The sequence below is a fragment of the Pseudomonas sp. MC6 genome, from assembly GCF_054790575.1.
This window is the reverse complement of the sequence record NZ_CP186504.1, coordinates 4293819-4755191: the sequence shown is the minus strand read 5'-3', so window position 1 is coordinate 4755191 and position 461373 is coordinate 4293819. Positions and strand designations below refer to the sequence as shown.

The 461373-nt window shown below is 59.6% G+C and carries 380 protein-coding genes, 4 tRNA genes, 11 pseudogenes and 1 riboswitch (1 of these 396 cut by a window edge); of the genes and pseudogenes, 199 read left to right on the top strand and 196 right to left on the bottom strand.

Features of this window, described 5'->3' with window-relative positions; translation table 11 throughout:
- Nucleotides 1-2299, bottom strand: partial view of a Tex family protein gene (locus ACOYXE_RS21245; RefSeq protein WP_460926554.1) — the 5' portion only. The gene continues 26 nt to the left of window position 1, outside the view; only the first 2299 of its 2325 coding nucleotides appear in the window; it begins with the start codon at nt 2297-2299; its stop codon lies off the left edge, out of view.
- Nucleotides 2300-2657: 358 nt separating this feature from the next.
- Here ACOYXE_RS21245 and ompR point away from each other — a divergent pair, with 358 nt between their 5' ends.
- Together ompR and ACOYXE_RS21235 are read left to right on the top strand one after the other, a co-directional pair.
- Nucleotides 2658-3398 (top strand): osmolarity response regulator transcription factor OmpR, encoded by a 741-nt coding sequence (gene ompR, locus ACOYXE_RS21240; protein WP_064388985.1) that lies wholly within the window; start codon nt 2658-2660, stop codon nt 3396-3398.
- A gap of 113 nt (nt 3399-3511) precedes the next feature.
- On the top strand, nt 3512-4825 hold the full coding sequence (locus ACOYXE_RS21235) for an ATP-binding protein (protein WP_007917930.1): 1314 nt from the start codon (nt 3512-3514) through the stop codon (nt 4823-4825).
- A gap of 341 nt (nt 4826-5166) precedes the next feature.
- On the opposite strand, the gene rimK is transcribed toward ACOYXE_RS21235, so the two are convergent.
- Together rimK and rimB are read right to left on the bottom strand one after the other, a co-directional pair.
- A complete protein-coding gene (gene rimK / locus ACOYXE_RS21230; RefSeq protein WP_460926553.1) occupies nt 5167-6072 on the bottom strand; it encodes a 30S ribosomal protein S6--L-glutamate ligase in 906 nt (301 codons plus the stop codon).
- Entirely contained in the window at nt 6069-6548 is a 480-nt protein-coding gene (gene rimB, locus ACOYXE_RS21225) for a retropepsin-like aspartic endopeptidase RimB (RefSeq protein WP_007917936.1), read from the bottom strand. The genes rimK and rimB overlap by 4 nt, the downstream gene beginning before the upstream one ends.
- 218 nt (nt 6549-6766) lie before the next feature.
- Between rimB and ACOYXE_RS21220 the strand changes: the two genes are divergently transcribed.
- Nucleotides 6767-7174: an RNA-binding S4 domain-containing protein gene (locus ACOYXE_RS21220; protein WP_405122512.1), complete on the top strand. Its 408-nt coding sequence runs from the start codon at nt 6767-6769 to the stop codon at nt 7172-7174.
- Nucleotides 7175-7291: 117 nt separating this feature from the next.
- Here the strand turns inward: ACOYXE_RS21220 and ACOYXE_RS21215 are convergent, their stop codons facing one another.
- Nucleotides 7292-8092, bottom strand: coding sequence for a phosphatase PAP2 family protein (locus ACOYXE_RS21215; RefSeq protein WP_405122511.1), 801 nt, complete (start codon nt 8090-8092; stop codon nt 7292-7294).
- Nucleotides 8093-8197: 105 nt separating this feature from the next.
- Between ACOYXE_RS21215 and hslO the strand changes: the two genes are divergently transcribed.
- Nucleotides 8198-9100, top strand: coding sequence for an Hsp33 family molecular chaperone HslO (gene hslO / locus ACOYXE_RS21210; protein WP_160054753.1), 903 nt, complete (start codon nt 8198-8200; stop codon nt 9098-9100).
- A 181-nt stretch (nt 9101-9281) separates the two neighbouring features.
- Nucleotides 9282-10823 (top strand): phosphoenolpyruvate carboxykinase, encoded by a 1542-nt coding sequence (locus ACOYXE_RS21205; protein ID WP_007917942.1) that lies wholly within the window; start codon nt 9282-9284, stop codon nt 10821-10823.
- A 58-nt stretch (nt 10824-10881) separates the two neighbouring features.
- Here ACOYXE_RS21205 and ACOYXE_RS21200 read toward each other — a convergent pair whose 3' ends face one another.
- The 7 genes and pseudogenes from ACOYXE_RS21200 to ACOYXE_RS21170 all read right to left on the bottom strand — a co-directional run bounded on the left by ACOYXE_RS21200 (nt 10882) and on the right by ACOYXE_RS21170 (nt 15997).
- Nucleotides 10882-12012, bottom strand: coding sequence for a DUF262 domain-containing protein (locus ACOYXE_RS21200; protein WP_460926552.1), 1131 nt, complete (start codon nt 12010-12012; stop codon nt 10882-10884).
- Nucleotides 12013-12666 (bottom strand): hypothetical protein, encoded by a 654-nt coding sequence (locus ACOYXE_RS21195; RefSeq protein ID WP_460926550.1) that lies wholly within the window; start codon nt 12664-12666, stop codon nt 12013-12015.
- Between the two features lie 151 nt (nt 12667-12817).
- Nucleotides 12818-13309 (bottom strand): annotated as a pseudogene (locus tag ACOYXE_RS21190) (helix-turn-helix domain-containing protein).
- Between the two features lie 167 nt (nt 13310-13476).
- A pseudogene (locus ACOYXE_RS21185) lies at nt 13477-13642 on the bottom strand (YhfG family protein).
- A 177-nt stretch (nt 13643-13819) separates the two neighbouring features.
- The gene (locus ACOYXE_RS21180) at nt 13820-14119 is read right to left on the bottom strand and encodes a hypothetical protein (protein WP_460926549.1); all 300 of its coding nucleotides are present in this window, start codon (nt 14117-14119) and stop codon (nt 13820-13822) included.
- Between the two features lie 365 nt (nt 14120-14484).
- Complete coding sequence (locus ACOYXE_RS21175; RefSeq protein ID WP_460929870.1) at nt 14485-15627, bottom strand: hypothetical protein; 1143 nt, start codon at nt 15625-15627, stop codon at nt 14485-14487.
- Between the two features lie 94 nt (nt 15628-15721).
- Nucleotides 15722-15997 (bottom strand): hypothetical protein, encoded by a 276-nt coding sequence (locus tag ACOYXE_RS21170; protein ID WP_007917948.1) that lies wholly within the window; start codon nt 15995-15997, stop codon nt 15722-15724.
- Nucleotides 15998-16300: 303 nt separating this feature from the next.
- On the opposite strand from ACOYXE_RS21170, the gene ACOYXE_RS21165 reads away from it, so the two are divergent.
- The 4 genes from ACOYXE_RS21165 to ACOYXE_RS21150 all read left to right on the top strand — a co-directional run bounded on the left by ACOYXE_RS21165 (nt 16301) and on the right by ACOYXE_RS21150 (nt 20998).
- A complete protein-coding gene (locus tag ACOYXE_RS21165; RefSeq protein WP_160054764.1) occupies nt 16301-16804 on the top strand; it encodes a polysaccharide deacetylase in 504 nt (167 codons plus the stop codon).
- A 180-nt stretch (nt 16805-16984) separates the two neighbouring features.
- Nucleotides 16985-18913: a RecQ family ATP-dependent DNA helicase gene (locus tag ACOYXE_RS21160; protein ID WP_460926547.1), complete on the top strand. Its 1929-nt coding sequence runs from the start codon at nt 16985-16987 to the stop codon at nt 18911-18913.
- A gap of 212 nt (nt 18914-19125) precedes the next feature.
- Nucleotides 19126-20352, top strand: a complete 1227-nt coding sequence (locus ACOYXE_RS21155) for a 3-hydroxyacyl-CoA dehydrogenase (protein ID WP_460926546.1) — start codon at nt 19126-19128, stop codon at nt 20350-20352.
- Nucleotides 20353-20572: 220 nt separating this feature from the next.
- Complete coding sequence (locus ACOYXE_RS21150) at nt 20573-20998, top strand: acyl-CoA thioesterase (RefSeq protein WP_093429993.1); 426 nt, start codon at nt 20573-20575, stop codon at nt 20996-20998.
- A 67-nt stretch (nt 20999-21065) separates the two neighbouring features.
- Here ACOYXE_RS21150 and ACOYXE_RS21145 read toward each other — a convergent pair whose 3' ends face one another.
- The 4 genes from ACOYXE_RS21145 to ACOYXE_RS21130 form a co-directional block, all read right to left on the bottom strand.
- Nucleotides 21066-21548 carry a glycine zipper domain-containing protein gene (locus tag ACOYXE_RS21145; RefSeq protein ID WP_160054770.1) on the bottom strand — a complete coding sequence of 161 codons (483 nt, stop codon included), beginning with the start codon at nt 21546-21548 and terminating at the stop codon, nt 21066-21068.
- Nucleotides 21549-21837: 289 nt separating this feature from the next.
- Nucleotides 21838-24186 (bottom strand): FdhF/YdeP family oxidoreductase, encoded by a 2349-nt coding sequence (locus ACOYXE_RS21140; RefSeq protein WP_160054772.1) that lies wholly within the window; start codon nt 24184-24186, stop codon nt 21838-21840.
- On the bottom strand, nt 24183-25022 hold the full coding sequence (fdhD, locus tag ACOYXE_RS21135; protein WP_160054774.1) for a formate dehydrogenase accessory sulfurtransferase FdhD: 840 nt from the start codon (nt 25020-25022) through the stop codon (nt 24183-24185). Before fdhD ends, ACOYXE_RS21140 begins: the two co-directional genes overlap by 4 nt.
- A gap of 92 nt (nt 25023-25114) precedes the next feature.
- The gene (locus ACOYXE_RS21130) at nt 25115-26002 is read right to left on the bottom strand and encodes a LysR family transcriptional regulator (protein ID WP_160054776.1); all 888 of its coding nucleotides are present in this window, start codon (nt 26000-26002) and stop codon (nt 25115-25117) included.
- A 138-nt stretch (nt 26003-26140) separates the two neighbouring features.
- Between ACOYXE_RS21130 and lysM the strand changes: the two genes are divergently transcribed.
- Nucleotides 26141-26581 (top strand): peptidoglycan-binding protein LysM, encoded by a 441-nt coding sequence (gene lysM, locus ACOYXE_RS21125; protein ID WP_160054778.1) that lies wholly within the window; start codon nt 26141-26143, stop codon nt 26579-26581.
- Between the two features lie 100 nt (nt 26582-26681).
- Here lysM and yrfG read toward each other — a convergent pair whose 3' ends face one another.
- A complete protein-coding gene (gene yrfG / locus ACOYXE_RS21120) occupies nt 26682-27344 on the bottom strand; it encodes a GMP/IMP nucleotidase (protein WP_160054780.1) in 663 nt (220 codons plus the stop codon).
- 88 nt (nt 27345-27432) lie between these two features.
- On the opposite strand from yrfG, the gene nudE reads away from it, so the two are divergent.
- Both nudE and cysQ read left to right on the top strand, forming a co-directional pair.
- The gene (gene nudE / locus ACOYXE_RS21115) at nt 27433-27999 is read left to right on the top strand and encodes an ADP compounds hydrolase NudE (RefSeq protein WP_034151897.1); all 567 of its coding nucleotides are present in this window, start codon (nt 27433-27435) and stop codon (nt 27997-27999) included.
- A gap of 11 nt (nt 28000-28010) precedes the next feature.
- Nucleotides 28011-28838, top strand: coding sequence for a 3'(2'),5'-bisphosphate nucleotidase CysQ (gene cysQ, locus ACOYXE_RS21110; RefSeq protein WP_160054782.1), 828 nt, complete (start codon nt 28011-28013; stop codon nt 28836-28838).
- 206 nt (nt 28839-29044) lie between these two features.
- On the opposite strand, the gene ACOYXE_RS21105 is transcribed toward cysQ, so the two are convergent.
- The 4 genes from ACOYXE_RS21105 to rfbC are packed head-to-tail and all read right to left on the bottom strand — an operon-like array spanning nt 29045 to nt 33275.
- Nucleotides 29045-29500, bottom strand: a complete 456-nt coding sequence (locus tag ACOYXE_RS21105) for a YiiD C-terminal domain-containing protein (protein WP_160054784.1) — start codon at nt 29498-29500, stop codon at nt 29045-29047.
- Complete coding sequence (locus ACOYXE_RS21100) at nt 29497-30882, bottom strand: sigma-54-dependent transcriptional regulator (protein ID WP_160054786.1); 1386 nt, start codon at nt 30880-30882, stop codon at nt 29497-29499. The genes ACOYXE_RS21105 and ACOYXE_RS21100 overlap by 4 nt, the downstream gene beginning before the upstream one ends.
- Nucleotides 30879-32687, bottom strand: a complete 1809-nt coding sequence (locus tag ACOYXE_RS21095) for a sensor histidine kinase (protein ID WP_134176222.1) — start codon at nt 32685-32687, stop codon at nt 30879-30881. Before ACOYXE_RS21095 ends, ACOYXE_RS21100 begins: the two co-directional genes overlap by 4 nt.
- Before the next feature lie 42 nt (nt 32688-32729).
- Nucleotides 32730-33275, bottom strand: coding sequence for a dTDP-4-dehydrorhamnose 3,5-epimerase (gene rfbC, locus ACOYXE_RS21090; RefSeq protein WP_160054788.1), 546 nt, complete (start codon nt 33273-33275; stop codon nt 32730-32732).
- A 165-nt stretch (nt 33276-33440) separates the two neighbouring features.
- On the opposite strand from rfbC, the gene ACOYXE_RS21085 reads away from it, so the two are divergent.
- From ACOYXE_RS21085 to ACOYXE_RS21070, 4 genes are all read left to right on the top strand, one after another.
- Nucleotides 33441-36353 (top strand): aminotransferase, encoded by a 2913-nt coding sequence (locus ACOYXE_RS21085; RefSeq protein WP_460926545.1) that lies wholly within the window; start codon nt 33441-33443, stop codon nt 36351-36353.
- A 294-nt stretch (nt 36354-36647) separates the two neighbouring features.
- Complete coding sequence (aguB, locus tag ACOYXE_RS21080) at nt 36648-37526, top strand: N-carbamoylputrescine amidase (protein WP_460926544.1); 879 nt, start codon at nt 36648-36650, stop codon at nt 37524-37526.
- A gap of 5 nt (nt 37527-37531) precedes the next feature.
- Nucleotides 37532-38638, top strand: a complete 1107-nt coding sequence (aguA, locus tag ACOYXE_RS21075; RefSeq protein ID WP_095125288.1) for an agmatine deiminase — start codon at nt 37532-37534, stop codon at nt 38636-38638.
- A gap of 246 nt (nt 38639-38884) precedes the next feature.
- A complete protein-coding gene (locus ACOYXE_RS21070) occupies nt 38885-39097 on the top strand; it encodes a hypothetical protein (RefSeq protein WP_016986304.1) in 213 nt (70 codons plus the stop codon).
- 84 nt (nt 39098-39181) lie between these two features.
- Here ACOYXE_RS21070 and ACOYXE_RS21065 read toward each other — a convergent pair.
- Together ACOYXE_RS21065 and ACOYXE_RS21060 are read right to left on the bottom strand one after the other, a co-directional pair.
- Nucleotides 39182-39274, bottom strand: a pseudogene (locus ACOYXE_RS21065) (metal ABC transporter ATP-binding protein); the annotation flags it as partial.
- 10 nt (nt 39275-39284) lie between these two features.
- Nucleotides 39285-41378 (bottom strand): TonB-dependent receptor, encoded by a 2094-nt coding sequence (locus ACOYXE_RS21060; protein WP_460926543.1) that lies wholly within the window; start codon nt 41376-41378, stop codon nt 39285-39287.
- 246 nt (nt 41379-41624) lie between these two features.
- On the opposite strand from ACOYXE_RS21060, the gene ACOYXE_RS21055 reads away from it, so the two are divergent.
- The 6 genes from ACOYXE_RS21055 to ACOYXE_RS21030 all read left to right on the top strand — a co-directional run bounded on the left by ACOYXE_RS21055 (nt 41625) and on the right by ACOYXE_RS21030 (nt 46340).
- Nucleotides 41625-42293 carry a DsbA family protein gene (locus ACOYXE_RS21055; protein ID WP_460926542.1) on the top strand — a complete coding sequence of 223 codons (669 nt, stop codon included), beginning with the start codon at nt 41625-41627 and terminating at the stop codon, nt 42291-42293.
- A gap of 297 nt (nt 42294-42590) precedes the next feature.
- A complete protein-coding gene (locus ACOYXE_RS21050; RefSeq protein ID WP_405122497.1) occupies nt 42591-43895 on the top strand; it encodes an OprD family porin in 1305 nt (434 codons plus the stop codon).
- 232 nt (nt 43896-44127) lie between these two features.
- Nucleotides 44128-44874 carry a 2OG-Fe dioxygenase family protein gene (locus ACOYXE_RS21045; RefSeq protein ID WP_160054802.1) on the top strand — a complete coding sequence of 249 codons (747 nt, stop codon included), beginning with the start codon at nt 44128-44130 and terminating at the stop codon, nt 44872-44874.
- A gap of 79 nt (nt 44875-44953) precedes the next feature.
- Nucleotides 44954-45331 (top strand): GNAT family N-acetyltransferase, encoded by a 378-nt coding sequence (locus ACOYXE_RS21040; protein ID WP_008080517.1) that lies wholly within the window; start codon nt 44954-44956, stop codon nt 45329-45331.
- A complete protein-coding gene (locus ACOYXE_RS21035; RefSeq protein WP_160054804.1) occupies nt 45328-46044 on the top strand; it encodes an AzlC family ABC transporter permease in 717 nt (238 codons plus the stop codon). The genes ACOYXE_RS21040 and ACOYXE_RS21035 overlap by 4 nt, the downstream gene beginning before the upstream one ends.
- The gene (locus ACOYXE_RS21030) at nt 46023-46340 is read left to right on the top strand and encodes an AzlD domain-containing protein (protein WP_007952614.1); all 318 of its coding nucleotides are present in this window, start codon (nt 46023-46025) and stop codon (nt 46338-46340) included. Before ACOYXE_RS21035 ends, ACOYXE_RS21030 begins: the two co-directional genes overlap by 22 nt.
- On the opposite strand, the gene ACOYXE_RS21025 is transcribed toward ACOYXE_RS21030, so the two are convergent.
- Entirely contained in the window at nt 46257-47183 is a 927-nt protein-coding gene (locus ACOYXE_RS21025; protein WP_123529788.1) for a LysR family transcriptional regulator, read from the bottom strand. The two genes, ACOYXE_RS21030 and ACOYXE_RS21025, sit on opposite strands and share 84 nt — an antisense overlap.
- Nucleotides 47184-47516: 333 nt before the next feature.
- Here ACOYXE_RS21025 and ACOYXE_RS21020 point away from each other — a divergent pair, with 333 nt between their 5' ends.
- The 5 genes and pseudogenes from ACOYXE_RS21020 (at nt 47517) to ACOYXE_RS21000 (ending at nt 49743) form a co-directional block, all read left to right on the top strand.
- Nucleotides 47517-47924, top strand: a complete 408-nt coding sequence (locus ACOYXE_RS21020; RefSeq protein WP_160054806.1) for an MbcA/ParS/Xre antitoxin family protein — start codon at nt 47517-47519, stop codon at nt 47922-47924.
- An 11-nt stretch (nt 47925-47935) separates the two neighbouring features.
- A complete protein-coding gene (locus ACOYXE_RS21015; RefSeq protein ID WP_160060038.1) occupies nt 47936-48601 on the top strand; it encodes an RES family NAD+ phosphorylase in 666 nt (221 codons plus the stop codon).
- A 111-nt stretch (nt 48602-48712) separates the two neighbouring features.
- Nucleotides 48713-48811: pseudogene (locus ACOYXE_RS21010) on the top strand (type II toxin-antitoxin system HicA family toxin); the annotation flags it as partial.
- Nucleotides 48812-48842: 31 nt separating this feature from the next.
- Entirely contained in the window at nt 48843-49268 is a 426-nt protein-coding gene (locus tag ACOYXE_RS21005) for a type II toxin-antitoxin system HicB family antitoxin (protein ID WP_160054810.1), read from the top strand.
- Between the two features lie 190 nt (nt 49269-49458).
- A complete protein-coding gene (locus ACOYXE_RS21000; protein WP_460926540.1) occupies nt 49459-49743 on the top strand; it encodes a helix-turn-helix domain-containing protein in 285 nt (94 codons plus the stop codon).
- Nucleotides 49744-49807: 64 nt separating this feature from the next.
- Here the strand turns inward: ACOYXE_RS21000 and ACOYXE_RS20995 are convergent, their stop codons facing one another.
- The 8 genes from ACOYXE_RS20995 to ACOYXE_RS20960 form a co-directional block, all read right to left on the bottom strand.
- Nucleotides 49808-50965: an AAA family ATPase gene (locus ACOYXE_RS20995; protein ID WP_460926539.1), complete on the bottom strand. Its 1158-nt coding sequence runs from the start codon at nt 50963-50965 to the stop codon at nt 49808-49810.
- A 236-nt stretch (nt 50966-51201) separates the two neighbouring features.
- Nucleotides 51202-51277: transfer RNA gene (locus ACOYXE_RS20990), tRNA-Thr, on the bottom strand.
- Between the two features lie 75 nt (nt 51278-51352).
- Nucleotides 51353-52189, bottom strand: coding sequence for an FkbM family methyltransferase (locus ACOYXE_RS20985; RefSeq protein WP_160054939.1), 837 nt, complete (start codon nt 52187-52189; stop codon nt 51353-51355).
- 345 nt (nt 52190-52534) lie between these two features.
- The gene (locus ACOYXE_RS20980; RefSeq protein WP_460926538.1) at nt 52535-53770 is read right to left on the bottom strand and encodes a methyltransferase; all 1236 of its coding nucleotides are present in this window, start codon (nt 53768-53770) and stop codon (nt 52535-52537) included.
- Nucleotides 53751-54440, bottom strand: coding sequence for an ABC transporter permease (locus tag ACOYXE_RS20975; RefSeq protein ID WP_460926537.1), 690 nt, complete (start codon nt 54438-54440; stop codon nt 53751-53753). Before ACOYXE_RS20975 ends, ACOYXE_RS20980 begins: the two co-directional genes overlap by 20 nt.
- A complete protein-coding gene (locus tag ACOYXE_RS20970) occupies nt 54441-55133 on the bottom strand; it encodes an ABC transporter permease (RefSeq protein ID WP_007909165.1) in 693 nt (230 codons plus the stop codon).
- A gap of 78 nt (nt 55134-55211) precedes the next feature.
- Entirely contained in the window at nt 55212-55961 is a 750-nt protein-coding gene (locus ACOYXE_RS20965) for an ABC transporter substrate-binding protein (protein ID WP_460926536.1), read from the bottom strand.
- Nucleotides 55962-55974: 13 nt separating this feature from the next.
- Nucleotides 55975-56748 (bottom strand): ABC transporter ATP-binding protein, encoded by a 774-nt coding sequence (locus ACOYXE_RS20960; protein ID WP_007909167.1) that lies wholly within the window; start codon nt 56746-56748, stop codon nt 55975-55977.
- A gap of 554 nt (nt 56749-57302) precedes the next feature.
- Between ACOYXE_RS20960 and gabP the strand changes: the two genes are divergently transcribed.
- Nucleotides 57303-58694: a GABA permease gene (gene gabP / locus ACOYXE_RS20955; RefSeq protein ID WP_460926535.1), complete on the top strand. Its 1392-nt coding sequence runs from the start codon at nt 57303-57305 to the stop codon at nt 58692-58694.
- 70 nt (nt 58695-58764) lie between these two features.
- On the opposite strand, the gene ACOYXE_RS20950 is transcribed toward gabP, so the two are convergent.
- The 4 genes from ACOYXE_RS20950 to ACOYXE_RS20935 form a co-directional block, all read right to left on the bottom strand.
- On the bottom strand, nt 58765-59217 hold the full coding sequence (locus ACOYXE_RS20950; protein WP_460926533.1) for a hypothetical protein: 453 nt from the start codon (nt 59215-59217) through the stop codon (nt 58765-58767).
- 6 nt (nt 59218-59223) lie between these two features.
- Nucleotides 59224-59637: a hypothetical protein gene (locus ACOYXE_RS20945; RefSeq protein WP_160054947.1), complete on the bottom strand. Its 414-nt coding sequence runs from the start codon at nt 59635-59637 to the stop codon at nt 59224-59226.
- Nucleotides 59638-59665: 28 nt separating this feature from the next.
- A complete protein-coding gene (locus ACOYXE_RS20940; protein WP_160054950.1) occupies nt 59666-60640 on the bottom strand; it encodes an alpha/beta hydrolase family protein in 975 nt (324 codons plus the stop codon).
- 68 nt (nt 60641-60708) lie between these two features.
- The gene (locus tag ACOYXE_RS20935; RefSeq protein ID WP_405122490.1) at nt 60709-61767 is read right to left on the bottom strand and encodes a PDDEXK nuclease domain-containing protein; all 1059 of its coding nucleotides are present in this window, start codon (nt 61765-61767) and stop codon (nt 60709-60711) included.
- Between the two features lie 259 nt (nt 61768-62026).
- On the opposite strand from ACOYXE_RS20935, the gene ACOYXE_RS20930 reads away from it, so the two are divergent.
- Nucleotides 62027-62476, top strand: a complete 450-nt coding sequence (locus tag ACOYXE_RS20930; RefSeq protein WP_460926531.1) for a carboxypeptidase regulatory-like domain-containing protein — start codon at nt 62027-62029, stop codon at nt 62474-62476.
- Nucleotides 62477-62552: 76 nt separating this feature from the next.
- A complete protein-coding gene (locus tag ACOYXE_RS20925) occupies nt 62553-62843 on the top strand; it encodes a YceK/YidQ family lipoprotein (protein ID WP_160054958.1) in 291 nt (96 codons plus the stop codon).
- On the opposite strand, the gene ACOYXE_RS20920 is transcribed toward ACOYXE_RS20925, so the two are convergent.
- From ACOYXE_RS20920 to ACOYXE_RS20880, 9 genes are all read right to left on the bottom strand, one after another.
- Complete coding sequence (locus ACOYXE_RS20920) at nt 62840-63193, bottom strand: hypothetical protein (RefSeq protein WP_116029282.1); 354 nt, start codon at nt 63191-63193, stop codon at nt 62840-62842. The genes ACOYXE_RS20925 and ACOYXE_RS20920 overlap by 4 nt on opposite strands.
- Nucleotides 63190-64023, bottom strand: a complete 834-nt coding sequence (locus ACOYXE_RS20915; protein ID WP_238785194.1) for an alpha/beta hydrolase — start codon at nt 64021-64023, stop codon at nt 63190-63192. Before ACOYXE_RS20915 ends, ACOYXE_RS20920 begins: the two co-directional genes overlap by 4 nt.
- Nucleotides 64024-64067: 44 nt before the next feature.
- Nucleotides 64068-64859, bottom strand: a complete 792-nt coding sequence (locus ACOYXE_RS20910; protein WP_160054964.1) for a TSUP family transporter — start codon at nt 64857-64859, stop codon at nt 64068-64070.
- A 76-nt stretch (nt 64860-64935) separates the two neighbouring features.
- Nucleotides 64936-66015: a hypothetical protein gene (locus ACOYXE_RS20905; protein WP_460926530.1), complete on the bottom strand. Its 1080-nt coding sequence runs from the start codon at nt 66013-66015 to the stop codon at nt 64936-64938.
- Between the two features lie 598 nt (nt 66016-66613).
- Nucleotides 66614-66689, bottom strand: a tRNA-Phe gene (locus ACOYXE_RS20900).
- A 104-nt stretch (nt 66690-66793) separates the two neighbouring features.
- Nucleotides 66794-67066, bottom strand: coding sequence for an oxidative damage protection protein (locus tag ACOYXE_RS20895; RefSeq protein ID WP_008024947.1), 273 nt, complete (start codon nt 67064-67066; stop codon nt 66794-66796).
- Complete coding sequence (gene mutY / locus ACOYXE_RS20890; RefSeq protein ID WP_160054970.1) at nt 67063-68130, bottom strand: A/G-specific adenine glycosylase; 1068 nt, start codon at nt 68128-68130, stop codon at nt 67063-67065. The genes ACOYXE_RS20895 and mutY overlap by 4 nt, the downstream gene beginning before the upstream one ends.
- Nucleotides 68127-70352 carry an AsmA family protein gene (locus ACOYXE_RS20885; protein WP_405122484.1) on the bottom strand — a complete coding sequence of 742 codons (2226 nt, stop codon included), beginning with the start codon at nt 70350-70352 and terminating at the stop codon, nt 68127-68129. The genes mutY and ACOYXE_RS20885 overlap by 4 nt, the downstream gene beginning before the upstream one ends.
- A gap of 78 nt (nt 70353-70430) precedes the next feature.
- Nucleotides 70431-70835, bottom strand: a complete 405-nt coding sequence (locus ACOYXE_RS20880; RefSeq protein WP_160054976.1) for an acetyl-CoA sensor PanZ family protein — start codon at nt 70833-70835, stop codon at nt 70431-70433.
- A 223-nt stretch (nt 70836-71058) separates the two neighbouring features.
- Between ACOYXE_RS20880 and ACOYXE_RS20875 the strand changes: the two genes are divergently transcribed.
- The 7 genes from ACOYXE_RS20875 to ACOYXE_RS20845 all read left to right on the top strand — a co-directional run bounded on the left by ACOYXE_RS20875 (nt 71059) and on the right by ACOYXE_RS20845 (nt 76945).
- On the top strand, nt 71059-72723 hold the full coding sequence (locus ACOYXE_RS20875; protein ID WP_160054979.1) for an OFA family MFS transporter: 1665 nt from the start codon (nt 71059-71061) through the stop codon (nt 72721-72723).
- 273 nt (nt 72724-72996) lie between these two features.
- A complete protein-coding gene (hisB, locus tag ACOYXE_RS20870; RefSeq protein WP_007909204.1) occupies nt 72997-73590 on the top strand; it encodes an imidazoleglycerol-phosphate dehydratase HisB in 594 nt (197 codons plus the stop codon).
- A complete protein-coding gene (hisH, locus tag ACOYXE_RS20865) occupies nt 73590-74228 on the top strand; it encodes an imidazole glycerol phosphate synthase subunit HisH (protein ID WP_075947168.1) in 639 nt (212 codons plus the stop codon). Before hisB ends, hisH begins: the two co-directional genes overlap by 1 nt.
- Complete coding sequence (locus ACOYXE_RS20860) at nt 74229-74489, top strand: DUF2164 domain-containing protein (RefSeq protein WP_003220751.1); 261 nt, start codon at nt 74229-74231, stop codon at nt 74487-74489.
- Nucleotides 74490-74590: 101 nt separating this feature from the next.
- Nucleotides 74591-75328: a 1-(5-phosphoribosyl)-5-[(5-phosphoribosylamino)methylideneamino]imidazole-4-carboxamide isomerase gene (gene hisA, locus ACOYXE_RS20855; RefSeq protein WP_003220753.1), complete on the top strand. Its 738-nt coding sequence runs from the start codon at nt 74591-74593 to the stop codon at nt 75326-75328.
- A gap of 9 nt (nt 75329-75337) precedes the next feature.
- Nucleotides 75338-76108: an imidazole glycerol phosphate synthase subunit HisF gene (gene hisF / locus ACOYXE_RS20850; protein WP_007909211.1), complete on the top strand. Its 771-nt coding sequence runs from the start codon at nt 75338-75340 to the stop codon at nt 76106-76108.
- Between the two features lie 81 nt (nt 76109-76189).
- A complete protein-coding gene (locus ACOYXE_RS20845; RefSeq protein WP_460926529.1) occupies nt 76190-76945 on the top strand; it encodes a substrate-binding periplasmic protein in 756 nt (251 codons plus the stop codon).
- Here the strand turns inward: ACOYXE_RS20845 and ACOYXE_RS20840 are convergent.
- The 5 genes from ACOYXE_RS20840 to gpmI all read right to left on the bottom strand — a co-directional run bounded on the left by ACOYXE_RS20840 (nt 76926) and on the right by gpmI (nt 83599).
- Nucleotides 76926-78302: a Vps62-related protein gene (locus ACOYXE_RS20840; RefSeq protein ID WP_160054994.1), complete on the bottom strand. Its 1377-nt coding sequence runs from the start codon at nt 78300-78302 to the stop codon at nt 76926-76928. The genes ACOYXE_RS20845 and ACOYXE_RS20840 overlap by 20 nt on opposite strands.
- Before the next feature lie 117 nt (nt 78303-78419).
- Complete coding sequence (locus tag ACOYXE_RS20835; RefSeq protein WP_160054997.1) at nt 78420-79196, bottom strand: divergent polysaccharide deacetylase family protein; 777 nt, start codon at nt 79194-79196, stop codon at nt 78420-78422.
- A gap of 2 nt (nt 79197-79198) precedes the next feature.
- Nucleotides 79199-80518, bottom strand: coding sequence for a S41 family peptidase (locus tag ACOYXE_RS20830; protein WP_016986344.1), 1320 nt, complete (start codon nt 80516-80518; stop codon nt 79199-79201).
- Nucleotides 80519-80552: 34 nt separating this feature from the next.
- Nucleotides 80553-81839: a murein hydrolase activator EnvC family protein gene (locus ACOYXE_RS20825; protein ID WP_077570329.1), complete on the bottom strand. Its 1287-nt coding sequence runs from the start codon at nt 81837-81839 to the stop codon at nt 80553-80555.
- Between the two features lie 230 nt (nt 81840-82069).
- A complete protein-coding gene (gpmI, locus tag ACOYXE_RS20820; protein WP_460926528.1) occupies nt 82070-83599 on the bottom strand; it encodes a 2,3-bisphosphoglycerate-independent phosphoglycerate mutase in 1530 nt (509 codons plus the stop codon).
- A 153-nt stretch (nt 83600-83752) separates the two neighbouring features.
- Between gpmI and ACOYXE_RS20815 the strand changes: the two genes are divergently transcribed.
- Genes ACOYXE_RS20815 through secB form a run of 3 tightly spaced genes read left to right on the top strand, consistent with a single transcriptional unit; the run spans nt 83753 to nt 84965 of the window.
- On the top strand, nt 83753-84166 hold the full coding sequence (locus ACOYXE_RS20815) for a rhodanese-like domain-containing protein (protein WP_077570333.1): 414 nt from the start codon (nt 83753-83755) through the stop codon (nt 84164-84166).
- Nucleotide 84167: 1 nt separating this feature from the next.
- On the top strand, nt 84168-84422 hold the full coding sequence (grxC, locus tag ACOYXE_RS20810; RefSeq protein WP_160055005.1) for a glutaredoxin 3: 255 nt from the start codon (nt 84168-84170) through the stop codon (nt 84420-84422).
- Between the two features lie 57 nt (nt 84423-84479).
- Nucleotides 84480-84965, top strand: a complete 486-nt coding sequence (gene secB / locus ACOYXE_RS20805; protein WP_007909233.1) for a protein-export chaperone SecB — start codon at nt 84480-84482, stop codon at nt 84963-84965.
- 123 nt (nt 84966-85088) lie between these two features.
- Here the strand turns inward: secB and trmL are convergent, their stop codons facing one another.
- The gene (gene trmL / locus ACOYXE_RS20800; RefSeq protein WP_065615411.1) at nt 85089-85544 is read right to left on the bottom strand and encodes a tRNA (uridine(34)/cytosine(34)/5-carboxymethylaminomethyluridine(34)-2'-O)-methyltransferase TrmL; all 456 of its coding nucleotides are present in this window, start codon (nt 85542-85544) and stop codon (nt 85089-85091) included.
- Here trmL and ACOYXE_RS20795 point away from each other — a divergent pair.
- Entirely contained in the window at nt 85543-85983 is a 441-nt protein-coding gene (locus ACOYXE_RS20795) for a hypothetical protein (protein WP_160055008.1), read from the top strand. The two genes, trmL and ACOYXE_RS20795, sit on opposite strands and share 2 nt — an antisense overlap.
- 191 nt (nt 85984-86174) lie before the next feature.
- Nucleotides 86175-88145: a leucine-rich repeat domain-containing protein gene (locus ACOYXE_RS20790; protein ID WP_460926527.1), complete on the top strand. Its 1971-nt coding sequence runs from the start codon at nt 86175-86177 to the stop codon at nt 88143-88145.
- Between the two features lie 644 nt (nt 88146-88789).
- Here the strand turns inward: ACOYXE_RS20790 and ntrC are convergent.
- The 5 genes from ntrC to glnA form a co-directional block, all read right to left on the bottom strand.
- Nucleotides 88790-90226: a nitrogen regulation protein NR(I) gene (ntrC, locus tag ACOYXE_RS20785; protein WP_007909238.1), complete on the bottom strand. Its 1437-nt coding sequence runs from the start codon at nt 90224-90226 to the stop codon at nt 88790-88792.
- Nucleotides 90223-91308 (bottom strand): nitrogen regulation protein NR(II), encoded by a 1086-nt coding sequence (gene glnL, locus ACOYXE_RS20780; RefSeq protein ID WP_064117045.1) that lies wholly within the window; start codon nt 91306-91308, stop codon nt 90223-90225. The genes ntrC and glnL overlap by 4 nt, the downstream gene beginning before the upstream one ends.
- Before the next feature lie 231 nt (nt 91309-91539).
- On the bottom strand, nt 91540-92163 hold the full coding sequence (locus ACOYXE_RS20775) for a DUF4124 domain-containing protein (RefSeq protein ID WP_405122478.1): 624 nt from the start codon (nt 92161-92163) through the stop codon (nt 91540-91542).
- Nucleotides 92160-92672: a DUF4124 domain-containing protein gene (locus ACOYXE_RS20770; RefSeq protein ID WP_160055012.1), complete on the bottom strand. Its 513-nt coding sequence runs from the start codon at nt 92670-92672 to the stop codon at nt 92160-92162. Before ACOYXE_RS20770 ends, ACOYXE_RS20775 begins: the two co-directional genes overlap by 4 nt.
- Nucleotides 92673-92979: 307 nt before the next feature.
- Nucleotides 92980-94386 (bottom strand): type I glutamate--ammonia ligase, encoded by a 1407-nt coding sequence (glnA, locus tag ACOYXE_RS20765; protein WP_007909254.1) that lies wholly within the window; start codon nt 94384-94386, stop codon nt 92980-92982.
- 328 nt (nt 94387-94714) lie between these two features.
- On the opposite strand from glnA, the gene thiI reads away from it, so the two are divergent.
- Complete coding sequence (thiI, locus tag ACOYXE_RS20760; RefSeq protein WP_460926526.1) at nt 94715-96169, top strand: tRNA uracil 4-sulfurtransferase ThiI; 1455 nt, start codon at nt 94715-94717, stop codon at nt 96167-96169.
- A gap of 139 nt (nt 96170-96308) precedes the next feature.
- Nucleotides 96309-98129, top strand: a complete 1821-nt coding sequence (gene typA, locus ACOYXE_RS20755) for a translational GTPase TypA (RefSeq protein ID WP_160055017.1) — start codon at nt 96309-96311, stop codon at nt 98127-98129.
- Between the two features lie 282 nt (nt 98130-98411).
- On the opposite strand, the gene ACOYXE_RS20750 is transcribed toward typA, so the two are convergent.
- Nucleotides 98412-98849 (bottom strand): YkgJ family cysteine cluster protein, encoded by a 438-nt coding sequence (locus ACOYXE_RS20750; RefSeq protein ID WP_007909261.1) that lies wholly within the window; start codon nt 98847-98849, stop codon nt 98412-98414.
- Between the two features lie 259 nt (nt 98850-99108).
- On the opposite strand from ACOYXE_RS20750, the gene ACOYXE_RS20745 reads away from it, so the two are divergent.
- From ACOYXE_RS20745 to ACOYXE_RS20725, 5 genes are all read left to right on the top strand, one after another.
- Complete coding sequence (locus tag ACOYXE_RS20745; protein WP_160055020.1) at nt 99109-101559, top strand: glycogen/starch/alpha-glucan phosphorylase; 2451 nt, start codon at nt 99109-99111, stop codon at nt 101557-101559.
- 167 nt (nt 101560-101726) lie between these two features.
- A complete protein-coding gene (locus ACOYXE_RS20740) occupies nt 101727-105311 on the top strand; it encodes a DUF2339 domain-containing protein (RefSeq protein ID WP_460926525.1) in 3585 nt (1194 codons plus the stop codon).
- Nucleotides 105308-106672, top strand: a complete 1365-nt coding sequence (locus ACOYXE_RS20735) for a DUF3999 domain-containing protein (RefSeq protein ID WP_405122475.1) — start codon at nt 105308-105310, stop codon at nt 106670-106672. The genes ACOYXE_RS20740 and ACOYXE_RS20735 overlap by 4 nt, the downstream gene beginning before the upstream one ends.
- A 250-nt stretch (nt 106673-106922) precedes the next feature.
- Nucleotides 106923-107933: a class 1 fructose-bisphosphatase gene (locus ACOYXE_RS20730; RefSeq protein WP_007909265.1), complete on the top strand. Its 1011-nt coding sequence runs from the start codon at nt 106923-106925 to the stop codon at nt 107931-107933.
- Nucleotides 107934-107936: 3 nt separating this feature from the next.
- Nucleotides 107937-108539 (top strand): DUF924 family protein, encoded by a 603-nt coding sequence (locus tag ACOYXE_RS20725; RefSeq protein WP_460926524.1) that lies wholly within the window; start codon nt 107937-107939, stop codon nt 108537-108539.
- Nucleotide 108540: 1 nt separating this feature from the next.
- Here the strand turns inward: ACOYXE_RS20725 and ACOYXE_RS20720 are convergent, their stop codons facing one another.
- The 4 genes and pseudogenes from ACOYXE_RS20720 to ACOYXE_RS20705 all read right to left on the bottom strand — a co-directional run.
- Nucleotides 108541-108873, bottom strand: a complete 333-nt coding sequence (locus ACOYXE_RS20720) for a type II toxin-antitoxin system RelE/ParE family toxin (RefSeq protein WP_127925504.1) — start codon at nt 108871-108873, stop codon at nt 108541-108543.
- Entirely contained in the window at nt 108870-109142 is a 273-nt protein-coding gene (locus ACOYXE_RS20715; RefSeq protein ID WP_127925505.1) for a type II toxin-antitoxin system Phd/YefM family antitoxin, read from the bottom strand. Before ACOYXE_RS20715 ends, ACOYXE_RS20720 begins: the two co-directional genes overlap by 4 nt.
- Nucleotides 109143-109349: 207 nt before the next feature.
- On the bottom strand, nt 109350-110114 hold the full coding sequence (locus tag ACOYXE_RS20710) for a methyl-accepting chemotaxis protein (protein ID WP_371920137.1): 765 nt from the start codon (nt 110112-110114) through the stop codon (nt 109350-109352).
- A gap of 141 nt (nt 110115-110255) precedes the next feature.
- A pseudogene (locus ACOYXE_RS20705) lies at nt 110256-111107 on the bottom strand (cache domain-containing protein); the annotation flags it as partial.
- 416 nt (nt 111108-111523) lie between these two features.
- Between ACOYXE_RS20705 and ACOYXE_RS20700 the strand changes: the two are divergent.
- Nucleotides 111524-111778 carry a hypothetical protein gene (locus ACOYXE_RS20700; protein ID WP_003220802.1) on the top strand — a complete coding sequence of 85 codons (255 nt, stop codon included), beginning with the start codon at nt 111524-111526 and terminating at the stop codon, nt 111776-111778.
- 30 nt (nt 111779-111808) lie between these two features.
- The gene (locus tag ACOYXE_RS20695) at nt 111809-112378 is read left to right on the top strand and encodes a lipocalin family protein (protein ID WP_093430049.1); all 570 of its coding nucleotides are present in this window, start codon (nt 111809-111811) and stop codon (nt 112376-112378) included.
- A 120-nt stretch (nt 112379-112498) separates the two neighbouring features.
- On the opposite strand, the gene ACOYXE_RS20690 is transcribed toward ACOYXE_RS20695, so the two are convergent.
- On the bottom strand, nt 112499-113863 hold the full coding sequence (locus tag ACOYXE_RS20690) for a formimidoylglutamate deiminase (RefSeq protein WP_460926523.1): 1365 nt from the start codon (nt 113861-113863) through the stop codon (nt 112499-112501).
- A gap of 146 nt (nt 113864-114009) precedes the next feature.
- Between ACOYXE_RS20690 and hutC the strand changes: the two genes are divergently transcribed.
- From hutC to ACOYXE_RS20600, 18 genes are all read left to right on the top strand, one after another.
- A complete protein-coding gene (gene hutC, locus ACOYXE_RS20685; RefSeq protein WP_162130175.1) occupies nt 114010-114720 on the top strand; it encodes a histidine utilization repressor in 711 nt (236 codons plus the stop codon).
- Nucleotides 114717-115286, top strand: coding sequence for a HutD/Ves family protein (locus ACOYXE_RS20680; protein WP_160055037.1), 570 nt, complete (start codon nt 114717-114719; stop codon nt 115284-115286). The genes hutC and ACOYXE_RS20680 overlap by 4 nt, the downstream gene beginning before the upstream one ends.
- A 448-nt stretch (nt 115287-115734) precedes the next feature.
- Entirely contained in the window at nt 115735-117417 is a 1683-nt protein-coding gene (gene hutU, locus ACOYXE_RS20675) for a urocanate hydratase (RefSeq protein WP_160055040.1), read from the top strand.
- 153 nt (nt 117418-117570) lie between these two features.
- The gene (locus ACOYXE_RS20670; RefSeq protein ID WP_460926522.1) at nt 117571-119043 is read left to right on the top strand and encodes a purine-cytosine permease family protein; all 1473 of its coding nucleotides are present in this window, start codon (nt 117571-117573) and stop codon (nt 119041-119043) included.
- 70 nt (nt 119044-119113) lie between these two features.
- Nucleotides 119114-120082 (top strand): ABC transporter substrate-binding protein, encoded by a 969-nt coding sequence (locus ACOYXE_RS20665; RefSeq protein ID WP_405122472.1) that lies wholly within the window; start codon nt 119114-119116, stop codon nt 120080-120082.
- Between the two features lie 83 nt (nt 120083-120165).
- Nucleotides 120166-121017: an ABC transporter permease gene (locus ACOYXE_RS20660; protein WP_007949591.1), complete on the top strand. Its 852-nt coding sequence runs from the start codon at nt 120166-120168 to the stop codon at nt 121015-121017.
- Nucleotides 121014-121844 (top strand): quaternary amine ABC transporter ATP-binding protein, encoded by an 831-nt coding sequence (locus tag ACOYXE_RS20655; protein WP_405122471.1) that lies wholly within the window; start codon nt 121014-121016, stop codon nt 121842-121844. The genes ACOYXE_RS20660 and ACOYXE_RS20655 overlap by 4 nt, the downstream gene beginning before the upstream one ends.
- A 134-nt stretch (nt 121845-121978) precedes the next feature.
- Complete coding sequence (hutH, locus tag ACOYXE_RS20650; RefSeq protein ID WP_460926521.1) at nt 121979-123502, top strand: histidine ammonia-lyase; 1524 nt, start codon at nt 121979-121981, stop codon at nt 123500-123502.
- A 116-nt stretch (nt 123503-123618) separates the two neighbouring features.
- A complete protein-coding gene (gene hutH / locus ACOYXE_RS20645) occupies nt 123619-125151 on the top strand; it encodes a histidine ammonia-lyase (RefSeq protein WP_160055052.1) in 1533 nt (510 codons plus the stop codon).
- A gap of 358 nt (nt 125152-125509) precedes the next feature.
- Entirely contained in the window at nt 125510-126715 is a 1206-nt protein-coding gene (hutI, locus tag ACOYXE_RS20640; protein ID WP_460926520.1) for an imidazolonepropionase, read from the top strand.
- 10 nt (nt 126716-126725) lie between these two features.
- Nucleotides 126726-127529, top strand: a complete 804-nt coding sequence (gene hutG, locus ACOYXE_RS20635) for an N-formylglutamate deformylase (protein WP_460926519.1) — start codon at nt 126726-126728, stop codon at nt 127527-127529.
- A 241-nt stretch (nt 127530-127770) separates the two neighbouring features.
- Nucleotides 127771-128742: a prolyl aminopeptidase gene (gene pip / locus ACOYXE_RS20630; RefSeq protein WP_008080611.1), complete on the top strand. Its 972-nt coding sequence runs from the start codon at nt 127771-127773 to the stop codon at nt 128740-128742.
- The gene (gene dtd, locus ACOYXE_RS20625) at nt 128739-129176 is read left to right on the top strand and encodes a D-aminoacyl-tRNA deacylase (RefSeq protein ID WP_460926517.1); all 438 of its coding nucleotides are present in this window, start codon (nt 128739-128741) and stop codon (nt 129174-129176) included. Before pip ends, dtd begins: the two co-directional genes overlap by 4 nt.
- Before the next feature lie 304 nt (nt 129177-129480).
- Nucleotides 129481-131262: a glucan biosynthesis protein G gene (locus tag ACOYXE_RS20620; protein WP_174244426.1), complete on the top strand. Its 1782-nt coding sequence runs from the start codon at nt 129481-129483 to the stop codon at nt 131260-131262.
- Nucleotides 131255-133825, top strand: coding sequence for a glucans biosynthesis glucosyltransferase MdoH (gene mdoH / locus ACOYXE_RS20615; protein WP_460926516.1), 2571 nt, complete (start codon nt 131255-131257; stop codon nt 133823-133825). The genes ACOYXE_RS20620 and mdoH overlap by 8 nt, the downstream gene beginning before the upstream one ends.
- Before the next feature lie 376 nt (nt 133826-134201).
- A complete protein-coding gene (locus tag ACOYXE_RS20610) occupies nt 134202-134999 on the top strand; it encodes a transporter substrate-binding domain-containing protein (RefSeq protein WP_034152980.1) in 798 nt (265 codons plus the stop codon).
- A gap of 130 nt (nt 135000-135129) precedes the next feature.
- Nucleotides 135130-136089, top strand: a complete 960-nt coding sequence (locus tag ACOYXE_RS20605) for an amino acid ABC transporter permease (RefSeq protein ID WP_150794142.1) — start codon at nt 135130-135132, stop codon at nt 136087-136089.
- The gene (locus tag ACOYXE_RS20600; RefSeq protein ID WP_460926514.1) at nt 136082-136816 is read left to right on the top strand and encodes an amino acid ABC transporter ATP-binding protein; all 735 of its coding nucleotides are present in this window, start codon (nt 136082-136084) and stop codon (nt 136814-136816) included. The genes ACOYXE_RS20605 and ACOYXE_RS20600 overlap by 8 nt, the downstream gene beginning before the upstream one ends.
- 147 nt (nt 136817-136963) lie before the next feature.
- Here the strand turns inward: ACOYXE_RS20600 and ACOYXE_RS20595 are convergent, their stop codons facing one another.
- The 11 genes and pseudogenes from ACOYXE_RS20595 to ubiE form a co-directional block, all read right to left on the bottom strand.
- Nucleotides 136964-137668 carry a methyl-accepting chemotaxis protein gene (locus ACOYXE_RS20595; RefSeq protein ID WP_460929867.1) on the bottom strand — a complete coding sequence of 235 codons (705 nt, stop codon included), beginning with the start codon at nt 137666-137668 and terminating at the stop codon, nt 136964-136966.
- Nucleotides 137669-137866: 198 nt separating this feature from the next.
- Nucleotides 137867-138763 (bottom strand): annotated as a pseudogene (locus ACOYXE_RS20590) (methyl-accepting chemotaxis protein); the annotation flags it as partial.
- Nucleotides 138764-138973: 210 nt separating this feature from the next.
- A complete protein-coding gene (locus ACOYXE_RS20585) occupies nt 138974-139681 on the bottom strand; it encodes a 16S rRNA (uracil(1498)-N(3))-methyltransferase (RefSeq protein ID WP_160055068.1) in 708 nt (235 codons plus the stop codon).
- The gene (gene tatC, locus ACOYXE_RS20580) at nt 139678-140469 is read right to left on the bottom strand and encodes a twin-arginine translocase subunit TatC (RefSeq protein ID WP_460926513.1); all 792 of its coding nucleotides are present in this window, start codon (nt 140467-140469) and stop codon (nt 139678-139680) included. The genes ACOYXE_RS20585 and tatC overlap by 4 nt, the downstream gene beginning before the upstream one ends.
- On the bottom strand, nt 140466-140924 hold the full coding sequence (tatB, locus tag ACOYXE_RS20575) for a Sec-independent protein translocase protein TatB (RefSeq protein ID WP_160055071.1): 459 nt from the start codon (nt 140922-140924) through the stop codon (nt 140466-140468). The genes tatC and tatB overlap by 4 nt, the downstream gene beginning before the upstream one ends.
- A gap of 10 nt (nt 140925-140934) precedes the next feature.
- A complete protein-coding gene (locus tag ACOYXE_RS20570; RefSeq protein ID WP_003220847.1) occupies nt 140935-141216 on the bottom strand; it encodes a twin-arginine translocase TatA/TatE family subunit in 282 nt (93 codons plus the stop codon).
- Between the two features lie 25 nt (nt 141217-141241).
- Complete coding sequence (locus tag ACOYXE_RS20565) at nt 141242-141574, bottom strand: phosphoribosyl-ATP diphosphatase (RefSeq protein ID WP_003220849.1); 333 nt, start codon at nt 141572-141574, stop codon at nt 141242-141244.
- Nucleotides 141567-141968 carry a phosphoribosyl-AMP cyclohydrolase gene (gene hisI, locus ACOYXE_RS20560; RefSeq protein WP_007909357.1) on the bottom strand — a complete coding sequence of 134 codons (402 nt, stop codon included), beginning with the start codon at nt 141966-141968 and terminating at the stop codon, nt 141567-141569. Before hisI ends, ACOYXE_RS20565 begins: the two co-directional genes overlap by 8 nt.
- A 120-nt stretch (nt 141969-142088) precedes the next feature.
- Entirely contained in the window at nt 142089-143693 is a 1605-nt protein-coding gene (gene ubiB, locus ACOYXE_RS20555; RefSeq protein WP_150707963.1) for a ubiquinone biosynthesis regulatory protein kinase UbiB, read from the bottom strand.
- On the bottom strand, nt 143690-144313 hold the full coding sequence (locus tag ACOYXE_RS20550; RefSeq protein ID WP_034152973.1) for a ubiquinone biosynthesis accessory factor UbiJ: 624 nt from the start codon (nt 144311-144313) through the stop codon (nt 143690-143692). The genes ubiB and ACOYXE_RS20550 overlap by 4 nt, the downstream gene beginning before the upstream one ends.
- A complete protein-coding gene (gene ubiE / locus ACOYXE_RS20545) occupies nt 144313-145083 on the bottom strand; it encodes a bifunctional demethylmenaquinone methyltransferase/2-methoxy-6-polyprenyl-1,4-benzoquinol methylase UbiE (RefSeq protein ID WP_008080626.1) in 771 nt (256 codons plus the stop codon). Before ubiE ends, ACOYXE_RS20550 begins: the two co-directional genes overlap by 1 nt.
- Nucleotides 145084-145249: 166 nt before the next feature.
- On the opposite strand from ubiE, the gene ACOYXE_RS20540 reads away from it, so the two are divergent.
- The 3 genes from ACOYXE_RS20540 (at nt 145250) to ACOYXE_RS20530 (ending at nt 147087) form a co-directional block, all read left to right on the top strand.
- A complete protein-coding gene (locus ACOYXE_RS20540; RefSeq protein ID WP_007909364.1) occupies nt 145250-145525 on the top strand; it encodes a polyhydroxyalkanoic acid system family protein in 276 nt (91 codons plus the stop codon).
- A 205-nt stretch (nt 145526-145730) separates the two neighbouring features.
- The gene (locus tag ACOYXE_RS20535; protein WP_095113427.1) at nt 145731-146153 is read left to right on the top strand and encodes a phasin family protein; all 423 of its coding nucleotides are present in this window, start codon (nt 145731-145733) and stop codon (nt 146151-146153) included.
- A 10-nt stretch (nt 146154-146163) separates the two neighbouring features.
- The gene (locus ACOYXE_RS20530; protein WP_160055077.1) at nt 146164-147087 is read left to right on the top strand and encodes a phasin family protein; all 924 of its coding nucleotides are present in this window, start codon (nt 146164-146166) and stop codon (nt 147085-147087) included.
- Nucleotides 147088-147358: 271 nt separating this feature from the next.
- Here the strand turns inward: ACOYXE_RS20530 and ACOYXE_RS20525 are convergent, their stop codons facing one another.
- The 9 genes from ACOYXE_RS20525 to argS form a co-directional block, all read right to left on the bottom strand.
- Nucleotides 147359-147979, bottom strand: a complete 621-nt coding sequence (locus ACOYXE_RS20525; protein ID WP_122855557.1) for a TetR/AcrR family transcriptional regulator — start codon at nt 147977-147979, stop codon at nt 147359-147361.
- A gap of 30 nt (nt 147980-148009) precedes the next feature.
- Nucleotides 148010-149692: a class II poly(R)-hydroxyalkanoic acid synthase gene (gene phaC / locus ACOYXE_RS20520; RefSeq protein ID WP_160055080.1), complete on the bottom strand. Its 1683-nt coding sequence runs from the start codon at nt 149690-149692 to the stop codon at nt 148010-148012.
- Between the two features lie 139 nt (nt 149693-149831).
- Nucleotides 149832-150686, bottom strand: coding sequence for a poly(3-hydroxyalkanoate) depolymerase (gene phaZ, locus ACOYXE_RS20515; protein WP_034152967.1), 855 nt, complete (start codon nt 150684-150686; stop codon nt 149832-149834).
- Nucleotides 150687-150828: 142 nt separating this feature from the next.
- Entirely contained in the window at nt 150829-152508 is a 1680-nt protein-coding gene (gene phaC, locus ACOYXE_RS20510) for a class II poly(R)-hydroxyalkanoic acid synthase (protein WP_077570403.1), read from the bottom strand.
- Between the two features lie 258 nt (nt 152509-152766).
- Nucleotides 152767-153138 (bottom strand): gamma-butyrobetaine hydroxylase family protein, encoded by a 372-nt coding sequence (locus ACOYXE_RS20505; RefSeq protein WP_141127262.1) that lies wholly within the window; start codon nt 153136-153138, stop codon nt 152767-152769.
- A gap of 76 nt (nt 153139-153214) precedes the next feature.
- Nucleotides 153215-154552: an ATP-dependent protease ATPase subunit HslU gene (hslU, locus tag ACOYXE_RS20500; protein WP_160055086.1), complete on the bottom strand. Its 1338-nt coding sequence runs from the start codon at nt 154550-154552 to the stop codon at nt 153215-153217.
- 54 nt (nt 154553-154606) lie between these two features.
- A complete protein-coding gene (gene hslV, locus ACOYXE_RS20495; protein WP_016984593.1) occupies nt 154607-155137 on the bottom strand; it encodes an ATP-dependent protease subunit HslV in 531 nt (176 codons plus the stop codon).
- A gap of 234 nt (nt 155138-155371) precedes the next feature.
- A complete protein-coding gene (locus tag ACOYXE_RS20490) occupies nt 155372-156088 on the bottom strand; it encodes an SPOR domain-containing protein (RefSeq protein ID WP_007909385.1) in 717 nt (238 codons plus the stop codon).
- Between the two features lies 1 nt (nt 156089).
- Nucleotides 156090-157826 (bottom strand): arginine--tRNA ligase, encoded by a 1737-nt coding sequence (gene argS, locus ACOYXE_RS20485; RefSeq protein WP_460926511.1) that lies wholly within the window; start codon nt 157824-157826, stop codon nt 156090-156092.
- Between argS and ACOYXE_RS20480 the strand changes: the two genes are divergently transcribed.
- Nucleotides 157825-157947 (top strand): hypothetical protein, encoded by a 123-nt coding sequence (locus tag ACOYXE_RS20480; protein ID WP_256677627.1) that lies wholly within the window; start codon nt 157825-157827, stop codon nt 157945-157947. The genes argS and ACOYXE_RS20480 overlap by 2 nt on opposite strands.
- A gap of 93 nt (nt 157948-158040) precedes the next feature.
- Here ACOYXE_RS20480 and ACOYXE_RS20475 read toward each other — a convergent pair whose 3' ends face one another.
- Nucleotides 158041-160260, bottom strand: coding sequence for a primosomal protein N' (locus ACOYXE_RS20475; protein ID WP_160055092.1), 2220 nt, complete (start codon nt 160258-160260; stop codon nt 158041-158043).
- Between the two features lie 288 nt (nt 160261-160548).
- On the opposite strand from ACOYXE_RS20475, the gene rpmE reads away from it, so the two are divergent.
- From rpmE to ACOYXE_RS20460, 3 genes are all read left to right on the top strand, one after another.
- Nucleotides 160549-160776: a 50S ribosomal protein L31 gene (gene rpmE, locus ACOYXE_RS20470; RefSeq protein ID WP_007909403.1), complete on the top strand. Its 228-nt coding sequence runs from the start codon at nt 160549-160551 to the stop codon at nt 160774-160776.
- Between the two features lie 14 nt (nt 160777-160790).
- The gene (locus tag ACOYXE_RS20465; RefSeq protein WP_160055095.1) at nt 160791-161591 is read left to right on the top strand and encodes a thermonuclease family protein; all 801 of its coding nucleotides are present in this window, start codon (nt 160791-160793) and stop codon (nt 161589-161591) included.
- A gap of 184 nt (nt 161592-161775) precedes the next feature.
- A complete protein-coding gene (locus ACOYXE_RS20460; RefSeq protein WP_038360054.1) occupies nt 161776-163044 on the top strand; it encodes a malic enzyme-like NAD(P)-binding protein in 1269 nt (422 codons plus the stop codon).
- A 320-nt stretch (nt 163045-163364) separates the two neighbouring features.
- Here the strand turns inward: ACOYXE_RS20460 and ACOYXE_RS20455 are convergent, their stop codons facing one another.
- Entirely contained in the window at nt 163365-165809 is a 2445-nt protein-coding gene (locus ACOYXE_RS20455; RefSeq protein ID WP_460929865.1) for a penicillin-binding protein 1A, read from the bottom strand.
- Nucleotides 165810-166028: 219 nt separating this feature from the next.
- Here ACOYXE_RS20455 and ACOYXE_RS20450 point away from each other — a divergent pair, with 219 nt between their 5' ends.
- The 11 genes from ACOYXE_RS20450 (at nt 166029) to hemE (ending at nt 181937) form a co-directional block, all read left to right on the top strand.
- Nucleotides 166029-167093: a pilus assembly protein PilM gene (locus tag ACOYXE_RS20450; protein WP_160055101.1), complete on the top strand. Its 1065-nt coding sequence runs from the start codon at nt 166029-166031 to the stop codon at nt 167091-167093.
- Nucleotides 167093-167659, top strand: a complete 567-nt coding sequence (locus ACOYXE_RS20445) for a PilN domain-containing protein (RefSeq protein ID WP_160055104.1) — start codon at nt 167093-167095, stop codon at nt 167657-167659. The genes ACOYXE_RS20450 and ACOYXE_RS20445 overlap by 1 nt, the downstream gene beginning before the upstream one ends.
- The gene (gene pilO / locus ACOYXE_RS20440; protein WP_460926510.1) at nt 167656-168279 is read left to right on the top strand and encodes a type 4a pilus biogenesis protein PilO; all 624 of its coding nucleotides are present in this window, start codon (nt 167656-167658) and stop codon (nt 168277-168279) included. The genes ACOYXE_RS20445 and pilO overlap by 4 nt, the downstream gene beginning before the upstream one ends.
- Nucleotides 168276-168803 (top strand): pilus assembly protein PilP, encoded by a 528-nt coding sequence (locus ACOYXE_RS20435; RefSeq protein ID WP_160055109.1) that lies wholly within the window; start codon nt 168276-168278, stop codon nt 168801-168803. Before pilO ends, ACOYXE_RS20435 begins: the two co-directional genes overlap by 4 nt.
- A 13-nt stretch (nt 168804-168816) precedes the next feature.
- Entirely contained in the window at nt 168817-170898 is a 2082-nt protein-coding gene (gene pilQ / locus ACOYXE_RS20430) for a type IV pilus secretin PilQ (protein WP_160055111.1), read from the top strand.
- A gap of 4 nt (nt 170899-170902) precedes the next feature.
- Nucleotides 170903-171421, top strand: coding sequence for a shikimate kinase AroK (gene aroK / locus ACOYXE_RS20425; protein ID WP_011332081.1), 519 nt, complete (start codon nt 170903-170905; stop codon nt 171419-171421).
- A 152-nt stretch (nt 171422-171573) separates the two neighbouring features.
- The gene (aroB, locus tag ACOYXE_RS20420; protein WP_160055114.1) at nt 171574-172674 is read left to right on the top strand and encodes a 3-dehydroquinate synthase; all 1101 of its coding nucleotides are present in this window, start codon (nt 171574-171576) and stop codon (nt 172672-172674) included.
- A gap of 10 nt (nt 172675-172684) precedes the next feature.
- Nucleotides 172685-174277, top strand: a complete 1593-nt coding sequence (locus ACOYXE_RS20415) for an AAA family ATPase (protein WP_160055117.1) — start codon at nt 172685-172687, stop codon at nt 174275-174277.
- A gap of 349 nt (nt 174278-174626) precedes the next feature.
- Complete coding sequence (gene gltB, locus ACOYXE_RS20410) at nt 174627-179072, top strand: glutamate synthase large subunit (protein WP_160055120.1); 4446 nt, start codon at nt 174627-174629, stop codon at nt 179070-179072.
- Nucleotides 179073-179198: 126 nt separating this feature from the next.
- The gene (locus ACOYXE_RS20405; protein WP_039757038.1) at nt 179199-180617 is read left to right on the top strand and encodes an FAD-dependent oxidoreductase; all 1419 of its coding nucleotides are present in this window, start codon (nt 179199-179201) and stop codon (nt 180615-180617) included.
- A gap of 252 nt (nt 180618-180869) precedes the next feature.
- Nucleotides 180870-181937 (top strand): uroporphyrinogen decarboxylase, encoded by a 1068-nt coding sequence (gene hemE, locus ACOYXE_RS20400; RefSeq protein WP_053116656.1) that lies wholly within the window; start codon nt 180870-180872, stop codon nt 181935-181937.
- Nucleotides 181938-182114: 177 nt separating this feature from the next.
- Here the strand turns inward: hemE and ACOYXE_RS20395 are convergent, their stop codons facing one another.
- Nucleotides 182115-183389, bottom strand: coding sequence for an MFS transporter (locus ACOYXE_RS20395; RefSeq protein WP_160055123.1), 1275 nt, complete (start codon nt 183387-183389; stop codon nt 182115-182117).
- Between the two features lie 118 nt (nt 183390-183507).
- Here ACOYXE_RS20395 and ACOYXE_RS20390 point away from each other — a divergent pair, with 118 nt between their 5' ends.
- A complete protein-coding gene (locus ACOYXE_RS20390; protein WP_116255738.1) occupies nt 183508-184404 on the top strand; it encodes a LysR family transcriptional regulator in 897 nt (298 codons plus the stop codon).
- Nucleotides 184405-184490: 86 nt separating this feature from the next.
- Here the strand turns inward: ACOYXE_RS20390 and ACOYXE_RS20385 are convergent, their stop codons facing one another.
- From ACOYXE_RS20385 to ACOYXE_RS20280, 22 genes are all read right to left on the bottom strand, one after another.
- The gene (locus ACOYXE_RS20385) at nt 184491-184928 is read right to left on the bottom strand and encodes an excinuclease (protein ID WP_116029238.1); all 438 of its coding nucleotides are present in this window, start codon (nt 184926-184928) and stop codon (nt 184491-184493) included.
- Nucleotides 184929-185079: 151 nt separating this feature from the next.
- Nucleotides 185080-185883, bottom strand: a complete 804-nt coding sequence (locus ACOYXE_RS20380) for a hypothetical protein (protein WP_160055126.1) — start codon at nt 185881-185883, stop codon at nt 185080-185082.
- Nucleotides 185884-185908: 25 nt separating this feature from the next.
- Nucleotides 185909-187135, bottom strand: a complete 1227-nt coding sequence (locus ACOYXE_RS20375; protein ID WP_160055129.1) for a beta-ketoacyl-ACP synthase — start codon at nt 187133-187135, stop codon at nt 185909-185911.
- Entirely contained in the window at nt 187135-187863 is a 729-nt protein-coding gene (gene fabG / locus ACOYXE_RS20370; RefSeq protein WP_160055131.1) for a 3-oxoacyl-ACP reductase FabG, read from the bottom strand. Before fabG ends, ACOYXE_RS20375 begins: the two co-directional genes overlap by 1 nt.
- Nucleotides 187856-188320 (bottom strand): hotdog family protein, encoded by a 465-nt coding sequence (locus ACOYXE_RS20365; protein WP_160055133.1) that lies wholly within the window; start codon nt 188318-188320, stop codon nt 187856-187858. Before ACOYXE_RS20365 ends, fabG begins: the two co-directional genes overlap by 8 nt.
- Complete coding sequence (locus ACOYXE_RS20360; protein ID WP_160055136.1) at nt 188317-189513, bottom strand: beta-ketoacyl-[acyl-carrier-protein] synthase family protein; 1197 nt, start codon at nt 189511-189513, stop codon at nt 188317-188319. The genes ACOYXE_RS20365 and ACOYXE_RS20360 overlap by 4 nt, the downstream gene beginning before the upstream one ends.
- Nucleotides 189510-189965 carry a hypothetical protein gene (locus ACOYXE_RS20355; protein WP_405122458.1) on the bottom strand — a complete coding sequence of 152 codons (456 nt, stop codon included), beginning with the start codon at nt 189963-189965 and terminating at the stop codon, nt 189510-189512. Before ACOYXE_RS20355 ends, ACOYXE_RS20360 begins: the two co-directional genes overlap by 4 nt.
- Before the next feature lie 140 nt (nt 189966-190105).
- Nucleotides 190106-190831 carry a class I SAM-dependent methyltransferase gene (locus ACOYXE_RS20350; protein ID WP_160055142.1) on the bottom strand — a complete coding sequence of 242 codons (726 nt, stop codon included), beginning with the start codon at nt 190829-190831 and terminating at the stop codon, nt 190106-190108.
- Nucleotides 190828-192075, bottom strand: coding sequence for an NAD(P)/FAD-dependent oxidoreductase (locus ACOYXE_RS20345; RefSeq protein ID WP_160055145.1), 1248 nt, complete (start codon nt 192073-192075; stop codon nt 190828-190830). The genes ACOYXE_RS20350 and ACOYXE_RS20345 overlap by 4 nt, the downstream gene beginning before the upstream one ends.
- Nucleotides 192062-193225, bottom strand: a complete 1164-nt coding sequence (locus tag ACOYXE_RS20340; protein WP_460926509.1) for a cation:proton antiporter — start codon at nt 193223-193225, stop codon at nt 192062-192064. The genes ACOYXE_RS20345 and ACOYXE_RS20340 overlap by 14 nt, the downstream gene beginning before the upstream one ends.
- On the bottom strand, nt 193222-195561 hold the full coding sequence (locus tag ACOYXE_RS20335) for an MMPL family transporter (RefSeq protein ID WP_460926507.1): 2340 nt from the start codon (nt 195559-195561) through the stop codon (nt 193222-193224). Before ACOYXE_RS20335 ends, ACOYXE_RS20340 begins: the two co-directional genes overlap by 4 nt.
- Nucleotides 195545-196147, bottom strand: a complete 603-nt coding sequence (locus tag ACOYXE_RS20330) for an outer membrane lipoprotein carrier protein LolA (protein ID WP_405122454.1) — start codon at nt 196145-196147, stop codon at nt 195545-195547. Before ACOYXE_RS20330 ends, ACOYXE_RS20335 begins: the two co-directional genes overlap by 17 nt.
- Entirely contained in the window at nt 196144-196569 is a 426-nt protein-coding gene (locus ACOYXE_RS20325; protein ID WP_160055157.1) for an acyl-CoA thioesterase, read from the bottom strand. Before ACOYXE_RS20325 ends, ACOYXE_RS20330 begins: the two co-directional genes overlap by 4 nt.
- A complete protein-coding gene (locus ACOYXE_RS20320; protein ID WP_077570462.1) occupies nt 196562-198106 on the bottom strand; it encodes an HAL/PAL/TAL family ammonia-lyase in 1545 nt (514 codons plus the stop codon). Before ACOYXE_RS20320 ends, ACOYXE_RS20325 begins: the two co-directional genes overlap by 8 nt.
- Nucleotides 198087-199034, bottom strand: coding sequence for an LpxL/LpxP family acyltransferase (locus ACOYXE_RS20315; RefSeq protein WP_150794116.1), 948 nt, complete (start codon nt 199032-199034; stop codon nt 198087-198089). Before ACOYXE_RS20315 ends, ACOYXE_RS20320 begins: the two co-directional genes overlap by 20 nt.
- On the bottom strand, nt 199031-199765 hold the full coding sequence (locus ACOYXE_RS20310; RefSeq protein ID WP_160055163.1) for a glycosyltransferase family 2 protein: 735 nt from the start codon (nt 199763-199765) through the stop codon (nt 199031-199033). The genes ACOYXE_RS20315 and ACOYXE_RS20310 overlap by 4 nt, the downstream gene beginning before the upstream one ends.
- Before the next feature lie 77 nt (nt 199766-199842).
- Nucleotides 199843-201522 (bottom strand): AMP-binding protein, encoded by a 1680-nt coding sequence (locus tag ACOYXE_RS20305; protein WP_460926506.1) that lies wholly within the window; start codon nt 201520-201522, stop codon nt 199843-199845.
- Nucleotides 201519-202064: a COG4648 family protein gene (locus ACOYXE_RS20300; protein WP_160055169.1), complete on the bottom strand. Its 546-nt coding sequence runs from the start codon at nt 202062-202064 to the stop codon at nt 201519-201521. The genes ACOYXE_RS20305 and ACOYXE_RS20300 overlap by 4 nt, the downstream gene beginning before the upstream one ends.
- On the bottom strand, nt 202061-202315 hold the full coding sequence (locus ACOYXE_RS20295; RefSeq protein ID WP_007909503.1) for an acyl carrier protein: 255 nt from the start codon (nt 202313-202315) through the stop codon (nt 202061-202063). Before ACOYXE_RS20295 ends, ACOYXE_RS20300 begins: the two co-directional genes overlap by 4 nt.
- Before the next feature lie 9 nt (nt 202316-202324).
- The gene (locus ACOYXE_RS20290; protein WP_016983882.1) at nt 202325-202585 is read right to left on the bottom strand and encodes a phosphopantetheine-binding protein; all 261 of its coding nucleotides are present in this window, start codon (nt 202583-202585) and stop codon (nt 202325-202327) included.
- A complete protein-coding gene (locus ACOYXE_RS20285) occupies nt 202566-203375 on the bottom strand; it encodes a lysophospholipid acyltransferase family protein (RefSeq protein ID WP_134175903.1) in 810 nt (269 codons plus the stop codon). The genes ACOYXE_RS20290 and ACOYXE_RS20285 overlap by 20 nt, the downstream gene beginning before the upstream one ends.
- Nucleotides 203351-204076 carry a beta-ketoacyl synthase chain length factor gene (locus ACOYXE_RS20280; RefSeq protein WP_160055172.1) on the bottom strand — a complete coding sequence of 242 codons (726 nt, stop codon included), beginning with the start codon at nt 204074-204076 and terminating at the stop codon, nt 203351-203353. Before ACOYXE_RS20280 ends, ACOYXE_RS20285 begins: the two co-directional genes overlap by 25 nt.
- Nucleotides 204077-204432: 356 nt before the next feature.
- Here ACOYXE_RS20280 and ACOYXE_RS20275 point away from each other — a divergent pair, with 356 nt between their 5' ends.
- On the top strand, nt 204433-205203 hold the full coding sequence (locus ACOYXE_RS20275; protein ID WP_038360142.1) for a ParA family protein: 771 nt from the start codon (nt 204433-204435) through the stop codon (nt 205201-205203).
- 127 nt (nt 205204-205330) lie between these two features.
- On the opposite strand, the pseudogene trxC reads toward ACOYXE_RS20275, so the two are convergent.
- A pseudogene (gene trxC, locus ACOYXE_RS20270) lies at nt 205331-205766 on the bottom strand (thioredoxin TrxC).
- A 194-nt stretch (nt 205767-205960) separates the two neighbouring features.
- On the opposite strand from trxC, the gene ACOYXE_RS20265 reads away from it, so the two are divergent.
- Both ACOYXE_RS20265 and ACOYXE_RS20260 read left to right on the top strand, forming a co-directional pair.
- Nucleotides 205961-206257: a type II toxin-antitoxin system HigB family toxin gene (locus ACOYXE_RS20265; RefSeq protein ID WP_460926505.1), complete on the top strand. Its 297-nt coding sequence runs from the start codon at nt 205961-205963 to the stop codon at nt 206255-206257.
- Entirely contained in the window at nt 206254-206655 is a 402-nt protein-coding gene (locus ACOYXE_RS20260) for a helix-turn-helix domain-containing protein (protein ID WP_460926504.1), read from the top strand. The genes ACOYXE_RS20265 and ACOYXE_RS20260 overlap by 4 nt, the downstream gene beginning before the upstream one ends.
- Before the next feature lie 7 nt (nt 206656-206662).
- On the opposite strand, the gene selO is transcribed toward ACOYXE_RS20260, so the two are convergent.
- From selO to ACOYXE_RS20235, 5 genes and pseudogenes are all read right to left on the bottom strand, one after another.
- Nucleotides 206663-208126 carry a protein adenylyltransferase SelO gene (gene selO / locus ACOYXE_RS20255; protein ID WP_405122448.1) on the bottom strand — a complete coding sequence of 488 codons (1464 nt, stop codon included), beginning with the start codon at nt 208124-208126 and terminating at the stop codon, nt 206663-206665.
- Nucleotides 208127-208174: 48 nt separating this feature from the next.
- A complete protein-coding gene (mscK, locus tag ACOYXE_RS20250; RefSeq protein ID WP_160055184.1) occupies nt 208175-211528 on the bottom strand; it encodes a mechanosensitive channel MscK in 3354 nt (1117 codons plus the stop codon).
- Between the two features lie 34 nt (nt 211529-211562).
- Entirely contained in the window at nt 211563-213305 is a 1743-nt protein-coding gene (locus tag ACOYXE_RS20245; RefSeq protein WP_016983888.1) for a potassium/proton antiporter, read from the bottom strand.
- Nucleotides 213306-213626: 321 nt separating this feature from the next.
- Nucleotides 213627-214226: pseudogene (locus ACOYXE_RS20240) on the bottom strand (methyl-accepting chemotaxis protein); the annotation flags it as partial.
- A 303-nt stretch (nt 214227-214529) separates the two neighbouring features.
- Nucleotides 214530-215186 (bottom strand): annotated as a pseudogene (locus ACOYXE_RS20235) (MCP four helix bundle domain-containing protein); the annotation flags it as partial.
- Between the two features lie 344 nt (nt 215187-215530).
- Here ACOYXE_RS20235 and ACOYXE_RS20230 point away from each other — a divergent pair.
- The 4 genes and pseudogenes from ACOYXE_RS20230 to ACOYXE_RS20215 all read left to right on the top strand — a co-directional run bounded on the left by ACOYXE_RS20230 (nt 215531) and on the right by ACOYXE_RS20215 (nt 218097).
- Nucleotides 215531-215761, top strand: a complete 231-nt coding sequence (locus ACOYXE_RS20230) for a hypothetical protein (RefSeq protein ID WP_016987570.1) — start codon at nt 215531-215533, stop codon at nt 215759-215761.
- Nucleotides 215758-216060, top strand: a complete 303-nt coding sequence (locus tag ACOYXE_RS20225) for a cell division protein ZapA (protein ID WP_064117128.1) — start codon at nt 215758-215760, stop codon at nt 216058-216060. The genes ACOYXE_RS20230 and ACOYXE_RS20225 overlap by 4 nt, the downstream gene beginning before the upstream one ends.
- 99 nt (nt 216061-216159) lie before the next feature.
- A pseudogene (locus tag ACOYXE_RS20220) lies at nt 216160-217182 on the top strand (cache domain-containing protein); the annotation flags it as partial.
- 69 nt (nt 217183-217251) lie between these two features.
- A complete protein-coding gene (locus tag ACOYXE_RS20215; RefSeq protein ID WP_460929863.1) occupies nt 217252-218097 on the top strand; it encodes a methyl-accepting chemotaxis protein in 846 nt (281 codons plus the stop codon).
- A gap of 201 nt (nt 218098-218298) precedes the next feature.
- On the opposite strand, the gene ACOYXE_RS20210 is transcribed toward ACOYXE_RS20215, so the two are convergent.
- Together ACOYXE_RS20210 and putA are read right to left on the bottom strand one after the other, a co-directional pair.
- Complete coding sequence (locus tag ACOYXE_RS20210) at nt 218299-220101, bottom strand: acyl-CoA dehydrogenase (RefSeq protein WP_460926503.1); 1803 nt, start codon at nt 220099-220101, stop codon at nt 218299-218301.
- A gap of 245 nt (nt 220102-220346) precedes the next feature.
- Entirely contained in the window at nt 220347-224300 is a 3954-nt protein-coding gene (gene putA, locus ACOYXE_RS20205) for a trifunctional transcriptional regulator/proline dehydrogenase/L-glutamate gamma-semialdehyde dehydrogenase (RefSeq protein ID WP_460926502.1), read from the bottom strand.
- A gap of 458 nt (nt 224301-224758) precedes the next feature.
- On the opposite strand from putA, the gene putP reads away from it, so the two are divergent.
- The 6 genes from putP (at nt 224759) to ACOYXE_RS20175 (ending at nt 232344) form a co-directional block, all read left to right on the top strand.
- A complete protein-coding gene (gene putP / locus ACOYXE_RS20200) occupies nt 224759-226243 on the top strand; it encodes a sodium/proline symporter PutP (RefSeq protein ID WP_460926500.1) in 1485 nt (494 codons plus the stop codon).
- Nucleotides 226244-226633: 390 nt separating this feature from the next.
- Nucleotides 226634-227575 (top strand): IS110 family transposase, encoded by a 942-nt coding sequence (locus tag ACOYXE_RS20195; protein WP_405124250.1) that lies wholly within the window; start codon nt 226634-226636, stop codon nt 227573-227575.
- Between the two features lie 196 nt (nt 227576-227771).
- Nucleotides 227772-229787, top strand: coding sequence for a type VI secretion system Vgr family protein (locus ACOYXE_RS20190; protein WP_460926498.1), 2016 nt, complete (start codon nt 227772-227774; stop codon nt 229785-229787).
- Nucleotides 229777-230490 (top strand): DUF4123 domain-containing protein, encoded by a 714-nt coding sequence (locus ACOYXE_RS20185; RefSeq protein ID WP_460926497.1) that lies wholly within the window; start codon nt 229777-229779, stop codon nt 230488-230490. The genes ACOYXE_RS20190 and ACOYXE_RS20185 overlap by 11 nt, the downstream gene beginning before the upstream one ends.
- A gap of 329 nt (nt 230491-230819) precedes the next feature.
- Nucleotides 230820-231137 carry a hypothetical protein gene (locus ACOYXE_RS20180; protein ID WP_160055208.1) on the top strand — a complete coding sequence of 106 codons (318 nt, stop codon included), beginning with the start codon at nt 230820-230822 and terminating at the stop codon, nt 231135-231137.
- A 367-nt stretch (nt 231138-231504) separates the two neighbouring features.
- Nucleotides 231505-232344 (top strand): 23S rRNA (adenine(2030)-N(6))-methyltransferase RlmJ, encoded by an 840-nt coding sequence (locus ACOYXE_RS20175; protein WP_007915674.1) that lies wholly within the window; start codon nt 231505-231507, stop codon nt 232342-232344.
- Nucleotides 232345-232473: 129 nt separating this feature from the next.
- Here ACOYXE_RS20175 and msrA read toward each other — a convergent pair whose 3' ends face one another.
- The 5 genes from msrA to aceE form a co-directional block, all read right to left on the bottom strand.
- Entirely contained in the window at nt 232474-233139 is a 666-nt protein-coding gene (gene msrA / locus ACOYXE_RS20170; RefSeq protein WP_160055211.1) for a peptide-methionine (S)-S-oxide reductase MsrA, read from the bottom strand.
- 208 nt (nt 233140-233347) lie between these two features.
- On the bottom strand, nt 233348-236044 hold the full coding sequence (locus ACOYXE_RS20165; protein WP_405122442.1) for a putative bifunctional diguanylate cyclase/phosphodiesterase: 2697 nt from the start codon (nt 236042-236044) through the stop codon (nt 233348-233350).
- Nucleotides 236045-236296: 252 nt separating this feature from the next.
- Entirely contained in the window at nt 236297-237694 is a 1398-nt protein-coding gene (locus tag ACOYXE_RS20160; RefSeq protein ID WP_405122441.1) for an alkaline phosphatase D family protein, read from the bottom strand.
- 278 nt (nt 237695-237972) lie between these two features.
- Nucleotides 237973-239946: a dihydrolipoyllysine-residue acetyltransferase gene (aceF, locus tag ACOYXE_RS20155; protein WP_405122440.1), complete on the bottom strand. Its 1974-nt coding sequence runs from the start codon at nt 239944-239946 to the stop codon at nt 237973-237975.
- A gap of 11 nt (nt 239947-239957) precedes the next feature.
- The gene (gene aceE / locus ACOYXE_RS20150; protein ID WP_007915682.1) at nt 239958-242603 is read right to left on the bottom strand and encodes a pyruvate dehydrogenase (acetyl-transferring), homodimeric type; all 2646 of its coding nucleotides are present in this window, start codon (nt 242601-242603) and stop codon (nt 239958-239960) included.
- Between the two features lie 384 nt (nt 242604-242987).
- On the opposite strand from aceE, the gene glnE reads away from it, so the two are divergent.
- The 12 genes from glnE to ACOYXE_RS20090 all read left to right on the top strand — a co-directional run bounded on the left by glnE (nt 242988) and on the right by ACOYXE_RS20090 (nt 257864).
- Entirely contained in the window at nt 242988-245927 is a 2940-nt protein-coding gene (gene glnE, locus ACOYXE_RS20145; RefSeq protein WP_160055223.1) for a bifunctional [glutamate--ammonia ligase]-adenylyl-L-tyrosine phosphorylase/[glutamate--ammonia-ligase] adenylyltransferase, read from the top strand.
- A 177-nt stretch (nt 245928-246104) separates the two neighbouring features.
- Nucleotides 246105-247139 carry a lipopolysaccharide heptosyltransferase II gene (waaF, locus tag ACOYXE_RS20140; RefSeq protein WP_460926496.1) on the top strand — a complete coding sequence of 345 codons (1035 nt, stop codon included), beginning with the start codon at nt 246105-246107 and terminating at the stop codon, nt 247137-247139.
- A gap of 1 nt (nt 247140) precedes the next feature.
- Nucleotides 247141-248202, top strand: a complete 1062-nt coding sequence (waaC, locus tag ACOYXE_RS20135) for a lipopolysaccharide heptosyltransferase I (protein ID WP_016985658.1) — start codon at nt 247141-247143, stop codon at nt 248200-248202.
- Complete coding sequence (locus tag ACOYXE_RS20130; RefSeq protein ID WP_405122437.1) at nt 248202-249323, top strand: glycosyltransferase family 4 protein; 1122 nt, start codon at nt 248202-248204, stop codon at nt 249321-249323. Before waaC ends, ACOYXE_RS20130 begins: the two co-directional genes overlap by 1 nt.
- On the top strand, nt 249323-250129 hold the full coding sequence (gene rfaP / locus ACOYXE_RS20125; protein WP_160055231.1) for a lipopolysaccharide core heptose(I) kinase RfaP: 807 nt from the start codon (nt 249323-249325) through the stop codon (nt 250127-250129). The genes ACOYXE_RS20130 and rfaP overlap by 1 nt, the downstream gene beginning before the upstream one ends.
- Nucleotides 250129-250863, top strand: a complete 735-nt coding sequence (locus ACOYXE_RS20120) for a lipopolysaccharide kinase InaA family protein (RefSeq protein WP_405122436.1) — start codon at nt 250129-250131, stop codon at nt 250861-250863. Before rfaP ends, ACOYXE_RS20120 begins: the two co-directional genes overlap by 1 nt.
- Nucleotides 250860-251612 (top strand): lipopolysaccharide kinase InaA family protein, encoded by a 753-nt coding sequence (locus ACOYXE_RS20115; protein ID WP_160055237.1) that lies wholly within the window; start codon nt 250860-250862, stop codon nt 251610-251612. Before ACOYXE_RS20120 ends, ACOYXE_RS20115 begins: the two co-directional genes overlap by 4 nt.
- The gene (locus ACOYXE_RS20110) at nt 251612-253063 is read left to right on the top strand and encodes a lipopolysaccharide kinase InaA family protein (RefSeq protein ID WP_160055239.1); all 1452 of its coding nucleotides are present in this window, start codon (nt 251612-251614) and stop codon (nt 253061-253063) included. Before ACOYXE_RS20115 ends, ACOYXE_RS20110 begins: the two co-directional genes overlap by 1 nt.
- A 127-nt stretch (nt 253064-253190) precedes the next feature.
- Nucleotides 253191-253523, top strand: a complete 333-nt coding sequence (locus tag ACOYXE_RS20105; protein WP_160055241.1) for a YceK/YidQ family lipoprotein — start codon at nt 253191-253193, stop codon at nt 253521-253523.
- A 171-nt stretch (nt 253524-253694) separates the two neighbouring features.
- Nucleotides 253695-255449 (top strand): carbamoyltransferase family protein, encoded by a 1755-nt coding sequence (locus ACOYXE_RS20100; protein WP_123448351.1) that lies wholly within the window; start codon nt 253695-253697, stop codon nt 255447-255449.
- Entirely contained in the window at nt 255442-256350 is a 909-nt protein-coding gene (locus tag ACOYXE_RS20095) for a glycosyltransferase family 2 protein (RefSeq protein WP_160055244.1), read from the top strand. The genes ACOYXE_RS20100 and ACOYXE_RS20095 overlap by 8 nt, the downstream gene beginning before the upstream one ends.
- Nucleotides 256351-256424: 74 nt before the next feature.
- On the top strand, nt 256425-257864 hold the full coding sequence (locus ACOYXE_RS20090) for a hypothetical protein (RefSeq protein ID WP_405122435.1): 1440 nt from the start codon (nt 256425-256427) through the stop codon (nt 257862-257864).
- A gap of 3 nt (nt 257865-257867) precedes the next feature.
- Here the strand turns inward: ACOYXE_RS20090 and ACOYXE_RS20085 are convergent, their stop codons facing one another.
- A complete protein-coding gene (locus tag ACOYXE_RS20085; protein WP_160055249.1) occupies nt 257868-258521 on the bottom strand; it encodes a toluene tolerance protein in 654 nt (217 codons plus the stop codon).
- A gap of 125 nt (nt 258522-258646) precedes the next feature.
- On the opposite strand from ACOYXE_RS20085, the gene msbA reads away from it, so the two are divergent.
- From msbA to ACOYXE_RS20050, 7 genes are all read left to right on the top strand, one after another.
- Complete coding sequence (gene msbA / locus ACOYXE_RS20080; protein ID WP_160055252.1) at nt 258647-260473, top strand: lipid A export permease/ATP-binding protein MsbA; 1827 nt, start codon at nt 258647-258649, stop codon at nt 260471-260473.
- Nucleotides 260467-261363, top strand: a complete 897-nt coding sequence (locus ACOYXE_RS20075; RefSeq protein WP_460926495.1) for a GNAT family N-acetyltransferase — start codon at nt 260467-260469, stop codon at nt 261361-261363. Before msbA ends, ACOYXE_RS20075 begins: the two co-directional genes overlap by 7 nt.
- A gap of 4 nt (nt 261364-261367) precedes the next feature.
- A complete protein-coding gene (locus ACOYXE_RS20070; protein WP_460926494.1) occupies nt 261368-262768 on the top strand; it encodes a PIG-L deacetylase family protein in 1401 nt (466 codons plus the stop codon).
- 64 nt (nt 262769-262832) lie between these two features.
- Complete coding sequence (gene hldE, locus ACOYXE_RS20065; RefSeq protein ID WP_160055261.1) at nt 262833-264254, top strand: bifunctional D-glycero-beta-D-manno-heptose-7-phosphate kinase/D-glycero-beta-D-manno-heptose 1-phosphate adenylyltransferase HldE; 1422 nt, start codon at nt 262833-262835, stop codon at nt 264252-264254.
- A gap of 130 nt (nt 264255-264384) precedes the next feature.
- The gene (locus tag ACOYXE_RS20060; protein WP_160055264.1) at nt 264385-265359 is read left to right on the top strand and encodes a glycosyltransferase family protein; all 975 of its coding nucleotides are present in this window, start codon (nt 264385-264387) and stop codon (nt 265357-265359) included.
- Complete coding sequence (locus ACOYXE_RS20055; protein ID WP_160055266.1) at nt 265360-266046, top strand: hypothetical protein; 687 nt, start codon at nt 265360-265362, stop codon at nt 266044-266046.
- Nucleotides 266047-266104: 58 nt separating this feature from the next.
- A complete protein-coding gene (locus ACOYXE_RS20050; protein ID WP_160055269.1) occupies nt 266105-266905 on the top strand; it encodes a hypothetical protein in 801 nt (266 codons plus the stop codon).
- 4 nt (nt 266906-266909) lie between these two features.
- Here ACOYXE_RS20050 and ACOYXE_RS20045 read toward each other — a convergent pair whose 3' ends face one another.
- The 4 genes from ACOYXE_RS20045 to ACOYXE_RS20030 all read right to left on the bottom strand — a co-directional run bounded on the left by ACOYXE_RS20045 (nt 266910) and on the right by ACOYXE_RS20030 (nt 270418).
- Nucleotides 266910-267872: a metal ABC transporter ATPase gene (locus ACOYXE_RS20045; RefSeq protein ID WP_160055272.1), complete on the bottom strand. Its 963-nt coding sequence runs from the start codon at nt 267870-267872 to the stop codon at nt 266910-266912.
- A 31-nt stretch (nt 267873-267903) separates the two neighbouring features.
- The gene (locus tag ACOYXE_RS20040) at nt 267904-268716 is read right to left on the bottom strand and encodes an aldo/keto reductase (protein ID WP_405122431.1); all 813 of its coding nucleotides are present in this window, start codon (nt 268714-268716) and stop codon (nt 267904-267906) included.
- The gene (locus ACOYXE_RS20035; RefSeq protein WP_160055278.1) at nt 268713-269888 is read right to left on the bottom strand and encodes an NAD(P)/FAD-dependent oxidoreductase; all 1176 of its coding nucleotides are present in this window, start codon (nt 269886-269888) and stop codon (nt 268713-268715) included. Before ACOYXE_RS20035 ends, ACOYXE_RS20040 begins: the two co-directional genes overlap by 4 nt.
- A 197-nt stretch (nt 269889-270085) precedes the next feature.
- Complete coding sequence (locus ACOYXE_RS20030) at nt 270086-270418, bottom strand: DMT family transporter (protein ID WP_099757821.1); 333 nt, start codon at nt 270416-270418, stop codon at nt 270086-270088.
- Nucleotides 270419-270527: 109 nt separating this feature from the next.
- Here ACOYXE_RS20030 and ACOYXE_RS20025 point away from each other — a divergent pair, with 109 nt between their 5' ends.
- Together ACOYXE_RS20025 and waaA are read left to right on the top strand one after the other, a co-directional pair.
- A complete protein-coding gene (locus ACOYXE_RS20025; protein ID WP_160055280.1) occupies nt 270528-271424 on the top strand; it encodes a LysR family transcriptional regulator in 897 nt (298 codons plus the stop codon).
- An 11-nt stretch (nt 271425-271435) separates the two neighbouring features.
- On the top strand, nt 271436-272710 hold the full coding sequence (gene waaA / locus ACOYXE_RS20020; protein WP_460926493.1) for a lipid IV(A) 3-deoxy-D-manno-octulosonic acid transferase: 1275 nt from the start codon (nt 271436-271438) through the stop codon (nt 272708-272710).
- Between the two features lie 91 nt (nt 272711-272801).
- Here waaA and ACOYXE_RS20015 read toward each other — a convergent pair whose 3' ends face one another.
- Complete coding sequence (locus ACOYXE_RS20015; RefSeq protein ID WP_160055286.1) at nt 272802-274235, bottom strand: TolC family outer membrane protein; 1434 nt, start codon at nt 274233-274235, stop codon at nt 272802-272804.
- A 206-nt stretch (nt 274236-274441) separates the two neighbouring features.
- A riboswitch (TPP riboswitch) is annotated at nt 274442-274547 on the top strand.
- 146 nt (nt 274548-274693) lie between these two features.
- Between ACOYXE_RS20015 and thiC the strand changes: the two genes are divergently transcribed.
- Together thiC and cytX are read left to right on the top strand one after the other, a co-directional pair.
- Nucleotides 274694-276583, top strand: coding sequence for a phosphomethylpyrimidine synthase ThiC (gene thiC / locus ACOYXE_RS20010; protein ID WP_160055289.1), 1890 nt, complete (start codon nt 274694-274696; stop codon nt 276581-276583).
- Between the two features lie 104 nt (nt 276584-276687).
- A complete protein-coding gene (gene cytX, locus ACOYXE_RS20005; RefSeq protein ID WP_460926492.1) occupies nt 276688-277980 on the top strand; it encodes a putative hydroxymethylpyrimidine transporter CytX in 1293 nt (430 codons plus the stop codon).
- Here cytX and ACOYXE_RS20000 read toward each other — a convergent pair.
- The gene (locus ACOYXE_RS20000; RefSeq protein WP_160055295.1) at nt 277949-278695 is read right to left on the bottom strand and encodes an RsiV family protein; all 747 of its coding nucleotides are present in this window, start codon (nt 278693-278695) and stop codon (nt 277949-277951) included. The genes cytX and ACOYXE_RS20000 overlap by 32 nt on opposite strands.
- A 228-nt stretch (nt 278696-278923) precedes the next feature.
- Here ACOYXE_RS20000 and ACOYXE_RS19995 point away from each other — a divergent pair, with 228 nt between their 5' ends.
- The 9 genes from ACOYXE_RS19995 to ACOYXE_RS19955 all read left to right on the top strand — a co-directional run bounded on the left by ACOYXE_RS19995 (nt 278924) and on the right by ACOYXE_RS19955 (nt 288414).
- Nucleotides 278924-279541: an NUDIX domain-containing protein gene (locus ACOYXE_RS19995; protein ID WP_077570568.1), complete on the top strand. Its 618-nt coding sequence runs from the start codon at nt 278924-278926 to the stop codon at nt 279539-279541.
- Nucleotides 279532-279984 carry a DUF1249 domain-containing protein gene (locus ACOYXE_RS19990; RefSeq protein WP_160055298.1) on the top strand — a complete coding sequence of 151 codons (453 nt, stop codon included), beginning with the start codon at nt 279532-279534 and terminating at the stop codon, nt 279982-279984. The genes ACOYXE_RS19995 and ACOYXE_RS19990 overlap by 10 nt, the downstream gene beginning before the upstream one ends.
- A gap of 99 nt (nt 279985-280083) precedes the next feature.
- A complete protein-coding gene (gene cpdA / locus ACOYXE_RS19985; protein WP_460926491.1) occupies nt 280084-280899 on the top strand; it encodes a 3',5'-cyclic-AMP phosphodiesterase in 816 nt (271 codons plus the stop codon).
- A gap of 287 nt (nt 280900-281186) precedes the next feature.
- Nucleotides 281187-281795 (top strand): YqiA/YcfP family alpha/beta fold hydrolase, encoded by a 609-nt coding sequence (locus tag ACOYXE_RS19980; protein WP_077570573.1) that lies wholly within the window; start codon nt 281187-281189, stop codon nt 281793-281795.
- A gap of 41 nt (nt 281796-281836) precedes the next feature.
- Nucleotides 281837-283744, top strand: coding sequence for a DNA topoisomerase IV subunit B (parE, locus tag ACOYXE_RS19975; RefSeq protein WP_160055303.1), 1908 nt, complete (start codon nt 281837-281839; stop codon nt 283742-283744).
- Complete coding sequence (locus ACOYXE_RS19970; RefSeq protein WP_460926490.1) at nt 283744-284733, top strand: esterase-like activity of phytase family protein; 990 nt, start codon at nt 283744-283746, stop codon at nt 284731-284733. Before parE ends, ACOYXE_RS19970 begins: the two co-directional genes overlap by 1 nt.
- A complete protein-coding gene (locus ACOYXE_RS19965) occupies nt 284730-285254 on the top strand; it encodes a retropepsin-like aspartic protease family protein (RefSeq protein WP_460926489.1) in 525 nt (174 codons plus the stop codon). The genes ACOYXE_RS19970 and ACOYXE_RS19965 overlap by 4 nt, the downstream gene beginning before the upstream one ends.
- A gap of 7 nt (nt 285255-285261) precedes the next feature.
- On the top strand, nt 285262-287526 hold the full coding sequence (gene parC, locus ACOYXE_RS19960) for a DNA topoisomerase IV subunit A (RefSeq protein ID WP_460926488.1): 2265 nt from the start codon (nt 285262-285264) through the stop codon (nt 287524-287526).
- Between the two features lie 177 nt (nt 287527-287703).
- Complete coding sequence (locus ACOYXE_RS19955) at nt 287704-288414, top strand: PqiC family protein (RefSeq protein WP_007915780.1); 711 nt, start codon at nt 287704-287706, stop codon at nt 288412-288414.
- Between the two features lie 361 nt (nt 288415-288775).
- Here ACOYXE_RS19955 and ACOYXE_RS19950 read toward each other — a convergent pair whose 3' ends face one another.
- Nucleotides 288776-290281 (bottom strand): AhpA/YtjB family protein, encoded by a 1506-nt coding sequence (locus ACOYXE_RS19950; protein WP_007915782.1) that lies wholly within the window; start codon nt 290279-290281, stop codon nt 288776-288778.
- Nucleotides 290282-290415: 134 nt separating this feature from the next.
- Here ACOYXE_RS19950 and serB point away from each other — a divergent pair, with 134 nt between their 5' ends.
- Complete coding sequence (serB, locus tag ACOYXE_RS19945; RefSeq protein WP_008079219.1) at nt 290416-291630, top strand: phosphoserine phosphatase SerB; 1215 nt, start codon at nt 290416-290418, stop codon at nt 291628-291630.
- A gap of 90 nt (nt 291631-291720) precedes the next feature.
- Here the strand turns inward: serB and ACOYXE_RS19940 are convergent, their stop codons facing one another.
- From ACOYXE_RS19940 to ACOYXE_RS19925, 4 genes are all read right to left on the bottom strand, one after another.
- Nucleotides 291721-293475 carry a molecular chaperone gene (locus ACOYXE_RS19940; protein ID WP_460926487.1) on the bottom strand — a complete coding sequence of 585 codons (1755 nt, stop codon included), beginning with the start codon at nt 293473-293475 and terminating at the stop codon, nt 291721-291723.
- A 151-nt stretch (nt 293476-293626) separates the two neighbouring features.
- The gene (gene asd / locus ACOYXE_RS19935; protein WP_077570589.1) at nt 293627-294487 is read right to left on the bottom strand and encodes an archaetidylserine decarboxylase; all 861 of its coding nucleotides are present in this window, start codon (nt 294485-294487) and stop codon (nt 293627-293629) included.
- A 19-nt stretch (nt 294488-294506) separates the two neighbouring features.
- Complete coding sequence (gene rhdA / locus ACOYXE_RS19930; protein WP_160055321.1) at nt 294507-295322, bottom strand: thiosulfate sulfurtransferase; 816 nt, start codon at nt 295320-295322, stop codon at nt 294507-294509.
- 42 nt (nt 295323-295364) lie between these two features.
- Complete coding sequence (locus tag ACOYXE_RS19925) at nt 295365-296903, bottom strand: HDOD domain-containing protein (protein ID WP_160055324.1); 1539 nt, start codon at nt 296901-296903, stop codon at nt 295365-295367.
- Nucleotides 296904-297069: 166 nt separating this feature from the next.
- Here ACOYXE_RS19925 and motA point away from each other — a divergent pair, with 166 nt between their 5' ends.
- The 3 genes from motA to ACOYXE_RS19910 all read left to right on the top strand — a co-directional run bounded on the left by motA (nt 297070) and on the right by ACOYXE_RS19910 (nt 300256).
- On the top strand, nt 297070-297921 hold the full coding sequence (gene motA, locus ACOYXE_RS19920) for a flagellar motor stator protein MotA (RefSeq protein ID WP_007952169.1): 852 nt from the start codon (nt 297070-297072) through the stop codon (nt 297919-297921).
- A gap of 3 nt (nt 297922-297924) precedes the next feature.
- A complete protein-coding gene (gene motB / locus ACOYXE_RS19915) occupies nt 297925-299001 on the top strand; it encodes a flagellar motor protein MotB (protein ID WP_460926486.1) in 1077 nt (358 codons plus the stop codon).
- Nucleotides 299002-299092: 91 nt separating this feature from the next.
- A complete protein-coding gene (locus ACOYXE_RS19910; RefSeq protein ID WP_160055330.1) occupies nt 299093-300256 on the top strand; it encodes a sterol desaturase family protein in 1164 nt (387 codons plus the stop codon).
- A 48-nt stretch (nt 300257-300304) separates the two neighbouring features.
- Here the strand turns inward: ACOYXE_RS19910 and rsgA are convergent, their stop codons facing one another.
- The gene (gene rsgA / locus ACOYXE_RS19905; protein WP_038360332.1) at nt 300305-301336 is read right to left on the bottom strand and encodes a small ribosomal subunit biogenesis GTPase RsgA; all 1032 of its coding nucleotides are present in this window, start codon (nt 301334-301336) and stop codon (nt 300305-300307) included.
- Nucleotides 301337-301443: 107 nt separating this feature from the next.
- Here rsgA and orn point away from each other — a divergent pair, with 107 nt between their 5' ends.
- Together orn and ACOYXE_RS19895 are read left to right on the top strand one after the other, a co-directional pair.
- On the top strand, nt 301444-301986 hold the full coding sequence (gene orn / locus ACOYXE_RS19900) for an oligoribonuclease (protein ID WP_077570608.1): 543 nt from the start codon (nt 301444-301446) through the stop codon (nt 301984-301986).
- Nucleotides 301987-302078: 92 nt separating this feature from the next.
- On the top strand, nt 302079-302690 hold the full coding sequence (locus tag ACOYXE_RS19895) for a trimeric intracellular cation channel family protein (protein WP_095120635.1): 612 nt from the start codon (nt 302079-302081) through the stop codon (nt 302688-302690).
- On the opposite strand, the gene queG is transcribed toward ACOYXE_RS19895, so the two are convergent.
- Nucleotides 302672-303751: a tRNA epoxyqueuosine(34) reductase QueG gene (queG, locus tag ACOYXE_RS19890; RefSeq protein ID WP_160055333.1), complete on the bottom strand. Its 1080-nt coding sequence runs from the start codon at nt 303749-303751 to the stop codon at nt 302672-302674. The two genes, ACOYXE_RS19895 and queG, sit on opposite strands and share 19 nt — an antisense overlap.
- 63 nt (nt 303752-303814) lie before the next feature.
- Between queG and ACOYXE_RS19885 the strand changes: the two genes are divergently transcribed.
- The 12 genes from ACOYXE_RS19885 (at nt 303815) to ACOYXE_RS19830 (ending at nt 318812) form a co-directional block, all read left to right on the top strand.
- Entirely contained in the window at nt 303815-305314 is a 1500-nt protein-coding gene (locus ACOYXE_RS19885) for an NAD(P)H-hydrate dehydratase (protein ID WP_160055336.1), read from the top strand.
- The gene (gene tsaE / locus ACOYXE_RS19880) at nt 305302-305772 is read left to right on the top strand and encodes a tRNA (adenosine(37)-N6)-threonylcarbamoyltransferase complex ATPase subunit type 1 TsaE (RefSeq protein ID WP_160055339.1); all 471 of its coding nucleotides are present in this window, start codon (nt 305302-305304) and stop codon (nt 305770-305772) included. The genes ACOYXE_RS19885 and tsaE overlap by 13 nt, the downstream gene beginning before the upstream one ends.
- Before the next feature lie 57 nt (nt 305773-305829).
- Nucleotides 305830-307203 carry an N-acetylmuramoyl-L-alanine amidase gene (locus ACOYXE_RS19875; RefSeq protein ID WP_371748301.1) on the top strand — a complete coding sequence of 458 codons (1374 nt, stop codon included), beginning with the start codon at nt 305830-305832 and terminating at the stop codon, nt 307201-307203.
- 8 nt (nt 307204-307211) lie between these two features.
- Nucleotides 307212-309113 carry a DNA mismatch repair endonuclease MutL gene (gene mutL, locus ACOYXE_RS19870; protein WP_174244491.1) on the top strand — a complete coding sequence of 634 codons (1902 nt, stop codon included), beginning with the start codon at nt 307212-307214 and terminating at the stop codon, nt 309111-309113.
- Nucleotides 309113-310084 (top strand): tRNA (adenosine(37)-N6)-dimethylallyltransferase MiaA, encoded by a 972-nt coding sequence (gene miaA, locus ACOYXE_RS19865; RefSeq protein ID WP_460926485.1) that lies wholly within the window; start codon nt 309113-309115, stop codon nt 310082-310084. Before mutL ends, miaA begins: the two co-directional genes overlap by 1 nt.
- Before the next feature lie 95 nt (nt 310085-310179).
- On the top strand, nt 310180-310440 hold the full coding sequence (hfq, locus tag ACOYXE_RS19860) for an RNA chaperone Hfq (RefSeq protein ID WP_007902656.1): 261 nt from the start codon (nt 310180-310182) through the stop codon (nt 310438-310440).
- Between the two features lie 12 nt (nt 310441-310452).
- A complete protein-coding gene (gene hflX / locus ACOYXE_RS19855) occupies nt 310453-311754 on the top strand; it encodes a ribosome rescue GTPase HflX (RefSeq protein ID WP_122593812.1) in 1302 nt (433 codons plus the stop codon).
- A gap of 96 nt (nt 311755-311850) precedes the next feature.
- A complete protein-coding gene (gene hflK / locus ACOYXE_RS19850) occupies nt 311851-313023 on the top strand; it encodes an FtsH protease activity modulator HflK (RefSeq protein ID WP_160055348.1) in 1173 nt (390 codons plus the stop codon).
- On the top strand, nt 313023-313892 hold the full coding sequence (hflC, locus tag ACOYXE_RS19845; RefSeq protein ID WP_007915830.1) for a protease modulator HflC: 870 nt from the start codon (nt 313023-313025) through the stop codon (nt 313890-313892). The genes hflK and hflC overlap by 1 nt, the downstream gene beginning before the upstream one ends.
- 313 nt (nt 313893-314205) lie before the next feature.
- Nucleotides 314206-315393, top strand: coding sequence for an ATP phosphoribosyltransferase regulatory subunit (locus tag ACOYXE_RS19840; protein WP_007915833.1), 1188 nt, complete (start codon nt 314206-314208; stop codon nt 315391-315393).
- 54 nt (nt 315394-315447) lie between these two features.
- Nucleotides 315448-316737, top strand: a complete 1290-nt coding sequence (locus ACOYXE_RS19835) for an adenylosuccinate synthase (protein ID WP_007915835.1) — start codon at nt 315448-315450, stop codon at nt 316735-316737.
- 140 nt (nt 316738-316877) lie between these two features.
- The gene (locus ACOYXE_RS19830) at nt 316878-318812 is read left to right on the top strand and encodes a methyl-accepting chemotaxis protein (protein WP_405122426.1); all 1935 of its coding nucleotides are present in this window, start codon (nt 316878-316880) and stop codon (nt 318810-318812) included.
- A gap of 80 nt (nt 318813-318892) precedes the next feature.
- Here the strand turns inward: ACOYXE_RS19830 and ACOYXE_RS19825 are convergent, their stop codons facing one another.
- The 4 genes from ACOYXE_RS19825 to ACOYXE_RS19810 form a co-directional block, all read right to left on the bottom strand.
- Nucleotides 318893-320458, bottom strand: coding sequence for an ABC transporter permease (locus tag ACOYXE_RS19825; RefSeq protein ID WP_160055354.1), 1566 nt, complete (start codon nt 320456-320458; stop codon nt 318893-318895).
- A complete protein-coding gene (locus tag ACOYXE_RS19820; protein ID WP_460926484.1) occupies nt 320458-321468 on the bottom strand; it encodes an extracellular solute-binding protein in 1011 nt (336 codons plus the stop codon). Before ACOYXE_RS19820 ends, ACOYXE_RS19825 begins: the two co-directional genes overlap by 1 nt.
- 261 nt (nt 321469-321729) lie before the next feature.
- Nucleotides 321730-321816: transfer RNA gene (locus ACOYXE_RS19815), tRNA-Leu, on the bottom strand.
- Between the two features lie 180 nt (nt 321817-321996).
- Nucleotides 321997-322083 (bottom strand) — tRNA-Leu (locus ACOYXE_RS19810).
- A 226-nt stretch (nt 322084-322309) separates the two neighbouring features.
- Here ACOYXE_RS19810 and rnr point away from each other — a divergent pair.
- The 7 genes from rnr to dnaB all read left to right on the top strand — a co-directional run bounded on the left by rnr (nt 322310) and on the right by dnaB (nt 329535).
- On the top strand, nt 322310-324937 hold the full coding sequence (rnr, locus tag ACOYXE_RS19805) for a ribonuclease R (RefSeq protein WP_460926483.1): 2628 nt from the start codon (nt 322310-322312) through the stop codon (nt 324935-324937).
- On the top strand, nt 324934-325704 hold the full coding sequence (gene rlmB, locus ACOYXE_RS19800) for a 23S rRNA (guanosine(2251)-2'-O)-methyltransferase RlmB (RefSeq protein WP_405122425.1): 771 nt from the start codon (nt 324934-324936) through the stop codon (nt 325702-325704). The genes rnr and rlmB overlap by 4 nt, the downstream gene beginning before the upstream one ends.
- 239 nt (nt 325705-325943) lie before the next feature.
- Nucleotides 325944-326363 carry a 30S ribosomal protein S6 gene (gene rpsF / locus ACOYXE_RS19795; protein WP_007915844.1) on the top strand — a complete coding sequence of 140 codons (420 nt, stop codon included), beginning with the start codon at nt 325944-325946 and terminating at the stop codon, nt 326361-326363.
- 29 nt (nt 326364-326392) lie between these two features.
- The gene (rpsR, locus tag ACOYXE_RS19790; RefSeq protein ID WP_002551829.1) at nt 326393-326623 is read left to right on the top strand and encodes a 30S ribosomal protein S18; all 231 of its coding nucleotides are present in this window, start codon (nt 326393-326395) and stop codon (nt 326621-326623) included.
- A 36-nt stretch (nt 326624-326659) separates the two neighbouring features.
- A complete protein-coding gene (locus ACOYXE_RS19785) occupies nt 326660-327553 on the top strand; it encodes a hypothetical protein (RefSeq protein WP_016771937.1) in 894 nt (297 codons plus the stop codon).
- A gap of 18 nt (nt 327554-327571) precedes the next feature.
- Nucleotides 327572-328018: a 50S ribosomal protein L9 gene (gene rplI / locus ACOYXE_RS19780; protein ID WP_008078307.1), complete on the top strand. Its 447-nt coding sequence runs from the start codon at nt 327572-327574 to the stop codon at nt 328016-328018.
- Between the two features lie 119 nt (nt 328019-328137).
- A complete protein-coding gene (gene dnaB / locus ACOYXE_RS19775) occupies nt 328138-329535 on the top strand; it encodes a replicative DNA helicase (protein ID WP_008078305.1) in 1398 nt (465 codons plus the stop codon).
- Nucleotides 329536-329572: 37 nt separating this feature from the next.
- Here dnaB and ACOYXE_RS19770 read toward each other — a convergent pair whose 3' ends face one another.
- The 6 genes from ACOYXE_RS19770 to ACOYXE_RS19745 form a co-directional block, all read right to left on the bottom strand.
- Nucleotides 329573-332731, bottom strand: a complete 3159-nt coding sequence (locus tag ACOYXE_RS19770; protein ID WP_460929860.1) for an NEL-type E3 ubiquitin ligase domain-containing protein — start codon at nt 332729-332731, stop codon at nt 329573-329575.
- 366 nt (nt 332732-333097) lie between these two features.
- The gene (locus ACOYXE_RS19765; protein ID WP_160055368.1) at nt 333098-333652 is read right to left on the bottom strand and encodes a hypothetical protein; all 555 of its coding nucleotides are present in this window, start codon (nt 333650-333652) and stop codon (nt 333098-333100) included.
- A 313-nt stretch (nt 333653-333965) separates the two neighbouring features.
- Complete coding sequence (locus ACOYXE_RS19760; protein WP_238785203.1) at nt 333966-336563, bottom strand: hypothetical protein; 2598 nt, start codon at nt 336561-336563, stop codon at nt 333966-333968.
- Between the two features lie 82 nt (nt 336564-336645).
- Nucleotides 336646-337041: a hypothetical protein gene (locus tag ACOYXE_RS19755; protein ID WP_460926482.1), complete on the bottom strand. Its 396-nt coding sequence runs from the start codon at nt 337039-337041 to the stop codon at nt 336646-336648.
- On the bottom strand, nt 336980-339259 hold the full coding sequence (locus tag ACOYXE_RS19750; RefSeq protein WP_460926481.1) for a hypothetical protein: 2280 nt from the start codon (nt 339257-339259) through the stop codon (nt 336980-336982). The genes ACOYXE_RS19755 and ACOYXE_RS19750 overlap by 62 nt, the downstream gene beginning before the upstream one ends.
- Nucleotides 339260-339376: 117 nt before the next feature.
- Nucleotides 339377-341950, bottom strand: a complete 2574-nt coding sequence (locus ACOYXE_RS19745; RefSeq protein ID WP_460926480.1) for a hypothetical protein — start codon at nt 341948-341950, stop codon at nt 339377-339379.
- Between the two features lie 208 nt (nt 341951-342158).
- On the opposite strand from ACOYXE_RS19745, the gene ACOYXE_RS19740 reads away from it, so the two are divergent.
- The 4 genes from ACOYXE_RS19740 to ACOYXE_RS19725 all read left to right on the top strand — a co-directional run bounded on the left by ACOYXE_RS19740 (nt 342159) and on the right by ACOYXE_RS19725 (nt 351747).
- Nucleotides 342159-344471, top strand: a complete 2313-nt coding sequence (locus ACOYXE_RS19740; RefSeq protein ID WP_007915855.1) for a YgiQ family radical SAM protein — start codon at nt 342159-342161, stop codon at nt 344469-344471.
- 535 nt (nt 344472-345006) lie between these two features.
- Entirely contained in the window at nt 345007-348282 is a 3276-nt protein-coding gene (locus ACOYXE_RS19735) for a transglutaminase family protein (protein WP_460926479.1), read from the top strand.
- An 88-nt stretch (nt 348283-348370) separates the two neighbouring features.
- Nucleotides 348371-350857, top strand: a complete 2487-nt coding sequence (locus ACOYXE_RS19730; protein ID WP_460926478.1) for a circularly permuted type 2 ATP-grasp protein — start codon at nt 348371-348373, stop codon at nt 350855-350857.
- Nucleotides 350857-351747 (top strand): transglutaminase family protein, encoded by an 891-nt coding sequence (locus tag ACOYXE_RS19725; RefSeq protein WP_460926476.1) that lies wholly within the window; start codon nt 350857-350859, stop codon nt 351745-351747. The genes ACOYXE_RS19730 and ACOYXE_RS19725 overlap by 1 nt, the downstream gene beginning before the upstream one ends.
- A gap of 211 nt (nt 351748-351958) precedes the next feature.
- Here ACOYXE_RS19725 and ACOYXE_RS19720 read toward each other — a convergent pair whose 3' ends face one another.
- Nucleotides 351959-352147 carry a hypothetical protein gene (locus ACOYXE_RS19720; RefSeq protein WP_077570658.1) on the bottom strand — a complete coding sequence of 63 codons (189 nt, stop codon included), beginning with the start codon at nt 352145-352147 and terminating at the stop codon, nt 351959-351961.
- 67 nt (nt 352148-352214) lie between these two features.
- Nucleotides 352215-352802, bottom strand: coding sequence for an LOG family protein (locus ACOYXE_RS19715; RefSeq protein ID WP_160055379.1), 588 nt, complete (start codon nt 352800-352802; stop codon nt 352215-352217).
- 340 nt (nt 352803-353142) lie between these two features.
- On the opposite strand from ACOYXE_RS19715, the gene azu reads away from it, so the two are divergent.
- Nucleotides 353143-353586, top strand: a complete 444-nt coding sequence (gene azu / locus ACOYXE_RS19710) for an azurin (RefSeq protein ID WP_095138131.1) — start codon at nt 353143-353145, stop codon at nt 353584-353586.
- 198 nt (nt 353587-353784) lie between these two features.
- Here azu and nadE read toward each other — a convergent pair whose 3' ends face one another.
- From nadE to ACOYXE_RS19695, 3 genes are all read right to left on the bottom strand, one after another.
- Nucleotides 353785-354612 (bottom strand): ammonia-dependent NAD(+) synthetase, encoded by an 828-nt coding sequence (gene nadE, locus ACOYXE_RS19705; RefSeq protein ID WP_460926475.1) that lies wholly within the window; start codon nt 354610-354612, stop codon nt 353785-353787.
- 4 nt (nt 354613-354616) lie between these two features.
- On the bottom strand, nt 354617-355840 hold the full coding sequence (gene pncB / locus ACOYXE_RS19700; protein ID WP_160055381.1) for a nicotinate phosphoribosyltransferase: 1224 nt from the start codon (nt 355838-355840) through the stop codon (nt 354617-354619).
- A gap of 213 nt (nt 355841-356053) precedes the next feature.
- Nucleotides 356054-356956: a LysR family transcriptional regulator gene (locus ACOYXE_RS19695; protein ID WP_127925629.1), complete on the bottom strand. Its 903-nt coding sequence runs from the start codon at nt 356954-356956 to the stop codon at nt 356054-356056.
- Nucleotides 356957-357119: 163 nt separating this feature from the next.
- On the opposite strand from ACOYXE_RS19695, the gene amaB reads away from it, so the two are divergent.
- The 9 genes from amaB to ACOYXE_RS19650 all read left to right on the top strand — a co-directional run bounded on the left by amaB (nt 357120) and on the right by ACOYXE_RS19650 (nt 368211).
- A complete protein-coding gene (gene amaB / locus ACOYXE_RS19690) occupies nt 357120-358610 on the top strand; it encodes an L-piperidine-6-carboxylate dehydrogenase (RefSeq protein ID WP_273915995.1) in 1491 nt (496 codons plus the stop codon).
- A 90-nt stretch (nt 358611-358700) separates the two neighbouring features.
- A complete protein-coding gene (gene amaA / locus ACOYXE_RS19685) occupies nt 358701-359984 on the top strand; it encodes an L-pipecolate oxidase (protein WP_160055385.1) in 1284 nt (427 codons plus the stop codon).
- Between the two features lie 368 nt (nt 359985-360352).
- Nucleotides 360353-361486, top strand: coding sequence for an ABC transporter substrate-binding protein (locus ACOYXE_RS19680; protein WP_038360427.1), 1134 nt, complete (start codon nt 360353-360355; stop codon nt 361484-361486).
- A gap of 238 nt (nt 361487-361724) precedes the next feature.
- Entirely contained in the window at nt 361725-362639 is a 915-nt protein-coding gene (locus ACOYXE_RS19675; protein WP_095121858.1) for an ABC transporter permease subunit, read from the top strand.
- Between the two features lie 3 nt (nt 362640-362642).
- Nucleotides 362643-363944, top strand: coding sequence for a high-affinity branched-chain amino acid ABC transporter permease LivM (gene livM, locus ACOYXE_RS19670; RefSeq protein WP_095047315.1), 1302 nt, complete (start codon nt 362643-362645; stop codon nt 363942-363944).
- On the top strand, nt 363941-364813 hold the full coding sequence (locus ACOYXE_RS19665) for an ABC transporter ATP-binding protein (RefSeq protein WP_077570679.1): 873 nt from the start codon (nt 363941-363943) through the stop codon (nt 364811-364813). The genes livM and ACOYXE_RS19665 overlap by 4 nt, the downstream gene beginning before the upstream one ends.
- Entirely contained in the window at nt 364810-365526 is a 717-nt protein-coding gene (locus ACOYXE_RS19660) for an ABC transporter ATP-binding protein (RefSeq protein WP_038360430.1), read from the top strand. The genes ACOYXE_RS19665 and ACOYXE_RS19660 overlap by 4 nt, the downstream gene beginning before the upstream one ends.
- Before the next feature lie 839 nt (nt 365527-366365).
- Nucleotides 366366-367130 carry an SDR family oxidoreductase gene (locus ACOYXE_RS19655; RefSeq protein ID WP_007915905.1) on the top strand — a complete coding sequence of 255 codons (765 nt, stop codon included), beginning with the start codon at nt 366366-366368 and terminating at the stop codon, nt 367128-367130.
- 175 nt (nt 367131-367305) lie between these two features.
- Entirely contained in the window at nt 367306-368211 is a 906-nt protein-coding gene (locus tag ACOYXE_RS19650) for a cation diffusion facilitator family transporter (RefSeq protein WP_160055389.1), read from the top strand.
- A gap of 110 nt (nt 368212-368321) precedes the next feature.
- Here the strand turns inward: ACOYXE_RS19650 and ACOYXE_RS19645 are convergent, their stop codons facing one another.
- From ACOYXE_RS19645 to ACOYXE_RS19615, 7 genes are all read right to left on the bottom strand, one after another.
- A complete protein-coding gene (locus ACOYXE_RS19645) occupies nt 368322-369455 on the bottom strand; it encodes an AGE family epimerase/isomerase (RefSeq protein ID WP_160055391.1) in 1134 nt (377 codons plus the stop codon).
- 181 nt (nt 369456-369636) lie between these two features.
- Nucleotides 369637-370209, bottom strand: coding sequence for a HupE/UreJ family protein (locus ACOYXE_RS19640; protein ID WP_460926473.1), 573 nt, complete (start codon nt 370207-370209; stop codon nt 369637-369639).
- Nucleotides 370210-370236: 27 nt separating this feature from the next.
- Complete coding sequence (gene ureG, locus ACOYXE_RS19635; protein WP_007915910.1) at nt 370237-370851, bottom strand: urease accessory protein UreG; 615 nt, start codon at nt 370849-370851, stop codon at nt 370237-370239.
- An 11-nt stretch (nt 370852-370862) separates the two neighbouring features.
- Nucleotides 370863-371537: an urease accessory protein UreF gene (locus ACOYXE_RS19630; protein ID WP_460926471.1), complete on the bottom strand. Its 675-nt coding sequence runs from the start codon at nt 371535-371537 to the stop codon at nt 370863-370865.
- Entirely contained in the window at nt 371534-372034 is a 501-nt protein-coding gene (ureE, locus tag ACOYXE_RS19625; RefSeq protein WP_160055397.1) for an urease accessory protein UreE, read from the bottom strand. Before ureE ends, ACOYXE_RS19630 begins: the two co-directional genes overlap by 4 nt.
- Nucleotides 372035-372334: 300 nt before the next feature.
- Nucleotides 372335-372967, bottom strand: coding sequence for a TetR family transcriptional regulator (locus ACOYXE_RS19620; RefSeq protein ID WP_077570695.1), 633 nt, complete (start codon nt 372965-372967; stop codon nt 372335-372337).
- Nucleotides 372968-373122: 155 nt separating this feature from the next.
- Nucleotides 373123-373590, bottom strand: a complete 468-nt coding sequence (locus ACOYXE_RS19615) for a hypothetical protein (protein ID WP_160055399.1) — start codon at nt 373588-373590, stop codon at nt 373123-373125.
- 385 nt (nt 373591-373975) lie between these two features.
- On the opposite strand from ACOYXE_RS19615, the gene ACOYXE_RS19610 reads away from it, so the two are divergent.
- On the top strand, nt 373976-376051 hold the full coding sequence (locus tag ACOYXE_RS19610) for an AsmA family protein (RefSeq protein ID WP_460926470.1): 2076 nt from the start codon (nt 373976-373978) through the stop codon (nt 376049-376051).
- A 99-nt stretch (nt 376052-376150) separates the two neighbouring features.
- On the opposite strand, the gene ACOYXE_RS19605 is transcribed toward ACOYXE_RS19610, so the two are convergent.
- Nucleotides 376151-376684 (bottom strand): ferritin-like domain-containing protein, encoded by a 534-nt coding sequence (locus tag ACOYXE_RS19605; protein ID WP_093430205.1) that lies wholly within the window; start codon nt 376682-376684, stop codon nt 376151-376153.
- 98 nt (nt 376685-376782) lie between these two features.
- Nucleotides 376783-377730, bottom strand: coding sequence for a LysR substrate-binding domain-containing protein (locus ACOYXE_RS19600; RefSeq protein WP_174244428.1), 948 nt, complete (start codon nt 377728-377730; stop codon nt 376783-376785).
- Between the two features lie 108 nt (nt 377731-377838).
- Here ACOYXE_RS19600 and ACOYXE_RS19595 point away from each other — a divergent pair, with 108 nt between their 5' ends.
- The 3 genes from ACOYXE_RS19595 to ACOYXE_RS19585 all read left to right on the top strand — a co-directional run bounded on the left by ACOYXE_RS19595 (nt 377839) and on the right by ACOYXE_RS19585 (nt 379753).
- Nucleotides 377839-378477: an FMN-dependent NADH-azoreductase gene (locus ACOYXE_RS19595; protein WP_460926469.1), complete on the top strand. Its 639-nt coding sequence runs from the start codon at nt 377839-377841 to the stop codon at nt 378475-378477.
- A complete protein-coding gene (locus ACOYXE_RS19590; protein ID WP_007950617.1) occupies nt 378478-378783 on the top strand; it encodes a DMT family transporter in 306 nt (101 codons plus the stop codon).
- 91 nt (nt 378784-378874) lie between these two features.
- Nucleotides 378875-379753: an alpha/beta fold hydrolase gene (locus tag ACOYXE_RS19585; protein ID WP_460926468.1), complete on the top strand. Its 879-nt coding sequence runs from the start codon at nt 378875-378877 to the stop codon at nt 379751-379753.
- A 109-nt stretch (nt 379754-379862) separates the two neighbouring features.
- Here the strand turns inward: ACOYXE_RS19585 and ACOYXE_RS19580 are convergent, their stop codons facing one another.
- Complete coding sequence (locus tag ACOYXE_RS19580) at nt 379863-380750, bottom strand: DMT family transporter (protein ID WP_460926467.1); 888 nt, start codon at nt 380748-380750, stop codon at nt 379863-379865.
- 95 nt (nt 380751-380845) lie between these two features.
- On the opposite strand from ACOYXE_RS19580, the gene ACOYXE_RS19575 reads away from it, so the two are divergent.
- The 3 genes from ACOYXE_RS19575 (at nt 380846) to ACOYXE_RS19565 (ending at nt 383352) form a co-directional block, all read left to right on the top strand.
- On the top strand, nt 380846-381640 hold the full coding sequence (locus ACOYXE_RS19575; RefSeq protein WP_405122409.1) for an AraC family transcriptional regulator: 795 nt from the start codon (nt 380846-380848) through the stop codon (nt 381638-381640).
- 63 nt (nt 381641-381703) lie between these two features.
- Nucleotides 381704-382009, top strand: coding sequence for a PsiF family protein (locus tag ACOYXE_RS19570; protein ID WP_077570711.1), 306 nt, complete (start codon nt 381704-381706; stop codon nt 382007-382009).
- Between the two features lie 329 nt (nt 382010-382338).
- Nucleotides 382339-383352, top strand: coding sequence for an AI-2E family transporter (locus ACOYXE_RS19565; RefSeq protein WP_016984798.1), 1014 nt, complete (start codon nt 382339-382341; stop codon nt 383350-383352).
- A 112-nt stretch (nt 383353-383464) separates the two neighbouring features.
- Here ACOYXE_RS19565 and ACOYXE_RS19560 read toward each other — a convergent pair whose 3' ends face one another.
- A complete protein-coding gene (locus ACOYXE_RS19560) occupies nt 383465-384733 on the bottom strand; it encodes an Hsp70 family protein (RefSeq protein WP_460926466.1) in 1269 nt (422 codons plus the stop codon).
- Nucleotides 384734-385024: 291 nt separating this feature from the next.
- Here ACOYXE_RS19560 and ACOYXE_RS19555 point away from each other — a divergent pair, with 291 nt between their 5' ends.
- Together ACOYXE_RS19555 and ACOYXE_RS19550 are read left to right on the top strand one after the other, a co-directional pair.
- On the top strand, nt 385025-385975 hold the full coding sequence (locus ACOYXE_RS19555; protein ID WP_095126127.1) for a DnaJ C-terminal domain-containing protein: 951 nt from the start codon (nt 385025-385027) through the stop codon (nt 385973-385975).
- Nucleotides 385976-385998: 23 nt separating this feature from the next.
- Nucleotides 385999-386304, top strand: a complete 306-nt coding sequence (locus tag ACOYXE_RS19550; protein ID WP_116031804.1) for a chaperone modulator CbpM — start codon at nt 385999-386001, stop codon at nt 386302-386304.
- 170 nt (nt 386305-386474) lie between these two features.
- On the opposite strand, the gene ureC is transcribed toward ACOYXE_RS19550, so the two are convergent.
- The 11 genes from ureC to urtA form a co-directional block, all read right to left on the bottom strand.
- A complete protein-coding gene (gene ureC / locus ACOYXE_RS19545) occupies nt 386475-388175 on the bottom strand; it encodes an urease subunit alpha (protein ID WP_460926465.1) in 1701 nt (566 codons plus the stop codon).
- 156 nt (nt 388176-388331) lie between these two features.
- Nucleotides 388332-388637 (bottom strand): urease subunit beta, encoded by a 306-nt coding sequence (locus ACOYXE_RS19540; protein WP_038360474.1) that lies wholly within the window; start codon nt 388635-388637, stop codon nt 388332-388334.
- A complete protein-coding gene (locus tag ACOYXE_RS19535) occupies nt 388637-389170 on the bottom strand; it encodes a GNAT family N-acetyltransferase (protein ID WP_110719598.1) in 534 nt (177 codons plus the stop codon). The genes ACOYXE_RS19540 and ACOYXE_RS19535 overlap by 1 nt, the downstream gene beginning before the upstream one ends.
- A gap of 5 nt (nt 389171-389175) precedes the next feature.
- Complete coding sequence (locus ACOYXE_RS19530) at nt 389176-389709, bottom strand: GNAT family N-acetyltransferase (RefSeq protein WP_160055422.1); 534 nt, start codon at nt 389707-389709, stop codon at nt 389176-389178.
- 9 nt (nt 389710-389718) lie between these two features.
- Nucleotides 389719-390021, bottom strand: a complete 303-nt coding sequence (gene ureA / locus ACOYXE_RS19525; RefSeq protein WP_016984788.1) for an urease subunit gamma — start codon at nt 390019-390021, stop codon at nt 389719-389721.
- A 223-nt stretch (nt 390022-390244) separates the two neighbouring features.
- Nucleotides 390245-391084: an urease accessory protein UreD gene (locus ACOYXE_RS19520; protein ID WP_405122405.1), complete on the bottom strand. Its 840-nt coding sequence runs from the start codon at nt 391082-391084 to the stop codon at nt 390245-390247.
- A gap of 43 nt (nt 391085-391127) precedes the next feature.
- Nucleotides 391128-391826 carry an urea ABC transporter ATP-binding subunit UrtE gene (gene urtE, locus ACOYXE_RS19515; protein WP_103306101.1) on the bottom strand — a complete coding sequence of 233 codons (699 nt, stop codon included), beginning with the start codon at nt 391824-391826 and terminating at the stop codon, nt 391128-391130.
- A 137-nt stretch (nt 391827-391963) separates the two neighbouring features.
- Complete coding sequence (gene urtD / locus ACOYXE_RS19510; protein WP_405122404.1) at nt 391964-392833, bottom strand: urea ABC transporter ATP-binding protein UrtD; 870 nt, start codon at nt 392831-392833, stop codon at nt 391964-391966.
- Nucleotides 392830-393909 carry an urea ABC transporter permease subunit UrtC gene (urtC, locus tag ACOYXE_RS19505; RefSeq protein ID WP_160055426.1) on the bottom strand — a complete coding sequence of 360 codons (1080 nt, stop codon included), beginning with the start codon at nt 393907-393909 and terminating at the stop codon, nt 392830-392832. Before urtC ends, urtD begins: the two co-directional genes overlap by 4 nt.
- Nucleotides 393909-395411 carry an urea ABC transporter permease subunit UrtB gene (gene urtB / locus ACOYXE_RS19500; protein ID WP_160055428.1) on the bottom strand — a complete coding sequence of 501 codons (1503 nt, stop codon included), beginning with the start codon at nt 395409-395411 and terminating at the stop codon, nt 393909-393911. The genes urtC and urtB overlap by 1 nt, the downstream gene beginning before the upstream one ends.
- Before the next feature lie 256 nt (nt 395412-395667).
- Complete coding sequence (gene urtA, locus ACOYXE_RS19495) at nt 395668-396933, bottom strand: urea ABC transporter substrate-binding protein (protein WP_007914554.1); 1266 nt, start codon at nt 396931-396933, stop codon at nt 395668-395670.
- Between the two features lie 309 nt (nt 396934-397242).
- Here urtA and ACOYXE_RS19490 point away from each other — a divergent pair, with 309 nt between their 5' ends.
- A complete protein-coding gene (locus tag ACOYXE_RS19490; protein WP_460926464.1) occupies nt 397243-402099 on the top strand; it encodes a DUF4329 domain-containing protein in 4857 nt (1618 codons plus the stop codon).
- A gap of 66 nt (nt 402100-402165) precedes the next feature.
- On the opposite strand, the gene ACOYXE_RS19485 is transcribed toward ACOYXE_RS19490, so the two are convergent.
- The 10 genes from ACOYXE_RS19485 to cbiE all read right to left on the bottom strand — a co-directional run bounded on the left by ACOYXE_RS19485 (nt 402166) and on the right by cbiE (nt 411136).
- Nucleotides 402166-403536 carry a PepSY-associated TM helix domain-containing protein gene (locus ACOYXE_RS19485; RefSeq protein WP_460926463.1) on the bottom strand — a complete coding sequence of 457 codons (1371 nt, stop codon included), beginning with the start codon at nt 403534-403536 and terminating at the stop codon, nt 402166-402168.
- Between the two features lie 120 nt (nt 403537-403656).
- Nucleotides 403657-405777, bottom strand: coding sequence for a TonB-dependent copper receptor (locus tag ACOYXE_RS19480; protein WP_160055434.1), 2121 nt, complete (start codon nt 405775-405777; stop codon nt 403657-403659).
- A gap of 84 nt (nt 405778-405861) precedes the next feature.
- Nucleotides 405862-406308: a DUF2946 domain-containing protein gene (locus tag ACOYXE_RS19475; RefSeq protein ID WP_160055436.1), complete on the bottom strand. Its 447-nt coding sequence runs from the start codon at nt 406306-406308 to the stop codon at nt 405862-405864.
- A gap of 21 nt (nt 406309-406329) precedes the next feature.
- Nucleotides 406330-406809 (bottom strand): copper chaperone PCu(A)C, encoded by a 480-nt coding sequence (locus ACOYXE_RS19470; protein WP_160055438.1) that lies wholly within the window; start codon nt 406807-406809, stop codon nt 406330-406332.
- Nucleotides 406810-406857: 48 nt separating this feature from the next.
- Nucleotides 406858-407256: a DUF2946 domain-containing protein gene (locus tag ACOYXE_RS19465; RefSeq protein WP_160055440.1), complete on the bottom strand. Its 399-nt coding sequence runs from the start codon at nt 407254-407256 to the stop codon at nt 406858-406860.
- Nucleotides 407257-407353: 97 nt separating this feature from the next.
- Nucleotides 407354-407644: an addiction module antidote protein gene (locus tag ACOYXE_RS19460; protein WP_095126119.1), complete on the bottom strand. Its 291-nt coding sequence runs from the start codon at nt 407642-407644 to the stop codon at nt 407354-407356.
- A 3-nt stretch (nt 407645-407647) separates the two neighbouring features.
- Complete coding sequence (locus ACOYXE_RS19455) at nt 407648-407950, bottom strand: type II toxin-antitoxin system RelE/ParE family toxin (protein ID WP_095126118.1); 303 nt, start codon at nt 407948-407950, stop codon at nt 407648-407650.
- Between the two features lie 171 nt (nt 407951-408121).
- Entirely contained in the window at nt 408122-408838 is a 717-nt protein-coding gene (locus tag ACOYXE_RS19450; RefSeq protein ID WP_405122398.1) for a cobalt-precorrin-6A reductase, read from the bottom strand.
- On the bottom strand, nt 408835-409932 hold the full coding sequence (locus tag ACOYXE_RS19445; protein WP_405122397.1) for a cobalt-precorrin-5B (C(1))-methyltransferase: 1098 nt from the start codon (nt 409930-409932) through the stop codon (nt 408835-408837). The genes ACOYXE_RS19450 and ACOYXE_RS19445 overlap by 4 nt, the downstream gene beginning before the upstream one ends.
- Nucleotides 409925-411136: a precorrin-6y C5,15-methyltransferase (decarboxylating) subunit CbiE gene (gene cbiE / locus ACOYXE_RS19440; protein ID WP_460926462.1), complete on the bottom strand. Its 1212-nt coding sequence runs from the start codon at nt 411134-411136 to the stop codon at nt 409925-409927. The genes ACOYXE_RS19445 and cbiE overlap by 8 nt, the downstream gene beginning before the upstream one ends.
- Before the next feature lie 132 nt (nt 411137-411268).
- Here cbiE and cobG point away from each other — a divergent pair, with 132 nt between their 5' ends.
- From cobG to ACOYXE_RS19410, 6 genes are all read left to right on the top strand, one after another.
- Nucleotides 411269-412564, top strand: a complete 1296-nt coding sequence (cobG, locus tag ACOYXE_RS19435; protein ID WP_405122395.1) for a precorrin-3B synthase — start codon at nt 411269-411271, stop codon at nt 412562-412564.
- On the top strand, nt 412557-413183 hold the full coding sequence (locus ACOYXE_RS19430) for a precorrin-8X methylmutase (RefSeq protein ID WP_405122394.1): 627 nt from the start codon (nt 412557-412559) through the stop codon (nt 413181-413183). Before cobG ends, ACOYXE_RS19430 begins: the two co-directional genes overlap by 8 nt.
- Entirely contained in the window at nt 413180-413914 is a 735-nt protein-coding gene (locus ACOYXE_RS19425) for a precorrin-2 C(20)-methyltransferase (protein WP_405122393.1), read from the top strand. The genes ACOYXE_RS19430 and ACOYXE_RS19425 overlap by 4 nt, the downstream gene beginning before the upstream one ends.
- Nucleotides 413914-415614, top strand: a complete 1701-nt coding sequence (cobJ, locus tag ACOYXE_RS19420) for a precorrin-3B C(17)-methyltransferase (protein ID WP_160055452.1) — start codon at nt 413914-413916, stop codon at nt 415612-415614. Before ACOYXE_RS19425 ends, cobJ begins: the two co-directional genes overlap by 1 nt.
- Before the next feature lie 300 nt (nt 415615-415914).
- Nucleotides 415915-422985: a TcdA/TcdB catalytic glycosyltransferase domain-containing protein gene (locus tag ACOYXE_RS19415; RefSeq protein WP_460926461.1), complete on the top strand. Its 7071-nt coding sequence runs from the start codon at nt 415915-415917 to the stop codon at nt 422983-422985.
- Nucleotides 422986-423241: 256 nt separating this feature from the next.
- A complete protein-coding gene (locus ACOYXE_RS19410) occupies nt 423242-430321 on the top strand; it encodes a TcdA/TcdB pore-forming domain-containing protein (RefSeq protein ID WP_460926460.1) in 7080 nt (2359 codons plus the stop codon).
- A gap of 77 nt (nt 430322-430398) precedes the next feature.
- On the opposite strand, the gene ACOYXE_RS19405 is transcribed toward ACOYXE_RS19410, so the two are convergent.
- The 14 genes and pseudogenes from ACOYXE_RS19405 to gcbA form a co-directional block, all read right to left on the bottom strand.
- A complete protein-coding gene (locus ACOYXE_RS19405; protein WP_160055458.1) occupies nt 430399-430995 on the bottom strand; it encodes a MarC family protein in 597 nt (198 codons plus the stop codon).
- Nucleotides 430996-431059: 64 nt separating this feature from the next.
- Nucleotides 431060-433837 (bottom strand): hybrid sensor histidine kinase/response regulator, encoded by a 2778-nt coding sequence (locus tag ACOYXE_RS19400; RefSeq protein ID WP_460926458.1) that lies wholly within the window; start codon nt 433835-433837, stop codon nt 431060-431062.
- Between the two features lie 99 nt (nt 433838-433936).
- A complete protein-coding gene (purD, locus tag ACOYXE_RS19395; RefSeq protein WP_160055462.1) occupies nt 433937-435232 on the bottom strand; it encodes a phosphoribosylamine--glycine ligase in 1296 nt (431 codons plus the stop codon).
- A gap of 155 nt (nt 435233-435387) precedes the next feature.
- Nucleotides 435388-436995, bottom strand: a complete 1608-nt coding sequence (purH, locus tag ACOYXE_RS19390) for a bifunctional phosphoribosylaminoimidazolecarboxamide formyltransferase/IMP cyclohydrolase (RefSeq protein ID WP_320335885.1) — start codon at nt 436993-436995, stop codon at nt 435388-435390.
- Between the two features lie 83 nt (nt 436996-437078).
- Entirely contained in the window at nt 437079-437399 is a 321-nt protein-coding gene (gene fis, locus ACOYXE_RS19385; RefSeq protein ID WP_002555375.1) for a DNA-binding transcriptional regulator Fis, read from the bottom strand.
- Complete coding sequence (gene dusB, locus ACOYXE_RS19380; RefSeq protein WP_116031736.1) at nt 437396-438406, bottom strand: tRNA dihydrouridine synthase DusB; 1011 nt, start codon at nt 438404-438406, stop codon at nt 437396-437398. Before dusB ends, fis begins: the two co-directional genes overlap by 4 nt.
- Nucleotides 438407-438591: 185 nt before the next feature.
- Nucleotides 438592-439874 (bottom strand): annotated as a pseudogene (locus tag ACOYXE_RS19375) (DUF3426 domain-containing protein).
- Between the two features lie 30 nt (nt 439875-439904).
- Complete coding sequence (gene prmA, locus ACOYXE_RS19370) at nt 439905-440783, bottom strand: 50S ribosomal protein L11 methyltransferase (protein ID WP_038360553.1); 879 nt, start codon at nt 440781-440783, stop codon at nt 439905-439907.
- Between the two features lie 125 nt (nt 440784-440908).
- Nucleotides 440909-442474 (bottom strand): Fic family protein, encoded by a 1566-nt coding sequence (locus ACOYXE_RS19365; RefSeq protein WP_460926457.1) that lies wholly within the window; start codon nt 442472-442474, stop codon nt 440909-440911.
- 159 nt (nt 442475-442633) lie between these two features.
- Nucleotides 442634-443992, bottom strand: a complete 1359-nt coding sequence (gene accC / locus ACOYXE_RS19360) for an acetyl-CoA carboxylase biotin carboxylase subunit (RefSeq protein ID WP_007914602.1) — start codon at nt 443990-443992, stop codon at nt 442634-442636.
- Nucleotides 443993-444009: 17 nt separating this feature from the next.
- Nucleotides 444010-444471, bottom strand: a complete 462-nt coding sequence (accB, locus tag ACOYXE_RS19355) for an acetyl-CoA carboxylase biotin carboxyl carrier protein (protein ID WP_160055470.1) — start codon at nt 444469-444471, stop codon at nt 444010-444012.
- Nucleotides 444472-444519: 48 nt separating this feature from the next.
- Nucleotides 444520-444972 carry a type II 3-dehydroquinate dehydratase gene (gene aroQ, locus ACOYXE_RS19350; protein WP_007914604.1) on the bottom strand — a complete coding sequence of 151 codons (453 nt, stop codon included), beginning with the start codon at nt 444970-444972 and terminating at the stop codon, nt 444520-444522.
- Between the two features lie 241 nt (nt 444973-445213).
- On the bottom strand, nt 445214-446257 hold the full coding sequence (locus ACOYXE_RS19345; RefSeq protein WP_460929858.1) for a methyl-accepting chemotaxis protein: 1044 nt from the start codon (nt 446255-446257) through the stop codon (nt 445214-445216).
- Nucleotides 446258-447211: 954 nt separating this feature from the next.
- On the bottom strand, nt 447212-448882 hold the full coding sequence (gene gcbA, locus ACOYXE_RS19340) for a diguanylate cyclase GcbA (protein WP_160055474.1): 1671 nt from the start codon (nt 448880-448882) through the stop codon (nt 447212-447214).
- A gap of 435 nt (nt 448883-449317) precedes the next feature.
- Here gcbA and ACOYXE_RS19335 point away from each other — a divergent pair, with 435 nt between their 5' ends.
- The 7 genes from ACOYXE_RS19335 (at nt 449318) to ACOYXE_RS19305 (ending at nt 456888) form a co-directional block, all read left to right on the top strand.
- Nucleotides 449318-450385 carry a DUF2333 family protein gene (locus tag ACOYXE_RS19335; RefSeq protein WP_160055476.1) on the top strand — a complete coding sequence of 356 codons (1068 nt, stop codon included), beginning with the start codon at nt 449318-449320 and terminating at the stop codon, nt 450383-450385.
- Nucleotides 450386-450388: 3 nt separating this feature from the next.
- Complete coding sequence (locus ACOYXE_RS19330; protein ID WP_160055478.1) at nt 450389-450946, top strand: NUDIX hydrolase; 558 nt, start codon at nt 450389-450391, stop codon at nt 450944-450946.
- Between the two features lie 188 nt (nt 450947-451134).
- Nucleotides 451135-451506 (top strand): translation initiation factor Sui1, encoded by a 372-nt coding sequence (locus ACOYXE_RS19325; protein ID WP_402810798.1) that lies wholly within the window; start codon nt 451135-451137, stop codon nt 451504-451506.
- A 219-nt stretch (nt 451507-451725) separates the two neighbouring features.
- A complete protein-coding gene (gene speA, locus ACOYXE_RS19320; protein WP_034151560.1) occupies nt 451726-453639 on the top strand; it encodes an arginine decarboxylase in 1914 nt (637 codons plus the stop codon).
- Nucleotides 453640-453872: 233 nt separating this feature from the next.
- On the top strand, nt 453873-455204 hold the full coding sequence (locus ACOYXE_RS19315; RefSeq protein ID WP_460926456.1) for a type VI secretion system Vgr family protein: 1332 nt from the start codon (nt 453873-453875) through the stop codon (nt 455202-455204).
- A complete protein-coding gene (locus ACOYXE_RS19310; protein ID WP_460926455.1) occupies nt 455201-455995 on the top strand; it encodes a DUF4123 domain-containing protein in 795 nt (264 codons plus the stop codon). Before ACOYXE_RS19315 ends, ACOYXE_RS19310 begins: the two co-directional genes overlap by 4 nt.
- A 17-nt stretch (nt 455996-456012) precedes the next feature.
- Nucleotides 456013-456888 (top strand): alpha/beta hydrolase, encoded by an 876-nt coding sequence (locus tag ACOYXE_RS19305; RefSeq protein WP_460926454.1) that lies wholly within the window; start codon nt 456013-456015, stop codon nt 456886-456888.
- On the opposite strand, the gene ACOYXE_RS19300 is transcribed toward ACOYXE_RS19305, so the two are convergent.
- Both ACOYXE_RS19300 and ACOYXE_RS19295 read right to left on the bottom strand, forming a co-directional pair.
- The gene (locus ACOYXE_RS19300; RefSeq protein ID WP_460926453.1) at nt 456882-458231 is read right to left on the bottom strand and encodes an MATE family efflux transporter; all 1350 of its coding nucleotides are present in this window, start codon (nt 458229-458231) and stop codon (nt 456882-456884) included. The genes ACOYXE_RS19305 and ACOYXE_RS19300 overlap by 7 nt on opposite strands.
- Nucleotides 458232-458461: 230 nt before the next feature.
- Nucleotides 458462-458755, bottom strand: a complete 294-nt coding sequence (locus ACOYXE_RS19295) for a hypothetical protein (RefSeq protein WP_064388791.1) — start codon at nt 458753-458755, stop codon at nt 458462-458464.
- A gap of 183 nt (nt 458756-458938) precedes the next feature.
- Here ACOYXE_RS19295 and ACOYXE_RS19290 point away from each other — a divergent pair, with 183 nt between their 5' ends.
- From ACOYXE_RS19290 to ACOYXE_RS19275, 4 genes are read left to right on the top strand one after another with little or no spacing between them, the layout of a single operon-like run.
- Entirely contained in the window at nt 458939-459241 is a 303-nt protein-coding gene (locus tag ACOYXE_RS19290) for a MazG-like family protein (RefSeq protein WP_135294881.1), read from the top strand.
- Complete coding sequence (locus ACOYXE_RS19285; RefSeq protein WP_460926452.1) at nt 459241-459990, top strand: methyltransferase; 750 nt, start codon at nt 459241-459243, stop codon at nt 459988-459990. Before ACOYXE_RS19290 ends, ACOYXE_RS19285 begins: the two co-directional genes overlap by 1 nt.
- 12 nt (nt 459991-460002) lie before the next feature.
- Nucleotides 460003-460617 (top strand): DUF4136 domain-containing protein, encoded by a 615-nt coding sequence (locus ACOYXE_RS19280; protein WP_160055494.1) that lies wholly within the window; start codon nt 460003-460005, stop codon nt 460615-460617.
- A 54-nt stretch (nt 460618-460671) separates the two neighbouring features.
- Complete coding sequence (locus ACOYXE_RS19275; RefSeq protein ID WP_160055496.1) at nt 460672-461229, top strand: DUF4136 domain-containing protein; 558 nt, start codon at nt 460672-460674, stop codon at nt 461227-461229.
- The last annotated feature ends 144 nt before the right edge of the window (nt 461230-461373 follow it).

Here is a 461373-nt window from a genome sequence, read left to right as displayed (position 1 = left end):
TGGCGAACAGCGAGGCCATCGCGTTGTTCACTGGTGCGGCGGTTGCGGTTTCCTTGCGTGGCGCGTTGTTCGAAGGCTGGCGCTGCGCCGAACCCGGACGCGAGCCACGGGCGCCGTCGATCTTCTCGCCCGGGGTATCGCCCATGCGCATCGACAGGCCAACGCGTTTGCGCGGGATGTCGACTTCCATGACCTTCACTTTCACCACGTCACCGGCCTTCACCGCTTCGCGTGGATCCTTGATGAACTTCTCCGACAACGCCGAGATGTGCACCAGACCGTCCTGATGCACGCCGATGTCGACGAATGCGCCGAACGCGGTCACGTTGGTGACGACGCCTTCGAGGATCATCCCCAGTTGCAGGTCTTTCAGATCTTCGACGCCTTCCTGGAACTCAGCGGTCTTGAACTCGGGACGCGGGTCGCGGCCCGGTTTTTCCAGTTCCTGGATGATGTCGGTTACGGTCGGCAGACCGAAGGTTTCGTCGGTGAATTTATTCGGATCCAGACGCTTGAGGAAGCTTGCATCGCCGATCAGCGAGCGGATATCACGGTCGGTTTCAGCGGCAATGCGCTGCACCAGCGGATAGGCTTCCGGGTGCACCGCCGAGGAATCCAGCGGGTTGTCGCCGTTCATCACGCGCAAGAAACCGGCCGCCTGTTCGAAGGTTTTTTCGCCCAGACGCGCGACTTTCTTCAGCGCTGCGCGGGTTTTGAACGCACCGTGTTCGTCGCGGTGCGTGACGATGTTTTGCGCCAGCGTTGCGTTGAGGCCAGAGATTCGGGCCAGCAGTGCCACCGAAGCGGTGTTTACATCAACGCCGACGGCGTTCACGCAGTCCTCGACCACAGCGTCCAGACCACGCGCCAGTTTCAGCTGCGAGACGTCATGCTGGTACTGGCCGACACCGATGGATTTCGGATCGATTTTCACCAACTCGGCGAGTGGATCCTGCAAGCGGCGGGCGATAGATACCGCGCCCCGGATCGATACGTCGAGGTCCGGGAATTCCTTGGCCGCCAGTTCCGACGCCGAGTACACCGATGCACCGGCCTCGGAGACCATGACTTTGGTCATTTTCATCGCTGGGTATTTTTTGATCAGCTCGATCGCCAGTTTATCGGTCTCGCGGCTGGCGGTGCCGTTGCCGATGGCGATCAGGTCAACCGAGTGCTTGGCGCACAGGGCAGCCAGAATGGCGATGGTCTGATCCCACTTGTTGTGCGGCACGTGCGGGTAAACCGTGGCGTGATCGAGCAACTTGCCGGTGGAGTCGACCACGGCAACCTTGCAACCAGTGCGCAGGCCCGGGTCGAGGCCCAGGGTTGCACGCGGGCCGGCCGGTGCGGCCAGCAGCAAGTCGTGCAGGTTGTGGGCGAACACGTTGATCGCTTCGGTTTCGGCGCCGTCACGCAGTTCGCCGAGCAGGTCGGTTTCCAGGTGCGTGTAGAGCTTGACCTTCCACGTCCAGCGCACCACTTCGCCGAGCCATTTGTCGGCCGGGCGGTTCTGGTTCTGGATGTTGAATTGCTGGCCGATCATGCCTTCGCACGGGTGCATGGTGCCCGGCAGCTCGTCGCCGACTTTCAAAGCAGAGCTGAGGATGCCTTCGTTGCGGCCACGGAAAATCGCCAGTGCCCGGTGCGATGGCATGCTTTTCAGCGGTTCGTCGTGTTCGAAGTAGTCGCGGAACTTGGCGCCTTCCTCTTCTTTGCCGGCGATAACGCGGGCACTGAGGGTCGCTTCCTGCTTGAGGTAGTTGCGCAATTTTTCCAGCAGGCTGGCGTCTTCGGCGAAGCGCTCCATGAGGATGTACTTGGCGCCTTCCAGTGCGGCCTTCACATCGGCCACGCCTTTTTCGGCATCGACGAAGCGTGCGGCTTCGGTTTCCGGGGTCAGGTTCGGATCGTTGAACAGGCCGTCGGCCAGGTCGCCGAGGCCGGCTTCCAGGGCAATCTGGCCCTTGGTGCGGCGCTTCTGCTTGTACGGCAGGTACAAGTCTTCGAGGCGGGTCTTGGTGTCGGCGAGTTTGATGTCGCGTTCGAGGGCTGGGGTGAGTTTGCCTTGCTCTTCGATGCTGGCGAGGATGCTGATGCGCCGTTCGTCGAGTTCTCGCAGGTAGCGCAGACGCTCTTCCAGATGACGCAACTGGGTGTCATCGAGGCTGCCGGTGACTTCTTTCCGGTAACGGGCGATGAAGGGAACGGTAGAGCCTTCATCGAGTAGCGCGACGGCCGCTTCGACCTGTTGTGGGCGTACGCCGAGTTCCTCGGCAATGCGGCTGTTGATGCTGTCCATAAAACCACCTGACATAGTGTGAAATCAGGCTCGCAGGCACGGAAATAAAGGCCCGGAGTCTGGTTGAGCGGCTAGAAAATTGCCGCTGCCTGGGTCAAAAGGCAGCCCATTGACCCGTGAAATCGAACAATTACTGCGCTCGGCAGGAAAAAAAGCCTGCCACCTGCGGTAACGATTCAGACGTTGCCTGGCACAAAACGCCGCGCATTATAACCAGCGTTCTGTCATTCGGGGGCGTTGCAGTCTGTAGGCATAAACCCCGGTTTTCTGGCAGTGAAGGAAAAATCTGCTAACAATGCACACGGTGCGTATAACGGCAGCTACGCCATAATGCGCGCCGAGCTAAAAGGAGCATCTAATGAGCAGCACTGCACAAACTGCTGAAGGCGAAAAAATTCTCATCGTTGACGACGATCCGGGGCTGAGCAGCCTGCTGGAACGTTTTTTCGTCAGCAAGGGCTACCGTGCCCGCACCGTACCGAACACCGAGCAGATGGATCGTCTGCTGTCGCGTGAGGTCTTCAATCTGGTCGTCCTCGACCTGATGCTGCCCGGCGAAGACGGTCTGACCGCTTGCCGCCGCCTGCGTGGCGCGAACAACCAGATTCCGATCATCATGCTCACCGCCAAGGGCGATGAGTTGAGCCGCATCAAGGGCCTGGAACTGGGCGCCGACGATTATCTGGCCAAGCCGTTCAACCCGGACGAGCTGATGGCCCGGGTCAAAGCCGTCCTGCGTCGTCAGGCCGCTCCGGTACCGGGCGCGCCGGGCAGTGAAGACGAAAACGTCACCTTCGGTGATTACGTGTTGTCGCTGGCCACCCGCGAACTGAAACGCGGCGACGAAGTGCACATGCTCACCACCGGTGAGTTTGCGGTACTCAAGGCGCTGGTGATGAACGCGCGTCAGCCGCTGACCCGCGACAAACTGATGAATCTGGCCCGTGGCCGCGAATGGGATGCACTCGAGCGTTCCATCGATGTGCAGATTTCCCGGCTGCGCCGCATGATCGAGCCTGATCCGTCGAAACCACGTTACATCCAGACTGTCTGGGGCGTGGGCTACGTGTTTGTACCGGATGGCGCCGCCACCAAGTGATCGGCGATTTGTAGGAGCGGGTCTGCAGGTTTTGGTCGAACGGCCATGCCCGCAGACTCGCAATCCGCAATATGCGAGCATTGCTCGCTCCTGCAAGTGTGTAGCGGTTATCGATGAAAACCCCTGTCTGGTTCCCTCAAAGTTTTTTCTCCCGCACCCTTTGGCTGGTGCTTATCGTCGTGCTGTTTTCCAAGGCGCTGACCCTGGTTTATCTGTTGATGAACGAGGACGTGCTGGTGGATCGCCAATACAGCCACGGCGTCGCCCTGACGCTGCGAGCCTATTGGGCTGCCGATGAAGAAAATCGCGCGAAGATCGCTGATGCCGCCACCCTGATCCGGGTCGTGGGCGCCGGTGTGCCGGAAGGCGAACAGCACTGGCCGTACAGCGAAATCTATCAGCGGCAGATGCAGGCGGAGTTGGGCGCCGACACCGAAGTACGCTTACGCATGCACTCGCCGCCGGCGTTATGGGTCCGCGCGCCGAGCCTCGGTGACGGCTGGCTGAAGGTGCCGCTGTATCCGCATCCTTTGCGCGGCCAGAAAATCTGGAACGTGCTCGGCTGGTTCCTCGCCATCGGCTTGTTGTCGACGGCGTCTGCATGGATTTTCGTCAGTCAGCTCAACCAACCCTTGAAGCGTCTGGTCTATGCCGCCCGGCAACTCGGTCAGGGTCGCAGCGTACGTCTGCCGATCAGCGATACGCCGAGCGAAATGACCGAGGTGTATCGCGCTTTTAACCAGATGGCCGAAGACGTCGAGCAGGCCGGACGCGAGCGTGAGTTGATGTTGGCCGGCGTGTCCCACGACTTGCGCACACCGCTGACCCGTTTGCGGCTGTCGCTGGAATTGATGGGCGATCGCAACGACCTGACTGACGACATGGTGCGCGACATTGAAGACATGGACGCGATTCTCGACCAGTTCCTTGCGTTCATCCGCGATGGTCGTGACGAGTCGGTAGAAGAGGTGGATCTGACTGATCTGGTGCGCGAGGTCGCGGCGCCGTACAACCAGAATGAAGAGAAAGTGCGTTTGCGTCTGGAGCCGATCCAGCCGTTTCCGCTGCGTCGGGTATCGATGAAACGCTTGCTGAACAACCTGATCGGCAACGCCTTGAACCATGCTGGCGGTCACGTTGAAGTCGCGGCTTACGTGTCCGGTGACGTCAGTGCGCCGTATGTGGTGCTGAGTGTGATGGACCGTGGTGCGGGGATCGACCCTTCGGAGTTGGAGGCGATCTTCAACCCGTTTACCCGTGGCGATCGTGCCCGCGGCGGCAAGGGTACAGGGTTGGGTTTGGCGATCGTGAAGCGGATTGCTTCGATGCATGGCGGCAATGTTGAACTGCGTAACCGGTCCGGGGGAGGGCTGGAGGCGCGGGTGAGATTGCCGCTGGGGTTGATGTTACCAAGAGACGCCGTCTAACCCCCAAAAACCCCTCACCCCAGCCCTCTCCCGGAGGGAGAGGGAGCTGACCGAGGTGTCTGGGGTCATACGTCGACCTGAAAATCCGAGTCGATTATGGATTCGGCACAGCAAGATCAGGTCGGCGTATCTCTTAATCGTCCCTCAATCTGCTCCCTCTCCCAGAGGGGGCAGACCGAGGTGTCTTGCGTCATACATCGACCTGAAAGACTGGGGCGATTGTGGATTCGGCACAGCAGGATCAGGTCGGCGTAGTTCTCCAATATCCCCCAATCAGTCCCCTCTCCCTTCGGGAGAGGGTTAGGGTGAGGGGCTGTTGCTCTTAGCTCTAGCTCTTCGCTCTAGCCCTTGCCTTTGGTGCGGGTCATATTCGGCCCGCCATTCTTCTCAAGATGCTCAATGATGATCCCCGCCACATTTTTGCCGGTGGTGGTCTCGATCCCTTCCAGCCCTGGCGAGGAGTTCACTTCCATCACCAAGGGCCCGTGATTGGAACGCAGGATATCCACCCCCGCCACCGCCAGGCCCATGACCTTAGCGGCGCGCAACGCGGTCATGCGTTCTTCCGGGGTTATCTTGATCAGGCTGGCGCTGCCGCCGCGATGCAGATTTGAACGGAACTCACCCGGTTTGGTCTGGCGCTTCATTGCCGCGATGACTTTGTCACCGACCACGAAGCAGCGAATATCCGCGCCGCCGGCTTCCTTGATGTATTCCTGAACCATGATGTTCTGCTTCAGGCCCATGAACGCTTCGATCACCGACTCTGCCGCCGTGGCGGTTTCGCACAACACCACGCCGATGCCCTGGGTGCCTTCCAGCACTTTGATCACCAGCGGCGCGCCGTTGACCATGTCGATCAAATCGGGAATGTCGTCCGGCGAGTGAGCAAACCCGGTCACCGGCAAACCGATGCCGCGACGCGACAGCAGTTGCAACGAGCGCAACTTGTCCCGCGAACGGGCGATGGCCACCGATTCGTTGAGCGGAAAAACCCCCATCATTTCGAACTGGCGCAACACGGCACAACCATAAAACGTCACCGACGCGCCGATCCGCGGGATCACCGCATCGAAGCCTTCCAGCGGTTTGCCGCGATAGTGAATCTGCGGCTTGTGGCTGGCGATGTTCATGTAGGCGCGCAAGGTGTCGATCACTACCATTTCATGCCCGCGCTCGGTTCCGGCTTCGACCAGACGACGGGTGGAATACAGACGCGGGTTCCGCGACAGCACAGCGATCTTCATGCAACACCTGTGGAGGAGGTAGATACCGGGAACACCGGCTTGTCTTGTACATATTTGATGCCCGGATTGACCACCAACTGGCCATCGATCAGGGCTTTGGATCCGAGTAACAAGCGATAGCGCATGGACTTGCGGCAGGCGAGGGTGAACTCGACCGGCCACACTCGATCTCCAAGGGCCAGAGTGGTGCTGATCACGTAGCGCACCTGCGCATGGCCGTTGGAGCTTTTGATGGTTTTGCGTGTTACCAGGGGGGCTTCGCAGCGGCGATGACGCAGCTGCACCACAGTGCCCAGGTGCGCGGTGAAACGCACCCACTTTTCACCGTCACGCTCGAACGGTTCGATGTCGGTGGCATGCAGGCTGGAGGTGCTGGCACCGGTGTCGATTTTCGCTCGCAGGCCCGCGACTCCCAAATCCGGAAGCGCCACCCACTCGCGCAGACCGACAACGGTCAAATGGTCAAATGTCTTCAAAAAAATGCTCAACCGTGACAACCGCTTCAGCCCGCACGAGGCCGGATTCGCGGTATTCACGCAGAATAAGGGTTAAAAGGCGACAGATTTCTACAGCCCGGATTTCCGGCCCCTGAAGCAGGCGCCGAAACGCGAGCATTGTAATCCGGGACGCGGTCATTCATGACATGAGTGAAACGGTAGTACAGTTCATCAATATTTCAGAATGAGGAAATGCCATGGCACAAAAAAGCGAAGAGGACGACAAGGTCCGTCTCGACAAGTGGCTGTGGGCCGCGCGTTTTTACAAAACCCGTGCCTTGGCCAAAGCAGCGATCGAGAGTGGCAAGGTGCATTGTCGCGGCGAGCGCTGCAAGCCTGGCAAAGAGCCACGCATTGGCGATGAGTTCGAGATTCGTACCGGGTTTGAAGTGCGTACGGTGAAGGTCGAGGCGTTGTCGATTGTTCGACGGGGCGCTCCCGAAGCGCAGGCGTTGTACGCGGAGACCGAAGTGAGTATTGCCAAACGTGAAGCGGCTGCGGCGATGCGCAAGGCGGGCGCGTTGGGCGTGAGCACCGACGGCAAGCCGAGCAAGAAGCAGCGGCGGGATCTGTTCAAGTTCCGGGGTAGCAGTAACGACGAGTAAGCGCTTTGTTGATGCTGGCCTCTTCGCGAGCAGGCTCCCACAGGGGATTGCATTCCAATGTGGGAGCGAGCCTGCTCGCGAATCGAGAGCGCAGCCCTCGCTGAAGACAGCTCGGTATCAGGCGCTACGCACCACACTCATCCGCGAAAGCAGCGGCAACTTGCCGAGCAATGCAAAGATCGGCGCCGTTACCCTCAGCCAGAAGTTCGAGGCGTGATAGGCAAACGGCGTGTAGTAACCCCAGCCCAACGCCCATACCGCCAGCAATACACCACCGATGTAATCGTCCTGACCCCAATGCGCACCGGCCACCAGGCGCGGCAGCATGAACAACAGCGCCAGGCCCCAGGTCGTCACGAACTGGCCGGCCGTGCGGCTGAACACGCCCATGAACAGCGCCCAGATCAACAACACCGAAGCGTGGTCACCGGGAAAGCTCTGGCTCGAGCGATCCTTCACTTCCCAGGTTTTTTCCAGATTCGGGAAGTAATCGCTGATGTGCACGGCGCCCTCAAGCATCATCGACGGGCTGCTGTGCTGCCAATCCATATGGTCGGCGAACTTGGAAAACAGTGCGCGAATCACCACCATCAATAGCAGGATCGAAAGAAAACCGAAAAAAGCCCGGCGCACGTCAATCGCCTTGAACACCCAGTCGCCCTTGATCAGCAGCGTCAGCAGGATCAAGCCAACGACGATGTCGAACGGACGCATACTTGCAATTGCCCAGATGTGGAGCCATATGGGGTTGCTGGCCAGCGGTGCATTGAGTGAGCGAAACAGCCACTCGTCGAAAATCACACACAGCGCGTTGCCCGTAGGCCATAACCAGAAAGCCAGTAGCGCCAACGGCACTACGTTGCACAGAACCAGCCGGCCGAGGTTCCACCTAGATTGGAACAAACCCGGATTGTTCATAAAATGCCTCCCATGGCAGAGCAGTCGGCACCAAAAAGAGTGCCAAGAAGTGCAAATTTTCACGTCTTGTAACCATTTTGTCACCACATTCAGATACCCAAAATTATGACCGACCTACCGGATACCGATTTCACCCAACGTTTCATCTTTGATGACAGCGACACACGCGGCGAACTGGTTGCACTTGAGCGCAGCTACGCCGAAGTCCTCGCCAAACATCCGTACCCGGAGCCGGTGGCACAACTGCTCGGCGAATTGATGGCGGCGGCCGCGTTGCTGGTGGGCACCTTGAAGTTCGATGGCTTGCTGATTCTGCAGGCGCGTTCCGAAGGCCCGATCCCGATGCTGATGATCGAGTGCTCCAGCGAGCGTGAGATCCGTGGCCTGGCGCGTTATCACGCCGAGCAGATCGCGGCGGACGCGACCCTCGCCGACCTGATGCCGAACGGCGTTCTGGCCCTGACCGTCGACCCGACTGTCGGCCAGCGTTATCAGGGTATCGTCGACCTCGACGGTGAAACCCTGTCCGACTGTTTCACCAACTATTTCGTCATGTCGCAACAGGTCGGCACTCGCTTCAAGCTATTTGCCGACGGCCGTCGCGCCCGTGGCCTGCTGCTGCAGCAATTGCCGGCTGACCGTCTGAAAGACGAAGAAGATCGCGCCGCCAGCTGGCAGCACATCACCGCGCTGGCCACCACCCTGACCGCCGATGAATTGCTCAGCCTGGACAACGAAACCGTCCTCCATCGCCTCTACCATGAAGAGCAGGTTCGTCTGTTCGATGTGCAGAAACTGCGCTTTCGTTGCAGCTGCTCGCGGGAACGCTCCGGCAATGCGTTGGTCAGTCTCGGTCTGGAAGATGCGCAGCAATTGGTGGTCGAACATGGTGGCAACATCGAGGTTGATTGCCAGTTCTGTAACGAGCGCTACCTGTTCGATGCCACGGATGTTGCTCAATTGTTCGCTGGCGCAGGCGTCGACACGCCGTCAGATACCCGGCACTAAAACGGTTCAGCGCAGGTAAATTCACTGCGTAACGACGGAATATCGCCGTTACGACGGGAGGACCCTACTCTTTTTGGGCTTTTCTGGCATAATCCGGCCCACTTTTTTCGCGGTAGTAGTGCACGACTTTCTACTACAAAACGTTTGGAGCACACTCGGCCACTGGCCGACGGGGAACCTCATGACGCAAGCCAATAACGCCGTGTACACCGATCTGAGTGTTGATGATCTGGTAAAAGAAGCCCTGAACCGCGGTGAGGGCGAGCTTGCCGATACCGGCGCGCTGGTTGTTCGCACGGGTCACCGCACCGGTCGTTCGCCTGTTGACCGTTTCATCGTTGAAGAGCCTTCCACCCAGGCCGCTATTGCCTGGGGCCCGATCAACCGCAAGTTCCCGGCCGACAAGTTCGACGCGCTGTGGGCTCGCGTAGAAGCATTCAACAACGCGCAAGAGCACTTTGTGTCCCACGTGCATGTAGGCGCGGCGGAAGATCACTACCTGGCCGTGAAAATGACCACCCAGACTGCCTGGCAGAATCTGTTCGGTCGTTGCCTGTTCATCAACCCGGCCCAGTACAACCCGGCCGGTCGTGAAGAGTGGCAAGTGCTCAACGTCGCCAACTTCGAGTGCGTGCCTGAGCGTGATGGCACCAACTCCGACGGTTGCGTGATCCTCAACTTCGCACAGAAGAAAGTGCTGATCGCTGGCATGCGTTACGCCGGTGAGATGAAGAAAGCCATGTTCTCCGTGCAGAACTTCCTGCTGCCGGCCGCTGACGTGCTGCCAATGCACTGCGCTGCCAACATCGGCGAAGAAGGCGACGTGACCCTGTTCTTCGGTCTGTCGGGCACCGGTAAAACCACCCTGTCGGCTGATGAAAGCCGTTACCTGATCGGTGACGACGAACACGGCTGGGGTGAAGGCGTGGTGTTCAACATCGAAGGCGGTTGCTATGCCAAGTGCATCGACCTCTCCGAGAAGAACGAGCCGGTTATCTGGAAAGCCATCAAGCACGGCGCTGTGCTGGAAAACGTCGTTATCGACGACGCCAAGCACGCCGACTACGCCGATGTCAGCCTGACCCAGAACAGCCGCGCCGCGTACCCGCTGGAGCACGTTGCCAAGCGTTCCGAGCACAACCTCGGTGGCGAGCCAAACGCGGTGATCTTCCTGACTTGCGACCTGACCGGCGTACTGCCGCCAGTGTCGATCCTCAACGAAGAACAAGCGGCCTACCACTTCCTGTCCGGCTACACCGCACTGGTGGGCTCGACTGAAATGGGTTCCGGCAGCGGCATCAAGTCGACTTTCTCCACCTGCTTCGGCGCACCGTTCTTCCCGCGCCCGGCTGGCGAATACGCAGAGCTGCTGATCAAGCGCATCCGCGGCTTCGGTTCGAAGGTTTACCTGGTCAACACCGGCTGGACTGGCGGTGGCTACGGCGTCGGCAAACGCTTCAACATCCCGACCACCCGCGCGGTGATCGCCGCGATCCAGAGCGGCGCGCTGATCGGTGCAGCCACCGAACACCTCGACACCATCAACCTCGACGTGCCACTGGCCGTACCGGGCGTTGAAACCAACCTGCTCAACCCACGCAACACCTGGGCTGACAAGGCTGCGTACGACGAGGCCGCGAAAGCACTGGCCGGTCTGTTCATCGAGAACTTCAAGAAGTTCGAAGTGAGCGACGCGATCAAGGCTGCTGGGCCGAAGTTGTAAGATCTGTCGTCAATGAAGAAGCCGCCCCTTGAGGCGGCTTTTTTGTGGGTATGAAATATTATTTGATAAATGCTGTTTCTATTATTTTTTCTACAAAATTAGCTCGTTGTACTCTAGGTCCTTTGTCGTTCACGGCAACTCTAGAGTTTTGAAAGAATAAACTCGTTTCCGAATCAATAATGAACCCTTTTCCAGCCGCAGTTAACGCAACTTTATCTCCTTCGTCGAGAAGGAAGTATCGATACTTATGATCCACGGATAATAGTTCTTCACGTAGCGCATTCGCATCAACTTGGTCTAAATCATATTTATATAGCTCGATGATGAGGGTGAATAAATTGGTTTTATTCAACCAGGTTGTACTTTTTGGTAGGTCCAGTTCTCTTATGAAGCGAATAACAGCCGTGAGTTGAGGTTCAATTTCTTCGGCTTGACTGAAGTTGTCATTAAACGCTTCAACCAACTCTTCAACATTGTTGTTTCTTTGGAAATACTCTTCGCCGACAATTGTTGCTAAAATTACTAGGAAATATTGGAGATCAGTCATTCGTGACGTATTGGAGTCGGAAAATATTGGTTCTTTTCCGAAAAAGAATTTCTGTATTTCATCTATATTGTCTGGGCTTAATTTGTATGTGGTTTCAGAGTTGTCGTAGTCCTTGTCCAATAACTGCTTGGCAAAGCAGACAAATTCACTATCTCCCCACTGCGCATTGAAACGCTCAATTTTATTAAGAGCGTAATCAGTTTTGTTTATTCTCTGAAAAATTTCTTTGGTCTGTTCTTCGGAAGAGTTTTTTAAATATCGAACAGATACTTCGTAATTCAAGAATGCAGCTTTTTCTGTGGCCGATAATTCGTTGAATTTTTTTATGGTGATTTTGCTTTCAGCAAAAACGTCTGTTCCTTCAATGTAATCCTTTATTGCGGAAAGTCTTTGTTGTCCATCTACAACTTTTTCAGTCAGTGTGATGCTTTCAGAGTCTAGTTCGCCTGGAGCAATATATATTTCTGGAAATGGATAGTTAAGTAATATGGTTTCAATGAATTTGAATTTGTGAATTTTCTTCCAGACTAGCTTTCTTTGAAAGTCCGGTCTTACATCAAGGCTTTTTGAACGAAGCTTGTTGTAGAGTTCAATTATTTTGACATTGTTTGCTGGAATGCTGTCTGCGAGGCGGGCGCTCATTTATATCTCCAATTTCTTAATTTTGCTTTGTATAGTTTCAAGATGGTCGGTTTGATAGTTTTTGAGATATTTCCAATCTCGATAAAGCCCGATCGAAATCTTGCGATTCAACGAAGTGCGCCACCGTCCCAGTGTTTCCTTCCAAGGTGGGTCAAAGTTAGCTGGTAACATATCAGGACGATACCAACCTTTCGCATAGTAATAGAAAAAACTATCATGGAGTTTAGGTTTTTCTGGACTATGGATTGAATAATAGTTGTTAACCTGCCAGTTTTCTGCAATCCAAGATTTATCGTAATGTCTAGTGAATTTGTATAATTTTTCTGATAGGTCGTCGAATAAGGCTTGTGAAACTATAGCTATGTCTATATCTGATCGATCTTTTCTCATTTTGCTAGCTTTGAATTTCTCATCAAACTCTAGGAATTGCCTGGTTTTTATTGAGAATCCAATTTTCGCGGAGCCTACAAGAACAGTGTCGCGTATATTGATATTCAATTCTCGTGAAAGTTCTTTTCTAAGTTCGTATTCTTTTTCTGGTGCATTCATGAGGGAGTTGAAGAAATAGCTGTCGCCCTCAATAATGTGTTGCTGAAATATGATCTCCATATCTTTTTCATCTATCAAATCCTGTTTTAGTTTCGCTGACAGCATGCTTATTGCTCTCCAGTTTTTATGTCGTGGCACTGGAAGTTTAAAATTTATGTGCGAGTCTTCAGGCTATACCTTGAGAAGGCTCCTTGCCAGTGCCCGTGTATCTTTTACCTAAATATTTCTATTCACAGTCTGCAAACAGCAATCAGCGTCATTCTTCACCGGTTTGGATACTGGCCTTTTTCTTGTTCAAAAGGCTGGAGAGTGAGTGTGTGTTGAATGGGAAGTCAGCCGGAATTTTCGTGGTAGTGGCGGCATCGATAACGTTTCAAGTCTCGACGTGTTCGGATGCGCCCTTTTTTGCCGCACTGACTGCTCGTACTCGCTGGGGCTTTTTCGCTGCGGATCGTGTTGCAGGCATTAACTGCGCATCCTGCAATTGGCGACCCATTTCATCGGCTGCAGCCAGTTTGCTCAGGTCCTTTTCCAGCCCCAGCACTTGCATGACCGACAAGTAGGCCCCGATGGTTACGCCTGAGCCTCCGGACTCCAGATGGCGCAAGGTTGTCAGCGACATGCCTGATCTTTCGGCGACCTGCTTGGCCGTCAATTTGCGGCGTAGGCGAGCTAGCTTCAGTCGCTCACCAAGGTCGACTAAAAGTCGAGCAGTGGAGGGCAAGAGCGGCGCTGTTTTCTTGGCCATGTGGCAGTATTCCTTCATTTTTAAACCTTAACTGCCAGAATAATAGCACTTAAGTTGAAGGGCGCTGTTTGCCGCCAGACCCGCGAAAAACGAAGTTAAGTGGCATTATTCCATCTGTTTTTGGTTTTTATAGCTAGAATACTGCCACGTAAACGTTAGCGCTTGCTCTAGTCAGCCGGTTTTTGCCGGTACTTTTCGACAACCTCCATGCGTGAAGGAAAGTGGCTTTTCAGCATCGGCAGGGGTGGTTTCAAAACCTTCAATGCGTAGGCTGGCCAAATAGTTTGATCGGCGAACCTTGTCGTAATGGGCCTGCTTTTGCTGAAACGTCAAAACGCTCGTATCAGCATTCGAGTCTGAATCGCGATGCTTTTTGCGTAAGATCTCGTCCATTTCGATAACGCTTTCCATCAGCTCATCAAAGAATTTGCTCATGGTTGCTCCCATGTTTGATTACCGTTTTTTTGATCGCTCTCACAGAGTGCATAAGAGCGATACGATCACTCGATTTCAGGCTGGAGCCTTCCAGTTGAGCATCTGCTGCTGTGCGACTTGCAGCAGATCACAGCCATCCTGCGTCAGCAGATAGAGGGCGTGGGTGATGTGGGGGATGTCTTCGACGTCGGCTTGTCTGAAGTTGAGACAGTAGAGGGTGCGTAGCAGGTCGCTTGAAGCGCGCAGGCGCTGAACGGCGCATTCGAGGATGTCTTGCGGGTTGGCCGTTGTGTCGATGATCAGGGGCTTGGTGTCGGTGAGGTTTGATTCGAGTGGGCGGTAGCGATCAGGGGTAAGCGGATTCCATGCTTTCATTGTTCTTCTCTCTATAGGCGTTCCAATAGCCGCCGCCATCATGACCAAACGATGGGAGGCGACTGTGTTCGGGTTGGTCAACCAGAGAGAGAGAACTCCGTGTACGCCGAAGCGTCCCAAACACAGCCGCCATAAAGCATGCCGCACAATAGATGGCGGCAAGCATACAAGGGCATGCGTAGTTTCTCTCTCTCAATTTCAGGTGACCAAACCCGAGTCGCTGATTTGGCAGCGACAGTCACGACTATAGATTTGACTTACCAAGCCGCGATAGGCGGCAACGGAGTCTAGGTTTGTAGGAACTGGACGAATAGCGGATAGGCTATTGCTGTAGGTTTTTTCGTCCGCTCACACCCCCAGCGCCATCAACCAATAATCCGATACTCCGCAACGTTTAACAGGCTCGTCGTCAGCCCCGTTGCCGGCGCGTAGATCGAACCCTTCACCGCCGAGAACGGCACGCCTTTGCTGCCTAGCGAAACATAGCGCTCACCTTTATCCAGTTCGGTGAAGTAGGTGTAGGAAATGCTGTGCATCCGCTTGTAGCGCGCTTCGTCGGCGACGATGGCGCCTGTCAGGCGCAGGAGGTCGGCTTCGCTCAGGTTCAGGGTTTTGTTCAGTTGTACGCCCCAGCGCTTTAGGCAGGTTTCGGCGAGGTGGCGGACGATGCGGCCAGGTTCGACCAGCGCTTTCAGGTCGCCGCTGTTGGTGGGTACGCCGCCGGCGGCGGTGGCGTTGCCGGCCATGGTCGCGTGGCGGCCGGCCATCGGGTAGACGCAGGTTTTGGTGCCGGTGGCGGTTTGCGGAATGACACAACTGAAACCTTTGGAGCGTTCATCGCGGGCATAGAAGGCGACATATTCTTTGACGTTGGCGCCAAGTTTGACGCGCGCATCCTGGAAGTTGCCGATTCCTGGTACCGGATCAAGGGCAAATATATTCACCGGGATATTATTCAGTTCGCGATCATTGAGCATCGCATTGGCCAGCATATGGCAACTTACACCCCCTCGGCTCCAGCCCACCAGATTGACCTGAGTGGGAATAACGCCATCCTTGCGAAATGTCTTGATGATCTGCTCCTGTAACTTTTGTTGGGTCACGCTGCGATCACCGTAGTTATATTTACGCCAGAACCACGAACCCTCGACTTTTACATCTTCAATGGGAATGCCGGCGGCTTTGAGGCGGTTGTATTCGGCCTCGGTCAGTTGCTGGCGCTGCCAGTCACATTTGCCCTTGATGACATTTAGGGCATGCTGCACGTTTTCCTCCCAGCCTTTGCCGAACAGTGTGCCGGTAAGGCCGTACTCCTTGGTTTTTGTGAACAGATCGTCAGCTTGCAGGTTGCCGCTGCCGGGTCCGTCGACGACGATCCATTCGGCGAACTCGCGGCCGGTATGATTGGAAGCCAGCGTGGAAACCAATTCGCCGTCCCAGAAGTTTTCATGGGTGGTATCGAACTTGTTGGAACCCGTACCGCAAAAAAATATGGTTAAAACTGTCATGGTGTTGCTCTCGTTTAGTTGTAAGAGCGAACAAGTTAGTGCGGGTTTCATATATAAATAAAGAGTTCTGGTGTTTCCGAGTTTGTAGCAAATTTTAGTTATATGTTGTTTGTGGTGGTTTTTGTTTGGCAACTTCGAGCAAGTCGCAACCATCCTGTACCAGTAAATAAAGCGCGTTGACGATGTTAGGAATATCTTTCACATCAGCCTGTTTGAAACATAAGCAGTAGAGCGTTTCCAGCAAATCACCGGCCGCGCGTAAACGCTGATCGGCGGCATTGATCAGGTCGGTCTGGCTGGAGTGGCTGTCGATAAGCAGTACCGGGTTTTCGCTGTAGCAAGTCTTGAGTGGGCGATAGCGGTTGATCATGGTGAGGCGTGTCCTGTTCGAAGGCGCTGGGGCGGGCCGGTGCAGTGTATGCAGCCGCGGCGGCCACTATAGAAGGGCGTTTCTCTGTGGGACAAGACAGCCGCAATGGACAGTATTCGTAGGGGTTTTTCCGTGTTTTGAGGAAATGCCCTACGTGTTTTCGCAGCTTTTTCAGGCCAAAACCCTTAGGCGTAATAATTCCTACGTGATTGTCAGGCGATTCGCGGTAAACCGCTGTATCGTGCGCGCCAGAATCTGTAGGGCGTTTCCAAACGTCTGACACGCGCTTAAAGGGAATTAGGTATGCACTGGCTACGAATGGCCGCAGTTTTATTGCTCGGGCTGGGCACTTGCCGTTTGGCCTTGGCCTCGGACGTTGGCAATGCGTGGGTGCTGGATCGCCTCGATCGCACCGATTGGCCGGAGGCACTGATCAGCCAGGCGAGCTTGGACACGGCGTCGCGCGGTGAAGTGTTGATGTTCGCCAAAGCACTTTTGGCCAGTGAAGCGCTGGATGAAGAGGGGCTTGAGCAGCGACTCGGGGTGCCGCACGTGCAACTGAAATCGATTCGCCATGTACGCGACGGTATCTGGGAGGGGTTGCTGAGCACCTATCGCAACGCCAGTCAGAACTGTGATGAGCAACTGTTCTGTCCGCGTGTGCGCAGCGTCGCTGATCTGCGTCAGTTGGCGGCAGCGTTCACTGGCGACATCAGTCCGGCGCATGCGCTGTGGGCGAGCAAGAGCCAAGGTGTGCATGAGCAGATGCTGAATGAGCAGTTGCGGGTGGCGGTTTTGCGTCCCTGAACTTCAGGATTTTGTGTTGTTCTGAGCGGCCTCTTCGCGAGCAGGCTCGCTCCCACAGGGACCGTGGTGTTCAAGTAATCGCTGTATCATTCCGAATCGATTTGGCCCCGACCTTTTCTCGACTCGCTGCGATCGCCCGCTAGGCTGTTGGCATGGCAGCAGTCAATGGAGTGACAGCGAATGCACAACACCCTGGAACAGGTTTTTGGTTTTCCACAGTTTCGACCCGGTCAAGAAACCGCGATCAGCGCGGTACTGGCCGGGCGCTCGGCAGCGGCGATTTTCCCCACCGGTTCCGGCAAGTCGATTTGTTATCAATTGCCGGCGCTGATGCTGCCGCACCTGACGTTGGTGGTGTCGCCGTTGCTGGCGCTGATTCAGGATCAGTTGGCCTTCTTGCAGCGACACGGTATTTCGGCCGGCAGCATCGATTCGGCGCAGAGCCGCGATGATGCCAATGACGTGATGGCCCGCGCCCGTTCGGGTGAATTGAAGATTTTGATGATCTCGGTGGAGCGCTTGAAGAACGAGCGTTTCCGCAACTTTCTGCAGCAGGTGCCGATCTCGCTGCTGGTGGTGGACGAGGCGCATTGCATCTCGGAATGGGGCCACAACTTCCGGCCCGATTATCTCAAGCTGCCGGACTATCAGCGCCAGTTCAACATCCCGCAAACTTTGCTCCTGACGGCCACCGCAACGCCGAAAGTCATCGCCGACATGCAGGCCAAATTCGCTATCGCCGCTGACGATGTGGTGACCACCGGTTTCTATCGGCCAAACCTCAATCTGCTGGTGGAACCGGTACGTGGTCAGGACAAGCGCCGGCGTCTGGTCGAGTGGATGACCGAGCGTGCGGGGCAGCCGAGTATCGTCTACGTGACCTTGCAGAAAACTGCTGAGCACATCGCCGAGCACCTTGAGCGCAACGGCATTCAGGCCGAGGCCTATCACGCCGGTTTAGCCCACGACAAACGCGAAGCGATCCAGAAACGCTTCATGGCCGGGCAGTCCAATTGCATCGTCGCGACCATCGCATTCGGCATGGGCATCGACAAGAGTGACATCCGCAATGTCGTGCACTTCGACCTGCCCAAATCCATCGAAAACTACAGTCAGGAAATCGGCCGCGCCGGCCGTGACGGGCAGCCGTCGGATTGTCTGGTATTGGCCAATCGCGACAGTCTCAATGTGCTGGAAAACTTCGTCTACGGCGATACGCCGGAGCGCGACGGCATTCGCTATGTACTCGATGAGCTAAAGGCCTCGGTACCGGAAGGACAATGGGAGTTTCTGCTCGGTCCACTGGCGGATCAGAGCAACATTCGCGCACTGCCGCTGAAGACCTTGCTGGTACAACTGGAACTGCGCGGTTTGATCGCGCCGCGCTACGCCTATTACGCCGAATACCGTTTCAAATACCTGCTGGAACCCGAAGCGCTGCTTGAGCGCTTCGACGGTGAGCGCAGGGATTTTGTCGGCGCGATCATTCAAACCTCGCCTCGTGCGCGCACTTGGGCCACGGTGAATTTCGAGGCGATGTACTCGCAGTATTCCGCTGAGCGCAATCGGGTAGTGAAGGCGCTGGATTACTTCCAGGAAAAGGGCTGGGTCGAACTGGAAAGCAAGCAGATGACCGAGGTCTACAGCCTGCTGAATAGTGACTTTGACAGCGATGCCCTGAGCGTCGAGCTGCATGAATATTTCACCCGGCATGAGCAGGCCGAAGTGGCGCGCATCCACGCGATGCTTGAGGTTTTTGCCACCGAGCGTTGTCTGGGTTATCGCCTGGCCGAGTATTTCGGGGATCGCAATGCGCCTGAGCGGTGTGGGCATTGCTCGGTGTGTCATGGCCAGGTTGCACGGTTGCCGGCACCACCGGAGTTGCCAGCGCTTGTGGATAAAAACTTCGCGGCGCTGTGTGGTGATTTTATCCACAGGCATGAGCAGCACACCGGGGTGATTCCGTCGGCGGAGCGGGTGACGCGTTTCCTGTGCGGGATCAGCGTGCCGTTGTTCACCAAGCTCAAGGCGCGAGCGATTCCCGGGTTTGCGGCGTTGGAGGAATATCCCTACGGCGAAGTCCGCAGTTGGGCGCAAGAGCACCTCTGATCGTTGTAGGAGCTGCCGAAGGCTGCGATCTTTTGCTCTTGAAAAAGTCAGCATCAAAAGATCGCAGCCTTCGGCAGCTCCTACATCAAGTGTCATCAAGGCGGGGCTGTATCCATCCGCTGAATGTCGATCATCACGGTAATAAACTTCAAAAAACGTCGCTGGCTGACTATGGTTGAGGTCTGTCTTTGGATCGCCAACAAGAGAACAACATGAGCCAGATATCCTTCGATATTCAGCAGGCCGCCGTGATCGGTGCGGGCACCATGGGCCGTGGCATTGTCATGTGCCTGGCCAATGCCGGGGTGAGCGTGCAGTGGGTGGATAACAATCCACAGATGCTTGAGCAGGCGCTCGCCACCGTGGCCGATACTTATGCACACAACGTTCGCCAAGGCCGGATTGATCAGGCCGAGGCGGATGCGCGTATCGCACGGGTCAGTGCGGCGGCGGATTACGCGGCGATTCGCAATGTCGATCTGGTGATCGAGGCGGTGTACGAAAATCTTGAGCTGAAGCAGAAGATCTTTCGTGAGCTGGATGGTTTGCTCAAGCCTGAGGCGCTGTTGGCGAGTAATACCTCGGCGCTGGACATCGATGCGATTGCTGCTGCGACCCGGCGCCCGGAGCAAGTGTTGGGGCTGCATTTCTTCAGCCCGGCGCACATCATGAAACTGCTGGAAATCGTGCGCGGTGCGCAGACTTCGGCGGCGGTGCTGGAAGCGGCGCTGGCTCTGGGCAAGCGCATGGGCAAGGTCAGTGTGGTGTCGGGCAACTGTCACGGTTTTATCGGCAACCGCATGCTGCATCCGTATGTGCTGGAGGCGCGCAAGATGTTGCTCGAAGGCGCTTATCCACAGCAGGTCGACGCAGCGCTGCAAGGTTTCGGTTTTGCCATGGGGCCGTTCCGCATGTACGACGTAGTCGGCATCGATCTGGAGTGGCGTGCACGCGAGTTGGCCGGCAAGGGGCAGGATGCGCCGGAGGTTCAGGTAGATAACCGTTTGTGCGAGATGGGCCGGTTCGGCCAGAAGTCCGGCAACGGTTATTACCATTACGAACCGGGCAGTCGTCAGGCTGAGCACGATCCTGAGGTCGATGCGCTGGTGTTGCAGGTCAGCGAAGGGCTGGGCTTCCAGCGCCGTGAGATTGGTCCGGAGGAGATTCTGGAGCGCAGTTTGCTGGCGTTGGTCAATGAAGGCGCGAAGATTTTGCAGGAAGGCATTGCCGAGTCTGCGCATGACATCGATCTGGTGTATCTGAATGGCTACGGCTTCCCGGCGGACAAGGGCGGGCCGATGGCCTGGGCGGATCAGCAAGGGCTCGCGGTTATTCATCAGCGTTTACTGGCGCTGGAGACGCGGCAGGGCGATCAGTGGAAACCGGCGCGGTTGATTGGTGAGTTGGCGGCGCAAGGGAAGGGGTTTGCTCAAGCTTAGTGTTACGGCGAAAATCTATCCCCCTCACCCCAGCCCTCTCCCCCAAGGGGGCGAGGGGGAAAGGGAGCCGATTTTCGTGTGTTTCAGAATTTGAGTTCGAATCGAAAGCCTCAGGTCGGTGTATGTCGAGAGAACACCTCGGTCAGTCCCCTCTCCCTCTGGGAGAGGGCTAGGGTGAGGGCTAGCGGCCTCACTGAAAAACAGGAGAATCAGCCCAACCATGTCCACCCCTCAGCGCACCGACTATCCGCACTTCCAGCCTATCACCACACGCTGGCACGACAACGACGCCTACGGTCACGTCAACAATGTCACCTACTACAGCTTCTTCGACACGGCGGTGAACACTTACCTGATTCAGGTCGGTGGTCTGGATATCCATGACGGCGAGGTGGTGGGATTTGTGGTCAGTTCGGCGTGTGATTACTTTGCCTCGATCGCCTTTCCGGATCTGATCGAGATCGGTCTGCGAGTCGGCAAGTTGGGCAACAGTTCGGTGCAGTACGAATTGGCGGTGTTCAAGGTCGGTGAAAGCGAGGCGTGTGCGGCCGGGCGCTTCGTTCACGTATTCGTCGATCGGGCGAGTAATCAGCCGGTGCCGATTCCTGCCGAACTGCGCCAGGCCTTGGAATACCTAGTGGTGTAAATGGCAAAAAAAATCGCAGCCCTTGGGCTGCGATTTTGCTTTACCGGCCAGCGAGGTGTTTGAGACCTCAGTCGCGATAGTGCTTGTGATGTTTGCGATGGCCGTAAGCGTGGCCGCGGCCCGGGTGACGGTCGCGGTAATAACCACGGTCACGGTCACGACCGCGATCGTAATGACGATCATCGTCATCACTTTTGTTACCCATGTAGTTGCCCAGCGCGCCACCGGCGCCGCCACCTGCTGCGGAGCCGATCAGGCTGCCGGTGGTGCCGCCCATGCTGCGGCCGACCACGTTACCGCCGGCTGCGCCCAGCGCACCACCGATGGCGGCTTCGCCACGGCTGCGTTTGTCGGCGCCGACCGCACTACCACCCGCGCCGCCCAGGGCTGCGCCGATGGTGGAACCTGTATTGCCGCCTAAGGACTGACCGACGACCGAGCCAAGAACCCCGCCCAATGCGCCGCCCACACCTGCTTCGGTGGTGCCGCCTGCGGAAGCAAAACCACTGACCAGGCCAAGGGACAACAAGAGAATCGAGGAGAACTTCATAGATGAGCCTCAAAGGGATGACGGCGCCGATCCTGAGGCTGTGTGACAAGCGTGACAATCGAAATCCGACGAATAACACGACTTGTATACAACTTTGCAAGTTGCTGTTTTTTCACCGGAACTTAACCGTTTTTCGCCGGTCTTTAGCTACTTCGGACAGGCCGTTTTTGTGAAAAAGCGGCCTTTTTGTGGCCGTTTGAAAAGCAGAAGCGAAAAGATCGCAGCCTTCGGCAGCTCCTACAGGAATCGGTGTAGGAGCTGCCGAAGGCTGCGATCTTTTGATTTTGGATTAAGCAGACTTGGCCATGATCAACCCGGTCTCACTCGCCGCTTCCAGCCGAATTGCAATGAACTTCGACGTCGGCGTATGGCTGCCATCCCCAGTGCTCTCCAGCGGCACGAGCGGATTCACTTCCGGGTAATAAGCCGCCGCTTGGCCCGCTGGAATATCAAACGCCAGCAAGGTGAAGCCCTTCACCCGACGCTCACGACCGTCGTCCCATATCGAAACAATGTCAGCCTTCTGCCCCGGACGGAAGCCAAGTCGAATGATGTCCGCCTCATTGGCGAACAACACATCGCGCTGACCTTTCACCCCGCGATAACGGTCGTCGAGACCATAAATCGTCGTGTTGTACTGATCGTGGGAGCGCATCGATTGCAGGATCAGATCCGGCAGTTGTCCGGTGGCGCGGGTGCGCTCGTGCACCAGATCTTTCGGCAGCATGTTGGCGCGGAAGTTGGCGCGGCCCGACGGCGTGTTCCACTTGCGTGCGCCGGCGCTGTTGCCGAGGTAGAAACCGCCCGGGTTCTTGATCTTCTCGTTGAACGCTTTGAAGTTGGGAATGGTGTCGGCGATCAGTTCGCGGATGCGCCCGTAATCGGCCACCAGCCAGTTCCAGTCCACCGGTTTGCTGCCCAGTGTGGCAGCAGCGATACCGGCAATGATCGACGGCTCCGAACGCATCTGGTTCGACAGCGGCTGCAACTGACCGTTGGAGGCGTGAACCATGCTGAACGAGTCTTCCACGGTGACCGCTTGCGGGCCTTCGGTCTGGATGTCGATGTCGGTACGACCAAGGCACGGCAGGATCAGCGCGTCCTTGCCGTGAGCCAGATGGCTGCGGTTGAGCTTGGTGCTGATCTGCACGGTCAGGTCGCAATTGCTCAGTGCGGCGAACGTGCGCGGGCTGTCTGGCGTGGCTTGGGCGAAGTTGCCGCCCAGACCGATAAAGACTTTGGCGCGACCTTCGGCCATCGCGTGGATCGCTTCGACCACGTTGTGGCCGTTGTGGCGTGGCACCTTGAACTGGAAGCGACGTTCCAGCGAATCGAGGAACGCCACCGGCGGACGCTCGTTGATGCCCATCGTGCGGTCGCCCTGCACGTTACTGTGGCCGCGCACCGGGCACAGGCCGGCGCCCGGTTTGCCGATATTGCCGCGCAGCAGCATCAGGTTGGCGATTTCCTGGATGGTCGGCACCGAATGGCGATGCTGGGTGATACCCATCGCCCAGCACATGATCACGTTCTTGCCCTTGGCGTACATGCGCGCAGCTTGCTCGATTTCTACGAGGGTCAAGCCGGATTGCTCGACGATCTGTTCCCACGGCGTGTCATCGACCACGCCCAAGTACTCGAGGACGTTGGCGCTATGGGCGTTGAGGAAGTCGTGATCGAACACAGCAGGTTCGCCAGCCTTCTGCGCATCGCGCTCCCATTGCAGAAGGAACTTGGCCATGCCGCGCAGCAGCGCCATGTCGCCACCGAGGGCCGGACGGAAATAGGCGGTGTTGGTCGGTTTATCGCCGTTGGTGAGCATTTCGATCGGGTGTTGCGGGTGCTGGAAACGTTCCAGACCGCGTTCCTTCAACGGGTTGATACACACCACTTGCGCACCGCGCTTCACCGCTTCACGCAGCGGTTCGAGCATCCGTGGGTGATTGGTGCCGGGGTTCTGGCCCCAGACGAAAATCGCGTCGGCGTGTTCGAAATCGTCGAAGGTCACGGTGCCTTTACCGACGCCAACGCTTTGCGCCAACGCCACACCGCTGGCCTCGTGGCACATGTTCGAGCAGTCAGGGAAGTTGTTGGTGCCGTAGGCGCGCACGAACAGCTGATACAGATACGCCGCCTCGTTGCTGGCGCGACCCGAGGTGTAGAACTCGGCCAGATCCGGGCTCGGCAGACTCTGCAGGTGCTTGGCGATCAGGGTGTAGGCGTCGTCCCAGCTGATCGGCTTGTAGCGATCGGTTTCGGCGTCGTAGACCATCGGCTCGGTCAGACGGCCCTGATATTCCAGCCAGTAATCGCTCTGCTCCAGCAGCGAAGTGACGCTGTGTTTGGCGAAGAACCTGGCATCGACGCGGCGCTTGGTGGCTTCCCAGTTAACCGCTTTCGCGCCGTTCTCGCAGAACTTGACCATGCCGCTTTCCGGCGAATCGCCCCAGGCGCAACCCGGGCAGTCGAAGCCGCCGTTCTGGTTGGTCTTGAGCATCATGCGCAGGTTTTTCAGGGCGTTGTCGCTGGTCAACCAGGCCTGAGCCACACTGATCAGGGCACCCCAGCCGCCGGCGGCACCTTTGTAAGGCTTGTAGCGCGGGACAGGTTTCTGGTCGGCTTGATGATGTTGGCTCACGCTTGATTCTCCATCGCGGGGCTATACACCCGCGGCGCACTTTTCTGCGGCAGGTGGATGAGATTGAGGTTGTGTCGACGGGCCCATTGCACGGCAAGGCCGGTGGGTGCGGACAGGCTGACCAGGGTCTGGATGCCGGCACGCAAGACTTTCTGGATCAATTCGAGACTGCAACGACTGGTGACAATCGCCAGGCCGCCTGCTGTGGATATCTTCTGGCGGATCAGTCCGCCGATCAGCTTGTCGAGGGCGTTGTGCCGGCCGATGTCTTCGCGCCCGAGCAGCAATTCACCGCTGGCGTTCATGAACACCGCCGCATGCACTGCGCCGCAATGCTGACCCAAAGGCTGAAACGCGCCGATGCGCTGGCGCAAGCCGTCGAGCCATTCGATCGGCGGTAACGCTGCGCCGGCCAGGACTTTGAGATCGGGCAACGCCTGCTCCACCGCTTCCACACCGCACAATCCGCAACCACTGGTACCCGCCATTTGCCGGCGCTGTTGCTTGAGGTTCCAGAACGCGCGATTGGCGATGGTCACTTGCGCGTATTGCGCGGAGCCGGCACCGGTCAGTTGCAGGTCATAGATATCGGTGGCGTCCTCGATGATGCCGCTGCCTAGACTGAAGCCGACGATGAAGTCTTCCAGGTCGGTCGGTGTCACCAGCATCACCGCCTGACTGATGCCGTTGTAGGCGATCGCCAACGCGACTTCCTCAGCCAGCGCAGTGCTGGCCGATGCCTCGCGGGGTAAATCGCTGTAACTGTAGGTCTGGCTGGCGGCAGGCGCGGGCGTTTCAATTGCAGGCGCCGCGCAGGCTGGGCGCTTGGCGTTCATGGCATCACCGACGGTTTGATCAACGTTAAGACTAGGCGCGGCAAGTTGTCGCGTCTAATCGCTAGTGTCGATCTATCGATAGATGCCGTCGATCATGAGGCAATTGGCGATTGCTGATACAGCGCGAAACAGGCCTCGGCCAGCGCGGAACGTGGGGCGCCACGGCGCATGATCAAGCCAAGCGGGGCGAGGGTCTGGGCGTCTTCGATCGATTGCAGGCGCAGGTGGTCGGTGAGTTTTTCCAGGCCGCCGTCGAGCGGCATGATCGCGCAGCAAAAACCGCCGTGTACCGCTTGTAACAATTGATGGACGGCATCGGTTTGCAGCAACGGTTGCGGGGTCAGGCCACGGCTGTGGAAGTTGTGGTCGATGGACTGGCGAAAGTGCATGCCGCTGGTGAGCATGCCCAGCGGCAGTTCGATCAGTGATTCCCAGCTCAACGGAGCTTCACCGAAGGTAAAAGTGCGCTGGTCGTACAGCAGGCCCATGCGGGTTTCGTCGAATGCCAGTGATTCGAAACGTTCGTGATCCAGGCGGTCGAGGTAAGAAACACCGATGTCGATTCGGTTGTTCGCCAGATGCTCGAGGATCTGCTCAGAACTCAGCGCCGACATTTCGAAACGCAGGTTTGGGTGGGCGCTGTGCAGGCGTTGCATCAATGGAAGCGGATCGAAGCTCGACAGTGGCACCACGCCCAGCCGTAGCGTACCGATCAGGTTGCCGCGACACGCGGCTGCTTCCGCGTGCAAACCGTCATAAGCCGCCATCACCGAGCGTGCCCAGGCCAGCACCCGCTCGCCCGGCGCGGTGAAGCCTTCGAAGCGCTGGCCACGGTTGACCAGCGGCAGGTCGAGTTCTTCTTCGAGGCTGCGTAGACGCATCGACAGGGTGGGCTGGGTGATATGGCAACGCGCGGCGGCCTGGCCGAAGTGGCGGGTTTCGTCGAGGGCGATGAGGAATTTCAGCTGCTTGATGTCCATCTTCGCTCCAGGCGCTGGCAGGGGTGGGGGATTCTACCGCTTGCGCGGCGGCAGGGTCATTGGTCGGCTTGGAACCGGGTTTGTCCGCGGTGGTCTAGGCTTGGACGACTGAACCTTTATTCCATGGAGAGAACCACGATGAGCCTTTTTAGTTTTGTTAAAGAAGCCGGTGAAAAGCTGCTCGATCTGCTGACCCCGGGTAACGCCAATGCCAGTGAACAGTTGAAGGAACACATCAGCAAGGTCGGCCTGGGCAATCCGAATGTGCAGGCAACGGTGGATGGCGACAAAGTGACCGTTACCGGTGAAGTCGCGAGTCAGGAAGAGAAAGAGAAGATTTTGCTGGCAGTGGGCAATATTGCCGGGGTTGGCAGCGTGGATGATCAGATCACCGTGACCGGCCCGGTGGTGGCTGCAGCAAAATTTGTCGTGGTGAAAAAAGGCGACACCCTCAGCGCGATTTCCCTCGCTGTGTATGGCAACGCCAACCAGTACAACAAGATCTTCGAGGCCAACAAACCGCTGCTGTCGCATCCGGACAAGATCTATCCGGGGCAGACGCTGCGTATTCCTGAGTAAAACAACACCCCTGTAGGAGCTGCCGCAGGCTGCGATCTTTTGACTTTGATTTTTAAAAAACAGATCAAAAAATCGCAGCCTTCGGCAGCTCCTACAAAGATCAAAGACCTGCGATCAGATTGCGATAGTCCTCAACCGCCGCAAACTCAGCCGTGTCCTTCGGCCCCTTGCGGCTATCCGGCTCCTTCACCGCCAACAAATGCGCGACACCAAAGTCCCGCGCACTGCGCAGAATCGGCAAGGTATCGTCGATAAACAGACTGCGCGACGGATCAAAGCCGATGTCTGCCTGCAAGGCATCCCAGAACTGCGGGTTTTCCTTGGGAAAACCGTAATCGTGGGAGCTGATCAGCCGTTCGAAATACGGCGCCAGCTCAATCCGTTCCAGCTTCAGCGACAGTGAATCGCGGTGCGCGTTGGTGATCATGATCACCCGTTTACCGGCACGTTTGATTGCTTCCAGAAAGGTATCGGCATCCGGCCGCAAGGCAATCAGGTGCGCGGTTTCCTGCTTCAATTCCCGCACCGACAACTTCAGTTCGGCACTCCAGAAATCCAGGCAATACCACTGCAACTGGCCAGCGTGGCGTTCGAACAACGGCTGCAATTCCATCTCGGCCATGGCCCGGCTGACCCCGTGCAGTTCGGCGTAGCGCTGCGGCAGGTGTTCCAGCCAGAAGTGATTGTCGAAGTGCAGATCCAGCAGCGTGCCGTCCATGTCGAGCAGAACGGTATCGATGTCGGACCACGGTAATGAAGGCATGGCAACGTCTCGAGCGGTAGAAAGATATCCGACGTAAACAATCGGGAAAGCCGCGTTATAGTAGCGCGTTCACGCCAAGGAGCTTTGCATGCGCCAGAAACCCACCGTACTTGCCCGCGAGATCGTCGCCACCAGCCGCCTGTTTTGCGTCGAAGAACTCAAGCTGCGCTTTTCCAACGGCGTGGAACGCACTTACGAGCGTCTGGTCGGCAAAGGTGCGGGCTACGGCGCGGTGATGATCGTGGCGATGCTGGACGCCGAACACGCAGTGCTGGTCGAGGAATACTGCGGCGGTACCGATGAGTACGAACTGTCCTTGCCTAAAGGTTTGATCGAACCGGGCGAAGACGTATTGGCGGCAGCCGAGCGGGAACTCAAGGAAGAAGCCGGATTTGGCGCGCGACAACTGGAGCATCTGACCGAGCTGTCGTTATCGCCCGGTTACATGAGCCAGAAGATCCAGGTCGTTCTGGCTACCGATTTGTACGAAGAGCGGCTGGAAGGCGACGAGCCCGAACCGATGCGCGTCGATAAGGTGAACCTGCGCGAATTGTCGTCGCTGGCGCTCAATCCGCAATTTTCCGAAGGCCGTGCGTTGGCTGCACTGTATCTGACCCGCGATCTGCTGACCGAGCGCGGGTTCTTTCCAGCATGAGTGAGATATCGATGACGTTTCCCCACCCGTTGATGGCGCCGGTCGTTGAGCTGGCATTGCAGGCCGGCGAGGCGATTTTGCCGTTCTGGCGCTCCGGCGTTGAAGTCACGGCCAAGTCCGATGACTCGCCGGTGACGGCGGCTGATCTGGCCGCGCACCATCTGATCCTTGCCGGGCTGACGGCGCTGGATCCGAGCATTCCGGTGTTGTCGGAAGAAGACGCCAACATCGCCCAGAGCGTACGCGCCGGCTGGCAGCGCTGGTGGTTAGTGGATCCGCTGGATGGCACCAAGGAGTTCATCAGCGGCAGCGAAGAGTTCACTGTGAATATTGCACTGATCGAAAACGGTCGCGTGGTATTTGGCGTGGTGTCGATGCCGACCAACGGTCGCTTTTATGTCGGCGGCGCCGGGCTTGGTGCGTGGCGCTGCGACAAGGGCGGCACGCCGGTTGCGATTCAGGTGCGTGATGTGCCGGGGCCGGGAGAGGCGTTTACCGTGGTGGCCAGCCGTCGGCATTCCAGTCCTGAGCAGGAGCGCTTGCTGGCGGGGTTGAGTGCGAGTCTGGGCGAGTTGCAATTGGCCAATATCGGCAGCTCGCTGAAATTTTGCCTGCTGGCCGAAGGTGCGGCGGATTGCTATCCGCGCCTGGCACCGACTTCGCAGTGGGACACGGCGGCGGCGCAAGGTGTGCTGGAAGGGGCGGGCGGTGAGGTGTTGGATCTGCGCGGGGAAGCGTTCTGTTATCCGGCGCGGGAATCGCTGTTGAACGAGTTCTTTTTGGCGCTGCCGGCGAAGGCGGCGTGGCGTTCCAGGTTGTTGGAGTTGGCTCGGGGTTAAGTGGGCTGATCCGCAATCCCCCTCACCCCAGCCCTCTCCCCCAGGAGAGGGAGCCGACCGAGGGATATTGGAAAGCAGCGCTGACCTGGTCGAGGATTTGCTGAATCCATAATCGCTGCGATCTTCCAGGTCGATGTACAACGCAAGACATCTCGGTCAGTCCCCTCTCCCTTTGGGAGAGGGCTAGGGTGAGGGGCTTTTGATCTTCAGCGGTGCAAAACGTACTGGCCGGTAAACCTCACCGCATCCTCATCGCTACCCGCATTGACGATCCGCGTATCGAGCGCCAACCGCGCCCGCCCATAACGCCGATACATCGCCAGAAACCTCTTCCACGCCTTCGCATCAGGCGCCGGGCAAATTGCTACCGCATCGCCGGTCACGGGCAGTGGATAACGGATCTGTCCCTCCTGAATCACAATGTGCCCGTCGGTGATTCCTTCTTCTTTCAGACGCAAATGCAACCAGCCCCAACCGGCCAGCACCGCGCCGCAGTAAAGGCTGCCGCCGAACATGGTGCTCTTGTGATTGACGTTCGGATCCAGCGGTAAATGCAGACTCAATTGCTGCTCGCGCCAGTCGAGCACTTTGAGGCCCATGTCGCGGGTCAGTGGAATATCGTGATGGAGCACGGACTCCAGATAGTGACTGTCGGTGCTCATTCGTTCTCGTCCCCATGGCTGCTGTCGCCGAAGTTGAGACCATGCTTGCGCAACTTGTCATGCAGAGTCTTGCGCGGAATACCCAAGGCCTCGGCGAGGCTGCGCACCGAACTGTGGGAGCGTGCCAGTTCAGCGGCGATCAGCGACTTCTCGAAATTCTCCACCTGCTCACTGAGACCTCCGGTGATGACTTCGACCGTGGTGCTGCCACCGCCTTCGGTGCCAGCGTTATCCAGCGCCAGTTCCAGGCCGAGGGCGAAACGTTCGGCGGCATTCTGCAGTTCGCGCACGTTGCCCGGCCAGGTGTGGCGCAGCAGCAAGGCGCGTTGTGCCGGCTGCAGTTCATGTGGCGGCAAACCGTGGCGGGCGCTGGCTTCATCGGCGTAATGCTGGAACAGTACCAACGCATCTTCTCCACGTTCACGCAGCGGTGGAATGCGCAATGGCGCGACGTTGAGGCGGTAATACAAGTCGGCGCGGAAGCGGCCCTGATCAGCGGCCTGGCGTAGGTCTTCCTTGGTCGCGGCGATCACGCGGATGTCCAGCGGGATCAGTTGATTGCCGCCCAGACGCTCGACCACGCGCTCCTGCAACATGCGCAGCAACTTGACCTGCACATCCATGCTCATGCTTTCGATTTCATCGAGAAACAGCGTGCCGCCATTGGCAAATTCGAATTTACCGATCCGACGTTTCTGCGCGCCAGTGAAGGCGCCGGGTTCGTGGCCAAACAGTTCGCTTTCCACCACGGACTCGGCCAGTGCGCCAGCGTTGATCGCCACGAACGGGCCATTTCGGCGGCTGGATAAATCGTGCAGTGCGCGGGCGACGACTTCCTTGCCGGCGCCGGTTTCGCCGAGGATCAGCACGTCAGCCTTGGTCGCGGCGAGCGCGCCGATCTGTTCACGCAAACGCAGCATGGGCGTCGAGTGGCCGACCAGTCGCGCGCTCAGTTCGTTGCGGTCGCTGAGGGCCAGGCGCAGGCTACGGTTGTCCAGCACTAGGCGGCGCAGAGCGAGGGCGCGGCGCACGCTGTCGAGCAGGGCATCGCTGGCGAAGGGTTTCTCGAGAAAATCATAAGCGCCGGCACGCATGGCTTGTACCGCCAGCGGCACGTCGCCGTGGCCGGTGATCAACAGCACGGGGAGTTCCGGATCCTGTGCGTGCAGTTCGCTGAGCAATTCCAGGCCATCCATGCCCGGCATGCGAATGTCGCTGACCACCACGCCCGGCCAGTCACGCTCAAGCTGTGCGGCCAGGCCCTTGGCTTCGGACAGTGGCAGAATTTTCAGGCCGGCCAGATCCAGGGTCTGGCCGAGGGCCTGACGCAGGTGCGGATCGTCGTCGATCAACACCACCTGAATGCGATTGTCGATGGTCATGCACTTCGATCCTCGGACGGTTGCAGGCTGACCCCGGGCGCACCGGCGCGCAGCCGCAGGGTAATCAAGGCGCCACCTTGCTTGTGGTTGGCGAACGACAGTTCACCGCCGAAGGCGCGCATCAGCGTCTCACAAATGGCCAGCCCCAGACCAAGGCCCTGAGTGCGGGTCTTGGTGGTGTAAAAGGGTTCGCTGGCGCGGCCAAGGGCTTCCATGCAAAAGCCCGGGCCGTTGTCGCGAATGTACAGATTGACGCCCTCGGCGGTGGATTCGGCACTCAGCCAGAGTTTGCGCGGCGGGCCTTTTTCGGTAAGGGCATCGAGAGCGTTGGCGAGCAGGTTGCCGAGCACTTGGCGCAGACGCGTTTCCCCGGCCTCGACCCATAGGGTGGCGGCGGGCAGGTCGCGGATCAGCTCGACTTCCATGCTCCGGCGCCGTTTGGCCAGCAGCGCCAAGGCATCGTCGAGCGCCGGTTGCAGGGCAACGCTCTCCGGCGCGTGGCGATCACGGCGGGCGAAGGCGCGCAGGTGGGCGATGATCGAGGCCATGCGCCCGGTCAGTTCGCTGATCAGTTTGAGGTTGCCGCGAGCGTCGTCGGTGCGCTGATGATCGAGCAACACCTCGGCGTTTTCCGCGTAGCTGCGGATCGCCGCCAGCGGCTGATTGAGTTCGTGGCTGATGCTCGCTGACATGGTCCCCAGCGCCGACAGCTTGCCGGCCTGGACCAGATCATCTTGGGCGCGCACCAGCTCCTGCTGAGCCTGTTCACGCTCCAGCACCTCTTCTTTCAAACGTCGGTTGAGGCCTTCGAGGTCGCTGGTGCGTTCCGCCACACGGCCTTCCAGTTCACGGCGTGCCTTGGCCTCGAACGCGATGCGTTCCAGATAATGCCGACGGCGCTGCATCATCAGACCGAGCAACAGCATCACTACCAGCAGCGTGGCGCCGCCGATTGCAACCACGGTGCGCACCGGACGGTCGATCAGCGTGCGCGGCGCGAGGATGCTCACGCTCCAGCCGGTTTCGGCGATGTCGTGGGTCTGAATCAGCCACGCGCTGGGGCTGAGGTTCAATGGACGTGGCTCGCGGGTCGGGTAGGGCTGGATGGCGGTGATCGCTGAGCGTTCGCCATCGCTCAATTTACGGGTCGAGCGAAAGCGCCATTCCGGACGCGAGGTGAGGATGACCACGCCGTTGTGGTCGGTCACCAGCAGTTGTTCCGGAGTTTTACCCCACAGGCTTTCGGTGTGGTCGAGGTCGACCTTGATCACCAGCACGCCGATGATTTTTTCGCCGTTGCGCACGGCGGCGGCGAAGAAGTAACCGCGCTTGGCCGAGGTGGTACCGAGACCGAAAAAGCGACCGAGGCGTCCGGCCATGGCTTCACTGAAATACGGCCGGAACGAAAAGTTGCGGCCGACAAAGCTGTCGTGCTTGTCCCAGTTCGATGCGGCCAGTGTTTGCCCGCTGGTGTCCATCAGGTACATGACTTCGGCGCCGGTCTGCGCGGCGATGTTCTTCAGCAGGCGATTGGCATTGCCTTGGGTAACGCCGTCGTCCGGCGCGCCGAGGACCGAGCGAAGGGCCGGCAGGTCGCCGAGAATCTGTGGCAACACTTCGTAGCGGTGCAGGGTGCCCAGCAGGTTGGCGACGTACAGGTCGAGGGTCTGACGGTTCTGTCCGGCCAGTTCGCTGCGGTAATAGCGCTCGGCCAGATGTTCCAGCGGCCACAACAGCGGCGCCAGACACAGGGCCAGCAGGGCGAGGCTGCGCCAGCGAGGTCTGCGGGGAAGGGTTGGTTTCATGAGCCAGATGCGCCTGTAGGGACAGGCGCATTATGCCCGGCCTCAGGCGAAGACGTCAGCGTCCTTGAGCAACGCTGCGACCTGATCCTTGGCGGACAGCTTAGGCGCTTCGTCCAACTGCCAGTCGATGCCCAGAGCGGGGTCATCCCAGCGAATGCTGCGCTCGGACGACGGGTCGTAGTAGTTGGTGGTCTTGTAGAGGAATTCGGCGAACTCGCTCAGCACCACGAAACCATGGGCAAAACCTTCCGGCACCCACAGTTGACGATGGTTTTCCGCAGAAAGACGCACCGCCACGGATTTGCCGAAGTGCGGCGAGCTGCGGCGAATATCCACGGCGACATCCAGTACTTCACCAACGGTCACGCGGACCAGTTTGCCCTGAGTGTTTTGCAGTTGGTAATGCAGGCCACGCAATACGCCTTTTTGCGAGCGCGAGTGGTTGTCCTGAACAAATTGCGTGTCCAGACCGGTAGCGTCCTGGAACGCCTTGGCGTTGAAACTCTCGTAGAAGAAACCGCGCTCGTCACCGAACACCTTCGGTTCGATGATCAAGACACCGGGCAGGTCGGTGGTGATTACATTCATGGGGGCTTCCTAGGCAGGTGTGAATGGCCGTCATTCTTGCGCAAAGTGCCGAAGGGTGCGAGTGCTGGAAGACAAATAGCCCGGATGCCTTTACACGGTTGGGGGTTGCGGATAGCGCGCAGCAATGGCGATATAGGCGCCTAATAAAATTTCAGGGGTCGTTTCATGCCGCTCGCCACGTTGATTCATCGCGCCAGTTTGCCCAGCCCGCAGGTTTCTGCAGAGCAGGCCCGGCAATGGCTGGCGGAACATTACGGACTCAGCGGCACGTTGCAGGCCCTTGGCAGCCAGCAGGATCTCAATTTCCGCGTCGACAGCCCGCGCGGTCGGTTCGTGCTGAAAATCTGCCGTGGCGATTACGCCCTGGTGGAGCTGCAAGCCCAGCACGCTGGGCTCAAGTACCTGGCCGAGCAGGCGGCGGTGACGGTGCCGCGGGTGATCGCGGCCAATAACGGCGAGGATCTGCTGTCACTGGAAGTCGGCGGCGAAACCGTTCATGTGCGGCTGCTGGATTACATCGAGGGCCAGCCGCTCACGCATCTCGAACACTTGGGGCGCGACGTGGTGGCGGGGTTTGGCCGGCTCTGCGGCGAGATGGATCTGGCGTTGGCCGGGTTCGACCATCCGGGACTTGAGCGCACGTTGCAGTGGGATGCCCGCCACGCCAGCGCACTGATCAGCCACCTTCTGCCGGTGATCAGGGATGAGCAGCAACGCACATCGATCGCCGACGCCGCCGCGCAGGCCGAGCGCCGCTTGCAGCCGTTGCTGGACAAGCTGCCGGTGCAGGCGATCCACATGGACATCACCGATGACAACGCTGTCTGGGCGCGCCATGCCCAGCGTCACTGGCAGTTGCAGGGTGTGATCGACTTTGGCGATCTGGTGCGCACCTGGCGCATCACCGATCTGTCGGTGACGTGTGCGGCGTTGCTGCATCACGCCGGTGGTGAACCGTTTGTCATCCTGCCGGCGGTGCAGGCCTACCACGCGGTCAACCCGCTGCAACATGAGGAGCTGCAAGCACTGTGGCCATTGATCGTCGCGCGCGCGGCGGTATTGGTGCTTAGTGGCGAGCAACAGGTCAGCATCGACCCGACGAATACTTACAGCCGCGACAACCTCAGCCATGAGTGGGAAATCTTCCGCGTGGCGACATCGGTGCCACAGGCGCTGATGGAAGCGGCGATCCTCACGGCCGTCGGTCACAGCTTGCCGGCGATCGACAGCCAAGGTTTTGCGCCCTTGCTGCCCGGTCTGGTCGGGCGTGAATTTGCCCTGATCGATCTCGGTGTCCTCAGCCCGCATTTCGAGGCCGGCAACTGGGAGCAGGCAAGCATCGATCAGCACCTGTTGAACGAAGCGGCGGCGGCCCATGGTTTGGCGGCGAGCCGTTATGGTCAGTACCGTTTGTCGCGCACTCGTCCCGACTGTGCCGTTGAACCGGACACCTTCCCGCTGCACGTGGAATTGCGTGTGCCCGATGGTACCGCCGTGGAGGCTCCGTTCGCTGGCGTCGTGCATCAGGCAACTGACGGCGTGCTGCAACTGGATGGCCCGCAACTCAGCGTGCGCCTGTGGGGCGTGACACCGTCGCTGCACAGCGGCGCGGCGCTGGTCAAAGGTCAGGTGCTGGGCGCGGTCAGCGGCCCGTTGCGTGTGCAGTTGTGTCGGGGCGCGCAGCTCAATGCGCCGCTGTTTTGCCCCCCGGCGCATGCCGCGGCTTGGCAGGCGCTGTGCCCATCGCCGGCCGCATTGTTGGGGCTGGCCTGCGATGCCGAGCCGGAGCTGGACGCGAAAACGTTACTCGAACGCCGCGATGCCAGTTTCGCCCGCACCCAGAAACACTACTACATCGATCCGCCGCGCATCGAACGCGGCTGGCGCAATCACCTGATCGACATGCAGGGCCGCTCCTATCTGGACATGCTCAACAACGTTGCGGTGCTCGGTCACGGTCACCCGCGCATGGCCGCTGTCGCGGCTCGCCAGTGGTCGTTGCTCAACACCAACTCGCGGTTCAACTATGCGGCAGTCGCGGAGTTTTCCGAGCGCTTGCTGAAGCTGGCGCCGGAGGGCATGGATCGGGTGTTTCTGGTCAACAGCGGCAGCGAGGCCAACGACCTGGCGATTCGTCTGGCGTGGGCCTATAGCGGCGGTCGCGACATGATCAGCGTGCTCGAGGCCTATCACGGCTGGACCATTGGCGCCGATGCGGTCTCGACGTCAATTGCCGACAACCCGAAAGCGCTGGAAAGCCGCCCGGACTGGGTGCATCCGGTACCTGCGCCAAACACTTATCGCGGTGAATTCCGCGGTCTCGATTCAGCGCCGGATTATGTGCGCAGCGTTGAGCACCACCTGGGGAAGCTCGCCGAGCAGAAGCGCCAATTGGCCGGGTTTATCTGCGAGCCGGTGTACGGCAATGCCGGGGGTATTTCACTGCCGCCGGGTTATCTGAAGCGGGTGTACGCGCTGGTACGCGCGCAAGGCGGCGTGTGCATCGCCGACGAAGTGCAGGTCGGGTACGGGCGCATGGGCCACTTCTTCTGGGGCTTTGAAGAGCAGGGTGTGGTGCCGGACATCATTTGCATGGCCAAGGGCATGGGCAACGGTCAACCGCTGGGTGCGGTCATCACGCGGCGGGAAATTGCCGAGGCGCTGGAGGCCGAGGGCTATTTCTTCTCATCGGCGGGCGGCAGTCCGGTGAGCTGCCAGATCGGCATGGCGGTGCTCGATGTCATGGAAGAAGAAAAACTCTGGGAAAACGCACAGGTGGTCGGTGGCCACTTCAAGGCGCGGCTCGAAGCGCTGATCGATAAACATCCGCTGGTGGGCGCGGTGCACGGTTCCGGGTTCTATCTCGGGCTTGAGCTGATTCGTAATCGCGAGACGCTGGAGCCGGCGACCGAGGAGACCGCGCTGCTGTGCGATCGCTTGCGTGAATTGGGGGTTTTCATGCAGCCGACCGGTGATGATCTGAACATTCTCAAGATCAAACCGCCGATGGTGACGTCGCGCCAGAGCGTGGATTTCTTTGTCGACATGCTCGACCGAGTCCTCACAGAAGGCCTGTAACGCTGATCCCGTGTAGGAGCTGCCGAAGGCTGCGATCTGTTGATTCTGCTTTTTAAAATCAAGATCAAAAGATCGCAGCCTTCGGCAGCTCCTACAGAAAGTGCGACAATAATTCGATTTATATCGGCTTTTGTTTGGTTTATTTAGACGGAATGCATTTAGCAAGCTTCTAAAGCCGATATTTATCGGATATAAAGTCACCATTGCTCCGGCATGGCGATCTCATGTCCGGTGCGCGCGTTTTTCACTTCGGTCGAATTGTCGACCGCCAAAGCACTTGCCCGGAGATGCTTCATGAGCCGTATCGTTACCGTTGCCGCCACTCAGATGGCCTGTTCCTGGGATCTGCAAGCCAACCTCGAAATCGCTGAAAGGCTGGTGCGTGAAGCCGCCGCCAAAGGCGCACAGATCATCCTGATTCAGGAACTGTTCGAGGCGCCGTACTTTTGCCAGAAGCCAAACCCGGACTATCTGCAACTGGCGACGACGGTGGAAGAAAACGTCGCGATCAAACATTTCCAGAAAATCGCCAAAGAGCTGCAAGTGGTGCTGCCAATCAGCTTCTATGAGCAGGCCGGCCGCGCACGTTTCAACAGCATCGCGATCATCGATGCTGACGGCAGCAACCTCGGGATTTATCGTAAAAGCCACATCCCGGACGGCCCGGGCTACCACGAGAAGTACTACTTCAACCCGGGTGACACCGGTTTCAAAGTGTGGAACACCCGTTACGCGAAGATCGGCGTGGGCATCTGCTGGGATCAGTGGTTCCCGGAAGCTGCACGCAGCATGGCCTTGCAAGGCGCTGAAATACTCTTTTATCCAACCGCAATCGGCAGCGAGCCGCACGACAAAACCATCTCGTCGTGCGATCACTGGCAGCGCGTGCAGCAGGGCCATGCCGGCGCCAACCTGATGCCGTTGATCGCCAGTAACCGCATCGGCAACGAAGAACAGGACGGCTACGACATCACGTTCTACGGCTCTTCGTTCATCGCCAACCAGTTCGGCGAGAAAGTGCAGGAGCTGAATAAAACCGAAGAAGGTATTCTTGTGCACACTTTCAACCTCGACGAGCTCGAACACATTCGCAGCGCGTGGGGTTCATTCCGTGACCGCCGTCCGAACCTGTACGGCGCGTTGAAAACCCTCGACGGTTCCCTGGAGTCCTGATCCCGATGACAACTTTGAAAAGTACCCCGCGCGCCGACGGCTTTCACATGCCGGCCGAGTGGGCGCCGCAAACGCAGACCTGGATGATCTGGCCCGAGCGCCCGGACAACTGGCGTCTGGGCGGCAAACCGGCGCAAGCTGCACATGCTGCGGTGGCCAAGGCTATCGCGCGTTTTGAACCGGTCACCGTGGCCGTGTCCGCCGGCCAGTATGAAAACGCCCGCGCGCGCCTCGACGTGCCGAATATCCGCGTGGTCGAGATGTCCAGCGATGACGCTTGGGTACGCGACAGCGGCCCGACTTTCGTCATCAACAATAGCGGCGAAGTGCGCGGTGTGAACTGGGACTTCAACGCTTGGGGCGGCTTCGACGGCGGCCTGTACTCGCCGTGGAATCGCGATTCGCAGGTCGGCGGCAAGATCCTCGAGATCGAGCGCAGCCCGCGTTACCGCACTGAAGGTTTCGTGCTTGAAGGCGGCTCGATTCACGTCGACGGCGAAGGCACGCTGATCACCACCGAAGAGTGCCTGCTCAACCGCAATCGCAACCCGCACCTGGGCCGCGAAGAGATTGAAGCGGTACTGAGCGCCAATCTGGCTGTGGATAAAATCATCTGGCTGCCGGACGGTCTGTTCAACGACGAAACCGACGGCCATGTGGATAACTTCTGCTGCTACGTGCGTCCGGGCGAAGTGCTGCTGGCGTGGACCGACGATCCGCAGGATCCGAACTACCCGCGCTGCCAGGCTGCGTTGAAAGTTCTGCAAAGCAGCACTGATGCCAAGGGTCGCCCGTTCACGGTGCACAAAATGCCGATTCCGGGGCCGCTTTACGCGACTGAAGAAGAGTGCGCCGGTGTCGACCCGGTGGACGGCACGCAGGAACGCAATCCGTCTGTGCGCCTGGCTGGTTCCTACGTGAACTTCCTGATCGTCAACGGCGGCATCATCGCGCCGAGCTTCGACGATCCAATGGACGCGCCGGCCAAGGAAATCCTGCAGAAGCTGTTCCCGCAGCACGAAGTGGTGATGGTGCCGGGCCGTGAACTGTTACTGGGTGGCGGTAATATCCACTGCCTTACCCAACAGCAACCCGCGCCGCACAAAGAGTGAGTTGAGTCGTAACAGCTTGAGTTGATTAACAAATCGGCCGAGCAATGATTAGCTCGCTATGCATGCACAGAAGCCCGCAGCCCGGTTGGACTGCGGGCTTCTTTGTATCCGCTTGTCGACAACAGCGAAACATTGGCATAGCTCTTGTATTCATCACTCGTGCACTAGGGAGGGAGGAGAACTTCAACAGTTCTGTCATAAACCTTGGATAACGTAGCCGCTCATGAACGGGGAGAGAGCGCTGAAATGAACGCCGAAGTGAACGTAGTCAGCGAGCGGACGTTGCATCCCATGGCCGTTAACGGCGAATCGCTCCAGATTGTCGCGCACTGGTTGAAGTCCAATGGAACGCGTCAGATCAGGCAACCTGATCCGCGCCGGATGATGATCGAGCGTTACCCCGCTGACCTGTTCAGCGAGGCCGAACTGGACGCGTTGTGGGCTGTGATGGAGGGATAAGAACAACAACAGGGATTGGTCAAAGCGCTGCCGGGATGGCGGCGCTTTTTTATGCACGATTATTTTGTACGCACCCATTCAATGTGGGAGCGAGCCTGCTCGCGAATGCGGTGGATCAGTTAACAACGATGTCGACTGACCCGACGCTTTCGCGAGCAGGCTCGCTCCCACAGGGATGTGTGTGAAGTCAGAAACTGTAGGTGCCGGTCATCACCACGCTGCGCGGCGCACCCGGCTGGATTTGATACTGGCTGGTCGCCGACGCGTAATATTCGCGATCGGTGATGTTGTTCAGCGCCGTACGCAAATCCCAATCCTTGAAGCGGTAACCGACCAGCGCATCCCAACGGCCGTAACCCGGCAACACGGTGGTGTTGGCGTTATCGGCATAACGTTGGCCAACCAGGGTCAGACCGGTTTCGCCGTACCAGCCCATATCCGGTTTCCAGGTCAGGAACAGGCTGCCGTTGTGCTTGGCGACGTTGTTGATGCGTTTGCCTTCCAGGCCGTTGTTGTCCTTCTCGATCTTCGCATCCTGGACACCGACGCCACCGCGCATGTACCAGTTGCCGACGATGTTACCGGTAGCGGTCAACTCGATCCCGCGCGAACGTTGCAGGCCGGACATCACGGTCAGCGTCGGGTCATTAGGATCGCTGGTGCGGCGGTTGTAGAGCTCCAGGTCATAGATCGCCAGCGTGGTGCTCAAGCGGTCATCAAACCAGTCGCTCTTCACGCCGATTTCTTTCTGCTTGGTCAGTTCGGGGCTGAGGTCGTTGGTGTTGCCGGCCGCACCCGGGGTGATGCCGATCAAGCCACCGCCGACTGGCGAAAACGTCTTCGACCACGAAGCGTAGAACGAATGGTTTTGCAGCGGCGTCCAGACCAGGCCCACACGCGGGCTGGTGCTGTGGCTGTCGCGGTCTTCGGAGATGTTCCGCAGCTTGTTGGTCGACTCGATATCGAAGGTGTCGTAACGCAGACCCCCCAGCAGTTGCCATTGATCGTTCAGGCGCAGTTGGTCCTGGACGTACACCGCACGGCTTTCGACTTCGGTGTGGCTGCTGCTGGAGACCTGCATGCTGCCGGTGTGGCGCAGATCGCGGTTCGGGTTGTACAAGTCGAGCGACGGCACCGGCTGCGCGCCGGGCGTTCTGCCAGTGGCGGCGTTGTACAGCGTCGGATCGCGGCGCTGGCTGCCGATCTCGACGCCCGTGAGCAAGCGATGCTCAAGGCCGAAGGTATCGAAGCCGCCCTCGAGTTCAACGTTGTTATAGACGTTGCGGGTGGTCAGATCCTGCTGCCAGTGCTGGCGCGTGACCTTGTTGGTCGCCGGCGTGTAACCGGTGAGGTAGGTGTTGTCGAAATCACTGTCGAGCTTGAACACACCGAGGGTCTGGCGCAGTTGCCAGTTGTCGTTGATCTCGTAGGTGAGTTTCGAGCGCAGCGATTGCGACTTGTCATCGATGAAGTCGTGATCGTTGCCATAGGTCGTGTCACGTCCGACATCGGCCGGGCGCCCGTTGACGCCGGGGATGCCGCGATCCGGGGTGCGGTTGTAACGGCTGTATTCGTACTGCACCAGCCAGTTCAGATCCGGCGTCAGTTGCCAGCTCATCGACGGTGCGAACAGTTGGCGGTTGCCACTGACGCCGTCGCGGAAGCTGTTTTCATCCATGTTGCCCATGTTCAGGCGCAGGCTTATGTTTTCGCTCGGATCAGTGCTGAGGTCGGCGTAAAGGCTGCGCAAATCTTCGCTGCCAGCCTGGGCCTCGATGGTCGAGCGACGGCCGAATTCCGGCATCTTGCTCACGCGGTTGACGATCCCGCCCTGACTGCCACGACCGTACAACACGGCGGCCGGGCCTTTAAGGACTTCGACGCGTTCGATGTTGTGCAGGTCGCGCTTGTATTGGCTGTCGTCGCGGATGCCGTCGAGATAGAAATCGTTGCTGGCATCGAAGCCGCGAATGCGCAGGCTGTCGAAGCGCGTGTCGGCGCTGCTGCTGACGTTGGGCATGCCGCTCAAGGCGTCAGAAATATCATTGGTGCCGTAGTTGGCGACGTTGGCGGTCTTGATCGAATCGATCGCCTGCGGCACATAGCGCACGGGTGTCGAGGTGCGCGTCGCGGTGCTGCTGAGCTTCACGCGCGGGTCATCGGCTTGCGCTTCGGCACTGATCGCGGTGGCGGGTAATTCGGTCGCCGAATAGGCAAAACCGCTCGACAGAAAAGCAGAAAGCCCAAGGGTGACGGGCGTAAGACGGAACGGGGCAGGCATTGAACAGCGCTTCCGAAAGGGTGGAGGAATTCGATCGCGCGAATGGTAATGCTTTGCATTTGCTTCCGTTAATTATTCCTTATAAGTTCCCTTGTCTGATTGTTTCAATTTGTGTCCGGTTCGACACAATCCGACCGGTCGGCCAATTCGACCGATTCGTGAAACAGACTGAAAGCCATTCCAGCGTTTTTCCGCATGAGTGCGGGGACTAATCTGCCGCCATCGATTTTTTGCCGGAGTTTTCCCATGATTCTTCATTACGTCTACGACCCGCTGTGTGGCTGGTGTTATGGCGCCAAGCCGCTCATTGAAGCCGCACAACAGGTGCTGCCAGTGCTCGCCCATGCTGGGGGCATGATGAGTGGCGCCAACCGCCAGCCGGTTTCCTCGCAACTGCGCAATTACGTCATGCCCCACGACCGACGCATTGCCGAGTACACCGGCCAGCCTTTCGGCGAGGCGTATTTCGACGGCTTGCTGCGCGATCACTCGGCCGTGTTCGATTCGACGCCACCGATTGCGGCGGTCATGGCGGCCGAAGCCATCGACCGAGGCGGCCTGCGCATGTTGGGGCGGTTGCAGACCGCGCACTATGTGGAAGGGCGACGCATTGCCGATTCAGCCGTGCTGTTGGAATTGGCCATGCAGATCGGCTATGCGCAGGAAGATTTCCACATTGCGTTTGAGTCCGTTGATAGCGAGGGGCACATCAAAGCCAGTCGCCAGTTTTTGGCTCAGTTGGGCGGTCAGGGTTTTCCTACGCTTGCTCTGGAGCAGAATGGCACGTTCCAGTTGATCGACATCAGCCCCTGGCTGGGCAAGCCGCAGGCATTTGCCGATTGGTTGCAACAGGCAATCGTCCTCGATGAAACCGGTAAAACTTCTGCATTTTGTTCTATCGATGGTTGCGCCTGATACGCGCTGGATTCACTGGCTGTTTGCATTTCCCAGCAAGGAGTCAGCGCAAAATTTACGTTTCTTAGACGATTTTTACCTATTTAAAGACGATTCTTGAAATTGACACATTGTTGAAGGCGCGGCTACGATTCGGCCCAACGCCTGTGGCCAACCGCCATGACTCAAAACAAGGAGCAGGCCCGCCATCACGTTATCGTGGGCGGGCCTTTTTGTTTCGGGGTGAATAAAAGAGTGCAAAAGCGCCGTTTCCGCCGTTCGACACAGCGCGTTTCAACCCGTAATAAGGAAAACAAAATGTTGAACAAGCGAATCAGTCTGATCGCACTGGGGATGTTGAGCGCCACTCAGGCCATGGCTAATGACCAGGCCGAGTCCAAGGGTTTTGTTGAAGACAGCAGCCTCAAAGTGCTGCTGCGCAATGCCTACATCAATCGTGATTATAAAGACGGCAACAAAGACAAGGCCGAGTGGGGCCAAGCGGCCATCGGTACGTTCTCGTCCGGCTTCACCCAAGGCACCGTGGGTGTCGGTGTCGACGCTTTCGGTCTGTACGCACTGCGTCTGGACGGCGGCAAGGGCCGCAGCGGCGCCGGTGGTATCGATTTCTTCAAGCAGGAAAATGACGGCCGCGCGAACCATGACATAGCGAAGGGCGGTGCCGCGGTGAAGTTCCGCTTCTCCAACACCGTGTTGACCTACGGCGACCAGATGCCGGCCCTGCCGGTGCTGAGCTACGACAATGTGCGTCTGCTGCCGGAAAGCTACACCGGTACCCTGATCACTTCCAAAGAGATCAAAGGCCTGGAACTGAACGCCGGTCGTTTCACCGCCGAATCGCGCAAGAGCGATGAAGGCCGTGATAGTGGTGGTCTGAAGTCGATCAACGTTTTGGGCGGTAGCTACCAGTTCACCGAGAACTTCAAAGGTGCGTTGTACGCTTCCGACGTCGAAGACGTATTGAAGAAACAATACGTGAACGCCAACTACGTGTTGCCGTTCAACAAGGATCAGTCGCTGACCCTGGACTTCAACGGCTATCGCACCAAGCTGGACAGCTCGTACGTTCGCGAAAACACCGTTCCGGGCGAAAGCATCGTGACCGGTCGCGACAACAAAATCTGGAGCCTGGCCGCAACATTCGCAACGGGCCCGCACTCGTTCACCGTGGCGCACCAGCGTTCCACCGGCGACAGCAACCTGGGTTACGCCTACGGCGGTTACCAGAAAGATCAAGGTCGTGTCGGTGACGGCGGTAACTCCATCTACCTGGCCAACTCCTACTGGTCCGACTTCAACGCTGAAGACGAACGTAGCTGGCAATTGGGCTACGGCCTCGACTTCGGCGCATTCGGCGTACCGGGCCTTAGCTACAACTTTGCTTACGTGCGTGGCGACAACATCACCACTTCCACCAGCGAAGGCGGCACCGAGCGAGAGATCTTCAACCAGTTCAAATACGTCGTGCAGTCTGGCCCGGCCAAAGACCTGAGCGTGAAACTGCGCAGCTCGATCCTGCGTGTTTCGCAGAAATCCAGCGAGTACAACGTCAGCGGTAACGAACTGCGCGTATTCGTGGATTACCCGATCAACATCTTCTGATGCCTGATCAAGTGTAAGAAACATGAGAAAAACCCCGACTGGTTCGGGGTTTTTTTTCGACGGTTTTTCGATGAAAACTAGAAAAAACCCGTGTTTTTGTCATGTGAAAGTTGTTTTTGAGGCGCTGCAAACTCCGTTTCAAACAGGGCTTTAAATGCCTGAAATTCTTTCTCATGGACGCAAATTCTCCACCTAATAGATTAGGCCGCTCAACGCAGCGGAGAATTTGGTAATGATCGTTTTGAACAGAGAAGTGGGCGAATCGCTACGGCGCGACAAATATGTCAACGTCCAGGGTGGTGACTTCAATCTCTACGGTCATTTTGCCGACTTCGTCAGACTGACCAAAAGTTGGGAAAACATGGAGCCTGACAGCTACTACGGTCAGGCCGAAGCCGGCATGCGTTACCGTCGTTACAGCGACTTTGAGTACAACCCCAAGACGCGTGAGTTGAAGCAGCTCGAGCATCGCGCCTACGTGCAGTCGAAAGAGAACAACGCCTATGTTGGCGGCCTGGTGCGGCACTTTCAGGACTTCTCCGATGAAGTGATTACTTCGCCGGTGATGCGCAGCCTGATCGACACCGATTTCGAAGTGTACAAAAGCGTACTGCCGGAAGAGCTGCACGATGAAATCTGGCAGTGCCAGATCCATCAGATCCGCATCGAGATAAAACCCGGCAAACAACTGGAAATCACCCCTGAAGGCATTCACTGCGACGGTTATCCGTTCAGCGGTGTGCACTTCTGGGGCCGCAATAACGTCGAGGGTGCGGAAAGTCGTTTGTATGACACCCACGAGCATCAACTGGCATCGACCACTTACGAGGAAATTCTCGACACCACCTACTTCCTCGATCGCGACATGCGCCACTACGTAACCCCGGCCCGCAACCCGCACACGCATGCGATGGCGTACCGGCAGATTCTGGCGATTTCCTTCTCGCGGCCCGGGACCGCTTTCGACATTGTTCGCTAATCAGATCACCCCAATCGACGGCGTCGAGTGCTCGACGCCGGTGGTGCTGCGACGCGCCACGGCCAAGGATGCGCAGCGCATGGAGCGCTTCTTCCGCCAGTTCGACGAAGTGTCCTTCTGTGAATGGCAGGACGCCAAGTGCCTGCGCGGCGTGCTGATCCAGAAAACCACCACGGCCTATCTCGCCTTCGACGTCGCCGGCGAAATCGTCGGTGCAGTGCTCGGCGGCATGCTCGGCAGTCGCGGCACCATCAACCATTTGGCCGTGAGCCCGCGCTATCGCAGCCAAGGCGTCGGTCAACGACTGGTTGAAGCGGCGTCGTCCGATATGAAACGGGTCGGGGTGTTACGGATGTTTCTGTTCGTCGACGATGCTAACCTCGCGGGCAAGCGTTTTTGGACTGCCCAGGGTTTTTGCGAGCCCCACGGCGAACGGACATTTGAGAGGGATCTATGAATGAAACGTCCGGCAGTGCGCCGCTGATGGTCAACCATCAGCCGTCGCGCACGTTTGCCGAAGCCAGTCCGGTAATAGCTGGCTACTTCACGGTGTCATTCGTATTCGGACTGATGGCCGTCAACGCCGGCCTGCCGATGTGGCTGCCGGTGGCAATGTGTTTGTTCGTTTACGCCGGCGCTTCGCAATTCGCCGCGCTGGCACTGATCTCCAGCGGCGCCTCGCTGACTACCATTGTGTTGACCACGTTTCTAATCAACGCGCGGCACATGCTGATGTCGGTGTATATGGCCAAGGCCCTGCGCGCCCTCGGCTTGAGCCGCATGGAGCGCTGGGCTTACGCCGGTGGCCTGACGGATGAATCCTTCGCGTTCCACAGCGTTAAACTCGGCACTGGCGCACCGGTTAACGTGCGTTATCTGATCGGCTTCAATCTGTTCTGCCACACCTCGTGGGTGCTTGGCGGTTTGCTCGGCGCAGTGTGCGCGCAGTACGCGGCGCACCTGATCAAATATCAGCTCGACTACGCCCTGACGGCGATGATGCTCTACGTGCTGGTGTCGCTGTGCAACACCCGCAACAAACTCATCGCGGCCGCCGCTGCGGTGTTGTGCATGGGCGCACTGAGCCTGGTCGGCAGTTCGCCATTCAACGTGTTTATCGCCACGTTTGTGGGCTGCGGAGTGGGTGTATGCCTGACCAAACGTTCCTGATTCTGGTGGTCGCGCTGATGATGGCCGTGACCTTTCTGCCGCGCGCCTTGCCCCTGCAAGTGAATACCGAGCACTGGCCGCCGTTTGTCGCGCGGGCGCTGGAGTACTTGCCGGTGGCGATCGTCGCTGCGATCAGCCTGACTCCCTTGTTGATCAAGGATCAGCACATACAGCTCGATCGCCCGGAATTCTATGCCGCGATTCCGACGTTGCTATGTGCGTATTTCAGCAAAAACCTCTTTCTCAGTGTGGCGGTTGGGACGGCTGCGTACATTGCGCTCGGCTCTTTCATGTAGCGGCAGATCGACGACATCATTCAACGCCTGGTTCGACAACTCCGGATTGTTCACCGCCAGGCGCACTTCGAGGAAATCCTCGAACCCGGGGAAAATCGTCAGGCCGTTTTTCTGCGCGGCCTCACGGGAGACCATGCCGACCGCATCCATCTGCGTGATCAGCGACAGCGTCAGGGTCTCGCTGCACGAATAGACCATGCGCTGGCCGTTCTCGTGATTGCCCAGCCCGGCGTCGAGAAAACGCAAAAAGCTGTGGGAATACGGACAATCTTCCGCAGGACGCACCTGAAACTTGTTGCCCAGCAACGTCAGCGGATCGTTCTCCTGCCCGCAATGCGCACCGACGACTTGTACCTGCACATCCGGCAAGACAATGCTCGGCAGACCCGGCCGCTGCGGGCCGATCAGCACCGCAAGGTCGAAGTCTTCGTTCTTCAGCTTGCTGAGGTTTTCCATCGACTCGGCGTAGCTGAACTCCATCTGATAATCGGGAAAAACCTCAATCAGGCGTCCGATCATTCGCCGGTTGAAATCCGGTGACAAGGTGTTGTTCAACGCAACCTTCAACGTGCGCTGGCCCGGCACTTTCAGCGCCTCGACCTTCTCTTCCATCTGTCGCGTGGCAATCAGCACTTTGTCCATATAGGGCGTCAGCTCAGTGCCTTGCGGCGTCAGCGTCAGCCCTTTGTTGGAACGTCGAAACAAGCGGAAACCGAACTGCTCTTCGACCTTGTTCAACTGCGCGGCCAACGCCTGCACAGTCAGGCACGAATGCTCGGCTGCGGCCGACAAAGAGCCGGTCTGCACGATGCGCATGAGGTTGCGTAAGGTTCTGCTATCCATGGGTAATGCCCTCTGAAGTGGGCTGGGTATTGTTGTTTACGAGACTGCCGGTCAGGCGCCATATGCTGGCTATATTCCTGTACCTGAGCATAGTTGTCGCGGGTTTAGTAGCGAATTGATGTCCTCGCCGATGGCTGGAGGCTGACACAGGATCGGGTTTTTTGGTGACGTGGGGGTGATGGGGGTCAAAAAAAGTGCGTGGTTTTGGTGCGTGAGATGGGTTTTCGTCGCCGATACCTAGCGAAATTATTATTCGGTTATGTATTAAAAACTAATTTGTATCCGTATCTGTACTACGCTCATATTCATGTACCTAATCAAGGAGGCGGCTAAATGCCCACCTCATCCCCAGCCCTCACCCCACGCGAACAACTCGACGCCCCCGAAGCTGGTCGCGTCGCGTTGAAGTTCTTCTTCAACCTTATGGAGCGTTGGGGATGCAGCGCCGAGCAGCAGCGCACACTGTTGGGAGGCGTTGGCAACACCACGTTCTACAAATATAAACACCTGCCGAATATACGCCTGCCTAACGACACTCTAGAGCGCATCTCCTACCTGATGGGCATTCACAAGGCGTTGAGCATCATCTTCAGTAACAGCCGTGAGCGCGCCTACTCATGGGTCAGCAGTCCGAACACGGCGGCGCCGTTCAATGGGCGAACGGCGCTGGATTACATGCTCGCCGGACGCGTAGTCGATATCGCCGATGTACGCCGCTACCTTGATGGGGTGCGCGGTTGAAGGCGCTCGATTTGGTTGATGTGGCCTGGCCGCGAGCCTATCGGATCGTAAACAGCAGCTTCCCGCCGATTGCGCTGTTCGAAGACGTGCTCGATCCAGAAGACCTGGAAGTTGCCTACGCGCTGGAAGCGCTGACCAATGATCGCCTGATAGAACAGGCCGGCGTCCTCGCCCGCGTGCGACCCGAAGATCGACTCTTCGGCCCCGGTTCGACCCCGGTGATGGCTGCGTTCACCCACATCGGCAAACGCAGTCGGTTCTGCGATGGCACCTTCGGCGTCTACTACGCTGCGAGCAGTCAGGCTGCGGCCATCGCCGAAACTTGTTATCACCAGGAACGATTTCTTGCGGCGACCCAAGAAGCGGACCTTGAATTGACCATGCGGACTTACGTCAATCGGGTGGTTAAACCGTTACACGACATTCGCCACGATCACCCCGAATTGCACAATCCGGATCCCGAGGCTTATGGGCCGTCTCAGCTATTCGCCCGGCAACTGCGCGAAACTGAGTCGTGGGGACTGCTCTACAGCAGCGTCCGCCTGCCGGGCCATGAATGTGTCGCCGCGTTTCGACCGCCAGCGGTTTCGATTCCCAAGCAGGGCAAGCATTTGCGGTATGTGTGGAGTGCGAGTCAGCAGAAGATTTCGTTTGTGCTTGAGATCAGTCAGGTCTGAAACGCAAAAGCCCTCGCATCGGCGAGGGCCTGACACCGGCGTTTACATCAACGGCTTGTCTGGCGGCGCATCCATCACTTTCACGACATCATCGATCAGCGCTTTGCTTAACTGAACGGCAAATCAACTGTGTTTCCCGACCACGGAGCCAAGGAAATGGGCGAAGGGTTGAGAAAATCGATAATCAAACAGCTGGGCCTCAAGGATTGAGGCCCAGTTGTACCCCATGAGAGGAATCGTGATGTTCGAATATGCGTTGGAAGTTCACGAAGAGCCGGACAGTGTCTGGTTGTCCTGCGCAGAAATTCCAGAGATGCACGCCGTTGGCGACACCCTTGAACAGGCGCTCGACAGTGCTATCGATGCCATCGAGACCGCCCTGTCGATCTACGTCGATGATCGCCGATTGATTCCGACGGGGCAGGCGGGAGAACAGAAAAGTGACGTCGTGTTGCGTCTGCCTACGCTGACCGCAGCGAAGGTAGCGCTTTGGAATACGCTCCTGGAGTCCGGTGTGAGCAAAGCCGAACTGGCGCGTCGGCTAGGAGTGCAAAGGCCTCAGGTAGACCGACTGGTGGATTTTCTGCACCACTCCAAGATCGAGAATGTTGAGCGTGCGTTGCAACAGCTTGGGCGAAGGATCTCGCTTTCGGTTGAAGCAGCCTAGGTTCCGCATTTAACGTTGGGAAACGCCACCATAGCGATCAACCTAAGAGAGCCTATTCTGAAAAACGTGTGCGGCTCGGTGTTTTTAAGCAGACATATTGAGGCTCAATTTGGTTGCTGATCGTCTTGTATCTGGGCAAAGCTCAGCAACTTGTCCGTAGCCTTCCTTAAGCAACTGAAAGGAATCATCGATGGTCGATGAACTGGAGGAATTCCAGAAGAACTTGCTGGAATCTGTACGTCAGATGAAAGCCGGAAAGGCCGCAGGCGTGACTCAAGTGCCGCTCTCTGCGGCAGCAGAAGCGCGTGCCAAAGTGGGCGTTTCTCAAAGTGCGTTTGCCAAACTGATCGGTGTGAGTCTGCGGACTTTGCAGGATTGGGAGCAGGGGCGCAGGCAGCCGACAGGTGCAGCGCAAACCCTGTTGCGCGTTGCAAGTCAGCATCCTGAAGCGTTGCGGGATCTGCATTCTGCTTAAAGTCTGAACCAACAAAGCCCTTGCATTTCTACAGGGGCTTTTTCCGTAACGTATGCCTTGCCGCCTAACTCCCTTCTATCAAAGCCCGCTCTTCCAGCCAGATCTCTTGAACAAACTGATCTGTAATCGCGTAAATCCCGTGCCCGCGTCGCATGATGATGTTCTCGGCAACCAGTGCAATTACCACCGGTTGAATCTCTTCGACCCGTACCTCTCGCCCGACTGACTTTGAATACTCAGCCGCTGCGTCAGTGGAGAAAATTCCGCGAGCATCGCCTGCTGTAGAGGCGATCTTGTTGAAAACGGCTTGAGCGAGGCTACCCAGTTGCTCGACTTTTTCCAGCTCGATGCTCGCCGCTGCCGAGCGCAATGTGCTGGCGATTACCGGTAGGAAAACATCGGGCTGGCCCTCTTGCTGCAAGAGTTGGCGTAGGGCCTTCAGCATTTCTTCAGGTCGATTGTCCAAAGTGTCGAACGCCTCGATAGCGGCTTCGAGGGACGGCAGTTTGTCCTTCTTCACGGTCATTGCGAGTCGGTTGAGCAGGAATTCAACGTAATCGCCTTTCAGCAATGGGTAGGCTGCGGACGTGGCGCCGGAAAAGGCGTGGTTGCGTTTGGCGGTCAGTTCGCTGACTTGCGCTCTGTGCGAACCTGTTCCGATAAATAGAAAGTATCCCGGCGTTTTCGGACGAGGGTTGATTGCATCGCGAGCGGCTTTGAGTGCCAGGAGCAGCTGATTGCCGTCGTCTGAGGAAATGGCGTGCTGGACCTCGTCAATGATCAACACCAGATCAGTCTTGGCTTGATCCACGACTTCGGTGAGTGCTTGCGCCAGTGTTGGGCCATCGACGTTGCCAATGCTGTTGAGTTTGAAGCCGAACTTGAATCCCCCGGCGCCGATTTCAACATTGCTGACTCGCTTGAATGTTTCCAAGGCAGAGGAGCCAGGTGTTTGCAGATCTTTCAGGGTTTCCCGGATGGCGTTGTGCACGAGCGTTGCCGGGTTAGCCAGAGTGTCGCTCCATAAGTCGACGTAGATGACCAAAGCACCAGCTTCTTCCAAGGCAGGGATGAGGTCGTTCCTCAGAAACGTTGTTTTACCTGTGCGGCGTAGACCAGATAGAAATAGACCTGAGCGCAGACCTTCGTCGAGCACACCTGGATTGAGAAGCTGGTTAGCCATTGACTCGGCCAGTTCTGGGCGCTGAAAAATGCTGCTCATACGATTACACCTTTTTATGTGTACAGCATAATTATTGCTATTTCATAATTTAGCATAAAGATGGAAATGTGAACCGTTGGTTCAAAGTCCGCGCTTTCGAAGTGTGTAAGAGGAAGTGTGGCTAATTGCGCGAAGTGCGAGGGGAGAAGCTATTTTCACTGAGGGTAAACTGCCAAGAATATAAACACCCCAGAAACAACAAAGCCCCTGCATTTCTGCAGGGGCTTCGTTTTGTATGGTGCCGGCACCAGGAGTCGAACCCGGGACCTACTGATTACAAGTCAGTTGCTCTACCAACTGAGCTATACCGGCGTGTGGGCGACGATTATAGCGATTGGGAAGATCCTGTAAACCCCTGAATTCAGACTATTTTTGCATTCGCTCGAATCAAGCCCTGCGCAGCACATTTCGCAGCGTTTGCACCGCCTTCAATGTGCGGCTGTTTTGCAGGGCTGCCAGTTGCGCTTCGGCCTGTTCGGCGCGTTGCAGAGCGTTGGTCAGTTGTTGGGCTGTGTCGACTTCGCTGGCGCTGATCGGGTGGGCGAAGGCGTGGCCTTTGCACAGTTGGAAGTTGTCGAGGTTGCACGGTGGAATGTCGAAAGCCGGTTTGAGCTGCATGTATTCGTCGGCGAGGAACCAGGTGTTGAGGCCGTCGAAGAGGATCGCTTGGTAACCGGCGTCGGTGACCAGCGGTTCCCAGGTGTGGTCGCGCTCCCATGGGGTTTCGATGACTATGATCCAAGGACGGAAACGAGTGAAGTCCATGCCGCGCAGGACGCTTTCTTCGTGGCCTTCGACGTCGATTTTCAGAAAGTGGATCGGCCGATCGGCGGCATATTGTTCGCAGATCGACGTCAGCGTACGGGCCTTCACGGTGAGGCTGCGCACGTCCATGCCTTGATCTTTGTGGAACTGGGCGATCGCCGGATCGGCTGTGGACAGGCCTGTGTCGGGGATGGCGTAGAAGGTCATTTCGCCAGGCTGGTCGCTGGCGATGCATTGCACGGTGGCGTCGCGCGGGCGTTGCTGACAGAGGGCGTCGTGGTAGTTCTGCATCGGTTCGACGTTCACGCCTTGCCAGCCGTGGTCATAAAAGGCTTTGGTGACCGAGTCGTGATGTGGATCGTTGGCACCGACATCGATGTAGAAGCCGTGTTCGACTTGCTTGAGGGCACGCCACAAGCGGACGTCTTCAAAATTCTGCGCATAAGAAATGAACGTCACGGTCGCTTCCTGTCGGTCTGATTGTTCTTGTTTGGAGGTGCGCTAGCGGCACGCTGTGGACTTGTATAGCAAGGCTGGCGATGCGCCGCAATTATTCGCTTCGAACCGGTGAATTTCGGCGGTTATGTCGTTTTGATTGGCGGCTTATGCACAACCGGCTGGCACGAAACCGTGCTTAGGCGGTTATTTGTGGACTCGTTCTCATTTTGTTCGCAAATCGCTGTTTTATTGGTTTTTTATCAATATGAACAAAAAATGACCAGCGCTGTTAAAGGCTCGAAACAGGCATGGATATTGGATCCACGAAGAATTCATCAACAGAGTTATCCACAGGGAGTCGATGATTTATTCGTGTTCGGCCAACAGCAGCAGATTACGTGGTGTGAGGGCTGTTTCGCAGAAGGTGCCGAGGCGTACGACGTAGCCTTGTTCGACGAGGAAAAGCGCTCGATCCAGATTCAGCCAAAGCTCCAGCGGCCGTCGGAACAATCCGCGAAGCAATTCCAGATTGCGAACTTCGGCCAATCGCTGCCAACCGGCTGCTTCGAGTGCGGGCCAATCTGGCGCACCGATTGTGGATAACTCTTTGAGCGTAGCCAGATCTCGACAGTAATCAGCGAACCGTTTTTCCAGCCAGGCGCTGGGTAGGGAGGGCGTCGGCAGGTATTCGTCGACGCCGCGCACTTGCCGTTGCAGTAGGTCAAAGGCCAGACGACGGGCCATCGAAGTGTCGCGCTGACGTCGGACGCGAGCACCGGCGGTGACGGTTTCGCTCATCGGCAGTGCCAGATCTTCCAGCGAGAGTTGTAGGAGCGATGCCAGTCCGGCGTGGGACAACGGCTGATATTCGCTGCGACTGATGCGGTTGTAGCAGCAGGGCGCAATCGCCATTCGTTGGCAACCGGCAGCACTGGCCAGTTGCATCAAGCGCACATGCAGATCGCCACACGCATGCAGGGCGACGGGCGTGTGAGCCGCGCTCAATACAGCAGAGGCATCAGTCGCCAGTACGTCTTGCTCCACATGCAAAGCATGCAGATGATGACGCTGACTCAACGCCTGTCCGCTGGCGACCAATTGAGGATCATATTCAACGCAAGTCAGTTGCTGCTCCGAGCCCAACAAGCGCCGTCCCAAATGCCCCTTGCCCGAACACCAATCCAGCCAGTGCGTCGGCTGAGAAGCAAAGGACAAGCGACTGGCAAACGCCTCGATCTGCTGCCACTTGCGCCCCGGCACATCGACATTCAGTCGATGGCCCGCAGGTTCCAGTGCATGTCCCGGCAACTCACCAACTGCACTCAACTCAGCCGACAACGCCGCCAATGAAGCAAACGGCTCCGGCGCATCAACAAGATCAGCAGGTTGGTTGTGAGCGTTTTCCGCGTCTTCCAGCGACCGTCCGCGTAGCCACAAGGCCAGCTCCGGGTAGGACGCTTCCCAATCAAGCGAAAGATGAGTGAACGGTCGAGGTTTCCACAGCGCCTGATGCTCAATCAAAAAAGCATCCAGCGCCGTGAAGCGGGCGAGTAAGTCCTCACCCGTCAGCACGTAGGAAGTATCAGCTCCCTTGGCAGGCATCGACGCGCAGCCAGCGCTCCAGCAGCTTGAAGCCGCGTACCAGCACGTAAGCCATCAGCAGATAGAACACGCCAGCAGCGAAGAAGATCTCCACCGGCAAGTAGGTGCGGGCAATGATCGTGCGCGCCATGCCGGTCAGTTCCAGCAGAGTCACGGTGCTGGCCAGCGCACTGGCCTTGAGCATCAGGATCACTTCGTTGCTGTAGGCCGGCAGGCCGATGCGCGCGGCACGCGGGAGGATGATGTAGAACATCGCTTTCGGCTTGGACATGCCCAAGGCCCGCGCCGCTTCGATCTCACCCGGCGGAATCGCCTGAATTGCCCCGCGCAGAATCTCGGCGATGTACGCCGCCGTGTGCAGCGTCATGGTCACTGTCGCGCACCAGAACGGATCGCGCAGGTACGGCCACAACGCGCTTTCACGCACCGCGTCGAACTGCGCCAGTCCGTAATAAACCAGGAACAGCTGAACCAGCAACGGCGTGCCACGGAAAAAGAAGATGTAGGCGTAAGGCAGCGAGCGCACGTACCACAGCTTCGAAGAGCGGGCGATGCCCAGCGGAATCGCCAGCAGCAGACCGGCAATCACGGCGATGGCCACCAGTTCCAGGGTCAGGGTCGCGCCCTGCGCCAGTTTCGGCAGCCACTTGATGATCACTTCCCAGTTCATTTAAGCGCTCCTCGCAAAGCCGCGAGCGGCGCGTTTTTCCAGGAAGTGCATGCCGGTCATCGCCAGCACGGTCAGGCCCAGGTACATGATCGCGGCGACCATATAGAAGGTGAACGGTTGTTTCGACACGGTTACGCCGATTTGCGCGTGACGCATGATTTCTTCTAGGCCAATCACCGAGACCAGCGCGGTGTCTTTCATCAGGATCATGAACAGATTGCCCAGACCGGGCAGGGCGATGCGCCACATCTGCGGCATGATCAGCCGGGTGAAGATCCGCCATTTCGACAGGCCCAGGGCCTGGCCGGCCTCACGGTGGCCTTTGGGAATGGCAAGAATCGCACCACGGAACACTTCCGTGGCGTAAGCGCCGAAGCACAGTCCGAGTGCGATCACACCGGCGGCGAAGGCGTTGAGCTGCAGGTCGGGGTTGCCGAAGAACTCACCGAGGGCGCGCATCAGGTTGACCGTACCGAAGTAGATCAACAGCACCCAGAGCAATTCCGGGACGCCACGCACCAACGTGGAATAAGTGCCGCCAAGCCATTGCAGCGGCTTGTACGGGGAAGTCTTGGCCAAGGCGCCGAGCAGGCCGAGCACCAGTCCCAGGCACAGGGCCGTAAGGGCCAGTTGGACGGTCATTAGCGCGCCGGCAGCGAGGGCCGGGCCGAATCCGTAGAGGTCGATAATCATGGGGTTCTGTTCAAATTGCGGCAGGCAAAGTCGGGAGCCGGCGCCGTTGCATCACGGCGCCAGTCCCACAGGTCAGGATCAGTAGATGCTGAACGGGAAATACTTGTCGTTGATCTTCTTGTAGGTACCGTCGGCAACGATTTCCTTCAGCGCGGCGTTGAGCTTCTCACGCAGGGGATCGCCTTTACGCACAGCGATGCCGATCTTGTCGCTTTCTACGACCGGGTCGCCTTTGAACTCATAGTTCTTGCCGGCGTCGCTTTTCAGCCAGTCATAGTTGGCGTACTTGTCGGCGAGGATCGCGTCGACACGACCGGAAGTCAGGTCGAGGTAGGCGTTTTCCTGGGTGTCGTAGAGGCTGACCTTGATGTCATCGGCGTAGGTGTCTTCCAGCCAGGTACCGGCCAGGGTCGCACGCTGGGTACCGATGGTCTTGCCTTTCAGCGAGTCCTTGTCGGTTTTGAAGTCGACGTTTTTCGGTGCGATGAACTGCAGCTTGTTCGAGTAGTACGGGTTGGTGAAGTCCACCGCGCCTTTGCGCTCTTCGGTAATCGACAGCGAGGAGATCAGGAAGTCGAACTTCTTCGCGTTCAGGGCCGGGATGATGCCGTCCCAGTCGGAAGTGACCACGGCGCACTCGACTTTCATCTTCGCGCAGAGGGCGTCGCCGATGTCTTTGTCGAAGCCGACCACGTTGCCGCTGGCGTCTTTGTTGTTGAACGGCGGGTAGGCCGCTTCGATGCCCATCTTCAGGGTTTCAGCCATGGCACCGGCGCTGAACGCGAGGGTGACGGCGGCGGCCAGGAAGACCTTTTTGAAATTCTGCATGCATGTTGCTCCGTTAGCGGTTGCTGGACATGAATTGTTTGCAGCGCGCCGAAAGCGGGTTTTCGAACACCTGCTGAGGCGATCCTTGCTCTTCTATAAGGCCTTGGTGAAGGAACACCACTTCGCTGGAGACCTGACGGGCGAAACCCATTTCGTGGGTCACGAGCAGCATGGTGCGGCCTTCTTCGGCCAATGCGCGGATGACACTAAGTACTTCCTGAACCATTTCCGGGTCAAGCGCCGAGGTGGGCTCGTCGAACAGGATCACCTTCGGTTGCATCGCCAGCGTGCGGGCAATCGCTGCGCGTTGCTGCTGACCACCAGACAATTGCGCCGGGTAGGCGTGGCGCTTGTCGGCGATGCCGACCTTGGCCAGCAGCGCTTCGGCGACTTCGATCGCCTCGGCTTTGCTCTGGCCGAGCACGCGACGCGGTGCCTCGATGATGTTGTCGAGGATGCTCATGTGCGGCCACAGATTAAAGTTTTGAAACACAAAACCAATCTCGGAGCGCAGGCGGTTGATCTGTTTGCCGTCGGCGGCAACCAGTTCGCCATTTTTGGCGGCCTTGAGCTTGAGTTCTTCACCGGCCACCAGAATCTGGCCCTGGTGCGGGTTCTCCAACAGGTTGATGCAACGCAGGAACGTGGACTTGCCGGAACCGGAGGAACCGAGGATCGAGATCACATCGCCGTCGCGGGCGGTCAGCGAGATGCCTTTGAGCACCTCCAGCTGTCCGTAGCGTTTGTGCAAGTTGCGGATTTCAAGCGCGGGCGTGGCCTCAGCCATGTGCGTTCCTCATATATGTTGCGCTCCTGCTGTTGGATGGCCTTCCTGGCGAGGCGGCCAAGCTAGCATAGCGTTTCAATGGCAGCCAACAGCGCTACGAGCGGTTAACGGGTGGCATGTGGCAGGTTGTCGCATCGGCACAGCAGACTGTCGCCCCATCAACAACCGAACGGGTGTTTGATCGTGCAAACCCGTGGGTGTCGCGTAAAAAAAGGCGCGATGTTGCCAGCTTTGGCGGGGTGTTGGAAGCGCTATCCGGCCGAACGTTCCGGATTCGCCCTTTTATTGTGCATCCCACGCTTTTTCAGTGTGTTTCTGGTGCGCTGTTTCGTTTGAAAAGTGAGTCGCAGGGTAACGCTCTGGCGGATTGCCATTAAATCCAAGGACTTGCGATGACTGTCCGGTCGCGCGCAAAGCCGCGGCACAGAAGAGTTTGAAACATTTTGGCGCAAAACTTGCGTGCAGAATAAGGAACGCCCCGTTGGTTTCTTTTTACGAGAAAGAAAATGCCAGACGGGCCGGACGCAATCGCTTTCCTCGCAAAGGTAGTTTCGATGAGCAGTACCCCAAGCTCCAATGGCCTCGAACAGGGGCTCAAACCGCGTCATGTGACCATGTTGTCGATCGCCGGTGTAATCGGCGCCGGTCTGTTCGTTGGCTCCGGCCACGCCATCGCTGCCGCCGGCCCTGCCGTGCTGCTGGCCTACGCCGCCGCCGGTACCCTGGTGGTTTTAGTGATGCGCATGCTCGGCGAAATGGCCGTTGCCTCGCCGGACACTGGCTCCTTCTCGACGTACGCCGACCGTGCCATCGGGCACTGGGCCGGTTTCACCATCGGCTGGTTGTACTGGTGGTTCTGGGTGTTGGTGATTCCGCTGGAAGCCAACGCCGCTGCGACCATCCTGCACGCATGGTTCCCTGACGTCGGCATCTGGGCGTTCGCGCTGGTCATCACCATGCTCCTGACCATCACCAACCTGTTCAGCGTGAAGAATTACGGCGAGTTCGAATTCTGGTTCGCGCTGATCAAAGTGCTGGCGATCATCGGCTTCATCATCCTCGGCCTTGCGGCGATCTTCGGCTTCCTGCCGAACAGCCAGGTCAGCGGCGTTTCGCACCTGTTCGACAGCGGCGGCTTCCTGCCAAACGGTATGGGCGCAGTACTGGGTGCAATCCTGACCACCATGTTCTCCTTCATGGGTACCGAGATCGTGACCATCGCGGCCGCGGAATCGAAGAACCCGGGCAAGCAAATCTCCAAGGCCACCAACTCGGTGATCTGGCGGATCGGTCTGTTCTACCTCGTGTCGATCTTCATCGTTGTGGCGCTGGTGCCATGGAACGATCCTACGCTGGCCAACCTCGGTTCCTACCAGACTGTGCTCGAGCGCATGGGCATCCCGAACGCCAAGATGATCGTCGATATTGTGGTTCTGGTCGCGGTGACCAGTTGCCTGAACTCGGCGCTGTACACCTCGTCGCGCATGCTCTTCTCCCTCGGCAAGCGTGGTGATGCACCGGCCATGTCGACCCGTACCAACAAGAGCGGCACGCCTTACTGGGCGGTCATGCTGTCGACTGGCGCAGCATTCCTGTGCACCTTCGCCAACTACGTGGCCCCGGCGGCGGTGTTCGAATTCCTGCTGGCCAGCTCCGGCGCCATCGCACTGTTGGTGTATCTGGTGATCGCCTTCTCGCAACTGCGTATGCGTAAACAACGCATGGCGCGCGGCGAGAAAATCGTCTTCAGCATGTGGCTGTTCCCGGGCCTGACCTACGCGGTGATCATCTTCATCGTCGCGGCCCTGACCATCATGCTGTTCCAGGAAGCGCACCGCGTGGAGATTCTTGCGACCGGTCTGCTGAGCCTGATGGTGGTGGCTGCCGGCCTGCTGGTGGCGCGTCGTCGCAAGCTGGAAAAGCGTGGCGCGGTGGTGTTGAACTGATCCGTAACGCGTAATGCAAAACGGCCGCTGTCAGTGATGACTAGCGGCCGTTTTTGTTTGTGAGCGTTGTTTATTCGCCCTTGTCTTCCTGCGTTTCCACCGACTTGCCATAAGCATCCAGCGCCACCCCGAAATCGGTGATGAACTGTGGCTCGCTCAGCCAGGCCTGGGCCTCTTCGATCGTTGCGCCTTCGGCCCACATGCGGTAGTCGATCAGCATGTCGGCGGCCAAGTGGGTGGCGGCCATGCCTTCGTTGTCGGCGTTTTCCATGTCCAGCAGCTCTGGATGGTCAACGATGACGAACGCCAGTTCGCGCAGCAGGGTCAGCAGCATCTCGTTGCGGCTGATGGCTTCGGCGTCGCGCATTTTGCTGAACATCGCCAGGACGTATTCCGGCACCGGCTCAGCGAGGTGGTCGAGATCTTCGTCCTGCTCCAGCGGCTTGCGGCCGACCATACGGATTTGCTTGGCTTTGGCCTTGGCGCGTTTGGCGCGTTTCTGTTGTTTGTTCAGGGATGCCATGGGAGCTCAGTTCTTCTGTTGGGTTTGCGCGGCGATCGCGTCGGACGCCGCCACATAGTCGGCCTGGAAGGCCGGGGACTCGATCCACGCCAGCGCGCCGGCTTCGTCGGTTTCCTGCGACCACTGGCGATACTCGATCAGCGCGGCGAGGATGAAATCCATCGCGCCTTCTTCGCCTTCCTGCTCGTAAACCAGTTCCAGCAGCGGGTCTTCGAGGAACGCGGTGCACAACGCTTGCTGGCCGATCTTCTCGGCGTCGATCATTTTCTTGAACAGCTCGGTCAGGTCCACCGATTCGAAGTCGATGCGATCATCGTTCGGGTCTAGCTCGACCGGCGCTTCGGCGCGTTTGGTGCGGTTCTGCTTGGCCTTGGCTTTGGCCCGGGTGGCGCGTTTCTGCTGTTTGTTGGCGGAGGCCATGATGTGTTCCGTCGTGCGTTGAGAGGGCTCAGCTGCGCGGGACTTGCCGCCCGGGTGTGTCGGGGGCCAGTGCGCCGGTTTGCAGCCAGGTCAGAGCGATGGGCCATAGTGTGGCTTGGTATGCGCTGCGAAAAAAGGCGAAATGTCCGACTTGTTGTTCGCCGATGTCCTGCGGCTCGATGCGCAGGTGGGTTTTTGCAGCGTTGTCGAAGTAACCGAGCAGGCGTTCGATCGCTGGAATCGTGCCGTAGGGATCGTCGCTGATGCTGATGGCCAGAGTCTGCGCGTGGACGTTAGCGAAGGGCAGGGCGCCGCTCTTGTTCATCAGTGCGCGACCACTGGGGCGCCGTTCGTAACGCGCAGCAGGCGTGCTCCAGTCGCGTACAACGCCGGTCGGCGTATCTTCCAGCCAGCCGAGTCGCTTGCCGGGGAAAAAGCCGCAGAACAGTGTCAGCAACGGCATCATCACATGCCATTTGCCGAACATGCGCCAGCGCTGTTCGGGGGCGTAATCGCGCCAATAGGCGAACTGCGCACCAACGGTGACCAGCCGTCGGATAACCTGCCCGGACTCGCCCAGACCCGCCGCACAACCGCCGAAGCTGTGGCCGACCACATCAATCGGCTGACCGGGAAACTCGCGTTGCGCGCGTTTGAGCATCGCTTCGAAATCCAGTGCGCCCCAATCTGTCCACGAGGCGTTCAAGCCTTTGATCGAAGTGGACCGCGATTCGCCGATGCCGCGGTAGTCGTAGGTCATAACGTCAAAGCCGTTTGCGAACAGATAAGCCGCGAAACGCGAGTAGTGGCGGCAACGTACCGACGTGGCGGCGCTGATGATCACTACTGGGCGTTGGCTATCAGGCAAGAACTGACGCCAGGTGAAACCGCCAAGTGCAAAGCCGTCGGCGGCAGCTTCTTTGAAAGGCTCACCTTGCTCAGCAGTCAAGGTTGGCGACCCTGACTGCATGTCTTGCCTTGCGGGCGTGTCCTGACAGCTCATGACGCTCGACCTGGAAGAATAAGCTGACAACGATAGTCTCAGCGCCGCCCGGCAACAATCCGCACGTTTTACTCGGAGGATTGAGTGAGCATGCGCTCCTCGATCAACGCCTGTTCGCGATTGAGCTCTGCGCGTAACTCGTCTTCACTCGGCAGTATCGTTTTGTAACTGCTGGCGAACAGTTGCTCATTACCCTTGAGCATTGAGTAGCGCGCCACCGAGTCGTTGCTCTCGGCAGACAGGATAATCCCGACTGTCGGCTTGTCGCCCTCGCTGCGCATGAGTTCGTCGTACATGCGCACATACATGTCCATCTGTCCGACATCGCGGGCGCTGAGCTTGCCGCGCTTGAGATCAATGATCACAAAGCATTTGAGCAGGTAGTTGTAGAACACCAGATCGATGTACAGATCGACGCCGTCGGTACTGATGCGTTGTTGGCGGGCGACAAAGGAAAAGCCTTTGCCCAGCTCAAGCAGAAAGCCCTGCAGATGGTCGATCAGAGCTTGTTCGAGACCGCTTTCCCTGACCTTGCCGGCTGAGGGCAGACCGAGAAATTCGAGCATGACGGGATCGCGAATGAATTCACGCGGATTGCATTTCAGCGCTTCGATATTGGTGGTGGCTTCTTCGATGACATCGGCTTTGTCGCGACTCATGAGAAGCCGTTCGTAGTAGAGCGTAAGGATCTGGCGATCGAGGGCGCGGCTCGACCAGTTCAGGTTGGCGCATTCGTCCATGTACCAATGGCGTGCTTTTTCATTGGTCACGCCCAGAAGCCGACGATAGTGGGTCCAGCTCAATTCGGAACGCACTGCGTTCCAAATTGGAAACAACTGATAAAAGCTGCGCATGTATCGCAGATTACGATCATCAAACCCTTTACCAAACTGCGCCGTCAGATCTTTCGCCAACAACCCCAACAACTGTTTTCCATAGCCCGCACGCTGGGCTCCCTCTTGTTCAAACTCGACAATATGCCTGCCGATCTGCCAGCAGGTTTGCACTTGAATCGTGTCCACCGCACGCAGCACTTTTTGCCGCGCCTGGCGAATCAGTTCGCCCAACTCCCCCAGCAACGAATCGATTTTCGGGTCTTGCGTGTCAGCAGGTTTTAGCGGGCTCATCGGCTCTTCCACATCGTTGGAAACAGGCGTCAAAGCATGCCAAGAGTCGTCGCGCGGGTATGTCGGGCGAGACGGTGATGTGGGACGGAAGAAGGGATTGATGTTGCAGGACGTTGCCGCTGAAAGAGGCGTCAGAGGGTAATGGCCTGTAGTCCATTTCGTACATGCGCCAAGTTCCAAACAATCTAAAACCCACCCCGATACGCAAAATCTAAAAGGAGTAACGGTTGGGTTCTACACGAACCCGGGAGTCGTGATCATGAAACGCGTTCTTTCATTCATGCTGCCCATCGCCGCCGTCGCTGCACTGTTGTTTCCGGTGATGTTGCAGGCAGCCAGTCTTGAGCCCATCGACAGTGCCGGGGTGCAAGTTCATCAGCAACAACAGAGCGGCGTCACTTATCTGGCCGGCGGGATCGGTGAGGATGAGGCGAAGGCCATTCAGCAAAGCAGCGGTTATAACCTGCACATGACGTTCGCTGTGGGCGCGCAAGACGAGTACACCGCTGATGTCGATGTGATGATTGAAAAGTCGCTAGGGCAAACCATACTGACGCTTAACCAGACGGGCCCGTTGGTATACGTGCAACTACCTCCCGGCAAGTACACGGTGGTGGCCACGCGTAAAGGCGAAACGCGGCGCGACGTGACAGACGTTGGCGCAGGCGTTCCGCGCAATCTGGTGTTCCACTGGAATGACGCGGGATAGCGATGGATGTGATTGCAAAGCCTGGGCGCGGGTACAATCCCGCGCCTCTCGTTTTGTGATGTAAGGAAGCGCCGGTTTGAAAGGGATTTTACGTGCGGTTTGTGTTGCTGGCCTCGGGTTGCTGTTGGCCGGCTGCGGAACGTTTATCGGGCGTTTGAATGACGGTTTGTCCGATGCCCAGTATTACCGAGGGGTTGATGGCAACCTTCACCTGCTGGGCGTGCGTGGCGGCGGCAGCGATGGTATGCCGGCGGCGATCGTCTGTTACATGATGATTGTCTGTCCGCTCATCACTGTTGTATCCCTGCCAGTGGACGCCGCTCTGGACACAGTTCTGCTGCCTGTCGATTACATCAATACGCTTTAGGTTTTCTTTGCGCGGCGTTTGCTTTTCGGCGTGTGCACGGGCTCTTGAACCTTGCGATAGATCCACACGCCGAACACTCCAACTGCCAGCAGAAACACTGTGCCAACGCTCTGCCAGACAAACTCGAACCAGAACTGCCGAGGCTGCAGGGCCAGGGTGTAAGTGCTGCGCGGGCCGCGGTTATTGGTGGTGATAGAGCCGGTGATCCAGCTGTCGATCAGCATCCAGATCGACAACCCAATGGCGACAGTAATCAGCAGAGCAACGAGAACAGTCAGCCAGTAAGTCACCCGACTTGGGCGATAGGGCGGCGGATGGGGCAGAGGGACGCGGGTTTTCCTTTGGTTCATGACACTTGGGACCTGTTTCCGGCATTGATGAACTGCGTTATCTCGTTCGCCAACTCTGCGGCGCGTAGCGGGTTTTCCCTGAGCCACGTTGATACAGCGTGGTCGCAACCCGGCAGCACGATCTTTCTGAATTGAAGGGGGCCCAGGCTCTTTTCAATGGCCTCGATAACCTCATAGGGAATGGCGCTATTGATCATGCGCGCGCCCAGTTGCTGCGTCCCGGCAGATGTACCGGCGATCCCGCCAAACGCGGTTGCCCGAAGGCCGTCGTATTCGCCGATCACCAGCAAGACCTCCCCTTCGAACGTGCGCAGGAACTCCAGCGATGTCGAGTCGAGAAAACCGTAAGGCACCGAAATGGCACGTTTGAACGGTGGACCAAACGGTTGCTGCCAGGCCGCCTCCGCGTACAGGGCGGGACAGAACAGCACAATGCGCCTGACTGAAGCGCGATGCGCTTGCGCCACCTTGAGTGCCAGTGCACCGCCCAGACTGTGACCGATCACGGTGTTGAGTTCGGCGCCAAGATGACCGGCAAACTGCAAAGCCTCCTGAAGGTTGTGCGCCAGCGAAGTTTTTTCAAGAGCGATGTCGGTGCAGGGGTTGTGACCTGAAAGATTGAAGCTCAGGCTGGCAACTCCCAGCGCCTGCAAGGGATGCAGGATGGCGTTGAGTCGCGAATAGTCAGAGCGGGCACCGTGAATCGCCAGCACTGTTGGCATTGGCGATTCTCCGGCGCAGCCCGCCAGTACCCGACCTTCCAATTGGTAGCCCGCGAAGGTTTGCGCAAAGAAAAACTCAGGGCCGGTTGGCGCCTCGTCGAACTGCAATCGAGACCGAAGTCGAGACGCGCCGGTCAACGCCAACCGACTGATCACAGGGCTGCCAGGGTGTGCAGGACAGCAACACGCAATGGATTGGTCTCCACGCTCAGCAGCTTGATCGCCAAGGCGCAGCAGACCACGATCAACATGGGTTTGATCAAGCGTGGGCCGACGCGCACGGCGGCTCTGGCGCCGAGTTGTGCGCCAAGAAAGGCTGCCAAAGCCATGGCAATCGCGATCGGCCAGATGATCACGCCTTTGGTGATGAAAACTGACAGCGAACCCAGGTTGCACGAAGCGTTGGCCAGTTTGGTGAAGCTCATGGCCCGCATCATGCCAAGCCCGCAGAGCAGCACGAAACCGACGATAAAGAACGAGCCTACACCCGGACCGAAGATGCCGTCGTAGAAGCCCAGGATCGGCGCCACGGTGAACGAGAACAGTAGAATGCCGATTCTCTTGCGACGATCCTCATGGGCCAGTTTCGGCGAGAGCGCAAAGTAGATCGCCACCAGAATAAGCATGACGGGCACGCACACTTCCAGATAGCGCTTATCAATAGAACTGACCAAGAGTGCTCCGCTGGCGCCGCCGAGAAATGCGCAGATAACCAGGAAACGTCCTTCGCGCCATTCAATCATGCCTTTGCGAGCGAAAGTGACCGTGGCCGAAATAGTCGCCGACGCGGCCTGAAACTTGTTGGTGGCAATCGCACTGATCGGGTCGACACCGGCCAGAAACAAGGCAGGCAAAGTAATCAATCCACCTCCCCCGGCAATCGCATCAAAAAAACCGGCGCAAAAAGCCACGAGCGCCAACATGCCAATTACATCCCAAGCCATTACATTTTCCCTTTTATAGTTATTGGCCAGCCATCCACATGACTGGCCATTCTGCAGCTTTGACGTGCGGTAAATATCAGCCCTGAATCAGCAGCGGATCGTCTGAAATGACGATCGGCGACGAGAACTTCGACAAGCCGAAGATGCGCACCAGTACACGTCGATTGTCTTTGATGACATCACGACAGTGCAGGGCCCGGACGTTATTGATCACCATGGCCGATTCTTGCGTCAGTGTGTATTGCACCGGTGTTGCTTTACCCACGCTTTGACAAAGCGCGGAATAAGCCTCTTTTACAAAGTCCGAGGCGTTTTCGTTGACCGAAAAACGGTAAGAGTTGAATCGCGCGGCGAATCCGACGTTGTCATCGAACTCCAGAATCGAAACATTACGGCCGTCTTCGCCCTTGCCATTTACGAAAGAGTCGCTGCGGGTGAACTGGAAGCTGCCAGTCGTCAGTGCGAGGCATCCAGTGACGCCGATTTCGTCCAGCAGAGGTGGCAGCGGAATCACCGAGGTCGGTTCCAGGCCTGGATTCCACAGCGCCGATAGAATCAACGACGAAGGCGAGGGCGAGTGCCCGTCCTGCGCGTTGACGGCGCACCAGTACGGCGCTTCGGTGTGCGGGCCGAGCGCGAGACCGGAGTGGGAACTCAGCTCTTTGATTTCCGGTTCATCATTGATTTTGGTCAGTCCGCCGCCCTTGAAGTTGGCGACGAGTCGGACCAGTTTGCCTTCGTTGTCCATGTCGTAGGCAAAGGAGCTGTTATCTACCAGTTTCAACAGAATCTGATTACGTGCCGCCAGACACAGTACGTCGTGACGATTCTCCAGAGCGGCCAGCTCGGGAAGTTCATCCGGTGGGCTGGTCTCGGTGAATGTTTGCATCCCCTCAAAAATCAGCAGGGAAACGAGGCCGTCGGAGTACGCGGCAAGCAGCTCGCATTGTTCCTTGGAAAACGAAAACTTCAACTCGGTCGCTGCCAGTGAGGCTTTGGACTTGGCGCCGGCGGCTTGTGGCCCGCCCATGGTTGCCAACTCTGCAGAGAATTTATGCAGCAGCTTTGCTTGTTGCGTATCAAAACTGAAAGTTCTGACTTCCTGTTCAACTAAAGACTCAACGGTTTTATTAGTGTGTTGTAGGACTTCGGTCATTGTTTACATCCCTGTCGTATCGGCTCCCTTTGTATTTTTTTGTGGGAGCTGTTGGCTGTTTCGATGATGCAATGCGTGCCGAGCGCACGCACAGATCCGGACGTGGGCGAGTTGATACAGGTCTGGTTTTTTCGGGAGGGCACAGGGCGCTGTGACGCGACAGTTCAAACAAATGTTGAATGCCGGGTCCGTGTTTGCTGTCGCTTGCCTGACAGTTGAAACAACAGCAGATGACCTGCGCTGAGGTCTTGTCCTCCATGACAACTTTATGAGGGGGCTTGGTTCTGCGAGCGATCCTGCTCGCAGACGCAACTCTCCTGCTGCCTGCTATAACCTCGATAGGTTTCGAGGGTTCGAGGGTTCGAGGGTTCGAGGGCGCGGAGTGCGTTATTCGGGTAATGCGTTAAATGCCGGTCATCAGGACTGAAGTACTCGGCGATTATTTTCGACAGTCAGCAATGACCTGCCGGAAAAAGCTGACGGAGCCTAACATCAAAATAATGGCCAGCAAAAGCACTGGAAGAGGGGATGAAGCGCGGCCTGTTAAATCGCAGGCATAAAAAAACCCTGAATCTTGCGATTCAGGGTTTTCGGTATTTGGTGCCCAGAGACGGAATCGAACCGCCGACACGGGGATTTTCAATCCCCTGCTCTACCGACTGAGCTATCTGGGCAACGGGGCGCATTAAAAGGGTTTTTCGGATTTACGTCAACGACTTTTTTAAAATTTCTTAAATTAATTCCGTCGCTTACGATCCGACCCCCGATTTTGCAGGGTTTACTCTGCAGGCGGAACGTAGCCTTCGGCCTTGGCGTATTCCTCGCCGGAGAAGTACTTGTCCATTTCGCCCTGAAGATATTTGCGGTCTTCGGCGTTCATCATGTTCAGACGCTTTTCGTTGATCAGCAGGGTCTGGTGTTTCTGCCAGTCAGCCCAAGCCTTGGCGGAGACGTGGTCAAAAATATCCTGACCTTTGGCGCCCGGGAAAGGAGCACGTTCCAGCGCGGGCAATTCTTCTTTGTACTTACGGCACATGATAGTGCGGGTCATGGCGACTCTCCTGCATTCAAGACGGCGGCCGCGCGTTCGAGCAAGGTTTTGACCGGGGCGGCGAGGCCCAGGCGCGGCGGGGTGGCGAGGTTATACCAGAGCCAGTCGGCCTCGGCCACGTGATGGGCGGCCTCCTGCACCTGAACCAGCCAGGGTTCGATGGACAGCTGGAAATGGCTGAACGTATGGACAAGGCTCGGCAGCGCCTGCTGCTCGCCCATGGTCAGCGAGTGCTGATCGGCGAGATGTTGCAGGTCGTCGAGGTCATCGAGTTCCGGCAGGCTCCACAGGCCGCCCCACAAACCTGTTGAGGGGCGGCGGTAAAGCAGAATCGCGCCGTCGCCATTGGCGAGCATCGGCATCAGCGTGCGCTTCTGCGGGATGGCTTTGCGCGGCTTGGGAATCGGGTAGCGGGTTTCGAGGCCGAGCATGTGCGCCTCGCAGCCACGCTCCAGTGGACACAGCAGGCAACTCGGCTTGCTGCGCGTACACAGTGTGGCGCCGAGATCCATCATCGCCTGGGTGTAAGCGTTGACCCGATCGTGCGGCGTAAAGCGCTCAGCGTTGGCCCAGAGCTGTTTGGCGACCTTCGGCTCCCCGGGATAGCCCTCTTGCGCGGTAAAGCGTGCCAGCACGCGTTTGACGTTGCCGTCGAGAATCGGCGCGCGCAGGCCCATGCTGATGCTGGCGATGGCACCAGCGGTGGACAGGCCAATGCCCGGCAGATCCGTAAGCTTTTCAACGTCACGCGGAAATTCGCCGCCGTACTGGCTGACGACAATCTTTGCGGTCTTCTGCAAATTGCGTGCGCGGGTGTAGTAACCCAGCCCCGTCCACAGATGCAGCACTTCGTCTTCGGGGGCTTCGGCCAGCGCTTCGACCGTCGGCAGCGCGGCCATGAAACGGTCGAAATAGTTGAGCACCGTGCTGACCTGGGTCTGCTGCAACATGATCTCCGACACCCATACCCGATACGGGTTGATGTCCTGCTGCCAAGGCAGATCGTGGCGGCCGTGGCGGTCGAACCAATCCAGCACCGCCGTGGAAAATTGCTCCGCTCTCATCGCTTGAACAGCCCCTTCAATGCGTTTTTCAATTCCGGGCTGACCTTGTCACCGAGTTTCTCGTCGATCTTCTCGCTTAGCTTGTCGCCGGCCAGCTTGGTTGCGACCTGACCGAGGCGATCGTTGTCGACGCGGCAGGCCTTGGCGCCCAATTCGAGCGGGCCACGGCAGCGCAGCGGCCATTCGACACCGACGAATTTTTCGCCGACCTGGCACGCCGGATCCGGCATGGCGCTGGTGTCGCCTTCGACGATGATGCCGACGCGATAGTCCATGCCAAGTACGCGCAGGTCGATGTCGCCGTCACCGTTGACGGTCATGCCGGGGATGCGCACCTTCAGATCCGGGTTGCTGGCAATGCCATTGCGGAAGGTCAGGTTGCCTTTCAGCTCCTGGAACGGTGTGTCCTTGCCGCGTGGCTCGCCGCTGAGGGTTTTGCGGTTAAGCGTGGCGATGCCTTTGCACAGTTGCTGTTCAAGGTTGGCGTTGAGCAGCACGCCGTTGTTGATCACGAAACTGGCGTTGCCGTTAAGCGTATCGATCAGTGCCTGCTGGCTGTTACCGCTGCCGGTGACGTTGCTGGTGAGGGTTACCAGACCTTTTACCGGCGGGTTCTTGCCTTGGCTTTCGAGGATTTTTTCTACGGGGACGCGGTTGAGTCTGGTCTGCAGGTTCAGCACTGGCGCGCTCGGACGCACATCAAGTGTGCCGTTGGCTGCGAAGCCGCCGTTGTACAGCTCGCCGCTCAGGTTGGTCAGGGTCAGCAGGCCGCCCTGGCCGGTGGCTTTCAGTGCGGCGTTCTGGATCGGCAATTTGTCGAGAGTCAGCTGGCCGAAGGTCAGGTCGGCGTCCACATCGAGTTTGGCTAAACGTTCAACCGGTAACAAGCGCTCGGTGCTCCAGGCGGTTTTGCTCGGTTTGTCCGGCAGAGGCGTGGAGCCGGCACCGGCCATGGCATCGGCTTCAGTGCTGGCAACTTCGGCCTGGCGCGTTTGTGTGGCGTTGGCGGCTTTTTCCGATTTTGGTGGCAGGTAACGGTCAGCGTTGAACGTGTCAGCCTTGAGGATCGCCCGCAACGATTGCTTGGCGAAGTCTTCGACGGCGATGCGGCCGCTGAAGCTGCTGTCGTCGAGTTTCAGGTTGATGTTGTCGAAGGCGATGCTGGTTGGCGTGGCAGCAACGCGGCTGACCAGTTCGACCTTGCTCAGACTGCCTTCGGCCATGGCCGGAAGTTTCTGGCCAACGCTGTCGACGAATTTCGCCAGATCGAACTGGGCGATGGAGATGCCGCCGCTGATCTGCGGGGTCTTGTCGAGGTCGTTGGCTTTCAGTTCGCCCAAGGCGCGCAACTGGTTGGCGGAGATCTTGATGCCAGTCCATTCGGCGACGTTCGCGGCTTTGTCCAGCGATAACTGGCCCTGAGCTGCGAATGTCATGGTTTTGCCCTGCAACGGATCACCGGCCAGTTCGCCGGACAGCTTCATGTCTTCGAACCTGTAGCGTTGCAGCGCGCGCTCGATGCGCAGCTCGCCGGTGAGTTCGGTACGCACGCGCAGAACCGGCTGATTAGTACCGAGGAATGCAGTGGCTTTCACCGGGATATTGGTCGAGTCGTGTACCGGGCCGGTGCTCAGCTGGATACTTTCGGCGCTGAATTGCTTGCCGGTCTTCTCGTCGTTGTATTCAACGCGGGCGTTGTTGACGGTCAGGCTGTCGATGTCGAGGCGGATCGGCTGCGGCGGTTTTTCCACTGCAACAGGGGCTTCGCTGGCCTGCTGGCCCGGGGTAGCGGCTGGCGGCGTTGCTCCGGCAGGGGCGGGCACCTTGCCGATGTCTTCCCAATTGCCGTGGCCGTCCTTGTCGCGGTTCAGGCGCAGGTTCAGGCCTTCGACGCGCACGTCGCTCATCTGCACTTCACGGCGCAGCAGCGGCAGCACGCGCACGGACAGACCGAGCATCTGCAAATCGGCAAACGGTTCGGCAGGTTTGACCAGGGTGGCGACGCTGGCCTCGTGCAATTCCAGGCCAAGCCATGGGAACAGGCTCCAGCCGATATCGCCATTGAGCGTCAGCTCGATGTGGGCCTTGTCGCGGGCTATCTGGCGGATCTCGTCTTTGTAATCGTTGGGATCGAAGAGGTGGGTCAGGGCAAAACCTGCCGCCACGATGATCAGCAACAGCCCGAGAAGTACCAGACCCAGGATTTTGCCGAACGCTTTCATGGGCGAGTCCTTGTAGTTAGTCGAATTCGTAATTTAGCCGGGGAGTATAGCGCTGCAACCACCCGGTTCGCTGTGACGTCATGTTGCCAGGACCTCCAGCGGTACCTGCAACTTGGCGGCCAGTGCCTGAGCCTCAAGATGCTCCGCAGGGGCCAGCAGGCGCAGTTCGGCCCCCGCTTGCGACGCCATTTTCTGCGCTTGGTTCACCAGCCGTTCGGCAACCCCACGGCGGCGGGTAACTTTTCTTACGCATAAATGGGACAAGTACCAGACGTCGTGGTGCCTTTGCAGAATGGCTGCACCGAGCAAGCGGTCGTTGAAGCGGCCAGCAATAAAAGAGCCGTCTGCGAGGGCGCCTTCGATCAGGTCAGCCTCCCCGGAAAACGGCGTGAACAGCCATTCTGGCGCGTCGCGATAGATCTTCTGCAGATCCTGTTGATCCTGATAGCTGGCGTCTTTCAAGGCTTGGACAATGATCGGCATGACGTTTTCCTGGTGGTACGAGAACAGATGACAGAAAAAAGGTGATATCAGTTTGGTTTTTCTGTCACGTGCAAATGGTAACCTTCGCCCGTTCGTCCGTCCTTCTGCGACTTAACGTCGCGCCTTCAAGGAGCTTCACCCAAAAAAACGGTCATGCCTGCGTGCATAAAGGCCGGGGGTGAACAGTGGCTGGCGAACCATACTAATAATTGGGGGATACACAATGAGCACGAGCATCACGGCGGACGGCCTCAAAGCCGATCAGCCCGCGTTCCTGTCCAAGGAACGCATCATCGCCAAGCCCGGTTTCAACCGTTGGCTGGTTCCACCGGCCGCTCTGGCCATCCACCTGTGCATCGGCATGGCCTACGGCTTCTCGGTGTTCTGGTTGCCGCTGTCCAAGGCATTGGGCGTGACTGCTCCGGTGGCTTGCGCACCGGACATGAGCTTCATCGCACAAGTGTTCTCGTCGCAATGCGACTGGCCGATCTCCATGCTCGGCTGGATCTACACGCTGTTCTTCATCTTCCTCGGCTGCTCGGCAGCGATCTGGGGTGGCTGGCTGGAACACGCAGGCCCGCGTAAGGCCGGTGTGGTATCGGCACTGTGCTGGTGCGGCGGTCTGCTGATTTCGGCGCTGGGTATCTATACCCACCAGATTTGGCTGATGTGGATCGGCTCCGGCGTGATCGGTGGTATCGGTCTGGGTCTGGGCTATATCTCGCCGGTTTCGACCCTGATCAAGTGGTTCCCGGACAAGCGCGGCATGGCCACTGGCATGGCGATCATGGGCTTCGGTGGCGGCGCGATGGTCGGCGCACCGCTGGCAACCGCGCTGATGAGCCACTTTGGCTCGGCTGAAGGTGTTGGCGTCTGGCAGAGCTTCGTGGCCATGGCTGCTATCTACTTTGTGTTCATGATCGGTGGCGCGCTGGCTTACCGCGTGCCGCCAACCGGCTGGAAACCTGAAGGCTGGACCGCTCCGGCGAAAAAGGCTTCCAATTCGATGATCACGCATCGCCACGTGCACGTGAATGTGGCGTGGAAAACCCCGCAATTCCGTCTGGTCTGGCTGGTGCTGTGCCTGAACGTATCCGCCGGTATCGGTATCCTCGGCATGGCTTCGCCACTGCTGCAGGAAGTGTTCGGCGGCAAGTTGCTGGGTGTTGATGTGCCATTTGGCCAGCTCGATGCCGGGCAACTGGCGTCGATCGCGGCGATTGCTGCCGGTTTCACCGGTCTGTTGAGCCTGTTCAACATCGGTGGCCGCTTCTTCTGGGCCTCGTTCTCGGACTACCTGGGCCGCAAAAACACCTATTTCGTGTTCTTCGCCCTGGGTTTTGCCTTGTACGCGCTGATTCCGAACATGGGTCATTTGGGCAACGTTGCACTGTTCGTGGCGGCGTTCTGCATCATTCTGTCGATGTACGGCGGCGGTTTCGCCACGGTTCCGGCGTACCTGGCTGACCTGTTCGGTACGCAGATGGTTGGTGCGATCCACGGTCGTCTGCTGACGGCTTGGGCTGCGGCTGGCGTGCTGGGTCCGGTGTTGGTGAACTACCTGCGTGAATATCAGCTGAGCATCGGCGTTGAACGTGCTGCCGCATACGACATCACCTTGTACATCCTCGCCGGTCTGCTGGTGTTGGGTTTCCTGTGCAATCTGATGGTGCGTCCGGTGGCCGACAAGTACTTCATGACCGACGCGGAACTGGCGGCCGAACAGGCGCTGGGCCATGACAAGGGTGCTGATGCCAGCACGGTTCTGGAGTGGAAAGCCGCGCCGGGCAGCAAGCCGCTGGCGATCGCTGCGTGGCTGGTGGTGGGTATTCCGTTGGCGTGGGGTGTGTGGGTGACCCTGCAGAAGACGGCGGTATTGTTTCACTAAGGTGTTAGCTGCATAAACACCGAACCTGTGGGAGCGAGCCTGCTCGCGAAGACGGAATGTCAGTCAACTTAATTGTTGGCTGATCCGCCGCATTCGCGAGCAGGCTCGCTCCCATATTTGTTTTTGCGCTGCCTGTAATGGCTTGTATGGACATGTCTACCCGCGACAGCCGGGCGTTCTATCCGTCAGCCATCTCACCTCTCGTGTTTCTGTTTCGGCCCCGCGTGCCTATAATGGCTGCCTTTTTCGCCCAATGATTTTGCGGAGCTGGTGATGGCCGAACGTAAGGCGTCTGTCGAGCGCGACACTCTGGAAACCCAGATCAAAGCCTCGATCAACCTTGATGGCACCGGAAAGGCCCGATTCGATATCGGTGTTCCTTTTCTTGAGCACATGCTGGATCAGATTGCCCGTCACGGGTTGATCGACCTGGATATCGAATGCAAGGGCGATCTGCATATCGACGACCACCACACGGTGGAAGACGTCGGTATCACCCTCGGCCAGGCATTTGCCAAAGCCATCGGCGATAAAAAAGGCATCCGTCGTTACGGTCATGCCTACGTGCCGCTCGATGAAGCGCTGTCGCGCGTGGTGATCGATTTCTCTGGTCGTCCAGGCCTGCAGATGCACGTGCCGTACACCCGCGCCACCGTCGGTGGCTTCGACGTTGACCTGTTCCAGGAATTCTTCCAGGGCTTCGTCAACCACGCACTGGTCAGCCTGCACATCGACAACCTGCGTGGCACCAACACCCACCACCAGATCGAAACCGTGTTCAAGGCTTTCGGCCGCGCGCTGCGCATGGCCGTCGAGCTGGATGAGCGCATGGCCGGGCAAATGCCATCGACCAAAGGCGTTCTGTAATGCAGACGGTTGCAGTTATCGATTACGGCATGGGTAACCTGCACTCGGTGGCCAAGGCCCTCGAGCACGTCGGCGCCGGCAAGGTGTTGATCACCAGCGATGCCAACGTGATTCGCGAAGCTGACCGCGTGGTGTTCCCGGGCGTTGGTGCGATTCGCGATTGCATGGCGGAGATCCGTCGCCTCGGTTTCGATTCGTTGGTGCGCGAAGTCAGTCAGGATCGTCCGTTTCTCGGTATCTGTGTCGGCATGCAAGCGTTGCTCGACACCAGCGAAGAGAACGACGGCGTCGACTGCATCGGCCTGTTTCCGGGCGCGGTGAAGTTCTTCGGCAAAGACCTGCATGAAGACGGCGAACACCTGAAAGTCCCGCACATGGGCTGGAACGAAGTGCAGCAGAAGGTCAGCCACCCGCTGTGGCATGACATTCCGGACATGGCGCGTTTCTACTTCGTGCACAGCTACTACATCGCTGCCGCTAACGCGCGGCAAGTGGTCGGTGGCGGTCATTACGGTGTCGATTTCGCTGCGGCGCTGGCCGACGGCTCGCGTTTCGCTGTGCAGTTCCACCCGGAGAAGAGCCATACCCATGGCCTGCAATTGCTGCAGAACTTCGCCGCGTGGGACGGTCGCTGGTAAATGGCTGCCAAGAAGTCCAAACCGCCGATCCTGACCCTCACTCCCGAACAGGAGAACGAGGCCAATCGCAAGATTCAGCGGTTCATGGAAGACCGTTTCGAACTCGATCTGGGTTCGTTCGAAGCGGCGGAAATTCTTGAGCTGTTTACCCGCGAAATTGCTCCGCACTATTACAACAGGGCGATTTTCGATGTGCAGACCCACCTCAAAGAGCGGTTTGAAAGCATCGAAAGCGACCTGTGGGCGCTCGAAAAAAATTAGGAGCAGCTGCAAGCCGCAAGCTTCAAGCTGCAAGAACTGGTACACCGCATGCTCGCAGCTAGTCGCTTGCAGCTTGCCGCTCTTTTGACGAAGGAAAAAGCATGCTGATTATTCCCGCTATCGATCTTAAAGACGGTGCCTGCGTACGTCTGCGCCAGGGCCGCATGGAAGATTCCACGGTGTTCTCCGATGACCCGGTGAGCATGGCTGCCAAGTGGGTGGAGGGCGGTTGCCGCCGTCTGCATCTGGTCGATCTGAACGGTGCTTTCGAAGGTCAGCCAGTCAATGGCGAAGTGGTCACCGCAATCGCCAAACGCTACCCGACCCTGCCGATCCAGATCGGTGGCGGCATCCGTTCGCTGGAAACCATCGAGCACTACGTCAAGGCTGGCGTCAGCTACGTGATCATCGGCACCAAAGCCGTTAAAGATCCGGCGTTCGTCGCTGAAGCGTGCCGTGCGTTCCCGGGCAAGATCATCGTCGGTCTGGATGCCAAAGACGGTTTCGTCGCCACCGATGGCTGGGCTGAAATCAGCACCGTGCAGGTCATCGATCTGGCCAAGCAGTTTGAAGCCGACGGCGTCTCCTCGATCGTTTATACCGACATCGCCAAAGACGGCATGATGCAGGGCTGCAACGTACCGTTCACCGCTGCGCTGGCCGCTGCCACGAAGATCCCGGTGATCGCTTCCGGCGGTATCCACAATCTGGGTGACATCAAGTCGCTGCTCGACGCCAAGGCGCCGGGCATCATCGGCGCCATCACGGGCCGGGCGATCTACGAAGGCACCCTCGACGTCGCCGAAGCGCAAGCTTTCTGCGATTCGTACCAAGGCTGAGGACTGACCATGGCGCTGGCCAAACGTATCATCCCTTGCCTGGACGTGGACAACGGCCGGGTCGTCAAAGGTGTGAAGTTCGAAAACATCCGCGACGCCGGTGACCCGGTGGAAATCGCCCGTCGCTACGACGAGCAGGGTGCCGACGAGATTACCTTTCTCGACATCACCGCCAGCGTCGATGGCCGTGACACCACGCTACACACCGTCGAGCGCATGGCCAGTCAGGTGTTCATTCCGCTGACCGTCGGCGGTGGTGTGCGTACCGTGCAGGACATTCGCAATCTGCTGAATGCCGGCGCGGACAAGGTATCGATCAACACCGCTGCCGTGTTCAACCCGGAATTCGTCGGTGAAGCGGCGCAGCATTTCGGTTCGCAGTGCATCGTCGTCGCCATCGACGCCAAGAAGGTTTCCGGCCCGGGTGAAACCCCGCGATGGGAGATCTTCACCCATGGCGGGCGCAAGCCAACCGGCCTCGACGCGGTCGAGTGGGCGAAGAAAATGGAAGGCCTCGGTGCCGGTGAAATCCTGCTGACCAGCATGGATCAGGACGGCATGAAAAACGGTTTCGACCTCGGTGTCACCCGCGCTATCAGCGATGCGCTGGGCATTCCGGTGATCGCTTCCGGCGGTGTCGGTAACCTGCAGCATCTGGCCGACGGCATCCTCGAAGGCCACGCCAGCGCAGTCTTGGCGGCGAGTATTTTCCACTTCGGCGAATACACCGTTCAGGAAGCCAAGGCCTACATGGCCAAACGCGGCATCGTGATGCGCTAAGCTCAAAATCGATACAGGCCAGTGGACACCATGGCGCACCCAAGGCACTCTTGGGCACGCCATGGATTTCGGTAGCCCGACATGATCAAACGCCTGCTTCTTGTTCTCGCCAGCACATCAATGTTGCTCATCAACACTGTCCGGGCCGAAAACAGTCCCGACACCGATCTGGTGCTTCTCACCGAAAACTTCCCGCCGTACAACATGGCGAAAGATGGCAAGAACTTCGCCAAAGGCGAGAACATCAATGGCATCGCCACTGACATCGTCCGTGAAGTGTTCCAGCGTGCCGGCATCACCTATAGCCTGACCCTGCGTTTTCCATGGGAGCGTGTCTATAAACTCGCGCTGGAAAATCCCGGTTATGGCGCCTTTGTGATGGCGCGTCTGCCGGACCGTGAAAAACTCTTCAAATGGGTTGGTCCCATCGGCCCCGATGACTGGATCATGCTGGCCAAGGCTGACAGCAAGATCACCCTCGAGACTCTCAACGACGCGCGCAAGTACAAGGTTGGCGCCTACAAGGGCGATGCGATTGCCGAGACGTTGGCCGAACAAGGCCTGAAGCCGATTGTGGTGCTGCGCGATCAGGACAACGCGAAGAAACTGGTCAATGGTCAGATTGATCTGTGGGCCACCGGTGATCCTGCCGGGCGCTATCTGGCGCGGCAGGATGGGGTCACCGGCCTGAAAACCGTGCTGCGCTTCAACAGTGCCGAGTTGTACCTGGCGCTGAACAAGGACGTCTCCGATGAAGTCGTCGCCAGGCTTCAGGCTGCGCTGGATCAACTGCGCAAGGAAGGTGTGGTCGACGAAATCATGGCGCGCTATCTATAGCAACCTCCAGGTCCGGTTGTGGTTGCGCGCTAACGTTGGTGCCATCGATGTCCGGATCTGCCGGGGTGTCTGTCTTCAGTGGCGGACATGCGCTGACGACCGCGACGGACTCCGGCGGATATTGCGTCAACAGCACGCTTGAATCGTCGGTATAACCAAAGTCGACCGCTACTTGAGTGCCGTCTTCCCGTACCAACTCGTAATGGCTTTGCAGCTGATAAACCGCGACGGCTGTTTGCTTCGGCGCCATGCCAATCACCACTTGAGGTCGTAGCTCGTTCCAGCCGCTGGAAGACGTCTCGGTGTGGGTCAAACTCTTCGGCAGGCAGGCTGAGAACTTTGTCAGGCGGATATCGCTGAGAGGCATGGTCGGCCAGGCTTTGACGATTTCCATGGCGGTAAAACCCTGGAACATGCGCATCGTCACCGCGTTTTGCGCACGCGGCGCCGTCCATTTAACGGCCCGATACTTGTCCGACTCATTGCGTTCGTGACCAATGAGCAAGTATTCGTCAGTTCTTTTCAGTGCGTAGTAGGGCGAATTGCGAAATTGTTCGCCGGGATGAGCATGGTCTCGCACTACAAACCAAGGCAGGTGGGCAATCTGGGTGACAGTGGCAGGTTCGTTTACTGCGGGCTTCGCGTACCCGGTCAGAATCGGAATTGGCGGCGGTGCGCTGACTTGTAGCGGGATTTGCATGCGCAGGCTGTACGCCGTCGAGGGTGCTACAGGCTTGCTATAACCCTGGATGCCCACGAAGGTGCAGGGCGCAAAATGGATGTCGCCTGCGGCGGCAGTCGGCGGTTCGATGCCAAAGGCGCTGAAACTGAGTTTGGCGCCGCTGCCCTTGTCATTCCAGATCAACTCGCCGACGTTCGCTGCGATCACCAGGTCGAGCCTGACGCAGCGCACCGAGTTCAACGAAGGTTTGCAGTGATCGTTGGAGCACACGAGCCCCAGAGCGACGTAGCCTACAGGGGCCAAAGGTCGCCAGATCGACATGGGTGTGACACTGGGCGCCCCGGTTTCTTTCCAGACAAGTTCAAAGTCGACAGGGCGGGCCAGTGCCTTCCCTTTAGTGCTCTGGGCCCCTTCCATATCTTTCTCGCAGACCACCGCTGCGACCATTTCGCCATTGATATTGGTGCCGCCGGGAATGAGCACGTCGCCCAGCGGAAAGTAGCCCGGCAATGCATCCGGAGCAGGGGTGGGGCGCCAGAACGTGGCGGGTTTTGCTTTGGAACCGTTGGTGCTCCAGACCCGGTGAAACTCCGTGGTGAAGTTGATCAGCAGATTGTCCTGCGTGATCGGTTCCATCTGCTTGGGATGGGCTGCGGTGTTGTCTTCGATAGTCATGATGATTCCTGATAGTTGAAAGCGACGCGAGGGCGTCACGACCTGTTGCAGGTCGCACTATCGGGAACGGAGATGGTTATCGGGTGGTAACTATGTATGTGTCAGCGTCACAAAGTGCTACCGATACACGCCGTCCTTGCCATGGCCAGCCATGGCGCGATTGCTGCGTACGCTGATCATCTGTTTGATATCGATCCACTCGATGCCCTGAGCCTTCAACTTCGGCAATTCGCGCTCCAGCACCGCCAGCGTTTGCGGATACGGATGGCCGATCATCACCGCCGAACCCTGTTTGCGCGCCAGGTTGATCGCAGTCTGCAGTTGCGTGTAAATCGCGGTTTCAGTGCGCTCGTCATCAAGGAACACATCCCGCGACACGCTGGCCAGATCGATCTTCTGCGCCTGCTGCGCGGCGACGGTCTGGGCGCTGGTGCGGCTATCGACGAAGAACTTGTGCCGGCGCTGCAATTCGCCCATCAACCATGCCATCGCCACTGGCTGCGCGGTCATGCGGCTGCCCATGTGGTTATTGATGCCGGCGGTGTACGGGACCATTTTGAACGCGGCGTTCAGGCGTTTTTCCAGTTCTTCGATGGGCAGTTCGGGGTGCCAGGCGAACGGCCCGGTGGCCGGATCCATTGGCATATGCAGAATGACAATCTTGCCGGCGCGATGGGCTTCGCGGGCGAACTCGGTGGCGTGCGGGGTATCAGGCATGATCGCCGTGGTCACCGGGCCGGGCAAGGCCAGCACGCGGCGATCCCGGGGCAGATTCTGCCCCAGGTCGTCGATGATCAGTGTCAGGTAGGCTTTGTGCGGTTTCGGGCTGGCGGGCTCTGCGTGAGCAGCACCTGCCAGACAGCACAACAGAACGAAGACGAAACGCAAAGACATCCTCAGCGGCCGGATGTGATGCTCAGCCCTTTGAGCAGGCTCAGGGCCTGGGCCAATTGGTAATCGTCATCCTGCGGCATGGCTTTGGGCTTGGCGCCGGAGCCGGTCGGTTTGTCCGCGCCGCCGTTGCCGTTGCCCAAGTGACCTTGCAGGTCGGCTTCCTTGAAGTAATCGCCGTCCGCCTCGTTGGTGATCTTGGCTTTGCGCACTTCGATGTCCGGGACGATGCCCTGCGCCTGAATCGAGCGGCCGTTCGGCGTGAAGTACAGCGCCGTGGTGATCTTCAGTGCACGGTCGTTGTTCAGCGGCAGCACGGTTTGTACCGAGCCTTTGCCGAAACTGGTGGTGCCCATGACCACCGCGCGTTTTTGATCCTGCAGGGCACCGGCGACGATTTCCGAGGCCGAGGCACTGCCACCGTTGATCAACACAACCATCGGCACCGCTTCGCTTTCGTCTTTGCCGGTGGCCGAGAAGCGCAGTTCGGAATTGGCGATCCGGCCTTTGGTGTAGACGATCAGACCTTTGGTGATGAAGTGGTCGACCACTTCCACCGCCGCCTGCAACACGCCGCCCGGGTTGTTGCGCAGGTCGAGAATGATGCCGTTGAGCTTCTTGCCGTTGTCCTTGCGCAGCTTGGCCAGGGCCTTGGAGACCTCTTCGCCGGTCTTGACCTGGAACTGGGTGATGCGGATGTACGCGTAGCCGGTTTCCAGCAGCTGCGCCTTGACGCTCTTCACCTGAATCACCGCACGGGCCAGAGTCACGTCGAATGGCGTGCCGCCGTCGCGTACCAAGGTCAGGGTGATTTTCTGGCCGATCTTGCCGCGCATCTTGTCCACGGCTTCGGTCATGGTCTGGCCGCGCGTTGGCGCACCATTGATCTTGACGATGAAGTCGCCGGCCTGAATACCGGCCTTCGACGCCGGGGTGTCATCGATTGGCGAGACCACTTTGATGAAACCGTCTTCGGCGCCGACTTCGATGCCCAGGCCGCCGAATTCACCGCTGGTGCTTTCCTGCAGCTCGGTGAAATCTTCAGGGCCAAGGTAGGCCGAGTGCGGATCAAGGTTGCTGAGCATGCCCTTGATCGCGTTTTCCAGCAGGGTCTTGTCGTCCACCGGCTCGACGTAAGCGGCTTTGATCCGGTCCATGACCTCGGCAAAGGTGCGCAACTCTTCCAGCGGCAACGGCGCCTTGGAGGTCGCGGCAGTGCCTGCCGGAGCGACGGCCGGGGCCGGTTGCGCGGCGAACGCCAGAGGCGCGCCGATCACCAGGGCGATCGTCAGGGCCAGCGAGGTAAGGCGGGACAAATGCAGCATGTCGAACGAACTCCTAATGTAGGTGACTCAACGCCTATCCTTGCGCGCGGCACCATTGCGCCGGATCACTCGGGTGACCCTGCTGACGAATTGCGAAATACAGTGCTGATGTGTCCTGACCGCCACTGTTACCGACAGTGGAGATGGACTCACCGGCTTTGACCACATCACCGGCCGACTTGAGCAGCGTCTGGTTGTGACCGTAAAGACTCAGAAAACCGTTGCCGTGATCGAGGATCACCAGCAGCCCGGCACCGCGCAGCCAGTCGGCGAACACCACGCGACCACCGTGTACGGCATGCACCTGGCTGCCGGCGGAGGCGCTGATCATCACGCCGTCCCACTTGGTCCGGGCATCGTCGCCACGGCTTTCGCCGAAGCGTGCCAGCAGTCGACCATCAACCGGCCAAGGAAGTTTTCCCCGGGTTGCAGCAAAAGGGCCGCCGAAGGTCTCGCCGCTGCTGGAGACCAGCGCGCCGGGAGTGGATTTGACCGGTTTCCGTGGGGCGTCGCTGTTTTCAGCCTGCGCCTCACGCAAACGCTTTTTTTCCGCTTCCTGCTGGGCGATCAGCGCTTTCTGCCGCGCTTCTTCTGCCTCACGGGCCTGACGGGCCAAGGTTTCTTCAATGGTTTTAAGGACTTTAGACAGGTCTGCCTGATCCTGCTCGCGGGCGGCGAGTTTCTGGTCGCGGGCTTTCACGTCATCGTTGAGCTTGGCGAGGACCTGCTGACGTTCCTTGCGAACATTTTCCAGTTCGTCGCGCTGGGTATCGAGGCTGCTTTTCTGCACCAGCAACTGTGCCTGCTGGGCAGCAATGTCTTTTTCGACATTGGCCAGCTGGCGCAGGGTTTCGTTGAAGTTCTTCAACTGCTCCAGGCGGGCCTGGCTCAGGTAATCGTAATAGGTGAGGGTGCGGGCGAATTTCTCGGGATTCTGCTGGTTGAGCAGCAGCTTGAGGTATTCCTGCCGACCGTTCTGATAAGCCGCACGGGCCTGAATGGCGATCAGTCGCTGCTGTTCAGTGCGCGCGCTCTGGAGTTTTTTTTTCTCTGCATCGAGTCGCTGCAGCTCGGATTCGCTTTTCTGCAGTTCTTTCTGCAGCGCATCGACCTGTTTCTGCAGCTTGCCCAGCTCGGTTTCAGTGCCCTTGAGCTCTTTCTGTACGCCGGATTTTTCTTCCTGGACTTTGCTCAGCAGCTTTTTCAGCTCGGCAATGTCCTGACGCGTGGCGTCCAACTGCTGTTGGGTTTGCGCGCGCTCGTCAGCGAAGGCCGGTTGGAGCAGGCAGGTCAGAGCGAGGGCGATCAGGACGCGGAGCATAGAGGCGGGCGGCACCAGGGTAATGGACGGCCTAGTATGCCCGCCCGAGGCTGCAAAAAAAACGCCCAATTGGGGCTGTGTGATAACTGGCCTGAAAAACACCGCAAACCAATGCAGGAGTGAGCCTGCTCGCGATGGCTTACTGACATTCAACAGAGTAGTTGACTGTCAGATGGCTATCGCGAGCAGGCTCACTCCTACAGGGTTTTGCGGTGCTTTGACGATTAGGGTCAGACCAGAATCGAAGTGCCGGTCATTTCCGCCGGTTTTTCCAGGCCCAGCAGTTTCAGCATGGTCGGCGCCACGTCCGCCAGCACGCCGCCTTCACGGACTTTCAGGTCACGCTTGCCGACGTAAATGAACGGCACCGGCTCAGTGGTGTGCGCGGTGTGCGCCTGGCCAGTGGATTCGTCAGCCATTTGCTCAACGTTACCGTGGTCAGCAGTGATCAGCGCTTCGCCACCGACTTTTTCCAGTGCTTCAACAATGCGCCCCACGCAAGTGTCGAGGCATTCAACGGCCTTCACGGCTGCGTCAAACACGCCACTATGGCCAACCATGTCACCGTTGGCGTAGTTGACCACGATCACGTCGTAACGCTGGTTTTCGATGGCTTCGACGATACGGTCGGTGACTTCCGGTGCGCTCATTTCCGGCTGCAAGTCGTAAGTGGCGACTTTTGGCGACGGGATCAGGATGCGTTCTTCGCCCGGGAACGGTTCTTCACGACCGCCGGAGAAGAAGAAGGTCACGTGTGCGTACTTCTCGGTTTCAGCGATGCGCAGCTGGGTTTTGCCGTTCTTCGCCAGATAGTCGCCAAGGACGTTTTCCAGGCTGCCCGCCGCGAATGCCGACGGTGCCGGAATACTTGCCGCGTATTGGGTCAGCATGACGAAGCCAGCCAGTTTCGGCTGGCGTGCGCGTTCGAAATCCTTGAAGTCGTCTTCGACGAATACGCGAGTCAGCTCGCGGGCACGGTCGGCGCGGAAGTTCATGAACACCACTGCGTCGCCATCTTCGACTTTTACCGGCTCACCGATGGTAGTGGCTTTAACGAATTCGTCGCTCTCGCCGCGAGCGTAGGCAGCGTCCAGGCCTTCCTGCGCAGTGGCCGCGTTGAACTCGCTGTTGCCGTCGACGATCAGGTTGTACGCCTGAGCGACACGATCCCAGCGATTGTCGCGGTCCATGGCGAAGTAGCGGCCGACAATGCTGGCAATGCGGCCCTTGCCGAGTGCCTGGAAGGTCGCGTCGAGCAACTCGATCGACGACGCAGCGCTTTTCGGCGGCGTATCGCGGCCATCAAGGAAAGCGTGCAGATAGATTTTTTCAGCGCCACGCTTGAAGGCCAGTTCGGCCATGGCGATCAAGTGATCCTGGTGGCTGTGCACGCCGCCATCGGACAACAGGCCCATGAAGTGCACGGCTTTACCGGCGGCCACGGCTTTATCCACAGCGGCGCAGATGGTCGGGTTCTCGAAGAATTCGCCGTCGCGGATCGACTTGGTCACGCGGGTGAAGTCCTGATACACCACGCGGCCGGCGCCGAGGTTCATGTGGCCGACTTCGGAGTTGCCCATCTGGCCGTCCGGCAGACCGACGTCCATGCCGCTGCCCGAGATCAAGCCGTTGGGCACGGTGGCCCACAGGCGATCAAGGACGGGCTTCTTCGCCGCAAAAACGGCATTGGATTCAGGGCTGTCGCTGTGACCGAAGCCGTCGAGAATCATCAGGACCAAAGGTTTAGGCGTAGTCGTCATGGAATCCACTCGTGGCTAATAAAGAAGAGGGCGATGGAAAAGGGAGTTGGAGTTTAAAGCTAAGTTCCGACCGCGTCACCGCCGGACGGGGTTTGGCCGACCATAGTGGCTGTGTATACTGGCCGACATTTTAACGCCCTGGAACCTCCTTCGATGGTTGCTCACCTGATTGAATTTGCCACTAACCACTACATTCTTGTCGGTATCTTCGTCGTACTGCTGGCTCTGCTGCTGGCGCACACGATGCAGGGCGGCGGTAAAAGCCTGAGCACCGGCGAGCTGACCGCGTTGGTCAACAAAGACGCAGGCGTGGTGGTGGACATCCGTCCGGCCAAGGATTTCGCTGCCGGCCACATCGTTGGCGCGATCAACATTCCCCAGGACAAACTGGCTGCGCGCGTCGCCGAGCTGGAAAAACACAAGGCCAAGACCATTATTCTGGTCGACGCCCTGGGCCAGACCGCCGGCACCCACGCTCGCGAGCTGATGAAATCCGGCTTCACCGCCGCCAAGCTGTCCGGCGGGATTTCCAGCTGGAAAGGCGACAACCTGCCGTTGGTGAAGTGATATGAGCGACGTCATCGTCTACTCCAGCGATTACTGCCCTTACTGCATGCGAGCCAAGCAATTGCTCGCGAACAAAGGTGTGGCCTTCGAAGAGATCAAGGTCGATGGCAAGCCGCAGATTCGTGCTGCCATGAGCCAGAAGGCCGGACGCACCTCCGTGCCGCAGATCTGGATCGGCGACAAGCACATCGGCGGTTGTGATGATTTGTATGCCCTGGAGCGCGCGGGCAAACTCGACGCGCTGCTCAAGGCCTGAACGGCTGCACCCACGTACAGCACTCCCTAAAAGACCCAAGATCGATAAGGATCTGAGATGACTGACCAACAGAACACTGCAGCCAGCGAAGAAGAAACCGCACCGCAATTCTCCTTGCAGCGCATCTACGTACGCGACCTGTCCTTCGAAGCCCCGAAAAGCCCGGCGATCTTCCGCCAGCAGTGGGATCCGGCAGTCGCGCTGGATCTGAACACTCGCCAGAAAGCGCTGGAAGGTGATTTCTACGAAGTCGTGCTGACCCTGTCCGTCACCGTGAAAAACGGTGAAGAAGTCGCCTTCATCGCTGAAGTGCAACAGGCCGGTATCTTCCTGATCAAGAACCTCGACGCGGCTTCGATGAGCCACACCCTGGGTGCGTTCTGCCCGAACATCCTGTTCCCGTACGCGCGCGAAACCCTGGACAGCCTGGTGACCCGCGGTTCGTTCCCGGCACTGATGCTGGCTCCGGTGAATTTCGATGCCCTGTACGCGCAAGAGCTGCAGCGCATGCAGGAAAGCGGCGAGACGCCAACCGTTCAGTAAGACGGTTTAGCAACACCCCATGTGGGAGCGAGCCTGCTCGCGATAGCGGTCTGTCAGACACATCAATGTTGACTGACACTCCGTAATCGCGAGCAGGCTCGCTCCCACATTTGTTTTGTAGTGTTATTTAAAGTCGTTCTGGCGCCAGGCTTCGTACACAGCGACGGCCACGGTGTTGGACAGGTTCAGGCTGCGGCAGCCTTCGCGCATCGGCAGGCGCAAGCGCTGGTCGGCAGGCAGGGCGTCGAGCACGTCCGCCGGCAGCCCACGGCTTTCCGGGCCGAACAGAAACGCATCCCCGGGTACGAATGCGGCATCATGGAACGGCCGCGAGCCCTTGGTGGTAAACGCGAACAGTCGCGGGTTGCCGAGGCTTTCCAGGCAACTGGCCAGGTCCGCATGACGTTGCAGCGTGGCATATTCGTGGTAGTCGAGACCGGCACGGCGCAAGCGCTTGTCGTCCATCTCGAAGCCCAACGGTTCGATCAAATGCAGGTGGCAGCCGCTGTTGGCGCACAGCCTGATAACGTTGCCGGTATTCGGCGGAATTTCTGGTTGAAAAAGGATGACGTGAAACATGCACGGCTCCGAAGGTAAAGATGAGCGGCATTCTACGCCGCCTGTGGACAACCGTTCGAAACTATTCCCGCGAGTCATCGGTTCGCTGGCGATTGTCGGCGTGATGATTGGCTTGATGATTGGTCGCCTGACCACGCCGGATCCGACGGTGTTGCAGCAGGTTGACGTGACTGACGGCGGGTTGGTGGTGTGGTTCAACAATGAGCCCAAGCTGCACGGCGAGATCATCGACGGCACGGTGGCGCTGTTGTTCCAGGCTGAAGGCCCTGCGCAGAAGGGCCAGTTCAAACTCAACGGCAAGGACGTGAACTGGCGTACGCGCAAAAGTGACGGTGGCTTGCTGCTGACGGTGCTGGCTGCGCGGCCGCTGCAGGGTGAGTGGACAGGCAGCGAGGCCGAGGACCGCTGGCGGCTGGAGATTCGACTGCAAACGGACTGATTGTAAAATTCCCGTCCTTCTCGTGCTCTCCTACATTTCGTGGCGTTGTTTCTCACTGCGCCAGTCTGCCTTTCCTATCTCCTTCAACACTTGCGCACGCTACCGTAGGCTCCTCTTTCAGATCGGCAGGATGCCGATCCCTTCGTCCCTTAGGCAAATGCGAAGGGCGACTTTTTCAAGGATGAAAAAACATGCCAGTAAAACCACCGCGCGGTAGCGGTACCCACGTGGATGTTCCCGGCAGCTCGAATCGATCGGTGGAAGTGGACACTTCGCTCCCCGGTCCCTCAGGCCGCAGAGGCGTCGACTCAGGTATTACTCTCGACAATCCGCATTCGCGCGCCGGCGCTACAGACATTGATGTCATCCATCCGGCTCCGGCCGTCGTCGTTCAGACGATTCCCGCTGAAACTCGTCTGCCAGCATCTCAGCCTTCGCTGGATCATTACGTAGTCAATGCCCGGGCGATACTTCCAGAAATCAACAGTGAAGGTTTAAGGGTTTTTAACAAGCGAACTTACGCTGATGTGGCCGGTGGCGACCTTGTTCTTGTCGCCGTGGATCCGCAAACGGGATTGCATCGAGCCCGACGCACAAGCGAGTTGCTTTTGGGGCCGGTGATGCTGCGCGATGCCGACAGCGGCATCTGGTACCAGCGTGAGGTCGTTGAGCCAGCCACTCGAGCGCAGATCAAACAGTATTTTCCGGATTCGACCGATCAACACGCAGATGACTTTATCGCCCGGTTCAGTGACAAGGATGTGGCGGATGTGGAGCTTAAACGTATTCAGCTCGGGCTACCGCAACTGGGCAGCGAACACGTCAGCATCCCGAACCACCAAAATCACGTACCCGAGTCCCATGAGATATCTGAGGCGTTTGGCATGTGGACCAGGCTACGCCAATTGTACAAGTGGCAAGGTGAGCCTGATCAGCGGGTCTATAACGATGGGCGGCTGTCGGGTTTCAAGCTGGATATCAATCTCACGCTATGGCCAGTCGATAAGTTGCTTTCATTGAAGTTCAACTCAGTCGTTTCTCTTACGTTAAGAGGTCATGCACCGCTGAACCCTGAGGTGTTTTTTGCGCAGTTTCCAAACATTGAAAGTCTGACGGTAACAAGCCAGTTAATCACCAGAAGATCCTTCGGCGCCTCTATATATGAGCGTGCTTACTCAAGATTCAATATGGATTCGCGCTTTACCGAGCAATTAGTGAAGCTCCCCCGTTTAAGAGAATTGAGCCTGCAGGATTGTGACTTACAGGATGATTTTTCGCTGAGGGGCATGACCAGATTGCAGGTGTTGAGGCTTGGTAGAATACAGGCGGCAAGGCTGAGTTATTATCCCGACGACTTGCGCGCTCAGTTGTTTCTTCAACACCCGAGCGTTGTTTTGCTAACGGATCCTGACATCTCCGGGATGACCGAGTTGCGCGTGTTGGACCTGACAGGAGCCGGAATACACCGAATCCCTATCGGGCTTGATGCCGACAGCGGGCCGTCAAGCCTGGAAATATTGAGGCTAGGCGACAATGCGCTTTCTGTCGCACCTTCACTCAAAGCAATGACTGCGTTGCAGGAGCTGGATCTTTCCAACATGGGATTGGATAGATTTCCGGAGGGCATCACCAATGAGATTCCCGGGAAAGTGTTGAACCTTGCGAACAATCGAATTACCTCGGTTCCGGAATCCGTTGAGCTCAGACGGGGCTTCAATCTTATCGGCAATCCAATAACGGATCCGGCCTCACTCCGGCGATTGATACGCGCACGGATAAAAACCGACTCCGATATCTGGTTGGGAGCAGAAAGCAATGATTTGTCGGCAAATCTTTGGCTGCAGCATGTGCCGGCAGGAGAAATGCCTAAAAAACTGGAACTCTGGGACAGCGTTGGCCATCTTTCGAGCAGGCTCCGCAAACTGAGCCGCACGCCTGAGTTTCACGTTGAGTATCCGCTTCTGCAGCGGCGGGTCTGGTGGTTTCTCGAGGTCTACGTCAAAGCTGACGCCAGCGAAAAGGCACGGATGACAGACATTCTGATCAATGAACCCAGCCCCGGAAAGATGCTGGACAGACTGGAAGCGGCAATACGGGAATATGATGCAGGGCGGCAAAACCAGCCCCAGCACCATCTACCCAAACGTCCGAGGCTTGATTAACGCCGGGCTGAACGCCTCGGCGAGCGGTGTAAAAGCGGGAATCCCTGACCTGCCTGTATCAGGGTTCCCAAAACGGCTGGACTTCGCTGCGAGCGTCGGTCCGGTGTAAAGAGGGAACCCCCGGCCTGCCTGTACCAAGGATCCCAAAAGGGTGGGCTCGTCGCGTTGCGGTATGAGCCCGGTATAAAGAGGGGAATCCCCGGCCTGCCTGTACCAAGGTCCCCGAAACGGGTGGTGAAACTAATCACCTGTAAGAGGTGTTGCAGGGGGCGTGCCAGGTTTTAATCTGCTGAAACAAAAAAGCTGGTCAGAAACGCGAAAGCCCCGTACATCGGGGCTTTTGTGTTGATGAAAAAAGGGTTTTCAGTGTTATTAGGGGGAAGTGTGGCGATGCGGCTGTGCGCGATCACGGGTCATTGTGCATTGATGCGGTGCACGGCGGCCCCTCACCCTAACCCTCTCCCTGAGGGAGAGGGGACTGACCGAGTTGCCCGGTCAAGTTACGTCGACCTGAAATACCGAGCCGAGCTCAGGCCTTTTACATCACACAAATCGGCTCCCATTCCCCCTCTCCCCCATGGGGGAGAGGGCTGGGGTGAGGGGGATGGATCCTGAGTACACAACCACTCTCAAGCGAACAAGGTTTAACCCTCATCCCCCTCATCATCATCCCCACCATCCACCTTCATTCCCAGTTCCTTGATTTTGCGCGTCAGGGTATTACGCCCCCAACCCAGCAAAACCGCCGCATCACGCCGACGCCCGGCGGTGTGTTTCAGCGCCGTCTCGATCATGATCCGCTCAAATGCCGGCACCGCACTGTCGAGCAAACTCGACTGGCCACGCGCCAAGGCCTGATCGGCCCATTGACGCAACGCCTGCTCCCAGTTGGTCACCGGCGCCGAATCCTGCGGCAGGTTCAGCAGTTCTGGCGGCAGGTCGCTGATATGCACTTCGCGCCCGGACGCCATCACGGTGATCCAGCGGCACGTGTTTTCCAGCTGACGCACGTTGCCGCCCCACGGCAGGTTCTTCAGATATTCCTCGGTCTCGCTTTTCAGCAGTTTCGGCTCGACCGCCAGCTCCTGCGCGGCGCGGCTGAGGAAGTGCTTGGCCAGGGTCGGAATGTCCTCGCGACGGTCCGACAAGCGCGGAATGTGGATGCGGATCACGTTGAGGCGATGGAACAAGTCCTCACGGAATTTGCCGGCATGGACGAGGGTTTCCAGATTCTGGTGCGTCGCCGCAATGATGCGCACGTCGACCTTGACCGGGACATGGCCGCCAACACGATAGAACTCGCCGTCGGCCAAGACCCGCAGCAGGCGCGTCTGGGTGTCGGCCGGCATGTCGCCGATTTCATCGAGGAACAGCGTGCCGCCGTCAGCCTGTTCAAAGCGCCCGCGACGCAGGTTCGCCGCACCGGTGAACGCGCCTTTTTCGTGGCCGAACAGCTCGGATTCCATCAGATCCTTGGGGATCGCCGCCATGTTCAGCGCGATGAACGGCGAGGCCGCGCGCGGGCTGTGGCGGTGCAGGGCATGGGCGACCAGTTCTTTACCGGTGCCGGATTCGCCGTTGATCAGCACGGTGATGTTGGAGTGGCTCAAGCGGCCGATGGCGCGAAACACTTCCTGCATCGCCGGCGCTTCACCGATGATTTCCGGGGTGCGGGTCAGTGCCGGCACGACTTCCAGGCCTTGCTGTTCTTGCGCGTGCTGATTGGCACGCTTGACCAGCGACACCGCTTCATCAACGTCGAACGGCTTCGGCAGGTACTCGAACGCGCCGCCCTGATACGAGGCGACAGCGCTGTCCAGATCGGAGTGAGCGGTCATGATGATGACCGGCAACCGTGGATGCTGCTCGCGAATCCGCGCCAGAAGGTCCAGACCACTGGCACCCGGCATGCGGATATCGGAAATGATCACGTCAGGCTGCTGACGGGCCAGGCGACTCATCACGCCATCAGCGCTGTCGAAGCTCTGGGTGGTCATGCCTTCCTGCTGCAAGGCTTTTTCCAGAACCCAACGGATAGAACGGTCGTCATCGACGATCCACACGGTTTCACTACGGCTCATGTCGATGTGGCTCCTTGTTCCAGTGGCAGAAAGATCGAGAAGGTGGTGTGGCCTGGATGGCTGTCACACTCGATCAGGCCCTGGTGCTGGCTGATGATGTTCTGGGTAATGGCCAGGCCGAGTCCGGTACCGTCCGGGCGTCCGCTGACCATGGGAAAGAAAATGGTTTCCTGAAGTTCCGCCGGGATCCCGGGGCCGTTGTCGATGATCTCGATCTTGGTCACCAGGCGATGGCGGATGTGGCCGATGGTGAACTGGCGCATGGCGCGGGTGCGCAGGCTGATGCGGCCAAGACGCAGCTCGTTCTGGCTGCTGATCGCCTGCATCGCGTTGCGCACGATGTTCAACACCGCCTGAATCATTTGCTCGCGGTCGATCAAGACGTCGGGAATACTTGGGTCGTAATCGCGCACCAAGGTGATGCAGCCCTGGCTTTCGGCTTCGACCAGTTGGCAGACGCGCTCGAGCACTTCGTGGACGTTGCACATGGCCAGCGACGGCAGCTTGTTCGAGCCGAGCATGCGGTCGACCAGATTGCGCAGGCGGTCGGCCTCTTCAATGATCACGTTGGTGTAATCGCGCAGGCTGTCTTCCGGCAGCTCGCGGGCCAGCAATTGTGCGGCGCCACGGATGCCACCGAGCGGGTTCTTGATCTCGTGGGCAAGGCCGCGCACCAGCATCTTGCTGGTTTCCTGCTTGGACAGCTGCGCCTCTTCCTTGGTGATCCGCAGCAGGCGGTCACGCGGATGGACTTCCAGCAGGAGCATGGTCGCGCCGTTACTGAGGATCGGCGTCACCGCGTAATCAACGGTCAAGGTCTGGCCGGTGAGCGCGGTGAGCATGGCTTCGCGTTTGGTAAACGGATGCGCCTGTTCCACCGCCTGGCGCAGGGAATTCAGCGCCTCGGTGGATTCAGTGAACAGCTCGCTGATGAACTGGCCATGGCTGCGCTGCCCGCTGATGGCGAGCAGCATCTCCGCCGCCGGGTTCATGTACTCGAGGCGCAATTCGGCGTCGAGCAGGATAGTGGCGGTGGTCAGGTTGTCGAGCAGCAAACGGTGGATTGCGTCGCTAATGGTCATCGGAGCCTCTTTTGGGGGCGGAGCGTGCGCAACAAGCAAGCGTCGGTATCGGGAAAATGCAAAAACCAAACCAAGGCTCCGAAAAGAAGCGTTTAACCCTTGAAACAGCCGTTTGACGCTCGTTTGCGTGGCACAGGGCCAGCTCTCACGGGTAGTTTCGAACCAAAATGGGTTGGAATGTGAGTACGGTGCAGCCTATTGCACCAATATAGTGCGCAAAGCTGAGCGGCGTTAGAAGAAACGCAGGAAGGGGTTTTTCGGCTCGGGCGGTTTGTCTTTCAGCGGGCATTCCGGGCGTACGCCATAATCCTCCTTGGTGCAGGGTTTGACCTGACGCTTCTGCGCAAGCGAGATGCGCAGCATATGGAAGGGCTGGTTGGCCGTGCGTTCGACGGTACGGCCTTCGGTGTCAAGGATTTCCACGGAAAGGTTGTGGCTGCCACGATCGATATTGGTCAGCGGGAACACAGGACTGAGGCCGGGTTCGCCGGTGGCTTGGCCATCCAGCAGCAGGCGATAGCGGTGACCGCGTTGCAGGCCGGGTTCGCTGGTAACGCTGACGATGATTTCGCCAGCGCTGCTGCGAATGGTTGCATCGGGTTCAGGCACCAGAATGCGCAGCATGTCGTAGTGGAAGGGCGGTTGCTCCGGGGATTTTTTCGCGGTGGTGATCGGCGCGGCGGCGGTGGGGTTGGCCGGCATGCGGTTACTGGTGGCGATCGGCACTCGCTTGGCATTGCCGCGCGGTTGGTCGGTGTAGACGCGATTGCCTTGCGCGTCGGTATAAGTGAAGACCTCGGCTGAGGCTTGCAGCGGCATCAGCGCCGACAGGACGAACAACCACGCGCGGATCATGGCTTGTGCACCCGCTGCACGCTAAGGGCGACGGGTGGGCTCTGCTGGATGATCGTCTGGCCGTCGATCACTTGCACCGCGAGCCGGTGTTCGCCGCGATCGACGTTCACCAGTTGCAGGATCGGCACGTTGCTCGGCTGACCGTAAGGCTCATCGTCCAATACCAGCCTTAATTGATGCGGCGCTTGCAGGCGCGGCTTGATCAGCACGTTGACGGTGAAGGTGCCGTTGTTAGCGCGCAGGGCCTCTTCGGTGGGCAGACCAGCGAGTTCAAGAATGTCGTAGGCGTTGCGCGCAGGCTCACGGTTGTCAGCTTCAGTCGCGGGTACTGTGCTAGGCGTTTGCGGTTCGACCCGGTTGAGCGGCGGCAACTCCATCGGCTTCGCTTGCACGCCGTCCGGCGAATGATCGCTGTACACCGTGTTGCCGTTGGCATCGGTGTATTTGTAGATCTGCGCGTCGGCGGGCAGGGCGATCAGCAGCAGAATGTAGAGAAAGGTGCGACCCATGAAATCGACCGGGATTGAAAGCGATGGGGTGCAGCATAGGCCAGACGCGGCGGTTGGCCCAACCCGGTAAACATCTGGTAACGCCCTCACCCTAACCCTCTCCCAGAGGGAGAGGGGATTGACCGCGTTTCTCTGACAAATTTCATCGACCTGAAATTGCCATGTGAACTCAGGTTCGGAAAAGCATGGAGATAAGTCCCCTCTCCCTCTGGGAGAGGGTTAGGGTGAGGGTTTTTTGATCTGCAATAAAAAAGGCCTCCCGAAGGAGGCCTCTTTCACTCACGCCACGTAACGCGGCGCTACCGGATCAGCAGCTGTAGTACAGCTCATATTCCAGTGGGTGCACGAAGGTGCGAACCTTGATTTCTTCTTCCGATTTCAGCGCGATGTAAGCGTCGATGAAGTCGTCGGAGAACACGCCGCCCTTGGTCAGGAACGCACGGCCTTTATCCAGCTCTTCCAGAGCTTCTTTCAGGCTGCCGCAAACTTGTGGGATCTCTTTCGCCTCTTCAGGCGGCAGGTCGTACAGGTTTTTGTCGGCAGCGTCGCCTGGGTGGATCTTGTTCTGGATACCGTCCAGACCAGCCATCAGCAGTGCTGCGAAGGCCAGGTACGGGTTGGCAGCCGGATCCGGGAAGCGGGCTTCGATACGGCGGGCTTTCGGGCTCGACACGTAAGGAATACGGATCGAAGCGGAGCGGTTGCGAGCCGAGTAGGCCAGCATCACTGGAGCTTCGAAGCCTGGCACCAGACGCTTGTAGGAGTTGGTCGCCGGGTTGGTGAAGCCGTTCAGGGCCTTACCGTGTTTGATGATGCCGCCGATGAAGTACAGAGCGGTATCGGACAGGCCGGCATAGCCTTCACCTGCGAAGGTGTTCTTGCCGTCTTTCCAGATCGACATGTGTACGTGCATGCCCGAACCGTTGTCGCCGTACAGTGGCTTCGGCATGAAGGTCGCGGTGCGGCCGTAAGCGTCAGCAACGTTGTGCACAACGTACTTCAGGGTTTGGGTTTCGTCGGCTTTCTTCACCAGGGTGTTGAACTTGACGCCGATTTCGTTCTGGCCGGCAGTCGCCACTTCGTGGTGGTGAACTTCGACGGTCAGGCCCATTTCTTCCAGTGCGTTGCACATGGAGGTACGGATTTCGTGGTCGTGATCGAACGGCGGAACCGGGAAGTAGCCACCTTTGACGCCTGGACGGTGACCCTTGTTGCCGCCTTCGATGTCCTGGTCGGACATCCACGAACCTTGCTCGGAGTAGATCTTGAACATCGAACCGGAGATGTCCGACTTGAATTTCACCGAGTCAAAGATGAAGAACTCTGGCTCTGGACCGGCGAACACAGTGTCACCGATACCGGTGGCTTTCAGGTGTTCTTCGGCGCGCTTGGCGATCGCACGTGGGTCGCGGTCGTAGCCTTGCATGCTCGAAGGTTCGATGATGTCGCACACCAGGATCAGGGTGGCGTCTTCGGTGAACGGGTCGAGAACGGCCGTTTCGTCAACCGGCATCAGGATCATGTCGGAGGCTTCGATGCCTTTCCAGCCAGCGATGGAGGAACCGTCGAACATCTTGCCGACTTCGAAGAAGTCTTCGTCCAAAGCATCGCGAGCCGGCATGGTCACGTGGTGCTGAGTACCTTTGGTGTCCGTGAAGCGCAGATCAATCCACTTGACGTCATGATCTTTGATGAGTTGAACCGTCTTCGACATATGTCCTCCGGGTGGCTTCGGGCTTGGTAGTGGATGCCCTTGAATTTGGTTGATGCCGGCGCGAATACTCTGCCAAGGCAACCTGCCTCACAAGGGAGCAAATTGCATGCCAGTGCCCCAGCATGGGTTTTTCGCCCCAAATTCACGCTTATTAAGGCTTCAAACGCCTGAATGATGAAAATATCGCCCTCTAATGTAGCGTCTTGATTCGAAAATGACCCGTTTTGGTGCGCACAAAACCTTCTGCACATTAACTGGTTAAACCTTGAGCAATTTCCGCTATAATCCGCGCCCCCCTTTTTCGGCTGGCCGTTCGCGCGCTGTTTTCATGAAACTAATCGTAAAAGTCTTCCCCGAGATCACCATCAAAAGCCGACCTGTCCGGACGAAATTCATCCGCCAGCTGGCCAAGAACATCCGCACCGTGCTCCGTGACCTGGACCCGGCCGTGGTGGTGAACGGTGTGTGGGACAATCTCGAGCTGGAAACCCGCGTTACCGACGCCAAAGCCTTGAAAGAGATGGGTGAGCGCCTGACCTGCATGCCGGGCATCGCGCACTTTCTGCAGATCGACGAGTACCCGCTGGGCGATTTCGACGACATTACCGAGAAGTGCAAACAGCACTACGGCGATGCACTGGCCGGGAAGATTTTCTCGGTGCGCTGCAAGCGCGCGGGCAAGCACAGCTTCAGCTCGATGGACGTCGAAAAATACGTCGGCAGCAAGCTGCGCCGTGAGTGCGGTGCTGCTGGTATCGACCTGAAAGCGCCAGAAATCGAAGTCCGTATCGAAGTTCGCGACAAACGGTTGTTTGTGATCCACAGCCAGCACAACGGCATCGGCGGCTATCCGCTGGGTGCGTTGGAGCAGACGCTGGTATTGATGTCCGGCGGCTTTGACTCGACCGTTGCGGCCTACCAGATCATTCGTCGCGGCCTGATGACGCACTTCTGCTTCTTCAATCTGGGCGGTCGTGCCCATGAATTGGGCGTGATGGAAGTCGCGCATTTCATCTGGAAGAAGTACGGCAGCTCGCAACGCGTGCTATTTGTCAGTGTTCCGTTCGAAGAAGTTTTGGGCGAAATTCTTGGCAAAGTCGATAACAGTCATATGGGCGTCGTGTTGAAGCGTATGATGTTGCGCGCGGCTTCCAACATCGCCGACCGTCTGCAGATCGAGGCGCTGGTCACCGGCGAGGCGATCTCCCAGGTGTCGAGCCAGACACTGCCGAACCTGTCGGTGATCGACTGTGTGACCGACAAGCTGGTCCTGCGTCCGCTGATCGTGGCGCACAAGCAGGACATCATCGACACCGCCAACGAAATTGGCACCGCCGATTTCGCCCGGCACATGCCGGAATACTGCGGGGTCATTTCGGTCAACCCGAAGACCGCCGCCAAACGCGGTCGCGTTGAACACGAAGAGAAAGAATTCGACATGGCGGTCCTCGAGCGTGCGCTCGAAAACGCCAAACTGGTGCCGATCGATCGGGTGATCGACGAATTGGGCCAGGACGTACAGATTGAAGAAGTCAGCGAAGCACTGGCCGGCCAGATCGTGATCGACATCCGTCACCCGGATGCCGCCGAGGATGAGCCGCTGGAACTCGCTGGCGTAGAAGTACAGACGATGCCGTTCTACGCAGTGAACGCTCGTTTCAAGGAGCTGGATCCGACTCGCCAGTACCTGCTGTATTGCGACAAAGGCGTGATGAGTCGCCTGCATGCTCACCATTTGCTCAGTGAGGGGCATGCCAATGTGCGCGTTTATCGACCGAGCTAAGTGCCCGGGGCTGTTTGCCTGTGGCCTGCGTCACCGGCCCCCCGACACCGCCGTCAAGCTGTAACGGCCATGCCGGACACTACTGCTAATCGCTGCCAAGACTTGTCAGCAAACCGAATCCTCTGATCGAGATACACAAGTGATCGAAAATCTACGCAACATCGCCATCATTGCCCACGTTGACCATGGTAAAACCACCCTGGTAGACAAACTCCTGCGTCAATCCGGCACTCTGGAGCGCAACGAGCTCAACGACGAGCGCGTGATGGACTCCAACGACCAGGAAAAAGAGCGCGGTATTACCATTCTGGCGAAAAACACCGCCATCAACTGGAACGGCTACCACATCAACATCGTGGACACCCCGGGCCACGCCGACTTCGGCGGCGAAGTTGAACGTGTAATGTCGATGGTTGACTCCGTTCTGCTGCTGGTTGACGCTCAAGACGGCCCTATGCCGCAAACCCGTTTCGTGACCAAGAAGGCTTTCGAAGCCGGCCTGCGTCCAATCGTGGTGATCAACAAGGTTGACCGTCCAGGCGCGCGTCCGGACTGGGTTCTGGACCAGATCTTCGACCTGTTCGACAACCTCGGTGCTACCGAAGAACAACTGGACTTCCAGGTTGTCTACGCCTCGGCCCTGAACGGCATCGCCGGTCTGGATCACACCGCCATGGCTGAAGACATGACCCCGCTGTACCAAGCGGTAGTCGACCACGTTCCGCCTCCGGCTGTTGACCGTGACGGCGCGTTCCAGATGCAGATCTCCGCTCTGGACTACAACAGCTTCCTGGGTGTTATCGGCGTTGGCCGTATCGCTCGTGGCCGCGTCAAGCCGAACACCCCGGTTGTGGCGATCGGTGCCGACGGCAAGCGCCGTAACGGCCGTATCCTGAAACTGATGGGTCACCACGGTCTGCACCGCGTTGACGTTGAAGAAGCTGCAGCAGGCGATATCGTTTGCATCAGCGGTATGGACTCGCTGTTCATCTCCGACACCCTGTGCCACCCGGATACTGTCGAGGCGATGAAGCCTCTGACCGTTGACGAGCCAACCGTTTCCATGACCTTCCAGGTAAACGACTCGCCATTCTGCGGTAAAGAAGGCAAGTTCGTGACGTCCCGTAACATCAAGGACCGTCTGGACAAAGAGCTGCTGTACAACGTTGCCCTGCGCGTTGAAGAAGGCGACACCGCTGACAAGTTCAAGGTTTCCGGCCGTGGTGAGCTGCACCTCTCGGTACTGATCGAAACCATGCGTCGCGAAGGCTTCGAGCTGGCCCTGGGCCGTCCTGAAGTGATCATTCGTGAAGTTGACGGCGTCAAGCAAGAACCGTTTGAAAACGTAACCATCGACATCCCTGAAGAAGCTCAGGGCAAGGTCATGGAAGAGATGGGTCTGCGTAAAGGCGACCTGAGCAACATGGTTCCTGATGGCAAGGGCCGTGTTCGTCTGGAATACAACATCCCTGCTCGCGGTCTGATCGGTTTCCGTAACCAGTTCCTGACCCTGACCAACGGTGCTGGCATCCTGACCTCGATCTTCGATCGCTACGACACCGTCAAGTCGGGCCACATGTCCGGCCGTCAGAACGGCGTTCTGGTTTCGGTTGAAACCGGCAAGGCACTGACCTACTCGCTGGAAACCCTGCAGGCTCGTGGCAAGCTGTTCGTAGAACACGGCCAGGAGATCTACAACGGTCAAATCGTTGGTCAGAACAGCCGCGACAACGACCTGGGTGTAAACCCGACCAAAGGCAAGAAGCTCGACAACATGCGTGCTTCGGGTAAAGACGAAACCATCGCTCTGGTACCACCTGTTCGCTTCACCCTGGAACAGGCTCTGGAATACATCCAGGAAGACGAGCTGTGCGAAGTCACTCCTAAGTCCATCCGTCTTCGCAAGAAGATCCTGGACGAAAGCGAGCGTACCCGCGCTGCCAAGAAAGCCAAGAACTGAGTCATTAGTTCAGGCTGAATGAAAACGCCCCCGGTCGAGAGACCGGGGGCGTTTTTGTTTGTCTGGAGGAAATGCAGTTGGGTCTTGAAGATCAAGAGCCCCTCACCCTAGCCCTCTCCCAGAGGGAGAGGGGACTGACCGAGTTGTTCTTTGGCTTTGCATCGATCTGAGTAATCGAGTCGACCTCAGGTTTGGAAGCGACAGAGATCGGCTCCCTCTCCCTCGGGAGAGGGCTGGGGTGAGGGGCTGGGGGTTAACGGCTACCGAAGAACTCAGCGTCGTTCAGAAGCGCTCGATCGCGCGGAAATTCTGCTCGCGCACCACTTCCTTCGGCTTGTACGCGCAATACCCAGGACGCGGTCCGATCTTCGGGTGATTGCGGCAGGTATCCGGGCGCTTGTCATAAATGGTGCACAGGCGGCTCTTACGATCCAGGTAGTAGCAATCGTTGTTGCTCATGCGCTGGAGGGTAAAGATGCCGGACTTCTGATTGAAGCGTTCAACCAGGCCTTCCTTTTGCAGACGCTTGGCGATGTTTTTTGGCGGATCGCCGAGTTCGAACTCGTCGACCACACCGATGCGCACCAGATCCTTGATCTTCACCTCAACCGGCAGCGTGCAGCAGCTGGACACGCAGGAACCGCACATCGGGGCTGAGTATTTTGCCCACGTATCGAGACGATCGATCTCGGCGGCGGCAATCAGGTTGGGCTTCATCATCGGGAGTTACCAGGCGTGTGTGCATCAGGGCGCGCGATCATACCGGGACTGGTGGATTTTTGAACAACCTTTCGCCAGATTTTTTCTGCATACAGGCACATTGCCGGACAATTCGGCACGGCCCCTGCATTCATTAGCTCATCCGCCAAGGTAATGCCGGGCCATCTCACCGTCTCAGGAAATACTGCCGAACCAGAGCCTTCACCGTCGGTCAGACCGTCTAGGCTCAGACAATTCCCGCTCGCTCGAGGTCCTATCGATGACTCAAGAACCACTAGTTCGCGAAGCAGAGGTGGCCGCATTCCGCGACGCCGTCCTGACCAAGCTCACCTATGCGGTGGGCAAAGACCCCGATCACGCCTTCGACCATGACTGGTTCGAAGCCATCGCTTTGGCTGCGCGCGATCACATGGTCGAACACTGGATGGACCACACCCGGCAGATTTATCGCAAAGGCCAGAAGCGGGTGTATTACCTCTCGCTGGAGTTCCTCATCGGCCGCTTGCTCTACGACAGTCTGAGCAACCTCGGCCTGCTCGACGTCGCCCGTGAAGCGCTGACTGAACTCGGTGTCGATCTGGAGCGCATCCGCTTGCTGGAACCCGATGCGGCGCTCGGCAACGGCGGCCTCGGTCGTCTGGCCGCATGCTTTATGGAAAGCATGTCGACCCTCGGCATCGCTGGTCACGGCTACGGCATTCGTTATGAACACGGCTTGTTCCGCCAGGCCATCGTCGATGGTTGGCAGCAGGAGCAGACCGAGCACTGGCTGGATTTCGGCAACCCGTGGGAGTTTGAACGGCCGGAAGTCGTCTACTCCATCGGCTTCGGCGGCAGCGTTGAAACCGTCACCGACGTTTCCGGCAAATCCAAACAGGTCTGGTCGCCAGCAGAAACTGTTCGCGCCATTGCTTACGACACGCCGGTGGTTGGCTGGCGCGGGGCAAGCGTCAACACCTTGCGCCTGTGGCGTGCCCGCGCCATGGAAGATTTGCACCTGGAACGCTTCAACGCCGGTGACCACTTGGGCGCCGTCGCCGAGGTTGCTCGCGCCGAAAGTATCTCCCGCGTGCTTTACCCGGCGGACAGCACTGAAGCGGGGCAAGAGCTGCGCCTGCGCCAGGAATATTTCTTTGTCGCCGCGTCGCTGCAAGATCTGCTGCGCCGCCATCGCAACATGCACACCTCGGTGCTGACCCTGGGCGATCACGCGGCGATCCAGCTCAACGACACGCACCCTTCAATTGCTGTTGCCGAACTGATGCGCCAACTGGTCGACGTCTACGACGTGGCGTGGGACGCGGCGTGGCAAGTCACTGTCGACACGCTGTCGTACACCAACCACACGCTGCTGCCGGAAGCACTGGAAACCTGGCCGGTGGGTTTGATGGAACGCATGCTGCCACGGCACATGCAGATCATTTACCTGATCAACGCCCAGCACATCGATTCGCTGCGAGCCAAAGGCATTCACGATTTCGACGTGCTGCGCGCGGTGTCGCTGATCGAAGAAGACAACGGTCGCCGCGTGCGCATGGGTAACCTCGCGTTCCTCGGTTCGCACAGCGTTAACGGTGTGTCCGGACTGCACACGCAGTTGATGCGTAAAACCGTGTTCGCCGAACTGCACAAGCTCTATCCCGAGCGGATCAACAACAAAACCAACGGCATTACCTTCCGCCGCTGGTTGTATCAGGCCAACTCCGAACTGACTTCGATGCTGGTCGATGCGCTCGGCCCGGATTTGCTCGATAACCCTGAAGAGCGCCTGCTCGATCTAGAACCGTTCGCTGAAAAAGCCGCATTCCGCAAGGCCTTCGCCGAGCAACGCCTGCACAGCAAAAAAGCTTTGGCCTATCTGATTCACGAACGGCTGGGCATCGCGGTCAATCCGGCGGCGATGTTCGATGTGCAGGTCAAGCGGATCCATGAATACAAACGTCAGTTGCTCAACCTGCTGCACACCGTGGCGCTGTATCAGGCGATTCGCGCCGAGCCGGAAGTCGACTGGGTGCCACGGGTGAAGATCTTCGCCGGTAAAGCGGCGGCGAGTTATCACCAGGCCAAACTGATCATCAAGCTGACCAACGACATCGCCCGGGTGGTGAACAACGATCCGACGGTGCGCGGCTTGCTGAAAGTGGTGTTTCTGCCTAACTACAATGTCAGCCTGGCGGAAAGCATCATTCCGGCGGCGGACTTGTCCGAGCAGATTTCCACTGCCGGCTTCGAAGCGTCGGGCACCAGTAACATGAAGTTCGGCCTCAACGGCGCACTGACCATCGGCACGCTGGATGGCGCCAACGTGGAAATGTGCGAACGCATCGGTGCCGAGCACATGTTCATTTTCGGCCTCAGCGCTCAGCAGGTGGAGGCGCGCAAACAGAACCACGAGTTCAGCGCGTTGCCGGACATCGCCGCGTCGCATCGTTTGAACGATGTGCTGCAAGCGATTCGCAGCGGGGTGTTCTCGCCGGATGACACTTCGCGCTATACCGGGCTGATCGATTCGCTGGTGGATTACGACCGCTTCCTGGTCTGCGCCGACTTCGATTCCTATTGGGAAGCACAGAAACGCGTTGAGGCGCATTGGCACGATTCCAACAACTGGTGGCGTTCGGCGGTCCTCAATACGGCGCGGATGGGCTGGTTCTCCTCGGACCGGACGATTCGCGAGTACGCCACGGATATCTGGAAAGCACTGGAGTAACTTTCCACTCGGCTCGATATAATCGCGCGCCGGAAAAGATCGCAGCCTGCGGCAGCTCCTACAGAGGTGTTCACATAACCCTGTAGGAGCTTCCGCAGGCTGCGATCTTTTTGGGTCAGGCTGCGCTAATCTTCCCGGATTAGCCTTCGCGCTTAGGGATATCGACCATGCAATGGATGTTCATGTTGATCGGGCTGGTGCTCGGCTGGCTGCTCGACGAGTCGTTCAGTGATGCGCTGTTGGGCGCGCTGCTGGGGCTGGCGATCGGGCAAACTATCCGCATCGCTCGGCTTGGCTCGCTGGCGACGGCGCAACAGCAGCAACTTGAGCAGGCGAAAGTCGCTTTGCAGGGTGTCGAGCAACGTCTGTTTTTGCTGGAGGGCGCGCCCCTTCATGCTGCCCCTCCACCGAGTGCGGCGCCGGTTGCCGAGCCCGTCGTAGAACCCGTCAAAGCCGCCGAAGAAGCCCCGGCCCCCGAGCTGGTCTGGGAACTGCCGCCCGAACTCGAACCGATTTCCGTCGCTGCCAGTGAAACCAGTCAACCGCTGCCCGCTGATGTCTGGCGCCTTGACGCCGTCACGCCCGAACCGCAACAACCTGCCGAACCCCGTGGCCCGAACCTTATCGAGCGCGGCATCAGCGCCGCGCGCAACTGGTTGTTCGGCGGTAACACCGTACTGCGCGTCGGTGTTGTGTTGCTGTTCTTCGGTCTGGCGTTCCTGCTGCGCTACGCCACCGAAGGCATGGTCGTGCCGATCGAGGTGCGTTACGCCGGTGTCGCGGCGGCCGCGTTGGGCCTGCTCGCGCTGGGTTGGTGGCTGCGCCGGCGCAACAGTAATTACGCGTTGATGCTGCAAGGCACCGGAATTGCGGTGCTGTACCTGACGGTGTTCGCGGCGATGCGCCTGCACCCGTTGCTCGATCCTTCCGCTGCGCTCGGCCTGCTGGTGGCAGTCACGATTTTCTCGGCGATTCTCGCCATAACCCAAGATGCCTTGGGGCTTGCCGCAGCGGCCGCGTTGGGCGGTTTTGCCGCGCCGATCCTGACCTCGACCGGCGCCGGCAACCACGTCGCGCTATTCAGTTATTTCGCGTTGCTCAACGCTGGCATTCTCGCCATCGCCTGGTTCAAGGCCTGGCGTCTGCTCAACCTGATCGGCTTCGTCGGCACCTTCGGCATCGGTTTCGCCTGGGGCTTGCACTCTTATGCGCCGGAGCTGTTGTGGAGTACCGAGCCGTTCCTGATTCTGTTTTTCCTGATGTACCTCGCCATCGGTCTGTTGTTCGCGCGGCGCAAGTTGCTCGATATGCCAGATGCGCCGGCAGAGGGTGACCGTGAAGCGTTACTGCACTGGTCTGCGCGCAAGGGCGATTACGTCGACGGGACGATGCTGTTCGGCCCGCCGCTCATTGGCTTTGGTTTGCAGTTTGAGCTGGTGCAGCATCTGGAGTTTGCTGCTGCGTTCAGTGCGCTAGCGCTGGGCATGATCTACATGGCGCTGGCCAAGCTGTTAATGGGTGGACGCGCGGTGCTGCTGGGCGAAACCTGTCTGGCGCTCGGGGTGATTTTTGCCAGCCTGGCCATTCCGTTGGGGCTGGATGCGCGCTGGACCTCAGCGGCATGGGCGGTGGAAGGCGCGGGGATTTTCTGGCTCGGTCTGCGTCAGCATCGACCGTTCGCCCGGGCGTTTGCCTTGCTGCTGCAACTGGGTTCCGCGTTGGCCTTCCTCAGTCAGTTGGGCGTCGGCGAGAGCAGTTTGCTCGACGGTGCGCCGCTGGGCGCGTTGATGCTCGGCCTCGCGCTGCTGTTCAGTTTCTACCAATTGCGCAAGGCTTCGCCGGAACAGGCCGCGCCTTGGGAACGTCAAGGTTTGCCGGTGCTGGCGTGTCTGGGTTTGACGTTCCTCTATCTGCTCGCGCCACTGTTCTTCTTCGTCCAGGCCACGGCGATCAGTTGGGCGTTGGCCGGTTTGGTGACGCTGTTTGTCGGTCTGCGGATTCAGTCGCGTACGTTCCTGTTCAGCGCATTTGCCGTGCAGCTACTCGGTGGCGCGTTGTTCCTGCTGCGTCTGCAAGGTGCAGGGGAAGATTCCGCCGCAGTGTTCAGCGCCGGTTGGAGCGGCTTGCTCAGTGCGTCGTTGATTGGTCTGGCGTTGATCGCTGGCATGCTGTTGGCGGCTCGCGATGAAATGGTGCGCGGTGATGTGCGTCTGCTGCGCGGTTTGTCGGTGGTGCTGTTGGCCGGTCTGGTGCTGATCAATCTGGCAGTGCTGTTTGTGCTGCCGTGGCAGACCGCGAGTGCGGTGTGGGCAGCGAGTGGTTTGCTGATTATCTGGTTGAGCCTGTACCTCAAGCAACGCGTAAGTTTTGTCTTTGGTCTGCTGTTGCAGGTGATTGGCGGTGCGGCGTTTTTGCTGGCCGGCCCCAAGTTGCTTGGACCGTTGTCCAGCGAAGGTCTGAAGCCTTTGGCCGATGGCGGATTCTGGACGCCGCTGGTGTTGGGCCTGGCCGCGATGATCGGTGCGTGGCGCCTGCAACTGGGCAATCACGCCTCGGCATTCGATGCGTTGAGTTTGCAGCGGTTGTCCGAAGTATTGCTGGTGTGGGGCGCCGGCTGGTGGGCGTTGGCGTGGGTCAGCGAGGTGCTGCGTTTTGCTGCTCCGAATCTGCAAGGCACGTTGCTGCTGTTGGTTGCAGCCGTCAGCGTGGCGGTGTGGACGCTGCTGTCGTTGCGGTTGAAATGGCCGGCGCTGGGCTTGCTCTGTACCTTGCTGATTCCGGCAGCAGGTCTGGTGTTGCTCGCTGCCTGGCATTCGCGTTATCACCCAGCGGCCGATTTCGGTTGGCTGGCGTGGGCGGCGGTGTTTGCCGTGCACTTCTTCAGTCTGCGACGCTTGGCGCCGATGCTGCCGGCGCGCGCCTTGAGTGCGGCACATGTACTCGGCTGCTGGCTGCTGATCGGCGTGCTGGCGCTGGAGTTGCGCTACGGCCTGCTGCTGTTGTCCGAGCAATACAACGCTTGGCGCTGGCTCGGTTGGGCGATTCTGCCGAGCCTTTATCTGCTGCTGGCGGCAGTACCGCGCAGTTGGCCGTGGCCGGTGGCGGCATTCCCTCGCGAGTACCGTTTGTACGCCGCTGCGCCGCTGGCGGTGTTGATGCTCGCATGGTTCTGGCTGGCCAATGGTGTCAGCGATGGCAATGCCGAGCCGTTGCCGTACGTGCCGCTGCTCAATCCGCTGGAGTTGGGTCTGCTGTTCGCGCTGTTCGGTGTTTATGTCTGGTCGCGCAGTGCGGTTTCGCAGCTGTCGATTCGTCAGGACTACGCCGAATACGCGACGCAATTGATCGCCGGGGTTTCGCTGTTCGCCTTCTGCACGGCGCTGGTCACCCGCGCCGCGCACCATTGGGCGGGCATCCCGTTTGAGCTGGATACGCTGCTCGCCTCAATGTTGGTGCAGGCCGGATTGTCGATCGTCTGGACGCTGATGGCGCTCGGGCTGATGATCGGCGGGCATCTGCGTCATCGTCGCGAAGTGTGGCTGATCGGCGCGGCGTTGATTGCGCTGGTGGTGGCCAAACTGATTTTTGTCGAATTGAGCAACCGTGGTGGCCTCGCCCGGATCGTCTCGTTTATCGGCGTTGGCGTGTTACTGCTGGTGGTCGGTTATTTCGCACCGCTGCCGCCCAAACGCGCTGAAGCTGAGCCGGCGGCGGACAAACCGATCCCGGACACCGAAGGAGTTTCATCTTGAGTCGCATGCTGAATCTGGGTTGGTTGGCGTTGGGCGTGGTGATGGTGGCCGGTGCCCAGGAAAAACCGGCGGACTTCGCCACGCAGGTGCCGCTGTCAGTCACAGGCAATGGCCCTTGGTATCGCCTCGAGTTGCCGTTGAGCGTGCAATTGCAGGCACGCCAGACCGATCTCAGTGATCTGCGTGTGTTCAACGCCGCCGGCGAACCGCAGGCTTACGCCTTGGCACGCGAATCGGCACAGACCCGCGACGACGGTCAGTTGCACGAGGTGAAGTGGTTCCCGCTGTACAACGCCGCCGACGCCAGCGAGCGCGCGCCGAATGTGCGCGTGCAATCGACGACCAGCGGCACGCTGGTCGAAGTGCAACCGTCCAGCCAGTTGGAGGCGGGTGAAGAAGTGCTGCGTGGCTGGCTGCTCGATGCCAGCGCGATCAAGGCGCCGTTGCAGCAGTTGATCCTCGACTGGACCAGCGAGCGCGACGGCTTCCAGCGCTTCAGCATCGAAGCCAGCGACGACCTGCAACATTGGCAAGCCTGGGGCGAAGGGCAGGTGGCACGGCTGACCTTTTCCGATGAGCGCATCGAGCAGCATGAGGTGACGTTGCCGGGGCAATCGGCGCGCTATGTGCGGTTGCTGTGGGAATCGCCGAACTCGGCGCCGATCCTGACGGCGGCACAATTGAAAAGCAGTGATCCGCGCAATGTTCCGCTGCCGTTGGTCTGGTCGCAGGCATTGGCCGGCAGCAGTGCCAAGGTCGGCGAGTACACCTGGCAATTGCCGATGGGGCTGAATGTCGAGCGGGTGCAGGTCGAAATCAAACAACCGAACAGTCTGGCGCCGGTGACATTGGCGGGACGCCGCGAAAGCAGCTTGCCTTGGCAGGAGCTGAGCAGCGGGTTGCTCTATCGCCTGACCCAGAATGGTCAGGACGTGGTGCAGAACGAATTGCAGCTTTACGGGCAAACCGTGCAGCAGTTGAAGCTGACGGTGGATGAGCGTGGCGGTGGTCTGGGTGAGCAGGCGCCAAGCGTGAAGTACGCGGTGCGAGCGACGCAGGTGATTTTCCTCGCGCGCGGGGAGGGGCCGTACAGTCTGGCGTTGGGCAATCCGAGTGTGAAGACAGCGAATCTGCCGTTGGCGACGCTGATTCCGGATTTCAAACCGGAGAAACTGGCGGCGTTGAGTAAGGCTGCGGTTCAGGGAGAGGTGGTGGCTACGCAGACCTCCACGGCGACCACGGCGGCGGTGGCTGAGACCAACTGGAAAAAGATCGGGTTGTGGGCGGTGTTGTTATTGAGCGTGGTTTTCCTTGGGGCGATGGCGTTTAGCTTGTTGCGCAAGCCTCCAACTAACACCTGAGAATGGCTGGCGCTGCTCGCGAAAGCGGCGTTTCAGCCAATACATATTCCGAACTGATCAATTAACCCCCAGCCACACCCGTCCGATTTCGGACTACGCTAAATCCGCTACCTGAACTCTCCACCGACAATCACGTCTCATGCAGGCAATTACACCCCAACGCACGTTACCGGGCGTCTTCGCTCGCTACGTTTTCAGACTCCCTGTAAACTGCGCGGGTTTTTAGCCCCCCATTCCACCGGAGCCGTCCATGTCCCGCGTTACCCTGAGTCGCTATTTGATTGAGCAGACCCGCAGCAATAACACTCCTGCCGATCTGCGTTTCCTGATCGAAGTGGTGGCGCGTGCTTGCAAAGAAATCAGCCACGCCGTGTCCAAAGGCGCCCTGGGTGGTGTTCTGGGCAGCATGGGCACTGAAAACGTCCAAGGCGAAGTGCAAAAGAAGCTCGACGTGATCTCCAACGAGATCCTGCTCGAAGCCAACGAATGGGGCGGTCACCTGGCCGGCATGGCGTCCGAAGAAATGGACAATGCCTACCAGATCCCGGGCAAATACCCGAAAGGCGCGTACCTGCTGGTATTCGACCCACTGGACGGCTCGTCGAACATCGACATCAACGCTCCGGTCGGCACCATCTTCTCGGTACTGCGTTGCCCGAACGAATACCTGAGCCAGAACGAGCCGCTGAACGAGAAAGCGTTCCTGCAGCCAGGCACTCAGCAAGTTGCCGCCGGTTACGCGATCTACGGCCCGCAAACCATGCTGGTACTGACCTTGGGCGACGGCGTGAAGGGCTTCACCCTCGATCGTGAAATGGGCAGCTTCGTGCTGACCCACGAAGACATCACCATTCCTGAGTCGACCCAGGAATTCGCCATCAACATGTCCAACCAGCGTCACTGGGAAGCCCCGGTACAACGCTACGTCGGCGAGCTGCTGGCCGGTGAAGAAGGTCCGCTGAAAAAGAACTACAACATGCGTTGGGTCGCGGCGATGGTTGCCGACGTACACCGCATCCTGACCCGCGGCGGTCTGTTCATGTACCCGCGCGACAGCCGTGAGCCTTCCAAGCCAGGCAAACTGCGTCTGATGTACGAAGCCAACCCGATGTCGTTCCTGGTGGAACAAGCGGGCGGCGCGTCCACCGACGGTCACCAGCGCATCCTCGACATTCAGCCGGAAGGCCTGCACCAGCGCGTAGCGGTGTTCCTCGGCTCGAAAGAAGAAGTTGCTCGCGCTACGGCCTACCACAAGGAGTAAACCATGACCGCGCCCTGGCAGCCGTTGCTCGATTGGTGGTTCGGACAAGCCGAATCCCCGGATGAGATAGCGGCTGACAAGGGCAAGTTGTGGTTCGGTAAACGAGACAGCCAAGACCTCGAAGCGCAGACGCGTTTCGGGGTCTTTGTCGATCAGGCCCTGGCCGGCGAATTGACCGAGTGGACGCAACGTCCCGAGGGTTGGCTGGCGGTGGTGCTCCTGCTCGATCAACTGCCGCGAATGATCTTTCGCGATACCCCCAAAGCATTCTCCGGCGATCTGCGCGCGCAGAAACTCGTCGCCCAAGGCATTGCCGCGGATTTCGATCGGCAGTTGAAACCGATTCAGCGTGTGTTTATTTATCTGGTGTTCGAACACTGCGAAAACCTCGCGGTGCAGAACGAAGCCGTTTCCCGATTTATTGAACTGGTGGCTGAACAGCCGGAAGCGGAGCGGGCGGTGTTTGCCGACAACCTGGATTATGCCGAGCGGCATCAGAAAGTGATCGCGCGGTTTGGCCGGTTTCCGCATCGCAATGCGGTGTTGGGGCGGGAGTCTACGGCTGAGGAGTTGGTATTTCTCGATCAGCCTGGATCACGGTTCTAAATCAAGGATTGCCTCGTAGAAGCCGTTTCATCAACAGTGCCGGTAGGCTTTTTCGCGTATCGACAATGATATGGATGAAAACCGTTTTTTCTCGCACCTCATAAATAATCCGGTTCCTTCCCAAAACAATCTGGCGGTATTGGCCGAGATTGAGCTTCTCGATTTCTTCGGGGATTGATCCTGAATAAGGCAGATCTGCGAGGCCGAGAATCGCAGTCTTGAGATCGGCATAAGTGCTTTGCCAAATTTGAAATGAGAACTGTCTGACGAGGTAGGAGCGAAGTTCTTTGAGATCTGCTTGTGCGGACTGGAGAATAACGACCTTTAAACTCATTGATGATCGGCCTTGTCCAAATCGGCAAAGACATCTTCAGCATCACTGAACTTGCCTTCCTCAATCTCCCGATTACCCATCGCCAACAGTTTCAACAAGGCCATCGTGCCTTCTTGCTCTTCAAAGCTTTTCACATCCATCACCACTAGCTTGGCTTCACCGTTTTGAGTGATTACCAGAGGCTCGCGGCTTTCTGTGATTGATTTGACGATTTCGGCTGTGTGACTTTTCAGGTAACTGATGGGTTTGATTTGCGATGAAAGCTTCATGGTTGAGCCCCGCTAAATTGAATGGGACTGAGTTTAGTCTTAATTCAGTCCAGCGTCAGTTCGAGCAGACGAGCGTGTTTCAATTCCAAATTCTTTCGTTGCTGATGCCGCCATCGCAGGCAAGTCCGCTCCCCCAGGATATCTGTGAACCATACAGAACCATTGTAGGGCCGAGCTTGCTCGCGAAGGCGCCAAAAGCAGCGCCGCTTAAATGCGGAAACTACCGACCAATTGCTTCAACCGCGCCGCCTGCTGCTCCAGATCCGAACAAGCCCGCAACGTCGCCTGCAAGTTCTCCACACCTTCCTGATTCAGCGTATTGATCTCGTTGATATCGACATTGATCGACTCAACCACTGCCGTCTGCTCTTCAGTCGCAGTGGCCACCGACTGGTTCATCCCGTCGATCTCGCCGATACGCTGAGTCACGCTGCCCAGACGCTCGCCGGCCTGGTTGGCGATGCCGACGCTGCTTTCGCTCTCGCGCTGGCTCTCGGTCATGATGCTGACCGCCTGGCGCGCGCCGACTTGCAGCTCTTCGATCATCTTCTGCACTTGCTGCGCCGAATCCTGGGTGCGGTGCGCGAGGTTACGCACTTCATCGGCGACCACAGCGAAACCACGACCGGCTTCACCGGCTCGTGCCGCTTCGATCGCAGCGTTGAGCGCGAGCAGGTTGGTCTGCTGGGAAATGCTGGTGATCACTTCGAGAATCTGGCCGATGTTCACCGTGTTGCTGTTCAGGGTTTCGATGTTGCCGCAGGAATCGCTGATCTTCGCCGACAGCTGCTGCATGGCCTGGATGGTTTTATCCACAACCTGCTGACCGTCGACCGCAAGGCTGCGCGCGTCGCTGGAATGCTGCGAGGCGAGGGCGGCGTTCTGGGCGATTTCCTGCGCGGCGGCACCGAGCTGGTTGATCGCGGCGGCGACGCTGTTGGTGCGGCTGGCTTGCTGGTCGGAGTTGTACATCGACGAGTTCGATGCCGCGACCACGCGCAGGGCGACTTCGTTGACCTGGCCGGTGGCCGAAGACACTTCGCGGATCGAGGTGTGGATACGTTCGACGAAGCGGTTGAACGAGGTGCCCAGTGCGCCGAACTCGTCGTTGCCATGGATCACCAGACGTTTGGTCAAGTCGCCTTCACCTTCGGCGATGTCGTGCATCGCGCGGCCCATGGTCAGCAGCGGTTGCATCAGCACGCGGATGAGCATGCCGAGCAGGGCGATGATGATCACCACCGCGATGATCATGGCGATCAGTGCCGAGGTGCGGAATTCGCTGAGCATGGCGAACGCGGTGTCTTTATCGAGCACCAGCGCCACGTACCAGTCGGCCGACGGCACGCCGTTGACGCGGGTGAAGGAGATCAACTGAGTCTTGCCGTCGAACTCGACTTCTTTCAAGCCCGGGCTGACTTTCGGCGCGCCGTTCGGGTAGGCCTCGGCGAGAGTCTTGAGTACCAGTTTGCTGTCCGGGTGGATCAGGATCTTGCCCTCGCTGCTGACGATGAACGCGTGGCCGTGGCCGCCGAAGTTCAGCGAGTTGATGATCGCGCTGACGCTGGTCAGGTCGATGTCGGCACCGGCGACGCCAAGCATCTGGCCTTGGCGCTGCACTGGCGTGGCAACGGTGATCACCAGTTTGCCCGAGGACGCGGCGATGTACGGTTCGGTGACGATGGTCTGCTGTGCGCTGTTGGCCGCTTTGTACCAACCGCGTGCGCGCGGGTCGTAGTCCGGGGCGCGGTTGCCGGCTGGCACCGAAAACATCACGCCGTCGGCGCCACCGAAGTAGCTGAGCTGGAAATTGCCGGTATAGGCGGGCAGGTCAATGATGCGTTTCAGGCTGGCGGGAGCGTTACCGTCGACGGCGACTTGCTGCGACAACGATTGCAGCAACTGAATGCGGCTTTCCAGCCAGGTCTTGATGTTGCTGGTGGTCAGGCTGCCCAGCTCTTGCATCGAGGCTTCGGTGCTTGTGCTCAGGGCTTCGCGCTGTCGATAGTCGTTGAAGAAAATGAAACAGGCGAACGCAACGGCCACCACAAGGGCGGCAGCCAACAAGATCTTATGGCTGAATTTCATGTTTCTGGTCATCGAATGAACTACCGCGAAGGGGCTGGTCAAGAAAGGGCGGCAATTTGCCACACTCGGGGGCTTTGCGCTGCTCTTATTTCGACCGCGGCGCGCCAAAGATTAGGCGTCTTTGGCGAAAGGCGACGAAATGCTCAATAGCCCTACAAAGTGTCTGATTTATCGGCAAATGCCAGACGGGCGGGCTAATAAATAGCCGTTCGCCCACGGAACCAGATGAGGGTTTTCTCTTCTAAGCTTCTGGTTGGCACCATGCCATCCCCCCTCGTTCCAGGAGTTACACCATGTCGCTGCGATCTATCGCCCTTCTGACGTTTTGCGTGCTGTTGGCCGCATGCAGCAAGGTCAATCAGGAAAACTATTCGAAGCTCTCGGCCGGTATGGCCAAGGCTGAAGTCGAGACTCTGCTCGGCAAGCCCACCGATTGCTCGGGCGCGCTCGGCATGTCCAGTTGCACCTGGGGCGACAAGAACAGCTTTATCAGCGTGCAGTACGCCGGTGACAAAGTGCTGATGTTTTCCGGCCAAGGCCTGAAGTAAACCGGGGCTTCGCGCCCACGGAGAAGAAAAATGAAGCGGTTATTGCTGATCCTTTTTGCCGGCCTGGTACTGGCCGGCTGCGCCACTTCCGGCGTCGACCCGTTGGCGCCGAAAACCGTCAACAGCGTCAATCTCAAGCGCTATCAGGGCACCTGGTATGAACTGGCGCGCTTGCCGATGTATTTCCAGCGCAATTGCGCGCAGTCCGAAGCGCATTACACCCTCAAGCCTGACGGCAATGTCGCGGTGCTCAATCGCTGCCTGACGCCGGACTGGCAGTGGGAAGAGGCCAAGGGCACGGCCTATCCACAGGTGCCGGGCAAGACCGACAAGCTCTGGGTCGAATTCGATACCTGGTTCTCGCGCCTGATTCCGGGTGTAGCTAAAGGCGAATACTGGGTGCTGTACGTCAGCGATGACTACAAGACCGCCATCGTCGGCGACCCGAGTCGCAAGTACATGTGGCTGCTGTCACGCACGCCGACCGTCAACGGTGTGGTGCGTGAAGAACTGCTGAGCAAGGCGCGTCAGCAGGGTTATGACACCACGCGACTGATCTGGCGCGCGTCGGATCGGCAGATGGCCAAGACCTCGAACTAAATAACGCCACCAAACTAATGTGGGAGCGAGCCTGCTCGCGAAGAGGGCGTGTCAGTTAACGAAAATGTTACTGATACACCGCTTTCGCGAGCAGGCTCGCTCCCACATTTTTGTTTTGTGTCAGCCTAAAAGGTCGCGCAGGACCTGAGTGAAGGCGCGAGCACTGTCCTCTTCGCCAGCATGCCGCCCATCACGCACAACCCACTGGCCGTTGACCAGCACATCGCGCACCTGACGATCGCCACCGGCAAACAACCAGCGATTCAAAATCCCGTCACCCGTGGCCGTCGCCAGATACGGATCGTTGCCATCGAGCACGATCCAGTCCGCCCGCTTGCCCACTTCCAGCGCCCCGATCGGCTGCCCCAACGCTTGCGCACCGCCATCCAGCGCCGCGTCATACAGCGTGCGCCCGACCATCGGCTGATCTGCACCGTACAAACGGTTACGCCGCTGATCACGCAGGCGCTGACCATATTCCAGCCAACGCAATTCCTCCACCACGCTCAGCGACACATGGCTGTCGGAACCGATGCCCATGCGCCCGCCCTGCGCGAGGAAATCCACCGCCGGGAAAATCCCGTCGCCCAGATTTGCTTCGGTGGTCAGACACAGGCCGGCAATGGCGCGACTCTTGGCCATCAGCGTGACTTCTTCAGGGTTGGCGTGAGTGGCGTGGACCAGGCACCAGCGCTGATCGACTTCGGCATTTTCATACAGCCATTGCAGCGGACGCCGACCGCTCCAGCTCAGGCAGTCGTCGACTTCCTTCTGCTGTTCGGCGATGTGGATGTGCACCGGACATTGTTTGTCGCTGGCGGCCAATACTTCGCTGATCTGCTGCGGCGTCACCGCGCGCAAGGAGTGGAAGCACAGGCCCAGCGATTGCGCCTTTTGCTGCGCCAGCATTGGCTGCAGGCGCGATTGCAGATTCAGGTAATTTTCGGTGCTGTTGATAAAGCGGCGTTGGCCATCGTTGGGCGTCTGTCCGCCAAAACCGGAGTGGCTGTAGAGCACTGGCAGCAGGGTCAGACCGATGCCGCTTTCAGTCGCGGCCTGACTGATGCGCAACGCCAGCTCAGCGGGATCGGCATAAGGCTGGCCATTACTGTCGTGATGCACGTAATGAAATTCTGCAACGGATGTGTAACCAGCCTTGAGCATTTCGATGTACAGCTGACGGGCAATCACGCCGAGCTGATCCGGGCTGATTTTTCCGACGAGCCGATACATCAGATCGCGCCAGGTCCAGAAACTGTCGTTGGGGTTGCCGGCCACTTCGGCCAGACCCGCCATCGCCCGCTGGAAGGCGTGGGAATGCAAATTAGGCATGCCCGGCAGCAACGGACCGCTCAGCCGTTCGGCGCCATCTGCGGTGGAATCGGCCTGGATTTGGGTCAGCAGGCCCTCGGCGCTGACCTCAAGACGTACATTGTTGGCCCATCCGTTAGGCAGCAGCGCGCGTTCGGCAAAGAAGGCGGACATGGTTCAGCACCCCATCGTGTGTTATTTGTATATACATATACAGACGTTTGCCTGCCCGGTAAACTCCGGCAAGCTAGCAACCTTCATCCAATGAACAGGGATCAACCGTGCCGACTCCGCCTCCAGTCTCCCCGTTGGCCGCGAACATGGGCGACAGTCCGGCGCCCTTGTACGCCCGCGTCAAACAGATGATTACCCAGCAGATCGACAGCGGAAACTGGCCGCCGCACTACCGTGTGCCGTCCGAGAGCGAGCTGGTCAATCAACTCGGCTTCAGCCGCATGACCATCAACCGCGCGCTGCGCGAGATGACTGCCGATGGCCTGTTGGTGCGCATGCAAGGTGTCGGCACGTTCGTCGCCGAACCGAAGAGCCAGTCTGCGTTGTTCGAAGTGCACAACATCGCCGACGAAATCGCCTCCCGTGGCCATCGCCACACCTGCCAGGTCATTACCCTCGAAGAAGAGGCCGCCGGTTCCGAGCGCGCACTGGCGCTGGACATGCGTGAAGGGCAAAAGGTGTTTCACTCGCTGATCGTGCATTACGAAAACGACATTCCGGTGCAAATCGAAGACCGTTTCGTCAACGCGCTGGTCGCCCCGGAATACCTCAAGCAGGACTTCACCCTGCAAACGCCTTACGCGTATCTCAATCAGGTGGCGCCGCTGACTGAGGGCGAGCACGTGGTTGAAGCGATCCTCGCCGAGTCTTCCGAGTGCAAGTTGCTGCAGATTGAAAAAGGCGAGCCGTGCTTGTTGATTCGTCGCCGCACGTGGTCGGGGCGTCAGCCGGTGACGGCTGCACGTTTGATTCATCCGGGTTCTCGTCATCGTCTGGAAGGGCGCTTTCATAAATGAGTCAGGTGAAGGTTTTACGCGCTGAAGGCTACCCGCGCATGCCGTGGAAAAACGGCGGCGGCAGCACTGAAGAAATCACCCGTGATGCCGGTGCAGGGTTGGATGGTTTCGGCTGGCGCCTGTCGATTGCCGACATCGCCGAGTCCGGCGGCTTCTCGACCTTCGCCGGTTACCAGCGAGTGATTACGGTATTGCAGGGTGACGGCATGACCCTATGCGTTGATGGCGACGATACGCGGCCGCTGTTACCGCTCGACCCGTTTGCCTTCAGCGGGGAAAGCCAGGTCTCGTGCACTTTACTTGGTGGCGCGATTCGCGACTTCAACCTTATCTACGCGCCGCAGCGGTACAGCGCGCGGTTGCAGTGGCTTGAAGGTGAACAGCGGCTTTTCAGCTCGGCGGGGACGGTGCTGGTGTTCAGTGTCAGTGAGTTGCTGGAAGTGCAGGTTGGTGACGCCGTTTCGCAACTCGGTCGCCATGATTGCCTGCAACTGGACGGTAACAAGGGCTTGGTTGAAGTGTCCGTTGATGCGGGTTGCTGTGTCATTGAGCTGACTGCCCGCTGATTGAAAAATCTTAAAAGATCGCAGCCTTCGGCAGCTCCTACAATGGGATTGATGTACGCCCTGTAGGAGCTGCCGAAGGCTGCGATCTTTGCTTTTGGGGTGTTCCCAACCCACGCACCAATTTGTTACCGAACGCCCCAGCGTGGCGCAAAACCTCGCTTTCGTAACAGTCCCTGACGCTCTCAATCAATACCCTCGAAAAATTTCATCAACGCCAGAACCCTTGATTCAGGCGCTCTCCAGCCCTGCCCACGATTTTTCTTGAACGCCCCTCCAACAAGTTGGCCGCTTGATTGCATATGCTTGTATGTACAAGTAAAGACGTATGCGTATGAGTCGCTCGAGACTCTCCGCAGCGTCCACTGATTCGCTTGTCGCGCATTGATGCACGCAGGCTGCTTGCCCATTGCCAGGGTTGGTTTGAATTGATCGCTGAGGAGTCTTTTTCGTGACTGACAATAAGCCTACTAAGGTTCGTAACGTCGAAATCCGTGCATCGCGCGGCAACAAGCTGACCGCCAAGAGCTGGCTGACCGAAGCGCCGCTGCGCATGCTGATGAACAACCTCGACCCGGAAGTCGCCGAGAACCCGAAAGAACTGGTGGTTTACGGTGGTATCGGTCGCGCCGCGCGTAACTGGGAGTGCTACGACAAGATCGTCGAAAGCCTGACCAACCTGAATGACGACGAGACCCTGCTGGTGCAATCCGGCAAGCCGGTCGGCGTGTTCAAGACCCACAGCAACGCCCCGCGCGTACTGATCGCCAACTCCAACCTCGTTCCACACTGGGCGAGCTGGGAGCACTTCAACGAACTCGACGCCAAAGGCCTGGCCATGTACGGCCAGATGACCGCCGGCAGCTGGATCTACATCGGCAGCCAGGGCATCGTCCAAGGCACCTACGAAACCTTCGTCGAAGCGGGTCGCCAGCACTACAACGACAACCTCACCGGCAAGTGGGTCCTGACCGCCGGCCTCGGTGGCATGGGCGGCGCACAACCGCTGGCGGCAACCTTGGCCGGCGCCTGCTCGCTGAACATCGAATGCCAGCAAGTGAGCATCGATTTCCGCCTGAAAAGCCGTTACGTCGACGAGCAAGCCAAAGACCTCGACGACGCCCTGGCGCGCATCGACAAATACACCAAGGAAGGCAAGGCGATCTCCATCGCACTGCTGGGTAACGCCGCAGAAATCCTCCCGGAACTGATCAAGCGTGGTGTGCGCCCGGACATGGTCACCGACCAGACCAGCGCCCACGACCCGCTCAACGGCTACCTGCCCGCCGGCTGGACCTGGGACGAATACCGCGCCCGCGCCAAGACCGAGCCGGCTGCTGTGATCAAAGCCGCCAAGCAGTCGATGGCCGTGCACGTGAAAGCCATGCTGGAATTCCAGAAGCAAGGTATTCCGACCTTCGACTACGGCAACAACATCCGTCAGATGGCCCAGGAAGAAGGCGTCGAAAACGCCTTCGATTTCCCGGGCTTCGTACCGGCCTACATCCGTCCGCTGTTCTGCCGTGGCATCGGCCCGTTCCGTTGGGCGGCGCTGTCGGGTGATCCGCAAGACATCTACAAAACCGACGCCAAGGTCAAAGAGCTGATCCCGGACGACGCGCATCTGCACAACTGGCTGGACATGGCCCGCGAGCGCATCAGCTTCCAGGGTCTGCCGGCACGTATCTGCTGGGTCGGCCTGGGCCTGCGCGCCAAGCTCGGCCTGGCGTTCAACGAAATGGTTCGTAGCGGCGAATTGTCCGCACCAATCGTGATCGGTCGCGACCACCTCGACTCCGGCTCGGTGGCCAGCCCGAACCGTGAAACCGAATCGATGCAGGACGGTTCCGACGCCGTGTCCGACTGGCCACTGCTCAACGCTCTGCTGAATACCGCGAGCGGCGCGACCTGGGTTTCCCTGCACCACGGCGGCGGCGTTGGCATGGGCTTCTCGCAGCACTCGGGCATGGTGATTGTTTGCGACGGTACGGACGAAGCGGCCGAGCGCATTGCGCGCGTGCTGCACAACGACCCGGCCACTGGCGTCATGCGTCATGCCGATGCCGGTTACCAGATCGCCATCGACTGCGCCAAGGAGCAGGGGCTGAACCTGCCGATGATTACCGGAAAGTAATGCTTTCCCCTGTAGGAGTGAGCCTGCTCGCGATAAGGCCGGCACATTCAGCAAATGTGCTGACTGACCCACCGCAATCGCGAGCAGGCTCACTCCTACAAAAGCAAAAGCCAAAAAAGAACAAAACCCGGAACAATCCACAGAGGTTGAATCATGGCTGTCAACACCGATCGTGCAGGCAACAAACCGTTGATCGAAAGGCGTTCGATCGACTACATCCCGGAAGCGGAAAGACACGGTCGTCTGTTTAGCCAGTTCACCCTGTGGATGGGTGCGAATCTGCAAATCACCGCAATCGTCACCGGGGCCTTGGCCGTGGTGCTGGGCGGTGATGTGTTCTGGTCATTGATTGGTCTGTTGATCGGTCAATTGCTCGGCGGTGGCGTGATGGCGCTGCATGCCGCGCAAGGGCCGAAACTCGGTCTGCCGCAGATGATCTCCAGCCGCGTGCAGTTTGGCGTCTATGGTGCGGCGATCCCTATCGTCTTGGTGTGCCTGATGTACCTGGGCTTCACCGCGACGGGCACGGTACTTTCCGGCCAGGCGCTGGGCCAGTTGTTCGGCGTCAGCGACAGCGTCGGCATCCTGATTTTCGCCAGCGTTATCGTGGTGGTCACGGTGCTCGGTTATCGAGTGATCCACTGGATTGGTCGTGTCGCCAGCGTCATTGGCGTGATCGCTTTCGTCTTCCTGTTCTGGCGTCTGATGAGCCAGACCGATGTCGGCGCACTTCTGCAAATCCGTCATTTCAGCTGGAGCAGTTTCCTCCTCGCGGTGTCGCTCGCGGCCTCCTGGCAGATCGCTTTCGGCCCTTACGTGGCTGACTATTCCCGTTACCTGCCGAGCAATACTTCGGCGGTAAAAACCTTCTTCGCCGCCGGTGCCGGTTCAGTGGTCGGCGCGCAAGTGGCAATGATCCTCGGCGTCTTTGCTGCGGCTTCGGCCAACGGCCAGTTCGCCGGTCACGAAGTCGCCTACATCGTCGGTCTGGGTGGCACTGGTGCCACCGCTGCGCTGCTGTATTTCAGCATCGCGTTCGGCAAAGTGACTATCTCGACGCTGAACTCCTACGGCAGCTTCATGTGCATCGCGACCATCATCAGTGGTTTCAAAGGTCACCTGACCGTTACGCGCATGCAGCGTCTGGTGTTCGTGCTGGTGATTGTTGGCGCGGCGACGCTGATTGCGTTGCTCGGTCAGCACTCGTTCCTCGGGGCGTTCAAGTCTTTCATCCTCTTCCTGCTCGCCTTCTTCACCCCGTGGAGCGCGATCAACCTGGTCGACTACTACTGCATCACCCGTGAGCGCTACGACGTGCCGGCGCTGGCCGATCCGAACGGTCGCTACGGTCGCTGGAACCTGCTCGGCATCAGCGTCTACGTGTTCGGTGTGCTAGTGCAGCTGCCGTTCATCTCCACCAAGTTCTACACCGGCCCGTTGGTGGCGGCCCTCGGTGATGTGGATATCTCCTGGATCATCGGCCTGGTGCTGCCGGCTGTCGTTTACTACGTGTGCGCAAAAAAATGGCACAGCGCAGTGCCCGATCAACTGATTCTGCCGGTCGAGCAGAACAGCGTTGTACAACCTAAAACAAGCGGGGCCGGTCGCGCTGCGGCGCAGGCCTGATTTGGACGTGGACAGGGCTGGATGCCTCTTGACTGCCGTAAGCCAATTCATGATTAGGAGCGTCACAACAATGAAATCGAACAAGACCCTGCTGACCACATTGCTGTCCATGGGCCTGTTGGCCAGTGCCGGTGCGACGCAAGCCGCCGGCTGGTGCGAATCGGGCAAACCGGTGAAATTCGCCGGCCTGAACTGGGAAAGCGGCATGCTGCTGACCGACGTCCTGCAAGTGGTGCTGGAGAAAGGTTACGACTGCAAGACCGACAGCCTGCCGGGCAACTCCATCACCATGGAAAACGCCCTGAGCAGTAACGATATTCAAGTGTTCGCCGAAGAGTGGGTGGGTCGCAGCGAGGTCTGGAACAAGGCCGAGAAGGCCGGCAAGGTTGTCGGTGTCGGCGCTCCGGTCGTGGGCGCGGTAGAAGGCTGGTACGTGCCGCGTTACGTGATCGAAGGCGACGCCAAGCGCAAGCTCGAACCCAAAGCCCCTGACCTGAAAAACATCGCGGATCTGGGCAAATACGCCGCGGTGTTCAAGGACGCCGAAGAGCCATCCAAGGGCCGTTTCTACAATTGCCCGGCGGGCTGGACTTGTGAACTCGACAACAGCGAAATGCTGAAAAGCTACGGTCTCGAAAGCAGCTACACCAACTTCCGTCCGGGGACAGGCCCGGCGCTGGATGCAGCGGTTCTGTCGAGCTACAAGCGCGGCGAGCCGATCCTGTTCTACTACTGGTCGCCAACCCCGCTGATGGGGCAGGTGGATCTGGTCAAACTCGAAGAAAAACCGGGCGTCGACAAGACCGTGAGCATCAAGGTCGGCCTGTCGAAAACCTTCCACGAACAAGCCCCGGAACTGGTCGCCGTGCTGGAAAAGGTCAACCTGCCGATCGACCTGCTGAACCAGAACCTGGGCCGCATGGCCAAGGAACGTATCGAGTCGCCAAAACTGGCGAAAATCTTCCTCAAGGAACATCCTGAGGTCTGGCATGCGTGGGTCAGTGCAGACGCAGCCAAGAAAATCGACGCGGCGCTGTAGGTCGATACCTCCCGGTCAACCGTGAGGCTGGCCGGGAGATATGCCGTAAACGCTTGATTGAGATTTCTGATTGAGAGCCGCTTATGTTTCCCGAAAGCTTTACCTTTTCCATCGCCGACTGGGTCAACGGTTGGGTCGATTCGCTGGTCACCAACTACGGTGATGTGTTCCGCCATATCTCCGACACCCTGCTCTGGGCCATCGTCAACCTTGAAGGCCTGCTGCGTGCGGCGCCGTGGTGGTTGATGCTGGCGATCGTCGGTGTAGTTGCCTGGCACGCCACGCGCAAAGTGGTGACCACGGCGGTCATCGTCGGTCTGTTGTTCCTCGTCGGCGCTGTTGGCCTGTGGGACAAGCTTATGCAGACCCTGGCGTTGATGATGGTCGCGACGATCATTTCGGTGCTGATCGGCATTCCGCTGGGGATTCTCTCGGCGCGCAGCAATCGCCTGCGTTCGGTGCTGATGCCGCTGCTCGACATCATGCAGACCATGCCGAGTTTCGTGTACCTGATCCCGGTGCTGATGCTGTTCGGTCTGGGCAAGGTCCCGGCGATTTTCGCTACGGTGATCTACGCCGCGCCGCCGCTGATTCGCCTGACTGATCTGGGCATTCGTCAGGTTGACGGCGAAGTGATGGAAGCGATCAACGCCTTCGGCGCCAACCGCTGGCAGCAACTGTTCGGCGTGCAACTGCCGCTGGCCCTGCCGAGCATCATGGCCGGGATCAACCAGACCACCATGATGGCCCTGTCGATGGTGGTGATCGCCTCGATGATCGGCGCCCGTGGCCTGGGTGAAGATGTGCTGGTGGGGATTCAGACCCTCAACGTCGGACGTGGTCTTGAGGCCGGTCTGGCGATCGTGATTCTCGCAGTGGTCATCGACCGCATTACTCAGGCGTACGGTCGGCCACGGCATGAGGTGAGCAAATGAGCAACGCAACCGTGAGCAAGATCGAAGTCAAAAACGTCTTCAAGATTTTCGGCAACCGTGCCAAGGACGCACTGGCGATGGTCGGTCAGGGCAAGACCAAGGATCAGGTGCTGAGCGAGACCGGTTGTGTGGTCGGCGTTAATGACCTGTCGCTGAGCATCGGCACCGGCGAGATCTTCGTGATCATGGGCCTGTCGGGCTCGGGCAAATCGACGCTGGTGCGCCACTTCAATCGGCTGATCGACCCGACCAGCGGCGCGATCCTCGTCGACGGCGTGGACATCCTGCAATACGACATGGACGCCCTGCGCGAATTTCGCCGGCACAAGATCAGCATGGTGTTCCAGAGCTTCGGCCTGTTGCCGCACAAGACCGTGCTAGACAACGTCGCCTACGGCCTGAAGGTGCGTGGCGAGAGCAAGCAGATTTGCTCGGAACGTGCGCTGCACTGGATCAACACCGTGGGCCTGAAAGGCTACGAAAACAAATACCCGCACCAGCTCTCCGGTGGCATGCGCCAGCGTGTCGGTTTGGCGCGCGCTTTGGCGGCAGACACTGACATCATCCTCATGGATGAGGCGTTCAGTGCGCTGGATCCGCTGATTCGTGCGGAGATGCAGGATCAGTTGCTGGAGCTGCAAAAGACCCTGCACAAGACCATCGTGTTTATCACTCACGACCTGGATGAGGCGGTGCGCATCGGCAATCGCATTGCGATTCTCAAGGACGGGAAGTTGATACAGGTCGGCACGCCGAGAGAGATCCTGCATTCGCCGGCGGATGAGTACGTTGACCGGTTCGTGCAGCGGCGTGCGGCGGTGGTTTAAGCAGTTTTGTGTTGGCTGTGCTGGCCTCTTCGCGAGCAAGCTCGCTCCCACAGGGAACTGCATTCCAATGTGGGAGCGAGCTTGCTCGCGAAGGGGCCGGCACAGCTGCATCAATATTACGGTTGAGGTTTTAGATGTCCCAGGCTGAAAAAATCGTTATCACCGGCGCCCCTCTGCGTTGGCAGGACGTGGTCGCCGTCGCCCGTCACGGCGCTCAACTCGAGCTGTCCAGCGACACCTGGGCGCGCATCGAAAACGCCCAAGCCATCGTCCAGCGCATCGTCGAAAGCGGCGAGCGCGCCTATGGCGTAAACACCGGCCTGGGCGGTTTGTCCAACGTTTCCCTGAAAGACGAACAACTCAGCCAGCTCTCGCGCAACACCCTGCTCAGCCATGCCTGCGGTGTCGGCCCGGTGCTTGCCGACGAGCAGACCCGCGCGATCATCTGCGCGGCGATCCACAACTACAGCCACGGCAAATCCGGCATCCACCGCCGCGTGGTTGAAGGCCTGCTGGCACTGCTCAATCGCGGCGTCACCCCGCAGGTTCCGTCGCAAGGCTCGGTCGGTTACCTGACCCACATGGCGCACATCGGCATCGCGTTGCTCGGCGTCGGTAATGTCCGCTATCGCGGGCAGATCACCTCGGCGCAACAGGTGCTGGCCGAAGAAGGCCTGCAACCAGTGCAACTCGGTGCGAAGGACGGTTTGTGCCTGGTCAACGGTACGCCGTGCATGACCGGCCTCAGCTGTCTGGCGATTGCCGACGCCACGCGGCTGGTGCAGTGGGCCGACGTTATCGGCGCGATGAGTTTCGAAGCCCAGCGCGGTCAGATCGATGCGTTCGATGCCGAGATCATCGCGCTGAAACCACATCCGGGCATGCAGCAAGTCGGCACAAATCTGCGCGCCTTGCTCGATGGCAGTGAAGTGATTGCGTCGAGCAAAGGCATCCGCACTCAGGATGCGCTGAGCATCCGCTCGATCCCGCAAGTGCACGGCGCCGCGCGTGATCAACTCGACCATGCGATCAAGCAGGTCGAAGCGGAACTCAACGGCTGCACCGACAACCCGCTGTTGCTCGGCACACCGGACAATTTCCGGGTGATGTCACAGGCCAACCCCCACGGCCAATCGGTGGCGATGGCGGCGGATTTGCTGGCAATTGCCATGGCCGAAATCGGTTCGATTGCCGAGCGTCGCCTCGATCGTCTGGTCAACCCGCACGTCAGCGGTCTGCCGGCGTTTCTGGTGGCCAATCCGGGGGTGAACTCGGGGATGATGATCGTTCAGTACGTCGCCGCATCGCTGTGTGCGGAAAACCGCCAATTGGCGCAACCGGCGGTGCTCGACAATTACATCACCTCGGGCCTGCAGGAGGACCATTTGAGCATGGGCACCAATGCCGCGCTGAAGCTGCATCGCGCGTTGGAAAACTGCACGCAGATCCTCGCCATCGAATACCTGCTGGCGGCGCAGGCGTTTGAATTTCTCAAGGAACAGCGCTTTGGCGCTGGCACCGATGTCGCTTGGCGACTGCTGCGCGAAAAAGTCCCGGCCTACGATCAGGATCGCTGGCTGGCGCCGGACATCGCTGCCGCTGCGAGCGTGTTGAAAAACCCGAATCTGCCGCACAACGTTTTACCGAATTTGCACTGACCAATACCCACGCCAGCGTGCCAAGGCGCGACTCCCCAAAAGGCGAGACGCGACGGACAACGGACATCTCCGGAGCGTCTGGCGAGTTAATAACAAACTCTCAAAAGGAGCACAAAATGACTGCGCTGAACCTGATTCCCGGCCAACTGAGCCTGGCCCAACTGCGTGACGTCTACCAGAACCCGGTCAAGCTGACTCTCGACAACAGCGCCTCGGCACAGATCGAAGCCAGCGTCGCTTGCGTCGAGCAGATCCTCGCCGAGAATCGCACCGCTTACGGCATCAACACCGGTTTCGGCCTGCTGGCCTCGACGCGCATTGCCAGCGAAGACCTGGAAAATCTGCAGCGCTCGCTGGTGTTGTCCCACGCCGCCGGTGTTGGCGTGCCGATCAGCGACGAGCTGGTGCGGCTGATCATGGTGCTCAAGGTCAACAGCCTCAGCCGTGGTTTCTCCGGCATTCGCCGTGTGGTGATTGATGCGCTGATCGCGCTGATCAATGCCGAGGTTTACCCGCACATTCCGCTGAAAGGTTCGGTGGGCGCGTCGGGCGACCTGGCGCCGTTGGCGCATATGTCGCTGGTGCTGCTGGGCGAGGGCAAGGCGCGCTACAAGGGTGAGTGGATGGAAGCTGTCGAGGCGCTGAAAGTGGCCGGCCTGACGCCGCTGACACTGGCGGCGAAAGAAGGTCTCGCGCTGCTCAACGGCACTCAGGTGTCCACCGCGTTCGCGCTGCGTGGTCTGTTTGAAGGTGAAGACTTGTTTGCCGGTGCGTTGGCGCTGGGCGGTCTGACGGTTGAAGCGGTATTGGGTTCGCGTTCGCCGTTCGATGCACGTATTCACGCCGCGCGTGGCCAGAAAGGTCAGATCGACGCCGCTGCGGCTTACCGCGATCTGCTCGGTGAGCGCAGCGAAGTCTCCGACTCGCACCAGAACTGCGAGAAGGTTCAGGACCCGTACTCGCTGCGCTGCCAGCCGCAAGTCATGGGCGCTTGCCTGACCCAGTTCCGTCAGGCCGCTGAGGTCTTGGCTGTCGAAGCCAATGCCGTTTCCGATAACCCGCTGGTCTTCGCTGCTGAAGGCGATGTGATTTCCGGCGGTAACTTCCACGCCGAACCGGTGGCCATGGCTGCTGACAACATGGCCCTGGCCATCGCTGAAATCGGCTCGCTGAGCGAACGCCGAATCTCTCTGATGATGGACAAGCACATGTCGCAGCTGCCGCCGTTCCTGGTGGCCAATGGCGGGGTGAACTCCGGTTTCATGATTGCTCAAGTGACGGCAGCGGCATTGGCTAGCGAGAACAAGGCGTTGTCGCATCCGCATTCGGTGGACAGCCTGCCGACTTCAGCCAACCAGGAAGACCACGTTTCCATGGCGCCTGCGGCTGGCAAGCGTTTGTGGGAAATGGCCGAAAACACGCGCGGGATTCTTGCGGTGGAGTGGCTGGCGGCGGTGCAAGGGCTGGATCTGCGTAACGGCCTGAAGACCTCGGCGAAGCTGGAGCAGGCGCGGGCTATTCTGCGTAAGGAAGTGCCGTTTTATGAGAAGGATCGGTTCTTTGCGCCGGACATTAACGCGGCGACTGAGCTGTTGGCTTCGCGGTGTTTGACTGGGTTGGTTTCGGCGAAGCTTTTGCCTAGTTTGTAAGTGTGTTTTCAGGGGGATGTTTGCAGTTGCTGAAATCGATCCCCCTCACCCCAACCCTCTCCCCCAGGGGGGAGAGGGGGAAGGGAGTATATCTTCATCGTTTTCGAAGTCTGAGTTCGGCTCAAGACTTTCAGGTCGATTTACCTCGGCAGAACAACCTGGTCAGTCCTTATTTTCCCAGGAGAGAGGGAAGGGAGCCGATCTTCATCGTTTTCAGAACCTGAGGTCGGCTCAAGACGTTCAGGTCGATGTATCTCGACAGAACAACCCGGTCAGTCCCCTCTCCCTCCGGGAGAGGGCTAGGGTGAGGGGCTTTTCAGAGGCCACCCACCAAACCAACCCCCAACGGAGGCCAACAGTGAAAACCCTCTGGCAACACTGCCACGTCGCAACGATGGCGCAAGGCGTCTACTCGATCATCGAAGATGCGGCCATTGTGACGTCCGGTGCGCACATCGAGTGGATCGGCCCGCGCAATCAATTGCCCTCCGGCGAATACCCGGCGGTCAACGACTTGCAAGGTGCATGGGTCACGCCCGGCCTGATCGATTGCCACACCCACACGGTGTTCGGCGGTAACCGCAGCGGCGAATTCGAAAAGCGCCTGCAAGGCGTCAGCTATGCGGAAATCGCAGCGTCCGGTGGCGGCATCGCCAGCACCGTGCGCGCGACTCGCGAAGCCACTGAAGACGAGCTGTTCGCCAGCGCCGCCAAGCGTCTGAAAAGCCTGATGCGCGACGGCGTGACCACAGTCGAGATGAAATCCGGCTATGGCCTCGATCTGGCCAATGAACGCAAGATCCTCCGGGTCATCCGGCGCTTGGCCAAAGAGCTGCCGATCAGCGTGCGCAGCACCTGCCTGGCGGCCCACGCGTTGCCGCCCGAATACAAAGATCGCGCCGATGACTACATCGACCTGATCTGCAGCGAAATGCTGCCAGCACTGGCTGCCGAAGGTCTGGTCGATGCCGTGGATGCCTTCTGCGAATACCTGGCGTTCTCCCCTGAGCAAGTCGAACGCGTGTTCATCGCCGCACAAAAACTCGGCCTGCCAGTGAAACTGCATGCCGAACAACTGTCGTCGCTGCACGGCTCCAGCCTCGCCGCGCGCTACAAGGCGCTGTCTGCGGATCACCTGGAATTCATGGACGAGGCCGACGCCATCGCTATGGCCGAAGCCGACACCGTCGCCGTGCTGCTGCCGGGCGCGTTCTACTTCCTGCGTGAAACCCAGTTGCCGCCTATGGAAGCCCTGCGCAAGCACAAGGTGAAGATCGCCATCGCCAGCGACCTCAACCCTGGCACCTCGCCGGCGCTGTCGTTGCGGCTGATGTTGAACATGGCCTGCACCTGTTTGCGCATGACCCCGGAAGAAGCCCTGGCCGGTGCGACGATTCATGCCGCGCAAGCACTGGGCATGGCGGCCACCCACGGTTCGCTGGAAGTCGGCAAGGTCGCGGATTTCGTTGCCTGGCACATTGATCGTCCGGCGGATCTGGCTTATTGGCTGGGTGGCGATCTGGACAAACGCGTCGTGCGTCACGGCGTCGAATCAAGTCTGTAGGAGAGCGGTTGTGGATAAGGTTCTGAACTTCAAACAAGGTCGCGTGCCGCTGCTGATCAGCATGCCGCATGCCGGTGTGCACCTGACCCCAGCGGTGGAGGCCGGGTTGATCGCGGACGCGAAAAGCCTGCCGGACACCGACTGGCACATTCCGCAGCTGTACGACTTCGCCGAGGAATTGGGCGCGAGCACTCTGGCTGCCGAGTACTCGCGGTTCGTCATCGACTTGAACCGTCCGTCCGACGACAAGCCGCTGTACGCCGGCGCCACCACCGGACTGTATCCGGCGACGCTGTTCGATGGCATTGCGTTGTTCCGCGAAGGGCACGAGCCATCGAAAGAAGAGCGCGCAACCTATCTGGAGCAGATCTGGACGCCGTATCACCGCACGCTGCAGGAAGAGCTGGCACGACTGAAAGCCGAATTCGGTTACGCGCTGTTGTTCGATGCGCACTCGATCCGCTCGATCATCCCGCACCTGTTCGACGGCAAACTGCCGGACTTCAACCTCGGCACCTTCAATGGCGCCAGTTGCGATCCGCAGTTGGCTGCACAACTGGAAGCGATCTGCGCACGCCACGGCGATTACAGCCATGTCCTCAACGGGCGCTTCAAGGGCGGTCATATCACCCGCCATTACGGCAACCCGGCCGAGAACATCCACGCCGTGCAACTGGAGTTGTGCCAGAGCACCTACATGGAAGAGTTCGAACCGTTCCGCTATCGCGCCGATCTGGCCGAGCCGACGCAAGTAGTGCTCAAGCAACTGCTGCAGGGCTATCTGGCGTGGGCAAAGTCTCACTACAGCGCATAACCCCTGTGGGAGCGAGCCTGCTCGCGAAGGCGTCCGGTCAGCCAACATCTACGTTGAATGACACACCGCATTCGCGAGCAGGCTCGCTCCCACAGGATCGTGTACACCCTGCGAAGTTTACGGCTGACAAACGGTGACTGCTCTAGAGCATGCTCATTGACGTAAATCGGGTTTATGATGCCCAACGGCAGAATAATAGAAGTCCCCCCAGGGATGACCTCGACCCCTTACGGAGCGCGCAATGCAGACTTTGTTTCCGCAGATCAAACCTCACGCCCGGCACGATCTGGCTGTCGATGACACCCATACGCTATACGTCGACGAAAGCGGTTCGCCGGAGGGTTTGCCGGTTGTGTTCATCCACGGCGGCCCCGGCGCCGGTTGCGACGCGCAGAGCCGTCGCTATTTCGATCCGAACCTGTACCGCATTGTCACCTTCGACCAGCGCGGCTGCGGACGCTCCACGCCGCACGCGAGCCTGGAAAACAACACCACCTGGGATCTGGTCGCTGACCTTGAGCGCATCCGCAAACACCTGGGCATCGACAAATGGGTGCTGTTCGGCGGCTCGTGGGGTTCGACCCTGGCGCTGGCTTACGCACAAACCCACCCGGAGCGTGTTCACGGTCTGATCCTGCGCGGGATCTTTCTCTGCCGTCCGCAGGAAATCGAGTGGTTCTATCAGGCCGGTGCCAGCCGTCTGTTCCCTGATTACTGGCAGGACTACATCGCGCCGATTCCGCTGGACGAACGCGACGACCTGCTCAGCGCTTTCCACAAGCGTCTGACCGGTAACGACCAGATCGCCCAGATGCACGCGGCCAAAGCCTGGTCGACCTGGGAAGGGCGCACCGCGACCCTGCGGCCGAACCCGCTGGTGGTCGATAGGTTCTCCGAGCCGCAACGCGCGCTGTCGATTGCGCGGATCGAATGCCACTATTTCACCAACAATGCTTTCCTTGAGCCGAACCAGCTGATTCGCGACATGGGCAAGATTGCCCATCTGCCGGGCGTGATCATTCACGGCCGCTATGACGTGATCTGCCCGCTCGACAACGCCTGGGAACTGCATCAAGCCTGGCCGAACAGCGAACTGCAGGTAATCCGTGATGCCGGCCACGCAGCCTCGGAACCGGGCATCACCGATGCACTGGTGCGTGCTGCGGGCAACATGGCCCGGCGCCTGCTCGACCTGCCGCCCGAAGAAGCATGAAGGGCCTTTTACAGCGCGTTCGCGGTGCGCGCGTCGAGGTAGATGGAGAGGTAGTGGGCGCCGTTGATCACGGTTTGCTGGTGCTGGTGGCGGTCGAACCCGACGACACGCGTACCAGCGCCGACAAACTTCTGCATAAACTGCTTAGCTATCGGGTATTCAGTGATGCGGAGGGCAAGATGAACTTGTCCCTCGCCGATGTCGGTGGCGGGTTGCTGCTGGTCTCGCAGTTCACCCTCGCGGCCGACACCAAAAGCGGGTTGCGCCCGAGCTTTTCGACGGCCGCGCCTCCAGCCTTGGGCGAGGAATTGTTCGACTATCTATTGAGCAGTGCGAAACAGGTGCATGGCACTGTGGCATCAGGTAGATTCGGCGCCGATATGCAGGTGCATTTGGTCAACGATGGCCCGGTTACCTTTTTGTTACAGACCTGAATGCGCTTGAAACACCTTTTTGGGAAGTTTCGACTGTTTTTAGGGTGTTTTCGCGATAAATACTTTGTTACCCCTGATGCGTTGTCATGCGGGCTACTAGATAATCGCGCGCACTGGGATCAGCGTTCGCTGATCCATTTTCACTTAGGTAGAGACTTGTCCGGATCCGATTGGGGAATCATTTTGCCCCTGCGGAGTCGGAACAATGCTCGCCAACCTGGCATATAGATAGCTAGCCGTTGGTTTTTTGATCTGTTTTCGGCGAGGGTTGCTCGTGATTGTTAGTCCCTGTAATGCAGCAAAAATGTCTGCCAAACGCATGCGAAGTGCCCTGGTAGCGGGTTCGGCGCTCCTGTGCCTGCTCAGCGCCGGTCAGCTTTGGGCGTTCAATCTTGACGATGTATCGGCGAAAGCTAAAGAACTGGCCGGGCAGAAGTTCGAAGCCCCGCGCAGCAATTTGCCGAACGAATTCCGCGACATGAAGTTCGCGGACTATCAGAAAATCCGCTTCCTCACCGAAAAGGCTGAGTGGGCTGATCAGAAGACTCCGTTCAAACTCTCTTTCTATCACCAGGGTATGCACTTCGATACACCGGTGAAAATCAACGAAATCACGGCGAACACCGTCGAAGAGATCAAATACGATCCGACGCGCTTCGATTTCGGCGACCTGAAATTCGATCCGAAAGCCACCGAACAACTGGGCTACGCCGGTTTCCGTGTGCTGTACCCGATCAACAAGGCTGACAAGCAAGACGAAATCATGACCATGCTCGGCGCGAGTTACTTCCGCGTTGTCGGCAAGGGCCACACCTACGGCCTCTCGGCGCGTGGTCTGGCGATTGATACCGCGCTGCCGTCGGGTGAAGAATTCCCGCGTTTCCGCGAGTTCTGGATTCAACAGCCGAAGCCGGGCGACAAGCACCTGGTGATCTTCGCCCTGCTGGATTCGCCGCGTGCCACCGGTGCCTATCGTCTGATCCTGCGTCCGGGCAGCGACACCATTGTCGATGTCAAGGCGCAGATGTTCCTGCGTGACAAGGTCGGCAAACTGGGCATCGCGCCGCTGACCAGCATGTTCCTGTTCGGCGCCAACCAGCCGTCGAAGGTCCTCAACTACCGTCGTGAACTGCACGACTCCAGCGGTCTGTCGATCCATGCCGGCAACGGTGAGTGGATCTGGCGTCCACTGAACAACCCGAAACACCTGGCCGTGAGCAACTTCAGCGTCGAGAACCCGCGTGGTTTCGGTCTGCTGCAACGTGGCCGCGACTTCAGCCACTACGAAGACCTCGACGATCGCTACGACAAGCGCCCAAGCGCCTGGATCGAGCCGAAGGGCGAGTGGGGCAAGGGCACCGTTGATCTGGTAGAAATCCCGACCGCCGACGAAACCAACGACAACATCGTTGCGTTCTGGAGCCCGGAAAAAATGCCGGAGCCGGGCCAACCACTGGACTTCGCGTACCGCATGCACTGGACCATGGACGAAGCGGCGATTCACGCGCCTGACAGCGCCTGGGTATCGCAGACTCTGCGTTCGACCGGTGACGTCAAGCAATCGAACCTGATTCGTCAGCCGGACGGCAGCGTTGCCTACCTGGTCGACTTCGAAGGTCCGTCGCTGGCCGCGCTGACCCCGGATGCCGATGTGCGCAGTCAGGTCAGTGTTGGTGACAACGCCGAACTGGTTGAGAACAGCGTGCGCTACAACCCGGAAACCAAAGGCTGGCGCTTGACCCTGCGGATGAAAATCAAGGACGCGAGCAAGTCGACCGAGATGCGTGCCGCTCTGGTTCAGCCAGTCGTGACCGCTGATCTGGCGAAATCGGTGCCGGCGTCCAACTCGTCCGTCGCCAAGGCCGACAAGGTTGCCGCCAAGCAACAAGAGAAAATCGACAAGGAAGCCAAGGCCGCCGAGGCCAAACAGGCCGACGCCAAGCCAGCCGCGGATGCCAAGGACAAGGCCAACAAAGACGCCAAGCAGCCAGTTGCTGCGGACGCGGCCCCAGCCACACCGGAATCGGCACCGACTGAAGAAGTCCTGACCGAGACCTGGAGCTATCAGTTGCCTGCCGATGAGTAACTCTCAAGTACAGCCAGAGACTCTGTCCGAGTATCTGGCGCATCTGCCGATGACCGACGAGCAGCGCGCGGAACTCGCGGGCTGCCAGTCGTTCAGCGAGTTGCATGAACGCCTGTCGTCCTCGACATTCGACGCCCCTGCCGAAGCCGCCCAGGCTTCGGTGGGCAAGCGCCTGACGCTGAGCACGGCTGAAGAGCTGGAAGAAGCGGAAATGCTGGTGCTCGACGCCAGCGGTCGGGTCAGCCTCAAGGCCACCCCACCGATCCGCCGTACCAAGGTGGTTCCGGAGCCGTGGCGCACCAATATTCTGGTGCGTGGCTGGCGCCGTATGACCGGTCGCACCAACCCGCCGCAGCCGCCGAAGGACGAAAACGTCCTGCCGGCCGCGCGCTGGCGCACCGTCGGTTCGATCCGCCGCTACATTCTGTTGCTGCTGATGCTTGGCCAGACCATCGTCGCCGGCTGGTACATGAAAGGCATCATGCCGTACCAGGGCTGGTCGTTCGTTGATCTGGAAGAAGTCCTGCACCAGCCGCTGCTGCAAACCGCCACGCAAGTGCTGCCGTATGCGCTGCAAACCAGCATCCTGATTCTGTTCGGGATTCTGTTCTGCTGGGTATCGGCCGGTTTCTGGACCGCGTTGATGGGCTTCCTCGAGTTGCTCACCGGTCACGATAAATACCGTATCTCCGGCAAAAGCGCCGGCAACGAGCCGATTGCCAAAGACGCCCGTACCGCGCTGGTGATGCCGATCTGCAACGAAGACGTACCGCGCGTGTTCGCCGGTCTGCGCGCAACGTTCGAATCGGTCGCCGCCACCGGTGATCTGGATCGTTTCGACTTCTTCGTGCTCAGCGACAGTAACGACACCGATATCTGTGTCGCCGAGCAACAGGCCTGGCTGGATGTCTGCCGCGAAGCCAAAGGCTTCGGCAAGATCTTCTATCGTCGCCGTCGCCGTCGTGTGAAACGCAAGAGCGGCAATCTCGACGACTTCTGCCGTCGTTGGGGCGGTGACTATAAGTACATGGTCGTGCTCGACGCTGACTCGGTGATGAGCGGCGAGTGCCTGACCAGTCTGGTGCGCTTGATGGAAGCCACGCCGGACGCCGGGATCATCCAGACCGCGCCGCGTGCGTCGGGCATGGACACCCTGTATGCGCGCATGCAGCAATTTGCGACCCGCGTGTACGGCCCGCTGTTTACCGCCGGTCTGCACTTCTGGCAGCTGGGTGAATCCCACTATTGGGGTCACAACGCGATCATTCGCATGAAGCCGTTTATCGACCACTGCGCCTTGGCGCCGTTGCCGGGTAAAGGTGCATTTTCCGGTGCAATCCTGTCTCACGACTTCGTTGAAGCCGCGTTGATGCGCCGTGCCGGTTGGGGCGTGTGGATTGCCTACGACTTGCCGGGCAGCTACGAAGAACTGCCGCCGAACCTGCTCGACGAACTCAAGCGTGACCGTCGCTGGTGCCACGGCAACCTGATGAACTTCCGCCTGTTCCTGGTCAAAGGCATGCACCCGGTGCATCGTGCGGTGTTCCTGACCGGCGTGATGTCGTACCTGTCGGCGCCGTTGTGGTTCTTCTTCCTGGTGTTGTCGACCGCGCTGCTGGCGGTGAACACGCTGATGGAGCCGCAGTACTTCCTTGAACCGCGTCAGCTCTATCCGCTGTGGCCACAATGGCACCCGGACAAGGCGATCGCGCTGTTCTCGACGACCATCGTGCTGCTGTTCCTGCCGAAACTGTTGAGCATCATCCTGATCTGGGTCAAGGGCGCGAAAGAGTTCGGCGGCAAGTTCAAGGTGACCCTGTCGATGCTGCTGGAGATGCTGTTCTCCATGCTGCTGGCGCCGGTGCGGATGATTTTCCACACCCGTTTCGTCCTCGCCGCGTTCCTCGGCTGGGCGGCGACCTGGAACTCGCCGCAACGTGACGACGACTCGACGCCATGGAGCGAAGCGGTCAAACGCCACGGCCCGCAGACCTTGTTGGGCTTCTGCTGGGCGCTGCTGGTGATCTGGCTGAACCCGAGCTTCCTTTGGTGGCTGGTGCCGATTGTCGGTTCGCTGATGCTGTCGATCCCGGTGTCGGTGATCTCCAGCCGTGTCGGTCTGGGCCTGAAGTCCCGTGACGAGAGCCTGTTCCTCATCCCTGAGGAATACAATCCGCCACAGGCGCTGCTGGCGACTGATCAGTACACCCACGAAAATCGTTACCACGCCCTCAACGACGGCTTCGTCCGCGCGGTGGTCGACCCACAGCAGAACGCTTTGGCGTGCTCGCTGGCGACCTCGCGTCACGGTCAGGCCGAGCCGATCGAGTGGCTGCGTCAGGAACGTGTGCGTCACGCGATCAAGGTCGGCCCGGCCGGGCTGAACAACCATGATCGGTTGCAATTACTGAGCGACCCTGTGGCGCTGGCGCGTCTGCATGAGCTGGTCTGGGCCGAAGGTCACGCCGAGTGGCTGGATGCATGGCGCGCTTCGGTGAAAGCCGATCCGCATGCGCCGTTGTTGCCGTTGAGACCGGTGAGCTTGCAGGCTCAGCCGGCCTGATGAGAGAACCCCGCTGATTCAGCGGGGTTTTTTTGTGGCGCCGAAAAGCCCCTCACCCTAGCCCTCTCCCAGAGGGAGAGGGGACTGACCGAGTTGGATGTTCGAGTTACACCGACCTGATCTTGCTTTACCGAATCCATAATCGACTCGATCTTTCAGGTCCGCGTATAGCTTGAGACACCTCGGTCGGCTCCCTCTCCCTCCGGGAGAGGGCTGGGGTGAGGGTCAGCTCGTGATTGTTAAACAAATCGTCCATTAAACCTTGTGCAAAAAAACGAGTGCGTTAGCATCCGTCCCCGAATTGGCGCACCCGGGCTTTTTTGCCCGTCACTGTTGGTTTTCGCGCCGCACACGCAATGGTTTTGGGGACTTGAAGATGAAGAAGTATCTGTCGATGCTGCTGGTCGGCGTCACGGCACTGGTTGCAGTCAATGCGGCGCAAGCCGGTGCAATCGATGACGCGGTCAAGCGCGGCACGTTGAAAGTCGGTATGGATCCGACCTACATGCCGTTCGAAATGACCAACAAGCGCGGCGAAATCATCGGCTTTGAAGTCGACATCCTCAAGGCCATGTCCAAGGCCATGGGCGTCAAGCTGGAGCTGGTTTCCACCGGTTACGACGGCATCATCCCGGCGCTGATGACCGACAAGTTCGACATGATCGGCAGCGGCATGACCCTGACTCAGGAACGCAACCTGCGCCTGAACTTCAGCGAACCGTTCATCGTTGTCGGCCAGACCCTGCTGATCCGCAAGGAGCTGGAAGGCACCATCAAGTCGTACAAAGACCTGAACACTGCCGACTACCGTATCACCTCCAAACTCGGCACCACCGGCGAAATGGTCGCCAAGAAGCTGATCTCCAAAGCCAAATACCACGGCTACGACAACGAGCAGGAAGCCGTGCTCGACGTGGTCAATGGTAAGGCTGACGCCTTCATCTACGACGCGCCTTACAACGTGGTCGCGGTGACCAAAGTCGGCGCCGGCAAACTGGTGTTCCTCGACAAGCCGTTCACCTACGAGCCTTTGGCGTTTGGTCTGAAGAAAGGTGATTACGACAGCCTCAACTTCATCAATAACTTCCTGCACCAGATCCACGAAGACGGCACCTACGATCGCATCCATGACAAGTGGTTCAAGAGCACCGAGTGGCTCAAGGACATGGAATAACGCTGGTCTGCCAGACCGCGTCGCCCCTTTCGCGAGCAGGCTCGCTCCCACATTGGAATGCATTTCAAATGTGGGAGCGAGCCTGCTCGCGAAGAGGGCCTTGTAAGCAACACCAATTCCGGAACCTGCAATGAAACAGAAAAAAGCCCAATGGCCCTGGCACGTCCTCACCGTGCTGGTGCTGGTCGGCCTCGCGGGCGCGTTGTATTACGCGACGTCGCTGATGTCCTACGAATGGCGCTGGAATCGCGTGCCGCAGTACTTCGCCTATCAGGCTGAAGAAACCCAGCGTGCCACGGACATTTCCACCGTCACCGAACTGGTGCGCAAGGGCAGCAGCGCGCAAGTCACTCTGCGCAATGACGCCGGTGACGAGCAGCACCTGACCGTCGACGAGAACAGCCTGCAATTCGCTCAGGGCGACGATGTGGCCGAAGGCGACGTCGTGGGCGTGACCCGGCATTGGGCGGCAGGACCGTTGTTGTGGGGCCTTTGGACCACGCTTTGGCTGTCAGTCGTTTCCGGTGTCCTGGGTTTGCTGATCGGTCTGGTCACTGGCCTGTGCCGGCTGTCGAACAACCCGACCCTGCGCGACCTCTCGACCATTTACGTCGAGCTGGTACGCGGCACGCCGCTGCTGGTGCAGATTTTCATTTTCTATTTCTTCATCGGCACGGTGATGAACCTGTCCCGCGAATTCGCCGGGATCGCCGCGCTGTCGCTGTTCACCGGTGCCTACGTGGCCGAGATCATCCGTTCCGGGGTGCAATCGATTGCCCGTGGCCAGAACGAAGCGGCGCGTTCGCTCGGTCTGAGTGCCGGTCAGTCGATGCGCCACGTGGTGCTGCCGCAAGCGCTGAAACGCGTGCTGCCGCCGCTGGCCGGGCAGTTCATCAGCCTGGTCAAGGACACCTCGCTGGTGTCGGTGATCGCCATCACCGAGCTGCTGAAAAGCGGCCGTGAAGTCATCACCACCTCGTTCTCGCCGTTCGAGATTCTGTTCTGCGTCGCCGGTCTGTACCTGTTGATCAACCTGCCGCTGTCGAAAATCGCCAGCCGACTTGAGCGGAGGCTCGCGCAAAGTGATTGAAGTCCGCGATCTGGTAAAAGTCTTCGACACCCGTGGGCAAGTGGTGCGCGCGGTGGATAACGTCAGTACCACGGTGGCCAAGGGCGAAGTGCTGGTGGTCATCGGCCCGTCCGGTTCCGGAAAGTCGACTTTCCTGCGTTGCCTCAATGGCCTGGAGGAATTCGATTCCGGCTCGGTGAGCATCGACGGTCTGCAACTGGCCGACCCGACAACCGACGTCAACGCCTACCGCCGCGAAGTCGGCATGGTCTTTCAGCACTTCAACCTGTTCCCGCACATGACCGTGCTGGAAAACCTCTGTCTGGCGCAGAAAGTCGTGCGCAAGCGCGGCAAGAAAGAGCGCGAGGCCAAGGCGATGGAGTTGCTGCAGAAGGTCGGTATTGCACAGAAGGCCAATGAGTTTCCGTCACGCCTGTCCGGCGGTCAGCAACAGCGCGTGGCGATTGCCCGGGCGCTGGCGATGGGGCCGAAGGTCATGCTGTTCGATGAGCCGACCTCGGCGCTCGACCCGGAAATGGTCGGCGAGGTGCTGGACGTGATGAAAAACCTGGCCGTGGAAGGCATGACCATGGTCTGCGTGACCCATGAGATGGGCTTTGCCCGGGAAGTGGCGGATCGGGTGTTATTTTTCGATCACGGCAAGCTGCTGGAAGATGCGGCGCCGGCGGAATTCTTTGATGCGCCGAAGGATCCGCGCGCGAAGGCTTTCTTACGTCAGGTCTTGTAATTTCAGCGTCTCTCAGGACGCCTTCGCGAGCAGGCTCGCTCCCACAGTTGACCGAGTAGTCCAGGCGGACGCGGTCCAATGTGGGAGCGAGCCTGCTCGCGAATGGCATCACCCCGGTCCACAGTGAACCGAGGCCGATGAATCACTTCAAACCTTGAATCGACCGACCAGCATCTGTAGATGCGTGCCCAAGCGCGCCAGCTCAACGCTGGAAGCCGCCGTCTCTTCGCTCGCCGCCGACGTCTGATCCGACACATCCCGCACATTCAGCACGCTACGGTTGATCTCTTCAGCCACCGCGCTCTGCTGCTCGGCCGCTGCCGCAATCTGTTGGTTCATCGCCTGAATCGCCGAAACTGTGCGGGTGATGCTTTCCAGCGAACCGCCCGCGCGACGGGTCAGCTCAACGCTGCTGTCAGTGAGGGTGCGGCTGTTGTCCATGATCGTTGCCACTTGCTGGGTGCCGTTTTGCAGACCGACGATCAGCTCTTCGATCTCTTCGGTGGACTTCTGCGTGCGCTGGGCGAGGCTGCGTACTTCATCGGCAACCACGGCAAACCCACGCCCGGCTTCACCGGCACGCGCAGCCTCGATGGCGGCGTTGAGGGCCAGCAGGTTGGTTTGCTGGGCCACGGATTTGATCACGTCGAGGACGCTGCCGATCTTGTCGCTTTCGCGTTTCAGTTCGCCCATGGCCTCGGTGGAGTGGCCGACTTCAACCGCCAGACGCTCGATCTGTGCGATCGCTTCGCCCACCACTTTGTCGCCTTCGCGAGCCTGTTGGTCAGCGGCGACGGCGGCTTCGGAAGCTTCTTCGGCGTTGCGCGCAACTTCCTGCACGGTGGCGGCCATTTCGTTCATGGCGGTGGCGACCTGATCGGTCTCGATTTTCTGATTATTGACCCCGGCACTGGTTTGTTCGGTCACCGCCGACAGCTCTTCAGCGGCGCTGGCGATCTGGGTGACGCCATCGCTGATTCCGCCGACCAGTTCACGCAGGCCTTGGGTCATGCTCTGCATCGAGCGCTGCAGTTGGCCGAGTTCATCACGGCGCAGCGAGACCAGATTGTGCGTCAGGTCACCGGCAGCTACGCGCTCGGCGACTTTCAGGGTCTGGTTCAGCGGGATGATGATCTGCCGGGTGATCGCCCAAGCGGCCAGCAGACCGAATGCTACCGCCAGTGCGGTGGCGATCAGCAGCAGGTTTTTGGCACGCGCCGCGTCAGTGTCGCGAACCACGGTCTGCGATTCAGTGAGTTTCTTGCTCACAGCGATCAAAATGTCGCCCTGAGCAGACATGTTGGCCAGTGCTGCAGCGTTTTTTACTTGAGAATCACGGAATTGAGCCACGGCTGCACGGTAAGCCTTAAGCGAGTCGGTGGCTTGCTGCAGGTTGCCGATATGCTGATCCGGGACGCGGGACGGCAGGCTTACGAGGTTTTTCAGGGCATTGTCGATCGCGGTCAGGGCGGGTTGCTCGGCATCGGCCTTGCCGCTGTAGGTGTAACCGCGCACCTGATATCGCGCTTGCTGCAGCAGTTTGCTCAGTTCTATCACCGCGTTGTATTGCGCGATGCTGTCGCCTTGTAGCAGTGCGCTCTCGACCTCGCCGACCTTGGCCACGGCATTGTCGGCATTGGCGCCGAGCTTGCTGCGCGCGTCTTCACGCTGCACGGTGGCCTGCGTCATTTCACCGAAGGCACGCTTGTATTCAGCCACGGCAGCCAATTGTTGATCAACCATCGCCACATCGGACGGCTGCTCGATCATGCCGCGTGCCGATTGCAGACCGCTTTCGAGTTTGCTCAGGAATTCGTTGACCGTGCCCGGTCCCTGCTCGCCGCGACGCATGTCGTAGTCCATGCGCGCCAGGCGCAGGTCCTTGGTCAGCTCGTTGAGGCTGGAGATAAAGCCGAGTTTGTCACCACGGCTGATGATGCCGCTCATGCCGGTCCAGCCGGTGAAGGTGATCAACAGGGTCAGCAACAGCACCAGGCCGAAACCGATGCCCAGCTTGCGTTTGACGCTGACGTTTCCAAGACTCTCGGCTAACCAACGGTACATGCGACCACTCCCTTCGGACCACTAATTGGACTTATGGAGAGGGTATCGGCCGAATGATGGCAATCTGTAACACCACTTATCTGCTGCGCAGAATCAGAAGAGGCGTGCGAGCAGGGCGGTGACGGCGGTTTCGACGCGCAGGATGCGTTCGCCGAGTTGCACCGGTTGCAGGCCGGACTTGGCCAGCAGATCGATTTCGTAGGGAATCCAGCCGCCTTCGGGGCCGATGGCCAGGGTGACGGGTTCGCTGAGGGCGCGTGGGCACGGCGGGTAGTTGCCGGGATGGCCAACCAGTCCGAGAGTGCCTTCGGTAATCGCTGGCAGCCGATCCTCAACGAAAGGCTTGAAGCGCTTCTCGATGATGATCTCTGGCAGGACAGTGTCGCGCGCCTGTTCGAGGCCGAGGATCAGTTGCTCACGAATCGCCTCGGGCTCAAGAAACGGCGTCTGCCAGAAACTCTTCTCGACCCGATAGCTGTTGACCAGAATCACCTTCGACACGCCCATGGTCGCCACGGTCTGAAACACCCGGCGGAGCATCTTCGGACGCGGAAGGGCCAGCACCAGCGTCAGTGGCAGTTTGGCCGGTGGCGGCTGATCGAGGCTGACACGCAACTCCGCTTCACCCGCTTCCAGACGCAGCAATTCAGCCGAACCCATCAGCCCATCGATGCGCCCGACGCGCAGGCTGTCACCGACTTCCGAACGGTGAACTTCCTGCATATGGGTCAGGCGTCGATCACGCAGCACTACGCGGTCGGCCGCAATGAAGTCGGCCTCTTCGAGCAACAGCAGGTTCATGCCTGGGTCGCTGGCGGCTGGTCGTTGTGGTCGTCGGCCGCGTTTTCATCCGGTCGTTCGCGCTTGCTGATCAAACCACCGAACAGAATGCCGATTTCAAACAGCATCCACATCGGCACGGCCAGCAGGGTTTGCGAGAAGATGTCCGGCGGCGTCAGGATCATGCCGACCACGAAGCAGCCGATGATCACGTACGGGCGGATCTTTTTCAGGTAGGCCACGTCGACCACGCCGATCCACACCAGCAGCACCACGGCCACCGGGATCTCGAACGCCACGCCGAAGGCGAAAAACAGCGTCATGACGAAGTCGAGGTAACTGGCGATGTCGGTCATCATTTCCACGCCGGCCGGGGTGGCAGCGGCGAAGAATTTGAAGATCAGCGGGAACACGAAGTAATAGGCGAACGCCATGCCGGTGTAGAACAACAGAATGCTCGACACCAGCAGCGGCACCGCGATGCGCTTCTCATGCTTGTACAGGCCCGGCGCGATAAAGCCCCAGATCTGATGCAGGATCACCGGGATCGCGAGGAACAGCGAGACCATCATCGTCAGCTTCAGCGGCGTCAGGAACGGCGACGACACGTCGGTAGCGATCATCGTCGCGCCGACCGGCAGGTATTGGCGCAGCGGCGTCGAGACGAAGGTGTAGATCTGCTGGGTGAACGCAAACAGCCCGGCGAAGATGATGAAGATCGCCGCCACACAACGCAGCAGGCGGGTGCGCAACTCGGTGAGGTGCGAAACCAGCGGCATGTGCTGGTCGTTTTCGGGGAGATCGCTCATGGGGCTCGCGGCGGCAGAGTAGGGTCTTGAGGCGCTGGTGTGATCGGCGCGGCGGTTGGCGCAACGTGTTCAACAGATTGTTCCACAGCGGCTGGCGCCGGCTCTGTCGGTGCTACAACGGCAGCGGGTGCCGGTGCTGGCGTAACAGGCGCGGTCGGCGCATGAATTGTCTGCTGACCTACATGCTCAACCGGCGTCGGCTCTTGCTGAACCGGCGTGAAAATCTTCCGCGCCTCCTGCTCCAGCGACAGAATGTGCTCGTTGTGCAGTTGCCGACGGATCTCGTCGGCGCCGATTTCACGTTCAACTTCCTGTTTGATCGCGTTGAAGCTGCGCTTCAGCCGGCCGACCCACAGGCCTGCGGTGCGTGCAGCGCCCGGCAGACGCTCGGGGCCCAGCACCAGCAGGGCGACGAGGCCGACGAGCAGCAGTTCAGAGAAGCTGATACCAAACATTAGTCAGTGCTCACACGTCTTTGCGGATCGGCTCTTCGACTTTCTGCGCCTGCACGTCAATGGTGTGCGGCGGGTTGGCCTGAGCGGTGGCTTGCGGCTGCACCGGTGGCACTGGCTGCGCAGGCGTCACGGTTGGATCAGCGGCCGGTTTTTCATCGTCGTTCATGGCTTTGCGGAAGCCCTTGATCGATTCGCCAACGTCGGTGCCGAGGTTTTTCAGTTTCTTGGTGCCGAACACCAGCACCACGACAACCAGAATGACGATCCAGTGTTTCCAGTCAAAAATGCCCATGTTGCTGTTCCTCTCTAAAAATTGTTCAGGCGGACGGACGCGAGGCTTTCTCGACGTGTCCGGACAGGCCGAAGCGACGATCCAGTTCATCCAGCACGGCCTGCGGATGCTGCCCCAGTTGAGCAAGCATGACCATGCTGTGGAACCACAGGTCGGCGGTCTCGTAGATCACGTCACTGCAGTCGCCGCTGATCGCAGCGTCCTTGGCGGCAATAATGGTTTCGACCGACTCTTCGCCGACTTTCTCCAGAATCTTGTTCAAACCCTTGTGATACAGACTAGCCACATACGAGCTGTCGGCGGCTGCGCCTTTGCGCTCTTCAAGTACCTGAGCGAGGCGGGTCAGGGTGTCACTCATGTTTGTGTCCTGCGGAATAGATAGCGTGCGGATCTTTCAGAACCGGGTCGACGGTTTTCCAGTCGCCGTTTTCGAAGACACGGTAAAAGCAGCTTTGACGGCCGGTATGGCAAGCGATGTCGCCGATCTGTTCAACCATCAGGATGATCACGTCGGCGTCACAGTCCAGACGCATTTCATGCAGCGTCTGTACATGGCCGGACTCTTCGCCCTTGCGCCACAGCTTGCCACGGGAACGTGACCAGTAGATGGCACGGTTTTCCGCAGCGGTCAGTTCGAGCGCTTCGCGGTTCATCCAAGCCATCATCAGTACGCGTCCGGTCTTGTGATCCTGGGCAATCGCCGGCACCAGGCCATCAGCGTCCCATTTGATCTCGTCCAGCCAGTTTTTCATCTTCAATTCCCGAAACGCAGCTACAAGCTTTGAGCTCCAAGCTGCAAGTAAGAGCAGATTGCGGTGTTCCAGTATCGTCAGGCTTGCAGCTCGCAGCTTATAACTTGCAGCTGATTCGTGCTATCGGCGAACGACCAGATACAAGCCGACGGCCACCATGATTCCGGCCGGCCAATGCCCCAATTCGTGCAGCGGGCCACCGATGGCGAGGATTACCCCGCCGGCCAGATGCGCGCAACCGAGCAGGCGCAGGAACCAGTCGTCCTTGCGTTTATGCCATGGCGGCGGTGGGTCGTAGGCGTGCGGTTGCGACATGCGTTCGAGCAGATCACGAGCCATGTTGGCCAAATGCGGCAGCTGTTCAAACTGGCTCTGCACGTTGCCCAGCAAGGCTTTCGGGCTGACGCGCTCGCGCATCCAGCGTTCGAGGAATGGCTGCGCGGTGTTCCACAGGTCCAGATCCGGATACAGCTGACGGCCAAGACCTTCGATGTTCAGCAGGGTCTTTTGCAGCAGCACCAGTTGCGGCTGCACTTCCATGTTGAAGCGCCGCGCGGTCTGGAAAAGGCGCATCAGCACCTGGCCAAATGAAATATCTTTTAACGGTTTTTCGAAGATCGGTTCGCACACGGTACGGATCGCCGCTTCGAATTCGTTGAGTTTGGTTTCCGCCGGCACCCAGCCCGAATCAATGTGCAGTTGCGCCACGCGACGGTAGTCACGCTTGAAGAAGGCGAACAGATTGCGCGCCAGATAATCCTGGTCTTCCGGGGTCAGGCTGCCGACGATGCCGCAGTCGATCGCGATGTACTGCGGGCTCCACGGATTGACGGTGCTGACGAAGATGTTGCCTGGGTGCATGTCGGCATGGAAAAAGCTGTCGCGGAATACTTGGGTGAAGAAGATCTCCACGCCACGTTCGGCGAGCATTTTCATGTCGGTGCGCTGGTCGGCGAGGGTTGCCAGATCGGTGACCTGAATGCCGTAGATGCGTTCCATCACCAGCACTTTCGGCCGGCACCAGTCCCAATAGACTTGCGGTACATACAGCAGCGGCGAGCCTTCGAAGTTGCGCTTCAACTGGCTGGCGTTGGCCGCCTCGCGAAGCAGATCGAGTTCGTCGTAGATGGTTTTTTCGTAGTCCTGCACGACGTCGACCGGGTGCAGCAGACGCGCGTCGGCAGACAGTTTTTCAGCCGCGCGGGCAAGGATGAACAGCCACGCCAGATCCTGCGCAATGATCGGCTTCAGACCCGGGCGGATCACCTTCACCACGACTTCTTCGCCGGTTTTCAGCTGCGCGGCATGCACCTGCGCCACCGAAGCCGAAGCCAACGGTTCGACGTCAAAACGGCTGAACACGTCACTGATCTTCTTGCCCAGTTGCTCCTCGATCAGCTTGATCGACAGCTGCGAATCGAACGGCGGCACGCGATCCTGCAAGCGCATCAGCTCATCGGCGATGTCTTCCGGCAGCAGGTCGCGGCGGGTCGAAAGAATCTGCCCGAACTTGATGAAAATCGGCCCGAGGTCCTGCAGCGCCAGGCGCAAACGCGCGCCCCGGCTCAGGTCAAGCGGCTTGCGCGGGAACCAGCGCCACGGCAGCACATAGCGCAGCGCCAGGAGAAACCAGGGCAGCGGCAGATCGAACAGCAGGTCATCGAGGCGGTAGCGGATCACGACAGACTGGATGCGCAGCAGACGGCGGACGGCGAGCAGCTTCATGCGTTATCGCTTGGGTCGAGGGATCGGGAAAGGCGCTCGAAACGCGCCTCGAGACGTTCCAGATCAAGTTTGATCCGGTCCAGTTCGCTAAACCGCGCTTCGGCTTCGCGCTGCCCGACGAGGGTGCGCGATTCTTCGGCAAGGTATTCGGCGAGGTTCTGGTTAAGGCTGGCAAATCCTTGTTGATACCAGCGCGCGCGGCTGCGCAGATGGCCACCGACCAGTTGCGTGGCGACCGGGCCGAGCCAGCGCGAGAGTTCGTACTCCCAGTCCAGCTCAAGATCCTGCAGCACACCGGCCAGTTCCAGCAGCACGCCGCTGTCGCCATCGAGTTCGACTTCCGGGGCGTGCAGCACCGCAGTCTTGTCTTTGCTCACGGCCAGTTTGATCAGGCTCGAGGCCGGCGCACGCAGGGTGCAGTCGACAGCGGTTTCCCAATGGGACGCCAGCATCAAACCTTCGTCGCTCGGCAGAATGAACAGTTGCAGCGCCGGGCTGCGGCAGTCGACGGCAATCACCTTGCCGGTCAAATGCGCCAGCCGTGGCAACGCCGTGCTGTCGAGACGCAGCACCCGGTTGAGGCCGAGTTCAACGCTGGCGAGCAGCCCGGTGAGCAACATCAGGGCTTGATGCCACGGTGCAGGGCGACGATGCCTGCGGTCATGTTGTGATAGGTCACGCGGTCGAAACCGGCGTCGACCATCATCGACTTCAGGGTTTCCTGATTCGGGTGCATGCGGATCGATTCGGCCAGATAGCGATAGCTTTCCGAGTCGTTGGTGATCAGCTTGCCCATCAGCGGCATGAAGGCGAACGAATAGGCATCGTAGGCTTTCGACATCAGCGCGTTGGTCGGCTTGGAGAATTCCAGCACCAACAAACGACCGCCGGGCTTGAGCACGCGCAGCATTGAGCGCAGGGCGTCTTCTTTGTGCGTCACGTTGCGCAGGCCGAAGGCGATGGTCACGCAATCGAAATGGTTGTCCGGGAACGGCAGTTTTTCTGCGTCCGCCTGAACGAATTCGACGTTGCCGGCAACACCCAGATCGAGCAGACGGTCACGACCGACCTTGAGCATCGATTCGTTGATGTCAGCCAATACCACCTGACCGGTCGGGCCGACCAGGTGCGAGAATTTTTTGGTCAGATCACCGGTACCGCCGGCGATGTCCAGCACGCGGTTACCGCTGCGCACGCCCGACAGTTCGATCGCAAAACGCTTCCACAGACGGTGCATGCCGCCCGACAGAAGGTCGTTCATCAGGTCGTACTTGGCGGCTACCGAGTGGAAAACCTCAGCGACTTTTTCCGCTTTCTGGCTTTCCGGAACGTTTTTGAAGCCGAAGTGAGTGGTGGGTTCGGCATCGCTGCCTTTGCGCTGATCAGTCATATCGCTGTCACCAAAAGAGAATGCGCGACATTCTAATCCCCAAGCCATGCTTTGTCTTGGAATGGCTAAAGGTAAGATGGGCAACCCTCGGGACGATTTGCCGCAGCGGCGGTCAAGATTTACCGACACATCTTTTTCGCCCCATTCAAAAAGCAGGAGTCAATCAATGGCCAAAATCACTGTTGAGCGTGCCCACAATCTGGGTAAGGAAGCTGCCCGCGAGAAGGCCGACAAGCTGGCGCAAAAACTCTCCGAGCAATATGGCCTGGAGCCGCAATGGTCCGGCGACACCCTGAACCTCAAGCGCTCGGGCGTGAAAGGCGCGGTGCATGTGGCGGACGATTCGATCAAGGTCGACGTTGAGCTGGGCCTGATGATGTCGGCCATGAGCGGCATGATCAAAGCCGAAATCGAAAAAGCCCTCGACAAAGCTTTGGTTTGAACATCAAAAGATCGCAACCTTCGGCAGCTCCTACAGACGTACACATTCCCCTGTAGGAGCTGCCGAAGGCTGCGATCTTTTCATTCAGGCACCACCGATTCATGTCAGTTGTTAGGGTGCCGTTTCTAATTTTTCTGCCTACTTTGTGCCTGAGCCCGACACTTTCCCGGGCAGTTCCTCAAACCTTCTGCGCGTGGGGTGCACCATGGCCAAAGTTATTTTGAAGAAAAAAATCGACGTTTCGACTTCTGCTCTGAGCGACGTCAAATCCTATGCCCGCAAGATCTGGCTGGCAGGCCTGGGTGCCTACGCCAAGGTCGGCCAAGAGGGCAGCGACTACTTTCAAGAGTTGATCAAAGCTGGTCAAACTGTTGAAAAGAAAGGCAAAAAAGCCGTCACCGAAAAACTCGAAGCGGCCAACGCCGAGATCGATGAAGCCAAGAGCGAAGTGAGTTCTTTCAAAGGTCGTGTCGAAGTTCAGCTCGACAAGGTCGAGAAGGCGTTCGACTCCCGCGTAGCAAGCGCCTTGAATCGTATCGGCATTCCGTCTAAACATGACGTTGAGACACTCTCTGCTAAGCTCGATGAGCTGACGGCATTGCTCGAACGCGTCGCGCGTAAATCTTAAGGAGAACGGGATGGCTGGTAAAAAGAACACCGATAAAGAAGGCAGCTCGTGGATCGGGAAAGTCGAAGACTACTCCCGCAAAATCTGGCTGGCTGGTTTAGGCGTGTACTCGAAGATCGACACTGACGGCAGCAAGCTCTTCGATACATTGGTCAAAGACGGCGAGAAAGCCGAGAAGCTCACCAAGTCCGCAGTCGGCAAAAAAGTCGATGCCGCCAAGGACTCCGCTTCTTCGGCCAAGTCGCGCATCAGCGGCGTGAAAGATCGCGCACTGGGCAAGTGGGACGAGCTGGAAGGGGCTTTCGACAAGCGCCTGAACAGCGCGATTTCGCGCCTCGGTGTACCGAGCCGCAATGAAGTCAAAGCACTCAACAGCAAGGTCGACACACTGACCAAACAGATCGAGAAACTCACCGGTCTGAAAGCCCAGCCTGTGGCGGCGAAAACCGCTGCGGCAAAACCGGCAGCGAAAACGGCTGCGGCCAAACCAGCGGCCAAGTCTGCTGCCAAGCCACTGGCCAAAGCGGCAGCTAAACCCGCGGCAAAAGCCGCGGCTAAACCGGCTGCGAAAACCGCTGCCGCCAAGCCCGCAGCCAAAGCTGCAGCCAAACCGGTTGCCGCCAAAGCCGCTGCCAAAACTGCAGCAAAACCTGCGGCCAAAACTGCAGCGAAACCAGCCGCCAAGCCAGCAGCGAAAACCGCTGCGGCCAAACCAGCTGCCAAGCCTGCGGCCAAACCGGCAGCAGCGAAGAAACCGGCAGTGAAAAAACCGGCCGCGCCGAAAGCCGCAGCGCCGAAGCCAGCAGCACCTGCTGCAGCCAGGCCGGCCACTCCGGCAGCCCCGGTGAGCGCGTCGAACTCCGCCGCGGCACCGACTCCGGCGGCTACCCCGACTGTTGCATCGACCCCGTCGACGCCAACCAGTCAGTCCTGATTCTTCAGGGCAAAACAAAACGCCCGGCCTGTGAAGGTCGGGCGTTTTTGTTTGTGCTTTTTAAAAGCTTACCCTCACCCCAGCCCTCTCCCGGAGGGAGAGGGAGCCGACCGCAATGTCTTGCGTCATGCATCGACCTGAAAAACCGAGTCGATTATGGATTCAACAGAGAAATTTCAGGTCGGCGTAGCTCATCAGCATCCCCGGATCAGTCCCCTCTCCCTCCGGGCGGTCCGACGTTTCGGGAGGGTTAGGGGGAGGGGTTTTTGATTCAGTCGTGATCTTCAAGGTACTGCAGGGCCATGCGTTCGGTGGCGACCTTAACCGGCGGCAGCAAGTGCGGCGCTACCAGCATCATGATCTGGTACACGACCAATCTCACCTCACCCTCCCGATCCAGAATCCGCTGATAATCCAGCGAAAACAGCAGCGTCATGGTGATCTGCTCCACCAACTGCCCCAACGCCTGCGTATCACTGACCAACTGCCCCCCAGCCTTCAACCGCGCCAGCAACGACGCTAGGGTGCGCTTCAACGCATTGAGCAGATGTCGAATGCCCTTGGCCAGTTTTGGCAGTCGTCCGGCGAGGTTCGACAGGTCCTGAAACAGAAAGCGATACTGCGCCAGCCGCTCGACGATCAAATGCAGAAACAGCCAGTAATCCTCAGGTGCCAGTTCCACATCCGCTGGCGGATCGAGCAGTGGCGCCAGTTCATTCTGGAAGCGTTCGAACAACCCGAGAATCAGCGGTTCCTTGCCGTGGAAGTGGTAGTAGAGATTGCCCGGGCTGATCCCCATTTCGTTGGCCACCTCCATGGTGGAAACGTTCGGCTCGCCCTTTTCGTTGAACAGTTGCAAAGCACATTCGAGAATCCGGTCGCGGGTTTTCATCCAGTCTTCTTAGAAAAGTTCGGTTAAGCGTCAGCGCACACGCACGTAAGTACCGGGCGCTGCCTCCATCGGTGGATAGTTCGGATTGCCGAGGGTGAACGAGGTTTCGTGCTGGGCGCCGGAGCGTTGTTGAATCCATTCCAGCCACTGCGGCCACCAACTGCCGTCGACGTGCTTGCCGTCGTAGTACCAGGCGCGCGGGTCGCTGCTCATTTTGCCGTTCTCGACGTACGCGGCTTTCGGGTTGCTTGGCGGGTTGAGAATGCTCTGCACATGGCCGCTGTTGGACAGCAAGAAACGCCGCTCGCCACCGAGCAGCAGGGTCGAGCGATACACCGCATCCCACGGTGTGATGTGGTCGTTCATGCCGGCGACGCTGAAGCTGTCGACGGTGACTTTCTGCAGATCGATCGGCGTGCCACAGACCTCAAGTCCACCCGGATGGGTCAGCGGGTTGTGCTTGAAGAAGTCCAGCAAGTCGCCGTGAAACGCGGCGGGCAGACGGGTGTTGTCGTTGTTCCAGTAGAGGATGTCGAAGGCCGGCGGCTCTTTGCCCAGCAGGTAGTTGTTGACGAAGTAGCTCCAGATCAGATCGTTGGGGCGCATCCAAGCGAAGACCTTGGCCATGTCGCGACCTTCGAGCACGCCTTTCTGATAGGAGCGACGCTTGGCCGCTTCGAGGGTTTGCTCATCGGCAAACAGCGTAGCCGAGGTTTCGATTTCGCTGTCGAGCAGGCTGACCAGATACGTCGCGCTGGAAACCCTTCGCAGCTGCCGCTTGGCCTGCAAATGCCCTTGCAGCGCGGCGATGGTCAGCCCGCCAGCGCAGGCGCCCATCAGGTTGACCTCGCGGGCGCCGGTGATCGCCCGGCAGATGTTCATCGCTTCTTCCACAGCCTCGACGTAGGTCGACAGGCCCCATTCGCGATGGCGCACATCCGGGTTGCGCCAACTGATCATGAACGTCTGCAAACCGTTTTTCAGGGCGTACTGGACGAAGCTGTTGTGCGGGCTCAGGTCGAAAATGTAGTACTTGTTGATTTGCGGCGGCACCACCAGCAGCGGCTTGGCGTACTGCTTTTCGCTCATCGGTTTGTACTGGATCAGTTCCAGCATCTCGTTGCGAAACACCACCGAGCCGGTGGTGGTGGCGACGGTTTTGCCGACCTCGAAAGCCTGTTTGGTCACCTGACGTGGCAAGCCGTCGTTGTGCAGCAGGTCATCGAACAAATGACTGAGACCGCGCACCAGGCTGTGCCCACCGGAGTTGAACAGCTCCTTGACCGCCAGTGGATTGAGCAGGGTGTTCGACGGCGCCACGGCGTCGTTGAGCAGGGTGAAGGCGAAGTGCGCACGAGCGCGATCGTCCGGGCTCATGTTGCTTTCATCGATCCAGCTTTTGACCTGCTTCTGCCAGGCCAGATAGGCCTGCAGGCTACGCCGGTAAAACGGGTTGAGGCTCCACGCCGGATCGGCGAAGCGGCTGTCGTTCGGATTGGTCGGGTGCAGAGTTTCGCCGAGCAGCACGCGGCCCAATTGGCCGCCGAGTTTCAAGGCATGCTTCGCACTGTGGATCGGGTTACGCAGGCCATGGGCTGCCACATTGCGCAAGGTCGAAATCAAATCCCGCCCACGCAGGCCGGTGATCGCACTTTGTGCGTTGATGAACACGGCGGGGCTGGGCACTACGCCCGTCGCTGGTTTGTCGCGCATGACTCAACACTCCTTCGTCTTCAGGCCAAAAACAAACTCACCGAACCAGAACACCATAGACGCTGTTGCGGGTTGTTGCCTGCGCGGCGTCCTGCCGCGCACTCTTTGCCAAAGGCCTGCATAAAGCCTGCCGCCGGGTTTAACCGCCGAGCGGTGTCGGATGCGGATGCATCACCGCGCGCTGACGTTCCTCCTGGAGGAATTTCATGATGATCGGCGCCACCGCTTCGGCGCGGGTAATCAGGAACAGATGACCGTCGTCGATGATGTGCAGTTGGGCGTTGGGAATGCGCCAGGCGAGCATGCGCATGTTGATCAGCGGGATCAGCGGATCGTCATCGCCGGCCAGCACCAGCGTCGGCTGATGGATCTTGTGCAGCCAGTGAATGCTGGTCCAGCCCAAGCCGGCGAACAGTTGCCAGTAGTAACCGAGCTTGCCCGCCGAACGCACTTTCGCGGCGTGGCTGGCCGCCAGCGTCGGGTCGCGACGGAACGAGCCGCCGTAGATCAGCGGGGCGATGCGGATCACATGGGACGGCTGGATGTAGCGCCGGGGACTGGCCATCATCCACAGCACTTTCGGTTTGCCCGGCACCATCACCGCACCGGCAGCGGTCGCCGCCAGCACCAGTTTCTTGCAGCGCTCGGGGTAGTCGTAGGCGAACTGCTGCGCGAGCGCGCCGCCCCACGACACGCCAATGACGTTGACCTGACCGTAGTCGAGGTAATCGAGCATGCGCGAGGTCAGCTTGGCCAGACCGGGAAAGCGATACGGCCGGTTCGGCGTCGAGGAACCGCCGACACCGGGCACGTCGAAGGCGATCACTTCCAGATCTGGATCCAGTGCCGCGACAAACGGAAACACCAGCTCCAGGTTGGCGCCGATGCCGTTGAAAATCAGCAAGGGCGTCAAGTGAGGCTTGCCGGGGCGTACCGCCGTGCGGAGGGTCTGGCCATCCAGATCGACGGTACGGAATATGAACGGTTGCGGCATGCGTCAGGCCCTGTGGATTTCAAGTACACCCCGCCCCCTGTGTAGTAGCTGCCGAAGGCTGCGATCTGTTGATCTTGATTTTAAAAACAGAATCAAAAGATCGCAGCCTGCGGCAGCTCCTACATTGGGCCGGGTGTGTCAGTTACCGCTCGTGAACGTAAGTGCCCGGCGAGGCTTCACCCGCCGGATACGCTTTATTGCCCAGTTTCAGCGGGGCCTTTTTCAGGTTGCCCGAGCGCTCGGCCTGCCACGTCTGCCAGTACAGCCACCAGGAGTCGGTGTGCTTGGTCGAGTTCTCTTGCCATTCATCGGCATTGGCAGCCACTTCTTCGCTGGTCATGTAGCGCGATTTCGGGTTGCCCGGCGGGTTCAGAATGCTCTGGATATGCCCACTGCTCGACAGCACGAATTCCACTTTGCCGCCGAACAACTGCGCCGACTTGTAGCAGGACTTCCACGGCGTGATGTGGTCGTTGGTGCCGGCCAGCGAGAAGATATCGGCCGTGACCTGCTTGAGGTCGATCGGCGTGCCGCACACTTCCAGTGCATTCGGGCGGATCAGTGGGTTGTTTTTGAACATCTCGATCAGGTCGCCGTGGAACGCAGCGGGCAACCGGGTGGTGTCGTTGTTCCAGAACAGGATGTCGAACACCGGCGGCTCATTGCCGAGCAGGTAGTTGTTGACCCAGTAGTTCCAGATAAGGTCGTTGGGACGCATCCAGGCGAAGACCTTGGCCATGTCTTTGCCTTCGAGCACGCCGGCCTGGTACGAATGGCGCTTGGCGGTCTCCAGAGTCTGCTCGTCGACGAACAGGGCGACGTCGCTGTCCAGCGTCGTGTCGAGCACGCTGACCAGCAGCGTGAGGGCATTGACCTTCTTCTCGCCGATCGCCGCGTAATGGCCGAGCAGGGCGGTGCAGGTGATGCCGCCGGAGCAGGCGCCGAGCATGTTCACGTCTTTGCTGCCGGTAATCGCGGTGACCACGTCGACGGCTTCTTTCAGCGCGTCGATATAGGTCGACAGGCCCCACTCGCGCTGTGCTTTGGTCGGGTTGCGCCAGCTGACGATAAACGTCTGCACGTTATTGCGCAGGCAGAAGCGCGCCAGACTCTTGTCCGGGCTCAAATCGAATACGTAGAACTTGTTGATCTGCGGCGGCACCACCAGCAAAGGGCGCTCGTGGACTTGCTCGGTGATCGGCTTGTACTGGATCAGCTCCAGCACGTCGTTGCGAAACACCACCGCGCCTTCGGTGACGCCGAGGCTCTTGCCGACTTCGAACGCGCCCATGTTGACCTGGCTCGGCATGCCGCCGTTGTGCACCAGATCCTTGGCCAGATGCGAGAGACCGTCGAGCAGGCTTTTGCCGCCGGTTTCGAAGAAGCGTTTCACGGCGGCCGGGTTGGCGGCGGTGTTGGTCGGGGCCATGGCTTCGGTCATCAGGTTGATGACAAAGTGGCCGCGGGCAATGTCTTTGGGTGACAGGCTGCTGTCATCGATCCAGGCATGGAGTTCCTTGCGCCACGCCAGGTAAGTTTGCAGATAACGTTTGTAGAGCGGGTTCTGGCTCCACGCAGGATCAGCGAAGCGACGGTCATCGCCAGCCGGTTGCAGTTCGGATTTTCCAAACAACACGTTCTTCAGTTCGAGGCCGAAATGGGTGACGTGCTTGACGCTATGGATCGGTTGTCTGATGGCCTGTTTCAGCACCATACGAGCAGAGGCCAGCAGATCCTTTCCGCGTAGCCCAACGACGGGATTAAGCCCCAGGGTGTTTTCCGAGGCTTGGTACTTCAGGTCATCGTTATTCTTGTTACTCATCTACGACGCTCCATTGTCCTGAGACGAGTACCCGGTTTTCTGCTGTGCAGTTCCACAGCCAATGCCAGGTACTACTGCTCGGGTGACCGTTAATTCTGCATAGCTGCTTTACAGTCGTAGAGCACTGCAGGGAACTTGCCAGCTCCATTGGTTACCCGAGTTTAATTTTTTTCGCAAGCGGGCCGATCCTCGGCCACACAGCGGAGCATTCAAACAGATGAATTTAGAAAATGCCCTCTAATGAGCGCAAGGCTCGGGCTAGAGCATCAGCTTGACGATCGACTCGTTCGGGTCGCGGGTTTTTCCGGCGGCTTTGAGCTCGGCCAGATAATCGGCCCAGAGTGCGTCATAACGTCGCCCCAGCTCGTAGAGATAATCCCAGGTGAACAAGCCGCTGTCGTGACCGTCGTCGAAGGTCAGTTTCAGTGCGTAGTGACCGGCCGGTTCCAGCTTGCTCAGACCGACGTTGATCTTGCCGAATTGCAGGATCGGTTTGCCGTGGCCCTGGACCTCGGCGGAGGGCGAATGCACGCGCAGGAATTCGGCGGGCAGGGTGTATTCCTCGCCGGACGCGTAGGTGAGCGTCAGGGTTTTCGAGGCTTTGTGCAGTTTGATGTCGGTAGGAATCATAAAAACAGCCTTGAGCTGCAAGCAACAAGCTGCAAGCTTAACTCAGCTTGCCGCTTGTAGCTCGGAGCTTGCCGCTTTACAGAATATAACGGGACAGGTCTTCGTTCTTCGCCAATTCGCCGAGGTGGCTGTTGACGTATTCGGCGTCGATCAGAATCGGCTTCTCATCGTGGGTGCTGGCCAGATCGCCGGCACTGAACGACACCTCTTCGAGCAAACGCTCAAGCAGCGTGTGCAGACGACGGGCACCGATGTTCTCGGTCTTCTCGTTGACCTGCCAGGCGATCTCCGCCAGACGCTTGATGCCTTCCGGCTGGAACTGGATGTTCAGGCCTTCGGTTTTCAGCAGCGCGCAGTATTGCTCGGTGAGCGAAGCGTGCGGTTCGCTGAGGATGCGCTCGAAGTCCGACGGGCTCAGGGCTTTGAGTTCGACGCGGATCGGCAGGCGACCTTGCAGCTCAGGCACCAGATCGCTCGGCTTGCTCAGGTGGAACGCACCGGACGCGATGAACAGGATGTGGTCAGTCTTGACCATGCCCAGTTTGGTGTTGACGGTGCAGCCTTCGATCAGCGGTAGCAGGTCGCGCTGTACGCCTTCACGGGAGACATCGGCGCCGCCGACATTGCCACGTTTGGCGACTTTGTCGATCTCGTCGATGAACACGATGCCGTGCTGCTCAACCGCTTCCAGCGCTTTGGCCTTCAGCTCTTCTTCATTGACCAGACGCCCGGCTTCTTCGTCGCGCACCAGTTTCAGCGCTTCTTTGACCTTGAGCTTGCGCGCCTTCTTCTTGCCCTTGCCCATGTTGGCGAACAGCGACTGCAACTGGTTGGTCATCTCTTCCATGCCAGGCGGCGTGGCGATTTCGATGCCGGCAACTTCGGCGACTTCGATCTCGATTTCCTTGTCGTCCAGCTGACCTTCGCGCAGGCGCTTGCGGAACAGCTGACGAGTGTTGGAATCGCTACTCGGCGCTTCTTCATTGCTGAAGCCCATGCGCGCCGGCGGCAGCAGTGCGTCGAGGATACGATCCTCGGCAGCATCTTCAGCGCGATGGCGAACGCGGGTCATTTCCTGCTCGCGGAGCATCTTGATCGCAGCGTCGGCCAGATCACGGATGATCGACTCGACGTCGCGGCCAACGTAGCCGACTTCGGTGAACTTGGTCGCTTCGACCTTGATGAACGGCGCGTTGGCCAGTTTCGCCAGACGACGGGCGATTTCGGTTTTACCGACACCGGTCGGGCCGATCATCAGGATGTTCTTCGGGGTCACTTCAACGCGCAGCTCTTCAGGCAGCTGCATGCGGCGCCAGCGGTTGCGCAGGGCAATCGCGACGGCGCGCTTGGCATCGTCCTGGCCGATGATGTGGCGGTTGAGTTCGTGGACGATTTCGCGGGGAGTCATGGACATAATAATTGACGGTCCTCAAGCAGAAACAAGCCGTGGCACAGGGCCGCGTCAGGCTTATTCAGCGAGATCCTGCTCCTCAATGGTCTGAGTGTGGTTGGTGAATACACAGATGTCGCCGGCGATGCCAAGGGCGGTTTCGACGATTTCGCGGGCCGACAGGTCGGTCTTTTTCAGCAGCGCGCTGGCGGCGGCTTGCGCATAGCCGCCGCCGGAACCCATGGCGATCAGGCCATCTTCAGGTTCGACCACGTCACCGTTGCCGGTGATGATCAGCGAGGCGTCTTTGTTGGCCACCGCGAGCATGGCTTCGAGGCGGCTCAGGGAGCGGTCGGTGCGCCATTCTTTGGCGAGTTCGACAGCGGCGCGCACCAGGTGGCCCTGATGTTTTTCAAGCTGGCCTTCGAAACGTTCGAAGAGGGTAAAGGCGTCGGCGGTGGCACCGGCAAAACCGGCGATGACCTGGCCGTGGTACAGGCGACGGACTTTTTTCGCGTTGCCTTTCATCACGGTATTGCCGAGAGAAACCTGGCCGTCGCCGCCCATGACGACTTTGCCGTGACGGCGGACTGAAACGATGGTGGTCAAGGGAAGAGTCTCCACACAGCGGGGCGAAAGTGCCTTATGCCCATTCATATGGGGGTGCTGGAGAGGATTTCAACCGGGGAGGGTGCGCAGGGACGAACGGCGGGTGTTTGATCGGGGGGATCTAGTGCTTGATAAGACGCCTTCGCGAGCAGGCTCGCTCCCACAGGGACTGCGTTATTCCTGTGGGAGCGAGCCTGCTCGCGAATGAACGATGACGCGGTACTACTGGTGGAATCAGCGGCTCTGGCGTTGTTGTAACAACAGGTTGCTGAAGCCGGCGCCGGCCAGTTGTTTCTGCGCGGTGGTCAGTTGTTCGCGGTTGCTGAACGGGCCGACCAGTACGCGGTACCAGGTTTCATCCTTCACTGTGCCGGACTCAACCGCCACCGCCTGACCGAGCAGAATGATCTGCGCGCGGACCTTGTCGGCATCGGTTTCCTTGCGGAACGAGCCGGCCTGCAGGAAGAACTTGGTCACCGGCGCCGCTTTGCTCACTGGTGGCGCTGGCGGTGGGGTAATCCCGGCCAGGGCTGCCTGCGCGCGCGCGGTGTCGATCTTCGCCGCTTCCGCCGGGGTCACCGGCGTGGTCGGGATGGCCGGCACTTGTGGCGTCGGCAAGGTCTTCTCCGGCACGGCGTCCGGCGGCACGATCACCTCTGATTCCGGCAGCAGGGTGTAGAAGTCGTACTTCGGCTTGACCGGTTGCGTCGGGCTCGGCGGGGTCTTGTTGGCCTCGGCAATCTTCGACGCTTTCTGCTGTTGTGCCTGCTCGACCTTCTCACGCTTGACCGTGTCGCTGCCCTTGCCCGGCTCCAGCTTCATCAGGAACACGATGAACGCGCCGACTGTCAGGCCGATGGCCATCCACAGCCAGCCCGGAATCGGTTGCTTCGCAGGAGCTTGGTAACGGCTGGCGCCACGTTTGGGTGCAGGTTTTTTCTTGGCAGCCAACTTACATACGCTCCAGAGTTTCCAGACCCAACAGCTCCAGGCCTTGCTTGAGGGTGCGACCGGTCAGCGCGGCCAGACGCAGACGGCTCTGCATCTGGGCCGGGGTGTCGGCGGCGAGGATCGGGCAGTTCTCATAGAAGCTGGAGAACAGACCGGCAACGTCGTACAGATAAGTACAGAGAATGTGCGGCGTGCCTTTGTCGGACACGTTATTCAGCACTTCACCGAACTGCGCCAGTTTTGCCGCCAGCTCTTGTTCGTGCGCCGCTTCCAATACTATCTGGCCATCGACTTCGCTGAAGTCCTTGCCGAGTTTGCGGAACACACCCGCGACGCGGGTGTAGGCGTACAGCAGGTAAGGCGCAGTGTTGCCTTCGAAATTCAGCATCAGGTCGAAGTTGAAGCTGTAGTCGCTGGTGCGGTGCTTCGACAGGTCGGCGTATTTCACCGCGCCGATGCCGACGACTTTGGCGATGTTGCGTAGTTCGTCTTCGGCCAGCTCCGGGTTCTTCTCTTTCACCAGGCTGTAGGCGCGTTCCTGCGCTTCGGTCAGCAGATCGATCAGCTTCACGGTGCCGCCGTCACGGGTCTTGAACGGACGGCCGTCGGCGCCGTTCATGGTGCCGAAGCCCATGTGCTCCATTTCCATCGGATGGGTGACGAAACCGGCCTTGCGCGCCACGGCAAACACTTGCTGGAAGTGCAGGGCCTGACGCTGATCGACAAAGTACAGCGCGCGATCGGCTTTTAGTTTGCCGCTGCGATAGCGCACGGCTGCCAGGTCAGTGGTGGCGTACAGGTAACCGCCATCAGCCTTGACGATGATCACCGGCAGCGGGTCGCCGTCGGCGTTCTTGAACTCGTCGAGGAACACGCATTGGGCGCCGTTGCTCTCGACCAGCATGCCTGCGGCTTTCAGATCGTTGACCACGTTGATCAGGTCGTCGTTGTAGGCGCTTTCGCCCATCACGTCGGCCATGGTCAGTTTGACGTTGAGCAGTTCGTAGATCTTCTGGCAGTGCGACAGCGAGATGTCCTTGAACTTGGTCCACAGCGCCAGGCACTCGGCATCACCGGCCTGCAGCTTGACCACCAGGCCACGGGCGCAGTCGGCGAATTCTTCGGATTCATCGAAACGTTGTTTGGCGGCGCGGTAGAAGTTTTCCAGATCCGACAGCTCGTCGCTGGTGATCGGGTTTTCCTGCAGATACGCCATCAGCATGCCGAACTGGGTGCCCCAGTCGCCGACGTGGTTCTGACGGATCACTTCGTCGCCAAGGAACTCAAGGACGCGGGCCACGCCGTCGCCGATGATCGTCGAGCGCAAATGGCCGACGTGCATTTCTTTCGCCAGGTTCGGTGCCGACAGGTCGACCACGGTGCGCTGCGCAGGGCCGGCCTTGCGTACGCCAACATGGGCATCAGCCAAGGCAGCGTCGAGACGCGAGGCCAAAGCCTGGGTGTTCTGGAAGAAGTTGATGAAGCCCGGGCCAGCGATTTCGGCTTTGGTGACGTTCTCGTCAGCCGGCAGTGCGGCGATGATTTTTTCCGCCAGATCGCGCGGTTTCATGCCCGCAGGCTTGGCCAGCATCATGGCGATGTTGCTGGCGAAATCACCGTGGGTCTTGTCCCGGGCGTTCTCCACCTGAATCGCCGGCGACAGGCCTTCAGGCAACACACCTTCGTTGACGAGTTGGGTGAGGGCTTGTTGGATCAGCTGGCGAATGGTGTCTTTCATGGTCTTCTCTTTCGACCGCAAGCGCGGCGGGCGCATTGATGCGCGGGTGGAAAAACTGGGCATTATCCGTTGCGAAGACGGGCTTGCCAACCTTAGCAGGCAGGTTATGGATATGTGGTGACATTCAGATCAAAAGATCGCAGCCTTCGGCAGCTCCTACACGGTGATACGCATTTTCCTGTAGGAGCTGCCGAAGGCTGCGATCTTTTGAATTTCAATACAAATCGACGGGATCGACATCCAGCGACCAGCGCACCGCGCGCCCACTCGGCATCTGCTCCAGCACCAGCAACCAACTCGCCAGCAACCGATGCAGCGGCGCCCGCGCCGTCGCCTGCAACAACAACTGCGCGCGATAACGGCCAGCACGGCGCTCCATCGGCGCAGGCACTGGCCCGAGCAATTCGATCCCGCTCAGATTCTGCTCAGCCAGCAAGCGCTCGGCTTCGCTGCACGCCTCATCGAGAAAGCCTTCTGCTTGCCCCGGCTTGTGCGCTTCGGCACGCAACAATGCCAGATGCGCAAACGGCGGCAACCCGGCAGCCCGGCGCTCGCTCAAGGCCTGTTCGGCAAAGGCGAAATAGCCCTGTTCGGTGAGCTGCACCAATAATGGATGGTCGGCGAGGTGCGTCTGAATGATCACCTTGCCCGGTTCTTCTGCTCGCCCGGCACGCCCGGCCACCTGCACGATCAGCTGCGCCATGCGCTCGCTGGCGCGGAAGTCGCCGGAGAACAAACCGCCGTCGGCATCGAGGATCGACACCAGCGTCACTCGTGGAAAGTGGTGCCCTTTCGCCAACATTTGCGTGCCGACCAGAATGCACGGCTGCCCCTTCTGAATCGTCGCGAACAATTGATTCATCGCGTCCTTGCGCGATGTGCTGTCGCGGTCAACGCGCAGCACCGGATAGTCCGGAAAAAGAATCGCCAGGCGTTCTTCGGCGCGCTCGGTGCCGGCGCCCACGGGCCGCAAATCAACCTTGTTGCACTTCGGGCACTGGCGCGGCGTGCGCTCGACATAGCCACAATGGTGGCAACGTAATTCGCCGTAGCGCTGGTGCACGGTCATCCGCGCATCGCAGCGCGAACACTCGGACATCCAGCCGCAATCGTGGCACAGCAACGTCGGTGCAAAACCGCGACGGTTGAGGAACACCAAAACCTGTTGCCCGTTTGCCAGTGTCTGACCGATAGCTTGCTGCATCGGCCCGGAAATGCCGCTGTCCAGTGGGCGGCTTTTTACATCCAGGCGCAGGAAGCGCGGCTGCTTGGCGCCGCCGGCACGTTCATTCAGGCGTAGGAGACCGTAACGGCCGGTGTAGGCGTTGTGCAGACTTTCCAGCGACGGGGTGGCTGAACCCAGCACGATCGGGATGTTTTCCTGGCGGGCACGTACCAGCGCCAGATCGCGGGCGTGGTAGCGCAAACCTTCCTGCTGTTTATAAGAGCCGTCGTGCTCTTCGTCGATGATGATCAGCCCGGGATTCTTCATCGGCGTAAACAGCGCCGATCGGGTACCGATAATAATGTCGGCCTCGCCATCCCGGGCGGCGAGCCAGGCGTCGAGGCGCTCGCGGTCATTGACTGCCGAGTGCAGCAGGGCGATCCGCGCGTTGAAACGCTGCTCGAAGCGCGCCAGGGTCTGCGGGCCGAGGTTGATCTCCGGGATCAGCACCAGCGCCTGCTTGCCGGCTTCGAGGGTTTCGCGGATCAGTTGCAAATAGACTTCGGTCTTGCCGCTGCCGGTAACCCCGGCCAGCAGGAACGCGTGATAACTGTCGAAACCGGCGCGGATCGCCTCATAGGCAGCGCGCTGTTCGGCGTTGAGCGGCAATTCCGGCTGAGCGAGCCAGTGTTCGTGACGCGCGCCCGGGGCATGGCGGCGTATTTCCACTTGCACCAGATTTTTCGCCAGCAACAGATCGAGGCTGTCCTTGCTCAGCATCAGTTTGCTCAGCAACTGATGGGCGACGCCGTGTGGGTGCTGGGCCAGCGTCGCCAGTGCTTCACGCTGACGCGGCGCGCGGGCAACGCGCGGATCATCAAGGCTGGCGCCGGGGGTGATCGACCAGAAACGCTCCTGGCGGGCTTCGGCCAGCTCACCCTGACGCAGCAGGACTGGCAGTGCCCAGTTCAGGGTGTCACCTAGGCTGTGCTGATAATACTGCGAGGTCCACAGGCACAACTTGAAGAGTGCCGGTGGCAGCGGCGGTGTCGCATCGAGCAGGGCCAGCGCCGGCTTGAGTTTCTCCACCGGCACTTCGCTGGTGTCCGTGACCTCGACCAGAATCCCGATCATCTCGCGCCGACCGAACGGCACCCGCAGGCGCATGCCCGGCTGCAATTGCTCGCGCAGTACGCCGGCCGGGGCTCGATAGTCGAACAAGCGGCGCAAGGGCGAAGGCAAGGCGAGGCGCAAGATGGCGTCGGGCACGCGGGGGGATCTCTATCAACAGGCGATTAAAAGGACTGCGTACATAACCTGTGGGAGCGAGCCTGCTCGCGAAAGCGGTGTGTCAGGCGGCTAATATGCTGGCTGATAGATCGTCTTCGCGAGCAGGCTCGCTCCCACAGGGACAGCGCAATGGGCCGGGAGCCTAGCAGACGGTCGGTCTCGGTGACAGCTTGCGTGTTTGAAAAGGTCTGGTAGAATCCGCGGCCTAATTACGTGCGGTATTCAACAATAGTGTTGGATGGCGGCACGCTAGCTGAGGAAGACACCATGAAAGCTGATATCCACCCGAATTACCCAGTCATCGCTGTTACCTGCAGCTGTGGCAACAAGTTCGAAACCCGTTCGACTTTCGGCAAAGCTCTGCCAATCGACGTGTGCAACGAATGCCACCCGTTCTACACCGGTAAGCAGAAGACTCTGGACACCGGTGGTCGCGTTCAGAAGTTCGCAGACCGTTTCGGTGCTTTCGGCAAGAAACCTGCTGCTGCAGAGTAAGGTTGAAGGGCCCGGTGGGCTTTTCCTCATTGCTGAAAAAGGCGTCCCTTGCGGGCGCCTTTTTTGTGTCCGCGTTTTGGCTGTCCGGCGCGCACGCTTTCTGTCCGACGCCTGCGCAGCTGACCAGCGTCACGGTGCAGCGCGTGGTCGATGGTGACACGCTGCGCCTGAGCGACGGTCGCAGCGTGCGGATGATCGGCCTCAACACGCCTGAGCTGGGCAAACAGGGCCGCGGCGATGAACCCTTCGCGGTGGCGGCACGCAAACGCCTGCAAGCGCTGGTCGATGCCAGCGGCGGACGTGTCGGTTTGCGCCCCGGCAAGCAAGCCAAAGACCATTACGGGCGTACGCTTGCGCATATTTACAGCGCCAGCGGCGCCAATCTCGAAGCGCAGATGCTCGCCGATGGCCTCGGTTTCCAGGTCGCCGTTGCGCCGAATGTCGATCTTGTTACCTGTCAGCAAGCCGCCGAACGCAGTGCGCGAAAGGCCGGGCTGGGCCTCTGGCGGCAGTCTCCTGTACTGAAAGCGGAGCAGATCCAGCGCTCGGGTTTTGCTGTGGTCAGTGGGCGTGTGAGCAAGGTTCAGCGCAATCGCGGGGGAATCTGGATCGAGTTGCAGGACGCGCTTGTATTGCGCGTTGCACCCAATCTGGTCGGACAATTCGACAATACCCGGTTGCAGGCGCTGAAAGGCAAGCAGATCGAGGCTCGCGGCTGGATCGTTGATCGCTCGCGGCGCGGCGGATTGCAATCCGGTCAGTCGCGTTGGCTACTTCCGCTGACCGATCCATCGATGTTGCAAACGCCGCGCTGAAGAAAAAATTGTAGACATTTTTTATGTCGATTGTGAACAGTCTAGCCCTTGTGCGCCGTGGCTCTTGGCCCAAAGTCGTAGGGCAGGGCGCTTGACAGGGGTGACCGCTCAGTCTTGTGGGGACTTTGCGAGGCGCGTATCCTCGCTGACCAGTCTGTCCAACAGTAAAAAGCGGAATGCCAAAATGTCTGATCTGAAAACTGCCGCTCTCGAATATCATGCCAATCCTCGTCCAGGGAAGCTGAGTGTCGAGCTCACCAAGGCCACTGCTACCGCTCGCGACTTGTCGCTGGCGTACAGCCCCGGCGTAGCTGAACCAGTGCGTGAGATCGCCCGCGATCCCGAACTGGCCTACAAATACACCGGCAAGGGCAACCTGGTTGCAGTCATTTCCGATGGCACCGCGATTCTCGGTCTGGGCAACCTCGGCCCATTGGCTTCCAAGCCAGTGATGGAAGGTAAAGGCGTACTGTTCAAGCGCTTCGCCGGCATCGACGTTTTCGACATCGAAGTCGACTCCGAAAGCCCGCAAGCCTTCATCGACACGGTAAAACGCATCTCCATCACCTTCGGTGGCATCAACCTGGAAGACATCAAGGCGCCAGAGTGCTTTGAGATCGAACGTGCTCTGATCGAGCAGTGCGACATTCCGGTATTCCACGATGACCAGCACGGCACCGCGATCGTGACCGCTGCGGGCATGATCAACGCCCTGGAAATCGCCGGCAAAACCCTGCCAGACGCCAAGATCGTCTGCCTGGGCGCCGGCGCTGCCGCCATCTCCTGCATGAAACTGCTGGTGAGCATGGGCGCACGCATCGAAAACATCTTCATGGTTGACCGTACCGGCGTGATCCACTCCGGCCGTGACGACCTGAACCAGTACAAAGCAGTATTCGCTCACGCCACCGACAAGCGCAGCCTGGCTGACGCACTGGCAGGCGCTGACGTGTTCGTCGGTCTGTCCGGTCCGAACCTGCTGAGCGCTGAAGGCCTGCTGTCGATGGCGGCCAACCCGATCGTGTTCGCTTGCTCGAACCCGGATCCGGAAATCTCCCCGGAACTGGCGCACGCCACCCGTAGCGACGTGATCATGGCGACCGGCCGTTCGGACTACCCGAACCAGGTCAACAACGTACTGGGCTTCCCGTTCATCTTCCGTGGTGCCCTGGACGTTCGCGCCAAGCGCATCAACGAAGAAATGAAAGTGGCTGCTGCCAACGCCCTGCGTGAACTGGCCAAGCTGCCGGTTCCACAGGACGTGTGCGATGCCTACGGCGGTGCTCCGCTGGAATTCGGCCGTGAGTACATCATTCCGAAGCCAATGGACAAGCGCCTGATCACCCTGATCTCCGACGCTGTAGCCAAGGCCGCGATCGAGACTGGTGTGGCGACCCTGCCGTATCCGAAGAACTACCCGCTGAAAAGCGTGGATGACGTGTTCAACGGCTAAGTCGTTGTAGCGCTTCAACCGAAAGCCCCGGCTCGTGAGAGTCGGGGCTTTTTATTGCCTGAAGATCAAGAGCCCCCTCACCCTAACCCTCTCCCGGAGGGAGAGGGGACTAACCGAGTCGTCTGGGGTTATATGCCGACCTGAAAGAGTGGTGTCGATTATGGATTCGGCACAGCACGTTCAGGTCGGCATCCCTCACCAGCATCCCCCAATCAGTTCCCTCTCCCTCCGGGAGAGGGCTAGGGTGAGGGGCTGTTGATCTTCAGCCATAAAAAAGCCCCGCACTTCAATCGAAGGCGGGGCTTTTCAATGCCGCTGGATCAGAACAAATCGATCGGCGCCTGCTCATCCGCCGGCAACGGGCTGCCCGGCGCCGTACCATTGCCCAGTTCATTCACCGACGGCGGCGTGTCTTCGGACTTGAATAGCTCGAAGTACGCGCCCGGCGTGCTCGGCGTCGCCGCACGGCCACTGACCGGATCCACACGCAAGCTCAGCAAACCTTCCGGCTCAGGCTGCACGTGCGGCGGCTTGTCCTTGAGCGCAGCCGACATGTAGTTCATCCAGATCGGCAGCGCCACGGTGCCGCCGAACTCACGACGGCCGAGGCTTTCCGGCTGGTCGAAACCGGTCCAGACCGTGGTCACGTAATCGGCGTTGTAACCAGAGAACCAGGCATCTTTCGATTCGTTGGTGGTACCGGTTTTACCGGCGATATCGCTGCGGCCCATGGCCAATGCGCGACGGCCGGTGCCGAGCTTGATCACGTCCTGCAACATGCTGTTGAGGATATACGTGGTGCGGCCGTCGACAATTCGTTCAGCCACGGCCGGCGCTTGCGGTACCGCTGCGTTGCCTGGCGCTTCACCCGCAACCGGTGCGGCGTTGACCGTAAAGGATTCGGTATTCGGTGCCGCGATACCGTCCGTCGCCGAACCACCCTGAGGCACAGTCGGCGGGTTGGCGACGAACAGCGTGTCGCCGTTACGGCTTTCGATCTTGTCGATGATGTACGGGGTGATCTTGTAGCCGCCGTTGGCGAACGTACTCCAACCGGTGGCAATCTCCATCGGTGTCAGCGTTGCGGTGCCCAGCGCCAGCGACAGGTTTGGGGGCAGGTCCTGCTTGTTGAAGCCGAAGCGGGTGATGTAGTCGATGGTCTTGCCCACGCCCATCGCCTGCAGCAAGCGGATCGATACGAGGTTGCGCGACTTGTAAAGCGCTTCACGCAAGCGGATCGGGTCGAGGAAGGTGTTGGTGTCGTTCTTCGGACGCCAGACCTTGTCAAGGTACTCGTCGACGAACACGATCGGTGCGTCGTTGACCAGCGTGGCAGCGGTGTAGCCGCTGTCCAGCGCAGCGCTGTAGACGAACGGCTTGAAGCTCGAACCCGGCTGACGCTTGGCCTGCATCGCGCGGTTATAGTTGCTCTGTTCGAAGGCGAAACCGCCGACCAGCGAGCGAATCGCACCGTTCTGCGGATCCAGCGACACCAGCGCACCTTGCGCTTGTGGAATCTGGCTGAATTTCAGCGAATTGTCTTTCTGACGCTGCACGCGAACCAGATCACCGACCGCCGCGACATCCGACGGCTGGCGCGGATTGGCGCCCATGCTGTTGGTGTTGAGGAACGGTCGTGCCCATTTCATGGTGTCCCAGGCGACGTGTTCTTCGCCGGTGCGGGTCAGCACTTGCAGACCGTTCTTGTCGACCTGAGTGACGATGGCCGGTTCGAGGCTGCTGATGGTGCGTTGTTTGGTCAGCTCACTGGCCCAGGCTTCGCGAGTCTTGCCCGGCAGGCGCGACTCGGGGCCGCGGTAGCCATGGCGCTGGTCGTAGGTCATCAAGCCTTCGTGCAGCGCGGTGTTGGCCATTTCCTGCAGGTTGCTCGGCACCGTGGTGGTGACGCGGAAACCTTCGGTGTAAGCATCGCTGCCATAACGGCCGACCATTTCGGCACGGGCCATTTCGGCAATGTACGGCGCGTTCACTTCCGGGGTCGGCACGTGATAGCTGGCGTTCAGCGGTTCGTTGATCGCGGCGGTGTAATCCGCTTCGGTGATCTTGCCGAGCTTGTACATGCGCCCGAGGATCCAGTCGCGACGCTCTTTACTGCGCGCCGGGTTGGCCAACGGGTTGAAGCGCGACGGCGCTTTCGGCAGGCCGGCGATCATTGCCATCTGCGCCAGGCTGACATCACGGATCGACTTGCCGTAATACACCTGCGCCGCCGCCTCGATGCCATAGGCACGGTTACCCAGATAGATCTTGTTGACGTACAGCTCAAGGATCTCGTCCTTGGTCAGTTGTCGTTCGATCTGCAGGGCCAGCAGAATTTCGGTGGTTTTGCGCGAGAAGCTGCGTTCGCTGGTCAGGAAGAAGTTCTTCGCCACCTGCATGGTGATCGTGCTGCCGCCGGACTGAATGTGCCCGCTTTTGACCAGTTGGGTCGCCGCACGCATCAGGCTGCTCGGATCGACGCCATAGTGGTTGGCGAAATTGTCGTCTTCAGCACTTAGTAACGCATTAATGAAATTGGGCGGAATGTCGGCGAAACGGATCGGTGTGCGGCGCATTTCGCCAAATTCGGCGATCAACTTGTTGTCGCTACTGTAGACCCGCAATGGAATCTGCAACTGAATGCTTCGCAGAGCCTCCACAGAAGGCAAACCCGGACTAAGGTAAAGAAACGCGCCGCTGAGACCTAAAAGCAGTCCGCAGAAAACGGCGACGATGGACCAACCGAAAAATTTCAGCAGACGAATCAAGGCTTTTGGACATCCAGTGCAAAGAATGAATTTGGCGACGGGGTTCCGGCTACACACAGAACCATCCGCGCAGGCAGTAAAAAGCGGAAAAAAACGCTGGGCATTATAAGCACTTTTCTGCTGGGGGCGTCATTTGCGCTTCTGTCAAGACGGGGTGAAGGAACGCAATGCGTATTACAGAGTCCGTAACTCACGGAAAGTCATAGGGAATTGGTAGTGCTGGGACTCTTCAATAAAAAGACCAATACGTTACTGGGGATCGACATCAGCTCTACGTCAGTGAAGCTGCTGGAACTGAGCCGTCAGGGTGATCGCTACCGGGTCGAGGCGTACGCGGTAGAGCCATTGCCGGTCAACGCCGTGGTCGAAAAGAACATCGCCGAGCTTGAAGGCGTCGGCCAGGCCCTGAGCCGGGTGCTGGTCAAGGCGCGCACCGGGCTCAAAAGCGTGGCGGTCGCGGTGGCCGGTTCCGCCGTGATCACCAAAGTCATCGAAATGGACGCCGGGCTGACCGACGACGAACTGGAAAACCAGCTCAAGATCGAAGCCGACCAATACATTCCCTATCCGCTGGACGAAGTCGCCATCGATTTCGAAGTCCAGGGCGTTTCGCCGCGCAACCCTGAACGAGTCAACGTGCTGCTGGCAGCTTGTCGCAAGGAAAACGTCGAAGTCCGTGAAGCGGCGCTGGCACTCGCCGGGCTGACTGCGCGGGTCGTTGATGTCGAAGCCTATGCGCTGGAGCGCTCTTTCGGGTTGCTCGCCACGCAACTGGCGGCCACGCAAGAGCGGCTCACTGTCGCCGTCGTCGATATCGGCGCGACCATGACCACCCTTAGCGTCTTGCACAACGGCAAGATCATCTACACCCGCGAACAATTGTTTGGCGGTCGGCAATTGACCGAGGAGATCCAGCGGCGTTATGGCCTCACCCTCGAGCAGGCGGGGCTGGCGAAAAAACAGGGCGGCCTGCCCGATGATTACATCAGCGAGGTCTTGCAGCCGTTTCGAGAGGCGCTGGTCCAGCAGGTGTCGCGCTCGCTGCAGTTCTTCTTCGCTTCCGGGCAATACAACGCGGTCGACCACATTCTGCTGGCTGGCGGCACGGCGTCGGTATCCGGGCTGGATCGGCTGATCGAGCAGCGCCTGAACACGCCAACGCAAGTGGCCAACCCGTTTGCCAACATGGCCTTGAGCAGCAAGGTCAACGCCGGAGCGCTGGCCAGTGACGCGCCGGCCCTGATGATCGCCTGCGGGCTCGCGCTCAGGAGTTTCGACTGATGGCGCGGATCAACCTCCTGCCCTGGCGCGAAGAGCGCCGTGAAGAACGGCGCAAACACTTCCTGCTGGCCTTGATCGGTGTTGTCGTCGGCTCGGTCGGTGCGGTGCTGATTGCCGATCAGGTCATCAGTGCGGCCATTGAGCGGCAAGTGGCGCGCAACGACTACATCGGCAAGCAGATCGCCGTGGTCGACGAACGGATCAGACAGATCAGCGATCTCAAGGCGCGCCGTCAGCAACTGGTCGAACGCATGCGCATCATCCAGGACTTGCAGGGCAACCGGCAGATCAGCGGGCGGATCTTCGATCAACTGGCACGTTCGCTGCCGGACGGGGTGTATTTCACCGACGTGAAGATGGTTGGCAAGACTCTGTCGATCAGTGGTGCTGCAGAATCGAACAACCGGGTCTCCGAGCTGATGCGTAATCTGGATGCCTCCGACTGGTTCGACGCGCCGAGCCTCAATGAGGTGAAAGCGACGACCGCAGGCCAGGTGGATGAGGCCAACACCTTTGAACTGACCGTTCGGCAGACCCAGCCCAAGACCTTGGAGGACGAGCAATGAAGCCGTCCGAATGGCTGGAAAGTCTGCGCGATATCGATTTCAACGACCTCGATACGAGCAACATCGGCTCGTGGCCGGCGGCAGTGAAAGCCATCGCCGGGGCGCTGTTGATGGTGCTGGTATTGGCGTTTGGCTATAACTTTTTCATCAGTGATATGGAAAACCAGCTGGAGGCCAAGCGCGAGGAAGAGGCCGCGCTCAAGGAGCAGTTCGCCAGCAAGGCTCGCCTGTCAGCCAATCTTGAGTTGTACACCCAGCAAATGAAGGAGATGGAAAACACCTTCGGCGTGTTGTTGCGGCAATTGCCCAGTGACACCGAAGTGCCGGGTTTGCTCGAGGACATCACCCGCACTGGCCTGGGCAGTGGTCTGGAGTTTGAAGAGATCAAACTGCTGCCGGAGGTCACTCAGCAGTTCTACATAGAGCTGCCGATTCAGATCACCGTCACCGGCGCCTATCACGACCTCGCGACCTTCGTCAGCGGCGTGGCCGGCCTGCCGCGCATCGTTACCCTGCATGACTTCGAACTGGCGCCTGCAAATAAAGAAGGCGGGCCGAAGTTACGCATGAGCATCCTTGCCAAGACCTACCGGTACAACGACAAGGGGCTGCAGAAATGAGCCCGATTCGTTGTATCGCGTTGTCGATGACGCTGCTTGCGTTGAACGGTTGTGGTGGCAGCGATGACTTCAGTGACCTCGACGCCTACCTGAATGAAGTGCGCCTGCGCCCGGCAGGCAAGATTGAACCAACCCCGACATTCCGGTCTTACCCAACATTCACTTACAGCGCGGCCAACCTGCGCAGTCCGTTCTCGCGACAGGTGCGCGTTGATCTGGCCGGGCAGAAACACGGGTCACGCAACGTCAAACCCGACCCCAACCGGGTCAAGCAATACCTCGAAGGTTTCAACATCGAGCAGTTCGAGATGGTCGGCACGATTGCCAATGCTTCCGGCTCCTTCGCGCTGCTGCGCGGTGCTGGCGGCGTGCATCGGTTGAAAGTCGGCGATTACCTGGGGCGCAACGACGGACGTATCGTCGCCATCAGTGCCACCCAGGTCGATGTGGTCGAAATCGTTCCCGACGGCGAAGGCGCCTGGCTGGAGCGTCCGCGCACCATTCCTTTGAAAGAGCACTCATAGTGGAAGTCGAACAATGAACAGGATTTTCTCCACCCTCGGTTTTTCGCTATGGATAGCGCTGATGTCGCCGATGGTACTCGCGGCCAATCTGAAGACGCTGGATGTGGCAGCGTTGCCGGGTGATCGCGTCGAGCTGAAGTTGTCGTTCGACGGCCCGCCGCCGCAACCCAAGGGCTACACCACTGAATCGCCGGCGCGGATCGCCCTGGATCTGCCCGGTGTCGCCAGTCAGTTGGCCAGCAAGAATCTTGATCTGGGCAGTGGCAATGCGCGCACGGCCACGGTGGTCGAGGCCAAGGATCGGACTCGGTTGATCGTCAGCCTCACGCAACTGGCGCCTTACAACACGCGGGTCGAAGGCAATAACCTGTTCGTGGTGGTCGGTCAGGGCGCACCGGCAGCGGCGCCGCGTCCTGCTGCCGTTGCACCTCGTGCTACTGCTAAAGCGGTTGCGCCCGCCAAGGCCTTTGTGCCGAAAAACCGGGCGATTCGCGGTGTGGACTTCCAGCGCGGTACGGCAGGTGAAGGCAATGTCGTCATCGACCTGTCCGACCCGACCATTGCCCCGGATATCCAGGAGCATGACGGCAAGATCATCCTCAGCTTTGCCCGCACGCAGTTGCCGGACAAGCTGCGGGTGCGCCTTGACGTCAAGGATTTCGCCACCCCGGTGCAGTTCGTCAATGCCGGAGTGACCGCTGATCGCACGGTTATTACCGTTGAACCCAGTGGTACTTACGAGTACTCGACCTTCCAGACCGACAACAAACTGACCGTCAGCGTCCGCCCTATGACGGTCGATGACCTGCAAAAGCGCAACGCCGATCGTCAGGCTTACGTCGGCGAAAAGCTTTCGCTGAATTTCCAGGACATTGATGTGCGCTCGGTGCTGCAACTGATCGCCGACTTCACCAACCTCAACCTTGTCGCCAGCGACACGGTGCAGGGTGGCATCACTTTGCGCCTGCAAAACGTGCCGTGGGATCAGGCGCTGGATCTGGTGCTGAAAACCAAAGGTCTGGATAAACGCAAGATCGGCAACGTGCTGCTGGTGGCTCCCGCCGATGAAATCGCTGCCCGCGAGCGCCAGGAACTGGAGTCGCAGAAGCAGATTGCCGAGCTGGCGCCGTTGCGCCGTGAACTGCTGCAAGTGAACTACGCGAAGGCGGCGGACATCGCCAAGCTGTTCCAGTCGGTGACCAGTGCCGAGGCTAAAATCGATGAGCGCGGTTCGATTACCGTCGATGAGCGAACCAACAACATCATTGCCTACCAGACTCAGGATCGTCTCGACGAACTGCGGCGGATCGTGGCGCAGCTGGATATTCCGGTGCGTCAGGTGATGATCGAGGCGCGGATCGTCGAGGCTAACGTCGATTACGACAAAAGCCTGGGCGTACGCTGGGGCGGGTCGATCCAGAACAAGGGTAACTGGAACACTTCGGGCGTCAGTAATGGCTCATCGACCACCATCGGCACACCAGGCAGCACCAGCACCAACTCGCCGTTCGTCGACATGGGGACCGTGGGTAATACCTCGGGGATCGGCATTGCCTTCATCACTGACAATGTCTTGCTCGATCTCGAGCTGACAGCGATGGAGAAAACCGGCAACGGTGAAATCGTCTCGCAGCCGAAAGTGGTCACCTCCGACAAGGAAACCGCAAAAATCCTCAAAGGCACCGAGATTCCTTATCAGGAAGCCAGCTCAAGCGGCGCGACGTCGGTGTCGTTCAAGGAGGCCTCGCTGTCACTGGAAGTCACCCCGCAGATCACCCCCGACAACCGCATCATCATGGAGGTCAAGGTCACCAAGGACGAACCGGATTACCTGAACAAAGTGCAGGATGTGCCGCCGATCAAGAAAAACGAGGTCAACGCCAAGGTGCTGGTCAACGACGGCGAAACCATCGTGATTGGCGGTGTTTTCTCAAATACTCAAAGCAAGGTCGTAGATAAGGTGCCATTTCTTGGCGATGTGCCGTATCTTGGCCGCCTTTTCCGGCGTGATGTGGTTTCGGAGAAAAAATCCGAGCTGCTGGTATTTCTCACACCACGTATCATGAATAACCAGGCGATTGCTGTGAGTCGTTGATTCTGTGCGAAATTTGATTCTTGTAGGACCGATGGGTGCTGGTAAAAGCACCATCGGCCGGTTACTGGCCAAAGAGCTGCGCCTGCCGTTCAAAGATTCCGACAAGGAAATTGAGCTGCGCACGGGCGCCAATATCCCGTGGATCTTCGACAAGGAAGGCGAACCCGGCTTTCGTGACCGTGAGCAGGCGATGATCGCCGAGCTGTGCGCGTTCGATGGCGTGGTGTTGGCGACCGGCGGTGGTGCAGTCATGCGCGATGCCAATCGCAAAGCCCTGCATGAGGGCGGGCGAGTGGTGTATCTGCACGCCTCCGTCGAGCAGCAGGTCGGCCGCACTTCGCGTGACCGCAATCGACCGTTGCTGCGCACTGCCAATCCGGAGAAAACCCTGCGCGACCTGCTGGCGATTCGTGATCCGCTCTATCGGGAAATCGCCGATCTGGTGGTGGAAACCGACGAACGGCCGCCACGCATGGTCGTACTCGATATTCTCGATCGTCTGGCGCAGTTGCCTCCCCGTTAAAGCATCGCTCGAAATGCGCTATCCTCGGCGTCCTGTCACAGCCCGCCGAGGTTGTGGCGGATGGCGTGCGAGCGGCGTCATACCCGCTATAGGCCGCAGATAACCAATAATTCAGGGCAGGACGCCTGCTTCCATCTTCACTGTGGGGACACATGCAGACACTCAAGGTCGATCTAGGCGAGCGCAGCTACCCGATTCATATTGGCGAAGGTTTGTTGGATCAGCCCGAGTTGCTGGCACCGCATATTCATGGGCGGCAGGTGGCAATCATCTCCAACGAGACCGTTGCGCCGCTCTATCTCGAACGTCTGACTCGCAGCCTGGCGCAGTACTCGGTGATCTCCGTGGTGCTGCCGGACGGCGAAGCCTTCAAGAACTGGGAAACCCTGCAACTGATCTTCGACGGTCTGCTGACCGCCCGTCATGATCGCCGCACCACAGTGATCGCCCTCGGCGGCGGTGTGATCGGCGACATGGCCGGTTTCGCCGCTGCCTGTTACCAGCGCGGCGTCGACTTCATCCAGATTCCCACCACATTGCTGTCCCAGGTCGATTCGTCGGTGGGCGGCAAGACCGGCATCAACCATCCGCTGGGCAAGAACATGGTCGGCGCGTTCTATCAGCCGAACGTGGTGCTGATCGATACGGCGTCCCTGAAAACCCTGCCAGAGCGCGAGCTGTCCGCCGGTCTGGCCGAAGTCATCAAGTACGGTCTGATCTGCGATGAGCCGTTCCTGACCTGGCTCGAAGACAACGTCGATGCCCTGCGGGCGCTGGATCAGAAAGCCCTGACTTACGCGATCGAGCGCTCTTGCGCAGCCAAGGCTGCGGTGGTCGGTGCCGATGAGAAGGAAACCGGGGTGCGCGCCACGCTCAACCTCGGCCACACCTTCGGCCACGCCATCGAGACCCACATGGGCTATGGTGTCTGGTTGCACGGGGAAGCGGTCGCGGCTGGCACCGTGATGGCGCTGGAGATGTCCGCGCGGCTCGGCTGGATCAGCGAGCAGGAGCGTGATCGCGGTATTCGTCTGTTCCAGCGCGCTGGCCTGCCGGTGGTGCCGCCAACTGAAATGACCGAAGCCGATTTTCTTCAACACATGGCAATCGACAAAAAAGTGATCGACGGTCGTCTGCGCCTGGTGCTGCTGCGCCGGATGGGCGAAGCGGTAGTGACCGACGATTATCCGAAAGAGGTTCTACAGGCCACGCTGGGAGCGGATTACCGCGCCCTGGCTCAGCTTAAAGGTTAATAAGATTCCGATGACTAGTTTGCATGCCGACGAGGCGTTTCTCGGCCATTTCCAGTTAAGTCACGACCCGTTCGCGCCACGCGTTCCGGGTTTCAAGTTCTTCCCGGCCCAGCGCAAGCCGGTGCTGGGTCAACTGCATCACTTGGCGCGTTACAGCCAGTTGTTGTTGGTGGTCACTGGTCCTCAGGGTAGCGGCAAGACTTTGCTGCGTCAGGCCTTGGTCGCCAGCACCAACAAGCAATCGGTGCAGAGCGTGGTGGTTTCCGCCCGTGGCGCCGGCGATGCAGCCGGTGTGCTGCGCCAAGTGGCGCAGGCGCTGAACGTTGCTCAGGCCGAAGTGGGCGCGATTCTGGATCAGGTGGTGCAACTTGCGCTGACCGGCCAGGAAGTCTATCTACTGGTAGATGACGCCGAGCAGCTCGACGAATCCGCTCTGGAAGCGCTGATGGCGTTGGGTGCCGGCGCACCGGAAGGTCGCCCGCACGTGTTCCTGTTCGGCGAGTCGTCGCTGATCGCTCAGCTCGAGGCTTTGCACCTTGAGGAAGAGCGGTTCCACGTCATCGAATTGCAGCCGTACACCGAAGAAGAGACCCGCGAGTATCTCGACCAACGGCTCGAAGGTGCAGGCCGGGGTGTCGAACTTTTCACCGCGGATCAGATCTCTGATATTCACGAAAGTGCCGAGGGTTGGCCGGGCAATATCAACCAGGTCGCTCGCGATGCTCTGATCGAAGTCATGATTGCCAGCCGCTCAGCGGTCAAGCGTCCAAGTATGGGGTTCAACATGCCGAAGAAACACGTATTGGCGATTTCCGCCGTCGTTGTGGTCGCGGTCGCCGCCGCCTGGCTGATGCCGGGTCGCAACAAGGCGCCGACCACCGGTGCACCGGCCAATGAACAGGCACAGTTGCCATTGGGCCAGGGCGCAGCCAATGGCGGCGCGCCGAACGTCGAGTTCGCCGGTAATACACAGCCGATGCCGTTGCCGCTGGTCGGCAACTCTCAGCCAGTGATGCGCGGCCCGCTGGCCGAAGCGGCCGGTGGCATTACCGAAGGCGACGATGGTGTGCCGCTGGAAGGTTCCAGCGATACCCCGCCGACCGTCACCACTTCCGCACCGCCTGCGGGCGTTCCGGCCGGTCCTGCACCGACTCCGGTTCCATTGCCAGCCGCCAAGCCGACGCCGGCGCCGACGCAAGTTGCCACCGCCAAGCCTGCTCCGGCCGCGCCAGTCGCCAAACCTGCTCCAGCGCCAGCCAAGCCAGCCGCTGCTGCCAAACCGGCCGAGAAGCCGGTGACCGTCGCCAAGGCTGCCGGTGGCAGCTGGTACGCGGGTCAGCCGACCGGCAACTACGTGGTACAGATCCTCGGCACCAGCTCTGAAGCCACTGCGCAAAACTTCGTCAAAGAGCAGGGCGGCGAGTACCGTTATTTCAAGAAAGTGCTCAACGGCAAACCTCTCTATGTGATCACCTACGGCAACTTTGCCAATCGTGATGCAGCCGTTTCTGCCATCAAGGCCTTGCCAGCGAAGGTTCAGGCTGGTAAACCTTGGCCTCGCACTGTCGCCAGCGTCCAACAGGAACTGGCAACAACTCGCTGAAGATTCGGCGGCCTTACCCAGGCCGCCTCTCCAAGCACCTCAAAATTTCTACGAGTGCGCGCTTCCTTCCAGGTCGCGTGCCTTGTGGTGTCTGCGTCACAGTAGTCTTTGAGTCGTTGCGGTCAAAATTAAAAAAGTTTTGACTAGCACAGCAGATCGCTTTAAACCTTTCACAAATGCGACATGAATTTGCGACATTTCGTCGTCAAATTTGTGAGCCTCTGTGTCGCTGTGTACAATGACCACCCTTTTGCCCCTGCTAAGCTGGCGTACGTTCGGCGCGGGATGCAAGTGGTTGAATTGAAAAGAAATTTGCCTCGAAAAGAGGCAGCCTGGTGAGAAAGTGTCTATGAAAGCAGGTCTGTACCAACCAGATGAATTCAAGGATAACTGCGGTTTCGGCCTGATAGCCCATATGCAGGGCGAGCCCAGTCATACCCTTTTGCAAACGGCCATCGAGGCCCTGACCTGCATGACCCACCGCGGTGGGATTAATGCCGACGGCAAGACCGGTGACGGTTGCGGTCTGCTGATTCAAAAACCTGACGCGTTCCTGCGAGCCATTGCCCAGGAAACCTTCAGCGTCGAACTGCCCAAGCAATATGCAGTGGGCATGGTCTTCTTCAACCAGGATCCGGCCAAGGCCGAAGCCGCTCGCGAAAACATGAACCGCGAGATCCTCGCTGAAGGCCTGCAACTGATCGGCTGGCGCAAAGTGCCAATCGACACCAGCGTCCTCGGCCGCCTCGCTCTTGAGCGCCTGCCGCAGATCGAGCAGGTGTACATCGGCGGTGAAGGCCTGAGCGATCAGGACATGGCCGTGAAGCTGTTCAGTGCACGTCGTCGTTCGTCGGTGGCCAACGCCGTCGACTCCGACCACTACATCTGCAGCTTTTCGCACAAGACCATCATCTATAAAGGCCTGATGATGCCGGCCGACCTGGCTGCGTTTTATCCGGACCTGAGCGACGAGCGCCTGCAAACCGCGATCTGCGTGTTCCACCAGCGCTTCTCCACCAACACCCTGCCGAAATGGCCGCTGGCCCAGCCATTCCGCTTCCTCGCCCACAACGGCGAGATCAACACCATCACCGGTAACCGCAACTGGGCACAGGCCCGTCGGACCAAGTTCAGCAACGATCTGATGGATCTGGAAGAGCTCGGCCCGCTGGTCAACCGTGTCGGTTCCGACTCTTCGAGCATGGACAACATGCTCGAGCTGATGGTCACCGGTGGCATCGACCTGTTCCGTGGCGTGCGGATGATCATTCCGCCGGCGTGGCAGAACGTCGAAACCATGGACCCGGATCTGCGTGCGTTCTACGAGTACAACTCGATGCACATGGAGCCGTGGGACGGCCCGGCCGGCGTGGTCATGACCGACGGTCGTTACGCGGTGTGCCTGCTCGACCGTAACGGTCTGCGCCCGGCGCGCTGGGTCACCACCACCAACGGTTTCATCACCCTCGCCTCGGAAATCGGCGTGTGGGATTACAAGCCGGAAGACGTGATTGCCAAAGGTCGTGTCGGCCCTGGCCAGATCTTCGCCGTGGACACCGAAACCGGGCAGATCCTCGACACCGATGCGATCGACAACCGTCTGAAGTCCCGTCATCCGTACAAGCAATGGCTGCGCAAGAACGCCCTGCGCATTCAGGCGACCATGGAAGACAACGACCACGGTTCGGCTTTTTACGACGTCGATCAGCTCAAGCAATACATGAAGATGTATCAGGTCACGTTCGAAGAGCGCGATCAGGTCCTGCGTCCACTCGGCGAGCAAGGCTACGAAGCCGTGGGCTCGATGGGCGACGACACGCCGATGGCCGTGCTGTCGCAACGTGTGCGCACGCCGTACGACTATTTCCGCCAGCAGTTCGCGCAGGTCACCAACCCGCCGATCGACCCGCTGCGTGAAGCGATCGTGATGTCGCTGGAAATCTGCCTCGGTGCCGAGCGCAACATTTTCCAGGAATCGCCGGAACACGCTTCGCGCGTGATCCTTAGCTCGCCAGTGATCTCGCCGGCCAAGTGGCGTTCGCTGATGAACCTCGACCGCCCGGGCTTCGAGCGGCAGATCATCGACCTCAACTACGATGAAAGCGTTGGCCTTGAAGCGGCGATCCGCAATGTCGCCGATCAGGCTGAAGAAGCCGTGCGCGCCGGTCGTACTCAGATCGTCCTGAGCGACCGTCATATCGCCCCGGGCAAACTGCCGATCCACGCATCCCTGGCGACCGGTGCCGTGCACCACCGCCTGACCGAAAAAGGCCTGCGTTGCGATTCCAACATCCTCGTTGAAACCGCGACCGCCCGTGACCCGCATCACTTCGCGGTGCTGATCGGTTTCGGCGCCTCGGCGGTTTATCCGTTCCTGGCCTACGAAGTGCTGGGCGACCTGATCCGTACCGGTGAAGTGCTGGGCGACCTCTATGAGGTGTTCAAGAACTACCGCAAAGGCATCACCAAAGGTCTGCTGAAGATCCTGTCGAAGATGGGTATCTCGACCATTGCTTCGTATCGTGGTGCGCAGCTGTTCGAGGCCATCGGCCTGTCCGAAGAAGTTTGCGACCTGAGCTTCCGTGGCGTGCCGAGCCGCATCAAGGGTGCGCGTTTCGTCGACATCGAAGCCGAGCAGAAAGCACTGGCCAGCGAAGCCTGGAGTCCGCGCAAGCCGATCCAGCAGGGCGGTCTGCTGAAGTTCGTCCACGGTGGCGAATATCACGCCTACAACCCGGACGTGGTCAACACCCTGCAAGCCGCTGTGCAGCAGGGCGACTACGCCAAGTTCAAGGAATACACCTCGCTGGTGGACAACCGTCCGGTGTCGATGATCCGCGACCTGTTCAAGGTCAAGACCCTCGACACGCCGCTGGACATCAGTGAAATCGAGCCGCTGGAATCGGTGCTCAAGCGCTTCGACTCCGCCGGTATCTCGCTGGGCGCACTGTCGCCGGAAGCTCACGAAGCCCTGGCCGAAGCCATGAACCGCCTCGGTGCGCGTTCGAACTCCGGCGAAGGTGGTGAAGATCCGGCGCGTTACGGCACCATCAAGAGCTCGAAAATCAAGCAGGTTGCGACTGGCCGTTTCGGGGTAACTCCGGAATACCTGGTCAACGCCGAAGTGCTGCAGATCAAGGTCGCCCAAGGCGCCAAACCGGGCGAGGGCGGGCAACTGCCGGGCGGTAAGGTCAACGGTTTGATCGCCAAGCTGCGTTACGCAGTGCCAGGCGTGACCCTTATTTCGCCACCGCCGCACCACGATATCTATTCGATCGAAGACTTGTCGCAGCTGATTTTTGACTTGAAACAGGTCAACCCGAAAGCGCTGGTTTCGGTGAAGCTGGTGGCTGAAGCGGGCGTCGGCACCATCGCCGCCGGTGTGGCCAAGGCCTATGCGGACTTGATCACCATCTCCGGCTACGACGGTGGCACCGGTGCTTCGCCACTGACTTCGATCAAATACGCGGGCGCACCGTGGGAACTCGGCCTCGCCGAAACCCACCAGACCCTGCGCGGTAACGACCTGCGTGGCAAAGTCCGGGTGCAGACCGACGGCGGCCTGAAAACCGGCCTCGACGTGATCAAGGCTGCAATTCTTGGCGCTGAAAGCTTCGGCTTCGGTACCGCGCCGATGATCGCGCTGGGCTGCAAATACCTGCGTATCTGCCACCTGAACAACTGCGCCACCGGCGTTGCGACTCAGAACGAGAAGCTGCGCAAGGATCACTACATCGGTACCGTCGACATGGTGGTGAACTTCTTCACCTACGTCGCCGAAGAAACCCGTGAGTGGTTGGCCAAGCTCGGCGTACGCTCCCTCGAAGAGCTGATCGGTCGTACCGATCTGCTGGAAATCCTCGAAGGCCAGACCGCCAAGCAAAATCACCTGGACCTGACGCCGCTGTTGGGCAGCGATCACATCCCGGCGGACAAACCACAGTTCTGTGGCGTTGAGCGCAACCCGCCGTTCGACCAGGGCCTGCTGGCCGAGAAAATGGTCGAGATGGCCTCGTCGGCGATCAACGACATGAGCGGCGCCGAGTTCGATCTGGACATCTGCAACTGCGACCGTTCGATCGGCGCGCGGATCTCCGGCGAAATCGCGCGCAAGCACGGCAACCAGGGCATGGCGAAAGCGCCGATCACCTTCCGCTTCAAGGGCACTGCCGGTCAGAGCTTCGGTGTGTGGAACGCCGGCGGTCTGAACATGTACCTCGAAGGCGACGCCAACGACTACGTCGGCAAAGGCATGACCGGTGGCAAGCTGACCATCGTGCCGCCGAAGGGCAGCGTTTACAAAACTCAGGAAAGCGCCATCATCGGCAATACCTGCCTGTACGGCGCCACGGGCGGCAAGCTGTTCGCCGCCGGCACCGCAGGCGAGCGTTTCGCCGTGCGTAACTCCGGTGCCCACACGGTTGTGGAAGGCACTGGCGATCACTGCTGTGAGTACATGACCGGTGGTTTCGTCTGCGTTCTGGGCAAGACCGGTTACAACTTCGGCTCTGGCATGACCGGTGGTTTCGCCTACGTGCTCGATCAGGACAACACCTTCGTTGACCGGGTCAACCACGAACTGGTGGAAATCCAGCGGATCAGCGGCGAGGCGATGGAAGCCTATCGCAGCCACCTGCAAAACGTGCTGAACGAGTACGTCGCGGAAACCGACAGCGAGTGGGGTCGTGAACTCGCCGAAAACCTCGATGACTACTTGCGCCGTTTCTGGCTGGTCAAACCGAAGGCGGCGAGTTTGAAATCTCTGCTCTCCAGTACTCGTGCGAGTCCGCAATAACGGCGCAGCTGCAAGCCACTGGCTTCAAGCGGCAAGCTGGAGCCAGTGCGCGCTGTAACGGACTAATGTGATTTTCTTGCAGCTTGAAGCTTGTAGCTTGGAGCTGTCGTGTAAGAGGTTTTGAAGATGGCCGAACGTCTCAGTAACGACTTTCAATTCATCGATGTCGGGCGCAAAGATCCGAAGAAGAAACTGTTGCGTCAACGCAAGAAAGAGTTCGTCGAAATCTACGAACCGTTCAAACCCCAGCAGTCGGCCGATCAGGCCCACCGCTGTCTGGGTTGCGGCAACCCGTATTGCGAATGGAAGTGCCCGGTGCACAACTTCATTCCCAACTGGTTGAAGCTGGTGGCCGAGGGCAACATCCTCCAGGCCGCCGAACTGTCGCACCAGACCAACACCCTGCCGGAAGTCTGCGGTCGGGTCTGTCCGCAGGATCGTCTGTGCGAGGGTGCCTGCACCCTTAACGACGGCTTCGGCGCGGTGACCATCGGTTCGGTCGAGAAGTACATCACCGACACCGCGTTCGCGATGGGCTGGCGCCCGGACATGTCCAAGGTCAAACCGACCGGCAAGCGTGTCGCGATCATCGGCGCGGGCCCGGCGGGCCTGGGTTGTGCCGACGTGCTGGTACGCGGCGGCGTGACCCCGGTGGTGTTCGACAAGAACCCGGAAATCGGTGGCTTGCTGACCTTCGGCATCCCCGAGTTCAAGCTTGAGAAGACCGTGCTGAGCAATCGCCGCGAAGTCTTCACCGGCATGGGCATCGAGTTCCGTCTGAATACCGAAGTCGGCAAAGACGTGACCATGGAACAACTGCTCGCCGAATACGATGCGGTGTTCATGGGCATGGGCACCTACACCTACATGAAGGGCGGTTTTGCCGGTGAGGATCTGCCGGGCGTGTATGACGCGCTGGACTTCCTGATCGCCAACGTCAATCGCAACCTGGGCTTTGAAAAGTCGCCGGAAGATTTCGTCGACATGAAAGGCAAGAAGGTTGTGGTGCTGGGCGGCGGCGACACGGCGATGGACTGCAACCGTACCTCGATCCGTCAGGGTGCCAAATCGGTGACCTGCGCTTATCGTCGTGACGAAGCGAACATGCCCGGCTCGCGCAAAGAGGTGAAGAACGCCAAGGAAGAAGGCGTGAAATTCCTCTACAACCGCCAGCCGATCGCCATCGTCGGTGAAGACAAGGTTGAAGGTGTGAAAGTGGTCGAGACCCGTCTCGGCGAACCGGACGCCCGTGGCCGTCGCAGCCCTGAGCCGATCCCGGGCTCCGAAGAGATCATCCCGGCTGACGCCGTGGTCATCGCTTTCGGCTTCCGCCCGAGCCCGGCGCCGTGGTTCGAACAGTTCGAAATCCAGACCGACAGCCAGGGCCGCGTTGTCGCGCCTGAGCAAGGTCAGTACAAGCACCAGACCAGCAACCCGAAAATCTTCGCCGGTGGCGACATGGTGCGCGGTTCCGACCTGGTGGTGACGGCGATCTTCGAAGGCCGCAACGCCGCCGAAGGGATCCTCGATTACCTGGGCGTCTGATTACATTTCAATCTGAAATGCGATCAAAAATGTGGGAGCGAGCTTGCTCGCGAAAGCGGTCTATCAGCCAACTGCAATGTTGGATGTGCCGGCCCTTTCGCGAGCAAGCTCGCTCCCACAGTTGTTTCCTGGTGCTGCAAAATCAGCATTCCAGCGCAATAAATTGACCCGATAGACAAAAGGCTGACCTGCATCCGTGCCTTTTGCGTCGCGCTCTGAGAAAATGCCCGCACTTTTTTTCCGGATGCCGACATGACTGCCCTGAAGAACGACCGTTTCCTCCGCGCCCTGCTCAAGCAACCCGTAGACGTCACCCCGGTGTGGATGATGCGCCAGGCCGGCCGCTACCTGCCGGAATACCGCGCCAGCCGCGCCCAGGCCGGTGATTTCATGAGCCTGTGCATGAATCCGGAATTCGCCTGCGAAGTCACGATGCAACCGCTCGACCGTTATCCACAACTGGACGCGGCGATTCTGTTTTCCGACATCCTCACCATCCCCGATGCCATGGGCCAAGGCTTGTATTTCGAGACCGGTGAAGGTCCCCGCTTCAAGAAAGTCGTCAGCACCCTCGCTGATATCGAAGCCTTGCCGATCCCGGATCCGCACAAAGACCTCGGCTATGTGATGGACGCTGTCAGCACCATCCGTCGCGAGCTGAACGGCCGTGTGCCGTTGATCGGTTTCTCCGGCAGCCCGTGGACCTTGGCGACCTACATGGTTGAAGGCGGCTCGTCGAAAGACTTCCGCAAGACCAAAGCGATGCTCTACGACAACCCGCAAGCCATGCACCTGCTGCTGGATAAACTGGCGCAGTCGGTGACCTCGTACCTCAACGGCCAGATCATGGCCGGCGCGCAAGCGGTGCAGATCTTCGACACCTGGGGCGGCAACCTGTCGGCGGCGGCGTATCAGGAGTTCTCGCTGGCCTACATGAAGAAAATCGTCAGCGGCCTGATCCGCGAAAACGATGGACGCAAAGTGCCGGTGATCCTCTTCACCAAAAACGGTGGCCTGTGGCTGGAAAGCATCGCCGACGCCGGCGCCGACGCACTGGGCCTGGACTGGACTTGCGACATCGGTAACGCCCGCGCCCGCGTTGGCGACAAGGTTGCCCTGCAAGGCAACATGGACCCGACCGTGCTCTACGCCAAACCGGAAGCGATCCGCACTGAAGTCGGACGCATTCTGGCCAGCTACGGCAAGGGCAGCGGCCACGTGTTCAACCTCGGCCATGGCATCACGCCTGAGGTTGATCCGGAGCACGCCGGTGCGTTCCTGCGTGCGGTGCATGAGCTGTCGGCGCAGTATCACGAGTGATCGCCACACCATAAAAAACGCCCGGCTAGATGCCGGGCGTTTTTGTTGGCACGATTCAATGTCGGACACAGATCCACTGTGGGAGCGAGCCTGCTCGCGAAAGCGGTGGATCAGCAAACTTTGCATCAACTGACAAAACGCCTTCGCGAGCAGGCTCGCTCCCACCTGGGTCCTGTGTCAGGCTTTGACGCCCTGCAGCGGCGGCAACTTCGCCAGCTTCAATGCGACCAGCAGCGCGATCAGCAACAGCGCACCAATAAACAGGCCTATGCCATTCCACCCGCCCAAATGCCAGAACACCCCACCCGCCGTGCCGGCAATGCTCGACCCGGCGTAATAACTGAACAGGTACAACGATGACGCCTGACCCTTGGCCTTGGTCGCCCGCCGCCCGATCCAGCTGCTCGCCACCGAGTGCGCGCCAAAGAAGCCAAAGGTGAAAATCAACATGCCGACAATCACCAGCGGCAGCGGCGTAAACATTGTCAACGCAAGACCCGCAAACATCAGCGCAATGGTCGCCCACAGCACTTTGCGTCGCCCCAGTTTGTCCGCCAGCGAACCAATCTTCGCCGAGCTGTAGATCCCCGACAGATACACCACCGACAACAATCCAACAAACACCTGATCAAGGTTGTACGGCGCGGCCAGCAAGCGATAACCGATGTAGTTGAACAGCGTGACAAACGCGCCCATCAACACGAATGCCTCCAGAAACAGCAACGGCAGACCGGCATCGCGAAAGTGCATGGTGAAGCCGTCAAGCAAGCTGCGCGGATGCAGCGAACGTGAGCGGAAGTTGCGCGATTCGGGCAGGATCTTCCAGAAAACCGCTGCGGCAATCATCGCCAGACCACCGATCACCAGCATCGCCGTGTGCCAGCTGACGAAGTCGATCAACACGCCGGTGATCAAACGTCCGCTCATCCCGCCAATCGCATTTCCGCCAATGTACAAACCCATCGCCAGACCAATGTGTTGCGGATGGATCTCTTCGCTCAGATAAGTCATCGCTACCGCCGCCAGCCCGCTCAGCGACAGCCCGATCAGCGCACGCATGATCAGCACGCCTTCCCAGCTCGGCATCATTGCACTGGCCATGGTGCACAGCGCTGCCGCGAACAGCGCGGTCACCATCACCGGTTTGCGCCCGACCCGATCAGAAATCGGCCCGGTGATCAGCAGGCCGATGGCGAGCATGCCGGTGGCCACCGAGAGAATCAGGCTGCTCTGCGCCGCGTTGATTCCATACTCGTGGGACAGCAGCGGCATCATCGGCTGCACGCAATACAGCAGGGCAAACGTCGCGAAGCCGCCGCTGAACAGCGCCAGCACCGTGCGCATGAACATCGGCGTGCCTTTTTCGATGTAGATCTCTTGCAGCTCGGCGACGACATCGTCCGCCGCAGCAGGCGGGACTTCATGGGCTAGGGGCGCGACAGCAGTTTTCACTTCAGACCTCGGAGGGCACGGCCAGGCAGGCAATGAAAAAATCATATAGCTGGCTAATGTTTCTATCCAATATATTGTTCGACCTGTTTGATAGCTTTAACGACCTAATGGGGTTTCCATGGAATTGCGTCATCTGCGCTACTTCATCGCCGTCGCCGAAGAGCTGCATTTTGGCCGTGCCGCACAAGTGCTGGGTATCTCGCAGCCGCCGCTGAGCCAGCAGATTCAGGCGCTGGAGCAGGAGGTCGGTGCGCGGTTGTTCGAGCGCACCAATCGTCGGGTCGAGCTGAGTGAGGCCGGGCGGTTGTTTCTCGAAGAGGCGCGGCTGGTGCTGGCGCAGGTTGATAAAGCAGCGGACGTCGCCCGACGTGCGCAACTCGGTGAACTGGGCGAGTTGAAGATTGGTTTCACCTCGTCGGCACCGTTCAACTCGACCATTCCCCAAGCGATCTTTGCCTTTCGCCAGCGTTTTCCGGCGGTGCACCTCAACCTTCGTGAGATGAGCAGCACGCAAGTCGCCGAGGGCCTGGTGGATGAGTCGATCGAGGTCGGCATCATGCGCCCGCTTGGGTTGCCGGATTCGCTCAGCGTGGTGGAGTTGATGCGTGAGCCGCTGGTCGCCGTGCTCGGTTCCAAGCATCCACTGGCCCAGGGATCGGAGGAGGGCTTGTTCCTCTCGGCGCTGGCGCTGGAGCCGTTCGTGTTCTTTCCGCGCAGCTACGGCAGCGGGCTGTATGCGCAATTGCTGAGCCTGGCGCGCGATGCCGGGTTCAGCCCGCACTTCGCCCAAGAGGCGGGGGAGGCGATGACCATCATCGGTCTGGTCGCAGCGGGGTTGGGGGTTTCGGTACTGCCGGCGTCCTATCAGCGGATGCGCATCGATGGCGTGGTCTACCGACCGTTGCTCGATCCGGAAGCGGTGTCGGCGGTGTGGCTGGTGCAGCGCAAGGATCAGAAATCGCCAATGGCCAAGGCGTTCGTAGATTTGCTCACGCGCAAAGTCGAGTCCGCTTAAAAGATCGCAGCCTTCGGCAACTCCTACAGGGAAACGCGAATTCCATTGTAGGAGCTGCCGAAGGCTGCGATCTTTTGATCTTGCCGTTAGGGCAACCGCACCAAATCCCCCTTCAACGCCACCCGCGTGACAAAAATCCCTGCCCGGCATTCATACGTATTCAAATCCTTGCGCACATGCTGGTCGTAATAGCTGACGATATTGACCACCGCATTCGCCCCGACCCGTTTGGCATCGGCCTGCAACTTGATCAGATTCGACTGCAACACCCACTCGCAGGAGTTGTGGTCACTCTTGTTGAAGCCATTGGTCTTCAAATCACTGACCACCCCGCTGCGCAATAACTGCTGAGTCCCCTGCGGTCCATTGCCGAGCAGATAGAACTTCACACTGCCATCCAGCCGTCCGGCGCGAATCGCGTCCGACAGCACGGTTTCGAAGGGCATGTACATCAAGTTGGTGGCGTGGCTGGCGCTGGGCAGTAGCGCGAAAAGCGCAGCGGCGATCAGGGCTTTCACTTGCATGGTCATCTCCTTGACGGTGAAAGAGAACCGCGAGTGCAGGGCTGATAGGCTCGCCGTTCCATCAGGCGCGGTGCGACGGCCTGTCCGGACGAGTGTAGAGCTGAAATGAGCAGGGCGCCGAATGGCGCCCTTTGTCGTTTCTGCAATCCCATCAATCCACGTGCGCCAAGTCCCCGCGCAGCGCCACGCTCGACACCACCAGCCCGGCACGGCACTGGAATTTCTCAGTGTCCTTGTACAGATCACGCTGGTCGACGCTGGCGATGTTGATCACCGCGTTGGCGTCGGCTTTTTTTGCGGCGTTCTGCAGAGTCGCCAGGGCCGATTGCAGGGCCCAGAAGCAGGCGTCTTCGTTGGATTTGTTCGAGCCGTTGGTTTTGCGGCTGCTGCTCACGGTGTCGAGTTTGCGCACTTGCTTGGGCAGGGTTTCGCCAGCCAGGTAGAACTTCACGCTGCCGTCGAGCAGGCCGGCGTCGGTGGCGCGTTTGACGCCTTCACGGAAGCTCAGGTAGGTCGGCTCGTCGGCGCCTTGTTTGACGATGCCCAGGTCGTTGACGAACTCGATGTCCGGGTTGATCGACAGCTCTTTGAGCACGTTGTCGCGCAGGCGGTTGACCCAGCGGTTGTAGTTGCCGTGGATCTTGCCGTCCTTGGCATCAAGGCCGTAGCTGCTGCGGTAGTCGATTTCGAACGAAGTCGGCGTGAACGGAATATCGACTTCGGCGTGATGGCGACCGCGTACGGTGATCGCCGCTTTGATCATGCCCGGACGTACCGATTGCACGACCCACTGGCGGTCGTTGAGCGCAGTGACGATCGCGCGGCTCATCTGTTGCTGGGTGAAACCGAGGTTGGGCGAGAACTCTTCCTTGGCGTTGTAAACCGGTTTGCTGGTGCAGCCGCCGAGCACAAAAAACAGTGCCAACAGAGCGGCGATGCGGTGAAACTGAGTCATTCCCTTCACTCCAAAGGTGTTGCGGTCAGTGCCAGCGGCGGAAAATCAACGAGGTGTTGACGCCACCAAAAGCGAAATTGTTGTTCATCACGTAGTCGTGATGCATCTGGCGGAACTCACCGCGCAGGTAATCGAGTTTGCCGCAGTGCGGATCGACCTCGTCGAGGTTGAAGGTGTGCACGTACAGGTCGCGATTCATCATCTCGATGCTGAACCACGACTCCAGCGCGCCGCAGGCGCCGAGGGTGTGGCCGAGGAAGCTCTTCTGCGAGCTGATCGGCATGCGTTCGCCAAACAAACTGCTGGTCGCCAGTGTTTCGGCAATGTCGCCCTGTTCTGTAGCCGTGCCGTGGCCATTTACATAACCGATGGCGTCCGGCGTGAGGCCGGCGTCTTCCAGCGCCAGTTCCATGGCGCGGCGCATGGTCACTTGTTCCGGGCGCGTGGTGTGCTGGCCGTCGGCGTTGCTGCCGAAGCCGACGATCTCGGCGTGGATGTGCGCACCGCGAGCGAGGGCGTGTTCCAGCTCTTCGAGCACGAGCATGCCGCCACCTTCACCGATCACCAGACCATCGCGGCCCTTGTCGTACGGGCGTGGACTGGTCTGTGGCGCATCGTTTTTCAGGCTGGTGGCGTAGAGCGCATCGAAGACCATGGCCTCGGTCGGGCACAGCTCTTCGGCGCCACCGGCGAGCATCAAGGGCAGGCGGCCGAACTTGATCGCCTCGTAGGCGTAACCGATGCCTTGGCTGCCGCTGGTGCAGGCGCTGGACGTCGGGATCAAACGACCGGTGAGGCCAAAGAAGATGCTGATGTTGGCGGCGGTGGTGTGCGGCATCATCCGCACGTAGGAGTTGGCGTTTAGGCCTTCGGCGACCGAGTTGAGCAGCATGTTGCCGAACGCTTTGATCTCATCGGTGCTGCCAGTGGACGAGCCGCACGCGACGCCCATGCGGCCGTCCTTGATCGACTCGTCACCGAGCAAACCGGCGTCCGCCAGGGCTTTTTCCGCCGCACCGACCGCCAGCCGCGACACTCGGCCCATGCTGCGCAATTGCTTGCGCGTCCAGTGCGCGGGCACTGCAAAATCATCGATCGGCCCGGCCAGGCGCGTGTTGAGTTCGCTGAAACGATCCCACTCGTCCATCCGGCGAATGCCGCTGCGGTTAGCCGCGAAGTTGCCGGCGATGGTCTGCCAGTCGCTGCCCAGCGAGGTAATGCCGGCCATGCCGGTGACGACGACGCGCTTCATCAGCACAAGCCTCCGTTGACCGCCAGAACCTGACGGGTGATGTACGAGGCTTCCGCCGACATCAGGAAATTCACCGCACTGGCGACCTCTTCCGGGGTGCCCATGCGTTGTGCGGGGATCATTTTCATCAATTCTTCCACCGGCACGTTTTCGTCGAGCATCGCCGTGTCGATCAGGCCCGGCGCGACGCAGTTAACCGTGATTTTGCGCTTGCCCAGCTCGATCGCCAACGCCTTTGCCGCGCCGATCACCCCGGCCTTGGAGGCGCTGTAGTTGACTTGGCCACGGTTGCCGATCAGCCCCGACACCGAGGTGATGCAGACAATGCGACCCGCGGCGCGACGGCGGATCATCGGCATCATCACCGGGTGCAGAACGTTGTAGAAACCGTCGAGGTTGGTGCGTAAAACTACGTCCCAATCGTCGTCGCTCAGCGCTGGGAACGCACCGTCACGGGTCAGGCCGGCATTCAACACAACACCGTAATAGGCGCCATGGGTTTCGACGTCGGTTTCCAGAATGGTTTTGCAGGTCTCGCGGTCGGCGACGTCGAATTGCAGGATCCGCGCCTTGCGGCCCAGCGCTTCGACTTCAGCCTGAACGGCTTGTGCTTCGGCCATGCCGCTGCGGCAATGCAGGACGATATCGTGCCCGGCCTGCGCCAGACGCAAGGCAATGGCGCGGCCGATGCCACGGCTGGAGCCGGTGACCAGTACGGATTCAGTCATGGTTCGACTCCTGTGTCTGTTGCAGATATTGAGTGACCTGAGGCGGACGGAACACGTTCAGGCGTGCGCTGGCGTGAATGCCGGCGCCGTGTATATGACATTCAAATACGCCCATGCCGTTGTCGTCTTCCAGCGAGCGCAGACCATGAATGGTCAGATCGCTACCGGCGGGAAAGGCTTCGACGTTGCATTCGAACCTGCGCGTGCCGAGCAGGAAACCCAGCTCCACCGGATTGCCTTTGAGTCGCGCGTGGCAACCGGCAAACGCGGCGACGCTCTGTGCCATCAGTTCGACGCCGACCCACGCCGGCAGGCTGCCGTCGGGCAGGCTGAACAAGCCTTCGGGCTTGACCGTGAGGCGGGTGAAGATCTGCTCCTCGTCAAAGCTGAGGATGCTGTCGATCAGAATCATGTCGCCCGCATGGGGCAGCAGTTCGGCGAGCGGCCAGGCCGTCATGGGGCGTCTCCGATAATCAGGCTGACGTTATTGCCGCCGAAGGCAAACGAGTTGCTCATCAGGTAGCGGGGTGCAATGGACGTCAGGCGTTCGCTCGCGGTCACCCAGTTCAGCAGTGGCAACGCGGGATCGGCCTGAGCATCCCAGACGTGTGGCGGCAAGGCGTGGTCGGGGTTTTCGGCGCTCAGGCTCAGCCAGCAGAACGCTGCTTCCAGCGCACCGGCCGCACCGAGGGTGTGGCCGGTCATCGGTTTGGTCGAGGAACAGGCGACGCCTTCGGGAAACAGGATGGCAACCGCCAGGCTTTCCATGGCGTCGTTGTGCTGGGTGGCGGTGCCGTGCAGGTTCAGGTAGTTGATCTGCGTTGCCTGCAGGAGCGCGCGGTTCAAGGCCTTCTGCATCGCTTGCAGGGCGCCGCGCCCGGTCGGTTCAGGGGCGGAAATGTGATGGGCGTCGGAACTGGCGCCGGCGCCGAGCAAGGCAATGGCCGGGCCGTCGCCCTGTTGTTTGCTCATCACGAACAGCACCGCCGCTTCGCCGATATTGATGCCGCTGCGGTTGGCCGAGAACGGATTGCAGCGCTCGTCGGACATCGCTTCGAGTGACGAGAAACCGTTGAGAGTCAGTTTGCACAGGCTGTCGACGCCACCACACAGCACCACGTCGCACAGGCCCAGATCGAGCAAACGCTGAGCGCTCATCAGTGCCCGGGCGCTGGAGGTGCACGCCGTGGAAATCACATAGGCCGGGCCGCTCAGTTGCAGCCAGTCGGCGAGAAAATTGGCCGGGGCGCCGAGTTCCTGTTGCCGATAATCGTATTCTGCCGGGAACTGCTGTTCGCGAATGTAGTGCGCCAGACCACGGCTGGCCTCGTCGATGCCCGAAGTGCTGGTGCCGAGCACCACGCCAATGCGCTCGCGGCCAAAGGTCTGGATCGCTTGATCGATGTCATCGCGAATCTGCAATGCCGCTTCCAGCAACAGCTGATTATTGCGACTGCGCTGATCGGCGAGTTCTGCCGGGATCGGCGCCAGTTCGCCGTGGACGGCGGCCACCGGCAACTCACGCTCCGCCACCCAGCCGGACTCTCGGCGCATGCCCGAGCAGTCGCCGGCGAACAGGTTGCGGGCGATTTCCGACTTGTCGCGACCGAGGGCGCAAATCACCCCGAGGGCATTCAGGTAAGCGGTCATGGCGTCGGTTCACCCAGCGGAGAAACGCGATAGTGCGGGCCTTGAGGCAGGTTCAATTCGAAGCTCAACGGTTGTGCATAACGGATGTCCCAGCGCGCCGGCAGGGCGCGTTGCTGGCCCTGCTGCAGTGCGGCGGGGTAATTGCGCAGCAGCTCGCCGGACGGGGTCAGGGCGAACAACAGCGCGGCAAACAGCTCTCGGGCTTCGGGGTTCGGCGGCAGCAGCCCATCGGCCTGCCAATGGCCGTCGATCAGTTGCTGCCGCGCTTGGGGAATGCCCAGCGGGTCCATCATCGACCAGCGAATGCCCGGGCCTTCGCGCTGGATCACCAGCAGCCAGTCCTGGCGTTGTTCGGCTTGTTGGCGTTCGATGTGCAGTTGCAAGGGCAGCGGTAAAGTCGGGTTGCTCGCCGGTAGCGGCGCCTGGCTGGCGCAGGCACTCAACAGAAGCATCACGCCGACCACAAAAAGTCGCCACACCGCGGACACTGTGGGAGCGAGCCTGCTCGCGAAGACGCCGGCACATTCAACAAAGAGGCTGGCTGACACACCGCTTTCGCGAGCAGGCTCGCTCCCACAGGTTATGTGTCGCATCAACGATCACCTTCAAGCGGCTTGCGCGCGACAACGTTCACCAACGTCTCTTCGCGCTCACCAAACGGCTTCGGCTTGCGCAACCCAAACCGTTCCAGCAAGCCAAAATCCTTCGACCGGCTCCACCACAAATACGGGTAGGAAACATTGCCCTCGCCAAATTCGAAACCCTGCTCGCTAATCATCTGCAGATACTGCGCTGCACTCTTCTGCACGTGCATCGGATGGCGGAACAGCCAGCGGATCACCCACGTATCAATGTATGCCTCGGTGGACTCGGCGAACAGCAGATAGCCACCCGGTTTCAGCACCCGATAAAACTCGGCCAGGGCCTTTTCCTGCTCGACCAGATGATGAAAAGTCTGGTGGCAGAACAGCAGGTCAACGCTGGCGTCTGCCACATTGAGTGTCGCGCAATCGCTGCCGATCAGTTCCACGTCCAGATCCAGACGCGTCGCTTCTGCGCCGCTCAATTCAAGGCTGTGCGGGTCAGCATCTACGCCGATCAAACGCTGTGGCGCAAAGGTCTGGCGCAGATGACCGAACGACTTGCCCTGACCACAACCGGCATCCAGCAACACCGGATGTTCCGGCAGCGTTTCACTGAACAAGCCGCGTAAATCATTGATCGCCACCCGCAACACATGGTGCTGCCAGGTGTGGCTGCGCAGAAACCAGAAACCGAAGCGGGTTTCCTCGACGTAGCTGTCGCTCAAGTAGTTCATGTGGCGTCCTTTGCACAGAGTTCGGAAATCATCTTCAAGCGGCGGCGCGCTTCGCTGACGAACGGGTTGCGTTCGTCCCAGGCGTACCCGGCGAGGATCGAGCAGATCATCCGGCGAATTTCCGCCTGGCTGTCTTCATAGAAAATCACGTCCTGAAAGGTGCCGGCGTACCAACCCTCGACGTAGCAGCGAAAGGTGTCGACGCCGCGCTTGAGCGGTTCGGCGAATTCGCTTTGCCAGTCGACGGTTTCGCCCTGCAACTGACGGTGCAAAACCGCTGCCGCCATGCTCGCCGAACGCATGGCGATGGTCACACCGGAGGAGAACACCGGGTCGAGAAATTCCGCCGCGTTACCGAGCAAGGCAAAGCCAGGCCCGTGCAGGGTTTTCACATTGGCGGCGTAACCGCCGAGCGTGCGCGCCGGGGTGTCCCAGACAGCGTTGTTCAATACGCCGGCAAGACTTGGCGTCTCGGCAATGAAACTGCGCAGGCAGGCATCCAGATCGCTGTCGCGGTCGTTGAAGTGTTCCTCGGCCGCGACAACGCCCACCGAGCAGCGGCCGTTGCTGAACGGGATCGTCCAGAACCAGATATCGCGGTGCTCTGGATGAGTGGTGACGAGAATTTTTTCGCGATCAAATGCCGGGTTGTCGATGTGATCTTCGACGTGGGTGAACACCGCCTGACGCACCGGGAAATTCGACGGTGCTTCCAGGTCCAGCAGTCGCGACAACACGCGGCCGTAGCCGCTGGCATCGAGGACGAAATCCGCTTCGACGCGGTACTCACTGCCGTCCTCGCGGCGCACATCCAGCTGCGGTTTCGTCCGCTCGAAATCGACGCTGACGATGGCATCGCCGTAGCGGATTTCCGAGCCCTGCAATGCCGCTTGATCAGCCAGCAGTTTGTCGAAGTCGGCACGCTGCACCTGGAACGTGGTCGGTTTGCCGCCGGAAAAGGTCTCGCTGAAATCGAAGGCGCTGTAACGCTCACCCCAAGCGAATGCGGCGCCGGTCTTGCGCTGGAAGCCGGCGGCATTGACGGCGTCGAGCATGCCGGCCTCTTCGACGAAATCCAGGCAATGGCTGAGCAGGCTTTCGCCGATGGAAAAGCGTGGGAAGTGCTGGCGCTCGAGCACCAGCACATCGTGGCCCTTGCGCTTGAGCAGCGCGGCGGCGATGGCGCCTGAAGGGCCGGCGCCGATGATCACGACCTGACGGGATTCCATTTCAACGATTGGCACGTGAACTCCGGGGCAGAGGATGTTGCAGATTCAAAGGCGCGCGATGCAGGCCGATCAGGGCCGGTAGCAGCGTCGCGATCAGGCCCATCAGCATCAGCGCGAAGTACAGCGCCGGGGTGATGAGCTGTTGTTGCAAGAGCAGATTGAGAAAGACGATTTCGCTGAGGCCACGAATGTTCAGCAGCACGCTTTCGCGCCAGCGGCTGGCGCCTTCGAACGAAGCGCCGGCCCAGCCGAGACCGAGCCAGTTGCCGAGCAGTTTACTGGCAATCGGCAACAGCAGCAGCGCCGCCCATTGCACCACGCCGAGGCTGGCGAGGGCGCTGTGCACGTCGATCTGGACGATGCCGAACGTGAGGATCAGCGGGATTGCCAGCCACGTCTGCAAACGGCTCATCCAGCGCGCCGGGAACGGTAGCACCAGCGGCACTTTCAGCGCGGCCATGCACAGCAGGTAGCCGATACCGAAGATCAACGCGTTGAGTTTGTAATGCTCGGCCATCACCAGCAGCGCAAAGAAACCGAGGCTGTAAGTCAGCGGCCGACGCACACGCAACAGATTTAATAGCAGTGGCACACAGGCGAAACCCAGCGGCAGCAACAGACTGCTCAGATGCAGACTGCCCTGGGCGAGGTCGAACAGCGTCCAGCAGGTCAGATCAATGAGGATCGCGGTTTGCACCAGACGCCGGGTGGCGGCGGGCGGGTAATCGATGTGTCGCAGATACAGGTACAGCACCGGGATCGCAGTGATCGCGAATACTAGCCCTAAGGCCAGCGAGTTGAGCCACGGTTGCGTTGGCAGTAGCCAGTAAGCCGCCGCCAAGCCGCAAGTGAACGGCACGGCAAAACTCGGCACGGCGATTTTCACGCTCTGCCGATCGAGTTTCAGATCAATCACATCACTGAGGATATGCCCGAGCAGCAGGGCAAAGCTCAGGCTGTAGAGGTTTTTCAGCCAGTCTGGAGCGATCAGTTCGGCGCCGCTGAGCTGCCAGCCCGGTTCGATCCAGAAGTACATCAGCAGCGGCAAGCCGAAGCTGGCCAGGAGCAACTGACTGACAATCGGAATCAGGCCAAAGTGGCGGCCAACACGAGTGGCCACGGCGAACAAGGCCATGGCCTGCAGCCAGAAAACGACAATCATCATGCCGCTGGCTCCGCGACTGTCGCGGTGTGTTCGTGGCGTCCGGCCCACGGCGCCAGCATGAAGCTGAAGGCCAGACCGAGGCTCACCGACAGGCCGAAATTGCTCACCGCCGGCGTGCTGGAAACCGCCAGCAAACCAAACGATAGCCACGTCGTCACAGCGGCCAGCAAGGTGCCGAGCAGGCTCACCGCTGCGCCACCGACTTGTTCACGCATGAGAATCGCGTAGTCGACGCTGATTGCGGTCACCAGCAGCAGGCCGAACAGGCTGAACAGGGTCAGTGGCTGACCAAGCCAGCCAAGACTGGCGAGGCTGCACAGCGCGGCGAGCAACGGCAGGGCGACGATGCGCAGCGCACCGCCGAGACCGAACGGCAACATCAGCACCAGCACGATCAACGCGCAGGAAGCGAGTTTCAGTTCAGCGGCGCTGATCTGCGTCGCGGCGAAAACCTCGTTCAACTCACCGAGGCGATTGACCAGCATTACCCCCGGCAAGTCCAGCGCTTGCACGCGCAGCAGCGCCGGGTTGTTAAAACCTTGCAGGCTGGTCATCGCCGCCACGCCGTCTTCGCTCGGGCCGAGCCAAAGCATGCGATAAGGCTCGCCAAGTGGACCGGCCAATGCCGCGCCGATGTCTTCAGCGGGCACGGTCTGCAGCTGTTGCAGTTCTGCTTGCAGGGCGGCGAGCGGTACACCGAGGTCGAGCAATGGCTGCCAGTATTGCGGCAGTTTGTTCAACGCCTCGCGCACCTGTTCTTGCTGGTTCGGTGGGCTGACCAGTTGATCGAGGGCCAGATAGCCTTGCAGCTTGTCGAGGTTGACCAGTTGCTGCAGACGCTCGCTCAGTGCGGCCTGCCGTTCGAGCAATTGCTGCTGATTGTCGGCGCGCACGAGGAAGAACTGGCTGGTGGGCTGATAGCCGGTGATGCGCGCGATGGCCTGCGCTTCGTCGGTCAGATGTTGCGGAGCGCCGACCCATTGGCGGATGTCATTCTTGCTTTGCAACTGAACCAGACCGCCCACGCAGAAGGCGATCAGCAGCGCCAGCAACACCGGTGTGCGCACGCGTTCGAGAAGTTTTTCGCGCAGATTGACCAGGCGCTGGGCCAGATGCAACGGCCATTGTGCGGGCCGCAGTTCGACGTTGCTCAGTAGCGCTGGCAGCAGGCAGACGGCCGACAAATACGCACCGAGCAATCCTGCGGCAGAGAACACGGCGATTTGCGTCAGCGCCGGGAACGGCGTCCATGCCAGCGCCAGATAACCGATGGCGCTGGTGATCAGGCTCAGGGTCAGCCCCGACAAGGTCAAGCGCAAGGCTGGCCAACTGCGCCACGGCTTCAGGCTCCAGCTCTTCGAGAGATAATGCAGCGGATAATCCACGGCCACGCCGATCAGGCTGGAACCTAGCACCAGTGTCATCACATGCATATGGCCAAACAGCGCCACACACGCCACCGCACCGAACAACATGCCGACCAGCACTGGCACAAATGCCAGCAACACGCGCCAGCGACGGAAAGCGAGCAACAGCAGCAACAGAATGCCGACAGTGGCGCCGCCGCCAACCCAGGTCATTTCACGAGTCGCTTGCTGCTGACCGTTGGCCGCGTACAGCAAGCCGCTGGCGGCGAGCAGTTGCACATCGGATTTCGCGGCCTGCTCGCGACTGTGTTGCAGCAGTGCGGCGACTTGCAGCGGCAAGTTCATGTCGAAGGCGTTGCCGGTGGTGCGCGCTCGCAGCAGCACCCAGCTCTTGCCGTCGGCATCGGCAATCAACGCGCCGCTGCCGATGTCCAGTTGCACCGAACCGTGCTGCGGCTGGCTGTTCTGAATGCGCCCGGTCAGGCCCAGCCAGTCGTCCTGACTTGGCACCAGACTGAAACCACTGAACGGATCGAACAGGGCCTGCACGCGTTGCTGAATGAAGGCGTCGGGGTGTTCGATCAGCAGTTGCCGGTCATCCGCCGAGAGCATCGCCAGCCGCCCTTGCAGCAGTTGCGTGCGCAGGGCCGGCAGATCCGCTTGCAGGTTCCACTGCACTTTTTCGAACAACCCGCTGGCTTGCCATTGCTCACCCAGGGTCTGCGCCATGGTGACGGCTTGCTGGCGATCGGTGTGGCCGACCAGAACCAGCATTTCGCGGTTGAGCGGTTCCTGCATGCGTTGTTCGGCGCGCAGTTCGAGAGCGTCAGGGTCAGTGCCGGGTACCAGCTCCATCAAATTCGCCGACAGCGGCGCACCGTCACGCCACTGCCAACCGGCCAGCGCGACGACGGCCAGCAGCAGGATCAGAAACAGCCAGGGCAGCCTGCGTTCACTCGGCAAAGTCATGTTGCTCCGCGTCGCTCAACGGTTGACTGGCGATGCTGTCCTGCATGCGTAGCACAGTGCTGTCGCCTTGGGTTTCCAGCAGTTCGATGGTCTGCACCAGCGCGCCGCCGTCGATGTTGATCTGGTTGAACACTTGCTTGAGCAGCAGCGAGCGCGGCGTCAGGGTGAGTTTCCACTGTTGTGCATCACCGCTCAGGGCCAGTTCGAAGTCGCGTTGCAGGCCACTGCTGTCGCCTTGCAGCACGGCGAGGAACAAGCGGTTCTGTTCAGCCCCTGCGCTCTTGTTCGGCAGCAATTGCCAGCCGTTATCGTCGCGGCGGGCGATGCCTTTGGCGCTGATGCGGTAATCCTGCTGCAGCGGGGTTTTCAGCAGCCAGAGCAGGCCGTGGTTTTTCGCCAGAACGAAATGGCCCTTGCTGATCAGCGGCTGCGGTAATGCACGCAGGTGTTTTTCCTGGATGAACTGGCCGTGGATCACGTCCGGTTTCGCCAGTTGTTCGCTGAGCTGTTGCAGATCGAAGGCGTTGGCCAGCGCCGACAGCGTCAGCAGCGCCAACACGCTCAGGCTTTTAACAAATACATTCATCGCAGCATCCTTTCCACGGCATTGGTGAAGACCCTCGGCGAAGCCAGCTGCATCTCGCGACTGCTCACCTCAACGGCGACCTGCACCGAGCTGGCGCGGGTCAGGCGTTCGCCGCTGTGCAGGTCGGTGATCAGGTAATTGATCTTCAGCCGGTTTTCCCACTCGACCAGACTGGCGCGTACGTTCAGGCGTTGACCGAACACTGCACCGCGCACGTAGCGCAATTGCAGGTCGATGATCGGCCAGGCGTAACCCGACTCGAGCATCTGCGTGTAGTTGTGGCCGATCTTGTCCAGCAGTGCGCAACGCGCGACTTCCAGATACTTGACGTAATGGCCGTGCCAGACGACGTGCATGGTGTCGACGTCGAAAAACGGCACGAGGATTTCGGTGTCGGCGTGAAGCACTCCGGCGCTACGCATGCAGCCTCCAGTGTTGCGCGGCGATGCGTTGCAGGCAGAGGCGCAATTCGCCTTCCAGTGCGCGGTCTTCGATAACTGGCGGGAAGTCCTTGGCGAGTTCTTCGTGCATTGCCGCCAGTGACGGTGGCAGCGGTCGGGCATCCTCCGCTTGAGCACGCAGCCACACGCCTTGGTTGGCGGCGAGCAATGTCGCGGCGGCGACCTGTTCGGTCAGTTCCAGCACACGGATCGCATCGCGGGCGGCGATGGTGCCCATGCTCACTTTGTCCTGGTTGTGGCACTCGGTGGAGCGCGAGAACACGCTGGCCGGCATGGTGTTTTTCAATGCTTCGGCGGTCCAGGCGCTGGTGCCGATCTGCACGGCTTTGAAGCCATGGTTGATCATCGCGCGATCCGCCGGGGCGCCGGAGAGGTTGCTCGGCAGACCGTGGTTGTAGCGCTCATCCACCAGCAAGGCGAGCTGCCGATCGAGCAGGTCAGCAACGTTGGCCACGAGGTTTTTCAGGCTGTCCATGGCGAACGCGATATGGCCGCCGTAGAAGTGCCCGCCGTGCAACACGCGCTCGGCTTCGGCGTCGATGATCGGGTTGTCATTGGCGCTGTTCAGTTCGGTTTCGATGAACGAACGCAGCCAGTTCAGGCTGTCGGCCAACACGCCAAGCACATGCGGGGCGCAACGCAGCGAATAGCGATCCTGCAATCGATGCAGTGGCGCGGTCGGTGCGTCGATCGCCAGATCCTTGCGCAGCCACGCGGCGACCTGCATTTGCCCCGGATGCGGTTTGGCGGCGAACAGGCGTTCGTCGAAGTGCTCCGGGTTGCCTTGCAGCGCGACCACATTGAGCGCGGTGATGCGCGTGGCCAGTTGCAGCAGATAGTCGGCGCGGGCGAAAGCCAGGCAGGCGAGGCCGGTCATCACCGCAGTGCCGTTCATCAGCGCCAAGGCTTCTTTCGGGCGCAGCACCAAAGGCGTCCAGCCCAGTTCGCGATGCACGTCGGCCGCCTGACGGCGTTCGCCACGGAACATCACTTCACGCTCGCCGGACAGTGTTGCGGCGACGTAAGACAACGGCGTCAGATCGCCGCTGGCGCCCACCGAGCCTTCTTCAGGAATCAGCGGCAGGATGTCGTATTCGAGAAACGCGTGCAGACGCTCCAGCAGTTCCACGCGTACCCCGGAAACGCCGTGGCACAACGACTGCAAACGTGCCGCGAGCACCGCGCGAGTGGCTTGCGCATCAAGCAGCTTGCCCAACCCGCAACCGTGGAAGGTGTAGAGATGACGCGGCAACGCTTCGACGTGATGCAACGGCACCGCGACCACGCAGGAATCGCCGTAACCGGTGGTGACGCCGTAGATCACGCCTTCCTTGTCCAGCAGCGAATCAAGGAACCGCGCGCCTTTGGCGATGCGCTCGCGGTAGTCGGCGTCGCTCTGCAACTGCACGGGCGCCTGACGATTGGCCAGGGCCAGCACGTCTTCGATGCGCAATGGGCGTTCGCCGAAGGTTACCGGCTCATGGGTTGGCGTCGTCATCGGTCTTCCAGAAAGGGTAAAAGTTGAACCATTGTTGCGGCGCTTCGAGGCAATAGTGACTCAGGCGCTGCGCATAGCGGGTGGCCCACTGATGAATGACCTGCTCGCGCTCACTGCGCTTCCATACCACGGCATCGGCGAAGGGCTCGAGGGTCAGGCGATAGTGACCGTCCGGCTGCTTGAGGCACATCAGCAGATTGACCGGGCATTTCAGCAAACCGGCGAGCAGCCACGGGCCTTGCGGGAACGGCGCCGGGTGGCCGAGAAAGTCTACGGTGACACTGCGCCCGCCGTGCAGCGGCACGCGGTCGCCGGCAATCGCCAGCCACTCGCCGCGCTCCAGCCGTTCGTGCAGTTGCAGCATGATCACCGGGTCGAGCTCGCTGACCTGAATCAGGCGCAGATTGGTCGCCCCGGCTTCACCGAGCAGGCGGTTGAATTGCTCGGCGTGTTTGGTGTGCACCAGCACGTTCATAGTGACCTTTTCGCCGATCTCCGCCAGTGCGCGACAGACTTCGAGATTGCCCAGGTGAGCGCCGACCAGCAGTTGCCCGCGACTGCCGCGCAACTGGTTGCGCAGCAGCGCCGGGTCGATGATTTCGATCTGTTCGATACGGAGCTTGCCATTCCATACGTCGAGCTTGTCGAGCATGGAATCGGCGAAGGCCATGAACTGGCCGAACACTCGCCAATGCGTCGGGCGCAACGCGTCGCGCTGGCTCCATGCGGCCAGGCGCTGCTGGTATTGCCAGGCACTGCGCCGTGCGGTGCGGCCGAACAGGAAAAAGTACAGGACGATGCCGTAGAGCAACGGGCTGAGCAGGCGTCGACCAAGGACCTTGGCGGCGAACGCGGTGAATTTCATCAGCAGGAAACTGCCGCGTTCTTCGCGGTCGGCCCAGTGCTTCTTGTCGGTCTCGCTGGTCATGTTCGCCACCGCCGCCAGAGGATCACCGGGAAGCGCAGCAACATGCCAAGAAACAGCCGTGTGTGCATGCTGGAAATCAGTGCGTTGTCGTGGAACAGACGGAAGTGCGACACACCGTCCAGCGGGTAGTGCACGCTGGTTTGCAGCCAGCGCATCGGCTGATTGCGCCACGACAGGCGTACAAGAATGTCCGAATCGAAATCCATGCGCTTGCCGACTTTCGCCGAATCGATCACCGCCAGCGTCGGGGCCAGCGGATAGACGCGAAACCCGCACATCGAATCGCGGATCTGCAGTGACAGCGTGTTGATCCAGACCATCACGTGGGTCAGGTAGCGCGCGTACAAACGGCCTTTCGGCACACTCTCGTCGAACAGCGGATAACCGCAGATCATCGCCTCGGGATGGGCACGGGATTCCTCGACGAAACGCGCCACGTCGTGCAAGTCGTGCTGACCGTCGGCATCGACCTGCAGCGCATGGCTGAAACCCAATAGTGAGGCTTCGCGCAAACCGGTCATCACCGCACCGCCCTTGCCCTGATTCGCGGTCAGGCGCACCAGATGCACGTTGTCGCGCTCGGCCAGTGCGTCGAGAACCCTGGCACAGGATGGCGTGCTGGCGTCGTCCACCAGAATGCACGGCAGGCCTTGCGCGAGCAGGGCGTCGACCACCGTGGTGATCGCGGTTTCGTGGTTATAAACCGGGATCACCGCGCAAGGGTTATGCATAGCAGTTCTCCATTGGAAAACCGCGATCCCTGTAGGAGTGAGCCTGCTCGCGATTGAGTGCGCAGCACTCACCAAGGTCAATCATGCTCTACACCCAAAAGAATCCGCCCACTGGAGCAGGTTGCCGTGTCATTACGGTAAGCGAAATACAATTTGCGGCGCTCAGGATCAAAGCGCAGGTGCAACTGGATTTCATCACCGGGGCGCACCAGTTGCTGGAACTTCAGCACTTCCATCCCGGCAAACGGGCCGGTCAGATTCAGCAACTGCCGCCCAAGGTTCAGCGCCCATTCCACCTGCACCACACCGGGCAATACTGGAGCTTTGGGAAAGTGACCACTGAAATAAGCCAGATCCGGCGGCACGCTCAGTTGCAGACTCCATTCACCCTCGGTCTCGACCTGCGACAGCACTTCCGGCGATTTCGGTCGCGGCGCCATCAACAGCGCTTCAACGTCGGCCTGCGGCAGCTTGCCTTGGCTGTTCAACGGCAATTGCCGCACCAGTCGCCAGCGGCGGGGCAGGGCCAGGGCTTCGCAGTGTTGGCGCAAATGCTGGCGCAGGGTTTCAGTCAGGCTGCGACGGCCGTGCTCACGCAAGGCAAACAGGCCATCCTCGCTAAGCACCAGCAACGCACCGAGGGAAGCACGGTTTTCCTGGACCACGCCCAAGCGCGCTTCGGCGACCCATTCGTGGGCAACCAAGGCTTGTTCGAGCATGGGCAGAGAGATGCGTTTTTCTTCCAGTTTGACGATCCGGTCCAGCCGCCCGAGCAGTTCGAAGCGGCCATCGGCGGCGATGCGCGCAGCGTCAGCGGTGTGTTCGACGTGCCCGGCGGGCAGGTAAGGTGAAGCGATCAGCAGGGCGCCTTCGCTGTCTTGGCTCAATTCAACACCGGCAAACGGTTGCCACAGTTGTTCGCCCTGACGCCAGGCAATGCCACCGGTTTCCGAGCTACCGAGGATTTCCGTCGGCCATTGTTGCAAGCGTTGTTGCAGACTCTGCGCGGCTTCAAAGGGCAACGCGCCGCCGGAGGAAAACACCCGGCGCACGGCGCTCAGGGCCGGCCAGTCAAGGTTGTCGCCCATGCGTTTGAGCAGCGCCGGACTGGCAATCCAGGCGAAGGCCGGATGTTCGCGGCTGGCACGCTGCAAGTCTTCGGGAAACGCCAGTTGTTTACGCGCAAACGGGCGCCCGGCACACAGCGGCCACAGCACGCGAAACAGCAAACCGTAAATATGCTGGGTGGCGACGCTGCCGATGATGCAGGCCTCACCGAGATCGGCGCCCCACAGTTGCTCCAGCGCTTCGACTTCATTGGCCAGTTGGCGCAGGGTTTTGTCGATGCGCTTGGGCTCGCCGCTGGAGCCGGACGTGCACAGGCTCAGACGGCACTGGTCGAGATCCAGCTCGGCGCCGGGCAACGGCGGCTGATGAAAGTCGCTCAGCTGCGCGTCATCGGCGTGATCCGTCAGCCACTGATCGACTTCAGCCGACCAGCGCTGGCGGGTTTGTGCTTGCAGATCCGAGGGCAGCAGCACACTGACGCCGGCACGCCATGCGCCCAGCAAAGCGATGGCCAGTTCTGCGGCATCTTCCAGGTGCACAGCCAGGCGCTTCACGCCTTGCGCTTGCAGACCGGCGGCAACGCTCAGCGCCTGCTCGCACAGTTGCGCGTGATCGAGGGCCGGTGCGTGGCTGACAGCCCGCGCCGGCGCAGCCTTGAGCAACAGCTGCTCAAGCTTTATCCAGTTCATGTACGGCCTCTTACCCGTTGTCGTATCAGCCATTCAATGGCAAACATCAGGCCGATCAATCCATAGGAGATCAGGCCGGTGTACAACATCCACCAATTCAGCGGCGCCCACAGTGTCAGCAGGGCGGCGCACAAACCGTTGCAGAAGAAAAACACGCTCCAGGCCACCGTGACCTTGCGCGTATAGTGGATCGCGATGTCCGGCAGCTCTGGTTCACGCAAGCGCGCCAGCCGCTCGACCATCGGCGGGCCGTATTTCAGGCTAAGGCTGAACAGCACCAGCATGAAGCCGCTGATCAGCACCGGGTACCAGCGCAGCAACAGCGGACTGTCGAACAGCGCCAGCAACAGGCAGAAGACGATCGCCACACAGGCCATCCACAGGCTGCCGGGCTTGCGCTCGCCGGTCAGCGCCCGCGCCAGCCACAGGCTGCCCAGCAGCAGGCCGAACTGCCATGGAGCAAAGTGCTCCATGCCGAAATACACCGCAAAGGGGTACAGCAGACCGGCCAGCAGCAGGCCGAGGCCGATCAGTCGGCTCATGCGGCCGGTTGAACCAGGCGGTAGACCGCCTCGACCACGTCACCGACAGTGCGCACCGATTTGAACTCTTCGGCGGCGATTTTCTTGCCGGTCTGGCGCTTGATGTGATCGATCAGATCGACCGCATCGATGCTGTCGATTTCCAGATCCTGATACAGGTTGGACTCCAGGCTCACACGGGCCGGATCCAGTTCGAACAGCTCGACCAAGGCATCGCGCAGGGTGTTGAAAATATCGTCACGAGTTTGCATGGTCCGGTCTCAAGCTGCCTGTTTTGCCGTGACGAATGCCGCAAGGCTGGCCACGTTGGTGAAATGGTTACGGGTGTCTTTGGCGTCGGCGTCGATCTTGATGCCGTATTTTTTCTGGATCGCCAGACCCAGTTCCAGCGCGTCGACGGAATCCAGGCCCAGGCCTTCGCCGAACAGCGTCTGCTCGTCGCCGATGTCGTCGACACTGATGTCTTCGAGGCCGAGAGCATCGATGATCAGTAGTTTGATATCACGATTCAGATCGCTCATCTTCGGCGAGCTCCTTAATAAAGTAGGTGTGCAAATAATCGTTGAGCTTGCGCGAGGCTTGCGGGGCTGGCCCTTGCGCGGCGAAAGTCTGTGGGTCTATATCGGCCCCGACGCGAAAACTGAAGTGCACGCGGCGGCTGGGGATCCGATACCAGGGTTCGGCTTTGGTCAGCGTGGTCGGGTTGACCTTGATGATCACCGGCGTGACTATTTTCGCACCGCGCAGGGCAATCGCTGCCGCCCCGCGATGAAAGGCCGGCGCCTGACCTGGCTGGGTGCGCGTGCCTTCCGGAAAGATGATCAGGGTCTGGCCGTTTTGCAGGGACTGGGCAGCGGCATCGAGCATGTCCATGCTGCCGTCGTTACTGATGTATTCGGTGCTGCGCAGCGGGCCACGGGTGAAGGGGTTTTCCCACAGGGTTTTCTTGACCACGCAATTGGCTTGGCGCACCAGTCCGATCAGGAACACTACGTCGATCAACGACGGGTGGTTGGCGATGATCATCTGCCCGGGACGGCCAAGACGTTCGGCCCCTTGAATGTCATACGTCAACACGCCGGTACGGGCCATGAAGCGCACGAAAAACCAGAACAGCCGACTGACGGTCTGCCGCGCGCGCTGCCGATGTTTCAGCGCATCACCCGGCAGGCATCCGAGTAACGGAAACACCAGTACGCGCAGGCACAGTCCCCCCAGCCCGAACAGGGCGAAGCTTGCGGCGGTAGCCAGCAGGCGCCAGTAATAGGCGTCGCGGTTTTTTTCGGTCACGGGTTGCGTTGCCAGGTCCATACACGATTTTTCCAGGCATGTTGGCAAAGGGGTTGCTGGCCAAGCAGGGTTCGCAGCAGAGTGAGCGCGTGGGGCCAGTGCGCTTTTGACCGTGTTTCTGTGGTGCTGTTCAGGGTCAGCCGCCAGTCGGTACCGGGGGTGAGCAAAAGGCCGAGCGCGTACGGAAACGGCACGTCGTCGATCCACGCTGAATACGCTTCGGGCGGTTGTTCTTCTGTGATCACCAGCAGCACCGCCGGGGCGCCCTCATTGAGCAGGGCTGCGGCTTCGAGCATGCCGTGTTCGAGGCCGTCGCCGGCAGCGGCGAGGGCGGTCATTTCGCTGGTCTCGCCGCGCATGATCGACCACAGGCCGATAATCGCATTGTGCACCGACAAGCTGAACTGCGTCGGCGACAGGGGCTGTTCGTTGGCCAGATCGGTGAGGATCTCGTAGGTACGCGGGGTTTCGCCGTGACGCGAAACGAACACCAGCGGCAGATCCTCCCGTCCGTCGGCGAGGGGCCAGCCAACGCTGAACGCCATGCGTGCCAGTCGGCTGAGGCGGCGGCGTTGCATGGCCGGCAAAAACGACACATCGGGCGCGGCATCGCTGCTCTGGAGTACCACCGGTTGTCGGCTCCAGGCCTGCCAGGCGTCCACGCTGTCGAGCCCGGGAGCCCACGCGCGCCATTGGGCGATGTTGAAGTTGATCACGGACATTCATCCCGCCCCTGCGGGCATTCGTTGACGCGTTGAGTGGCCAGAGCCGCAGCAGGCTTGACGTGGCGCATGGCGCCGGGTGGCGCGCATTATCCCGGTGCGACGGGTGTGTAGCAAATGCTGGTTACATTTTGCGCAACGAAATGTACCGAGTGGTTCGCAAGAAAACTGTCACTTGGCCATTATCCAGATCGTGAGCGGCTTGTCTGTCGGGCATCTCGGCGATCAATGGCGGCGATTGCCCTATCTGTCCGCGGATATTTGCACCTGACTTTGTAGTCCGTGTCCGTGAAGGTAGCGAAGCGAGGTCGAGCGCATCTACACTCGGTCATTCTTTGATACACGGAGGTTTGGTCATGCGGCGCGTGGTGTTCAATCAGAAAGGTGGCGTAGGCAAGTCCAGCATTGCCTGCAATCTGGCGGCGGTCAGCGCCAGCGAGGGTTATCGCACGCTGTTGGTGGACCTTGATGCCCAGGCCAACTCCACTCAATATCTGACCGGGCTGACTGGCAACGACATCCCGATGGGCATTGCCGACTTCTTCAAGCAGACGCTGTCCTCGGGGCCGTTCTCGAAGAAGAATCAGGCGGATATTTACGAAACGCCGTTCGACAACCTGCACATCATCACCGCGACGGCCGAGCTGGCCGATTTGCAACCCAAACTTGAGGCCAAGCACAAGATCAACAAGCTGCGTAAGTTGCTCGATGAGTTGTCTGAAGATTACGACCGCATCTACCTCGATACGCCGCCAGCGCTGAATTTCTATGCGGTTTCGGCGCTGATTGCCGCTGATCGTGTGCTGATTCCCTTCGATTGCGACAGTTTCTCCCGTCAGGCCTTGTACGGCCTGATCGCGGAAATCGAAGAGCTGAAAGATGACCATAACGAAGGACTGGAAGTCGAAGGCATCGTAGTCAACCAGTTCCAGGCCCGGGCGAGCCTGCCACAGCAGATTCTTGATGAGTTGATTGCCGAAGGCTTGCCGGTTCTGCCGGTGTATCTGACCAGTTCGGTGCGCATGCGCGAATCGCACCAGGCCAGCATGCCGCTGATCCACCTCGACCCGCGCCATAAGCTGACCCAGCAATTCGTCGAACTGCACAACTTGCTCGAAGATCACTGATCTCCTGAGCTACGCAGATCCCCTGTAGGAGTGAGCCTGCTCGCGATAGCTTCCTTTCAGTCACTCAAGTGTTGGCTGACAGGACGCTATCGCGAGCAGGCTCACTCCTACATTGTTTGGCGGTGTGTCAGATCCCTTGGCTACGCAGCCACGCCATCAATTGCGGCAACGGCAACGCGCCACTCTGCCGCGCCACTTCCTTTCCGTTCTTGAAAAGAATCAGACTCGGAATCGAGCGAATCCCCAACTGCGCCGACAACTGCTGATTCGCTTCACTATCAAGCTTGGCCAAGCGGCACTTGCCCGCCAACTGCGCCGCCGCTTGCTCGAACACCGGCGCAAATGACTTGCACGGCCCACACCACTGCGCCCAGACATCAACCAACAGCGGTAAAATCCCCCTTGATCTGGCTGGCGTAATCGCCTTGCTTGAGTTCGAAGGGTTTGTTCCGCAGCACGGCGGATTTGCAGCGTCCGCACTTGGGCTGATCCGCGAGGCGCTCGGCAGGGATGCGGTTGAGGCCGTTGCAGGAGGGGCAGGGGATGAGGAGTGGGGTGGTCATGAGCGAAATCCGGAATTGAGCTGATAACACCTAGTTGGAGACGTTTGCTCATATTTCAATCGTGCAGGCTCTCGCGTTGTGCCTAGGCTGAAGACGCAGCAGGCCAATCCATTGGTCTGCCTAGTGTTATCGCAACTTGCGATATTTTTGGTTTGTGATTAACTCCCCATAGCAGAATGCGATAAGGATGTTGCATGCATGTGTTCAGTGAAAAAACCATTCGACAGGCCAAGGAGCAATGGCCACAAGCAGCAAGTGCTCTGGCGCAGTGGTTTCGTTTGGCGAGCAGAATTTATCCAAAGGATTTTTCAGCGATGAAATCGATATTTCCTGCGACCGACAAGGTTGGCGAGTTTCATGTCTTCGATATCGGTGACAATAAATTGAGACTGATTGCTTTTGTCAGTTATCGCTCTCAGAGACTCTACATAAAGCATGTGATGGATCACCGCGAATATGACCGCGGTAAATGGAAGGAGGGTAGGGTATGAATGTTTTGATTAAAACGGTTGTCGAGCACTGGGAATTTGTCTCTCCAGTGGTTCGGAAACCGAAAAACGAAGACGACTACGATGCTTTGGTATTGGCAGTCGACGAACTGCTGGAAATTACCGGCGATGATGAGTCGCACCCGTTGATGAGCTTGGTCGACATCATCGGTGACTGGATCGAAGAATGGGATCACACCCATCACCCCATGGCCCAGGCAAGTGGCGAAGAGGTTCTCGGTTACATGATGCGTGAGCACGGCCTGACTCAGAGCGACTTGCCGGGTGTTGGTGCTCAGTCGGTTGTTTCGGAGATTTTGAACGGCAAGCGCAAGCTTAACTTGCGCCAGATTCGTTGGTTGGCAGAGCGCTTCAATGTGCCAATCGATGTGTTTACCTGATGCTGGTTCAAGACGAACAACTGATCTCCAAATGCTTGCCCCACTCCGGCGGCCGCTCGGCATAACCGTCCATCCCCGGCTGCTCTTCAAACGGTTTGCTCAGCACCGCGTGCAGCCGGCGTACTTCTGAGTAATCCCCTTGCTCAGCCGCATCGATGGCTTTTTGCGCCAGGTAATTGCGCAGGATGTATAGCGGATTGACCGCATGCATCCGCGCTTGGCGCTGCGTTTGATCAGCATCGCCATCGCGGGCAACCCGGGCGACGTAGCGTTCACCCCAGGCATCAAAACCCTTGATGTTGACGAAGTCATCACGCAACCGGGCGACGGCCTGTTCGGCCGACTCTTCACCGAGTCGGCGGAAGAACAGCGTGTAGTCGACGCCGCTGTTCTGCATCAGTTGCAGTAGGTCTTCCAGCAGCTTCTGGTCTTCGTCTTCAGCGGTAGTGAAGCCGAGGCGGCGGCGCATCAGGTCGAGGTAGTGCGCCTGGAACAATGGCAAATACAAGCCGAGGGTTTCGCGCAGGGCTTCAACACTGATGAACGGCGTCAACGCTTGAGCCAATGCACTGAGGTTCCACTGGCCAACCGGCACCTGATTGCTGAACGAGTAGCGGCCCTGATCATCGGAGTGGTTGCAGATGAAGTTGGTGTCGAAATCATCGAGGAAGGCAAACGGGCCGAAGTCGAAGGTGATGCCAAGGATCGACATGTTGTCGGTGTTCATCACGCCGTGACAGAAGCCATAGGCCTGCCACTTGGCAATCAGTTCGGCGTTGCGTTCGACGATTTCGCGGAACATCGCCAGATACGGTTCCGGCTGTTCCAGACATTCGGGAAAGTGCATCGCCAATACGTGTTCGCCCAGCTGCTTTTGCTGCTCGGGACGCTTGGTGTAATAGAAGTATTCGAAGTGGCCGAAGCGGATGTGGCTCGGCGCCAGACGCAGCACCATCGCTGCGCGTTCCTGCTTTTCACGCCAGACCGGGGTGTCGGAGCCGATCACACAAGCCGCGCGCGACGAAGGAATGTTCAACGCGTACAACGCTTCGGAAGCAAGGAATTCACGGATCGACGAACGCAGCACCGCACGGCCATCACCCATACGCGAAAACGGCGTCTGCCCGGCGCCCTTGAGGTGCAAGTCCCAATGCTCGCCGGCAGTGTTGTAGACCTCGCCGAGCAGCAAGCCCCGACCGTCACCAAGTTGCGGCGTGTAGCCACCGAACTGATGCCCGGAGTAGACCATCGCCCGTGGTTCGGCATCGGCCCACAGCTTGTGGCCGCCGAACAGTTCAGCAAACTCTTGGGTTTCGGCGGTCGCCGGGTCGAGATCAAGCAGGGCCAGCGCCGCCGGGCTCGCGACGACCAGGCGCGGATGGTCGATCGGCTCGGGCAGCACATGGGCGGAGAACGCATCGCCCAGGCGGGCGAAGCGATTATCGAAGGTCAGTTCGTCGAGGGCTTTCAAGGGCCGGCTCCAGCAGAATGTCCGAGCATTCTGCTGGGTATAGGCCGGTTAGTCGAGTTTGGCCGGCGGCGGCTCTTGCAGCGGTTTCTGATCGTCGGCGACCGGCACGATGGTTTTCGTTTCCGGTTCGATCGGCACCATCTTGTATTCCTGACCGTGCAGGTTCTTCAGGTAAACCTCCATCTGGCGGAACGAGATGTTGATGTGCTGCTTCTTGAACTCGCGGTTGATGAAGCGGTTGACCTCATCGAGCACCGGGTTACGGTCACCGAGGTCGCGCACGTGCATGCGCAATTCGTGGTCGAGGGTGCTTTCGCCGAAGTTGAGGAAGTACACGTGCGGCTCGGGTTCCTTGAGCACGCGCGGGTTCTCGCGGGCAGCCTTGAGCAGCAGTTCCTTGACCAGATCCAGGTCCGAGCCGTAATCGACGCCGAGCTTCAATGTGACGCGGGTGATGGTGTCGGTCAGCGACCAGTTGATCAGTTGCCCGGTAATGAACGTCTTGTTCGGGACAATGATGTCCTTGCGGTCGAAATCGGTGATGGTCGTGGCGCGGATGCGGATCTTGCTCACCGTGCCCGACAGGTTGCCGATGGTGATGGTGTCACCGATCCGTACCGGGCGTTCGAAGAGGATCATGATGCCGGAGATGAAGTTCGCAAAGATCTCCTGCATGCCGAAACCGAGGCCGACCGACAGCGCCGCCACCAGCCATTGCAACTTGTCCCAACTCACGCCGAGGGTCGACAGGGTCGAGACGAAGCCGACGCCAGCGATCACGTACGACAGCAACGTCGTGGTCGCGTAGGCACTGCCCTGAGCCAGATTGAGCTTGGACAGCACAAACACTTCGAGCAGGCCGGGCAAGTTGCGCGCGAGGGCGAAGGTGATGCCGATGATGATCAGCGCGCCGAGCATGTCGCCGATGCTGATCGGCACCATGCTCATGTTGGCGCCGGTGCCGCTGGTGTATTCGTAGAGGGTGATGTTGTCGAGGTAGGAGAACACCGAAATCAGGTCCGACCAGACCCAGTAAAGCGCGGCAATGAAACCGCCGAGCAGGGCCAGACGGATCAGGCGCAGGGACTGCTCGTTGACCTTTTCGATGTCCAGCGTCGGCTCTTCGATCACCGCTTCGCCGTCGCCAGCCTCTTTTGCGGCCTGACGTTTGGCCAGGGCGCGTTGATAGGCCAGGCGTCGCGCGGCAACGCTCAGGCCACGGACGAAAGTCGCTTCGATCACCAGCCAGAACATCAGCAGGTACAGGGTGTTGATCAAGCGGTCGCTGAGTTTCAGCGCGGTGTAGTAGTAGCCGAAGCACACCGCCACGAACAAGGCGATCGGCAGCAGGGTGAACATCACACCGACGGCCTTGCGGAACAACGAGGTGTTCTCGTGGGCCGGGCTGCTGATCAGTAGACGGCTGAGCAGCCATGCCATCAAGGCGTAGCAAGTCAGCACCACCGGCATGCCGAGCACATCATCGGCCAGGGCCGCCGGTTGCAATTCGGCGACGGCAACAATGGTCACCAGCGCCATGACCACCAGACCCAGTCGACGGATCCAGCCTTGCAGGAATTCAACCTGAGGTTTCTCCCAACGGAAGTGCAGTTCCGCCACGCCGCCCGGCGCCAGAATCCGGTAAGCGGTGTAGAACACCAGCCACGCCTGACCCATTTGCAGCAAAGCCGCGCCCATGTTGGCGTTCTGTCCGCGCGCGTCGATCTGCAACGCCAGACCACACAAGGCCAGGCCCAACGCGACCGGCATCGCCAACAGAATATTGATCAGAATCGCCTGCGGCGTGTGCCACTGGCTGTCACGCTTGAAGTGGCCGATGTCCTGGTGAACCTTGTTCAGCCGCGCGTACAGATTTTTGCGCCGCCACAGCAGTGCACCGATTAGCAGCGCCAGCGGCAGGAACAGCAACGGGCGCTGGGTCAGACCGTCGGTCAGCTCGCTGAGGCTGGACGCCCATGGCAGGGTGTCGACCTGACGCTTCAGGCGCTCCGGCACCGCGCGCATCCATTCCAGATCCAGCGGCTTGTTGCTCGGAATCCAGAACATCTGCTCATCGAGCGTCGCACGCAGCCCCTGCGCGGTGCTCAGCAGTTGTTTCTGATTGAGTTGCAGGGTGATCGACTCGTTGAGCATGGCGCTCAGTTCGCGATTCAGTCGCTCCAGCAGGTCGGCGCGGGTGTTGGCCAGCTCCAGCAGGTTTTTGCGCAATTGCGGGGTGACCTGCTCCGGCGGCTGAGTGGCCAGCAAATTGTCGACATAGGCGGCGGGATTGCTCAGTTGCTCACGCTGCTGGCTGACGTCGAATTGCCACAAGCGAATGTCGGCGATCTGATCCGCCAGGTCGCGGTCGACCTTGAGTCGCGGAAGGGCTTGTTTCTGTTTGTAGAGAATCTTCGACAGCAGCAGGCTGCCCTTGAGCACGCTGATCTGCTCGTCCAGCGCTGAATCGCTTTGGGTCAGGCTGTCGAGCTGTTGTTTGGTCTGCAGATTCTGCTGGGTGACTTCGTTGAGGCGGTCAGTGCTTTTCAGCAGGTAGTCGGAGAGTTTGAGGTTGGCCGTGCTTTCGATGGCCAGCAGACTGCTGCTACCGGCCTTCTGCGCTTCGATCGACTGCTGGGTCACGGTTTCCTGCGACTGCGCCAGACGCTTCTGGTTGATCAGGGTTTGCAGTTCCTGGATCTCGCGGTCGAGGCGGTCGGACTTCTCCGAGAGCAAGTCATGCTGAGCGTTGCCCAGATCCTGCAACTGGCTGTTGCCGGCCAGCTCCTGACGGCGCAACGGAATCAGCGCATTCAGCGCCGCCAGTTCGGCGTTCAACTGGTCGCGCTGCTCGGCGGTGACGGTTTTACCCGCGTCCTTGCCGGACTTGAGGATGTTGTTGATCTGCTGGATGCGCGTCTGGCTGGCGGAAATCTCTGCCTGAGCACGCTCGGGGCGCGTCTGTGCGGTGATGATCAGGCTGTTGGCGTCGGCGAGGGCTTTTTGCAGGTCACTTTGCTGAGTCGAGCGATCGGTGAGGATTTGCTCCAGTTGCTGAATCGACTCTTTGGGAAAACGCTGTGCCACCGGCACCACGGCCGTAGCCTTGAGGCGCGTCAGTTCGCGGGTGCTTTCAATCGTCTGCTTGGGCGCGCTCGCCAGTTGCTGCTTGAGATCGATCAGTTTCTGCTCGTAATCACGCTGGTTGTTCAGCTGATTGAGCGTGTTCTGCAGGACGGTCTGCAGGGTCTTCTTATCGGCATCCGGCAGTTTGCTGTCGGCCAGTTTGTCGAGACTGGCCTGCACGGCGTCGCTGGACGGTGGTTCGGCGGCGTACAGCGGGCCGACAGTAAGACTCAGGCCCAGCAGGGCCGCGGCGAAAAAGGAGCGCAGGGTAGGCATAGAGACCGGTCAAGCAAGTGAGAGTGGACGCAGTTTAGAGGAAGAGTCCTGGGCCCGGGCGACTTCCTTCGGGGAATCTGACGCCCACTTTGCCGATCTTGTTCCCGTCCATGACCGCAACCGTCCAGTGGGTGTTGTTCCACTCGACCTGGTCACCGACGATCGGCGCACCGCCGACTTTCTGTGCAATGAAGGCGCCCAGGGTCATGTCTGGATCGATGCCTTCGGCCGGCAACCCGTAGAGCGCCGCAACCGCTTTAAGCTGGGCGTCTCCTTCCAGCACGAAATCACCGAAGAAGCGCAGATCGAGACCCCGTTGCGGCGCTTGGCTGAAGAGTTTTCCGAGGGCGCCGAGGTTATGTTCATGGCCGATAACGCACAGCAAATCATCGACTTCCAGCACCGTACTACCCGACGGATGGAGCAGTTGCTGGCCACGAAACAGGGCCGCGATACGTGTGCCTTCGGGCATTTTCAGTTCGCGCAGGGGCGAACCGATGCACCATTTTTCCGCGCCGAGCTTGTAAACGAACAACTCCCACTCGCTGGTGACGTGGACTTCCAGCGCCGCGCGGGAAATCGGCGCAGGCTCCGGCGGTACGGTCACCTTCAACAGCTTGGCCACCCACGGCAGGCTCGTGCCCTGCACCAGCAGCGACACCAGCACGATGAAGAACGCGAGATTGAAATACAGCTGCGCATTCGGCAGCCCGGCCATCAGCGGGAACACCGCGAGAATGATCGGTACCGCGCCGCGCAGGCCTACCCAGGAAATAAACGCTTTCTCGCGGCCATGGAAGGCCTTGAACGGCAGAAGGCCGACCATCACCGACAGCGGCCGCGCAAACAGAATCATCCACAGTGCCAGACCGAGAGCGGGCAGGGCTATCGGCAGCAAGTCGTGCGGGGTCACGAGCAGCCCCAAGACCAGGAACATGCCGATCTGCGCCAGCCATGCCATGCCGTCGAGCATGTGCAGAATGCCGTGGCGACTGCGCACCGGACGGTTACCAATCACCAGACCGCACAGATAAACCGCGAGGAAGCCGCTGCCGTGCAAGGCGTTGGTCAGGGCGAACACCACCAGACCGCCGGCAATCACCAGAATCGGATACAGACCGGCCGCCAGATTGATGCGGTTGACCAGTTGCAGCATCAGCCAGCCACCGCCGAGACCGATCACACCACCGATGCCGAACTCGCGGATCAGGTGGGTCAACAGGCTCCAGTGCAGACCGGTCTGGCCGCTGGCGAGCATGTCGATCAGAGTGACAGTGAGAAACACCGCCATCGGGTCGTTGCTGCCGGATTCGATTTCCAGACTGGCGGTGACCCGTTCGTTCAGGCCTTTGCCGCCGAGCAGCGAGAACACCGCCGCGGCGTCGGTTGAGCCAACGATGGCGCCGATCAACAGACCTTGAATCAGATTCAGATCGAACAGCCACGCGGCAGCCATGCCGGTCAGCCCGGTGGTGATCAACACGCCGACCGTGGCCAGCGACAGCGCCGGCCACAAGGCCACGCGGAAACTCGACACCCGCGTACGCAAGCCGCCGTCGAGAAGGATCACCGCCAGGGCGAGGTTGCCGACCAGATAGGCCGTCGGGTAGTTATCGAAAATGATCCCGCCGCCATCGACCCCGGCGGCCATGCCGACCGCAAGAATAATGACCAGAATCGGAATGCCGAGACGGGAGGAGAGGGAGCTGACGAGAATGCTTGCGCCTACCAGCAACGCGCCGATCAAGAACAGGCTGTTGATGGTCGTCGCATTCAAAGGCAGTACTCCAGAAGCGTAAATACGGGCACAAACTGACCATGCAGTCTGCGTGCCAGCGATTCTAACCTGTTGAAATGTGATGCTGTCAAAAAGCTTTTTCAGCGGAGCATCAGGATTTGTGTTCGGCGGGCGATTGCTGCCCTCACCCTAGCCCTCTCCCGGAGGGAGAGGGGATCGACCGCGGTGTTTGTGCGAGGTACGCCGACCTGAAATATCGCGCCGAACTGAAAATCTGAAAGGCCCCCGATCTGCTCCCTTTCCCCCTCTCCCTCTGGGAGAGGGCTGGGGTGAGGGCGCTTTTGATCTTGATCTACTGAATCACAGGCTGAACCGCCCAACCATGTTGTTCAGGTCCAGCGCCAGACGCGACAGCTCATTGCTCGCCGCACTGGTCTGATTCGCGCCGGTCGCCGATTGCACCGACAAATCACGAATATTCACCAGATTGCGATCCACTTCCCGCGCCACTTGCGCCTGCTCTTCGGCGGCGCTGGCGATCACCAGGTTGCGCTCGTTGATTTCGACGATGGCGGTGTTGATGGTGTCCAGCGACATGCCGGCACCACGGGCGATGTTCAGGGTCGACTCGGCGCGTTCGGTGCTGTTGCGCATCGAATCCACGGCGTGTTCGGTACCGCTCTGAATGCTGCCGATCATCCGCTCGATTTCGCTGGTCGACTGCTGGGTACGGTGCGCCAGGGCACGGACTTCATCTGCCACCACCGCAAAACCACGACCGGCCTCACCGGCACGTGCCGCTTCAATCGCTGCGTTCAGTGCCAGCAGGTTGGTCTGATCGGCCAGACCACGAATCACGTCTAGCACTTTACCGATATCACGGGATTCATTCGCCAGATCCCCGATCAGCGAAGCGGTGCTCTGCACATCAGCGCTCATGCGTTCGATCGCGCTGACGGTTTCCTGCACCAGATCACGGCCGTCGCCGGCAGACGTGGTGGCGTTTTTCGAAGCTTCCGAAGTGCTCACGGCGTTGCGCGCCACTTCTTCCACGGCGCTGGTCATTTCATTGACCGCAGTGGCCGCCTGTTCGATTTCATTGTTCTGCTGAGTCAGGCCGCGCGCGCTTTCGTCGGTGACGCTGTTCAGTTCTTCAGCCGCCGAAGCCAATTGAGTGGCCGAGCCGGAAATACGCTGCAGGGTGTCACGCAGCTTCGATTGCATCTTGGCCATGGCCGCGAGCAGACGTCCTGCCTCGTCTTCACCGTCAACGTGGATCGGTTGAGTCAGGTTGCCTTCGGCGATGGTTTCCGCAGCTTCCAATGCTTTGGAGATCGGCTTGGTGATGCTCACGGTCAGCAGCCATGCGAAGAGGAAGGTCAGGCCAGTGGCGATCACCAACAACGTGACCACAAGGTTGAAAGACATCGAAAACTGATCACTCGCGCCTTTATCCGTGTCGGCGATTTGCTGGGTGTTGATCTCCAGCAGGCGCGCCAGGGCGGTGTTCACCGCTTCCGAGTTGCTTAGCAAGTCCGAGTTGAGCATCTGCCGCAGTTCATCGATCTGATTGTTGCGCGACAGGGTTTTCATCCGGTCTTCGAGCTGGCGGTACTGCGCGAGCAACTGCACGTATTGATCATAAGCCGCACGTTCTTGCGGGCCGTCGATCAACGGTTCGTAGGCGCGCTGGGCGTCGGCGATCTGCTTGTTGCGCAACTCGAACAGTTCGACAGTCTTTTGTTGAACGTCCGGTTCACGGTTGATCAGCAACCGATACGACAAAACGCGCAGGCGCAGAGTGAGTTGGGTGAATTCGTCGAGAGCCTTGATGGAAGGCACGCTGGCCGTCGCAATGTCTTCGCCTGCTGCGCGGATTTTGCTCATCTGATTCAGGGCGAACACGCCGAGAATCAGCATCAGGCCGCCGATCAGGGCGAAGCCGGTAAACGCCCGTGGGGCGATATTCATATTGCGGAGGGACATGGGCGGATACCAAGAGAGGGCCGCTTCCATGCGGGCTGAGACTGCGATATGGATGACTTATCGGTCATACGACTAAAGTCTTGAGGCACTGTGCGTATTTGTCGCAGAAGGGCTGGGGCGACGAAGTGCAGGAACCAGATCGGCAGATCACAGTCTTTAAAACTCGCAGGAACGATCCGCCACCAGGAAAATCAAGGCCTTGCGCCGGTTTAACCCTGGCATCCGTGGTGACTTTTCTTTATCGTACGCGCCCTTTGAAAAACGCTTGGAAGATCAAAATGTTGGAAGCATCCCTCAGCCAATTGGAACAGCTCGTCAGCGACTTGGTGCAACAGAACCAGAGCCTTGCGCAGACCAACCAGACCTTGTCCACGGAACTGGCCCAGGCCAAGGATGAAAACGAAAGCCTGCAACTGAACCTGATGGAGCAGGAAGAAAAGCACGGCGCCACCGCAGCCCGCATTCAAGCCCTGGTTGATCGCGTCAACGCAGGTCCTGTCAGCGCATGAACCACCACACAGCAGGGGTAAAAGTCGTCTCCATTCTCGGGGAGGACTATTCGATCAAGGCACCGGCCGGGGAAGAACAGACCCTGCTGGACGCGGCCATGATGCTCAAGGCAGCGCTGGACGACACCAAGCGCAAATACCCGACATTGATCGGTGACCGCTTGCTGGTGCTGGCGGCGATGAATCTGTGCTCGCAGCAGATTGAAATGAAGAAGCAGCACAAAGAAGAACTCGACCGTTACCAAGAGCAAGTCAGCGCCACGGTCGACACTATTGCCAAGACCATCAATCAGGGTTGATCGGGTTGCGCACAACCAAAGAATAGATTGTCGATCGGGTTGTATACAATCGGCACGGCTGTTGCATTGTTTCGGCCACTTATTCTTTGGGGGTGCTCCATGCAGTTGTGGCGACGCAGTATTCAATGGCAACTGATTCTCAGCATGGGCACCGCCCTGCTGGTCAGTATCCTGATCGTGGTTGGCATTTATACCCTGGTGGTCAACCGCCTCGCCCAGAGCTATCTGGTCGAGCAAGCGCTGCCATCGAGCATCGAAGCGACGCGCAACGATATCGAACGCATCCTTGTGCAACCGCTGACGGCGGCCAAAGATATCGCCAGCAATACGATGGTCCGCGACTGGCTCGCCTCAGGCGAAGACAGCAGCAAAACGGCGGGCTTCGCGCAGTATCTGGAAGGCATCCGCGCCGAACATAAAGCCTTTACCGCTTTGATCATCGGCACCGAATTCAATCATTACATCACCGAAAAAGGCCTGGATCGCACCCTCAGTCGTTCCAAACCGGCCGACGCGTGGTTCTATTCCTTCCTCGACAGCAATCAGCCGCGCACCCTCAATATCGACAACGACGGCGCCACCGGAGAATTGGCGCTGTTCATCGATCTGAAAGTCGAGCAGGCCGGTAAAGTGGTCGGCGTAGCCGGGCTTGGTTTGAGCATGAAAGAGCTGTCGGAGCTGATTCACAACTTCAGCTTTGGTCAGCGCGGCAAGGTCTATCTCGTGCGCTCCGACGGTTTGATCCAAGTGCATCCCGAAGCGCAGTTCAGCGGCAAACGCACCTTGAGCGAGCAGATTGGCGCCAATGCGGCGCAATCCGTCATGGGCCAGAAAACGGCGATCAGCAGCAGCTTCCAGAGGGATGGCGAAGACTTCCTCGCCTTCAGCCTGCCTCTGCGTGATCTGGGCTGGACCTTGGTGGCCGAAGTGCCGCAGTTGCAGATCTATGCCGAGGCCCGCAAGGCGATGTGGATGAGTGGCGGCATCGGTCTGGCGGTAGCGCTGGTGTGTCTCGCGTTGGTGGTGTGGCTGGCGCAAGGGCTGGTGCGGCCGATTCGTCAGGTAACAGCCGCGCTCGTAGCAATCGGTAGCGGCGGTGGAGATTTGACCCACCGGTTAGATTCCAGCCGCGCCGATGAGCTGGGCGACCTCGCCCGCGGCTTCAACCGTTTCCTCGATAGCCAGCGCGGCATGATCGGCGAAGTGCTGACCACCAGCGAACGTCTGCGCACGGCTGTGGGGCAAGTGGCGAAAGTGGTGGAGAACACCGCTGAGCGTTCCGGCCGCCAGCAGGAAATGACCGACATGGTCGCAACTGCGGTTCACGAGATGGGCCTGACCGTGCAGGAGATTGCGCAGAACGCTGGTAACGCGGCACTCGCTTCGCAAACCGCGCGGGATGAAGCGATGCAGGCGCGGGAAGTGGTTGGCGGCTCGATCAAGCATATTGAAAGCATGTCGGATGAGATTGGCGTAGCGGCGGGTGCGGTCGGTGAGCTGGCACATCAAGTGGCCTCGATCGACTCTGTATTAGCAGTGATTCGTGGCGTGTCCGAGCAGACCAACCTGCTGGCACTTAATGCCGCCATCGAAGCGGCGCGCGCCGGGGACATGGGGCGCGGCTTTGCAGTTGTTGCCGATGAAGTACGCACCTTGGCGCGCCGCACTCAGGCATCCACCGATGAAATCCAGCAGATGATCGGCAGCCTCAAGCAAGGCGCGGAAAACGCCGTGTCGTCGATGCGCACCGGCCAGGCGGCAACCGGCACCGGGGTTGAGTCGAGCCAGCGCACTGGGGCTTCGTTGACGGCGATTACCGGTCAGGTCGAGCGCATCAGTGACATGAACCATCAGGTGGCGACGGCGACGGAAGAGCAGTCGGCGGTGACGGAAGAGATCAACCGTAATGTGCAGGGGATTTCCGATCTGGCGCGGGCGACGGTGGGGGAGGTTCGGGCGTGTCGTGAGGATTGTCAGATGTTGCAGAGGCTGGCGGATGATCTGGCGCGGCAGATGGGTGGGTTCAAGTTGAGTTGAGTGTTGAGCCAGAAAAGCCCCTCACCCTAGCCCTCTCCCAGAGGGAGAGGGGACTAACCGAGTGGTTTTTCGTCATGCGCCGACTTGAAAGACCGAGTCGATTATGGATTCGGCAAGGCACTTTCAGGTCGGTGTACTTCCTATATATCCCCCATTCGGCCCCCTCTCCCTCCGGGAGAGGGCTGGGGTGAGGGTAGGCTTTCAGAACCACGCATCCTGCATCGCCAGGCACGTATCATCCCGCGCCTCCAGCAACGCCAGTTCATGGTGACAACCCGGCACTTCCCACGTCAGAAAGTACCGCGCCGCCTGCAGCTTGCCCTTATAGAAGTCGACATCCGCCGCATTACCCTTTGCCAGCCCTTCTTCGGCACGAATCGCCTGCTCCAACCAGCGCCAGCCAATCACCGTGTGCCCGAACACCTTCAGGTACAACGCCGAGTTCGCCAGACTGCTATTGACCTTGCCCTGTGCCAGGTCGGTCAACAAACCGATGGTCACCGTTTGCAGGCGCGCGACCAGTTTTTCCAGGGGCTCACGCAGTGCGGTCAGCGATTCATGCGCCGTTGCGCGCTCTGCCGTGGTGGCGATCAGTCGAATCAATTGCTTCAATCCCGCGCCACCGTTCTGCGCCAATTTACGCCCGAGCAAGTCCAGTGACTGAATGCCGTGAGTGCCTTCGTGGATCGGGTTCAAGCGGTTGTCGCGGTAATACTGCTCCACCGGGTATTCACGGGTGTAGCCGTGGCCGCCAAGAATCTGGATCGCCAGTTCGTTGGCCTTGAGGCAGAATTCCGACGGCCAGGATTTGACGATCGGCGTCAGCAGATCCAGCAATTCATGCGCCTGTTTGCGCTCGGCTTCGGACTCAAGCGTGGTGGTGTCGTCGAACAAGCGCGCCGCGTACAGACCGAGATCAAATGCACCTTCGACGTAGGATTTTTGCGTCAACAGCATACGTCTGACATCGGCGTGCTGAATGATCGCCACCGGCGCCGCCGTCGGATCCTTGCTGTCCGGCACGCGACCCTGTGGCCGCTCGCGGGCGTACTCCAGCGAGTACAGATAACCGGCATAACCGAGCATCACCGCGCCCATGCCGACGCCGATACGTGCCTCGTTCATCATCTGGAACATGTAGCTCAAACCGTGGTGCGGCTTGCCCACCAGATAGCCGATGCACTCGCCGTTATCGCCGAAGTTCAGCGCTGTGGAGGTGGTGCCGCGCCAACCCATCTTGTGAAACAGCCCTGCCAGCAGCACGTCGTTGCGTTGGCCCAAGCTCCCGTCATCGTTGACCAGAAATTTCGGCACGATAAACAGCGAAATGCCTTTAACACCCGCAGGCGCATCGGGCAGCTTGGCCAGGACCATGTGCACGATGTTTTCCGAGAGCGGGTGATCGCCGCCGGAAATGAAGATCTTGTTGCCTTTGAGGCGATAAGTGCCGTCGGACGCCGGCTCGGCGCGCGTACGAATATCCGACAGCGATGAACCGGCATGCGGCTCGGTCAGGGCCATGGTGCCGAAGAAACGCCCGTCGATCATCGGTTGCAGAAAGCGTTGTTTCTGCTCGTCCGTGCCAAAGCTCTCAATCAGATTCGCCGCGCCCATGGTCAGGAACGGGTAGGACGTCGAAGCCGCGTTGGCTGACTGGAAATGCGCGAAGCAGGCTTGCGACAGCAGTGTAGGAAGCTGCATGCCACCGGCGTCGAAACTTCTCGCGGCGTTAAGGAATCCGGCTTCAAGGAAGGCATCCACCGCTGGTTTCACTTCAGGAATCAGAATCGCCTGACCGTCTTCGTAGCGTGGTTCGTTCTCGTCGCCCTTGCGGTTGTGCGGCGCGAAGTACTTCTCGGCGATGTTGCGCGCGGTGCCGATGGCGGCGTCGAAGGTTTCGCGATTGTGCTCGGCAAAGCGCTCACGCCGGGTCAGGCCCTCGGCATCAAGGACTTCATACAGCTCGAAAGCCAGATTGCGGGAACTGAGCAGCGTCTCGGACATGGCGGCCTACCTGAAATTGGGGTTGGGCCGAGTCTAAGGCGGGGGAATAGAGGCTGGATATGATGATTGATGAGAGTGATGCAGAGGTGAGGGCGACACTAATCAAATGTAGGAGTGAGCCTGCTCGCGATAGCGGTCTGTCAGACACAATTATTTTAACTGACAGACCGCTATCGCGAGCAGGCTCACTCCTACAGGGAATTTCATTCCAGGCGACCGTTGCGGGCGCCTGGAGTTACAGCGATTTAGCCGATGGTCATCAAGCTCGCATTACCACCCGCAGCAGCAGTGTTAACACTCAACGCCCGCTCGATCACCAGACGCTCCAGCGCAATATTGGTCTCGCCCTGGGACAAGCCCTGAACCCCAACGATCGCGCCGGCACGCTTGGCAATCTGCTGGCAAACGCCGCGCAACTGGTCGGAATGGCCGTGATGCAGAACCGCATCAAACACCACTTCATCCTTGTTCCAGTCAGAAACCAGCTTGATCCGCGCCTGAATCTCCTTCGGCAGGCGTGCGAACAATGCCTTGCTGATGTCGGACTCTGGCCACACCGCCGAACCACCTACCGCCAGCACCGCTGCCAGTTGCGTCAGCAGATCGCCTTCAACCTCGGCCAGGCACAACACGTGCTCGCGCGGCAGGATCGCGTAGCTGTTCTTCTCGCCAGTCGGGCCGGCCAATACGCGGGTGATGCCGCTCTGCGATTGTGCAGCGTACTGCACGCACAGGGTGCTCAAGTCAGCGAACTTGTTGCTGTCGGCCCAGGCTTTCAAGGCATTCAGCGGTTTGCTCATGGCGTCGCGCAAACGAACGTCCGGGGCGATAACGGCATCACCGCGAGCGAAGGATTGTTCGATGGCGTCGGTAGGACGTGTCGCCAGCAAGCGGTACAGGTACAGCGGGCCACCGGCTTTCGGGCCAGTACCCGAAAGGCCTTCGCCGCCGAATGGCTGCACGCCGACCACGGCACCGACGATGTTGCGGTTAACGTAGACGTTACCGGCATTGACGTTGTCGATCACCTTGGCGATGGTCTCGTCGATACGGGTGTGCACGCCCAGCGTCAGGCCATAACCGGAAGCGTTGATCTGGCCGATCAGTTGATCGATCTCTTTACGCTTGTAGCGCACCACGTGCAGCACCGGACCGAAGATCTCGCGTTGCAGCTCGTCGAAGCTTTCCAGTTCGATCAGGGTCGGCATGACGAAGGTGCCGCGTTTGACCTCTTCGGTGTCGGCGATCGCCACTTGGTACACGTTGCGACCTTTGTCGCGCATGCCCTGGATGTGCTTATCGATGCCAGCCTTGGCTTCGGCGTCGATCACCGGGCCGATGTCCACGGACAGGCGCTCCGGGTTGCCGAGACGGCTTTCGGCCATGGCACCTTTGAGCATTTCGATGACGCGATCAGCGGAATCTTCCTGCAGGCACAGTACGCGCAGCGCCGAGCAACGCTGACCGGCGCTGTCGAAAGCCGAGGACACCACGTCGATGACGACTTGCTCGGTTAGAGCCGAGGAGTCGACGATCATCGCGTTCTGGCCACCGGTTTCGGCGATCAGCGGAATCGGACGGCCCTGGCTGTCGAGGCGGCCAGCGATGTTGCGTTGCAGCAGACGCGCGACTTCGGTGGAACCGGTGAACATCACGCCTTTGACGCGCTCATCGCCGACCAGACCGGCGCCGACGGTTTCACCGCGACCCGGTAGCAGTTGCAGCACGCCTTCCGGGATCCCGGCTTCAAGCAGCAAACGCACGGCTTGAGCCGCCACCAGCGGAGTTTGCTCGGCAGGCTTGGCCAATACCGGGTTACCGGCAGCCAATGCCGCAGCGACTTGACCGCTGAAAATCGCCAGCGGGAAGTTCCACGGGCTGATGCACACCACCGGACCCAGTGGGCGATGGGCGTCATTGCTGAAATCGTTGCGCGCCTGCACTGCGTAATAACGCAGGAAGTCGACCGCTTCGCGGACTTCGGCGATGGCGTTGGCGAAAGTCTTCCCGGCTTCGCGAGCCAGCAGGCCCATCAGCGGCTGAATCTCGCCTTCCATCAAGTCAGCGGCACGTTCCAGAATCGCCGCGCGTTCGGCCGGCGGGGTGGCCTGCCAGATCGGTGCGGCGTTCAGTGCGCATTGAATGGCGTTGTCGACGTCTTCGACGGTGGCTTCTTGAACATGACCGACCACATCACGGTGATCGGCCGGGTTCAGCACTGGCGCAGGGGTTTCAGTGCTGGAAACGCAACCGAGCATCGGCGCGGCTTTCCAGTCGTTGTGTGCAGTGGCGAGCAAAGCGCAGGACAGCGAAGCCAGACGATGTTCGTTGGCCATGTCGATGCCGCTGGAGTTGGCGCGCTCAGAACCGTACAAATCACGCGGCAGCGGAATGCGTGGGTGCGGCAGGCCGAAACCACCTTCCACGGTCGCCATCTGCTCGATCTGCGCAACCGGATCGGCCACCAGTTCCTGAATCGAAATCGACTGGTCGGCGATGCGGTTGACGAACGAGGTGTTCGCGCCGTTTTCCAGCAGTCGACGTACCAGATAAGCCAGCAGGGTTTCGTGAGTACCGACCGGTGCGTACACGCGGCACGGACGGTTCAGCTTGCCTTCGGAAACTTTGCCTACAACTTGTTCGTAAAGCGGTTCGCCCATGCCGTGCAGGCACTGGAATTCGTACTGGCCCGGGTAATAGTTCTGACCGGCAATGTGGTAAATGGCCGACAGGGTGTGGGCGTTGTGCGTGGCGAACTGCGGGTAGATGACTTCCGGCACCGACAGCAGTTTGCGTGCGCAAGCGATGTAGGAAACGTCGGTGTACACCTTGCGGGTATAGACCGGATAGCCTTCCAGGCCTTCGACCTGGGCGCGCTTGATTTCGCTGTCCCAGTACGCGCCTTTCACCAGACGGATCATCAGGCGATGACGGCTGCGACGAGCCAGATCGATCACGTAGTCGATCACGTACGGGCAACGCTTCTGGTAAGCCTGGATCACGAAGCCGATGCCGTTCCAGCCGGTCAGCTGCGGCTCAAAGCACAGGCGCTCAAGCAGATCCAGCGACAGTTCGAGACGGTCGGCTTCTTCGGCGTCGATGTTCAGGCCGATGTCGTATTGCTTGGCCAGCAGGGTCAGCGACAGCAGGCGCGGGTACAACTCATCCATCACGCGTTCGTACTGCGCACGGCTGTAACGCGGGTGCAGGGCCGACAGCTTGATGGAAATGCCCGGGCCTTCATAAATCCCACGACCGTGGGAGGCTTTGCCGATCGAGTGAATAGCTTGTTCGTACGACGCCAGGTATTTCTGTGCGTCGTGCTCGGTCAGTGCCGCTTCACCGAGCATGTCGTAGGAGTAACGGAAGCCCTTGGCTTCGAACTTGCTCGCGTTGGCCAAGGCTTCGGCGATGGTTTCGCCGGTGACAAACTGCTCGCCCATCAGGCGCATGGCCATGTCGACGCCCTTGCGGATCATCGGCTCGCCGCTCTTGCCGATGATGCGGCTCAAGGACGAGGTCAGGCCGGCTTCGTTGTGTGTCGAGACCAGTTTGCCGGTCAGCAGCAGGCCCCAAGTGGCAGCGTTGACGAACAGCGACGGGCTGTTGCCCAAGTGTGGGTGCCAGTTGCCGGTGCTGATCTTGTCGCGTATCAGTGCATCACGGGTGCCCTTGTCCGGGATGCGCAGCAGCGCTTCGGCCAGGCACATCAGCGCTACGCCTTCCTGGGACGACAGGGAAAACTCCTGCAGCAGACCCTGAACAATGCCTGCACGACCGCCGGCACTTTTCTGGTTGCGCAGTTTTTCCGCGATGGCGGCGGCGAGTTTGTTGGTGGCTTCAGCCATTGGCGCTGGCAGGCGAGCCTGCTCGATCAGCATCGGCACGACTTCCGGCTCTGGGCGACGGTAAGCGGCAGTGATCGAAGCGCGCAGAACGGATTGCGGCAGGATGCTTTCGGCGAATTCGAGGAAGCATTGGTGGGCGTGATCGGTGTGGACTTCGCCCGCCTCATCGGCGTCCTTGGCGGTCAAACCGTTCAGCTCGGTCAGGGTTGCACCACCCTCGAGTTTTTCCAGGTAATTGAAAATTGCCTGCTTGATCAGCCAGTGCGGCGTGCGATCAATCGAGGTTGCGGCGGCCTTCAGGCGTTCGCGGGTCGGGTCATCGAGTTTGACCCCAAGGGTGGTGGTAGCCATATTTTTATCCTCATGGTTGCCACAGTTGCGTGGCATCAGCTGGCGGCAAGATTAGCCGTGCGCCGAAAGAGGTGCAACCGGGTGCAACCCTTTTTTTGTCGGAATAATAGGCAGCTCGTCAGGAATTATTTTCTGGTACGAAAGTGCTGCTCACGCTTGGTGCTTTTGCTTCTAGCAAAGGGCCATGACTGCGACAAAAGGGAGCAAAAACGGGGTGATTGTCGATAATTCCGACTAGGTGCAACTAATTCTCACGAAACTGGTTGCACCTTATTTGATTTGTTGCATAGCATTCGCGCCCTAGGTGCAACCGGGAATAACCCGGTGTACCGGCTGATGGCTTTCCTGGGGAAACATCAGTCCTAAATGCGCGGGATCCCGGATCGTCTGCCAAACGTCGTCGTTTGCGTGCGGTTCACCACCGCCGCTACATAAAAACAAAGCCAGGGCGTAACTCAATGAGCGTAAGCAATCCAACCCTGATCACGTTCGTGATCTACATCGCAGCAATGGTGCTGATCGGCTTGATGGCCTATCGCTCCACCAACAACCTTTCTGACTATATTCTTGGCGGTCGCAGCCTCGGCAGCGTCGTCACCGCGCTGTCTGCCGGTGCCTCCGACATGAGCGGCTGGTTGCTGATGGGCCTGCCAGGCGCCATCTACATGTCCGGTCTGTCCGAAAGCTGGATCGCCATCGGTCTGATCATCGGTGCCTACCTGAACTGGCTGTTCGTTGCCGGCCGTCTGCGCGTGCAGACCGAGCACAACGGCGACGCCCTGACCCTGCCGGACTACTTCGCCAGCCGTTTTGAAGACAAAAGCGGCCTGCTGCGGATCATCTCGGCGATCGTGATTCTGGTGTTCTTCACCATCTACTGCGCTTCCGGCATTGTGGCCGGTGCCCGTCTGTTCGAAAGCACCTTCGGCATGTCCTACGAGACCGCGCTGTGGGCCGGTGCTGCGGCGACGATTGCCTACACCTTTATCGGTGGTTTCCTGGCCGTGAGCTGGACCGACACCGTACAAGCCACGCTGATGATTTTTGCGCTGATCCTTACGCCGATCATTGTTCTGCTGGCCACCGGCGGCGTCGACACCACGTTCCTGGCCATCGAAGCGCAAGATCCAAGCAACTTCGACATGCTTAAAGGCACCACTTTTATCGGCATTATCTCGCTGATGGGCTGGGGTCTGGGCTACTTCGGTCAGCCGCACATCCTCGCGCGTTTCATGGCCGCGGATTCGGTGAAGTCGATTGCCAACGCCCGTCGCATCTCCATGACCTGGATGATCCTGTGCCTGGGCGGCACCGTGGCCGTGGGTTTCTTCGGTATTGCTTATTTCTCGGCACACCCGGAAGTTGCCGGCCCAGTCACCGAGAACCACGAGCGTGTGTTCATCGAACTGGCCAAAATCCTCTTCAATCCATGGATTGCTGGCGTGCTGCTGTCGGCCATTCTGGCTGCGGTGATGAGCACCCTGAGCTGCCAGTTGCTGGTGTGCTCGAGCGCCCTGACCGAAGACTTCTACAAAACCTTCCTGCGTAAATCCGCTTCTCAGGTTGAGCTGGTCTGGGTCGGCCGCGCCATGGTGCTGTTGGTTGCGCTGATCGCGATCGCGATGGCCGCCAACCCGGAAAACCGCGTACTGGGCCTGGTGTCCTACGCCTGGGCCGGCTTTGGTGCTGCGTTCGGTCCGGTTGTACTGATCTCGGTGATCTGGAAAGGTATGACCCGCGACGGCGCACTGGCCGGTATTCTGGTCGGCGCGATCACCGTGGTGGTCTGGAAGCATTTCGAACTGCTGGGTCTTTACGAAATCATCCCGGGCTTCATCTTCGCAAGCATCGCCATCTACATCGTCAGCAAGCTCGGCGCGCCGACCACTGGCATGGTGCAGCGCTTTGAAGCGGCAGAAAAAGATTTCAATCTGAACAAGTGATTGTTCTGAGCTGAGGCTCACCCGAAAACGGCCCGTTTCCTACAGGAGGCAGGCCGTTTTTTTGTGCCTGCGATTTCTCGAATACTGTGGAGATCCAATGTGGGAGCGAGCCTGCTCGCGAATGCGATTGATCACTCAATGAGTGTGTCGACTGACATGCCGCCTTCGCGAACAGGCTCGCTTGTATGGTAGGACTTGAAGGGAGGAGGAGGGACAAGGCTCGATTCTGGCTGTTGACGCAGCACAGACCGTGGGAGATTTCGCCCCTCCTCCTTTCACCCAAGCGCCGATAAAGAATGCATCTGGCTAGACCGACGATAGGAACAAGCCTGCGCCTCTGGGTGAGCCCTTCAAGTGCTCAAACCTTATCCCGGAGGAAATCCTGTGGCAATGCCAGTCGCTCTATCAAATCCGATCGTTGGCGTGGATGTCGCCAAAAATGAACTGGTGATTTATCAGGCCGATAGCGATCTGCTTGAAGCGATTCCCAACACCAAAACATCCATCAAGCAGTGGCTGAAGGCCTTGCTCGGCCCCGTGTCTATTGCCATTGAGGCAACCAACATCTACCACCTGGAATTCGCTGATTTGGCCTATGCGGCCGGTTGCACGATTTACATGGTGGGTGGCTATGAACTCAAACATTACCGCGAAGGCGTGAAGATCCGCGCCAAAACCGACGCCTTGGACGCCAAGCTGCTGGCCCGTTACCTGAAGAACGAAGCCGAGGAGTTGCGCCCCTGGACCCCGCCATCACCGCTGTACCGCCAGCTCCTGAGCCTTTTCCGCCGCCGCGCGGCTTTGGTCCAGGCAAGGGTCGGCCTGGTGCAGAGCTGGTCGAATGAGCCGCTGTTGAAGGCAGCTTTTGCTGAACAAATAAAATCCATGCAGCGGCTTGAAACGATGATCGAAAAGACGATCAACGATCAGCTCAAACAAGCCGGTTTGCTCTGCCAATTGAAGCGTTGCCTGAAAGTTGAGGGCATTGGATTTCTGACCGGAGCGCGCCTGCTCACGGCGTTTCAGCGGGGGGAATTTAGCAACGCGGATGCGTTTATCGCCTTCCTGGGCATGGATTTACGGGTATCGAAATCAGGGCAAAAGGACGGTCGCCGCAGCTTGACCAAGCGCGGAGACCCCGAGGCCCGCCGACTTTTGCACAACGCAGCGATGTCGGCTAGCCGTACGATAGCCTGGAAAGGGTTTTACGAAGCCCAAAGAGCACGGGGTTTCAGCACCACGCAGGCGTTGGTGATGCTGGCTCGCAAACTTGCTCGGGTGGTATTCGCCTTGCTGAAAGGGCAAAGCGAATATCAGACAAAAGTCAGTTGAGGGCTTCCCCTCAACCATAGAATCTCCCACAGGGTTCAGTGGTGGTTTTGGAGGATTTGTCTGTAGTTGAAGGCGCCGCTTTTTGCAGGGACTTTCAGCAATGAAAGTAGGGGAAATCTGATTTTCCCGTCACCCATTCATCACCCCTTGCCCCTCATGCAGAATCGCCCGCCCTCACACTGCAGAGAGACATCGGATGTTCGCGCCTGCCAATCAACCGCGTTTCACGTTGACCCTCGAAGGCGCCCAGCATGACCTCAAGGTCCTTGAGTTCACGGGCAAGGAAGCCATCAGCCAACCTTTTCGCTTCGAGCTGGAACTGGTCAGTGAGCGACCGGATCTGGATCTTGAGAGCCTGCTGCACTGTCAGGCTTTTCTGAGCTTTGATGCGGACGGTTCCGGCGTTCACGGTCAGATTTATCAGGTCGGGCAGGGCGATTCGGGGAAACGTCTGACGCGCTATCACCTGAGCCTCGTCCCGCGTCTGACGTATCTGGGACATCGCATCAATCAGCGGATTTTCCAACATCAGAGCGTGCCGCAAATTGTTGCGCAGGTGCTTAAGGATCACGCGATCCTTCGTGATGCGTTCGAGTTTCGGTTAGGCAGCGAATACCCGGTTCGTGAGTATTGCGTGCAGTACGCCGAAAGCGACCTGGCGTTCATCCAACGCCTGTGTGCCGAGGTCGGTATTCATTTCCACTTTCAACACAGCGCCGACGCGCACGTACTGGTGTTCGGTGATGACCAGACGGTGTTTCCAAAACTGGCCGCGCCGACCCTTTATCTGCCGGGCAGTGGCATGTCTGCCGGAACCCCGGCGATCCAGCGTTTCAATGTGCGCGTGGAAACCCGCACCAGCGTGGTTACCCGGCGCGACTACAACTTTGAAAAACCACGCCTGCACCTGCAAAGCCATGTCGACGGCGAGCAGCGCCCGGTGCTGGAGGACTATCACTTCCCTGGCCAATTCAATGATCGGGAGACCGGCAAGCATCTCGCCCAGCGCGCACTTGAGCGACATATCGCCGATTATCGTCAGGCCGAAGGCATCAGCGACGAATCCGCACTGGTTTGCGGACATTTCCTGCAACTGAGCGAGCATCCGCGCGACGGCTGGAATGACCTGTGGCTGTTGACCGCCGTTGAACACCACGGCCGTCAGCCGCAAGTACTGGAAGAATCGGTGACCAGCGATGGCGAGGGATTTCAGGGTTACCGTAATACCTTTCTCGCCACGCCGTGGGACGTGTTTTTCCGCCCGGCGCTGGGGCCGGAAAAACCACGCATGCCTGGTTATCAACCAGCGGTTGTGACCGGGCCGAAAGATACCGAAATCCACTGCGACGAGTACGGCCGGGTCAAGGTGCAACTGGCTTGGGATCGCGACGGTGAATTGAATGAGCATTCCAGTTGCTGGCTGCGCGTTGCCACTAATTGGGCGCACGACCGTTACGGCAGTGTGTTGATTCCGCGAGTCGGTATGGAAGTGCTGGTCGGTTTCATCGATGCCGACGCCGACAAACCTTTGGTCGTGGGCTGCCTGCCCAATGCCGCGACGCCGATTCCGCTGGATCTGCCGGCGGACAAGACTCGTAGCATTTTCCGCAGTCAGAGCAGCCCCGGCGGCGGTGGCTACAACGAACTGCGCATCGAGGATAAGAAAGGCGCTGAGGAAATCTATCTGCGCGCCCAGCGTAACTGGACGCAGCATGTGTTGAACGATCAACAGGTGCAGGTTGATAACCAGCGCAGCATTGTTGTCACCGGGACCGCTCGGCATGAGTTGAAGGCTGATGAGCAGCGCATCACCCACGGCCAGCGGCAGACCGAAGTGAAGCAGGACGATCATCTGAGCGTGACCGGCGACCGTCATGTTCGCGTGAGTAATCAAGCGATCAGCGCCAGTGGGCAATTCCACGTCAGCGCTGGTCAGCAAGTGGTCATCGACGGCGGCGCGAGTGCGACGATTCAGGCTGGCGGGCAATGGATCAACATCGGCCCGGGTGGGATTTTCAGCAGTGTGCCGATTGTTGTGGGTGGTGCGCCGATGGCGGCGATGAGTGCCACACCGGTTGTACCGGGATTGCCGGAAAAACTCGCCGCCGCGCCGGCAGCCATGCTCACCGCCGCACAAATCATGAGCTTCAAGGGTGACGCGCCATTCTGCGAAGAGTGTGAACGTTGCAAGGATGGTCTCTGTGCAGCCTGATTTTCTTTTGCCTGCCGAATGGTTGGCGCGTGAACCGTTGAAAACTTCCGAGCAGTTGTTTGCGGTTTTCAGTAATGCCAGTGAGGCAAAACCGCCTGCCGCTTGGCGAGACACGGCGAACCCCATCTGGGCCGAGACGATCTATGCCGAGTGGGATGCGGTGATGCCTTACGTGGGAATTGTCGCTGCTGACAGTGAGTTTCTGCATTGGGTCGCTATTACCGAATCGCGGGATTGGGGTTGGCTGGCGGTCTCTTCCGCGAGCCTTGAGGAGGTGTTGGCGCACTTTCGCAGCCTCACCCAAGTGCTGTTGCCTGACGGCAAAACGGTGTTTTTTCGTTTCTGGGATGGGCGGTTTCTGTTGCCGATTCTTCAGGCCGATGAGGTGGATGCGGCGCAACTGTTTCCGCTGATCGGGCGTTGCTTGATCAATGGGCAGGCGCTGGATATCGGTGGCAGGGCGCAGGTTTCGGGGCGGATATTTCCTTGGTGGCAGGTGCCGGAATCGGTGCTGGCGCAGCAGGGCAATGACGTTCGAACAGCCAATGCGTTGCAGTGGTTGAGCGAAGAGTGTCCGGCAGTCTTCGAGGCCTTTCCCGAGGCGGTTTTGCGTTGCAAGGTCAGGCGGTTTTTTCAGGTTTCAATGTCGGAAGAATCGTCGCAATCGGTGTTGCTGGCGTTTTTGCTGGCAGAGTCGGAATGAGTTTTCGGGGCGAAGGTCTCGGACGATTCCTTCGAGTTGCGGCGGTTTTCATGAACTGGTGGGCGGTGGGTTGCAGGGATAGTCTTTTCGTTGTCACTGCGAGAGTGGTGACAGGGTGTAGGAGCCCTCTACCTGTGGTGCATCAGCGCTGTTGTTTGAATTGCGGCACGTAACTTGTGTGAGCAATGTCGTCAGCGGCGGCTGTGTGCGGGACACGCTTCGGCGTGGCCGAATTCCATGGGTCGGTTTCCTACTCCCGCGCACGGCTGCCACCCAATCCCGTAGGAAGGAATGCGGCAGTTCACTTTTACACTCTATGGAAGATAGAAATGACGACAATACGAACGGCTCCACCCTACGAAAAAATCATTCCCCATCCCGACAACCGCTTCATGGCCCTGACCGGCAATTGCAGCGACATGCCCACCCTGTTCATCGACACCCACGTGCCCCTCGACATCCTTATGGACGCCGCCAACCATCGCCTGCGCGCCGTGATCCAGGTGCTGGAAAACATGTGCATGCGCGGCTCGGTCGAATGCGACTCCGTCATCCTCAGCGATTTCGCCCAGCTCTGCGTGATTCCTCTGCGTGACGGCTGCGATGTGCTCGATGTCATCGGCAGGCGCCTGCGCGCCGCGCCATAAAAGCAAAGCCCCTCACCCTAACCCTCTCCCAGAGGGAGAGGGGACTGACCGAGTTGTCTGGGTGATGTACGCCGACCTGCGACTTCAGTGGTGAATTTGGCTTGGCCAAGCCTGGATGGAGTTGTTGTTTCAGGGGGCGGACCGAGTTGTCTGGGCGATGTGCGCCGACTTCCGCGCTGATCTTCGCTTGGCCAAGCCTGAGATCCCGCTGATCTTTCAGGTCGATGTAACTCGCAAGATCACTCGGTCAGTCCCCTCTCCCTCCGGGAGAGGGCTAGGGTGAGGGCAGGCTTTTGTCCGCTCGGCTGCGAACCCCTGACTTGCCGCCCGGTAAAAGGTAAACTTTGCGCCCTTCGCAGGAGCAGCCATGAATTATCGTCACGCCTTCCATGCCGGCAATCACGCCGATGTGTTCAAACACCTGACCTTGACCCGCCTCATCGCCCTGATGTCGCGCAAGGAGCAGCCGTTTGCCTATCTCGACACGCACGCCGGCATCGGCCTGTATGACTTGCAGGGCGATCAGGCCAACCGTACCGGTGAGTACCTGGAAGGCATCGCGCGCTTGTGGGATCAGCCGGATCTGCCGGCGCTGACCGCCGACTACATGAAGGTGTTGCACGAGATGAACCCGGATGGCCAGCTGCGCTACTACCCGGGTTCGCCGGAGCTGGCGCGGCGCCTGACCCGCCCGCAGGATCGGGTGATGCTCAACGAGAAGCACCCGGAAGACGGCGTGCTGCTCAAGGACAACATGGCCGGTGATCGTCGGGTCAAAGTTCATCTCGGCGAGGGCTGGCACGTTGCACGAGCGATGCTGCCGGTGCAGGAGAAACGCGCAGTGATGTTGATTGATCCGCCGTTCGAGCAGCTCGACGAGATGCAGCGTTGCGCGGCGTCGTTGAAAGAGGCGATTGGCCGGATGCGTCAAACCGTGGCGGCGATCTGGTATCCGGTGAAGGACCAGCGTGCGCTGCGCCGTTTCTATCAGGATCTGGCTGGCACCGGTGCGCCGAAGTTGTTGCGCGTGGAATTGCTGGTGCACCCGCTGGATACGCCGAACAGCCTGAACGGCTCGGGCATGGCGATTGCCAATCCGCCGTGGGGGCTGGAGGAAGAATTGCGTGAGTTGTTGCCGTGGTTATCGAAGAAGCTTGGGCAGACTCAGGGCGGGTGGCAGATGGATTGGTTGATTGCCGAGAGCTGATCAACGGCAAGATCAAAAGATCGCAACCTGCGGCAGCTCCTACACGGTTCGGCGGCGTCCACCAATGTGCGGACGATCACTGGTCTCCTGTAGGAGCTGCCGAAGGCTGCGATCTTTTGCTTTCAGGATTTAATTGCCTGCCAGGCTCGCTGGCATGCACACGCCGGTGCCGCCAATCCCGCAGTAACCCTCTGGATTCTTCGCCAGATACTGCTGGTGATACGCCTCGGCGAAGTACACGGTCGGCGCCTGTTCGATCTCAGTGCTGATTTCCCCCAGACCTGCCTTCGACAGCTCGGCCTGATAGGTCGCCTTGCTTTTCAGCGCCGCATCCAGATGCTCAGGCGAGGTCGCGTAGATCACCGAGCGGTACTGCGTACCGATGTCGTTGCCCTGACGCATGCCCTGTGTCGGGTTGTGCAGTTCCCAGAACATCGTCAGCAGCTCTTCGTAGCTGACTTTGGCCTTGTCATACACCACCAGCACCACTTCAGCGTGGCCGGTCAGGCCCGAGCAGACTTCTTCGTAGGTCGGATTCGGCGTGAAACCGCCGGCATAACCGACGACCGTGCTGACCACGCCTTCGCGCTGCCAGAAGCGCCGCTCGGCGCCCCAGAAGCAACCCAGACCGAAAATTGCAAAATCGACGTCCTGGAAAAACGGGCCAAGCAGCGGGGTTTCTTCGAAAACGAAGTGCTTTTCAGGCAGGGTCATCGCGGTTTCGCGGCCGGGCAGAGCTTGTTCTTTAGTCGGGAGCACGTTTTTGTTCACCAGAATTTCCGAGCGCAGAACCATGATCGTTCCTCTCAGTCAGGTTGGATGTAAAAAGTCAGACCGCCAGTGTGCCCAATGATGCCCGGTTAATCACTACCCAAAATGTGCTGGTACTCGCACAACATTGTAGGAGTGAGCCTGCTCGCGATAGCGGTGGGTCAGTCAGAGGGTTTGTTGCTGACACACCGCTATCGCGAGCAGGCTCACTCCTACAAGGGATTTGCGGTGTTTATAGGCACAACGGGCCGCGCGGGTAGCGCTTCAGCGCCTGGATCAGTTCGCCGCCCGGGATCGGCCGGTCGAACAGGTAACCCTGGCCGACGTCGCAACGGTGGCGACGCAGGAACGCCAGTTGTTCGGCGGTCTCGATGCCTTCGGCCACGACCTTGAGTTTCAGGTTGTGCGCCATGGCGATCACCGCCGAGGTGATTTCCATGTCGTCCTGGTTGTCGGGGATTTCATGGATGAAGCTGCGATCGATCTTGATGATGTCGATCGGGAATTTCTTCAAATAGCTCAGCGACGAGTAACCGGTGCCGAAGTCGTCCATGGCCAGCGTCAGCCCGAGGCGTTTGAGCTGGTCGAGTTGCAAGTGCGTGTCTTCGGTGGCTTCCAGCAGCAGGCCTTCGGTCAGCTCCAGTTCGAGCAGATAGGCCGGCAGCGCTTCTTCCTTGAGGATGTTGGCGATGGAGGCAACCAGATCCGGGTCGGAAAACTGTTTCGGCGACAGGTTGATCGCCACTTGCAGATTGCCCATCCCCGCAGCGGTCAGCGCTTTGCTCATGCGGCAGGCCTGGCGGGCGATCCACTTGCCGATCGGAATGATCAGCCCCGTCTCTTCGGCGACGCTGATGAACTGGTCCGGACGGATCATGCCGCGTTCCGGGTGGTTCCAGCGCAACAGCGCTTCCATGCCCAGCAGGCGCCCGCTGCGCAGGCACAGCTTGGGCTGGTAGAACACGTCCAGCTCGTTCTGAGTCAGAGCGCGGCGCAGGTTGTTTTCAACGAACAGTTTGTAACTGGCCTCGGCGTTCAGCGCCTCGGTAAAGACTTGCACCTGATGTTTGCCGTTGGCCTTGGCTTTGTGCAGCGCCAGACCGGCGTTACGCATCAGCGTTTGCGGGTCGCGACCGTGAAGTGGCGCGCACGCAAGGCCGACCGAGCCGGTAACGCTGATCAACTGGTTGTCAACGAACATCGGTTTATCCAGCGTCGCCAGCAACTGGTTGGCGATCTGCTGGCCGGTGGCAAGGTCGGTGTCGTCGAGCAGCACGGCAAATTCGTTACTGGCGAACCGCGCGAGGCTGCCGCTCGGGCTCAGGCTGTTGCGCAGCCGCCGGGCCAGACTGATCAGCAGCTTGTCGCCGGTCTGATGGCCGAGGCTGTCGTTGATCCGCTTGAAGTTGTCGATGTCCACCAGCAGCAGGCTGATCGGGGTATCGCTATCGCGGGCGAAGCGTTCGTCCAGATTGCGGATAAACGCCGGGCGATTACCAAGGTTGGTCAGGTTGTCGGTGTAGGCCAGGCGCTCGATGCGCTGCTGCGCGAGCTTGGTCTGGGTGATGTCTTCGTAGATACCAATGTAATGAGTCAGCTCACGGTTATCGCCATACACCTTGGAAATCGACAACTGGCCCCAGTACGGTTCGAGGTTTTTCCGGCGACTCTTGAATTCGCCCTGCCAACTGTTGCTCTTGGCCAGCGCCGAGGGCGCGTCGAACAACAGTTCACTGAGGTTTTCCAGCGCCGGCAACTCGGACAGACGCTGGCCGTGGACCTCTTCGGTGGTGTACTGGGTGATCGCGGTAAAACTTGGATTGACGTACTCGACCACGCCGTCGCAATTGACCAGCAAAAAGGCGTTGGCGCTTTGCTCGACCGCACGCTGAAACAAGTGCAGGGCGCTGGTGGCGGTGCGGCGATTGTGGTTGTTGATAACTTGTGCGAACTGGTCGGCCAGCTCGCCGGCAAAAGCGATTTCGTCGGACTGCCAGGCGCGAGTGACGCCAGTCTGTTCCAGGCACAGCACGCCGACCACTTGGCCATCGACGCGAATGCTCGCATCAAGCATGGCGTTGACATCGCGCGGGCGCAGGGCTTCGGCCATCTCCCGGGTGCGTGGGTCGCGCATCGCGTTGTGTGCATCGATGGCGCGGCTGCCGTGCAGGGCGTCCATGTAATCCGGGAAGCTGCTGATGTCGATCACGTCCGGGAGGATGTACTCCTGGGTCGCGCGGTGGTACGCGGAGATCGGCACCAGTTGCTGGCCTTCGAGGTTCCACAGGCTGGCGCAGTCGATTTCATAGATATCACAGGCGCAGCGGGTGATCAGTTCGGCGGCTTCCTGCAATGAGTTGTGCGTGCTGTAGCGCTGACGGGCGAGTAGCAGAATCAAGTCTTGCTGGGCGCGCACCCGTTCCAGGTGCTGCAACTGTTCCTGCTGGGCGCGTTGATTGAGTTCAAGGGCGATTTGCAGGCGTGAATTCTGCGTTTCGAGGTCAACGGAGGGTGGCAGCGGTACTTCATCGAAAACGTGATCGACCGCCAGCAGGTAGCCGCGCAGCAGATGTCGATTGTGTTGTTTGTAGGCTTCGCCCAGCTCAAGGATGTTCAGCGCACCAGCAGCCGTGTGCAGGGTGTATCGCACCAGATAATGCGGGCTGGCGGTCAGCTGTTGCTGGATCGCATCGTGCAGCTGATAACGCGCTTCCGGTTCCATCAGGCTGGCGTAGGGTGAGCCGACCAACGCGCAAAGTTCGACAGCCGGCTGACCGAACTGGCGTTCGCAGTTGGGATCGAGAAACAGCATGGCCCAACTGGCTTCATTCAAGCGCTCGAAACGCAGCATGCCGAGCCGCGAGGGCACAGGCAACTGCGTCACTACCTCGGCCGCCATACGGCTGGCGGCATCGGGTTGGCTCTTCATGAAGGGAACTCGCTTGGAAATATGCTGAACGCGCCGGGCTCGCGCCCTCTTTACTGTTGCCTGCGGCAAGGTTGCATCATTGCGGCACCGACTGACAAGAGAGATGAAGGCCAAGTGCTATAAGAATATGTCGGCTGCGCTGAACATTTCTCCAGCATGTCATTGAAAAGAGCAAAAGATCGCCGCCTTCGTCAATGTCTACGGGGGAATGCGCCCTCTGTAGGAGTTGTCGAAGGCTGCGATTTTTAAGGCCTAACGCAGTTTTATGGCGACCGACTGCAACTGTTTGCCATCGCGGTCGTGGTAATTGACCTGAATCTGCCCGCCCTCTACCACCATGTGAGCGAAATTGTCTTCGCTGACCACCGTGCTGGTCAGCTCATGTCGATAATCGCCGGCCGCCGTACGCACCAGTGGCTGATCGAGAATGAACGTGGACGCTTTGGCATATGGCAGCAGTTTGCTGTTGCACAGCGGCGAGGACACCACGGTGTGGACTTCGAAGTCCGGGTCTTCGCTGTGACTGAGGCGAGCAGTCAGTGAGCCATGCACGTCCCCCGAAATGAACACGACATTCTTGATTCGCCGGGTGCGGATGGTTTCCAGCAAGCGCAAGCGTTGTTCGGGGAAGGCTTTCCAGGCGTCATCGCCGTGAAGTTTTCGATCCGGATAGAACATCACGCTGGTGACCACGAACTTGACCCGCGCCGTGCTGTTGCTCAGCCATTTGAGCAGCGCCTGTTCCTGTGCCTCGTCGAGGATGCGTCGATCATCGGCGGACAAGTTGCGGCGGGTGCGACTGTCAGTGACAAACCATTCGATATCGCCGTCGCTGAATTGATACCAGTAATGCTCAAGTGATGAGTGATCTATTTCACCGTTAGTTGTCAGCGGATGTACCGGGCTGTGACTGGCCTGATACAGTTCATAAGCCGCCATTGCATTGCGGTATAAGTCGGCGTCGGACTTGCTCGCATTGGCGGGCCAGTTGTCTTCGATTTCGTGATCATCGAGAATCATGTAAGTCGAAGTGCCGGACATCAAACGTTTGATATTCGGTTGGGAAAACGCAGCGCGGTATTTACTGAGGATGTCTTTGTATTCGCGGTCCGGTGCGATCAAGTTCAAGTCATCCACATAAATTTGATCGCCAGTCATCAATACCGCACTGATCGGTGGCTGAATGCCTTCGATGATCTGATTGATGGATGCAAAGATCCGGTCGCCCAATTGTGGCAGGGAGGCGATGCCGGCGGTCATGCGCAGGTATCGGCAGGAGCCGATGATATACGCTCTGGCCTGCAGGGGCTTGCTGGACCGGGTGCGCAGGCGATAGATCTCGCGCGGCCATTGCAGCGGCAGTTCGGCGACGCTGTCCGGCGTGTGCACCGGATTCATCGGACTGAACCAGCCGGCCTGATATTCATATTCGGTATCTTCGCTCAAGTTATTGAGGGCGAAAACTTTCGACATGTCACGCAGCTCACTCAGCTGCGCGAAGTTGCCGGTAGACCATTGTTCTGTGCCGGATGGGCGGTAACGTATTCCGGCAAATACCAATGCATTGTTCTGTCGATCGCCACGCATGAATATGCGTGCATGACGAGTTGTAACGTGGCCGACAATCGGGCCGATAGTTGGTTTTAACATGTCGAATCCATTCGAATGAATTTGAATAAATAGGAAGGTTTTTTAAGTTTGCTTAGTTGTTTTTGCTGTGCCTAGGTTAGTTGTGTATCGAATAAAAAAGATCGGGGCCAAGTCGACCAGGGTTGTGGCCGAAATCAGCACGGCTTGTGGGAAAAAGACGAGAAGAGAGTTTTTTCAGGCAAAAAAAAGCCCCGCCAAACTGACGGGGTTGAGGTACGAGCGTGTGGCGCTCGAAAGGGTGCAGCAATCGGCCCTCCGTTGCCGGAGGGCCGATCGAGTTACAGCAGGATCGTGCGGATGTCCGCCAGCAGGCTGCCCAGACGCTGGGTGAAGCGTGCGGCAGCGGCGCCGTTGATCACACGGTGATCGTAGGACAGCGACAGCGGCAGCATCAGTTTCGGCTGGAAGGCTTTGCCGTCCCAGACTGGCTGGATGGTTGCCTTGGAAACACCGAGGATCGCCACTTCCGGCGCGTTGACGATCGGCGTGAAGCCGGTGCCGCCAATGTGGCCGAGGCTGGAAATGGTGAAGCAGGCGCCTTGCATGTCGTCAGCGGTAAGCTTCTTGTCGCGGGCCTTGGCGGCCAGCGCAGCGGCTTCGGCTGCCAGTTGCAGCAGGCTCTTCTGGTCGACGTTCTTGATGACCGGTACCAGCAGGCCATCCGGGGTGTCGACGGCGAAGCCGATGTTCACGTATTTCTTGCGGATGATCGCCTTGCCGCTTGGTGCCAGCGAACTGTTGAAGTCCGGCAGTTCCTTGAGCATGTGCGCGCAGGACTTGAGCAGCAGCGGCAGGATGGTCAGCTTGACGCCAGCCTTCTCTGCAACGGCTTTCTGCGCGACGCGGAACGCTTCCAGCTCGGTGATATCGGCCGAATCGAACTGAGTCACGTGCGGGATGTTCAGCCAGCTGCGGTGCAGGCTCGACGCGCCGATCTGCATCAGGCGAGTCATCGGCACTTCTTCGATTTCGCCGAAACGGCTGAAGTCGACGACCGGAATCGGCGGGATGCCCGCGCCACCGGTTGCGCCAGCAGCAGCGGCCGGTGCTTCCTTGGCCTTCTGCATCATCGCTTTGACGTAAACCTGCACGTCTTCTTTCAAGATACGACCGTGCGGGCCGCTGGCGCCGACAGCGTTGAGCTCGACGCCGAACTCGCGGGCCAGTTGACGCACGGCAGGGCCGGCGTGAACTTTCGCGCCCGGTTTCGCTGGCGTAGCAGCCGGTGCGGCGGCTGGAGCGGCAGCAGGTGCAGCGGCAGCCGGAGCAGCAGCGGCAGGTGCCGGAGCGCTCGGAGCAGCAGCTGGAGCCGGGGCAGCAGCAGGGGCTGCGCCTTTGACTTTCAGCTTCAGAATCAGGTCGCCGGTACCGACTTCGTCATCCAGCTTGATGGAAACGCTTTCCACCACGCCAGCGGCAGGCGATGGAATTTCCATGCTCGCCTTGTCGGATTCCAGGGTGATCAGCGACTGGTCGGCTTCAACGCTGTCGCCAGCCTTGACCAACACTTCGATGATCTTGGCTTTGCCAGCCGAACCGATGTCCGGAACGTGGATGTCCTGAACGCTGTCGGCAACCGGAGCTGCTGGCGCGGCTGCCGGAGCAGGCGCAGCGGCAGCGGCAGCGGCCGGAGCAGCAGCCTGAGCCGGAGCGGCAGCCGCAGGGGCCGCAGCACCCGCCACTTCCAGATCCAGAATCAGGTCGCCAGTGCCGACTTCGTCGTTGAGCTTGACGCTGATGGCCTTGACCACGCCAGCGGCAGGCGACGGGATTTCCATGCTCGCCTTGTCGGATTCCAGGGTGATCAGCGATTGATCAGCCTCGACTTTGTCGCCGACCTTGACCTGGATCTCGATGATCTGCGCCTTGCCCGACGAACCGATGTCCGGCACGTGCACTTGCTGAACCGAAGCGGCAGCAGGGGCAGCAGTTGGCGCGGCAGCAGCTGGCGCGGCAGCCGGTTTGGCCTCCGCTTTTGCAGCTGGCGCAGCAGCCGGAGCAGGGGCCGCTTCAGCGGCGCCCTCGACTTCCAGCTCAAGCAGTTCGTCGCCTTCTTTCAGACGGTCGCCCAGCTTTACTTTCAGGCTCTTGATGACGCCGGCTTTCGGGGCCGGCACTTCCATGCTGGCCTTGTCCGATTCCAGGGTCAGGATGCTCTGGTCGGCTTCGATACGGTCGCCGACCTTCACAAACAGTTCAATTACTTCACCTTCACCGCTGCCGATGTCAGGTACGCGAATGAGTTCGCTCACAAAATGTCTCCTCAGCAGTCCAGTGGGTTGCGTTTTTCCGGGTCGATGCCGAACTTGACGATGGCCTCAGCCACGACTTTAGGTTCGATATCACCGCGGTCAGCCAGTGCTTCCAGGGCTGCCAACACCACGAAATGACGGTCAACTTCGAAGAAATGACGCAGTTTCTTGCGGCTGTCGCTGCGGCCGAAACCGTCGGTGCCGAGGACTTTGAATTCCTTGGACGGTACCCACTGACGGATCTGCTCGGCGAACAGCTTCATGTAGTCGGTAGAGGCGATGACCGGACCCTTACGGCCGTTCAGGCACTCTTCGACGTAGCTCAGCTTAGGCTTTTGGCCCGGCTTCAGACGGTTGCTGCGCTCGACAGCGAGGCCGTCGCGACGCAGTTCGTTGAAGCTGGTAACGCTCCACACGTCAGCGCCGACGTTGAACTCTTCACGCAGAATCTTCGCCGCTTCACGGACTTCACGCAGGATGGTGCCGGAGCCCATCAGCTGGACGTGGTGCGCCGCATCGCGAGTGTCTTCTTCGAGCAGGTACATGCCTTTCTTGATGCCTTCTTCGGCACCGGCCGGCATGGCCGGCTGCTGGTACGACTCGTTCATCACGGTGATGTAGTAGAAGATGTCCTGTTGCTCTTCGGTCATCTTCTTCATGCCGTCCTGAATGATCACCGCCAGCTCGTAGCCGTAGGTCGGATCGTAGGTGCGGCAGTTCGGGATGGTCGCGGCCAGCAGGTGGCTGTGACCGTCTTCGTGTTGCAGGCCTTCACCGTTCAGGGTGGTGCGGCCGGCGGTGCCGCCGATCAGGAAGCCACGGGTACGGCTGTCGCCGGCAGCCCAGGCCAGGTCGCCAATACGCTGGAAGCCGAACATCGAGTAGAAGATGTAGAACGGCAGCATCGGCTGGTTGTGGCTGGAGTACGAAGTACCGGCAGCGATGAACGAGCTCATGGCGCCTGCTTCGTTGATGCCTTCTTCAAGGATCTGACCTTTCTGGTCTTCCTTGTAGAACATCACCTGGTCTTTATCGACTGGCTCGTAGAGCTGGCCGACGGACGAGTAGATACCGAGCTGACGGAACATGCCCTCCATACCGAAGGTACGGGCTTCGTCCGGGATGATCGGAACGATGCGCGGGCCGATTTCCTTGTCCTTGACCAGTTGCGCGAGGATCCGCACGAAAGCCATGGTGGTGGAAATTTCACGGTCGCCGGAACCGTCAAGGATGGCCTTGAGGGTGTCCAGGTCCGGCGTCGGCACGCTGAAGCTTTGTGCGCGGCGCTGAGGCACGAAACCGCCCAGTGCAGTGCGACGCTCGCTGAGGTAGCGGGCTTCGGCGCTGTTTGGCTCTGGCTTGAAGAACGGCAGGTTCTCCAGCTCTTCGTCCTTGACCGGGATGTCGAAACGATCGCGGAACAACTTCAGGCTGTCGACGTCGACTTTCTTGGTGTTGTGCGCAGTGTTTTTCGCTTCGCCGGCACCGGTGCCATAACCCTTGATGGTCTTGGCGAGGATGACGGTTGGTTGTTCTTTGTGGTTGACCGCTTCGTGGTAAGCCGCATAGACCTTGTACGGGTCGTGGCCGCCACGGTTGAGTTTCCAGATCTCGTCGTCGGACAGATCAGCAACCATCGCCTTGAGTTCTGGCGTGTTGAAGAAGTGTTCACGGACGAACGCGCCGTCTTTGGCTTTGTAGTTCTGGTACTCGCCGTCGATGACTTCGTCCATGCGACGTTGCAGGATACCGTCGACGTCTTTGGCCAGCAGTGGGTCCCAGAAACGGCCCCAGATGACTTTGGTCACGTTCCACTGAGCACCGCGGAACACGCCTTCGAGTTCCTGGATGATCTTGCCGTTGCCGCGAACCGGGCCGTCGAGGCGCTGCAGGTTGCAGTTGATGACGAAGATCAGGTTGTCCAGCTTCTCGCGGCCGGCCAGGGAGATTGCGCCCAGGGATTCCGGCTCGTCGCACTCGCCGTCGCCCAGGAAGCACCAGACTTTCTGTTTGCCCGGCTGGATGAAGCCGCGGTGTTCCAGGTACTTCATGAAACGTGCCTGGTAGATCGCTTGAATCGGACCCAGACCCATCGATACGGTCGGGAACTGCCAGAAGTCAGGCATCAGCCAAGGGTGCGGATAGGACGACAGGCCCTGACCGTCGACTTCCTGGCGGAAGTTGTTCATCTGGTCTTCGGTGATGCGGCCTTCCATGAACGCACGGGCGTAAACGCCTGGCGAGGTGTGGCCCTGGAAGTAGATCAGGTCGCCGCCGTGTTCGTCGGTCGGGGCCTGGAAGAAGTAGTTGAAGCCGATGTCATACAGGGTCGCACTGGAAGCGAAGCTGGAGATGTGACCACCCAGGTCAGAATCTTTCAGGTTCGTACGCATTACCATGGCCATCGCGTTCCAGCGCACCAGCGAGCGAATGCGGCGTTCCATGAACAGGTCGCCAGGCATGCGTGCTTCGTGGGTTACCGGGATGGTGTTGCGGTAAGGCGTGGTGATGGCGTAAGGGAGCTGCGAGCCACTGCGGGTCGCGAGTTCGCCCATACGGGTCATCAGATAGTGAGCACGGTCTTCGCCTTCTTTGTCGAGAACCGATTCCAGGGCGTCCAGCCATTCCTGGGTTTCGACGGGATCGAGGTCTTGCATGGCTTGCTCCAGGGCGGAAAGGCTTCCAGAATCGGTTGCCTGAGTTTGCGACTGGCCTTGTGGGCAGACGATTTAAAATTCTTGGATTGCCGATAGGTTGTTCCGGCGGCGTGTAGTTTTACTACAAATCATCCGGCATTTCAGCCTTTCGAATGTATAGACGAGTAGTAAAACTACAGAAGAATGGCTTGTGGCCTCCGGCTGCGTTGTGAGAATAATCGTTAAGGTTGGTCTTTTGCCATCCGAAAAAGGTGAAACTTTGATGTTCGCTGCCAAAGAGAAAGAAATTTCAGCTATTTCTAACTTTTGTTCGACAGTCCTCCGGGTAGCGGGTTTTCACCAATCACTACAAGCGGCCATTTACACGCCGATCAAGGATAGACCATGACCCTGCCCGTGCTTGCCGAACTGCCCGCCATTCTCCTGCCGTTGGTCACTCGATCCGAGCAGTCGTTCCGTACGGCCGTCGCCACGCTGGAGGACGATCACGGCTTCGCGAGCTGGACGCCAGAGCGCTGGGCGCAGTTCGCCCGCGTCACCGCTGCCAGCGAATTCGTCATTGAACAGAGCGTTCGTGACCCTTTGATGTTGCTTGCGCTGGCGCAGTCTGGCGAACTCGACCGGGCTTTCGCGCCGGGTGAATTGTGTGCGCAGATTGCCGCCGCGGTGAACGCTGCCCAGACTGAAGATGAACTCGGTCGCGCCCTGCGTCGTCAGCGCGCTCGCCATCAAGTGCGGATCATCTGGCGCGATCTCACCCGTCAGGCAGATCTGGTGCAAACCTGCCGCGATCTCTCGGACATGGCCGACGCCACCATCGACCAGGCTTATCAATGGTTGTACAGCCGCCATTGCGAACAGTTCGGTACGCCGACCGGCCGCCGCAGCGGTGAGCCGCAGCAAATGGTCATCCTCGGCATGGGCAAGCTCGGCGCCGTCGAGTTGAACCTGTCTTCGGATATCGATCTGATCTTCGCCTACCCCGAGGGCGGTGAAACGGTGGGCGTGAAGCGCTCGCTGGATAATCAGGAATTTTTCATTCGCCTCGGCCAGCGCCTGATCAAGGCGCTGGATCCGATGACCGTTGACGGCTTTGTATTTCGCGTCGACATGCGCCTGCGTCCGTACGGTTCGTCCGGCGCGCTGGTGCTGAGCTTCAACGCGTTGGAGCAGTATTACCAGGATCAGGGCCGTGACTGGGAACGCTACGCGATGATCAAGGCGCGGGTGGTCGCTGGCGATCAGGTCGCGGGCGCGCAGTTGCTCGACATGCTGCGGCCGTTCGTTTATCGGCGTTATCTGGACTTCTCGGCAATCGAAGCGCTGCGCACCATGAAGCAGCTGATCCAGCAGGAAGTGCGGCGCAAGGGCATGGCCGACAACATCAAGCTGGGCTCCGGCGGGATTCGTGAGGTCGAGTTTATTGCTCAGGCCTTTCAGCTGATCCACGGTGGCCGCGACTTGAGCCTGCAGCAGCGTCCTCTATTAAAGGTATTGAGCACGCTGGAGGGGCAGGGCTATCTGCCGCCGGCAGTGATCAGCGAGTTGCGCGAGGGCTACGAGTTTCTGCGCTACACCGAACACGCGATTCAGGCGATTGCCGACCGCCAGACCCAGATGCTGCCGGATGGCGCACAGGATCAGGCGCGCATTGCCTTCATGCTCGGTTTCGCCGACTGGGACGCCTTCCACGAAAAACTGATGTTCTGGCGTGGCCGCGTCGCCTGGCACTTCGCCCAGGTGATTGCCGATCCCGACGAGGAAGAAGGCACCGAAAGCGAAGTGATGGTCGGCGGTGAATGGCTGCCGCTGTGGGAAGAGGCGCAGGACGAAGAGGCGGCGTGCCGGCAGTTGGAGGAGGGCGGTTTTGCCGATGCCAGCAAAGCTCTGAAGGCGCTGGCCGGATTGCGCAGCAGTCCGCAGTTGCGCGCGATGCAGCGGCTGGGGCGTGAGCGTCTTGATGCGTTTATTCCGCGCCTGTTGGCGCAGGCCGTCGAGCATGCCAATCCGGATCTGGTGCTTGAGCGGGTGTTGCCGCTGGTCGAAGCGGTCGCTCGGCGTTCGGCTTATCTGGTCTTGCTGACGGAAAACCCCGGTGCGCTGCGACGCTTGCTGACGCTGTGCGCGGCGAGCCCGTGGATCGCAGAGCAGATCACGCGCTTCCCGCTGCTGATGGATGAATTGCTTAACGAAGGGCGTTTGTTCAAACCGCCCTTGGCGCCGGAACTGGCGGCTGAATTGCGCGAGCGGCTGACGCGGATTCCCGAAGATGACCTCGAACAACAAATGGAAGCCTTGCGCCATTTCAAACTGGCGCACCGCTTGCGCGTCGCCGCCTCGGAAATTGCCGGCAGCCTGCCGCTGATGAAAGTCAGCGATTACCTGACCTGGCTGGCCGAGGCGATTCTCGAGCAAGTGCTGGCCCTGGCCTGGCGCCAGACTGTGGCCAAGTACGGCACGCCACTGCGTACCGACGGCACCTTGTGCGATCCCGGTTTCATCATTGTCGGTTATGGCAAAGTCGGCGGCCTGGAACTGGGGCATGGTTCGGATCTGGATCTGGTGTTTATCCATGACGGCGATCCGCAGGCTGAAACCGACGGACCGAAGTCGATCGATGGCGCGCAGTTCTTCACGCGGCTCGGACAACGGATCATTCACCTGCTAACGGCGCAGACCAACTCCGGTCAGCTCTATGAAGTGGACATGCGTCTGCGGCCATCCGGGGCCTCGGGGCTGTTGGTCAGCTCGCTGGGTGCGTTTGCCCGCTATCAGGAAAATGAAGCCTGGACGTGGGAACATCAGGCCTTGGTGCGTGCGCGAGTGCTGGTCGGCAGTCAGGATGTCGGTCACGCGTTCGAGAAGGTTCGCGCCCAGGTGCTGGGCAAGGCACGTGATCTGGCGAAGTTGCAACAGGAAGTCAGCGAGATGCGCGCGAAGATGCGCGATAACCTCGGCACCAAGAGCACCGCAGCTGGTACGGCAGCAAATGCCTTCGATGCCACGGCGCCGTTCGACCTCAAGCAGGACGCCGGTGGTATCGTCGATATTGAATTTATGGTGCAATACGCGGCTCTGGCGTGGTCGCAAAGCCACCCGCCACTGCTGCGCTGGACCGATAACATCCGCATTCTGGAAGAGCTGGAGCACGAAGGGCTGATGCCTGCCGAAGATGCCAGCCTGCTGCGCGAGGCCTATAAAGCCTACCGCTCCGCCGCCCACCGGCAGGCCTTGCAGAAGGACGCCGGGGTGATTGCAGGAGACCAGTTTGTTGAAGAGCGGCGACAGGTTTTGCGGATATGGAAAGAGATGGGGCTAAGCTGATAGCGCGCCGATGAAGGCAATGAGATTCAAAAGGTGGGAGCGAGCCTGCTCGCGATAGCGGAGTGACAGTCGACAGTCATGTTGAAGGTAATGACCCATCGCCAGCAATGCCGCTCCCACAGTGATTATCGAGGCGGGGAGGCGTAAATGCCTCCCCGGTTCGTTTATGGAAACCACATGAATATTCTGATCGTTGGGCCCAGTTGGGTCGGTGACATGGTGATGGCGCAGACACTGTTTCAGTGTCTCAAGCAGCGCCACCCGCAATGCGAAATCGACGTGCTGGCCCCCGAGTGGAGCCGGCCGATCCTTGAACGCATGCCTGAAGTGCGCAAGGCCTTGAGCTTTCCGCTCGGTCACGGCGCGCTGGAATTGGCAACGCGTCGGCGCATCGGTAAGTCCCTGCGCGGCCAGTACGACCAGGCGATCCTGCTGCCGAACTCGCTGAAATCGGCGCTGGTGCCGTTTTTCGCTGGCATCCCGAAACGCACCGGCTGGCGCGGCGAATTCCGCTATGGTCTGCTCAACGACGTGCGCATCCTCGACAAACAACGCTATCCGCTGATGATCGAGCGTTTCATGGCGTTGGCCTATGAAGCGAGTGCCGAGCTGCCGAAACCCTATCCACGTCCGAGCCTGCAAATCGACCCGGTGACCCGCGACGCCGCACTGGCCAAGTTTGGCCTGACGCTCGACCGCCCAGTGTTGGCCTTGTGCCCCGGCGCCGAGTTCGGCGAATCGAAGCGCTGGCCGTCCGAGCACTACGCGAAAGTCGCCGAAGCACGTATCCGCGAAGGCTGGCAGGTGTGGTTGTTCGGTTCGAAAAACGATCACTCGGTCGGTGAAGACATTCGCGCACGGCTGATCCCGGGCCTGCGAGAAGAATCGGTCAACCTCAGCGGCGGCACGTCGCTGGCTGAAGCCATCGACCTGATGTCCTGTGCCGACTCGGTGGTCTCCAACGATTCCGGTCTGATGCACGTCGCCGCTGCGCTGAACCGCCCATTGGTGGCAGTCTACGGCTCGACCTCGCCGGGCTTCACCCCGCCGTTGGCCGAACACGTCGAAGTGGTGCGTCTGGGCCTCGATTGCAGCCCGTGCTTCGACCGTACCTGCCGCTTCGGCCATTACAACTGCCTGCGCCAGCTGATGCCGGACGCGGTCAACGATGCCTTGCAGAAGTTGCAGGGCTCTGTGGTCGAGGTTCATTAAGTTGCGGGTACTGCTGATCAAGACTTCATCGCTGGGCGACGTGATTCATGCGTTGCCGGCGCTGACCGACGCCGCCCGGGCCATCCCCGGGATCAAATTCGACTGGGTCGTCGAGGAAGGCTTCGCCGAGATTCCGACCTGGCACCCGGCCGTTGGCAAAGTGATTCCGGTGGCGATCCGCCGCTGGCGCAAGAACATCTGGAAGACCATCACCAGCGGTGAGTGGAAACGCTTCAAGCAAAGCGTGCGCGCGAATAAATACGATTTGGTGATCGACGCCCAAGGCCTGCTGAAAAGTGCCTGGCTGACCCGTTACGTCAAAGCGCCGGTGGCGGGCCTCGATAAAGGTTCGGCCCGCGAACCGATGGCGTCGCGGTTCTACGATCGCAAGTTGGCCGTGGCCCGTGGTCAGCACGCTGTCGAGCGTGTGCGGCAGTTGTTCGCCATCGCCCTCGGTTACGACTTGCCCAAAGGTTTGGGCGACTACGGCCTCAACGTCGAACGTCTGGTCGAGTTACCGCGCAAAAATGCTTTTGTGGTGTTCCTGCACGGCACCACGTGGGACACCAAACACTGGCCGGAAAGCTACTGGCGCGAACTGACCGAACGCGTCGGTTACCTCGGCGTCGGCGTCAAGTTGCCGTGGGGCAACCCGCAGGAAAAGGCTCGTGCCGAACGCATCGCTGCCGGTTTCAAGCACGCCGAAGTGCTGCCGAAGCTGAATCTGGCCGGCGTCGGCAAAGTCCTTGCCGGTGCGCAAGCGTGCGTCGCGGTGGACACCGGTCTCGGCCATTTGGCCGCTGCACTGGACGTGCCGACCATCTCGCTGTTCGGCCCGACCAACCCGGGCCTGACCGGCGCCTACGGCAAACTGCAGATTCACCTGGCCAGCGACTTCCCGTGCGCGCCGTGCCTGCAAAAGAAATGTACCTATCAACCGACCGCGCAAGATGCCCGTCAGTTTGACCTGAAGCGTGAACAGCCTCTGTGCTTCACGCGTCTGAACCCCGAGCGTGTCGCCAGCCGACTGAGCACGTTGTTAATGGCTGAGGAGCTGCGCTGATGCAATTGGCATTCGTCCTGTACAAATATTTCCCGTTCGGTGGCTTGCAGCGCGACTTCATGCGCATCGCCCTCGAATGCCAGAAGCGCGGTCATCAGATTCGCGTTTATACGCTGATCTGGGAAGGCGACGTGCCGCCCGGCTTCGAAGTACTGGTGGCGCCGGTCAAGGCGTTCTTCAACCACCGTCGCAACGAAAAACTCAGCGCGTGGATGGCAGCGGACCTGGCCAAGCGCCCGGTCGATCGCCTGATCGGGTTCAACAAGATGCCGGGGCTGGACGTCTACTACGCCGCCGATGGCTGCTTCGAAGACAAGGCGCAGAACTTGCGCAATTCGCTGTACCGCCGCTGGGGCCGTTATCGCCACTTTGCCGAGTACGAGCGCGCAGTGTTCGCCAAGGATGCGAAGACCGAAGTGCTGATGATTTCCGAAGTGCAGCAGCCGCTGTTCATCAAACATTACGACACGCCGCTTGAGCGTTTCCATCTGCTGCCGCCAGGCATCGCCCAGGATCGTCGCCGCCCGGCGGATGCCGATGAGATTCGCGCCGGTTTCCGTGCTGAATTCAATCTGAAGGACGACGAGCTGCTGCTGGTGCAGATCGGCTCCGGGTTCAAGACCAAGGGCGTTGATCGCAGCCTGAAAGCGCTGGCGGCATTGCCCGCTGAGCTGAAGACGCGTACCCGGCTGTTTGTAATCGGCCAGGATGACCCCAAATTGTTCCAGATGCAGAGCGCGACTTTGGGTCTGGGCGACAATGTGACGTTCCTCAAGGGGCGCAGCGATATCCCGCGTTTCCTGCTCGGCGCCGACCTGTTGATCCACCCGGCGTACAACGAGAACACCGGTACGGTGTTGCTGGAAGCGCTGGTCGCCGGTTTGCCGGTGCTGGTCAGCGCGGTCTGCGGTTACGCCCATTACATTGCCGAGGCAGACGCCGGGCGAGTGCTGGACGATCCATTCGATCAGGCACAGCTGACGCAATACCTGACCGACATGTTGAATGACGACGCTGCACGGGCGGCCTGGAGCCGCAATGGTCTGGCCTTCGCCGACACGGCCGACCTCTACAGCATGCCGCAGCACGCGGCCGATGTGATTCTGGCGGAGCACGCTTAATGAAGTTGATGCTGGCTGAACCGTTCAAAAGCCTTTGGGCCGGACGCGATCCGTTCGCCGAAGTCGAAGGCTTGCAGGGCGAGGTATACCGCGAGCTGGAAGCACGCCGGACACTGCGCACGGAAGTCGACGGTAACGGATTCTTCGTGAAGATCCACCGTGGCATTGGTTGGGGCGAGATCTTCAAGAACCTGCTGACCGCCAAGCTGCCGGTACTCGGCGCAGGTCAGGAGTGGACAGCCATTCAGCGTCTGCAGGAAGTCGGCGTGCCGACCATGACCGCCGTCGCTTACGGCGAGAAGGGCAGCAATCCGGCGGATCAGCACTCGTTCATCGTCACCGAAGAGCTGGCGCCGACCATCAGCCTCGAAGACTTCAGCATCGACTGGGGCAAGCAGCCGCCCGAGCCGAAACTCAAGCGCGCGCTGATTGCCGAAGTCGCGCGCATGACTGGCATGATGCATCGCGCCGGCGTCAACCATCGCGACTGCTACATCTGCCATTTCCTGTTGCACACCGATAAACCGGTGACACCGCAAGACTTCAAACTCTCGGTGATCGACCTGCACCGCGCCCAGACTCGCGCGAAGATTACTCAGCGCTGGCGCAACAAGGATCTGGCCGCACTGTACTTTTCCGCGCTGGACATCGGCCTGACCCGCCGCGACAAGCTGCGCTTTCTCAAGGGCTATTTCCAGCAGCCGCTGCGCCAGATCCTGGCGCAAGAAGCGCCGCTGCTGAACTGGCTGGAAGGCAAAGCCAATAAACTCTACGCACGCAAGCAGCGTTACGGGGATGCGCTCTGATGGCGGGTTGGACTCTCGAGCCGCAATACGGCGAGCTCGCCGAAGACTTCGGCAGCCTCGAAGCGGTATTTGCGTTGCAGGGCGAACGCCTGACCCGTGACCCGCTGTCGGAAGTGATTCGCGTGCAGCGCAACGGCGTCAACTATTACGTCAAACGCTATGTCGGCGCCGGTAAAGGTCTACGCCGCTACCTCGGCAAGCCGCGGGTAAAGATGGAATGGCAGAACCTCAAGCGCTTCGCCAAGTGGGGCATTCCTACCGCTGAAGTGATCGCTTGGGGGCTGGAACGACGTGGCGCGGCGTATGACCGTGGCGCGATGATCACCCGCGAACTGCCGCACACCGAAGACCTCTCGGCGCTCGCCGAGCGCAAGGATCCGAAGCTCAAGGATCGCGTCTGGGTCGACGCTGTCAGTCGGCAACTGGCCGGTTATACCCGGACGATGCATGATCACCGATTTACCCATAACGATCTGAAATGGCGCAACCTGTTGATCGATGACCAGGCGCGTATATTTCTGATCGATTGCCCTAACGGCGAGTTCTGGCGCGGCTTCTGGCTCAAGTATCGGATCACCAAGGATCTGGCCTGTCTCGATAAACTCGCCAAATACCACCTGTCCAATACCCAACGCCTGCGCTTCTATAAGCAATACCGCCAGTGCGATCGGCTTGATAGCGCCGACAAGAAACGGATTCGGCACGTGGTGAGATTTTTCGAGGGACGCGAATGACTGATTTTCTCGCCGCTGAAGACCGCGCGCTGCTTGAGCGCCATGGTCTCGGCAGTTTCGACGCATTGTGGGCCAAGCAGCTTGAAGCTGTGGATGAACCCAATACCGCCCGTGGTGGCTGGAGTAGCGTCTTCCGTCTGGACCTGGAAGGGCAGGGCTATTACCTCAAGCGCCAGAGCAATTACCTGACGCGCACTTTGCACGCGCCTTTCGGTGAACCCAGTTTTGCCCGTGAGTTTCGCAATATCAGTCGCTATCGCAAGCTCGGCATACCCGCGCTGCAGGCGGCGTTCTTCGGTGAACGCAAGGTCAATGGCGAAGTTCGCGCGATCCTGCTGACCCGCGCTCTGGACGGCTGGAGCGATCTGGAATCGCTGTTGCAGCGTTGGGCGCAGCTCAGTGCCGCGCAACAGTCGGCCATCCTCAAGGCTTGCGGATTGCTGGCTCGGCATCTGCACGGTGTGCGTCAGGTGCACGGCTGCTTCTATCCCAAACATATTTTTCTGCGAGCCAGCGGTGACGGGTATCAGGCGCAATTGATCGACCTGGAAAAAACCCGTCCTTTATTGTTCGGCATGCGTGACCGGATCAAGGATCTGGAGCCGCTGCAACGCCGCGCGCCGGAATGGAACGAGGCGCAACTGCGTGAATTGCTCGCGGCTTATCTCGATCAGCCCACCGATAGCTCGCTGCTCGACAGCTGGCTGGCCCGGCTGACCGCGCGCCGCAGTCACAAGGAGACGCGCTGATGCAATTGTCCGAGCTGGCCGGTGTCGGGCGAACCCCGCAACTGCCGCTGACCGTGACCCTGGCCGATGCCGCCGGAAATGCGGATCTGCAATTGCTTAGTTTGCTGCGGGTTCTGCCAGGGCAACGCTACGTCGGCGCCGGTGTCTGGCGTGGCCGTCCGGTACTGGCCAAATTGCTGGTCGGCGGCAAGGCTGCCCGGCATTTTCAGCGTGAGCTGGAAGGCGTGCGCTTGTTGGCCGCGCAAGGCATGACGACACCGTTGTTGCTAGCCGACGGTTTGAACAGTGACGAAGGTGGCTGGCTGCTGTTCGATTTCCTTGAAGGCGCCGAAAGCCTTGGCGATGCCTGGGCAAAGGTCGAGTCGCTGCCGTTGCTCGCAGATGAACAGTCGGCGGTATTGGCCGAGGCGCTCGGCGCCATTGGCCAATTGCACGGCAAAGGCCTCTGGCAGGAGGATCTGCACCTGGATAATCTGCTGCGTCACGGCGGCCAGTTGTACTTGATTGACGGCGCCGGAGTATGCGCAGAGACCGCTGGTCAGCCGTTGTCGCGACAAAAAGTCCTGGAAAATCTCGGGGTATTTTTCGCCCAGTTACCCAAGGCGCTTGAGCCGTTCACTGAAGAATTGCTGGTGTATTACCTGTTGAGCAACAGCGAGCACGCGCTCCCGCTGGAAGCCTTGCAGAAACAGATCGACAAAGTACGCCGGTGGCGTCTGAAAGACTTTCTGCTCAAGGTCGGTCGCGAGTGCACGCTGTTCAGTGTGCAGCGTGGAGCGTTCGGTCTGCGCGCAATTCGTCGTGAAGAAGAGCCGGCCATGCTGCCGGTGCTTGCGCAGGCGGATGCGCTGCTTGATCAGGGCCATATGTACAAGACCGGTGGTGCGGCGAGCGTCGGCAAGGTTCAGGCCGGTGTGCGCACTCTGGTGATCAAACGCTACAACATCAAGGGCTTTGCGCATTGGCTCAAGCGTTTCTGGCGTCCGAGTCGCGCCTGGCATTCGTGGCGTGAAGGCAATCGCCTGGCGTTCCTCGGCATCGCTACGCCCAAGCCGCTGGCGGTGCTGGAGAAGCGCTTTTTTTGGCTGCGCAGCCGTGCGTATCTGGTGACCGAGTTCCTGCCGGGGCCGGATATCATCGAGCGCTTTGCGCCCTATGTTGAAAGTGGCGAAGCACCGGAGGCAGAATTGCAGGCGCTGGACCTGTTGTTCGCGCGATTGATTGACGAGCGCATCAGCCATGGCGACTTCAAGGGGCACAACCTGTTCTGGCAGCAGGATCGCTGGGCACTGATCGATCTGGATTCGATGTGTCAGCATGGAACTATCGGCAGTTTCGCGCCGGCCTATGCCCGTGACCGTGCGCGATTCATGCGTAACTGGCCTGAAAGCAGCGCGCTGTATCAGATTATTGATCATCGTTTGCCCAAGGACATTTCCAGCGCGGCCTGAGTCAAACCACTACAGCAGTGGAGGACAAGATTCAGCGACTTGTCCTACAGCCTCTCCAGAAGCCATGAACTGTGCCCCGTTCAGCCCCGATGCTAATTTGCCCAACGACCTTGGAGGGCGAATTTTAATGATCAGACAGGCTGTAACAGTGAGTGCATTTTCATGGGTTCTGGCCGGCTGTGGCAGCGTCATGACCGTATTGCAGGACGATGCCGACGTCGCCCGGGACATGCGCAAACAAAACACCTACTGCCAATCGATTCCGCGGATTTACAGCGGGCTGGCATTCGATTTCTGCGTGCTTAACGCGCCCCCTGATCCCAGCGGATTTCTGGTGCCGTTCGTGCTGCTGGATCTGCCATTGTCCGGTGTATTCGATACAGTAGCGTTGCCTTATACGGTTTTTCGTCAGGTCACCGACGGCAACCTCGGTATTTACTGGCGCAAGGGCGGTTATTGAGGCACAGGGCAAGGTTTCTCCAATCCATTCACCCTGGGGCAATCGCGCAGGGTAATTCCCCTCTCGTTTACGCTATAATCCCGCCCTTTAGCTGTCACTCGCCCTGTGCGAGGGCACATCAATTTTCAAGGCGCATCGCGCCTGCACGCAGACTAAAGAGGCTAGACCCCTGTGGCATTGACGATTCTTGGCCTGTCCGGCGCCCTTAGCCATGATCCTTCAGCGGCCTTGTACATCGACGGCAAGCTGGTGGCGGCGGCTGAAGAAGAGCGCTTCGTACGCGATAAACATGCAAAGAACCGCATGCCCTACGAATCGGCGAAGTTCTGTCTGGAACAGGCCGGCATCAAGCCGTCCGATGTTGACGTGGTCGCGATTCCATTTGCCCCGATCAGCCTGTTCGGCAAGGCGCGCTGGCACTACGCCAAGCGTTATTGGTATGCGCCGGACCGCGCGCTTGATGCGATCCTGATGGGCAATCGCCGTTACAAGCGCTATCGCAACAAGATTGTCTGGTGCCTGGAACAACTGGGTTTCGATCCGAAAAAAATCAAGATCGAGCCGGTCGAGCACCACCTGGCTCACGCCTCCAGCGCCTACCACTGCTCGGGTTTCAAAGAAAAAACCGCGATCCTCGGTATTGACGGCAAGGGCGAGTACGCCACAACCTTTTTCGGCTATGGCGAAAACGGCAAGATCCACAAGATCAAGGAATTCTTCGATCCTGACTCCCTCGGCGGCCTGTATGGCGCGATCACCGAGTTCCTCGGTTTCGAGATGCTTGATGGTGAGTTCAAGGTCATGGGCATGGCGCCGTACGGCGACGCCAGCAAATACGATTTCTCGCGTCTGGCCTCGTTCGAGAACGGCGAGTTGGTGATCAACACCGACTACGCCAACGTGATCGGCCTGCGTCGCTACAAAGAGAAGGGCAAAGGTTTCTACTTCTCGCCGAAGCTGATCGAGTGGCTGGGTCCGAAACGCGAAGGCGACATCGCTGACGAGCCATACATCCACTACGCCGCGAGCATGCAAGCGCTGTTCGAGAAACTGGCGTTGCAGATGATCGACCACTACCTGGGCGATGTGCTCAAGGAAACCGGCAAGCTGGCATTCGCCGGTGGCTGTGCGTTGAACGTCAAACTGAACCAGAAAATCATCGCTCGCGACGACATCAAAGAGCTGTTCGTTCAGCCGGCGTCCGGCGATGCCGGCACTGCAGTCGGCGCCGCTGCCTACGTGTCGCACGCTCGTGGCGTACCGGTCGAGAAGATGGAGCACGTCTATCTCGGCCCGTCGTACAGCAACGAAGACGTGATTGCCGCCTGCGCGCGTCACGAGAACAAGCCGACCTGGCGCAAGCTCGACAACATGCCTGAGCAGATCGCCAAGATCATGGTCGATGGCAACCCGGTGGCCTGGTTCCAGGGACGTATGGAGTTCGGTCCACGCGCACTCGGCGGCCGCTCGATCATCGGTTGCCCGAGCGTGGCTGGTGTGGCTGACCGCATCAACCACCAGATCAAGTTCCGCGAGCGCTGGAGGCCTTTCTGCCCGTCGATGCTCGACACCGTTGCGCCACAGATGATCAAGATCGATCACCCGGCACCGTTCATGACCTTCACGTTCGAAGTGGCGGAAGAGTGGAAGACCCGCGTACCGGAAGTTGTCCACGAAGATGGCACCTCCCGTGCCCAGGTGCTCAAGCGTGAATACAACCCACGCTACTACGACATGATGAAGGCGCTGGAAAACCTGACCGGCAACGGCGTATCGCTGAACACCTCGCTCAACCGTCGTGGCGAACCGATGATCTGCTCGCCGACTGACGCACTGAACATGTTTTTCGGCTCTGATCTGGAATACCTGATCATGGAAGATATTCTGGTCGTAAAAGAGGGTGTAAAAGGATACGAACTTGACTGAAACACTGATCAGCGTCGTCATTCCGGTTTACAACTATGCGCGAACGCTTCCACGTGCAGTGGAATCGGTGTTGGCGCAGTTGGATGAGGCGACCGCGGATCTGCTGGTCATCGACGACGGGTCAACGGACGATACCCCCGAGGTAGTCGAAAACCTCCTGCTCAAGCATGGCGGGCGCTTCCGTGCGCTGCGCAAAGCCAATGGCGGCTTGTCGTCGGTGCGCAATCGTGGGCTTGAGGAGACGACCGGGCGGTATCTGGTATTCCTCGACTCCGATGACGAAATGGCTCCCGGCGCACTGGCTGCGCTTTCTGAGCATATCGCCAGTCATCCGCACAGCCTGATGGTGATCGGTGCACATTGGTCGGTGTTCGCCGACGGGCGACGCAGCTTGCAGGCGGCCAAGCCGTTGCCTGTGACGCCGCGGCAGCGCTTGCAGGGTTACCTGTTGAGCAAGACGGTATCGATTTCCAACGGTGCCTGCGCGATGCATCGCGATGTGTTCGTTATGGGTAATTACCCGGAACACTTGCGCAACGTCGAGGATTTGCCAGTGTTTGCCCAGGTGCTGGCGCGCTATCCCTGCACCGTTCTGGACAAGCCTTTGGCGTTGATCTACAAGCATGCCGACAGCATGCGCCATGATTTGCGGCAAAGCCTTGCCGCCGGTACGGAGCAGGTCGTCAGCGAAGTCTTTTCCAGTCGACGAATGCCCGACGAAATGAGTGATTTACGCCAGGCCTTTCTTGCGCAACGCTGCTTGTCGTTGTTTCGTGACTGTTATTCCCATGGCGAGTACAAGCTGGCCAAGGCATTCTATTTTCAGGCCTTGCGTGCGGACTGGCGGACGTTTTCGCGCTGGTCCTACACGCGTAAGGCGTTGCGGTTGCTGTTTCGGTAAACGGGTCGCGGAGACTACGCGGGCCTTGTAACGGATGTCGGTGAGGTGGCTGGGTGAAAGGTACGGGCGGTAGCGTGGCAACTCGAGTCTCCAGAGTCATCGACGAATACCCGGTTTGGCTGGCGTTTCTGGGCAGTGCGCTGTTATCGCTGATTGCGGTTCTGGGCACCGCGACAGTGGGGCGTGATGCCGCGCTGTATATCGATATCGCGCAACAGGTCACCGAGCACGGGCCTAATGTGGCCTGGGCCACTTTCGACTGGCCATGGTTTTCCTTTCTTCTGGCCGGTACGCATACCGTCCTGCATTTGCCGCTCGAGCTGAGCGCCTATCTTTGGTGCGCGCTGTTTTTTGCCGGCACCAGCGCGCTGATGGTGGACTGCGTACGTCAACGGTCTGCGCAACTCGCCGGTTGGGCGTGTCTGGTGGTATTGGCAATGCCGGCGGTGAATGCCTTCCGAAACGACATCATCCGTGAATGCGGTTTCTGGTTCTTCTGCACCCTGACACTCTGGCTCGCGCTGCGCTGGCAAGCCCGTGGCGGTTGGCTGCGGGCTGCACTCATCCATCTCGCCATTGTTGCGGCTGCCTTGTTTCGACTGGAAGCCCTGCTCCTGGTGCCGGCCTTGGCGCTGTGGCAGTTGCCTAATCTGTGGTCGTCGAGCCGACGGATGCAATTCGCTCAGTTTTCGCTGCTACCGGTTTTGGGATTGGTGGCTGTTTCAGTTACCGGTGTGCTCATGTCGGCGCGCGTGATGCTGTATCTGGACATGATCGAGCCGCACGGTGTGTTTGCATCCTTTCAGATGCTGTGCGAGCAGTTTGCCAACTCGCTCATCAACAAGTATTCCCAGGATGAAGCCGGTCGGATCATTTTCTTTGGCATCCTGGCGACCATGGCGATCAGCTTCGTGAAGTTGATGGGGCCTTTCGCCGTCCCTTTCGTGCTGCGACGTAACTGGGGATTTCTGGGTGTTTACTGGCGCGAGTACCGTCCCTTCGCCTGGACGGCGTTGTTGTATCTGATCGTGCTGGTGCTGTTTTTCATCAAGCAACAGTTCATGAACGCGCGCTACCTGAGCTTTCTGAATCTGTTGTTTGTGCCCGTGCTGGCGATGGGGCTGGCGGCGTTTGTTCGCGATTTCCCGCGCTGGGGCAAGTGGCTGGTGGTGCTGGGGTTGTTGGTTATGCTGTCGAACGTCATTTCCACCGGTGCGGGTAAAACGCATTACGTCGAGGCCGGTCGCTGGTTGTCCGCGCATGTCGAGCCGGGTGCGAAGACGTATTTCGAGGATGGGCGGATCAGCTATTACGCCGGTCGCGGCTACGTGATGCCGGTACTGACCGCTGAGGAAGCGATGTCGGCAGCTCACGCTGGCGACTATCAGTACTTCCTCATCGAGGCCAAAGGTGACGAGCCTTGGTTGAATGATTGGCTGGTGGCGCACAAGCTGCGCATCATCGAGCATTTCGCCAATCGCAAAGGTGCCACCGTGGTGATTATAGGTCGCTAAGGCTTAACCGAGCAGCGGACGCAGGCGTGAGATCAGCGGCGCTTGTCGGTGGCTCGGCAACGCCTGGCGATAGCCTTCGACAAAAGTTTCGCCGGCGTCCTGACCGAGCAACCATTGGCGGTCCTCCTTGTAGCGCAGCAAGTGAGCGAAGTTGCGCAGCCGTTTACTGTCACTGAGTGCGTGCTTCTGGCAGCGCAAGTCGGCGATATCGATCAGGCCCAAATGCTTGTCCGGGGTCTGCACGACGTTGCCGAAGTGCAGCGACCGAAAGTACACACCTTTTTCGTGTAGCAGAGCGAAGTAGCCGCCCAGCTGGAATCGCAGTGAGTCAGCTTCTTCGCCAGTGCTTTGTAACTGACGCACTGTATTGCCTTGCAGCGGGCTGTAATACACAGCGTCGCGTTCGATGCTCGGAATGCGGTACACCGCGATCACTTTCGGGCAGAGGATGCCACGCTGTTCGAGTGCCCGGGTGTTGTCGGCAAAGCGTTGTGCATAGGGGTAGAACAGCGCCGAACTGAGCAACCGCTTGCGGCGGAACAGCTTGAGCATGCGTCCATCGGCCAATCTGAGCACCTTGTCGCCGGAACCGTCGGCCTCCAGTACGTGTGCACCTTTGCGCAGTGCCTCGTAAGTGCTGTGATCAATCGATTGCATATCGGGCTCCCCATCATTAGCGGGGTATCTTAACCGACTTGGTCGAAGGCTGGCTTGAAGTCATGTTTATCGGGGCAAAAACGCGTGTGATATCATCGGCACCTCACTGAATTGCGCGGATCACCATGAGCAGTCCTGAACCGAAAGCCCAGTCCACGCTGGCGATCTATTTCCGCCTTTTGGCTTACGTGCGGCCTTATGCCGGCCTTTTCCTTCTCAGCATCGTCGGGTTTCTGATCTTCGCATCGACTCAACCGATGCTCGCTTACATCCTCAAATACTTTGTCGACGGTCTGGCCAATCCTGAAGCCAGTCTGTTCCCGGGCAACCCATATCTGGGCAAGCTGCAGTTGCTCGAAACCGTGCCATTGATGATTGTCTTCATCGCGCTGTGGCAGGGCGTGGGGTCGTACCTGGGTAACTTCTTCCTGGCGCGGGTTTCGCTGGGGCTGGTGCATGACCTGCGGGTGGTGCTGTTCAACAAGTTGCTGGAGTTGCCCAATCGCTTCTTCGACAAGAACAATTCCGGCCATCTGATTTCCCGAATCACCTTCAACGTGACGATGGTCACCGGTGCAGCAACGGATGCGATCAAAGTCGTCATCCGTGAAGGTATGACCGTGATTTTCCTGTTCTGCACGCTGTTGTGGATGAACTGGAAGCTGACTCTGGTGATGGTCGCCATCCTGCCGTTGATCGGTTTGATGGTGAACAGCACCAGCAAGAAATTCCGCAAGCAAAGCAAGAAGATTCAAGTCTCTATGGGCAACGTCACGCACGTCGCCTCCGAGACCATTCATGGCTACCGCGTTGTGCGCAGCTTCGGTGGCGAGCAGTACGAAAAGGATCGCTTTCGCGATGCCAGCCAGAGCAACACTGACAAGCAGTTGACGATGACCAAGACCGGCGCGGTTTACACGCCGATGCTGCAACTGGTGACTTACAGCGCCATGGCCGTGGTCATGTTCCTCGTGCTGTATCTGCGCGGCGATGCTTCGCCGGGCGATCTGGTGGCTTACATCACCATGGCCGGCCTGCTGCCGAAACCGATCCGTCAGTTGTCGGAAGTCAGCTCGACCATCCAGAAGGGTGTGGCCGGTGCCGAGAGTATTTTCGAGCAACTGGATGAGCCGGCGGAGGTGGATCGGGGCACGGTCGAGCAGGATCGTCTCGAAGGTCGTCTGGAAGTGCGCAATCTCAGCTTCCACTACCCCGACACCGACAAAGCGGTGCTCAACGACATCAGTTTTGTTGTCGAACCGGGGCAAATGGTCGCGCTGGTTGGCCGCTCAGGCAGTGGCAAATCGACCCTGGCCAGTCTGATTCCGCGCTTTTATCAGCATGATCATGCGCAGGGCCAGATTCTGCTCGATGGCGTGCAGGTGCAGGACTTCACCCTGCGCAGCCTGCGTCGGCAGATTGCTCTGGTGACCCAGCAGGTGACCCTGTTCAACGATACGGTGACCAACAACATCGCTTACGGCGATCTGGCCGGCGCGCCGTTCGATGAAGTAAAGCGCGCGGCTACAGAGGCCTATGCCGACGAGTTCATCATCAAGATGCCGCAAGGTTATGAAACCATGGTCGGCGAAAACGGCGTGCTGCTGTCCGGCGGCCAGCGTCAGCGCATCGCCATCGCCCGGGCGCTGCTCAAGGATGCGCCGCTGCTGATTCTCGACGAGGCCACTTCTGCTCTCGATACCGAGTCGGAGCGGCATATTCAGGCTGCACTGGATCATGTGGTGAAAAACCGCACGACCCTGGTGATCGCTCACCGCTTGAGCACGATTGAAAAGGCCGACCTGATTCTGGTCATGGACGAAGGCCGTATCGTCGAGCGCGGCTCTCACGCGCAATTGCTCGAGCAGAACGGCTATTACGCCCGTCTGCATGCCAAAGAGTTTGAAGAGGGTGACGAGCCTCAGCCGGCACACGCGACCAACGTATGCTGACGATGTTTCGCAGCTTTCGCGAGCGTGGCTGGAGCGAAATCGACCGCGACAGCTACGCCCGGGCCTGGCAGCGTTTCGGTGGCAGCTTTGCCACGCACCCCGAAGTCGTCGAGCGTTTGTCGACATTCCTGGGCATCGAGTTGCGCTACCTGGGCTGGGTGATTGGCGGTGAAGTGCTTGCCGCCGTTCCCTGCTGGGGCCGGCATGTCGCCTTGTCCAAGGAAGTGCTCAAGCGCGAGGGCAAGCGTGGATTGCTGGACATGGGCAATGCGGAAATCATTCTGCCGATCGCGCCAGATGTCAGCGTACCGGTGCGCCAGCGTATGGCTTATGTCTCCCAGCTCAATGCCGATCAGATCAGCACATTGAAGCCACAGCCTGAGGGTTTGGCTCTGGCTCGGCTCCCGGAAGAGTATTCGAAGAAATTCCGCTACAACCAGCGTCGTGAGCAGCGCCTGCTGGAAGAGGCGGGCGGATCGCTGGTGCCGATGTCCGACTTTACCCCGCAGGAACAGGCTGCCGCTTACGGTGATTTGTTCCAGCGTCGCTGGGGCTTCGAGGTGCCGGGCAAGGCCGGGCTGGTTGACGTATTTACCTTGCTGCGCGAGTTCATGACCGGTTCGGTGGCGATGCTCGATTCGGCACCCGTGGCCATTCAGGTGCTGTACCGCGTCGAGGCCCCGCAATGGGTTTCGCTGGAATACATCAACGGTGGCGTTGACCCGCAGAGCCGCGAGTTCAGTCCCGGCAGTGTGCTGAGCTTCGTCAACACCCAAGAGGCCTGGGCGCACGCGCAAGCTCTGGACAAGCCTTTGCGCTATTCATTCGGTCGTGCCGACCGTGAGTACAAGGATCGCTGGTGCCACACGGTGCCGGTCTACAGGGTCTGAATTCATGAGCGCTCGCAAGCAACAGCTTCTCAAGGCCCATCGGCGCAACAAGCGTCTGTTCCTGATTGCCTTCCTGGTGGGGGTGTTGCTGATCGGATGGCTGGTTGCGTGGTGGCTGGTGCCAGTGTTGCTGGTGCTGGCCTGGGTCGCGCACGAGGCCTGGTTCGCCGATCATCTGTTCTATCGGCCTTCTGACGACTATCAATACGACTTTCCGTCACGCACGGCCCGGCAGGCCGTGAGCCTTGAGGGCGGCCTGGTGCGCCTGGGTGAGCCGCTGGCGCAAGGCGAGACATTGGTGCTCGAGCTTGAAGTGAAATCCACTTGGCTGGGGCGCTGGCTAGACCCCTATATTGAAGTGGGCGCAGATCGCCAGGACTTCGAGCGCGGGGTCAACGGCCGGCGTTTCCTCAATCTTTCCGGGCAGGCCGCTGCGCTGGCGCAAGGTTCGTTGACGTTGCGCGGCCGCTATTGTGCGCCGAGTGCCACGGGCACGCTGTGGGTCATGCTCAACGCTGACTATGCCCACCAGCGAGTGATGGTCATCGCTCCTCACGCCGATGATGCCGAGCTTGCGGCATTCGGTCTTTACAGCCGCTGCGAAGACGTCAGCATCGTCACGCTGACCCAAGGCGAGATCGAAGCTGAAAACTTCCAGCGACTGGGTCTGGACCAAGCCGCAGCCGCGCGGTTAAAGGGGCGTTTGCGCAGTTGGGACAGCCTGACGATTCCGCTGTGGGGCGGAGTGCCCGCCGAGCGTTGCGTGCAACTGGGTTATTACTGCCTGCAACTGCCCTCGATGGCCGAAAAACCGACCCAGGCGTTCGGCTCCCGGGAATCGCAGGAAAACGACATCCGCAGTGTGCGCCGGCACAACCCGTTGACCTTGCCTGCAGACGTCGATGGGCAGCCCACCTGGCAAAATCTGCTGGGCGACCTGACTGCACTGCTTGAGCACTATCGTCCAGACGTGATTGTCACACCGCATCCTGAGCTTGATCCTCACAGCGATCATGTTGCCTCTACCCGGGCGTTGCTTGAGGCTATCGAGCTGAGTCACTGGAAACCGACAACCCTGCTGATGTACGCCAATCACCTGCACGACAACGATCGCTGGCCGATGGGGCCTGCCGGTGCCGGTATTGCGCTGCCGCCGGCCATCGAGCCATTGCCGGCTGACCGGCTGTGGAGTCCGCTGTTGTCAGCGGATGTGCAACTGGACAAAGCCATGGCACTGGCCATGGAACACGATCTGCAGGGCGGGCAAGTGTTCAAACGGCAATTGCGCCGCTGGATCCAGCAGGCTCTGGCCGGCCGTCGCTGGCCTGAAACGGGCAGTAACGAGTTTTTCCGCAAGGCGGTCCGGCGTCACGAGTTGTTCTGGGTGCGCGACCTTTCAGATTGAGGCGGACGGCGCTTTACCCTGTGTTAATATCGCGCCCCTGTTCATTTTGTATGTGGGTTGCTCCATGAAGTTGTCCATGCCGCGTTTCGATCAAGCCCCGGTCTTGGTAGTCGGCGATGTCATGCTCGACCGTTACTGGCATGGCGGAACCTCACGGATTTCCCCTGAGGCGCCGGTGCCGGTCGTTAAGGTCGAGCAGATCGAAGACCGTCCAGGTGGCGCCGCGAACGTTGCCTTGAACATTGCCGCGCTGGGTGCGCCGGCGTCGCTGGTCGGTGTGACCGGCGACGACGAAGCTGCCGACAGCCTGAGCAACAGTCTCAAAGGCGCGGGCGTTCGTGCCCTGTTCCAGCGCATCGCGCACCAGCCAACCATCGTCAAGCTGCGGGTCATGAGCCGGCACCAGCAACTGCTGCGTATCGACTTTGAAGAACCGTTCGCCACCGACGCCCTGGCCCTCGGTTCGCAGGTCGACGACCTGCTCGAAGGCATCAAGGTGCTGGTACTTTCCGACTACGGCAAAGGCGCTCTGAAAAACCATCAGGCGTTGATCCAGGCCGCCCGCGCGAAGAACATCCCGGTGCTGGCCGACCCGAAGGGCAAGGATTTCTCGATCTATCGTGGCGCCAGCCTGATTACCCCGAACCTCAGCGAATTCGAAGCCATCGTCGGCGGTTGCGTCGATGAGCATGAGCTGGTGAGCAAGGGCGCCGGCCTCATGCACGACCTCGAACTCGGCGCGCTGCTGGTGACACGCGGCGAACACGGCATGACCCTGCTGCGTCCCGACCAGCCGGCACTGCACCTGCCAGCCCGTGCCCGTGAAGTGTTCGACGTCACTGGTGCCGGTGACACGGTAATTTCGACCCTGGCCGCAGCGATTGCCGCCGGTGAAGACCTGCCCCACGCTGTTGCGCTGGCCAATCTGGCCGCAGGTATCGTCGTCGGCAAGCTGGGTACGGCGGCCATCAGCGCCCCGGAACTGCGTCGCGCCATTCAGCGTGAAGAGGGTTCCGAGCGTGGTGTGCTCGGTCTTGAGCAGTTGCTGCTCGCCGTGGCCGATGCCCGCGCGCACAACGAAAGGATCGTCTTCACCAACGGCTGCTTCGACATCCTGCATGCCGGGCATGTCACCTACCTGGAGCAGGCGCGAGCACAGGGCGATCGTCTGATTGTCGCGGTCAACGATGATGCTTCGGTCAGCCGCCTCAAAGGCCCGGGCCGTCCGATCAACAGCGTTGATCGACGCATGGCGGTTCTCGCCGGCCTCGGCGCTGTGGACTGGGTGATCAGCTTCCCTGAAGGCACCCCGGAAAACCTGTTGCGCGAGGTCAAGCCGGATGTGCTGGTCAAGGGCGGCGATTACGGCATCGATCAGGTGGTCGGCGCTGATATCGTTACCGCTTATGGCGGCACCGTGAAGGTCTTGGGGCTTGTGGAAAACAGCTCGACAACTGCGATTGTCGAGAAGATTCGCAGTCGTTGATCAGATGAATTTTTACCGTTGTGTACTGCGTGTGAACGGATTTTGCCTTGGGGATTTTGCCGTTTCCGTTGATGTAGGCAGCTTTGAATCCGATGCGCTTGCCTGTCTACGTCGCGTGGTCAATTAACCTATGAAAGTCATGCTCCTGGTGATGGACGAGCAGCGGGTCATTCTCGACCGGCTCTACGACATCGTGCAGCAGAACTGTGATGAATGTTTCATCTATCGTTTGAGCAAACAGCAGCAGTTGCATCTGGGGACGTTTCTGGCCTCGGTCGATTACCAGACCTTTGATCGCGTGGTGATTTTCTCCCGGGTCAAGCGTCTGGCGACGCAACTGCAAGTGCTCAAATGCATACCCGGGCTGGTTTTCCTTGAGCACGATGCCTATCAGAACTACATGCCGGCGAGTAAGTACCGTGGCGTGTATTCCCGTCTGTACAGCCGCCTGCCGAGCTGTCGGGCGTTGGTGTCCGGTGCCGTGGTCGCGCGCAAGATGTTGGCCGAAGGCATCGACACGGTGTTCGTCTCCAAAGGTTACGACGAGCAGATGCTGCACAACACCGGTGTTGAGCGGGACATTCCCGTCGGCTTTCTTGGCAGCCTGAAAAGCACCGAGTACGCCGAGCGCAAAGCCATGCTCGAGTCGCTTTCGCAACGTACCGGGATGCTGGTGACCCGCACCAAGTCGGGTGAGGAATACCTGCAGACACTCAATCGCATCAGGATTTTCGTCAGCGCCGACATCGGCATGAACGAGTTCATGATCAAGAACTACGAAGCCATGGCTTGCGGCTGTGTGCTGCTGGCCTGGAGCCAGGGCGAAGAAGACCGCTTGCTCGGCTTTGAAGACATGCACAACACCGTGTTCTACCGCAGCGAAGAAGAGGCGGTGGAGAAGATCAAACTGCTGCAAAGCGATCCGGAACTGGCAGAGCGTATTGCCCGCAACGGCCAGGAGTTTGCGCAAAGTCGTTATTCCTTTGCCCGTGTCGGTCAGGCGCTGGCCACGGAAATCCAGCGTGAGATGCGCCCATGGCAGCCGCCTTCAGCGTTTACACGGTTCTGGGTGAAGCTGCGTTACGGAATGAAGGTGCCGGTCTGAATGAAGGACGATTACATGGCGCTGGATGCGCTGCCCGGTGGTGATCAATCCGTTCTGGAGGCTTTGCCTGCTGAGCTTCTCGACTGTCTGGGCCGTACGCCCCGGGTCGTGTTGATTGCCAACAATCCGGCTATCACGGCGGCAGATTTTCAGGCACTGAACATTGGCGTTGATGACGTCGTCGTCAGCTTCAATACCTGCATCAAGGCGGGGCTGCTCAACGAGCACAGCGTCAATGTCTTCGTACATGGCTACAACGCGCCGGACGCGTATTTTTTTGGTCTGCCTTACGCGCCCCCGGTACAGCGGATGTTTGAACAGGCGAGTGAGCGCTGTTTCAGCATGCTGGTGGGCTGCGCCGCGCCGATGTGTCCACTGCCACGTGTGGCCATGTATTGGGATCGCATTCCATTGCCGCCGCTGTGGAACTACCCGGTCGATCGCCCGGGTGGCAAGCGCTACGTTGGGCCTTCTACCGGTTTCAACACGCTGGTGTTGTTCGACTGGTTGCGCGCTCATGCCGGTTATAACTATCAGCTCATGACCCTGGGGTTTTCCAACGAAGCCGGAAAACTCTGGGGCGGCCATGCCTGGGACTATGAGCGTGACTGGCTGCAGAAGTCGGACATCATTGTGGTGCCTCTGCAACCCCTTCGCTGGTGGCAGAAGCTGTTTCGGCAGAAGTAAGCGATATCGTCTATCCGGTTGCCAGCAGGCCCGACCTACTTTCAAAAGGTGCTGTCGAGTGTTGAAAATTGCCGTGGCTTTTTTCGGGATCCCGAGAAATTCGCCGATCTGTTTCCCTTCCATCGAACAGAACGTGCTGGCGCAGCTGCCTGCGGGCAGCGACGTAAAATGCTTCTACCATCTGTACAAGATCGATGAGGTGCAGAACACGCGTTCCGGCGAAAAAGGCGAATTGAAGGCTGACAATTATCAGCCCTTCGAGTCGATGATCGGCACGCTCACCTCGACCGAAGGCGTGCTGGATCGCTGGGACTTCGAGCAGGTCAAGGCACAGGGCGACACTTGGGCCGATGACTATGCGTCATTGCGCAACCTGATCTATCAGCTCAACTCACTGCACACCGTGACCAGCATGATCGAGCCGTTCAATCCGGATTTCGTCGTGTTCGTGCGCCCGGACAATTTCTTTCACAGCGCATTGCCTGCCTATGTCTTCGCTCACCCTGAGGCTCGCAAGCACAACGCTTATATTCCGGACTGGCAGTGGTGGGGCGGTTTGAACGACCGTTTTGCCGTGTGTGGGCGCGATACCTATGTCGCGTACGGCAAGCGCATCGAGCGCATTTTCGAATTCTGCAAGGTGACAGGTCGCAAGCTGCATTCAGAACGCTTGCTCAAATATGCACTGCAGCAGGTGGATGCCAAAATCTGCACGCTGCCGACCCAGGCATCACGGGTGCGCATTACCGGTGTATTTGCCGATGAATCGTTCTCGCCCAAGCGCGGCATGGGCAAGCGCGAAAACCGCTACTTCCATTTCTTCGCCGGGTTGCGCACGTGGTGGGATCGCCGCCGCTAAACCGCTATTTGGCGGTTTTTTTGCCTAGCCCGACTAATCGCAGCGCCTTGATACTCAACTGCTTGAGCCCCTGACGCGGGGCTTTTGCCGGTTGCAGGCCCTGTTGCACCAGCCAGTCCTTCCAGCGAATCCGCTCCTCGCGCACGACCCAGCCGGTTTGTGTCGCAAAGCTTTCGGCCAAATATAGACCTCGGGTGCTGGCGGCAACGAGTTTGTCGCGCTTGAGCGTGTACAACTCGGCCAGTGGTGCGCCGTCCTTGAGTGGCATCAAGTACAGGTCGGGGCGCTTGCGGTCGAGTCGGGCCACTAGTTGATCACCCTCCAGACGCTCGTCGACGTGGAACAGGCTCAGGGACTTGGCTTCCTTGGGCACATCCAGGCGCAAGTCGTAAATCAATTGCAGCGAGGCGGTTGGAAGGTGCACATAGGCCCGGGGCCGTTCGAGCAATTGCAGATTGGCGCTGCGTATGGGGCGCGCGGAGCCGGACAATGGCGTCAGGCGAAACGGCAGGGCTTCGCGATAATGCAGGGCCGCAGAGTAGGGTGCTGGCAGCCAGGTGTCGTTGAAACGCCCGCCGAGCCAGCCTTCCGGTGTCTCGAGCAAGCACTCTTCGGCAATTTCCTGAATCGCCGTGTGCAGCGGAATATTCAGCTCATGCGCCGGCACGTAACCGGAAATCAATTTGAGCACGACGTCGCCACGGTCCTGTCGGCGCTGGCGCACCAGCACCCAATAATCGCGATTCTGCCAATGCAGGGTCAGACGTACCGAAACGCCGAGATTGGCCAACTCCAGCGAGAAACGCTCAGTGTCGGCCACGCTCACCGGTTTGCGTCGCTGCAAGGTCTGCGCAAAGTTCAGCGGCATGCCGACGCTCTGATAGGTCAGGCCTTCGGGGGTAGCTTCGACGAACAGCGGCAGGGTCTTGAAGTTGCTCGGGTTCTTTCTGATGAGCGTGCGCGGCATATCGGCTCCTGCTTAAGGCCGCGAAGCGGCGTCAGTGACCACGTAGGACCTGGGCAACGGTCGCAACGTTGTGGGCGAGGTGCAGCGGATTGATCGTGCCGACAATAGCACTGGCTACGCCAGGTTGCGCGAACAGCAATTCGAAGCTGGCGCGCACCGGATCGACGCCCGGGCTCAGGCAAACATGACCGCTGGCCAAGGCTTTTTTCACCAGAATGGCTTTGCCGTGGGCAGCAGCATAGTCAATGACAGCTTTCTCGTTTTGTTCGTTCAGATTGTAGGTGACCATCGCGCAGTCGCCTTGCTCCAGTGCTTTCAAGCCACCTTCGACGGTTTTGCCGGAGAAGCCGAAGCCGCGAATCTTGCCTTCGGCCTTGAGCGCTGCGAGTGTCGCGTAAACATCTTCATGCTCGAGGATGGCCATGTCGTTGCCGTCGGAGTGCACCAGCACCAGGTCGATAAAATCGGTTTCAAGACGTTGCAGACTGCGTTCCACCGACATCCGTGTGTGTGCTGCACTGAAATCGTGGCGCGACAGGCCATCGGCAAACTCCTCGCCGACCTTGCTGACGATTACCCAGTCTTGCCGCTGGCCGCGTAGCAATGGGCCAAGGCGTTCTTCGCTGCGTCCATAAGCCGGAGCGGTGTCGATCAGATTGATGCCCAGATCGCGAGCCTGACGCAGCAGCATGCGCGCTTCGTCGTCGCCGGGAATCTGAAAGCCGTTGGGGTATTTCACCCCTTGGTCACGGCCGAGTTTGACCGTGCCCAGGCCCAGTGGCGAAACCGTCAGGCCGGTGCTGCCCAAAGGGCGATGAAGGTTGTGCAGGGTGGCGATAGTCATGGCAGCAATTGCTCCCAGGCGGGAACGCCCATGGGTGGTTTTGGCAGCGCCGGCAAAGGTTCGGCGGCTTGCGGCTGGATGCCGTCGCGCTCAAGAGAGGCGATCACGCGATCGGCGAAGTCCGGCGCCAGCGCCAGTTTGGTCGGCCAGCCGACCAGCAAACGGCCCTGTTCGGCGAGGAAGGCGTTGTCCGGACGCGTGAGGCCGGTTTGCAGCGGTTCGGCACGGTCGACACGCAAGGTCGCCCATTGCGTGGTGCTGAGGTCGATCCACGGTAACAACTGCGCAATCTCTTTCTGCGCGGTGGCGATCTGCTCGGCTGGCTCGCGGTGCACGCCTTCGCTTTCGGCGATGTCGCCGCCCATGTACCAGACCCACTGGCCGTCAGCGGCCGGGTGCGTGGTCACGGTGATGCGCGGTTTGGTGCCGCCACCCAGGCAGTGGGCGTATAGCGGTTTCAGCCCCGGCCCTTTGGCGATGATCATGTGCAGCGGGCGGCGTTGCATGGCCGGCTGAGTCAGGCCAAGGTCTTCGAGCAGTTGGGCCGTACCAGCGCCGGCGCTGAGGACAATACGCTGTGCGTGAATCTCGCGACCGTCGACTCTCAAGCCGACCAGTACACCCGCTTCCAGCAGTGGCTCGATGGTTTGCCCGGCGAGCAGGCCATCGCCGGCCAGATCGGCCAGACGCTGAATCAGGCTCGGCACGTCGACCACCAGTTCGGCGAGGCGATAGACTTTGCCCTTGAAGCGTTTGTCTTGCAGGGCCGGCGGCAGTTGCTCGCCCTTGACCTGATCGACGCGGCCGCGCACGGCTTTGCTGGCGAAGAAACTGGTGAGGTTGCCGGCCAGAGTGCCCGGCGACCACAAATAGTGAGCTTCGGACAGCAGGCGCACACCGGAAAGATCCAGTTCGCCATTGCCGGCCAGCGCTTCACGCCAGCGCCGCGGCATGTCGGCGATGGCTTCCGAGGCGCCGGTCAGGGCACCGTGCAGCGCGTACTTGGCGCCGCCGTGGATGATGCCCTGGGACTTCACGCTCTGCCCGCCGCCGAGACTGGCACTTTCCACCAGTACGGTCGAAAAACCCTGGCGGCGCAGACGCGCGTTCAACCAGAGGCCGGCGACACCAGCGCCGACAATCAGAACGTCGGTGGAAATAACGGATGGCATGCAGCGACCTCAGTGTTCAAGACGAGGGCGCAGTATACAGACTCGGGAAAGGGGCGGATTTGTCGATGATCAACACGTGGAATACAAAACCTGTAGGAGTGAGCCTGCTCGCGATAACGGTCTTTCATTCAACAGTTATGTTGTCTGATACATAGCTATCGCGAGCAGGCTCACTCCTACAGGGGATGTGGTTGGATTTAGTGGCCGGCGGTCTTGGAGAACAGCTGGATCACGACGACGCCGAGCACGATCAACGCCATCCCCAGCATCGCCGGGATATCCAGTTTCTGCCCGTAGATGAACAGCGCCGCTACGCTGACCATGACAATGCCCATGCCCGCCCAGACCGCGTAGGCCACGCCGACCGGTACGGTACGCACCACCAGCGTCAGCATCCAGAACGCAATCGCGTAGCCGACGATGACCAGCACCAATGGCAGCGGCGTACTCAAGCCTTTGACCGCTTTCATCGAAACGGTGGCGATCACTTCGGCGCAGATGGCAATGGCCAGGTAGGCGTAGGCGTTCATGTTCAAATCCTCAATGTGAAACGTTGCTTGCTGAGGCGGCATTCTAGTGATTCGCCAGATGGGGTAAAGTCATTACCTATCTGTTACAGAGATGGGTCGGTGAGTCAGCATGCAGTGGAATCTGGATCAACTTCGGGTGTTTGTCGACGTCGCCGAGCACCGCTCGTTTTCCGCCGTGGCGCGCCAGCAGCGCAAAGCGCAGTCGGCGATCAGCAGTGCGATTGCCATGCTCGAAGATGACTTGGGCGTCAGCCTGTTCGAGCGTAGCAGTGGCCGTCAGCCAACGCTCACCGAAGCGGGCGAAGCTTTGCTCGAAGAAGCGCGGGAAGTTCTGCGTCAATGTGAACGCCTTAATGGCCGGGCGATGGCAATGATGCGGGGACAGGAAGCACAGTTGCGCGTGGCGCAAGACGAGGCGATGCCCTATCAGGCGCTGGTGGAAAGTTTCGGTGAACTGGCCGAGCAGTTCCCCAGCCTGGAAGTGCAACTGACCAGCGCCGCTCAAGGTGAGGTTGCACGCAAACTGGTCGAGCGCCGCGCCGATCTTGGCCTGTTGTTCTATCACGATGAAATCCCCGAAGCGCTGGAGCGCCGCGTGCTCGGCAGCGTGGAGATGGTCACGGTCTGCGGGATCAATCATCCGTTGGCGGCACAGTCCTACGTGACCTGCCAGCAACTGGCGCAGCACCGGCAATTGCTGATGTCGACGCAAACCAGCGTTTATCCCGGCAACGAGCCGGCCAGCCCACAGGTGTGGCGCGCCGACAGTTTCTACGTCATGTCCGAATGGCTGGTGCGCGATCTCGGCTGGGCCTGGTTGCCGCGCCATGTGGTGCAGTACTCGGCGTATCAGGGCTTGATGGTCGAACTCGACAGCGAATGGACGCCACCGGCGCTGGTGGTGGAACTGGTCTGGCGCCGCGACGAACCCCTCGGCCCGGCCGCGCGCTGGCTGGCCGAACGTTTTGCCGTGCACTTGCGCGCGATCGGCGACAAAAGTCGATAAACTCCGCCGCCATGAATAGAACTCTCTACACCGCGCTGTTTTACCTGGGGCTGCCATTGGTGGCGATTCGGCTGTGGCTGCGCGCACGCAAGGCGCCGGCGTATGCCAAGCGGATCGGCGAACGCTTCTCCTACGGCATGCCGAAACTGCAACCCGGCGGCATCTGGGTGCACGCGGTGTCGGTGGGCGAAAGCATTGCTGCGGCACCGATGATCCGCGCCTTGCTGCAACGTTATCCGACGCTTCCGATCACCGTGACCTGCATGACCCCGACCGGATCGGAGCGGATTCAGGCGCTGTTCGCCAACGAGCCGCGCATCCAGCATTGCTATCTGCCCTACGATTTGCCGTGTGCGGCGGCGCGCTTTCTTGATCGCGCTCAGCCCAAGCTTGCGGTGATCATGGAAACCGAACTGTGGCCCAATCACATTCACCAGTGCGCCAAGCGCGGGATTCCGGTGGCGCTGGCCAATGGACGTTTGTCCGAGCGTTCGGCACGCGGCTATGGCCGCTTCAGCAAACTGACCGAGCCGATGCTCGCCGAAATGAGTCTGTTCGCTGTACAGACCGAAACCGAAGCCCAGCGCTTCCGTGATCTGGGCGCGCGTGCGGAGACAGTCGAAGTCACCGGTTCGATCAAGTTCGACCTGACCATCGACCCGCAACTGTTGCAACGCGCCATCGAACTGCGCGGGCAGTGGCAGGCGCTGGAGCGCCCAGTGTGGATCGCCGCCAGCACCCACGAAGGCGAGGACGAAGTGGTGCTCGATGCCCACCGCCGCTTGTTGGCCAATCACCCGGATGCGCTGCTGATCCTGGTGCCGCGGCATCCGGAACGCTTCAACTCAGTGTTCGAGTTGTGCCAGCGCGAAGGCTTTGCCACGGTGCGGCGTTCGACTGCCGCCAATGTCGATGCGCAGACGTCGGTGCTGCTCGGCGACACCATGGGTGAATTGCTGTTTCTTTATGCACTGGCAGACAGCGCGTTTGTTGGCGGCAGTCTGGTGCCTAACGGCGGGCACAACCTGCTGGAGCCGGCAGCACTGGCCAAACCGGTGATCAGCGGCCCGCACCTGTTCAACTTCCTCGACATCGCGGCGCAATTGCGCGAAGCCGGAGCGTTGGCCGAAGTCGATGATGCCGAAGGGCTGGCGGTGGAAGTACAGCGCCTGTTTGAACTGCCGCGTGATGCGCAGCGCATGGCGGAGGCCGGGCTGGCGGTGATGCGCCGCAATCAGGGCGCGTTGCAGCGTTTGCTCGATGGTTTGGGCAGATTGATCAAGTAAAGCAAAAAGATCGCAGCGTGCCGCAGCTCCTACAGGGAAACGTATTCCGATGTAGGAGCTGCCGAAGGCTGCGATCTTTTGTTTTTAAGGCTTAAGGCCGGGCCTTGAGCTGCGCCTCGGCCGCCTTGGCCAGATCCGGTGGCAGGAAGTCCTTGTCCGGGTTGTAGTCAGCCTTCAAATACCGCCGCAGATCTTCCAGATCCCCCGGGTTCAACGTCCCCGCCGCCTGCTTCAAGCGCAGGTTGTCGAGGATGTAGTCGTAGCGGGTGTTGTTGTAGTTGCGCACCGAGGTGTACAGCTGACGCTGCGCATCGAGCACGTCAACGATGTTGCGCGTGCCGACCTGATAACCGATTTCCGTGGCTTCCACAGCGCTCTGGTTGGAGATGATCGACTGGCGGCGCGCCTGCACTTGCTCGACATCGGTGTTCACTGCGCGGTGCAGGTTGCGGGTGTTCTCGACGATTTGCCGACGCAGCGATTCGCGCTGTTGTTCGCTCTGATTCAGTTGCTCATACGACTGGCGCACTTGCGAGCTGGTCAGTCCGCCGCTGTAGATCGGGATATTCAGTTGCAGGCCGACCGTGCTCTGTTCGACGTTGCCACCGTAGGGCGCACCGAACGAGTTCGGGTTGGCGAAACCGAGGGCGTCGTTGTCGCCTTTCTCGTATTTCGCTACCGCGTCGAGGGTCGGCAAGTGGCCGGCCTTGCGTTGCTTGAGCGTTTGCTCGGCAGAGCTGACCGCGTAGTTGCTGGCGAGCAGATTGAGGTTCTGCCGCGCCGCCGTGTCGACCCAGGATTTCGCATCGTTCGGCGCCGGCGGCAGGATCGGCAACGTGTGGACGATGCCCTGAATCGAATTGTACTGACGGTTGGTCAGGGTGATCAGCGCTTCGAACGCATCATCGACCTGACGCTGCGCAACGATACGGTTAGCCCGGGCGGTGTCGTAACTGGCTTGCGATTGCAGCACGTCGGTCTTGTCCGAAAGGCCGACATCGAAACGTTCGTTGGACTGGTCGAGCTGGCGCTTGAACGCCGCTTCTTCCGCCTTGGTCGAGGCGAGGTTGTCCTGACTGCGCAGCACGTTGAAATAGCTTTCGGCCGATTGCAGGATCAGGTTCTGTTCGGTCGCCGACAGTTGCAGCGCGGCTTGCTCGTTGACGTCTTTCGCGGCCTGGTACTGGAACCAGCGATCGGCGCGGAACAATGGTTGGGCCAGAGTCGCCTGATACGAGTGAGCGCTGCGATTGGCGGTGGCCGAAGGCTGATCGATCGACGTACGCACATTGGCCACTTCGGCACCGCCGGACAAATTCGGCAGCAGCCCGGCGCGGGCCTGCGGCACCACTTCTTTCTGTGCGCCGTACTGAGCGCGGGCGGCGGCCAGATCGGCGTTGTTGTCGACAGCTTCCTGGTAGACGCTGACCAGATCGGTTTTGGTCGACAAGGGCGCTTCTGCTGCCCAGGCCATTGCGTTGGACGCACAAGACACGGCAACAGCCAGTGAGAGTTTGCGCAGCATGAGGCGATCCCTAGCATTAATATTATGGAAGTAATCCGGGCGCCAACGTTAAGGCGCAGGCCCCGCAGCGTCAAGGCGTGGCGGGGCAAAGCGAGTGTAGTTGTGCATTTGCCTCACAACAATCGGCCAAGCCCCTGTATTTATGCCATTCATCATGGTGTTTGCTGCGGTGTTGGCGTTCTTTGCCGGTTGTGTCTAGACTGGCCGGGTTCTTGTCGGGGTGCCTTGCTATGAGGCTGAGATCGAATAATTTCGGATCCCGTTGAACCTGATCAGGTTAGCGCCTGCGTAGGGAACAAGATTTCTCGTCACCCGGCGAGTCCTCTTGTGCTTCGTCCGGGAAATTGTTCGACAATCGAACGCTCGACGACGATGCACAGCACCGGTCCTGGTGCGTCCGTGCCTTTCAGGTTCTGCTCCGACAATCCACTGCCTGGATGCTGTCTGGAGAGCCCGTGATGACTACAAAATCAAAAAACGCGATCAACCTGAGTGACTCGGCCAAGGTCGATGAGCAATCGGTCAAGCCGTTCACCCGTTCGCAAAAAGTCTACGTTCAGGGCTCGCGCCCGGACATCCTCGTGCCGATGCGCGAAATCACCCTCGACGTGACGCCGACCGATTTCGGCGGCGAAATCAACGCGCCGGTGACCGTCTACGACACCTCGGGCCCGTACACCGATCCGAACGTGGTGATCGACGTGCGCAAAGGCCTCGCCGATGTGCGTTCGGCGTGGATCGACGACCGTGGCGACACTGAGCGCCTGGCGGGCCTGAGTTCCAACTTCGGCCGCGAACGCCTTGCCGATCCGGAACTGACCAAGCTGCGCTTTGCCCACGTCAACAATCCGCGCCGCGCCAAGGCCGGTGGCAATGTCACGCAGATGCACTACGCGCGTCAGGGCATCATCACGCCCGAGATGGAATTCGTTGCCATCCGCGAAAACATGAAACTTGAAGTGGCCCGCGCCGCTGGCCTGCTGGATCAGCAACACCCGGGCCACAGCTTCGGCGCCAGCGTGCCGAAAATCATCACCCCGGAATTCGTGCGTGACGAGATCGCCCGTGGCCGCGCAATCATTCCGGCCAACATCAACCACACCGAACTGGAACCGATGATCATCGGCCGTAACTTCCTGGTGAAGATCAACGGCAACATCGGCAACAGTGCTTTGGGTTCGTCCATCGAAGAAGAAGTGGCGAAACTGACCTGGGGTATTCGCTGGGGCGCGGACAACATCATGGACTTGTCCACCGGCAAGCACATTCACGAAACGCGCGAGTGGATCATCCGCAACTCGCCGGTGCCGATCGGCACGGTGCCGATCTATCAGGCGCTGGAAAAAGTCGGCGGCGCGGCCGAAGACCTGACCTGGGAGCTGTTCCGCGACACGCTGATCGAGCAGGCCGAGCAGGGCGTCGACTATTTCACCATTCACGCCGGTGTGCTGCTGCGTTACGTGCCGCTGACCGCCAAACGCGTGACCGGTATCGTGTCCCGTGGCGGTTCGATCATGGCCAAGTGGTGCCTGGCGCATCACAAGGAAAACTTCGCATACACGCATTTCGAAGAAATCTGCGAAATCATGAAAGCCTATGACGTCAGCTTCTCGCTGGGCGATGGCTTGCGTCCGGGTTCGATTGCCGACGCCAACGACGCTGCCCAGTTCGGCGAACTGGAAACCCTCGGCGAACTGACCAAGATCGCCTGGAAGCACGACGTGCAAACCATGATCGAAGGCCCGGGCCACGTGCCGATGCAGTTGATCAAAGAGAACATGGACAAGCAGCTGGAGTGCTGCGATGAGGCGCCGTTCTACACCCTCGGCCCGCTGACCACCGACATTGCGCCGGGCTACGACCACATCACCTCGGGTATCGGTGCGGCGATGATCGGCTGGTTCGGTTGCGCGATGCTCTGCTACGTGACGCCGAAGGAACACTTGGGTCTGCCGAACAAGGATGACGTGAAGACCGGGATCATCACTTACAAGATCGCCGCGCACGCAGCGGACTTGGCCAAAGGGCATCCGGGCGCACAGATTCGCGACAACGCCTTGAGCAAGGCGCGTTTCGAATTCCGTTGGGAAGACCAGTTCAACCTCGGTCTGGATCCGGACACCGCGCGTTCGTATCACGATGAAACCCTGCCGAAGGACTCGGCCAAGGTCGCGCACTTCTGTTCGATGTGCGGGCCGAAATTCTGCTCGATGAAGATCACTCAGGAAGTCCGCGAATACGCGGCCAACCAGCGGATCGACGCGGTCGACGTGGACGTCGCCAAAGGCCTGGCGGAACAGGCCGAGCGGTTCAAAAAGGAAGGCAGTCAGCTTTATAAAAAAGTGTAAGCGGCAAGCTGCAAGCTGCAAGATATAAGCACATGCGAAACCTGCTTTTTCTTGCAGCTTGTGGCTTGCAACTTGTAGCTATCACTCCTGTGAGATCAGCACCCTTGAGCATTCAACCCAGCACCTATTCTCCCGACCTCGCCGTGCCCGCTGACAAGCGTGTGTTCGGCGGTCGCGATCTGTTTTCCCTGTGGTTCTCCCTCGGCATCGGCCTGATGGTTCTGCAGACCGGCGCATTGCTCGCGCCAGGTCTGGGCCTGTCCGGTTCGCTGCTGGCAATCTTCCTCGGCACGCTGGTGGGCGTGCTGCTCCTGGCCGCCGTTGGCGTGATCGGCAGTGACACCGGCCTGTCGTCGATGGCTGCGCTGAAGCTCAGCCTCGGCAGCAAAGGCGCGAGCCTGCCGGCGCTGCTTAATCTGCTGCAACTGATCGGTTGGGGCTCGTTCGAAATCATCGTCATGCGCGACGCCGCCAGCCTGCTCGGTACCCGCGCGTTCAGCGAAGGCTCGCTGTGGTCGAACCCGGTGTTGTGGACGCTGTTTTTCGGTGCGCTGGCCACCTTGCTCGCGGTGAGCGGGCCGCTGACCTTTGTGCGGCAGATTCTGCGCAAGTGGGGCATCTGGCTGCTGCTGGCGGCGTGCCTCTGGCTGACCTGGAACCTGTTCGCCAAAGCCGATCTGGCCGATCTCTGGTCGCGTGCCGGTGACGGTTCGCTGCCGTTCGCCGTGGGCTTCGACATTGCCATCGCAATGCCGCTGTCGTGGCTGCCGCTGATCGCCGACTACTCGCGTTTCGGCAAACGCGCAAAGAATGTTTTCGGCGGTACTGCCGTCGGTTTCTTCATCGGCAACTTCTGGCTGATGAGCCTCGGCGTCGCCTACACCCTGGCCTTCGCGCCAAGCGGTGAAGTCAATGCGCTGCTGCTGGCACTGGCCGGCGCCGGTTTGGGCATTCCGCTGTTGCTGATTCTGCTGGATGAGTCGGAAAACGCTTTCGCCGATATTCATTCGGCGGCGGTGTCCAGCGGGATTCTGTTGCGCCTGAAAGTCGAGCATCTGGCCTTGGCCATCGGCGTGATCTGCACGCTGATCGCCCTGCTGGCGCCGTTGGCGCAGTACCAGAATTTCCTGCTGTTGATCGGTTCGGTGTTTGCGCCGCTGTTCGGCGTGGTGCTGGTGGATCACTTCATCCTGCGCAAGCGCAGCGCTCAGGTCGCGTCAGCCGCATTGCGCTGGCCGGCGTTGTTGGCGTGGCTGGGTGGCGTGAGCACCTACCATTTGCTGGCGAATCTGTATCCGGATGTCGGCGCAACCCTGCCGGCGCTGGTGCTGGCAGGGCTGTTACAGCTAGTGCTCGGTCGGGCCTTCAGTTACGGCCGGGAAACAGCTCAGGCTTGAGAATGCCGTTCAGACGCGGATAGGGAATCTTCAGTTCGACGTGGCCCAGCGCGTAAGGCGCAATAGTGGTCACGTCGTACTTGAGGATCACGCCGCCATAGGTCAGCGCCACGTTCGCGGTTTTCACGAACGGCCAGTTCGCCACGAACTCCGGCTCCTGATCGAGCTTGGTGCTGATCAGCCAGCTATTGTGCGCGACCTGCGCCGCCTTCCAGAACGCCTCTTCCTGACCCGGCACAAGCATGTCGGACAGGTTCAGCACTTTGTGCTGCTGGCGCGAATAGTTGATGAAGCCGCGACCCGGGGTGCCATGCGCGCCGCCGGTGTCGAGGTAGCTCGACAACTCGATGATCACCAAGCCGTCATGCTGCTCACGTACTTTCGCTTGCAGGTAGCTGCTGTTGCGCGGGCCGGCGCTGGCCAGAAACTGATCGCGGTAGGCCGCCAGGGTCGGCGCTACCGGGGCGTTTTTCTCGGTGCGGGTCATTTGCAGCAGACGTTTTTCGATGATGCCATCCAGTGCAGGTTCGGCCGGGAAGCGCAGGGTGTCGATGTTCACCAGTGGGCAGTCCGGGTTGGAACAGCCGGGTTTCAGGGTTTCCGATGCATCGCGGGTGGTTTCCAGCGGCGTGCGGTAGTTGGGCTGGAACAGGCTGGCGCACGCGCCCAGAGTCAGGGCAATGGCGGCCACGGAGGCAATTTTGAAAAGCGACATGGGCGTCCTTTCGAAAGCAGGGGAAGGCAAAAAGATATCCGCTTCGACTCTCGCAGAAGCAGTCAGTTCGCCACTAAGCTAATTAGAGTGGGTTTCGCCTCCACCGTCCATCCCGCTGACGGTAAAGGGGCTGCATCAAACCGTTCGGGCGCGTTAGGATGGCGCGAAGTCGAGGTTGCCAGTAACAACCAGCAATCTCGTAATGGATCTGCAGTAAAGAGGATGCTCATGACTGATTTTGCCAACGCCATTCCGACCGCTGTCGATATCGTGCGGCGCGAAAAATGCTACGAGGGCTTTTACAAGCTCGACCGTGTTCACCTGCGCCATGAATTGTTCGCCGGTGGCATGAGCCGCGAAATCAACCGTGAAATCTTTGTCCGTCACGATGCCGTGTGCATGCTGCCGTACGACCCGCAGCGCGATGAAGTGGTGCTGATCGAGCAGTTCCGCATCGGCGCCATGGGCAAGACCGACAATCCATGGCTGGTCGAGCTGGTCGCTGGTCTGATCGACAAGGATGAACAACCGGAAGAAGTTGCTCACCGCGAGGCGCAGGAGGAAGCTGGGCTGGACATCAAGGCCTTGTGGCCGATGACCAAATATTTCCCGTCGCCGGGCGGCAGCAACGAGTTCGTGCATTTGTATCTGGGGCGTTGCAGCACTGACGGCGTTGGCGGCCTGCATGGCCTGGAAGAAGAGGCAGAAGATATCCGCGTCACGGTCTGGGCCTTTGAAGATGCCTTGCAGGCCGTCCGTGATGGACGCATTGCCAACGCGGCGAGCATCATCGCCTTGCAATGGCTGGCGCTGAACCGCGCCGAAGTGAGGGGGTTATGGTCGTAAACAAGCTGCGCGATCGTTATCGAGTCGACCTCGTGGGGCTGCAAGCCGCCTGCGAGGCCAACTACGCGCGCCTGATGCGACTGCTGCCGGACATGCGCAGCGAGCCCGAGGCGCGGCGCATCGCCGTGACCCAGGGCGAGCAGATGCTTGGCGTGCTGGCCCTCGAAGTGCTGCAAACCTGTCCCTACACCACCACGCTGCAGGTGCGCCAGGAACACAGCCTGCCATGGCTGCCGGTGCCGCAACTGGAAGTCCAGGTCTATCACGACGCGCGCATGGCCGAAGTGGTCAGCGCCGAACATGCACGACGCTTTCGCGGCATCTATCCTTATCCGAATGCGGCCATGCATCAGCCGGATGAAAAGGCTCAGCTCAATCTGTTCCTGGGGGAATGGCTGAGTCATTGCCTGGCGTTGGGGCACGAGTATGAAGTCGTACGCTAGTTGTGAACTGTGTCCGGTTCGGCGGTTTCCTCTTTCTGTCATCCCCCAGCATAATTGCGGCACTTGATCGATTCCGTGCTTTTGCCTTGGGAGAGCGCCTTGCCGAGCGTATCCATGTTGACCTCCGCCGATCCGGCGTTGCTGGTGCAGTTGTCCGACAGCCATTTGTTTGCTGAAGCGGACGGCACGCTGTTGGGCATGAACACCCGCGAGAGCCTGCAAAAGGTCATTGAGTTGGTGCTGGCGCAGCAGCCGCAGATCGATCTGATCCTGGCCACCGGGGATATTTCCCAGGACGGCACGCTGGAGTCGTATCAGCAATTTCGCGAGATGAGCGCGCAGATCGCTGCACCGGCGCGGTGGATTCCCGGTAATCACGACGAACCGATGATCATGGCCCAGGCCGCAGTGCAGAGCACCTTTCTGGAGCCAGTAGTCGATATCGGCAACTGGCGCGTGACTCTTTTAGATTCGGCTGTACCCGGTTCGGTGCCGGGGTACTTGCAGGACGATCAACTGCAACTGCTGGCGCGTTCGCTGAGCGAAGCGCCGGAGCGGCATCATCTGGTGTGCTTCCACCATCACCCGGTGTCGATCGGTTGTGCGTGGATGGAGCCGATCGGTTTGCGCAATCCTGACGCGTTTTTCGAGGTGCTGGATCGGTTTCCACAGGTTCGTGCGGTGCTGTGGGGGCATGTGCATCAGGAGATTGACCTTGAGCGCAATGGCGTGCGGTTGATGGCTTCGCCTTCGACGTGCATTCAGTTTGAGCCGGGGAGTGTGGACTTTAAGGTGGGTGAGCAGGCGCCGGGGTATCGCTGGTTGCGGTTGTTGCCGGATGGGCGGTTGGAGACTGGCGTGGAGCGCGTCACCGGTTTCGCCTTCACTGTCGATTACGGCTCCAACGGCTATTGAGCGGCAAATCAAAACCCTCACCCCAGCCCTCTCCCGGAGGGAGAGGGCTGGGGTGAGGTGTATTGCGTCATGCGCCGACCTGAAATACTGAGTTGATTATGGATTCGCCCAATCACTTTCAGGTCGGTGTATCTCTTTAATATCCCCCAATCAGTCCCCTCTCCCTTTGGGAGAGGGCTAGGGTGAGGGCCGCCCCTGCTGAATGACCAATTTCTTGAGACCACCCCCAATCCAATCTTCTCTCCCTGTAAACTCCGCAAACCCAAACCGACACCCAGGGAGCTCAAATGTCCGGTTCGATCCTCTATATCCACGGTTTCAACAGCGCCCCAGCCTCGAAAAAGGCCTGTCAGCTGGTAACGGTGATGGAGCAACTGGGTTTGAGCGACAAACTGCGTGTTCCGGCCCTGCATCACCATCCGCGCGAAGCCATCGGTCAGTTGGAGCAAGCAATCGCCGAGCTGGGCAGCCCGCTGCTGGTGGGAAGCTCCCTCGGCGGCTACTATGCGACTCACCTGGCCGAGCGCCATGGCCTGAAAGCCCTGCTGGTCAACCCGGCGGTCAGCCCGCACCGAATGTTCGACGGCTATCTGGGCACGCAGAAAAACCTGTATACGGATGAAACCTGGGAATTGACCCACGACCACGTCACGGCCCTGGCCGAACTGGAAGTGCCGGCGCCTCAGGATGCCCAGCGCTATCAGGTCTGGTTGCAGACCGGCGATGAAACACTGGATTATCGCCTCGCCCAGCAGTATTACCGCGCCTGCGCCTTGCGTATTCAGGCCGGCGGCGACCACAGTTTCCAAGGCTTTGCCGGGCAATTGCCGGCGTTGCTGAGTTTTGCCGGCATTGGCGCCGATGTGTATCAGGCAATCGATTTCACCGCACTGTGAAGTCTTGCCCCTATTTCATGAATGACTGACGACGAGACCCTATGGCCACTCCCAGCGCTAGCTCTTATAACGCCGACGCCATCGAAGTCCTCTCGGGCCTCGACCCGGTGCGCAAACGCCCCGGCATGTACACCGACACCAGTCGGCCGAACCACCTCGCCCAGGAAGTCATCGACAACAGTGTCGACGAAGCTCTGGCGGGGCATGCCAAGTCGGTGCAGGTCATCCTGCACGCCGACCATTCGCTGGAAGTCAGCGACGACGGTCGCGGCATGCCGGTCGACATTCACCCGGAAGAGGGTGTTTCGGGCGTCGAGCTGATCCTCACCAAGCTCCATGCGGGCGGTAAGTTCTCGAACAAGAACTACCAGTTCTCCGGCGGTCTGCACGGCGTGGGTATTTCCGTGGTCAACGCCTTGTCGACCGAAGTCCGTGTGCGCGTCAAGCGTGACGGCAACGAATACCAGATGACGTTCAACGACGGTTTCAAAGCCTCGGAACTGGAAATCGTCGGCACCGTCGGCAAGCGCAACACCGGCACCAGCGTGTACTTCGCGCCGGATCCGAAGTATTTCGATTCACCGAAATTCTCCATCAGCCGTCTCAAGCACGTGCTCAAGGCCAAGGCGGTGTTGTGCCCGGGTCTGCTGGTCAGCTTCGAAGACAAAGGCACCGGCGAGAAAGTCGAGTGGCATTACGAAGACGGCCTGCGCTCCTATCTGGTGGACGCCGTCAGCGAATTCGAACGCCTGCCGGACGAGCCCTTCTGCGGCGCGTTCGCCGGTAACAAAGAAGCGGTCGACTGGGCGTTGCTGTGGCTGCCGGAAGGTGGCGACGCGGTGCAGGAAAGCTACGTCAACCTGATCCCGACGGCGCAGGGCGGTACCCACGTCAACGGTTTGCGTCAGGGCCTGCTCGATGCGATGCGCGAGTTCTGCGAATTCCGCAGCCTGCTGCCGCGCGGCGTGAAGCTGGCGCCGGAAGACGTCTGGGAGCGCATCGCGTTCGTCCTGTCGATGAAAATGCAGGAGCCGCAATTCTCTGGCCAGACCAAAGAGCGTCTGTCATCGCGTGAAGCGGCAGCGTTCGTCTCCGGTGTGGTCAAGGACGCCTTCAGCCTGTGGCTCAACGCCAACCCGGAAACCGGTCTGGCGCTGGCCGAACTGGCGATCAACAACGCCGGTCGCCGCCTGAAAGCGAGCAAGAAAGTCGAGCGTAAACGTGTGACTCAGGGCCCGGCGCTGCCGGGCAAACTGGCCGACTGCGCCGGGCAAGACCCGATGCGTTCCGAACTGTTCCTCGTCGAAGGTGATTCCGCCGGCGGTTCCGCCAAGCAAGCGCGGGACAAGGAGTTCCAGGCGATCCTGCCGTTGCGCGGCAAGATTCTCAACACCTGGGAAGTCGACGGCAGCGAAGTGCTGGCCAGCCAGGAAGTGCACAACATCGCCGTGGCTATCGGTGTCGACCCGGGCGCGGCGGACATGAGTCAACTGCGTTACGGCAAGATCTGCATCCTCGCCGACGCCGACTCCGACGGACTGCACATCGCAACCCTGTTGTGCGCGCTGTTCGTCCAGCATTTCCGCCCGCTGGTGGATGCCGGTCACGTCTACGTGGCCATGCCGCCGCTGTACCGCATCGACCTGGGCAAAGAGATCTACTACGCCCTCGACGAAGCCGAGCGTGACGGCATTCTCGATCGTCTGGTCGCCGAGAAGAAACGCGGCAAACCACAGGTCACCCGATTCAAAGGTCTGGGTGAAATGAACCCGCCGCAGCTGCGTGAAACCACCATGGACCCGAACACTCGGCGTCTGGTGCAACTGACGCTGGGTGAAGATTTCGCGCAAACCTCGGAAATGATGGACATGCTGCTGGCGAAGAAACGCGCCGGTGACCGCAAAACCTGGCTGGAATCCAAAGGTAACCTCGCCGAGGTGCTGGCCTGATGCGGTTTGGCTGGGCCTTGGCGGGTGCGTTGCTGCTGAGTGCAATGAATGTGTCGGCCGAGCCGTTGCAGGAGTTGCGCGTGCTCTCCGGGCACCCGGTCGACGGCATGCGCGGCGGTAACCTGTCGGGGCTGGCCATGTGTGGCGGCGAGTTGTGGACGGTGTCGGACCGCGATGACGATCAGATCTATCGGCTCAATACCGCCGATCAGGTCTGGCAGGCCGAAGCCTTGCACATCGACGTACCCCTGGTGCCTGAGACCGGTTTGCCGTGGGGGTTGCGCTCGCGCAATTGGGCCGCGTCGTTCGTGCGCGGTGGTGATCTGGATTTCGAAGGCATCAGTTGCGACAGTGCCGGCAATCGCTACATTGTCAGCGAGGGTCATGCGGCGGTCTTGCAGGTGCCTGTCAGCGGCGCGGTCAACTGGCTGAAGATCTCGCCGATGATGGTTCGCGAAGCGCGGGCCAGCGGCATGCTCCTGCATTTCAATGCGATCTTCGAAGGCCTGGCGATCAGCCCGGCGGGTGATCAGATGTGGCTGGCCGCCGAGCGGCAAAGCCGTGGTTTGCTGCTGATCAAGCGCCAGCAGACGGTGTGGGATTGCGACGGTCGTTGCGTGCTGCTCAGCGAGGGCGGCAAGGAAATGCAGCCGCCGCAGTTCCCGAAGGCCAGAGCGGTCGACCGAGACTTTTCCGACCTTTCGTTGTTTAACGGCAAATTGTTTACCCTTGAGCGCAACGCCTTCCAGATTTGTCGGCGCGATGCGCAGACCGCCAAGGTCGAGCGTTGCTGGTCGTACGCCGCTGAACTGTTGCAGGCCAACCGCCGTTACTCGCAGAACTTCGGGTTGGAAGAGGCGCTGATCGTTGACGCTGATGGTGCATGGGTCGGCGTCGACAATAATTTCGGCCCGCGCGCGGACGGTGAGGTTCGGCCGATCGTCTGGCGCTTCGCCGCACCTGACGGTGGCTGGAGTTCCAAACCATGAGCCAGCAACCGCCGGGCAAGCGCGCCGGTCGGGTGCTGATGATTCTGGCGTGGTGCGCGGCACTGTTTCTGGCCACGCGGTTTTTCGGCCAGTGGGAGCAGCGCCAGCAAAATCCGAACGTGGTGGTCACGTCGGAGCAGGGCCAAGGTTTTATCGAGGTGAAACTGGCCGGCAACGCCCAAGGGCATTTTGTCGCCAGCGGTCAGATCAACGGTGAGCCGGTGGAGTTCATGCTCGACACCGGCGCGACCGATGTGGCGATCCCGGCGGATCTGGCCAAACGTTTGAAGCTGGAAGAAGGTTTCGGAGTGACCCTGAGCACGGCTAACGGCCTGAGCCAGGGCTATCGGACCAAAATCAACCGCCTGCAACTGGGTGACATTGTGCTGCGGGATGTCCGTGCACTGGTGGCGCCGGGGCTGCATGGCGATCAGGTGCTGCTCGGCATGAGCGCCCTGAACAAACTTGAATTTACTCAGCGCGGTGGCACCATGCTGCTGCGCCAGACAACGAACCGATGAGGCCTGCATGAGCAACCCCCTTGATCTCAGCCTGGACGGTGTAGAACGCCGCTCGCTGGCCGACTTCACCGAAAGTGCCTACCTCAACTACTCCATGTACGTGATCATGGACCGTGCCCTGCCGCATATCGGCGACGGCCTGAAACCGGTACAGCGTCGCATTATTTATGCGATGAGCGAGTTGGGCCTGGACGCCGATTCCAAGCACAAGAAATCGGCGCGTACCGTCGGTGACGTGCTCGGTAAATTCCACCCGCACGGCGACTCGGCGTGCTACGAAGCGATGGTGCTGATGGCCCAGCCGTTCAGCTATCGCTACACGCTGGTCGACGGCCAGGGTAACTGGGGGGCGCCGGACGATCCGAAGTCCTTCGCCGCCATGCGTTACACCGAAGCGCGGTTGTCGCGTTATTCCGAAGTGCTGCTCAGCGAACTGGGCCAGGGCACTGCGGACTGGGGCCCGAACTTCGACGGCACCTTGCAGGAGCCGCTGGTGCTGCCGGCGCGCCTGCCGAACATTCTGCTCAATGGCACCACGGGTATTGCCGTGGGCATGGTCACCGACGTGCCGCCGCACAACCTGCGCGAAGTTGCCACCGCTTGCGTGCGTTTGCTCGATGAGCCGAAAGCCACGGTCGAGCAGCTCTGCGAACACATTCAGGGTCCGGACTATCCGACCGAAGCGGAAATCATCACGCCGCGCGCCGACCTGCTGAAAATGTACGAAACCGGCAAGGGCTCGGTGCGCATGCGCGCCGTGTACCATGTCGAGGACGGCGACATCATCGTCACCGCGCTGCCGCATCAGGTCTCCGGGGCCAAGGTATTGGAGCAGATCGCTGCGCTGATGCAGGCGAAACCGTCGAAAGCGCCGCAGATCGCTGACCTGCGTGACGAATCCGACCACGAGAACCCGTGCCGCATCGTGATCATTCCGGTCAACAGCCGCGTTGATCACGAAGCGCTGATGCAGCACCTGTTCGCCAGCACCGAGCTGGAGTCGACCTACCGGGTCAACGTCAACATCATCGGTCTGGACGGCAAACCTCAGCTGAAAAACCTGCGCACGCTGCTGGTCGAATGGCTGGAGTTCCGCGTGCAGACCGTGCGTCGCCGCCTGCAATTCCGCCTCGACAAGGTCGAGCGTCGTCTGCACCTGTTGGACGGTTTGTTGATTGCTTACCTCAACCTCGATGAAGTGATCCACATCATCCGTACTGAGGAACATCCGAAAGCCAAGCTGATCGAGCGTTTCGCCCTCAGCGAGATTCAGGCCGACTATATCCTCGATACCCGTCTGCGTCAGTTGGCGCGCCTGGAAGAGATGAAGCTGCGCGACGAGCAGGACGAACTGCTCAAGGAACAAGCCAAGCTGCAAGCCCTGCTGGGCAGCGAAGCCAAGTTGAAGAAGCTGGTGCGCACCGAGCTGATCAAGGACGCCGAAACCTATGGCGACGACCGCCGTTCGCCAATCGTCGAGCGCACCGAAGCCAAAGCGTTGACCGAACACGATCTGCTGCCGAACGAGAAAGTCACCGTCGTCCTCTCGGAAAAAGGCTGGATCCGTTCGGCCAAAGGTCACGACATCGACGCCACTGGCCTGTCGTACAAGGCCGGCGACGGCTTCAAAACCTCGGCGGCGGGGCGTTCCAACCAGTCTGCCGTGGTGATTGACTCCACCGGCCGCAGCTATTCGGTTGCTGCGCATACGCTGCCGTCGGCGCGAGGCCAGGGCGAGCCGTTGACCGGTCGTCTAACGCCGCCGCCGGGCGCAACCTTCGAATGCGTGCTGATGCCGGAAGACGACGCGTTGTATGTGATCGCCTCCGACGCTGGTTACGGCTTCGTGGTGAAAGGCGAAGACCTGCAAGCCAAGAACAAGGCTGGTAAAGCCCTGTTGAGCCTGCCGAACAACGCCAAAGTGATCGCGCCGCGACCAGTGGCTGACCGCGAGCACAACTGGCTGGCCTCGGTGACGACCGAAGGTCGCCTGCTGATCTTCAAAATCAGCGATCTGCCACAATTAGGGAAGGGCAAAGGCAACAAGATCATCGGTATTTCCGGTGAACGTGTGGCCAGTCGCGAAGAATATGTCACGGACATCGCCGTCATTCCGGAAGGCGCCACCTTGGTGCTGCAGGCCGGAAAACGGACCCTCTCGCTGAAGGCCGACGACCTCGAACACTACAAAGGTGAGCGTGGACGTCGTGGCAATAAGCTTCCAAGGGGCTTCCAGAGAGTGGATGCGCTGCTCGTCGAAAACCTCAATTAAGCGCGCTAGACGCGTCGATCCACGATTTAACGCGTAGATCGACGCTTTGGCGCTGGAGTCGGAACGCATATTCACGGATGATATGGCCTTTCCAAGCGCCGGCGTGGCCGAGCGTTCTTCATATTTATTGAGTATTTTCACTGTGGTCAGCCTTGTGGCGGCCACCTGGACGGGATGATGACTGCTCTGCGCCCCCTTATTTTCCTGCTCGCCGGCGTTTTGGGCCTGGCGGGTTGCAGCGTTCACCAGCCGGTGTCGCTGTATCAACTGGACAGCGGAAGTCCGGTTCAGCCTGCGCAAAGCGCGGGCATGGCGGTTTTATTGGGTCCGGTAGTCGTAGCCGATTACCTGCAACGTGAGACCTTGCTGCAACGTCAACCGGACGGCAGTCTGCAAGCGGCGACCGACGGTCGTTGGGCGGGTAGCCTTTCGTCGGATATCGATCAGTTGTTGATGCGCCAGGTCGCGGGCCATCTGGACAGCCAGCGTGTGGTGCTGGCACCGGCCACAACCGGATTTACTCCGGATGTGCAGGTGCTGCTAACCATTACGCGTCTGGACTCCGGTCAGAAACAACCGGCGATCCTCGATGCGCAATGGCGTCTGATCGACCGCCGTGGTCAAGTGCGCGATAACCGCATCGTGCATCTGCAAGAGCTGCATGCCGGCAGTACCGCTTCGCAGGTTCAGGCCCAGGGCATTTTGCTGCAGCGTCTGGCCGAGCAATTGTCGGTAGCGCTCAAGCCATTGGCCAACCAGCCTCCGGTGGCTGAGGCGCCGCGTAAGTCGGCACCGAAACCGGCAGCACCGGCGGCGGAAGCCGAGAAGCAGCCGAAGATACCGATGGCTTCGCCAATTCGTACGGATATGGAAGTGTTCCGCTTCTAAGCCTGAACCGAGTCAGAACAGAGCCCGCCTTGTGCGGGCTTTGTTGTGTCTGGGGTTCTGCGTGAAAGATCAAAAGCCCCTCATCGGAACGCCGCCCGCCTAACCCTCTCCCGGAGGGAGAGGGGACCGACCGAGGTGTCTGGCGTCATACATCGACCTGAAAGAGCTTGGCGATTATGGATTCACAGCAGGACGTGCAGGTCCGTGTATTTCGGCAATATCCCCCGATCAGTCCCCTCTCCCTCTGGGAGAGGGGTAGGCGGGCGGCGTTCCGATGAGGGGCTTTTCAGTCAGCCACAAAAAAGCCCGCAGACAATCACTCGTCGGCGGGCTTCTGTGTTTCAGGCCTAAGGTCTAAGGCTTACGCCCGACGCTCATGCATCCGCGCCAGCTGCCGCTCGAGCATCGACGGATAAGGCTCCATCAACCGCTCCACACAGCAAGCACCCTCAGGGCTGGCGATCGGACGGATCCGTGCACGCTGACGGATCAGCGCATCGTCACTGATCTTGCGCTCAACCAGCAGCAGGTTGCGGCTGTGCTGCGACAAGGCCAGGGCATCCTGCGCCGAGTCGGTCAGCAACAGATCAATCTGGCTCAGACCAAACAGCTCATCACCCAAGGTCAGACCCAATTGCAATTGCAGGGTGATGCCGCTATCCGCGACTTCAATCTGCAACTGATGACCCAGCGCCCGCAGCAGTTCGCCGCAGCAGATCGCATTGGTCAGGTAGTCATCGCCGCTGTCTTCGGTGTGGAACAGCATCAGCGTGCTGCCGTCGTTCAGGGTTTCGATTTCGCCCTGATACAACGAAGCGGCCTGATCGAGGCAATCGCGATAGCGCTCCTGCAACTCTTCCAGGCGTGCCCGTGGCAAGCGCCGCAGTTGTTCCTGCGAGCCCAGTTGCACGGCCAGCACGGCGGTGTGCTGCGGCACGCTTGGCGACGGCTGGCGGACGACGGGTTGCGGCGCGCCATTGAGCGATTCGTCGCGCAGGTCGGCGAACGCGTCATCGTCATCATCGTCTTCGACGGTGCTGACCAGATGTCGCGGGGCAGGTTTCTGCGCGGCCATCGGACGGGTTTCGTCGAAACTCGGATCACGCAAGTTGCGCACCTCGAATTCCGGCTCGTCTTCTTCGTCCTCGAATTCCGGCTCCGGTTCAGGTGCAGGCTCCGGCGCGTAGTTGGCGTGCAGCTGACGCGCCAGATCGCCGATTTCATCCTGACGATCGATGCCCGGCGTGTGTTCGTCGATGCGGCGCAACCAGACGCGCAATTGCAGCAGCGGCGTCGACAGATAGCGGCCCATGCGCAGGCTCAGGGCCAGCGACAGCGCCAACAGAATCCCGCTGAGAATACCCATGCTTTGCAGGCTGATGGTCATCGGCTGCTGGAACTGATCCATGTCCAGGCTGATGCGCAGTTGCCCGGCGGTCACGTCCTGGAAGGTGATCTTGCTCTCGTACATGCCTTCGGCTTCGCCCAGCAGGCTGTGCTTGGGGCGCTGACCGGACTCGGCGAGGATACGGTTATCCACGCTGTAGATCGCCGCGTGGGCCACCAGTTTGTTCTTGGTCAGGTTGTTGAGCAGCACGTTAAGGCTGAGGATGTCGTTGGACACCAACAGCTCGGTGGCAGAGGTCGCGGTCTGCGTGGTCAGGCTTTCGCCCAGCGCATCGGCCTGCTGGTGCATGGCCTGCTTGAATTGCAAACCCATCACGCCGGCATAGATCACCAGGGCCAGAGCGACCAGGATCACGTTATGGCTGGCAATGCGCAATGCAATCGGTACACGGCGGTGGCGCAGTGCACGGAAGATCAGCAGGAAGAAGTTATCGGTTTTAACTGGCGTGGGCCGGTTCACTGAGCTCGGCTCTTTTGTCCGTGAAGTTGACGCGCAGTATAGCGACAGGCCCTAGACCGGCAAAGCGCTCGCGGTGCCCGATGGTCACTGAAAGTGGGTAGAATGCGGTTTTTTTCCAGTTGCGGGGGTGCGCGTTGCGCGAAATCGTCCTGATTAACATCACGGGAGTCGACCGTCCGGGTCTGACGGCAGCCATTACCGGTGTTCTGGCACAGGGTGGTGTGAACATTCTCGACATCGGTCAGGCGGTGATCCACGACACCCTGTCGTTCGGCATCCTGGTTGAAATCCCCGATTCGGAACAGGGTAAATCCGTGCTCAAGGACATCCTGTTCAAGGGCTACGAGCTCGACCAGCAGGTGCGTTTCACCCCGGTGTCCGAAGAGGATTACCAGCAGTGGGTGGGCAATCAGGGCAAGAAGCGTCACATCGTTACCCTGTTGACTCGCAAAGTGACCGCCGGCCAATTGCAGGCGGTCAGCTCGATCACCGCCAAATATGGCTTGAACATCGATCACATCGACCGTCTGTCGGGTCGCATGCCGCTGGACACGCCAGCCGACAAAGGCAAGGGCTGCATCGAGTTCTCCGTGCGTGGCGAAGCGGCCGATCCGCAGGCCTTGCGAGCCGAATTTCTCAGTGTGGCCCAGGAACTGAACGTCGACATCGCCTTTCAGGAAGATTCGCTGTTTCGCCGTAACCGTCGTCTGGCGGTGTTCGATATGGACTCGACCCTGATCGAGGCCGAGGTCATCGACGAACTGGCCAAGGCTGCCGGTGTGGGCGAACAGGTATCTGAAATCACCGAACGCGCCATGGCCGGTGAGCTGGATTTCCGCGCCAGTTTCAAAGAACGTCTGGCCTTGCTCAAAGGCCTTGACGTCAGCGTACTCGACTCGATCGGCGCTTCGCTGCGTCTGACCGAAGGCGCCGAAACGCTGTTCGCCGAGCTCAAGCGTCTGGGCTACAAGACCGCGATCCTCTCGGGCGGCTTCACCTATTTCGCCAAGCAGTTGCAAGCCAAACTCGGCATCGACTATGTGTTCGCCAACGAACTGGAAGTGGTCGATGGCAAGTGCACCGGCGTGGCGATCGAGCCGATTGTCGACGCGCAGCGCAAGGCTGATTTGCTCAAAGAGCTGGCGCACAAGGAAGGTTTGCGTCTGGAGCAGACCATCGCGGTCGGCGACGGCGCGAACGACCTGCCGATGCTGGCGATTGCCGGGTTGGGCGTGGCGTTCCGCGCCAAACCACTGGTCAAGCAGTCGGCGAAGCAGGCGATCTCTACGTTGGGTCTGGATGGCGTGCTGTATCTGCTGGGTTTCCGTGATCGTGACGGACAGTTGTAATTAAAAATCAAAAGATCGCAGCCTGCGGCAGCTCCTACAGGGGGATATGCATTTCTCTGTAGGAGCTGCCGCAGGCTGCGATCTTTTGCTTTAAAGCGATTTCCACAGCGAATCAAAATCCTCCTCGCTCCCGCCATTCTGCGTGGCCTCCAGTGAGCGATAGGCAAACTGATTGAAACTGTGCGTACTCGCCACCCGGCGATCCAGCCCGGCGCGGTGCTCCTCGCCCTGGGTGTTGATCAGCACCTTGCTGCCTTCCTGAAACGGCAGGCGCGGCGCCAGCAAGGTTGCCGGCACATCGATCGCACTGATCTCCGGTAACAATAGTCCGCGCAAATACTGACTGTGATCGTCCCGCGAGCGCACCAGTTGCAAACCGCAGGGCTGGGCGTGCGGTGCCACCAGTTCAATGCCCATCTGCGTGCCACCACCTCGCACCTGGCGGATCCAGCGGATCACCGCAATGCTCCAGCCCAGACCGACACTGTCCTGAATCCCGAGCATTTCTCCGGCCTGTAACTCGGCGGGCACTTCATTTGGCCACGCCAGACAGTAACCGCCGGGGCTGTGATTGATCACCGGCAGGGCGTGGGTCGGGTAATGCGGTGTGCTGTCGGTGGCGCTTTCATCCTCGAGCAAATGGTCGTACTGAATTTCCTCGTAGGGCAAAAACTCATCAGCCTTGCTCTGCGGTGCTGCATCGAATGCCTGACTCCAACTGTCCTTTTCACCTTCAGCGACGGCACGGCTGAAATTCGCCGAGCGCGCACCGGGATGCTTGAGCAGTTCGCTGAAACTGCGCTCGCCGCCGAGGTAGAAGTGCAGGGCGCTCATGCCGACGCACACGGTCAGATCGCCTTGGCCGACCGTGCGTTGAAAACTGCGTTCTGCAGCCTGACCCCAGGCGGCATGCAGGTGCTGCAGGGTATCGAAGCTCAGCCCGGCCGGGACGGGCAGCGGCGTCGAAGTGTCCTGATGCAGCAAATGCGCTTCGATGGCATTCACCAACGGCTGTGGATCGAAACCAAGCAATCCACGCTGTTGCTCGCTGCGAAACATGTTGCGGTAGCGCGGCCCGGCATCGAGCTCTGCGCTGATTGCCAACAGGCCAGCGTCCGGGTTTGCGGGATGCAGTTTGAGCAGTGCACTCCACGGTTCCAGCACTTCGGCCAGGCGGGCGATCTGGTTCTGGCGCAATTGATTGCAGCGGGCGCTGCCCAGCAATATTGCGGCGATGTAAGTCTGTTCCAGGCTCAGCTCTGTCGTCAGGCTGGCCAGATCGTCGTGCACGCGGCGGTGTTGCAGTTGTAATTCAGCGGCGCTGCGATACAGCTGATGCAGTTCGAACCACAGATGTTCCGGCGGCGAGCTGTATAACTGCGTGGCGCGCAGCAACTGGCCTTTGAGCGCATGGGCTGCCCGTTGCAGGGCCATGCTGACCAATGCTGCGCGATCCTTGCTGTACTTCGGGGCAATGCGCAGCACGATCTGTTTGTAGCCGACGGCCAGATGGCTTTGCAGTGCCTGACAGAGATTGCTGATCTTGCGCGAACGCTCGTCGAGCATGATCGCCTGATGCAGGAAATGCCGCTCCAGATGCTGGCAGACGAAATACACCTCGGGTCGCAACAGCTCCAGCAGGTTGAGGCGGTTGTCGCTGGGCGTGAGCAACAGATTGAGTTCGCCCAAGGCTTGATAAAGCAGGCGGGCGGTTTCGCCGATGTTGGCTTTTGGCAGGTCGGCAATCCAGCGCTTGAGGTCGCGTGGAGTCGCTTCGCAAAACGACAGGCGCGTTTGCGACGGGGTTGGCGCGTGAAGGAGTTGCGGGGAGTTGGTCTGGCTCATGCCAAAAACCATAGCAGCAAATGAACGACACGGCCTTGAACCTGTAGGAGCTGCCGAAGGCTGCGATCTTTTGATGTTGATTTTAGAAACCAGGATCAAAGGATCGCAGCCTTCGGCAGCTCCTACAAGGGGGCGACCGTCAGTTCAGGGATCAGGCGTTTGGCAGCGCCAGGCCTTGGCCCATCTGCACTGGCGAACCGGCGACCAGTTCTTCAGCCCATTTGACCTGATCCGGCCCGAACAGCACGATCGCGGTCGAACCCAGTTTGAAGCGGCCCAGTTCGGCACCTTTTTCCAGATGGATCGGGGCACGGGCGGCTTCGTCGTAGCGGAAGGTTTTCAGTTCACGCTTCGGCGGCGTGACCAGACCGGCCCATACGGTTTCGATCGAAGCGACGATCATCGCGCCGACCAGCACTACAGCCATCGGGCCGCGCTCGGTGTCGAAGATGCACGCCACGCGCTCGTTGCGAGCGAACAGTTCCGGTACGTTTTCAGCGGTGGTCTGATTCACCGAGAAGATCCGGCCCGGGATGTAGACCATTTCGCGCAGGGTGCCGGCCAGCGGCATGTGCACGCGGTGGTAGTCTTTCGGCGACAGGTAGATGGTGGCGAAGTCGCCGCCCATGAACGGCGCTGCGTTGGCCGCATCTCCGCCGAGCAGTTCCAGCACGCTGAAGCTGTGGCCCTTGGCCTGGAACACGCGACCGTGCTCGATCGGGCCGAGCTGGCTGACCGCACCGTCGGCCGGGCTGAGGATCGCACCCGGAGTTTCGTCCAGTGGACGCGCGCCGTCTTTCAGGGCGCGGGTGAAGAAGGCGTTGAAGTGCTCGTAAGCGGTCAGGTCTTCGACCAGCGCTTGCGACATGTCCACCTGATAACGCTTGGCGAACCATTGGGTAAAGGCATTCTTGAACCAGCGCACGCGGCACTCGGCAATGCAGCCAGCCAGGCGGGACAGCAGGTGATGAGGCAGCAGGTACTGGCTGAGGATAAACAGACGCTCTTTCATTGGTTGTCCTTAAAAAACCTTAAATCTCGACTGGCGTGTCAGGGTGGTTGCCCCATTCGCCCCAGGAACCGGCGTAGCCCTTGACCCGCGGATAACCGAGGGACTTGGCCACCAGATAAGTGAAGCCCGACCGGTGGTGGGTCTGGCAGTGGGTAATGATTTCTTTGTCCTTGGTGATCCCGAGGTCTTCGAGAATCTGCGGCATGTCCGTACGGATGCGCAGCTGACGCGCCTTGTCCATGCCGGCAGTCCATTCGAAATTGACCGCGCCGGGAATGTGCCCGGCCTTGGCGGCCAGCACTTTCTCGCCGGAATACTCCAGCGGCCCGCGCGCATCCCAGATCGCCAGATCGGCAGCGCCGAGACGGCTTTGCAGGTATTCGCGCGTGGCAGTCGGTGCTTCGTCCAGGGTCAATGCCAGCGGCCCACCGACAATCGGCGGAACCTGGATCGACATCGGCATACCATCCGCCAGCCACGCCGGCAGACCACCGTCTATATAGTGGTACTTGTCGTGACCGATGACGTCGAGCAGCCAGATGAAGCGCCCGGCCCAGCCGCCGCCTTCGTCGTCATAGACCACGTAGACCGCGTCTTTGCGATGGCCCAGTTCACCGAACAACGCCTCCAGATCAGCTTTCGCCGGCAGCAGGCCCGGCGCCGGCGGTTGACCGAGCTGGGTGCGTTTCGGGTCGACAAAGCGTGCGCCGGGCAGATGACCTTCGGTGTAGCGGGCAGCGCTGGTCAGATCCACCAGAATCAGTTCAGGGGAATCGAGGCGCGGGAGCAGGTCGCTCGGCTCGATGACGAGCGGCAAGCCAGAGAAGTCAGACATGTGAGGTCTCCAGGGCACAAAGGGGGGAATTGTAGCGCAGCCTCATCGGCCACGGCTGCTAAAGCTGTGCAGGGCTTTTTCGATGCACTGCGCGGTTTTGCCAAAAGCTTGCACGGTGATGTCGGCAAACGGCCCGCCGCCCTGATCGGCGACCACAATCATGATTACCCGGCCGTTATTCACCAGTGAGCGCAGGAACAGATGCTCGCCGCGAAACAGTGTGCGCAGGCCCGGCGGCAGCAGCGCGGAGAACTGCGCGTTGTTGTCCGGGGTAATCCGCACCTGTGCCTGTTGCGCCAGCAGCCGTTGCAGCACGCTGCTCTGGCTGACGACAAAATTCAGCGCCGCTGCTTCTTTCGGTAGCCCGGCGGTTTGATTCACGCGCAGATTCGACTGCGTGCGATCGGCCATCAGGATCATCACCCGGCGCATGCCGCTGGCGACCAGCGCATCGCGAGCGGCGACGGTCAGGCTCATCGCATTGGTGAAGCGGCTCGGTTCGGCGAGCAGTTCGGCGCATTGGCGGCGCCATTGGCCAAGGTCTTCAGCGCTCGGCGCAGCAGCCGGCAACATGCCTGCCGGCAAACGGTGCGTGCCCCATGGCCACAGTAGCGAAACCGCCGGGTGCCACAGATCGGGCATTGCATGCTGGCGTGCACTGTTGGCAGCCTGCTGGTGCAGTTGCTGCTGCACCTCGTCCATCGAGATTTGCAGATAAAGGCTGGTCAGGTACTGCCAGCGTTCGCTGTGCGGACTGTCCCAGGCTTGTTGCGCCGACAGCGCCAGACCATTGGCCAGCAGCACGGTGTTGGCTGGCTGGTTGAGCCAGCGGCGCAACGTCGGGTCATCGTCAAGGCGATTTTGCTGGCGCAGCGGATGTTCGCTGTCGCGGGCAATGCGCAGCACCTTCACCAGCTCGCGTTGTTCACTGAGCAGCAGTTTATAACCCTGCTGCACCCAGATCGGCAGGTGCCAGGCCTGCACCAACGCTTCTGCGATTTTCAGCAGGCGTACACCAAACAATTGTTTTTCGACTACGCGGGCCGATTCGCCCTTGTGGATAACCCGCAGTTCCCACTCTTCGAGCAATTGCGGATACGTCAGCGCCATCGGCCACAGCGGCGACAGAAACAGCAGGCTGCCCCAGTGAATGTCCTGCCACAGCCGCGCCAGGCGACTGGCGAAAAAACCGTTGGCCTGTTGCGTCGCGTGCTGGCTGATCATCTGCAATTGGCGCAGCGCCTTGGGGATTTGCATCAGCGGTTCGGCGGGCAGGCGCGCCAGCAATTCTTCGGTGCGGGCGAGGCCAAGGCGATTGATCGCCACCTCAAGGTTTTCCGCTGGGGTGGCCATGGTCCCGTGGGTGTGACGATTCGCCTCACGGATGATGCTCAAGGCCAGCGCCGGGCTGTCCTGCATCAGGTCGGCGATGTCGCGCAACGAACTGCGATTGTCACGGATCGCTCGGCAGACCTTGTCGTGAGCGTCTTGCGGTACGGGCAGCCGGACGCTGTCGAGCAACTTTACCCAGCCGTCAATGGTGGTCGGTTTTGCGTGTGGGACGTTCGTTTCATTAGCCATGTCTGGACGGGATCTTCACTGACTGTAGACGCGCCCGGCATGGGCTAAATTGGCTTTTCGCCTGAACTGGCTATAGTCTGGCGCAGTTTTGCCGATAAGTAGAAGAAGAGATTTTTTAACTTCCGAATATGACCTTGAACCCGACTTAAATAAGTACTTTCTACCTATGGCTAAAATTATCGGCATCATCGTCGTATTCGCGAGCGTGCTCGGCGGATACGTGCTCTCCCACGGCAAGATTGCCGCCCTGATCCAGCCTTTCGAGGTGATGATCATCGGTGGTGCTGCACTCGGTGCATTCCTGCAGGCCAATCCCGGCTACATGACGATGCACGTGCTCAAGAAATCCCTGAGCATGTTCAGTTCGCGCTTCAGCCACACGTTCTATCTGGAAGTGCTCGGCCTGATCTACGAGATCCTCAACAAGAGCCGCCGCGAAGGCATGATGGCCATCGAAGGCGACATCGAAGATGCCGCCGCGAGCCCGATCTTCGCCAAGTACCCGGCAGTGCTCAAAGACGAACGCATGACCGCGTTCATCTGCGATTACCTGCGCATCATGTCGTCCGGCAACATGGCGCCGCACGAGCTGGAAGGCTTGTTCGACATGGAACTGTACAGCCTCAAAGAAGACCTTGAGCATCCATCTCATGCGGTGAACGGCATCGCCGATGCCATGCCCGGTTTCGGTATCGTCGCGGCGGTACTCGGTATCGTGGTGACCATGGCCTCGCTGGGTGAGGGCGATCAGAAGTCGATCGGTCTGCACGTCGGTGCGGCACTGGTCGGTACCTTCTTCGGTATTCTCGCGGCGTACGGTTTTTTCGGCCCGCTGGCGCACTCGCTGGCCCACGATGCCAAGGAAGAGCTGAACGTCTACGAAGCCATCAAGGCCTCGCTGGTGGCTTCTGCTTCCGGCATGCCGCCGTCGCTGGCGGTCGAGTTCGGTCGCAAGGTGCTGTACCCGGCCCACCGTCCAAGCTTTGCCGAGCTGGAACAAGCCGTTCGCGGTCGCTAAGAAATGGAAAATAATCAGCCGATTATCATCAAGCGCGTCAAGCGCATAGCCGGCGGGCATCACGGCGGGGCGTGGAAAATCGCTTTCGCCGACTTCGCCACGGCGATGATGGCGTTCTTCCTGGTGTTGTGGCTGTTGTCCACGGCAACGCCGGAGCAGAAGATCGCCATCGCCGGTTACTTCAAAGACCCGGTCGGCTTTTCCGAAAGCGGTACGCCGTACATCATCGACCTGGGCGGCACGCCGACCCTGGCGCCGGAAAACACCCTCAACCCGGAAGTGAAGTCGCAGCCGCAACCCGACAAGGTCACGGTCGACACCGAACAGGTTGAAGGCATGGCCGAGCAGGTCGAGAAGGAACGTCTGGAGCTGCTCCTGCAAGAACTGCAGAACAAGGTCGACGAGAACCCGCAGCTGCAGAAATTCAAGGATCAGATTCTCTTCGAGATCACTCCAAATGGCTTGCGCATCCAGATCATGGATGCCGAGAATCGACCGATGTTCGACTCCGGTTCCGCACGTCTGAAGCCGTACTTCGAAGACATCCTGCTGGCCATGGCTGACACCATCAAAGCGGTGCCGAACAAGATCAGCATCAGCGGCCACACCGATGCCAAGCCTTATATCGGTACCGGTGATTACGGTAACTGGGAGCTGTCGGCCAACCGTGCCAACGCTGCCCGTCGTGCCTTGATCGCCGGCAGCTATCCGGATGCGCAAGTGGCGCGGGTCGTCGGTTATGCCTCGTCGGCGCTGTTCGACAAGGAAAACCCGTTCAACCCGGTCAACCGCCGCATCGACATTGTGGTGTTGACCAAAAAAGCCCAGGCGGCCATCGAAGGTTCGCAAGGTGCGGATCCGGCGAAACCGGCGGATCAAGGTCAGAATGGTGCGGCTCCGGCAGCACCAGTCGACCCGAATGCACTGCCGGCGGATCAGCAACCGGTGCCGGCGCACGAACTGCGCGAACGCTTGAACCTGTTCGACGACGCCGCGCCAAAACCGGCTGAACCGGGGAGCGCGGCGCCTGCCTCCGCTGCTCCGCCAGCTACTGCACCGGCCCCCACGCCGAAGCAGTGATTCACAAAAAGCCACGGTCACCGTGGCTTTTTTGTATCTGCCTGCGTCGCAATGACCAGTCGCAGTTTTCGCAATCACGGAAGATCAGTTAATGGAAAGACTCAAAGCCTATTTTCAACGGCATGGCAACGCACCCTTCAAATTTGGCGAGGGGCGGGTCAGTGGCTATATTTCGGCCACCCTCGGGCTGTTGAGCCTGTTGGCGGTGTTTTGTTTTCTCTTCCCGGAATGGCTGACCACGGCCGAACTGCGCAAGGTCTATGACGAGCAGTTTGCGCGCACCACGCTGTTGCTTGGTCTGGTGCTGTCATTCAGCCTCGGCACCCTGAATATCCTCCTTAACAAGCGTAAACGCCTAGGAATCACCGGTCTGGTCGCATCGGGCCTGGCGGTATTCCTCGGTGGCACCAATGTTCAGGTCAGTTCGATCGGACAGACCCCGTACTCGCTGGGCCTGGACTGGTTTGTGCTGGCGCTGCTGGTGTCGGCGATCGTGTTCATTCCTCTGGAGAAGCTTTATTCCAAGGATCCCGAGCAAAACATCCTGCGCCCGCACTGGCGCACCGACCTGACCTACTTTTTCGTCAGCCACATGCTGGTGCAATTCATCCTGATCTTCATCACCGCCTCCTCGAGTTACATCGCCGGTTGGGCGATGTCGCCAAGCTTGCAGACCAGCGTGCAAAGCCTGCCGCTAGTTGTGCAGTTTCTGCTGGCGATCCTGGTTGCCGATCTAGGTCAATATTGGCTGCACCGGCTCTACCATGTGGTGCCATGGCTGTGGCGTATCCACGCGGTGCATCACTCCAGTACGCACATGGACTGGCTCGCCGGTTCGCGTGTGCACTTCATCGAAATCCTGCTGACCCGAACCGGTGTGCTGGTGCCGTTGATGCTGCTGGGCTTCGCGCCGCAAGCATTGAATGCCTATGTGATTCTGGTCGGTGTTCAGGCAGTACTCGCCCACGCCAACGTGCGGATCAACGGCGGCTGGCTGAATTACCTGATCGTGCTGCCGCGCTATCACCATTGGCACCATGCTCGGCACAAGGATTACATCTACAAGAACTACGCCATCCACACGCCGCTGGTGGACATGCTGTTCGGCACCTTCAAGTTGCCGCCCAAAGAATGGCCGGTACGTTACGGCGTGTTCGGCAAGGAGTTGCCGGGCGGGATTGTGCGTCAGCATCTGTATGCGTTTCAGAAACCTGAGCCGAAAATGGTCGTGCCAAAACCGCCCGCCAGCGTTTGAGGCAAAAAAAAGCCGCGAGATGATCGCGGCTTTTTTGTGTCCGGCTACTTAATAGCCGTTTTCCGGCAGGCTGGCGATGATCGAGCGGTAGCTGTTCATCCGCTGCTGCTGGATGCGTCCGTCTTCGAGTGCCTTGAGCAGCGCACAACCCGGTTCGCGGTCATGTTTGCAATCGCGGAAGCGGCAGGTGCCGAGCAGATCATCGAACTCGATGAAGCCTGCTTCGACATCGGCGCGGCTGACGTGGCCGAGGCCGAACTCACGGATACCCGGGGAATCGATCAGTTCACCGCCGCCAGGGAAGTGAAACAGCCGTGCGGTGGTTGTCGTGTGCGTGCCCTGGCCGGACAGTTCGGACAGTGGCCCGACACGGGTTTCAACCTCAGGCAGCAAGCTGTTGACCAATGACGACTTGCCGACACCGGACTGGCCGACGAACACGCTGATGCGCCCGTCGAGTTGCTGTTGCAGTTGTTCCATGCCGTTGCCGTGGTGCGCCGAGACTTCCAGCACCGGATAACCCAGCGTGCGATACACCGCCAGCAGCGCATTGAGCGCCGGGGCGTTCTGCTCGTCGATCAGGTCGAACTTGTTCAGCAGCAGCAATGGACGGATGCCGGCGTGTTCGGCAGCAACCAGATAACGGTCGATCAGGTTGGCGTGAGGCTCGGGCAGCGGCGCGAAGACGATGACGATCATGTCGACGTTGGCGGCTACCGGTTTGAGCTGACCACGGCTGTCCGGGCGGCACAGTTCGGTGGTGCGCGGCAGTTGCGCGACGATCACACCAATGCCCTGATTGCCGGCACGCCAGACGACGGTATCACCGGTCACCAGTGCGGGCAGGTTGGCGCGCAAGTGGCAGCGGAAGACCTGGCCGGCCTGATCGCCGTCAACAGCTTCGACCTCGACCTGCACACCGAAGTGGGCGATCACCAGACCTGTTTGCTCCGGGCCCAGATCGCCGCCCTCAAGGGCTTCGACCGCCGAGGACTCGCGTTTGGCGGCGCGTGCGGCGCGTTCGCCCTGAATCTTTTCGATGCGCCAGTTTTGACGACGATTGAGTTGGCGTTTGGCCATGGGTGTTCCGTCTGAAGAATGCAGCGATTAGGTAAAACGGCCGCGAGTTTAGCACGCCCGGCCACCGGCCTAGGCTAAACTGCGCAGCATTGCCTAGGAGCCGAAATATGCCAAACCCGCAGAACCTGATCTGGATCGACCTGGAAATGACCGGTCTGGATCCGGAAAACGACGTCATCATCGAGATGGCCACTATCGTCACCGATAGCGATCTGAACACGTTGGCCGAAGGGCCGGTGATCGCCATCCACCACAGTGACGAAGTGCTGGCCCGCATGGACGAGTGGAACACTCGTACCCATGGCAACTCCGGCCTGACCCAGCGCGTGCGCGACAGCCGCATCAGCATGGCCGAGGCAGAAGCCGAAACCATCGCCTTCCTGGAAAAATGGGTGCCGAAGGGCAAATCGCCGATCTGTGGCAACAGCATCTGCCAGGATCGCCGCTTCCTTTATACGCATATGAAGTCGCTGGAAAGCTACTTCCACTACCGCAACCTCGACGTTTCCACGCTCAAAGAACTGGCCGCGCGCTGGGCGCCGGACGTGCGCGACAGCTTCAAGAAAGGCAGCACGCACCTGGCGCTGGACGACATCCGCGAATCGATCGCCGAGTTGCAGCACTACCGCAAGCATTTCATCAAGTTCTAATGCCTGGCGATGGGGGCGGGCATTGCGATTGCCCCCTTTTGGTGCCGCACTGAAATGGCTAGACTGCGCGCCTTCCTGCCTGGATCGCCACCATGTTGCTGATGCTCTATCTGATCGCCATTACTGCTGAAGCCATGACTGGCGCCCTCTCTGCCGGGCGGCGCGGCATGGACTGGTTTGGCGTGGTGCTGATCGCCTGCGTGACAGCCTTGGGCGGTGGCTCGGTGCGCGATGTACTGCTCGGGCATTATCCTCTGACCTGGGTAAAACACCCGGAATACCTGGTGCTGACCTCGGTCGCTGCAATGTTCACCGTGTTCACCGCGCGCTGGATGCGCCATCTGCGTTCGCTGTTCCTGGTGCTCGACGCCGTCGGCCTGGTGGCGTTCACCCTGATTGGCTGCATGACCGCGCTGGAAATGGGCCACGGCATGCTGGTCGCGTCGGTCAGCGGTGTGATCACTGGCGTCTTCGGCGGCATCCTGCGCGATATCTTCTGCAATGACATACCGCTGATTTTCCGCCGAGAGCTATACGCCAGCGTCTCGTTTGCGGCGGCGTGGTGTTACATGCTTTGCCTGTATCTGAACGTGCCGAGCGAGCAGGCGATTTTGATTACGCTGTTTGGCGGCTTTCTATTGCGTTTGTTGGCGATTCGCTTTCATTGGGAAATGCCCAAGTTCGTTTACAACGACGCGCCTTGACGTTTGGCGTGTTGCTTCAGCGCCCATTCGACGTGCTCTTGTACCAGCGCTGACGGGTATTCACGGCGCGCCTTCAATGCTTCCAGAACCGGAATGCTCGAGGGGGCGTTGCCCAGTCCCACGGCCAGATTGCGCAGCCAGCGTTCATACCCGGCCCGACGCAGCGGTGAGCCTTCGGTACTGCTGAGAAATTTGTCTTCGTCCCACATGAACAGTTCAGCCAGTTCAGCGTTGTCCAGATTGTGCCGTGGCTTGAAGTCGCTTTCCCCGGAGTGCTTGGCGAACCGGTTCCACGGGCAGACGATCTGGCAGTCATCGCAACCGAACACACGGTTGCCGATCAGCGGTCGCAAATCTTCGGGGATCGCGTTTTTCAGTTCGATGGTCAGGTAGGAAATGCAGCGGCGCGCGTCCAGCACGTAAGGGCCGACGAATGCGTTGGTCGGGCAGATATCGAGGCACGCAGTACAGCGGCCGCAGTGTTCGTTGCTGTGCGGCTCATCCACCGGCAACGGTAGATCGACGAACAGTTCGCTCAAGAAAAAATAGCTGCCGGCCTTGCGATTCAGCACCAGGGTGTTTTTGCCGATCCAGCCCAGCCCGGCCTGTTCGGCAATGGCTTTTTCCAGCACGGGCGCGCTGTCGACAAACGCGCGGAAACCGAACGGGCCAATCTCCGATTGAATCTTGTCGGCCAATTGCTGCACACGTTTACGGATCAATTTGTGGTAATCGCGGCCCAAGGCATAACGCGACACGTAAGCTTTTTCCGGTTGCGCCAGCATTTGCGCCATTTGCGTATCGCCCGGCAGGTAGTCCATGCGCAGCGAGACCACGCGCAACGTGCCCGGCACCAGCTCTTCCGGGTGCGAGCGTTTGCTGCCATGGGCGCCCATGTAGTCCATTTCGCCGTGGTAGCCGGCCTCGAGCCAGCGCGCGAGATGCTGCTCATGCTCGGCCAGATCCAGGCCGCTGATGCCGACTTGCTGAAAGCCCAGCTCGCGACCCCAATCCTTGATCGATTGGGCGAGGGCGGGCAGGTCTGTGGTGATGGCGGACATGAGGCGAGAGAAACCGGAGCTGAGGTGCGTATAATTCTGCCAGACATCGGAGCCCGAAGACGCATGCCGCACACGAAAGATCAATTACCCGACGCGCTGTATGGCGCCGCACAGGTGCGCGAACTCGATGCACGGCTGATTGCCGCCGGTACGCCGGGCTTCGAATTGATGCAGCGCGCGGCCCATTCGACGTGGCGAGCACTGGTGCGGCAATGGCCGTCGGCGACTGAACTGACGGTGCTGGCCGGGCATGGCAACAATGCCGGTGACGGTTATCTGGTCGCGGCCTTGGCGCAGCGAGCCGGCTGGCAGGTGCGGGTGTTGGCGGTCGGCGATCCGCAGCGTTTGCAGGGCGATGCCGCGCAGGCCCATGCCGAAGCGTTGGCGGAAGGTGTTGCGGTGCAGGCCTGGCAGGCTGAAAGCGAATTACGCGGCGTCATTCTCGATGCATTGCTCGGCACGGGTCTGAGCGGGGACGTGCGCGAGCCTTATCTCTCGGCGATCAAGGCAATCAACGCCAGCGGTTTGCCGGTGACCGCCGTCGATATTCCTTCTGGTCTGAGCGCCGACACCGGGCATGTTCTGGGCGCCGCTGTGCAGGCTGATCTTACGGTGACCTTTATCGGGCTGAAAATCGGTCTGTTCACCGGCGACGCAGCGGATCATGTCGGCCAATTGGTATTTAACGATTTGCAGGCCCGCGCCGACATCTATCGTGACATTCCATTTATCGCCCGAAGGCTCAACACGGCTAATCTTCCGAGGTTGGCGGCGCGTGCCCCGACTTCGCACAAGGGCCGTTTCGGCCATGTGCTGTTGATCGGCGGCGATCACGGTTTTGGCGGGGCGATTCTGCTCAGCACCGAAACGGCCCTGCGCAGTGGCGCGGGCATGGTGTCGCTGGCGACCCGTCCTGAACATATCCCCGCAGCACTGAGTCGAGTGCCGGAAGCCATGGCGCTCGGCGCGTCTTCTGCCAATCAGTTGATGGGTTTGCTGGAGAAAGTTTCTGTGCTGGTGGTCGGCCCGGGACTTGGGCAGGCCAGTTGGGGCCGCGCACTGTTGTCGGCGGCCGCCAACGCAGCACTGCCGCAAGTATGGGACGCCGACGCATTGAACCTGCTGGCGAGCGGTTTCGTTGAGTTGCCCAAGGATTGCGTGATCACCCCGCATCCGGGCGAAGCCGCGCGCTTGCTGGGAATCAGCACCGCCGAAGTGCAAGCGGATCGTCCGGCGGCGGCGCTGGCATTGAGCAAAAAATATACAGCGGTTGTGGTGTTGAAAGGCGCCGGCAGCCTGATCGCTCACCCCGATGGCCGTCTGGCGTTGTGTCACCAAGGTCATCCGGCCATGGCCACCGCCGGACTCGGCGACGTGCTGGCCGGTTTGACCGGTGCGCTGCTGGCACAAGGCATGGACGGCTTCGATGCTGCCTGCCTGGCCGTCTGGCTGCACGCCAATGCCGGTAGGCAACAAGGAAAATTCGGCCGTGGGCTGGCGGCCAGTGATCTGATTCCAGCCATTCGTCAGTTGTTGGAGGAGCAAGCACCGTGTCTGAAGTAACCCTGTACCTGGCCGATGAACAGGCCATGAGCGACTTTGGCGCACGGATTGCCCGCGTGACTCAAGGCCACGGGCTGATTTTTCTCGAAGGCAACCTGGGCATGGGCAAAACCACGCTATCGCGGGGCATCATTCGTGGCTTGGGCCACGTTGGCTCGGTAAAAAGTCCGACCTTCACCTTGGTCGAACCCTACGAAATCGGTGACATCCGCGCCTTCCACTTCGACCTGTATCGCCTGGTCGATCCGGAAGAACTGGAGTTTCTCGGCATCCGCGACTACTTCGAAGACGACGCCCTTTGCCTGATCGAGTGGCCCGATAAAGGTGCAGGCTTTTTGCCAAAGCCTGACCTGACCATTACCATTAGCCCGCAAGACAGCGGGCGTTCGCTGAAAATTTTATCCCAGGGCTCACGTGGCGAGGCCTGGTGTGCCGCTTTGGCATTGGAATCCAATTAAATGATGGGGTTAGGTATGCGCTTTCGCGCGTTGGTGGCTGCCGCTGGACTGTTGTTGATGGCAGTAACCGTCAACGCTGTGGCCGATTCGAAGGTCAACAGCGTGCGCCTGTGGCGGGCGCCGGACAACACGCGACTGGTCTTCGACCTCAGCGGTCCGGTGCAGCACAGCGTGTTTACCCTGACCGCTCCGGATCGACTGGTCATCGACATCAACGGCGCCACCCTCGGTGCGCCACTGAATGTGCAGACTGCGAACACGCCGATCACCGCAATGCGTTCGGCCCAGCGTACGCCGACCGATTTGCGCGTGGTCATCGACCTGAAGAAAGCCGTCACCCCGAAAAGCTTCTCGCTGGCGCCGAACGCGCAGTACGGCAACCGTCTGGTGGTAGACCTGTTCGATAACCCGGCCGACGCCGCCCCGCCGCCTGCGCCAACGCCGCAGGTGGCGACAGTGCCAGCGGTCCCGGTAACCCCGACCGAGCCGGCAATCAAGTTGCCACCAGCCCCAGCCGGCAAACGCGACATTATTGTCGTGATCGATGCCGGCCACGGCGGCGAAGATCCGGGTGCGTCCGGCTCGCGCGGTCAGCGTGAGAAAGACGTGGTATTGCAGATCGCCCGCGAGTTGCAGCGTCAGGTCAACGGCATGAAAGGCTTCCGCGCCGAATTGACCCGTACCGGCGACTACTTCATCCCGCTGCGCGGCCGTACCGAAATCGCCCGCAAGAAGGGCGCCGACCTGTTCGTCTCGATTCACGCCGACGCTGCGCCGTCTGCGGCCGCCTTCGGCGCCTCGGTGTTTGCCCTGTCTGATCGCGGTGCAACTTCCGAGACAGCGCGTTGGCTGGCCGACAGCGAAAACCGTTCCGACTTGATCGGTGGTGCCGGCAACGTCAGCCTCGACGACAAGGACCGCATGCTCGCGGGCGTGTTGCTCGACCTGTCGATGACCGCCTCGCTGACCTCCAGCCTCAACGTCGGGCAGAAAGTCCTGACCAACATCGGCCGTGTCACGCCACTGCACAAACAGCGTGTGGAGCAGGCCGGGTTCATGGTGCTGAAGTCGCCGGACATCCCGTCGATCCTGGTCGAAACCGGCTTCATCTCCAACGCCAACGAAGCGAACAAACTCTCGGCGTCGAGCCACCAGCAAGCGCTGGCGCGTTCGATCAGCAGCGGCGTGCGTCAGTTCTTCCAGCAGAACCCGCCGCCGGGCACGTACATCGCCTGGCTGCGTGATTCCGGCAAGATCGCCCAAGGCCCGCGCGATCACCGCGTCGGCCCGGGTGAGACGCTGGCGATGATCGGCGTGCGTTATCAGGTGTCGCCGGCCACGCTGCGTGCCGCCAACAACCTGAAAAGCGATGAGCTGAAAGTCGGTCAGCACTTGACCATTCCAGGCACCGAACTGGCGTCCAAAGAATGAACGAAGTGCTGAACGCGGCTGCCCGCATCGAACTGCTCAGCCCACGGCTGGCGAACCAGATTGCCGCCGGTGAAGTGGTTGAACGCCCGGCTTCGGTGATCAAGGAACTGCTGGAAAACAGCCTCGACTCCGGTGCCAAACGTATTGATGTCGACGTCGAGCAGGGCGGGGTCAAGCTGCTGCGCGTACGTGATGACGGCAGCGGGATTTCCGCCGATGACTTGCCGTTGGCGCTGGCCCGTCACGCCACCAGCAAGATCCGCAACCTCGAAGACCTTGAACAGGTAATGAGCCTGGGTTTCCGTGGTGAGGCGCTGGCCTCGATCAGCTCCGTGGCGCGTCTGACCCTGACCTCGCGCACCCGTGGTGCCGATCAAGCCTGGCAAGTCGAAACCGAAGGTCGCGACATGGCGCCTCGTGTTCAGCCGGCGGCGCATCCGGTCGGCACTTCGGTGGAAGTCCGCGATCTGTTCTTCAACACCCCGGCGCGGCGCAAATTCCTCAAGACCGAAAAAACCGAATTCGATCATCTGCAAGAAGTGATCAAGCGTCTGGCGCTGGCGCGTTTCGACGTCGCGTTTCATCTGCGCCACAACGGCAAGACCATTCTCAGTCTGCATGAGGCCCACGATGACGCGGCCCGTGCCCGGCGTGTGGCGGCAATCTGCGGCTCGGGCTTCCTTGAGCAGGCGCTGCCGATCGAGATCGAACGCAACGGCTTGCATCTTTGGGGCTGGGTCGGTTTGCCGACCTTCAACCGTAGTCAGGCGGATTTGCAGTATTTCTTTGTGAATGGCCGGGCGGTGCGCGACAAACTGGTGGCCCATGCGGTGCGTCAGGCTTATCGCGATGTGTTGTTCAACGGCCGCCATCCGACCTTTGCGCTGTTCTTCGAGGTCGATCCGGCAGCCGTCGACGTCAACGTTCACCCGACCAAACACGAAGTGCGCTTCCGAGACGGTCGGATGGTGCATGACTTCCTTTATGGCACCTTGCACCGCGCGTTGGGCGATGTGCGTCCGGAAGATCAGCTTGCCGGTTCTGTCACCACTGCGATCGTCCGCCCAAGCGGCCTCGATGCCGGTGAGTTCGGCCCACAGGGCGAAATGCGTCTGGCGGCCAATGCGCTGCTGGAACAGCCGCAGGCGCAACCGGCGTTCAATACCTCGTCCGGTGCCGGTGCTGGCGGCGCTTACCAGTATCAATACACGCCGCGCCCGCAATCGGCGGTGCCGCCGGCTGCCGAGGCGCAGGCCGCATACCGCGAGTTTTTCGCGCCGCTGCCTGAGGCCAATGCCAACGCACTGCCGGCTGGTCAGGAAGATATTCCGCCGCTCGGTTACGCACTGGCGCAGCTCAAGGGCATCTACATTCTGTCCGAGAACGCTCAAGGTCTGGTGTTGGTGGATATGCATGCCGCCCATGAACGGATCATGTATGAGCGTCTGAAAATCGCCATGGCCAGCGAAGGCCTCAGTGGCCAGCCATTGCTGGTGCCGGAATCGCTGGCGGTCAGTCAGCGCGAGGCCGATTGTGCTGAAGAGCACGCCGCATGGTTCCAGCGACTGGGCTTTGAATTGCAGCGTCTGGGCCCGGAAACCCTGGCGATCCGCCAGATCCCGGCTTTGTTGAAGCAGGCCGAAGCCAACCGTCTGGTCGGTGACGTGCTGTCGGATCTGATGGAGTACGGCACCAGCGACAGGATTCAGGCGCACCTCAACGAATTGCTCGGCACCATGGCCTGTCACGGCGCGATTCGCGCCAACCGGCGCCTGGCCCTGCCGGAAATGAACGGCCTGCTGCGTGACATGGAAAACACCGAGCGCAGCGGTCAATGCAACCATGGCCGACCGACCTGGACCCAATTGGGCCTGGACGATCTGGACAAACTGTTCCTGCGCGGTCGTTGATGAGCCAGCTACCTCCAGCGATTTTCCTGATGGGCCCGACCGCTGCGGGCAAGACCGATCTGGCCATCGAGCTGACCAAGGTGCTGCCGTGCGAGTTGATCAGTGTCGATTCGGCGCTGGTCTATCGCGGCATGGACATCGGCACCGCCAAGCCTTCGAAAGAACTGCTGGCCGAATATCCGCACCGTTTGATCGATATCCTTGATCCGGCTGAAGCCTATTCGGCTGCGGATTTTCGTCGTGACGCCCTGCAAGCCATGGCCGAGATCACCTCGCGCGGAAAAATTCCGCTGTTGGTGGGCGGTACGATGCTCTATTACAAGGCTTTGGTCGAAGGTCTGGCGGATATGCCAGCGGCCGATGCCGAGGTTCGCGCGCAGATCGAAGAAGAGGCTGCACGCCTTGGCTGGCAAGCCCTGCACGACCAATTGGCGGTCATCGATCCGGTGTCCGCGGCGCGGATTCACCCGAACGATCCGCAGCGCCTGAGTCGCGCGCTGGAAGTTTACCGAGTCAGCGGTCAGAGCATGACTGCGCTGCGCCAGCAACAATCTGCGCAAAGTACTGAAGCAGCCGCTTCGGGACTGCAACAATTGCCCTATACTGTCGCGAACTTGGCCATTGCCCCGGCAAACCGCCAGGTACTGCACGAGCGCATTAAACAAAGATTCACAATTATGTTGGAACAGGGATTCATCGACGAGGTCGTAGCCCTGCGTAAAAGAAGTGACCTGCATTCAGGGTTGCCGTCTATACGTGCGGTAGGCTACCGCCAAGTCTGGGATTACCTGGATGGCAAGCTGACGTTGGCCGACATGCAGGAGCGCGGCATCATCGCCACGCGCCAATTGGCCAAACGCCAGTTCACCTGGCTGCGCAGCTGGGAAGATCTACACTGGCTGGACAGTCTTGATTGCGACAATCTGCCACGCGCCTTGAAATACCTTGGGACCATCTCCATATTGAGCTGAGTCCTTGCAATTGCCGTCTATCCTTGGGGGTGTGGCGGCCAAAGCCATCTGAATTACCTATTTTTTATTATTGAATCCTTAAAGGAGTGCGGCACATGTCAAAAGGGCATTCGCTACAAGACCCTTACTTGAATACTTTACGTAAAGAGAAAGTTGGGGTTTCCATCTATCTGGTCAACGGTATCAAACTGCAAGGCACGATCGAGTCGTTCGACCAGTTCGTGATCCTGCTGAAAAACACCGTGAGCCAAATGGTTTACAAACACGCTATCTCGACAGTAGTGCCGGTTCGTCCAATTCGTCTGCCTAGCGCAACCGAATCCGAAGCAGGTGACGCTGAGCCAGGTAACGCCTGATAGGAGTCTCCTTTGTTCTTTGAGCGCCACGGTGGTGGTGAGCGAGTGATCCTCGTTCACTTGGATGGACAGGACCCTGAGGCGCGCGAAGATCCGCAGGAGTTTCAGGAATTGGCTAATTCGGCCGGCGCCGAGACCGTTGCGTTTTTTAACGTGCCGCGTCATCGGCCAACCGCCAAATTTCTGATCGGCAGCGGCAAGGTCGAGGAACTGCGCGACCTGGTCAAGGCTGAAGAAGCCGATCTGGTGATTTTCAATCACATCCTCACGCCCAGTCAGGAACGTAACCTCGAACGTGTTTTCGAGTGTCGCGTGATCGACCGTACCGGTCTGATTCTCGATATTTTTGCCCAGCGCGCCCGCACCCATGAAGGCAAGCTCCAGGTTGAACTGGCCCAGCTTGACCACATGAGCACGCGGCTGGTTCGCGGCTGGACTCACCTTGAACGTCAGGGTGGCGGTATCGGCATGCGCGGTCCAGGTGAAACCCAACTGGAAACCGACCGCCGTTTGCTGCGGGTTCGCCTACGCCAGATCAAGGGCCGGCTCGAGAAGGTGCGCAGCCAGCGCGAGCAATCGCGACGCGGCCGCTCCCGTGCGGATATCCCTACCGTGTCTCTGGTGGGATATACCAACGCCGGCAAATCCACGCTCTTCAACAACGTGACGAAATCCGATGTCTACGCGGCCGACCAATTGTTCGCCACGCTGGACCCGACCCTGCGCCGTCTCGACATTGACGACCTGGGGCCGATCGTTCTAGCGGACACGGTGGGCTTCATTCGTCACTTGCCGCACAAGCTGGTCGAAGCATTTCGGTCTACCCTCGAAGAGTCGAGCAATTCCGATCTGCTGTTGCACGTGATCGATGCGGCCGAACCGGATCGCATGTTGCAGATCGAGCAGGTGATGGTGGTGCTGGGCGAGATTGGTGCCCAGGACTTGCCGATCCTCGAGGTCTATAACAAACTCGATTTGCTTGAAGGTGTTGAGCCACAAATCCAGCGCGACGAAAACGGCAAGCCCCAGCGGGTCTGGCTGTCGGCGCGTGATGGCAGTGGTCTGGAATTGCTTGAACAAGCCATCGCCGAATTGCTTGGCAGTGATTTGTTTATCGGTACCTTGCGCTTGCCGCAACGATTCGCGCGACTGCGTGCGCAGTTTTTCGAACTCGGTGCGGTGCAGAAAGAAGAGCACGACGAAGAAGGCATCAGTTTGCTGGCCGTTCGTTTGCCCCGTGTCGAGTTGAATCGACTGGTAAGCCGCGAAGGATTGCAGCCGATGGAATTCATCGAGCAACACACTTTGCAATAAAAGCCTGACAAAGCGGTTGTGCCGCAACGGCAGGCATTCTGTAGCATTGGTCGGCGCGCCGTGGGTGCGTCTTTGCTTTATCAGATGGAGAGCGCTATGGCTTGGAATGAGCCGGGTGGCAACTCGAATAATCAGGATCCTTGGGGTGGCAAACGCCGCAATAACGGCGACCGCAAGGGGCCACCGGATCTCGACGAGGCCTTCCGAAAGCTGCAGGAAAGCCTGAACGGGTTGTTCGGTGGTGGTAAGAAACGTGGTGATGACGGCGGTGGTTCGGGCAAGAGCAGAGGCGGCTTCGGCGGTCTGCTCGGGATCGGCCTCGTTGTGCTGGCGGCTGTCTGGCTGTACAGCGCGGTTTACGTAGTGGACGAGCAGGAGCAAGCCGTGGTGCTGCGCTTCGGCAAGTACTACGAGACTGTCGGCCCGGGCCTGAACATCTACTTCCCGCCGATCGATAAAAAGTACATGGAAAACGTCACGCGTGAGCGTGCCTACACCAAGCAGGGCCAGATGCTGACCGAAGACGAGAACATCGTCGAAGTGCCGCTGACCGTGCAGTACAAGATCAGCAACCTGCAGGACTTCGTGCTGAACGTCGATCAGCCGGAAATCAGCCTGCAACATGCGACCGACAGCGCCCTGCGCCACGTGGTGGGTTCCACCGCCATGGACCAGGTGCTGACCGAAGGTCGTGAATTGATGGCCAGCGAAATCAAGGAGCGTCTGCAACGTTTCCTCGATACCTATCGCACCGGTATCACCGTCACTCAGGTCAACGTACAGAGCGCAGCGGCACCGCGTGAAGTGCAGGAAGCCTTTGACGATGTGATCCGCGCCCGTGAAGACGAGCAGCGTTCGCGCAACCAGGCTGAAACCTACGCCAACGGCGTCGTGCCGGAAGCCCGTGGTCAGGCCCAGCGTATCCTTGAGGATGCCAACGGTTACCGTGACGAGACGGTCTCGCGTGCCAAGGGTGAAGCTGATCGCTTTACCAAACTGGTCGCCGAGTATCGCAAGGCACCTGAAGTCACCCGCCAGCGTCTGTACCTGGACACCATGCAGGAAGTCTTCAGCAACACCAGCAAGGTACTCGTGACCGGCAACAAGAACGGCCAGAGCAACCTGCTTTACCTGCCGTTGGACAAAATGATTCAGAACAGTTCGGGCAGCAATGCACCGGTCACCGGTTCGGCTGCCGCCAGCAACAACACGGACGTCACGCCGCATGTCACTGACCTGCCGCAGTCGCGCACAAGGGAGACCCGCTGATGAGCAATAAATCGCTGATCGCCCTTATTGTTGGCGTCGTTGTCGTGCTGGTGGGCTGGAACTGCTTCTACATCGTCGCTCAGACCGAGCGTGCGGTGCTGCTGCAATTCGGTCGTGTGGTTCAGGCCGATGTTCAGCCGGGTCTGCATGTGAAAGTGCCTTACGTTAACCAAGTGCGTAAATTCGACGCACGTCTGATGACGCTGGATGCACCGACACAGCGTTTCCTGACCCTGGAAAAGAAAGCCGTGATGGTCGACGCTTATGCCAAGTGGCGCGTGAAAGATGCCGAGCGCTTCTACACCGCAACTTCCGGCCTCAAGCAAATCGCCGACGAGCGTCTGTCCCGTCGTCTGGAATCCGGTCTGCGTGACCAGTTCGGTAAGCGCACCCTGCACGAAGTGGTGTCGGGTGAGCGTGACGCACTGATGGCTGACATCACTGCTTCGCTGAACAAGATGGCGGAAAAAGAGCTGGGTATCGAAGTGGTCGATGTCCGGGTCAAGACCATCGATCTGCCTAAAGAAGTAAACCGCAGCGTGTTCGAACGTATGAGCACCGAGCGTGAGCGTGAAGCTCGCGAGCACCGCGCCAAGGGTAACGAGCTGGCTGAAGGCATCCGTGCCGACGCCGATCGTCAGCGCCGCGTGTTGCTGGCAGAAGCCTATCGTGAATCCGAAGAGGTTCGCGGTGACGGTGATGCCCAGGCCGCTGCGATTTATTCCAAGGCCTATGGTCAGGATCAGGAGTTCTACAGTTTCTACCGTAGCCTGCGCGCCTACCGTGAAAGCTTCGCGAACAAATCCGACGTATTGGTCCTCGACCCAAGCAGCGACTTTTTCCACTACCTGGAAAAGGCCAAGCCTTGATACGCCGTTGACCTGAATCATTCCGCCCGGCGGCTAAAACCTCGGGCGGGGTGATCCTTTGGGAAAACGTGTGTATGATGCGGCAGCCGGGAAATTCCCGGCTTTTTTGCGTCTGCACGTTTGATTGCTGTGTTTTGTTGCAGGCATCGGGTTGAATGGCCCGAGAGTATTTCGAGGAAAGTGATGGGCGAAGCCGCTAACAGGCCTTTCGCCGCGTCGTTCATGCGCGTGCGTTTTGAACGGTTCAGTCATTTTCTGCTTCACTCAAGGCTCGCCCGCAGGCTGGCCGCCCGGATCAAAGGGGAATGGCGTAATGGCAACGGTAGACCGCTGGCTGCTGCCAGATGGCATCGAAGAAGTACTGCCACCGGAAGCGGCGCGCATTGAAGTTGCGCGTCGTCAGGTGTTGGATCTGTTCCAGAGCTGGGGTTACGAGTTTGTCGTGACTCCCCATATCGAGTACCTGGAATCCCTGCTGACCGGCGCGGGCCAGGACCTGGATCTGCGTACCTTCAAGGTCATCGACCCGCAATCGGGCCGGCAGATGGGTTTCCGTGCCGACATCACGCCGCAAGTGGCGCGTATCGATGCGCACACCCTGCGTCGCGAAGGCCCGAGCCGTCTGTGCTACGCCGGCAGCGTGCTGCATGCGCAGCCGCGTGCACTGTCGTCCTCGCGCAGCCCGATCCAGTTGGGCGCCGAGTTGTACGGCGACGCCAGCCCGAGCAGCGACGTTGAAGTGATCAGCTTGATGCTGGCCATGCTGCAACTGGCCGACGTGCCGGATGTGCACATGGATCTCGGTCATGTCGGCATCTACCGTGGTCTGGCGCGTGCCGCCGGTCTGTCCGGTGAAGTAGAGCAACAGCTGTTCGATGCGTTGCAACGCAAGGCCATCGACGAGGTCATTACCTTGACCGAAGGCTTGCCGGCCGACCTGTCCGGCATGCTGCGGGCGCTGGTTGACCTGTGTGGCGGTCGTGAGGTGTTGAGCGCTGCCCGCGAACGACTGGCCAATGCGCCGGCGCCGGTTTTGGCGGCACTGGAAGACTTGCTGGCGATCGCCGAGCGGCTGTCGGCACGCTTCCCGGAGCTGCCGCTGTACTTCGACCTGGGTGAGCTGCGCGGCTACCACTATCACACCGGTGTGGTGTTCGCAGTGTTCGTGCCGGGCGTTGGCCAGTCCATCGCTCAGGGCGGTCGCTACGACGACATCGGCGCGGATTTTGGTCGCGCGCGTCCGGCGACTGGTTTTTCCACCGATTTGAAAACCCTGGTGACCCTGGGGCGTGCTGAGATCGAGCTACCGTCTGGCGGTATCTGGATGCCTGACAGTACGGATGCGGCACTCTGGCAGCAGGTTTGCCAGTTGCGCAGTGAGGGTCAGCGTGTCGTTCAGGCGTTGCCTGGACAACCTTTGGCCGCCGCCCGTGATGCGGACTGCGACCGGCAATTGATTCAGCAGAACGGGCTTTGGCAAGTATCGCCATTGGCTTCTTGAGTTTTCCTGCCGGCCATCGCCGGCACCAAGTTTGCGCGAATGAGGACAAGTGTTATGGGTAAGAATGTCGTAGTCCTGGGCACCCAATGGGGTGATGAGGGCAAAGGCAAGATCGTTGATCTGCTGACCGAACATGCTGCCGCCGTAGTGCGCTACCAAGGTGGCCACAACGCTGGCCACACACTGGTGATCGACGGCGAAAAAACCGTCCTGCACCTGATCCCGTCGGGCGTGCTGCGCGAAGGCGTGCAGTGCCTGATCGGCAACGGCGTGGTGGTTGCACCTGACGCCCTGCTGCGCGAGATCACCAAGCTGGAAGAGAAAGGCGTACCGGTGCGTGAGCGCCTGCGTATCAGCCCGTCCTGCCCGCTGATCCTGTCCTTCCACGTGGCGCTGGACCAGGCCCGTGAAAAGGCCCGTGGCGAGCTGAAGATCGGTACCACCGGTCGCGGCATCGGCCCGGCTTACGAAGACAAGGTTGCTCGTCGTGGCCTGCGTGTTGGCGACCTGCTGAACATGCCGCGCTTCGAAGACAAGCTGCGTGAACTGGTGGATTACCACAACTTCATGCTGGTCGGTTACTACAAAGAGCCTGCCATCGAGTTCGAGAAAACCTTGGCCGAGTGCAAGGAGTACGCTGAGCTGCTCAAGCCGCTGATGCTCGACGTCACCGCTGAGCTGCACGACCTGCGTCGCGCAGGCAAAGACATCATGTTCGAAGGCGCTCAGGGTTCGTTGCTCGACATCGACCACGGTACCTACCCGTACGTGACCAGCTCCAACACCACCGCCGGTGGCGTGGCGACCGGTTCCGGCGTTGGCCCGATGTTCCTGGATTACATCCTGGGCATCACCAAGGCTTACACCACTCGCGTTGGTTCGGGTCCATTCCCGACTGAGCTGTTCGACGATGTCGGTGCACACCTGGCCAAGCAAGGTCACGAGTTCGGCGCGACCACCGGCCGTGCCCGTCGTTGCGGCTGGTTCGATGCCGTTATCCTGCGTCGCGCTATCGATGTGAACAGCATCTCGGGAATCTGCCTGACCAAGCTGGACGTGCTCGACGGTCTGGAAACCATCAACATCTGCGTCGGCTACAAAGATGCCGAAGGCAACGCTGTTGCTCCGACCGATGCTGACAGCTACGTAGGCCTGCAGCCTGTGTACGAAGAAGTGCCGGGCTGGACCGAATCGACCGTGGGTGCCAAAACCCTGGAAGAGCTGCCGGCTAACGCTCGTGCCTACATCAAGCGCGTTGAAGAGTTGATCGGCGCGCCGATCGACATTATTTCGACGGGCCCGGACCGTAACGAAACCATCGTTCTGCGTCATCCGTTTGCTTGATAAGTCGTTGATGTAAAAAAACAAAGGCCCCTTCATCGGGGCCTTTGTCGTTTATGCCTGTTGGACGGCATGACCTTTGCTGTGAATCTGTCTACAAGAGTGCCATCAAATTAATGGCGTCAGAAGTAGAGGTATTCACAGTGTCGGCCGTTCTCTCACTGTTACAAAGCCGTTTGTTGCGCCCCGTGTTCGTTACCCTTGGTATCGCCCTTTTGGTGCAGGTGCTGGTGGCGGTTGCCCTGACGCGGAGCACCGTCACGGCGCTGGAAGCAGATTTGGCGGTGCGCCTCGGCGCCGACAGCCAGAAACTCTCCGGCGAGCTGGAGCAGGCCGGGCGTGAAGTCACGTCGAGTCTTGATGCCTTATCCGCCAGTACCCGTCAGCGGCTGACCGCTGGCCTGTCTTTGCGACTGAAAGACGAGCAGGCGCAGTTGCGTGCGACGCTGGAAAAAGATCTGAAGGATTCGGCCAATGACATGGCGCAGTTGCTCGCCTCGGTGGCGCCGCGTGCCATGTGGGACAGCGACGTGCCGACCCTGTCCGAGTTCGCCCGCCGGGCCCAGCGCAATCCCAATGTGTTGTTCGTCGTCTACGACGACGCCACCGGCCAGCACCTGACCCGCTATCTCAATCGCGAAAACCCGATCAACAAGGCCTTGCTGGAAAAAGGCCAAGGCGAACGCGCGCTGGATAAAGTGCTGGATGCGGCCAAGAACGATCCGTCGGTTTACTACCTTGAAGCCTCGATCAATCCCAACGGCGTGGAAATCGGCAAGGTGCTGATGGGGGTGTCCACGGCCTCGATGGAAACCGATCTGGCGGCGCTGGACAAGCGCTTCTCGGCGTTGATCGCCAGCAGTGATCAGTTGGTCGGCGACAGTCTCAAGGGCGCTGCCGCAGACAGTGCCAAAGCCATGCAGTCGCGCCTGCAGTCGGCGCAGTCCACTGCGACCGAGATGAAATCCAATACTGCCAATACCGTTCAGGAAGCAGCGGCAACCTTGCGCTGGCGCATTGGCCTGGGTCTGGCGCTGGTCGGTTGTGGTGTGCTGCTGTTGCTGGCGGTAGTGTTGGGCCATCGTGTGGTCAATCGCCTGAAGATGCTCAACGCAGCCATGGATGACCTGGCGGCGGGCGAGGGCGACCTGACCAAGCGAGTACAGATCAACAGCAAGGACGAAATCGGCGACATGGCTTCGGCGGTCAATCGCTTTGTGGATAAGTTACAGCCGATCGTGCGCGAGGCGGGCGATGTTGCGCAGCGCACCGGCGTCGAGATTGGCGCGATGACCCTGCGCAATGCCGGTGCGGATGCGGCGGCGGGCATGCAGCGTGATGAAGTGGCGGAGAGTCTGCGCGCACTGTCGCAAATGGCTGATGAGGCGCAGTCGGAAAGCCATGCCATGCAGGCCGCGTTGAAGCAGGTTGTGGATATTCGCCAGGCGACTGACGAAAACACTCGTACGTCCGCCAAGGTCGGCAGTCTGATCGAGGCGCTGGCGGGGCAGGTCGATACCGGGGCGAAAGTGATCGAGCGACTGGCGCAGCAGAGCGAGCAGATTGAAGTGGTGTTGACGGTGATTCACGGAATTGCCGAGCAGACCAACCTGCTGGCGCTCAACGCTGCCATTGAAGCAGCGCGCGCGGGCGAGACCGGGCGTGGTTTTGCGGTGGTGGCCGACGAAGTACGTGCGCTGGCGAGCAAGACACAAAGCTCTACCGGCGACATTCAGGCGCACATCGTCGCTCTACAGCAGGGCGCACGTGAGGCGGTCGAGGCGATCGGTCAGGCCGGGCGCCAGGCCAGCGAAGGTTTGCTGGTGTTGCGCGACAGTGCGCGATTGCAGCAGTCGGTGCAGGCGTCGGTCGAGCAGGTGCATGCGGCGATTGGCCTGGCAACGCAGGCTGCGGCCCATCAAGCGCAAGGTGCGCAGGCAGTGCGCGGGCGCGTCGAGACGATTCATGCGCAGGCCGAGAAAGCGGCGCAGGCGGTGGTGGAGACCACGGCGAGTGGCAAGGTGCTGGATGGTCTGGCGGCGCAACTGAAGGCAAGCCTGGGACAGTTCAGGGCTTAAGATCAAAAGATCGCAGCCTGCGGCAGCTCCTACATTGAAACGCGAAATCCCATGTAGGAGCTGCCGCAGGCTGCGATCTTTTAGCGGCTCAGATACATCCGCGTCGTCAGCAGATAGACCGGCAACCCGGACACCAGAATCAACAACGCCGCATAAGGCGCCGCCGCCGCAAACTCGACATTCGCGGTATGCGCCCATACCTCGGTCGCCAACGTGTTAAGCCCGGTCGGACTCAACAGCAACGTCGCCGTCAGCTCTTTCATCGCATCCAGAAACACCAGCGCAAAAGCCGCACCCAATGCCGGGAAGATGATCGGCAACGTCACCCGGCAAAACGCCGTGAACGACGAAGCGCCCAGCGTGCGTGCAGCCTCTTCCAGCTGCGGTGCAGCCTTGTTCAGGGCTGTGCGGATCGGCGCCTGTGCCAGCGGCAGGAACAGTAGCGCATAGGCAATCAGCAGCAGTCCCGAAGTCTGGTACAGCGCCGGCACGTAATGCAGGGCGAAATACACCAGCGTCAACGCAATCACCAATCCTGGCAGCGCGTGCAGCAGATAAGGCAGGCGTTCGGCCCAGATCGCCAGTTGGCCTTTGTAACGCACCACCAACAACCCGACCGGCACCGCCAGTACCAGACACAATGCTGCACCGCCGAGAGAAAGCGCCAAAGACGAGAGCAGGGCTTCAGTAATCGCGGCCACCGGAAAAGCCGCCGACGAACCGACCGCCAGCCAATACGCCAGCATGCCCAGTGGAATCCCGCTGCCGACAATCGCCAGCATCAGGCAATACAACTGACCGACTGCTGCCCATGGCCCCAGCCGAACCTGCTCAGCCTGACGCGCCGCGCCTTGCCCGGTGCGTACATGTCGGCCCTTGCCGCGCACCCGTAATTCCAGCCACAACAGCACCAGACACAGCGCCAGCAGCACGGCGGAGAGCATCGCCGCGTTGGCGTTGCTGAACTCCAGTTCGAACTGCTGATAGATCGCCGTGGTGAAGGTTTGCAGGCCGATGATCGACAGTGCACCGAACTCGACCAGCATGTGCAGGGCGATCAGCAAGGAGCCTGCCAGTAGCGAAGGCCAGAGCAGCGGCAGGGTGACTCGGAAAAACACGCCCCAGCGATTTTGCCCGAGGGTGCGGGCCGATTCTTCAAGGGAGGGATCGAGATTGCGCAGCGTCGCCGCCACCGGCAGGAAGATCAGCGGGTACTTCGACAGGCTCATCACCAGAATCGCCCCGCCGAGCCCTTCGAACTGCGCGCTCAAAGAGACCCAGGTGAAACTGCTGACAAATGCTGGTACCGCGAACGGCAAGCACAGAATCACGCCCCACAAGCGTCGCCCCGGCAAGTTACTGCGCTCCAGCAGCCAAGCCAGCGACAGACCAATGACGCCGCAGGTGAGGGTTACGCCAACCATCAATGCCAAGGTGTTGCGCAGCAGGCCGAACACATACGGACGCCACAACAAGTGCAGCGCTTCGGCCCAACCGGCCTGCCAGGCTTTCAGTCCGACGTAGGCCAGCGGCAACAGGCTCATCACCACCAAAAGCAATACCGGCAGCACCAGCCAGATCGATGGCCGCTTGCGCTTTGGTACGTAACCCCCGCGCGCGGCGGGGGCGGATAACGATGCGGTCATCAGTTCAAGCCAACTTCGCGTTCCAGTTCCAGTGCTTCTTCGGCATTGCCCAGATCGGCTGGCGTGACGTTCGGCGCTTCCAGCTCATTGAACGGCTTGAGCCCGCGATCCGATTCCATGCCTTTGTGCAGCGGGTATTCCGCGGTGGTCTGAGTGATCACGCGCTGACCTTCTTCGCTGGCCATGTAGGCAAGAAATTGCTGGGCTTCTTTTGGATGCTTGCTGGATTTCAACACGGCTGCGCTGGATACGGTGATCAAGCCGCCGACGTCGCCGCCGGTGAAGTAATGCAGTTTCGAATCCAGTTTGCCTTTCTCGCGTTGCAGGGCGAACCAGTAGTAATTGTTCACCAGCACCGTGGCGACCTCGCCGTTTTCCACGGCTTTGAGGGCAACCATGTTGTTGCTGTAGGTCTTGCCGAACGCGCGCAGGCCGGTCAGCCATTCTTCGGCGGCATCGCGACCGTGCATCTTGATAATGGCGACGGCTTGTTCCTGGAAGGCACCGCTGGTTGGTACGAAACCGACTTTGCCTTGCCATTGCGGATCGGAGAACTCCATCACCGATTTCGGCAGGTCTTTTTCATCGACCAGTTTCGGGTTGTAGGCGACCACGCGAACGCGGGCAGTGACGCCGATCCAGGTGCCGTTACCGGCGACATATTTTTCCGGAAGCACAGCCAAAGTGGCGTCGTCGGTCTTGGCCAGCAAGCCCAGTTCGCCAAGATTGTTCAGCGGTGGCGATTCTTCGGTGTAGATCACATCGGCGGGGGAGCGGTCGCCTTCTTCGATGATCTGGCTGGCGAGCTGATTGCTGCTGCCTTTGCGCACATTGACGTGAATGCCGGTCTTGGCTTCGAAGGCTTTGGCGATCGCGTCGCCGACTTCCTTGTGCTGGCCGTTATAAAGCGTCAGGGAAACCGCATCGGCAGCCTGGGTGAGGGGAGTGGCGAGCGCCAGGCCGAGAAGGGTGAAGGTCAGGCCTCGGCGCAGGGTATTTCGAAACGTCATTCGCAGGGTTCCTCACTGTCGCATTGCAAAAACTTGCAACAATGATAAACGATATTGTTTCTCAAGTGCGCCTTGCGAGAGGCTCTGCGTTCCTGTAGGAGCTGCCGAAGGCTGCGATCTTTTGATTTTGCTCTTTGAAAAACAAGATCAAAAGATCGCAGCCTTCGGCAGCTCCTACGGGGGGATTCAGGAAGCCAGAAACGCAAAAACCCGCTTTCGCGGGTTTCTGTGACATTCAAGGCCGTAACCTTGAATTTGAATTGGTGCCCAGAAGAAGACTCGAACTTCCACGACCGTAAGGTCACCAGCACCTGAAGCTGGCGTGTCTACCAATTTCACCATCTGGGCAATCATCGCAAGCGTTGCCGCTGTTGATGTGGCGCACTATACGGAGCGCCTTTTGATCTGTAAACCCCTGATTTAATTTTAATAAATCAGTTTTAAGAAAACCCGGGCTTAGAATGCAAAAAACCCGCTTTCGCGGGTTTTGTGTGAGTCTTGAAACTGATCTAGTCTCAAACTCGAAATTGGTGCCCAGAAGAAGACTCGAACTTCCACGACCGTAAGGTCACCAGCACCTGAAGCTGGCGTGTCTACCAATTTCACCATCTGGGCAGTATCGTCAACGCTTGTACGTCGTCGATGGCGCGCACTATACGGAGCGTCTTTTTAACTGTAAACCCCTGTCAGCAAAAAATATGATTTTTTTTACCGGTGGTGGTCGAAACGGCTTTCCAGCGTCGCTACAGGGCCTCTGTTGGGCCTTATAGAGTCGGAAATTTCCCGTTTCATGGCGCCTATGCCAAACTAACCCGCATATAGACAAGGTGAAAACTCTCTAATGGCCGATTGGCAGTCCCTCGATCCCGAGGCCGCTCGTGAAGCGGAAAAATACGAAAACCCTATTCCTAGCCGCGAACTGATCCTGGCGCACCTCGCTGATCGGGGTTCGCCTGCTGCCCGCGAGCAACTGGTCGAAGAGTTTGGTCTGACCACAGAAGACCAGATCGAAGCCCTGCGCCGTCGCCTGCGCGCCATGGAGCGCGACGCTCAACTGATCTACACCCGTCGTGGCACGTATGCGCCGGTGGATAAACTTGATCTGATCCTCGGCCGCATCAGTGGTCACCGTGACGGCTTCGGTTTCCTCGTGCCGGACGACGGCAGCGACGACCTGTTCATGAGCCCGGCGCAAATGCGTCTGGTATTCGACGGTGACCGTGCGCTGGCCCGTGTTTCCGGTCTCGACCGTCGCGGTCGCCGCGAAGGCGTGATCGTTGAAGTGGTCTCGCGTGCTCACGAAACCATCGTCGGCCGCTACTTTGAAGAAGGTGGGATCGGCTTCGTCGTCGCGGACAACCCGAAGATTCAGCAAGAAGTGCTGGTGACGCCGGGCCGCAACGCCAACGCGCAGATTGGTCAGTTCGTCGAGGTGAAAATCACCCACTGGCCGACGCCGCGCTTCCAGCCGCAAGGCGATGTGGTCGAAGTGGTCGGCAACTACATGGCGCCGGGTATGGAAATCGATGTGGCCCTGCGCACTTACGATATTCCGCACGTCTGGCCTGAAGCCGTTCTGAAAGAAGCCGCCAAGCTCAAGCCGGAAGTCGAAGAAAAAGACAAAGAGAAGCGCGTCGACCTGCGCCATCTGCCGTTCGTCACCATCGATGGCGAAGATGCCCGCGACTTCGACGATGCTGTTTATTGCGAAGCCAAACCGGGCAAACTGCGCCTGTTCTCCGGTGGCTGGAAGTTGTACGTGGCGATTGCCGACGTTTCCAGCTACGTGAAGATCGGCTCGGCGCTGGACAACGAAGCGCAAGTGCGCGGCAACTCGGTGTACTTCCCCGAGCGCGTGGTGCCGATGCTGCCTGAGCAGCTGTCCAACGGCCTGTGCTCGCTGAACCCGCACGTCGATCGTCTGGCCATGGTTTGCGAGATGACCATCTCCAAGTCCGGCGAAATGACCGACTACTGCTTCTATGAAGCGGTGATCCATTCCCACGCTCGTCTGACTTACAACAAAGTCAGCGCGATGCTGGAAACACCGAAAATCACCGAGGCGCGTCAGCTTCGCGGTGAGTACAACGACGTTCTGCCGCACCTCAAGCAGCTTTATGCGCTGTACAAGGTGCTGCTGGCCGCTCGTCACGTGCGTGGCGCGATCGATTTCGAAACGCAGGAAACCCGGATCATCTTCGGTACCGAGCGCAAGATTGCCGAAATCCGTCCGACCACCCGCAACGACGCGCACAAGCTGATCGAAGAATGCATGCTGGCAGCCAACGTGGCCACCGCCGAATTCCTCAAAAAGCACGAAATTCCTGCGCTGTACCGTGTCCACGACGGTCCGCCACCGGAGCGTCTGGAAAAACTCCGTGCCTTCCTCGGGGAGCTCGGTCTGTCCCTGCATAAAGGCAAGGACGGCCCGTCGCCGAAGGACTATCAGGCCTTGCTCGCGAGCATCAAGGATCGCCCGGATTTCCACCTGATCCAGACCGTGATGCTGCGCTCGCTCAGTCAGGCGGTGTACAGCGCTGACAATCAGGGCCACTTCGGCCTGAATTACGAAGCCTATACCCACTTCACCTCGCCGATCCGTCGTTACCCGGACCTGCTGACGCACCGTGCGATCCGCAGCGTGATCCATTCGAAACAGGACACCCCGCACGTTCGTCGTGCCGGTGCGATGACCATTCCGAAGGCGCGTATCTATCCGTACGACGAAGCGGCACTGGAGCAACTCGGCGAGCAGTGCTCGATGAGCGAGCGCCGTGCCGATGAAGCGACCCGCGACGTGGTGAACTGGCTCAAGTGCGAGTTCATGAAAGATCGCGTGGGCGAATCGTTCCCGGGCGTGATCACCGCGGTAACCGGTTTTGGCCTGTTCGTCGAGCTGACCGATATCTACGTCGAAGGCCTGGTGCACGTCACCGCGCTGCCGGGCGATTACTACCACTTCGATCCTGTGCATCACCGCCTGGCGGGCGAGCGCACCGGTCGCAGCTTCCGCTTGGGCGATACCGTTGAAGTGCGCGTCATGCGCGTTGACCTCGACGAGCGCAAGATCGACTTCGAGATGGCTGAAAAAACCATCAGCGCGCCGATCGGTCGCAAAAAGCGTGGTGTTGAAACTGCCGCACCCGCTGCGAAGGAAAAAGCCGAGGCGGCTCCAGCGAAAACCGCTGGTCGTCCGGCCAAAGAAAAGGCTGCTGAAGCCTATCGCCCAAGCGACGCCGTGGCGAAGAACGCCGAGCTGCGCAAAAGCCGTGAAATGAAGAAAGCTCTGCTTTCCGATGCCAAAAACGGTGGTAAAGCGGCGTCCGGGGGAAAGACCGGGCGGTCGGCGCCTGAAAAGGCCTCCGGCGGCAAGCCAGCCAAACCGAGCAAACATCGTAAAGGCCCGCCAAAAGCGGGTTCTGCTCCAGCCAAAAGTGGCGGGGCACGTAAACCGAAGGCGAAGTCATGAGTCAGTTGGAAAAAATCTACGGCGTTCACGCGGTAGAAGCGTTGCTGCGTCACCACCCGAAACGCGTCAAGCAGATCTGGTTGGCGGAAAGCCGCAACGATCCGCGCGTGCAGACGCTGGTTGAGCTGGCCAACGAAAATCGTGTCCAGGTCGGTCAGGCCGAGCGCCGCGAAATGGACGCCTGGGTTGAAGGTGTCCACCAAGGCGTGGTCGCGGAAGTCAGCCCGAGCCAGGTGTGGGGCGAAGCGATGCTCGACGAGCTGCTCGATCGCACTGACGGCGCACCGTTGCTGCTGGTGCTTGACGGCGTGACCGATCCACACAACCTCGGCGCCTGCCTGCGTTCGGCCGATGCGGCCGGTGCGCTGGCGGTGATCGTGCCGAAAGACAAGTCGGCAACCTTGACCCCGGTCGTGCGTAAAGTCGCTTGCGGCGCGGCGGAAGTGATTCCGCTGGTGGCGGTAACCAACCTCGCTCGTACGCTGGAAAAACTTCAGCAGCGCGGTCTGTGGATTGTCGGCACGGCAGGCGAAGCTGAGGTCAGCATTTACGACCAGGATCTGACTGGCCCGACCATTCTGATCATGGGCGCCGAAGGCAAAGGCATGCGTCGCCTGACCCGTGAACACTGCGACTATCTGGTGAAACTGCCGATGGCCGGTAGCGTCAGCAGTCTCAACGTGTCCGTGGCAACTGGCGTGTGCCTGTTCGAAGCGCAGCGTCAGCGCGGTGCCAAAGCCAAGGCGAGCGCTTCGCGCAAGCCATAAGCTCATAGCTGCAAGCCTCAAGCTAAAAGCGGACCCGCTTGCAGCTTGAGGCTCGATGCTTACAGCTGCTGTTCAAATAATCACCAATTACCTTGCACCTCTTCTGCCCCTTCTCTACAATTGCGCCCCTTGCTGTGACGGCAGGCACGCATGTGCCCCGCGCCAGCAAGTCCATAAGTGTCATTCACTCCTTGTCTGACCGTTTTTGAGCGGCAGGCTACAACCCGTAAGGAGCATTCATGCGTCATTACGAAATCATCTTTTTGGTCCACCCGGATCAAAGCGAGCAAGTCGGCGGCATGGTTGAGCGTTACACCAAGCTGATCGAAGAAGACGGCGGCAAAATCCACCGTCTGGAAGATTGGGGCCGTCGTCAACTGGCCTACGCAATCAACAATGTTCACAAGGCTCACTACGTGATGCTGAACGTTGAGTGCACTGGCAAGGCCCTGGCCGAGCTGGAAGACAACTTCCGCTACAACGATGCAGTGATCCGTAACCTGGTCATCCGTCGCGACGAAGCCGTTACCGGCCAGTCCGAGATGCTCAAGGCTGAAGAAAACCGCAGTGAGCGCCGTGAGCGTCGCGATCGTCCTGAGCACGAAGGCGCTGAAAGCGCTGAAGGCGAAGAGAACGACAGCGATAACGCTGACGAGTAATCCACGGACCTTATTAAGGAGCCTATCAAATGGCACGTTTCTTCCGTCGTCGTAAATTCTGCCGTTTCACCGCTGAAGACGTGAAAGAGATCGATTACAAAGATCTCAACACTCTGAAAGCCTACGTATCCGAGACCGGCAAAATCGTTCCAAGCCGCATCACCGGTACTAAAGCTCGTTATCAGCGTCAGCTGGCCACCGCTATCAAGCGCGCCCGCTTCCTGGCCCTGCTGGCCTACACCGACAGCCACGGCCGCTGAGACCGGGCAGTCGACAAGTAGCAAAGGATTGAATGCATGCGTGCCTTAGCTGAGTTCATCATGCGAGGCCGTATGCAGGCCACTCTCGTGGTGGCCGGATGTGCAACATTGCCGTTGTTGTATTGGTTGGGTGCTGCCGCGGGGAGCCTTGTGCTGCTGCGGCGCGGACTGACGGACGCCTTGGGTGTTCTGTCTCTGGGGCTGCTGCCAGCGTTGATCTGGTGGCTGTACGCCGATGACCCACGGGCACTTCTGGTGCTGCTGGGGTCTTCGGGACTTGCGTTGGTTTTGCGCGCAAGTGAGTCCTGGGTTCGCACGCTGCTGGTCAGCGTAGTGATTGGAGTGGTGTTTTCGGTGGTGCTCGGGGTAGCGTTTGCGGCCCAGATCGAGATGCTCGCGCAGGCCTTGATAAAGGTCATGCCGGCGCTTCTCGGTGAGACCTACAAGCAATTGTCGGTTGATGAGCAAGCGCGTTTCGCGTCCCTGATCGCACCAGTCCTGACCGGACTGATTGCGGCGCTGTTGCAGATCGTCAGCGTGCTGAGCCTGATTGTCGGGCGGCATTGGCAGGCGTTGTTGTACAACCCGGGTGGTTTTGGTCGCGAGTTTCGCGCCATCCGGATCCCGCTGGGGCCGGCGATGTTGCTGCTGGCGTTGATGCTTCTGGGCCCGAATCTCGGTGCACAGATGGCCATGTTGACGCCGTTGTGCAGTGTACCGCTGGTGTTCGCCGGACTTGCCCTGATTCACGGGCTGGTCGGGCAAAAGCGACTGGCCGGTTTCTGGCTGGTGGGGTTGTACGTCACGCTGCTGTTGTTCATGCAGCTGATCTATCCGTTGCTCGTGGTCCTGGCCATTGTCGACAGCCTGATTGATTTTCGCGGTCGTCACGTGTCGAAAGACACCGACAGCGCGAACGGTGAAGGTTAAAAGTTAGAGGATTTTCACATGCAACTGATCCTTCTGGAAAAAGTCACCAACCTGGGCAACCTGGGTGACAAAGTAAACGTTAAGGCCGGTTACGGCCGTAACTACCTGCTGCCTTACGGCAAAGCTACCGCCGCAACCCCAGCGAACATCGCTGCGTTCGAAGAGCGTCGTGCTGAGCTGGAAAAAGCTGCTGCAGACCGTAAAGCATCGGCTGAAAGCCGTGCTGCCCAACTGGCCGAGCTGGAAGTGACCATCACTGCCACCGCTGGCGACGAAGGCAAGCTGTTCGGTTCGATCGGTACTCACGACATCGCTGACGCACTGACCGCCTCCGGCGTTGAAGTTGCGAAAAGCGAAGTTCGTCTGCCGAACGGCACCATCCGCAACGTGGGTGAATTCGACGTGGCTGTGCACTTGCACGCCGAAGTTGAAGCCACCGTACGCGTTGTCGTGGTAGCAGCTTAAGCAACACTGATCGGCTGGCGGCTTGTCCGTCAGACGGTTAACATCGGGCACGATCCTGTTTACAGGTCGTGCCCTTTGTCTTTCTGAATTCTCTGTTTTTCCAAACTACACAAGTGGCCATGAACGATATCTCCGCTCCCGAGCAATACGATCTGCAAACCGCTGCCCTGAAGGTGCCACCGCATTCCATCGAGGCCGAACAGGCTGTACTCGGTGGTCTGATGCTGGACAACAACGCCTGGGAACGCGTGCTCGATCAAGTCTCCGACGGCGATTTCTATCGACATGACCACCGCCTGATCTTCCGTGCGATCGCCAAGCTGGCCGATCAGAACTCGCCGATCGACGTCGTGACCCTTGCCGAGCAATTGGACAAGGAAGGTCAGACCTCGCAAGTCGGCGGCCTCGGTTACCTCGGCGAGCTGGCGAAAAACACGCCATCCGTCGCCAACATCAAGGCCTATGCGCAGATCGTCCGCCAGCGTGCGACGTTGCGCCAACTGATCGGCATCAGCACCGAGATCGCCGACAGCGCTTTCAACCCGGAAGGGCGCACCGCCGAGGAGATCCTCGATGAAGCCGAGCGGCAGATCTTCGCGATTGCCGAGGCCCGGCCGAAAACCGGTGGACCTGTTGGTGTGAATGACTTGCTGACCAAGGCCATCGACCGCATCGACACCTTGTTCAACACCGACAACGCCATCACCGGCCTGTCTACCGGTTACACCGACCTCGACGAGAAAACCAGCGGCCTGCAACCGGCTGACTTGATCATCGTCGCCGGTCGTCCGTCGATGGGTAAAACCACCTTCGCGATGAACCTGGTGGAAAACGCCGTACTGCGCAGCGACAAGGCCGTTCTGGTGTATTCCCTCGAGATGCCAGGTGAATCGCTGGTCATGCGTATGCTCTCCTCGTTAGGCCGGATCGACCAGACCAAGGTGCGTTCCGGCCAACTGGAAGACGATGACTGGCCGCGCCTGACCTCGGCGGTCAACCTGCTCAATGACCGCAAGCTGTTCATCGACGACACCGCCGGTATCAGCCCTTCGGAAATGCGTGCGCGTACCCGGCGTCTGGCGCGTGAACACGGTGAGATCGGCCTGATCATGATCGACTACCTGCAACTGATGCAGATTCCGGGTTCCGGCGGCGACAACCGAACTAACGAGATTTCGGAAATCTCGCGTTCCCTGAAAGCGCTGGCCAAGGAATTCAACTGCCCGGTGGTGGCGCTGTCTCAGCTCAACCGTTCCCTCGAGCAACGGCCGAACAAACGTCCAATCAACTCTGACCTCCGGGAATCCGGAGCGATCGAGCAGGACGCCGACGTGATCATGTTCGTCTACCGCGACGAGGTGTATCACCCGGAAACCGAACACAAGGGCATCGCCGAAATCATCATCGGCAAGCAACGTAACGGTCCGATCGGTTTTATCCGCCTGGCGTTCATCGGCAAGTACACCCGCTTCGAAAACCTCGCGCCGGGCAGCTACAACTTCGACGACGACGAATAAAGGCTGGCCGAAAATCCTCGGCCAGCACTCGCCTCATTCAGCTGGCACTTGTGCCGGCGGCTTCCTCATCAGTGCCGCTGGCCTTGTACTGCGCCAGTTCCTCGCGGCTCAGTTTGTCGATCAGGGCCGCTTCCTCGATGATCCACTCGGCCTGCATCGTTTTCGATTGCGCGTCGTAATCGGCGAACGACATTTCGTTTGCCTCGAATGACTCACCCAAGGCTGCTTGCCGGTCCTGAAACGGCTGACGCTGGGTTTCGAAGGTTTCCTGATATTTACTGGTCAGGTATTTTTGCCAGAACTCCCTCGACACCAATGCCTGAAACTCCTCAGCCGAGTTATCCCGCGCAATGACCGTCTGGTAAGCGTTTTCCAGCTGCGTGTCGGAGACTTTGACCAGGCGTGAGAAGCCCATTTTTTCCGGTTGCCCAGGCAGCTGCAGGCGGTCTTTCAGGCCGTGGCGATAGTACAACCTGATTTCGACTTCTTCTCCTACATGAGGTGGGGGCAGGATCGCGGCCTCATCGGGCGTTCTGGCAGCGACAATTGCGGCTTCGCGTTGCGCGATGTCTGCCGAGGCGACTTTGTCGACTTCGTGCAAGCGGAACAACGCCCTGGACAGCTTGAACAGTTCTGGCCCCTGAGTCTTGTCGCTGGCTCGGGCCACAGCGTTGTGCGTCATTGATATGACTTCGAGGTTGGTAAAGGTAAACGCCGCCCGATCACAGCAGGTCGCTTCGCCCGCGCGATCGAACACTTCGTTGCGCAAGCGTTCGGACTGCGGCGTGTTTTCGGTGATGCTGTCGATCAGCTTCCAGACTCGTCCCTGCAGTTCGTGGTGACCGGTGGCACTGTCCAGCAGGAGTTCAAGCGTGTCGAACAAACCGCCGGAACGCGGCTGGTCGCGCAAGGTTTGCCATTGACGCCTGCGGTTAGCCACTTGATCGTCGGAGAGTCCTGCTGTCCAGCGCTTCATCGGATCATTCCTGATCCAGCGCAAGGGCGTAGGACGTACTATGGCTGTACTGGAGATGTTCCTTGCGCCTGTCAGCGGTGTTCCGGCGGCTGTCAGGCGATTGTTGTACTGGAGCAGACGGGTGTACGTCGCGTCCGACAGTGGATTGTTCGAAATGTCGGTGATGTTGTTGATGCGCACCGTGTTGGCCAATTGATCATTCGGCGGCGCGATAATGGCGTCGGGAATTTCCGTGATGCGGTTGCCGTTCAGCGCGATGGTATCCAGCAGCGGCTGATGGATGAGGCCAGTGGGAAAGGTGTCGATCCCTGTGTGGGCCAGACTGACAGTCCGCATGTCGACGATCTGGCTCATGTCCGGGGCGATGCCCAGTTGCCGGTTTCCCTGCAGCTCCAGTCCACGCAAGGTAGTGCGGCTCGCGAGAACGCGGGCAGTGTCGGTGGTCAGGGTGATATTATTGCTATCCAGGGACAACAACGTCAGCCCATTCATTTCGCCAATGGCCGGTGGCAGTTCGCGCAGTTGATTGCGCGACAGTTGCAACCAGCGTATATGGCGGAAACGCGTCAAAAAACCTTCCGGAGACGTGCTCAGGTGCATATTGACCAGTTTGAGTGAGCCGACGTGAGTGAAGTCAGCGTCTATGTCCGGCAGGCTTGGCAGCCGCAGATTGCTGAGATCGAGCTCCAGGCCGATGGGAGTACCGTCATGGGCGTGAGCTTGCGGCCCCTCTCGGCGCCAGCAACTGATGATTCTGTTGCTGGCCGTGACCCGATCAGTCCGGATCTGCGCATTGAGTGCCAGTTGATCCGCGCGAATGTAGCCGCCCCGATTGCCCCCGCCGGAAAAAACCCAATCGTCGAGCTGGCGTTTCAGTACTTTGAATTCTCGTTCGAGACTGCGCACCTTGATAACGACGGTGTCCGCGTCGAGGCTCCACAGGTATTCCCTGCACTGCTTCATGTTCTTGCCTGGAAACAGCCGTTGGTAACGCCGGGCAACGGAGTTGTCGCTATCGAAGTTGGTGTGAGTCAGCAGCTCGGGAGCGACTGCGCTGACGCGCCGCCAAAAGTCATCGAACTTCTTCCCGTAACCGGCCGCAAAGCGGTTGCCATCGAGTTGGGTCACGGCGTTGATCCGGGCGATCGCCAGCAGTTGCTTCGGCGGTGGATCTAGAAAGGTCGGCGGTACTTCCTTCAAGCGATTGTTGCTTAGATCCACAATGATCAGATCGGGCTTGTCCTGCAATCCGCTCGGCCATTGATCGATGCCTGTGTTATTGAGCTGCACCTGCCTCAGCCTGGACATGCCGCTGAAATCAGGCATCGAACCAAGGGCCGGATTGTCGCCCAGATTGATCGCCTCAAGCTGATTCATGGCACTGAGTATTGCCGCTCTGTCCTCTGTCATTTGCAGACGATTACCCGACAGGTCCAGGTTGACCAGGTCATGCATGGCAACGATGGGGCCGGGCAAACTTTCCAGCCTGCAGTGATTGATCACCAGCCGTTCCAGATTCGGGAAGCCGGACAGGAAAGTATCGGCGTCGCCCGACCAGGTAGCGGCATTGATTAACAGCGATTTGACATGACTGAAGTCGGCGCTGAGCGGGGGCAGTGGCGCTTTGATCTCCGGCAGCCTCAGCGTGTGCGTCGAATCCAGCCAACAGGCCTTGATGATATCCGCGATATGGCGCGCCTGTATTTTGGCCGGGGTATCAGCGCCGAACGAGTCGGTCTGGCTGCGGTTGACGTAGGTGTCGAGCTGGGATTCCAGTAAGTCCAGTGCTGCGACACGGCGTGCCAGTTGCGCTTTGCCGTCTTCATCCAGAGCCAGGAGAAACGCGCGCAACTGCTTTGGGTTTTTATTGGGGTAGACCCGCTGCACGCTGACAGTTTCAGGCATGTCGCTGGGAAGTCTGAACGCATCAGCCACGGCGTTGTTGCCCAGTTCCGGTTGTTCGGTTGTCACCCGTTGCCAAAAGTCTTCCAGTTTTGTCCAGTAGCCGGTCGGGAACGGATTGCCTTCAAGCAGGGTGACGCTGTTGATACGGGCGAGCGCTTCGAACTGCTCGGCTGGCGGATTGAGGTTTGCCTCTGGGACCGCGTTCAGGCGGTTGTTGCGCAAGTCCAGATGCGTCAGCCGGGTCTGGTTGAGCAGACCGGCTGGCCACTGATCCAGCTCTGCGTTGCTCAGGTTCAGGGTCTTGAGGTTCGGCATTCCGGAGAAATCAGGTGTTTTACCCAACGGGTTGCCTGACAGGTCGAGGTGCTTGAGATTGTCCAGCGAGCTCAGGCCGGCGGCTGCTCGTTCATCGAGGGGCGATACGGTTCGTGCTCAGGTCCAGGCTGTGCAATCCGGGCATCTGTGCAATGGCTGTCGGCAGGGTACTTAGGGTTGATCCGCTGATATGCAGACCTTCCAGACCGGAGAAGTTGCCGAGCAATGTACTGGCGGAGTCTGACCAGGCCACCGATTGCAGGGTCAGATGCCGAACGTGGCTGAAATCCGCTTTCAGCGCCGGCAGTGGGCCGTTCCCGGCTTCGAGCCAGAGAATGCTGCCGCTCTGATGACGCCAGCAGCGCTTCAGACTTTGGGCGATCTGTTGCGCGTGGGTTGGCGAAACGCCGGGGGGCGAGTGGCGACATACACATTGGCGCTGTCGCTGGCGATGGGGTCGTCACTGCGTACGATGCGCATCACGGTGGCCAATGGCGTCGAGGCGTCCGGGTCGTGCAGCACCTGATAGGCATGGTTGTCGATCGATGCATACAGTTTGCCGTCGAAGCGATGAAGTCCGTCGCTGTCGGGGTCTATGTGGTTGAAAGCGAGCGGTGTGCGAAACGGTGCCAGACGGCTATCGCTCAGGGGAAAGGTGATCGGTTCGAATTCGTCCAGCCTATGCCACCGCCCACTGTCTGGATCGCGCAGCAGAGCGGGGCCGGAAGGCTTCGATTCGCTGGACAGCCTGGCGCGGAACAGACCGCTGTCGGCATCCTTGGCGACCTGCACGATCCCGACGTCGACCACGTCGACATAGGGGCGCCCTCTGTAGATCCTGAAACCTTCGGCATTGGCCGCCGGCAAGCCAACAGGTGCCATGATCCGGTATTGCTCCAGCGGCAGATCGACAGGTCGCACCGTTTGGGCTGGTGACGGGGAAGGGTGGACCGTGACCGTGGGCGCCGGGCTGATTGCATTGAGGTCAGCGTCGCCTGTTGGTGTGAGAGGGCGCGCCGGCAGTCCATTCGTGTTGAAACTGTCAAAGCCCGGACGCGGTGTTGTATCGACGCGCGGCGTGGTCACGTCCGGTGCCGGTCGAATAGAGGTGTTGCCCGAGGCGGTGCTTTTGGGCGGTGACTTTATTGGCATTTCCTGCTTTCCTTGTAGTGGCCAGCAACTCTTGCAGAGCGGAGCTGCTGGCGTGTTCGGCGTCATTGCCTGATTGACTGTGTCAGCGGATCGCCGCTGTCGCCTCGCTCGCCAGAGCAAAAATCTTGCGTGCGGTCTTGCCATCGAAGGTCTGGCGCCAGATGGCAACGTGGGGCAGGCCGGCCTGTTCGTCGCGGCGCTGGGACTCGATGCCGCGCTTGCTCTGTTCGAGGGTTTTCAGGTGGCTGCCCCTGATGGTGAAATTTAGCGGCTCGCTGTTGTCTTTGTCGTAGTGAAAGTGCGCTTCCCATAACGGTGCGTTGTCGGCGCGATCGCGGATCGAATAGACGTCGAGAAACGACTTGTCCCGGCCTTTGCCCTGCTGTTTGCGATCAACGGTTTTGACGGCATTCAGCTCAGCGTGATCGATCAGATAATTCAGGCGCAGAATGTCCAGCACGTCCTTGTTCTTGTACATCCGCACGAGCACGCTTTGGCCATGTGCGGACAGTGTGTCTGCGGCCGTTTGCAAGCGCTCGGCCAAGCTCTGGATCTCGGCATCCTCGGCCGCGTTTTCGTGGTTTTGCAGGCGGCGTGCCTGCTCGTTGAGCGGGTCGATGGCTTTTTCCAGGTCTTCAATGATTTCCGTCGGATTGTCTTTCGCGGTTTCTTTGGCCCGTGCTGCGGCAATGTGCTTTTCCACGTCAGCCAATAAACGGTTGGCCCCGGCGATCAGTTCCGGTCGCGGAGTGCTGACGATGGGTGGACGAACGGGCAGCCATTCACCCTGCCTTTTCTCGTATCGTTCGACCGGGCCATTGGGCTGGAACGGGTTGGAAACCTTGACGATTACGCTGCCGTCTGCAGCAGTTTCCGTGTCGCCAACCATCACTCTGGAAGTGCCGTGCCGTCGGGTGCGGAACACTTTCCTCATCGACGGCGGTCGGGCTGACACGCTATCGCTAGGCTGGGGCGGAATGAAGTCGAAGTCGATGTTCTGATCCAGGCTGGGCAGTTCGGTATTGCGGTTGAACGAGGCAAAGATGTCTTTCAAACGGGTTTCGATGCCGGTCTCGAACTGATCGGTCAGCGCGAGGATCTCCCTGGCGTACTCGGCTGTGACGCTGCCTGCCGATACCTCTGCTTCAAAAAGGCCCCTGTCGCCTCTGATTTGATCGAGGGTCAGCATCAGCGACAATGGCTGCGCCGCTTCGGGAATGTTCTGCAGATCGCCGGTGATGAGGTCGATGGAGTAAAGCGAGCGCATGGTCACTTCTGGAGAGTAGTCAGGCGTGCCTGCGAACAAGTGGACGTACAGGTTCAACTTGTTGAAGTTGATGCGCTCGGCCGTGGCCACTTTATTACGGAGCTTGGCAAGTATGGGGGCCGCGCCTCGGTCTGCTTTCAGGATCTGCCCCATCACCACCTCCCGGTCTTCGAGAAGCTTCAGCTTTTTGTTCATAAGACTGATGACTTTTATACAGTTGTCGGCAGTCAGCGTGGTGAATACAGACTCGCCCCTCAGGTTCATGGCTTTCATCAACAGGTTCAGGTATTTCACCTGATCGAGGCGAAGGGCGTGCAGCTCTTCGGCGTAAACCCCGTTGGCTTTGAGGTGCATCAACCAGGATTTGTGGTCGAGTATTGCCTGCAAATTGTCAGCCTGTTTTTTGATGTGCCTGAGCAGGTGAACTTCAACGGCAATCAACGCCGCCGTCCGCCCTGCACTGCCGTTCGCCAGGGCATTAGCCTGACCCGCGAGCACGTCATACCGCGCAGCTGATTCGTTAAGCTCGTTTATCCTTGCGAGGAAGGGCTCATATCGTTGCAGCAGAATCGGGATGGCCTCATGGCGGCGCATGCCTCCCAGCAACCCGGTGGAAACAGCAACCCAGGTATTGCGGACGCTGAGTGCGATGGCCCGAGATTCTCCACTGCGGCTGGCGTGATAGATGTTTTCGCTGTCACTAGCCACAGGGTCTTTGGCGTTGACGATGCGCCATACCTTCTGCCCAGACGTAGAGGCATCCTTATCAAGCATGACCTGATAAGCATGATCGTGGATGAGTGCAAAGCGTTTGCCGTCGTGTCGAAACACGCCGTCGCTGTCAGGCTCGCTGGTGCTGAAGTCCAGATCCGTGCGAAACGCTTGCAGGCCAGAATCGGTTAGAGGGGCAGTAGTCACTTCGCCGTCATCGGCCAACCGCCAGCGCCCGCTATCGCCATCGCGCAGCAAGACAGGGCCTGAAGGTCTGGACTCGCTTGCCAGTCTGGCCCGGAACAGGCCCGTGTCCGGATCTCTGCCGATTTGTATGATGCCTGCGTCAGCCACCTCGACGTACTGGCGTCCTTTGTACATTCTGAAACCCTCGGCATTCGCCGCTGGCAAGCCAGCAGCGGTCATGACTCGGTAATGCTCCAGTGGTGGGTCGACGGGATGTGGGATTTCGGCCTGCGTGGGGGAAGGATGAACCGTGACCGTTGGCACCGGCGTAATCGCATCGAGGTCAGCGTCGTCCGTCGGCCGGAAGGGCCGAGTCGGTGGACCGATCTCGCTGAAGGTTTCAAAGCCCGGGCGCACGGTCGTATCGGCGCGTACAGTGCTCACGTCTGGCGAGGGCAGGGGGCGAACGAGTGTGCTGCTGGAGGTAGTGCCTTTGGCTGGCAACTTGATTGGCATTTCCTGCTTTCCTTGTAGTGGCCAGCAACTCTTGCAGAGCGGAGTTGCTGGCGTATTCGGCGTCATTGCCTGATTGACTGTGTCAGCGGACCGCCGCTGTCGCCTCGCTCGCCAGAGCAAAAATCTTGCGTGCGGTCTTGCCATCGAAAGTCTGGCGCCAGATGGCAACGTGGGGCAGACCGGCCTGTTCGTCGCGGCGCTGGGACTCGATGCCGCGCTTGCTCTGTTCGAGGGTTTTCAGATGGCTGCCCCTGATGGTGAAATTCAGCGGCTCGCTGTTTTCTTTGTCGTAGTGAAAGTGCGCTTCCCATAACGGCGCATTGTCGACGCGATCGCGGATCGAGTAGACGTCGAGAAACGACTTGTCCCGGCCTTTGCCCTGCTGTTTGCGATCAACGGTTTTGACGGCGTTCAGCTCAGCGTGATCGATCAGATAATTCAGGCGCAGAATGTCCAGCACGTCCTTGTTCTTGTACATCCGCACCAGCACGCTTTGGCCATGTGCGGACAATGTGTCTGCGGCCGTTTGCAAGCGTTCGGACCAAGCTCTGGATCTCGCTATCCTCGGCCGCGTTTTCGTGGTTTTGCAGGCGGCGTGCCTGCTCGTTGAGCGGTTCGATGGCTTTTTCCAGGTCTTCAATGATTTCCGTCGGATTGTCTTTCGCGGTTTCTTTGGCCCGTGCTGCGGCAATGTGCTTTTCAACATCAGCCAATAAGCGGTTGGCCTCGGCTATCAGTTCCGGTCGCGGAGTGCTGACGATGGGTGGACGAACGGGCAGCCATTCACCCTGCCTTTTCTCGTATCGTTCAGTCGGGCCATCCGGCTGGAGCGGGTTGGAAACCTTGATGATGACACTGCCGTCTGCGGCGGTTTCCGTCTCGCCGACGAGGATTCTTGAAGTACCGTGCCGGCGCGTGCTGAACACCTTTCTGGGCGTTGCCGGGCGTGTGGTTCCGCTATTGCCCGGTTGTACTGGAAGGAAGTCGAAGTCGATGTCCTGATCCCGGCTGGGCAGTTCGGTATTGCGGTCAAACGTAGCCAGGAGTTCGTTCAGTCGTGTCTCGATTCTGTTCTCGACGGTGTCAGTCAGCGCGAGGATTTCCCTGGCGTACTCGGCCTTGACGCTGTCCGTCGACAGCCATGCTTCAAAACGGCTTTTGTCGCGTCTGATTTGATCAAGCGTCAGCATCAACGCCAATGGCTGCGAGCCTTCGGGAATGTTGTGCAGATCGCCGTTGAACAGATTGATGGAGGGCAGCGAGTGCATGGTCGCGTTTGGCGTGTGATCAGGTGTGCCTGCGAACAAGTGGACGTACAAACTCAACTTGTTGAAGGTGACACGCTCGGCCGTGGGCACTTCCTGACTCAGTTCGACGAGATCGGGTTCCGCCCCCGGGGAGGCTTTTCTGATCTGCCCCATCAGCACTTCCCGGTCTTCGAGAATCTTCAGTTTTTTGTTCAGGTTAGCGATCATTTTTTTGCAGTTGTCGCTGTTCAGCGTTGCGAAGGTCGGTGCGAGCTTCAAGTCCATGACCGTCATGAGCCGATTCAGGTAACTCACTCGATCCATCCGGAAGGTGTGCAGCTCCTTTTTGAATTCCCCGCGGGCTTTTAACCGCACCAGCCAATCCTTGTTGTCGACGAGTGACTGGATAAAGTCCGCCTGCTTCTTGATGTGCTTGAGCAGATGGACCTCAACGGCGATCAGGGCTGCGGTCTGTGCTGAACTGTCCGTGGGCAAAGCACGCGCCTCGCGGTAAAGGCTGTTGTACCGCTCAGACGATTCGACGAGTTCCTTGTGGACCGCTGCGAAGGGTGCATAGTCGTGCAGCAGGGTCGCCAGGCTTGCTTGTGTCCCGGCTCCAGGCCTTTCCCCACGGCGCATGCCGCCCCGTAAACCTGAGGCGGCAAACGCCCAGGTGTCTTGCCCGTCGCGCGTGATGGCGTGCGATTCGCCGCTACGGCTGGCGTGATAGATATTTTCGCTGTCTGTCGCCACGGAGTCTTTGGCGTTGACGATGCGCCATACCTTCTGCACAGGCGTGGAGGCATCCGTATCGAGCATGACCTGATACGCATGGCCTTCGATCAGCGCGTAGCGTTTGCCATCATGTCGAAACACGCCGTCGCTGTCGGGTTCGCTGGTGCTGAAATCCAGATCCGAGCGAAAGGTTCGCAGGTCGGGATCGGTCAGCGGCACGCTGATAACGTGGTGATCCTCGGCGACACGCCAAAGTCCGCTGTCGGCGTCGCGCAGCAGCACCGGGCCGGAAGGCAATCGCTCGCTGGCCAGTCTGGCCCGATACCGGCCCGTGTCAGCGTCCACTGTGACGAGCACAATGCCACCATCGGCCATGTCGACATAGCGGCGACCCTTGTACGTTCTGAATCCGCTGGCGTCGATAGCAGGCAACGTGGCCGACGCAGCCATTCGGTAATGTTCGATCGGCTGCTGCACGGATATCTGGTTTTCAGCGTGAGGCGTTGCCGGTTGAATCTTGATGGCCGGGGCCGGGCTGATAGCGTCGAGGTCGTTATCCGGGGCGACGTTGCCCGATCGCGCTGGCTGTCCGTCCCGGCTTGTGCCGACGCTGATCGTGCTGTCGAGGTGCGGCGTCCGGGTCTCCGGTGTTTGATTCGGACGCGTATGGACGTCGACCGAAACGGTGCCTCTGACGGGCGTTTTAGTAGCCATGGTTATCATCCTTGAGTGGTTGTCCCCAGGCATTGGCTCAGGGACAGATGTCGTTGGGCTTCCTGCCTTCGGACAAGTTTGCTTGTTCAGTCACGCACGGTATGGGGCGTTCCTGTTTCAGGAGGCCAGTTCGAAGATTCTCTGTGCGGTCCTGCTGTCGATATCTTCACGCCAGATCTTCACGTGCGCCCGGCCGGCCTGCTCGTCCCTGCGTTGAGACGACGTACCGAGCCGGTTTTGCTGGCGAGTCTTGAGGTGGCCGCGCTTTACCTGAAAGTCCGCTAAAGGACTGTCCTTCTGTGTGTAGTGGAAGTGCGCGTACCACAGCACCGTACCGGCCTGACTGTCGTTCAGCGTGTAGACGTCGAGAAATTCCTTTTTGTTGCCCTTGCCCAGCGGTATCCGGCTCTGCGTGCGAGTGGCGCTCAAATGCCCGTGGCGGATCAGATACGCCACGCGGTCGTTGCTCAGGTAGTCGGGGTCTTTGTAGAGCCGCACACGAATGTTTTCACCTTCCTGGAGCAGGCGCTGACTGTCGTGGTGCAGGCTTTGTACCAGCGCGGAAATGTCACTGGCGGCGGGATTGGGCGCTTGTCCGATTTGCCGGGCGAGATCATCCAGTTCGTCGGCCCGGCCAGTCAGAAATTCGACGATACCGCTGGCATTGCGTTTGGCTTTCTCATCGCGCCACGCGGTATGCAAATGCGCTTCGGATTGTTCCAGGTGCTGCCGCGCCTGAGCAGTCAGCGTCGACAGGTTTCTTTCTTGCCTGGCCATCTGCCGACGCCATTCGCCTTCCCGGCGTTCGTAGGTTTGCAGGACCTCTGTCGGGTCATGCGGATTCATCACATCGATCAAGTCTTCACCCGCCGCCGTGCGACGTGGCCGTCCGACCCGGATCTTGTAGACCCCATGGTGCTTGCTGCGGAACATCTTCCTCGGTGCCGCTGCTTGCGGGCGCTGGCCCTGTGCCGGGATGAAATCGAAATCGATCGGTTGTTCGTGGGGTGGCAGCGCAGGGGTTGTGTCCTGCTCCTGATGGTAGCGACCCAGATGCTGTTCCAGCGTGTGCTCGAAATGTTCTATGGCTTCGATGATTTCACTGCGTGAGCTGGCATGTTGCGGGCCGGGGGGCAGCGGCAGATGTTCGTACGAGGCTTTGATGGCTGACGTCTGATCCAGCAAGTCACTGAGCACGGAAATACGCGCATGCTGAGGAATTTCCTTGAGCGCACGAAAAGCAAAGGTCACCTCACCGAAACAGAACGCAAGGTATCTGGCATTGGCATTGCTGATGTCGACAGGCGCATCCTCATCGACGAACAGGCGGCTTTTGGCGTAGATCCAGAAGGCAACGTTTTCGTGCAGATCGATCGGATCATAGACCGTGCCTTTCAAATCGTCGGGTGACAGGCGCCACTTGTTCAACAGTTCATCGGCGATATCCTGACGCTTCTTGAGGATCTCCAGTTTGTTCGACAAATGGGCTGCCACGGCCGCATGGTCAGCAACCGGGCCGCCGAAAATCGGCCCGTCCAGCAACTTTCGCGAATCGCTGGCGATCATCAGCTGGTTGTAGGTCAGCATGCGGCCCTTGTGCAGCACGATGATCTTTTCCCGGTAGGCGACACGTCCCATGATCGAGACGATGCGCTCCTTTTCATCGGTGTGCAGGTCGAGGGTTTTTTCCAGTATCGACAGTTCCCACCGATGATGTTCTTCGAGGCGCTGCAAATGGGCGCGCTCGGCTTCGCTGCCCTTCAACGCCTGCCAGCGGTAGTGCAGCTGTTCGCCCGTGGTCATGGCCTGGTTGAATTGCAGTTCCAGCGTCTGTAACTCGAACGTCAGGTCAGCCGCGCGCAAGGCATCTGCCGGATTCGCTCGTCGGCGCATGCCTGCCGTGCCGCCCACCAGCGTCCCCACCCAGCCGCGCTGCTCATCAAAGACAATCGGCTCCGATCTTCCCGCACGCGTACCGATGTAAACATTGGCAGGGTCGCTAGCCACGGGATCTTCAGGGCGAACGATGCGCATGACCGGCAATGCTGGCGAGGAGGCGTCAAGGTCATGCAGCGCCTGGTAACTCTGTTCGGCGATCACTGCGTAGAGTTTGCCGCCGTAGCGATACAGACGGTCCCGGTCGACCTGGACGCCGGTAAAGTCCAGATCGGTCGCGAAATCCTGCAGGCGTGTGTCGGACAAGGGGAAAGTGATGCTTTTGCCGTCCTCCAGCGGATGCCACAGCCCGCTTTCGCGATCGCGTATCAGCAGCGGCCCGGCAGGCGTCAGCTCGCTCGCCAGCCGTGCCCGGTAGAGACCGGATGGCGCATCAGTGACGACCTGCACAATGCCGCCATCCGGCACATCCACGTAACGACGGCCCTTGAAGGTTCTGACGCCGTGCCCATCGGGCGCCGGCAGGGAGGCGGGCGCATTGATCAGGTAATGTTCCAGCGAGGGTTCCCGGGCTGGGGGGCGGATGGGCGGATCCGGTGGCGATGGGCTGACCCTGATCGACGGTGCCGACCTGATCGCCTGCAGATCGGCGCCTGTCGTGAGGGTTTCCGGCATCCGTAGCGTGCCTGCCGACAGAGGAATCGTCGGGTGCGGCACGTGGCCGCCCCTCGGACTGCCGGGGCGTGGATGAACATCAACGGTGGTGGTGCCTCTGATGGGCGATTTCGGTGACATTTCTTCATCCTTGAAGGGTTGTCACATCAGCTGGCGCAGGTGCCGGGCTGATGAATGTTGGGTTGAATCGATGTTTTTCTGCCTGTGACGGGTCGACGGGCATGCGCAACACTGGCTGTAAGAGAAACCGACCATTGCCGTCGGAATTGGTCAAAATTTGTGCTATATTCCGCGCCCGCGATTTTTCACTTCAACACCGGTCGTCGACATGCAAGCAGCCAAGCCGTTATTTGACTATCCAAAATATTGGGCCGAATGTTTCGGGCCAGCGCCATTCCTGCCGATGAGCAGGGAGGAGATGGATCAGCTTGGCTGGGATTCCTGTGACATCATCATTGTTACCGGAGATGCCTACGTCGATCACCCGTCGTTCGGCATGGCGATCATTGGCCGGCTGCTGGAGTCGCAAGGCTTCCGCGTCGGGATCATTGCGCAGCCGAACTGGCAGTCCAAAGACGACTTCATGAAGCTCGGCGAGCCGAATCTGTTCTTCGGGGTTGCGGCGGGCAACATGGACTCGATGATCAACCGCTACACCGCGGACAAGAAAATCCGTTCCGACGACGCCTATACGCCAGGCGGCATGGCCGGCAAGCGTCCGGATCGCGCGAGCCTGGTTTACAGCCAGCGCTGCAAAGAAGCGTACAAGCATGTGCCGATCGTCCTTGGCGGCATCGAAGCCTCGCTGCGTCGCATCGCTCACTACGACTACTGGCAGGATCGCGTGCGTAACTCGATCCTGATCGACGCCAGCGCCGACATTCTGCTGTACGGCAACGCCGAGCGCGCGATCGTCGAAGTTGCCCAGCGTCTGTCCTACGGGCACAAGATCGAAGACATCACCGACGTGCGCGGCACCGCGTTCATTCGTCGTGATACGCCGAAAGACTGGTACGAAGTCGACTCGACGCGTATCGACCGTCCGGGCAAGGTCGACAAGATCATCAACCCGTACGTGAACACTCAGGACACCCAGGCCTGCGCCATCGAACAGGAAAAGGGTCCGGTCGAAGATCCGCAGGAAGCCAAGGTCGTACAGATCCTGGCCAGCCCGCGCATGACCCGTGACAAGACCGTAATTCGCCTGCCATCGGTTGAAAAGGTCCGTGGCGACGCCGTTCTGTATGCCCACGCCAACCGCGTGCTGCACCTCGAGACCAACCCGGGCAACGCCCGCGCACTGGTGCAGAAGCATGGCGAAGTCGATGTCTGGTTCAACCCGCCGCCGATTCCGATGACCACTGAAGAAATGGACTACGTGTTCGGCATGCCTTACGCACGTGTTCCGCACCCTGCGTATGGCAAGGAGAAGATCCCGGCCTACGACATGATCCGTTTCTCGGTGAACATCATGCGTGGCTGCTTCGGTGGCTGCACCTTCTGCTCGATCACCGAGCACGAAGGCCGGATCATCCAGAACCGTTCCGAAGAGTCGATCATTCGCGAAATCGAAGAGATCCGCGACAAGGTCCCGGGTTTCACCGGCGTCATTTCCGACCTCGGCGGCCCGACCGCGAACATGTACCGCATTGCCTGCAAAACGCCGGAAATCGAATCCGCGTGCCGCAAGCCGTCCTGCGTGTTCCCAGGCATCTGCCCGAACCTGAACACCGACCACTCGTCGCTGATTCAGCTGTACCGCAGCGCCCGTGCCTTGCCGGGTGTGAAGAAGATTCTGATTGCCTCTGGCCTGCGTTACGACCTCGCGGTTGAATCGCCGGAGTACGTCAAAGAGCTGGTCACTCACCACGTTGGTGGTTACCTGAAGATCGCCCCGGAACACACCGAGGAAGGTCCGCTCAACCAGATGATGAAACCGGGCATTGGCAGCTATGACAAGTTCAAGCGCATGTTCGAGAAGTACACCAAGGAAGCGGGCAAGGAGCAGTACCTGATTCCGTACTTCATCGCCGCCCACCCGGGCACCACCGACGAAGACATGATGAACCTCGCTCTGTGGCTCAAGGGCAATGGCTTCCGCGCTGACCAGGTGCAAGCGTTCTACCCGTCGCCGATGGCCACCGCCACCGCGATGTACCACTCGGGCAAGAACCCGCTGCGCAAAGTCACCTACAAAAGCGACGGCGTGACCATCGTCAAGAGCGAAGAGCAGCGTCGTCTGCACAAGGCATTCTTGCGGTATCACGACCCGAAAGGCTGGCCAATGCTGCGTGAAGCGCTGATCCGCATGGGCCGTGGCGACCTGATCGGTTCGGGCAAGGATCAACTGATCCCGACGCACCAGCCGGCTACCGACAGCTACCAGAGCGCCCGTCGCAAGAACTCGACGCCAGCCGGCAGCCATAAAGTCGCGAAGGAAGGCAAAGAGAAGACCACCAAGATCCTCACCCAGCACACCGGTCTGCCGCCGCGTGCCAGTGATGGTGGTAATCCTTGGGACAAGCGTGAGCAGGCCAAGGCGGCGGCGTTTGCCCGCAACCAGCAGGCGGCCAAGGAGCGCAAGGACGCCGCGAAAGGCAAAGGGCCGAAGCCGACACGCAAGCCGGTCGTGCCGCGCTAAACATCGCTTGAGCTGAACAGAACGCCAACCTTCGGGTTGGCGTTTTGCATTTCTGGGGATGGGTTTTTGTCGTCTGCAAGATCCATCCCCCCTCACCCCAGCCCTCTCCCCCAATGGGGGCGAGGGGGAAGGGAGCAGATCTCCATGCTTTTCAAAACTTGAGTTCGACTCGAGACTTTCAAGTCGGTGTATCTCCAACATCCAACGCGGTCGGTCCCCTCTCCCCCCGGGAGAGGGCTAGGGTGAGGGGCTCTTCGCAGCAGATCTCACTACTTTTCAAAAAATGGATTCGACTCAATACTTTCAAGTCGGTGTATCTCCAACATCCAACGCGGTCAGTCCCCTCTCCCTCCGGGAGAGGGCTAGGGTGAGGGCGCTCTTCGCAACATTTACGTGCAATCAGCCCAAACCATTTCCCCGCATCGCCCGATTTTGGTGCTGTACTGCCTTAAGCATTCCGGGAAAGCGCCCAAGCCTCTGCATGGCATAAGTCTTGCGCGCTTTCGAATACGCTTAGGCTCGCAGGAGGCACGCCGTGTCGATTCATGTCGCATTGCATCACGTCACGCATTACCGCTACGACCGCGCTGTCGAACTCGGCCCGCAGATCGTTCGCCTGCGCCCGGCCGCCCACAGCCGCACGCGGATTCTGTCGTATGCGCTGAAAGTCTCGCCCGAGCAGCATTTCATCAACTGGCAGCAGGATCCGCAGGGCAATTACCTCGCGCGGCTGGTGTTCCCCGAGAAAACCAATGAGTTGCGCATCGAAGTCGATCTGCTCGCCGAGATGGCGGTGTTCAATCCGTTCGACTTCTTCCTCGAGCCCTACGCCGAGAAAATCCCCTTCGCCTACGCCGCCGATGAGCGTAAGGAATTGGCGCCGTACCTCGAAACCCTGCCGCTGACCCCCAAATTCAAAGCCTATCTGGACGCCATCGACCGCACACCGCTGCCAGCGGTGGATTTTCTGGTGGCGCTCAACCAGCGCCTGAGCGAAGACATCGGTTACCTGATCCGCATGGAGCCGGGCGTGCAAACCCCGGAGCACACCCTCGAACATGCCTCCGGCTCCTGCCGGGATTCGGCGTGGCTGCTGGTGCAACTACTGCGCAACCTTGGATTGGCCGCGCGGTTTGTCTCCGGGTATCTGATTCAACTGACCGCCGATGTGAAAAGCCTCGACGGCCCATCCGGCACTGACGTCGATTTCACTGACCTGCACGCCTGGTGCGAGGTGTATTTGCCGGGCGCGGGCTGGATCGGCCTGGATGCGACTTCCGGGCTGTTTGCCGGTGAAGGGCATATCCCGTTGGCGTGTAGTCCAGATCCGTCCTCGGCGGCACCGATCAGTGGCTTGGTCGAACCTTGCGAATGTGTGTTCAGCCACGAAATGTCGGTGGAGCGGATCTGGGAGGCGCCGCGGGTCACCAAGCCCTACACCGATGAGCAATGGCAGGCGATTCAAACGCTGGGTCGGCAGATCGATGCCGACCTGCTGGCAGACGACGTGCGCCTGACTATGGGCGGCGAGCCGACGTTCGTTTCCATCGACGATCCGGACGGCGCCGAGTGGAACACCGCCGCGTTGGGTGACGATAAACGTCGACTGTCCGCCGAACTGTTCCAGCGCATGCGCAAACACTACGCACCGAAAGGCCTGGTGCATTTCGGTCAGGGCAAGTGGTATCCCGGCGAGCAATTGCCGCGCTGGTCGCTCAATTGCTACTGGCGCCGCGACGGCGTGCCGATCTGGCACAACGACGCTTTGATCGCCGACGAGCAACAGGATTACGGCGCCAATGGCGAATTGGCGGGGCGCTTCCTCGCCAGTGTCGCCGAACGCCTGAAATTGCCTACACGTTTTGTGTTCCCGGCCTACGAAGACAACTTCTATTACCTCTGGCGCGAGGGCACATTACCCAGCAACGTCAGCGCCGAAGATTCGCGTCTGGAGGAGCCGCTGGAGCGCGCACGCCTGCGCAAAGTCTTCAGTCAGGGCCTGAACAAGGTGATCGGCCAGGTGCTGCCGCTGGCGCGCACCGCCAAGGGCGATCAATGGCAGAGCGGGCGCTGGTACCTGCGTGATGAGCACTGCCGTCTGGTCCCGGGAGATTCGCCGCTGGGTTATCGCTTGCCGTTGGGTTCGCAGCCGTGGGTGAAAGCGGCCGAGTATCCGTTTATTCATCCACAGGATCCGAATCAGGATTTTCCCGAGTTGCCGCAAACTGCGCAGCTCAATAGTCCAGGCGAAGCGGCTACGCCCGACGAACGCGTGCCAAAAATCGACGAATCCGCCGACTGGCTGACACGCACCGCGTTTTGTGCCGAAGCCCGTGAGGGGCGTTTGTACCTGTTCATGCCGCCGCTGGAGCGGCTCGAGGATTATCTGGAACTGGTCGCGGCGATCGAAGCCACCGCCGAAGAACTGCATTGCCCGGTGCTGCTGGAAGGCTATGAGCCGCCGAGCGATCCGCGCCTGAGCAACTTCCGTATCACCCCTGATCCGGGCGTGATCGAAGTCAACGTGCAACCCTCGGCCACGTGGGACGAATTGGTCGAGCGCACCGAGTTTCTGTATGAAGAGGCGCGCCAGACCCGCCTGACCACCGAGAAATTCATGATCGATGGCCGTCACACCGGTACCGGCGGCGGCAATCACTTTGTGCTCGGGGGCGCGACGCCAGCAGATTCGCCGTTCCTGCGTCGCCCGGATCTGTTGCGCAGCCTGATCAGTTACTGGCACAACCATCCTTCGCTGTCCTACCTGTTTTCCGGTTTGTTCATTGGCCCGACGTCCCAAGCGCCACGGGTTGACGAGGCGCGCAATGACGCGCTGTACGAACTGGAAATCGCTTTCGCGCAGATGCCCGAGCCGGGCGAGGAATGTGCACCGTGGCTGGTTGATCGACTGCTGCGCAATTTGCTGATCGACGTCACCGGCAACACTCACCGTGCCGAGTTCTGCATCGACAAACTGTATTCGCCGGACGGCGCCACCGGGCGTCTCGGCTTGCTGGAGTTGCGCGCCTTTGAAATGCCGCCCCATGCGCGCATGAGCCTGGCTCAGCAGTTGTTACTGCGAGCACTGGTCGCACGTTTCTGGCGTGAGCCTTATGCGCCGGCGAAACTTGCGCGTTGGGGCACTGAACTGCACGACCGTTTCCTGCTGCCGCACTTTATCGAACAGGACTTCGCCGACGTCATCGTCGAACTCAACAACGCCGGTTATCCACTGCGCGCGGAATGGTTCGCCGCGCATCTGGAGTTTCGTTTTCCCAAGGTTGGCGATTACGCCGTTAACGGTATCGAGCTCGAATTGCGTCAGGCGCTGGAGCCATGGCATGTCCTGGGCGAGGAGGGCGCGACAGGTGGCACGGTGCGTTACGTCGACTCATCGCTGGAGCGCCTGCAGGTCAAGCTCAAAGGCTTGCCGCCGCAGCGTTATCTGCTGACCTGTAATGGCATCGCCGTGCCATTGCATCCGACCGGACGCGTAGGAGAGTTCGTCGCTGGGGTGCGTTATCGCGCGTGGCAACCGGCTAACTGCTTGCAACCGACCATCCCGGTGCACGCGCCGCTGGTGTTCGACCTGCTCGACACCTGGATGGGCCGGTCACTGGGCGGTTGCCAGTACCATGTTGCCCATCCGGGCGGGCGCAATTACGAGACATTGCCAGTCAACGCCAACGAAGCCGAAAGCCGGCGTATGGCGCGGTTCTTTCGCGTCGGACACACGCCGGGGAAACTTCCTATACCGAATGTAGAAATCAGTGACGAGCTACCGATGACAATCGATTTACGACGTTTCTAAGGCCTACGCGACACGCGGATTTTTCGTCTATCCGCGCGTCATCTGCCTGCGTTAGTCTGACCGTTCCTTGCTGTCTGCCGAGCTTTCCATGCCTGACCTGCTAGACCGCTACCCGCTCACGGCGGGCACTTATCACGAACTGCTCGACGGCAGTGGCGCGGTGCGCCCGCACTGGCGGCGGCTGTTCGACCAGTTGCAGCGCAGCACCCCGGCGCAACTGGTACAGCGTCAGGCATTGCTGGCGCGGCAGATTCAGGAAAACGGTGTCACGTATAACGTCTATGCCGATCCCAAAGGCGCGGATCGGCCTTGGGAGCTGGATCTGCTGCCGCATGTGATTGCTGCAGATGAGTGGCAGCAATTGTCGGCAGGCATCGCTCAGCGTGCGCGCCTGCTCAATGCTGTGCTGGCGGACTTGTACGGCCCGCAACGGCTGATCAGCGAAGGTTTGTTGCCGGCAGAGCTGGTCTTCGGTCACAACAATTTTCTCTGGCCGTGTCAGCATATCGCGCCGCCGGAAGAGATATTTCTGCACCTGTACGCCGTGGATCTGGCACGCACGCCGGACGGGCGCTGGTGGGTCACGGCGGATCGCACACAAGCGCCGTCGGGCGCCGGCTATGCCCTGGAAAACCGCACCATCGTGTCCCGTGCCTTTCCCGAGTTGTACCGTGATCTCAAGGTGCAGCATCTGGCGGGTTTCTTCCGCGCATTGCAGGAAACCCTCGCACGACAGGCGCCGAGTGACGATGACACGCCGCTGGTGGTGCTGCTCACACCGGGGCGCTTCAACGAAAGTTATTTCGAACATTTGTATCTGGCTCGCCAGTTGGGTTACCCGCTGGTCGAGGGCGGTGACCTGACGGTGCGCGATGCCACGGTCTACCTGAAAACCCTCAGTGGTCTGCGTCGGGTGCACGCGATCATGCGCCGGCTCGATGATGATTTCTGCGATCCGCTGGAGCTGCGCACGGACTCGGCGCTCGGTGTTCCCGGTCTGCTCGAAGCGGTGCGTCAGGGCCGCGTGCTGGTGGCCAATGCATTGGGCAGTGGCGTGCTGGAGTCGCCGGGATTGCTTGGGTTTCTGCCCAGGATCAATCAATACCTGTTTGGCGAAGAACTGATCCTGCCGTCGATCGCGACGTGGTGGTGCGGTGAGTCGCCGGTATTGGCGCAAGCACTGGAAAAACTGCCCGAACTGCTGATCAAACCGGCGTTCCCCTCGCAAAGCTTCGCGCCTGTGTTCGGCCGTGATCTGAGTGAAAAACAGCGCCAGGCGCTTGCCGAGCGCATGCAGGCGCGCCCGTATGCCTATGTGGCGCAAGAGTTGGCTCAATTGTCCCACGCGCCGATCTGGCAGGCGGAAAATGGACAACTGCAACCACGGGCGATCGGCATGCGTATGTACGCCGTGGCCAGTGGTGAGGGTTATCGCGTGCTTCCCGGTGGTTTGACCCGGGTGGCCGCCGAGGCGGATGCCGAAGTGGTATCGATGCAGCGCGGCGGGGCGAGCAAGGACACTTGGGTACTTGGCGATCGTCCACCCAGCGGCGAGCAATGGAAGAGCCAGCGTAATGTCGGCGTGCACGATCTGGTGCGGCGCGATCCGTATCTACCCTCGCGAGTGGTGGAGAACCTGTTCTGGTTCGGCCGTTACTGCGAACGCTGCGACGACAGTGCGCGGCTGCTGCGGATCATGCTCGCGCGGTATGTCGATGGCGATGACCCGCAAGCGCTACAGGCGGCGGTCGACCTCGGTGAGCGGCTGACGTTGCTGCCGGACGAAGGTGAACTCCCTGAGCGCCTGTTGGCAGCGCTGCTGGGTGAGGACTGGTCGTTCAGTCTGCGCTCCAACCTGCAGCGTTTGCAGTGGGCAGCCTCGCAGGTGCGTGGCAAGCTTTCGCGCGAGAACTGGCAGGCGCTGGTGGAGTTGCAGCGCGAAGCGATGGACCTGGACACCGACGAACCCGACTTCGGCGAGCTGCTGGATTTCCTCAACCGGCTGGTGATGTCGCTGGCGGCGCTGTCCGGGTTTGCCCTCGACGACATGACCCGCGACGAAGGCTGGCGGTTTCTGATGATTGGCCGGCGCATCGAGCGACTGCAATTTCTCAGCAGCAGTCTGGCGGCATTTCTGCGTGGTGCCGGCGCATTCGATCAGGCGGGCCTGGAGTGGTTGCTGGAGTTGGGCAACAGCAGCATCACCTATCGCTCACGTTATCTGGCCGTGGCGCAATTGATTCCGGTGCTCGACCTGTTGCTGCTGGACGAGCAGAACCCGCACGCGGTGTTGTTTCAGTTGAAGCTGGTGACCCGCACGTTAAAGCGCTTGAATGATGATTTCGGTGTCCCACGGGAAGCGGGATTGCCACAGTTGGTCGAGCGTCTTGCGCGTTTTGATCTGGGATGCCTGGAGAATCCATTGTTCGGGGAGGCCAGCGTACGAGCGGCGCTCAATGGTCTGGCGGATCTGCTGCAAGAGATTGCCGATGCCAGCGGTCAGGTCTCGGATCGTCTGGCCCTGCGCCATTTCGCCCATGTCGATGACGTCAGCCAACGCACGGTGTCTGTCTGATGAATGCTCGATACCAGATTTTCCACGACACCTGTTACCACTACGACAGCCCGGTTTCCCTCGCACAGCAACTGGCGCACTTGTGGCCGCGAAAATGCGAATGGCAGCGCTGCACCGATCAGCAATTGCTGATTAGTCCGGACCCGACAGCACGGCGCGATGAGCTGGATGTGTTTGGTAATCCGTTGACCCGATTGGCCTTTGAGCGGCCGCATGACGAATTGCAGGTCAATGCACAACTCACCGTTGAAGTGCTGGCGCGGCCGGCGCTGGACTTCAATCAGTCGCCCGCGTGGGAGCTGACCCGCGATGCGCTGAGTTACAGCAGTCAGCCGTTGTCCGCTGAGTTGCTCGAAGCCTGTCGCTACCGGTTCCAGTCACCGTACGTGCATCTGAAACGCAGTTTCGTCGAATTCTCGCAAAGTTGTTTTCCGGCGGGCAGGCCGTTGCTGCTGGGCGTGCAGGACTTGATGCAGAAGATCTTCAGCGAATTCACCTTCGATGCTGAGGCGACCCAGGTGGCGACACCGCTGGTGGAGGTGCTGGAGCGACGACGCGGGGTTTGTCAGGACTTCGCTCACTTGATGCTGGCATGCGTGCGCTCGCGAGGCTTGGCAGCGCGCTACATCAGTGGTTATTTGCTGACGCAGCCGCCGCCGGGGCAGCCACGCTTGATCGGCGCCGATGCGTCGCATGCCTGGGTGTCGGTGTTTTGTCCGGTGCTGGGCTGGGTGGATTTCGATCCGACCAACAATGTGCAGCCGGCGCTGGAGCACATCACGCTGGCGTGGGGGCGGGATTTTTCCGATGTGTCACCGTTGCGCGGGGTGATTCTCGGCGGCGGCAATCATGACCCGGAAGTGCGCGTCACCGTGATGCCGCTGGATTAACGACGATCAAAAAATGTGGGAGCGAGCCTGCTCGCGAAGGCGTCAGGTCAGTCAACTTATAGGTAGCTGGTACACCGCTTTCGCGAGCAGGCTCGCTCCCACAGGGAATTCGGGTGTATTGGGGAATGGAAGGCTGTGAGGGCCGGCAGTGAAACCGCCAGCCCCGTCACAAATCCGCAGGGTCTGATTCGATCATCAAACCCGGTGGGGTTCAGGCGTCGGGCGCCTGATCTTTCGGTGTTTCAGTTGCATCAACATCATCTTCCGGTGCCACTTCACCCTCAGGGTTCAGTGCTGCTTCTTCAGCGGTTTGTTTCTTGCGCTGAAGCTTTTCCTCTTTCTTCTGTTCCTTTGCCAGGTCTCGTTGACGTTTGGCGAAGGAGTAATTGGGTTTGGCCATGGGCGTTCCTCTTGGTCGAAGGTGAGGTTGAGCGGCGCGTATTCTGCCCTGTATCGGTGCCCGGTGGTTAGCCGGGTTTTTGCTCGACCCATTTGGGCGTGACGGTCGGCTTCCAGTTATCCAGGGCATCGAGCAGTGCTTGCGGCGATTCGCTCACTTGCAGCATGTCACGGTGTGGCGCGCGAACGAAGCCTTCGCCGACGATATGGTCAAGAAAAGCAGTGAGTTTGCTGTAGAAACCGTTTACTTCCAGCAGGCCCAAAGGTTTGCCGTGGTAGCCAAGCTGGCCCCAGGTCCATACTTCGAACAATTCTTCCAGTGTACCGAGGCCGCCGGGCAGGGCGATAAACGCATCGCTCAGTTCAGCCATGCGCGCCTTGCGCGCGTGCATGCCATCGACCACTTCCAGGCGTGTCAGGCTTTTGTGGCCGATTTCCTTGTCCATCAGGCTTTGCGGGATGATGCCGATCACTTCGCCGCCGGCAGCCAGTGCCGCATCGGCAACGATGCCCATCAAACCCACGGCGCCACCGCCGTAGACCAGGGTCAGTTTACGTTCGGCCAAGGCCCGGCCAAGGGCAATGGCGGCTTCGGTGTAAGCCGGATCAGTGCCCGCATTGGCACCGCAAAATACACATACGGATTTCAGAGACATGCCTTCCTCCTGGGTCAATCCGTCACAGGGTAATGGCTGGCACGCCGTGATCCAAGGCCTAAACTTCGCGTTCAGGCGATTCAAAGGTGCCGCTGGCGCCACAGGCGTAGGCGGCGAGCAAACTGCACAACAGACCGTTAAAGAACATGACAGGCACTCCGTCTCAGTAGATGCGCCGATCATAGGGCCGGTCGGGGAATCTGGCCGTTAGATTGTGTCGATGAGTGTCATAGCCTGAAAGTTGTATACAATTTTTGACTCAAGTCATAGGAACTTGCGAAGATTTCAGGCAGTCTTTCCACCATTCGTGTTTTTGTTAACCCTGCCTTGGAGATTCACCATGTTTTCCAAAGTTGTTGCGGTATCCCTGCTGGCGTTGGCCAGCAGCCAATTGATGGCTGCTGAGTGCAAAACCACCGTTGACTCCACCGATCAGATGTCCTTCAACACCAAGGAAATCGTGATCGACAAGAGCTGCAAGACTTTCACCGTCGAACTGACCCACTCGGGCAACCTGCCGAAGAACGTCATGGGCCATAACCTGGTGATCAGCAAAGAAGCTGACATGCAGCCAATCGCCACCGCTGGCCTGGCCGCCGGTATCGACAAGAACTACCTGCCGGAAGGTGACGCGCGCATCATCGCTCACACCAAGATCATCGGCGCCAAGGAAACCGACTCGCTGACCTTTGACGTAGCGAAGATTGCTGACGGTGGCTACGGCTTCTTCTGCTCGTTCCCTGGGCACATCTCGATGATGAAAGGCACGATTACTGTTAAGTAAGCCGTTCAACCGCGTCATCGTTCTTCGCGAGCAGGCTCGCTCCCACAGGTCTTAGTTGTGCACAAATGCTGGGTCCGACAGCGAACCATGTGGGAGCGAGCCTGCTCGCGAAGGGGCCATCCGCATCAATGAAAGCAATGGCCAAAGAAAAGCCCGCTGAGGATCACTCCTCAGCGGGCTTTTTCATTCCATCAGCGCTTACGGCGCAAACGGCATCACACGTTTGTGATGGGTCTTGTTGTAAGTCGCAACGATGATGTCGAACGCTTCCTGACGCACCGGCTCGCCGTGCAGGAACGCGTCAATCTCGGCGTACGTCACACCATGGGACGCTTCGTCGGGTTTGCCCGGCGACAAATCCTCAAGGTCCGCCGTTGGCACCTTCTCGACCAGTGACTCCGGCGCACCAAAGCTGCGCGCAATCGCGCGAACCTGGTTTTTCACCAGACCGCTGAGCGGCGCCAGATCGCAGGCGCCGTCACCGAACTTGGTGAAGAAACCCATCACCGCTTCCGCCGCATGATCGGTGCCGATCACCAGACCATGCGCCGCGCCGGCGATGGTGTATTGGGCGACCATGCGCATGCGTGCCTTGGTATTGCCGAGCACAAAGTCCACCGACACCGCATGCTTGCCTTCAAACGCTGCCACTTCACTGGCCAGCGACTTCACTGCCGGGCCAATGTTGACCGTGTGGCGCTCGTCTGGAGCAATGAAGTCCACCGAGGCCTGGGCATCGTGTTCATCGAACTGGGTTTCGTACGGCAGGCGCACGGCGATGAATTTGTAGCTATTGTCGCCGGTCTGGTCGCGCAGCTCACGCATCGCGCGCTGGGCCAGCAGGCCGGCGGTCAGCGAGTCGACGCCGCCGCTGATGCCCAGCACCAGCGTCTTGAGCCCGGAATTGACCAGGCAATTCTGAATAAAGGTAATGCGCCGGGCGACTTCGGCCTGCAGAGCCTGGTAGTCGGCGAACGGCGGTTGCACCTTGAGCTGCTCAGCAATCTCACGCTGTACGGCTTGCATGAATTCACTCCTTGCTAGATAGACTGGAATCGGCAGGAACCTGGAAAACGTGTCGCAAATAGGCAACAAAATTGGGGTCTTTGCAGTGGGACTTGCCTGGCTCGTCGGAGATCTTCGCCACCGGTTGGCCGTTGCAGGCAGTCATTTTAAGCACGATGCTCATCGGTTCGACACCCGGAATGTCACAGGTGAGGTTGGTGCCGATGCCGAAGCTGACGTTGATCCGACCGTGCAGCGCGCGGAAGATCTCCAGCGACTTGGGCAGGGTCAGGCTGTCGGAGAACACCAGGGTCTTGCTCATCGGGTCGATGCCGAGCCTGTGATAGTGCGCAATGCATTTTTCGCCCCACACCACAGGATCACCGGAGTCGTGGCGCAGACCGTCGAAAAGCTTGGCGAAAAACAGGTCGAAATCGCCGAGGAACGCATCGGTGGTGATGCAATCGGTGAGCGCGATGCCCAGCAGACCACGGTACTCGCGAACCCAGCAATCGAGTGCGGCGATCTGGCTGTCGATCAGCCGTGGACCGAGTTGCTGGTGGGCCATGATCCATTCGTGGGCCATGGTGCCCAGCGGTTTCATGTCCAGTTCGCGGGACAGGTGCACGTTGCTGGTGCCGACAAAACGTCCGGGGAAATCGTGTTTGAGCACGTTCACCACTTCAGCTTGCACGCCGTACGAAAAGCGTCGACGGGTGCCGAAATCGGCGACTTGCAGTTGCGACAACTCATCGGCCGAAGCGTTGGCGGTCAGCCAGTCGAACTTGCGATAGAGCTGCTCGCGCGCCTGTTCCAGTGCGGTTTCACGGTAGCGATAGCGGTTACGCACTTCGCTGACGATCGCCAGCAATGGCACTTCATAGAGAATCACATGCAGCCACGGCCCGCGCAGACGGATGAACAACTCGCCGTTTTCGATACCAGTGTGCACATAGCGCAGGTTGAAGCGGAACAGTCCGAGGAAACGCAGGAAGTCCGGTTTGAGGAAGCTGATCCGCTCAAGGAAACTCAGTTGGTCGGCGCTCAGGCTCAGCTCGGCCAGACGCTCGATCTGATAACGGATCTCGGCCAGATACGGGCGCAGATCCTCGCTGTTACGGCAACGAAACTCCCATTCGACTTCGACGTTGGGGTAGTTGTGCAGCACCGCCTGCATCATCGTCAATTTGTAGAAGTCGGTGTCGAGCAGGTTCTGCACGATGCGATCGGCAAACACGCTCTCGCTCATAACGGGGTCTCCAGGTGCGCCGCGCCTGTGCGCGGACTCAATCAATGGCGCTAGTGGCGCATATCAGGGACGAAGATTGCCAGCAGTTTTTTAAATCACCGCAGAACCCTGGTGGGAGCGAGCCTGCTCGCGAAGGCGTCATTTCGGTCAACATTGATACTGAATATGCCGGTCTCTTCGCGAGCAGGCTCGCTCCCACATTTTTCAATCGAGTCAAATTTCCGGGCTGTCGATCTGTTCGAGCATCCACTTCACAAAATCCCGCACCTTGGGCACTTCCGCCGCATGCTCCGGGTACGCCAGGTAATAGGCATCAGTGCTGGGCATGGCATGCTCAAACGGAATGACCAGTTTGCCGTCAGCCAATTCCTCTTCCACTAGAAAACGCGGTAACAACGCCACACCACAGCCAACCTGCGCGGCGCGAATGCACATATAAAAGGTTTCGAAGCGCGGCCCATGGTAGCTGTGTTCGGTCTGGTAACCCTGACTGTCGAACCAGTCGTGCCAGGCTTGCGGGCGCGAGGCATTTTGCAGCAGGACCAGATCGGTGAGTTGTGTCGGGTCAGTAAATGGTGTGTCCGGCAGGCTGCCCGGCGCGCAGACCGGCACAAGTTCTTCGCCGAACAGTTTCAGGCATTCAGTCCCTGGCCGTGAGCCCTGACCGAAATAGAACGCCAGGTCGCTGCGCCCTTGCAGCAGATCATCTGCTTCCTGTTCATTGCACAGATCCAGGTGAATCGACGGATGGCGCAGACGCCAGCCTTTCAGGCGCGGCACCAGCCAGCGTGCGCCGAATGTCGATGGCGTAGACACGCGCAGGACTTCTGTTTCGCCGCCGTAGGAGCGCAGGTAATGCGTCGACATTTCCACTTGGGTGAGGATTTTTCGTACTTCAACCAAGTACAAATCCCCGGCCGGGGTCATCTGCAAACGCCGACGCACGCGGCGGAACAACAGGTGCTGCAGCAGCTCTTCAAGCTGTGCGACCTGTTTGCTCACCGCACTCTGGGTCAGGTTCAGTTCCTCGGCGGCGCGGGTGAAACTCAAGTGCCGGGTCACGGCCTCGAAACACTGCAGGGCGGTGATCGACGGCAAGTGGCGTTTGTTCAGCATGGCTGATCCTTTTCTTGTCTTTCTATGCCGAGCATGAATAAACGGAATGATATCTCGCGTAAAGGTCGTTTGTTGACTCGCCATTGTGACGCTACAACTAAAGGCCTGCCCGGTCGCGAAAAAGCGTCCGCACACATTCAGTTTTTTGCTTGAGGAGTGACCCATGGTTGCCGCATTGCTTGATCGTCTAGGTGTGAACCCGGCCCTTTATCAGAACGGCAAAGTGCCGGTGCATTCGCCGATCGACGGCAGCCGTATCGCTGCGGTCAACTGGGAAGGCCCGGCCGAAGTCGAGCAGCACATCAGTCGCGCAGATCATGCGTTCGAGCAATGGCGCAAGGTGCCGGCCCCGCGTCGCGGTGAGCTGGTGCGTCAGTTTGGTGAGGTGTTGCGCGAATACAAAACCGACCTCGGCGAACTGGTTTCCTGGGAGGCGGGCAAGATTACTCAGGAAGGTCTGGGTGAAGTGCAGGAGATGATCGACATCTGCGATTTCGCCGTCGGCCTGTCCCGTCAGTTGTACGGTTTGACCATCGCCTCCGAGCGCCCAGGCCACCACATGCGTGAAACCTGGCATCCGCTGGGCGTGGTCGGGGTGATCAGCGCGTTCAACTTCCCGGTTGCGGTGTGGGCGTGGAATACCACGCTGGCGCTGGTCTGCGGCAACCCGGTGGTGTGGAAACCGTCGGAGAAAACCCCGCTGACCGCACTGGCCTGTCAGGCACTATTCGACCGCGTGGTGAAGAACTTCACCGATGCCCCGGCGAACCTTTGCCAAGTGATTATTGGTGGCCGCGACGCCGGCGAAGCGCTGGTCGATGACCCGCGTGTTGCCCTGATCAGCGCCACCGGCAGCACACGCATGGGCCGCGAAGTGGCGCCGAAAGTCGCCGCACGTTTTGCCCGCAGCATCCTCGAGCTGGGCGGTAACAACGCGATGATCCTCGGCCCAAGCGCCGATCTGGACATGGCGGTACGTGCGATTCTGTTCAGCGCCGTCGGTACTGCCGGGCAGCGTTGCACCACCCTGCGTCGACTGATTGCCCATGAGTCGGTGAAGGAAGAAATCGTCACCCGTCTCAAGGCCGCCTACTCGAAAGTGCGCATCGGCAATCCGCTGGAAGGCAATCTAGTCGGTCCGCTGATCGACAAGCACAGCTTCGAAAATATGCAGGACGCGCTGGAGCAGGCGTTGAGCGAGGGTGGTCGGGTGTTCGGTGGCAAGCGTCAGCTCGAAGACCAATTCCCCAATGCCTATTACGTTTCGCCGGCCATCGTTGAAATGCCGGAGCAAAGTGATGTGGTCTGCAGCGAAACCTTCGCACCGATTCTGTATGTGGTCGGTTACAGCGATTTCCAGGAAGCGCTGCGCTTGAACAACGCGGTGCCACAAGGTTTGTCGTCGTGCATCTTCACCACCGATGTGCGCGAGGCCGAGCAGTTCATGTCGGCGGTTGGCAGCGACTGCGGCATCGCCAATGTCAACATCGGCCCGAGCGGTGCGGAAATTGGCGGCGCGTTTGGTGGCGAGAAAGAAACCGGTGGCGGGCGTGAGTCCGGCTCGGATGCATGGCGCGCATACATGCGCCGTCAGACCAACACCGTGAATTATTCGCTGGAGTTGCCGCTGGCGCAGGGCATCACATTCGATTAAGCAGCAGCGAGCCTCAAGCCCCAAGCTACAAGCAGATCGGCTTGCTGCTTGTAGCTTAAAGCTTGCAGCTGCTCCGACAGGAGCTTGGCAATGCCGTTACGCGAAGAGTGTCTGTGGGAAAAGCTCACGCCGCAAAGGCCGGATAACACCGCGCTCAAAGGCGAAGTCAAAGTCGATGTCTGCGTGATCGGCGCCGGGTTCACCGGATTGTCGGCGGCGCTGCATCTGTTGGAAAAAGGCAAAAGCGTCTGCGTGCTGGAAGCTCATCGCGCCGGTCATGGCGGTTCCGGCCGCAACGTCGGGCTGGTCAACGCCGGCATGTGGATCCCGCCGGACGAGATCGAAGCCGGTTTCGGCGAAGCGGTGGGCAGTCAGCTCAATCGTATGCTCGGGGCCGCGCCGGCGCTGGTGTTCAGCCTTGTGGATAAATACAACATCGATTGCCAGTTGCGCCGCGAAGGCACGTTGCACATGGCGCACAACGCCAAGGGTGAGGCGGATCTGCGCAGTCGTGAACAGCAATGGAAACGCCGAGGTGCGCCGGTAGAATTGCTCACCGGCAAGGCATGCGAACAGGCCACCGGCACGCAAAAAATCGCCGCTGCGTTGCTCGACGGTCGCGCTGGCACGCTCAATCCGATGGCTTACGTCACCGGGCTGGCCAACGCGGTGAAAGATCTCGGTGGGCAAATGTTCGATCATTCGCCGGTCACTCGCCTTGAGCGTCAGGGCGCGAACTGGTCAGTGCAGACCGAGCATGGTTCGGTACTGGCCGAGCAAGTGGTGATCGCTTCCAACGCCTACACCGAAGGCGACTGGACCGAACTCAAGCGCAACTTCTTTCCCGGTTACTACTATCAGGTCGCCTCGGTGCCGCTCACCGAAGACGCCGCGCAGGAAATCCTCCCGGGCGGGCAGGGCTCGTGGGATACGCGTCAGGTCCTGAGCAGCATCCGCCGCGACAAAGAAGGGCGGTTATTGCTGGGTAGCCTGGGCAACGGCAATCAGAAACCGACGTGGTTTCTCAAGGCCTGGGCCGATCGCGTGCAGCAGCACTATTTCCCCAATCTGAAGCCGGTCGAATGGGAGTGCACCTGGACCGGGCGCATCGCATTCACCCCCGATCACCTCATGCGCCTGTTCGAACCGGCGCCGGGACTGGTGGCCGTCACCGGTTATAACGGCCGGGGCGTCACGACTGGCACCGTGGTCGGCAAAGCCTTCGCCGATTACTTGTGTCACGGCGACCCTCAAGCTTTGCCGATTCCCTTTGCACCGATGCAGCCCTTGGCGGGTGTGGGCTTGCGCAGTTGTTTGTATGAGGCCGGGTTCTCGCTGTATCACGCGGGCCAGTGCCTGCGCATCGTGATTTGAGTGTTGAAATATGTTGCCGGAAGCGGCGCTTTTCGATGCAGCGACTAGCCTGTAATGGTGCGGGTTGTAGCAGTCCCGCACCAGCAGTGTGCAGTTCGGTGACGCGGGCTGTTACAGGCTGGTTGCACGTCGTTTGGCGCCGCGGTTGCAATGATGGCGCGTGCGGGTTGCGCCGGAAAAAATAATTGGTTTCACCTTCCGCGGTTTAGACGGTTGCACGCCCAATGAAAATGGGAACGAAACAGTCGAAATAACAAGAAAGCAGCGACTTTTTGAAGAATAAAAAACCGATGGCACGGCCCTTGCTCTGAGCATTCAGTGAAGTGAAGTCGCAGTGCCAACTAAAAAAAACCTTGGAGCACCACCTCATGTCCCAGACGTTTTACAAGAAAGGCTTTCTGGCCCTCGCAGTGGCTACTGCGTTGGGTGTTTCTGCGTTTGCTCAAGCTGATGTGAAAATCGGTGTAGCGGGTCCAATGACTGGCGCCAACGCGGCATTTGGCGAGCAGTACATGAAGGGTGCACAGGCAGCGGCTGACGCGGTGAACGCGGCTGGCGGTGTCAACGGGGAAAAAATCGTACTGGTCAAGGGCGATGACGCCTGCGAGCCGAAACAGGCCGTGACGGTCGCCAAGGACCTCACCAACCAGAAAGTCGCCGGCGTGGTCGGTCACTTCTGCTCCTCTTCGACCATTCCAGCGTCGGAAATCTACGACGAAGCCGGGATCATCGCGATCACCCCGGGTTCGACCAACCCGCAAGTCACCGAGCGCGGTCTCAGCGCCATGTTCCGTATGTGCGGGCGTGACGACCAGCAAGGCATTGTGGCTGGTGACTACATCGTCGACGTGCTCAAGGGCAAGAAAGTCGTCGTGCTGCACGACAAGGACACCTACGGCCAAGGCCTGGCGGATGCCACCAAGGCGCAACTGGTCAAGCGCGGCGTGACGCCTGTGTTGTACGAAGGCCTGACCCGTGGCGAAAAAGACTTTAGCACCATCGTCACCAAGATCCGTGGCGCCGGCGCCGACGTCGTCTACTTCGGCGGTCTGCACCCGGAGGCCGGCCCGCTGGTTCGCCAACTGCGTGAACAAGGCCTGAAAGACGTCAAGTTCATGTCCGATGACGGCATCGTGACTGACGAACTGGTGACCACCGCCGGTGGCCCGCAATTCACCGATGGCGTGCTGATGACCTTCGGCGCCGACCCGCGTCTGTTGCCTGAGAGCAAGACCGTAGTGGACGCATTCCGCAAGGCCGGTACCGAGCCTGAGGGCTACACCCTGTACGCCTACGCTTCGGTGCAGACCTTGGCTGCCGCGTTCAATGGCGCGAAGTCCAACAAGGGCGAAGAGGCTGCGGCCTGGCTGAAGAAAAATCCGGTGAAAACCGTGATGGGCGAAAAAACCTGGGATTCCAAGGGCGACCTGAAAGTCTCCGACTACGTGGTTTACCAGTGGGACAAGGACGGCAAATATCACCAGCTGGAAAAACAGAAGTAAGGGCTGACGCGATCAGTTAACCCACGATCCCTTTGTAGGAGTGAGCCTGCTCGCGATGACGGAGTTACAGGCAACACATGTGTTGAATGTTAAACCGCTATCGCGAGCAGGCTCACTCCTACAGGAGCGGTGGTAACTGGTAAATCGCGCTCTGACATTGCTCCGACGTAAATCTGTATTTTTCCTAGAAGAGCCGCACACCACCGGTGTGCAGGTTCTCACTGCGTGAGATTGCGTTATGGATGGTATTTTCCTGCAGCAACTGGTCAACGGCCTGACCCTCGGGTCGGTCTATGGCCTGATCGCCATCGGCTACACAATGGTCTACGGCATCATCGGCATGATCAACTTCGCCCACGGCGAGGTTTACATGATTTCTGCTTATCTGGCGGCAATCAGTCTGGCTCTGCTGGCTTACTTCGGTATCGAATCTTTCCCGCTGCTGATGCTCGGCACACTGATCTTCACCATCGTCGTCACGGCGGTGTATGGCTGGGTCATTGAACGAGTCGCCTACAAACCCCTGCGCAACTCCACCCGACTGGCACCGCTGATCAGCGCCATCGGTATTTCCCTGATCCTGCAAAACTACGCACAGATCGCACAAGGCGCCAAACAACAGGGCGTGCCAACCCTGCTGAGCGGTGCGTGGCGCGTCGACATCGGCACGGGCTTCGTGCAACTGACCTACACCAAAGTCTTCATTCTGGTGGCCGCATTCGTCGGCATGGGCCTGCTGACCTACATCATCAAGTACACCAAGCTCGGACGCATGTGCCGTGCGACCCAGCAAGACCGCAAGATGGCTTCGATCCTCGGCATCAATACCGATCGGGTCATTTCCTATGTGTTCATCATCGGTGCAGCCATGGCGGCGCTGGCCGGCGTGCTGATCACCATGAACTACGGCACTTTCGACTTCTATGCCGGCTTCATTATCGGCATCAAGGCGTTCACCGCGGCGGTGCTAGGCGGGATCGGTTCACTGCCCGGAGCAATGCTCGGCGGGATCATCCTCGGCATTTCCGAGTCGCTGTTCTCCGGTCTGGTCAACTCCGACTACAAAGACGTGTTCAGCTTCTCGCTGCTCGTACTTGTTCTGGTCTTCCGGCCGCAGGGCCTGTTGGGCCGTCCTCTTGTGTCGAAGGTGTAAGCGATGTCTTCAACCACTCAAAAATCCATCGATATCAAAAAAAGCCTGGTTGAGGCGATTCTTGCCGGCCTGATTGCCCTGATCGTTTTCGGCCCGATTGTCGGCGTGGTGCTCGAGGGTTACAGCTTCAACCTCGAGCCGACCCGTGTGGCCTGGATCATCGGCATTGTCATGATTGGCCGCTTTGCCCTCAGCCTGTTCCTGCAAACGCCCAAGGGCCTGAAAATTCTCGACGGATTCGAGAGCACCGGCTCTGGTGTGCACGTGCTGCCTGCCGATCACAAATCCTCGCTGCGCTGGATCATCCCGCTGCTGATTGTGCTGGCCGTCATCGTGCCGTTTGTCTCCAACTCCTATCTGCTGGGCGTGGTCATCCTCGGGTTGATCTATGTGCTGCTGGGGCTGGGGCTGAACATTGTGGTCGGTCTGGCCGGTCTGCTCGACCTTGGTTATGTGGCGTTCTACGCCATCGGTGCCTACGGTCTGGCGCTCGGTTATCAGTATCTCGGTCTGGGTTTCTGGACGGTGTTGCCGCTGGCGGCGATCACCGCTGGGCTGGCCGGCTGCATCCTCGGCTTCCCGGTGTTGCGTCTGCACGGCGACTATCTGGCAATCGTGACTCTGGGCTTTGGTGAAATCATTCGCCTGGTCCTCAACAACTGGTTGTCGCTGACCGGCGGCCCGAACGGCATGCCGGCGCCACTGCCGACGTTCTTCGGTCTGGAGTTCGGCAAACGGGCGAAGGATGGCGGGGTGCCGTTTCACGAGTTTTTCGGCATCGCCTACAACCCGGACGTGAAGTACTACTTCATCTACGCGGTACTTTTCCTCGTGGTGCTGGCCGTGCTGTACATCAAGCATCGTCTGGTGAAGATGCCGGTCGGCCGCGCTTGGGAAGCTCTGCGTGAAGATGAAATCGCCTGCCGCTCGATGGGCCTCAACCACGTGCTGGTCAAGCTCTCGGCGTTCACCATCGGTGCGTCGACCGCAGGTCTGGCCGGGGTGTTCTTCGCCACCTACCAAGGCTTCGTCAACCCGACCTCGTTCACCTTCTTCGAATCGGCGCTGATCCTCGCCATCGTCGTCCTCGGCGGCATGGGCTCGACCATCGGTGTGGTAATCGCCGCGTTTGTGTTGACCGTCGCCCCGGAATTGCTGCGCGGCTTCGCCGAATATCGCGTGCTGCTGTTCGGCATCCTGATGGTGTTGATGATGATCTGGCGACCACGCGGGCTGATTCGCATCAGCCGTACCGGGGTCACTCCACGCAAAGGTGCCATTCACTATGAGAGGACTGCGCCATGAGTGAAGTCGTACTCTCTGTTGAAAAACTGATGATGCATTTCGGTGGCATCAAGGCCTTGAGTGATGTCAGCCTGAAGGTCAAACGCAACTCGATCTTCGCCTTGATCGGCCCCAACGGCGCCGGCAAGACCACGGTGTTCAACTGCCTGACCGGGTTCTACAAGGCTTCCGGCGGCAAGATCGAACTCAACGTACGCGGCCAGCAGACCAACGTCATCCAGTTGCTGGGCGAGTCGTTCAAGCCGACGGATTTTGTCTCACCGAAATCTTTCCTCAGCCGCATGTACTACAAGATGTTCGGCGGCACGCACCTGGTAAACCGTGCTGGCCTGGCGCGGACATTCCAGAACATTCGCCTGTTCAAGGAAATGTCGGTGCTGGAAAACCTGTTGGTGGCCCAGCACATGTGGGTCAACCGCAACATGCTCGCCGGTATTCTCAACACCAAGGGCTACCGCAAGGCGGAGAGCGACGCGCTGGACGTGGCGTTCTACTGGCTGGAGGTGGTCGATCTGGTCGACTGCGCCAACCGTCTCGCCGGTGAGCTCTCGTACGGCCAGCAACGCCGTCTGGAGATCGCCCGGGCCATGTGCACGCGGCCGCAGATCATCTGCCTCGACGAACCGGCCGCCGGCCTCAACCCTCAGGAAACCGAAGCGCTCAGCGCGATGATCCGGCTGCTGCGCGACGAGCACGATCTGACCGTGGTGCTGATCGAACACGACATGGGCATGGTTATGAGCATTTCCGACCACATCGTGGTGCTGGACCACGGCATCGTCATCGCCGAAGGCGGGCCTGAAGCCATTCGCAACGACCCGAAAGTGATTGCCGCCTACCTGGGCGCCGACGAAGAGGAGCTGGTATGACCCAACCGATCCTCGAACTCAAAGATCTCGATGTCTTTTATGGCCCGATCCAGGCGCTCAAAGGTGTTTCACTGCAGATCAACGAAGGGGAAACCGTCAGCCTGATCGGCTCCAACGGTGCCGGTAAATCAACGTTGCTGATGTCGATCTTCGGTCAGCCACGGGCGGCGAGCGGGCAGATTCTCTATCAAGGCGTCGACATTACCCACAAGTCTTCGCACTACATCGCCTCCAACGGCATTGCGCAGTCGCCGGAAGGGCGGCGGGTATTCCCCGACATGACCGTCGAGGAAAACCTGCTGATGGGCACGATCCCGATTGGCGACAAGTACGCCAAAGAGGACATGCAGCGTATGTTTACGTTGTTTCCACGGCTGGAAGAGCGACGTAACCAACGGGCGATGACCATGTCTGGTGGTGAACAGCAAATGCTCGCCATTGCCCGGGCGTTGATGAGCCGACCAAAGTTGTTGCTGCTCGATGAGCCGAGCCTGGGGTTGGCGCCGATTGTGGTGAAGCAGATTTTCGCGACCCTGCGGGAATTGGCGAAAACCGGCATGACCATCTTCCTGGTCGAGCAGAACGCCAACCATGCGCTGAAGCTGTCTGACCGGGCGTATGTGATGGTCAACGGCGAGATTCGCCTGACGGGCACGGGTAAAGAGTTGCTGGTGAATGAGGAGGTGCGTAACGCCTATCTGGGCGGGCACTGATTCCTCGACGTTATGCACAGCCCCGGCGACGCAAGTCCCGGGGCTTTTTTATATCCTAAATTCACCGCAAACCCCTGTAGGAGTGAGCCTGCTCGCGATCGCGGTTTCCCATTCGCCATCACCGGTGACTGATATACCGCTATCGCGAGCAGGCTCACTCCTACAGTTGATCTGCGCCGGATTTCAGAATTGTGGAAAACAAATTCCCCAAGCTGCCAAAGCGCGACATATAGACGCTGCAAATGGCTGTTTTTCCACAGTTTTGACTTGTGCCCGGTTACTGTGGAGCTGGCTGTGAATAACGTGGGTGTATCTGGCTGCGCGCCACGTAAACCGTGGCCTGCAAGCGTGTGGTTGTTTTTTGGTCAGTCGTTTTTGCGGGGGTTGAAGTCTTCGTTGTCAACCTTTTTATAGAGGCGCCAGTAGCAGCGATTACCGGTTGACAAGCCTGTGGATAAGTCTGTGATTAAACTCTGGAAAGACTGCGCTGAGGGCCGTAATTACTGGCCTCGCGCAATCACTGTGCTGACTGACCAGTCGTGCAGAATGCCATCTCCCGCACATCCGCCACTTCAGGGTCAAGCAAAAAACTTTCTATTTCCCCCGCAAAGCCTTGTGTGGCGCGGCTTTGCGCGTTTGCACTTGCCCCCGGAAACTGTGGAAGGGACTGTGGATAACATGCGTGCACATGGCTACAGGCCACGGTGGCTATGGTGTTGGTGCGGTTGGTCGTTTTTTGTACAGCTTGTGGGTGTTGCCCGTGAATGCGCGGGCGGGCATGCTGCCTGCTGATTTTCTATTCCAAGGGCTGCCCCGGCGGCCGAAGCAAGGAGAACACGATGTCCAACACCCTGTTTATCACCGGCGCAACTTCCGGATTTGGTGAAGCCTGTGCCCGCCGTTTTGCCGAGGCAGGCTGGAAACTGGTGCTGACCGGTCGTCGTGAAGAACGCCTCAATGCGTTGTGTGCTGAATTGTCGAAGCAGACAGAAGTGCATGGCCTGGTGCTCGATGTGCGTGATCGCAAAGCGATGGAAGAGGCGATTGCCAATCTGCCGCCATCGTTCGCCAAGCTGCGCGGCCTGATCAACAACGCCGGTCTGGCATTGGGCGTGGACCCGGCACCGAAGTGCGATCTGGACGATTGGGACACCATGGTCGACACCAACGTCAAAGGCCTGATGTACGCAACCCGCCTGCTGCTGCCGCGCCTGATCGCCCATGGTCGTGGCGCTGGCATCGTCAACCTTGGCTCCATTGCCGGCAATTATCCGTACCCGGGCAGCCACGTGTATGGCGCGACCAAGGCGTTCGTTAAACAGTTCTCGCTGAACCTGCGTTGCGACTTGCAGGGTACCGGTGTGCGGGTCAGCAATATTGAGCCGGGGCTGTGCGAAAGCGAGTTCTCGCTGGTGCGTTTCGCTGGCGATCAGGAGCGTTACAACGCGACTTACGCCGGTGCCGAGCCGATCCAGCCGCAGGACATCGCCGAGACGATTTTCTGGGTGATGAATGCGCCGGCGCATATCAACATCAACAGCCTGGAATTGATGCCGGTGAGTCAGACCTGGGCGGGTTTTGCCATCGAGCGGAACAAGGCTTAAGACCGCGCGGAAGCCATTCGCGAGCAGGCTCGCTCCCACATTGGAATGCATTGCAATGTGGGAGCGAGCCTGCTCGCGAAGGCGGCAAATCGGCCAAAACACGGCGATAAGGTAAACTCCCCTCGTAACAACCCGACCGCACCCCGCGGTTTTCAAGGTTTTTCGAGGAGTCAAAGTGAGTAACCGAGGTGAGCAGGCACTGCTCAAACAATCGACCATTCTGATGTTGGCGGTGGCGATTGCCGGGATCGTCACCGGTTTTGTTTCAGGTTCGCAATCCATCCTGTTCGATGGTTTTTTCTCGCTGATCGCAACGTTCATCAAAGTCCTGATGCTGATCACTGCCAAGCTGATCGCCAAGCAAAGCAACCACCGCTTCCAGTTCGGTTTCTGGCATCTGGAACCGATGGTGCTGCTGATTGAGGGCAGCTTCCTGATGCTGATCGCGATCTACGCGTTTCTCAACGGCGTGTTCGGCATCATCAACGGTGGCCGCGACATCGAGTTGGGGCTGGTGATCATTTATGCCGCGGTGTTTACCGTGGTCGAATTCGCCTACTTCTTCTACGTCCGGCAGCGCAATCGCAGGCTCAAATCCAGCCTGATCCAGTTCGACAACATCAGTTGGCTGGTGGACGCGATGCTGTCCGTGGGCCTGTTGATCAGTTTCCTCGCGGCGCTGCTGCTCAAGTCCCAGGGTTATGGTCAGTGGGCGGTGTATGTCGACCCGTTGATCCTGATCGTGCTGGCGCTGACCATGCTGCCGCCGGCGTTCAAGATCCTTGGGCCGGCGCTGCGCGATGTCTTGGGGATCGCCCCGGACACGCTGGATGATCAGGTGCGACAGGTAATGGACGCGGCAAAAACCGAGCATGGTTTCGATGATTACGTGTCGTACGTGCAGAAGCACGGGCGGGCACGGTTTATCGAGATTCATGTGGTGTTGCCGGCGGATTATGCGCTGAGCAATGTCGGGCAGCTGGATGCGTTACGCGAAAAGATTTCGGCGAAGCTGGGCAAGCCGGATGCGGCGCGCTGGTTGACGATCAGCTTTACCGGGGACAAGAAGTGGATCGCCTAGCGACCGCGTAACGGCTAATCGTCGGATCGCCGCCCGGAGCAGGCTCACTCCTACATTTGGAATGCGTTCCCCCTGTAGGAGTGAGCCTGCTCGCGATAGCTATTTATCCATCAGCGAAGATATTCAGCCAGACCGTGGTAACAAGTCGCCAAGTGATACGGCGTAGTAGAAGGCATGTCCTTGCGACTCACCTCGCCCAATTCATCCCGGCACTCATGCCAGCCACCCGCATGCAGAAACCGCTGCTGCAACGCCTGCAACTGGCGCAGTACCACCGCTTCACTGCCCTGACGCAAGGTCAGCGCGCGCAGATATTCCGCCTGCGCCCAGATCCGCTGAGTCGAGTCGCGCGGGCGTCCATTCGTTTCCAGATCGAGCATCGCCCGCACCGCGCCGGATGACTGCACCACACCGTATTGCTCGGTGAAGGCAAACGCCCGATCCAGCGCCGCATGCAGTTTCGAACCGCGCAGCAACGCTGACGATTCCAGCAGGAAATACCATTCGAACTGATGCCCCGGCTCATACCAGTTATCCACAGCGCCGAGCGGCTTTTCCATCAACACGCCATCTTGCGGGTCGACGAACTGCTTGTGCATGGCTGTGCATAACTCCAGCAATGCCTGCTGCGTCTGGGCATCTTCGCGAACCGCCAGGGTGGCGAGGAACGCTTCGGCCAGATGCATCAACGGGTTTTGCAGCGGACCGGTTTGCAGGGTGATCCAGTCGCGCTCCAGGCACGCTTCGTACAAACCATCGCCGGTGGCAAAGCGCCGGCCAATGATTTCCAGCGCCGCATTCAGCGTCGACTCGACCAGCGAATCGCCGGACTTTGCCCAGTAATGCGCGCAGGCAAACAGGATAAAGGCGTGGGTGTAGAGGTCCTTGCGCTGATCCAGCGGCTTGCCTTGTGCATCGATGCTGTAGAACCAGCCGCCATGCTCGGCATCATGAAAGTACCGTTGCAGCGAGCGGAAAAGCGCCGCGGCGCGGACTTCAGCGTTATCCACAACCCCGATCAGACTGGAAAACAGATACAGCTGCCGCGCACAGGCCATCGCCCGATAGCGCTGCGGTGGCAGCGGCTGATGCGTGGCGTCCAGCGCCTCAAAGGGCAGCGCCATGTCGGCGTTCCAGCCCGGGCCTTGCCAGAGCGGCACGATCACGTCGACGAAGTGCTGTTGCACATCATCAAACAGGGCGGTCAATTCGGGCAGGGCGGTGGAGCGGGAAGCGTGGGGCATGGGCGGACGTCGTCACGGCTGGGGCGATTGCGCGACATGGTAGCAGAGAGACCGGCCTGAGCGATGTGGTGTCTGTCAGACCGCCTTCGCGAGCAGGCTCGCTCCCACAGTGGATTTGCAGCGTACACAAAACCTGTGGGAGCGAGCCTGCTCGCGAAAGTGGCAGTTCAGGCGATAGAAATCAGCCGGTCAGCAACCAGGCACCGGTCACTGCCGAAGCTGCTCCGGCCAACCGCACCAACGGTGCCGCCGCCTGAGGCAGGAAACGCACCACGGCATAACCCGCCGCATGCAGCGCTGCTGTCGCAGCCACGAAACCAGCTGCATACGCCCAAGGACTGCTCATGTCCGGTAGCTCCAAGCCATGCGCCACACCGTGGAACAACGCAAACGCCGCCGTCGCCACCACCGCCATCGCCAACGGCGGACGCACCGCCAGCGCCACCGCCAGACCCAACGCCAGCACAGACGCGGCAATCCCGCTTTCCAGCGCCGGCAATTCCAGCCCTTCAAAACCGAGCATGCCGCCAATCAACATGGTGCCGACAAACGTGCAAGGCAGCGCCCAACGCGCCGCGCCTTGCTGCTGCGCGGCCCACAAGCCAACAGCCACCATTGCCAGCAAATGGTCGAGGCCACCGATCGGGTGGCTGATGCCAGCAATCAAACCGCTGTCGCCATGCCCCGGATGAGCGAAGGCCAATGCCGGAGTCAGCAGCAGCGCCACAGCGCCAAGAATACGTTTGAGTGTCATGAATAAGCTTCCTTGTTGATCAGTGAATCAGGCTGCGGTCAGCAGGCCCTGGCGTTCGATGAAGGCGATGATTTGTTCAAGGCCCTGACCGGTTTTCTGGTTGCTGAACACGAACGGCTTGCCGTTGCGCATGCGTTTGGTGTCGCTGTCCATCATCTCCAGCGAGGCGCCCACCAGCGGCGCGAGGTCGATCTTGTTGATCACCAGCAGGTCGGATTTGCAGATCCCCGGGCCGCCCTTGCGCGGCAATTTGTCGCCCGCTGAGACGTCGATTACGTAGATGGTCAGGTCGGACAGTTCCGGGCTGAAGGTCGCCGAGAGGTTGTCACCGCCGGACTCCACCAGAATCAGGTCCAGTCCCGGAAAACGGCGGTTCAGTTGATCCACCGCTTCAAGGTTGATCGAGGCGTCTTCGCGGATCGCCGTGTGCGGGCAGCCACCGGTTTCCACGCCGATGATCCGCTCGGGGGCGAGGGCTTCGTTGCGCACCAGGAAATCGGCGTCTTCGCGGGTGTAGATATCGTTGGTGACCACGGCGAGGTTGTAGCGCTCGCGCAGGGCCAGACACAGGGCCAGGGTCAATGCGGTTTTGCCGGAACCGACCGGGCCGCCGATGCCGACGCGCAGAGGTTGTGTGTTCATGAATGTTTCTCCTAGGAGCGAAAGAGGCGGCTGTACTGGCGCTCGTGGGCCATGCACGCCAGGGACAGGCCGAACGCGGCGCTGCCGATGTGTTCGGGATTGATTCGGCTCGCGTCCTGCTGCGCCTGTTGCAGTAACGGCAGCAATTCGCTGGTCAGGCGCTGGGCGGCTTGCTGGCCGAGCGGCAGGGTTTTCATCAGCACGGCGAGCTGGTTTTCCAGCCAGCTCCACAGCCACGCGGCGAGCGCGTCCTGCGGGCTGATGCCCCACGCGCGTGCGGCCAGCGCCCAGCACAAGGCCAGATGCGGTTCGGTGCATTGATCGAGAAAGTCACGAGCACAGGCGTCGAGTTCCGGCAAACCGTTGAGCAGTTGCTGCAACGAATAGCCCATCTGCCGACTTTCCAGATGCAACTCGCGAGTCTCGCGGCTGGCGCGGTGGCTTTCACAGCGGATCAGCAACTCGCTCCAGTTTTCATCCGCCGCCGCTTGGCAATGGGCAAGCAACAGCGGCGCTTCAAAGCGCGACAGATTCAGCAGCAACTGATCGCTGATCCAGCGGCGGGCGTCGTCCGGGTTTTTCACCCGGCCGTTATCTACCGCCATTTCCAGGCCTTGCGAATAGCTGTAGCCGCCAATCGGCAATTGCGGACTGGCCAGGCGCAACAGCGCCCAGGCCGGATTCACAGGCGGACGCCGAACTGATGGAGTTTCGGCGCGTAGTTGAAGTCTTCGTCGCCGTGGCGTGAATGATGATGGCCGCCGCCGTAGGCGCCGTGTTCCGGCTGGAACGGCGCTTCAATGGCTTCCACCTGTGCGCCAAGCTGTTCGAGCATCGCTTTGAGGACGTAATCGTCGAGCAGACGCAGCCATCCATCGCCTACCTGCAAGGCAACGTGACGATTACCCAGGTGATAAGCCGCGCGGGTCAGTTCGAAGGCATTGGCGCAGGTGACGTGCAGCAGCTGCTCGGGGCGGGCGCAGACGCGGACGATGCGGCCGTCTTCGGCCTGCAGGCATTCGCCGTCATACAGCGGCGGCTGACCGCGCTCCAAAAACAACCCGACGTCTTCGCTCTCGGCACTGAAACAGCGCAAACGGCTTTTGCTCCGCGCTTCGAAGGTCAGGTGCAACTCGGCGGCCCAGACGGGTTGAGGGTCGATTCTGCGGTGAATCACCAGCATCGGAAAGCTTCCAGCTATGGACATTACTCTGGCTAGAGCAAGGGCCTTGCCAATTGGACGAGATGTAGGAAATCCCTGTCGGAGCGTAGTGGATGTTTCAAGATGTTGCGGGAATATGGAATGTTTTGGTGCGTGAAGATTTTTTTATGCACCAAATAGAGGCCGTGACGGCGCACCTTTGTAGGAGTGAGCCTGCTCGCGATAGCGGTGTGTCAGTCAGCAAATATGTAGCTGATAAACCGCTATCGCGAGCAGGCTCACTCCTACAGGGGACCGGATGTATCAGTAAGGAAGAGGTTGTTACTCGGTACTGCCTAGGCCCTGCCAGTGCTTGAGGCCAATAAAGATAAAGCGCAGTTGCTGGGTGATCTTCGCCTGTGGCGTGAGATGCTCCGGCAGGGCTTCGGCGGGCGGGTCGATGATGTCGGGGAGGGTGGCAAACACCGATTTGACGATCAGATCTGCCATTACGCTCAGGCCCTCGGCGTCCAGATGCTGAAGCTTGGGCATCATCGTCAGGTCAGCCGCCAGGTCGGAACTGATGTTCTCGCGCAACCGGCCGATCGCCTGACGCACCGGCAGCGAGCCGCCATATTGCTCACGGGCGAGAAACAGGAATTGCGAGCGATTGGCGCTGACCACGTCGAGGAAGATCCGCACCGAGGCATCAATAATGCCGCCCATGACGAATTCGTTGTGCCGTACCAAGCGGATGGTTTCGCGGAAGGTCTGGCCGACTTCGCTGACCAGCACCAGGCCCAGTTCGTCCATATCGGCGAAATGCCGGTAGAAACCGGTGGGCACGATCCCGGCAGTTTTCGTCACTTCGCGCAGGCTCAGGCTGCCGAATCCTCGGCCGCTTTCCATGAGGTGGCGGGCAGCGTCCATCAAGGCGTTGCGGGTCTGTTGTTTCTGTTCGGCGCGGGGCAGCATCGCAGAGTGTGTTCTTTGGCAGGACAAGCGCCGCACTCTAGCAAATCGGCTTTGTCGGCGTCGAACGGGAGGGCATGCAGCGAAGGATTTTATCGGTCCGGAAAAGTCAAAAGCCCAATCCGGGGATTGGGCTTTTTTTCGAGGCCGCCATGGGCTTAGCTCAATTTGCTGTTGCGTTCGATCACACGGTCACCACCACCTTCGGCAAGGGTTTGACCTTGTGGAGTGCGGTCGCTGCCATCAGAAGCCAGGGTTTGGCCTTGTGGGGTACGGTCGCTACCATCGGACGCCAGGGTCTGGCCTTGTGGAGTGCGTTCGGTGCCGTCAGATGCCAAGGTCTGGCCTTGTGGAGTGCGATCGCTACCGTCGGAAGCCAGAGTCTGACCTTGTGGAGTCTTGTCGTAGCCGTCCTGAACCAGACCTTTCTCTTCCAGACGATCACGGCCGCCTTCAGCCAGGGTCTGACCTTGTGGAGTGCGGTCACCACCATCAGCGGCTACGGTTTGGCTGAACACTGAGTGGCTGGATTTCACTTGCGGAGTAGCTTGGTCGGCAGCGGGCAGGGCGAAAGCAGTGCTGGCTAGCATCGACAGGGTAAGGCTGAGCAGTAATTGGCGTTTCATGATGGGTTGCTCCTTGGGAGGGCGATAAAGTGGGTACGAGGGCAATGCTACTCTCGATAAGTCGATATAAAAGTTCATAAACGCAATGGTAATAATCAACAGAATTGATTGTTCTGCCGGAAGGCTCTAGATCGCGGCTTTGCGGGCGACGGTTTTGCACCGGGGTGGGTATTTCCGACTCACTCGCGCCTCGCAAAAGTGCGGGACGCGGTAACACTGTTCGACTGATCGGTCAGAATTCGCGCGACTTTTTGCGCCTTAATCGATCTTTCGATTAAACCTGCGGCTGGTTTGCCAGTCGTAGATTTCATGAGGGCCGCTTTGGCCCGCCGTTTCAGCCGTGCGCCGCAGTCTTTGCGTGCGGTCGTGATCAGGAGCTTTGTGCATGACGCGCACTGGAAAAATCTTCAGCTGGACTTTCGCCATCCTCGTGCTGCTACTGGCCGTGCTGGTGTTGATCATCGTGTTCTTCGACTGGAACCGGATCAAACCGCCGCTCAACGCCAAAGTCTCGGAAGAACTGCACCGACCGTTTGCCATCAATGGCAACCTCGCGGTGATCTGGCAGCGCGAGCCGGACGAGGGCGGCTGGCGCGCCTGGGTGCCATGGCCGCACGTGGTTGCCGAGGATTTGAGCCTGGGTAACCCGGACTGGTCGAAGAAGCCGCAGATGGTCACGCTCAAACGCGTTGAGCTGCGTATCTCGCCGCTGGCATTGCTGGCGCAACGCGTGGTGATTCCGCGCATTGACCTGACCGAACCGAACGCCGAGTTGCAGCGTCTGGCCGACGGCCGCGCTAACTGGACGTTCAAGTTCGATCCGAAGGATCCGAACGCTGAGCCGTCGAATTGGGTGGTCGACATCGGCGCCATCGGTTTCGACAAGGGCCACGTTACCCTTGACGACCAGACCCTTAAGACCAATCTCGATGTGCTGATCGATCCGCTGGGCAAGCCGATTCCCTATAGCGATATCGTCGGTGCCAAAGCGGCGAAAACCGCGCAGGACAAGGGCGGCTCACCGCAGGATTATGCGTTTGCCTTGAAGGTCAAAGGCCAATACCACGGCCAGAACCTCACAGGCCAAGGCAAGATCGGCGGGTTGCTCGCCTTGCAGGACGCGAGCAAGCCGTTCCCGTTGCAGGCCCAGGCGAAGATCGGCGACACCAGCATCGAACTGGCCGGCACGCTGACTGATCCGCTGAATCTCGGCGCCCTCGATCTGCGGCTGAAACTGGCCGGCGCCAGCCTCGGCAATCTTTATCCGCTGACCGGCGTGACCCTGCCGGACACACCGCCGTACGCCACCGACGGCCATTTGATTGCCAAGCTGCACGATGAGGCCGGGGCGAAATTCACTTATGAGCAGTTCAACGGCAAGATCGGCAGCAGTGACATTCATGGCGACCTGACCTACGTCGCCAGCCAGCCACGGCCAAAGCTCAGCGGCGCGTTGCTCTCCAATCAACTGCTGTTCGCCGACCTCGCGCCACTGATCGGCGCCGACTCCAATGACAAGCAAAAGGCTCGCGGCGGCGAGAGCAAACAACCGGCGGATAAAGTGCTGCCGGTCGAAGAGTTCAAGACTGATCGCTGGCGCGCGATGGACGCTGACGTCGAGTTCACCGGCAAGCGCATCGTCCACAGCGAGAAACTGCCGTTCAACGATCTTTATACCCACCTGAAACTCAACGACGGCGAGCTGAGCCTGGAGCCGCTGCGCTTTGGTGTAGCAGGCGGCAATCTTGATGCGCAAATCCGCCTCAATGGTCGCACCGAGCCGTTGGAAGGCCGGGCGAAACTGACGGCGCGCCGCTTCAAGCTCAAGGAATTGTTCCCGACCTTTGAACCGATGAAGACCAGTTTCGGTGAGCTCAATGGCGACGCTGATATCACGGGGCGCGGCAACTCGGTGGCCAAGTTGCTGGGCGGCGCCAACGGCAAATTGAAGATGCTGATCAACGACGGCGCGATCAGCCGTGAGCTGATGGAACTGGCCGGGCTCAACGTCGGCAACTATGTGGTCGGCAAGATCTTTGGCGACAAGGAAGTGAAGATCAACTGCGCAGCGGCAGACTTCGACATCAAGACCGGTCTGGCGACCACGCAGCTGTTTGTCTTCGATACCGAGAACGCGATCATCTATATCGACGGCACGGCGAACATGGCCACCGAGCAACTCGACCTGACGGTGACCCCGGAATCCAAGGGCTGGCGGTTGATTTCCTTGCGTTCGCCGCTGTATGTACGCGGCAAATTCATCAAGCCGGATGCCGGCGTGAAGGCCGTGCCGCTGATGTTGCGCGGGGCGGGGATGGTTGCGCTGGGTGTGATCGCTGCGCCGGCGGCGGGGCTGTTGGCGCTGGTGGCACCGAGTGGCGGTGAGCCGAATCAGTGTGCGCCGTTGTTGGAGCAGATGAAGGCGGGCAAGGCGCCGGTTACCGTCAAACCCACTAAATAGTCGGTGCCCAAAAGGGCCCCTTCGCGAGCAGGCTCGCTCCCACTTTGAAATGCATTCCAATGTGGGAGCGAGCCTGCTCGCGAAGGCGGTTTTGAAGGGTTACAGGTCGTTCAGGATGTCAGCCATGTCATCGGCATGCTCTTCTTCCTGCGCCAGGATATCTTCGAAGATACGCCGCGTAGTCGGGTCTTTTTCGCCGATGTACTGGATGATTTCGCGATAGCTGTCGATGGCGATCCGCTCGGCAACGAGGTCTTCGTAGACCATCTCTTTGAGGGTGTTGCCGGCCACGTATTGCGCGTGGGACATCTTCGACAGCATGTCGGGGTTGAACTCGGGCTCGCCACCCAATTGCACAATGCGCTCGGCCAGACGGTCAGCGTGCTGGGCTTCCTGGGTGGCGTGTTCGAGAAACTCTTCGGCGGCCACATGGGCTTTCACACCATTGGCCATGAAGTAGTGGCGCTTGTAGCGCAACACGCAGACCAGTTCGGTGGCCAGCGATTCATTGAGCAAGCGCAGCACCTCTTCACGGTCGGCGCTGTAGCCCTCGGTGACGGCGCCGTTCTCGACGTGTTGGCGCGCACGTTCGCGCAAGGTTTGAACATCTGACAGATGCAGGTCGTCGCTCATTTCGATCTCCTGGAGGCTAATCCGATTGTCGCCACGTTCTGCGGACGCGGTCGCTACCTAAGCTGTGAGTCGTGAGCGTTGCAAAAAGTTTTATCGGTTTACGCAACCCCAGTAGGAGCTGCCGAAGGCTGCGATCTTGGCGCCAGCCCGGACAAAACTGCTTCCTCGCGCAACCAGGCAAAAAACGCCCGCACCGGCGGATGCCGCTCGCGCCCCGGTACACACAACGCGCTGTACCCGGCGCCATCAACTTGAACCTGACCCATGAACGGCACCAGCAAGCCACTGGCAACGCTCTCCGACACCAGAATATTGCTCGCCAGTACCAGCCCTTGCCCGGCGATCGCCGCTTGCAGGGCGTAGTGCTCTTCATCGTATTCGCGGATGGCTGGCTGCTGGTTCAACCAGTTTTCGCCAGCCTTCGTGCACCACGCTTCCCAGCCATGGGCGTAAAGCTTGGAGTTGTGCCAGCGCACGCTGATCAACGTCGGTGTGCGCCGCGCGGCCAGCGCTACTTGCTCGGGCGAGCCGTATACGCCGAATGATTCATCGAACAGGCACAGACCATAGAGGTTCGGGTATTCGTCGAGGCTATAACGCAGAACCAGATCGACACTGGCGTCCTGATGCAGATCGATGACCTCGCAATGGGTATCGAGGCGCACGTTGATGTTCGGATGCTGCGCATAAAACCGCCCGAGGCGCGGCACCAGCCACAGCGCCGCAAATGCCGCGGTCGTCGAGAGCGTCAGTGTGCTGGCGTTGCGCTGCGGGCGCAGGGTATCGACGCTTTGCGCCACCTCCAGCAGCGCGCCATGCAAGCTGCGAAATAGGCGCTCGCCGCCCTCGGTCAGACGCACCTGACGCGGCAGGCGCTCGAACAGCGCGACGCCGAGCCAGTCTTCCAGCGAACGAATCTGGTGCGAAATCGCTGTCGGCGTGACCGACAGTTCTTCGGCGGCAGCCTTGAAACTCAGCAACCGTGATGCCGATTCAAAGGCGCGCAGGGCGGTGAGTGGCAGCGAGGCAAACATTGATATCTCCATGGATGAAATCAATTCATCCAGACTGACTTTTGCTCATTTGAGGCTTAGGCGTGTCGCCTGCAATCTGCGACGACACAGCAACCAAAGTCTAGTCTCAAGGAGTTTCAGATGAGCAAAATTCTTGCGGTCCATGCCAGCCCCCGTGGCGACCGTTCGCACTCGCGGCGGCTGGCGGAAAGCTTTCTCAGTGCCTGGCAGGTGCGTCATCCACAGGCGCAAGTGACCCGCCGCGAGGTCGGGCGGGCCATGATTCCGGCGGTAAACGAAGCCTTTGTCGCTGCCGCGTTTTATCCCGAGCCTGATGCACGGCCACTGTCGATGCAGGCCGATCTGGCCCTGAGCGATCAACTGGTCGGCGAGTTGTTCGACCACGACCTGCTGCTGATTTCCACGCCGATGTACAACTTCAGCGTACCCAGCGGCCTCAAGGCCTGGGTAGATCAGATCGTGCGCCTGGGTCTGACCTTCGATCACACGCTGGACAACGGTGTCGCCCAGTACACGCCTTTGTTGCAGGGCAAGAAAGCCTTGATCGTCACCAGTCGCGGCGGTTTCGGTTTTGGTCCGGGTGGTGAGCTGGAGGCCTTGAATCACGCCGATCCATGGCTGCGCACGGCGCTGGGGTTCGTCGGCATCAACGACGTCAGCGTGGTTGCGGCCGAGGGCGAAGAGTCCGCCGAGCGCACCTTCGCGGTATCGGTGGCCGAGGCGGAGCAGCGTTTGCTCAACCTTGCCCGGGAGTTCTAGGTGGCCTGGCTGTTCCTGCTGATCGCCGCCGGGTTTGAAGTGACCTTCGCTATGGGCATGAAGTACGCCGAAGGCTTCACCCGGCTCTGGCCTTCGTTGATTACGGTGGTTGCGGCGGTTGGCGGGATCTACTTCCTCACGTTGGCGATGCGCGAGTTGCCGGTCAGCATCGCCTATCCGATCTGGACGGCGATTGGCTCACTGGGCACGGTGTTCCTCGGGTTTGCGTTGCTCGGCGAGAGCCTGACCCTGGTCAAACTGCTGTCAGTCGGGCTTATTGTGGCGGGAGTCGTGGGCCTGAAGTAGGCTGGTGGTTGAGTTGTCATCATCAGGGAGGATGCTTGGCGGGCGTTTTGCACGCCTTGCATCCACTCACCGACCACAAGGATGTTTGCCCATGTCGACGCGTTATCCATTGGTGCTGGTGCCCGGAATGCTCGGGTTTATCCGGCTGGTGCTCTATCCGTACTGGTACGGCATCATCAAGGCATTGCGCCGTGGTGGTGCGACGGTGATTGCGGTGCAGGTGTCGCCGCTGCATTCGACTGAGGTGCGTGGCGAGCAGTTGCTCGCGCGGATCGATGAGATCTTGCGTGAGACAGGGGCGCAAAAGGTCAACCTGTTCGGCCACAGTCAGGGCTCGCTGACGGCACGGTATGCCGCGGCGAAACGGCCGGATCTGGTGGCCTCGGTGACATCGGTGGCCGGGCCGAATCATGGTTCGGAACTGGCGGATTATCTGGAAAAAAATTATCCGGCCGACAGCGCCAAGGGCCGACTGCTTGAGGCGTTGCTACGGTTTGTCGGCTGGCTGATGGCGCTACTGGAAACCGGTTATCGCGGGCCGAAATTGCCGGTGGATATCCACGCCTCGCACCAATCGCTGACCACTGAGGGCGTGGCGCTGTTCAATCAACGTTATCCGCGGGGCCTGCCTGAAACGTGGGGCGGGCATGGGCCGGAAGAGGTTAACGGCGTGCGTTATTACTCGTGGTCGGGGACGTTGCAGCCGGGCAAGACCGATCGTGGCGGTAATCTGTTTGACGGTACCAATCGCAGCTGTCGCTTGTTTGCGAAAACCTTTGTCCGTGAGCCGGGGCAGTGCGATGGGATGGTCGGGCGGTATAGCTCGCATCTGGGCACGGTGATTGGCGATGACTATCCGCTGGATCACTTCGACATCGTCAATCAGTCGCTGGGGCTGGTCGGTAAAGGAGCGGATCCGGTGCGGCTGTTTGTCGAGCATGCGGCGCGGCTTGAGGCTGCAGGCGTTTAGGATCAAAAGATCGCAGCCTTCGGCAGCTCCTACAGGTTCGGTGTCGAACACAAATTTTGTGAACGCCCCGAACTCATGTAGGAGCTGCCGCAGGCTGCGATCTTTTCTATCAGGCAACGCTGATCCGGCGGCCTAACACGGTTGTCCAACGCTCGGAAAGAATCACCCCGGCCAACGTCAACAACCCACCCACCAGGTGATACATCGCCAACTGCTCCTTCAACACCACCGCCGCGATCAGCGCGGTAATCAACGGCAGCAAGTTAAAGAACAACGTCGTGCGGCTCGGCCCCAGACGCTGCACTGCCTGCATCCACGCCAGCGGCGCGAGCATCGATGCCAACAGGCACGCATACAGCACCAGCGGAATGTTCTGCAGAGTCAAACCGGTCTTCGGCGAAGCGGCATACAACGGAAACAACACGACAATCGCCACCAGCACCTGCAAATACAGCAACACCAGCGGCGGCAGGCGCAGCTGCCATTTTTTCAGCAAGGTGCTGTAGATCGCATAGGCCAGTGTGGCGATCAACATCATCGCATCACCCATGTTCACGCCGTGCTGCAGCAACGCGCCGAGGCTGCCGGACGACACCACCACCAGCACACCGGCAAACGACAACACGGCACCGACCAACGCACCGGTAGTCAGGCGCTGTCCAAGGCTGATGATCGCCATGGCCAGCGACATCAACGGCATCAGCGACAGGATGATGCCCATGTTGGTCGCCGTGGTCAGCGTCGCAGCGAAATAGGCGAGGCTCTGATACACCGCCATGCCGAGTACGCCGAGAATGAAAATCTTGCCCAGGTTCGGGCGGATCTGCGGCCAGTGCGCGATCACCGCTTTGAGCATGAATGGGGTGAACAGCAAACCGGCGAGCAGCCAGCGATAGAAACCGATCTCGGCGGGAAAAATTGCCCCGACCGCCAGTTTGTTGATCACGGTATTGCCGGCCCAGATAAAAATCGCCAGCAGCGGAAACGCGTATTGCATGAGTCGAAACCAGTACGTTGATGAAGGCAATTATCCCTTGTCTGGATCCAAGCCTATACTGCGAACCGGACAACCTGCCTCTGCAACCGGACAGCATGAACAGCAAACACATCGATCTGCTGGATTTCAGCGAACTGCCATCGGCGGTGTACTTCCGCTACGCCGACTTCAACGCCCATGAATACGCTGCGCCGCATCGGCATCCGTGGGGCACGCTGGAGTACGCCGCTCATGGCGTGCTGCATATGGACGTCGACGGCAGCCGTTTCATGTCGCCGCCGCAGTACGCGGTGTGGGTGCCACCGCAGGTCGAGCACAGCTTTTACAGTCATCAGCCGGTCAACTATCGCGCGGTGTGTCTTGATCCCAAGGTCTGCGCCGAACTGCCGAAACGCGCCTGCACCCTGGCGATCAGCGACATCCTCAAGGCGATTCTCAAAGACTTCGCCGCCCGCGACGTGAAGATTCCCGAACGGGATGCCGATCAGCGTCTGGCGCAGGTGCTGGTCGATCAATTGCAGCAGGCACCGGTGCATGAGTGTTATCTGCCGTACGCGAGCAGTCCGGGGTTGCTGGCAATCCTCGAAACCTTGCAGGCGGAACCGGGCAACAATCAGCCGTTGGGACATTGGGCGCTGCAGGTGCATGTCAGTGAGCGCACGCTGGCGCGGCAATTTGTGCGTGAACTGGGGATGAGTTTCGGCGAGTGGCGTCAGCGCCTGCGTTACCTCGCTGCCATCGAGGCATTGGAGACTTCACGCAGTGTGCAGGAAATCGCTTTCGATCTCGGTTACAGCAGCGGCTCGGCATTCATCGCCATGTTCGCCCGGCAGGCGGGGTGTACGCCGGAGCAGTATCGCCGCAGCCATCTGGAAGGGAGGAAGGTGTAACAGGATTTGGCTACACTCCAGCAGAGGCCGCCCCCCTCGGTGCGGCGCCAAGGAGAAAACTCCATGAAGATGTTGCGTGTGCCGTTGTTGATGATTGGTTTGCTCCTGTGTTCCCAGGGTTTCGCCGCCACGGCGCAACAGAACAAGATGACCACCTGCAATGCCGATGCGACCGCCAAGAGTCTGAAAGGCGATGAGCGCAAAACCTTCATGAGCACCTGCCTCAAGGCAGCGCCAGCGGCCAACGATGCCAAGGCCCTGACCCCGCAGCAGCAGAAAATGAAGACCTGCAACGCCGATGCCGCCACCAAAGCCCTGACCGGTGATGCGCGCAAGACGTTCATGAGTGATTGCCTGAAGAAAAAATAACCTGGTTCTGTGGGGTGACTGGTTTAGGCGTTCGCTTGAGATTTGCCCTCACCCTAACCCTCTCCCAGAGGGGGAGGGGACTGACCGCGGTGTTTTCAGATATCCATCGACCTGAACTATCCGGCCGATTCTGAATTCAATACAGCACTGGCAGGTCACCGGATTTCTTCGCCATTCCTTGATCGGTCCCCTCTCCCTCCGGGAGAGGGCTAGGGTGAGGGCTGGATCTCAAGCCGTGCAGCAAAACCCGAAACACCGCATATACCTAGTGCTCCCCCGGGAACGCTGGCAGACTGCCAATCCTTTTACGCCGTTCGTTTTGAGGCTGTATGCCAACGTTTTCTGAGCGTCATGTAGTGTTCTGGGTCAGTTGCATCATCATTTTCGGCGGTTTGCTGCTGGTGCTGCCGCTGCGCTTGTTGCCCAGTCTGTTGGCCGGTTTGCTGGTCTATGAGCTGGTCAACATGCTCACTCCGCAACTGCAACGGCTGATCGAAGGCCGCCGCGCGCGCTGGCTGGCGGTGGCGTTGCTCGGCACGCTGGTGGTGAGTGTGCTGGCGCTGATCTTCGCCGGCGCGATCAGTTTTCTCCTGCACGAAGCAGAAAATCCCGGCGCTTCCCTCGATAAATTCATGGGTGTGGTCGACCGCGCGCGTGGGCAATTGCCGCCGTTCATCGACGCCTACCTGCCGGCCAGTGCTGCGGAATTTCGCGTGGCGATCGGCGAGTGGATGAGCAAGCACTTGTCCGACCTGCAACTGGTCGGCAAGGACGCGGCGCACATGTTCGTGACATTGCTGATCGGCATGGTCCTCGGCGCGATCATCGCCTTGCAGCGCATCCCCGACGTGACCAAACGCAAACCGTTGGCCGCCGCGCTGTTCGACCGTTTGCACCTGCTGGTGCAGGCGTTCCGCAACATCGTCTTTGCGCAGATCAAGATTTCCTTGCTCAACACCTTCTTCACCGGGATCTTCCTCGCGGTGATCCTGCCGATGTTCGGCATCAAGCTGCCGCTGACCAAAACCCTGATCGTGCTGACCTTCCTGCTCGGCCTGTTGCCGGTGATCGGCAATCTGATGTCGAACACGCTGATCACCATCGTCGGCTTGTCGCTGTCGATCTGGGTGGCATTGGCGGCGCTGGGTTATCTGATTTTTATCCACAAGCTCGAATACTTTCTCAACGCGCGGATTGTTGGCGGGCAGATCAGTGCCAAGTCGTGGGAGTTGCTGCTGGCGATGCTGGTGTTCGAGGCCGCGTTTGGCCTGCCGGGGGTGGTGGCGGGGCCGATTTATTACGCGTATCTGAAGAGTGAGTTGAAGCTGGGCGGGATGGTTTAACAGCAGCTTCGAGTTGCAAGCTTCAAGCTACAAGTAAAAGCGGAAGCGAGAGCGCAGTGGCTCTTGCTTTTGCTCTTACTTACCGCTTGCAGCTTAAAGCTTGCAGCTGCCGTTAAACGCCGTAGCGTTTCATGGCTTCAATCGCCAAGCCGCTACCAATGCTGCCGAAGATGTTGCCTTCAACATGTCGCGCATTCGGCAGCATCGCCGAGACGCTGTTGCGCAGCGCCGGAATCCCGCTCGAACCGCCGGTGAAGAACACCGTATCGACCTGATTCACTGCCACACCGGCATCGTTCAACAGCTGGGTAACACTGCCACGCACCCGCTCCAGCAGCGCATCAATCGCCGATTCGAACAGCGCACGGGTCAGTTCCACGCTCAGCCCGGCTTCGATCCGATCCAGTGGCACATGGCGGCTGTCGGTGTGGGTCAATTGAATCTTGGTTTCTTCAACCTCCATCGCCAACCAGTGGCCGGCGCGCTGTTCGATCAATTTGAACAGACGATCGATGCCGCCAGTGTCTTCGATGTCGTAGCGCATGCTGCCCAGCGCCAGGCTGGATTTCTGCGAGTACACCGAGTTGATGGTGTGCCAGGTCGCCAGGTTCATATGGTGGCTGGTCGGCATGTAGGCGCCGCTTTTCATACGGCTGCCGTAGCCGAACAGCGGCATCAGGCCTTGCAGGCTCAACTGTTTGTCGAAGTCGGTACCGCCGATGTGTACGCCGCCGGTGGCGAGGATGTCGTCGTGACGGTTATCGAGGCCACGACGCTCCGGCGACAGACGCACCAGCGAGAAGTCGGAGGTACCACCGCCGATGTCGACGATCAGTACCAACTCTTCTTTCTCGATGGTCGACTCGTAGTCGAAGGCCGCCGCAATCGGTTCGTACTGGAAGGAGACTTCCTTGAAACCGATCTTCCTGGCTACGTCGACCAAGGTGTCTTCGGCTTCCTGGTCCGCCAGCGGATCGTCATCGACGAAGAACACCGGACGACCAAGCACCACTTGCTCGAATTCCCGACCGGCGGCGGTCTCGGCGCGGCTTTTCAGTTGACCGATGAACAGGCCGAGCAAGTCCTTGAACGGCATCGCGGTGCCGAGCACGCTGGTGTCGTGCTTGATCAGCTTGGAACCGAGCAGGCTTTTCAGCGAGCGCATCAGGCGGCCTTCGTAGCCTTCAAGGTACTCGTGCAGGGCCAGACGACCGTACACCGGGCGGCGTTCCTCGATGTTGAAGAAGACCACCGACGGCAGGGTGATCTTGTCGTCTTCCAGCGCGATCATCGTTTCCATGCCGGGGCGCAGCCAGCCGACGGTGGAGTTGGACGTGCCGAAGTCGATGCCGCAGGCACGGGCTGGAGAGGCGTCTTTCATGTCTTTCGGTTCCGGTCAAAAAAACGGCCGCGCAGTGTATGTCAGTGCGCGCCAGATTCGAAGGCCGGTCATCTGCTATTTCACGACTAAACTGGTTGAAAATCGCAGCTTTGCCCCAAACTTGCTGGCATGGGCCGGCAGAACCACCGGCGGTCGCAAGAACCGCCGTCCACTGCCGATAAACTTCTGCTGCGCCACCCGGTCACAACCTTGAGATCGGTCAACCTGGCACGCGCGAATCGGCGCATGCTGGCATCGGCGCGAAATCGATAACGGATGGTGATTCCTTCAATGGACTTCAAAGACTATTACAAGATACTCGGCGTGGAGCCGACAGCAGACGACAAGGCAATCAAGGCTGCCTATCGCAAGCTGGCGCGTAAATACCACCCCGATGTCAGCAAGGAAAAGGACGCCGAGGCCAAATTCAAAGATGCCTCGGAAGCCTATGAAGCGCTGAAAAGCGCCGACAAACGCGCCGAATACGACGAACTGCGCCGCTACGGCCAGCACGGTCAACCGTTCCAGGGGCCACCGGGCTGGCAGAGCCGTGGCGGCTTTGGCGGCGGCGGTGGCGACACCGGTGACTTTTCGGACTTCTTCAGTTCGATCTTCGGCAATCGCGGCCCCGGTTTCGGTGGCGGTGAAGGTCGGCAACAACGCAGTGCTGGGCGCCGAGGGCAAGACGTGGAAATGGAACTGCCGATCTTCCTCGAGGAGACGCTGTCGAACGAGTCGAAGAAAGTCACCTTCCAGGTGCCGCAATACAACGCCAACGGCCAGCACGTCAGCAATACCAGCAAGAGCCTGAACGTGAAGATCCCGGCGGGCGTGACCGACGGCGAGCGCATCCGCCTCAAAGGCCAGGGCGCACCGGGCGTCGGTGGCGGGGCGAATGGCGACCTGTACCTGACCATTCGTTTTGCGCCGCACCCGAAATTCGATGTCGAAGGCGAAAACCTCATCATCACTTTGCCGCTGGCTCCGTGGGAGCTGGCGCTGGGAGCGGAAGTGGCGGTGCCGACGCTGACCGGCAAGATCAATCTCAAGGTGCCGGCCGGCAGTCAGAACGGCCAGCGCATGCGCGCCAAAGGTCATGGCTTGAAAAACAAGGCCGGCGAGCGCGGTTATCTGTTTGTGCAACTCAAAGCGGTGATGCCGAAAGCGGCCGACGACGAGGTCAAGGCGCTGTGGCAGGAACTGGCCAAGAAAGCCGCCTTCAACCCACGCGAGAACTTCTGAATTCGACGACGGAGTAGCCCATCATGAGCAGCCCCCTGATCGTTCAACTGGACCTGGCAGAATTCTGTGAGGCGGCCGATTTGTCGGACGTCTACGTGATCGAAATCGTCGAACACGGCATCCTCGAACCTCAGGGCGCGCAGCCCCGGGAATGGCGCTTCACCGATTACGAATTAGCCTTGGCCAAGCGTGCGGCGAAGTTGCGCCGTGATCTGGAGCTGGAGTGGGAAGGTGTTGCACTGGCGCTGGATCTGCTGGAAGAGGTGCGCGAGTTGCGTGCCGAGAACCTTATGTTGCGGCAGCGGTTGGGGCGGCTGGTGGTCGAGTAGACAGTCTGAAGGTTTGTGTGGGGGGTGATCTGGCCCTATCGCGAGCAGGCTCACTCCTACAATGGATCGGTGTACGCAGGTTCCTGTAGGAGTGAGCCTGCTCGCGATGAACGATAACGCGGAGTTTCTGACTCAACACTGAAAAGGCCCCGAAGGGCCTTTTTTTGTGCTCAGAACAGGAAATACCGCTGCGCCATTGGCAATGTTTCCGCCGGCTCACACCACAGCAGCACACCATCAGCCTTGACCTGATACGTCTGCGGATCGACATCGATGTCCGGCAGATAATCGTTGTGAATCAGGTCGGTTTTCTGCACATCACGGCAACCTTTGACCACGGCGATTTTCTTCTTCAGCCCCAATGCTTCCGGCAACCCGGCTTCCTGCGCGGCCTGGCTGATAAAGGTCAGGCTGGTCGCATGCAGCGAGCCACCGTAACTGGCGAACATCGGACGGTAGTGCACCGGTTGCGGCGTCGGGATCGAGGCGTTGGCATCGCCCATCAGGCTGGCGGCAATCGCGCCGCCCTTGAGGATCAGCGTCGGTTTCACGCCAAAGAAAGCCGGGCGCCACAGCACCAGATCCGCCCATTTCCCCACTTCCACCGAACCGACTTCATGGCTGATGCCATGGGTGATCGCCGGGTTGATCGTGTACTTGGCGATGTAGCGTTTGGCGCGGAAGTTGTCATTGCCTGCGCCATCATGCGGCAGCGGGCCGCGCTGCTTTTTCATCTTGTCGGCGGTCTGCCAGGTGCGCGTGATGACTTCGCCGACACGGCCCATGGCCTGGCTGTCGGAGCTGATCATCGAGAACGCGCCGAGGTCATGAAGGATGTCTTCGGCGGCAATCGTTTCGCGGCGGATGCGGCTTTCGGCGAAGGCGACGTCTTCGGCAATGCTCGGGTCGAGGTGGTGGCAGACCATCAGCATGTCGAGGTGTTCGTCGATGGTGTTGCGGGTGAACGGCCGGGTCGGGTTGGTCGAACTCGGCAGCACGTTAGGGAAGCCGCAAGCCTTGATGATGTCCGGTGCGTGACCGCCACCGGCACCTTCGGTGTGATAGGTGTGAATGGTGCGGCCTTTGAATGCGCCGAGGGTGGTTTCGACGAAACCGGACTCGTTGAGGGTGTCGGTGTGGATCGCCACCTGCACATCGAACTGATCGGCGACGCTCAGGCAGTTATCGATGCTTGCTGGCGTGGTGCCCCAGTCTTCGTGCAGCTTGAGGCCGATGGCGCCGGCCTTGACCTGCTCGATCAGCGGCTCCGGCAGGCTGGCGTTGCCCTTGCCAGTGAGGCCGATGTTCATCGGGAACGCATCGGCGGCCTGAAGCATGCGTGCCAGGTGCCAAGGTCCGGAGGTGCAGGTGGTGGCGTTGGTGCCGGTGGCGGGGCCGGTGCCGCCGCCGATCATGGTGGTGACGCCGCTCATCAGCGCCTCTTCGATCTGCTGCGGGCAAATGAAATGGATGTGCGTGTCGATGCCGCCAGCGGTGAGGATCATGCCTTCACCGGCGATCACTTCGGTGCCGGCACCGATGGCGATGGTCACGTTGGGCTGCACGTCGGGGTTGCCGGCCTTGCCGATGGCGGCGATGCGACCGTCCTTGAGGCCGACGTCGGCTTTGACGATGCCCCAATGGTCGATGATCAGCGCGTTGGTGATCAGCGTGTCGACGACTTCGGCCGCCAGCAGTTGGCTCTGGCCCTGGCCGTCGCGGATCACTTTGCCGCCACCGAATTTCACTTCTTCGCCGTAGGTGGTGAAGTCTTGTTCGACTTCGATCCACAGTTCGGTGTCGGCCAGGCGCACCTTGTCGCCGACGGTGGGGCCGAACATGTCGGCGTAGGCTTGTCTGGAGATTTTCATGCAGCGTCCTTCAGGAAAATAGTGGTGAGCCATCGACCCTCACCCTAGCCCTCTCCCAGAGGGAGAGGGGACTGTACGCGGTGAGGCTGCTATCGGTGATCGGCTCCCTCTCCCTCGGGAGAGGGCTGGGGTGAGGGGCCGCGGTGCACGCAGATATCAGAGGTCCCCCATGATTCGTCCGGCAAACCCGAATACCCGCCGCTTTCCGGCGTAATCCACCAACTCAACCTCACGGCTTTGCCCCGGCTCAAAGCGCACGGCGGTGCCCGCCGGAATATTCAGACGCATGCCCCGGCTCGCCGCGCGATCAAAGGTCAGCGCGTCGTTGGTTTCGAAAAAGTGATAGTGCGAACCGACCTGAATCGGCCGGTCGCCGCTGTTGGCGACTTTCAGGCTGAGGGTGCGACGGCCGACGTTGAGTTCGATGTCGCCGGGCTGGATCTGGTATTCGCCAGGAATCATCACTGGGCTCCTTGCAGAATCTTGTAATAGAGGGCGGTCGGCCGATAAGTGCCGGTCGGGTCGCAGGCGTAATCAGGAATCTGGCCCGCACGGGTGTAACCCAGCGCCTTGTAGAAATCCTCGGCGGGCGAGCCGGCCTCGGTGTCGAGGTAAAGCATGCCGCGCTTGTGTTTGGGCGCTTCGAGTTCCAGCGCACTCATCAATTGCTGACCGAGACCGCGACGCCGTGCGTGTTCGCGCACCAGCAGCTTCTGCACTTCGGCGCGATTGAGGCCGTTGGCTTTCTGGCACAACCCGAGCTGCACACTGGCCAGCACTTGTTCGTCCTTGACCACCACCCAGAGCAGCACGCTGCCCTTGTTGACGTTGTCCTGCACCTCATCGAAATAAGCGCGCGCCTGCGCGGCATCGAGATCGGCCATAAAGCCGACACTGGCGCCGTAACCCACGGCATCGAGCAGCAGGTCGATCAGGCCCTGACGGTAATGCGCAAAACTTTCCGCGTTGACGCGGCGCAGCTGGGCGGCGTTCATCGGTGTCACTCCTTGTTGGCGTCAGGCGGCTCCGCGCCAGGGTTGAGGGTCAGTTGCATGAAGGTCAGGTCGAGCCAGCGGCCGAACTTGGTGCCGACTTGCGGCATTTGCCCGGTGATGCTGAAACCGGCGCGCTCGTGCAGGCGAATCGAGGCAGCGTTGCCGCTTTCAATGGCGGCGACCATCACGTGCTTGTCGCAGGTCTTCGCCCGTTCGATCAGCACAGTCATCAGTTGCGGGCCGAGGCCGTTGCCGCGCTGATCGCTGCGCACGTAGACCGAGTGCTCGACGGTGTGACGGAAACCGTCGAACGGCCGCCAGTCACCGAAGGAAGCGTAGCCGAGCACACTGTTGTCGGCGTCGACGATCACCAGAATCGGATAGGCCTGGGCCTGACGCGCGCTGAACCACGCCTGGCGGTTGCCGAGGTCGACGGCTTGTTCATTCCAGATCGCCGTGGTGTTGAACACGGCGTCGTTGTAGATGTCACGGATCGCCGGCAGGTCGGCGTGAACGGCATCGCGAATGGAGTAAGTCATGACGCGGCCTCAGACGATCGGTTGGTGAACGGTGACCAGTTTGGTGCCGTCGGGGAACGTCGCTTCGACCTGGATTTCCGGGATCATTTCCGCGATGCCTTCCATCACTTGTTCGCGGCTGAGCAGGGTAGTGCCGAAGTGCATCAGCTCGGCGACGGTCTGGCCGTCACGCGCGCCTTCGAGCAGTGCGGCGGAGATGTAGGCCATGGCTTCCGGGTAATTGAGTTTCACGCCGCGCGCCAAACGCCGCTCGGCGACGAGGCCGGCGGTGAAGATCAGCAGCTTGTCTTTTTCGCGTGGGGTCAGGTCCATTGTGGGGTTCCATCAGGGCAGATTTGTGAGGTTCTTGCCGGTGTGGGGTGCCAGTTGGAGCAGCCCCTCACCCTAGCCCTCTCCCGAAGGAGAGGGGACTGATCTCGGTTGTTTTCAATGGCCGGTTCAGTCAGCGGTATTCGTTCAGTCAGTTGAATTCATTTCAAGCGACTCGGTCAGGCTCCCTCTCCCTCCGGGAGAGGGCGGGGGGTGAGGGTTGCTTTCAGGTGTTCCATATTCTCGGTGACACCGCCTCGCGATCCAGAAGCACCGGACGCAGCAAGCGCCATAAATCGATGAGCCAGGCCCGTGCGAGCAACGCTTCACTGGCCAGACAACGGGCAACCAAAAGTCCCGGCAATTGCGTCAAATCCCCGCGAACCTGGTTATCCAGCGAACGACAACGCTCCAGCAATTCAGCATCAATTTCACCGGTGACCAACAACGTCGCAAACACCGGATTGCCATCCAGGCCAATCGGCGAATCAAGCAAACCGTCATCACCGACAATGCGCTGGCGTTCATGCCAGAGCAATCGACCATCACGGCGAATATCCAGATGCGCCTGAAAATGCCCACGGTCGAAACGCTCGCCACTGGCCGGGCGACCCAGCGCCACCACATCCCAGTAAAACAGCCGTGCATCACCCTCAAGTTCAATCGAAGTGCTCAGCTCAGCCTGCGCGGCGCTATAGACGATGGTCTCCTGCGGCAGCCATTCCAGCGTCGCCCCGGCCGCCACTTTCAAGTCGAGCTTCTGATAAGCCGGCCCACCGGCGCGATACCATTTGGCCGCGCCGGGGCTGGTGATCTGCGCCCAGGCGTCCTGTTCGACGCGGGCGCTGATGTCCAGTCGATCACCGCCGGCAATCCCGCCCGGCGGGTGGACGATGATGTGCTGACAGACTTCAGGGCCTTCGGCATACAGGTGCTTTTGCACCCGCAGCGGCCCGAGGTGTCGGCGCATGACCGGACGCGTGCAATCGCCGAAGCGGGCATAAGCGAGTTCCAGCGCGGCGTGCCAGCTCGGGGTAAACAGGGCAGGTGCAACAGTCGAATTCATGGTGTGTAATTATCGTTAGGAAGCTACAGATTAATTCGTTGTACTAGATCGTTACCAGCCCGCGTACACCCTCGGCCTCCATATTTTCACCGCGCCCCTGCTGGACGATCTCGCCCCGGGACATCACCAGATACTGATCGGCCAGTTCCGCGGCGAAATCGTAGAACTGCTCGACCAGCAAAATCGCCATATCACCGCGCGCCGCGAGTTTCTTGATTACCGCGCCGATCTCCTTGATCACCGAAGGTTGAATGCCTTCGGTAGGCTCGTCGAGGATCAATAAACGCGGACGACTGGCCAATGCGCGACCAATCGCCAACTGCTGTTGCTGACCACCGGAGAGGTCACCGCCGCGACGCTGCTTCATTTGTAGCAGCACCGGGAACAATTCGTAGATGAAACCTGGGACTTCCTTGGCTTCACTGCCGGGAAAACGCGACAAACCCATCAGCAGATTCTCTTCCACGGTCAGGCGGCCGAAGATTTCCCGGCCCTGTGGCACGTAGGCAATCCCGGCGTGAACACGCTGGTGTGGCTTGAACGTGGTGATCGGTTTGCCTTCCCAATTGACTGCGCCTTCTTTGGCCGGCAGCAGGCCCATCAGGCATTTGAGCAGGGTGGTTTTGCCGACACCGTTACGGCCGAGCAGGCAGGTGACTTCGCCGACTTTCACGTCGAACGAAAGGCCACGCAGGATGTGGCTACCGCCGTAGTACTGGTGCAGCTTGTCGACTTGCAGCATGTTCAAATTCCTTAAAATTCACCCAAATCCCTGTGGGAGCGAGCTTGCTCGCGAATGCGGTTGACCTGTCACTGAGATGTCGGATGTGCTGCCGTCTTCGCGAGCAAGCTCGCTCCCACAGTGACTTTGTTTGCAGTTCAGCGGCCGAGGTAGACCTCGATCACACGCTCGTTTTCCTGCACTTGTTCCAGTGAGCCTTCCGCCAGAACACTGCCCTGATGCAACACGGTGACGTGGTCAGCAATCGAGCCGACAAAGCCCATGTCATGCTCCACCACCATCAACGAATGCTTGCCCGCCAGGCTCTTGAACAGTTCAGCGGTGAACTCGGTTTCCGCATCGGTCATGCCCGCCACCGGCTCATCGAGCAGGAGCAATTGCGGGTCCTGCATCAGCAACATGCCGATCTCGAGAAACTGCTTCTGACCGTGGGACAACAGCCCGGCCTGACGATTGACCGAGGTGGTCAGGCGAATCGTCTCCAGCACTTCGCTGATTCGATCTTTTTGCTCGCCGCTCAAGCGCGCACGCAAACTGGCCCACACCGACTTGTCGGTTTTCTGCGCCAGTTCAAGGTTTTCAAACACGCTCAGCGCTTCGAACACCGTCGGCTTCTGAAACTTGCGACCGATGCCGGCCTGGGCAATCTGCACTTCGCTCATCTGCGTCAGATCCAGGGTTTCACCGAACCAGGCCTTGCCGTGACTCGGCCGGGTCTTGCCGGTGATCACGTCCATCAGCGTGGTTTTACCCGCGCCGTTAGGGCCGATGATGCAGCGCAATTCGCCGACGCCGATGTACAGGTTGAGATTGTTCAGCGCACGAAAGCCATCGAAGCTGACGCTGATGTCTTCCAGGGTGAGGATCGTGCCGTGACGGATATCCAGCCCCGGTCCGACCCGCTGGCCAAGGCCGATGGAGTCGCGGCTGGTGCCGGCGTCCTTGTTCGGTTCGACGGGAAAGAAGGCCGGTTCCAGCATGAATTCAGCGCTCGCTGTGACTCTCATTGTTCACCTCGTTTCTTCAGCAGGCCGATCACACCTTTAGGCAAGTACAGCGTGACGACGATGAACAGCGCGCCGAGAAAGAACAGCCAATATTCCGGGAAGGCCACGGTGAACCAACTCTTCATGCCGTTGACCACACCGGCACCGAGCAGCGGGCCGATCAAGGTGCCACGACCGCCAAGGGCCACCCAGACCGCCGCTTCAATCGAGTTGGTTGGCGACATTTCGCTCGGGTTGATGATGCCCACTTGCGGCACGTACAACGCACCGGCCAGACCACACAACACCGCGCTTAACACCCACACGAACAACTTGAAACCGCGCGGATCGTAGCCGCAGAACATCAAGCGGTTTTCCGCATCACGAAGTGCCGTCAGCACACGACCGAACTTGCTCTGCGCCAGGCGCCAGCCGATGAACAGACTCGCCACCAGCAACAACACTGTGGCCAGAAACAACACCGCGCGGGTGCCCGGATCGGTGATGCCGAAACCGAGGATCGTGCGGAAATTGGTGAAGCCGTTGTTGCCGCCAAACCCGGTCTCGTTGCGGAAAAACAAGAGCATGCCGGCGAAGGTCAAGGCCTGGGTCATGATCGAGAAATACACGCCTTTGATTCGCGAACGGAAGGCGAAGAAACCGAAGACCAGCGCCAGCAATCCCGGTGCCAGCACCACCAGACACATCGCCCAGACGAAGCTGCTGGTGCCGGTCCAGTACCACGGCAGTTCGCTCCATGACAGGAAGGTCATGAACGCCGGTAGACCATCGCCGGCAGCCTGACGCATCAGGTACATGCCCATCGCATAACCACCGAGGGCGAAGAACAGGCCGTGACCCAGCGACAGCAAACCGGCGTAACCCCAGACCAGATCCAGCGCCAAAGCGACGATGGCGTAACAGAGGATTTTGCCGACCAGCGTCAGCGTGTACGCCGAGATGTGCAGCGCATTGTCGGGCGACAACAACGACAGCAGCGGCAGGGCGATCAGCAGAGCGAGGATTACTGCGCCGACCGCAATCGTGACTTTCGGCCCGGCCTTTTGTGTCGCGGTAACAAGCAGAGGCTGGTTCATCAGTCGATCACCCGTCCTTTCAGTGCGAAGAGGCCTTGCGGACGTTTCTGGATAAACAGAATGATCAGCGCGAGGATCAGGATCTTGCCGAGCACCGCACCGATCTGCGGTTCAAGAATCTTGTTGGCGATACCGAGGCCGAACGCCGCGAGCACGCTGCCGGCCAACTGGCCAACACCGCCAAGCACCACCACCAGGAACGAGTCGATGATGTAGCTCTGACCGAGGTCCGGGCCGACGTTGCCGATCTGGCTCAGCGCCACACCGCCGAGACCGGCAATGCCCGAGCCGAGGCCGAAGGCGAGCATGTCGACACGACCGGTCGGCACGCCACAGCAGGCGGCCATGTTGCGGTTCTGTGTGACGGCGCGGACGTTGAGGCCCAGACGCGTTTTGTTCAGCAGCAGCCAGGTCAGCACAACGACGAACAGTGCGAACGCGATGATCACGATGCGGTTGTATGGCAGAACCAGATTTGGCAAAACCTGAATCCCGCCGGACAGCCATGCCGGGTTGGCCACTTCAACGTTCTGCGCGCCGAACAACAGGCGCACCAGTTGAATCAGCATCAGGCTGATGCCCCAGGTGGCGAGCAGGGTTTCCAGTGGGCGGCCGTAGAGGTGACGAATCACCGTGCGCTCCAGCGCCATGCCGATCGCCGCTGTGACGAAGAACGCCACCGGCAAGGCAATCAACGGATAAAACTCAATCGCTTGCGGTGCGTAGCGCTGGAACATCAACTGCACCACGTACGTCGAGTAGGCACCGAGCATCAGCATCTCGCCGTGAGCCATGTTGATCACGCCGAGCAGGCCGAACGTGATTGCCAGACCGAGCGCTGCCAACAGCAGAATCGAACCGAGCGACATGCCGCTGAACGCCTGGCCGAGGATCTCGCCGACCAGCAGTTTGCGTTTGACTTGGGCGAGGCTGGTTTCGGCCGCCGTGCGTACGCCGGCATCGGCTTCGACGCCGGGTTCGACCAAACCTTCGAGGCGCGTGCGCGCCAGTGGATCGCCGGTTTCGCCAAGCAATCGCACCGCCGCGAGTCGTACGGCCGGATTAGTGTCGACCAGTTGCAGATTGGCCAGCGCCAGGCTCAGTGCGGCATGGACGCTTTCATCTTTTTCGCCAGCGAGTTGCTGGTCGAGGAATTTCAGCTGCGCGGGTTTCGCGCTTTTCTGCAATTGCTGCGCGGCAGTCAGACGGATTTTGGCGTCGGCGGCGAGCAATTGATGGCTGGCCATGGCGGTGTCGATCAGACCCCGCAGGCGATTGTTCAGGCGCAGGGTTTTGGGTTGGCCGTCGATGGTCAGCTCGCCTTGTTGCAGGGCGTTGAGCAATTCGATACGGGCCGGATCGGGCTGCGCGGCCCAGGTTTCCAACAGTTTGGCTTGCTGCACGGGATTGGCCGCGACGAAGTCTTCGGCATCACCGGCGTGGGCCAGCATTGGCAGCAACAGTGCGATGGCTATGAGAAAGCGGTGTATGGCAGTGGGCATTAGTGGTGTTTCCTTTCTTGCGGTGGCCGATGGAGCGGTGTCCGGCTGTGAATCCGCCCCTCACCCTAACCCTCTCCCAAAGGGAGAGGGGACTGACCGAGTTGTCAGGGCATCCAACATCGACCTGACATTCCTGCGTCGAACTCAGGTTCTGAAAGCCGTAGAGATCTGCTCCCTTCCCCCTCGCCCCCCCTGGGGGAGAGGGTTGGGGGGAGGGGGAAAAGATCTCCGCCCCAGCCCAAAATCCAAGTCAAACTCAGTTGCTCTTCACCGCATAATCCGGCTTCTTGTCGTTGCCCTGAATGAACGGGCTCCACGGTTGCGCGCGGATCGGCCCTTCGGTCTGCCATACAACGTTGAACTGACCATCAGCCTGAATCTCGCCGATCATCACCGGTTTGTGCAGGTGGTGATTGGTCTTGTCCATGGTCAGCGTGTAACCGGACGGCGCGGCAAAGGTCTGGCCGGCGAGGGCTTCGCGGACTTTGTCGACGTCGGTGGATTTGGCTTTTTCCACCGCCTGCGCCCACATATGAATGCCGACATAAGTGGCTTCCATCGGGTCGTTGGTCACGGCTTTATCGGCGCCCGGCAGGTTGTGTTTCTTCGCATAGGCCTTCCAGTCAGCGACGAATTTCTTGTTCTGCGGGTTCTCTACCGACTCGAAGTAGTTCCACGCCGCGAGGTTACCCACCAGCGGTTTGGTGTCGATGCCGCGCAGTTCTTCTTCGCCGACCGAGAACGCCACAACCGGCACGTCGGTGGCTTTCAGACCCTGGTTGGCCAGCTCTTTATAGAACGGCACGTTGGAATCGCCGTTGACCGTCGAGATGACCGCAGTCTTGCCACCGGCGGAGAATTTCTTGATGTTGGCAACAATGGTCTGATAGTCGCTGTGACCGAACGGCGTGTACACCTCTTCGATGTCCTTGTCGGCGACACCTTTGGAATGCAGGAACGAGCGCAGGATCTTGTTGGTGGTGCGTGGGTAGACGTAGTCGGTGCCGAGCAGGAAGTAGCGCTTGGCGCTGCCACCTTCTTCGCTCATCAGATATTCAACCGCCGGGATCGCCTGCTGGTTCGGCGCGGCGCCGGTGTAGAAGACGTTCGGCGACATCTCTTCGCCTTCGTATTGCACCGGGTAGAACAGCAGGCCGTTGAGCTCTTCGAACACCGGCAACACCGATTTACGCGACACGGAGGTCCAGCAGCCGAACACCACGGCAACCTTGTCCTGAGTCAGCAACTGCCGGCCTTTCTCGGCGAACAGCGGCCAGTTCGATGCCGGGTCGACAACGACTGGCTCGAGCATCTTGCCGTTGACGCCGCCCTTGGCGTTGATCTCGTCGATGGTCATCAGCGCCATGTCTTTGAGCGACGTTTCGGAGATCGCCATGGTGCCGGACAACGAATGCAGAATCCCGACCTTGATGGTCTCGGCGGCCTGGACAGTCCAGGTCATGCCCATCGCGGCAATCGATGCCGTGAGTGTGAAAGCCTTGATCAAACTGCGACGCTTCATTGTGCGATCTCCATGAACGTTTGAAGTTTTTCTGGTTGGCAGATGCGGACGACTGAAGGGTGTTTTGCAAGGGCTGTGCCCGGTCGGGAATGGGCAGGGAAATGTCGTGTTAGAGCGGTTGCGCCGCAGTAGCGCGCACCAGTAAGGCACAGAGTGCGGGTGTTGGTGCGTAGAGTTGCGCCAGATTGGGGCGCGTCTGTGTTGGCAGATGAGGATACATAAACGATAAACATGTACCACGGTCCGGCAGACCTGGGGGACCACACTCATTCGATCGTTATCCCGATTATTTTTCGCAGGATGCTTATGATGAATGACGTGTCAGGCCAGATCGGCCGCACTGCAATACCTTCCCGCAAATTCAGGCTGCCTTCCCTGAGTCCCGCGTTCCTCACCGAGGAGGATGCAGCCTATTGGGTCCATACCCGTATTCCCCTGAAGCCGGACAGGGAATATGGCAGCGTGATTCTGCTGCGTCCGGATGGACGCTTTGTCGCCACCGTACCCATTCCGGGAGAGGTCACCCGCTTCGATTTCGGCACCATTATCGAAGTCGATGCTGCAGGGCAATACGTGCACCCTCGTGGATACAGATGTGTGGCGAATCTGCATTGCCATGCGCCTCTGTACGAGGATGTTCGCAAGAACAATCCGCGTCAGGATGAAAGGCTGGTGAGGCTGTTCATCAATTTTTTCTCCGATCTGGATTTCGTCGCGGATGTGGCCGCGCGGGATTTTTTTCGCAGCGCGTACCTTTCTGGACCCGATGGAACATTGCTCAAGTATTCATCGAGCGGTTCGAAAGAGGAGTTCAGTTACTACCTCTGGCGCAAGGCCGGCTCGCCGTCGGGTAATCCGGTGGGGACTTATGACGTAATGAGCATCATCAACAAACTGGCGTCTGTAGGTGAGCTTAAAGTTATCGTTTCGAACGCAGATTGGGGGCATTCCGTTGGCCAAGTGCCGCCGGACTGGAAAGCGGGCCAGGCATTTTCCAGTGGCAGAGTGACCGAATTACCGCTGATGACCCGCGTCTGCGTGAATGCCGAGCGCGCCGTGCTCGCGGCATTGAAATCCAGAGGTGCGCAGACCGCCGGACTGATACTGAAAAAACTCATCAGCGAAGAATATGTTGCGACCCATGCGCGTCAGACCGGGTTGCCTGCCTGGGATGCCGAGCACCTGTTTCCGTTGGATGCCAAAGGACAATTGCAACTGCCGCGGGGCTATCGGCTAGAAGGTTTTTACTTCGCTTCGCAACCCGATCCCAAACAGTTTCCGCCTACGCAGCCGTGGCTCTACGAAAACTTCTTCAGCCCGCATGACCTGGCCGTGGCGATCGCAGCCTTTGCGCGTAATCAGCATTTGGCAAAGGTCGGGCGCGGCTTGGCGCTGTACATGCAGGCGCCGGACTTTGCCATGTTGAAATATACGTTCAGCGGCAGTCCGATCGAAGCAGCACTGAGCGTCGAGCATGCCGACGCCACGATAGGCGATAACGGTGTGCAGGCAAGGTTGTCGGCCGGCACGCTTCGCCCCCGCGAATTTGTCTCGATGCTGGTGCTGGCCGGACAGCTGGAGGTGCTGCGCGGCAGTGCATTGTGGGCAAGCCTGGGCGCGGTGGATCTGGAGTGGCAGCCTTTCGATCATTTCTCCTGGCCGGTATTAAGCCGGGAGTTTTTATCTGCCGACGACGCAGCTCGCTATGCCCACGAGCAGGTCGGCCTCCGCCGGGATCGACAATACGCCGGTTACGTCTTCCAGTGCAGCAACAAGCATTTCGTGGTAACCGAGCCGCTGGAGGGCGATATCGATGCACTCAGCCAGGGCCGGCTTTATCCGCTGGACAATAAAGGTCGCTCGATTTTTCCCGACGATCATGTCGTGCACGCGCGCTATGTATCCCATGTTGCATTGTCGCGGCTCAATCCCGTAGAGGTTGACTACTTCAAATGGACCTATCATGAAGCGGTGCTGAGTCTGCAGATGTTCAATGTCGATGAGATCAGACAGGTGCTACTTGATCAGATCGACCTGTACGTATCAGCTGTCCCGAAGTCTCTGCTGCGATATGAATCCAATGGCTCTTCGTCCGCAAAGAGTCTGGGCAGACGTCTAGGCACGCGCCAAAATCCCGGTGCGTTGGCTACGGAACTGGCCAGTGGCAGCAAGCGCCCTCAGGAATTCATTCGTGAGCAGGCTGCAGGCGGTCGGTTGACCAGTCTTTTGGATAATCAGCTATGGGGCTATCGCGGCCGGATAGCGTCGACCTGGTCAGTGCGCGAAGCGCCACTTGCGGCAGACGCGCCCGTCTGGCAAGTGATTCACGAGTTTCCCAAACCTATAGCGGAGCTTCCTGCCGCGCAGTTACCTGGGCAAACCCGGCCAGCAACGGCTTTGCTTCCGTTGGCCTTACCGTTGCCGTTGCCATGGCGTCTCCCGGACACGGTGGCCTACGGTGCGGTGTTCGCTTCAGCCGACGAGGCGGCCCAGAGTCAACATGTGCTTGACCGAGATTGGCAAGAAGAGGCAAGCGCCTGTTTCTCCTTCATCCTCAAACATCGGGAACGTGACGAGTACATCGCCACTGAGCGGGTTCCCGTCAGCGCTGTGCAGAGCAATCTGTTTGAGTTGAATAGCCTGTTTGCCGTGCAACGAACCGCTCCTTGGTATCGATTCCCTGAAGGCTTCGAGTTACACGCCAACTGGTATTCGCATCATCACGTGGAGGATCCGGCAAAAAGTCCGGACGACTGGCTGGCCCATTACTTCATTTCGCCAGATAACCTGACAACCTCGATGTATTACGGACGCCGTCGTCCGGTAATAGCATCAGACGATCCGGCAGCTCTTTATATAACAGCGCGCGATGGCGCCCTGTTGAAATACGCAAGAAGCAAGTCCAGCAAGCTGTTTCATGACGCTACGTCGCAAGGTACGCTCGAGACAATCAAGAACCATCTGGCATCCGGGAAATGGCTGCCGACCGATTTTGTTCATGAGGTCGCCAACAGTGGCGAACTCGCAGTGATGCGCGCCGGTTTATGCTGGGACCGGACCGGGCCGGTCAATGTGACCTGGCAGCCGTACGCCAATCTGCAGCGGTGCTGGCTCGGCCCGGTTTTTCAGACGGCTGACGACGCGGCTATCCACGCCAGAACGTTGCTTCCCGTTGTGACCGACAGCGTATATGGCGGCCTGATTCTGGAGACGGCCGAGAAGCGTTATGTGGCCACCGCACCGATTGAAGTCAGCCATGAAGATTTCGATGTCACCCAGGTTTGCCCTGAGGAAAGCCGGACCTATGGATTATTTCCCCTCGGTTGTCACATCGTGGCACGCTACCGATCACGCATCGCTCGTGAGGCGTCGCTGGTCGTATCGCCGGTTCAGAAACAGATCTATCTGAACATGTTTTCGGTCGACGTACTGGAGTCGGCATTCAACAGGCGCGGGGTGACAGACCGCTACCGCGTGCTGGCGGACGGCTCGCTGGTGCGCTACAAACCGGAGCCATTGCACGAATACCTGTTTGCACCGGACGGTTCGGTGCTCAGTTACCAGCCGCAAGCCGAACTTTTTTCGCAGCTGCTTGGCCAGGGCGATCGATTTCCCGCCATTGATGCAAAGGCGATAAAGCAGGGCTTGCGCAGCAGGCATTTGCAGCCCGTTGAATGGATCAACGTCCTGGCCAAGGGGGGGCGTCTGCAGGTGATCAAGGGTAGCGACATCTGGGGGCTGCCACGCCGGGTATCCGTCTGGGCGCCTTATTCGACCGATCTTTTGCGGACGAGAGACTACGACAAGGCCCTGAGCAGACCCGCCTGCAGTCCACAGTTCGTTCAGGTAGATGCTGCCGCCAGATATGTTCACGAAGCGTCTGTGAGCCGGGAAACGGCGGCCTTCGGTTACATTCTGGGTAATCCGGAGGGGATTTTTCTCGCAACCCTGCCCGTGGCGGTACAGCGTTCGGCGTTGGCTCTGGATCGGGTCTTCGAACAGGGCAAGCTGTTTTCAGATTTTACTCTGCACGCCATGTATCTTCGAGCAGCGCTGCCGCCGTTGGGCGTGCGATCTGACGATGTGCGCCAGTTCTTTTTTCTGCCGAGCGATATTCAGTTGGCGTGCTTGCGGGCCGACACACCGCAGGGATATCTGCCAATCTACTTTTCCTGCGCGGATGGGGCGTTGTTGAAACTGCAGTTGCATGCGTTCGAGCCAGGCGAGTTTTACGACCAGTTCGGACAGATCGAGTTTCGTCCCAATGCATTTGTATCAGTACAACAGGCCGCAGCCGATGAAAGGGAAATTGCCAAAGGCACGTTCAGGATTTCTGCCTATGTTCACCGAATGGCACGAGCGGGCAAGTTAGAGGTTATCGAGAGCAGCGATCACTGGTCGCGACATGGCGAGGTGGTAGACAGTTGGCAACCACGACAGGTCGATGTCGACCGTGAGCAACGTTGGCAGGAAAATCCGGTCCCGGCGCTGGGCCCGGTTTTCCATCACCCCGACGATGCTGCACGCCATACACAAAAGCGTGCGACCGAGTCCGTTTTCGATGTCGGCCATGAGAGCGCCATCCTGGCTTCGGCAACCGGCAGTCAATTTGTGCCGCTCGAGCCCATGCTATGGTCCGCACATGACCGAAACCCGCTGGCGCGGATATTCCTGTCGGCGAATGACGCATCGGCCAGTTGGCGACACCCGGCGCCGCATTATCCCGAAGGTTACACACCGGTCGCTGCTCATCAGTTGCACCTGTCAGGCAACACCACTCTGGGGCAGGACGCGGAGGAGGTGGGAGTCAACTTTGCCGCACCTGAGCTCGTGTACGCCCACACCCATGATCTGAAGAGCAGGGGTTTTGATATCCAGCATTATTTTTACTCGACGCCACATCAGGTATTGCTTAAATACACACCAAGTTATTCAGATGCCGAAAGGGATCTGTTGCTGACCCGATCGGTGTTTTTCCTGGGTGGGCGCTGGACCAACCGGCTAAGTCCCGGGGAATTCATTTCACGTCTCATGGCACTCGGTGAGTTCCGGGTACTCGTCGCAGGACACTACTGGCGGCAGACCGGGCTGATAAGACGCGGCTGGAACCTGCTGCGCCAACAGCCGTCGCCCCAAGGCCCTGTCCGTGTCCGGGATGAGTTGTAACTGACGATAGCGGGCCTCGACAAAGGAGTGTGCCGCCGCCGGCGGCCACTCTTCGTTGAGTCCGACTCAAGTCGAGACCGACTCAGTCCGCCCAACGCGCGACAGCAGCAGGCGGTCAAGCAACCACACCACCACCAGCGAAGCCCCCACCAGCGGAAATATCGCCGCCAGCGCCAACATGATCACCACGCCGGTTTTCCATTTCGGCAGGTCATGCCGTAGCGGCGGTACGCCGAATTTGCCTTGCGGCCGACGCTTCCACCAGATCACCACGCCGCTGACGGCGCTGAGCAGAATCATCAGGCAGATCAGCAGCACGACGATCTGATTAAAGGTGCCGAACATTTTTCCTTCGTGGAGCATCACGCCAATTTCGGTGGCCCGCGCTACTGCGCCGTATTGCTCGAAACGCACATCGGCGAGGACCTTGCCGGTGTACTGATCGACATGCAGAGTCGCGTCGTTGCGCGGGTCATCGGCGAACACGGCGATGGTGAACACGCCGGTGGCAGTGGTCGGCAGGGTGATGCTGTAACCCGGCTCGACCTTGCGCTGGGTGGCGATGTTTTGCACGTCTTGCAGGCTGATGGCGGGTGCTGCGGGGCCCGCGTTGGCGGCACCGTGGGCCATGTGCTCGGCGTGATCGCCGGACATCGGCATCGGCGTATTTTCCATCGCCCATGGCACGGTCTGGCGGGTGGCGGTGTTCAGGCTGCGCGCCTCGACGTCGGAGGTCGGCACGTTGTCCCACATCGCGGCCGGGAACACGTTCCACACTTGCGCATATTGCTTGCCCCAGAAACCGGTCCAGGTCATGCCGCTGAGCAACATTACCAGCAACAGTGTGGCCCCCCAGAACCCGGTGACCGCGTGCAGATCACGCCACAACACGCGGCCGCGACTGTTCAGGCGCGGCCACAGAATCCCCGCTGCCTGACCGCGGGGCCACCACAGGAACAGGCCGGACACGACCAGCACCACGCCCCAACCGGCAGCCATTTCGATAAGACGGTCACCGACGGTGCCGATCATCAATTCACCGTGGATCGCGCGGGCGATGGCTTGCAGATTCTGCTTGGCATCCTGCTCGCCAAGGATGTCACCGTGGTATGGATCGACGAATACGTTGAGTTCGTGGCCGGCGTTCTTCACCACAAACTGTGCGCTGCGCTCGGCGTTGACCGGTGGCAGGTATTGGGTGACCTGGCCTTGTGGATAAGCGTTCTTGACCCGTTGCAACAGGTCATCGGCCGAGACGGTGTGATGACCGGCGGGGACGTTGAGCAGGCTGCTGTACATCAGTGAATCGAGCTGTGGTTTGAACAGATAAATGATGCCGGTCAGGGCCAGCATCACCATGAACGGGGCGACGAACAGGCCGGCGTAAAAATGCCAACGCCAGGCCAGGTTGTAGAAGTTCGGTTTGGGCTGTTTCATCACGTGTGCTCCGCTTGGCGAATTTTTTAGAGCAAAAGATCGCAGCCTTCGGCAGCTCCTACAGGGTTTACGCGCTCCCATGTAGGAGCTGGCGCAGCCTGCGATCTTTTGACTTTTTTGTTAGAAACTCATGTCGACCTTGGTCCAGAGCGTGCGCCCCGGTTCATTGATCGCTTGCGGGTCATTGGCCGGGTAGCCGAACCCGGCGTTGCCCGCCAGGTTCAGGTGTTCGGCGTAAGCCTTGCCGAACAGGTTGTCGACGCCGCTGCTGACCTTCCAGTTCTTGTTGATCCGATAGGCACCGTTCAGCGAGAACACGCCGAAGCCGGAACTCTTGTCGTAATCCTTGCCGACCACGTTGCCCTTGTTCTGGTCGATACGGTTTTGCGCGGCAACCACCCTCCACAGTGCGCCAGCGCTCCAGCTGTCTTCGGTATAGGTCAGACCGAAGCGTGCATCCAGTGGCGGCATTTGCGGCAAGGCCGAACCGTCGCTGCTGTTCTTGCCCCAGGCGTAGGCCAGGGTCGCATCGGCTTTCCAGTGGTCGGTGAGTCTGTAGGCGGCACCGAGTTCACCACCCATGATTCGCGCGTCGATGTTTTCGGCGCGCGAGGTGCTCATGCCCATCATCCCGGGCGTGTAATCAAAGAGGATGTAATCGCGCACCACGCCGATATAACCCGAGGCCCAGGCTTCGAGGTCGGCGCTCTTGTAGTTCACGCCAAAATCGAACTGAGTGGTCTTTTCCGGTTTGATCGAATCGAACGCGTTGACCGATCCTGCTGGGCCGGACTTGGGCGAAAACAGCTCCCAGTAATCCGGGAAGCGTTGCGCGTGGCCCAAACCTGCATAGAGCGTGGTCGGGCTGTCGGCAAGATCATGCTCGTAGCGGATGAAACCACTCGGCAGGGTGTCTGCGCGGGTGGCGTCGGCGGTCGGGTTCGGGCGAGTCATCATTCCCGAGCCAGTGGTCTGTCGGTAATCCTTGGCCGAGGCACGGTCGACGCGGGCGCCGCTGATCAGCCGGTCGCGGTCGGCGGCGTACCAGGTCATCTCGCTGAACACGCCGTAGTTATGGAAATCGGCGTCCTTGCTGTACGGCTGATCCTTGTAGGTGTCGATGCCCATGCCGCTGCGCTGACGGTGTTCGTTGGTCTGCGCATCGAGGCCGGTGATCAGTTGAATATCAGCCCAGCGCCAGGTCGCCTTGATCCGTGCGCCGAGGGTGCGGCGGTCGACGTTGGACGCCATCGGCCCCGACATCATGCCGGTGCCGGACGGCGTGCGCAGGGTGTAGTTGTCCATGACGTGGTCGGCGTAGTTGTAGTAGACCTGCGCTTCGAGTTTCTCCAGCACGTCGGTGATGTTGGATTTTTCGAAACGCAGGCCGAGGCTTTCACGCAAGAACTGCGAACCATCCATGCCGCGTCCCGCGTAGCGTGCTTCGCCATCACCCTTGCCGGCGGTCAGTTCGATCAGGGTGTCGGCGTCCGGTGTCCAGCCGACGGCGATATCGCCGTTCCACTTGTCGTAGCGCGAGGCGACGATGTCGTTGTTGCCGTCACGGTAATCGTCGGAATGCGCGGTGTTGCCGATCACTCGCACGTAACCCAACGGCCCGCCGGCAGCGGCGTCGACGACCTTGTCGAAGCGTCCGTGGGAGCCGACAAGGATGCTTGCGTTTACCCGTGTGCCGAGTTCGCCGAAGCTCTCCGGTTCACGGTCAAACAGCACCGTACCCGCCGACGCGCCCGGGCCCCAAAGCACGGTTTGCGGGCCTTTGATCACCGTAAGTTTGTCGTAGGTTTCCGGCGAGATGTACGAGGTCGGCGCATCCATCCGACCCGGGCAGGCACCGAGCATCATGCTGCCGTTGGTGAGGATGTTCAGGCGTGAGCCGAACATGCCGCGCAGCACCGGATCGCCGTTGGTGCCGCCATTGCGCACCAGTGCGAAGCCGGGAATAGTCTTCAGATAATCGCCGCCGTCGCTGGCCGGCACCGGTTGGCGCGGGTCTTTTGGATTGGTGACGATGGTCAGCGGCGAGCTCGGGGCGATTGCGGTAATTACCGTCGGGCTGAGTTCTTCGTTGTGCGCGGCGTGATCATCGGCCAGCGCCAGCGGGGACAGCAGTACGCCGCAAAGGACGGCGGTAGCGTGCCTGAAACGAATCCGCGACTCGTTCAAAGCGAAGGACGCCGGGGCAGTGCCCGAGCGTGAAACAGCAGCAAACCTGGACATGACAATTTCCATCAAACAGTCGTAAACGACACGGCCGGCAGCCTGAGGCTGTCTTCTCAACCGTGTGCAATCAAAGGTGCGTGTTTACGCTGCGATGGGCGGGGCGCGACTGCGGGCGCCGGGGAAGAAGGGTTGCCGGGCGTGGCCCAGGCGCGGGGAGGGCGGGGTGAAGGTGTTCAGCGGCGGGATGTTGAAGGCGACAAAATCGCCGGCTCCGGTCAGTGCCGGGCAATTGAACAGCAGGCTGCAATAGCCGCACTTTTCCCACAGCACGTGGTGCGAGGATTGCGGCGGGCAGTGTTCGGCATTCGATTTCGCCTCATGCCCAGAGTGATCCATGCCCAGCATGTCCATCGACATGTCCATGCTCATCGGCATCGAAGTCGAGGCGTGTTGATCCATCGGCATCGACTGAGAAATCAGTGGGCCGATGAAGATCATCAACATGGCGAACAGGGCGATCCAGCTGCCGCGAGTCAGGTGTCGAGTCTGACGGCGTTGCAGTGGCGGCCTGGCGCTCAGCGGGCGCATGGGCGGAGTCTGCCGGAGGGCTTACTGAGCGTGCGCGTGGGCCTGCGTGGTTTCCGGCGGTTTCTTCTGCACCGAGACTTCGACGGTGACGTCACCGGCCTTCTCGAAATGCATCGTCAGCGGGAAGCGTTTGCCGTCGCTGAGCAGGCTGCGATCAGGCGGGTTGAGCAGCATCACGTGATAGGCCATCGGCGCAAACGTCACGTTGCCGCCAGCCGGGATGGCCACGCTCGGCACTTGCTGCATTTTCATCAAGTCGCCCTGCATGACGTGTTCGTGCAGTTGCGCTTCTGGAGCAATCGGCGAGTCGACGCTGACCAGGCGGTCGTCCGTCTTGCCTCCGTTGTGAATGACGAAGTAGGCGGCAACGGTGGGCGCATTCGGCGGCAACTCTTGCGACCACGGATGGGCGATTTCCAGCTCGCCCACCTTGTATTCGTGAGCATGGGCAAAGCACGCCGGCAACAACAGCGCAGCGACGACGATGAATTTGTTCAACATGGCAGTTCTCCAGAACGGTTTGAAACGCAGGTCAATTGCGCGAACAAATCAAACCAGAGGGGAAGCGCGGGGATTGAGACTCGGCCATTGCTGGCGCGGCGTGGGCGTTTGCAGCAAGGCGGGCGCCACGCTGCGATTGCTTTCATAGCGGGCGAAATACAGCTGCGGCGAATGCCCCGGCAGCGCCACCAACGGCGCAGAACCCGAGCAGCACCAGCAATGCTGCATGTTCGAATGAGTGTCGTTGTTCGGGGCCTTCTGATCGGTGGCGCCGATGTTGATCGCCACCATCTTCGTCCCGCTACCGGTGCAGAAACTGCTCCAGAGCAATTGCTCGGCCGGTGAACTGGCCGCCTGCGCCATCGCCCCGGTCATCGGCATGGCGAGCATGTTGAACAGCACTGCAAAGCAGGCGATCCAGGCAATTGCCAGCCGGTGTCGGTTCATGGGACAGATCCATTGGGTGGGCGATCAGGCGCGGCTATTTAGCCTGATCAGGGCCGATAAGTAAAAAAGCGTCGTGCGGTTTGGTGTCGCAGCGCCTTCACAGTGTTACGGCATGCAATCGCAAACCCAGAGCCTTCATGACTTTCATGATAGTTGCGAATTCGGGATTGCCAGTGCTACTGAGCGCTTTATAAAGACTTTCGCGGCCCAAACCTGCATCCCGCGCCACTTGTGTCATGCCTTGAGCTCGGGCGATGTCATTGAGTGCTGCACGAATCAGAACGCCATCGCCTTCATCGTCGTCAAAACAGGCATCCAGATATGCCGCCATATCCTCGGGAGTCTTAAGGTACTCGACGGCGTCAAAACGGGTGAATTCTTCGGTCATGATTTACTCCTCATTTCCGATGTTATGAGCCATTTGCACGGCGCGTTTGATATCTCTCTTTTGTGTCGATTTGTCGCCCCCGATCAACAGCAGATAAATCACTTCGCCTTTACGTGTGAAGTACATTCTGTAACCAGGGCCGTAATGAACACGCATTTCATAAACGGTGTCACCGACGAAGCCGCAATCGCCGAAGTTGCCATGTTCGGCTGTTTTAATCCTGGAGATGATTCGGCCTTTCCCTTTGATGTCTTTTAAGGAGTCGAGCCATTCGGAAAATATGCGGGATCGTTCAAAAGAGATCATGTCGGGATCGTATTCCTTGGGATACAAGCTGGCAAGCCGCTTTTCTCGGCTGGCTGCTTGTAGGGATTAAAGGAACCGAAGTATTGGAGTGAGGGTGTAGTGAAGAACAGTCGGCTGCGTCCTCAAAATTTGCAGGTAAATTCACAGATAAATACGAAATGATGAAAAGTCTTACGACGTCAGGGCTTCAAGGACTTCAGACGCTGATCGAAACTCCCGATCACCCCCCGGCAACCCCGGACGCTTCAACACAATCACCGGCAGCCCACGCTCGCGCGCCACTTCCAGCTTCGGCTCGGTGGCGGTGCTGCCGCTGTTCTTGCTGATCAACACATCAATCTGCCGCCGCTCGAACAGCGCTCGCTCATCCTCCAGCAGAAACGGCCCGCGTGCGCCGATCACTTCGCAGCGTTCGTTGCCGGGGTAGACGTCGAGCGCGCGCAGGGTCCAGAACTGTTCCGCAGGGATCTCATCGAGGTGTTGCAGCGGTTCACGGCCGAGGGTGAACAGTGGACGGCGGAAAGGCTTGAGGGCAGCGATCAGCTCGGCCCAGTCGCTGACTTCGCGCCAGTCATCTCCGGGCTGCGGCTGCCACGCCGGACGGCGCAATGCCCAGCAAGGGATGCCAGTCAGTTGTGCGGCGCTCGCAGCGTTCTGGCTGATCTGTGCGGCATAGGGATGCGTGGCGTCGAGCAGCAGGTCGATGCCTTCGTCGCGAATGAACTGCGCCAGACCTTCGGCGCCACCGTAACCACCAACCCGCACCTGACAGGTCAGATCCGTCGGCACTCGGCCAACACCCGCCAGGCTATAGATATGTTCCGGCCCCAGCGTGCGGGCAATCGCCAGTGCTTCGGTGACGCCGCCGAGCAGTAAAATCCGCTTCATGCTAAACCTCCGGCATGCCCGACAATCCCGCCCTGACGATCAATCGCAAACACCTCGACCTGTACCTGCGCCGGCACCACGCTGCGGGCGAAATTCAATGCATGTCGACAGACTTCATCTCCGAGGGCAATTCCCTCCGCACTGGCCATCGCCAAGGCTTGCTGACTGGTATTGGCCTCGCGAATGCCTTGCTGCAACGCCTCATCGGCGCCAATCGCTGCCGCCCATTCCGCCAGTTGCGGCAAGTCGATGCTCGAATGCCGCGAATGCAGATCCATATGTCCTGCCGCCAACTTGCTGATCTTGCCGAAGCCGCCGCACAGGCTGAGTTTATCCACAGGCACTTTGCGCAAATGCTTGAGCACGGCGCCGACGAAGTCGCCCATTTCGATCAGGGCGATTTCCGGCAGATCGTAGACCCGACGCATGGTGTCTTCACTGGCGTTGCCGGTGCAGGCGGCGATGTGCAGATAGCCGTTGGTTTTCGCCACATCGATGCCTTGATGGATCGAGGCGATGTAAGCCGCGCATGAGAACGGCCGGACGATGCCGCTGGTGCCGAGGATCGACAGCCCGCCAAGAATGCCCAGTCGCGGATTCATGGTTTTCAGGGCCAGCGCTTCGCCACCCTCGACGTTGACGGTGACGTCGAAACCGCCGGCATAACCGGTCTCGGCGGCGAGCAGTGTCAGGTGATCGCTGATCATTTTGCGTGGCACCGGGTTGATCGCCGGCTCACCAACGCCTAGCACCAGTCCCGGCCGGGTCACGGTACCGACGCCGGCACCGGCATTGAAACGAATCCCCGGTTCACTCAAAAGCCGAACCCGCGAATAAAGCAGCGCACCGTGGGTCACGTCCGGATCGTCGCCGGCATCCTTGATCGTCCCGGCCTCGGCGCCGTCATCGGTCAAGCGACAGAATTCCAGGCGCATCTGCACCTGCTTGCCTTTGGGCAACACGATCTGCACCGCATCGGCTGAAACCCCGCCGAGCAACAGGCGCGCGGCGGCAAGGCTGGTGGCGGTGGCGCAGCTGCCAGTGGTCAGGCCGCTACGCAGCGGCGCGGGTTGTTCGGCGGTTTCGTCACGCATCGAGGGGTTTGACCAGATGGAGCAGGGTGATCGGCAACGCCTGACGCCAAGTGTCAAACTCGCCGAGCGGCTGCGCCTGGGCAACATGGATGCGCGTCAGCTCGCCACCGTAACGTTCACGCCAGCTCATCAGGGTGACTTCGCTTTGCAGGGTCACCGCGTTGGCGACCAGTCGGCCACCGGGTTTGAGGTATTCCCAGCAAGTTTCGAAGACTCCTTCACGGGTCACGCCGCCGCCAATGAAAATCGCGTCCGGGCGCTCCAGTCCGGCCAATGCCTGCGGAGCCTTGCCGCGAATCAGCTGCAGGCCGGGTACGCCCAGTGCATCGCGGTTGTGCTCGATCAATTGCTGACGGCCATCATCGGCCTCGATGGCCAAGGCGCGGCAACTCGGGTGCGCGCGCATCCACTCGATGCCGATCGAACCGCTGCCGGCGCCGACATCCCAGAGCAGTTCGCCGGGTGTCGGGGCGAGACGCGCGAGGGTGATGGCGCGCACGTCGCGCTTGGTCAGTTGGCCGTCATGCTGGAACGCTGAGTCTGGCAATCCAGCAAGGCGTGACAGGCGCGGGGTATTGGCATTGGCCAGACATTCGACGGCGATGACATTGAGGTCGGCTATCGGCGTGTCACTCCAGGCGTTGGCGCTGCTGTCGATGCGCCGCTCGGTGTCACCGCCCAGATGCTCGAGAACGGTAAAACGACTCGAGCCAAAGCCGCGCTCGCGGAGCAATTGCGCAACAGCCGTCGGGCTCTGACCGTCGTTGCTCAGCAACAACAGCCGCACACCGCTGAACAGTTGTGCATTGAGTGCCGCCAGTGGCCGGGCCACTAGCGACAGCGTCACCACATCCTGCAACGGCCAGCCGAGGCGGGCAGCGGCCAGTGAACAGGACGACGGCGCGGGCACAATCAGCATCTCCTCGCTCGGCACCTGGCGGGCGAGGCTGGCACCGACGCCGTAGAACATCGGGTCACCGCTGGCCAGCACGCAGACCGCATCGCCACGCTGCTCAAGCACCGGTGCGAGGGAAAACGGGCTGGGCCACAATTGCCGTTCGCCACGAATACACACCGGCAGCAGGTCCAGTTGACGCTGGCCACCGACGATCCGCGAGGCGCTCAGCAGGGCACGCCGGGCATTTTTGCCCAGGCCCTTGAAGCCGTCTTCACCGATTCCCACTACCGTCAGCCAGGGTGACATCTATATTCCTCTAAACACGCCGTTCCGACGGGCAGACTTTTCATGCCAGCGGACAAAGCAGGCATAATACCGCGCCTTCGCCCGTGAAGCGCCTTTCCCACGCAGCCGGTCAGCCCCTTGAACGAACGCCCGATGTCCACCGCTTTACGCCCCTCGGCCTGCCCGGGGTTGCTGCGTATCGTCCAGGCACTGGACGGCGGCATCTGCCGGATCAAGCTCAATGGCGGTTCGATCAGCGCCGATCAGGCCGACGCGGTGGCCGATGCTGCCGAACAGTTCGGCGGGGCTATCGAGGCGACCAACCGCGCCAATCTGCAAATCCGTGGGATCGGCCAGCAATCTGCAGCGCTGATCGAGCGTTTGCTCGCCGCCGGCCTCGGCCCGCGCACGGCGGCCGGTGACGATGTGCGCAATCTGATGCTCAGCCCCGCTGCCGGGATCGACCGGCAGATGCACTTCGATACTCGGCCTCTCGCCGAACAGATACTCGACACGCTGCAAAGCCATCCACGTTTCCACGAGTTGAGCGCCAAGTTCGCTGTGCTACTGGATGGCGGGGAAACCTTGGCGATGCTCGAACATCCCCACGACCTGTGGTTGTCGGCGTTCGAGCGTGACGGTGAAACCTTGCTGGCGTTCGGTCTGGCCGGATGCCCAACGGATCGTGCACTGGGCGCGGTGTTGCCGGGGCACGGCCATGCACTTGTGGTGGCGGTACTGGAATTGTTTCTTGAGTTGGCGCGCCCCGAGCAAACGCGCATGCGCCATTTGCTCGACGAGTTGCCGCTCTCGGCGTTTATCGGGCAACTGAGCACGCGCTTGCCGATCAAGCTGATCAGCCATTGGCAGCGCGCGGCTGTTGCGGACGATCTGCACATCGGCGCTCATCCGCAAAATACCTCGGGGCGGGTGTACATCGGTGCAGTGCCGGCGCTGGGCCGTCTCGATCCGGCGATGCTGCGCGGGGCTGCGCAACTAGCCCGCCAGTTCGGCAATGGCAGCTTGCGTTTCACACCTTGGCAAAGCCTGCTGTTGCCGGATGTCAAAGCAAGCGATGCGGCTCAAGTGATCGAGGGTCTTGAGCAACTGAACCTGCTGACCCGCGCTGCCGAACCCCTTGCACGCCTGATCGCCTGCACCGGTTCCAATGGCTGCGGCAAAGGCCTGGCCGACACCAAGCAGGACGCCCGCCATCTGGCGACGTTGCTGCCTTCTGCCCTCAACATCCACCTCAGTGGCTGCACGCGCTCGTGCGCCGCCGCCCACTGTGCCCCGGTGACGTTGCTGGCCGTCAATCCCGGTCATTACGACCTCTATTTTCGCGATGCGACGTTGCCGGGTTTCGGCGCGTTGCACGCACGCAACCTTACTATTGAAGCGGTCGCGACCCTGCTCGCCACCCGCTCTCGGAGCCCCCTTGATGCTTGATTACATCCGCGACGGTCAGGAGATTTATCGCAACTCCTTCGCGATCATTCGCCGCGAGGCCAATCTGGCGCGCATCCCGGCCGATCTGGAAAAACTCGCGGTGCGGGTGATCCACGCCTGCGGCATGGTCGAGGCCATTGACGGTCTGCAATTCTCCGAAGGCGCGGGCAAGGCCGGGCGCGATGCGCTGGCCGCCGGTGCGCCGATTCTGTGTGATGCGCGAATGGTCTCCGAAGGCGTGACCCGTGCACGCCTGCCGGCCAATAACGAAGTGATCTGCACCTTGCGCGACGACAGCGTGCCGGAGCTGGCACGAGAGCTGGGTAACACCCGTTCCGCTGCCGCGCTGGAGCTTTGGCGTCCGCATCTGGAAGGCAGCGTGGTGGTAATCGGCAACGCGCCGACAGCGCTGTTCTATCTGCTGGAAATGCTCGATGCCGGCGCACCGAAACCGGCGCTGATTCTTGGTTTCCCGGTCGGCTTCGTCGGCGCTGCCGAATCGAAAGCCGCGCTGGCCGCCGACAGCCGTGGCGTGCCGTTCGTGATCATGCAAGGCCGCCTCGGTGGTAGCGCCATGGCCGCCGCCGCCGTCAATGCCCTCGCCACGGAGATCGAATGATGCAGGCCAAAGGACGTTTGCTTGGCCTGGGCGTCGGCCCGGGTGATCCGGAACTGATTACGGTCAAAGCCCTGCGCCTGCTGCGCGAATCGCCGGTGGTGGCGTACTTCGTCGCCAAGGGCAAAAAGGGCAACGCCTTCGGCATCATCGAGGCGCACCTGCAAGAAGCGCAGAACCTGCTGCCGCTGGTCTACCCGGTGACCACCGAAGCGCTGCCGGCGCCGCTTTCCTATGAGCAAGTCATCAGCGATTTCTACGACGAAGCCGCCGAGACGGTCGCGGCGCATCTGGATGCCGGTCGCGATGTCGCGGTGATCTGTGAAGGTGATCCGTTCTTCTACGGTTCCTACATGTACCTGCACGATCGCCTCGCCACTCGTTATGAAGCCCAAGTGGTGCCGGGCGTGTGCTCGATGCTGGGTGGCGCTTCGGTGCTCGGCGCGCCGCTGGTGTATCGCAATCAGAGCCTGTCGGTGCTCTCGGGCGTGTTGCCCCATGAAGAGTTGAAGCGGCGTCTGGCCGATGCCGACGCGGCGGTGATCATGAAGCTGGGGCGCAATTTCCCCAAAGTGCGTCAGGTCCTCGAAGAACTGGGTCTGGCCGAACGCGCGCTGTATGTCGAGCGTGCGACCATGGCCAATCAGAAGATCGTGCCGATGGATCAGGTCGAGCCGATGTCGTCGCCGTACTTCTCGCTGATCATTGTGCCGGGCGAACGGTGGCAAGGCTGATGACTCAATCTACGCCAGCCATCGTCATTCTCGGTCAGGGTAGCCTGGCCACCGCACGGCGCATTCAGCAGGTCTATCCGGCGGCGCAGATCCACGGCCTCGCCGGGCGCGTCGAAGGCGCCGATTGCACCTATCAGGAATTCGGCGTGACCCTGCGCGCGCTGTATCAGCAGGACACACCGATCATTGCCCTGTGCGCGGCCGGCATCGTCATCCGCACGCTGGCGCCGCTGTTGCTGGAGAAGGGCGCCGAGCCTGCGGTGCTCGCCGTGGCCGAAGACGGCAGCGCCGTGGTGCCGCTGTTGGGTGGCCTCGGCGGGGTGAATGTCATGGCGCGAGAGATTGCAGCCTCGTTGCAGGTTGCAGCAGCGATCACCACCAGCGGCGAGTTGCGTTTTGGCACGTGCCTGCTCAACCCTCCGAGCGGTTACGCCCTGGGCGATCTGGAACTTGGCAAGCGTTTTGTCTCCGACCTGTTGGCCGGTCACAGCGTGCGCATCGAAGGCGCGGCGCCGTGGCTGGATCAGGCGCAGTTGCCGGAAGATCCGCAGGCGCAGCGCTCGATTCATGTCGGCAGTGCCGCGCGTGAGGCGAGTGCCAATGAGTTACTGATCTATCCACGCAGTGTGGCGGTGGCGGTGAGTGCCGAAACAGCGGACCTGGCGGGTGCCGTTCGCAGCGCGTTGCAGCAGGCGAAGATCGCCGTGCAGTCGCTGGGCTGTCTGCTGGCCAGCGCGACGCAAATGGCTTCGCCATTTTTGCGTGAAGCGGCGCTCGAGTTGGGTGTGCCGCTGCGCTTTGTCGCGGCACAAAGCAACCTCGAAACCCTGGCGCGTGTCGCAGTGCCTGCGGCAACTGTCCTGACTGGCCACAGCATGGCAATCGCGGTCGCCGAGCAGCCTTTGGATGTTTCGAACATCGGCCGGCCACGCGGACGTCTCGCCGTAATCGGCCTTGGCCCCGGCGCTGCCGAACTGATGGTGCCAGCGGTGAAGGCCGAACTGTCCCGCGCCACCGATGTGCTCGGTTACGAAACCTACGTACGCATGGCCGGGCCGTTTCGCGACGATCAAGTGCAGCACTGCACCGACAACCGCGAAGAAATGCAACGCGCCCGTCACGCCTTCAGACTGGCCGCCGAGGGGCGCTCGGTGATCGTTGTGTCCTCGGGCGATCCGGGTGTATTCGCCATGGCGGCGGCAGTGCTTGAAGCCTTGCACGAGTCGGCCGATCCGGCGTGGCACAGCGTCGATCTGGAAATCCTTCCGGGCGTTTCCGCTTCGCTGGCCACCGCCGCGCAGGCCGGTGCGCCACTGGGCCATGACTTCTGCGTGATGTCGCTGTCGGACAACCTCAAACCCTGGTCGATCATCGAAAAGCGTCTGGATCTGGCCGCCGAAGCAGATCTGGCCTTGGCGTTCTACAACCCGATCTCCCGTGCGCGTCCGTGGCAGCTGGGCCGGGCGCTGGAAATCGTTGCGCAGCATCGCGCACCTGAAACGCCAGTGGTGTTAGGGCGCGACATCGGTCGTCCGGGTCAGACTCTGCGTACCACGACCCTGGGCGCGTTGACCCCGGAGCAAGTGGATATGCGCACCATGGTGTTGGTTGGTTCTTCGACAACTTGCACGTTTCCACGGGCAACCGGTGGCGATTGGGTCTACACACCGCGCTGGTATGGTGAAAAACCTGTGGTTTGAGAAAGTCGTGTTGAGCGTCCTGCGAAGTTGTAAGCAACTGCTTTAGGCGTGATATCAGGTTAAAGATCCGGATTGAGTCATCCCGCTCGAACACAAGGCCGCCAATCTTCTGGATTGGCGGCCTTGTGCGTTTGTACGCGGGTAAGAAAACAGGCAATTCATTGCCACATGGTTCAAGCGTAAACCTTGAGTGTTATTGGATGTTTCACCGGACACCGCTTGAGTTTTTTGCGGTTTGAGTGGGGCGCTTCGGCTCAATAGTTTCGTGGTCAACGAAGCCGCTATTGAAGAAGTGTCACGATGAAAACCAACCAGCCGTACGAAATCATGTCCGCCAAAGACTTCTCGCAGCTGCGGCGGGCGCTGAGCGCGTTTGCCGGCAGCGCTGAATACAAGGCGTTGCTGTCGCACTATGAACTTGCCAGACAAACCACTGATGACCCGCAGCGACTGCTGTTGATCAAGCTGTTTCAGGAGGCGCTGGAATCGTTGCTCCAACGCAGGGCTCTGCCCGTTTCCGAAGCCATCGGCCAGATCCGATCGGATCTCGTCAAGTCTGTCACCAGGCTGGAGGATACGCACGCCATGCTCCATGGCGAGGCCCGGCCCGTGGCGAAAATCATGCATTTTGTCTGGGTGGGCGGCAGTGAAATCGGGGGCAATCAGCGCGACTACATGAACATCTGGCGCCAGGTGCTGGAGCCGCAGGGTTACCGCTTCAACCTCTGGTACGACAGTGATGCATTGCTGGCCTTTGAAATGAACCGGGTGATTCTCGACAGCGCCAGAGCGGCGGCGATGGAAGCGGGCGGTGACAAAGTCGACAAGGCCTTTCAGCTGTCGCAGATGATCGAAGACCGTGCACGGGTGCTCAAGCAGCAGATGTTTGCGCATCTCCAGCAACCGCAGTGGCTCGGTCGAGCCGACGAGGCGCGTATCGACTTGCTGGTCCGCGCTTACGGCAAGGATCGAGCGACGCTCGAAGCCTTTCGCCAACGCTGCCTGCAGACGCATCAGGCGATGGTTGGTGCGGACTTGCAGCTGCGTGATGTCAGCCACGAATTTGCCGGACACTTTCTGCAGGATGTCTACCAACGCGAAGTGGCCATGCGTGGCAACTTCGCAGCGGCGAGCGATGTGGTGCGGTTGCAGGCCGAGTACCTGGAGGGCGGCCGTTACAGCGACATGGATTACTTGCCACCGCTGGCGGACACGTTGGCAGGCGTCGATATATCCAGCGTCGGCGAAGAAGGCCGAATCGGCGTTTTGCAATTGCTGTTGAACCACAATGAAGCGCTGATGCCGGGACGCGACCGGCAACGCTATCTCGATCGCACCGACAAGATCCCCGCAGAACATCTCGAGGCATTGACAGCGTTTGCCCGTGAGCAACACCCGCTAAGCGAGATCTTTGTCGCACCACAAGATCGCGCGGTGCCACGGGACGCGCTTCGTCTGGGAACGGCCTATGGCTTGCCGGACTGGGGCGAAATGAATGCGCACATGCTCGCCCATCCCGGCAGTGCCATGACCCTGGCGTACATGCAGATGATCCGCCTCAATTATGACTGCCTGCTGGAAGCGGAGCGCCGGGCGGCGGTCGCCGGCATGGACCCGGCGGACCAGACGCGGATGTTTGATGTGGTCGAAAATGTGGTCAATGCGGCTCAGGCACAGGGCAAGCTGCCTGAAGCACAGAGCGATGTGTTCCGCTCCAGGTTGATCGACGCGATTTTTACCTATTACCGCGATGGCATTCGCCTTGAAGCGCGCGGCACCATCACCTTGACCGGCCCAGGGGCCGCCGCGGCCGCGCTGCTCAAATACATAGAACAACACTTGCAACCCGATCGACAGGTGCAGATTCGTCAACGCTTGAAGTTGTTGGAGGGCTACAACACCCACACCGAGGAAGAGATGATCTCCGGCTGGACCGTCGACGGTAAGGCCGAGCAATGGTTACTCGAAGAGCGGGAGAAGTGGCGAACCGGCAAACTCAAGTCGCGCTACGCCGGCCAGTTGGCAGATCTGTTGAAACCGCACACGCTGACCTTCAAACAGGGCTGGCCGGTCATTGAAAGCAAGCCGGTGTTGCTGACCCCGGTATTGCAGCAATTGATGGACGATCTGGGCGAGCCGTTCATGCGCGCGATGAGGGAGAAGTTGAGCGGCGAGATTACGTTCAATTCAGCCATCTCCATCAGTATCGACAACCGTGAGCAGATACGCGCGCAAACCGTTAGTGAGATTCCGTTTTCCCATGGCGCCGAGGCCACTGGCAACCTCAACGAGTTGTTCACTCTCGTCGACCATGGCTCGTTGGTGGTTGAACAACTCAGCCCCCTGCAGCGCGTGATCCTCGGCGCAATGTTTGGCGCGAAGAGTCTCGATGCTGCCGGGTTTGCCCCTGCCTGGCAGAGCATCATGGACGTTGCTCGGGAAACCTCCGAAGGCGGATTGTTCGCCCGATACCACGCCATCGAAAAGGCACTGATTGAGCACGCGTCGCCGGCCTTCGAGGCCGGTCTCGCCGTTGTGAACATCCACGGCACGCACACGGTGCGCGAACTCAAGGCGCTGGCGATGAGCGCACCGCTGACGCTGAAACACTGGGGCGAGCGCATCGGACAGATCAATCGCACGGCGCAACGTGAATATCACACACACATTTTCAAGCGTAGTGGACAGGTGCGCGATGCGTTCTTCCAGGCCGGAGCCGTCTCCGTCAGACAGTTGCCGCAGGATCTGTTGCTGCGCACCCCGGGCGATCCGGGACGTCGTTGCTATCCGCTCGCGCTGTTGATGGGCGCCGCCGTGGCGGCTGGCGGGTTGGCCGAGCGTGCACTGATCGGACGTGTGGCCAACGCCAGCCTGAGACCGGAAGACGTTGATTCGCGGGCATTGCTCAGTGCGCTGGATGAACTGCGCGAGGTGCCCGAGCGTGCGATCGGACAGGCTCGCGGCCGGCAAAGCCTCGACAGTGTGATGCAGACACTGGAAGCGAAAACCGCCCCCGGCGTCCTGCTGCTCGATACAGGCAATCACGCTTTGCTGGTGGCCAAAGTGCAAGTGGATGAGCAAACGCTCTATCGCTTTTATGACCCCAATTTTGCGATTTACGGGTTTACCGGATATGCGCAATTGAAGGAGGCCGTGGAGCGTTACTTGCGCGACGACACTTTGGCCAGGTTGTACGGCTTGGCTGACATCGGTTCTGCGCAGTTCGATGTAATCGAACTGGACACCGTTGCGCTCGCCGAGCGGACAATGTCGTCCGGGTTACGAGTCGAGAGTTTTTTGCAAACCGCAGCCATCGCCGACCCTCAGGCGGCTTCGGTCTGGGCGAAGCAAGCTGTGGCGCGCACTCGCTCACTCAGTGAAAACGCGCGGCTGGGGGCCAGCCTCGCGCAGTTGGACGCGCGTTACTGGGCGCAGGAATTTGATCATGCGACCCGGCAATTGCGCGCTGAACACACACTGGGTCGCAACTATTTGCCACTCCTGGATACGGTCAAGGCAAACTCAGACACGGGTTATTCGCTGACGCTGGTGGATGTGCAGAACCCGGGCAGATCACTGACGGTCGGCACCGCCGATGCACGCTTCGACAGGCTTAAAAAACACCTTCAGCGTTTGGTTGGCGCATTGGCGGGCAAGCCAAGTGCCGCCGTCGAAGCCGACGGCGGCAGTCGTCTGAGTTTCGCCTTCGCGATCCAGGCGTTGGTCACTGAAATGCGCCATCGTGACTATCAGGTTGATGGCGAGCGGGCGCCGGTTTTGTCGATAGCCCTGCAAGTGCAGGTCTATTTCAGCTATGCGCAGTTGAGTTTTGGTGTGTTGAGCGACACGGCGCAGACGATCAATCTGGTGCGTCAGGTAGCGGCCAGCGAACGGGCATTGGCGCTTGGTCAGTCGTCGTTGTCCGGGCGTCTGCTGGGGCGTGTCGCCACGGCAGGCGGATTTGTATTTTCGCTCGCCAACATCGGCTTCGATCTTCACAGCCTGTCGGTGGCCGAGAGCCACGAGCAACGCTCGCGGTTCTCCACCTCACTGGCATTCAACGTTGCGGCATTGGGGCTGGATGTTGTTGCTTTGGCGGCTGGCGGGGCGGTAAGTACGGCGGCGGCTGTCCTGTCGGTGCCGCTACTGGGTGTCGGCATCGGGGTGACGGCCATCGCCAGCAATCTGGGGCAGATCAGGGACAAGGCCACGGCCGTGGGTCACCATCTGCGCGCGATCCGCAATGCTTACAGGCGCGGTGCGTACACCCTCAAGGGCAAGGTTGTGCAATTTCCCGCAGAGGCCGTCATTGTCAGCGTGAACCTGCAAAACAATGAAGTGCGCTTCGACAGCCAGAAGTTTTACCCGTGGAAAGGCGGGCCGTTGGAACTGCCGCAATACAACGATGACCCGCAGCAGATTCATCGTTCTCTCGATATCCGCAAGGCCCTGCAATTGCCGGAAGTCGTCCATTTGTACCGAGATGAAACCGATGCGCTTGAGACACTGGTGCTGCCTAGCACGCCGACCTGTTACTACGGTTACGAGTATCAGGTGAAAGGGCTGGGTGGCTATACCTATGAGCCGTTGCCCTTTGAGGTGGGCGACGCTGGCGATAGCAACACTGAAACCCGCTACCCGCAATTGTCCGACCGCACGGCAGACGCTCTGGAATATGACGAACACGGGAACAGGCGTTTCTACCTCACCACGACCCCGTCGCTGCCACACATTCTTTACAAGCTGCATCCGGTCTATAAACCGACAGACATCAACGTGGTTCTGGACAAGAAAGTGCGGCAGTTGCTGGTGCCGACGCTGGACGCACCGGTGCAGAACAAGATCTCCTACGAGATCATCGCCCCCGCAGGACAGTACCAGGTCAGGCTCGTGCCCGGCCTGGTCGCTGTGAGATTTCGTGGTCAGGCCACCTGGATAGTGCATGCGACCTGGGTTCGTCTGGATCAGGTCAGTTTTGTCGGCACAGCCTGGGGACAGCCTGACGCAGGCCAACTGATGGTCGGCGGCATGGCGCTGTCGGTGTTCGATGGCTTCATCGAACTGGCGGAGGGCCTGTTCCGGGTCGACGGATGGGAAAACCTTTTGCGCTTGCAGTCTGTCACCTTCGACGATCAACGCCGCCTGGCGCAAACCCTGGCGTTGTTGCGCAAACTGGCGAGTGAAGGACGATTGGTTGCGCAGTCTGTGCCGCTGTACGGATTCCGGGTGCCATTCAATTCCGCCGGCCCCGCGACGCTGACCACTGCCTGGTATGAAGCGAGCCGGGATCGCCTGTTGTACGCGCGCAATCTGCCAAGCGCGGTCAATGAGGGTGTGGTGTTGGGCGGCGCCAACTCCCGCCATGCCTGGTTCTACCATCCACACTGTGCGACGGTCTGGCGGGTCGACGCGATAACCGGCACGGTCGTGCATCGCTACCGTTTGCTGAATCCTGCCACCGGCGCGCACATCATTGGCTGTGTCCAGGACGCCGATGGCAGTTTGCGAATGGTGCAGCGCTTGCTGATCGATGCCCGTATCAGTGAAACCGAAACCACGCTGGAGTACCGCATAACGGATTCGGCGGTGGTGATGACGGGGATCAAGTCGTCCTTCATCGAGGAACCCACCGCTCGGCCCGGACAAGGAGAGTTGCATCACTTCACAACCTTCGGCGCGTATGACGATGAAACACCGGGCATGGCCGCTGCCATCAGCACCTGGGCATATGCACCGTTCGTTTACGCCCGTACCTGCTTTTTCGAAGGTTTGCGCCAGCGTGCCTGGGTCAACAAGCGCACAGGCAAATATTTCTCGGCGGGGTTGGGCAGTGACGCGGACATGGTGATGCTGATGCCGTCCGACCCCGAGAGTGGTGCACTGCTGTTTTACAGCAAGCGGGCGCAGACGATCAGCCGGGGCGTCGAACCGAGGCCCGGGCGATTCATCAACTTTGTCATCGAGCGCGATATTGTCGAGGTAACGCAAACGGCCGGTCGCAACATTGCCACCAAGTCCGATGGCCGTCTCTTCGAGATCGACCTCCATGACATCACCGTCAAAGACGAGCAATGGATTGGCGAGGCTGCCAGACCGAGCATTCTGAAGTTTGTCGGCCTCGGTCAGCGATGGCTGCAGCAAACCCCAAATTGGCTGGATGCCTTGCCCGCGCTGGCCAACGCACATAAATCCGAGCCGTTCCCGATAATAGGGTTGGGTAACCGCGCCGGTACTGCGTTCCTGGCGGCGTGGTGCATCAATGAACAGTTCGTACTGACAGATGTCAGCGCTGAGGCGCAATTGACGCTGTTGGGACTCACCCCGGACAAACAGGCGGCGTGGTTGCTGGATGGCTCGGCCGGGCAGCTTTATCGCCAACCACTCGTTGCGATCGAGACACTGCGCGTCGCTTTCGCTGCGGGACCGCAACGCGTTATCCCGGAGCAATTGCCCCACGCAGAAAGAGTCTGGGCGCAATGGTCGTTTGTGCAAGTGCTGGCGCGTGGGCAAGGTCTGATCGGGCAGACTCGCGACGGGGTCAATGTCGAGTTGCACGATCAGCAGCCTGCGCGGATCGTCAGCGTGGAAAATCGCTGGTCGTACGTTCTGGGCCTGACGGCTGAGCAGTTGCGGGCGCGCCTGAAGGCATTACTGGTGAGGCAGACCCATGCGTCGGTTCTGCCGGTCGTAAATACCGGTAATCGCTATACGTATTACGTGCCCGCGGCGGATCGGCTTTTTGAAATCGCCGGTCGGCACGATGGCTCGTGGCCAATATTTCTTGGCCCGCGCCAAAGCTCTGCTCCGCTGCTGTTCGACCCGGTTGACGGACTCATATTCAGCCCGGGTCCTGCCGATCATGATTCGGTGTGGATTCCAGACTGCCACGCGCAGTGTGAAGGCGAGGTGTTATCCATTGCTTTGAGCGATGGAGTGACTGATATCACAGCATTGTTGCCCGATGGCGTCGACACACTGATTCTGGCCTTTGGATCCCGGACCGCCGGGTATCGCATTACGGACCAGGCCTGGCAGCGTCTGGACTGCATTGTGGTCGATACGCGGCTGGCAGATAACGCTGAAGATGCGGGCTCAAACCTGCTGCTTCTCGAAATGGCTGACTGCGCACGTTTGTTAATGTCGCTGGTCGACGGGCATCTGATGTTTACTGACCCGGACAGTGCTCACACGCTGATAGTCAGAGATGTCGATCCGCCATACTCCGAGGCGAGAAAACACATGGTGTTGGCAGTCAGCGTCGACACTCAAGTATTCAGGTTTACGCTCGAACAATGGATTGCGACTTTTTTACAGATGCGCGGTGATGAGGCAATAGTTGAACTGGTAACAGTGATTAAGATCTTGTCCTGAAATATATAAAATTTTCAATCAAGGATCGTCAAAAGTTGTCGGTGATTATTTTTTTTTGTTTTGTTTGTGTAACCGTGGCGGCTGTTTTGTTGTGGCTTTCAGCGGGGGGCAGTGGTTGTGATTATTATAATATTTGCGTTTTTGTCAGGGTGATTGCAATTTGTTTTGCCTGACAATGTTTGATTTTATTTGAGTTTGAATGGGTCGTGTTTGCTCGTTAGTTTGGCCTCTCTTTTTTTTGCTGAGGCAAAACTCTGTGCAGAACATCAATAAGCTTGAAACTGTTGAAGTCAATTTCGAAAACGTTATAAATCTCGTAGACCTCCAGCAGGCTTTGTTGCCTTATGAGGGTTTCCCGGTTTACGAAGAGGTCATGCGTTATTACGATGCATGCCTGGAAAGAACGGGCTCATCAAGGTTGCTGGAGCCGGTAAGACTGTTGCGCCAGACACTGGAACCCCTGCGCCAAGGCAAGCGGAGCAAGCGTGGTGTGGGCTCGTCAACGGCCCGCGCGGATGAAACAGAACCGAATGTTTCAGATGTTTATGACAAGGTCGAGAGTTTCGAATCTCTCGTTCAGTACAGTGCTGGGCTGGTCAATACCCCAGCGACGGAAGTCCCCAGGGTTGTGCACTTTGTATGGGTCGGTGGTGGTATCGGTGCCATTCAGCGAGATTATCTGAATGTGTGGAAACAGGTGCTTGCCGAGCACGGCTATACGTTCAATCTCTGGTACGACAGCGATGCACTGCTCGCATATCAAACCAACAAACTGATTGTTGAAGCTGCCAAGGCAGATGCTCTAAACCAGGTGGCTGGGAAAACCGTTTCCGAAAATGAACTGGCTTCTCTTTTTGAAGCTCGGGCAATTGTTTTGAAACAACAAATGGCGGCGCATATCAATGCAGCGGTCGCCAGAGGTGAGTTGGCTGATGATGCCCGGATTGATTTACTGACTCGCGCTTATGGTCAGGATGCCAACGTCCTGGAAGCGCTTAAGTCACGAAACCGCGAGAGCATAGAAGTGCAACTCGGTGATGGTTTTCAGTTACGTGATCTTGATGGCAGTGACAGGCTTATACAGTTGCAAGGTATTTACGAGCAGGAAACTCGCCTGCGCGGCAATCTCGCGGCAGCGTCTGATGTCGTTCGTGCCGAGGTCCTGTATGGCGAAGGCGGGAGCTATGCCGACGTCGATAATTTGCCGCCATTGCGTAAGAGTATCGGTGATACGGACATCAGCGCCTTTACCGATCCCCAGCGTTTGGGCGTATTGCAGCTCTTGCTCGACAAAAATCCGCACTGGATGCCAGGACGCGCGGCGATGCGTAGCAGTTATGGCAATCATGTCGACAACATCCCTCAGGCATCTCGCTCGGCGCTTGAGGCGTTTGCTCAAAGCCAGCCCGCCATGAGGCAAGTCTTCGAGCTTCCGGCAGATCGTCTGGTACGGCCGTTCGCTGTGCGGGCCGTGGCTCAGAACAGTTCGATCAATAACGCGTTTCTGATGGCTCATCCTCGCGCGGCAATGCTGCAAACCATTATTGGGCGCATTCGATTCAACTATGAGGTGGTCAATGACGCTATTCGCCGGGCAGCACAACAAAGAATAGCGTTGATCGATTCGACGAGTATGCAGCCATTGGCTGAAGAGTTTATTGCGAGCCGTTGGGGGCCTTTGATTGACCTGTCTTCAGAGCGTTCCATTTCTGCAGATTATCTGGCCTATTCGGCTGCGCGCTACTTCAGTGATGGTATTCGTCCGCAAAGCGAGAGCACCGTCTACCTCAGTGGCCCCCGTGCTGTCCGTGACGGCATGGACGATTTCGGGCGAATTCACCTGACCGAGCATGACGGGCAAATCCTTCGCGATGACGCATCCATTACTCCGCGAGTCAGCGTTAATCGCGTCACGGAGGAGGAACTGGATCACTCCTGGAAAGAAAATGAGAATGATGCCGTGAAGTGGGTCAGCGGCGAGCAAGAGCGCTGGCAAAAGGGCCAGTACCGCACGCGCTACAGCGGTGATATGGCCGAGCTGCTCAAGGGCTCGGCCATCGAGTTCGAACAGGGCTGGCCATTGATCGAGGGAAGAGCGGTTCTGCTCTCCAGTGTATTGCAAGGTCTGATCGATGGACTCGGCGAGCCATTCATCAAGGCGATGCAGGAGCAGCACAGCGGTGTAATCAACTTTGAAGCCGCGCTGCCGCTGAGCTTTGGCGATCGTCAGTTGATCAAACAACAGGCCCACAATGCACTGCCTCCGGTGTTTCTTGGCGATGCACGGATTCAGGAACTGGGGCTGGACGAAGTATTGGTGGCAATGGGCAATGGCGAACTGGATGTTCTCCATCTCACGCCATTGCAGCGATTGTCACTCGGTGTTCTGTTGGGAATGGACTCACTGCACAGCATTAATTTCGAGAAATACAGCGTCGAACTCGACAACCTGGTCAACAGCTTTCACAAACTGGGGGTGTCGAGTCGTTATGCGGCGATTGAGCGACAGCTTTATCAACTCAAGGCTCCGGCATTTCTGAGTGGTCTGAATTTCGCTGCTGTCGAGTCTGAAGCCTCGCCAGCCAGTGCGCTGAGTCTGAAAAAGGCTGCACTGATGAAGGCGTATACCCAGCAGCAGTGGGGGCGATGTGCGGCGCAGATTCAGCAGGTCGCCACCAAGGAGCATCGTCTCCTGGTCGGCGAAAAACTGGATCAGGTACTCAGTGAATTCGATAGCGAAGCCCGCAGCGTCAAACTGGTGCCTCAGGATTTGATGCTCAACGGTATCGGCGAGACGATTGGAGGACGTTGTTATCCATTGGCGTTGGTGATGAGCGCAGCCTTGACCGAAGGCGGGCTGGCCTCTCATCGATTGCGTGAGCGCTTTTATCTGGCGGCTCTTGAGCCGCAGCAAAGTGATTCGATCGCTTTTGGGCTCGCACTGGAAGAGCTTCGTGGTACTGCGTTGAGTGAAGTCGGCACACCGTTTGGCCACGCCGATCTGAAGCAGGTCGGCGCCGCTCTGGAGAGTCACACCGGTACTCGCACGATGATGCTCAACTCCGAAAACCATTCGATGCTGGTGGCGAAAACTGTAGTGGGTAACGTGGCGACTTACCATTTTTATGACCCCAATTTCGGTCTGTTCGAGTTCGAAAGCGCCGCCCAGTTACAACGTGCGCTCGAGCACTTTTTCGTACGTCAGAAAATGGCCGACTATTACGCAGCGTACGCTGGCGAAAACGGTCCTCGGTTCGATCTGGTGGAATTGCATGGCGATCAGATTTCGGCTTTGCACCTTTCAAGCGGTTTTGAGGTAGCAAAACTGCTCGGTCCGGATTCGCTGCCGAAGCAACCGCCTGGCAAGATTCGTCAGCGCCTTGACAGTGCGCATGGACGCTCGCTGATGGAAAACTCACACCTGGGGGCCAGTCTGTTGGGCCTGGACAGCCACTGGTGGGGACAGCAGATCGCCAGCGCCACGGCGGCGTTGCAAGAACTGCATACTGGGGTGACACCTTTGGTGCCATTGTTTGAAACCCTGCAGGTTACATCGCAGGGCCACTACCAACTGAGCCTGGTTGATCCAGCGAACCCCGAACACGTGGTCGAAGTGGTCAGCGATGACTACCGGCTGTTGCGCATCAAACACTGGTTGTCCGAGCAGTTTTCCACGCTGGCGCGCAAACCGCAGCAATCCGCCGGTGTGCCGGATCCGACCGAGGCTGGCAGCGTACACACGCTCAATGCCGGGTTTACGATTCAGGCTTTGATGAACGCGTTGCGCAATCGCGAAGGAGACGGACGCACATTGACCATGGCGGTACGTCTGCATGCTTACCTCAACTATGCGCAACTTTTGCATGGAAACGTGGTGGATGTGGTCGGCCTGATTCGACTGGTTCGCACCGCATTGAACGAGGTGAAGATCATTGCGCGCACCACTTCATCCGTCGTCGGTGAAGCCTTGGGGCATACGGCCAATGAAGGTGTCGGCGCCGTGTTGGGGCTGGCTAACGTCGGTTTTGATATTTATCAGCTTGGCAATGCACAGGATGGCGTTGAACAAGCGCAGTTCGGCACGCAACTGGCCTTCGACTCTGCCAGCCTCGCATTGACCGCAGGTGGCATCGGGGCCGCGTTGACTGGCGCGTCGACGGCCGCAGCGGTATTGGGTGGTGCCGGGGTGATCCTTGGCGGGCTGGCGGTAGGTGTCGCGGCGCTGGCCCAAGGCTTTGCTGTCATTGCTCGAGATGCGCAGGGCGTCGGCAACTTTTTCGCCGACATGGAGGAGGCTTATCGGGGTGTCGGGTATCACTTCGATTCTGAGTTCGATGCCTGGATTGCCAACCCCGCATTGATCATCAAGCGAATTGATCTGGGGGCGGGCACGGTGTCGCTCGACAGTCCGAAGCTATACCCGTTGCGCAATCACTTCGGCGTAGCGGACTTCGATGCCGACTATTCCCGGGCGATTGATATCCGCAGTCAGTTGAAGCTGCCTGACCGGATCGGATTCACCCCGCCTGTCGCGCAACCGATCGTACTGCCTTGCACCCCGCAGACCTGCTACGGCTATGAGTATCAGGCGCTACCGTTCGCCAATTTACGCCACGACCGCGGCTTTGACACGGCAAGGCGTCTGGAGCAAAAGAAGCCTGACGGTGACTGGTTGTTTCTGTTCTCGTTTTACTCTTTTCCCTCCCATTACATCGTGCGGCGCCTGTTGCCCGATTATCGCGATACGCTCATCGAGGTTCAGTTGGATGGTATTGAGCGCACGCTGGTGATGCCGTCATTGCCGGATGTCTGGAAGGGCAAACTGACGTACAGGATCACCGGGTCCGGCAATGCCTGCGCACTGACGCTCAGTCGCGGTGGCAACGTCGAGCTGCATACACAGAGTTTGCAAGCGAGCCGTTGGCAGTTACACGCCACATGGGCCAATGAAGCCGACATTCGAATTGAGGCAACGAGCGAGCTTTACATCGGTGATGTGCAAGTGAAGCTTGGCGAGGGGGCCCACGAGGTGATGATCGGTACAGCCGACGGACAGATGTTCGGCATTGACTGGGCCAGACGCCAGTTGACCATCCTCGAGCAACGCGCGCCGTTTGGGCTCAATGAACAAGCATTGCTCGAACATTACAAATCTTTGGCTCAGGAGCATCGTCTGACACTGGCCTATACGCCAATCAGGGATTGGTTGATTCCATTCGAGTCGCCACATCAGCCGCGTTATGTCAGGGCCTGGTATGACGCGCAGGAAGACCGCTTTCTGTACATCCGCAACGAGCGTGCGGGTGAAACCGACAGTGCACAGCTGGCGTTGGTGAGCGGTGGCTTCGCCTGGTTTTGTGTGCCGGACAGCTACGATATCTGGCAGGTGGATGCGATCACCGGATTGCTCAAGAATCGCTATCGCTTATTGCTGGCGGAGGGCAAAAGCACCATCGGTGACTTGCAAGCGGATGAGCAGGGCACGATTCACTTCGTGCAGACCGTGGTGGGTGCGACGGGGACTCAGCTGTTCGGTTATCTGATTCACGATGGCCAACTGCTGTTGAGCTCCGTCACCTACGAGCAGAATCGCGAGTTGCAGGCGAAGGTTTTCGCCGACAAGACGCTGAAGGACTGGTCAGTGGTGCTGGGCACGTACCTGACGCCCCGCGCCGTGTCGGCGGTGGATGGCTTTTCGACGCTTGACTGGCAGCCGGCACCGTATGTTTCGGTCTGTTGGGCATTCGATCCTGACAAGCGCGACCTGGTGTGGGTGCGCAGCCGTGACCGGCTTTTGATCCACCCGCTGCCTTTGCCCCGTCATGCCCGTGGCTGGCACGACTCGATCAAGAACCTGAGCGACATGGTGCTGTTGCCGATGGCGGACGAAAGCGATCTGTATTTCATCTACAACCGTCTCGATCAGACGCTCTGTCGTCTGCAAATGACCGCGCAACAGGGGCTGGTGCAATGGTCGCACCGATGGGTTGAACCTGAGGGGCTGAAGCAGGTGATGGCTGTCGAAAATGGCTACCTGGTCCTGGACGATCAAGGCCGGTTCTTCAATCTGACAATGTCAGGAGAATTGCAGTTGGGTGGGGTCGGTGAGCAGTGGCTGAAGGATCACAGCCATTGGTGGCAGGCGCTGGAGCCGCTAGCCAGGCGCTATTCGATGGACAGTTTTGCCATCATCGGCTTAAAAAACGCCACGGGAGACGGTTACCTCAACGCTTGGTACATCAACGATCATTTGCTGCTGTGTGATCTTGGCCGCGACAAGTCTGTACGCCTGCTGGGCGTGACGCCGGACAACCGATCGGGCTGGTTGTTTGATCTGGCCAGCGGTGCAATCTGGAGCCAGGAACTGGTCGAGCCACAGTCGCTGGTCGATGCGTTTGATGAAGGCGCGCAGTTGCTGCATACGGACGGGTTGCCGACGCCCGGACAGGATTGGGCCGATTGGCGGTTTGCCGAAGTGTCCATCGAAGGCGCCGGGTTAACAGGAACGACGGTGGACGGTGTCTCGCTGAGGTTGAGTTACCTCGAGCCTGAAGTGATTACCGGTGTCAGTCAGGACTGGGTTAATGCGCAGCACGAGCCGTTGGTTGAGCGACTGCAAACGTTGCTGAGCGATGTGGATCATGAAACATTCGTACTCGTCGAGTCTGCGCCCGGCAGTTTGCAATGGTATGACTCGCAAAGCGCGAGACTGATAAAACTTGCCGACAAAATGCTGCCCACCGAACCCGTACTGCTGGGTACGCAGCAACGCTCGAATGTGCTGCTGCACGACCGGCGCGAGGGAGGCCTGAACGTCTATCCGGGACGAAGAAGCATTGGTACGTTTGACTACCTGGAGCGAAACGCTCAGGTACTGACCGTTGAGGGAAGCAACAGGCTGGATGATCTACTGCCGTTGATCCCCGATGACGTGACGACCCTGATTCTGCGAATGGGTCAGGGTCATGTGACTTGCCGGTTGTCGAAAGCCGCCTGGCTGAAGCTGGATTCGTTGATCATCGACTGTCGGCATGCGCTGGGCGAAGTACCGGCAGTACCGGGAAAGCTGATCTGGGATTTCGATTCGCCGCACAAGCTGTTGTTCGAGATCGTCGGGGAGCATTTGTTGATCGTCGATCCTGATACGGAACACAGCCTGATCTTTCGTGATGTGTGCTCCGCTGACTCCGCCTTGCGCGGAGAAGTGTATCTGGCCTTCAAGGACCAGCAATCACATGCGATATCGACGTGGGTGCGGCGATTGCAGGCGCGAACCGAACGCAGCGCTCGGGTGACGATGCAGACGCTATTGGCAAAACCGTATTTCGCGGACTGACCAGGCAATTGGGTAAAGCGCCGCAAACGGTTTCGTTTGCGGCGTTTTTCCATACACCCTTGTTGCTAAACCAACGCTCAGGGCACCAGATAACCTTTGACCCCGGTAAAAATGATCTGCGCCGCCAGGGCGCAGACGAACAAACCCATCAAACGGCTGACGATCTGCAACCCCTGATCACCCAGAATCCGCTCGATGCGATTCGACAGATACAGCACCACACCTACGGTGAAACTGGCCAGCGCAATACTCATGATCGCGGTGAGTTTGTCATCCCAATGCGGCTGGCTGATACCCATCACCAGCAAGGCACCGATGGTGCCCGGGCCGACGGTCAGCGGAATGGTCAGCGGCACGATGGTGACGTCCTGCTGCACGTTGTCGGCCTGCACCGCCGGCTTACCCTGCGCCATGCCCAGTGCCGAAATGAACAGCACACTGCCGGCGCCAATGCGGAATGCATCCACGGTGATGCCGAACACATCGAAAATCACCCGCCCGAACAAATACAGCAAGACACTGGAGACCAGCGTCGCCAATGCCACTTTCCACGCCAGGCGCCGTTGCTCCTTACGCGAATAACCGCGGGTCAGGCTGATAAAGCAGGACAGCACGAAGAACGGGCTATAGAGCACCAGCATCTTCAGGTAAACGCTGAACAACACATGGAGCATGGTGCAAGCTCACTGGCGAGGGAAGTCGTGGGGGAGTCTATCAGGCGCTAAAGGGTCTGTCGGCTCAGGAGGCAGGCGTCGTGGCACGGTTTTGCTGATCACGCTGGGCTACCCAGTGTTCGATCAGCTCGCGCAATTGCGACAACTCGACCGGCTTGGACATGTGCCCATCCATCCCGGCCTGCCGCGCGCGCTCCTTGTGTTCGGCGAGAATGTGCGCCGTCAACGCCACGATCGGCGTGCGAATGCGTTGGTTGCTGACTTCCCAGGCGCGCAGTTGCTGGGTCGCCGAGAAACCATCGAGGATCGGCATTTCGCAGTCCATCAGCACCAGGTCGTAACGCTGGGCTTTCATCGCCTGCAGCGCTTCTTCGCCGTTGGCGGCGGTGTCCGGTTGCAGGTTGAGCTTGCCGAGCATGCCGCGAATCACCTTGGTCGAAATCGTGTTGTCTTCGGCGACGAGGATGCGGAAATCGCTAGGCACTTTGGCGGCCGTGGCCGGGGTGACCACTTGCGGCTGAAACACCACTTGGCCTTTGTTGCGCTGATTGAGTTCGTCGGCCAGCGTAGTCTTGAGGGTGTAGCCGGCCACCGGTTTGGCGAGGATGCGTTTGATTCCCGAGTTGCGCGCGATGATCTTGCTCGGCGCGTTGCTGATGCCGGTGAGCATGATCAGCAGGATGTCGTGGTTGAGGCTTGGGTCTTCCTTGATCTTGGCCGCGAGCTGCATGCCGGTCATGCCCGGCATGTTCTGATCGAGCAGCACCACATCAAAGTAATCACGCAAGTGCGCCTTGGTTCGCAGCAGGGCTAAAGCTTCCTTGCCGGAAGGCACTGCGCTGACATTCAGCCCCCACGCACTGCATTGCTGGACCAGTACTTTGCGGCAGGTATCGTTGTCGTCGACCACCAGCACCCGTGCGCCTTGCAGCGGACTGTCGAGATCGGAGGTCGGGTGTTCGAGGCGATCGGGGTCCAGTGGCAGGGTCAGCCACAGCGTGCTGCCCTGACTGGCGCCGCTCTTGATGCCGAATTCGCCCTGCATCAAACGAATCAGTTGTCGCGCGATGACCAGCCCGAGATTGCCGCCCAAGCGATTCGCCGAGAGGAAGTGCTTGCTGTGCAGTTCGGCGTGCATCAGCGCGTCGCGTTCTTCCTGCTCCATCGGCGCGCCACTGTCCTGCACGGCGATGCGCAGGCGTGGTTTGCTGCTGCGTTCGTCGAGCGCGACGACGATCAGCACTTCGCCTTCATCGGTTTTTTTCAGGGCGTTTTCCAGCAGGCTCAGCAAGGTCTGACGCAGACGCGTCGGGTCACCGCTGATCACCCGTGGCACTTGCGGCTGGATGAAGCTGATCAGCTCGACGTTCTGTTGTTCGGCCTTGGCCCGGTAGATGCTCAGGCAGTCATCGATCAGGGCATTAAGGTCGAACTGAACGTCGTCCAGTTCGATCTGGCCCGATTCGAGCTTGGAGATGTCGAGGATCTCGTTGATCAGCGTCAGCAGTTCGTTGCCGGCGCTGTGGATGGTCTGCACGTAGTCGCGTTGCTTGACCGACAGCGGCGTACCCAGCAGCAGTTCGGTCATGCCCAGCACGCCGTTCATCGGCGTGCGGATTTCGTGGCTGATCTTGGCAAGGAACTCGGCTTTTGCGTTGATCTCGGCATTGCTTGCGGCGAGGTCGCGGCTGACGCTGAAACGGCTTTCGGTGATGCTGCGCTGACGCTCACCCAGGGCGATGCTCATCAACAGGCCGCTGATGCAGATGAACGCCATCAGGGTCATGATCAAGCCTTGCGGCGACACCAGCGTCAGCCCCAGCAAGGCCGGAAGAATGATCAGCGTGCCGATGTTGAACACCACCATCGCCGCGACGAACAACCGCGCCGGGCGGTAGCCCTTCTGCCAGTGAAAGAACGCGACGAACAACATGCTCAGGCCGGCGAGTGCTACCAGTGCATAGGTGATGATGTTCAGCGGCAGAGTGTTGACGAACAACAGCAACAGGCTGCAGGTCACGATAAACAGGATGTCGCCAATCAACAGTTTGTTCAGCGGGTGCGGGCCGAGCGGGGCGAAGAAGCGATAGGCGAACATCAATCCGGCCGGGGCAGTCAGCAACAGTGCCAGATAGGCGCCCGGCGTCTGCACCGCATGCCAGTTCGGCAACCAAGGCCCGGCGAGGTTGAGCAACAGCAACAGACTGAGGCCCAACAGGCCTTCGCAGACTGCCAGCCACAGGCTGCTGCGCGAGCGGGAGTAGGCGTAGCGCACCAGGTTGTGCAACAGCAGCATGCCGAGACAGCCGAACAGTAAACCGAAGACCAGCGTCTGATTGTGGTTGGCCGCGCTCATCACCGCCGATTGCAGAGTGACATGCGGGCGCAACTGATGGTCGGAGACCAGACGCAGATAGACGTCGAGAGGTTTGTCGCTCAGCGGCAGTGGCAGCATTAAGTCGCTGCTCGGCAACGGCCGTTCGGCCTGTGGCTGATCTGTGCCGGTGTTGCGTTGTTCGATCAGCTTGTCACCGTCGAGCACATAGAGGCTGAGCTTTGACAGGTCAGGGGCGAAGATGCGCAGCACTTGTTCGTGCTTGCCCGGCGCCAGGCGGAAACGCAGCCACAAGGCGCCATCGGGCTCGGACGCGGTGAGGCGATCAAGGTCGATGGGGCTGAATTGATTGGTGTAGCGAGCGGAGCGGATATCGCTCAGTTGCAGATTGCCCTGATCGTCAAGCAATACCGACCAGCCACTGCCTTGTGCGGCCTGGGCCGGGAGCATGCAGAGCAAGGTCAGCAACGTGACGGTGAAGCTTATGGCAATCCTGAGCCAGCGCACGGCGAAATCCCTTCGTAGGTTGATGCCAGAATATAACGATGCGCGGCGGCGGAACAGCCCGGCGAGGAACGGTATCCCTCGCCGGACTTGATCGACAGCTTATTCCTGGGTTTCGCCACGTTCACGGGCAATGGCGCGGTAGCCAATGTCCTTGCGGTAGAAGCAGCCTTCCCAGTCGATGGCGGCCGCCAGCTTGTAGGCTTGCTGCTGCGCTTCACCGACGCTGGCGCCCATTGCGGTGGCGCACAGTACGCGACCACCAGCGGTGACGACGTTGCCATCGTTCAGCGCGGTGCCGGCGTGGAAGACTTTGCCTTCCAGGCTGGCGGCTGCATCCAGACCGTTGATCGTCGCGCCCTTGGCGTAATCGCCCGGGTAGCCGCCAGCGGCCAGCACGATGCCGACACTCGGACGTGGATCCCACTGTGCTTCAACCTTGTCCAGCGCTTGCGCCAGGGCGGCTTCGACCAGCAGCACCAGGCTCGATTGCAGGCGCAGCATCACCGGTTGGGTTTCCGGATCGCCGAAGCGGCAGTTGAACTCGATAACCTTCGGGTTACCGGCCTTGTCGATCATCAGACCGGCATAAAGGAAACCGGTGTAGACGTTGCCTTCTTCGGCCATGCCGCGCACGGTCGGCCAGATCACCAGATCCATCACGCGCTTGTGCACATCGGCGGTGACCACCGGGGCAGGGGAGTAAGCACCCATGCCGCCCGTGTTCGGGCCGCTGTCGCCGTCGCCAACACGCTTGTGATCCTGGCTGGTGGCCATCGGCAGCACGTTTTTGCCGTCGACCATGACGATGAACGAAGCTTCTTCGCCGTCGAGGAATTCTTCGATCACCACGCGCGAACCGGCGTCACCGAAAGCGTTGCCGGCGAGCATGTCGCGCACGGCGTCTTCGGCTTCGGCGAGGGTCATGGCGACGATCACGCCTTTACCGGCGGCCAGGCCATCGGCCTTGATCACAATCGGCGCGCCTTTTTCACGCAGATAAGCCAGGGCTGGCTCGATCTCGGTGAAGTTCTGGTAATCGGCGGTCGGGATCTTGTGACGGGCGAGGAAATCCTTGGTGAAGGCTTTCGATCCTTCCAGTTGCGCGGCACCGGCGGTTGGGCCGAAGCAGTCCAGACCACGCGAGCGGAACAGATCAACGACGCCAGCCACCAGCGGCACTTCCGGGCCGACGATGGTCAGGGAAACGTTTTTCTCGGCGAAGTCGGCCAGTTGCTCAAGGGCCAGCACGTCGATGGCGACGTTCTCGCACTTGGCCTCAATGGCGGTGCCAGCGTTGCCCGGTGCGACGAAAACCTTCTGCACGCGCGGATCCTGAGCCACTTTCCAGGCCAGGGCGTGTTCACGGCCACCGCTGCCAATGATCAAAACATTCATTTCAAAAACCTCGGATGACGCTAATTCTGTTGAGCGCCGCAGGGACGCTTTTCTGTAGGAGTGAGCCTGCTCGCGATTGCGGTGTGTCAGTCACTGCAGCTTTGACTGATCAATGGCTATCGCGAGCAGGCTCACTCCTACATTGGAACGTGTTCTTAGTGACGGAAGTGGCGCATGCCGGTGAAGACCATGGCGATGCCGGCTTCGTCAGCAGCAGCAATCACTTCAGCATCACGCATCGAACCACCCGGCTGGATCACCGCAGTGATACCGACTTTGGCCGCGTTATCCAGACCGTCGCGGAACGGGAAGAACGCGTCCGAGGCCATCACCGAACCGGCAACTTGCAGGCCAGCGTGCTCAGCCTTGATCGCGGCAATACGTGCCGAGTTTACGCGGCTCATCTGGCCAGCGCCGACACCGATGGTCTGACGGTTCTTGGCGTAGACGATGGCGTTGGACTTCACGTACTTGGCGACTTTCCAGGCGAAGATCAGGTCGTGGATTTCCTGTTCGGTCGGCGCGCGTTTGGTCACCACTTTCAGGTCGTCGGCGCTGATCATGCCGATGTCACGGCTCTGTACCAGCAGGCCGCCGTTGACGCGCTTGTAGTCCCACGCTGCGGCGCGGTCAGCCGACCACTCGCCGCAGGCCAGCAGGCGCACGTTGGCTTTGGCTGCAACGATGGCGCGAGCCTCTTCGCTGACGCTCGGGGCAATGATCACTTCAACGAACTGACGCTCGACGATCGCTTTGGCGGTCTCGGCATCCAGTTCACGGTTGAAGGCGATGATGCCGCCGAATGCCGATTCAGTATCAGTCGCGTACGCCAGTTCGTAGGCCTGACGAATACCGCCTTCAGCGTCCGGGCTGACCGCCACGCCGCACGGGTTGGCGTGCTTTACGATCACGCAGGCTGGCTTGACGAAGCTCTTCACGCATTCCAGCGCAGCGTCGGTGTCGGCCACGTTGTTGTACGAAAGCTCTTTGCCTTGCAGTTGGGTCGCGGTGGCGATGCCGACTTCGGCAGGCTTGGCTTCAACGTAGAACGCCGCGCTCTGGTGCGGGTTCTCGCCGTAGCGCATTTCCTGAGCCTTGATGAACTGGCTGTTGAAGGTGCGCGGGAATTCGCTGCGGCCTTCGGTGCTCAGGGTTTCAGCCGCCTGATTCACGGTGCCCATGTAGTTGGCGATCATGCCGTCGTAGGCAGCGGTGTGTTCAAAAGCCTTGAGCATCAGGTCGAAACGCTGAGCGTAGGTCAGGCCGCCGGCCTTGAGGCCTTTCAGGACGCTGGCGTAATCGCTGGCATTCACCACGATCGCTACGTCTTTATGGTTTTTTGCTGCCGAACGGACCATGGTCGGGCCGCCGATGTCGATGTTCTCGATCGCGGTCGGCAGGTCGCAGCCTGGCTTGTTGATGGTGGCTTCGAACGGATAGAGGTTGACTGCAACCAGATCGATCGGCTTGATGCCGTGCTCGCTCATGATCGCGTCGTCGATACCACGACGACCGAGGATGCCGCCGTGGATTTTCGGGTGCAGGGTTTTCACCCGACCGTCCATCATCTCGGCGAAACCGGTGTAATCCGCGACTTCCACTGCGGCAACACCGTTGTCGCGCAGCAGCTTGAACGTCCCGCCGGTGGAGAGGATCTCGACGCCCAGAGCTTCGAGCTCCTTGGCGAATTCGAGGATCCCGGTCTTGTCGGAAACGCTGATCAAGGCGCGGCGGATCGGCAGGCGGGTAGTCTGGTCGGTCATCTCAATTTCCATCAAAAGCAAAGGAAGTCAGCAAAAAAGGCGACCGTTTTTTACGCGGGCGCCTTTCTGGTTTGATTGAATGCTTACAGCAGATCGTACTGCTTGAGTTTCTTGCGCAGCGTGCCGCGGTTAAGCCCCAGCAGCTCACTGGCCTTGGTCTGGTTGCCCTTGACGTAGTTCATCACGCTTTCGAGCAGGGGAGCCTCGACTTCGGAGAGCACCAGGTTGTACACATCCGTGACGGACGCGCCCTCAAGGTGGGCGAAATAATTGTGCAGCGCCTTCTCGACACTCCCGCGAAGGGTCTGACCTTCTTCGCTCGGGGTATTGAGGTGCTGTTTCAAATTCACGTTGTCGCTCACGGGTGTTGTTCCACTCACTAAAGTCTCGGTCATCATCGTCATGCGGCCACCCCTTCTTCGTCCCCTGTCAGGCTCTTGTAACGCTCGGCGAAGAACTCCCGAACGTTGGCGCATTGTGTTTCCGTACCATCCAAACGATTGAAGTGGGCGCGAAACTCCCTGGCGCCCGGCAAGGTTGCGAGATACCAGCCCACATGCTTGCGCGCAATGCGCACGCCCATCACATCCCCATAGAAAGCGTGAAGTGCGGCCAGATGCTCTAGCAGTATGTGTTCCACCTCGATCAGCTCCGGCGCCGGCAATTTCTCGCCGGTACGCAGGAAGTGTTCGATCTCGCGAAAAATCCATGGCCGCCCTTGGGCGGCGCGGCCTACCAACAGGCCATCGGCACCGGTCGCGTCAAGGACGTAACGGGCCTTTTCCGGCGAGTCGATATCGCCATTGGCAAAAACCGGGATCGACACGGCCTGCTTGATCGCGGCAATCGTGTCGTACTCGGCTTCACCCTTGTAAAGATCGGCGCGAGTGCGGCCATGCACTGCCAGCGCGGTGATCCCGGCCTGCTCGGCGATCTTCGCCACGGTCAGACCGTTCTTGTTGTCGCGATCCCAACCGGTGCGGATCTTCAGGGTGACCGGCACATCAACCGCAGCCACAACGGCCTGCAGGATCTCGGTGACCAATGCTTCATCTTTCAACAGCGCGGAACCGGCGGCCTTGTTGCAGACCTTCTTCGCCGGGCAACCCATGTTGATATCAATAATCTGTGCGCCCAGTTCGACGTTGGCCCGGGCCGCGTCTGCCAGCATCTGTGCATCACCACCGGCAATCTGTACCGAGCGTGGCTCGGGATCGCCTTCGTGGATCATGCGCATGCGCGACTTGCGGGTGTTCCACAGGCTCATGTCACTGGTGACCATTTCCGAGACTACAAGCCCTGCGCCCAAACGCTTGCACAGCTGACGAAAGGGCTGATCGGTGACCCCCGCCATCGGGGCGAGAATCAAGCCGTTCTGCAATGTGTATGGGCCGATGCGTACCGCCGACATAGGACTTCCCTGAGGTGGGGCCGGATCATGAGAGTTCGAAAAAGGGTTGGCATGATACCCGCTCTCGATGACTGGATAAAGGCTGAATTGAACAAAATCTGAACAGTTATTCTGTTATCGCCACCGGTTTGGTTGTGGGTAGCAAAGTCAGAAAACCGCCGTCAATTCGAAAGCGACGCAGGCATTCACTCGGGCGAGTGGAAACTCAGGCTGTAATTCACCGCTTTGGGGCCTGGATCGAGAATATCCAGCGCGATGTGGATCGGCGTCTGCGGCGGCATTTCCGCCAGACCTTCGAGGTCTCCTCTCAGGTATTCGCCGGGTTTGAAGCGACGACTGGCAATCAGGTGGCCGTTGAGGTCGGCGAAGCGCAGTTCCAGTAATGGAAACGGCTGAGAGAACGTCGCACGGTTGTAAATGATCGCATCGACCACCAGCGCGCCGTTGAACTCCGGGTGGCTGCGCACCACCAGATTGCTGCTCTTGATTCGGGCGATATCGACTTTGGACGGCACCGTGCAGCCGATCTGCGGGCAGATTTGCTGAAACCACGGGCGGTATTGATCCTGGCGCGCCAGTTCATCGAAGTGATAAGAGATGTACTGCGCAGCCAGCCCACCTGCCGCCAGCAAGACCAACACCAGCCAAAGCAAGCGACGACCCCACGGCGAGCGGCGTTTCTGCCAGTCCAGTTGCAGCGGGTCGTCGGTCAGGTCCTGCAGGACTTCGGCGCGTACGCCGGGTTCTGCGCGCTCGCGTTTTTTGCGCAGCGGCTCAATCGATGGCAAATCATCGTCATCGGGTTTGTCATTGGCCGACAAGCGTTCGCGGCGGGCATTTGGGTCGATCGGGTCGTGCAGGCGCAGATGCGGGATCGCTGGCTCGTCATCCAGATCCACCGGTTCCAGCGACAGCGAAGGCTCGGTGCGCTCGGATTTGACCGGTTCAATGTCGTCGATCTGCGGCTCGTCTTCCGGCTCAGGCAGCCGCTCGTCGGCAGGCTCGCTGAACAGACTGCCCGGCCATGCCGCGTCATCCGGCTCCGGGCTGTCGCGACGGGCACTCAGGGAGTCTTCGCGCGCGCGTCCGAGTTCGGTGGCGGGCTGGATTTCCCGTTGTTCGAGACGGGCCAGTTCTTCATCCAGATCGAGGCTGTCGAGATCAAGCGCCGAGGCGCTCCACTGCTTTTGGCTGATGGCGCGCGGTGCCGCAGGCTCCATGGCTGGTGGCTCGACAACTGGCGGCGCTGCAATGCTCGACGCCGCCTCGACAGGCAGTTCGGCGAGCGGCGGCGCAACCGGCGTCACCGCGTCCTTGCCTGCATGTTGTTCCAGCAGCTGTTTGGCGGCGTTGAACACTTGCAGGCAGGAGCCGCAGCGAACCACCCCGCGGACACGCTCAATTGAGCATGGCTGACACGAAAACTGGTTTGGCAGTGCGGGCACTGGGTGACGAAACTGTCGGTCATGCGGCGATCCGGTTTATGCAGGCGGACATATTAGCGCCGACGGCCGGTGATGCGCACCCAGCCATCGCGATTGGCGATCGGGTCGAGATCAAAGTCCTGGGCATAAGCGGCAGCGACTTCATCACCTTGTTCGGCAAGGATGCCCGACAGCGCCAGACGCCCACCGGACCTGACTAGCCCGGACAGTTGCGGCGCCAGCGAAACCAGCGGGCCGGCAAGAATGTTGGCGACCAGCACGTCGGCTTGAACCTGCGGCAGATCTTCCGGCAGGTACAGCGGGAACAGTTCGTCGGCAATGTTGTTGCGCCCGGCGTTGTCGCGCGAGGCTTCCAGCGCCTGCACATCGATGTCGGTGCCGACCGCTTCCTTGGCGCCGAGCAGCAGGGCGGCAATCGCCAGGATCCCCGAGCCGCAACCGAAATCCAGCACGTTGCAATCTTTCAGGTCCTGACCGTCGAGCCATTCCAGGCACAGTGCGGTAGTCGGGTGGGTGCCGGTGCCGAACGCCAGACCCGGATCCAGCAGCAGATTGACTGCGTCGGGCTCCGGCGCGGCGTGCCAGCTCGGCACGATCCACAGGCGCTGGCCGAAACGCATCGGCTCGAAACCGTCCATCCAGCTGCGTTCCCAGTCCTGATCTTCGATGACTTCGCTGTGATGCTCAGGCAGCGGGCTGCCGGTCAGCAGCTCCAGATGGGCCAGAACCGGTGCCGGTTCGGTGCCGCCTTCGAACAGTGCCAGCAAGTGCGTGTGTGCCCACAATGGGGTGGTATTGAGTTCCGGCTCGAAGATCGGCTGGTCTTCGGCGTCCATGAAGGTCACCGATACGGCGCCCACTTCAAGGAAAGCGTCTTCGTAGGTTTCGGCTTGTTCCGGGCTGATGGCGAGACGTACTTGCAGCCAAGGCATGGCGGGCACCTTTGAAAAATATTGATTGCAGCCTAGCGGCCGGCGAGAAGCGCGCAAGTTTACGCGAGCGCGGCGCAGAACACGAACATGGTTGAAGATCAAAAGATCGCAGCCTTCGGCAGCTCCTACAGGGGATTTATGTCGTTTCTGAATTGTTCATTGACGTTGAGCCATTGCTGGCCTTTGGTCGTCAGGCGATAGCGTTGTAGTCGGCTGTTTGGCTGTTCGGGAACCGTCATCTCCAAGGCATCAGCAGCGAGGGCCGGCAGAATGTATGCCTTGCGGAAGTGGTCGGCATTTTTCAAATGCATGGCGTCTTGCAGTTCTCGTCTGCTCATTTCACCGGAAACCACTTTCAGTAATGCAGCGACTTCCATGGTGACTTCCATGGTGACTTCCATGGTGGAGTGTCCAGCCGCGCTTTTTGCTTTGATTGTCTGCGGGTGGGCAGGCAGTCGAACAACATAGGAAATGCGCTCGTCATCGGTTTCAAAGAGTGGAGGAGGTGAGCCGTTATTGGTCATGACCTTAAGTATTTTGGGTATTCCCGTCGACCGGCCCTCGGTCAAATCCAGCTCTTTGAGAAACTCGCCGATTCGCCGGTTACGATAACGACGACTTACCGCTCGCCCCAGCCGCAGGTCTTCCATTCGTATCGAACGGTCTGGCCCCGGAAAGCTCAGAATCACTAGCTCTGTCTGACTGATGCGCACCTCAATAGGCTCCCGTTCCTCATATGAACGGTGGTAAACCGCATTGACCAGTGCTTCCTCAATCGCCGTGAACGGGAAATTCCATACGCGAGTGGCCTCTGCTCGGTCTGCATGCTTGATGACCGTTTCATGCAGAAAGTTGCGCTGAATATAGGCCAAGGCTTCGCGAGTGATTGAGGCGAGTGGGCCTTTGAAGACCTTTTCATCAAAGCGATCACCGTCGCTTCCTTCCGGGAACCATAGGACATCGATTTGTGTGCCGGGAAAAAAGTGATGGGGCGAGTCATTGAAAAACATCAGTCCTACATTTTTTGGCCACGGTGATTCCGTTGGGCCGCCCACAATGTTCATTTGCCGGCCGAGTGCTTCAGTGGATACATCATCTGCGTCCTCGGCGAGGGCGCTGCCAATCTCCTGCAGAAAGCCTTGCATCAACGGTTTGGAAAGATCAGTGACGCGAGCGCCAAGGTTGAAGCGATCATCAAACGGGACTTTGGCGGCAAGGCTCAAGAGCTCGTGTTCGATTTCACCTTTTGCTTCGACGGTGCTGCTGTAGCGACGGATGTAATAGTGCAGGCTTCGATGTTTGGCGGTTACTGCGGCGGGGGCTTTGTAGGGGCGGTTTTGTCCGCCTGGGGCCCACAGTACGATGAGCTTGCGGGACTCGACTTCTTCCACACTGAATACCGGGAAGTAGGCAGGTCGAATAGATTGGCATGCAGCTAACAGTTCGAGTTGAATCTTGTCGATGTCTTGATCGGCAATGCCTTGCGGAGGAAAGAACGGTACGCCGTGCTCATCACACTCCTGACCAATGACGATATAACCACCACCTAGGTTTTCGAAATCATTGGCGAATGCGCAGAGCGTGCGAATGATCGGGTCAGGATTCCAGCCTCTTTTGTACTCGATGCGCTCACTTTCGACCGTGCGCTGACGCAATAAATCGTTGAGATTGATGGGGAGTTTTTGAGGCATGGGCTGACTCTCCTTTCGTCAGCACGGTGCTGGCAAGGCCGCGATTATAGGCAGCCTGCACAGGCTACTGCCTGCCAGTAATGTTAAAAAATGACAGTATGAAACCCGCAGAAACAACAAAGCCGCCCGAAGGCGGCTTTGTCTGGTGCGGGCTGAAGCTTAGTGCTTCTCGCCAGCCAGCTTGTGCTCGAGGTAGTGAATGTTCACGCCACCCTTGCAGAAGCCTTCGTCACGAACCAGATCACGATGCAGCGGGATGTTGGTCTTGATCCCGTCCACCACGATTTCGTCCAGGGCATTGCGCATGCGAGCCATGGCTTCGTCGCGGGTCGCGCCGTAAGTGATCAGCTTGCCGATCAGCGAGTCGTAGTTCGGTGGAACCGCATAACCGCTGTACAGGTGCGAATCGACGCGAACGCCGTTGCCGCCTGGCGCGTGGAAATGCTTGACCGTACCCGGGCTCGGCATGAAGGTTTTCGGGTCTTCAGCGTTGATCCGGCATTCCAGCGAATGACCGCGGATTACCACGTCATCCTGCGTGAACGACAGCTTGTTGCCAGCGGCGATGCTGAGCATCTCCTTGACGATGTCGATACCGGTGACCATTTCCGAAACCGGGTGCTCCACCTGAACACGGGTGTTCATTTCGATGAAGTAGAAACGACCGTTCTCGTACAGGAACTCGAAAGTACCGGCGCCACGGTAACCGATGTCGATGCACGCCTTGACGCAACGAGCCAGTACTTCTTCGCGCGCTTTCTCGTCGATGCCCGGTGCTGGCGCTTCTTCGAGAACCTTCTGGTGACGACGTTGCAGCGAGCAATCGCGGTCGCCCAGATGGATCGCGTGACCCTGACCGTCGGACAGAACCTGAACTTCCACGTGGCGCGGGTTGGTGAGGAATTTTTCCAGATACACCATCGGGTTGCCGAACGCCGCGCCTGCTTCGGTGCGGGTCAGTTTGGCGAAGGCGATCAGGTCTTCTTCCTTGTGCACCACACGCATGCCGCGACCACCACCGCCGCCAGCGGCTTTGATGATCACCGGGTAGCCGACTTCACGACCGATGCGCAGCGCCGTTTCTTCGTCTTCCGGCAACGGGCCGTCAGAACCTGGAACGGTAGGTACGCCCGCTTCGATCATCGCGTGCTTGGCCGATACCTTGTCGCCCATCAGGCGAATGGTTTCGGCTTTCGGGCCGATGAAGGCGAAGCCGGAGTTCTCGACCTGCTCGGCAAAATCGGCGTTTTCCGCGAGGAAACCGTAGCCTGGGTGAATGGCGGTAGCGCCAGTCACTTCAGCTGCCGCGATGATGGCCGGGATGTGCAGGTAAGAGTGCGCGGCAGAAGCCGGGCCGATGCAGACGGATTCGTCTGCCAGACCCAGGTGCATCAGCTCTTTGTCGGCCTTGGAGTAAACGGCGACGGTCTTGATGCCCATCTCTTTGCAGGCACGCAGAATCCGCAGGGCGATCTCACCGCGGTTAGCGATCAGAACTTTTTCCAACTTCGCAGTCATCAAAGGCTCTCCGCAGTTCAAACGATGGTGAACAGCGGTTGGTCGTACTCAACCGGCTGGCCGTCTTCGACGAGGATGGACTCGATCACACCGCTGGTTTCAGCTTCGATGTGGTTCATCATCTTCATGGCTTCGACGATGCACAGAGTGTCGCCTTTCTTCACGGTCTGGCCGACTTCAACGAAGGACGGCGAGGTTGGCGAAGATTTACGGTAGAAGGTGCCGACCATCGGTGAACGGGCAACAGTGCCGTTCAGCGCTGGGGCAGCAGCGGCAGCCGGGGCTGCGGCAGCAACCGGAGCAGCAGCGGCAGGTGCAGCGGCCGGTGCTTGCATCGGAGCTGGCGCGTAGTACTGCTGAGCCGGGGTCTTGCTGTGACGGCTGATGCGTACGGACTCTTCGCCTTCCTTGATCTCGAGCTCGTCGATGCCGGACTCTTCCAGCAATTCGATCAATTTCTTAACTTTACGGATATCCATGAATCATCAACTCCCAAGGGTCGGTCAGGGGCGCTTAACGCTTGTAGTTCAAGTCGTTGCCTGTGTTTCAAGCTGTTCTAGTGCAGCCTCCAGGGCCAGTCGGTAACCGCTGGCGCCAAGGCCGCAGATCACTCCCACCGCTACATCGGAGAAGTAAGAGTGATGGCGGAAAGGTTCGCGTTTGTGCACGTTGGACAAATGCACTTCGATGAATGGGATGCTCACTCCCAGCAACGCGTCACGTAATGCGACGCTTGTGTGCGTAAAAGCTGCTGGATTGATCAGAATGAAATCGACACCTTCGCCGCGCGCGGCGTGGATGCGGTCGATCAATTCGTACTCGGCATTGCTTTGCAGATACAGCAGATGATGGCCGGCTTCACGGGCGCGGCGCTCCAGATCCTGATTGATCTGCGCCAGGGTCGTTGAACCGTAGGTGCCGGGTTCGCGGGTGCCGAGCAGGTTCAGGTTGGGGCCGTGCAGCACCAGTAGGGTTGCCATCTGCGTAGTCCTTGTTATCAATGAGCATTCGTCAGAACCCGGCGACTATGCCGCAAAGACTTTGTGACTGTCCAGTTCTATGCAATAGCCAGCACGATGGCCGATGTTTGCGCGAAATATGTGACCAAGTGATTTGATCCGGTCACTTGTGGTGTCTGGACTGACGCCTTCGCGAGCAGGCTCGCTCCCACAGGGGTATGCATTCCAATGTGGGAGCGAGCCTGCTCGCGAAGGCGGTCTATCAGACGCGGAAGGCTTGAACGGCCGTATGCAATTGCCCGCCCAACACCAGCAGATTCTCACCCTGTTCGCGTCCGCGGCCGATACGCACCAGATTATCCCCGCCCAATTGATGAATCCGCTCACTGTGATCGCGAATCTCGCTGACCGCGCCACTCTGCTGCGCAGTGACATCGGCAATGCGAATCGCCGTGTCGGAAATGGTCTGGATCGCGCCGACGATTTTATCCAGCGCGCCATCCGCCGCTTGTGCCTGATTGGCCGTGGCTTCGGCGTGTTCGACTTGCGCGCGCATGCCTTCGACCGATTGCCGCGCCGCCGTTTGCAGGCCAGCGATCAGCGCCTGAATCTCGGCTGTCGCGCCTGCGGTGCGTTGTGCCAGTGAGCGCACTTCCTCGGCCACCACGGCAAACCCGAGACCCATTTCCCCGGCACGTGCCGCTTCAATCGCCGCGTTCAGCGCCAGCAGGTTGGTCTGGTCGGCAATCGAGCGAATCACCGTCAACACGCCGCCGATGGTTGCCGACTCTTCAGCCAGATGCTCGATCATTTGCGCGTTGCCCTGAACCTCACCAACCAGCGCGTGCAGCCCGGTCAGGCTCTGGCCAATCACGGTCTGGCCATGCTCGACGGCCAATCCAGCGTGACGGCTGGCATCTGCCGCCTGCTGCGCGTCGCCGGCAACTTGCTGAATGGTTGCCTCCAGTTCGCTGAGTGAGTCACGAATCAATGCGGTGTCACCGGCCTGATGCTCGGCGCCGCTGTGCAGGTCATTACTCAGTTCGGCGAGGGTGCGGCTGCTGCCCGCGACTTGTTCAGCATTGCCACGAATGGTGCCGACGAGGTCCACCAGATAGGCGCGCAAGCGGTTGAGCGAGGCTTCAATGTCGTGCAGTTCGCGGTTTGTCTTGCCCAAGTGGATATCGCGGCTGAAATCGCCTTCGGCCCAGCTCGACAGCGCCGGCGCGAGATTGGTCAGCGTACGGGCCAGTCGCCGCTGCAAGGTGTCGATCAACAGCGCGATCAGCAGAATCAAACCGATCATCACGCCTTGCATCAAGCGTACTTCGCCTTGGATTTGTCCGTGCTGCGCGCGAACCACCGGCTCCAGTCCTGCGATAGCTAGCTGCACCGCGGCGATTTTCTGGTGGGTGGCGGCACTGAGGTCAGTGCGTTTCTGAATCTGATCGCGGGTGCGCTCAAGCTCCGCCGGATAACGTCCGAGCAAGCCGTTAAGTTCGCGCTTGAGGCCGACGCCAGCATCTTCTTCGACAGTTTTTTCCGTGTTTTCGATGCCCATCATCGCCGCGAAATCGTCGCTGCCCGATTCACCCTTGGCCACAACGCCGAGCAAGGGCAGGGCATCAATCGCTTGGGCCTGCGAGCGGATGTTGCTGACCTCGCGTTCTACATCGGCGGCCAGTTCACTGCGCCCGCTACTGACCAGTTTGTCCCGCGCCAGCGACAGTTTGCCCAAATGCTGAGAGGCGACGAGCAACGGCGTCAGATAGGCCGCATTGCCGTTGGCGTAAGTGCTGAGCTGATCGAGGCTGGCACTCAATTCTCGCTCGGCCTGCAATAGCAACGCCTGCGGATCACCCGCCAGTTTTCCGGCCGCGAGCAAGTCGGTTTTGCTGAACTCATCCAGGCCCGAGAGGCTCGGACGCAGCGTTTCAGCCAGCGCCGGCGGCAACTCATCGAGTTCTTTGCGCAGGCTATCGATGGCCTGACTGGCGCTGCTCAGGCGCAAGGCGTCACCGCTGGCGAGGTAATCCTCGACGTTGCGCGCCACGTCATTCTGAAATTGCTGCGACAACCGCAAATACCGCTCCATCAACAGATACGGGCGTTCGAGGGCTTTTTGCGACCACCACAGGGTGGCGCCGAGTGCGAGGCACACGGCGACCAGCAGCAGCGTATTGAGATTGGTGAGCAACTTCAGGCGCATGACGGCTACCAACGGCAGAAATGGTAAGCGCCTGAATTTATTGCGGTTCTGTTACAGGGTTATGACCGAATCAGTGGAATCCGATGAAAAAGTGGCACTTTGCTTTGAGTCGCGTGCGGTCTGCACGCGATTGCGTCCGGCGCCCTTGGCGCGGTACAGCGCCTCATCGGCCTGGCTGGCCATCATCAGGCTGTCGCAGTCGTCGTGCATTTCCACTACACCGGCGCTGAAGGTGCACCACAAATCCTGCGGCTGCGCCGGGTAATGGATTTCGGCGAAGCGCTGGCGGATTTCGTCGAGCACTTTGTGCGCTGCTTCTATATCGGTGTCGGGCATGACGATGGCGAATTCTTCGCCGCCGTAACGGCCGATGAAGTCGGTCTTGCGTAAACGCTGCTTGAGAAACAGCGCGAGGCTCTTGATTACCCGGTCGCCCATCGGGTGGCCGTGACTGTCGTTGACCCGTTTGAAGTGGTCGATGTCGAGCATCGCAAAGCTCAATGGCTTGTTCTCGCGACGGGCGCGGAACGAGCAGTCTTCGAGCAGTTGCAGAATATGCGTGTGGTTATACAGGCCGGTGAGGCTGTCGCGGACCATCCGTGCTTTCAGATTGCGCGCGCGGGCGGCGCGGTTGCGCACCGTGGTGATCAGGTGACGCGGCTTGATCGGTTTGGTCAGGAAGTCATCGCCGCCCTCGCTCATGGCGTCGAGTTGCTTGTCCAGATCGTCTTCGGCCGACAGGTAAATGATTGGCACGCTGACATAGCGGTCGTTGTGGCGAATCACTTTGGCCAGTTCGGTACCGGTGCAGGCCGGCATGTACATGTCGAGGATGATCAGGTCCGGCTGGAAATCCGCCAGCTCGGCCATCGCCTGAATCGGTTCGATCAAGGTGCGCGTGACGATGCCGGCGCTATTGAGCAGGCGTTCGGTATGCAATGCCTGCGCACGCGAGTCGTCGATGATCAACACTTTATAAGGTTCGTACTGGGCAACGCAGGTGAGCACTTCGATCTTTTCCAGCAGACTCGACGCTTCGAGGGTGCCGGTGAGGAACTCCTGGCCACCGGCGCGCACGGCGGCGAGACGGGTCGGAGTGTCGGTTTCGTGCAGGCTGAAGAATAGCAGCGGCAGCGGCTCTTCCAGTCCGATCTGGGCTTCGGCGGCGAGCTTCAGGCCGATGCCGGCGCCGCTGAAGTCCACGTCCATGACGATCGCTGCTGGCAGACGCTCGACCATTGATGAGCGAAAGGCTGAAACACTGTCCAGCGCCTGCGCGCTCAGGCCGAAAAACTCCAGTTGCTTGGCCAGCCGCTCGGCGCGGTCGTAGTCCTGCAGCATCACGTAGATTGGTTTGCGCAACGGCGGCAGGAAGGTCTGGTCGAGTTGGTCACCATGGCGCAGGCCGGTACGCGACAAGCGCTGCATCAAGCGATTGAGGTCGGTGATCAAACCACTGCTCAGGCGTCCGCGATTGGCGTCCACCGCTTCCAGCGACTGACCGATGTGGCGCGCAAGCTGGGTGTGTTCCGGCTGTTCGAAACGCTCGGCAAAACGCAGCAGACGCAAATTGGCCTCGCTCAGTTCGGCGAGATCGACAGTGGACCACTCACTGCGTTGCAGGCGCTGCCATATCTCAAGAATCTGACGTGCCTGATGAATTACCCGCTGGGCAAAGTGGTGCTTGAGACGCTCACGGCTGGGGTCTTCTGGCTCGGTCATATCCTGACTACTAGTTAGGCTGCATGCTGAGATCGACTGGTGGCTCTATGCTAGCACCTCTTTTCCCTTAGACGAGTGTCGTACGTCAATAATCTGCAGTGCGTCACCATTCAGTTTCTGACCGGGCGGTTTTGTTTTTGACCTTGTCGTCGATCAAGCCCCCGTGGTATGGGCACTCCCTGATTGATCAAGGCGCTATGGATGAGTTGTCAATCGTACTTTCATCCGCGCGATGAATAAGCTTTGCAAGGGTTTTCAATACCCTGCAATTCAATTGGCTGAGGCACGAGCATCGGGGATTCCCTTAGTCGTCGTCGAAGCGTCATTCGCCCACATGATTTGCGGCTTATCGTTACGCGCGGGTGCCCGGCCTTGGCACGTTGTTGTATGGTTGTGGTCGAACCGTTGAACCCAAGTGATTGAAAGGATATCGCCATGCTGGACTGGAAAAACCGCGCGGGCAGCGCGCCTGAACGTGCCGCCGAGCCCAAGTCGGCCACCCGCAGCTATGTAGGCGGGGTGCTGTTCAGCCGCGCATTGGCGACGCTGATCGGCCTCTATCTGCTGGTGACCATTGGCCTGGGCTGGTACTGGAGCCAGGAGCCGGCGCTGTTTCCGGTCGCACAAAACGCGCAAGTGGCTGCCGAGAAAGAAGGCAAGCAGATGGTGATCGGCTACACCACGGTCGAAACCTTGAAGACTGTTGCCGGCACGCTGCTCAACAAACCGGGCGGTTACATTTCCAATGACCGCTTCCCGCCAGGCCTGTGGATGGACAACACGCCGAGCTGGGAATACGGCGTTCTGGTGCAGGTGCGTGACCTGACCCGGGCTCTGCGTAAAGACTTTGCCCGTTCGCAATCGCAGTCGGCCGAAGATGCCGATCTGGCCAAGGCCGAGCCGCGTTTCAACTTCGACAACAAGAGCTGGATTCTCCCTTCCAGCGAGTCCGAGTATCAGGAAGGCATAAACTCGCTGAGCCGTTATCAGGCGCGCCTGTCGGATCCGAGCCAGAAAAACGCACTGTTCTATGCGCGTGCTGACAACCTGAATAACTGGTTGGGCGATGTTGGTACCCGTCTGGGTTCGCTGTCGCAACGCCTATCGGCCAGTGTCGGTCGGGTCAAGCTGAACACCGCACTGAAAACTGAAACCCCGGCTGTGGGCGAAGTGCCGCAGGTCGATGAGGAAATCGTCGAGACTCCGTGGATGCAGATCGACAACGTATTCTACGAAGCACGTGGCCAGGCTTGGGCACTCTCGCACCTGTTGCGCGCCATCGAAGTCGACTTCGCCGATGTGCTGGCGAAGAAGAACGCCACGGTCAGCGTGCGTCAGATCATCCGTGAACTGGAAGCCTCGCAGGAACCGGTCTGGAGTCCTATGATTCTTAACGGCAGCGGCTTCGGCGTGCTGGCCAACCACTCGCTGGTCATGGCCAACTATATTTCCCGTGCCAACGCCGCTGTGATCGATTTGCGTCAACTGCTCAATCAGGGCTGATTCATGAGTCAGAACGCCAAAGAGGCGGCCCATCGCGCCGCCTCGGATGCCGAACAGATCGCCTGGGTCGACGAGCAGGACAACCTGCTCGGCGCTCTGGTGCGCGCCGATTTGCGCGAGCGCGGGCTGATCGGCCGTGGCACGTACATCATGCTGTTCAATTCCGCCGGTGATCTTTGCGTGCACCGGCGCACGTTGAGCAAGGCGATTTATCCCGGTTTCTGGGACGTCGCGGCAGGCGGCATGGTGCAGGCAGACGAGAGCTACGCCGAGTCGGCAGCCCGTGAGCTGGAAGAGGAATTGGGTGTCAGCGGCGTAGAGCTGACTGCCCATGACCATTTCTACTTCGAAGATACCGGCAACCGTCTTTGGTGTTCGGCGTTTTCCGCCGTGTGGGACGGCCCGCTTACATTGCAGCCTGAAGAAGTCCTCGAAGCACGCTTTATTCCGGTCGAGCAGGTCATGCGGGAAATCGAGCAGAAGCCTTATTGCCCGGACTCTCTGGCCGCGTTGAAGCGCTATCTGAAGGCGCAGCAAAGCGACGTCGCAAAGAACACATGAATTGGCGCCGATTGGCACTTAGCAAGTCGCTTTTTTGCCGTTACACTGCGCGACCTTTTCAAGCTGCACCGTCCTGCTTTTATTGAAGCATCCGGTGCAGTAGCGCTGCCCCTGCCTGAGTGGGGCTTCGCGGTCGCTGACCTTGCCCAAGGTTGCGATCAGTCTTTGTCCTCCCAAGAGGATTGCCGGTGGCCAAAAAAGCCGCATCCTTCGCCGCCTTAGGTGGCTTGGTATTTTCCACCGACGCAGGTCGTCATTGCCCGGAGTGCAGCAAGCCGGTGGACGCCTGTATCTGCAAACAAACCCTGATTCCGGCCGGAGATGGCATTGCCCGTGTGCGACGCGAGAGCAAAGGCCGTGGCGGCAAAACGGTGACCACCATCACCGGTGTGCCACTGGCCGAAGACGCGCTCAAGGAATTGGCGACAACGTTGAAGAAACGTTGCGGCACTGGCGGGGCGTTGAAAGACGGCATCATCGAAATCCAGGGCGATCATGTCGAGCTACTCTTGGCTGAGCTGATCAAGCACGGTTTCAAAGCGAAGAAGTCCGGCGGCTAGCAGCCTCTGTGAAATCCATCTGCGGCTTGATCCGGGTCTGAAACATCGCAGATCCGGTGTCGTCTCCATGGTTTTCACAGAGCCTGTTCATGACCGGTTTCTAAACTCCACGCAGTCAGCGCGGTCTACCGCCGCGCTGACGAATCGTCATTTTCATACTTTAGACTGCGCCGGCCTGCGATCAGGCGACGCACTATGACTTCTTTATAGGGGACTTCGATGTCCGTACGACGCACACGCAAAGACGATGGCAGCCAATGGACAGTTGCGGACAGCCGCAGTGTTTACGGGATTCGCCATTGGGGGGCCGGGTATTTCGCGATCAATGACGCCGGTCGCGTCGAAGTTCGTCCGAACGGCCCGAGCAGCTCGCCTATCGACCTGTTCGAGCAAGTCGACCAACTGCGCAAAAGCGGTTTGTCCTTGCCGTTGCTGGTTCGTTTTCCCGACATCCTGCAAGACCGTGTACGCCAGCTGACCGGTGCTTTCGATGCGAACATCGAGCGCCTGGAATACCAGAGCAAGTACACCGCGCTGTACCCGATCAAGGTCAACCAGCAAGAAGCGGTGATCGAGAACATCATCGCCACTCAGGACGTTTCCATTGGTCTGGAAGCCGGCTCCAAGCCTGAGCTGCTGGCCGTGCTGGCACTGGCGCCGAAGGGCGGCACCATCGTCTGCAACGGTTACAAGGACCGTGAGTTCATCCGTCTGGCGCTGATGGGCCAAAAGCTCGGCCACAATGTGTTCATCGTGATCGAGAAAGAATCCGAAGTTGGCCTGGTGATCGAAGAAGCCGCCTCGCTGAAGGTCAAGCCACAGGTCGGCCTGCGCGTGCGTCTGTCGTCGCTGGCGTCGTCGAAGTGGGCCGATACCGGTGGTGAAAAATCCAAGTTTGGTCTGTCGGCGGCGCAACTGCTGTCGGTGGTCGAGCGTTTCCGCGCGGCTGGCCTGGATCAAGGCATTCGTCTGCTGCACTTCCACATGGGGTCGCAGATTGCCAACCTCGCTGACTATCAGCACGGCTTCAAGGAAGCGATCCGTTACTACGGCGAGCTGCGCAACCTCGGTCTGCCGGTTGATCACATCGACGTCGGTGGCGGTCTCGGTGTCGACTACGACGGCACCCACTCGCGCAACGCCAGCTCGATCAACTACGACATGGACGATTACGCCGGTGTCGTGGTCGGCATGCTCAAGGAATTCTGCGACGCGCAGGCCCTGCCGCATCCGCACATCTTCTCCGAGAGTGGCCGTTCGCTGACTGCGCACCACGCGATGCTGGTGGTGCAGGTGACCGACGTCGAGAAACACAACGACGAAATCCCGCAGATCGAAAACAAGGAATCGCTGCCGGAAACCGTGCAGTGGCTGGTTGACCTGCTCGGCCCGACCGACATCGAAATGGTCACCGAAACCTACTGGCGCGCCACGCACTACATGAGCGACGTGGCTGCGCAGTACGCCGACGGCAAACTGACCCTGGCGGAAAAAGCCTTGGCCGAGCAGTGCTACTTCGCTGTCTGCCGTCGCCTGCACAACTCGCTGAAAGCCCGTCAGCGTTCGCACCGCCAAGTGCTCGACGAACTCAACGACAAGCTGGCCGACAAGTACATCTGCAACTTCTCGGTGTTCCAGAGCCTGCCGGACACCTGGGCGATCGACCAGGTCCTGCCGATCATCCCGCTGCACCGTCTCGACGAAGAGCCGCTGCGTCGCGCGGTGCTGCAGGATCTGACCTGCGACTCCGACGGCAAGATCAACCAGTACGTCGACGAGCAGAGCATCGAAACCAGCCTGCCGGTGCACGGTTTGAATGAAGGCGAAGACTACCTGCTGGGCGTGTTCCTCGTTGGCGCCTATCAGGAAATCCTTGGCGACATGCACAACCTGTTCGGTGACACCGACTCGGTGAACATCTACCAGAACGCCGATGGCAGCGTGTACCACGCGGGCATCGAGACCCACGACACTATCGAAGACATGCTGCGTTACGTGCACTTGTCGCCGGAAGAACTGATGACCCACTACCGCGACAAGTGCGCCAGTGCCCGTATCAGTGCCAGCGAGCGCACACAATTCCTCGACGCCTTGCGTCTGGGCCTGACCCGTTCCTCCTACCTGTCTTCCTGAGACCAGGTGGCGATTTCGCCGGGTTGTCCGAATTTTTTCTGAACGTGGTGGAAAATTCGTATAACCCGGTGGGATATCTCCCAAGATCTTCGCGAAATGCTTGGCATTCCCGGCTAGCAAAGTCATACGGTCTGCTTTTCGCGTAGGTCATTTCCTAAGTTGTACTTCAGCTCTCTACTCGGCCATGGCTCTCGGCGAGAATCCCCGACCGCCCCTCCTGTAGAGATCCGCCCATGTTCGAACCAGTCAACGAGTCGTCGTTTCGTCTCGATGTTGCGGGCCTGTCCGACCCCTTCGAAGTCCTGGCCTTTACCGGTAGCGAAGCCCTCAGCGAATCCTTTGCGTTCGAGATCGATGTGTTGATCGACGATCCGCACCTGGATCTCGCCGGTCTGCTTTACCGTTCGGCGTTCCTCTGTTTCGGGCCGTCGGGGGAGGGTGTGCACGGGCAATTGCAGAGCCTTGTCCAGCATGAGCATGGACAAGGTCTGCGGTTGAGCCGGATCCGTCTGGGGCCGAAACTGGGTTGCCTGGCGCTGCGCTTCAGCCAACGAATCTTCAGTGGCCGTTCGGTGCCGCAGATCATCGAACAGGTGCTCAGAGAGCATGGGATCGTCGGTGCCCAGCGCCGCTTCGAGTTACACGGGGAGTACGCGCCCCGAACGTTCTGCACCCAATACCGCGAATCCGATCTGCAACTGCTCCAGCGCCTGTGCGCGCAGGCGCGGATTCACTATTACTTTGAGCACGACCGTGACCGGCATTGTCTGATTTTCGCCGATGATCCGGCGCGGTTGCCCTTGGCCGGTGCCGCGCGGTATCAGCGCGAGGACGATGGGCATAACGCTGCGCGCACCTTGCACCACTGGCAGTTGCAAGAGACCGTGCAGGCCGGCTCATCGGGCCTGCAACAGGCCGAAGGTCAAAGTGAGCTGGCGGCGTTGCGCAGCGGTCATTGGCTGCGATTGGCCGGTCATCCTTTCGCCGAATGCAATCGCCCATGGTTGCTCACTCGTATTGAACATCGCGCCGATCCCTCCCTCGAACGTCCCTATGCCAACCACTTGTTTGGGGCGCTGCAGGTGCCGTGTACATCAGCCACAGCGCCATCGCGCATGCACAGCCTGCAACGAGCCTGGGTGGTGGAGGTCGATGAGCCACAACCCGATCGTTTGCGCCCGGTGGCGGTGCAATTCGATTGGCTCTATCAAGGCGAAGGCGCTGCGCCGAGTCACTGTTGGCTACCGCTCGCACCGTCCCTGGCGCAAACGCCAATGGCGGCGCTGAGAGATGGCGTCGAGGTGGTGGTGAGCTTTTTCGAGGGTGATCCGGATCAACCGATGATCAGCGGTGTATTGCAACCGCCACTTGCCCTCACCGACACCGACACTGCCCCGACACTGCCCGACAACCTGGTGAGTGAAGGCCTGCAGCAACTACTGGCGTGTGGTGAGCCGTTGGTGCTGTTATGCCTGATCCCCGGCGGCGGCAGTTTCAGTCACTGCGCAGAACCAGTGTGCAGTTGTCGACTGGTCACCGCCCTTGAACAGAGTGGCGCAACATGAGTGGTGTGGCGTTTGAGCCCATGGCGCAGTGGCTATTGCTCGATGGCACGGATGCACCGCAGGCCTTGCGGGTATTGCGCCAGGCCTTTGCCGACGTGCGGTGCTTCAAGCTGTTTGATGGCACCGAGTTTGAACCGGTCAGCGAGCATGGCCCGCGGTTGATCGAGTTACGCGATTGCCCGGCGCTGGCCGCGTTGTGTCACAGCGATCCGAACACCTGGCGCGGGCTGTTGCTGGGCAGTGAGGTCTCGGCGCAACAGTTGCTGAGACACTTGCAGCGCATGCTCACAGTGTCGTTCGGATTGAGTCATCGGGCCTTGCTCAGCTATTACAACCGACAGACCGCGAGCTATTTTTTCGACGCCTGTAACGCCACCGAACTGAGCCGCTGGCTCGGCCCGATCCGCCAGTTGCGCTGGTTCGGCGGAACCTGGGCCGATTGCGCAATTGGCAGCCAGGGCTGGCAGCAGTTGCGCAATCCGGGGCTTGCCGTCGAACCGTTGAGCATCGAAGAAAGTCTGACCCGGCGCCAGCGCGAACGCTTGCAGACTTGCCTGCTGGAACAACACATCTGGCGCTGGTGCCAATCGTTGGGAACCGATTACGCGACGATGTCCTCCCATGTTCAACAAGGCCTGGCGCTGGGATTCAGCGACCGCACCGTGCTCGATGGCTGGTTATGGCTACGCTTGCTGCATCCGCGTGCCGTGCTGGTGCCCCCGCCGGTGGGTCTGACCCAGCAACAGCGGCTTGACCACGTGCGGCGCCAGTGGCGCGGCGATCAGTCCTGAGGCGGGGTTTGGCGCGTATGGCAGGTTTATTCCGACAAGGCTTCGGCGCAATGCTCGGCAGCGTATTGCTGCTGGTGCTGAGCGGCTGTTCGCCGGTGCAGTTGCTCAACGCGCTGACCCCGGACAGCACGTATGACAAAACCGTGGGCATTGCGTATGGCGACGATCCTCGGCAGAAACTCGATGTGTATGTGCCGCATCAGCCGATGCCGGGCGCGCCAGTGGTGGTGTTTTTCTATGGCGGCAGCTGGAACAGCGGTTCGCGCGTCGACTACCACTTTGTCGGAGAAGCGCTGGCGTCGCGGGGGATTGTCACGGTGGTGGCGGATTACCGCTTGTATCCGCAGGTGCGTTATCCACTGTTTCTGCAGGACGGGGCGCGGGCGGTGGCGTGGACCAAAGCGCATATTCGCGAGTTTTCCGGCAACCCGCAGCGCTTGTATTTGATGGGCCACAGCTCCGGCGGGTACAACGCGGCGATGCTTGCGCTGGATGGTGAATGGCTTGCGGCCGTGGGCATTTCGCCCAAGGATTTGCGGGGCTGGATCGGTCTGGCCGGGCCTTATGACTTCCTGCCGATCAAGAATCCCGAGGTGCGCCCGGTGTTCTTCTGGCCGGACTCACCGCCGCAATCGCAACCGATCAATCATGTCAGTCGCGGCGCACCACCCGCGCTGCTGATTGCCGCGAGCAAGGATGATCTGGTCAACCCGACGCGCAACACCGGCGGTCTCGCCAGCAAGCTGCGCGAGGCCGGCGTGCCGGTGCAGGATCTGTATTACTCGCGGCCCAGCCACATAACCTTGGTGGCCAGTCTGTCGCGACCGTTGCGGCGCCTGGCGCCAGTGCTCGATCAGGTCGTCGGGTTTATCGCGCGCACGCCGAGTCAGTGAGCAGCGCCGCTGAACCAGCCGTCGTTGCGCTTGAGCCACCAGGCTTGGGCACCCAGGGTCAGGCTGCGCAAGACCATGAACAGCAGAAAAGATATCCACAGGCCGTGATTGCCCACGTCTTGCAGCGCCCAGGCGAACGGCAGGAGCAAAACCACGGTGATCAGCATGCCGTTGCGCATTTCCCGAGCGCGGGTGGCACCAATGAACAGTCCGTCAAGCAAGTAACTCCAGACCGCAATCAATGGCAGCACGGCGAGGTAGGGCAGGTAGACGAACGCTGTGTCGCGTACGCTCTGGATATCGGTCTGCATCTCGATGAACAGGTGCCCGGCGAGCAAAAACAGCGCGGCAAATCCGAGGCTGGCGATCAGCGACCAGCCGCCGGCCACCACCAGTGAACGACGCAAGGCCAGACGATCGCGGGCACCGATGGCGTGTCCGCACAAGGCCTCGACGGCATGGGCCAGGCCGTCCAGCGCATGCGCCGTGAGTAGCAAGCCATTAAGCAGCAACGCGTTGGCGGCCACCGTCGAATCGCCCAGCCGCGCGCCTTGTACGGTGATCAGGAAAAACACCGATTGCAGCGCCAGGCTGCGAATGAAGATATCGCGGTTGACCGCCAGCAACGGGCGCCAGCTCTGCCAGATTTTCAACGCCGCCCAGACGATGTGCCCCGGATACGCCCGCAGTGCCTTGCGGGTCAGCAGTAGTCCAAGCAGGGCGCCACTCCATTCGGCGATCACCGAGGCCCGCGCCGAACCGACCACGCCCCAGTCCAGGCCGATGACGAACCACAGATTGAGGACGATGTTGATCAGGTTGGTGCTCAGCAGAATCGCCAGCGGCGCCCGGGCGTTTTGCGTGCCGAGAAACCAGCCGACCAGCGCATAACTGGCCAGCGCCGCTGGCAGGCCGAACAAGCGCGTGTGGAAAAAATCACGAGTGAGCTGATCCAGCTCCGCCGACGGTTGCATGAAGTGCAACGCAACACCACTCAGCGGCACACCCAAAGTGCCAAGCACCAGTGCCAGCCCCATCGCCAGCAGCAAGCCTTGCAACAGAATCTGCCGCAATGCTGCACCGTCGCTGCGCCCCGCAGCCTGCGCGGCAAACCCGGTGGTGCCCATGCGCAGGAAACCCATGGCCCAGGCGAGAAAGGTGTACAGGCTGGCGCCGACCGCCACCGCGCCCAACTGATGGGCGTGGGGCAGGTGGCCGATGACAGTGCTGTCGACCAGCGCCACCAGCGGTACGGAAATATTGGAAAGAATCATCGGCGCAGCGAGCGCCCAGACCTTGCGGTGAGTTGGGCGGTCGCGCCAGTCGGCGATCAGAGTGGACATGCGGGCTCCTTGGGGGAGCGGCATTGTAGCGGTAGAAGCCACCCTCACCCCAGCCCTCTCCCAGAGGGAGAGGGAGCCGACCGAGGTGTCTGGCGTCATCCATCGACCTGAGAGAATGTGCCGATTATGGATTCGCTGAAACTCGCTCAAGTCGGTGTAGCTCTTGAATATCCCCCATTCAGTCCCCTCTCCCTCCGGGAGAGGGTTAGGGTGAGGGGCTCTTCAACGGCCTAATGAATAATCCAGCTCAATAACCACAACCCCAGCAACAACCAGATAATCCCGGCAATGATCGACGCATTCATGAACGCGCGAATCGCCGACCACAACAGCATCAGCCCGACGATCAGCGCGATGATGCTGATGATCGAGGTGTCCATGCCCAGCGTCTTCGCCAGCCCGTCGACAAAGTTGCCGCCGGCATTGCTCAGAATGTTGAACAAGCCACTGAGGCCATCAACGATAAAGCGGATGATCGAACCGAGCGCCTGCCCGAGCCATTCGAAAAAGCTTTCTACCTGCATGTGTGCATCCTGATGAAAGAGCTGAGCCTTGGGCCACAACGCGGGTGGCCGAGTTCCCTGCATGATAGAAGGTTTGCACCAATCCCGTGTGGGAGCGAGCAGGCTCGCTCCCACATTAGATCACCCGCGCCGCTTGCCTTTGGTGGGTATCCCCCCGAAGCTATACGTCTTCAGGAGAACCCGATGAACCTTGTTGAACTGACCGAACGCCTGCACGCCATTCGCGACCGCAATGACTGGCGGCAATTTCACAGCCCGAAAAACCTCGCCATGGCCGCCAGCGTCGAGATGTCCGAGCTGGTGGAAATCTTCCAGTGGCTGACGGAAGACCAGTCGCGCCAGTTGCCCGCTGACAAACTCGCCCATGCCGGGCAGGAAGTTGGTGACATCGTGCTGTATCTGTTGCTGCTGTGCAGCGAGCTGGGGTTGGACATGAATGAAGTGGTGCGCAGCAAGCTCGCCGACAGCGAACGGCGGTTCAACTGATGAGCGACCGGCATTTCGATCAGTTGGCGACGCGTTTCGCCGAAAAAATCTACGGTGGCGCCAAAGGTGCGATCCGTCTCGCGGTGTTGCAGGCTGACCTGGCCGAAGCGTTACCGGATCGCCCGTTGCGGGTGCTCGACATTGGCGGTGGTCTTGGCCACATGTCGCTGTGGCTGGCCGAACGCGGCCACGACGTGACTTTCACCGAGCCGGCCGCACCGATGCTCGACGGCGCGCGTCAGCGCTTCGCCGAAGCCGGGCAGACCGCGACATTCATTCAGGCACCATGGCAGGAACTGCTCGACCAACTCACTGAACCGTACGATCTGGTGATCTGCCACGCCGTGCTGGAATGGCTCGCCGAACCCCACGCGATCCTGCCGGTGCTGCATCAACTGACCAAACCCGGTGGCTGGTTGTCGCTGGCGTTCTACAACCGCGACGCGCTGATCTACCGCAACCTGCTCAAAGGCCATTTCAAGAAAATGCGCAAGAACGCCATGGCCGGCGAAAAGCAGAGTCTGACTCCGCAGCAGCCGCTCGATCCACGAGAATTGGCAACGCAACTCGACGGCCTGTGGCAGGTCGAAACCCAGAGTGGGATCCGGGTTTTCCATGACTACATGCCAGTGGAATTCCAGGCCCGCGCCGAACTCGTCGATTTGCTCGAGATGGAGCTCGCTCACCGTCGTCACCCAAGCTTCGCCGGGCTTGGGCGCTATTTGCACTGGATCTGCCGGCCGATCTGATCGGAGCGCGACATGAAAGCTCAATCCGGGTTACTGCTGATGTGTCTGGGCTTGGCTGCTTGCCAGAGCAGCAACCCGTACGTGGCGCAATCGCGGCCCTTGCCTCCGGCGCCGCCGCAAGCGGTCACCACCTTCGACCGCAGCGCGTACCCGGCACCGCCGCGTGACTATGGGCGTTATCGCAGTTGGGCCTGGCTCAACGGGCAACTGCCGCCGGGCACGGCCTGGGCCGATTCGGCGCAAGTGGCCGAAGCGGTGAGCAATGCGCTGGATCAGCGCGGCTTGCGCCCGTTGCACGACAATCGCCCGGCCGACTTGCTGGTCAGCGCCGATCTGCGTCTGGAAACCCGCTTGCGTCAGGTCCAGGACGACTACGGTTATTACGGCGGTGGATACGGTGGCTATGATCGCTATGGTCGCGGTTACGGCATGTACAACACGGTGCCGATCGTGCGCACCTATTCCGAGCAAGTCGTGGTGGTGCAGGTCAATCTGTTCGACGCCGGCAGCGGTCAGCCGGTGTGGAGCGCGAGCGCCGAAACCGCGAACAAGGGCAGCGAAATCGATCGCACCGACTCGATCCGCGAGGCTGTGGAAAAGGCCATGTCGGCGTATCCTCCCAGTTAGCTTCCTGCCAATCAGAAGCTGCCGCAGGTTCATGTCTTCAACCGGAGAAAACCCATGTTCCGCCGTCTCGCTTTACTGGCCATGGCCGTGCTGCTCAGCGCCTGCGCCGCCAACCAGGTCAACCATGACTTCGATGCCAGCCGCGACTTTGCCGCCTATCGCAGCTGGAGCTGGAAAGACCCCGCCCTGCAATACCGCCCCGATGATCCGCGGATCAAAAGCGACCTGACCGAGCAACGCATTCGCCAGGCTGTGGCCGATCAGCTCGACCAGCGCGGTTTGCGTCCAGCGGCGGCGGGTGCCAAGGGTGACTTGTATGTGCAGACTTACCTGATCGTCGAGGATCGTCAGCAGCAAGTGACGACCAACTACGGCGGCGGCTGGGGCGGCCCGTGGAACGGCTACTGGGGCGCGCCGATGTACAACGAAACGCGCAACATCACCTACAAGGTGGCGACCATCCAGATCGACCTGCTCGACGGCAAGGATGGCAAACTGGTATGGCGCGGCAGTGATGAGCAGATGCTGTCCGGCAAGCCGAATCCCGATGATCGCAGCAATGCCATCCGCGAGACGGTCGGGCGGATTCTGGCCAACTATCCACCGCGCTGAATCCGTTAAAAAGTCGGAGCTGTTGAGCTCCGATTTTTTTGTTCCACCCTAAATTCTAATGTGGGAGCGAGCCTGCTCGCGAAAGCAGGGTGTCATTCAACTGTTATTTATCTGACACGACGCCTTCGCGAGCAGGCTCGCTTG

What these genes read in the sequence shown, in the direction of transcription:
- ACOYXE_RS20965 (WP_460926536.1), bottom strand. Translation starts at nt 55,961, where the DNA reads ATGCAGAATTTCAAAAAGGTCTTCCTGGCCGCCGCCGTCACCCTCGCG.
- prmA (WP_038360553.1), bottom strand. Translation starts at nt 440,783, where the DNA reads ATGCCTTGGCTGCAAGTACGTCTCGCCATCAGCCCGGAACAAGCCGAA.
- ACOYXE_RS19330 (WP_160055478.1), top strand. Translation starts at nt 450,389, where the DNA reads ATGAGTCAGAACGCCAAAGAGGCGGCCCATCGCGCCGCCTCGGATGCC.
- ACOYXE_RS20950 (WP_460926533.1), bottom strand. Translation starts at nt 59,217, where the DNA reads ATGGCATCCCTGAACAAACAACAGAAACGCGCCAAACGCGCCAAGGCC.
- ACOYXE_RS19745 (WP_460926480.1), bottom strand. Translation starts at nt 341,950, where the DNA reads ATGTCACCGAAATCGCCCATCAGAGGCACCACCACCGTTGATGTTCAT.
- ACOYXE_RS20435 (WP_160055109.1), top strand. Translation starts at nt 168,276, where the DNA reads ATGAGCCCGATTCGTTGTATCGCGTTGTCGATGACGCTGCTTGCGTTG.
- ACOYXE_RS20845 (WP_460926529.1), top strand. Translation starts at nt 76,190, where the DNA reads ATGATCAAACGCCTGCTTCTTGTTCTCGCCAGCACATCAATGTTGCTC.
- ACOYXE_RS19825 (WP_160055354.1), bottom strand. Translation starts at nt 320,458, where the DNA reads ATGACCGCATCGTTATCCGCCCCCGCCGCGCGCGGGGGTTACGTACCA.
- ACOYXE_RS20315 (WP_150794116.1), bottom strand. Translation starts at nt 199,034, where the DNA reads ATGACCAGCGAGACCGACAAGAAGCACTGGGCCGACCGCGAAGAACGC.
- ACOYXE_RS20110 (WP_160055239.1), top strand. Translation starts at nt 251,612, where the DNA reads ATGCAATTGTCCGAGCTGGCCGGTGTCGGGCGAACCCCGCAACTGCCG.
- nadE (WP_460926475.1), bottom strand. Translation starts at nt 354,612, where the DNA reads ATGCAAGCCGTACAGCGTGAGATTGCTGAGCAGCTCAAGGTGCAACCG.
- hisH (WP_075947168.1), top strand. Translation starts at nt 73,590, where the DNA reads ATGCAGACGGTTGCAGTTATCGATTACGGCATGGGTAACCTGCACTCG.
- ACOYXE_RS21045 (WP_160054802.1), top strand. Translation starts at nt 44,128, where the DNA reads ATGATCGTTTTGAACAGAGAAGTGGGCGAATCGCTACGGCGCGACAAA.
- ACOYXE_RS20725 (WP_460926524.1), top strand. Translation starts at nt 107,937, where the DNA reads ATGACCGCGCCCTGGCAGCCGTTGCTCGATTGGTGGTTCGGACAAGCC.
- ACOYXE_RS21040 (WP_008080517.1), top strand. Translation starts at nt 44,954, where the DNA reads ATGGAGCGCTTCTTCCGCCAGTTCGACGAAGTGTCCTTCTGTGAATGG.
- aroQ (WP_007914604.1), bottom strand. Translation starts at nt 444,972, where the DNA reads ATGGCAACCCTACTGGTGCTGCACGGCCCCAACCTGAACCTGCTCGGC.
- miaA (WP_460926485.1), top strand. Translation starts at nt 309,113, where the DNA reads ATGAGCCAGCTACCTCCAGCGATTTTCCTGATGGGCCCGACCGCTGCG.
- ACOYXE_RS21145 (WP_160054770.1), bottom strand. Translation starts at nt 21,548, where the DNA reads ATGAAGTTCTCCTCGATTCTCTTGTTGTCCCTTGGCCTGGTCAGTGGT.
- ACOYXE_RS19750 (WP_460926481.1), bottom strand. Translation starts at nt 339,259, where the DNA reads ATGGCTACTAAAACGCCCGTCAGAGGCACCGTTTCGGTCGACGTCCAT.
- ACOYXE_RS20930 (WP_460926531.1), top strand. Translation starts at nt 62,027, where the DNA reads ATGAAACGCGTTCTTTCATTCATGCTGCCCATCGCCGCCGTCGCTGCA.
- ACOYXE_RS20700 (WP_003220802.1), top strand. Translation starts at nt 111,524, where the DNA reads ATGTCGCTGCGATCTATCGCCCTTCTGACGTTTTGCGTGCTGTTGGCC.
- ACOYXE_RS20840 (WP_160054994.1), bottom strand. Translation starts at nt 78,302, where the DNA reads ATGACTATCGAAGACAACACCGCAGCCCATCCCAAGCAGATGGAACCG.
- ACOYXE_RS20995 (WP_460926539.1), bottom strand. Translation starts at nt 50,965, where the DNA reads ATGAGCAGCATTTTTCAGCGCCCAGAACTGGCCGAGTCAATGGCTAAC.
- ACOYXE_RS19430 (WP_405122394.1), top strand. Translation starts at nt 412,557, where the DNA reads ATGCTTGATTACATCCGCGACGGTCAGGAGATTTATCGCAACTCCTTC.
- ACOYXE_RS19425 (WP_405122393.1), top strand. Translation starts at nt 413,180, where the DNA reads ATGATGCAGGCCAAAGGACGTTTGCTTGGCCTGGGCGTCGGCCCGGGT.
- ACOYXE_RS19725 (WP_460926476.1), top strand. Translation starts at nt 350,857, where the DNA reads ATGAATGCTCGATACCAGATTTTCCACGACACCTGTTACCACTACGAC.
- ACOYXE_RS20620 (WP_174244426.1), top strand. Translation starts at nt 129,481, where the DNA reads ATGTCTGCCAAACGCATGCGAAGTGCCCTGGTAGCGGGTTCGGCGCTC.
- hisF (WP_007909211.1), top strand. Translation starts at nt 75,338, where the DNA reads ATGGCGCTGGCCAAACGTATCATCCCTTGCCTGGACGTGGACAACGGC.
- ACOYXE_RS20290 (WP_016983882.1), bottom strand. Translation starts at nt 202,585, where the DNA reads ATGAGCGATCTGAATCGTGATATCAAACTACTGATCATCGATGCTCTC.
- putA (WP_460926502.1), bottom strand. Translation starts at nt 224,300, where the DNA reads ATGGCTACCACCACCCTTGGGGTCAAACTCGATGACCCGACCCGCGAA.
- ACOYXE_RS19535 (WP_110719598.1), bottom strand. Translation starts at nt 389,170, where the DNA reads ATGAACGCCGCCCAGCTGCGCCGCGTCAACGCGGAAAGTTTTGCGCAT.
- rfbC (WP_160054788.1), bottom strand. Translation starts at nt 33,275, where the DNA reads ATGAATGTAATCACCACCGACCTGCCCGGTGTCTTGATCATCGAACCG.
- ACOYXE_RS20385 (WP_116029238.1), bottom strand. Translation starts at nt 184,928, where the DNA reads ATGCAAGTGAAAGCCCTGATCGCCGCTGCGCTTTTCGCGCTACTGCCC.
- ACOYXE_RS19475 (WP_160055436.1), bottom strand. Translation starts at nt 406,308, where the DNA reads ATGCGCCCGCTGAGCGCCAGGCCGCCACTGCAACGCCGTCAGACTCGA.
- ureG (WP_007915910.1), bottom strand. Translation starts at nt 370,851, where the DNA reads ATGAACACACAACCTCTGCGCGTCGGCATCGGCGGCCCGGTCGGTTCC.
- rnr (WP_460926483.1), top strand. Translation starts at nt 322,310, where the DNA reads ATGGCCGATTGGCAGTCCCTCGATCCCGAGGCCGCTCGTGAAGCGGAA.
- ACOYXE_RS20210 (WP_460926503.1), bottom strand. Translation starts at nt 220,101, where the DNA reads ATGTCCGAGACGCTGCTCAGTTCCCGCAATCTGGCTTTCGAGCTGTAT.
- ACOYXE_RS20910 (WP_160054964.1), bottom strand. Translation starts at nt 64,859, where the DNA reads ATGGCTTGGGATGTAATTGGCATGTTGGCGCTCGTGGCTTTTTGCGCC.
- ACOYXE_RS21095 (WP_134176222.1), bottom strand. Translation starts at nt 32,687, where the DNA reads ATGAAACCAACCCTTCCCCGCAGACCTCGCTGGCGCAGCCTCGCCCTG.
- parC (WP_460926488.1), top strand. Translation starts at nt 285,262, where the DNA reads ATGAGCAACCCCCTTGATCTCAGCCTGGACGGTGTAGAACGCCGCTCG.
- ACOYXE_RS19990 (WP_160055298.1), top strand. Translation starts at nt 279,532, where the DNA reads ATGGTCGTAAACAAGCTGCGCGATCGTTATCGAGTCGACCTCGTGGGG.
- ACOYXE_RS20920 (WP_116029282.1), bottom strand. Translation starts at nt 63,193, where the DNA reads ATGAACCAAAGGAAAACCCGCGTCCCTCTGCCCCATCCGCCGCCCTAT.
- ACOYXE_RS19580 (WP_460926467.1), bottom strand. Translation starts at nt 380,750, where the DNA reads ATGCAATACGCGTTTCCGCTGCTGGCGATTTTTATCTGGGCCGGCAAT.
- ACOYXE_RS19335 (WP_160055476.1), top strand. Translation starts at nt 449,318, where the DNA reads ATGCTGGACTGGAAAAACCGCGCGGGCAGCGCGCCTGAACGTGCCGCC.
- glnE (WP_160055223.1), top strand. Translation starts at nt 242,988, where the DNA reads ATGACCCTGCCCGTGCTTGCCGAACTGCCCGCCATTCTCCTGCCGTTG.
- ACOYXE_RS20445 (WP_160055104.1), top strand. Translation starts at nt 167,093, where the DNA reads ATGGCGCGGATCAACCTCCTGCCCTGGCGCGAAGAGCGCCGTGAAGAA.
- ACOYXE_RS19460 (WP_095126119.1), bottom strand. Translation starts at nt 407,644, where the DNA reads ATGACCGAAGAATTCACCCGTTTTGACGCCGTCGAGTACCTTAAGACT.
- fis (WP_002555375.1), bottom strand. Translation starts at nt 437,399, where the DNA reads ATGACGATGATGACCGAGACTTTAGTGAGTGGAACAACACCCGTGAGC.
- ompR (WP_064388985.1), top strand. Translation starts at nt 2,658, where the DNA reads ATGAGCAGCACTGCACAAACTGCTGAAGGCGAAAAAATTCTCATCGTT.
- rlmB (WP_405122425.1), top strand. Translation starts at nt 324,934, where the DNA reads ATGAGTCAGTTGGAAAAAATCTACGGCGTTCACGCGGTAGAAGCGTTG.
- ACOYXE_RS19885 (WP_160055336.1), top strand. Translation starts at nt 303,815, where the DNA reads ATGCCGCACACGAAAGATCAATTACCCGACGCGCTGTATGGCGCCGCA.
- ACOYXE_RS21005 (WP_160054810.1), top strand. Translation starts at nt 48,843, where the DNA reads ATGTTCGAATATGCGTTGGAAGTTCACGAAGAGCCGGACAGTGTCTGG.
- ACOYXE_RS19910 (WP_160055330.1), top strand. Translation starts at nt 299,093, where the DNA reads ATGGAAAGACTCAAAGCCTATTTTCAACGGCATGGCAACGCACCCTTC.
- ACOYXE_RS20860 (WP_003220751.1), top strand. Translation starts at nt 74,229, where the DNA reads ATGGCTGCCAAGAAGTCCAAACCGCCGATCCTGACCCTCACTCCCGAA.
- parE (WP_160055303.1), top strand. Translation starts at nt 281,837, where the DNA reads ATGGCCACTCCCAGCGCTAGCTCTTATAACGCCGACGCCATCGAAGTC.
- ACOYXE_RS20030 (WP_099757821.1), bottom strand. Translation starts at nt 270,418, where the DNA reads ATGAACGCCTACGCCTACCTGGCCATTGCCATCTGCGCCGAAGTGATC.
- tatB (WP_160055071.1), bottom strand. Translation starts at nt 140,924, where the DNA reads ATGTTTGGTATCAGCTTCTCTGAACTGCTGCTCGTCGGCCTCGTCGCC.
- ACOYXE_RS20745 (WP_160055020.1), top strand. Translation starts at nt 99,109, where the DNA reads ATGACTCAAGAACCACTAGTTCGCGAAGCAGAGGTGGCCGCATTCCGC.
- trmL (WP_065615411.1), bottom strand. Translation starts at nt 85,544, where the DNA reads ATGTTTCACGTCATCCTTTTTCAACCAGAAATTCCGCCGAATACCGGC.
- gabP (WP_460926535.1), top strand. Translation starts at nt 57,303, where the DNA reads ATGAGCAGTACCCCAAGCTCCAATGGCCTCGAACAGGGGCTCAAACCG.
- pilQ (WP_160055111.1), top strand. Translation starts at nt 168,817, where the DNA reads ATGAACAGGATTTTCTCCACCCTCGGTTTTTCGCTATGGATAGCGCTG.
- ACOYXE_RS19875 (WP_371748301.1), top strand. Translation starts at nt 305,830, where the DNA reads ATGGCAGTAACCGTCAACGCTGTGGCCGATTCGAAGGTCAACAGCGTG.
- ubiB (WP_150707963.1), bottom strand. Translation starts at nt 143,693, where the DNA reads ATGAAGCTGCTCGCCGTCCGCCGTCTGCTGCGCATCCAGTCTGTCGTG.
- thiI (WP_460926526.1), top strand. Translation starts at nt 94,715, where the DNA reads ATGAAACTAATCGTAAAAGTCTTCCCCGAGATCACCATCAAAAGCCGA.
- ACOYXE_RS19470 (WP_160055438.1), bottom strand. Translation starts at nt 406,809, where the DNA reads ATGTTGAACAAATTCATCGTCGTCGCTGCGCTGTTGTTGCCGGCGTGC.
- ACOYXE_RS20075 (WP_460926495.1), top strand. Translation starts at nt 260,467, where the DNA reads ATGCTGACGATGTTTCGCAGCTTTCGCGAGCGTGGCTGGAGCGAAATC.
- ACOYXE_RS20160 (WP_405122441.1), bottom strand. Translation starts at nt 237,694, where the DNA reads ATGTTAAAACCAACTATCGGCCCGATTGTCGGCCACGTTACAACTCGT.
- ACOYXE_RS19675 (WP_095121858.1), top strand. Translation starts at nt 361,725, where the DNA reads ATGGATGGTATTTTCCTGCAGCAACTGGTCAACGGCCTGACCCTCGGG.
- hisI (WP_007909357.1), bottom strand. Translation starts at nt 141,968, where the DNA reads ATGAAAAACTGGCTGGACGAGATCAAATGGGACGCTGATGGCCTGGTG.
- rpsF (WP_007915844.1), top strand. Translation starts at nt 325,944, where the DNA reads ATGCGTCATTACGAAATCATCTTTTTGGTCCACCCGGATCAAAGCGAG.
- grxC (WP_160055005.1), top strand. Translation starts at nt 84,168, where the DNA reads ATGAGCGACGTCATCGTCTACTCCAGCGATTACTGCCCTTACTGCATG.
- ACOYXE_RS20035 (WP_160055278.1), bottom strand. Translation starts at nt 269,888, where the DNA reads ATGCCATCCGTTATTTCCACCGACGTTCTGATTGTCGGCGCTGGTGTC.
- ACOYXE_RS20660 (WP_007949591.1), top strand. Translation starts at nt 120,166, where the DNA reads ATGTTTCCCGAAAGCTTTACCTTTTCCATCGCCGACTGGGTCAACGGT.
- rhdA (WP_160055321.1), bottom strand. Translation starts at nt 295,322, where the DNA reads ATGTCTGACTTCTCTGGCTTGCCGCTCGTCATCGAGCCGAGCGACCTG.
- ACOYXE_RS20550 (WP_034152973.1), bottom strand. Translation starts at nt 144,313, where the DNA reads ATGTTGCTCACCGGGCTGCTCGCCAGCGTTGAACTCGGCCTCAACCGG.
- pilO (WP_460926510.1), top strand. Translation starts at nt 167,656, where the DNA reads ATGAAGCCGTCCGAATGGCTGGAAAGTCTGCGCGATATCGATTTCAAC.
- ACOYXE_RS20690 (WP_460926523.1), bottom strand. Translation starts at nt 113,863, where the DNA reads ATGTCCGCCTTCTTTGCCGAACGCGCGCTGCTGCCTAACGGATGGGCC.
- ACOYXE_RS20215 (WP_460929863.1), top strand. Translation starts at nt 217,252, where the DNA reads ATGATCGGCGAAGTGCTGACCACCAGCGAACGTCTGCGCACGGCTGTG.
- ACOYXE_RS20895 (WP_008024947.1), bottom strand. Translation starts at nt 67,066, where the DNA reads ATGACCCGCACTATCATGTGCCGTAAGTACAAAGAAGAATTGCCCGCG.
- ACOYXE_RS19485 (WP_460926463.1), bottom strand. Translation starts at nt 403,536, where the DNA reads ATGAAACAGCCCAAACCGAACTTCTACAACCTGGCCTGGCGTTGGCAT.
- ACOYXE_RS20665 (WP_405122472.1), top strand. Translation starts at nt 119,114, where the DNA reads ATGAAATCGAACAAGACCCTGCTGACCACATTGCTGTCCATGGGCCTG.
- ACOYXE_RS20230 (WP_016987570.1), top strand. Translation starts at nt 215,531, where the DNA reads ATGTTGGAAGCATCCCTCAGCCAATTGGAACAGCTCGTCAGCGACTTG.
- cobG (WP_405122395.1), top strand. Translation starts at nt 411,269, where the DNA reads ATGTCCACCGCTTTACGCCCCTCGGCCTGCCCGGGGTTGCTGCGTATC.
- argS (WP_460926511.1), bottom strand. Translation starts at nt 157,826, where the DNA reads ATGAAAGACACCATTCGCCAGCTGATCCAACAAGCCCTCACCCAACTC.
- ACOYXE_RS19755 (WP_460926482.1), bottom strand. Translation starts at nt 337,041, where the DNA reads ATGTACAAGAACAAGGACGTGCTGGACATTCTGCGCCTGAATTATCTG.
- ACOYXE_RS19730 (WP_460926478.1), top strand. Translation starts at nt 348,371, where the DNA reads ATGCCTGACCTGCTAGACCGCTACCCGCTCACGGCGGGCACTTATCAC.
- ACOYXE_RS20350 (WP_160055142.1), bottom strand. Translation starts at nt 190,831, where the DNA reads ATGAACTACTTGAGCGACAGCTACGTCGAGGAAACCCGCTTCGGTTTC.
- phaC (WP_077570403.1), bottom strand. Translation starts at nt 152,508, where the DNA reads ATGAGTAACAAGAATAACGATGACCTGAAGTACCAAGCCTCGGAAAAC.
- ACOYXE_RS20720 (WP_127925504.1), bottom strand. Translation starts at nt 108,873, where the DNA reads ATGAGTTTAAAGGTCGTTATTCTCCAGTCCGCACAAGCAGATCTCAAA.
- ACOYXE_RS20975 (WP_460926537.1), bottom strand. Translation starts at nt 54,440, where the DNA reads ATGAACTGGGAAGTGATCATCAAGTGGCTGCCGAAACTGGCGCAGGGC.
- ACOYXE_RS20480 (WP_256677627.1), top strand. Translation starts at nt 157,825, where the DNA reads ATGGTCTTCTCTTTCGACCGCAAGCGCGGCGGGCGCATTGATGCGCGG.
- rfaP (WP_160055231.1), top strand. Translation starts at nt 249,323, where the DNA reads ATGAAGTTGATGCTGGCTGAACCGTTCAAAAGCCTTTGGGCCGGACGC.
- ACOYXE_RS19640 (WP_460926473.1), bottom strand. Translation starts at nt 370,209, where the DNA reads ATGACACTCAAACGTATTCTTGGCGCTGTGGCGCTGCTGCTGACTCCG.
- glnL (WP_064117045.1), bottom strand. Translation starts at nt 91,308, where the DNA reads ATGACCATTAGCGACGCAATCCACCGTTTGCTGCTCGACAACCTGACC.
- asd (WP_077570589.1), bottom strand. Translation starts at nt 294,487, where the DNA reads ATGAAAGAGCGTCTGTTTATCCTCAGCCAGTACCTGCTGCCTCATCAC.
- ACOYXE_RS20750 (WP_007909261.1), bottom strand. Translation starts at nt 98,849, where the DNA reads ATGATGAAGCCCAACCTGATTGCCGCCGCCGAGATCGATCGTCTCGAT.
- rplI (WP_008078307.1), top strand. Translation starts at nt 327,572, where the DNA reads ATGCAACTGATCCTTCTGGAAAAAGTCACCAACCTGGGCAACCTGGGT.
- hisB (WP_007909204.1), top strand. Translation starts at nt 72,997, where the DNA reads ATGGCCGAACGTAAGGCGTCTGTCGAGCGCGACACTCTGGAAACCCAG.
- ACOYXE_RS20260 (WP_460926504.1), top strand. Translation starts at nt 206,254, where the DNA reads ATGAATGTTTTGATTAAAACGGTTGTCGAGCACTGGGAATTTGTCTCT.
- ACOYXE_RS21195 (WP_460926550.1), bottom strand. Translation starts at nt 12,666, where the DNA reads ATGCTGTCAGCGAAACTAAAACAGGATTTGATAGATGAAAAAGATATG.
- ACOYXE_RS19305 (WP_460926454.1), top strand. Translation starts at nt 456,013, where the DNA reads ATGGCAGGTTTATTCCGACAAGGCTTCGGCGCAATGCTCGGCAGCGTA.
- ACOYXE_RS20525 (WP_122855557.1), bottom strand. Translation starts at nt 147,979, where the DNA reads ATGAAAACCCGCGACCGGATTCTCGAATGTGCTTTGCAACTGTTCAAC.
- ACOYXE_RS20310 (WP_160055163.1), bottom strand. Translation starts at nt 199,765, where the DNA reads ATGCATAACCCTTGCGCGGTGATCCCGGTTTATAACCACGAAACCGCG.
- ACOYXE_RS20335 (WP_460926507.1), bottom strand. Translation starts at nt 195,561, where the DNA reads ATGACTTTGCCGAGTGAACGCAGGCTGCCCTGGCTGTTTCTGATCCTG.
- ACOYXE_RS19575 (WP_405122409.1), top strand. Translation starts at nt 380,846, where the DNA reads ATGAACAGCAAACACATCGATCTGCTGGATTTCAGCGAACTGCCATCG.
- ACOYXE_RS20060 (WP_160055264.1), top strand. Translation starts at nt 264,385, where the DNA reads ATGAAAGTCATGCTCCTGGTGATGGACGAGCAGCGGGTCATTCTCGAC.
- ACOYXE_RS19615 (WP_160055399.1), bottom strand. Translation starts at nt 373,590, where the DNA reads ATGAAACGCCAATTACTGCTCAGCCTTACCCTGTCGATGCTAGCCAGC.
- urtA (WP_007914554.1), bottom strand. Translation starts at nt 396,933, where the DNA reads ATGAAGCGTCGCAGTTTGATCAAGGCTTTCACACTCACGGCATCGATT.
- ACOYXE_RS19310 (WP_460926455.1), top strand. Translation starts at nt 455,201, where the DNA reads ATGAGTGGTGTGGCGTTTGAGCCCATGGCGCAGTGGCTATTGCTCGAT.
- ACOYXE_RS19290 (WP_135294881.1), top strand. Translation starts at nt 458,939, where the DNA reads ATGAACCTTGTTGAACTGACCGAACGCCTGCACGCCATTCGCGACCGC.
- ACOYXE_RS21070 (WP_016986304.1), top strand. Translation starts at nt 38,885, where the DNA reads ATGAACGCCGAAGTGAACGTAGTCAGCGAGCGGACGTTGCATCCCATG.
- queG (WP_160055333.1), bottom strand. Translation starts at nt 303,751, where the DNA reads ATGTCCGCCATCACCACAGACCTGCCCGCCCTCGCCCAATCGATCAAG.
- accC (WP_007914602.1), bottom strand. Translation starts at nt 443,992, where the DNA reads ATGACTGCGAAGTTGGAAAAAGTTCTGATCGCTAACCGCGGTGAGATC.
- hutH (WP_460926521.1), top strand. Translation starts at nt 121,979, where the DNA reads ATGTCCCAGGCTGAAAAAATCGTTATCACCGGCGCCCCTCTGCGTTGG.
- ACOYXE_RS19995 (WP_077570568.1), top strand. Translation starts at nt 278,924, where the DNA reads ATGACTGATTTTGCCAACGCCATTCCGACCGCTGTCGATATCGTGCGG.
- ACOYXE_RS20115 (WP_160055237.1), top strand. Translation starts at nt 250,860, where the DNA reads ATGACTGATTTTCTCGCCGCTGAAGACCGCGCGCTGCTTGAGCGCCAT.
- ACOYXE_RS21150 (WP_093429993.1), top strand. Translation starts at nt 20,573, where the DNA reads ATGTCCACCCCTCAGCGCACCGACTATCCGCACTTCCAGCCTATCACC.
- ACOYXE_RS20025 (WP_160055280.1), top strand. Translation starts at nt 270,528, where the DNA reads ATGCAGTGGAATCTGGATCAACTTCGGGTGTTTGTCGACGTCGCCGAG.
- ACOYXE_RS20305 (WP_460926506.1), bottom strand. Translation starts at nt 201,522, where the DNA reads ATGAACTGGATAAAGCTTGAGCAGCTGTTGCTCAAGGCTGCGCCGGCG.
- ureE (WP_160055397.1), bottom strand. Translation starts at nt 372,034, where the DNA reads ATGCTGGTGATTCACCGCAGAATCGACCCTCAACCCGTCTGGGCCGCC.
- ACOYXE_RS20970 (WP_007909165.1), bottom strand. Translation starts at nt 55,133, where the DNA reads ATGATTATCGACCTCTACGGATTCGGCCCGGCCCTCGCTGCCGGCGCG.
- hisA (WP_003220753.1), top strand. Translation starts at nt 74,591, where the DNA reads ATGCTGATTATTCCCGCTATCGATCTTAAAGACGGTGCCTGCGTACGT.
- ACOYXE_RS20670 (WP_460926522.1), top strand. Translation starts at nt 117,571, where the DNA reads ATGGCTGTCAACACCGATCGTGCAGGCAACAAACCGTTGATCGAAAGG.
- ACOYXE_RS19540 (WP_038360474.1), bottom strand. Translation starts at nt 388,637, where the DNA reads ATGATTCCTGGCGAATACCAGATCCAGCCCGGCGACATCGAACTCAAC.
- ACOYXE_RS20180 (WP_160055208.1), top strand. Translation starts at nt 230,820, where the DNA reads ATGACGACAATACGAACGGCTCCACCCTACGAAAAAATCATTCCCCAT.
- dusB (WP_116031736.1), bottom strand. Translation starts at nt 438,406, where the DNA reads ATGTCGGCGGTACGCATCGGCCCATACACATTGCAGAACGGCTTGATT.
- putP (WP_460926500.1), top strand. Translation starts at nt 224,759, where the DNA reads ATGAGCGTAAGCAATCCAACCCTGATCACGTTCGTGATCTACATCGCA.
- hflK (WP_160055348.1), top strand. Translation starts at nt 311,851, where the DNA reads ATGGCTTGGAATGAGCCGGGTGGCAACTCGAATAATCAGGATCCTTGG.
- ACOYXE_RS20285 (WP_134175903.1), bottom strand. Translation starts at nt 203,375, where the DNA reads ATGGACCTGGCAACGCAACCCGTGACCGAAAAAAACCGCGACGCCTAT.
- ACOYXE_RS19770 (WP_460929860.1), bottom strand. Translation starts at nt 332,731, where the DNA reads ATGCCGAACCTCAAGACCCTGAACCTGAGCAACGCAGAGCTGGATCAG.
- hslO (WP_160054753.1), top strand. Translation starts at nt 8,198, where the DNA reads ATGACCGACCTACCGGATACCGATTTCACCCAACGTTTCATCTTTGAT.
- ACOYXE_RS19715 (WP_160055379.1), bottom strand. Translation starts at nt 352,802, where the DNA reads ATGTCTCTGAAATCCGTATGTGTATTTTGCGGTGCCAATGCGGGCACT.
- ACOYXE_RS19405 (WP_160055458.1), bottom strand. Translation starts at nt 430,995, where the DNA reads ATGCTCCATGTGTTGTTCAGCGTTTACCTGAAGATGCTGGTGCTCTAT.
- ACOYXE_RS20320 (WP_077570462.1), bottom strand. Translation starts at nt 198,106, where the DNA reads ATGACGACGCCAACCCATGAGCCGGTAACCTTCGGCGAACGCCCATTG.
- hslU (WP_160055086.1), bottom strand. Translation starts at nt 154,552, where the DNA reads ATGTCCATGACTCCCCGCGAAATCGTCCACGAACTCAACCGCCACATC.
- ACOYXE_RS21180 (WP_460926549.1), bottom strand. Translation starts at nt 14,119, where the DNA reads ATGAAAGCATGGAATCCGCTTACCCCTGATCGCTACCGCCCACTCGAA.
- ACOYXE_RS19760 (WP_238785203.1), bottom strand. Translation starts at nt 336,563, where the DNA reads ATGCCAATCAAGTTGCCAGCCAAAGGCACTACCTCCAGCAGCACACTC.
- ACOYXE_RS19600 (WP_174244428.1), bottom strand. Translation starts at nt 377,730, where the DNA reads ATGGAGATATCAATGTTTGCCTCGCTGCCACTCACCGCCCTGCGCGCC.
- ACOYXE_RS20790 (WP_460926527.1), top strand. Translation starts at nt 86,175, where the DNA reads ATGCCAGTAAAACCACCGCGCGGTAGCGGTACCCACGTGGATGTTCCC.
- ACOYXE_RS19530 (WP_160055422.1), bottom strand. Translation starts at nt 389,709, where the DNA reads ATGACTTACTCCATTCGCGATGCCGTTCACGCCGACCTGCCGGCGATC.
- ACOYXE_RS21215 (WP_405122511.1), bottom strand. Translation starts at nt 8,092, where the DNA reads ATGAACAATCCGGGTTTGTTCCAATCTAGGTGGAACCTCGGCCGGCTG.
- ACOYXE_RS20830 (WP_016986344.1), bottom strand. Translation starts at nt 80,518, where the DNA reads ATGCTGCATTTGTCCCGCCTTACCTCGCTGGCCCTGACGATCGCCCTG.
- ACOYXE_RS20585 (WP_160055068.1), bottom strand. Translation starts at nt 139,681, where the DNA reads ATGAACCTGCTGTTGCTCGAAGAGGCCGACTTCATTGCGGCCGACCGC.
- ACOYXE_RS19285 (WP_460926452.1), top strand. Translation starts at nt 459,241, where the DNA reads ATGAGCGACCGGCATTTCGATCAGTTGGCGACGCGTTTCGCCGAAAAA.
- ACOYXE_RS20655 (WP_405122471.1), top strand. Translation starts at nt 121,014, where the DNA reads ATGAGCAACGCAACCGTGAGCAAGATCGAAGTCAAAAACGTCTTCAAG.
- ACOYXE_RS20120 (WP_405122436.1), top strand. Translation starts at nt 250,129, where the DNA reads ATGGCGGGTTGGACTCTCGAGCCGCAATACGGCGAGCTCGCCGAAGAC.
- ACOYXE_RS20175 (WP_007915674.1), top strand. Translation starts at nt 231,505, where the DNA reads ATGAATTATCGTCACGCCTTCCATGCCGGCAATCACGCCGATGTGTTC.
- ACOYXE_RS19275 (WP_160055496.1), top strand. Translation starts at nt 460,672, where the DNA reads ATGTTCCGCCGTCTCGCTTTACTGGCCATGGCCGTGCTGCTCAGCGCC.
- ACOYXE_RS21100 (WP_160054786.1), bottom strand. Translation starts at nt 30,882, where the DNA reads ATGACCATCGACAATCGCATTCAGGTGGTGTTGATCGACGACGATCCG.
- ACOYXE_RS20885 (WP_405122484.1), bottom strand. Translation starts at nt 70,352, where the DNA reads ATGAAAGCGTTCGGCAAAATCCTGGGTCTGGTACTTCTCGGGCTGTTG.
- gcbA (WP_160055474.1), bottom strand. Translation starts at nt 448,882, where the DNA reads ATGACCGAGCCAGAAGACCCCAGCCGTGAGCGTCTCAAGCACCACTTT.
- urtD (WP_405122404.1), bottom strand. Translation starts at nt 392,833, where the DNA reads ATGAGAGTCACAGCGAGCGCTGAATTCATGCTGGAACCGGCCTTCTTT.
- ACOYXE_RS20265 (WP_460926505.1), top strand. Translation starts at nt 205,961, where the DNA reads ATGCATGTGTTCAGTGAAAAAACCATTCGACAGGCCAAGGAGCAATGG.
- ACOYXE_RS21050 (WP_405122497.1), top strand. Translation starts at nt 42,591, where the DNA reads ATGTTGAACAAGCGAATCAGTCTGATCGCACTGGGGATGTTGAGCGCC.
- ACOYXE_RS20355 (WP_405122458.1), bottom strand. Translation starts at nt 189,965, where the DNA reads ATGCTTCTGTTGAGTGCCTGCGCCAGCCAGGCGCCGCTACCGGCGAGC.
- ACOYXE_RS19605 (WP_093430205.1), bottom strand. Translation starts at nt 376,684, where the DNA reads ATGAGCGACGACCTGCATCTGTCAGATGTTCAAACCTTGCGCGAACGT.
- ACOYXE_RS20535 (WP_095113427.1), top strand. Translation starts at nt 145,731, where the DNA reads ATGGCCAAAGTTATTTTGAAGAAAAAAATCGACGTTTCGACTTCTGCT.
- ACOYXE_RS20795 (WP_160055008.1), top strand. Translation starts at nt 85,543, where the DNA reads ATGCACGGCTCCGAAGGTAAAGATGAGCGGCATTCTACGCCGCCTGTG.
- ACOYXE_RS21035 (WP_160054804.1), top strand. Translation starts at nt 45,328, where the DNA reads ATGAATGAAACGTCCGGCAGTGCGCCGCTGATGGTCAACCATCAGCCG.
- ACOYXE_RS21085 (WP_460926545.1), top strand. Translation starts at nt 33,441, where the DNA reads ATGCCGCTCGCCACGTTGATTCATCGCGCCAGTTTGCCCAGCCCGCAG.
- ACOYXE_RS20610 (WP_034152980.1), top strand. Translation starts at nt 134,202, where the DNA reads ATGAAGAAGTATCTGTCGATGCTGCTGGTCGGCGTCACGGCACTGGTT.
- hutH (WP_160055052.1), top strand. Translation starts at nt 123,619, where the DNA reads ATGACTGCGCTGAACCTGATTCCCGGCCAACTGAGCCTGGCCCAACTG.
- ACOYXE_RS20530 (WP_160055077.1), top strand. Translation starts at nt 146,164, where the DNA reads ATGGCTGGTAAAAAGAACACCGATAAAGAAGGCAGCTCGTGGATCGGG.
- ACOYXE_RS20225 (WP_064117128.1), top strand. Translation starts at nt 215,758, where the DNA reads ATGAACCACCACACAGCAGGGGTAAAAGTCGTCTCCATTCTCGGGGAG.
- thiC (WP_160055289.1), top strand. Translation starts at nt 274,694, where the DNA reads ATGACTACAAAATCAAAAAACGCGATCAACCTGAGTGACTCGGCCAAG.
- ACOYXE_RS20015 (WP_160055286.1), bottom strand. Translation starts at nt 274,235, where the DNA reads ATGCTGCGCAAACTCTCACTGGCTGTTGCCGTGTCTTGTGCGTCCAAC.
- rsgA (WP_038360332.1), bottom strand. Translation starts at nt 301,336, where the DNA reads ATGGCCAAACGCCAACTCAATCGTCGTCAAAACTGGCGCATCGAAAAG.
- ACOYXE_RS21235 (WP_007917930.1), top strand. Translation starts at nt 3,512, where the DNA reads ATGAAAACCCCTGTCTGGTTCCCTCAAAGTTTTTTCTCCCGCACCCTT.
- mscK (WP_160055184.1), bottom strand. Translation starts at nt 211,528, where the DNA reads ATGCCTACCCTGCGCTCCTTTTTCGCCGCGGCCCTGCTGGGCCTGAGT.
- ACOYXE_RS19465 (WP_160055440.1), bottom strand. Translation starts at nt 407,256, where the DNA reads ATGAACCGACACCGGCTGGCAATTGCCTGGATCGCCTGCTTTGCAGTG.
- ACOYXE_RS21000 (WP_460926540.1), top strand. Translation starts at nt 49,459, where the DNA reads ATGGTCGATGAACTGGAGGAATTCCAGAAGAACTTGCTGGAATCTGTA.
- ACOYXE_RS20415 (WP_160055117.1), top strand. Translation starts at nt 172,685, where the DNA reads ATGACTAGTTTGCATGCCGACGAGGCGTTTCTCGGCCATTTCCAGTTA.
- ACOYXE_RS20380 (WP_160055126.1), bottom strand. Translation starts at nt 185,883, where the DNA reads ATGACTCAGTTTCACCGCATCGCCGCTCTGTTGGCACTGTTTTTTGTG.
- ACOYXE_RS19480 (WP_160055434.1), bottom strand. Translation starts at nt 405,777, where the DNA reads ATGTCCAGGTTTGCTGCTGTTTCACGCTCGGGCACTGCCCCGGCGTCC.
- ACOYXE_RS20165 (WP_405122442.1), bottom strand. Translation starts at nt 236,044, where the DNA reads ATGAAGAGCCAACCCGATGCCGCCAGCCGTATGGCGGCCGAGGTAGTG.
- ACOYXE_RS20460 (WP_038360054.1), top strand. Translation starts at nt 161,776, where the DNA reads ATGTCTGATCTGAAAACTGCCGCTCTCGAATATCATGCCAATCCTCGT.
- ACOYXE_RS19695 (WP_127925629.1), bottom strand. Translation starts at nt 356,956, where the DNA reads ATGCTGAACAAACGCCACTTGCCGTCGATCACCGCCCTGCAGTGTTTC.
- tatC (WP_460926513.1), bottom strand. Translation starts at nt 140,469, where the DNA reads ATGAGCGATCTCCCCGAAAACGACCAGCACATGCCGCTGGTTTCGCAC.
- ACOYXE_RS20375 (WP_160055129.1), bottom strand. Translation starts at nt 187,135, where the DNA reads ATGAAGCGCGTCGTCGTCACCGGCATGGCCGGCATTACCTCGCTGGGC.
- ACOYXE_RS19315 (WP_460926456.1), top strand. Translation starts at nt 453,873, where the DNA reads ATGTTCGAACCAGTCAACGAGTCGTCGTTTCGTCTCGATGTTGCGGGC.
- lysM (WP_160054778.1), top strand. Translation starts at nt 26,141, where the DNA reads ATGAGCCTTTTTAGTTTTGTTAAAGAAGCCGGTGAAAAGCTGCTCGAT.
- ACOYXE_RS20405 (WP_039757038.1), top strand. Translation starts at nt 179,199, where the DNA reads ATGGCCGAACGTCTCAGTAACGACTTTCAATTCATCGATGTCGGGCGC.
- ACOYXE_RS19295 (WP_064388791.1), bottom strand. Translation starts at nt 458,755, where the DNA reads ATGCAGGTAGAAAGCTTTTTCGAATGGCTCGGGCAGGCGCTCGGTTCG.
- ACOYXE_RS19835 (WP_007915835.1), top strand. Translation starts at nt 315,448, where the DNA reads ATGGGTAAGAATGTCGTAGTCCTGGGCACCCAATGGGGTGATGAGGGC.
- purH (WP_320335885.1), bottom strand. Translation starts at nt 436,995, where the DNA reads ATGACCGACCAGACTACCCGCCTGCCGATCCGCCGCGCCTTGATCAGC.
- ACOYXE_RS20940 (WP_160054950.1), bottom strand. Translation starts at nt 60,640, where the DNA reads ATGAGCTGTCAGGACACGCCCGCAAGGCAAGACATGCAGTCAGGGTCG.
- hemE (WP_053116656.1), top strand. Translation starts at nt 180,870, where the DNA reads ATGACTGCCCTGAAGAACGACCGTTTCCTCCGCGCCCTGCTCAAGCAA.
- ACOYXE_RS21105 (WP_160054784.1), bottom strand. Translation starts at nt 29,500, where the DNA reads ATGAGCACCGACAGTCACTATCTGGAGTCCGTGCTCCATCACGATATT.
- orn (WP_077570608.1), top strand. Translation starts at nt 301,444, where the DNA reads ATGCCAAACCCGCAGAACCTGATCTGGATCGACCTGGAAATGACCGGT.
- pncB (WP_160055381.1), bottom strand. Translation starts at nt 355,840, where the DNA reads ATGAGCGAGAGCGTGTTTGCCGATCGCATCGTGCAGAACCTGCTCGAC.
- ACOYXE_RS20360 (WP_160055136.1), bottom strand. Translation starts at nt 189,513, where the DNA reads ATGACCGCTTACCTGAATGCCCTCGGGGTGATTTGCGCCCTCGGTCGC.
- ACOYXE_RS19980 (WP_077570573.1), top strand. Translation starts at nt 281,187, where the DNA reads ATGTCCGGTTCGATCCTCTATATCCACGGTTTCAACAGCGCCCCAGCC.
- amaB (WP_273915995.1), top strand. Translation starts at nt 357,120, where the DNA reads ATGGTTGCCGCATTGCTTGATCGTCTAGGTGTGAACCCGGCCCTTTAT.
- ACOYXE_RS20325 (WP_160055157.1), bottom strand. Translation starts at nt 196,569, where the DNA reads ATGCGTAGCGCCGGAGTGCTTCACGCCGACACCGAAATCCTCGTGCCG.
- ACOYXE_RS19610 (WP_460926470.1), top strand. Translation starts at nt 373,976, where the DNA reads ATGACGCGCACTGGAAAAATCTTCAGCTGGACTTTCGCCATCCTCGTG.
- ACOYXE_RS19280 (WP_160055494.1), top strand. Translation starts at nt 460,003, where the DNA reads ATGAAAGCTCAATCCGGGTTACTGCTGATGTGTCTGGGCTTGGCTGCT.
- ACOYXE_RS20905 (WP_460926530.1), bottom strand. Translation starts at nt 66,015, where the DNA reads ATGACCGAAGTCCTACAACACACTAATAAAACCGTTGAGTCTTTAGTT.
- waaA (WP_460926493.1), top strand. Translation starts at nt 271,436, where the DNA reads ATGAATAGAACTCTCTACACCGCGCTGTTTTACCTGGGGCTGCCATTG.
- ACOYXE_RS19660 (WP_038360430.1), top strand. Translation starts at nt 364,810, where the DNA reads ATGACCCAACCGATCCTCGAACTCAAAGATCTCGATGTCTTTTATGGC.
- ACOYXE_RS19680 (WP_038360427.1), top strand. Translation starts at nt 360,353, where the DNA reads ATGTCCCAGACGTTTTACAAGAAAGGCTTTCTGGCCCTCGCAGTGGCT.
- ACOYXE_RS21025 (WP_123529788.1), bottom strand. Translation starts at nt 47,183, where the DNA reads ATGGATAGCAGAACCTTACGCAACCTCATGCGCATCGTGCAGACCGGC.
- glnA (WP_007909254.1), bottom strand. Translation starts at nt 94,386, where the DNA reads ATGTCGAAGACGGTTCAACTCATCAAAGATCATGACGTCAAGTGGATT.
- ACOYXE_RS20680 (WP_160055037.1), top strand. Translation starts at nt 114,717, where the DNA reads ATGAGTCAGGTGAAGGTTTTACGCGCTGAAGGCTACCCGCGCATGCCG.
- ACOYXE_RS19300 (WP_460926453.1), bottom strand. Translation starts at nt 458,231, where the DNA reads ATGTCCACTCTGATCGCCGACTGGCGCGACCGCCCAACTCACCGCAAG.
- hflC (WP_007915830.1), top strand. Translation starts at nt 313,023, where the DNA reads ATGAGCAATAAATCGCTGATCGCCCTTATTGTTGGCGTCGTTGTCGTG.
- ACOYXE_RS20960 (WP_007909167.1), bottom strand. Translation starts at nt 56,748, where the DNA reads ATGGCTGAGGCCACGCCCGCGCTTGAAATCCGCAACTTGCACAAACGC.
- ACOYXE_RS19520 (WP_405122405.1), bottom strand. Translation starts at nt 391,084, where the DNA reads ATGAATTCGACTGTTGCACCTGCCCTGTTTACCCCGAGCTGGCACGCC.
- ubiE (WP_008080626.1), bottom strand. Translation starts at nt 145,083, where the DNA reads ATGACTGATCAGCGCAAAGGCAGCGATGCCGAACCCACCACTCACTTC.
- ACOYXE_RS20945 (WP_160054947.1), bottom strand. Translation starts at nt 59,637, where the DNA reads ATGGCCTCCGCCAACAAACAGCAGAAACGCGCCACCCGGGCCAAAGCC.
- ACOYXE_RS20055 (WP_160055266.1), top strand. Translation starts at nt 265,360, where the DNA reads ATGAAGGACGATTACATGGCGCTGGATGCGCTGCCCGGTGGTGATCAA.
- ACOYXE_RS20715 (WP_127925505.1), bottom strand. Translation starts at nt 109,142, where the DNA reads ATGAAGCTTTCATCGCAAATCAAACCCATCAGTTACCTGAAAAGTCAC.
- ACOYXE_RS19970 (WP_460926490.1), top strand. Translation starts at nt 283,744, where the DNA reads ATGCGGTTTGGCTGGGCCTTGGCGGGTGCGTTGCTGCTGAGTGCAATG.
- ACOYXE_RS19595 (WP_460926469.1), top strand. Translation starts at nt 377,839, where the DNA reads ATGAGCAAAATTCTTGCGGTCCATGCCAGCCCCCGTGGCGACCGTTCG.
- motA (WP_007952169.1), top strand. Translation starts at nt 297,070, where the DNA reads ATGGCTAAAATTATCGGCATCATCGTCGTATTCGCGAGCGTGCTCGGC.
- ACOYXE_RS21060 (WP_460926543.1), bottom strand. Translation starts at nt 41,378, where the DNA reads ATGCCTGCCCCGTTCCGTCTTACGCCCGTCACCCTTGGGCTTTCTGCT.
- ACOYXE_RS19925 (WP_160055324.1), bottom strand. Translation starts at nt 296,903, where the DNA reads ATGGCTAATGAAACGAACGTCCCACACGCAAAACCGACCACCATTGAC.
- ACOYXE_RS19740 (WP_007915855.1), top strand. Translation starts at nt 342,159, where the DNA reads ATGCAAGCAGCCAAGCCGTTATTTGACTATCCAAAATATTGGGCCGAA.
- ACOYXE_RS20130 (WP_405122437.1), top strand. Translation starts at nt 248,202, where the DNA reads ATGCAATTGGCATTCGTCCTGTACAAATATTTCCCGTTCGGTGGCTTG.
- ACOYXE_RS20695 (WP_093430049.1), top strand. Translation starts at nt 111,809, where the DNA reads ATGAAGCGGTTATTGCTGATCCTTTTTGCCGGCCTGGTACTGGCCGGC.
- aguA (WP_095125288.1), top strand. Translation starts at nt 37,532, where the DNA reads ATGACAACTTTGAAAAGTACCCCGCGCGCCGACGGCTTTCACATGCCG.
- urtB (WP_160055428.1), bottom strand. Translation starts at nt 395,411, where the DNA reads ATGCCCACTGCCATACACCGCTTTCTCATAGCCATCGCACTGTTGCTG.
- ACOYXE_RS21020 (WP_160054806.1), top strand. Translation starts at nt 47,517, where the DNA reads ATGCCCACCTCATCCCCAGCCCTCACCCCACGCGAACAACTCGACGCC.
- ACOYXE_RS21170 (WP_007917948.1), bottom strand. Translation starts at nt 15,997, where the DNA reads ATGATCAACCGCTATCGCCCACTCAAGACTTGCTACAGCGAAAACCCG.
- purD (WP_160055462.1), bottom strand. Translation starts at nt 435,232, where the DNA reads ATGAATGTTTTGATCATTGGCAGCGGTGGCCGTGAACACGCCCTGGCC.
- ACOYXE_RS20980 (WP_460926538.1), bottom strand. Translation starts at nt 53,770, where the DNA reads ATGCCTGCCAAGGGAGCTGATACTTCCTACGTGCTGACGGGTGAGGAC.
- ACOYXE_RS19550 (WP_116031804.1), top strand. Translation starts at nt 385,999, where the DNA reads ATGAGCAGCCCCCTGATCGTTCAACTGGACCTGGCAGAATTCTGTGAG.
- ACOYXE_RS21160 (WP_460926547.1), top strand. Translation starts at nt 16,985, where the DNA reads ATGCACAACACCCTGGAACAGGTTTTTGGTTTTCCACAGTTTCGACCC.
- hldE (WP_160055261.1), top strand. Translation starts at nt 262,833, where the DNA reads ATGAAGTTGTCCATGCCGCGTTTCGATCAAGCCCCGGTCTTGGTAGTC.
- hfq (WP_007902656.1), top strand. Translation starts at nt 310,180, where the DNA reads ATGTCAAAAGGGCATTCGCTACAAGACCCTTACTTGAATACTTTACGT.
- ACOYXE_RS19415 (WP_460926461.1), top strand. Translation starts at nt 415,915, where the DNA reads ATGAAAACCAACCAGCCGTACGAAATCATGTCCGCCAAAGACTTCTCG.
- livM (WP_095047315.1), top strand. Translation starts at nt 362,643, where the DNA reads ATGTCTTCAACCACTCAAAAATCCATCGATATCAAAAAAAGCCTGGTT.
- ACOYXE_RS21165 (WP_160054764.1), top strand. Translation starts at nt 16,301, where the DNA reads ATGCACTGGCTACGAATGGCCGCAGTTTTATTGCTCGGGCTGGGCACT.
- ACOYXE_RS20880 (WP_160054976.1), bottom strand. Translation starts at nt 70,835, where the DNA reads ATGCCGATCATTGTCCAAGCCTTGAAAGACGCCAGCTATCAGGATCAA.
- ACOYXE_RS19365 (WP_460926457.1), bottom strand. Translation starts at nt 442,474, where the DNA reads ATGCCTCAAAAACTCCCCATCAATCTCAACGATTTATTGCGTCAGCGC.
- ACOYXE_RS21220 (WP_405122512.1), top strand. Translation starts at nt 6,767, where the DNA reads ATGGCACAAAAAAGCGAAGAGGACGACAAGGTCCGTCTCGACAAGTGG.
- ACOYXE_RS19555 (WP_095126127.1), top strand. Translation starts at nt 385,025, where the DNA reads ATGGACTTCAAAGACTATTACAAGATACTCGGCGTGGAGCCGACAGCA.
- azu (WP_095138131.1), top strand. Translation starts at nt 353,143, where the DNA reads ATGTTTTCCAAAGTTGTTGCGGTATCCCTGCTGGCGTTGGCCAGCAGC.
- gpmI (WP_460926528.1), bottom strand. Translation starts at nt 83,599, where the DNA reads ATGACGACTACGCCTAAACCTTTGGTCCTGATGATTCTCGACGGCTTC.
- ACOYXE_RS20875 (WP_160054979.1), top strand. Translation starts at nt 71,059, where the DNA reads ATGAGCACGAGCATCACGGCGGACGGCCTCAAAGCCGATCAGCCCGCG.
- ACOYXE_RS19895 (WP_095120635.1), top strand. Translation starts at nt 302,079, where the DNA reads ATGTTGCTGATGCTCTATCTGATCGCCATTACTGCTGAAGCCATGACT.
- phaZ (WP_034152967.1), bottom strand. Translation starts at nt 150,686, where the DNA reads ATGCCGCAACCGTTCATATTCCGTACCGTCGATCTGGATGGCCAGACC.
- ntrC (WP_007909238.1), bottom strand. Translation starts at nt 90,226, where the DNA reads ATGAGCCGTAGTGAAACCGTGTGGATCGTCGATGACGACCGTTCTATC.
- urtC (WP_160055426.1), bottom strand. Translation starts at nt 393,909, where the DNA reads ATGAACCAGCCTCTGCTTGTTACCGCGACACAAAAGGCCGGGCCGAAA.
- ACOYXE_RS20730 (WP_007909265.1), top strand. Translation starts at nt 106,923, where the DNA reads ATGTCCCGCGTTACCCTGAGTCGCTATTTGATTGAGCAGACCCGCAGC.
- ACOYXE_RS19655 (WP_007915905.1), top strand. Translation starts at nt 366,366, where the DNA reads ATGTCCAACACCCTGTTTATCACCGGCGCAACTTCCGGATTTGGTGAA.
- ACOYXE_RS19445 (WP_405122397.1), bottom strand. Translation starts at nt 409,932, where the DNA reads ATGCGTGACGAAACCGCCGAACAACCCGCGCCGCTGCGTAGCGGCCTG.
- ACOYXE_RS20825 (WP_077570329.1), bottom strand. Translation starts at nt 81,839, where the DNA reads ATGCTCCGCGTCCTGATCGCCCTCGCTCTGACCTGCCTGCTCCAACCG.
- ACOYXE_RS19720 (WP_077570658.1), bottom strand. Translation starts at nt 352,147, where the DNA reads ATGGCCAAACCCAATTACTCCTTCGCCAAACGTCAACGAGACCTGGCA.
- ACOYXE_RS19665 (WP_077570679.1), top strand. Translation starts at nt 363,941, where the DNA reads ATGAGTGAAGTCGTACTCTCTGTTGAAAAACTGATGATGCATTTCGGT.
- ACOYXE_RS20770 (WP_160055012.1), bottom strand. Translation starts at nt 92,672, where the DNA reads ATGGGTCGCACCTTTCTCTACATTCTGCTGCTGATCGCCCTGCCCGCC.
- ureA (WP_016984788.1), bottom strand. Translation starts at nt 390,021, where the DNA reads ATGGACCTGACCCCACGCGAAAAAGACAAGCTGCTGATCTTCACCGCC.
- fdhD (WP_160054774.1), bottom strand. Translation starts at nt 25,022, where the DNA reads ATGAACGCCAAGCGCCCAGCCTGCGCGGCGCCTGCAATTGAAACGCCC.
- ACOYXE_RS20570 (WP_003220847.1), bottom strand. Translation starts at nt 141,216, where the DNA reads ATGGGCATTTTTGACTGGAAACACTGGATCGTCATTCTGGTTGTCGTG.
- mdoH (WP_460926516.1), top strand. Translation starts at nt 131,255, where the DNA reads ATGAGTAACTCTCAAGTACAGCCAGAGACTCTGTCCGAGTATCTGGCG.
- ACOYXE_RS20505 (WP_141127262.1), bottom strand. Translation starts at nt 153,138, where the DNA reads ATGATTCCTACCGACATCAAACTGCACAAAGCCTCGAAAACCCTGACG.
- nudE (WP_034151897.1), top strand. Translation starts at nt 27,433, where the DNA reads ATGCGCCAGAAACCCACCGTACTTGCCCGCGAGATCGTCGCCACCAGC.
- motB (WP_460926486.1), top strand. Translation starts at nt 297,925, where the DNA reads ATGGAAAATAATCAGCCGATTATCATCAAGCGCGTCAAGCGCATAGCC.
- ACOYXE_RS20105 (WP_160055241.1), top strand. Translation starts at nt 253,191, where the DNA reads ATGATCAGACAGGCTGTAACAGTGAGTGCATTTTCATGGGTTCTGGCC.
- rpmE (WP_007909403.1), top strand. Translation starts at nt 160,549, where the DNA reads ATGAAAGCTGATATCCACCCGAATTACCCAGTCATCGCTGTTACCTGC.
- ACOYXE_RS20300 (WP_160055169.1), bottom strand. Translation starts at nt 202,064, where the DNA reads ATGAGCCGACTGATCGGCCTCGGCCTGCTGCTGGCCGGTCTGCTGTAC.
- ACOYXE_RS20190 (WP_460926498.1), top strand. Translation starts at nt 227,772, where the DNA reads ATGTTCGCGCCTGCCAATCAACCGCGTTTCACGTTGACCCTCGAAGGC.
- ACOYXE_RS20540 (WP_007909364.1), top strand. Translation starts at nt 145,250, where the DNA reads ATGGCCAAAATCACTGTTGAGCGTGCCCACAATCTGGGTAAGGAAGCT.
- ACOYXE_RS21130 (WP_160054776.1), bottom strand. Translation starts at nt 26,002, where the DNA reads ATGGACATCAAGCAGCTGAAATTCCTCATCGCCCTCGACGAAACCCGC.
- ACOYXE_RS19940 (WP_460926487.1), bottom strand. Translation starts at nt 293,475, where the DNA reads ATGAGCCAGACCAACTCCCCGCAACTCCTTCACGCGCCAACCCCGTCG.
- ACOYXE_RS20390 (WP_116255738.1), top strand. Translation starts at nt 183,508, where the DNA reads ATGGAATTGCGTCATCTGCGCTACTTCATCGCCGTCGCCGAAGAGCTG.
- speA (WP_034151560.1), top strand. Translation starts at nt 451,726, where the DNA reads ATGTCCGTACGACGCACACGCAAAGACGATGGCAGCCAATGGACAGTT.
- ACOYXE_RS20040 (WP_405122431.1), bottom strand. Translation starts at nt 268,716, where the DNA reads ATGACTATCGCCACCCTGCACAACCTTCATCGCCCTTTGGGCAGCACC.
- mutY (WP_160054970.1), bottom strand. Translation starts at nt 68,130, where the DNA reads ATGAGAGCGGAGCAATTTTCCACGGCGGTGCTGGATTGGTTCGACCGC.
- ACOYXE_RS19565 (WP_016984798.1), top strand. Translation starts at nt 382,339, where the DNA reads ATGCCAACGTTTTCTGAGCGTCATGTAGTGTTCTGGGTCAGTTGCATC.
- aguB (WP_460926544.1), top strand. Translation starts at nt 36,648, where the DNA reads ATGAGCCGTATCGTTACCGTTGCCGCCACTCAGATGGCCTGTTCCTGG.
- ACOYXE_RS19620 (WP_077570695.1), bottom strand. Translation starts at nt 372,967, where the DNA reads ATGCTGCCCCGCGCCGAACAGAAACAACAGACCCGCAACGCCTTGATG.
- ACOYXE_RS20330 (WP_405122454.1), bottom strand. Translation starts at nt 196,147, where the DNA reads ATGAATGTATTTGTTAAAAGCCTGAGCGTGTTGGCGCTGCTGACGCTG.
- ACOYXE_RS19955 (WP_007915780.1), top strand. Translation starts at nt 287,704, where the DNA reads ATGACTGCTCTGCGCCCCCTTATTTTCCTGCTCGCCGGCGTTTTGGGC.
- cobJ (WP_160055452.1), top strand. Translation starts at nt 413,914, where the DNA reads ATGACTCAATCTACGCCAGCCATCGTCATTCTCGGTCAGGGTAGCCTG.
- ACOYXE_RS19450 (WP_405122398.1), bottom strand. Translation starts at nt 408,838, where the DNA reads ATGAAGCGGATTTTACTGCTCGGCGGCGTCACCGAAGCACTGGCGATT.
- ACOYXE_RS21200 (WP_460926552.1), bottom strand. Translation starts at nt 12,012, where the DNA reads ATGAGCGCCCGCCTCGCAGACAGCATTCCAGCAAACAATGTCAAAATA.
- phaC (WP_160055080.1), bottom strand. Translation starts at nt 149,692, where the DNA reads ATGCGCGACAAACCAGCGACGGGCGTAGTGCCCAGCCCCGCCGTGTTC.
- ACOYXE_RS20295 (WP_007909503.1), bottom strand. Translation starts at nt 202,315, where the DNA reads ATGCAAACTCGTGACGATATTTTCAACACCCTGCGCGATGCCTTGGTC.
- ACOYXE_RS20565 (WP_003220849.1), bottom strand. Translation starts at nt 141,574, where the DNA reads ATGAGTGACACCCTGACCCGCCTCGCTCAGGTACTTGAAGAGCGCAAA.
- ACOYXE_RS19455 (WP_095126118.1), bottom strand. Translation starts at nt 407,950, where the DNA reads ATGATCTCTTTTGAACGATCCCGCATATTTTCCGAATGGCTCGACTCC.
- ACOYXE_RS20740 (WP_460926525.1), top strand. Translation starts at nt 101,727, where the DNA reads ATGCAATGGATGTTCATGTTGATCGGGCTGGTGCTCGGCTGGCTGCTC.
- fabG (WP_160055131.1), bottom strand. Translation starts at nt 187,863, where the DNA reads ATGACTGAATCCGTACTGGTCACCGGCTCCAGCCGTGGCATCGGCCGC.
- ACOYXE_RS20835 (WP_160054997.1), bottom strand. Translation starts at nt 79,196, where the DNA reads ATGTCTTTGCGTTTCGTCTTCGTTCTGTTGTGCTGTCTGGCAGGTGCT.
- msbA (WP_160055252.1), top strand. Translation starts at nt 258,647, where the DNA reads ATGAGCAGTCCTGAACCGAAAGCCCAGTCCACGCTGGCGATCTATTTC.
- gltB (WP_160055120.1), top strand. Translation starts at nt 174,627, where the DNA reads ATGAAAGCAGGTCTGTACCAACCAGATGAATTCAAGGATAACTGCGGT.
- accB (WP_160055470.1), bottom strand. Translation starts at nt 444,471, where the DNA reads ATGGATATCCGTAAAGTTAAGAAATTGATCGAATTGCTGGAAGAGTCC.
- hutC (WP_162130175.1), top strand. Translation starts at nt 114,010, where the DNA reads ATGGGCGACAGTCCGGCGCCCTTGTACGCCCGCGTCAAACAGATGATT.
- amaA (WP_160055385.1), top strand. Translation starts at nt 358,701, where the DNA reads ATGCCGTTACGCGAAGAGTGTCTGTGGGAAAAGCTCACGCCGCAAAGG.
- ACOYXE_RS20340 (WP_460926509.1), bottom strand. Translation starts at nt 193,225, where the DNA reads ATGATGATTGTCGTTTTCTGGCTGCAGGCCATGGCCTTGTTCGCCGTG.
- ACOYXE_RS20815 (WP_077570333.1), top strand. Translation starts at nt 83,753, where the DNA reads ATGGTTGCTCACCTGATTGAATTTGCCACTAACCACTACATTCTTGTC.
- dtd (WP_460926517.1), top strand. Translation starts at nt 128,739, where the DNA reads ATGAAGGGCCTTTTACAGCGCGTTCGCGGTGCGCGCGTCGAGGTAGAT.
- aceE (WP_007915682.1), bottom strand. Translation starts at nt 242,603, where the DNA reads ATGCAAGACCTCGATCCCGTCGAAACCCAGGAATGGCTGGACGCCCTG.
- urtE (WP_103306101.1), bottom strand. Translation starts at nt 391,826, where the DNA reads ATGCTGCAAGTCGACAAGCTGCACCAGTACTACGGCGGTAGCCACATC.
- ACOYXE_RS19585 (WP_460926468.1), top strand. Translation starts at nt 378,875, where the DNA reads ATGTCGACGCGTTATCCATTGGTGCTGGTGCCCGGAATGCTCGGGTTT.
- ureC (WP_460926465.1), bottom strand. Translation starts at nt 388,175, where the DNA reads ATGAAAATCTCCAGACAAGCCTACGCCGACATGTTCGGCCCCACCGTC.
- aroB (WP_160055114.1), top strand. Translation starts at nt 171,574, where the DNA reads ATGCAGACACTCAAGGTCGATCTAGGCGAGCGCAGCTACCCGATTCAT.
- ACOYXE_RS19965 (WP_460926489.1), top strand. Translation starts at nt 284,730, where the DNA reads ATGAGCCAGCAACCGCCGGGCAAGCGCGCCGGTCGGGTGCTGATGATT.
- ACOYXE_RS20605 (WP_150794142.1), top strand. Translation starts at nt 135,130, where the DNA reads ATGAAACAGAAAAAAGCCCAATGGCCCTGGCACGTCCTCACCGTGCTG.
- ACOYXE_RS20710 (WP_371920137.1), bottom strand. Translation starts at nt 110,114, where the DNA reads ATGTACAACTCCGACCAGCAAGCCAGCCGCACCAACAGCGTCGCCGCC.
- ACOYXE_RS21155 (WP_460926546.1), top strand. Translation starts at nt 19,126, where the DNA reads ATGAGCCAGATATCCTTCGATATTCAGCAGGCCGCCGTGATCGGTGCG.
- cysQ (WP_160054782.1), top strand. Translation starts at nt 28,011, where the DNA reads ATGACGTTTCCCCACCCGTTGATGGCGCCGGTCGTTGAGCTGGCATTG.
- pip (WP_008080611.1), top strand. Translation starts at nt 127,771, where the DNA reads ATGCAGACTTTGTTTCCGCAGATCAAACCTCACGCCCGGCACGATCTG.
- ACOYXE_RS19645 (WP_160055391.1), bottom strand. Translation starts at nt 369,455, where the DNA reads ATGCCCCACGCTTCCCGCTCCACCGCCCTGCCCGAATTGACCGCCCTG.
- secB (WP_007909233.1), top strand. Translation starts at nt 84,480, where the DNA reads ATGACTGACCAACAGAACACTGCAGCCAGCGAAGAAGAAACCGCACCG.
- ACOYXE_RS21030 (WP_007952614.1), top strand. Translation starts at nt 46,023, where the DNA reads ATGCCTGACCAAACGTTCCTGATTCTGGTGGTCGCGCTGATGATGGCC.
- ACOYXE_RS21205 (WP_007917942.1), top strand. Translation starts at nt 9,282, where the DNA reads ATGACGCAAGCCAATAACGCCGTGTACACCGATCTGAGTGTTGATGAT.
- rimK (WP_460926553.1), bottom strand. Translation starts at nt 6,072, where the DNA reads ATGAAGATCGCTGTGCTGTCGCGGAACCCGCGTCTGTATTCCACCCGT.
- ACOYXE_RS19785 (WP_016771937.1), top strand. Translation starts at nt 326,660, where the DNA reads ATGCGTGCCTTAGCTGAGTTCATCATGCGAGGCCGTATGCAGGCCACT.
- ACOYXE_RS19840 (WP_007915833.1), top strand. Translation starts at nt 314,206, where the DNA reads ATGGCAACGGTAGACCGCTGGCTGCTGCCAGATGGCATCGAAGAAGTA.
- ACOYXE_RS20280 (WP_160055172.1), bottom strand. Translation starts at nt 204,076, where the DNA reads ATGTCCGTGATCAACTTCAACATCGCCCAATGGCGCGCGTGGGCTCCC.
- ACOYXE_RS21055 (WP_460926542.1), top strand. Translation starts at nt 41,625, where the DNA reads ATGATTCTTCATTACGTCTACGACCCGCTGTGTGGCTGGTGTTATGGC.
- ACOYXE_RS20775 (WP_405122478.1), bottom strand. Translation starts at nt 92,163, where the DNA reads ATGATCCGCGCGTGGTTGTTCGTCCTGTCGGCGCTGATGCCGCTGCAA.
- ACOYXE_RS20000 (WP_160055295.1), bottom strand. Translation starts at nt 278,695, where the DNA reads ATGTCGCTTTTCAAAATTGCCTCCGTGGCCGCCATTGCCCTGACTCTG.
- rpsR (WP_002551829.1), top strand. Translation starts at nt 326,393, where the DNA reads ATGGCACGTTTCTTCCGTCGTCGTAAATTCTGCCGTTTCACCGCTGAA.
- ACOYXE_RS20085 (WP_160055249.1), bottom strand. Translation starts at nt 258,521, where the DNA reads ATGCAATCGATTGATCACAGCACTTACGAGGCACTGCGCAAAGGTGCA.
- ACOYXE_RS20195 (WP_405124250.1), top strand. Translation starts at nt 226,634, where the DNA reads ATGCCAGTCGCTCTATCAAATCCGATCGTTGGCGTGGATGTCGCCAAA.
- ACOYXE_RS20365 (WP_160055133.1), bottom strand. Translation starts at nt 188,320, where the DNA reads ATGACGGCCTGGCCGCTCGCCGAACTGCTGCCCCATGCGGGCGACATG.
- ACOYXE_RS21175 (WP_460929870.1), bottom strand. Translation starts at nt 15,627, where the DNA reads ATGACAGTTTTAACCATATTTTTTTGCGGTACGGGTTCCAACAAGTTC.
- msrA (WP_160055211.1), bottom strand. Translation starts at nt 233,139, where the DNA reads ATGGTTCTGCGCTCGGAAATTCTGGTGAACAAAAACGTGCTCCCGACT.
- ACOYXE_RS20275 (WP_038360142.1), top strand. Translation starts at nt 204,433, where the DNA reads ATGCGGCGCGTGGTGTTCAATCAGAAAGGTGGCGTAGGCAAGTCCAGC.
- ACOYXE_RS20045 (WP_160055272.1), bottom strand. Translation starts at nt 267,872, where the DNA reads ATGCCGCGCACGCTCATCAGAAAGAACCCGAGCAACTTCAAGACCCTG.
- yrfG (WP_160054780.1), bottom strand. Translation starts at nt 27,344, where the DNA reads ATGCCTTCATTACCGTGGTCCGACATCGATACCGTTCTGCTCGACATG.
- ACOYXE_RS20070 (WP_460926494.1), top strand. Translation starts at nt 261,368, where the DNA reads ATGAGCGCTCGCAAGCAACAGCTTCTCAAGGCCCATCGGCGCAACAAG.
- waaF (WP_460926496.1), top strand. Translation starts at nt 246,105, where the DNA reads ATGAATATTCTGATCGTTGGGCCCAGTTGGGTCGGTGACATGGTGATG.
- ACOYXE_RS20935 (WP_405122490.1), bottom strand. Translation starts at nt 61,767, where the DNA reads ATGAGCCCGCTAAAACCTGCTGACACGCAAGACCCGAAAATCGATTCG.
- ACOYXE_RS19570 (WP_077570711.1), top strand. Translation starts at nt 381,704, where the DNA reads ATGAAGATGTTGCGTGTGCCGTTGTTGATGATTGGTTTGCTCCTGTGT.
- ACOYXE_RS20595 (WP_460929867.1), bottom strand. Translation starts at nt 137,668, where the DNA reads ATGGCCGCCACCGTGCAGGAAGTTGCGCGCAACGCCGAAGAAGCTTCC.
- cbiE (WP_460926462.1), bottom strand. Translation starts at nt 411,136, where the DNA reads ATGTCACCCTGGCTGACGGTAGTGGGAATCGGTGAAGACGGCTTCAAG.
- ACOYXE_RS19560 (WP_460926466.1), bottom strand. Translation starts at nt 384,733, where the DNA reads ATGAAAGACGCCTCTCCAGCCCGTGCCTGCGGCATCGACTTCGGCACG.
- ACOYXE_RS19345 (WP_460929858.1), bottom strand. Translation starts at nt 446,257, where the DNA reads ATGATCGGTTTGATTCTGCTGATCGCGCTGTTGATCGACACCTTGCAG.
- ACOYXE_RS19490 (WP_460926464.1), top strand. Translation starts at nt 397,243, where the DNA reads ATGAATGACGTGTCAGGCCAGATCGGCCGCACTGCAATACCTTCCCGC.
- ACOYXE_RS19820 (WP_460926484.1), bottom strand. Translation starts at nt 321,468, where the DNA reads ATGACGTTTCGAAATACCCTGCGCCGAGGCCTGACCTTCACCCTTCTC.
- dnaB (WP_008078305.1), top strand. Translation starts at nt 328,138, where the DNA reads ATGAACGATATCTCCGCTCCCGAGCAATACGATCTGCAAACCGCTGCC.